This is a genomic window from Microbacterium sp. 10L49 (genome assembly GCF_056395125.1).
Genome location: NZ_JBFTIW010000002.1, coordinates 56,638 through 515,140, shown reverse-complemented (window position 1 = coordinate 515,140; position 458,503 = coordinate 56,638). Strand labels below are relative to the sequence as shown.

Sequence of the window (458,503 nt, the reverse complement as noted above, 5' to 3'; positions counted from 1 at the left end):
GGCACCTCTGCCGCTGTCTCGCAGACGCTCGCGGCAGACCGCACACCGGTGTACTACTGCTTCGCCATCTCACTTCCGGTGGGGGCGTCGAACGGCATGCAGGGCCAGGCGATCGCGCAGACCTGGCAGCTCGTCGCGACATCGGGCTGAGCCCTCGGCGGGAACGCCGCCCACCGGATCCATGAACGCACATCCGCCGCACGTCACACAGGGAGAAGGACAGCATGACCGAGATGGGACAGCCGACCACCCGCCGCGCCGCGCGGGAGAACGCGCTGGCGGACGAGGGGCGAGGCGAGCGGGTCGAAGCGCGCAGCACGGCATCGGCGGAGGAGCAGGCGCAGGGGGCGGGTGCCACCGCGGAGAGCGGTCGGAAGCCCCGTGCCTCGGTTCGCGGAGTGCTCAGCGAGATCCTGCTCTGGGTCGTGGCGCTGGCGGGGCTCATCTGCATCGTCCTGGTGATCCTCGCGTTCACGGCGCACATCACGCTCATCATGTTCCGCACCGGATCCATGGCGCCGACGATCCCGACCGGATCCGTCGCGATCGTGCAGCAGATCCCCGCGTCCGAGGTGCACGTCGGCGACGTCGTGACCGTCGACCGGCCGGGCGAGCTTCCTGTCACGCACCGGGTGCGCGCTGTCGCCGACGGCTCCAAGCATGGCGAGCGTCTCCTCACTCTGCGTGGCGATGCGAACGCGCAGGATGACGTGGCGCCGTATCCGGTCTCGACCGTGCGGATCGTGCGCTTTGCGATCCCCGGACTCGCGCCGGTGATCGTGGCGTTCGGCAATCCGTTCGTGCTCGGAGGGATCACGATCGGCGTCGCGGTCCTCGTGGTCTGGGCGTTCTGGCCGCGCGGTCGTGGTTCCGGGAGAGGTCCGGAGGAAGCCCCCGGGCCTCGACGGGAGAGCCATGAGTCGCCGTGACCGTCGTGCCCTGCCTGCTCTCGTCGCGCTGGCGTCTGCGCTGCTTCTGATCGGGCCGATGCCCGGAGCCGGGGCGGATCCGGCGACCGAGGTCGTGCAGGGCCGATACGTGCGCATCGTGTCGAGTGCCGATTGGGCGGCGGCTTCGACGATGGGGCCGGGTGTCAGCGTTCGCTGGGATCTGGAGGTGAGCGCTGCTGCGCCGAGTCCTGGCACCGTCCGTGTCGGCATCAGCGCTCTCGGGGACGCGCCGGTCGCGGTCGACGTCCGACTCTGCCCCGTCGCGTGGCAGGGGGAGGACTGCGCCGGCGGCTCTCACGTCCTCCGCAGCGGCTGGGGAGTTCCCCGCGACGGACAGACGGTGGAGCTCGACACGATCTCCTCCGGCGACGTCGCACACGTCCGCCTGGACGTGCGGCTCGCCGGTGACCGCGGGGCGGGAGCCACGCAGATCCGCGTCCACGCGGACGGGTTCGGCGATCGGATCCAGACGGGTCCCGGTGCGCAGCTGGCGGCGACCGGCGGATCCGTGCCGCTACCCTTGATCGTCGCCGGTGGAGTTCTGCTCGTCGCCGCGGCACTGCTCCTGCTCCTCCGGCGACGTCGCAGGGGAGAGGGCTCATGACCGCCGCGAAGCGCCCGACATGGCGCCGTCGCCTCCTCGCCGCGCTCGTCGTCGGAGGATGCGCGGCGGTGCTGCTCTGGCCGCGGCCGGCCTTGACCGACGCCTCGTACACGGACGGGGAATACGTCGCGAGCGGCACTGTGACGGCCGCGACCCTCTCGGATCCGACGAACCTGACCTGCACGCCGACGAAGGCGCTCAACATCCTGACCGGTGTCACCGTGACCTGGCAATCGGCGTATCCGCTGTCGCCGACGACAGCCCCGATCGCGACGCTGACAGCCAACCCGTCCAACTACTCGGCGGCGATCTCCAGCTCAGGGTCAGGACCGTACATCCACACCATGGTTCTCAATCAAGGGCTCCTCGGCGGCATCCTCAACAACGTCCTGGGAAGCACGGTCACTTTCACGGTCACGAATCAGGTGGGTACGAACTGGCATTCGGCGAGTCTCGTCAAGACGTTGACGACAGGCGCGCTCGGGGCGAACCCGAAGTGCCTGTGATCGTTCGAGACTCGAGCGCAGGTCACTCCGCGAGAGCCAGCGCGCGGAACATGTCACGCTCGCGCAGCGCATCCCGGCTGCTGGGTGCGGCCGGTGCGGGCCGCGGAGGGGTCTGGCCCGTCGTGCGGTGATAGAGCTCATCGATCAGGCGCGTGGCGAGCCCGACCAGGCGGCCGATCTCGCGGTCGTCACGGTCGATCCACACCGACTTGGGCTCGTCGTGGATCGGCTGGAAGTCGTCATGCTCCTCCCAGACGAACAGCGTGCGCTCGGCACCGAGCACATGCTGCTGCCACCACACCTGGCGCAGATAGGTGCGGGGGATGGAGCGCCACGACTTGTTGGTGGTCTTGATCTCAGCGAGAAGCACGCGACCGTCCGGCTCCTGCACGATGCCGTCCGGGGTGGCCAGGTGCCGCTTCTCGACCTCGGCGCAGAACAGTGCAGACGAGGGCATGATCCCGTGCGTCGCGGCGACCCAGGCGGCGATCTCCGGTTCGCGACGCCGGCCGTGGTCGGTATAGGCGTTGCCGCCGAACCGGGGCCCCGCGCCGAGCTTGGCATCCGCCGCGCGGGCGATCGACGTCTCGCTCGTGAGCCCGGCGACGTCCGTCGCGGTGATACCGCGTGCCCTGGCCCGCAGCCACGCCACCCGATCGCGGGAATCCGCGATGATCCGCGCTTCGAGTTCCGGGGTCACTCATCGAGGCTACCTCCGCCCGCCGACGCTCCCGACCTGGCACGCCGTAGGATCCCGTGGCGCGTGCCCGGTCTCCCAGACTCCGAGTGCACATGCTGTCGGCGAGAGCACACGTTCCTCGCGCGAACAGTGTGTGTGCTCGTCGAGAGCGTGCGCACTCGTCGACCGGAGCGGCGAGCGAGCCTGCGCCCCGCACACGACGAGGTCGCGGGAGGTTCTGCACTGATTGCGGGACTCGGTCCCCATGGTGCAGCGGTCGCGGTACACCATGACGCATGGTCAACGACGTTCTCGAACTCGCACCCGAGCTGCGATCCCGGCAGGCGCTTCTCTGCGCCGGATGGACGGACCGGGACCTGGCCTCAGCCGTCCGTGACCGCACGCTCCACCAGCTGCGGCGGGGGTGGTACGTCGATGTCGGCGTATGGAAGGTGATGTGGCCCGAGCAGCGCCATCTCATCGAGGTCGTCGCTGCGGCACGGGAGGCCCGCGGTCCGATCGTCATGTCGCACGTCTCGGCGGCCGTCCTCTGGGGTCTGCCGTTGTATCGGATGGCGCCGGATCGCGTCCACATCACGTCCAGCGTTCCGCAACGCGCCTCGAGTAACGTCCGAGTCGAGCGCCACGTGGCGCCGCTCGGGTCGTTCGACACCTCGGTGATCTCTGGGATCCGGTGCACGAGCCTGTCGCGGACCGTCTTCGATCTCGCGCGGTCGATGCCACTGGAGGCCGCGGTCAGCGCCGCAGACGCTGCCGAGCGGATGATGGCGCTCCGAGGGCGGGAGTGGGATCTCGATGCGGTGGAGTCCTGGCAGGCCGGCCTCGCCCAGCGGCTCGAGGAGGCGGCCGGTGCGCGGGGCATCAGGCAGGCGCGCTGGGTGGCAGATTTCGCCGACGGTCGGGCGCAGCTCCCCGGAGAGAGCGTGAGCAGGCTGCGGCTCCACCGGCTGGGTTTCGCAGCACCGCGATTGCAGGTCGGCGTGCCGGCGCCGGACGGGCAGATGTACTTCGTCGACTTCGGACTGGACGATGTGCGCGCATTCGGCGAGTTCGACGGCGAGACGAAGTACCGGGACGAGGCGATGCGCTCTGGACGTTCGATCGAGGACGTCCTGCTCGCGGAGAAGCAGCGCGAGGACTGGATCCGCGGCCGCACGCAGCGGCGCATGGCCCGATGGGGCTCGTCGCACATCCGCACGGATGAAGGCCTGGCGCGGCGTCTCGGCTCGTTCGGCATCTGCCCGCCCTGACTCACGGATTCGTTCCGTCTCTGCGAGCGGCTGGCGTGCGCCGAGTGCACACGCTCTCGCCGAGAACACATCTCCCACGCGCCAACAGCGTGTGGGCTCGTCGAGAGCATGCGCGGTCGGCGGAATGCAGGAGGCAAGCACGGGAGACGAGTGGGGAGGTGGCGGGTGGCCGCGTGTCTGACCGGGATCCTGTGGCGGCAGCCCTTCTCGATTTGGGCGAGGGGGCAGGATGCCGTAGTCTTGACGTAACCGAAGACCGCTGGTCATCGTCGTGTGCGCGAGCATGAGGCGATCGAAGCACTGCCGGATCCTGGATCCGATCAGCAGAGGCCCGCGCAGGTGTCACGAACGATCTCCAGATCCTGGATCACGCTCCGTGCGCTTGCGCCGGAGCGTTTTTGTTTGCCTGCAGAGCGCGGCGGTCGAGGTCGGTGCTCCACCGCCGTGGAGCATCCCGTACTCATCAAGGAGTGACCATGGCGCAGAAGGATGCATCGGTCGCCGAGCTCACGAAGAATTTCGAGGACTCGAACGCCGTCCTGCTGACCGAGTACCGCGGTCTGACGGTTGCCCAGCTCAAGCAGCTGCGCAACAACATCCGTCAGGACGCGAGCTACGCCGTGGTGAAGAACACGCTGACCAAGATCGCCGCGAACAACGCGGGGATCACGGCGCTGGACGACGACCTCAAGGGTCCGTCGGCCGTCGCGTTCGTGCACGGCGACTTCGTCGCCACCGCCAAGGCTCTGCGTGACTTCGCCAAGGCGAACCCGCTTCTCGTGATCAAGGGCGGCATCTTCGAGGGCAACGCCCTGAGTGCCGACGAGGTCAACAAGTACGCCTCGCTGGAGAGCCGTGAGGTTCTGCTTGCGAAGGCCGCGGGCATGATGAAGGCGACGATGGGCAAGGCTGCGGCCACCATCGACGCTCTTCGCGAGAAGCTGGAGACCGCTGAGGCTGCCTGAGCCTCCCCGGTCTTTTCCCAAAAACCCCATCTATTAGGAGAAACATCATGGCGAAGCTCACCACTGAGGAGCTGCTCGACCAGTTCGCTGGTCTGACCCTTGTCGAGCTCAGCGAGTTCGTGAAGGCGTTCGAGGAGAAGTTCGACGTCACCGCTGCTGCTCCCGTCGCCGTTGCCGGCGCTGCGGGTGGCGCTGGTGCTGCCGAGGCCGAGGAGGAGAAGGACTCGTTCGACGTCATCCTCGAGGCTGCCGGCGACAAGAAGATCCAGGTCATCAAGGTCGTCCGCGAGCTCACCTCGCTGGGCCTCGGCGAGGCCAAGGCTGTCGTCGACGGTGCCCCGAAGGCCGTCCTCGAGGGCGCCAACAAGGAGGCTGCCGAGAAGGCCAAGGCTTCCCTGGAAGAGGCCGGCGCGACGGTCACCCTCAAGTAAGGTCCGTCGAGCGAGGCGCAAGGCGCCTCTCCTCGCGTTCCGACGCTGCGAAGGCCCCGGGCTCTCCCGGGGCCTTCGTGCGTCTCTCGCGGACCCGGCTCGTCGAGCTCGTCGAGCGGCTCGGCAGCAGGTCAGCGGGCGGTTTCCAGGCGTGGGACCGCCGTCGACTGGCGGGCCACCAGTGTCGCCGGGGAGATCACGTGCTCGAGGGGCGCGTCGGTGTCCTGCATCCGCGCCTGCAGCAGGCGAACCGCCTCGATGCCCTGCTCCCGTGGGTTCTGCCGGATCGTGGTGAGGCTGAACATCTCGGCGTAGCGGTGGTCGTCGATCCCGATCACGCTCAGCTCGCTGGGTACGCCGATGCCGAGGCGCTGCGCGGCGATGATCGCGCCCACGGCCGCCTCGTCGCACACAGCCGCGATCGCGGTGGGGCGGTGACGACGATCGGCGAGCAGTGCTGCGGCCGTGGCGAATGCCTCGGGGATCGTGGACGTCGTGCGCACCGCGCGGATCCGGTGCTCGAGCCCGGCGGTGGTCATCGCCTGGCGGTAGCCGTCCAGGCGCTTGTGCTCGCCGTAGCTGAAACGGTCGCCGTCCAGCGCGTCGCCGAGGAACGCGATGTCCTCGTGGCCGAGGTCGATCAGATGCTCCGTGGCGACCCGTGCGGCCGCCACATCGTCGATCGTGACGGTGTCGGCCCCCTCGGTGAACGGTCCGACCGACACGAGCGGCAGACCGATGCCCGCCAGGCGTTCCAGCTCGTGCGCTCCCGGCTGGAGGCAGACGGCGATGATGCCGTCGAAGCGGCGACCGGCCAGGGCGTGATCGAGCATTCGGGCGCGCTCGGCGCTGCCTTCCGCGGCGCCGTAGAGCGCGAGGTCGAGGCCGTCGGCGATGAGCGCCTGCTGGAGGCCGGCGAGCAGCTCGGCGAAATACCATCGGTCGGCCATCGGCATGATGACGCCGATCGTCGAGGTGCGCCCCGTGGCCAGGCTCGACGCGCTGGAGTGCGCGGAATAGGCGAGTTCCCGTGCGGCGCGCTCGACGCGTTCTCTCGTCTCTGCGGACACGTAGCCGTTCCCGCTGAGCGCGCGACTGGCCGTCGATTTCGCCACGCCCGCCCGCAGTGCGACGTCGATGATCCCGGTCACGGCGTGTCCTCCTCGAAACGGATCCCCTCACCATAGCGATATCTCACACACTATGGAACCGGTTCCTTGAAAGCGCTCCCATGGATCCGGCCCCGCGACGAGCCCGGTTACCCAGTTGTGATCCGACGCACGTTGCGCAATGGGTACGAGGGTCACTAGTGTCGCCTGGAAGCGGTTCCTGAAGGAGCCCCCAGCGCTGGGGAACTCGACCCCGCGAATTCGAAGGAGAAAACGTATGGGAATGTCTCAGCGACGTCGCCTGATCGCGCCTCTGGCGCTGCTTGCGGTGTCCGGACTCGCGCTCGCGGGCTGTGCCGAAGGCGGCTCGTCCGGCGGTGGGGATTCGTCCGGCAAGGGGGAGACCGTCAAGATCTCCGGCGGTATCACCGGATCCGAGGCGGATCTGCTGAACAAGTCCTTCGACCAGTTCACGAAGGACTCCGGCATCAAGGTCGTCTACACGGGTGACAAGGGCTTCGAGGGCAACATCGTCACCAAGGTGTCCGGTGGTAGCGCCCCGGACATCGCCATCGTGCCGCAGCCGGGTCTGCTGAAGAGCCTGGTCGGCACCGGTCAGGTCAAGGAGGCCCCTTCGGAGGTCTCCGCCAACGTCGACAAGAACTGGTCGAAGGACTGGAAGACGTACGGCACCATCGACGGCAAGTTCTACGCCGCCCCGATGCTTGCCAACGTCAAGGGCTACGTCTGGTACTCGCCGGCGAAGTTCAAGGAACTCGGCGTCGAGGTGCCGAAGACCTGGGACGACCTGCTGGCACTCACCAAGACGCTTCAGGAGAAGACCGGTGCCGCTCCGTGGTGCGCGGGCTTCGCCTCGGGTGACGCCTCCGGCTGGCCGGGCACCGACTGGATCGAGGACCTCGTGCTGCGTCAGAGCGGCACCGACGTCTACGACAAGTGGGTCGCGGGCGACGTCAAGTTCACCGACCCGCAGATCAAGCAGGCCTTCGACGCGGTGGGTTCCATCCTGCTCGACCCGAACTACGTCAACGCGGGCTTCGGCGACGTGAAGAGCATCAACTCGACCGCGTTCGCGGACGTCGCGGCCAAGGTCGCCGACGGCACCTGCCTGATGACGCACCAGGCCTCGTTCCTCTCGTCGAACTTCCTCGACGTGAAGACCAAGGCGGGCGCCGCGCCGAAGGTCGCCCCCGACGGCGACGTGTACGCGTTCGTGCTCCCCGGCGTCAAGGAGGGTGAGAACACCATCGAAGGCGGCGGCGAGTTCGTCGCGGGCTTCACCGACAGCGCCGCGACCAAGAAGGTCCTGGAGTTCATGTCCTCGCCCGAGTTCGCGAACGCCCGCGTCAAGCTCGGCGGCGTCATCTCGGCCAACAAGAACGCGGACGCCTCGCTGGCATCCAGCCAGTTCCTGCAGGACGCGATGAAGACGCTGCAGGATCCCAAGACCACGCTGCGTTTCGACGCGAGCGACCTGATGCCGGCCACCGTCGGTTCGGGCTCGTTCTGGAAGGGCATGGTCAGCTGGGTCGACGGAAAGCCGACCGATCAGGTCCTGAGCGACATCCAGGCCGGCTACAAGAACTAGTCTGAGTACCACCTGAGAGGCTGCGGGGTCGTCCGCCATCGCGGGCGGCCCCGCAGTCGTTTCGGGAAGGTCCTGAAAGTGTTCATCGTCGAACCGTCATAAGGGGTCCCTATGTCGCAATCCACAGCGACCGAGACCACGCGATCCGATCGCAAGACCGAGTCCGTGAGTTCCGGCCGCACGACCGCTTCCCGATCCGTCACGATCGGCGCCTACATCGTGGGCGCAGTCGTGATCATCGGGGTGTTCATCGCCCTCCTCGCCGGTGGTCCGGCGGACAACCCGAAGCCGACGTCGCTCGGCTTCTCACTGAACAGCTTCTTCACGTGGCTCGGCGGGCTGAACCCGCTGCTGCAGATCCCGCTCGTGCTCCTCGTGTTCGCCATCGTCGCGGGCATCCTGCTGGTGCTCATCGAGTACGCGCCGCGGCACGGGAAGGGCTATTTCTGGCTGCGTCTGGTGGCGTGCTTCGCGATCCCGGTGCTCGCGTTCATGATGCTGCGGCCCTACCAGAACGCCGTCGTCTACGTCATGATCATCGCCCTGGTCGCCGGCGGCCTGCTGTTCTTCGCCGACTACCGCGCGCGTGAGGGCTCCGGCTACCTGTTCCAGCTCACGCTGTTCATGGCGCCGGCCACCCTTCTCCTCATCGTCGGCCTCATCTACCCGGCCGTGTCGACGATCATCCAGTCGTTCTTCGACAAGACGGGCAAGGACTTCGTCGCACTCGAGAACTACCAGTGGGTCTTCACGAACCCGGAGGGCTTCTGGTCCGTCATCAACACGCTGATCTGGGCGCTCATCGCGCCGATCGTGTCGACGATCTTCGGACTCGCCTATGCCGTGTTCATCGACCGCGCCCGCGGCGAGAAGATCCTCAAGGTGTTCGTCTTCATGCCCGTCGCGATCTCCTTCGTCGGCGCCGGCATCATCTGGAAGTTCATCTACGACTTCCGGCAGGGCGACCAGATCGGCCTGCTCAATGCGATCGTGACGCTGTTCGGCGGCAAGCCGGTGTCCTGGCTGGACACCACTCCGCTGGTCAACACGATCTGCCTGCTCATCGTGTTCATCTGGACGCAGACCGGGTTCGCCATGGTGATTCTGTCCGCGGCCATCAAGGCGGTTCCGACCGAGCAGATCGAGGCGGCGTCGCTGGACGGCGCGAACGCCTGGGAGAGGTTCCGCAACGTCACGGTCCCAGGGATCCGCTCGTCGCTCATCGTGGTGCTGACCACCATCACGATCGCATCGCTCAAGGTCTACGACATCGTCGCGGTGATGACCGGCGGTCGGGCCAACAGCACCGTGCTCGGCTTCGAGATGGTCAACCAGCAGCAGCGCTTCCAGAGCTACGGGCACTCGTCGGCGCTGGCCGTGGTGCTGTTCCTGTTCGTGCTGCCGCTGATCATCTACAACGCCCGGCAGATGGCCAAGCAGAGGGAGATCCGCTGATGAGTGCGACACAGGCGATCGTCACCGACAATCGCAGCAAGCGCCAGGTCGAACGCGACACCCGCCGCAACGAGGCGACCGCGCAGAAGCGGCTCACGTCGAGGGGCGCCACCATCGCCGCGGTGATCATCGCGATCTTCTGGACGATCCCGACGCTCGGGCTGTTCGTCACGTCGTTCCGTCCCGGGGCGGACTCGAACAGCACGGGCTGGTGGACGGTCTTCGTCAATCCGTCGTTCACGCTCAGCAACTACGCCGACGCGCTGAACTCCGGCGGCACGGCTCTCACCCTCGGCGCCTCGTTCGTGAACTCGCTGGCGATCACGATCCCGGCCACGGTGATCCCGATCTTCATCGCCTCGCTCGCGGCCTACGGCTTCGCGTGGATGAACTTCAAGGGCAAGAACCTCGTGTTCGTGTTCGTGTTCGCGTTGCAGATCGTGCCGATCCAGATGGCCCTGGTGCCGCTGCTGTCGCTGTTCTCGCGAGGGCTCACCCTGTTCGGGACGCAGATCTTCCCGGGCTTCACCCTGCGCGACGTCGACCACAGCTTCGCCACAGTCTGGATCGCGCACGCGATCTTCGCGATGCCCCTGGCGATCTTCATGCTGCACAACTTCATCGCCGAGATCCCGGGCGAGGTGGTCGAGGCGGCCCGCGTGGACGGGGCAGGACACGGGCAGATCTTCTTCCGGATCATCCTGCCGCTGGCGATGCCTGCCATCGCGTCGTTCGCGATCTTCCAGTTCCTGTGGGTGTGGAACGACCTGCTCGTGGCGACGATCTTCGCGCCCGAATCGTCGTTGCCACTGACCCAGACGCTGAACTCGCTGTCCGGCACCTGGGGCAATCAGTGGTACCTGCAGTCCGCGGGTACGTTCATCTCGATCATCGTTCCGCTGATCGTGTTCTTCGCACTGCAGCGGTTCTTCGTGCGCGGCCTCCTGGCCGGCGCGACGAAGGGCTGATCCGAGCGATCCCTCGAAGGCCGGTGCCCCTCTCGGCGGGTGCCGGCCTTCGTCGTTCCACCGGCGCGGCGTCGGCGCCGGATGCGAAGTGCGACAGCGCGTCGGGGGAGAATGGCCGGATGACACGTCGGCTCGCCCTCATCCTCGGCATCATCGGGGTGACGGCAACGGTCGTCGCCGCGGTGGTGCTGGCCACGGCCCCCGGCGTGATCGTGTCGCTCGACGACGCCTGGAACCTGGAGATGGGCGAGTGGCGCGGCCCCGTGCTCGTCGGCTGGGCGCTGGTCATGAACGTGCTCGGCGGAGGATGGGTCGCGACGATCCTCACGCCCCTCGTGATCGCGGCGCTCGCCTGGCTGGTGCGGGGCTGGCGCGGCGCCCTGTTCACGCTGATCGCATTCGTGGTGAGCGCGGGCGTGGTGCAGCTCGTGAAGAGGTCGCTGGGGCGTGCGCGCCCGCAGGATCTGCTGATCGCGTCGGATTTCGGGTCCTTCCCGTCCGGTCACACCGCGAACGCCGCGGCCGTCGCCGTGGTGCTGTGGTTCTTGTTCCCGACGCTGTGGGTGGCCATCGGGGGAGCGGTGTGGACGGTGGCGATGGGATTCTCGCGCACCGTGCTCAGCGTGCACTGGTTCAGCGACACCGTCGGCGGTGCGCTCATCGGTGCGGGCACGGCGTTCCTGGTGGCGGCGGTGCTGTGGCGCTGGGTCCGGCTTCCGCGCGTGCTCGACGAGGCGTCGACGCGGGATCCCTGGGCGGATCCGCCTCGCTAGGCTGAGGGGATCCGCAGGTCCCTGAGCGGCCCTCGTCTCGTGGTCCCTGAGCGAGCGCAAGCGAGACGCGGGGCGCCGAGAGAAAGGTATGGCCACGTGGCACGCATCCGCCCGTTCCGCCCCGAGGACGTCGACGGGCTCTACGACGTATGCGTGAAGACGGCCGACGTCGGCGCCGACGCGACCGGCATGCTCGAGGACGACGCGCTCTGGGGCGACCTGTTCGCGGTCCCCTACGCGCGGCGCGATCCGGGCCTGTGCTGGGTGGTCGAGGCCGATGACGCGCGAGTGATCGGCTATGTCGTCGCCACCGATGACACGAACGCGTTCGCCTCGTGGTTCCGCGACGAATGGTGGCCGTCCCGACGGGACCGCTACCGCGCGTCGGGTGCGGCCGAGCCGACGCCGCAGGACCGCTTCATCGCGTACGGCGACCGGCAGAAGCCCGGCGATGATCCGATCGTGCAGGAGTACCCGGCGCACCTGCACATCGACCTGCTTCCGGAGACCCAGGGGCAGGGCCTCGGGCGGCGGCTCATCGACACCCTGCTCGCTGAGCTGGGTTACCGCGGCGTCCCAGGCCTGCACCTGGCCATGAACGCCGACAATCACTCCGCCGGCGCCTTCTACGAGCGGCTCGGCTTCACGAAGCTCGCCTCGGGCGACGGCAGTACGACGTACGGGATCAGGATCCCCGCTGCAGGGGCCCTCTGAGCATCAGAACCGTCGTCGTCCGGGCTCTGGCGACGTGCGGCGGGCGGGAGATCCCCCGACATCCCGCCCACCGCACGCCGCGTCTGCTCCCTGGTGGCAGGGCGGGTGGTTTCACCACGCGCGCGCCTCGCCACAGGGCGTCTCACCCGTGCCGTTCCCCGATCAGGTTCGTCCCGAGGTAGTCCCTGAGCTCGGCACCCGCGAAGCCCGCACGCGCCAGCGCACCCAGCTTTCCGAGCGCGGCTTCGCTGGTCATGTCGCCGGCGCCGATCGCTCCCGCGTCGGCCAAGGCGGATCCGACCGCGTACCTGTCGAGCACCACCGATCCGTCCTCGCACTGCGTGACGGCGAGCACGACCGTGCCTCGCCCGGTGGCGGCGCGGATCGCATCGGCGAGCCCGCCGCTCACGGCCGGTGCCGTCCCGGATCCGTAGCATTCCAGCACGATCCCGGTCGGGCACTCGTTCATCGCGGCGACCAGCTGCAGTGCGTTCACACCGGGGACGACCTTCACCAGTCCGGTTCTCGGCGCCGGTGCGCCGGCCGCGCGTCGCAGCGCGTCGGCGAGCCGGTCGTCGACCCCGACCGGCTCCGCCGCGAGCGTCCGTGGTGCGGCGAACGCCTGCAGGCTCTGGGCCGAGCGCTTGGTCGCCCGCACGGCGGGGAGCACGGATCCGCCGAACGCGATGTGCACGCCCTGCAGCGCATCCCGGTCGGGAGCGGAGATCGCGAGGGAGAAGTTGTCGATCGCGTCGGTGCCCTCGAATCCGATCGGGAGCTGGGCTCCCGTGAACATGATCGGCGTCGGCAGATCGGCGAGCGCGAAGGCGGCGAACGCCGCGCTGTACGCCAGGGTGTCGCTGCCGTGGATCACGACGACCGCGCGGGGATCGTCCCGGGTGATGATCTCCCGCAGCTGATCGGCGAGTCGGCCGAGCGCCGCGCAGTCCATCTCGGCGCTGTCCATCGCGCGCTGGGTCTCCGTGTAGACCCACTCGGCCGGCTGCCCGTCGGTTCCCCTGACTCCCGCCATGAGGCCCTCGATCTCGGTCCGCAGGCGCGGGTTCGGAACCAGGCCGTGCGCAGACGGGACCATCCCGAACGTGCCGCCGGTGTAGAGGATCGCGAGCGGGCGGGAGGACCGGGGCCGCTGAGCGGTCACGGATCCTCCCGGCTTCTGCTGCTGCTCAGTCATTCGCGCCCGGAGCGGTCGGCGCGTCGTCGATGCCCGCTGGACGCACGTCGATCGCTGTGGTGAGCGCGTGCGCGTCGATCCGCCCGCGGACGGCGTACCAGCCGATCACGAGGAGGATGATGACCACGACGAACGCGATCAGGGTGATGCGACCGACCCCCGGGTCGAGGGCCATGAGGAGCACGACCAGCGCGAGGAATCCCAGGGTGACGCCGTTGGTGACGGGCGCCCACGGCAGACGGAATGCCGGGCGCTCCCGTCCGTCCCGCTTCATCTTGCGGATGAACAGCCAGTGGCAGACGATGATCGACGCCCAGACCCCGACGATTCCCAGGCCCGCGAGGTTGAGCACGATCTCGAACACCTGACCGGGGACGACTATGTTCAGGAAGACGCCGACCGCTCCGAGCGCGGTCGTGATCAGGATCCCGCCGTACGGGACGCCTGCCTTGTTCATCCGCTTGGCGAACTTCGGTCCGGTGCCGGCCATCGCGAGCGAGCGCAGCGTGCGACCGGTGGAGTACAGCCCGGCGTTCAGGCTCGACATGGCGGCGGTGAGGACGACGAGGTTCATGATGTCGCCGGCGTGCGGGATCCCGATAGCGCCCATGACCGTCACGAACGGGCTCTCGTCCGCCTTGTACGCGTTCCACGGCATCAGGAGGGTGAAGAGCACGACCGATCCGGCGTAGAAGAGCATGATGCGCCACATGATGGAGTTGACCGCACGGGGGACGACCGAGCGGGCGTCCTGGGCCTCGCCGGCGGCGACGCCGACCATCTCGGTGCCGCCGTAGGCGAAGACGACGCCGAGAGCGATGACGAACATGGCGCCGACCCCCATCGGGAAGAACCCGCCGTTGTCGGCGATCATCGAGAGGCCGGGGGTGTGTCCGTTGATCGGCGTCTGGGTGACGATGAGGTAGACGCCCAGGATGCCGAACAGCACGATCGCGCCGACCTTGATCAGCGCGAACCAGTACTCCAGTTCCCCGAACAGCACCGCCGAGGTGACGTTCATCGCCATGACGATCACGAGCGCGACCAGCGCGATCACCCATTGCGGGATGGGGGTGAAGAACGACCAGAAGTGCGTGTAGAGCGCGATCGCGGTGATGTCGGCGATCACCGTCGTGCCCCAGTCGAGGAAGAACAACCACCCGACCGTGAAGGCGCCCTTCTCTCCCATGAACTCGCGCGCGTACGAGACGAACGCGCCCGACGACGGGCGGTACATCACCAGCTCGCCCAGGGCCCGGACGACGATGAACGCGAAGAGGCCGCAGACGATGTAGACGACGGCCAGTGAGGGTCCTGCGATCTCCATGCGGCCGCTCGCGCCGAGGAACAGGCCGGTTCCGATCGATCCGCCGATGGCGATCATGTTCATGTGCCGGCGCTTGAGCGCCTTCTTGTACCCCTGGTCGCCCACGTCTGCGACGGCTTCCTGTCGCCCGTTCTCGACCTGAACCTCTTTGTTCTGCGTCACCCCAAAGCCTTCCTTCATCGGCGGTTGGTTGGACAGTTTCTGTCCAGCTGTCGGACAGCTTAGGGTGCGCACGTGCTGCTGCGCAAAGGGGCCGCAGGGGCGCCGGTATGCTGAGGCTTCCGGAAGAGCTGAGGTGGATCGTGCTCGAGGACGCCGTTCCCGTCACCCCGATCAAGCGCGTCAGCGCCGCGGAGGCGACGTTCCAGGCGCTGCTCGCACTCATCGCGAGCGACGGCGTGGCGGTCGGCGACCGGCTTCCCGGAGAGGTCGAGCTGGCGAAGCGGTTCGGCGTGAGCCGCGCCATCCTGCGCGAGGCGCTCGGCGCGTGCGCGACGCTCGGCCTCACCGAGACGCTCACCGGCAGCGGAACGTACATCCGTGCCAAGAGCCCGCGACAGGGGCTCACCTTCGGCGGCTACTCGGCGGTCGATCTCATCGAGGCGCGGCCGCACATCGAGATCCCCGCCGCCGGATACGCCGCGGAACGCCGCACCCCCGAGCAGCTCGACCGGATGCGCGCCCTCGTCGAGCGCATGCGGAACACCGCGGACCTGCGCGCCTGGGTGCGCCTGGACGGGGAGTTGCACCGTCTGATCGCGGAGGCGAGCGGCAATCCCGTGTTCGCAGCCATGGTCGACTCGCTGCGGCAGGCTCTGGATCCCCAGTCCGAGTTCCTCAACATCACCAAGGCCCGGCAGTCCTCCTCGGACGAGGAGCACGCGCGCATCGTCGACGCGATCGCATCGGGTTCGGCCGACAGCGCGCGGGACATGCTCTCCCGCCACCTCTTCCGGGTCGCGGAGGCACTCAGCGAGTAGCCGCTGCGCCGGTTCACGACGAAGGCCCCGGCTCCCCAGCGGTTCTGGGGGAGTCAGGGCCTTCGATCTGGCGGTGACGGCGGGATTCGAACCCGCGGTTGCTTGCACAACACACGCTTTCCAAGCGTGCTCCTTCGGCCGCTCGGACACGTCACCAGGAATACAACCTGACCATCCTATCCGATGCGACGGGATGGTCCTGACCGGGCAGCCGGGCGGGCGCCCGGCCCCCGTGCCAGGATGAGAGAGGACCGCGAAGGAGGGCAGCCGTGAGCGACGCGCAGCACCCGTCGAGGCGCCGCTGGGCGCTGCAGATGCAGCAGCCGTTGCCGTCTTCCACGGTGTTCGACCGGATCGCGTTCCTGATCGGCACGGCCTCGGCGGTCTGGCTCGCGATCATCATCTCGATCGAGGGCCTCCGCTCGCCGTGGGCGCTGCTGCTGTTCATCCCCGTGTGGGCGATCATGGCGTATCTCGTGCTGCCGCGGCTGCACCGCCTGCTCAGCGACCTCTACGTGCCGGACTACTTCTTCGGGCGCACGCGCACGGGCGACGGCCTGCTCGGGGATCCGGTCAACCTCGGCGTCGACGGCACCGCGGCGCAGCTCGACGAGGTGATGACCAGGGCAAGGTGGCACCGTGCAGACGAGATCACCGCCGCCTCGACCTGGGGGATCATCGTGTCAACGCTCACGCGGCGCAGCTATCCGACGGCACCCGTGTCGCCGCTGATGCTGTTCGGCCGACGGCACGATGTCGCGTACCAGCAGGAGGTGGCGGGCAACCCCAAGCAGCGCCACCACGTGCGGTTCTGGCACTGCCCGCCGGGCTGGCTGCTGCCCGGCGGAGCGAAGACGGACTGGCTCGGCGCCGGCACCTACGACACCGATGTCGGGCTCAGCCTGTTCACCCTGCAGGTGACCCACCGGATCGATGAGAACACCGACGTCGAACGCGATTTCGTGGTGCAGAGCGCACGCGACGCGGATCCCGCCGTGCGGTTGCGCCTCCTGCACGACTTCACCACCGGCTATCACTCCCGCAATGGCGGCGGCGATCGGTTCATCACCGATGGCGACCTGCCGATCCTCGACGTGACCCGCGTGCGCACGGCCCCCGGCGAGGCGGACGAGGGCGCCGACGATCTCTCCGGCACGAAGTCGGCCGAGGGCCTTCCGCGTGAGGGGCACGGCGAGTCGCTGCGCGCCACGGCCGAGCGGTCCGTGCGGCGGGCGCCGTTGTCGACGTTCTTCGCCGTCGGCGTCGTCGTGATCGGAGCGATCATCGACGTGCTCGGTCTGACGGTCGGGGCCGCGGCCGACCCGGGCGTGCGGGCGCTGTTCTCCTCCGGCGAGGCACCCGAGGTGGCCGTGCTGATCGGTTTCCTCGGGTTCGGCGTGCTCGTCTCGCTCGCGCAGCTGCTCATGGCCTGGTTCGTGCTGCGGCGGGGACGGCGCTCCCGGGCGATCCTGATGGTGCTGCTGGCGATCGGCGTGCTCTCGACCGCGATCGACTACCTCGACGGCACGGCGACGCTCGGGCTCAACGGCACGCTCCTCGCCGCGTCGCTGCAATGCCTCGCCCTGCTCGCGTTGTCCAGTGAGTCGGCCGGAGCCTGGGCGCGGCGGAAGACCGCGCAGGAGCGCGACTAGGATCGCTGGGTGCCCACCCCGAAGATCGTGCTGTTCTACGCCTTCGCGCCGCTGTCGGATCCGGAGGCGATCCGGCTCTGGCAGCGCGACCTGTGCGAGGCACTGCACCTGCGCGGGCGGATCCTGATCTCGAAGCACGGGATCAACGGCACCCTCGGCGGTGACCTGCCCGCGGTGAAGAAATGGCTGCGCTCGTTCCGCTCCTATGCGCCGTTCCGCGATGCGGACGTGAAGTGGAGCGAGGGCACCGGGGTGGATGCCGACGGGCACAGCGTCGACTTCCCCAAGCTCAGTGTGAAGGTCCGCGACGAGATCGTCTCGTTCGGCGCCCCGGACGAACTGCAGGTCGATGAGCACGGCGTGGTCGGCGGCGGCACCCGGCTGAGCCCCGATGCGCTGCACGAACTCGTGGCAGAGCGCGGGGACGACGTCGTGTTCTTCGACGGGCGCAACGCCCTGGAGGCCGGGATCGGCCGCTTCCGCGGAGCGATCGTGCCGGAGGTGGAGACGACGCGCGACTTCGTGGGGCTGCTCGACTCGGGCGCCTACGACGACCTCAAGGGCCGGCCGGTCGTCACGTACTGCACTGGCGGGATCCGCTGCGAGGTGCTGTCGAGCCTGATGGCGGCGCGCGGCTTCGGCGAGGTCTACCAGCTCGAAGGCGGGATCGTCCGCTACGGCGAGCAGTTCGGCGACGACGGGCTGTGGGACGGATCCCTGTATGTGTTCGACGGCCGCGGATCCGTGGACTTCTCCGATCATGCGGCGGTCATCGGCGAGTGCGCCGGCTGCGGCGCCGCCACGAACCGCACCGCGAACTGCCCCGACCCGTCGTGCCGGCATCAGGCGGTGGTGTGCGCGACCTGCGTGGCGGTGCCGTGCGCGGAGCATGCGACAGCGGTCTGAACGCCCCTGCCGCCCCCCGCGTCCGGTCCCGCGACGGCGAGGTGAGAATCGCGCCGAAGGCTGGGCTTCTGGGCATCCGCCCGCGGTGAACAGTTCGGAACATCATTCTCCGGTATGACGACGGCCTTTCCCGCGCGCCGTAGCGTGGAGGGCATGGACCTGCTGAACGCCTGGCTGCTGCATGCTGCGGGGCAGCTCTGGCTGTTCCCCGTGCTGCTGGTGTTCTTCTTCGTCGACGGGTTCGCCACGATCCTGCCCAGCGAGACGGCGCTCGTCGCGCTCGCCGCCCTGTCGCTGCAGAGCGGCGAGCCGAACCTCGTGGTGCTCGGCCTGGTCGCTCTGGTCGGCGCGGTCGCCGGGGACAACATGGCGTACCTGCTCGGCCGCACGATCGGTACCGAGCGCTGGGCGTGGATGCGCCGGCCGCGGGTGCACAAGATGTTCGACTGGGCCCGGTACGAGCTCGACAAACGGGGCGCCGCGCTCATCTTCACCGCGCGATACATCCCGTGGGGGCGGGTCGCGGTGAACTACGTGGCGGGTCAGACCGGATTCCCGCACCGCCGGTTCTTCCTGTACGACCTGTTCGCCTGCATCACGTGGGTCGCCTACGCGCTGGGCATCGGGCTGCTCGCCGGCCAGTGGGTACACGACAACCCGCTGCTGGGCGTCGGAATCGCGGTGGTGTTCGCCGTCATCGTGGGGTTCGGAATCGACCACGCGCTGCGCTGGTGGCACCGGCGCCGGGGAGATGCCGAGCCGTCCCGGCCCGGATCCGCAGCGTCCACGACGACGACCGCGTCCCAGGCGGCCGCGTCTCCGACGGCCGCCGAGCACTGACGATCCCGGATCCGCGACGCCGCCGGGCGACGCGGTCGTGAGGGGAGGGGGCATCCCGCCCGGGCGCTCAGGACGTCGAGGTCGCCAGCAGCCGCGCGCCGAGCAGCGAACGCGGGGCCAGCACCGCCGTGAGCCGGTCACGGCGCGACACGTGCTCGCGCAGCTGCGCCCGGATCGCATCGAGCGGAGGGCGCAGATCCCCGACGTCCGGCGCGGATCCGGATCCCGCGCGCGCATAGCTGCTGCGTTCGATCGCTCGCACGAGCACATCCATGTCGGCCGGATCCGCGCCGCGCTCGCGCACCAGGCGCGCACCGCGCCCGCGCGGAGACTCCGCGGACGAGGCCGGAAGGCCCAGATCCTGCAGCGTCGCACGCAGCTCGGACCACGCCGCCACGGCGTCGCCTCGGCCCGCGGCGGCACGACGTCGCGCCGTCTGCACGCGCCGGATCATCGCCGGGATCAGCAGCACGACCAGCACGCCCACGACGGTCCACACCACGGGCATCACCTGCTGCACCGTCGGCGTCGAGGCGCCTGCGGCTCCGGCGTCCGGCACGTCGAGGTTCTTCGGGTCCTTCGCGACGCCGCTCGTGGTGGGCTGCGGTGTCGCTCCGGCGGAGGGCAGCGTGCCGTCGTCGGATCCGGAGCTGCTCTCGGCGAAGGCGGTCGGGACGCCCCGGGTCGCGGTCGGTTCGAAGGGCACCCAGCCGATGCCGGAGAAGTACACCTCGGGCCAGGAGTGCAGCTGGTCGGTGGAGACCTCGAACACGACCCGCCCGTCATCGGAGCGGCGATCCGTCGCTGTGCCGGGCAGGTAGCCGACGACGATCCGCGCCGGCATGCCGAGTGAGCGCGCCATGAGCGCGAACGCCCCGGCGAAATGCACGCAGTAGCCCTCGCGTACGGTCAGGAACTTCGCCACGGCATCGACGTTGGTGCCGTCGAAGCCGTCGTCGACCGGGGTCTGCAGCGAGTAGCGGAACCCGGCGCGGAACCAGGTCTGCAGTGCGATCAGCCTGTCGTAGTCGGTGGCGGCCCCGCCGACCACTTCGCGCGCACTGTCGGCGATGATAGCCGGAAGGCCCGCGGGCAGTGCCCGCAGGTCCTGCGGGGCGTCGGAACCCGTGGCGGTGGATGCGCGGATCTGATCGAGCGTGGGCTCGAGCGTCGCCGTGTCGATCGTGTAGTTCTGCTCGGCCGCATCGGCGTTCGCGGCGATCACCGTGCGGTTGTCGCCGGCGGCGTTCCAGCTGCCGCTTTCGCCGCGCACTGCAGTGGCCTGGTAGGGCACCGGCAGCCAGGACCCGGAGATCCCTGCGGTGCGGATCGTGGTCCTGGTCTTGTGCAGTGCGACGCCCTCGGGGGCGGTGACATCGCCGAAGCCCTGGGACAGGGGCACCGTGGTGGGCCGGTCCGGCTGCCAGGTGGAGCCGTCGAATCGGGTCAGCGTCGCGATCCGGAGGTAGGGCGGCGTGCCGTCCTGGGTGATCAGGGTGAGCGCGGTGACGGGGGAGGGACGCCGCAGATCCTGCCCCAGGTTGAGGGTGGCGCTGAGGGTGGTGCTGCCGCCGCCGATGCTGAGCCCCGAGGCGGACAGCGGCAGCAACGGCGACACGATGAGCGCCGCGAGCACGGCGAGGAAGCCGAGGACGACGGCGGGGAGGCGCCGCGTGCGCAGGAGCGCGTCAGTGGGCGCATGGCGCGTGGGGGAGCGGCCGTCCTCCGTCACGGTCGCGGGACGTGCGGATCCTGGCGGCGCGAACCGCACATGCAGGAAGAGCAGGATCGCGAGCGCGAGCCCGATGAACCACACCGGGTTGGCGCCCTGGTGCACGATCACTCCCGGCACCGCGCCGAGCGCGGTGACCAGCACGGCCGCCACGAGCGGCGCCCGCAGCGTCACGAGCACGAGATCCAGCACCACGGCGATGAGTCCGGTCGCCGCGGCCACACTCACGGCGACCGCGGGGGACGGGGCGAGGGGAGCGACACCGCCGCGGATCTCGTCGAGCGCGGCGGAGAGGAAGGCGTCGATCGCGCGCCATACTTCGGGTGTCGGCAGCAGCCAGCCGTGCCCGGCTTGCCGCGCGACGAACGCCGTGAGCGCGATCAATCCGGTGCCGAACTGCACGACGGGCACGGCGGGGATCGCCAGCCAGGCGGGCGCCCGACGGGTGAGGGAGCGCACGACCGCGCCCGCGACGATCACCGTCGCGCCCGTGACGGCGGCGCCCGCGCTCCAGCTGCCCGGCTGCACCACCGCGCTCAGCGGCCACACCGTCACGAGAAGGCCCAGGGCCGTGAGCAATGCCGCAGCCACGGGGCCGCCGTCCCGCCTGCGCTCCTGCAAGGGGCCCCCGTACGCGCTCACGTCAGCGGGCATGCGCAGCCTCCTCCGGAGCAGCGGGGGACGAGCCCCCGGCGCCGTCGCCGGACCGCGGGGATCGACCAGGCTCCGCGGCGGCATCCGCCGAGGCGGATCCGGGCTCGCCCGCGCCGGCGTCCGCCCAGGCGTCGGCCGGATCGTCGCCGAGCAGCGCGGTTCGCCAGCCCTGCTGTTCCGCGGCGGACAGCGCGTCGGCACCGGGGGCGGTCGCGATGAGGATCGGGGTGCCGGCCCCGCCGTGCGGGAGCGTGCCGGCATCGGCCGCATCGATCGCGCCGGTGATCACCACCAGCGGACCGACCGTATGCCCCTCGCTCGCCGCCGGCAGCCCGTGATCGCGCTCGCCGGAACGCGGCGCGGTGCCGGCCAGGCTCACCAGCAGGCCGTCGCGTTCGTCCTCCGCCCCGCGCAGCCGGCCGATCAGCACGCCGGTGGCGTCGACCACGTCCACGGCGAAGCCGTTGTCCACGAGGTGCATCGCGATCGAGGCGCACGCCGTGACGGCTCGGTCGAAACCGTCGAAGTCCGTCTCCCGGTCGGCTCCGACCCAGCGCGCGCCCGCGCGATCCAGCACCACGAGAGCGTCCGGGCTCGACTCCTGCTCCTCCTGGCGCACCATCAGATCACCTCGGTGCGCGGTCGCACGCCAATGGATCCGCCGCATCGAGTCGCCGGGGACGTACCGGCGAGGGGAGAGGTTGTCCGCACCCTGCCCGAGTCGGTGCGACGAGGTCTGCGCCGTCCCACCGGCGCGCCCCGTGCGGTCGGTCAGCCGCGGCAGCGGCACGACCTGCGGCACGATCGTGACCGGCGTCACGTCACCGAGCTCGTCCGTGCGGACGAAAAGGCCGAACGGATCCGTCGTGCTGAGCCGCAGCGGCCCGAGCGAGGCGAGCCCGCGACGCACCCCGGAGATCGGATACGTCATGGTCGTGGTCGTTCCGCCGGGGATCGGTTCGGCGTCGTCGGGCGGGAAGGCGCCGGTCGCCGAGCCGCGCACGGCGGCCGGCAGCCCGTCCCGCCAGCGTCCGGACGGCGGGCGCACAAGGGTGCGCAGATCCACCCGCACCCGTACCCAGGTGTCGTCGCCGACCGTGAGCAGGTCCGCAGCGACCGTGCGGCCCACCCGCGCATGCCGGCGCGGGACGAAGACGAACAGCGCGGCCAGGACGAGCAGTGCGAACAGCAGCGCCGCCACGTACAGCAACACCGGCGTGGCCAGCACGTTCGCGCCGATCACCAGGAGGATCCCAATCAGGAGCGCGCTCACGCCGCGCCCGGTCATCCTCCGCCCGGGCGGATCCGCTTCGCGCCGCGCGCGCTCCCGTCGGTTCACCGCGGAAGGCCCACCGGCACCGGTATGCGCCGGACGATGCCCTCCAGCGCGGCCTCGATCGGGCGTGCTCCGGCCCGGTGCAGCCCGCGGGCGGGGATGAGCCGGTGCGCGAACACAGCGGGCAGGAGCGAGGTGAGATCGTCCGGGACCACGTAGTCGCGCTCGTCCAGCGCGGCCTGCACCTTCGCCGCGCGCACGAGCTGCAGCGTCGCCCGAGGGCTCGCTCCGAGATGCAGGTTCGGGTCGGTGCGCGTGGCCTGCGACAGCGCCACGGCGTACTCCTCGAGCGCCGGGGCGACGTGCACCGCGCGGGCCCACGCGATCAGCGCGCGCACATCGGTCGCGGCCAGCACGGGACGGATGCCTTCGAGCGGATTGCGGGTGTCCCGCTGACGCAGCATGAGCGTCTCGGCCGCCGCGTCCGGATAGCCCATCGAGATCCGCATCATGAACCGGTCGCGCTGCGCCTCCGGCAGGGCGTAGGTGCCCTCCATCTCGAGCGGGTTCTGCGTGGCGACCACGAGGAACGGATCGGGCAGCGGTCGCGAGTTCCCGTCCACGGTGACCTGGTGCTCCTCCATCGCCTCCAGCAGCGCCGACTGGGTCTTGGGGGAGGAGCGGTTGATCTCGTCGGCGATCACGATGTGCGCGAACACGGCGCCGGGCTTGAACTCGAACTCCTGCTCGACGGGGTTGTAGACGCTCACTCCCGTCACATCGCCCGGCAGCAGATCGGGCGTGAACTGGATGCGGCGCACGGTGGCGTCGATGCTGGCCGCGAGGGCGCGCGCGAGCATGGTCTTCCCCACGCCGGGCACGTCCTCCACGAGCAGGTGCCCCTCGGCGAGCAGGCAGACGAGCGCGCTGCGGACCGCGTCATCCTTGCCGTCGATCACCTCGGTGATGGAGTCGAGGATCGCGGCGGTCTGACGGGCGAACTCCGTCGCATCGATCTCCGCGGCGGTGCGGGATGTCGCGTCCGGTGCGGTGCTCGTGGTGACGTCGGCGGTGTTCGTGGCGTGCATGCGTCCCTCTCACCGGGCGCCGCGGTGCGCCCGCGTCTCTGATCGTAACCCGGGGCGGGGACCACAGGGCGGGGGATCCGTCGGAGGGCGTCTTGTCCGAGCCCCCGCCCGCCATCGGCTCAGAACCGATCGAGGGCGAAGATCGCCGGAGCGGGGGCGCGGTCGAGGGCCAGATCGGCAAGGAGACGCCCCACACTCGGCGTGAACTTGAATCCGTGCCCTGAGAACCCGGCGCCCAGCACCACGGGGCCACGGCGATCGATCACGAAGACTCCGTCGGGTGTCGTCGTGTATGTGCAAGTGATCTCGGTGACGTCATCGGCGTCTACGCCCGGCAGCCATTCGCGGGCGTAGTCACGGATGAGCGCGGAGAGCGCGGGGTCGGGCACGAAGCTGCGCCGATCGGGGTCGATCACAGGGCCGACCCCGTGCCAGCCGGCCTTGATGCCCTGCCCCGGCGTGTGCATGCCGTACACGCTCGAGGGCCAGCGACGATCCGGTCCGGAATCGGCGAGGAAATGATTGAATCCCGGCCATTCCCCCGGGATGCGCGGGGCGAAGTGCGCGGGCTGTTCCTGGGTGACCACGAGGCGCGGCAGCGGAACGTGCCCGGTGAGCAGCGTCGACGTCCAGGCGCCGACCGTGACCACCACCCGGCGGGCGCGCAGGTCGCGCACACCCTCGGCGGTCTCGATCGTGAGCACGGCCTCGTCGCCGACCGGACGGATGCCGGTCACGCGGGCGCCGTGCTGCACGCGGGCGCCCTTCTGCCGCGCCGCGCGCTGCAGCGCGGCGACAGCGCGGTCGGCGTGCAGGCGCCCGGCCGTCGGCGTGAACAGTACGCGGCCTTCGAAACGGATGCCCGGCCAGCGCTCCGATGCCTCCCCCTCGTCGACGAAGACACTGGGGATGCCGGCCGCGGCGAGCGCGGCGTGCGCCGCCTCATGACCCGGATTCGGTCCGTGATTGACGATGCCGTGCTGGGTGAGGAGCTCGGTGCCGGTCTGCGCTTCGAGCAGTCGCCAGAGCCGCTCGGCTTCGACGAGCATGCCCACATGCACGGGATCGGCGTAGGAGACGTTGAAATTGCGGCTGGCGCCGTGCGAGGCGCCGTTCAGGTGCCCGGGTTCGAAGCGTTCGAGGAGCAGCGTATCGGCCCGTCCGGCGAGCTGCCACGCGGCGGCGGAGCCCATCGCCCCGCCTCCGACGATCGCGACGTCGACCCGTTCGACCATGCGCTGCCCCATTCCGAAGCCGCCGAACGGCCCGCCCACCACGATAGGACCGGATCCCGGCAGGGGACGGGCAGGTGACCACGCGTTACGCATGGATGACGGGTGCCGGGTCGTGCTGATTCCCTCCGTCCCGCACCGTCGCGAGATCTCTCGTTCGCATGACGGGGGCGGGGCCTGTCCGGACGTTCCAGGATCCGGGGCGGGGACCACGGGGCGGGGGATCCGGTCGGACCCACCCGCGACCTCGGGTAGACTTGTCGACGGCTCTCCGCGTGGCGGCACCCAGGCCAACTCCCCCAGGGCGGAAACGCAGCAAGGGTAACCGGGCTCTGTCGGGTGCGCGGAGGGTCTTTTCTTTGCCCGGAACCGAGTTCGGATCGTTGCCGGGAGTCTGTTCCGGACGCGATCCCTCTGCCCGATCGGGGGAGGGCGTCGGCCCCGGACACACGCACGCGCTAGGGTCCGAGCATGGGACATGACGAGCGCAGGCCGACCGTCTACTCTGCCGTGCCCAAGAATCTCACCGCGCCGTACGTGATCCCGCCGCTCGAGCACGACGGGCATGGTCGCCCGAAGCCGATCGGCGCTCCGACGGAGCCCGGGCCGCAACGGCGTCGCTCCTGGATCCCGTTCCTCGTCGTGGTCATCGCGACGTTCGTGGTGATCCCGGTCGTGGTCGCGCTGCTGGCCGGAATCGGCAGCGCCCCGGAGTCAGCCCCGGAACCTCCGCCGCCCGTGGTCGCGGCTCCCGAGACCGCCTCGCCGGCGCCGGCCACGCCCGACGATCCGGCGTACCCGGGCCTGGATCCCGCTCGGCTCGCCGCGCTGCTGCAGGATCCGGGTGCGCACGTCGGAGAGCAGTACACCGCGTACGTCGAGATCCAGATCGGCACCGAGAGCATTCCGCAGAATCTTCGCGACAAGGCGGGGCTCATCGGCTTCGCGGGCGCGGAGCCGCCCTCGCAGACGATGCAAGACGCCGCGAACCCGGTCGCGCTGATGGCCGATCCGGGGATCCTCGACGCGGCGGTACGCGGCGCCGTGCTGCGCATCCGGTTCCAGGTCGCATCGACGACCGATCGTACCTCCGTCCACAACGGCTCAGGCATCGCCGAGCTGCACGTCGTCGCGGCGGAGACGGTGGCCTCGTTCTCCTGAGCCGCGCCCCCGCCGAGACCGCGGGCACAGCGCGGCGCGCGCGGAGCTGTGATCCTGCCCGCCGACGTCTATCCAGGCGAGCCCTCGTCCGACTAGCCTTGATCAGGTGGCACCCAGACGTGCCGGTCCGAAAGATCCCGTTCTCAGCCACCGGAGGCTCCGCCGTGCCCGACACCCCCGCAGCGCTCCCCGACCTGCATCGCTCGGCCGCCGTGCTGTTCGATCTGGACGGCGTGCTGACGCCGACCGCAGAGGTGCACATGCACGCCTGGCAGGCGGTGTTCGACGAGGTGTTCCTGCTCTGGGACATCGCGCCCGCGTACACCGACGAGGACTACTTCGCCTATGTCGACGGCAAGAAGCGCTACGACGGCGTCGCGAGCCTGCTGCGCAGCCGCAACGTGGAGATCCCGTGGGGGTCCGTCGACGATGATCCCGAGGTCGACACCGTGTGCGGGATCGGCAACCGCAAGAACGTCGCCTTCTCGGAGGCGCTGCGCCGCGACGGCATCGCGCCCTATCCCGGATCCCTCGCCCTGCTGCAGGAGCTGAGGGCCGCCGAGGTGCCGATGGCGGTCGTGTCCAGCTCCAAGAACGCGGAGGAGGTGCTGGCCACGGCCGGCATCCGCGACTTCTTCACGGTGGTCGTGGACGGCGTGGTCGCCGAGCGCGAGCATCTCGCCTCCAAGCCCGCACCGGACGTGTTCCGCGTGGGCGCCGAGCGCATCGGCGTCGACCCGGCATCCGCCGTCGCGGTCGAGGACGCGACGAGCGGCGTCGCCTCGGCCGCCGCTGCCGGCTACGGCACGGTCATCGGCGTCGACCGCGGAGCCGGATCCGATTCCCTCCTCGCCCACGGCGCGACCGTCGTCGTCGACGACCTCGCCCGTTTCCTGTCCTGAACCGACCCCTCACGGAGAGCACTGCATGATCGATCGCGACCTCTTCCCCGTCGACCCGTGGCGTCTGGTCGAGACGTCCTATCCGCACGTGAACCCCGGCGTCTCCGAGACGCTCATGGGCCTCGGCAACGGGTACCTCGGCCTGCGCGGCAACCACATCGAGGGCCGCAACGCGCTCGAGCACGGCACCTTCATCAACGGTCTGCACGAGACCTGGAAGATCCGTCATGCCGAGCAGGCGTTCGGCTTCGCCGAGGTCGGTCAGACGATCGTGAACGCCCCCGACGCCAAGGTCATGCGGGTCTACGTCGACGACGAGCCGCTCAGCTTCGACGAGGCGGACGTGCGCGAGTACCGGCGCGCGCTCGACTTCCGCACCGGCATCCTCGAGCGCGAAGTGCTCTGGGAGACGCCCTCGGGCAAGCGCGTGCGCATCCGAGACGAACGGATCGTGTCGTTCGTGGAGCGCCATCTGGCGGTGCTGCGGCTCGAGGTGACGGTGGAGAACTCCGACGCGCCCGTGACGATCTCGTGCCAACTGCTGAACCGGCAGGACGGCGAGGACGTCTACGGCGGGGTGCCGTCGATGGCCGCCGGATCCCCGGGCGAGAAGGCCGGCTTCGACCCGCGCAAGGCGGAGCGGTTCGGCGACCGCGTACTGCAGCCCGCGGAGTACTGGCAGGACGGCGGGCGCTCGGCGCTCGCGTACCGCGTCGCGAACTCGGGCATGACCCTCGCCGTGGTCGCCGACCACCTGGTCGAGACCGAGAACGAGTACACCGCGCGCCAGCTCGTGGAGCCCGATATCGCGAAGAACGTGTTCCGGGTGCAGGCGAAGGCGGGCGTGCCCACGCGGGTGACGAAGCTGGTCAGCTACCACACCTCCCGCGGCGTGCCGGCCCGTGAGCTCATCGACCGGTGCCGGCGCACCCTCGACCGCGCCGCGGTGGAGGGCGTGGAGGCGCAGTTCGCGAAGCAGTCCGAGTGGCTGAGCGCGTTCTGGGAGCGCAGCGACGTGCGCATCGCCGGGCATGACGACCTGCAGCAGGCGACGCGATGGTGCCTGTTCCAGATCGCGCAGGCGTCCGCGCGTGCGGACGGAGCGGGTGTCTCGGCCAAGGGCGTGAGCGGATCCGGCTACGGCGGGCACTACTTCTGGGACACCGAGGTGTATGTGCTGCCGTTCCTCACGTACACCTCTCCGACGTTCGCGCGCAACGCGCTGCGCTGCCGGGTGCACATGCTGCCCGCCGCGCGCCGCCGCGCCGGCCAGCTGAACGAGGGCGGCGCACTGTTCCCGTGGCGCACGATCAACGGCGAGGAGGCCAGCGCCTACTACGCCGCGGGCACCGCGCAGTATCACATCAACGCCGACGTCAGCTATGCGCTCGGGAAGTACGTACGCGCCACCGGCGACGACGACTTCCTCTATCGCCAGGGAGTGGACATCGCGGTCGAGACCGCGCGGATGTGGGCGACGCTCGGCTTCTGGCGCTCGGCCGCGGGCGTGGACACGTTCCACATCCACGGCGTCACCGGCCCCGACGAGTACACGACGGTCGTCAACGACAACCTCTTCACGAACGTCATGGCCCGGTACAACCTGCGCTTCGCGGCGCGCGTGGTGCGGGAGATGGCCGCGGACGCCCCGGAGGCGTACGACGCGGCGGTGGAGCGGCTCGCCATCGAGCCCGCCGAGGTCGAGCGGTGGGAGCGCGCGGCCGACGCGATGCACATCCCGTTCAGCCCCGCCCTGGGGATCCACCCGCAGGACTCCCTGTTCCTCGAGCGCGAGGTGTGGGACCTGCCGGCCACGCCGCCCGAGCAGCGCCCGCTGCTGCTGCACTTCCACCCGCTCGTGATCTACCGGTTCCAGGTGCTGAAGCAGGCGGACGTGGTGCTCGCGCTGTTCCTGCAGGGCAACCACTTCACCGAGGCCGAGAAGCTCGCCGACTTCGAGTACTACGACCCGCTGACCACGGGCGACTCGACCCTGTCGGCGGTCGTGCAGTCGATCCTCGCCGCGGAGGTCGGGTACCAGGACCTCGCGCACGAGTACTTCGAGCACGCGATCTACGTCGACCTGGGCGACCTGCATCGCAACGCCTCCGATGGCGTGCACGTGGCGTCGGCGGGTGGCGTGTGGACCGCGCTCGTCAGCGGCTTCGGCGGCATGCGCGACCACGACGGCGAGCTCAGTTTCGATCCGCGCCTCCCGGCCGACTGGCCTGAGCTGTCGTACCCGCTGCTCTGGCGCGAGTCGCAGCTGCAGATCACTTTGACCGCCGACCGATTGCTGGTCGAAGTGCGCTCCGGAAACCCGGTCGCGTTCACGGTGCGCGGGGTCGCGCACACGGCCTCTACCGACGCTCCTGCTGCCGTGCATCTCGCGGATCAGGGACCTGTCCTCCGCGGGCGCCCGGAGTTCGGCTCGCAGGCCCGCCGCGAGGACGGCACGATCCTGTCGCCGACCGTGCCGACGACCTCGGCGATTCCGATCATCGGATACGTCGGGGAATCGGGGGAGTAGTCCCGGCCGCGGCGCTGGTCCCTGAGACTCTCGAGGGACCGGCGCCCGCCCGGGTCCGGTGCTCGCCGCGCCGCCCCTACTCGCCGTGCCTGATCTCGCAGTCACTGCCCGGTGCGAGCACCGCCTCGTGCCCGTCGTCGTAGCGCACGACAAGAAGCTCGCCGCGCACCTCGAGGACCACGCCGGATCGCTCCGCGCCGCCCACCACCCGGCCGTGGATGCGGATCCGGTCGCCTGCTGCCACCTGCGTCATCGTCCACCTCCTCCTTCAGGGTACGTCCGTTCGAGGGCGTTCGGGAGGGGGTCTCCGGGGCCCGTCCGGCACCGTCCGGCGCGGCGTCGGCGCAGACGCCGCGGCCGTCGCGGCGTCTACGCCGGACACCCCGCGCCGATGTCCGACGCACACCGTAGTCTTGACGGGTGAGCACAGCCCTGTACCGCCGTTACCGGCCCGAGAACTTCGGGGAGATGATCGGGCAGTCGCAGGTGACCGATCCGCTCATGACCGCGCTGCGCGGCGACCGGGTGGGCCACGCCTATCTGTTCTCCGGGCCGCGAGGCTGCGGCAAGACCACCTCTGCGCGCATTCTGGCGCGCTGCCTGAACTGCGCCGAGGGCCCCACCGACACCCCGTGCGGCGTGTGCCCGAGCTGTGTCGAGCTGTCGCGCAACGGCGGCGGATCCCTCGACGTCGTCGAGATCGACGCGGCCAGCCACAACGGCGTCGACGACGCCCGCGATCTGCGCGAGCGTGCGACTTTCGCACCCAGCAGGGACCGGTTCAAGATCTTCATCCTCGACGAGGCGCACATGGTGACGCCGCAGGGCTTCAACGCACTGCTGAAGCTCGTCGAGGAGCCGCCGCCGCACATCAAGTTCATCTTCGCGACCACCGAGCCGGAGAAGGTCCTCGGCACGATCCGCTCGCGCACGCACCACTACCCGTTCCGGCTGGTGGCGCCCGCAGCGATGCTCGAGTACGTCGAGAAGCTGTGCGCCGAGGAGGGCGTGACCGTCGCCCAAGGCGTGCTGCCGCTCGTCGTGCGCGCGGGCGGCGGATCCCCGCGCGACACCCTCTCGCTCCTCGACCAGCTCATCGCGGGCTCGGAGAACGGCGACGTCGGCTACGAGCGCGCGGTCGCGCTGCTGGGCTACACGCACTCCGCGCTGCTCGATGAGATCGTCGACGCGCTCGCCGCGGGCGATGCGGCTGCGGCCTTCCCCGCGATCGACCGGGTGGTGCAGACCGGACAGGATCCGCGCCGCTTCGTCGACGATCTGCTCGAGCGCCTGCGGGACCTCATCGTGATCGCCGCCGTCGGCGACGCCGCCTCCGCGGTGCTCCGTGGCGTCCCGGAGGACGAGCTGACCCGAATGCGGAGCCAGGCCGCCGCATTCGGCGGGCCGCGCCTGTCTCGCGCAGCGGATCTCGTGAGCTCCGCCCTCGACGACATGTCGGGGGCGACGTCGCCCCGTCTGCACCTCGAGCTGCTCGTCGCTCGTGTGCTGACGGCGCTCGCCGGGGGAGAGGTTGCGCCCGCGGCACCCGGTGCGCCGGCTGCTGCGCCCGCTGCGCCTTCCACGGCTTCGGTCGCGGCACCTGCCGCGGCTTCGGTGACCACGCCCACGCCGGCCCCAGTCGCCACGCCCGCTGCGGTCGCCACGCCGGCCCCGGTCGTCGAGCGAGCACAGGAAACGACCGAGACGACGGGCGACACATCCACCCCGGTTGCGGATGCGCCGGCTCAGGCCACGTCCTCCGTCGCCGATTCCGCTCCCGAACCGGAGACGGCTCCTCCGGCCGGGCCCGTCGACATCGACCGGATCCGTACGGCCTGGTCGGCGGTGCTTGGGCGGCTCGAGAAGATCAGCCGCGGATCCTGGCTCGTGGTCACCGCCGTGCAGCCGCTCGCGTACGATGCCGAGACCGAGGTGCTCACTCTCGGGTTCCCCGGACCGAACGACGTCGCCCGGTTCAAGGGCACCGCGCCCGGCAACGGCCCGTCCGACCACCTGCGCACCGCGATCGAGGGCGAGCTCTCCGTCAAGGTCAAATACCTGCCGGCCCCGCTGCCCGAGGCCGCACCCGAACGGAACTTAGCCGAGGGCGGGAAGGCCCCGCGACCCTCCGATGACACGCCGTCCGAGCAGATCCCCGCCGAGCGAACCCCGGCGGCGCAGACTCCGGTCGAGGCGGCTCCGGCGGAGCGGATCTCATCCGACCGGACCCCGTCAGGGCGAGGGGAGCACGGGCGGCCGTCCACGACGCCGAAAGCCTCGGCGCCGAGCGCGGGCACCACTCCGGGCACGACCCCCGCCCCGCGCGCTGCTTCGACCACGACCGCGCCCGTCACCGAATGGGCGGTCGCAGCGATCCCGCAGGGCGAACCCGAGTCCGTCGCGCCGACAGCCATCACGCCGACCGGTGCCGGGCCGACCTCGGCTGCTCCCGCTCGGGCTGACGCGCAGGCTCCCTCGGCCCCGTCCGCTCCTTCGGCGGCGCCGTCGGCCGAAGCCAGGGTGGCGCAGTTCCCTGTCGACGAAGAGCCCGCCGACGTCGAGGCCATGCCGGCATCGGGGTGGTACGAGCCGGGCCACGACGGCGATGTGCTCGACGATGAGCCGCCGTTCCCCGACGATGCCTACGACCCCGGTCCCGATCCGGGTCAGGGATCCTCTGCCGGCGCGCCAGAGCCTGCCATGGTCCCGGTCGGAGTGGCCGCGTCCGAAAGCGGCCGGCCGGGTCTGGCTCCGGCTCCTGCGGCCCCGTCCGGCGGACGTCAGGATCCGACGCCGCGCGCCGCGCCCCCGGCACCGATGGTCACTGACCGGACTCCGCGTTCCGCAGCCCCTGGGGTGCAGCGCTACGGCGAGGCGGTGGTGCGTCAGGTGCTCGGTGCGAAGTTCGTCCGCGAGGAGCCCTACGAGCCGCAGACCCGGTTCCAGTGATCCGGGGACAGCAGTGACCATCGACAGTGATGAACGAACGATCATGAGGATCACGAGATGTATGACGGCATCGTCCAGGAGCTGATCGACGAGTTCGGCCGCCTGCCGGGCATCGGCCCGAAATCCGCTCAGCGCATCACGTTCCACATCCTGCAGACGCCCTCCTTCGACGTGAAGCGCCTCGCCGAGCTGCTCTCCGAGGTGCGCGAGCGGGTGCGGTTCTGCGAGATCTGCGGCAATGTGGCGGAGCAGGAGCGCTGCGCGATCTGTCGCGACCCGCGCCGCAATGCCGCCCTCATCTGCGTCGTCGAGGACGCGAAGGACGTCGCCGCGATCGAGCGCACCCGGGAGTTCCGCGGGCTGTACCACGTGCTCGGCGGCGCGATCAGCCCCATCGCGGGTGTCGGGCCGGGCGACCTGCGCATCGCGCAGTTGATGACGCGCCTCGCCGACGGCACCGTGCAGGAGGTCATCCTCGCCACCAACCCCAACCTGGAGGGGGAGGCGACGGCGAGCTACCTCAGCAGGCTGCTCACCAGCATGCAGATCACCGTCTCGCGGCTCGCCTCCGGTCTGCCCGTCGGCGGCGACCTCGAATATGCCGACGAGGTCACGCTCGGACGCGCCTTCGAGGGCCGGCGCGTCCTGTGAGCGGCGTTCCCGCCGGCCCGGGAGGGCATGGCTTCAGCCGTCGCGGTTGGCTGCTCTTCGGGGCGATGTGCCTGCTCTGGGGCGTGCCCTACCTGCTGATCAGCGTGGTGGTGGAGTCGTTCTCCCCGCCGGCGATGGTCGCGGGCAGGACTCTCATCGCGGCGATCCTGCTGCTCCCGTTCGCGATCCGCAGCGGCGCGATCAAGGCCGCGTGGAAGCACTGGCCCTGGGTGCTCGCCTTCGGCCTCGTGGAGATGGCGGGTCCGTTCTTCCTGCTGGGCCATGCCGAGCAGTCCCTGCCGTCCGGCCTGACGGGGCTGCTGGTCGCCACGGTTCCCCTGTTCGCGGCGCTCATCGCCCTCGGGGGCGGAGACCGCGGCGTGCTGAGTCCGGCGCGGCTGATCGGACTGCTCGTCGGCTTCGTCGGCGTCGGCGTCGTGGTGGCGGGTCCAGGGCTCACTGGCGGCAAGGTCGATCTCCTGGCTGCGGGGGAGGTGCTGCTCGTCGCGGTGCTCTACGCGACCGCGCCGTTCATCGTCGCCCGCAAGCTCGGCCACGTGCCGTCGATCGGCACGATCACGCTCGCGCTCCTGTTCATCGGAATCCTCTACCTGCCGATCGCCCTGCTGACCCAGCATCAGGTGCCGACCCTGCCGTCGATCGCGGCGCTGATCGCCCTGGGCGTGATCTGCACCGCGATCGCATTCCTGGCCTTCTTCGCCCTCATCAAGGAGGTCGGCCCGGTCCGGGCGCCGCTGTTCACCTACGTCAACCCGGTGATCGCGATCGTCCTCGGCGCCATCGTGCTTGCCGAGCCGCTCACTCCCGGGCTGCTGGTCGGATTCCCGCTGGTGATCATCGGGTGCTGGTTCGCCGGCACCGGCGGCCGGCTGCGGCCGAGAGCGGCGGTCGACGAGACCGCCGTGGAGCTGACCGCCGAGCCGGTGCCGCCGGCCGAGGCGCACCGGCGCGCTCCGGCCGTCCCGCCGGAGGTCAGGACGCCCGACGGATCCCCTTCCACAGAGTGATCAGCAGCAGCACGAAGGCGGCCCCGATCAGGATGTGACCCGCGCCGGCGATCCCGGAGATCGCCTTGGACGCCTCGACCTTCAGCACATCCAGGATCCCGTGCCACGTCATCATCGCGCCCGTCACCAGCACGCCGGCGTTGTAGATCCAGAAGAACCAGCGGAACAGGCGGCTCGCCGACAGAGCGAACAGCTTCTCCAGTGCGAGCACGATGAGCGTGACCAGGGCGCCGAGAGCGAGCAGGTGCGTGTGCACGAGGGCGAGCTGTCCGCTGAAGCCGTTGGGAAACCCGTTCGTCTTCGTGAACTCGCGGTAGAACAGCCCTGCGGCAAGTCCCAGGGCGATCCACACGACGGCGGCGATGAACAGCTGGGTGAGGGCGCGACGCTGTGCGGGCGCGGCGGACGGCGAGGGTGCGATGTTGACGGAAGAGGTCATGCTCCCAGCCTTGGCGCATCCGCCCGCCGGCGCATCCATCGAATGAACGAGACCCGAGGGTGGGCAGACGTCCCGCTGACCCGGGAGAATCGGAGCATGAGCACCGCGCCCGCCTCCGCCCGCTGGCAGATGCTGCGCGGCGCGCGTTTCGCCCTGCACCTCATCACCGTGGTGCTCGTCGTGGTCACCACGGCCCGTGCGGGGATCGAGGGGGAGCTGCTGCCCGTTCTGCTTGCCGCGGCGGTGTACCTCGCGTGGTACGGCGCCGGCGCCGGATTCGCGCACAAGCGGGCCGCCGTCTGGTGGATGCTGGGGCTGCTCGCGATCTGGATCGGGATGCTCGCGCTGTCGGCGGAGTTCGTGTGGCTCGCGTTCCCGCTGCTGCTGCTCGCGGGCCACGTGCTGCGGCTCCCGTGGTCCCTGGCCTTCGTGGTGGCTGTGCTCGCCGCGTCGATCGTCGCGCCGATGCTGCATCCGGGCGGGGTGCAGCCCGGCACGTTGCTGGCGCACCTCATCGGCCCGCTCGTCGGGGGCGGCTTCGCCTTCGCGGTGTCCCTGGGCTACGACGCCATGCTGCGCGATGCGGCCGAGCGGGAGCGGCTCATCGACTCGATGCTGCGCGCACAGCAGGAGGCGGAGCGCCTGCACGACGAGCTCGCCGCGAGCCAGCGGGAGGCGGGCGCCACTCGTGAGCGCACTCGCCTCGCCCGCGACCTGCATGACACCATCGCGCAGGAGCTCAGCACGATCGTCATGCTCGCCCGCCTGGATCCGACGGCGCATGCGGGAGGCGTCGGCGCGGAGTCGACGGCCGCGGCCCTCGGGGTGCGCCCGGATCGCACGGCCCAGATCGAGCAACTCGCACAGCACTCGCTCACCGAGCTGCGCCGCATCGTCGCGGCCCTCGCGCCCGCGGATCTCGATGAATCCGCGCTCTCAGCCGCCCTCGCCCGCATGCTCGACGCCCTGCACGACGAGACCGGCGTCATCGGCGCGTTGCAGGTTGATCCGGACCTTCCCCCACTGTCGACGCCGATCGAGGTCGCCCTGCTGCGCGTTGCCCAGTCCGCGCTCGCGAACGTGCGTCGGCATGCGCAGGCGCAGACCGTCCAGGTCGCGCTGATGGCCCGCGGCGGATCCGTGCGACTGCGGGTCGAGGACGACGGCGTCGGGTTCGACCAGGCCGTACGCCCGTCGGACGCGTCCTACGGTCTCGCGGCGATGCGCTCGCGACTGCGCGAGGGCGGCGGAGAACTCTCGATCCGATCCGCTCCCGGTGCCGGCACCACCATCGAGGCCGCGCTGCCGCTCGGCACTCCCGCCGGTGCTCGCACCGACACCGGCGCGGGCATCGAGAGCGGAATCGGCTCCGGCACCGCCTCAGGTGCCGAGGGAGGTGCGGCATGAGCGTCCGGCTGATCATCGTCGACGACCACCCGATTGTGCGTGCCGGGATCCGCGCCGTCGTCGAGGCGCGCGGCTTCGACGTGCTCGCCGAGGTCGGCACGGGCGAAGAGGCCGTCACGGCCGCCCGCGAGCTGCACCCCGACGTCGTGCTCTGCGATCTGCGCCTCGGGGAGGGCATGGACGGGGTCGCCACGACCGCGGCGCTGCGGGCGCTCCCGGCTCCGCCCGCGGTGCTGATCCTCACCACGTTCGATCATGACGCGCAGATCGTCCGCGCGGTGGAGGCGGGCGCCGCCGGCTATCTGCTCAAGGAGGTGGGCGTCGAGGTCATCTCCCGGGCGATCGTGGACGCGGCGGCCGGATCCACGGTGCCCACCCCGGGCGGGGACGAGCGCCTGGTCGCCGCGCTGCGCGCACCACGGGTCGAGCTGACGGCGCGTGAGCAGGAGGTGCTGGCGCTTGTGGCCGAAGGACTCAGCAACCGCGAGATCGCGGTGCGGCTGTTCGTCACCGAGGCCACCGTGAAGACGCACATCGTTCATCTGCTCGACAAGCTGGGCGCTGAGAGCCGCACGGGCGCCGTCTCGGAGGCCCGTCGGCGCGGTCTGCTCTAACCGTTGCGGGCGGATGTCGCCACGGCCCACATCGACCGCGAGACTCCATCTCCGTAACGAGACTGCAGTCCAGGCACGCAGTCTCGTTACGGAGATGGAGTCTCGCGGAGGGGGCTGGGCAGAGGTAGCGCCGGATACCGTCGCAGGCGCCGTCACATACCGGATCCGGCATGGAGTGCGCTCGTAGAATGTGCGGTGGTGCGCCGCTTCCGGCGCCCGGCATCCCCCAGGAGTGATCCGTGGCCCTCATCGTGCAGAAGTACGGCGGCTCGTCCGTCGCCGACGCAGAGAGCATCAAGCGCGTCGCCAAGCGCATCGTCGACACGCGTCGCGCCGGGCACGACGTCGTCGTCGCCGTCAGCGCGATGGGCGACACCACGGACGAGCTGCTCGACCTGGCGGCTCAGGTCGCGCCGATCCCCGCGCCACGCGAGCTCGACATGCTGCTGTCCAGCGGGGAGCGCATCTCGATGGCGCTGCTCGCGATGGCGATCCATTCGATGGGCTTCGACGCGCGCTCGTTCACCGGACCGCAGGCCGGCATGCGCACTGACAGCCGGCACGGGTCCGCACGCATCGTCGAGGTCACCCCGACGCGCCTGCGCGAGGCGCTCGATGAGGGTGCGATCGTCATCGTCGCCGGTTTCCAGGGCATCAACGACGACACGCAGGACATCACGACCCTGGGCCGTGGCGGATCCGACACCACCGCGGTCGCACTGGCCGCCGCTCTCGACGCCGACGTCTGTGAGATCTACAGTGACGTCGACGGCATCTTCACGGCCGATCCGCGTGTGGTGCCGCTCGCGCACAAGCTTTCGCACGTCTCGAGCGAGGAGATGCTCGAGCTTGCCGCGAACGGCGCCAAGGTGCTGTACATCCGCGCCGTCGAGTACGCGCGCCGGCACGGCGTCCTGATCCACGCCCGGTCGAGCTTCACGTCGACGGAGGGCACCTACGTTCTGGGCGAGGGCATGAAGAACCCCCGCGAATCCGAGGGAGCTGTCATGGAAGAGCCGATCGTCGCCGGTGTCGCCACCGACCTCAGCCAGGCCAAGGTCACCGTCGCGGGCGTCCCCGACGTGCCGGGCAAGGCCGCGGAGATCTTCAAGATCGTCGCCAAGTCCGGCGCGAACGTCGACATGATCGTGCAGAACGTATCGGCCGCCTCCACGGGACGCACGGACATCTCCTTCACGCTGCCGAAGTCCGACGCCTCGGCGGCGCTCAAGGCGCTCGCCGCCGAGCAGTCCGACGTGGGCTTCGAGAGCCTCCTGCACGACGACCAGATCGGCAAGCTCTCGGTCGTGGGCGCGGGCATGCGCACCCACTCGGGAGTCTCCGCGATCCTCTTCGAAGCGCTGTCGACCTCGGGCGTGAACCTGGAGATGATCTCGACCTCCGAGATCCGGATCTCCGTCGTCGTGCGCGGCGACGAGCTCGCCGAGGCCGCACGCGTCGTGCATGCCGCGTACGGCCTGGACGGCGAGGTCGAAGCCGTCGTCGCCGCGGGCACCGGCCGCTGACCCGCCGCTGGTCTCCACTACCGGATCCGGACTTCTCCCGGACCCGGTAGAATCGCCCAAACCCTGACACCGGCGCCAGGCGCGGACTGATCCGCCATACCCGGCGACCGCGCCTCCGCCTCGTCCGCCGTCCGGCACCCGCCGCGGCACGAAGCCAAGGAAGCACCCTCATGACCCGCATCTCCGACTCAGGACTCTCCGTCGCCATCGTCGGCGCCACCGGCCAGGTGGGCACCGTCATGCGCGACATCCTCGCGGAGCGCTCCTTCCCGATCCGCGAGCTGCGCCTGTTCGCCTCGGCCCGCTCGGCCGGCACCGCGATCGACTTCGGCGGCATCCCGGTCATCGTCGAGGACGTCGAGACCGCGGATCCGGCCGGCGTCGAGATCGCGCTGTTCTCCGCCGGCGCCACCGCGAGCCGCGCCTACGCCCCCCGCTTCGCCGCGGCCGGCGCCGTCGTGGTCGACAACTCCAGCGCCTGGCGGATGGACCCCGAGGTGCCGCTCGTGGTGAGCGAGGTCAACCCCGAGGCGATCGACGACACCCCCAAGGGCATCATCGCGAACCCGAACTGCACCACGATGGCCGCGATGCCCGTGCTCAAGGCGCTGCACGACGAGGCCGGTCTCGAGCGCTTGATCGTGTCGACCTACCAGGCCGTGAGCGGATCCGGTCTCGCGGGCGCGCAGGAGCTGCTCGGTCAGGTCGAGGGCGTGCTCGCCCAGGGCGACACCCTGAAGCTCGTGCACGACGGCTCCGCACTCGACTTCCCGCAGCCGGAGAAGTATGTGGCGCCGATCGCGTTCGACGTGATTCCGCTCGCCGGATCCGTCGTCGATGATGGCCTCAACGAGACCGACGAGGAGAAGAAGCTCCGCAACGAGAGCCGCAAGATCCTCGGCCTGCCCGACCTCCGGGTCGCGGGGACGTGCGTGCGCGTGCCGGTGTTCACCGGGCACTCGCTGTCGATCAACGTCGAGTTCGCCAACGAGATCAGCCCGCAGCGCGCATACGACGTGCTCGCCGCCGCGCCGGGCGTCGTGGTCGAAGAGGTGCCGACGCCGCTGTACGCCGCAGGCAAGGACCCGAGTTACGTCGGCCGGATCCGCGCCGACCAGTCCGCACCGGAGGGCAAGGGCCTCGTGCTGTTCATCAGCAACGACAACCTTCGCAAGGGCGCCGCGCTGAACGCGGTGCAGGTTGCCGAGCTCGTCGCGGCGCGTCTGGGCGCGGGCGTCCCGGAGCGTCTGGGCGCCTGACTCGGGTTTGCCGGGCCGGTCGAAAGGCCTGGAACCGTGCAGCTCGCCTCGTGATGTCCGTCGTGGCGAATGTCCGGCGATGGATGGCCGCCTCGGCGAATATCTCGGCTCTCGCGGACAACTAGACTGTTCGAGTGACTGAATCCGTCGACGTCGTCCTCATCGGCGGTGGCATCATGAGCGCCACCCTGGGAACCCTGCTGCGTGAACTGCAGCCCGACTGGAAGGTCGTGGCCTTCGAGCGGCTGAGCGACGTCGCGGAGGAGAGCTCGAACGCGTGGAACAACGCGGGCACGGGCCACGCGGCGCTGTGCGAGCTGAACTACATGCCCGAGGGCAAGGGCGGCACGCTGGATCCGGCGAAGGCGATCGGCATCAACGAGCAATTCCAGCTCAGCCGTCAGCTGTGGTCGACGCTGGTCGACCGCGGTGTGCTCGACGCGCCCACGACCTTCATCAACTCCACGCCGCACATGACGTTCGTGCGCGGGCAGAAGGATGTCGACTACCTGCGTCACCGCTACGAGGTCCTGAAGGAGCAGCCGCTTTTCGCGGGGATCGAGTTCAGCGAGGACTCCCGCGTCATCAACCAGTGGGCGCCCCTGCTGATGGAGCAGCGCCGCAAGGGCGAGCCGTTCGCCGCGACCCGGGTGCCGAGCGGCACCGATGTCGACTTCGGATCCCTCACCCGCCAGCTCTTCGACCACCTCACCGAGGACGATCGCTTCACGCTGCTGCGCAACCATGAGGTCCGCAAGCTCAAGCAGCGCAAGGACGGCACCTGGGACGTCCGCTACCGCAACGTCGTCGGGCACACCCCGGGCTCGGTCAATGCGCGCTTCGTGTTCGTCGGGGCCGGCGGCTGGGCGCTCAAGCTGCTGCAGGGATCCGGGATCTCCGAGATCAAGGGCTACGGCTGCTTCCCGATCGGCGGCCAGTGGCTGAAGACGTCGAATCCGGCGATCGTCGCCAAGCACCAGGCCAAGGTCTACTCGCAGGCTCCGGTCGGCGCTCCGCCGATGTCGGTGCCGCACCTCGACACCCGCGTCGTAGACGGCGAGACGAGCCTGCTGTTCGGCCCGTTCGCCACGTTCAGCCCGAAGTTCCTGAAGCAGGGCGGGATGCTGGACATCGTCACCCAGGTGCGCCCGCACAACCTGGGCAGCATGCTCAAGGTCGCGTTCACGAACTTCGACCTCATCAAGTACCTGGTCAGCGAGCTGCTGAAGACGCACCGCAAGAAAGTCGACACACTGCGGGAATTCATGCCCACCGCGCAGGACGGCGACTGGGAGCTGCTCCAGGCCGGTCAGCGCGCGCAGGTCATGAAGGGCGGCAAGCTGCAGTTCGGCACAGAGGTCGTCGCGGCCGCCGACGGCACGATCGCGGGCCTGCTCGGGGCCTCCCCGGGAGCGTCCACCGCGGTGCCGGTCATGCTGGACGTGCTGCAGCGCTGCTTCCCGGAGCAGTACGGCGAGTGGGAGCCGAAGCTGCAGGAGCTGATCCCGACCCTCGGCGAGAAGCTCAACGACTCCGCCGCCGACGCGCGCGCATCGATGGGCGCCACCGCGAAGACGCTCGACCTGACGGCCTGATCCGACGCCGTGGCCAAGCTGTACTTCCGCTACGGGGCGATGAACTCCGGCAAGTCCACGGCGCTGCTGCAAGCCGCGTACAACTACGAGGAGCGCGGCCAGCACGTGCTGCTGGCCAAGCCCGCGATCGACACCAAGGGCGCTTCGCAGGTGGAGAGCCGCCTCGGCATGACCCGTGAGGTCGACTTCCTGATCGGGGCGGGGGAGGGTGCGCGAGCGCTGTTCCATCGCGAGCGCGACCGTGTCCGGCGTGCCGGCAACGACGTCGCCTGCCTGCTCGTGGACGAGGCGCAGTTCCTGGATCCGGCGCAGGTCGACGACCTGTTCCGCATCTCGGTCGAGGATGACATCCCGGTGCTCGCGTACGGCATCCGCAACGACTTCCTCACTCACGCCTTCCCGGGATCCGGACGCCTGCTCGCGATCGCGCACACGCTCGAGGAGCTCAAGACGATCTGCCGTTGCGGTCGCAAGGCCGTGTTCAACGGACGCCGGATCGGGGACCGCTTCGTGTTCGACGGCGACCAGGTCGCGATCGACGGCGCGGGCGATGAGCTCGTCACCACCTACGAGTCGCTCTGCGGTCACTGCTACCTGCAGGAGTCCGGCGGCCGCCTGGGCTGACCTTCTCCCTTCGAGTTGTCCCCCTCAGCACGGTCCATGGCCCGTGCTGAGGGGGACAACTCGGTTGTGAAGGGTGGTTGCGTGGTCTGACCACACGCCCTAAGCTGTGGTCTGACCACAGGAGGACCGATGCCCGACCGCAGCGACACGCCCGCGCGCACCTGGCGCACGGTGCTGCAGCACGTCGAACAGCGACTCCTGGATGGCGAGCTCGGCCCCGGTAACAGGCTGCCCAGCGAACGCGATCTGGCGGCCGGGCTCGGGGTGGGCCGCTCCAGCGTGCGCGAGGCGATCCGGGTGCTCGAGGTGATGGGACTCATCCGCACGTCGACCGGATCCGGCCCGCAGGCGGGGGCGATCGTCATCGCCGCTCCCGGAGGGGGTCTTTCCGCGCTGCTGCGTCTCCAGGTCGCCGCGCAGAGTTTCCCGATCGCCGACGTCGTCGGAACCCGCCTCATCCTGGAACAGGCCGTCGTCACAGCTCTCGCCGGGGGAGAGGGCGATACAGCGGAGGCCCATCGGCTCCTCGACGCGATGGACGCCGACCTGGATGCCGCCGACTTCCTCGCCCTTGACGCGCAGCTGCACCTCACGCTGGCCGAGGCCAGCGGCAACACCGTGGTCTCGGCGATGATGACGGGCCTGCGCGACAGCATCGAATCGTACGTCCGCACCGGATCCGCCGGAATCGATGATTGGACGGACATGACGGCGCGGCTCCGCGCCGAGCATCGCGACATCGTCCGTGCGATCGATGAGGGCCGCGCCGACGCGGCGGCGGCGCTCGTGCGCGACCACATCACCGGCTACTACGCCGCGACCGGCTTGGCCGGCGCGGCCGACACGAACCCTTGATCGGAAGGACCCTCCATGGTGCAGCGCCAGCTCCCCAACCCCGCCGAGATCTTCGAGCTGATGAGTTTCAAGAAGCCCGAACTCGACGGCACGAAGCGCCGCCTTGAGGGGGCGCTGACGATCTCGGATCTGCGCACGATCGCGAAGCGTCGCACGCCCAAGGCCGCCTTCGACTACACCGACGGTGCGGCCGAGGGCGAGCTGTCGCTGGCACGCGCCCGGCAGGCGTTCGAGGATGTGGAGTTCCACCCGGGGATACTCGCCCCGGCCCCCGAGCTGGACATGTCCACGACGATCCTCGGCGCTCCGAGCGCGTTGCCCTTCGGGATCGCGCCGACGGGGTTCACGCGCCTCATGCAGACCGAGGGCGAGGTCGCCGGGGCGGGTGCCGCCGCGGCCGCCGGGATCCCCTTCACGCTGTCCACGCTCGGAACGACCTCGATCGAGGACGTCAAGGCCACCAACCCGCACGGGCGCAACTGGTTCCAGCTGTACGTGATGCGCGACCGTGAGATCTCCTACGGCCTCACCCGCCGCGCCGCCGAGGCCGGGTTCGACACACTGATGTTCACGGTCGACACTCCGGTCGCGGGTGCGCGCCTGCGGGACAAGCGCAACGGGTTCTCGATCCCGCCGCAGCTCACCCTCGGAACCATCATCAACGCGATCCCGCGGCCGTGGTGGTGGATCGACTTCCTGACCACTCCCAAGCTCGAGTTCGCGTCGCTGTCGACAACCGGGGGCACCGTCGGAGAGTTGCTCGATGCGGCGATGGATCCCACGATCGGCTATGACGATCTCGAGGTGATCCGCGGCATCTGGCCCGGCAAGCTCATCGTGAAGGGCGTGCAGACGGTCGAGGACGCGGTGCGGCTGAAGGACACCCACGGCGTGGACGGCGTGGTGCTCTCCAACCACGGCGGCCGTCAGCTCGACCGGGCGCCGATCCCGTTCCACCTGCTGCCGCAGGTGCGCAAGACCGTGGGCGAGGACTTCACGGTCATGGTCGACACCGGCATCATGAACGGCGCCGACATCGTCGCCGCGGTCGCCCTGGGCGCGGACTTCACGCTCATCGGGCGCGCCTACCTGTACGGCCTCATGGCCGGCGGACGCCGCGGAGTGGACCGCACGATCGCGATCCTGCGCACCGAGATCGAACGCACGATGCGCCTGCTCGGGGTCTCATCGCTGGCCGAACTGGAACCGCGTCACGTCACCCAGCTCACCCGCATGGTGCCGGTGGCGTCGAGCGCCGCCGAGGTCGCGACGCGATGACCTCCGATGCCTCGGGCCGGGTCGACGTCGAGGACCGGCGCATCGACGGTCCGCATGGAGCGATCCCGGTGCGGGTGTATCACCCGTCCGCGCCCGCGGGGCCAGGGCTGGTCTGGCTGCACGGTGGCGGCTTCTCCGGGGGCGACCTGGACATGCCGGAGGCGGACTGGGTCTCACGCTCCTTCGCGGAGCGCGGCATCGCGGTCGTCTCCGTGGACTACCGGCTGGCGCCGCCGCGTCTCAGTGGGGTCGCGCGTGCCGGGCTGAGCGGCGCGCACCACCCGGTGCCCGTGGACGATGTCGTGGCGGCCTTCGCCTGGGCGGTGGAGTCCGGGGTCGCCGGCGGACCGTGGGCGCTCGGCGGCACCAGCGCCGGCGGCAACCTCGCGGCCTCCGCCACGCTGCGGCTGTCCGGCCGGGCCGGTACCGCGATGCCGGCCCTGGCCGTGCTGGCGTATCCGACGCTCCTGGCGGTGCAGCCTGCGCCGGATCAGGCGTTACGTGCTGCGCTGGACGCGGATCCCGACGCCGACGTGTTCGGTCCGGACTCCGTACGCACGATGTACGAGAACTACCTCGGGGGCCCGGTGAGCCAGGCGACGCCGTCGGCGGCCCCCGGCCTCGCGAGCATCGCCGAGGTGGCGGGCTACCCGCCCGTGATCATGATCAACGCCGAGGTCGACGAGCTCCGCGTGTCGGGGGAGCTCTTCGCCCGCACGCTCGCGGCCGCGGGGATCCCGGTCGAGGTCGCCACCGAACCCGGCACGACACACGGCTACCTCAACCGCCCCGAAGAGGCGGCGGCGACAGCCTCGATCGAGCGCTATGCCGCGCGGATCCGCGGGCTCGCGCGAGACGTCGACTGAGGCGTCAGAGCGCCTGTCGGGCGACGGAATCGGCGTCCAGCACGGGCAGCAGGGCGTCGAGGTGGTCCGCGGTGTCCTCCCAGCCCTCCACGGCGACGCAGGGCACGCCGAGGGCCTTGACGGGGTAGTCGTTGCCGCCCTCGTCGAGGCGGTCGCCGTAGAAGAGCATGTCCGTGAAGGGGATCGCGGTTCGTTCGGCGAGCTCGGTCATGCCGTAGGCCTTGTCGATGCCGGCGCGCGTGATGTCGATCGACGTGGATCCGCCGGAGCGGACTTCGAGGTCGGGTATGCGGGGGGCGACGGCGTCGCGGAGGGCGGCGCGCCGCGATCCGTCGGGGTCCCAGGCCTTCTTCGCGTCGTGGGGGGCCTTCTGACCGAGGGCGGAGAAGGTGATCTGCGAGCCGCGGTCTTCGAGGATGGGGCCCCAGGTCTCGCTCTCCCAGAGTCCGAGGCGGTGCGCCTCTTCTTCGAGGGCGGCGAGAGCGGCGGTCTTCTGCTGGTCGCTGAGGTCGCGGGCGTAGACGAGGGTGAAGTCGGATCCGTCGTGACGAAGGTAGCGGGTGCCGCAGGTGGGCAGCAGGTGGATGCGCTGCAGGAGCCGGGCGTCGGCGCCGAGCCGGGAGACGACCTGGGTGCGGAACTGCTCCTCGTTGCCGCCGGAGATGATCGCGACCTCGACCCGCTGCGCCAGGGCGAGGAGCAAGTCGGCGATGCGGGGATCGATCGCGCTCTTGGAGGGCGCGAGAGTGTCGTCGAGGTCGAAGGCGACCAGGCGGGGCGTCGTCATAGCAGTTCCAGCGTAGAGGATCCGGGTGAGAGGGAGCCGGGCCGGGTTCTCGACGCTGTCTAGGAGCCCTTTCTTCACTACCGCGATCAAACGCAAGTGAGGGACCGGCCCTGGCGGGCTGGTCCCTCACTTGCGTTTACGTCGGGGTGACAGGATTTGAACCTGCGGCCTCTTCGTCCCGAACGAAGCGCGCTACCAAGCTGCGCCACACCCCGTGGCAACCGTTCAAGTCTATACGGCGAGCGCGCCAGGAGCGAATCGAGGTGGAACCCGCGCGTGGCGGGCCGAAGCTGCCGCGGCCATGAGGATCTTCGTCGCGCGGCCGCGAACGTCAGGTGGCCGGCACCCATTCGACGTTCATGTCGGGACGGATCACGACCGTCTCGCCGGGCTGGAGGGGGTGATCACCCGGGTCGGAACCGACGTGGTTGTACCGCCCGACCATGAGGGGGTTCGTGCAGAGACGGTCGCCGACGCTCCACGTGTTGTCTCCGGGTGCGGCCGTGTAGCTGACGATATTCCCCACTGCGTCGCGGCTCACCGTTCCGGTCGCGCCCGTGGAAGATCCGCGGTCTTCCGCCTCACCGATGAGCCTGCCGTAACTGTGGCTGTTCACCTCGAAGATCTCGATCTTCGAGTAGCTCGTGCACCCCTTCGGGAGTTCGCTCGCTTTCACGCTGATCCCGTCGCCGAGCCAGATGACGCGGTCCGGGTCGGGGGACGGCATGGACGTGGGATCAGGTGTGGCTTCAGTTGCGCTTTCCGCGGTCGGCTGAACGTGACGTGCAGACGTGACGGCCGAGACGACGGGCACTGCGGCCACAGCCGCGAGGCAGGCGACGGCGAGACCGACGATCGTGTACGTGATCATCGAGGAGCGCTTCATGGTTCGAACCCAACGCTCCGAAGATAAGAATTCACCGAAGATCAGGATTCCGAGGCCAGTCAGCCCCGGGGCAGCAGCGTCAGCAGCGTCGCCTCGGGGCGGCAGGCGAAGCGGATCGGCGCGTAGATCGAGTGCCCGCAGCCGGCGCTCACGTTCAGCGGCACCGTGCGTCCGGCGTGCGTCCAGGTGCTGAGACCCTTCGCCTGCTTCAGCGGAATGTCGCAGTTGGCCACGATCGCGCCGAAACCGGGGACGCAGACCTGGCCGCCATGCGTGTGGCCGCCCAGGATCGCGTCGGCGCCGAGATCGGTGAACGAGTTAAGCACGCGCTGGTACGGTGCGTGCGTGACGCCCAGGACGGGCACGTCGGCCGGGCGAGGTCCCAGTGCGTCGATCGCGGCAGGCAGCGCATCGAGATCGTCCCAGTCGCGGTGCGCGTCGTCGACGCCGAACAGATCCACCCGCTCGCCGGCCACGGTCAGTGACGTCGCAGCATTGTTCAGATCGTGCCAGCCCAGTTCGTCTGTGAAGAACGCATCCATGGCTGGTGTGTCGAGTTTCGGCGCCGTAGCGACGCGTGCCGACGGGCCCGTGAAATAGCGGAAGGGGTTGCGCGGCGACGGCGCGTGGACGTCGTTCGAGCCGTGCACGAAGACGCCCGGCGTTCCGGCGAACGGGGCGAACGCCGCGCGGACGCCTTCGAGTCCGCGCTCATGACCGAGGTTGTCGCCGGTGTTCACGACGAGGTCGGGGCGCAGTTCCGCCAGCGAAGCGAGCCAGCGCTGCTTACGGTGCTGCCACGGCGCCATGTGGGCGTCGGACACGTGCAGGATCCGCAGCGGGCGCGATCCTGCGGGCAGCGATCGCGCGGTCGCGTGGCGCAGCGTGAAGAGGTAGCGCTCGATGCCGATGCCCCAGGTGGCGGCCGCGACACCGGCGGCCCCCACCGCACCGAGTGCGATGAGGGCCGAACGGGTGGTGCGAGAGGTCGTCATCCTCAGCAGTTCTTCTTCACGTAGTTGAGCGTGACGGAGGAGCCCTTCGGAGCCGCTGTCCCTGCGGCGGGGTTCGTCGCGGACACGGTGCCGGAATCGTCGCCGTTACCCGGGGTGCAGGTGCCCTTCGCCGCCTGGAAGCCCGCGGCCTTCAGCGCGTTGGCCGCGTCGCCCATTGTCATGCCGACCACGTTCGGCACCGTGGCGCCCTGGCCATTGCTCGGCGAGATCGTGATCGTGCTGCCCGTGACGACCTGACCGGGACCCGGATCCTGCTGGGCGACTTGATCCGTCGGCAGGTTGCTCTGCACGGCGGCGCCGACGGAGACGGAGAATCCGGCGCCCTGGAGCGTCTGCGTCGCCTGGTCGACGGTCATGCCGACCACGCTCGGCAGGTTCGTGTACGACTGCTTGAGCGCGCTTTGGTTCGGACTTGGGAAGTCGCCTCCAGGGAACAGGCTGTCCGCAGCCGTCAGAATGTCCCTGCCCAGGCCGTAACGGATGTTGTTCACGCTGGTGCCCTGCGTCTCGAAGTCGTCGATGACGACGTTGCCGCTTGCCTGGCCGACCCAGATTCCCGTGGTGGACGCCGTCGATGACGCCATGAGCATCGTCTGCTGGTTGTTGTGCGAACCGGTCTTGCCGATGAGTGACGTGCCATCGCCTGGGTTTGCCTGAGAACCCGTGCCGCCACCGCTCATGACGCCCTGCAGCGCATACGCCGCCGCCGCGGCGATCTCCGGCTTGATGACTTCGGTGCACGTGGTCGGCGGCAGAGAGAGCTCAGAGCCGTCGGGTCCGGTGATCTTATCGATCGCGTGCGGCGCGCAACGGGTGCCGTTGTTCGCGATAGCTGCGTACACGGAGGCCATGTCGAGCGGCGCGATGTTCTTCGATCCGAGCACGTCGAACGGTGCAGGTGCGGATGCGAGAGTATTCCCCTGGTCATCGAGAATCTCGGCCCGATTGTTCACCGGGATCATCGCGCCCTTGTACTCGGTGCCCAAGTGCAGACCCATCCGAGCTGCGACGTCGTTGATGTCGCAGAGGTCGAGCTTTGCGGCCATCGCCAGGAAGCCGCTGTTCAGTGACGCCGCGGTGAACTGCATCGGCGTGCCGACATAGCCGCGCTGATTCTGGAAGTTGCCGATCTCACCGGTGTCGGCGGGCATCGTATCGGTGCCGCACTTGAACGTAAGCCGCTGCAGGTTGCCGTTCACCGACTCGCGGAGAGAATGTCCCTTTTCCAGCCAGTCGATGAGGGTGAAGACCTTGTAGGTGGATCCGACCGAGAAGCCGATGCCTCCGCCGTGAGCCTGATCGGCCGCGTAGACGATGCCCGTCTGCCCAGGAGGCGCGTCTTGCGCCTCGTTGAAAACAGTGTTCTGCGCGAGCGCGAGGATCCTGCCGGTCTTGGGGTCGAGGTTCACGGCCGCCGCTCCGAAGTCCATGCCGTCGATCGTCGGAGTGGTGCGGTCGTGCATGGCTTGCACGGCGGCGCCCTGCATCGGCGCGGACAGGGTCGTGTAGACGTTCAGGCCACCGCGAAGCAGCTTGTCCGAGCGATCCTTCTGCGGTCCGAGTGCGGAGTCGAGCGATGAGTCACCCTCGAGCGTCGCCTGCACATACTTGCAGAAGTAGGCGTTGTCGCCTGCGTCAGCACAACCTGAAGAGGGCGTCTTGATCGCCGGTGTGATCGGCTGCGCCTTGTCGGCCTCGTACTCCGCCTCGGTGATCTTTCCGAGAACTTCCATGCGGCTGAGCACATAGTTCCGGCGCACGAGAGTGTCGTGGTAACCGTCCGCCTGCGAGTTCTTGCAGTTCTTGCCGTCCTTGTCGCAGTCGTACGTGCCACCGGGCATGTCGATACGGAAGGCGTTCGGGTTCTGCACCATGCCGACGAGCGTCGCGGCCTGCACTGCGTTGAGCTGCGAGGCGGAGACGCTGAAGTAGCGCTGCGCCGCGGCCTCGATGCCGTACGTGGTGCCGCCGAAGTTCACCAGGTTCAGGTAGCCGATGAGGATGTCGTTCTTGGAATACTGCTTCTCGATCGCCGTGGCGTAGCGGATCTCCTGCAGTTTGCGGGCGATGCCCTTGGAGCCGACGGCGGAGGCCGCGTCGACCCAGCACTGCTGGAGCTTGTCGTCACGCTTCTCGTCGGAGAGGGGAACGCCCTTCTCGCACTCCTGCAGCAGAACGTTCTTCACGTACTGCTGGCTGATGGACGACCCGCCGTTGGTGGCGGATCCGCTCACGTTGCCGACGACGGCCTTGATGGTTCCGGCGATGTCGATCCCGCCGTGCGAGTAGAAGTTCTTGTCCTCGCTCGCCAGCAGCGCGTCGTACAGCACTGGAGCGACCTGGTTGTAGGTCACCGGAACGCGGTTCTGGTCGTAGAACCGCGCCATGACCTGATCGTTGCCGGCGGCGTCCTTGGAGTAGATCGTCGTCGGCTGCATCGGACGGTCGACCTTCAGATTGGAGGGCAGGCCTTCGAACATGTCGATCGACTGGGCGGCGGCAGCTCCGGTGACGGCGAACACCGGAGTGACAGTGGCCGTGACGAGCACACCGGCGACGACGCTGAGACCGACAAGGCCGGCCAGGCCGCTGAGCACACCGGTGAGCGTGCGTTTGGTCTGAGGCATACGCTTGATCGTAGGGGAGTTCCCTGAACGCAAACTTTGACGCGCCCGAGCGCGTCCGTCCCTCCGGGAGAGCCATGACCACGTGGGAATACCTCACCACACCGCTGCTGATCCACAACACCGCCGCCATCCTGAACAACTGGGGCAAGCAGGGCTGGGAGCTGGTGCAGGTCGTCACCGGGCCCGAGGGCGGGCTCGTCGCGTACCTCAAGCGCCCGGTCGGCGGCGACAGCGCCGCCAACACCGGCCTTTCCGCGGCCGCGGAGGCCGCGCGCCAGTTCGAAGGAGAATCTGCATGACCATCAGCGCCCGCCTCGCCGAGCTCGGCATCGAGCTGCCGTCCGTCGCCGCCCCTGTGGCCGCCTACGTGCCCGCCCGGGTGCATGCCGGACTCGTGTACACCTCCGGTCAGCTGCCGTTCGTGGCCGGATCCCTCCCCACGACGGGCAAGGTCGGCGCGGAGGTCCCGGCGGATGCCGCCAAGGGGCTCGCCCGCGTGTGCGCGCTGAACGCGATCGCCGCGGCCGCCGATGCGGCCGGCGGCGTGGACCGCCTCGGCGGAGTGCTGCGCGTGGGCGGTTTCGTTGCCTCGGACCCGTCGTTCTCGGGCCAGCCCGGCGTGATCAACGGCGCGAGCGAGGTGCTGGGTGAGGTCTTCGGCGACGCCGGCAAGCACGTCCGTGCCGCCGTCGGCGTGTCGGTGCTGCCACTGGACAGCCCGGTCGAGGTCGAGGTCGTCTTCACCCTCGCCTGAGTCCTTCACGACAGAAGGGGCCGCTCTCCGTTCGGAGAGCGGCCCCTTCTGCTGTCGTGGGGACCGGATCCGCTACTTCACCTGCGCCGAGATGGTCGACATCACCATCGTGTCGGCGAGGGTCGTCGTGTCGCCGACCTCACGGCCCTCGGCCACGTCGCGCAGCAGGCGGCGCATGATCTTGCCGGAGCGGGTCTTGGGCAGCTCGCCGACGATGTAGACGTCACGCGGGCGGGCGATCGGGCCGATCTGCTCGCCGACCCAGCCTCGCAGCAGCTGCGCGAGGCCCTCGGGGGAGTGCGCCTTGAGGTAGCTCTCCTTGATGATGACGAACGCGACGACCGCCTGACCCGTGGTCTCATCGGAGGCGCCGACCACGGCGGCCTCGGCGGTCGCCTCATGTGCCACGAGGGCGGACTCGATCTCGGCGGTGGAGAGGCGGTGGCCGGACACGTTCATCACGTCGTCGACACGGCCGAGCAGCCACAGGTCGCCGTCCTCGTCGAAACGCGCGCCGTCACCCGCGAAGTAGTAGCCCTGCTTCTCGAACTTCTCCCAGTACGTCTCCTTGAACCGTTCCGGGTCGCCCCAGATGCCGCGCAGCATGCTCGGCCACGGCTCGGTGATCGCCAGCAGTCCGCCCCCGCCGATGCCCACGGTGGTGCCGTCGTCGTCGACCACGTCGATCGAGATGCCGGGCACCGCCACCTGCGCCGAGCCCGGCTTGGTCGCGGTGATGCCGGGGAGCGGCGAGACCATGATCGCGCCGGTCTCGGTCTGCCACCAGGTGTCCACGATCGGCGTGCGGCTGCCGCCGATGACATCGCGGTACCAGATCCAGGCTTCGGGGTTGATCGGCTCGCCGACGGATCCGAGCAGGCGCAGGGAGGTCAGGTCGTACCGATTGGGGATCTCGCGGCCCAGCTTCATGAAGGAGCGGATCGCGGTGGGGGCCGTGTAGAGCGTGGTGACGCCGTACTTCTGGATGATGTCCCACCAGCGTCCCTGCTGCGGGGTCTCCGGCGTGCCCTCGTACATGACCTGCGTGGCGCCGTTGGCGAGCGGCCCGTACGCCACGTACGAGTGCCCGGTGACCCAGCCGATGTCGGCGGTGCACCAGTAGACGTCGGTCTCGGGCTTCAGGTCGAAGACGACGCGGTGCGTGTACGACGCCTGCGTGAGGTAGCCGCCGGAGGTGTGCAGGATGCCCTTGGGCTTCCCGGTGGTACCGGAGGTGTAGAGGATGAACAGCGGGTTCTCCGCGGGGAACGCCTGCGCGTCGTGCGCGTTCGAGGCCGCGCTCACCACGTCGTGGTACCAGAGGTCGCGCTCGTCGTCCCAGTCGATCTCGTTCTCGCAGCGCTTCACCACGAGCACGTGCTCGACGGTGTTCTGCTCGCCGTCGCCCCGGTCGGCGAGCGCCTGGTCGACCGTCGGCTTGAGCGCGGACGCCTTGCCCTTGCGGTAGCCGCCGTCGGCGGTGATCACGAGCTTCGCGCCGGCGTCGTCGATGCGCGAGCGCAGGCTGTCGGCGCTGAAGCCGCCGAAGACGACGGAGTGGATCGCGCCGATGCGCGCGACGGCGAGCATCGAGGCCACGGCCTCGGGGATCATCGGCAGGTAGATGGCGACGCGGTCGCCGTGGCCGACGCCGAGCCCTTCGAGCACGTTCGCCAGGCGCTTGACCTCGTCGGTCAGCTCGGCATAGGTGATCCGGCGCTCATCGCCGGGCTCGCCCTCCCAGAGCAGGGCGACGCGGTCGCCGTTTCCGGCCTCGACGTGCCGGTCGAGGCAGTTGTATGCGACGTTGAGCTCGCCGTCCGCGAACCACTTCGCGAAAGGAGGCGCGGACCAGTCCAGCACCTCGGTGAACGGTGTGTGCCAGTGCAGCTCGCGGGCCTGCTTCGCCCAGAACGCCTCGCGATCGGTGGCCGCCTCGGTGTAGATCTCCGGCTGCGCGACGGCCGCCGCGGCGAACTCGGGGGAAGGCGGGAAGACGCGGGTCTCGTCGAAGACGTGATCGATCTGGCTGCTCATGATGAGAGGGCGCTCCTTTGCGGCGGGGGGCATCGCGGCGTGAGCCGGGACATCGGCGAATCTAGCCGTGCCCAGAGTCTCTCACTACCGACGGAAGTCGGTACTCGGATCCGTTTTGTACAGTTCCTTTTCAGACGTACACTGTCCGACGGCCGATCAATCGAATCCGGCTTTCCTGCGGCTCCGACGGTTCCCCCCACCGCCGGCCGCAGTCGGGCGGCATCCCATTCCCCCCGTGGGATGCCGCCCACCTCTCTTCTCCCCGCGGCGTGCGCCACGGCCTCCGCGTCGCACTTCTGCAGGACGATCGCGTCTCCGGAGGAGGATCCGGCCGGATCCGTCCTGCGGAATGGCATTTCTCCTGTCGACCCACGGGGCGCGACCGCCGGCGTCGCAGGCCGCCGCTCGCTCCGCACAGACCGGCCGGACCGCAGGTTGTGCACGGGTTGCGCGAACCCCGTCCTGCGCTGGGACGTGGATCCCTAGCGTCGGGACATGGCCTCGCCCTTCGTGATCGTCCCGCGCGGATCCGCTGCCGCCGCCGAGCGGCTGGAACTGGATCCGGCATTCGGCGAGCTGGCCGTGCACGCCGCAGATCCGCAGGTGACGGATCTGTTCCTGAACGGTGCCGGCGGCCTCTTCCTCGATCGCGGCGCCGGCGCCGAGCCGGTGCCCGGATGGACCGCGTCGGAGCGCGAGGTGCGCGAGCTCGCCGTGCGGCTGGTGGCGCTCGGCGGCCGGCACCTCGACGATCAGGCGCCCTGCGTGGACGTGCGGCTCGCCTCGGGCGTCCGCGTGCATGCCGTGCTCGCGCCGGTGTCGACCAGCGGAACCGCGGTCTCGGTGCGGATCCCGCGGGTGCGCGCTGCGGATCTCGACGACCTGGGCCGGCTCGGCGCTGTCGACGCGGCGCAGCGGGCCTGGCTCGAGCGGACGGTGCGCGAGCGGAAGAACGTGCTGATCACGGGAGGCACCGGCACGGGGAAGACCACGATGCTTGCGGCCCTGCTCGCGCACGTGCCGCCGCAGGAGCGGATCGTCACGATCGAGGACGTCGCCGAACTGCGGCCCCGGCATGCGCACCATGTGTCACTCGAGGCCCGGCAGCCGAACCTGGAGGGCGTCGGCGCGATCGGCGTGGCCCGCCTCGTGCGCGAGTCCCTGCGGATGCGGCCGGACCGGCTGATCGTGGGGGAGTGCCGCGGGGAGGAGATCCGAGATCTGCTGACCGCGCTCAACACGGGCCACGACGGCGGCGCGGGCACCCTGCACGCGAATGGACTCGCCGACGTTCCCGCCCGGCTGGAAGCGCTCGGCGCACTGGCGGGGATGGATCCGCCCGCGCTCGCACGTCAGGCCGTGAGCGCGTTCGCCTTTGTGCTGCATCTGGTGCGCGCCACGGGCGGGGTGCGCCGGCTCGCGCAGGTGGGCGTGCTGCGGCTGGAGGGCGAGCACCTGGGCATCGAGGAGGTGCAGCCGTGGTGAGGCGCGTGAAGCGGTGGCCCGGAGCTGGCGGGCGTGTTCGGTCGGGGCATCGGCGTCTGCGAGGTGGAGGCGAACGCAGCGAGGCCGAGGTCGCGGAGGTCGTGCGCACACTGGCCGTGCTGCTGCAGGCGGGCGCGGCGCCGCTGACAGCCTGGCGGCACCTGGCGGAGAGCGGCTCGGCCGACGCCGTCGACGTGCTCGCCGATGTGGAGCACGGACGTGCGCTGGTCGATGCGATCCGCATCCGGGGCGGGGTGTGGCGCACGGTCGCGGCGGCGTGGGGGATCGCCGCGACCGTGGGCGCACCGCTGGGGGAGGTGCTGCGCGCGATCGCCGCGGCACTCGAGGGTGCCGGTGACATCAGGGCCGAGATCTCGGTTGCGCTCGCGGAACCTGCCGGCACGGCCCGGCTCATGCTGTGGCTGCCGCTGGTCGGCCTGCTACTCGGCACCGCCCTCGGCTTCGACACCGTGACGGTGCTGCTCACGCAGCCGGCCGGATGGGCATGCCTGGCATCCGGGTTGGGGCTGCTGTGGGCCGCGCGCGCATGGACCAGAGCCCTGGTACGGCGGGCCGCCCCGCAACCGGGGGTCCCGGGGATCCGCGCGGAGCTGCTCGTGGTCGCGCTCACGGGCGGAACCGCGATCCCGCGCGCCCGTTCGCTCGTGGAGCAGGAGAGCACGGCGGACGATGACCCTGCGACTGCCGAGGAGGCGATCGAGCGCGTGCTGCGTCTGTCCAGGGCTGCCGGAGTGCCGGCGGTGGAACTGCTGCGGGCCGAGGCGGATCGCGCGAGGCGGGATGCCCGCACCGCCGGTCGCACGGGCGCCGCGCGGCTGAGCTCGCGCCTGCTGCTCCCACTCGGGGCCTGCACGCTGCCGGCGTTCATGCTGCTGGGCGTCGCGCCCCTGATCCTGAGCGTGCTGTCGACGACCCCGCTGCCGTTCAACTGAGCCCGACGGCTCCCGACCTGGTGCCGTCATCCGCAAGAGAAGAGAGAAGGAACACCATGAACCAGATCCATCCCAGGGTCGACGTGACGTCGTCGTCGATCCGGCATTCCGACGCGGCCTCGTCGGCGTCGCCCATCGTCGCCCTGCCGCCGCTCACCCGGCGGCGGGCGGCCCTGCTTTTCGGCGACGAGACCGGCGCCGCCACGGCGGAGTACGCCATCGCGACGATGGCGGCGGTCGCCTTCGCCGGCTTGCTCGTCGTGATCATGCGCAGCGATGAGGTGCGCGGGATCCTGACGGATCTCGTGCGCCGTGCGCTGACGGTGGCATGACGCCGCGGAGCCCGTTCGGTCGCCGTCCTGGTCGCGGGCATGCCCCGGCCGGGGCTGCGCACCGCGATCGGGAGCGCGGGTCCGCGACGGCGGAGCTCGCCGTCGCCCTGCCGATCGTCGTGCTGACGATGCTGCTCGGCGTCGGCGCGCTGGGTGCGGGCATGCGCATGGTGGCGCTGCAGGATGCGGTGGCCGACGCTGCGCGCATCCTCGGGCGAGGGGACGAAGCGGGGGGAGCCGGGGCTGCCGTGGCGCGAGCGGATCCGGCGGCGGGATTCGCTGTGAGCAGATCCGACGACCTGGTGTGCGTCACTGCGTCGGCCGAGACGCGCATCCTCGGCGGAATCGCCGTGCCGATCCACGCGACCGGGTGTGCCCTGGATGGGGGCCGGTGATGGCGGGCTCCGCACTCGCGGTCGGCGGGATCGCCGTGACGGCAGTGCTCGGGCTCGGCGCTGCCATGATCGGCGGGGCCGGTGCGACATCGCAGCGGATGGCCGCGGCCGCCGACGCCGCAGCACTGGCCGCGGCCGACACGCTCTCGGGAGCGATCCCCGCGGCGGATGACCCCTGCGCCCTCGCCGCCCGGGTCGCGCAGGCGCACCAGGCGGCTCTGCAGGACTGTCGCATCGAGGGCGCTGTGGTCATCGTGCACGTCGCGGCGGCGTACGCTGGATTCCCGGCCGTCGCCGGATCCCGTGCAGGACCACCCGAACTTCCTGCGGGCGACGGATGATCGTGCTGAGTCCCCGACTCCGGTGCGGTGTGTATGGTGTGCTTCGACGAAAGGACGCACCCGTGGCGCAAGGCAAGAAGCTTGTCATCGTCGAGTCCCCGACGAAGATGAGGTCCATTCAGGGCTATCTCGGCGAGGGCTTCGAGGTGCTCAGCTCGGTGGGTCACATCCGTGACCTGGCCGACAAGAAGGACATCCCGGCCGCTGACAAGCAGGCGTACGGCAAGTACTCGATCGACGTCGACCACGACTTCGACCCCTATTACGTGGTCTCGGATCGCAAGACCAAGACCGTCGCCGAGCTGAAGCGCGCGCTGAAGACCGCCGACGAGCTCTTGCTCGCCACCGATGAGGACCGCGAGGGCGAGGCCATCGCGTGGCATCTCCTGGAGACGCTGAAGCCCAAGGTGCCGGTCAAGCGGATGGTCTTCCACGAGATCACCAAGGATGCGATCCAGGCCGCGGTCGGCAACACCCGCGAGCTCGACCTCGCGCTCGTCGACGCGCAGGAGACCCGCCGGATCCTGGACCGCCTGTACGGGTGGGACGTCTCGCCGGTGCTCTGGTACAAGGTCAAGTCGGGCCTCTCCGCGGGTCGCGTGCAGTCGGCTGCCACCCGAATGATCGTGGACCGCGAGCGTGAACGCATGGCGTTCGTCTCGGCCGAGTACTGGGATGTGGACGCCACGGCATCCGCGTCGGGCTCGGCCTTCACGGTGCGTCTGGTCCGCCTGGACGGCGGCGCGATCGCCCGCGGCACGGACTTCGACGACAACGGCGCTCTGAAGAGGGCGGTCGTCATCCTCGATGAGAAGGCGGCCGCCGCGCTCGCCGCCGCCGTCGACGCCGTCGGATCCGGCACCGTCACCAAGGTCGAGGCGAAGCCCGGCACCCGCAGCCCGTACGCCCCCTTCACGACCTCCACGCTGCAGCAGGAGGCGGGGCGCAAGCTCTCGATGAGCGCGAAGCAGGCGATGAGTGTCGCCCAGCGTCTCTACGAGAAGGGCTACATCACCTATATGCGCACCGACTCGGTCGCTCTCAGCACCCAGGCGGTGCAGGCGGCCCGGTCGCAGGCGGTCGCGCTCTACGGCGATGCGGCCGTGCCGCTGAAGCCCCGCGTGTACAAGGGCAAGAGCAAGAACGCGCAGGAGGCGCATGAGGCGATCCGGCCGTCGGGCGAGAAGTTCCGCACGCCCGCTTCGGTGGCGTCGCAGCTCGATCGCGAGGAGTCGCGTCTCTACGACCTGATCTGGAAGCGCACGGTCGCCAGCCAGATGTCGGACGCGAAGTACGAGACCACCACGGTGACGATCGCCGTCGATGCCGATGGGCGCACGGCCGAGTTCACCGCGTCCGGCACGGTGTACACCTTCAAGGGATTCCTGGAGGCGTACGAGGAGGGACGCGACGAGAAGCGCCACGCCGCCGATGCCGCGGAGAACCAGTCGCTCCCGGCGGTCGCCGTCGGGGACGTGCTCGGCGTCGCGGAGGCCGAGGCGAAGCCGCACCGCACCACTCCGAAGCCGCGCTACACGGAGGCGTCGCTGGTCAAGGCGCTCGAGGAGCACGGCATCGGGCGCCCGTCGACGTTCGCCAGCATCATCGGCACCGTGATCGACCGCGGCTACGCGACCAAGCGCGGTCAGGCGCTCGTTCCGACGTGGATGGCGTTCAGCGTGGTGCGGCTGCTCGAGCAGCACTTCGCCGATCTCATCGACTACGACTTCACGGCCGCGCTCGAGGACGACCTCGACGCGATCGCCCGCGGCGAGCAGAAGCGCATCGAGTGGCTGCACTCCTTCTACTACGGCAACGACACCCAGGTGGGCCTGCGCCAGGTGGTCGACAACCTGGGTGAGATCGATGCGCGGGCGCTGAACGCGACGCGGATCACCGACACGGCCACGCTCCGGTTCGGCAAGTACGGCCCGTACCTCGAGGTCGCCGACCCGGCGCACCCCGACGCGAAGCCGCGCATCGTCAACGTGCCGGAGGATCTGGCTCCCGACGAGCTGACCGCGGCCAAGGCGCAGGAGCTCATCGACGCTCCCGTCGCGGGCGACCGCGTGCTGGGGGAGAACCCCGACAACGGCAAGGTGATCGTCGTCAAGGACGGCCGATTCGGCCCGTACATCCAGGAGAACGATCCGGTCTCCGACGATGACCAGGTCGATGAGGCGACCGGCGAGGTCGTCGAAGCGCCGAAGCCCAAGCGGGGCGCGAAGAAGGAGGCGGCGCCCAAGCCGCGCACCGCCTCGCTGTTCCGCTCGATGTCGGTCGACACGATCGACCTGGACACGGCGCTGAAGCTCCTCGAGCTGCCGCGCGTGGTGGGCGTGGATCCGGCGACGGAGGACGAGATCACCGCGCAGAATGGCCGATTCGGGCCGTACCTGAAGAAGGGCGCCGACTCGCGCTCGCTGGAGAGCGAGCAGCAGATCTTCGACATCAGCCTGGACCAGGCGCTGGCGATCTACGCGCAGCCCAAGTACGGCGCCCGGCGCGCATCCAGTGCGCTTGCCGAGTTCGAGGCGGATCCCGTGAGCGGCAAGCCGATTCGGATCCGCGACGGCCGCTTCGGCGCATACGTCACCGACGGCGAGACCAATGTGACGATCCCGCGCGGACAGCAGGTGCAGGACATCACCTTCGAGATCGCCGTGCAGATGCTGGCCGACAAGCGCGCGAAGGGGCCGGCGCCCAAGCGCGGAACCCGGGCGGCCGCTGCGAAGAAGACGACCACGGCGAAGAAGGCCCCCGGCAAGGCGGCAGCGAAGAAGGCTCCGGCACGGAAGGTGGCGGCCAAGACCGACGACGAGAAGGCCGCCGCCCGCTCCGCCGCCGCGAAGAAGGCCGCCGCCACCCGGGCCGCCAACGCGGCGAAGAAGCAGGCCGGCGCGTGAGCGGGGGCCGCGGCCTCTGGATCACCCTCGAGGGCGGCGACGGCTCCGGCAAGACCACGCAAGCGGGGCTCCTGGAGGGCTGGCTGCACGAGCAGGGCTGGAAGACGCTGCGCACGCGCGAGCCCGGCGGTTCCGAGGTCGGCGTGCTGATCCGCGACATCGTGCTGCACCACCGTGGTGACATCGCCCCTCGTGCCGAGGCGCTGCTGTACGCCGCCGACCGCGCCCACCACGTCGCCACCGTCGTGCGCCCCGCGCTCGAGCGCGGGGAGGTCGTGATCCAGGACCGCTACCTGGACTCCTCGGTGGCGTATCAGGGGGCCGGCCGCGTGCTGGACGCGGACCAGGTGCGCGGGCTCTCCTTGTGGGGCGCCGAGGGCGCGCTGCCCGACCTCACCGTGCTGCTCGACCTCGATCCCGCTACCGCACGGCACCGGCTGGATTCAGCGGAGAAGCCGTTCGACCGGCTCGAAGCCGAGCGGGAGGAGTTCCACCAGCGCGTGCGTGCGTCCTTCCTCGTCCTTGCCGAGGCCGAACCGGAGCGCTTCGTCGTCGTCGACGCCGCGCAGGACCCGGACGCGATCGCGGAAGCGGTGCGCGCGCGTGTGGCGACGCTGCTGAACTGAGCCGCGCGCCCTGTGCACAGGGCGCGCGATGTCGCTCCCCGCGGTTAGGCTTGACCGCATGCCGGCCACCGTCTTCGCTCCTTTTCCGTGGACGGACGTGTGGGGGCAGGATGCCGCAGTGGAGACGCTGCAGGCTGCGGTCACCGACCCGGCGGCGATGTCGCACGCATGGCTCATCACCGGGCCGCCCGGATCCGGCCGGTCCACGCTCGCCACGGCCTTCGCCGCGTCGCTGATCGCCTCGGGGCCGGACGATGAGCAGACCATGCGTCAGGTGCTCGCCGGCACTCACCCCGACGTGACGGTGCTGCGCACGGAGAAGGTGATCATCTCGATCGCCGAGGCCCGTGCGCTCGTCGAACGGTCGTACTTCGGCCCGTCCAACGGGCGGTATCGCGTGATCGTCGTCGAGGATGCCGATCGCATGACCGAACGCACCTCGAACGTGCTGCTGAAGGCGCTCGAGGAGCCGCCCGAGCAGACGGTCTGGATCCTGTGCGCGCCGAGCGAGGCGGATCTGCTGCCCACGATCCGCTCCCGCGTGCGTTCGCTGCGGCTGCGCGAGCCCGATGTGGCCGCGGTCGCCGAGCTCATCGTGCGTCGCACCGGGGCGGATCCGGTCGTGGCGGAGCAATCCGCCCGGCACGCTCAGCGGCACATCGGCATGGCGCAGCGGCTCGCGACCGACGAGGCCGCTCGCGCTCGCCGCGAGCAGACTCTGCGCGCCGTGCTGAGCGCGCGCGGGGTCAACGACGCCGTCGAAGTCGCCGGGCAGATCGTGCAGGCCGCGACGGACGACGCGAAGGCCCTCACCGCCGAGCGGGACGACGCCGAGCGCCGCGCGCTGCTGCACACGGTGGGCATCGCCGAGGGTCAGGCCGTGCCGCCCGCCGTGCGCTCGCAGATCAACGCCCTGGAGGACGAGCAGAAGCAGCGCGCCAAGCGCAGCGTGCGCGACGGCCTCGATCGGGTCCTCACCGACCTGCAGTCGCTGTTCCGGGATGTGGTGATGCTGCAGTTCGGCCGCGGTGACGCGCTCATCAACGAAGAACTCGCGCCCGAACTCGCCGCCCTCGCCGCCGCGTGGGCGCCGGAGCGCACCCTGATCGTGCTGGACCATCTGGCCGAGACCAGGGAAGCGCTGGAGCGCAACGTCGCTCCCGTGCTCGCCCTTGAGAGCTTGCTCGTGACAGTCACGAGCGGGAGGAGACCATGAACACCCGTTCCCGCTCGCGCCTGCGTCGCGCCTCGGTGGTGGTGGCGGGTCTCGTCGTCGCTGCGATCGCGCTGTCCGGTTGCCTGTATGCGATGATCCCGGCCCACCCCACGTCAGCCGGGCCGACCGCGACCCCCGACACCTCGGGCATCGCCGAAGACCTCAAGCCGTTCTACGGGCAGAAGCTGAGCTGGTCAGGGTGCGGCGCTGGGATGGACTGCACCACGGTGAAGACCCCGCTCGACTGGGAGGACCCCGGCAAGGGGACTCTCGACCTCGCCGTGGTGCGTCATCGAGCGACCGGCGCCTCGAAGGGATCTCTTCTGACCAACCCGGGCGGACCCGGGGCGAGCGGTCTCGACCTGATCAAGTCGAGCCTGGACTACGCGGTCAGCCCGACCCTCATCAAGAACTACGACGTCATCGGCTTCGATCCTCGCGGCGTCGGATCCTCCACCGCGGTGAAGTGCTTCGACGCGTCGCAGATGGACGACTACCTGTACTCGATCCGCCCCGGCGCGCGCGGCAGCGACGAGTGGACCACGGCGCAGAAGAGCGCCAACAAGGACTTCGCCGACGCCTGTGAGCAGAACAGCGATGGGATCCTGCCCTACATCACCACGGTGAACTCCGCGCGTGACATGGATCTGCTCCGGGCCGTGCTGGGGGACAAGAAGCTGAACTACCTCGGCTACTCCTACGGCACGTTCCTCGGCGCCACCTACGCCGAGCTGTACCCGGAGCGCGTGGGCCACCTGGTGCTGGACGGCGCCCTGGATCCGGCGGTCTCCAACCTCGATGTCAGCACGACGCAGGCGATCGGATTCGAATCCGCCCTGCGCGCGTACATGGCTGATTGCCTCAAGGGCAAGAAATGCCCTTTCCAGGGCACGGTCGACGACGCCATGAAAGATCTCGGCGCTCTCCTCGCGAGCGTCGACCGCTCACCGCAGAAGAACACCGACGGCCGCATGCTGGGAGCGGACTCCCTGATGACCTCGATCGTCGCGGCGCTGTACTCGCAGGACAGCTGGTCGTATCTCACGCAGTCGCTCACGGCAGTGCTGAAGGGCGACCCCTCCGTGGCCTTCCAGCTCGCGGACTTCTACAACAACCGCGAGAACGGCAAGTACTCCGACAACTCGACCGAGGCGTTCCGGGCGTACAACTGCATGGACTACCCCCTGGAGGACGACGCGGCGGCCAAGGCGGCATCCGATGCCAAGATCAAGGCCGAGGCTCCGACCATCGCCCCATACTGGGATGGTCCCGACCCGTGCGAGCAGTGGCCGTACCCTCCCACGGGCAAGCGCGGCGAGATCGCCGCCGCGGGGTCCGGTCCCATCCTCGTCATCGGCACGACCAATGACCCCGCCACCCCGTACACCTGGGCCGAGTCGCTCGCGAAGCAGCTCGAGGGCGGCATCCTCATCACCCGCGTCGGCGAGGGGCACACCGGCTACAACAAGGGCAACTCGTGCGTGGACGATGCCGTGGACGCCTACTTCGTGGACGGCACCGTGCCGGACAAGGCGGGGATCCGCTGCGAGAAGTGAGATCCGGACGGAACGGCCGGATCCGCACGGAGACGGTGGTCGCCGTGACCGGGCCGCGCCCGGGGTGCGCGTGGTTCGCAGCACGCCCGCGGACAGGGTAAGATCGTTGATCGTGCGGTTCGCCCGCATGCGCATCCACCAGGGTGTGCGCCGCCCTAGCTCAGTCGGCAGAGCATTTCACTCGTAATGAAAAGGTCAAGGGTTCGATTCCCTTGGGCGGCTCGACCGGAAACCCCCTCCTCGGAGGGGGTTTCGTCGTTCGGCCTGGTCGCACCGGTGCTGACATCGTCCTCTCCTGCTGCGGTGTGCGGTCAGCCGACCCGGGGCAGGGACCGAGCGAACTCTGTGATGTCCGCGGCGAGGAGCGCCGGCTCTTCATGCGGCGCGAAATGCCCGCCACGGGGCATGACGGTGTACCGCACGACGTCATAGGTGCGCTCCGCCCAGCTGCGCGGAGGGCGGGCGAGGTCGAACGGGAAGAGCGCGACCGCGGTGGGCACCGAAACGCGGTCGACCCGAGTCGTGAGTCCTGCGGCGAACTCGTAGTACGGCCGGAGCGAGGTCGCGATCGAGTTCGTGGACCAGTACAGCGACGCGAGGGTGAGGAGATAGTCATCTGAGAATCGGGTCGAGAGGACTCCTCCGCAGTCGCTCCATGCGCGGTGCTTCTCCAGGATCCAGGAGAGCAGCCCGGCCGGCGAGTCGGAGAGCGCCGGGGCGAGCGTGAGCGGGCGGGTCTGGTGCTGGTGCTGGTAGGCGCCCTCCGTCGAGATCCATCTCTGCACGCGCTCGAGATGGTCGCGCTCGTCATCGGTGAGGCTCTCGGAGTCGACCTCACGCGGTGCCGCCACGGCGAGAAGATGGATGCCCGCGAGGTGTTCGGGGTGCGCCTGCGCCAGACGGGAGGTGATCCCGGCGCCGAGATCACCGCCGTGTGCGATGTACCGCGGGAATCCGAGCTCGGCGGTCATCAGCCGGTGCCACAGCTCGTGCGTCTGTCCGGTGAGGGTCGGTCGCTGAGGCGAGAACGGGAAGCCGGGTAGGGCCGGCACGATGACGGTGCGGGCATCGGACGGGTCGCCCGCGAAACGGGAGGGGTTCGAGAGGCGCTCGGCCAGATCCACGAGCTCGAGCGCGCTGCTCGGCCAGCCATTGGTCAGGACGATCGGCAGAGCGGAGCCCGGCGTGACAGGGTCGAAGCGCAGGTAGCCGACAGGCGTGCCATCGAGGTCGGCCGAACGCCAGGGGAGCGCCTCGATCCGGTGCTGCTGTGCGTCCGCATCGAAACCATCGGCCCAGTGGGCGACGAGACGCTGCAGGTCGTCGAGTCGAGTCCCCGCCTCCCATCCGACCTCCGGCCACGGCTCGGGCCAGCGGGTCGCGCGAAGCCGGCGCCGAAGATCCTCGAGATCGGACGGATGGTTGAGACGAGGGATCATCGTCGCCCTTCCCAGGCGCGGACAGAACCGAAAGACACGGCGGACCACGGCACGGATGCGGGCCGCGGCGTGGATCTTGGAGCTGTCTCGAGCGTAAGGAACGCTTCCGTCGTGCACAAGACAGGCGAGTCAGCTCCATGGCGAGGAAGCAGGGTGCGCCGCACATCGGGCGTTCGACTCGACGGGAAACCCCCTCCTCGGAGGGGGTTTCGTCGTTCCGGCGTACGCTCGGAGCATGTCCCGTGCACTGCTGATCGTCGACGTCCAGAACGACTTCACCGAGGAGGGGGCCCTCGCCGTGGTCGGCGGTGACGCGGTCGCCCGCGGCGTCACCGCGCTGCTGCACGAGCACGCGGCCGACTACGACGTCATCATCGCCTCGCGGGACTGGCATGACGCGACGGGGGACAACGGCGGACACTTCTCCGAGGCGCCCGACTACGTCGACAGCTGGCCCGTGCACTGCGTCGCCGGCACCACGGGCGCCGACTACGACCCGCTGCTGGACACCGCCTCCGTCACCCACCACGTGCGTAAGGGGCAGGGCAAGCCCGCTTACTCCATGTTCGAGGGTGTGACGGAGACGGACGAGACGGTCGCCGCGATCCTATCCGCGCACAGCGTGCTCACCGCCGACGTCGTCGGGATCGCGACCGACCACTGCGTGCGCGCCTCCGCGTCCGACGCGATCGCACACGGCGTGCACGTGCGGATCCTGACCGACCTCGTCGCGGGCGTCGGCGCCGAATCGAGCGCCGCAGCGCTCGCCGAGCTCGCGCATGCCGGGGCCGAGCTCGTGCCGAGCGCCGACCGACGGGATGCTCCGGCCGAGGGCACGGCGCCCGCCGGTTCCGCGGATGTCTCCGACCAGCCGAGCGACGGCTCCGCCGAATGACCGTCGAACGCTGCGCGCTGCTGCTGCGCGCCGTGAACGTGAGCGGCGCGAACAAGGTGCCGATGGCGGAGTTGCGTGCGCTCATGAACGACCGCGGGGGGTTCGGCACGGTGACCACGTACATCGCGAGCGGCAACGTCATCTGCGATGCGCCCGCGGATCCGCCGGCGGTGTGCGCGGAGGTGCGGACCCTGATTCACGACGCGTTCGGCGTGGACACCCCGGTGATCCTGCGCACGCACCACGAGTTGGTCCGTGCGATCGAGGAGAACCCGTTCCCCGATGCTGCGGCCGACAAGATGCTGCACGCGATGTTCCTCGAGGGAGTGCCGCGGGCCGATGCGGTCGAGACGCTGAATGAGCGACTGCAGCCCGGCGAACGGATCGCCCTGCGCGGAAACGACCTGTGGATCGATTTCGGCGCCGGGGGAGTGCACTCCAGCAAGCTCACGCGCCCGGTGCTCGATCGCGCGCTGGGTGTCGCCGGTACCGCGCGCAACCTCCGCACGGTGCGGAAGCTCGCCGAGCTCACGGCCGGCTGACGCCCTCGGCCGGCCCATCGGTCTCGCCGGCCCCGAGGGCGCGGCTGAGCGCGGTCGGAGCCGCAGAGTCTGCGGCATGCAGATCCACGCGTTGCGCGCCGCAGGTCACGCAGCGGACGTACAGCAGCGTGCCGTCGGACGTCCTGTGCCGGGACCGCGTCCTCCAGGCATGCTCGTGCGCGGGAGCGGGTCGGAGCGGATCCGGAGTCGTGAGGGGGATCGATGCGGTGTCGGGGGTGGATGCGGCGGTCATGATTCCACGATGATGTAATGCTCTTATGCATCTCAACCCTTACGGCGAGTACGCGGTTCTGATGGCGGCATCGCTCGCGAACGACTGGCCGTCCGATCGCGCCGGCATCGAGCAGCGCACCCGCGAGTTCGGCATGACGATGCTCTTTCCGGACGATCCGCAGGACCATTCCGCGACCCGAGTCGTGATCGACGAGTGGCTGCGCGTCGTCGACGCGGCGACCGCGCAGGCGCGCGCATCGCTGCTGAACGCGCAGATGGCCACGGCGGCGGCGTACCCGCGGCTCACGGACCACGACGGCGAAGGCTGGCATCTGCACTATCGCGGCGAGGAGGATTCGCTGCCCCGTGTGCTGCGCGCCGTGATCGCCGTCGGCACCTCACTGCACCTGGTCACACGAGGGATGACGCGACTGGGGCGCTGCGCGGCGGCGCCGTGCACGAATGTCGTGGCCGATGTGACCCGCAACGGGCGGCAACGCTACTGCTCGGTGCGCTGTGCCAACCGCGACGCCGTGCGCCGGCACCGGGCTCGACGGGCTTAGCGCTCCGGGCCCGGTGCCAGCTCGATGATCAGTCGTACATGCCGACGTTGATCGGACCCGTCAGGTCGGGCGGGGCAGCACGGAAGCCGCGCGTCTTCACGAGCAGGTAGACGACCCCGATCGCCGTCCATGCGCCGCCGATGATCATCGAGATCCCGTCCAGGCTGAGCCAGAGCGCCACGTTGATCACGACTCCGATCGCGGGGACGACGACGAAGCCGATCCAGGATCCGATCGTGCGCTTCGTGATGAATCGGAAGAACACGAAGGTCACCGACAGGTTCACGAAGGTGAAGGCGATGAACGCGCCGAAGTTGATCATCGACGACGCCTGCGCGAGGTTCACGAACAGCGCGGCCAGGGCGATCGCGGCGACGATGAGCACATTCGCGACGGGCACCCCGGTTCGCGGGTTCACCCGGCCGAACAGTCGCTTCGGCAGGGCGCCGTCGCGGCCCATGGCGTAGAGCAGGCGCGCTGCGCTCATCTGCTGCGTGATGCCGCAGCCCAGCACCGCCATCATGTAGCCGCCGACGAAGATCGCCTGGAACGCGGCACCGCCGATGTACTTCGCGATCTCGGGGGAGGCGCCGACGATGTTCTCCAGCTTCGTCACGTCGGGGAAAAGTGTCTGCATGACGTAGGTGACGGTGAGGAAGAACGCCCCTGCCGCGGCCACGATGAGGAAGATCGCGCGGGGGATGTCCCTGGTCGGACGCTCCGCCTCCTCGGCCAAGGTGGAGACCGCGTCGAAGCCGAGGAACGACAGTGCGAGGATCGCGGCGCCGCCGGCGAGGGCCGCCGCCTGGACGTCGTCCGAGAAGAACGGGCGGATCGTGAACGAAGCGTCATTGGCGCCGTTCGAGATGTTCACGACCGCCAGCACGACGAACAGCACGGCGACGACGAGCTGGATGCCGACCAGGATCACGTTCATGCTCGCCGCGAGCCGCACGCCGACCAGATTGAGCGCAGTGCAGATGACCACGGTGAGCAGCACCCACACCCAGAACGGCACGCCGGGATAGATCGCGCCCATGTAGATGCCGGACAGGATCGCGTTGATCATCGGCAGCAGCAGATAGTCCAGGGTCGCCGCCCAGCCCACGAGGAAGCCCACGGACGGGTGGATCGTCTCCTTCGCGTAGGTGTAGGCGGATCCGGCGATCGGGAAGAAGCGCACCATGCGCGAGTAGCTGAACGCCGTGAAGAGCACCGCGACCAGCACCACCAGATAGGCGAGCGGCACGTGGCCGCTGGTCTGGTCGGCGACGATCCCGAACATGTCGAACACCGCGAGCGGCGCCATGTAGGCGAGGCCGATGAAGACCAGGTGGCGCAGCTTCAGGGTGCGCCGGAGCGCGCCCGGCTCATGCGTGACGGCGTGGGCGAGCTGATCGTCGCCGGCGGCGATGGCGGAGTGGGATGGCAGCGTTGACATCGTGTCGGGTCGTCCTCAGTCGTTGTGGGAGTGGCAGTGGTGGTCGGCGGCGGGTTCGGTGCAGCTCTGTCCGGCCCCGCCCGGGTCCTGGACCGTCGCCGGGGCTGCGGCTCCGCCGAGCTCGCCGCGATGGTCGTGCACTGCGGTGCCGCCCACGACGGTGAGGTCGGCGTGCTGGGCGAGGATCTCCGCGGGCTCCATGGCGTAGAGGTCGCCCGACCACACCACGAGGTCGGCGAGGTATCCGGTGCGGAGCATTCCGAGGGTGTCCTCGTGGTGGAACGCTCCCGCCCCGCCCTTGGTGTAGGCCTCCAGGGTGCGGTCCAGGTCGAGGCGCTCGCCCTGGGTCCAGGGGTCGCCGCCGTCGAGGCGGGCGCGGGTCATCGCGCTGTAGATGCCGACGAGCGGATCCATCTCGCCCACCTGCCAGTCGCTGGAGAACGTGACCCTGGCGCCTGACTCGATCATGGAGCGGAAGCGCCAGGCGCGGTCCCAGCGTGCCTCTCCGACGTTCTCCATCCATGTGCCGGCGACGAGGTCGGGAGAGGCGTGCCGCGGCTGCATCGCCGCGACCACCCCGAGCTCGCGGAAGCGCGGGAGGTCGTCCGGGGACAGGCACTCCACATGCACGATGCCGTGGCGGGCGTCGCGCGCGCCGTTCGCCCGCTGGGCGGCCTCGATCGAGTCCAGCGTCAGCCGGATCCCCCAATCGCCGGTGGCGTGGGTGTGCACCTGATAGCCGAGGCGGTCGAGCTCGATGAACAGCTTCGTGAACTCGGTCGGCTCGAGGCTGGTGTGCCCGCGGTGACCGGGGCGATTCGCGTAATCCTCGAGCATCGCGGCGGTGTGCGGCTCGATCACGTCGTCGGCGTAGAGCTTGACGGCGCCCAGCCGGAATCGCTCGTGCTGCGGCGTCTCCCGGATCGCCTCGGTGATGCGGGTGCGGAAGTCGCCGTCGGCGCCGACGGGGTGGTAGATCGCGGCGATGGTGCGCGACGTCAGTTTGCCCTCGCGCTCGGCGCGATCGAACAGCGGCAGCTCCGCAAGCGGGACCTGCGGCTCGACCACGGTCGTGATACCGAAGCGCCGGGCCATCTCCAGGCTGTTCACGATCTTGCGATAGCGGCGATCGGGGGAGTACATCGGGATGTCGCGCTGCAGCTCTGCGAGCCCGTCCACGGTCATCGCGCTGGTGTAGAAGTCGAAGACCCAGCCGGTCGGCTCGCCGGTGGTCCGGTCCATCTCGGGGTTCCCCCAGGCGATGTCGCCACCGTTCAGGATGCCGAGCTTGGCGAGCGCGGGACGATTCAGCCAGACCGAGTGCTGATCGTAGGTCGTGATGAACACGGGGCGGTCGGTGACCCCTGCGAGGTCGTCGGCGTTCGGGCGACGGTTCTCGACCACCGAGTAGAGCGCGTTCTCCGCGCAGATCCACTCCAGCTCGGGGTGCGCCTCGGCGAACGCCGCGATACGCGAGCGCACCACATCGAGGCTCTGCACCTGGTCGAGGCTGACGGCGAGGTCGTCGTAGCCGAGTAGCAGGTGGTTGTGAGTGTCGGCGACGCCGGGGGTGACCAGGCGGCCCTCGAGCTGGACGGTCTGCCGCGCCGAGGGGGCTTCGGCGGCGGATCCCACATAGGTGATGCGGTCGCCCGTGACGCCGACGGCCTCGGCCCAGGGCTGCGCGGGATCGAAGGTGCGGACGCGTCCGCCGGTGTAGAGGGTGTCGACTGCCATGTCGTTGCTCCAGCGTCTCGGGGTGGGCGCGCGCTGAGGCGCGAAGAAAGAGTTCTTTGACTCAAGAGTAAATTAATTCACTCAAATGTCAAGAAACTCTTCGAATCGGATCCGGATCCGCCCGCGGGACTGCGATACTGGCTGCATGGCACGCCCCAGCACCCAGGCGCAGCGCCGCCGCGAGGTGGTCGATGCGGCGCTCGACGCCGCCGCCGAGCACGGGCTGCGCAATCTCTCGCTGACGGATGTCGCGAACCAAGCCGGGGTCACCCGGGGCGCGTTGCTGTACTACTACGAGGACCTGGACGCGATCCTCGTCGAGGCGCACGCCGCGGGCATGCGCCGGGTCGGCGAGGAGCGCGAGGCGCTCGTGGCACATGCGGAGCGTCCGGCCGAGCAGCTCGCGATCGCCGTCCGCGCCGGTCTGCCGAGCGGCCCGGATGATGCGCTCATGCGGCTGCTCTACGAGTTCGACGTGCTCGCGGGCAAGTCGCCGTTGCACGACGAGCTGGTGCAGCGGCTCTACGGCGAGCAGCTCGCCCTGTACCGCCGCATCCTGGAAGCGGGGGTGACAGCGGGCGACTTCGACCTGGCCGGGCCCGTCGAGGACATCGCGATGAACTTCGTCGCCCTCGAGGACGCCTACGGCCTGCACATCGTCGCCGGCGGCAGCATCTCCGTCGCGGATGCCGAGCGCGCTATCGCCCTGTTCGCGCGTCAGGCGGGCGCGCCGCTCGCGGAGTGACCGGTCGCTCCGGCAGAGCGGACCTGAAGGTCAGGAGCCGGCGGCTGCTCGCGCGATCGCCTCACTGCGCCAATCCGATTCCATTCGTTCATACGTGGCGATCGCGTGACAGTTGCGGCAGCGAACGTCACATTTCGCGATCTCGGCGACGAGCGCTGCAGCGCTGAACCCGTTTCTCACCAATTGCATGACTGCGTCCCGTTTGTCGCTGCCGGGGCGATGATCGAAATCCAGAATCCTCAGATCCCTCGCGCCGCAGTCGACACAGGGATGCGCTATGAGATAGTCCGCGATGAACGCACGGTTCTCGGCGCGTTGAGCCAGAGTGCGCGCCCGGATCGTAGCGATGTGCTGGTCGCGATTTTCTCGAAAGTACCGGCGAGAGGACTCACGATTGCAGTCGCGGCAGACCTCTTGACGTCCATCGGCACGGGAGGCTTTTCGGTTGAAGTCCGTGAGCGCCTTGATCGTTCCGCATGTGCCGCAGCGCTTGCTGAGCTCGGCGGCGGGACGTGCAGACTCCGAGTCCATCGATATCTCCTCGCGTGATGAGTTGCACGATACGCTCGGTCACGGACAACTCAGACGTGCGAAAGGCCCGGTCGTGATGACCGGGCCTTTCGCTGCGGTGGGCCCCGTGGGGCTCGAACCCACGACCCGCGGATTAACCTGCCACTTCGGCTTTCGCCGCCGCCCGCTGGGCGTTCGTGGTCTGGACTGTCCCTTCACCCTGGCTTGCGCTGTAGGTGCCACCCGTCCAGTCTCTACACCTTCCGGACTCGCGTCCGGCTTGGCTCGGGATTGCCAACTGGTCTCCCAGGAAGGGTTCCCCGACTTTGAGTGGTGTCATCCCCGGAGTTTCCTCCGAGGCGCTCCTATTGTGTTGAAGTCCGATGCTCTGCCAACTGAGCTAGAGGCCCGTGCTCCCGAGTCTATCGGTCGCGACTGGGTGCCCGAGCCGGACACCGCGCGTAGCCTGGGTCGGTGCCCGCACCCTTCCACCGCCCCGTCCGCGTCTCGCCGGAGACGCTCGACAACCTGCTCGGACCCCACGACCCGGCCGAGCAGACGCGCATGGCGCATGCCACGGCGTCGGCCCTCCTGGCGCGGGTGCGCGCGGATGACAGTGGTGTGAGTGCCGAGCGACTCGTGGCGTACGCGACCGAGCACGGCATCGACGAGATCGCGGAGCTCTGGGCGAAGAGCCCCGCCGTGTCCCTGCCGGGAACCCTGTGGCGGCTGTATCTGGTGCAGGCGTCGATCCACGCTGATCCGCCTCTTGCCGCGCTCCTGCACGAACGCGGACGCATCGAGCTGCCCTCCGTCGACGCCCTGGTCGCTGGCGCGCCGGTGCCGGCCGGTCCCGATGAACTCGTCGCGCTCATCGACACCATCCTGCACGGCGCCTTCTCCGGCGACTTCGCGATCGCGCTCGAGCGCGCTGCGGCGTTCTGCCGCGTTCAGGCGTCCGGCTCGACGCACATCGCCGACGACTACGACCCGACCGAGCCGGATCGGGCGAGCGACCTCACCACGCGCGCGGCACGCCTCAGCGCCTTCGCGCAGGACCTGACCGCCTCCGCGGCCGCCTGGCGCGACGGATCGCTGAACTGAGCGGATCCTCGACGCGCTCCCGGAAGGGACCGGATCCGGAGACGAAGAAGCCGGGCCGCAAGAACGCCTCTCGGCGGAAGGCCGCTCGCAGCGGCGAAAAATGGAGCCCGGGGTTATGCGGCCCGGCCGATCAAGTGTAACGCGTCGCACCCGGAGGTATTCCCGGCGGCCGAGACCCCGGGCGCGTCGCACCCTGCGTCCGGCGAATCACGTCATCCGTCGCCTGCGGCGTCACGGCTCAGGACACGATGCACGGCCTAAGCTCGTCCTATGGCCGCCGCCCGTTTCGCTCTGCTGATCACCCCCGCCGAGTCCACCGACGAGGAGCGGGCCGATTTCAGCGACAGCTTCCGACGGATCGACCCGGGCGCGCCCGCGCTCAGCGTGGGCGAGCTGAGCACGCAGCGCGGCGACGGCATCTTCGAGTCGATCGGCGTCGTCGACGGGCACGCGCAGGAGGTCGAGGCGCATGTGCAGAGGCTGGCGCATTCGGCCGCGCTGTGCGACCTGCCCGAACCTCACCGCGAGCAGTGGCGTCAGGCGGTCGCGATCGCAGCCGCCGAGTGCGGCCCAGGGGAGTGGGTGATCAAGCTCATCCTGAGCCGGGGCGTCGACCACGGGCCCGCGCCCACGGCATGGGTCACCGCCGCCCCCGCAGGCGACTTCGTAGCGGCACGCACGGAGGGGATCCGCGTGGTCACCCTCGACCGCGGTTATGACAGCGCCGCCGCCGAACGCTCTCCGTGGCTGCTGTTGGGCGCGAAGACGCTCTCGTACGCGGTGAACATGGCAGCCCTGCGCGAGGCGCACCATCGCGGCGCCGACGACGCGATCTTCATCACCACCGACGGCGTCGTGCTGGAGGCGCCCACGGCGTCGCTCATCCTGCGCTTCGGCGACCGCTTCGTGACGCCTGCGCCGCACGGCGGCATCCTGCAGGGCACCACGCAGATCAGCCTGTTCGCGCATCTCGAGCAGCAGGGCTTCGCCACGGAGTACGCCACGGTGCCGACGGCCGACCTCGCCACCGCGGAGCAGGCCTGGCTCGTCTCCAGCGTGCGCCTCGCCGCCCCGATCACCGCGATCGACGACAGCCCGCTCGCGATCGACCGCGCGTTCACCGACGGCTTGAACGCGTATCTGCTTTCCGCGCGGGACTGACGTTCCCCGCAGCACTGTTCCGCGGCGAGCGATGGTCGTAGTCTGCCCACATGGCAGAGCAGCCGGCCGCCCCCGCGGCCTACGACGACCTTCGTGCGGTGTTCGTGAACTGCACGTTGAAGCGCAGCCCGGAACTCAGCCACACCCAGGGGCTGATGGATCGCAGCATCGCACTGATGCGGTCGCAGGGCGTGACCGTCGACGACATCCGCTTCATCGACCACGACGTCGCGACCGGGGTCTACCCTGACATGCGCGAGCACGGGTGGGCGAGCGACGCGTGGCCGGATGCGATCTGGCCGCTGATCGATGCCGCCGACATCCTGGTGGTGGGCGGGCCGCTGTGGCTCGGTGACAACGCCTCGATCACCCGCAAGCTCATCGAACGCCTCTACGCGATGAGCGGCCTTTTCAACGACAAGGGCCAGTACGTCTACTACGGCAAGACGGGCGGCGCGATCATCACCGGCAACGAGGACGGCGTCAAGCACGCCGCGATGTCGATCCTGTACAGCCTGCAGCACATCGGATTCACCATCCCGCCTGCCGCGGATGCGGGCTGGATCGCTGCCATCGGGCCGGGACCGAGCTATCTGGATCCCGGATCCGGTGGACCGGAGAGCGACTTCACCAACCGGAATACGACGTTCATGACCTGGAATCTCCTGCACACGGCCCGCCGCCTCAAGGATGCCGGCGGCATCCCCGCATACGGGAATCTGCGGCAGGCGTGGAACAACGGGGAGCGCTGGGGCTACGACGCCAACCCCGAGTATCGCTGACCCCGAGCGAGCAGCGCGGGGTCCATGGCGACCCGCGGTTCGCCGGGCAGCGCTAGCCGATCAGGTCGATCGCGAACTGGGCCTTGGTGCGCAGCTCGTCGGAGATCGGCGCACTGCCCGTGGCAGCGGCAGCCGCCTTCTGCCCTTCATTCGAGACGGCGATCGAGAAGAAGGCCTTCACGAGCGCGGCGGTCTCGGACTTCTCATATCGGGTGCAGCCGATGAGATAACCGATCAGCAGCACCGGATAAGCACCTTCTGCGGTGGTTCCGCGATCGATCCTGGTCGCCAGATCGCCGGGGGCGCGGCCCTGTTCGATCCTTGCCGCATCCAGTGCGGCGCTCGCGCCCTGGGCAGAAGGCTTCACCCAGTCATCGCCGACTCTGATCATGACGGAGGACAGTCCTTCGGCCGCTGACGCGTCGACGTAGCCGATCCTGCCTTCACCTCCTCGCACCGCGAGGGCGATGCCGGATGACTTCTCGGCGGGCTCGCCGCGGAGGCCCGCCGGCCAGCTGTCGACGCTGCCGGCGGTCCAGACGTCGGGTGCGGTCTGATCCAGGTAGTCGGTGAAGTTGGCGGTGGTGCCTGACGCATCGGAGCGGTGCACGGGCGTGATCGGTGTCGCGGGCAGCTTCGCCTTCGGGTTGGTCGCGACGATCGCGGCGTCGTCCCATCTCGTGATGGCGCCCGTGAAGATGCCCGCGATGGTCGTCGGATCGAGCTTCAGGGAGTCGACCCCGCGGAGGGTGAAGACGATCGCGATCGGGGAGACGTACGCGGGGATCTCGACCGTCTCGGAGCCCTTGGCGCATGCCGCGAAGCCACCGGCCGTGACCTCCTCGGTCGTGAACGGCACGTCCGAGCCCGCGAAGGACGCCCGGCCCTCACGGAACGCCTGACGACCGGATCCGGAGTCTCGGGCGTCGAAGGTCGCGTGAGCATCGGGGTGGGCAGCGGTGAGGCGTGCGGACCAGGCCCCGATGGCACCCTGCTGTGCCGAAGACCCCGCGCCCAGAAGGGCGCCCGTGACGGGCGCCGACGGTGAGCTCGCCGGCGCGGTGACGCCCGGAGCGCCGGCGCCCGGCCCCGCGCAGCCGGCGAGCGCGAGGGCCGAGGCGGCAGTCAGCGCTGCGAGGCTCGCGAAGCGGCGCATCGTCACGGTGGATCCCCCTCGGTCGTCGGCCAGGATAACCCGGCGGGCGGGAGCCGAGCCAACGCGCCGATATCGAGGATGCCGGACGGATCAGCCCGGGATCATCCGAAGCGGCCGGAGACGTAGTCCTCGGTGGCCTGCTCCTTCGGCGAGGTGAAGATGGTCGCCGTGTCGGAGAACTCGATGAGCTTGCCCGGCTTGCCGGTGCCCGCGATGTTGAAGAAGGCCGTCTTGTCGCTCACGCGCGAGGCCTGCTGCATGTTGTGGGTGACGATCACGATCGTGAACTCGTTCTTGAGCTCGGTGATGAGCTCTTCGATCGCGAAGGTGGAGATGGGGTCGAGCGCCGAGCAGGGCTCGTCCATCAGCACCACCTGCGGGGAGACGGCGATGGTGCGCGCGATGCACAGGCGCTGCTGCTGGCCGCCGGACAGCCCTGCGCCCGGCTTGTCGAGCCGATCCTTCACCTCGTTCCACAGGTTGGCACCGCGCAGGGACTTCTCCACGAGGTCGTTCGCATCCGATGCCGAGATCCGCTTGTTGTTCAGGCGGACGCCGGCGAGCACGTTCTCCTTGATCGACATCGTGGGGAACGGGTTGGGCCGTTGGAACACCATGCCCACCTGGCGGCGCACCAGCACCGGGTCGACGCCCGGAGCGTACAGGTTCTCGCCGTCGATGTAGACGCTGCCCTGCACGGTCGCGCCGGGGATCACCTCGTGCATCCGGTTGAGGGTCCGCAAGAACGTCGACTTCCCGCAGCCCGACGGGCCGATGAAGGCGGTCACGGTGCGGGGCTCGATGTTCATGGACACATCCTCGACGGCGAGGAAGTCGCTATAGAAGACGTTCAGATCGTTGACTTCGATGCTCTTGGACACGGTGCGTGCCTTCCTGAGTTAGCGGCTCTTCGGCGCGAATGCCTTCGCGACGATCCGAGCGATGAGATTGAAGATGACGACGACGATGACCAGCAGCAGGGCGGCGCCCCACGCCTGCGCCTGCGAGGCCTCGATGTCCTTGCCCGGGAAGCTGTAGGCCGTGTAGGCCATGACCGGGAGGGTCTGCATCGGCCCGTTGAACGGGTTCGCGTTGAAGTTGTCGGTGAAGCTCGCGGCGATGAAGATCGGCGCGGTCTCGCCGATCACGCGGGCCACGGCCAGCACGACGCCGGTCACGATGCCGCTCGCGGCCGTGCGCAGCACCACCTTGATGATGGTCGTCGCGCGCGGCACGCCCAGGGCCAGGGAGGCCTCTCGCAACTCGTTCGGGACGAGCCGGATCATCTCCTCGGTGGAGCGGATCACGATCGGGATCATCAGCACGCACAGCGCGATCGAGGCGGAGAAGCCGCTGAACGCCTTCGGCCCGACGATGAGGGCCATCAGCGAGAACGCGAACAGACCGGCGACGATCGAGGGGATGCCCGTCATCACGTCGACCAGGAACGTGACCGTGCGACGCATCGGATTGTTGGGCTGCGCATACTCGGTGAGGTACACCGCGGCAAGGATCCCGATCGGCACCGAGATCAGCGCGGCGATCCCGGTGATGATGAGGGTGCCGACCACGGCCTGCAGGGCGCCGGGGGTGTTCGTCACGGCGAGGGTGTTCGGGTCGAAGATGGTGCCGCCGACTTTGGTGACGAAGTCCCAGTTCACCACCTTGAGTCCCTGCGCCACCACGGTCCAGAGCGTAGAGATCAGCGGCGCCACGGCGAGGACGAAGGCGCACACCACGAGCCCGCGCACGACGCGGTCGACGGCCTTGCGACGACCCTCGACGATGCTGGATCCGACGCTGATCGCGATGAGGTACAACACGGCGGTGAGGACGAGCCACACGGCAGGGTTGAACAGCTGGGTCACCAGGAGCACGGCCGCCACGACGACGGCCGTGCCGATCGCGAGCACGGGTTCGATCCAGCGGGGCAGCTGACCGCTGGTGAGACTCAGCGGCTGCGCCGTCGCGGGGGCGGAACTGACGGCGGTCATACGCGCTTTCCAATCTTCGGCGAGGTGCGCGCCTTGCGCTCGGAACGGCCGAGGATGCCACGCGCGACCATGTTGACGGCGAGCGACACCACGAAGAGCATCAGGCCCGTGCCGATGAGGGCGGAGCGCTGCACGTCGGTCGCGATCGGGAAGTTCAGGGCGATGTTTCCCGCGATCGTCTGCGAGTTGTATCCGTCGGTGAGCAGCTTGACCGAGAACAGCAGCGACGGCGAGATGATCAGCGCGATCGCCATCGTCTCACCGAGCGCCCGTCCGAGTCCGAGCAGGATCGCGGAGACCATGCCGCTGCGCGCATAGGGGAAGACGGCCAGCTTGATCATCTCCCAGCGCGTCGCGCCGAGCGCGAGGGCGGCCTCCTCGTTCAGCCGCGGCGTCTGCAGGAAGATCTCGCGCGTCAGCGCCGTGATGATCGGCAGGATCATCACGGCGAGGACCACGCCACCGGTGAGGATGGTCGAGCCGGTGCTCGACACAGGACCCTCGAAGAGCGGGATCCAGCCGAAGTAGTGGTTGAGGAAGTCCGCGAGCGGCAGCAGGAACGGGCGCATCACGATGACACCCCACAGACCGAACACGATGGACGGAACGGCAGCGAGCAGGTCGACCACGTAGGCGAGGGCGCTGGCGAGCCGCCGCGGTGCGTAGTGCGAGATGAACAGGGCGATGCCGATCGCGACGGGAGCGCCGAGGATGAGTGCGATCAGTCCCGACCAGATGCTGCCCCAGAGCATCGGGGCGACGTAGTTCCAGAAGCTGCCCCAGTGCTTGTTCTGATAGCCGGCGAGGTCGCTATTGGTCTCCCAGTTCGCCGTGATGGCGGGGAGGCCCTTGAGGATCAGGAAGATCGCGACCCCGGCGAGGATCACCATGATCGAGGCGGCGGCGGTCGTCGACAGCCCCAGGAAGAATCGGTCGCCCGCCCGACGCTTGCCGACCAGTCCGACGGCGGCGACAGAGGTCGCGTCCTCACGCTGCGCGACGTCAGTCACGATGCCACTCTTGATCTCGCATGTGTCGCGTCTTTCTTTGTGCTCCGGCCAGTGGCAGGAGAGGGGATCGGGCCAGCACGGGAAACTCGGCAGGGCCTCCGAGCGAGTCGGCTGCCCAGCCCAGCCCGGGTCGGCTCCGAAGAGCCGACCCGGACCGGCCTGAAGGTTACTTGATGGTCGCGAGCGACTCCTGAGCCGCCTTGAGGACGGAGTCCGGGAGCGGTGCCGCACCCGCGTTCTTCGCGGCGACCTGCTGGCCGAGCGTGCTGCTGACGAAGCCGATGTAGCTCTTCACGAGCGCGGCCTGCGCCGGCGTCTTGAAGGTCGTGCACGCGATGGCGTAGGAGACCAGCGGGATCGGGTAGGTCTCCGCGGTCAGCTTCGAGTAGTCGAACTTCTTCGAAAGGTCGCCCTTGATGCCGTTGGAGGCATCGACCGCGGCGACCTCGAAGGTCTTCGAGACGGCCTCGGCGCTGAACGGAACAGCCTTGCCGTCCTGCAGGATCGAGACGCTGGGGAGCTTGCCGATCGCGGAGTGGTCCGCGTAGCCGATCGTGCCGGTGCCGGCCTCGACGGCCTGCACGACGCCCGAGCCGCCCTTCTGCTTGGAGACGTCGCCCTCGACCGGCCAGTCCTTGCCCGCGGGGAAGGTCCAGACGCTCTTCTGCGTGGCGGCGAGGTAGTTGGTGAAGTTCGCCGTCGTGCCGGAGCCGTCCGAGCGCGCCACCGTGGTGATCTTGCCGGCGGGGAGCGCCTTGCCGTTGTCCTTGGTGATGGCTGCGTCGGACCAGTCGGTGATCTGCAGGGCGAAGATCTTGGCGATCGTCTCGCCGCTGAGCTTGAGGTCGGTCACACCCGGGATGTTGAACGCGATGGCGACGCCGTCGAGGTAGACGGGGATGTTGATGCCGCCCTCGGTGCACAGCGCCTGCGACTGGGTGGTCTGGTCCGCGTTCAGCGGGGAGTCGGATCCGGCGAAGTCGTAGGCGCCGCTGAGGAAGTTGGTGACGCCACCGCCCGAGCCCTGCGACTTGTCGTAGTTGATGGTGACGCCCTTGACCTGGGCGTTGTAGGCGGCGGTCCATGCGGCCTGCGCGTTCGCCTGAGCGCTGGAGCCACCCGCGGTGAGGGTACCGGTCAGCGAGGCGTCGATCTTCGAGGTGATCGCGCTCGAGGTCGGCGCTGCAGAGGGGGAGTCGCTGCTCGTGCTGCTGGGCGTTGCGGAACAACCCGCCAGTGCGATCGCGGCGAGCGCGCCGGCCGCGCCGATCGTGGTGATGCGGTTGAGCTTCACGGTGTAAGTCCTTCGCTGTGTCGAGTGTGCCCGGTGCAGGGCCACGCCAGACGATAGGCGGCGTCTGTTACGCGATCAAAGATCGAAGGTAAACGGGGGGTGAACGGCGGTCGGCGCCCGTTCAGATCTTCGGCAGGTGCGTCTCGATCGAGATGATGCCGGATCCGGGGTTGGTGGCGCTCAGATGCACGACGCTGAACGCGCCGACTTCGAGTGCCGAGGCGCTGCCGAGGTAGGAGCCGTGCATGGTGCCCGTGGCCAGCGCGATCTCGCGGAGGATGTCGGGCAGCACGGGGCCGTGGCTGCAGAGCACGGTGGGCTTGCCGGCGCGGACGCGCTTGCCCACCACCGTGCGCGGGTCCGATTCGCCCTCGTCCCAGGCGTCCTGGCTGAGCAGCGTCGTCTTGGTGACCTTGAGCTCGAGCGACTTCGCCAGAGGCTTGACGGTCTCGACGCAGCGCCGCGCGTCGCTGGACACGATCTTCTGCACGCCGAACGCGCGCAGCGGGCCCACGATCGCCTTCGATTGCGCATGGCCTCGCGGAGTCAGCGGCCGTGAGGCGTCGGATCCCAGCCACACGCTGCGGCTCGCCGCTTTCGCGTGCCGGAGCACGATGAGCGGGAAGGTGCGGAGAGCGCCGTCGTCGACGAGCTTGGCGAACGCGTCGAGGATCTCGACGTCGACGGGGTAGCTGAGCCGGGCGCGCGCCTTCTTGACGCTCACCCACTCGAGGGCGGCGATCTCGCGGTTCGGCACGAACACCGATGCCCGGACGGCCTCTTCCGTCGCCTCCGCGGCCCAGTAGTGCACGACCTTCTGCTTGCGGTTGGCCATCGTGTACCGGGACACGCCCACCGGAGCTCCCAGGGCGACCCGGATCCCGGTCTCCTCGAAGATCTCGCGCACAGCTGTCTCCGCGAGCATCTCGCCCGGATCCACCTTGCCCTTGGGCAGCGTCACATCGCGGTACTTGGTGCGGTGGATCAGCAGGATCCGCAGCTTGGCCTCCACGACGCGCCACACCAGGCCGCCGGCCGCGTACACGGCACGATCGGGGCGCTCGGCGACGATCGTGATGCCGGTGGTGTCCGCGGTCGCGGTCGAGGGGCCGGTAGGGCTGGGGGTCATCGCACCGCCCGTGCTCTACGACGCTTCTGGATCTGCGACATGGTCCTATCCTGCAGGTCGATGAGCGGTGCGCCAACCTCGGAGAAGGCGCGCCGGGTCCATTCGCCTTCGGCGCCCAGGTGCCACGACGACGTCTCGGGCGAGAGCGCGAGGTCGAAGAACCCGACCAGTTCCTCGATGTGCGCGGGGTCGGTGACCCGCACCAGCGCCTCGACCCGACGGTCGAGGTTGCGGTGCATCATGTCGGCGCTGCCGATGAAGACCTGCGGATCGCCGTCGTTGTGGAACGCGAAGATGCGCGAGTGCTCGAGGTAGCGCCCGAGGATGGAGCGCACTGTGATGTTGTCGGTGATGCCGGGCAGATCCGTGCGCAGGCTGCAGATGCCGCGCACCCACACGTCCACGGGCACGCCGTCGGCGCTCGCGCGGTAGAGGGCGTCGATGATCTGCTCGTCCACCATCGAGTTCACCTTGATGCGGATGTGCGCCGGCTTGCCGTCGAGAGCGTTCTGGCGCTCCTTCTCGATCTGCCGCAGCAGGCCCTTGCGCAGGTGCAGGGGCGCGACGAGCAGGCGCTTGAACTTCTTCTCGATCGCGTAGCCGCTGAGCTCGTTGAACAGGCGGGTGAGGTCCTTGCCGACCTGCGGATCGGCGGTGAACAGGCCGAAGTCCTCGTAGATCCGGCTGGTCTTCGGGTTGTAGTTGCCCGTGCCGATGTGGCTGTAGCTGCGCAGCACGCCGTCCTCCTCGCGGATGACGTTGACGAGCTTGCAGTGCGTCTTCAGGCCCACCAGGCCGTACACGACGTGCACTCCGGCCTTCTCGAGCTTGCGCGCCCAGACGATGTTGTTCGCCTCGTCGAAGCGGGCCTTGACCTCGACGAGGGCGAGCACCTGCTTGCCGGACTCGGCGGCGTCGATCAAGGCCTGCACGATCGGGCTGTCGCCCGAGGTGCGGTACAGCGTCTGCTTGATGGCGAGCACGTGCGGATCGCGGGCGGCCTGCTCGAGGAACGCCACGACGCTCGTCGTGAAGGACTCGTAGGGGTGGTGCACGAGCACATCGGCCTTGCGGATCGCCTTGAAGATGTCGATGCGCTCGTTCGCGCCCGGCTTGAACGCCAGCGCGGTCGTGGGAACGTGCGGCGTGTATCGCAGGTCGGGTCGGTCGATCCGGCCGAGCCCGAACAGACCGCGCAGGTCGAGCGGCCCGGGGAGACGGTAGACCCCCTGATCGGTGATGTCGAGCTCGCTCAGCAGCAGGTCGAGCGTCACATCGTCCATGTCGTCGGTGATCTCGAGGCGGATCGGCGGGCCGAAGCGGCGGCGCAGCAGCTCGGCCTCGAGCGCCTGGATGAGGTTCTCCGACTCGTCCTCCTCGATCTCCACGTCCTCATTGCGGGTGAGCCGGAACGCGTGGTGGTCGAGCACCTCCATCCCGGGGAAGAGATCGTCGAGGTGGTTGGCGATGAGCTCCTCGAGCCGGATGAAGCGCATCGGGCCGTTCTCGGAGGGAACCTCGACGAAGCGCGGCAGCATGGGCGGCACCTTCAGGCGCGCGAACTCCTGCCGGCCGGTGCGAGCGTTGCGGATCCGGATCGCGAGATTGAGTGAGAGGCCCGAGATGTACGGGAACGGGTGTGCGGGGTCCACCGCGAGCGGCATCAGCACGGGGAAGACGTTGGCCTGGAAGTAGTCCGTCAGCTCGGCCTTGGCCTCGCCGTCGAGGTCGTCCCAGTCCACGATGGTGATGCCTTCGGCGGCCAGTGCGGGGCGGACCAGCCCGGTCCACGCGACGGCATGGCGCAGCTGCAGCTTGTGCGCTTCGGCCGAGATGTCGGCCAGCACGTCGGCGGGGGCGCGGCCGACGTTGGTGGGCACGGCGAGGCCGGTGACGATGCGGCGCTTGAGGCCGGCGACGCGCACCATGAAGAACTCGTCCAGGTTGCTCGCGAAGATCGCGAGGAAGTTGGCTCGCTCGAGCACAGGCAAGGTCTCGTCCTCGGCGAGCTCGAGCACGCGCTGGTTGAATGCGAGCCAGCTCAGCTCGCGGTCGAGGTACCGGTCCTCCGGGAGGAGTGAGTCGTCCGGCGCGACGAGTTCGTCGAAGTCGTCATCCTCGGCGTCGCCGAGTCCGGAGTCTGCCAGTGCGGGATCGATCATGCGCCCCATCATTGCAGCAGGACGTTGCCTGCAGGTGAACAGGATCGGGATCCGAATTCGCCATCCGCTCCCGCGGGCGGATCCGGCCTGGGCGGGGATCCGCTCAGCGGGTGCCCGGGGAGACGGGGCGCGTCTCGTCCTCATCGACGTTGAAGCGATAGCCGACATTGCGCACGGTGCCGATGATGTGCTCCTGGTCGCCGAGCTTGGCGCGCAGCCGCCGCACGTGCACATCGACCGTGCGGGTGCCGCCGAAGTAGTCGTAGCCCCATACCTCGCTGAGCAGCTGCTCGCGCGTGAACACCCGCGAGGGGTGCGTGGCGAGGAAGTGCAGCAGCTGGAACTCCTTGTATGTGAGATCCAGCGGGGTGCCGCGGAGCTTGGCGGAATAGGACTGCTCGTCGATCGTCAGGCCCGAGGTCTGCACCTTGACGGGCTCCGTCGCCGGTGCCTCCCGGGACAGGGCGAGACGGATGCGGGCGTCGATCTCGGCCGGGCCCGCGCCGGTGAGCAGTACGTCGTCGATGCGCCATTCGCCGTTCACGGCGGTCATCCCGCCCTCCGTAACCACGAGCAGCAGCGGCCCGCGCAGGCCCGTGGTGCGGATCAGCGTGCACAGGGATTTCGCGGCGACCAGGTCGGTGCGCGCGTCCACGATCACGGCGTCGGCATCGGGCGCGGTCACCAGCTCGGCGGGCTGCGCCGGGATCACCCGGACACGATGGCCGAGCAGCTCGAGGGCGGGCAGAACCGGCCCCGCAGCGGGAGACGATGTCAGCACCAGCAGTTGCGCCACGCAGATCCTTTCCTGGTGACACCTTACTCAGGACTGCGAGCATCGCCGGGATAGGTGACAATGGGCCCATGGCCGATCCCGTCCTCGCTCCGCGCAGCCCCTTCGTCGGGCTCGTCGTCACCTGGGCCGCGGCCGCCGTGGGCGCGATCCTGATCGGGCTGCTCGCGCCCGATGCTCTGCTGATGACCTGGTACGTGATCGGGTTCGGCGTCTGCGTGCTGCTGTCGTTCGCCGTGCAGCTGTTCCGCGGTGAGACGCGGGGATTCATCCTTCGCGTCTCGGCCGGGAGTCTCGGTGCGCTGCTCGTGATGGGGATCGTGTCGGCGGGCTTCGGCATCGCCGCTCTGTTCGGCAGCTGACAGCGTGCCGTGTCGGCGCCGCCCGGCGCTGCGAGGGCCGCGGACGGCATAGAGTAGAGGCATGGACATCGTCGCGCTCGAACTTTTCTTCGTCGGCCTCCTGGTCCTCGCGGGTCTCGCGATCGCCTTCTGCGCAGGGGCCGTCCTGGTCAACCTGTTCCGCGGCCAGCGCTGATCAGCGCCCGGCCCGCGACATCTCCTGAGAGAAGGCTTCTCGTGCTCGATCTCCCCTCCGACCTGCCCGCCGACATCGTGCCGCTCTCGTGGCTGCTCGGAGTATGGGAAGGCACCGGCGTCATCGACTACGAAGTCCCCGGACCTGACGGCGACGACGACGCACACCACTACCGTGGCGAGTTCGCGCACCGCGTGAGCTTCAGCCACGACGGCGGACCATTCCTGAACTACGCGGCTACCGCGACCTTCACGCCGGAGGACGGCGAACCGGTGGCGCTCGTGGCTGAGTCGGGATACTGGCGCCTGACGCGGCCGGCCGACGCGCACGACCCGGGTCCTGCGCTGCTGCCGCCCCGCGAGGTGCGCACCGCGCAGCGCACGGTGGATGACGTCGAGGCGCTGCGCCTGCCGGAGGGCGGCTTCGCGATCGAGGCGTCCATCGTGCACTCGGACGGCATGCTCGAGCTGTACCTCGGCCGCATCGACGGTCCCCGCATCGACATCGCCACCGACGCGATCGTGCGCGCCGAAGGCGCGAAGGAGTACGGCGCCGCCTCGCGCATGTACGGCCTGGTCGACGGTCACCTGCTGTGGGCGTGGGACATCGCCGCGCTCGGCGCCGGGCTGCGCTCGCACGCATCCGCCCGTCTTGCGAAGGTCTGATCGTGGCAGGCTTCCCCTCTCTGCCCGGCGTGATCGCGGACGGTGATATCGCGCAGCACTTCGGAGATCCGATCCGCGAGCAGCGCGCGCTGGAGCGCGGTGACGCGCTCGCACCGCTCGGCGATCGGACTGTCATCGAGCTGACCGGATCCGAACGGCTCACCTGGCTCGACTCGATCACTTCGCAGTCGGTCGCGCGTCTTCGGGCGGGGGAGAGCACCGAGCTGCTCGTGCTGGATCCGCAGGGACGGGTCGAGCATGTGGCCGCGGTCTTCGATGACGGCTCCGCGACGTGGCTCATCGCCGATGCCGCCGACGCCGACGCTCTCGCCACCTGGCTGCAGCGCATGGTGTTCCGCGCCGACGTGAAGGTCGCCGTGCGTCCGGATCTGCTCGTCGTCGGGTTCTTCGCCGGCTCCGGGGCCCAGCAGCGCGCCGAGCGCGTTGCGATCGCCCCGCACGGTGCCGCCGTGGTCTGGACCGATCCGTGGCCGACTGTGCAGCCCGGCGGACACCAGTACCACGTCGGCGAGCACCCCGGCTCCGGCTATCTCTGGCGCACTGCGGTGATCGATGAGTCCGGTGCCGGCGCGCTCGCCGCGGACGCGGAGGTCGTCTGGGCCGGTGCGCTCGCCGCGGAGGCCCTGCGCATCGCCGCCTGGCGTCCCCGCTGGGCCGCCGAGGTCGACGAGCGCTCCCTCCCGCACGAGACCGACTGGATCCGCAGCGCCGTGCATCTGAACAAGGGCTGCTACCGGGGTCAGGAGACCGTGGCGAAGGTGCACAACCTCGGTCACCCGCCGCGGAGGATCGCGGCCCTGCACCTGGACGGCAGCGAGAGCCTTCTGCCCGCCGCGGGTGCTCCCGTCCTGGCACGCGGTGCCGACGGCTCCGGCGAGGATGAGGTCGGGCACATCACCTCTGCTGCGCGGCACCGCGAACTCGGGCCGATCGCCCTGGCGATCCTCTCGCGCCGCGCACCGGTGGGCGATCTGGTAGTCCGCACGCCGGACGGCGACATCGCCGCCGCGCAGGAGATCATCGTCCCCGCCGACGCCGGCGCGACGGCCGACGTACCCCGGCTGACGCGGCTGTCGCGCCGCCCGTCCGCGCCGGATCCGCGCGACGCGCCCTGATCCGGTGCCTCCGGTGGGCGCGGAGTCGGAGAGCACGGAGGCCGGCGCTGCTCCGAGCGCGGAGCGCGGCGCGCCCGGGCCCCTGCGCATCCTGCTGATCGACAACTATGACTCCTTCACGTACAACCTCGTGCACCAGATCGCGGCGGTCGCGGGGCAGGCCCCGGTCGTCGTGCACAACGACTGGGCCGACTGGGAACCGTCCGTCCTCGATCAGTACGACGCCATCGTGCTCTCGCCCGGGCCGGGGGATCCCCGGGTACCGGAGGACTTCGGGATCTGCGCCGACGCGATCCGGATCGCGGCCGAGCGTCGCATCCCGCTGCTCGGCGTCTGCCTCGGGCATCAGGGCATCGGACACGCCTTCGGCGCCAGGGTGCGACGCGCGCCGGAACCGCGGCACGGCCGGCCCTCGCCGGTCGCGCACGACGGCACAGGACCCTTCCGCGGACTCCCGTCGCCGGTCGAAGTGGTGCGCTATCACTCGCTCATGATCGACGAGGTGCCCGACGAGATCGTCGTCACGGCGCGCGCGGACGACGGCGTGATCATGGGCGTGCAGCACCGCGAGCTGCCGCTGTGGGGCGTGCAGTTCCACCCCGAGTCGATCGGCACGCACGACGGCACCCGCATGGTGGCGAACTTCGTCGCGTTCGCACGGGCGACTCTCGCGCAACGGCTGCCCGCGCCCGGGGCGGACGCGGTGCGGGGCGACACCGGTGCGACGGTACTCGCTGATGCGGCGGTCCGCCCGCACGAGAGGGAGCAGGAACGACTGCACGGGACGGAGCGCGAGCGCCCGATCGCCACGGAGCAGGTGCGCCCTGCGCCCCGACCCGTGCTCCGTCGCACCCTGCCCTTGCGCATAGGCACGGCGGCGCTCTTCACCGGGCTCTTCGGCGACGCGGCGCAGGCGGTCTGGCTCGACGGCGGCCGCGACGGCGACGACCGCGCCCGGTACTCCATCCTGGGCGGCGGGGACGACCTGCCGACGGTGCTCGCCGACGTGCACGCAGGCATCGTGACCGTGCGCGACGGCGAGACCGAGAACGCGATCCGCTCGGGCTTCTTCGACTGGCTCGACGCCGAGCTCGGGGGCACCGTCACGGCGGGAGCCGATCTGCCGTTCGCCCTGGGCTGGGTCGGTGCGCTCGGCTACGAGCTGCGCGCCGAATGCGGATCCCCGCACCGGCATCGTGCTGCGACGCCCGACGCCGCCATGGTCCGACTCGATCGTGCCGTCGTCGTGGATCACCGCGAGGGGCTGATCCACCTGCTCGCCCTCGACGACGAGGCCTGGCTCACCCGGACGGCGGAGCGGATCGCGGAGATCGAGACGGCATCGTCCGCCAGTGATGACGACGTCACCGGACCGGATCCGGATCCGTCTGCCGCGCCGCTCCTACTCGCCGCGCGACACTCCCGCACCGAGTACCTGCGGCTCATCGCCGAGGCGCAGGAGCAGATCTCGGCGGGGGAGACCTACGAGGCGTGTCTGACCAACCTGCTGCATGCGGACGTCCGCATCGATGCGCTCCCCGCCTATCTCGCACTGCGCGCGCAGAACCCGGCCCCGTTCGGCGCGTTCCTGCGCATCGGCGGGGTGAGCGTGCTGAGCACCTCACCCGAGCGGTTCCTGCGGATCACGACGGACGGCTCGGTCGAGTCCCGTCCGATCAAGGGCACCCGACCGCGCGGTGCGGACGCGGACGAGGACGAGCGGATCCGCGCCGAACTGGCTTCGTCGGAGAAAGATCGCGCCGAGAACCTGATGATCGTGGACCTCGTCCGCCACGATCTCGGACGCACGGCGGAACTCGGATCCGTGCGCGTGGACGGCCTGTTCCGCGTGGAGAGCTACGCCACCGTGCATCAGCTCGTCTCGACGGTGCGCTCCCGTCTCGCGGACACGCCCGTCGCCTGCGTGCGTGCCGCCTTCCCGCCCGGCTCCATGACGGGCGCGCCGAAGCGGCGCACCATGGCGATCCTGGACGGGCTCGAGGGCGGCCCGCGCGGGCTGTACAGTGGCGCGCTCGGGTACTTCTCCTTCGACGGCGCCGTGGATCTCAGCGTCATCATCCGCACCCTCGTCGTGCACGACGGGGGCATCGACTACGGCGTCGGCGGCGCGATCGTCTCGCTGTCGGATCCCGACGACGAGTACGCCGAGACCGTGGTCAAGGCACGTCCGCTGCTGCGGCTCACCAGCGCGAAATTTCCCGAGGAGTGAGTGCGCCGCTGAGAGTCACCCAGCGCTCCGAGCGCAGCGGGGGAGACGGGCGGCGCCCTGAGCCCGGGGCGCGACGCACAGCGACGGGCGCACCGCAACCCTCTGTCGCCGCGGGATCACGTGACCTACTCTGCGGGAATGGGCACGGGTGAGGACGCGTCCGACCGGGCGAGGGACGCGGCGCGGATGACGCAGGGTTCGTCGGCGCTCCGGCGGGTCGCCCGGATCGGATTCGTGGTGCTCGGCGTCCTGCACATCCTGATCGGCGCGGCCGCGATCTCCATCGGGGTCGGCGGCGGCGGGAAGGCCGACCAGGGCGGGGCGATGGAGCAGTTGCGGCACAGCGCGATCGGCGGCCTGGTGCTCGTCGTCGTGGCCACGGCCCTCGCCGCACTCGCCGTGTGGCGGATCGCGGACGCGATGCTCGCGAGCGCCGCGGAGGACGCGACGAAGTGGGGACGGCGGCTCAAGAATCTCGGCATCGCGGCGGTCTACCTCGTGCTCGCAGGGATCGCGGTCGTGTACGCGGCCGGCGGGCGCGCGGATCCCTCCCAGAGCTCGCAGACGCTGAGCGCCCGGATCCTCTCGGCTCCCGGCGGCGAGATCCTGCTCGTGGTGATCGGTCTCACGGTCATCGCGGTCGGCGGCGGGTTCGTGGTGAGCGCCATCACCCGCTCGTTCACGAAGGAGCTGCGCATGCCACCCGGAACGAGAAGGGCGGGGATCGAGCTGTTCGGCGTGGTCGGCTACCTTGCGAAGGGCGTCGCCGTGGCGTTGACGGGGGTGCTGTTCGTGATCGCGTCGGTCACGGAGGATCCGCACAAGGCGGCAGGGCTCGACGCCGCGCTGCGCGGGATCACCGCTCTGCCTTGCGGCCCCGCGCTGCTCTGCGCCGTGGGGGCGGGTCTGGTCGCGTACGGGGTCTTCTGCATCGCACGCGCGCGATACGAGCGGATGTGAGTTCGCGGCGGGCGCGGCTCAGCTCGGAGCGACCGCGTTCCACGGCACGGTGAGCTCACCGAGGCGCCAGCGGGCTCGCGTGCCGAGGACCGGGTATCCCGCGGCGCGGAGGGCGGACACCGCGGCGAGGAAGCGCTGAGTCGCCCCGAACGTGGACAAGGGTGCCGCACGTTCCCACTCGCGGTCCAGGTCCGTGAGCAGGGTGTGTATCCGCTCGCCCGGTACGTTGTGGTGGATGAGCGCCTTGGGCAGGCGCTCGGCGACGATCGACGGTCGTTCCAGATCCGCGAGCCGGAGCGACAGCGTGAAGCGCTGCGGGATGCCGTCCTGATCCACGTCGATGAAGCTCGCGATGCGGCCGATCTCGTCGCAGGTGCCCTCCACGAGCAGCCCTCCCGGTGCAAGGCGCGACGCCATCCGCGCCCAGGCGTCGGGCACGTCGGCCTCGTCGTACTGCCGCAGCACGTTCATGGCGCGGATCACCGCGGGCCTGCGCCCCGACGGCAGCGGCACCTCGAACCCGCCCCGTGCGAACGACACCGGCAGGTCGGCGGCGAAGTGACCCGCACCGTGGCGGAGCTCAGCGAGCTGGCCCTGCGCCGTCGCCACGCGCTCGGGGTCCAGTTCGAGCCCGATCACCTCGGCGTCCGGGCGCACTCGGAGGAGGCGCGCGGCGAGCTCGAACGCGGTGACGCCACTGGCGCCGAACCCCAGATCGACGACGAGCGGATCCGCTGCCCGGCGGAACGCGAGTGACGCGGCGATCCAGCGGTCGTTGCGCCGCAGCCGGTTGGTGCCGGTGGTGCCCCGGGTGGGCCTGCCGAGCGGAGAGGACGCCATGAGACCATCCTGCCCGGTCCCGTCGCCTAGGCTTGTCGCTGTGGTGACGATCGAGGTCGGGTTCCCCGGGACGGCGGAGGCGGACGGCATCGTGCGCACCTATCTGATCGACGTGGTCTCGCGTTATCACGGCAGGCCCGCCACGGACGGCGAACGCGACACGGCCCTGGCCGACGAGCCGTACGACGACCTCCAGGGCGATACCGGGATCCTGCTTCTGGCCCGGGACGGGGATGCCGTCGTCGCCTGCGCCGGGGCGCGCTTCGTGGAGGGCGACCTCGAGCTCACCAAGGTCTTCACGATGCCGGCCGCGCGGGGGCAGGGGATCGGACGCCGGCTGATCCTGGCGCTCGAGGAGGTCGCTCGTGATCAGGGCGCTCGCGCACTGCGGCTGGACACCCGTTCCGATCTCGTGGAGGCGTGCGCGATGTACGAGGGTCTCGGCTTCCGCTCGGTGGAGGCGTTCGACTCCGGGCCGTACGCCGACCGCTGGTACCGGAAAGACCTGAACCCGACGGTCCACACGCTGCCGACCGAGCGGTAGCCTCAGCGCCGGTCAGCGCGGCCCGCCGCCCATCGAGCCGCTGGTCGGAGCCGTGCGGGTGTCGACGCGTACCGTGAGCGTCGCGGTGTAGCCCTTCGCGCTGTCGCCGGTCATCGCCGCGATCTGCAGGGCGCCGCCGTCGTCGCCGAACACGTTGTCCGCGGAGAGCGACGTCCGCGCGAGGTTCGCCGTCGACCCGTCGTAGCCTGCCGTCGCGTACACCGCCTCGCACGCCGACTGCGGCAGCGCGATCTGCGAGGTGGCGATGGCGTTCGCGGAGTCCGTGACGTCGGCGGCGCTCGGATACACCTCGAAATGGATGTGCGGCCATCGCCCCGAGTAGCAGCCGGGGAAGACCGACGTGAACGACACCCGTCCGTCCGCGTCGGCGACCTGCACCCCGCGCAGGTAGGTCTCGTCCTCGATGCCCGACGAGTACATCGAGTATCCGCCGGAGGCGTCGCAGTGCCAGGCATAGACGGCGACTCCCGCGAACGGCGCGTCGCCGGATGCCTCGTCGAGGACGTTCAGGGAGAACGTCAAGGGCACGCCGGTTGCGGTGGTGCCGCTGCCGATCGAGGAGCGGATGTCCTGGCGCACGATGCCCGACTCGGCCAGGGCGTCCGGGCCGTTGGAACCATCGCCGGGATACGGCCCCGCTGTCTCGTCGGGGATCTCCGCGGCGGGCACCGCGGTGGTCGCCGACGTCGCGGAAGGGCTCGGCGTGCTGGTGACGGTGGGCATCGCCGTCGCGGCGGCAGTGCTCGCGGCGTTCGAAGCCATCGGTGCGCACGCGGCGAGCACCGCGCCGCCCGCACCCAGCCCGACGAGGCTCAGAACGACACGGCGAGACATCAGGGTGCGGATGTCGAACGGCGCCCCCTGATCGACGACCTCCTCGTCGGGGCGGTCGAGCAGACGGCCCTCATACGCGGGACCGTGCGGAGTGCGGGTCGGGTCGGGGAAGGTGCTCATGTCCGGATCCTCTCGTGGCTGACAGGAGGATTCTCTCGAGCCCGTCGAACCACGACCTTTGCGGCTGCTATGCGTCGAATAAGCGATCTCCGTCATGCGGAGACCCGACTTCGGAGCGGCACGGCGCACGCCGTTAGGCTGAGAACATGACGCGCACCCTCATCCTGCTCCGCCATGGCCAGAGCGAATGGAACGAACTCAATCTGTTCACCGGCTGGGTGGACGTCCGCTTGACCGAGCAGGGCAAGAACGAGGCCCGCCGGGGCGGAGAGCTGCTGGCGGAGTCGGGGATCCTGCCTGACGTGCTGCACACCTCGCTGCTCAGCCGCGCGATCCAGACCGCGAACATCGCGCTCGACGCCGCGGACCGGCTGTGGATCCCGGTGACCCGCTCATGGCGGCTCAACGAGCGCCACTACGGCGCGCTGCAGGGCAAGGACAAGGCGCAGACGCTCGAGGAGTTCGGTCCCGAGCAGTTCCAGCTGTGGCGCCGCTCCTTCGACGTGCCGCCGCCCCCGCTCGATGACGCGAGCGAGTACAGCCAGGTGAACGACCCTCGCTACGCGGGCATCGACGGCGACGTTCCGCGCACGGAGTCGCTCAAGCTCGTCATCGACCGGCTGCTGCCCTATTGGGAGTCGGCCATCGTGCCCGACCTCGAGGCCGGCAAGACCGTGCTCGTCACGGCGCACGGCAACTCGCTGCGCGGCCTCGTGAAGCACCTCGAGGGCATCGGCGACGCCGACATCGCCGAGCTCAACATCCCCACCGGCATCCCGCTCGTCTACGAGCTCGACGAGAACAACGTGCCCACGGGCCCGGGCCGGTACCTGGACCCCGAGGCGGCGGCCGCCGGCGCTGCCGCCGTAGCGAACCAGGGCAAGAAGTAACCCCGGACGGACAGCGATCCCGCTCCGAACCGGACATCCGACCGACTCGGGGCGGGATCCGTCGTTTCGGGGCATGTGCTCCCGGATCCGGGAATCGCAGTGCGCCCCGAACAAGCGGTGGACCCCGAAACGAGAAGATCCGCCCCGAGCCGGAACGGCAGGGGCGGATCTTCTCGTGCAGGAGAGTCAGGCGTGGCCGGATCCGGCCTCGGCCTGCGCCTCGACGGCGAGGGCGATGTCCTCCTCATCGACGGCCCAGTCGCCCGTGGCAAGGTAGACGACCTTCTTCGCGACGGCGACCGCGTGGTCGGCGAACCGCTCGTGGTAACGGCTGGCCAGGGTGGCATCGACCGTCGCGCCCGCCTCGCCCTTCCAGTTGTCGCTGAGCACCTTCTCGAAGACGCTGGCGTGCAGCTCGTCCACGTCGTCGTCGGCGTTGCGGATCGCGTCGGCGAAGCGCAGATCCTGCGTGCGCAGCAGCTCGGAGAGGGTGCGGGCGATCTCGACGTCCAGCTCGCCCATGCGGGTGAAGGTGCCCTTCAGGCCCTTCGGGATGGCCCGCTCGGGGAACCGCAGTCGCGCCAGCTGGGCGATGTGCTCGGACATGTCGCCCATGCGCTCGAGGGATGCGCTCACGCGCAGCGCGGTCACGACGATGCGCAGGTCGCGGGCGACGGGCTGCTGGCGTGCGAGGATCTCGATGGCCTGCTCGTCGAGCGCGACGGCGAGCTCGTCGATGCGGGCATCGTCGGCGATGACCTCTTCGGCCAGGGCGACGTCGCTGGTCGCGAACGAGCGGGTGGCCTTCTCGATCGACACGGCCACGAGGTCGGCGATCTCGACGAGCTGCGACTGCAGATGCTCGAGGGACTGGTGGAAGACTTCGCGCATGGCTGCGCACCTTTCGTTCTGTGACCCGGGGCACCGGATGGTCTGAGTCGCACGGCGGCCCGCAGAACGGGCACGGGACGGTGCGTGTCACGGTCGTGACACGCACGTGGCGATTCTCTTCGGCGAAGGTTAACGGCTGGTGCCGTGCTCGTGAACACTAGCGCGTGAGGGCGTGCGGAGGGCGTTCACCCGCCGTTCAGGAGGGTGAACGCCCTCTACGCTGGGGGCATGGACAGCACTCTGCTCGCGCTGCTCGCCCTCGGGCTGGGGGTCGCGATCGGCGCGGGCATCGCGGCGATGATCGTGGCAGCGATGCGGGCGAGGACCGCGGCCGAGCAGCAGGCGTCCACCGAACTTCCGGACGGCCTCACCGATGTGCTGGCGGCCATGGACGACGCCGCCTGCGCCGTCGACCCGTCCGGCCTCGTCACGGCCGCGAGCACGGCGGCTGCGCGCTTCGGCATCGAGGTCGGCGCCACGCTGGAGAACCCTGAGCTGCGCCAGCTCGTGCGAGCGGTGCGTGAGGGTGGATCCGAGACCGCGACGATGCGCCTTGCGCGCGGCGGGCGCCAGTTGGACCCGCGCCTCGTCGCTGCGAGGGCCAAGCGCATCGGGCCGCGGCTGAACCTGCTCATCATCCGCGACATCACCGAGCAGGAGCGCCTGGAGCAGATGCGCACCGACTTCGTGGCCAACACCAGCCATGAGCTGAAGACTCCGGTGGGCGCGGTGAGCCTGCTGGCCGAGGCGATCGAGTCGGCCGCCGACGACCCCGCTCAGGTGCGGGCGTTCGCGACCAGGATCCAGGCCGAGGCTGCGCGTCTCGGTCAGCTCACCGGACGCATCATGAGCCTTTCCCGGCTGCAGTCCTCGGACGGATTCGGCACGTTCGGCGCCGTCGCGATCGACGAGGTCGTCGCGACGAGCGTGGAAGGGCACGCTGTGCAGGCGGCCTCGGCAGGGGTGGAGCTGAGCAGAGGCGGCGACCGGGGCGCCTGGGTGCAGGGCGACGCGCAGATCCTCATCGAGGCGGTCGGCAACCTCATCGCGAATGCGATCGTGTACTCACCGCGAGGATCCCGTGTGGGCGTCGGGGTGCGCATCGACGACGGCGTGGTCGAGATCTCGGTCTCGGACCAGGGCATCGGCATCGACGAGGCCGACCGCGAGCGCATCTTCGAGCGGTTCTATCGCGCCGACGAGGCCCGCTCGCGTCGCACCGGCGGCACCGGGCTCGGGTTGTCGATCGTGAAGCACGCCACCCAGCGTCACGGCGGCGAGGTGCGGCTGTGGTCGCGTCCGGGCCGCGGGTCCACGTTCACCATGCGCCTGCCGCAGATCGCCGGCCCCGATGTCGATGAGGACATGGCCCCGCGCAAGAGCAAGAAGCCGAAGAAGGACAAGAAGAAGCGCCAGGAGCGCAAGGCCTCGCGCCTCGCCCCGTCGCCTGCGAACCCCGCGGAAACGACCCGCGCCGATACCGGAGAACTCGTATGACCCGCATCCTCCTCGTCGAAGACGAGCCCGATCTCGCCGACCCGCTCGCATACCTGCTGCGCCGGGAGGGGTACGAGGTCGAGATCGCCGAGGACGGACCCACCGCCCTCGCCCTGTTCCGCGAGGGCGGCGCGGACATCGTGCTGCTCGATCTGATGCTGCCCGGCATGCCCGGCACCGAGGTGTGCCGTCAGATCCGCACCGCCTCCGCGGTGCCGATCATCATGCTGACCGCGAAGGACTCCGAAGTGGACATCGTCGTGGGCCTCGAGCTCGGAGCGGACGACTACATCACCAAGCCGTACTCGTCGCGCGAACTGCTCGCTCGTATGCGCGCCGTGCTGCGACGGGTCGTGCAGGCCGAGGAGGACATCGACGAGCGCATCCTCGAGGGCGGCCGCGTCACCGTCGACATCGATCGGCACACCGTCGCGGTCGATGGCGAGGTCATCAACATGCCGCTCAAGGAGTTCGAGCTGCTCGAGGTGCTCATGCGCAACTCCGGACGCGTGCTCACCCGCGGCCAGTTGATCGACCGGGTCTGGGGCAGTGACTACTTCGGCGACACCAAGACCCTCGATGTGCACATCAAGCGGATCCGTTCGCGCATCGAGCAGAACCCCTCCGAGCCGGTGATGCTCGTCACCGTGCGCGGGCTCGGGTACCGCTTCGAGGGCTGAACGCCTTCCGCACACGCGAAGAGCCCCCGGAACCTTCAGGTTCCGGGGGCTCTCTGCGAGTGCTGCGGGCTCAGCCGACCGGGGTCTCGCTGGGCGTCGGCGTCACCTCTACGGCTGGCGCGACCGGCGTCGAGGTCGGGCTCGGCTGCGCGGTCGGGACCAGCGGCGCGTAGTAGGGGAGCGTTCCGTCGAGCACGGGGATCGCGTACTTGACGCCCTCGGCGTCGCCGGACTGGAAGTAGACCTCGATGGTCTCCCCGGCCTTGGTGTCGAGGTCCTCGAAGGTCATCGGCTTGGCGTCATCGCCACCGAGGCTGACCGCCTTCTGACCGGCGATGCGGACGCTCTGGCTCGGGCCGTCGCCGATGGAGATGTGGATCGTCTGCGCATCGGAGCTGGTGTTGACCAGGCCGGCGACGAGGTTGCCCAGAGTGCCGGCCTCGTCCACGACGACGAAGGCGTTGCGGACCTCGATCGGACCCTTCTTGGGAACGTTCGCGCCGTCGGAGGCCGAGTAGTCGATGGTGGTCGCCTGCGGAGTGATCCCGGCGCACCCGGTGGCGCCGACGATCACGAGGGCGCTGAGGGCGATGGACGCAGCAAGGCGCGATTTCACGGGTCCTCCAGAAAATTCACGTGATGATCCAGCACCATTCTAGGGGCACGGGTCCGCGCCGCACGGCCCGCCTCACGGGCGCGGGGGACAGGTCTGCCGGTGTAGGGGGCGCGAACCTTAGCGCATTCCCGCTGTGGTATCCTGGAGGTTGCCGAAAGGACACGACTTTATGCTTTTTGAGGTTGGTGAGACCGTGGTCTATCCGCACCACGGCGCCGCGACGATCATCGAGGTCAAGGACCGTGTGATCAAGGGGGAGACCAAGAAGTACCTGAAGCTGAACGTCACGCAGGGAGACCTCATCATCGAGGTGCCTGCGGAGAACGTCGACTTGGTCGGCGTGCGCGACGTGATCGGCCAAGAGGGGCTCGACCGGGTGTTCGAGGTGCTGCGCGCTCCGTTCACCGAGGAGCCGACCAACTGGTCGCGCCGTTACAAGGCGAACCTCGAGAAACTCGCCTCGGGCGATGTGATCAAGGTCAGCGAGGTCGTCCGCGACCTGTGGCGCCGCGACCAGGACCGCGGGCTCTCCGCGGGTGAGAAGCGCATGCTGGCCAAGGCCCGTCAGATCCTCACCTCCGAGCTCGCGCTCGCGGAGAAGACCGACGAGGACAAGGCCGGGGCGATGCTCGACGAGGTCCTCGCCTCCTGAGTTCTGCTCTCGAAAGGGCGGATGCCGATGGCATCCGCCCTTTCGTCGTGTCTGCGGCGGGGATCGAGGCCGGTCAGATCGAGCGCTGGTAGCTGCGGATCGCGCGCAGCGCCCAGGTGAACGCGAGCGCCGCCAGCAGGGCGAGGCCCGCGGCCTGCCACCACCCCTCGGCGGGGTAGGCGCCGGTGAGGCCGCCACGGCCGAGCTCGACGGCCCAGGTCATCGGGTTCCACCGCGACACATTCTGCACCCACTCCGGCATGGCAGCGGCGGGCATCATCGTCGTCGACAGGAACGTCGCGGGCAGCACGATCAACTGGGACAGGCTGATGAGTGCGATCTGGCTGCGGGCGGTGAGCGCGACCGCCGTCGATGCGCAGCAGAAGATCGTCGCGAGCAGCGTGGCGATGCCCAGCGCCACGAGCATGCCTCCGGCGCCGCCGGGATAGCGTGCCCCGCCGAGCCAGCCGATCCCGAGGACCACGAGCGACTGCAGGACGTTGATCACCAGCTGCTGCAGGAGCTGCCCCGCGATGATCGACGAGCGCCGCAGGGGTGAGGTGAGGTACTGGTCCATCACTCCCGATTCGATGTCGTCGATGTAGCCCGTGCCGGCCCAGGCGCCCGAATACAGCACGGTCATCATCAGGATCCCGGGGACCAGGTAGTCGATGTAGCCGTGGCCTCCGAACTGCGGAAGCGCGCCCAGCGTGCGGAACACCTGCCCGAACAGCAGGATCCAGATCACGGGCTGGATGAGGCTCATCACGGGGCCCCAAGCTTGGCGGATCGAGACGATCGACCAGCGCCGCAGCACCTGTCCGGTCTGGGTGAACCAGCCGGCGGGGCGCGTCGTCGTGGCGGGGACAGGGGAGAGGGCGATCGCGCTCATGCTGCGACTTCTTCCGTGGGGGCGGACGCCGGGGCGTCGCCGAAGGTGTGGCCGACGAAGTGCAGGTACACGTCGTCGAGGGTGGGGTGGGACGCCGCGACCTGGCCGTAGCGGATTCCCGCGCCGTCGAGCGCCGCGATGACCGCGCCGACCGCAGAACCGGCGTCATCGGTGCGGGCGACGAGCAGGCCGTCGACCCCGGCCGCTTCGACGAGCACGTCGCGCAGCCCCGGCAGGGAGGAGACCGCGGCGCGCACGGCGACCGGATCGGGTTCGATGAGCGTCACCCGGACGGCGTCGCCGTGCAGCGCGGCCTTGAGCTGGTCGGGTGTGCCCTGGGCGACGGCACGCCCGCGGTTGACCAGCAGCAGCTCGTCGGCGAGTCGGTCGGCCTCCTCCATGTAGTGCGTGGTGAGCACCACGGTGAGCGCCTCCTCTCCGGCCAGGCGCCGGATCTCGGCCCACATGGCGGCTCTGGCTTCGGGGTCCAGGCCCGTGGTGGGCTCGTCGAGGAAGAGCACCTGCGGACGGTGCACCAAAGCGGCGGCGACGTCGAGGCGCCGCCGCATACCGCCCGAGAACGTCCGCACCGGCCGGCGGGTCGCGTCGGCGAGCCCGAACTCGGTCAGCAGCCGGGCGGCGCGGGCCTTGGCATCGGAGCCGCCGAGGCCGCGCATGCGCCCGGCGATCTCGAGATTCTCGGTCGCGGTGAGGTTCGGATCCGTTCCGGTGCCCTGCGAGACGTAGCCGATCGCCGCGCGCACGTCGCCGGCGGCGTCGGTCACGTCATGCCCGGCCACGCGAGCTCGGCCCGCCGTCGGGCGGGACAGAGTGGTGAGGATCTTGGTGGTGGTGGACTTGCCGGCTCCGTTCGGGCCGAGCAGTCCGAACACGCGTCCGGCAGGGACGGCGAAGCTCAGGCCGTCCAGGGCGCGGACAGCGGGGCGGCGGCCGCGGCCGCGGTACTCCTTGACGAGGTCTTCGGCGACGATGGCGTCGCCGTCGAGGCGCTGGTGTGCGGGCATGACGAACATCCCTTCCGTTCTGAGGGTTCTCTGCGTTGTGAGGGAAGGCGGATCCGGACTCAGCGAGGCGAAGAGCCAGGACCGGCCGGACCGGTCAGCGGCGGTCGCCGCTGCGCGGTGCGTAGAGCATGCGTGCCAGGAGCAGCATCATCGCGGCGAGGCCGCCGACGAACGCCACCGGCGCCCACCACCAGCCGACGGTGAAGACGAGCACGACGATCACGGCGAGGGTCAGGAACCAGATCGCCGCCGTGTAGATCCCGAAGCGGGCGGCGGACTCCGGATCCGTCTCGAAGCGGTTCGGCGGCATCTGCGTCATGGCGCTGCGGGTCCAGGCCTTGTGCCGATTCGTCTGCGTCGCGCCGAGGTAGGAGAACAGCGCGAGAGCGCCGACCAGGAGCACCGCCGCGAGGATCACGAGCCAGAGCTGATCCAGCGCCAGCGCGAAGGCGCCGCCGAGTCCGAGTGCGAGCAGGGTGCCGCCGGTCGCGAGGCCGAACCCCACGGCACGGGCGGCGGGCAGCGGGTGATTGGTCGTGGTCTCCTGCAGCAGTGCGTCCGCCGTGACGATGCCGAGCGCGACCGCGACGACCGCGCCGAGTCCGGCGACGGCCAGCGGCGCGGACGGCGGCACGAGCAGCACCACGAGGAGGATTCCGACGAGGGCTGCGGTCGCGACGAGGCTCAGCAGCACCGTGCGCACCACGAAGCCGGGCTTCGGTCGCACCCGGTTGCGCGCGGTGAGCGCCTCCCAGCCCGGCGCGTGCGTGCTGCCCGCGGCCGGCTCATCCTCGAGCAGGGCTCGCACGTCGCCGAGCTCGGCGATCGCGCTCTGCGCGGCTTCGGCGGGTGAGGCGCCTGCGGCGATCCGCTCGTCGACCTGTGCGGCGAGGTTCGCGCGGATCTCCTCCTTCAGGTCCTGTGCGGCCGGCGTCATCTCGATCCCGGCGAAGGCCTCGTCCAGGAGGCGGTGGATGTCGGTGTTCATGTGCTCAGTCCTTCGCGTCCAGAAGCGTGTCGATCACGCGGCGGGTGGCGACCCAGGCCGCGACGTTGCGCCGGTACACCGCGCGGCCCGCGTCGGTGATCCGGTAGTACTTGCGACGGCCACCCTGCGTCTCGTCGCCCCAGTACGACTCGACCAGGCCGTCCTTCTCCAGACGGCGGTAGGTCGCGTACAGGGTGGCCTCCTTGATCTCGTGGTCCCCTCCGGTGGCGTCCCGGATGGTCTTGTAGATCTCGAAGCCGTAGCGATCGCCGCCGCGCAGCATGCCGAGCACGATCGTGTCGGTGTGCCCGCGCAGGAGGTCCGCGGAGAAGGCGTCATCGTTCATGTCAAGTACTGTATCAGATCAAGTACTCGTTCACGCAAGGATTTCTTGCGAGAGGATCCGGACGCGGGAGAGTGGAGGATCCGGCGCTAACGTGAGAGCGTGAACGACCTGCCCCCGCCTTCGTCCCTCGCGCACACCGCGGTGATCGTCGTGGCGGCCGGATCCGGTACGCGCCTCGCCGCCGGAGCACCCAAGGCGTTCGTGCCGCTCTGCGGTCGCGCGATTCTCGAGCATGCGCTCGACGGCGTCTTCGCCGCGGCCCCGGCACAGGTGATCCTCGTCGTCCCGGCTGGACTCGAGTCCGACGCGCGCACCATCCTCGAGGCCGCGCAGACGACGTTCACTGGTCGCGAAATGCCGCCATCCGAGGTTCGAAGCGACAATCCGCGACCAGCGAGCGACGAGGGGGCGCCGGTGGTGGCGGTGATCGTCGGAGGCGAGACCCGGCAGCGCTCCGTGGCGGCCGGACTCGCGGTGCTCGCCGGCGGCATCGACACGGTGCTCGTGCACGACGCAGCTCGCGCGCTGACTCCACCCGCGCAGTTCGCGGCGGTGTCCGCAGCGGTGCGCCCGGGCGTGGGCGTGATCCCCGCGCTGCCCGTCGTCGACACCCTCAAGCGCGTGCACGGGGAGGAGGTCGTCGCCCCGGTCGACCGATCAGAGCTCGCCGCCGCGCAGACGCCGCAGGGCTTCCCCCGCACCGAGCTCGTCGCCGCCTACGGGCACGCCGAAGCTCAGGGCATCGAGTACACCGACGACGCCGCGCTCTTCGCGGCCGCCGGGGGAGCGGTGCGACACGTCCTCGGCTCCGAGGAGGCCTTCAAGATCACCACTCCGCACGACCTGGAGCGCGCCCGTATGATCCTCTCCGCCGCCTCGACCCCGGTGCGTCGAGAGTCTCCGCGACCGGCCGCCGCCCCCGTCATCCCGCGCATCGGCGTCGGCACCGACGTGCACGCCTTCGCCTCAGGCGGCACCCTGCGGCTCGCTGGCCTGGACTGGCCCGGGGAGCCCGCACTCGAGGGGCACTCGGACGGCGACGCCGTCGCGCACGCGATCGTGGATGCGCTGCTGGGCGCGGCGGGGCTCGGCGACATCGGGCAGCACTTCGGCACCGCGCATCCGGAGTACGCGGGCGCGCACGGCGACGTCTTCCTCGCCCGCACCGCGGAGATCCTCGCGGAGGGCGGATTCGCGATCGGCAACGTCTCCGTGCAGTTCCAGGGCAATCGCCCGCGGTTCAGTGCGCGCCGCGCTGAGGCCGAGCGCGTGCTGTCCGAGGCCCTCGGCGGCGCTCCCGTCGCCGTCTCCGCGACCACGACCGACGGGCTCGGCTTCCCCGGCCGGGGCGAGGGGATCGCCGTCACGGCTGTGGCTCTCGTGCATCCGATCGCGCTGGGCTGAATCCATAACGCAGGGTCCTGCGGATTCGGATCCGATTCCTCGCGCACGTGCCTACGCTGGAGGACGCGGCCACCCGCCGCATCCAGCAGACGTCGTAGAGAGGTCACCGCCATGCGCGCACTCGTCCACTCCTCCTTCGGGGATCCCGCCGAAGTCCTGTCCGTCCAGGACGTCCCGCTGCCGGAGCCCGGTCCGGGGCAGGTGCGGCTGCGCGTGCTGCTCGCCGCCGTGCACAACCACGACCTGCTCACGGTGCGCGGCCTCTACGGGTACAAGCCCGAGCTGCCGGCCGGATCCGGCACCGAGGCGGTCGGTGTGGTCGATGCGGTCGGCGAAGGCGTCGATGACGCGCTGGTCGGGCGTCGCGTCACCGTCGGCGGCGCGTTCGGCGCCTGGGCCGAGTACGTGCTCGCCTCCGCTGGCGGGCTCATCCCGGTGCCCGACGACATCCCCGACGAACAGGCCGCCCAGCTCGGATCCATGCCGTTCAGCGCCATCAGCGTGCTGGACTCGCTCGGGCTGGCCGCGGGCGACTGGATGATCCAGAACGCGGCGAACGGCGCCGTCGGCCGTATGGTCGCCCAGCTCGCCGCCGCTCGCGGCGTGCACGTGGTCAGCCTGGTCCGTCGTGCGGACGGCATCGCGGAGCTCGCCGCGCAGGGGGTCGGCAACGTCGTCGCGACCGATGCCGAGGACTGGCAGGACCAGGTGCGCGCCCTCAGCGGCGGTGCGCCGATCCGCGCCGGCATCGACTCGGTCGGTGGCGACGCGAGTGGCCAGGTCGCCGCGATGCTCGGCGAAGGCGGCCTGCTCGTGGTGTTCGGCGCGATGGCATCGCCGACCATGCGGATCTCCTCGGGCGACGTGATCTTCAAGCAGCTGACCGTGCGCGGCTTCTGGGGCTCGAAGGTCGCGGCTGCGATGCCCGCGGACCAGCGTGGAGCCCTCTTCGGCGAGCTGCTGCAGCGCATCCGCGAGGGCGTGCTCACCCTCCCGGTCGAGGCCGTGCTGCCGTTCGAGCGGATCGCGGAGGCGTCGGAGGGCAACCTGCGCGCGGGGCGCGAGGGCAAGATCCTGCTGCAGCCCTGACCACGTCCTGTTTCGAGGAGCGATGTCCGCCCTGCCGGATCCGATTCCGGCGCCGACATCGCTCCCCGAAACTGTCAGGACCGCCCCGGTAGGCTTGAGCGGTGACGATCCGCCTCTATGACACGCGCGCGCAGGAACTGCGCGAGTTCGTTCCGCTCGATGACTCGAACGTGACGATGTACGTGTGCGGACCCACCGTGCAGTCCGGCCCGCACATCGGGCATGTGCGCGCGGCGCTGAGCTTCGACCTGCTGCGGCGCTGGCTGCAGCTGCGCTACGGGCGGGTCACCTTCGTCCGCAACGTCACGGACATCGACGACAAGGTGCTCGCGAATGCGACCGACGCCGAGGCGTGGTGGGGCCTGGCGTACCGGATGGAGCAGGAGTTCTCGGCCGCGTACGCCGCCGTCGGCATCCTGCCGCCGACCTACGAGCCGCGGGCGACGGCGTCGATCCCGCAGATGCAGGAGCTCATCGAGCGCCTCGTCGAGCGCGGTCACGCCTACCCGGCGGCCGACGGGTCCGGCGACGTCTACTTCGACGTGCGCAGCTGGCCCGCCTACGGCGAGCTCACCCACCAGTCCGTGGACGCGATGGAGGCCGCGGAGGATGCGGATCCGCGTGGCAAGCGCAACCCGCAGGACTTCGCCCTGTGGAAGGGCGCGAAGCCGGACGAACCCGCCGACGCCACCTGGGCCTCGCCCTGGGGCGCCGGGCGTCCCGGCTGGCACATCGAGTGCTCCGCGATGGCGCGGCGCTACCTCGGTGCCGAGTTCGACATCCACGGCGGCGGTCTCGACCTGCGCTTCCCGCACCACGAGAACGAACTGGCGCAGTCGACCGCGGCCGGTGACGCGTTCGCCCGATACTGGGTGCACAACGGCCTCGTGACCGTCGACGGGCAGAAGATGTCCAAGTCGATCGGCAACTTCACGCTTGCCGCCGACGTGCTCGCGCAGCACGATCCGCTCGTGGTGCGCTATGCGCTGGCCGCCGCGCACTACCGCTCCAGCCTGGACCTCTCCGAGTCGTCGTGGCGCGAGGCGGAGGCGGCGCTGGGCCGGATCCGGACGTTCCAGGAGCGCGTTATCCGAGCGTACGGTCCGCGAATCGGGTGGGCCGACCGCGCTGTGCCACAGGCCTTCGCTGCCGCCATGGACGACGATCTCGGCGTGCCGCAGGCGCTCGCCGCGCTCCACGAGACGGTACGCGTGGGCAACGCTGCGCTGGACCGCTCCGACCGTGATGCCGCGATCGATGCCTTCGCGGACGTCCAGGCCATGGCCGGGATCCTCGGCATCGATCCCTTCGCGCCCGAGTGGGCATCCGCCGGATCCGACACGAAGACCACCACCGCGCTGGATGCGCTCGTGCAGGCGATGATCGCCCAGCGTGCGCAGGCCCGCGCCGACAAGGACTGGCCCGCCGCCGACCGCATCCGCGATGCGATCGGTGCGGCGGGCATCACCCTGGAGGACACTCCAGACGGAACTCATTGGAGTATCGATGGCTAAGCCGAGCAGGCCCGGAGCGGGCAACAGCAAGAAGAAGGGCGCCACCAAGGGCACCGGCGGCCTCGGCCGCAAGGCGCTCGAGGGCCGCGGGAACACCCCGAAGGCCGAGGACCGCGCCTGGCACGTCGCCGGAAAGCGCAAGGCGGCCCAGGAGCGCTATGCGGCCGCAGGCGGCAAGGGCCGTCCCGGCGCGCGATCGGGCGCGGGCCAGAAGCCGCAGAGCGGATCCAATCCGAACCGCCGCGTGTCCTCGTCGTCGGCCTCGAACGACACCGAGACCGTCACCGGGCGCAACTCGGTGCTCGAGGCGCTGCGCACGAAGATCCCCGCCACCACGATGTACATCGCGCAGCGCGTGGAGATGGATGACCGCATCAAGGAGATGCTCGCGATCGCACGGCACCGTGAGATCCCCGTGCTCGAGGTCACCCGTCAGGAGCTGGATCGCATGGCCGGCTTCGACGGCGTGCACCAGGGCGTCGCCCTCAAGGTGCCGCCGTACGAGTACGCGCACCCGCAGGATCTGCTGGAAGAGGTCATCGACCGCGGCCAGACCCCGCTGTTCGTGGCGCTCGACGGGATCACCGATCCCCGCAACCTCGGCGCGATCATCCGCTCCACCGCCGCCTTCGGCGGACACGGCGTGATCCTTCCGCAGCGTCGCTCGGCGAGCGTGAACTCCGCGGCGTGGAAGACCAGCGCCGGGGCGGCGGCCCGCATCCCGGTCGCCCTCGCTGCGAACCTCACCAGCATGCTCAAGGAGTTCAAGAAGCAGGGCGTCTTCGTGCTCGGCCTCGACGGCGGCGGCGACGTGTCGCTGCCCGCGATCGAGCTCGCGGACCGTCCCGTCGTCATCGTGGTCGGATCCGAGGGCAAGGGGCTTTCGCGCCTCGTCACCGAGACCTGCGACCAGATCGTGTCGATTCCGATCTCCGCGGCGACTGAGTCGCTCAACGCCGGCATCGCGGCCTCTGTCGCGCTGTACCAGGTCTCGACGGTCCGCGCCGCCAAGGGCTGAGGTTCATGCGGAGCACGGCGCCCTGGCGCTCGGTGCTCCGCATGACCGACCGCGCATGCCGTTGACCGGAGGTGCACATCCGTGCAGGATCCGGCTGAGGCGGAATAGACGACGGCCGTGGGTCCTTTCACCTGCCGTACCCGGTGCAGAAACAGCCGGGATCGGAACGGAAGGAACGCGCATGGCTCGCATCGTCGTCATCGGAGGGACCGGCTACGCCGGCCGCCACATCGTCCAGGAAGCCGCGTCGCGCGGGCACGAGGTCGTGTCGATCTCGCGCTCCGAGCCGTCCGCTCCCGTCGACGGTGTCACCAACGTGCAGGGTTCGGTGACCGACCTCGATGCGCTCGGCGACGTGTTCGAGAACGCCGATGTGGTCGTGTCCGCGCTGTCCCCGCGCGGCGACATGGAGCAGGCGGTCATTCCGGCACTGACCAACCTGGTCGACAAGCTCAGCGGCACGGGCACGCGGGTGAGCGTCGTCGGCGGCGCCGGCGGCAGCCTTTCGGCGCCGGGCGGTCCGCGTCTGATCGACCTCGACTTCCCCGAGGAGTACAAGCACGAGGCGCAGGTCGGCATCGATTCCCTCGCCGTGCTGCAGAACGCCGACGCGTCGCTGGACTGGTTCTTCGTGCACCCGGCCGAGGTGTTCGGGCCGTGGGCCGAGGGCGAGCGCACCGGCTCCTACCGGGACGGCGGCGACGTGGTCGTGCGCGACGCCGATGGCAACTCGACCATCTCCGGCGCCGATTTCGCGATCGCGGTCGTCGACGAGATCGAGAACGGCAAGCACCGCCGCGAGCGTTTCACCGTCGGCTACTGACGGCATCGTCCCCCGGGCGACCGCACCTGACCGCGAGACTTCAGTGGAGTAACGAGACTGCACGCCAGCGCTGCAGTCTCGTTACTCGGATGGAGCCTCGCGGCCAGTGCCGCGCCGTCTCAGACCAGATCGCGCCAGTCGATGTCGCCGGTGTCGTCCGAGACCGGGACGGATCCGGTGATCACCGGCAGTGACATGGTCTCGGTGGGCGGCCCCATGATCGTGGCCTCGTCCCGCCGGTGCCGCAGCACGTCGTTGATGTACGAGGTGAGCACCTCGGCCAGCGGCACCGACCGGCCCTGCGCCTGCGACATGTACCAGCGGTGCTCGAGCACCTGGTGGAACACCTCGGCCGGTTCCAGCTTGGCGCGCAGGTCGTAGGGGATCGCGCGCACCACCGGTTCGAACACCCGGGTGAGCCACTCGTGCGCGTACATCTCCTCGTCCGCCCACTGCTTGGTGGAGCGGGCCCGGAACTCGTCCAGGTCGTTCAGCAGTCGCCGGGCCTGGTTCTCCTCGACGTCCAGGCCGGTGAGGCGGATGAGGCGGCGCTGATGATGGCCGGCATCGACGACCTTGGGCTCGATCTCGACCCTGGTGCCGTCGGCGGTGGTCTGGATCGACATCTCGCCGATGTCGAAGCCGAGCGCGTTCAGCTTCTCCACGCGCTCCGTGATCCGCCAGGCCTCGCCCGCAGCGAAGGACTCGTGTGCGGTGAGCGCGGCCCACAGGGCGCGGTAGGACGACACGATGCCGTCCGCGATCGCGACCGCGTCCACGCCGCGCTCGAGCCTCCCGCCTGCGGCGAGGTCCAGGATCTCCCCGGCGATGTTGGTGCGGGCCAGATCCAGGTCGTACGCGCGCTGACCGTCGGTCAGGCCCTCCTCGTGCAGCTCGCCGGTCTCGGCGTCCACGAGGTAGGCGGCGAACGCCCCGGCGTCACGGCGGAACAGCGCGTTCGACAGCGACACGTCGCCCCAGTAGAAGCCGACGTTGTGCAGCCGCACCAGCAGTAGCGCGAGTGCGTCGACCAGGCGGGTCGCGGTGTCCGGCCGCAGCACGCGCGTGAACAGCGCCCGGTACGGCATCGAGAAGCGCAGGTGCGAGGTCACCAGCGCCGCCGGCAGGTGCTCGCCCTTGCCGTCGGTGCGGCCGGCGATGACGGCGACGCGGGACACGCAGGGCACATCGAGGCGGGCGAGGTTGCCCAGCATGTCGTACTCGCGGCGCGCCATCTGCTCCGTGGTCTCCTTCACGGCGACGACGGATCCGGACAGATCCGCGAAGCGCACCAGGTGCCGGGACAGGCCCTTGGGCAGCGACACGATCACGTCGGACGGCCACTTCGACAGCGGCTGCGACCAGGGCAGCGACAGCAGACCCGGATCCACGGCACTCGCCGTGATGGTCAGAGCGTCCTTCAACGGTGCTCCTCGGGGGATCGACAGGGAAGACGACGACGCGGCGCGGGGGAGATCCCCCGCGCCGCGTCGATCAGACGGTGATCAGGAGGCGACGATCGGCTTGTCGTTCAAGCGGGCGCCGGACTCGACGTCGAAGGCGTGCACGTGACCGGGGTTCGCGGCGAGGGTGACCGTCTCGCCGGCGTTCGGGTGGTTGCGGCCATCGACGCGGGCGACCAGGTCGGCGCGCTTGCCGTTGATCTCGGTGTGGCCGTACAAGTAACCGTCAGCGCCGAGCTCTTCGACGAGGTCCACCACGACCGACAGGCCCTTGCCGTCGGCGGGGCCGACCGTGATGTCCTCGGGGCGTACGCCGACCGTGACCTGCGAGCCGTTCGCGCGTCCGACCGTGTCGCGGTCCAGCGGGACGACCTCGGTGCCGAAGCGGACGCCGCCCTCGGCCAGGTCGGCCGCGAACAGGTTCATCGCCGGAGAGCCGATGAAGCCGGCGACGAACAGGTTGTTCGGCTTCTCGTACAGGTCACGCGGCGTGCCTACCTGCTGCAGCAGACCGTCCTTGAGCACCGCGATGCGGTCGCCCATGGTCAGGGCCTCGGTCTGGTCGTGCGTGACGTAGACCGTGGTGACGCCCAGGCGGCGCTGCAGGGACGCGATCTGGGTGCGGGTCTGCACACGCAGCTTCGCGTCGAGGTTCGACAGCGGCTCGTCCATGAGGAACACCTGCGGCTGACGCACGATCGCGCGGCCCATGGCGACACGCTGACGCTGACCACCCGAGAGGGCCTTCGGCTTGCGGGTCAGGTACGGCTCGAGGTCGAGGAGCTTGGCGGCCTCGAGGACGCGCTGGGCGCGCTCCTCCTTGCCGACGCCGGCGATCTTGAGCGCGAAGCCCATGTTCTCGGCCACGGTCATGTGCGGGTACAGCGCGTAGTTCTGGAACACCATCGCGATGTCGCGGTCCTTCGGCGGGACGTCGGTCACGTCGCGGTCGCCGATCAGGATCCGGCCGGCGTTGACCTCTTCGAGGCCCGCGAGCATGCGGAGCGAGGTGGACTTGCCGCAGCCGGAGGGGCCGACCAGAACCAGGAACTCGCCATCGGCGATCTCGATGTTCAGCTTGTCGACCGCGGGGCGGGTGCCGCCGGGGTACAGACGGGTGGCCTCATCAAAGGTCACAGTTGCCATTGTCTTCTCCTTCACCGGCAGGTACGTGCCGGACGATCCGTAGTGAAAAAGCGACGAGGATGAACCCGCCGTGGCCCGCCATCGGGCCGGGATCAGTATGACATGAGAGCTCCGGCGAGGTCCAGCATCGTCGGTGAAGCGCTTTCCGGGGCAGATCTCGCAGGGTCCGGCCAGGGGCCGTCTGGTCATTTCTCAGCCTGCCTGGCTAGCATCGAACCCGTGCCGCGCCGCGCCCGTCGGCAGCAGGCCACAGGGACGCCAGTCCCGAGAAACCAAGAGGAACGATGTCGAGCGACGAAACGCCGAACGTCCCCACTCCGCCGCATTCGCGTGCGGCCGTGCGGGAGAAGGCCCAGCAGGTGAACGCCCAGCAGTCCCGCGCCCGGATCATCCGACGTGTGATCATCGCCGCGGTCGCGGTCATCGTGGTCGGCGCCGCGGGAGGCGCCGTGGCCTGGGCTGTGGGCTCCGCCGTGTCGAAGCCGTCGCTCACACCGTCGAACCTGCAGGACGACGGTGTCGTCGTGACCAAGGAGGATCTGGCCTCGGTGCGCGCCGGATCCGGGAGCACGCCCACGCCCTCGCCGAGCACGGCGGGCAGCGCGGCGCCGACCGGATCCGCCTCGCCGACTCCCGATCCGACCGCCACGGCCGACGCTGTCGACATCCATGTCTACGTCGACTACCTCTCGCCCGGCGCCAGCGACTTCGAGCGTGCGAACGCGAAGCAGCTCGCGACCTGGGTCGATCAGGACGCGGCGACCGTCACCTATCACCCGGTCGCGTTGCTGACCGCGAACTCCAACGGCACCAAGTATTCGCTGCGCGCCGCGTCCGCCGCCGCCTGCGTCGCCTCGATGCAGCCCGAGGTCTTCTACGCGTTCAACCACGCCCTGCTCGTCGACCAGCCGAAGCAGGACACCGACGGCAAGAGTGACAAGGAGCTCATCGCACTCGCGATCTCGAGCGGAGTGAAGGATGCCAAGGGCCTCCAGACCTGCGTCGAGGAGAGCACCTACGACTCCTGGGTGAAGGACGTCACGCAGCGCGCCGTGGACGGCCCGCTGCCCGGCTCCAAGAAGGGGGCCCTGAGCGGCGCGCCCACGATCGTCGTGAACGGCCAGGTCTACGCCGGATCGCTCACCGACGCCGCCGAGTTCAGCCAGTTCGTGCTCTCGGTCGCGAGCGACTCGTACTACGGCACGCCCGGTCCGACGCTCTCGCCCACGCCGTCGCCGTCCGCCGCGAAGTAGCGCGTGCGGCCGTCCGGCTCCGGACGGCGTGCACGCCGACAGCGCGGCGAATTGCTACGCTGTGGAGCGGTCGCGCCCTCACGGCGCCGGCCATTCCTCGCCTCCTTAGCTCATCTGGTAGAGCAGCGGCCTTGTAAACCGCAGGTGGCCGGTTCGAGTCCGGCAGGAGGCTCCGATTCTTCCTCCGCGGGCATCATGGTGCGGACATGACGCATCCGCGGTGCTCAGAACAGTCGATCCGTGCCCTTGTCATCCGCGCGCGGCGTCGCGGCCACCCGCGCGGTGATCGCGGCGGAGGCCAGCAGCGCCTCGTCGATGAGCTCGCGCGTGGCGTCGCCGTTCAGCCAGTCCCGGGCGAATGCGGCCGGCAGCAGCACCGGCATGCGGTCGTGGATCCCGGCGAGGCGCTCGGGCGCCGGCTGCATCACGATCGAGTAGCACGTGTACCAGGAGCCGTCCTCGGCGCGGCCGCGCTGGGTGATCGCGGCCATGCCGAACAGGGCGCCGTCCAGCCCGAACTCGTGCCACGCCTTCTGCGGCTTCTGCATCTCGTACCAGCTCGTGGCGGGGACCAGCGCCCGCCCCTTCAGGCTCCCGGGACGCTCCTGCAGCCGTTCGGAGCGGGTGTTGATCGAGGGGAACCGCGACGGCCGGCCGTCGACGAGGAATCCCCACCAGGCCTGCTCGAGCTGCGGTTGCGCGGACTCCGAGGGCAGCAGGATCGGATTGAGGTTGCGCAGCAGCCGTCCGGTGGGGCGCAGAGTCTCCTCCGCGTTGCGCCGCGCCCACGCGCGGATCCCCTCCATGAGTTCGTCGTCGGCTTCCTCGATCAGCTGCTGATCGCTGAATCGCGGATCCAGGCCGTAGCTCGCGCACATGGCTGGAGCGTACCTCGGGCGGGGGACGTCGGTGTGCTCGAGAGCGATTCCGCGCCCGAGTAGGCTCATAACGGTGACTGTGCCCCCTCCGAAGCCGCGCCGCGGGCGCACCGTGCTGGCGCTCGGCGGCGCGGTCGCCATCGGTGCGATGACGGCGATCCAGGCGCGCGTGAACGGGCAGCTCGGAGTGCGTCTGGACAACGGGATACTCGCCGGGTGGGTGTCGTTCGCTGTCGGCCTGGTGCTGCTGAGCTTCCCCGTGCTGCTCACTCGTTCGGGACGCGCGGGGCTCGGGCGTCTCTGGCGGGGGATCCGCACCGGCGGCGTGCGCTGGTGGATGCTGCTCGGCGGCGCCTGCGGTGCGCTGACCGTGTCGACCCAGGGCCTGGTCGCGGGCATCCTCGGCGTCGCCCTTTTCACGGTGGGCGTCGTGGCCGGCCAGACGCTGCACGGACTGCTGCTGGATCGGGTCGGATTCGGCCCGGCCGGCGTCGTCGCCATCACCCCGGGGCGACTGCTCGGCGGTGCGTTCGCGCTCGTCGCCGTCGGCGTCTCGCTCGGCGGCGACGTGCTCGCCCGGGCGCCGCTGTGGATGCTGGTGCTGCCGTTCCTCACCGGAGCGGGCATCGCGTTCCAGTCCGCCGTGAACGGCCGGCTCGGTCAGCGCATCGCCTCGCCGCTCGGCGCGACCTACATGAGCTTCTTCGGGGGCGTGCTCGTGCTCTCGGTGTCAGCAGGTGCGAGCCTGCTCGTGACCGGAGCTCCGGAGCCGTTCCCCGCCGTGTTCCCCGCAGACCTGTGGCTGTACCTGGGCGGGCTGCTCGGTGCGTCCTACATCCTGCTGGGGGTGATCATCGTGGCCCGCACGGGAGTGCTGCTGATGGGGCTCGGTGCTGTCCTCGGTCAGCTCGTGGTGTCGGTGCTGATCGACATGATCTGGCCGCCCGCGGCCGGCCCTGCCGCATGGCAGGTGGTCGTCATGGTGCTCGCGGCGGTGCTGTCCGTGCTGGCGGCGCTGCCCTGGGGGCGTCGCCGGGTCAGCCCTGTTCCTCGGTCTTCCTGAGCCGCCGCTGCTTCTTCGCAGTCTTCTCGGCCTTCTTCCGGGCTTTCCTGGCCGCCTTCTTGGCCTTCTTCTTCACCTTCTTCTTGGTGCACTTGTCGGGTTCGGTGGAGTCGGCGGGTTCGCGCGCACTGTCGGACGGCGCAGCGTCGTCGGGCGCGCTCTGGACGGGCATCCGGCTCAGCACCGATTCCGCGTCGAGCACCTGGCGTCGCCCCGGCTCCTTGCCTGGCTTGCCGCCGACGTACAGCCAGCCCAGAAGCTCCTCGTCCGGACCGAGTCCGTGCGCTCGGGCCACGGCTGCGGTGCGGGTGTAGCCGCCGGTGCGCCAGATGACTCCCCAGCCGGCCTCATCCAGCAACAGGCTGAGCACGTGCGCGACACCGGAGGCGACGGCCTCCTGCTCCCAGCGGGGCACCTTCTCGCTGTCCCGGTAACTGGCGACGACGGCGATCAGCAGGGAGGCGCGCAGAGGCTTGGACGAGGGCGAGTCGTCGCCCGTCGTCGCTGCGATGGCCGCACCCAGTCGTTCTCGGTCCTGTCCACGCAGCTCGATCAGGCGCCAGGGCCGCAGCGAGGAGTGATCCGCGACGCGGCCGGCGGCCGCGATCAGCGGCAGCAGCTGCTCGCGGGTCGGCGCGTCCGGGGTCACCTTGGACCAGGACTGCCGACGGCGAACGGCTTCGAGTGCGCTCATGCCCCGGTCGCGGAATCGTCCGGCTGGAACGACAGCGCGATCGAGTTCATGCAGTATCGGTCGCCGGTCGGCGTGCCGAATCCGTCCGGGAAGACGTGGCCCAGATGCGAACCGCAGTTCGCGCAGCGCACCTCCGTGCGCAGCATGCCGAGACTGTTGTCCTCGATCAACTCCACGGCTTCAGGCCGGACCGACTCGTAGAAGCTCGGCCAGCCGCAGCCCGAGTCGAACTTCGTGCCGCTGCGGAACAGCTCGGCGCCGCACGCGCCGCAGGTGTAGAGGCCGGCACGGTGCTCGTCGAGCAGCTCGCCGGTCCACGCCCGCTCGGTCGCGGCCTCGCGCAGCACGGCGTACTGCTGCGGGTCGAGCTCGGCCCGCCATTCGGCGTCGGTCTTGGTCACGCGGTGCGACATGGATCCTCCCGGGGTCGGATCCATTCTCGCGCGTTCCTGGCCGTGGAGGGGCGGCGGCCGGGCGCGCCGTCCGGGCCGGGCGCCGACGGCGACGTAGCCTGATGGGGTGACCGACCTCCTCAGCGACCGCGAGCGTGTGATCCTCGCGTTCGAGGCGCGGCGCCCCGGGCACTCCAGCGCCAAGGAGGAGGCGATCCGCGCCGAGCTGGAGCTGACGCCGGCGCGCTACTACCAGCTGCTGGACCGGGTCATCGAGTCTGAGCAGGCGCTGATCGCGGATCCGATGCTGGTGCGTCGACTGCGCCGGATCCGAGACGACGCGGCAGCGCGGAGATCGGGTCGCACCGCGCTGTCCGCCGGCTGAGGCGCAGCCGCGCTCGAGATCGACGGCCTGTCGTTCACCGAAACCGCAGCAGGACCCCGGATAACATCGGGGGATGCCAGAATCCGCCCGCGACCGATTCGACGTGATCCCGCACGCGCAGGGACGCGTCGGCGCCCACCGTGCCGAGAACCCCGGGATGCGCGGCTGGTTCGTGCTGCTGTGGGCCGCAGTGGCGACGGCGGTGCTGATCGCCGTCGGGATCTTCGCCGCGATGCTCGCCATGGGCCGGATCAGCTTCGACGGCGGTGCGCCGGTGCCCACGGCATCGCCGACCGCTACCGTGGCGGCGCCGACGCTGGACACGTCGTACGCCGTCCTGGTGCTGAACGCGACCGGCGTGAACGGGCTCGCCGCGAGCACGCGCGACACGATCGTCAACGCCGGGTTCGCCGGCGGCTCCGTGGCGGCGAGCGATGCCGACACCCAGGACTTCCCCGCGACCACGGTCTACTACAAGACCGAGGCGGACAAGCCTGCGGCCCAGGCGCTGGCTGCCTTCATCGGCGCGACGAAGGTCGCGCTGAGCGATCGGTACGGCGACGACGTCGTGACCGGCCAGAAGCAGCTCACCGTGGTGCTCGGGCTCGATCTCGCGAAGAACGCACCGACCACGGAGCCGACCCCCGCCGACACGTCGGGCGACGGCTCGGCGGGCTGAGCCCGGACGCTCTCTCTACGGCTTGCACTCACAGGGGTCGAGTGCCAGACTGGGTTTAGCACTCGACTGATCTGAGTGCTAAAACCCAATGTCTACGTCCAGGAGGGACGACAGAACTCATGGCAAAGATCATCGCTTTCGATGAGGAGGCCCGTCGCGGTCTCGAGCGCGGCCTGAACATCCTGGCCGACGCGGTCAAGGTGACCCTCGGCCCGCGTGGCCGCAACGTCGTGCTCGAGAAGAAGTGGGGCGCCCCCACGATCACGAACGACGGCGTGTCCATCGCCAAGGAGATCGAGCTCGACGACCCGTACGAGAAGATCGGCGCGGAGCTCGTCAAGGAGGTCGCGAAGAAGACCGACGACGTCGCGGGTGACGGCACCACCACCGCAACCGTGCTCGCCCAGGCGCTGGTCCGCGAGGGCCTGCGCAACGTGGCCGCCGGTGCCGACCCGATCAGCCTGAAGAAGGGCATCGAGAAGGCCGTCGCCGCCATCACCGCCGAGCTGCTCGCCTCCGCCAAGGAGATCGAGTCCAAGGAGCAGATCGCCGCTACTGCGTCGATCTCCGCCGCCGACCCGGAGATCGGCGAGCTCATCGCCGAGGCCATCGACAAGGTGGGCAAGGAGGGTGTGGTCACCGTCGAGGAGTCCCAGACCTTCGGCACCGAGCTCGAGCTCACCGAGGGCATGCGCTTTGACAAGGGCTACCTGAACCCCTACTTCGTCACGGACCCGGACCGCCAGGAGGCTGTCTTCGAGGACCCGTACATCCTCATCGCGAACCAGAAGATCTCGAACATCAAGGATCTTCTGCCCGTCGTCGACAAGGTGATCCAGGACGGCAAGGAGCTCGTCATCATCGCTGAGGACGTCGAGGGCGAAGCCCTTGCGACCCTGGTGCTGAACAAGATCCGCGGCATCTTCAAGTCCGTCGCCGTCAAGGCTCCGGGCTTCGGTGACCGCCGCAAGGCGCAGCTGCAGGACATCGCGATCCTCACCGGCGGCACCGTGATCACCGAGGAGGTCGGTCTCAAGCTCGAGAACGCGACCCTCGACCTGCTGGGCCGTGCGCGCAAGGTCATCGTCACCAAGGACGAGACCACGATCGTCGAGGGTGCCGGAGACGCCGAGCAGATCGCCGGTCGCGTGACCCAGATCCGTCGCGAGATCGAGAACACCGACAGCGACTACGACCGCGAGAAGCTGCAGGAGCGCCTCGCCAAGCTCGCCGGCGGCGTGGCCGTCATCAAGGCGGGCGCGGCCACCGAGGTCGAGCTCAAGGAGCGCAAGCACCGCATCGAGGACGCCGTCCGCAACGCGAAGGCCGCCGTCGAGGAGGGCATCGTCGCCGGTGGTGGCGTCGCCCTGATCCAGTCCGGCACGAAGGCCCTCAACGGCCTCGAGCTCACGGGCGACGAAGCGACCGGCGCGAACATCGTGCGCGTCGCGATCGAGGCGCCGCTCAAGCAGATCGCCCTCAACGCCGGTCTCGAGCCGGGCGTCGTCGCGCACAAGGTCTCCGAGCTCCCCACGGGTCACGGCCTCAACGCCGCGACCGGCGAGTACGGCGACATGTTCGCACAGGGCATCATCGACCCGGCCAAGGTCACCCGCTCGGCGCTGCAGAACGCCGCGTCGATCGCCGGCCTTTTCCTCACCACCGAGGTCGTCGTCGCCGACAAGCCGGAGAAGGCTTCGGCCATGCCGGCCGACCCGTCCGGCGGCATGGACTTCTGAGTCCAGCCCCCTTTCGAGAAGGCCCCCGGGATTCGTCCCGGGGGCCTTCTCCGTCTGCGGAGCCGCCCACGAAAGCGCGTCCTCGGCAGGGGGACACTCAGTGGAACAGCGCAGTGGAGTCGTTCTCGGCCTGCGCGTAGAGCTGGCCGGCGGACCCGAGGGCCTGGGCGATCGCCGCGAGCGCCTGCTCGACATGCGCCTGTGCGCCGCGCCACTGCTCCACGGCGTTCTGACACGCGACGGAGGCGCCCCCGCTCCAGGACGACTGCAGCTGAGTGAGTTGCGACGTCATGGCGGCCGAGTCGCTCTGCAGCCGCTCGCTCGTGGCCTGCACGGACAGCCTGGTGGTGAAGACGGCGTCAGTGTCGACGGTGAAAACGGACATGAGGATCCTTTCGTCGTGGTGCATCGGATGCATCCGACGTTAGGGATCCGGTGCCTGTCGATAGGGGCCGGTCGCGCAACCGGTGCGGAACCTTCGCGGGGTCCGCACTGTGCGGATCGATCGAGGACGCCAGCTGCCGCCGGGCTCAGCGGGACAGGTCCAGCGGCCGCCGGGCTCAGCGCGAGAGGTCGAGCGGCTCGATGGGCTGCGTGTCCTGCAGCAGGTGCTCCGGCGTCGCCTGCGCCGGTGCGAGCGGCAGCGACACGGTGAACGTCGCACCGCCGCCCGGTGTCTCGGTCACCTGGACCGAGCCGTTCAGCGCACGCACGATGGACGCGACGATGGCGAGCCCCAGGCCCGCGCCGCCGGTGTCTCTCGTGCGCGAGGAGTCGGCGCGCCAGAAGCGCTGGAAGATCTGATCCCGGATCTGCTCGGGGACGCCCTCACCGTGATCCACGATCGCGAACCAGCCCACGTCCCGGCGCCGGTCCGCGCCCACGACCACCTCGATGGGGGAGTCGCCGGGGGAGAATCGCCGCGCGTTGCCGAGCAGGTTCGCGATCACCTGGCGCACCTTGTTCTCCTCGCCGAGCACGATCGGCGGCGTGGAGACGGGAGCGACGACGGCCTCGGAGAAGTCGATCTCGGGAACCGGGCCGCCGTCGCGCGGGCGCCGGCGCAGGATCGCGGGTATGCGACCGCGCGGAGGCGCCGTGCGTGTTGTCGGGGTCGGCCGTGTGATCGCCATGTGTGAGGGCACGGGCAGGTCCGTAGGGTGCGCCTCGGCGGTCATGTCGACGACGGTGACCGGGCGCTCGGGCGCCGCCGCGCGCAGGTCGAGCGCGGCGTCCTGCGCGAGCGGGCGAAGATCGAGCGGTTCGATGGTGAGTTCGCGCTGCTCGTCCAGGCGGGCGAGGGCGAGCAGATCCTCGACGAGCACGCCCATCCGCAGCGCCTCCTTCTCGATCCGGTCCATCGCGCGCGCAGTGTCCTCGCCGGGCTTGATGGCGCCCATCCGGTACAGCTCGGCGTAGCCGCGCACACTCACCAGCGGCGTGCGCAACTCATGGCTGGCGTCGCCGACGAAGCGCCGCATCTGCTGCACAGAGCGGTCGCGCTGGGCGATCGCCGCGTCCAGCCGGTCGAGCATGGTGTTGATGGCGCCGTTCAGCCGCCCCACCTCGGTCGTCGGCTCGAGGTCCGTGAGCCGCTGACTGAAGTCGCCCGCGGCGATCGCCATGGCGGTGGACTCCACCCGGCCCAGCCGGCGGAAGGCGAGCGTCACCAGCCCCCGGGTGGCGAGCGCCGCGATGATGATCGTCACGAGCGCCACCGTGGTGAACACCCCGAAGAACGTCGCCAGGATGCGATCCGGCTCGTCCAGCGACACCGCCACGATCTGCGTGTAGGTGATGTTGGTGCTGGGGTCCTCCCGCACCGCCACAGCGGCGCGGAACTCGGATCCGTCCGCGCCTCGCAGCACCATCGGATCCGTCCGTCCGGCTTCGAGCGTCGCACGGGCCAGAGGGTAGGTGGTCGGGAACTCGGGCTTGCCGGCCTTCGGCGCGCCGCCCCCGGAGTACACGAGCGCGCCGGCCGTGTCGTAGACCGCGACGAAGTAGTCCGCGAGGCCCAGCGTCTCGTCCTTAAGTGTGACGCTGAAGGTGCCGTAGCCGTCCGGCGTGATCGTGGCGAGGTCGCTGGTCACGAGCGTCGGCAGCTGGGATTCGACGTTGTCGATGAGCAGGTTGCGCAGGATCGGCATGGTGCCGATGCCGGTGACGACGAGTCCGAGCGCGAGCACGCCGACGGTGACGCCGGTCACCTTCGCCCGAAGGCTGATCCGGCGCCACCATCGCGTGATCGCGTCGGGCTCTGCCATCCGCTACGCGGTCTTCCCCACCTTGAGCATGTAGCCGAAGCCGCGCTTGGTCTGGATGACCGGCTCCTCGGTGTGCGGGTCGATCTTGCGGCGGAGATACGAGATGTAGCTCTCCACGATGCCGGCGTCGCCGTTGAAGTCGTACTCCCAGACGTGGTCGAGGATCTGCGCCTTCGACAACACCCGGTTCGGGTTGAGCATGAGGTAGCGGAGGAGCTTGAACTCGGTCGGGCTGAGTTCGATGGGGGTGGATCCGACGAACACGTCGTGCGTGTCCTGATCCATCGACAGCTCGCCGGCGCGGATCACCGATTCCTCGTCCGCCTGCATGGTGCGGCGCAGGATCGCCTGCGCACGCGCGACGATCTCGTCCAGGGCGAACGGCTTGGTGACGTAGTCGTCGCCGCCCGCATTCAGTCCCTCGATCTTGTCCTCGGTGTCGTCCTTCGCCGTGAGGAACAGGATCGGCGCCGTGAAACCCGCGCCGCGCAGTCGCTTGGTGACGCTGAATCCGTTCATGTCGGGGAGCATCACGTCGAGGATGATGAGATCGGGCTCCTCCTCCAGCACGGCCGAGATCGTGGCGGCGCCGTTGGCGACGGTCTTCACCGAGAAACCGGCGAAGCTCAGGCCCGTGGAGAGGACATCGCGGATGTTGGGTTCGTCGTCGACGACCAGGATGCGCGCTTCAGTCATGCCCCCATTATGGTGACCCGATCCGTGTTCGGGCTGATTGCGGGCGGAACTTTCCTAGGGATCGGCTATGCGGCGCCTCAGGAAGCGTGACGATCCGCCCCTTTCGGGTGCAGAGTGTGTCCATGAAGATCGACATCATCGAGCACGAGGGGCCGTACCGTGTCGGCGTCATCGTCGGCAGCCTCTCCCGGGAGTCCATCAATCGCCGTCTGGCGAACGCACTGACGCATCTTGCGCCCGAGGGTTTCGAGTTCTTCGAGATCTCCTATGCCGACCTGCCGTTGTACAACCGCGACTTCGACGCCGACTATCCGCAGGTCGCGCTCGACTTCAAGGAGGCGGTGACGAGCGCGGACGCGGTGCTCTTCGTCACCCCTGAGTACAACCGCTCGCTGCCGGGGCCGCTGAAGAACGCGATCGACTGGGGCAGCAGGCCCTGGGGGCAGAACGTGTGGGCGCACAAGCCCACCGGCGTCGTGGGGGCGTCGATGGGGGCGATCGGCACGGCCGTCGGACAGCAGTCCCTGCGCGCCACCCTGGGCTTCCTCAATGCCCGTCAGATGACGTCCCCCGAGGCGTACATCCACTATTCGCCAGGACTCATCGACGACGACGGCCGGGTGACGACGCCAGGGACCGAGGAGTTCCTGCGGCAGTTCATGACGGCGTTCGCCGAGTACACCGCGAGAGTGCTGACGGTCATCCCGCAGACCTGATCCGGGCCGGATCCGCACCGTCCACGGTGACGCAGCATCCGGAGATGGATGACGAGGAGCGCGGCGGGGACTCCGCCTGCTGGCTGGCCCGGGTGTGCCCGGAGTGTGGGGCTCTGCTCGAAGATCCGACCGCGCCGTGCTGGCGCTGTGGTCTGAGGCCGGGGAGGATTCCCGCGTCTGAGCGCCTCGATCGAGGCCCGCGTGCGCCGACCGCGTCCAGTGCACCGGTCAGCCGCTCAGGGCGGCATGCACGGCGTGAGCGATCACCTCGCGGATGGGTGCGTCGGGATCCACCGTGACCCGGTGCAGCAGGAGGCCGTCGCCGGTGGCCATGACGAAGGCGGCGTGCCGAGCCGCGGTGTCCCCGCCGAGGCTCGTGAGGATCCCGCGCACCCACGCCTCCATGCCGAGCCGCTGTTCGCGTAGCGGTCGCATGGCGTCTTCATCCGCCTCCAGGAACAGCGCGTAGCGCGCCCTGGTCCGCGCCGCGAGCGGACCGGACTGGAGCTGGATCATCCGGGACACGGCGTCGATGAATTCGTCGGCGGAGCCGATGTCCGGCAGGCCGGCGTCCGCGCGCTCCTGTGTCGCCAGCCACTCGATCACCCCTGAGACCAGCGCCGCACGCGTGCGGAAGTGATTCGACGTGGATCCGGGCGGCAGCGCGGCTGCGGCATCCACCCGGCCGTGCGTGAGCGCGCGGATCCCCTCCGTGCCGATCAGGGTCACGGCGGCGTCGAGCGCCCGACGGCGCGTACTGCTCATGGGACGAGCGTAGATCACTATTTTCATAGTGCGCTGACACTACGAACGTAGTAAACTTCCCGGCGAACCACCGTGGTCCGCGCGGTGCGATGACAGGGAGGTCTCGCCATGGACACGCCGACATCCTCGCGACTCCAACGGGAATGGTCGCCGCCGCTGCCCGACGCGGCCGAATTCGAACACACGATGATCGCCACGCCGGGGCTGCGCACGCATGTGGCGTCGATCGGCGAGGGCGAGCCCGTCGTGCTTCTGCACGGTTTTCCGATGCACTGGTGGCAGTGGCGCCTCATCGCGCCGATCATCGCTGCGGAGGGGTATCGCGTGATCTGCCCCGATCTGCGCGGCTCGGGCTGGACGGAGGCCGATGACCCGCGATTCGGCCCGGAGTCCCAGCTGGACGACGTGGTCGCCGTGCTGGACGCGCTCGGCATCGGCGCCGCGCGCTTCCTCTGCCACGACATGGGAGCGATCTCGGGGATGCAGCTCGCGTACCGCAATCCGGAGCGCGTGCGGGCGATCGTGCAGGTCGCCGTGCCGCCGGGCTTCATGGAGTTCTCGCCCCGGGTGATGCCCGCGTTCGCGCACATGCCGGCGCTGCTCATGCACCGCGCGGGAAGCTCGCTCAGGTACCTGTTCGGATCCCGCTATGCGGCGAAGCCGATGACCGACGAGACGGTCGAAGCCTACCTGCGGGTGCACGAGCGGCCTGAGATCGAGCGGGCCGTGACCGCGCTCTACCGGGGCATGGTGATACCGGTCTCGCGACGGCTGATGGGAGGGGTCTACAAGCGGATGCGTCTGCGCCCGCCGATGCTCTGCGTGTTCGGCAGCGAGGACGGCCCGTTCGCGGAGCCGACGGTGCGCCGCATCTGCAGGAACCGTGGGCAGCATGCCGACAGGTTCGAGCTCGCGTTCGTCGACGACGGGGCGCATTTCCTCACGGACGATCAGCCGCGCGAGGTCGCCCGGCTCGCGCTGGACTGGTTCGCCCGCACCACCTGATCTCGCGTCGTGCCCCCTCAGGCGGCCTCGAGCTCGTGCGCGTCCAGGATCGTGTAGCTGTAACCCTGTTCGGCGAGGAAGCGCTGCCGGTTCTGCGCATAGTCCTGGTCGACCGTGTCCCGCGCGATCAGCGTGTAGAAGCTTGCCGTGTGCCCGGACTGCTTCGGTCGCAGCAGGCGTCCGAGGCGCTGCGCCTCCTCCTGGCGCGAGCCGAAGGATCCGGACACCTGGATCGCGACCGAGGCCTCCGGCAGGTCGATGGAGAAGTTCGCGACCTTCGACACCACCAGCAGCTCGATCTCGCCCTCGCGGAACTGCCGGTACAGCTCCTCGCGCTCGTCCACCGGCGTCGCGCCGGTGATCGACGGCGCGTTCAGGGCCTCGGACAACTCCTCGAGCTGGTCGAGGTACTGCCCGATCACGAGGATGCGCTCGCCGGGGTGCTTCGCGATGAGCTCGCGCACCGTGGTGATCTTGGCCGGCGCGGACGCGGCGAGGCGGTAGCGCTCGTCATCCGTCGCGGCGGCGTACTCCAGCCGGTCGTCCGGTGGCAGGTCGACGCGAACCTCGTAGCAGGCGGCGGGCGAGATGAAGCCCTGCGCCTCGATCTGCTTCCACGGTGCGTCGAACCGCTTGGGGCCGATCAGGCTGAACACGTCGCCCTCGCGGCCGTCCTCGCGCACGAGCGTCGCGGTGAGGCCGATCCGACGGCGGGCCTGCAGATCGGCGGTGAGCTTGAAGACCGGTGCGGGCAGCAGGTGCACCTCGTCGTAGACCACGAGCCCCCAGTCCATCTCGTCGAGGAGGGAGAGGTGCGCGTACTGGCCCTTCCGCTTCGCGGTGAGGATCTGGTAGGTCGCGATCGTGACCGGCTTGACCTCCTTCACCTGCCCGGAGTACTCGCCGATCTCCTCGGGGGTCAGGCTGGTGCGTTTGATCAGCTCGTCGCGCCACTGGCGGGCCGAGACGGCATTGGTGACGAGGATGAGCGTGGTCGTCTTGGTCGCCGCCATCGCACCGGCGCCGACGATGGTCTTGCCGGCACCGCAGGGGAGCACGACGACGCCGGATCCGTCCTTCGCGAACGCGTCGACCGCGTCCTGCTGGTAGGGGCGCATCGCCCAGCCGTCCTCGGCCAGCGTGATCTCGTGCGGTGTACCCGGCGTGTAGCCGGCCAGGTCCTCGGCGGGCCAGCCGATCTTCAACAGCTCCTGCTTGATCTGGCCCCGCGCCCACGCGTCCACGACGTACGTGTCGGGGGCAGGGTGGCCGACGAGCAGCGGCTGGATCCGCTTATTCCCGGCGACCTGGGTGAGCACGGCGGGATCCGTGGAGCGCAGGATGAGTACGCCCTCGTCGTCGCGCTCGATCACGAGCCGGCCGTAGCGGTTCACGGTCTCGCGGATGTCGACGGAGACCGACGGGGGCACGGGGAAACGCGACCAGCGGTCGAGGGTCTCCAGCATGTCCTCGGCCGTGTGGCCGGCCGCGCGGGCGTTCCACAGCCCCAGCCGGGTGACCCGGTACGTGTGGATGTGCTCGGGGGCGCGTTCCAGCTCGGCGAAGATCGCGAGCTCGTGCCGCGCGCTCTCGGCGTCGGGGTGCGCGACCTCGAGCAGCACGGTGCGGTCGCTCTGGACGATCAGCGGGCCATCAGACATAGCGGACCAGTCTACCGGTCGCACCGGGGAGCCGGCGCTCGGCGCCGATCGATGCTCGCGGCCACGGGGGTCGGGGCGGCCCGGTCCTGCTGAGAGGATCGGGACTCAGGATCCGGCGTCCTCGATGGCGCGGGTGGAGAGGATCGAGCGGATCGGCAGGGTGCGCTCGACGTCGCTCGCCCGGTCGCGGCCGCGGACGCGCCCGCCCCCGAAGCCGGTCACCTCGAGCACCAGCTCGCGCGCCGTGCCGTCGGGCATGGCTACCTCGACGGCGAGCACGGCGCGCTGCTTCGCGGCGTGCTCGAGCTCCCGTTCCAGCCACGCGGCGTCCGGGTTGCCCTCACGCGCCTCCCGCAGCCGGGCGATGAGCGCCGCGTAGCGCTGGGCGTCGGCGGGGGGCGGGGGAGCGCTCTCCGCTGTGGTGCGAACCGGTCGCTCCACCGCACCGGCCGCGTCCACGAGGGCGGCGGGGTAGTGCTCGTCGGTGAGCGCCCAGAACACGGTGTCGCGGTTGACCCGCGTGGTCAGCGCCGCGGCGTCCTCGCCGGTGTCGTCGGGGACGAGGCCCAGGGGGCGCAGCGCCTGGTCCACGCCGATCGCCTGCAGCAGGTGCAGGTCGCGGCTGCGCACGCGAGTCCGTCCGGTCGCAGGGTCGGTACCGACCTGCACCTGGCCGTGCCTGCTCGCGCTCTGCGCCAGCAGGTAGCGCAACGGCTGCGGCACTCCCGTCAGGGAGAGACCTTCGAGGAAGTCCAGCACCCCCTCCTCCGTCTCCCCGGACGACAGTGCCGTGCTGAGCGAGTCGGCGGTGAAGCGGTACGAGGACGCCTGGCTCGCCGACTCGCGGGTGGCCATGCCGCGCAGCCGCAGGTCCAGGGCGGGCAGCAGCGGCCCCGGGGCGATCGCAGTGAGATCGTTCTGCAGGAAGATCCGGTCGACCTCGGCGGGCACGTAGGCGGCGAGGGCGGAGGGATCCGGGTCCGCTCCGCGTCGCGGCGCCTCGGCCCAGGGGGTCTCCGCTGCGGTTCCGTCCGAGCTCTCGTCTGTGATGAGGCCGAGCAGACGGGCCTGCCGGATGAGTCCGTCGATGCGTGCCGGCCAGCTCGGGTCCCAGGGATGCTCGGCGTGCCAGTCCGCAAGGGGGATCCAGCCGCCGTTCCGGGTGCGCAGCACCTCGGGCAGAGCGGTGCGGAAACCTGCGACCAGCCGCGACCAGCGCTCGGGGCCGGGCAGCCGGAGCCACGCCGCACCGGCGTCGGACAGGCGCAGGGTGCGCTCGATCGGCCGCAGCAGACCGGCGGCCGTGCCGAGCGCGAGCACATCGTCGAGCAGAGCAGGGTCTTCGGGGAGCCCGCGTTCGCTCAGGCGGCGCTTCTCGGAGAGTCCCACGGTGCCGCCTGCGAGCAGCGCCAGCGGCCCCTCCTCGGCGAGCAGAAGGGCGTCGGCGAGTGTCGCGACCGTCGTGAAGGCGCGTTCGGCGGCCCGGGCTGACTCGGGCTCATCTGCGCTCTTAGGGAGGTCTGCGGACACCGATTCGTCGCCCGGGATGATCGGGCCTGCGACGGTGTCGCGTGCGGCGACGGCCGCCGCCACTGTCGGGGGTAGCGTCGCGCCGGAGGGCGAGAGCAGGGCGAGGGTGCGCAGCGCGTCCGCGACCGCACCGGGATCCGCGCCGGATGCGGCGGCGACGAGTCCCGCGACCTCGGCCCGGGTCAGACGGGGCAGAACCCGTGCCACCGACGTCGGATCCAGCAGCGCCTCGGCGGCGTCGAAGAAATCGTGCCAGCCGGCATCGGGTCGCACCTCACGGCGCCCGAAGAGCGCGGCGAGCTCGTCATCGGTACGCGCGGACAACGCCTCGGCGAGAAGGCGCGCATGGGTGCTCATGGTGAGAACAGCTCGCGGCGGCGTCAGGAGCGCCGCGCCGCGCGTCCTCTCCGGACGAAGCTCATGATGAGCAGGACGACGATCATGCCGAAGGCGATCGGCAGGCCCCAGAACGGGAACACGCCCACGACGGGCCAGGCGCCGTGCGTGAAGTCAGCCTGCTTCATCCCCACCGCGGTCGCGATGATGATCACGAAGAAGCAGATCACCGAGAGGGCGGCCAGCGTCAGCGCGCCGAAGGTCAGGAACCGATCGATCCCGCGGATCTCCGGCTCGGGGGCAGGCGGCCGAGTGCTCATCCGTCCCAGCCTACCCGCTCCGCGACCGGTAGGCTGGTGGGGTGCGGGGCTTCCGCACGCCACCCGATCGGATCCCCCGGATCCGGCGCCCGAGTATTTGCAGCGAGGTTCTCCCATGCCCACCGGCAAGGTCAGGTTCTACGACGACGAGAAGGGGTTCGGCTTCATCACCACCGATGACGGCCAGGACGTCTTCCTGCACGCCTCGTCCCTCCCCGCCGGGTCCGCGGTCAAGGCCGGCGCTCGCGTCGAGTTCGGCGTCGCCGACGGAAAACGCGGCCTGCAGGCGCTCTCCGTGCGCGTGCTCGAGGCTCCGGTGAGCCTCGCCAAGTCCAAGCGCAAGCCCGCGGACGACATGGCTGTGATCGTCGAGGATCTCGTGAAGCTGCTCGACGGCATCGGCGGCGACCTGCGCCGCGGCCGCTATCCGTCGTCCAGCCACGGCCGCAAGATCGCCGCCGTGCTGCGCAACGTCGCCGAGGACTTCGATGCCTGAGGACGAGGCCTCGGGCATCGAGCCGGTCGAGCCTGCGCAGGGCGCGGTCGCGCCGGAGTCCGCCGAAGCCGTCGCCCCGGCGGTCGAGGAGCGCTTCTCGACCGATGAGCCCCTCGCCGTGCCGTTCGTCAGCGAGCGCCTGCTGGGCGCGCGCGATCTGGCGCTCGCCGCCCTGCACGAGATCACCCCCGCCGCATCGGTCGGGCCGGCTGCCGGTTACCTGCCCGAGGTCGACGGCGTGCTCTCGCTGCGTTTCGAGAACCGGCTCGGCGGCTACCCCGGCTGGTACTGGACCGTTTCGGTCGCCCAGGTCGGGGACGAGGAGCCGACCGTGCTGGAGGCCGAGCTCCTGCCCGGCGACGGTGCTCTGCTCGCGCCCGAATGGGTGCCGTGGGCCGAGCGCCTCGCGGAGTACCGCGCACATCAAGCGGAGCTCGCCGCGACCGCGCAGCACGACGCAGAGGCGAACGGATCCGAGGAGATTTCGGGCGAAGAGCTCGACGGCGGATCCGACGACGACCTCGACGACGACGATCTCGATGACGACGCCGACGATGACGATCTCGACGCCGATGAGCGGGACGAGGACGATGCCGCACCGCGTTTCCACGCCGGCGACCTCGACGGCGTGGACATCGATGAGCTCGATGACTCGGCAGAGTCCGCGGAGGACTCCGAGGATGACGATTCCGAAGAGGATGACGATTCCGACGAGGACGACGACTCCGAAGAGGAGTGACGCGCCGGGCAAGGCCCGGAAATGCTTCGATATGAGAGAAGGCGCCCCCGAGCGGAGGCGCCTTCTCTCATATCGCAGCGCGACTCAGACGCCCTGGTGCTCCAGCACGTAGTCGATCGAGCGGATCAGCTGCCGCACATCATCCGGCTCGATCGAGACGAACGTCGCGATACGCAGCTGGTTGCGGCCGAGCTTGCGATAGGGCTCGGTGTCGACGACGCCGTTCTCGCGCAGGGTCTTGGCGATCGCGGTCGCGTCCACCGAGTCGTCGAAGTCGATCGTCGCCACCACGGGGGAGCGGTCGGCGGGGTTTGCGACGAACGGCGTCGCCACGGAACTCGCCTCGGCCCAGCGGTACAGCTCCTGCGAGGACTCGTTCGTGCGGGCCGCCGCCCAGGCGAGTCCGCCGCTGGTGTTGATCCACTGCAGCTGCGAGTCGAGCAGATGCAGCGTCGTCAGGGCGGGCGTGTTGAGCGTCTGCTCGAGGCGGGAGTTGTCGACGGCGTTCTTCAGGCTGAGGAACTCGGGGATGTAGCGACCGGAGGCGGCGATCCGTTCGATCCGCTCGATCGCGGCAGGTGAGACCGCGGCGAACCACAGCCCACCGTCGGAGCCCAGGTTCTTCTGCGGGGCGAAGTAGTAGACGTCCGTCTCGGTCACGTCGAAGTCGATGCCACCGGCGGCGCTCGTCGCGTCGATGACGGTGAGGGCGCCATCCGCGGCGACGCGGCGGATCGGCGAGGCGACGCCGGTCGAGGTCTCGTTGTGCGGCCAGGCGTACACGTCCACGCCGTCGACGATCTCGGCCTCGGCGCGGGATCCGGGCTCGGCGTTGCGCACGTCCGGCGCCTGCAGCCATGGTGCGGCCGCCGCTTTGGCGAACTTTCCGCCGAACTCGCCCGAGACGAGGTTCTGCGCGCGGTTCTCGATGAGGCCGAACGCGGCGGCGTCCCAGAACGCCGTGGATCCGCCGTTGCCGACGATGATCTCGTAGCCCTCCGGAAGGCGGAACAGCGACGACAGCTGCTCGCGGACGCTGCGGACGAGGTTCTTCACCGGCGCCTGCCGGTGCGAGGTGCCCAGCAGGCTCGACCCGACGGCGGCGAGCGCGCTCACCTGCTCCGGACGGATCTTGGACGGGCCGCATCCGAAGCGGCCGTCGACGGGCAGAAGTTCACGGGGAATCTCGATCGCCATGCACAGATTCTAGGTGTCGGCGGGGGAGCGCCCCGGCCCTGTGACGCCGTGCGACGGGCTCCGCACGAGGCTGGCGACCCCGCGCTGCGATGCCTCTGACAGCCCCTGCAGGGCAGAGCCGACGCATATCCGCAGAAGGTAGGCTTGCCTAACACCACGCAACCGCGTCCGCGGCACGACAAGGGGGATCGATGGCCGATCTGATCGACACCACGGAGATGTATCTCCGCACCATCCTCGAACTCGAGGAGGAGAACATCGTCCCCCTGCGCGCCCGGATCTCCGAGCGCCTCGGGCACTCCGGCCCCACGGTGTCGCAGACGGTCGGCCGCATGGAGCGCGACGGTCTCGTGGTCGTCTCCGAGGATCGACGGCTCGAACTGACCGAGGCCGGACGCCGCAAGGCGGTGGACGTGATGCGCAAGCACCGCCTCGCCGAGCGGCTGCTCTCCGACGTGATCGGGCTGGACTGGGCCTACGTGCACGAGGAGGCCTGCCGCTGGGAGCACGTCATGAGCGAGCAGGTGGAGCGCCGTCTGGTCGAGCTTCTCGGGCACCCCACGGAGTCGCCGTACGGCAATCCGATCCCCGGCCTGGACCAGCTCGGCGGCACCCCGGCACGCACCTTCGACGAGGGCGTGATCGGCCTCGTCGAACACATGAACACGGCGGGCACCCCCACCGAGGGCACCGTGCGTCGTCTCGCCGAGCCCGCGCAGGTGGATCCGGAGCTGCTGGAGCAACTGCGTGACGCGGGCGTCGTCCCGGGGGCGCGCGGGCGGTTCCGCTTCAACGAGGGGTACGTGCTCATCGAGGTCGACGGGCAGGACGAGGGGCTCGAGCTCCCGGTCGAGCTCGCCTCGCACATCTTCCTGGTCGCCTGAGCTCTTCGCACGCATCGGGGACGATCCGCCGCCTGGGCGTCGCCTGTACGCGACCCTCTGGATCCGCGGAAAATCAACGTTCAGCAGATCCTTGGCGCAGTGTGACACGTTCGTGACTTTCCGGTAGCGTCGAAAGGGCCGCCGGCGAGAAGCCCGCCGACGGACTCCACGGCGCTCGCCTCATCGGCCCGTCGCCGCCGTGGGGAGGCATGTGTCCGAGCCCTGTGCGGACCGACCCGATCGACGACGGACCGGCGCGATCTCGCGCAGAGGCCGGAGGACAGACTTTGCCTGAGACCACGATCGAGACTGCGAGCCCGACGAACGCCGAAGCGACGACGTCCAAGAAGGGCGTGAACCGATCCGCTTTCGTGCGTCCGGTGCGCACGGTGGCGATCCTGGGCGCCGTCGGCGCCCTGGTCGCTGCGATCGGCCTTCCGGCGTTCGCCTCGGCGAGCGGTCCGGCCGATGCGGCCCCGGTGACCACGGAGCAGCTGGCGGCAGACAACGCGCAGTCGATCGTCGTCGCTTCCGAGGCCACACAGGCCCCGAGCGCGCGCGGGCAGTTCACCGCGACCACGCCGGACGAGATCGAGAAGCGCAAGGCGGAGGATGCCGCAGCGGCTCGGGCCGCCGAGGCGGCCGCATCGGCGGCGTCGGCCAGCAGCTCCCGCCCGTCCCTCGCTGGGATGGCGCTGGTCGCTCCGGGCTCGGGCGCGGTGCGCTACCCGGTCACCAGCTTCACCCCGGGCGAAGGCCCCGGATCCGGTCGCGGCCACGAGGGCTGGGACATGATCGCCCCGGAAGGCACCCCGATCTACGCTGCGGCTGCCGGGACTGTGACCGCGTCTGCCGAGAGCATCGGCGGATACGGCGTCTCGATCATGATCATGAGCAACCTCAACGGCACCATGGTGGAGACCCGCTACGGTCACATGGTCTACGGCAGCCGGATGGTGGAGACGGGTGACCAGGTCTCCGCAGGTCAGCTCATCGGGCTGGTCGGCAACACCGGTAACTCGTACGGATCCCACCTCCACTTCGAGGTGCGCATCGGCGGCTCGGTCATCGACCCTGAGCCCTGGCTCGCCGCGAACGCGGGCTGACCGGCATCAGTCGCCCCTGCCGGTTGCTCGGATCGGTCATCCAGAATCAGGGGGTGACAGATTCATCACGATCGGGTAACGTCGGGGAGGTCGCCGACGAGAAGCCCGTCGACGATAACCCCGGCGGCCGCCTCCCGGTTCGTCACCGCCGTGGTCATCCTGATGCTTGTCGAAATCCCGACCTGCACGCGAATACGGACGAGCCGACGCACGGCGCCGAGGCCTGGAGGAAGCCCTTGGCTGCAGAACTCGAAAAGACCGATACATCCGTCGACACGCGTTCCACGAAGCGTGCGAAGAACCCGGTCTCCCGTTCCGTGGTGCGCCCGATCCGCACTTTCGCCGTGCTCGCCGCTGTCGGTGCACTGGTGACAGCGATCGCCCTTCCAGCACTCGTGACCGGCGCCGCTTCGCCCGCGACCGCTTCGCCGGCGACCGCAGAGCAGATCGCCGCCGGCCATGCGCAGTCGATCGTGGTCGCCTCCGAGGCGACGGCGGTGTCGGGCACGCGGGGTTCGTTCACCGCGACGACGCCGCAGGAGATCGAGCAGAAGAAGGCGGCCGAGGCCGCGCTCGCCGCGGCGAAGGCGGCGGCGGAGGCCGCCGCCAAGCCCTCGGTCGCGTCCGTCCGCACGAGCATGGCGCCGATCGCGAGCCCCGGACAGGTCATCTACCCCATGGCGGCCGGCTCCTACACGCTGAGCGATGGCTTCGGCGCGGCTCGCAGCGGTCGCAGCCACATGGGACAGGACTTCGCCGCCCCGATCGGCACGCCCATCTACGCCGCCGCCGATGGCTGCGTCACGATCTCGCAGGACGGCTACGGAGGCTACGGCGAGACGATCGAGCTCTCGCACCCCGCCCTGAGCGGGGCCAACGCGATCGCAACGCTCTACGGGCACATGAACTACGGCAGCCGAGCCGTGAGCGTGGGTCAGTGCGTCACCGCCGGACAGTACCTCGGCGAGGTCGGCAACACCGGCTGGGTCTCCGGATCCTGCCTGCACTTCGAGGTGCTCGTGAACAACACCGAGATCGACCCGCTGGCGTGGCTCGAGGTGAACGTCCGCTGATCCGACAGCGCGTTCACCGGAAGTTCTCCGCGTCGTCGCCGGGGCATGGGTTAGCCTGATTCCGTCGTCGCAAGGGCGGAGGAACACGATGGGACGAATACCGAGCATCCGAACCACGGATGCACTCGGTCGACTCGTTCTTCGGCATTGCCCGCAGGATCGGCACGGATCACCCGTGCGCTCTCGGCGCTGTCTCTCGTAGACAGCGCCGTTTTCGTATCCTGCGGACCCTCCGTCTGCGCACGGTCGAGAGACCGGGAAGCCGTCCCGGTCGGATCGAAGGGATGCAGGATGCGCACACTGGTGCTCAACGCAGGGTACGAACCGCTCGCGATCGTGTCGTTCCGACGCGCGCTCGTGCTGGTCATGAACAAGAAGGCCTCCGTCGTCGAATGCGTCGACGACGATCCCGTCTGGGCGGCGAGCGGCCGCTTCGACCGCCCGGCCGTGATCGTGCTCAGCTGCTATGTGCGGATGCCGAGGAGCCGGTACGCTCCCGTCACGAGACGCGGGGTGCTGCGCCGCGACGGCAACCGCTGCGGGTATTGCGGCAAGTCCGCCTCCACGATCGATCACGTGCTGCCGCGTTCGCGCGGCGGCAAGAACTCCTGGGAGAACCTGGTGGCGTGCTGCCTGCGCTGCAACAACGTCAAAAGCGATCGCACTCCGCAGGAGATGGGATGGGAGCTGCGACTGACGCCCGCCCCGCCGCGGGGGACCGGCTGGACCGTGCGCGGATCCGAACGCGGCGAACCCAGCTGGGAGCGGTACCTGGCGATGGCCGCTTAGGTCCGTGGGCGCTCGTTAGACTGGGAGCGCGCCTTCGTAGCTCAGTCGGATAGAGCGGCCCTCTCCTAAAGGGCAGGTCGCAGGTTCGAATCCTGTCGGGGGCACGAGCGATGGGGAGACCGCCCGAAGGGTGGTCTCCCCATCGCTTTACACCGCCCGAAAGGCGAGGCTCCATTCGCCAGGAGGCTCCGCGCACCGCCATCCTTGCGGACGTCACCCGATCTCGACACGTGCGGCGCGCGGAGGGGCGAATGGAGATGCGGGGGCACAACTGATGGAGATGCGGGGGCACACGCGACCCGATCTCGACACCCCCGCCACCTCGCCGCACACATGAGAAGGGACCGCCCATACAGGCGGTCCCTCTCGCATTCATGGTTCGTGGTCAGTGCGCGGCGCGATAGGCCTCGATCACGTCTGCCGGGATCCGGCCGCGCTCGGAGAGCTTGTAGCCGTTGTCACCGGCCCAGGCGCGGATCGACGCGGTCTCAGGGTTGCGATTCGGGCGCTTGGCGGCTGCAGCCGGCCGTCCCGTCGCCGCGCGCTGCGTGCGCCGGCCTGCGGAGAGGTAGGGGGCGAGTGCCGCACGCAGGTCTGCGGCGTGGGCGCTGGTCAGATCGATCTCATAGGCGGATCCGTCGAGCGAGAAATGAACGGTCTCGCCTTCGCCCACTTCGAGAACGGAACCGTCGATATCGTCGACGAGCTGATGAACGATTTTGCGTGCCATGGCGACAAACCTAGTTGCAGGAATTGCCGGCGGCAATGATTGGAATGCGGAATGTCATGCGTGTCCCTGATCGATCAGTTTCAATCCGACAATGCACCCGACCAGCCCGAGGATCAGCAGGATACGAAGCCAAGAGACCTCGGAATCGCCGGTGATCATCGCCCAGACGACGGTGAGCGAGGCGCCGATGCCGACCCATACCGCATAGGCGGTGGCCGTCGGGATCTCCCGCATCGCCCACCCCAGCCCGAACATCGATGCGGCGAGGCCGATCACGAAGATGACACTCGGCCACAGTTTCGTGAAACCCTCGGATTTCCCCAGCGCGGTGGCCCATACGGCCTCGAACATTCCGGAGAGGATGAGCACGAACCACGCCACGGCGGGCCTCCTTGAGAGCCAGTCTTTTCGCTGTCCGGGTACTGGCCCGCCTCGTCCGGGTGCGCACTGCGCGATTCAGAGCATAGCCGCACATCCTGGGCAGGAGCAGGGCAGCGCAGAGGGTCAGGGGATCAGTCCGTCCCGCCGCGCCCGGGCGACGGCGGCGTGGCGGGTCGGGGCGTCGAGCTTGGCCATCGCGGTGCCCAGGTACGCCTTCACCGTGGACTCGCGCAGTCCCAGCTCACCTGCGACCTGCGCGTTGGTCTGACCGAGGGCTGCGCAGCTCAGCACGTCGAGCTCGCGCGGGGACAGGTGCACCTCGGCGGCGCGCGACCGTGGCGCAGGCGCGGAGAGTGCGAGCAGGCGGTGCTCGAGATCACCGAGGCGTTCGCGCACCGCCGGGTCCGGCACGAGGGCGGCGACGGCGCGCAGCTCGGCGAAACTCTCGCGCAGTTCTTCGCGCTGTGCGGGGCTCAACGAGGGCGGGGGAGCCGGCGTGCTCATGGAGCGCAGCCGCCGCTCCACCTCTTCGCGGATGCGCAGTTCGCCGGCGAGCGCGTCCGCGATCTGCATCGCCGGGGCGGTGGTGATTCCGCCGGCCGGAGATTCCTCCCAGGTCCCGGCGTACAGCACGCCACGCGGCCGTCCGGACACGATCACGGGGATCGCGAGCAGCGTGCGCAGACCTTCGCCCAGCACGAAGCCGTCGTAGTCGTGGGTGATCTGCCGCGAGGCGCCGTAGTCGTGGGTCATCCGAGGACGAAGTTCGGTCATGGCCCGTCCCCCGAGACCGCGCTGCGGCTGCACCCTGAGACCCTCGAGGCTGCGGGTGCGGGAGCCGACGATCGCGGTGACCGGAACCTCACCGCTGTCGAGCAGGCCGCCGAAGGCGACCGGGAATCGGGTGCGCCGGATCAGGTCGCGCACGGCCTGCGCGACCAGATCCGCATCGGATCCGACTGTCTCGAACGAGTTCACCGACTACCAACTTCCGGGGGTGCCCGCCCCGTCTGGTCGTTTCGTAGCGTCGACGTTATCACTCCGGCGCGCATCGGGGCTCGCCGGAGAAATCGATATGAGGCGAGGAGGCCCCATGTCCGAAACCACTGATGCGCACACATCCGATGCCATCGACTATCTGCAGGTGCAGGAATCGGAACCGTTCCGCAGGTTGCGCCGCGAGCATCGATCCTTCGTGTTCCCGCTCGCAGTGCTGTTCCTGGTCTGGTATTTCGTGTATGTCCTGCTCGCGGCATTCGCTCCGCATTTCATGGCGCAGCGGGTGTGGGGAGACATCACCGTCGGGCTGCTGTTCGGTCTCGGCCAGTTCGTGACGACATTCGCGATCACGATGGGCTATGTCGCATTCGCGAACCGGAAGCTGGATCCGCAATCCGCGAGCATTCGCGAGACGCTGGAGAAGACGGAGGCGGGGGCATGATCGTCATTCATTCCGCCGCCGGCTCCACGCTCGACCAGAGCAATCCGGTGCTGAACATCTCCGTCTTCCTCGCGTTCGTCGCCGTGACGCTGTTCATCGTGATCAGGGCGAGCCGGAACAACAAGACCGCAGCGGACTACTACGCGGCCGGTCGCAGTTTCACCGGCCCGCAGAACGGTTTCGCGATCGCCGGCGACTACCTCTCCGCGGCGTCCTTCCTGGGCATCTGCGGCGCGATCGCCGTGAACGGGTACGACGGGTTCCTCTACTCGATCGGGTTCCTCGTCGCCTGGCTCGTGGCGTTGCTGCTGGTGGCCGAGCTGATGCGCAACACCGGGAAGTTCACGATGGCCGACGTGCTCTCGTTCCGGCTCAGGCAGCGGCCGGTGCGGATGGCGGCGGCGCTCACGACCCTCGCGGTGTGCTTCTTCTACCTGCTCGCGCAGATGGCGGGCGCCGGCGGCCTGGTCTCGCTGCTGCTCGGCATCAGCGACAAGCTCGGGCAATCGCTCATCATCGCGGTGGTCGGCGTGCTGATGATCGTGTACGTGCTGATCGGCGGCATGAAGGGGACGACCTGGGTGCAGATCGTCAAGGCGGGTCTGCTGATCGCCGGCGCGGTCGCGATGACCGTCTGGGTGCTCGCACTGAACGGCTTCTCCCTGAACACCCTCCTGGAGAGCGCGGTGGCGGCATCCGCCTCGGACCCGAAGGACGCGATCCTCGGCCCGGGACTGAAGTACGGTGCCAATCCCTGGGACTTCATCTCCCTCGCGCTCGCCTTGGTGCTGGGCACCGCCGGGCTTCCACATGTGCTGATGCGCTTCTACACGGTGCCCACGGCGAAGGAGGCTCGTCGCTCCGTGGTGTGGGCCATCTGGCTGATCGGCATCTTCTACCTGCTCACCCTGGTGCTCGGGTACGGCGCCGGCGCACTGGTCGGACCTCAGTCGATCATGGCGGCGCCGGGCGGCGTGAACTCCGCGGCGCCGCTGCTCGCGCTCCATCTCGGCGGTCCCGTGCTGATGGGCTTCATCTCGGCGGTGGCGTTCGCGACCATCCTCGCGGTGGTGGCGGGGCTCACGATCACGGCGGCCGCGTCGTTCGCGCACGACATCTACGCGAACGTGGTGAAACGCGGCAAGAACGGCGACGGCCAGGCGGATCCGAACGGCGAGGTTCGCGTGGCGCGCCGTACCGTGATCGTGATCGGCGTGCTCGCGATCCTCGGCGGCATCGGAGCACAGGGGCAGAACATCGCCTTCCTCGTGGCTCTGGCGTTCGCTGTGGCCGCCTCGGCGAACCTGCCGACGATCCTGTACTCGCTGTTCTGGAAGCGCTTCACCACGCAGGGCGCGGTATGGAGCATGTACGGGGGCTTGGCGGCGGCGATCATCCTGATCGTGCTGTCGCCGGTGTTCTCCGGCAAACCCACCTCGTTCCTGCCGGGCGTGAACTTCGCCGTCTGGCCACTGGAGAATCCGGGGATCCTGTCGATCCCGCTCGGATTCCTGCTGGGCTGGCTCGGATCCGTACTGGACCGGGGCACGGAGGATCGGCGGCTCGCCGCCGAGATGGAGGTGCGCTCGCTCACCGGCTACGGCGCGGAGAAGGCGGTGGAGCACTGAGCCGCCCGCACTGACGAAGGGGTGCGCGCACCCGCGCGCCCGCCGCGCATCCCGCCCGGATGCGCGTCCGCCCCGGCGGCCTACACGCCGGGGCGGACGTCGACCGCGATGCGGCCTCGGGCGGCCGCATCCGCCTCCAGGTCCAGCAGGTACCGCTTGCGCTCGGGATGCGCCCCGTACTGGCCGGGCGAGCCGTCGGCACGCACCACGCGGTGCACGGGCACGACGATCGAGAAGGGGGTGTTCCGGCACGCGGTGCCCACCGCGCGAGCGGCGCCGGGACTGCCGGCCATTGCCGCGACCTCGCCGTAGCTCGCGGACTCGCCCCAGGGAATCTCGGACACGGCCTGCAGGGCGGCGCGTGTGAAGCCGTTCACGAGCCGCCAGTCCAGGGCGAGCTCCTGATCGAAGCGGATCGGCTCTCCGTCGAAGTACGCGTGCAGCAGTGCGTCGACCTCGGCGCCCGCGCCCGGATCCGGTTCCGGCAGCGCATGCAGCATCCGTGCGGTCGCCTCCAGCGCCCAGGGCGAGCCGCGGTGCATCCCCTCCGGCAGGTCGAAGGCCACCAGCCCCTCGTCGGAGAAGACGAGCAGCGCGTCCCCGAACGGGGTGTCGGCGAAGTCGTAGCGGTAGGTCATGCACCCATCCTCGGTCACCGCCGGCGCCGACGGAGGCCGAGAGGCGCAATCGGTGGGGAACATCGGGAAAAGGCCCGCTGTGGAGGGAGAAAGCACCTGAATCCGGCGAAACCCAGCGGATCTGACGGTTCTGCCCATGCGGCACGCCTAGTCTTTGTCGTGTGTGGCGACGTGACGGGAAGAACGCGGAGGACAAGTCCGTGACGCCCAGCGACGTCGACGTGGCGGAGCCGGGCGTACAGGTGGTGCATGCCGCCACGGTCGAGCGCGCCCGTCTCAGGGCGGAGGCCGCGGAGCTCGGCGGGCCGTCGCCGCTTACTGCCTACCGCGACGTCGCCGGCGGCGGAATCGACATCTCGCGGGCGCATCCCGGAAGCCTTCCCCAGTTCATCACCGGCCGCTCCACGCTGCTCTCGAACCTGTTCCGCGACGAGGTGGGGCTGCGCAACGCCCGTCTGGCTGCCGACCGCATCACCGCGAAGAACACCGAGCTGCGCACTGTGCGAGGCCTCGACGCCGTGCACCTCGCGGTCGGGCTGTGCACCTGGCGGATCGGCGGCGTCGACTACGCCGCCCCGATGCTGCTGCGTCCGCTGGCGATCCGACGGCACTACGCCGACTACGAGCTGAAGCTGCACGGGCAGTTCTTCCTCAACCCGGAGCTGGTGCGCATCGCCCGCGACCACTTCGGGATCACGATCGACGACGCCCGGCTCGCCGCCCTGGCGTATCAGAACGGCGTGTTCGCACCGCAGCCCGCCATCGACATGCTCCGTGCGGCGACCTCGTCCGTCGACACGTTCTCCGTGCAGCCGCGCATGGTCGTCTCCACCTTCGCCGATGTCGGCACCGCGATGGCCCGCGACGCCCACGACCTCGACCACCCCGTGCTCAATGCGCTGGCCGGGCACGCGGCCGATCGCGAGCGGGTCACCGCACCCGGTCCGACCCCCTCCGCCGCCGGTCCGGACGACCGGGCACCGGCCTCCGACAACCTGCTCCTCGACGCGGACAACGAGCAGGAGCAGGTGCTGGCGCGCATCGCGGCCGGGCACTCGCTCACGGTGTCGACGCTGCCGGGGACCGGCGGGACGCAGACCGTGATCAACGCGATCGGCGAGCTGGTGCGCGCGGGCAAGCGCGTGCTCGTCGTCTCGCCGCGACGCTCGACGCTCGACGGCGTGCGGCACCGCTTGAGCGGGATCGGGCTGGACGGATTCGCCGTGTCGCCCGCCTCCGTGCGCCGGGACCTGGTGCGCGCGATCGGACGCAACGAGAAGGCGGCCCCGCCCAAGCTCGCCGAGATCGACGACGCCCTGCTCCGGCTGCGCACGGTGCTGCGCGACTATCGCCGCGCGCTGACCGAGAAGGATCCGGCGCTGGGCGCCAGCGTGCTCGACGCCACCCGCATGCTCACCCGGCTCGCGCTGCTGCCGACGCCGCCGTCCACCACCGCGCGGCTCGGTCGGCCGGCGCTGCAGAACCTCGCGGAGGACCGCACGCATGCCGCCGAGGCCCTTGCGCAGGCCGCGCGGCTGGGCGAGTTCCGGTTCGGACCCGACGACTCGCCCTGGTACGGCGTCGTCTTCGCCTCCTCCGACGAGGCGCACCGCGTGCACGCGCTCGCCGAGCGGCTGCATGCGCGCACCGTGCCGGATCTGCTCGAGCAGGGCTACGAGCTGGTCGCCCAGACGCGCATGCGCCCGTTCGCGACGATCTCCGAGCTCGGCGAGTACCTGCGGCTGCTGCAGGGGATCCGCGACTCGCTCGACCGTTTCACCCCGGCCGTGTTCGAGCGTCCGCTCGGGGAGCTCATCAAGGCTCACGGCAACCGTCGGGAGAGCGCTGCGCTGACCGGTGCGAACCGTCGCCGGCTGCGCCAGCTCGCCAAGGAGTACGTGCGACCCGGTGCGCACGTGGGCGACATGCACGAGGCGCTCACGCGTATCCAGAGCCAGCGCACCGAATGGCAGCGCTATGTCGACGCCGGCGTCGCCCCCGAGGTGCCGCTCGGGCTCGCCGACGTCTCCGTGGCCTGGCGCGACGTCGACGCGCAGCTCGCCGAACTCGACGCGGCGCTGGGACGTCGCGAGCCGCTCGCGACGCTGCCGGTCGCGCGCCTGCTGCGCACGCTCGCCGGTCTCGCGGCGAAGTCCGACGTCTTCGAGAACCTCATCGAGCGCGCCCGGATCCGAGACGAACTGGCACGTCTCGGGCTCGAGCCGCTGCTGATCGACCTGTCCACCAGGCACCTCTCGGAGGATCGGGTGGGCGCCGAACTGGAGTACGCCTGGTGGCAGTCGCTGCTCGAGCAGGCGCTGCGCCAGAACCGCTCGCTGCTGGGCGCGAACACCTCCGTCGTGGATCAGCTCGAGCGCGACTTCCGCCTCGTCGACGAGGCGCATGCCGGCGCCGCGGGTCCCCTGCTTGCCTGGCAGCTGAGCGGCCAGTGGCGGATCTCGATCGTGGACGAAGCCGCAGAGGCGCAGAATCTGCGTCACGGGCTCACCCAGCACCGCACCACGGTCGCCGAGCTGGTGGCTGCGGCGCCCACGCTCATGCGCGTGCTCGCGCCCGTCTGGATCGCCTCGCCCTATCAGGTGCCGGATCTGCCCGACTCGATCGAGTTCGACACCGTGATCCTGGTCGACGCCGCCGCGATCAACCTGGCCGAGGCGACGCCGGCCATCCGCCGCGCCCGCCAGATCGTCGCGTTCGGCGATCCTGTGCTGCAGAAGCCGACCGCGTTCCAGGTGGCCACGATGCCCGCGGAGGACCGCGAGGAGGAGGAGCCGTTCGACGAGACCTCTGTGTTCGAGCGCCTCTCCGAACTGCTGCCCGTGGTCACCCTGACCCGCAGCTACCGCGCCGGCGGTGAGGATCTCGCCTCGCTCATCAACGACGCGTTCTACGGCGGCGAGATCGTGTCACTGCCGTGGGCAGGCTCCTATCTCGGACGCGGATCCCTGACCGTCGACTACGTCGAGGGTGGCGTCGGCATCCCGCACCCGGAGACCGGTGCGATGGAGAGCCCCGAGGCCGAGGTCGCGCGCGTCGTGACGCTCGTGGTGGAGCACGCGGTGCACCGCCCGACCGAGTCGCTCATGGTCGTCACCGCGAGCCGCCGGCATGCCGAGCGGGTCTTCGCGGCCGTGTCCGTCGCCTTCGCGGGGCGCAGCGACGTGGCCGAGTTCGTCGGAAGGGACACCCAGGAGCCCTTCGTCGTGCTGACGCTCGAGGAGGCGGCGGCGGAGAGCCGCGACCGCGTGATCTTCTCCCTCGGCTACGGCGTCACCAAGCACGGCCGTGTGCTCAGCGACTTCGGCGACCTGTCCTCGCCCGACGGCGACCGCCTGCTCACGATCGGCATGACCAGGGCGCGCCGGTCGATGGTGATCGTCTCATCGATCCGGCCATCCTCGTTCGACGAGGGCCGCCTCGATCACGGTGCCGCGACGCTCATGGCGATCCTCGGCGACCTCGCCGGCCACGCCCGCGAGGAGCGCTCGGAGGACCAGGCGGATCCGCTGACGCTCGCGCTCGCCAGAGAACTGCGCCGCATCGGGGTCTCGGTCGACGTGGACTACCGCGGACTGCTGCCCCTGGTGGCGCAGCACGCCGGCAAGGCGGTCGTGATCGAACCGGATCCGGAATCGCGTCCCGAGTCGCTCCGGGAGACGCTGCGCCTGCGCCCGCAGGTGCTGCGACGCCTCGGCTGGCACTACATCCGCGTGCACGCCTTCGACCTGTACAGCGATCCCGCCGGCGTCGCACGCCGCATCGGCGAGGTGCTGGGGGTGCCGCTCGACGCGCCGCGCGTGGACGGCGACACCCAGCCGCTCGATGTCGACGATGCCTGACGGGGAGCCTGCTGCGTCGTCCGAGGCGGGTTCGGACGGATCCGGATCCCGGCAGCGCATCGTGCGCGTGCGCGGTTCACGACGTGCGAAGCTGACACCGGCGCCTGGCACGCACGCCGAGCCGGACGAGCGCGACCGCGATTCCGGAGCGACGGCACAGGGCGCTTCGGGGCCGAACGACGCCGCCCTGCGCCGAGAGGTGCCGCCGCACTACTGACATCGGCGGCCCGCAGACGACGACGCCCCCGTCGCCACGAGGGCGCGGGGGCATCGAGGTTGGATCCGGTCAGGCCGACTTCTGCTTCTCGAGCAGGTCGCGGATCTGGATGAGCAGAACCTGCTCGCTGGGCAGCTCCTCGGGTGCGTCGACGACACCCGCCTTCGCGGCCTGGCGCTCCTTGAACTTGTTCATCGGCATGACGAGGAACAAGTAGACGACGAGTGCCACGGCGACGAAGTTGATGATCGCGGCGATGATGGCGCCGATGCCGAAGTGCGCATCGGCGAAGACGCCGGGGATCGTGATCGTCCACTTGGCGAGATCACCCGACGGGACGAGAGCTCCGATCAACGGGTTGATGAAACTCTCGACGATGGTGTTGATGATCGCGGTGAACGCGGCACCTATGACGACTGCGACAGCGAGGTCGATGACGTTCCCGCGTGTGATGAATTCCTTGAACCCCTTGATCATGCTTCTTTCTCTCCCCTGAAGTTCGGCCTCAGGATCCCGAGGCCGGTGCGGAGGCGGGCGCAGGTTTGGCGCTCGCCGTCGATTCCGTCTTCGATGATGCCCCCGCCGAAGAGGAAACCCCAGATCCCGCGCGGGAGTCGGTGCGATAGAAGCCCGAGCCGTTGAAGGTCACGCCGATCGTTCCGTACTCCTTGCGCAGTCGCCCCTGACACTCGGGGCACTCGGTGAGGGCGCTGTCGGAGAAGGACTGGACGGCGTCGAAGCGGTGCCCGCAGACGGTGCAGGCATAGGAGTAAGTGGGCATGGGGCCTCGCAGGTCTCGGTTCGGGAAGGTCAGGTCAGGGGGAAGACGACGGTGCGCAGCGGCGTGACCGCGCCGGTGACCGGCTGGTCGTGCACGTCGTGCGGCACCTCGTCGAGGATCTCGGAGTCGTAGACGACGGCGTAGACGGGCGGGCACTTCTGCATCGAGCCGAGCGTGCGGTCGAAGTAACCGCGCCCCCAGCCCATGCGCATTCCCGTGCGATCGACGGCTGCCGCCGGGATGAGCAGCAGATCCACCTCATCCAGCGCCATCGGGTTGAGGATCTCGCCGGTGGGCTCGGGCAGTCCGTGCAAGCCCGTCGTGATCTCCTCCTCGGAGCCCGCCACCGCCCAGTCGAGCAGGCCGTCCTCGCGGGTGATCGGCAGCAGCACGCGGATTCCGCGGGCGAGCGCCTCGCGGATGAAGGTGCGCGTGCCGGGCTCGGTGGTGGTCGAGAGGAAGCAGGAGATCGAGCGCGCGCCGGTCGCGGCGATCAGCTCGTCGAGGCGTGCCCTGAGTGCGGTCTCGGCTGCGGCGCGCTGCTGATCCGACAGCAGGCCGCGGCGCTCGCGCAGATCGGCGCGCAGCGCGCGTTTCGCATGATCGATCTCGCCGGGCATGGCCCTGATCCTACCGGGGCTCCGCGCGTGTCGGCTGAGGGCCGGATCCGAGCAAGCGCCCGTAAGCTGAGCAGATGACGAAGGCACGCATCAAGGCCGTGATCCCCGCGGCCGGCCTGGGCACGCGCTTCCTGCCTGCCACGAAGGCGATGCCCAAGGAGATGCTGCCCGTCGTCGACAAGCCCGCGATCCAGTACGTGGTCGAAGAGGCCGTGGCCGCGGGCATCGACGACATCCTCGTGATCATCGGCCGGAACAAGAACGCGATCTCGAACCATTTCGACTCCGTGCCGGAGCTCGAGGGCAAGCTGACGCAGAAGGGCGACCACAGCCGCCTCGCCCGCGTCGTCGCATCCAGCGACATGGCGGACATCCACTATCTGCGCCAGGGTGAGCCCAAGGGCCTCGGGCATGCGGTGCTGCGCGCGCGCACGCATGTGGGTGACAGCTCGTTCGCGGTGCTGCTCGGCGACGACCTCATGGACGAGCGCGATCCGCTGCTGACGGCGATGATCGCCGAGCACGAGCGAACGGGCGCGGCCGTGATCGCGCTCATGGAGGTGGATCTCGACCAGATCCACCTGTACGGCACGGCGGCGGTGGACGGAACTCCGGACGGCGCCGCCGACGAGATCCGGCACGTGACCGGATTGGTCGAGAAGCCCGCTCGTGATGAGGCGCCGTCGAATCTCGCCGTGATCGGCCGCTACGTGCTGCCTGCCTCGATCTTCGAGATCCTCGAGCGCACGCCGCCCGGGAAGGGCGGGGAGATCCAGCTCACGGACGCGCTGCAGGAGCTCGCTGCGGATCCGGACGGGCCCGGCGTGCACGGCGTGATCTTCCGCGGGCGCCGCTATGACACGGGCGATCGCCTGGAGTACATCAAGGCGATCGTGCAGCTCGCCGCCGATCGCGACGACCTCGGGCCGGACCTGCGGGTCTGGCTCAAGGAGTTCGCTGAGAGGATCTGAGCGGATCGTGGACGTCTCGGCGCCGATGCGGCACGGACCGGTCGAGCTTCGCCTCATCCGGACCAAGGACGCGCGCCCGCTGCAGCATGAGCTGGTCACCAACCGGCGCTGGCTGCAGCCGTGGGAGGCGACGCTGCCCGGCCTGCAGACCGGCATCGACATGAGGGTGAGCATCCGGCGGCTGCTGCAGCAGTACCGGGACGGCAGCGGCTATCCGTTCGTGATGGAGTACGACGGGAAGATCGCCGGTCAGCTCAACATCTGGGGAGTCATGCGCGGATCCCTGTGCTCCGCGACGATCGGCTACTGGGTCAGTGAGCGCTTCGCGGGGCACGGGATCACCCCGGCCGCCGTCGCGATGGCGACCGACCTGGCGTTCACCGATCTGGGGCTGCACCGGATCGAGATCTGCCTGCGGCCGGAGAACCGGCCGAGCCTGCGCGTCGTGCAGAAGCTCGGCTTCCGATATGAGGGTATACGCCGCCGATTCATCCACATCGACGGAGACTGGCGCGACCACCTCGCGTTCTCGCTCGTGCGCGAGGACGTGCCGGAGGGCGTGCTGAACCGCTGGGCGTCGGGGCGCGTCCCCGCGGAATGGGCGGCCGTACCGGCGTCGGATCTGCCCTCGACCGGCGTGCAGGGCACAGCCGACGTGCAGGGCGATGTCGGGCTGCACGGGGCGGCGGGCGTCCAGGGCTGAGCGCGGCCCGCCCGTGAGGCGGCTCAGCCCTCGGCAGGATCGGTGACGGCCTCCGGGACGGGGCGGCGGATCCCGATCCACGACACGACCCCGCCGACCGCGAACAGGGCGGCGGTGACCCAGGTGGCGCTGTGGAAGCCCGCCAGGTTCAGCGTTCCGCCCACGATCGTGGAGATCATCGCGACCACGAGCAGGCCCGCCACGCGGGAGACCGCGTTGTTCACCGCCGAGGCGATGCCGGAGCGGCTCTCTTCGATCGATCCGAGGATCGCCGAGGTGAGCGGGGCGACGGTCAGCGACAGGCCGATGCCGAGCACGATCATCGCCGGCAGCACCTGCCACCAGTAGTCGAAGTCCTCGGAGACGAGGAGAAGCAGCAGAGCACCCGCGGCCATGACCAGCGGACCGCCCGCCATGAACAGCCGCGGCCCGAGCCGCCCGGCGAGCCGACCGACGCGCGAGCTGAGCAGGATCATCAGGATCGTGATCGGCAGGCTGGCAAGGCCCGCCTCGGTGGCCTTGAGCCCGGCGCCCTGCTGCAGGTAGACGCCGATCACGAAACCGTTCAGAGACAGGGCCGCGTACACGAAGAGGGTGGACAGGTTGCCCCACGCGAAGTTGCGCACCCGGAACAGGGACAGCGGCATCAGCGGGTGCGGGCGGCGCTGGCGCAGCAGGAAGATCGCCAGCAGAGCCGCTCCGCCGACGGCGGTGATCAGGATCACGGGGGAGCCCCATCCCTGATGCGGCTGCTCGATGAGCGCGTAGACCACGCCGCCGAGCCCGATGGCGCAGAGCGCTCCACTGAGCCAGTCCACCTGCGCGGTGCGCTCGTGCTCCGGCAGACGGAGCCGGCGCAGCAGCAGGAGCGTGACGGCGATCGGAAGCACGTTGATGAGGAACACGAAGCGCCAGGAGAGCAGATCCACGAACAGCCCGCCGAGCAGCGGTCCGACCAGCTGTGCGGCGGTCGTGAAGGCGGTCCAGACCCCGATCGCCCTGGACTGCACCTCGCCGCGCATCACGGCCGTGATCAGCGCAAGCGAGCTCGGTACGAGCAGGGCGCCGGCGGCGCCCTGCGCGGCACGGGCGATGATGAGCACCAGGGGAGTGGGCGCGGCCGCGACGGCGATCGAGGCGACCCCGAACGCGATCAGTCCGATCCTCATCACCAGTACTCGGCCGTAGGCGTCGGAGACGGATCCGGCGAGCAGGATCAGGGCGCTGAGCGTGATCAGGTAGGCGTCCACCGCCCACTGCTGGGTGGTGATGCCGCCGCCCAGCTCGCGGCTGATCGCAGGGAGGGCGACGGTGACGACGGTGCCGTCGAGGAACGTGACGAATGATGCGAGGACGGCGACGGCGATGACGAGTCGCTGCAGAGGGGTGAACGAGGCCACGAGCCCGACCCTACTCGCCGGTGCGGACATCGGGGCCGGTCGAGGGCCTGCGCCGGCTCGGCGTGGGGTCGGCGTGCGCGTGTCGGCGCGGTCACGGGCGGGCCGTCGCATACCGTGGAGAGCATGAACGGGCCGGTGCTGAGCGGGGGCGTGATCGTCCTGGTCGCGGCGCTGCTGTGGCTGCTCTACTTCCTGCCGTCGTGGCGGGGACAGCATCAGTACGACGCCGCCGAGCGCAACGCGCTGCGGCTGAACCGCGCCCTGCGCGTGCTCGCCGAGACCAGCGAGGCGCCGCGCGAGGTGCAGCTCGAGCTGAACGCCCGCACGGCTCTCGCGCAGCAGAAGCTGGCGAAGAAGCTGCAGACAGACCGGGAGCAGGCCGATCTGCAGCTTCTGCGCGAGCAGCTCGCCTCCACGCGCGCCGATCCCGCCTTCCTGCGCGCCCGCGCTCGCCGTCGTACTCGCCTCGTCGCCACGGTGATGTTCGTCCTCGCGCTCGCCGCGTCCGGCCTGGGCGTCTGGCAGCTGGTGACCGGCGCATCATCGATCCTGCTCTGGACCGGCGGTGCTGTCGCGGTACTCGCCCTGCTGCTGCTGCAGCGCATGGCGGCGGTCGCCCGTCGCGCGGCCCGCCGTGCCGCGCGCGTCGCGACGGCACCTGCGGTGGAGGAGTCGCCCGCGCGCGAGAGCGAGCTGCATGATCAGGGCCCGCGCACCTGGACGCCCCGCACACTGCCCGAGCCGCTCACCTCCGTCGCCGGATCCCGGGCGCACGCGGCGCGCGCCACGATCGACGCCCAGACCCTTGCTCGTGAGGCCGCCCGCGCCGCCGAGCTGCAGCGCAAGGCCGATGAACTCGCCCCGCAGGCCCCCGTGGAGCTGCCCGCGCCGACGGCTGCACAGGAGTCGCCGTACACGCGGATGGGCTACGTCGACGACGCCGAGATCGAGGCGCACGTGCGTCAGCTGCTCGCCCAGCGCGCCGCGGGCTGAGCGCGAGCCGACACGCCCGGCGGGTGCTGCAGACGTCGCCGATGACGAGCGCTTCCCCGTGCCCGTGCTAGGCTGATCTGGTTCACGGGCCCATGGCGCAGTTGGTAGCGCGCCTCGTTCGCATCGAGGAGGTCAGGGGTTCAAATCCCCTTGGGTCCACCGGAACAGAAGGCCCCGAGCAGTCGCTCGGGGCTTTCGTCGTCCTCGGCTGATGATTCCTGGGGCGACATCCGAGGCCCCGGGTCTCCTCGATGTCGAGTCATTCCGGCCCGCCGTCGTCGGCCGCCTTGAGGCCCCTCCTTCGTCGCGCCCTTCACTTTTGTTGATACAGTCGTGCTAACAAAGATCGAGCGGGGAAGGGTGGTGCGACATGATCCTGGCATTTGTCGTGGTGTGCGAGGTCGCGTTCTGGGTGACGATCGTCGCCGGGCTCGTGGCGCGATATGTGCTGCGCCGGCCCCGCCTCGGCGCGGGATTCCTGATCGCGGCGCCGCTCATCGATGTGGTTCTCCTCATCCTGGTCGCGTCCGACCTGCTCCGTGGCGGGACCGCGTCCTGGGAGCACGGCCTGGCGGCGGCCTACATCGGCTTCTCGATCGCGTTCGGGCATCCGCTCATCGCCTGGGCCGACATCCGATTCGCGCATCGCTTCGCGGGCGGGCCTCGCCCGGTCGCGCTCGCTGGGTCGGCGTATGCGAAGAAGTGCTGGAAGGATCTGCTGCGCACCCTGCTGATGGCCGCGATCGCATCGGCGATCGTCGCGATCCTCGTCCTGCTGGTCGGTGACGCAGAGCGAACGGAGGGTCTGCTCGCCGGCTTCCGCATCGTCGGAATCGTGCTGGTCGTCGACCTCCTATGGGCCGTGAGCTACACGATCTGGCCGAAGAAGCCCGCGCCGCGACCGCAGCCGGTCCGTCCCTAGACTGGCGATCATGCCCCGACTCATCGATGCGGACGAGCGCACCGCCCAGATCGCGGCCGCGTCGATGAGAGTGCTCGAGCGGGACGGTCTCGCCGGGCTTTCGGTGCGCGGTGTCGCGGAGGAGGCCGGGATCGCGACCGCGTCATTGCGCCGCGCCTTCCCCACCCAGCACGCACTGCGCGAACACTGCCTTCGCCTGATCGAGGAGCGAGCTTCCGGGCGGATCGCAGCGGCGTCGCAGCATCTGAATGCGCGTCACCTTGTCGAAGACGTGCTCTCGCAGCTTCTGCCGCTGGACAGCGAACGGCGCACCGAGCTCATCGCGCAGGTGCAGCTCGGTGTCCTCGCCCTGACGGATGCGCAGCTGCGGCCCACCGCGATCCGGCTCAACGAGGCCGTCGGCCGTGTCTGCAGTTCGATGATCCTGCACCTCCAGCGGGCAGGAGGACTCGGCGCGGGCCGCGACCCCGAGTACGAGGCGCTGCGTCTCAACGCGCTGCTCGACGGCATCGCCCTGCAGGCGCTGTGGCCTGACCGGCCACTGTCGGCGAAGGCCATGAGGGGCCTGCTCTCCCGACATCTCGACGAGCTCGCGCTGCCCTGACGGCGTTGCGCGGAGCCCCCGCGCTTCGTCGTCGGTGAATCGGCCAAGCGACAGGATCGAGCTGTGATCTTCAGGTCTCGCGGTGCGCGTGATGGCGCGCGAGCATGACGCGACAGAGGAAGATGGTCTCATGGGCGAATCGGCTTGCGGTCCCGACTGCGCCTGCGGCGTGCCGCCTCGCGACGTGCTGTCCGGCGGGCGCACGGCCCTTCCGCTGCTCGGCGCGCGGGAGGTACGCGGGGGAGACGCCGTCGGCCGGCATGCGATCGCGCAGGCGCGGATCCCCGCCGGCTCCTTCGTCATGGGCGACTCCTCGGGCGACGAGAACCGGGGCGACGGCGAGACCCCGCGGCACCGCGTGGCGCTCGAGGGCTTCGAGATCGACGCGACCACCGTCACGAACGCCGACTTCGCCCGCTTCGTCGAAGCCACCGGCTACCGCACGGAGGCGGAGACCTTCGGGTTCTCCGCTGTGTTCCATCTGGCCGTGAGTGCTCCCGACGCCGACGTCATGGGTCCCGCGGCCGGCACCCCGTGGTGGTACGGCGTGCGCGGCGCGGACTGGGCGCACCCCGGGGGATCCCGCTCGGATCTGGACGGGCTCGCCGACCACCCCGTCGTGCACGTGAGCTGGAACGACGCCGCGGCGTACTGCGCCTGGGCCGGCCGCCGGCTGCCCACCGAAGCCGAATGGGAGTACGCCGCCCGTGGCGGACTCGACGGGGCGAAGTACCCCTGGGGCGACGAGGAGCCGGACGACGGCGGATGGCGCACGAACATCTGGCAGGGCTCGTTCCCGCGCGAGAACACCCTCGACGACGGCTGGCTGACGACGGCTCCGGTGCGCGCCTTCGCCGCCAACGGCTACGGACTCTTTCAGCCGGTCGGCAACGTGTGGGAGTGGTGCGCGGACTGGTTCGACCCGCGTGCCTACGAGCGTTCCGCCGAGGCGGATCCGCGCGGCCCGTCGCTCGGCATGGCGCGCGTGCTGCGCGGCGGCAGCTACCTGTGCCACATCTCCTACTGCAACCGCTACCGCAACTCCGCGCGCAGCTCGAACACGCCCGACTCGTCGATGGGCAACGCCGGATTCCGCACCGTCTCGCTCCGAACGGAGAACGCATGAGCACCAGCCGCTTCCCCCGGCGCGTCTACGACCGCGGCGAGGAACCGGACGCCCGGTTCACGCTCGCGAACGAGCGCACGTTCCTGGCCTGGATCCGTACCTCGCTCGCGCTGCTCGCGGGCGGTGTCGCGCTCGAGGCCCTAGGCCTCGGCATGCACCCGGGATTCCGGCACGCGGCCTCGATCCTGCTCATCGTGGCGGGGCTGCTGACCCCCGTGCAGGCGTGGCTGGGCTGGATGCGCACCGAGCGCTCGCTGCGGGAGTCGACCCCGCTGGGCCCGCCGTGGATCGCGATCCCGCTCGTCCTCGTGGTCGTGGCGACCGGGATCCTCGTGCTGCTCGGGGTGCTGCTGGCGTGACCGGCGAACCGGAGCGGGTCTTCGACCCCGGCCTGCAACCCGAGCGCACCGCCCTGGCGTGGCGGCGCACGGCGCTCGCGCTCGCCGGAGGATCCGTGGTCATCATGCGGATCCTGACGTCGGTGATCGGCGGGGCGGCGCTCGCGCTGGGCTTCGCGGGCCTCGCCCTCGCACTCGTGGTGCTGGTCGGCTCGCACCGGCGCTACCGGCGTCAGCACCGGGCGCTCACCTCGACCGAACCGGTCGTGCTGCGCTCCGGCTGGCCGGTCGCCGCGCTGACCGGCGCGACACTGCTCGTCGGAGTGCTCTGCCTGCTGTTCGTTCTGGGGAGGGGCTGACCCGGCCGGCGTGCCGCGCACCCGTACGATGTTCACGTGCCCGCCCTGCATGACCGCGCCTGGACCTTCCGAGAGCGCCTCGCTGCAAGACTGCGCGGGTTGCCGTGGTGGCTCGTGGTCGCTGCCGGTGCGGTCTCGCTGACCTCGGGCGTGCTGCTGCTGGTCGCCGAGGGGGACATCGTGCTGCGCCTGCGGCTGCTGATCGGACTCGGCTTCCTGATCTCGGGTGTCGACGATCTCAGCGCAGCGCTCACGCGCGACCGAGGCCGCGCGCTGAGCATCGTGAGCGGCCTGCTGGCTGTGGCAGGCGGCCTCGCGATGTGTGCAGGCGCGGTGCCTGCCGACGTCATCGTCCTGATCGCCGCGCTGGTCTACTTGTCCAGCGGTGTGTCGAAGGTGATGGCCGTCGTGCGTGCGGAGTCTGAGGCGCCACGCACCGAACTCCTGTTCGGCATGCTCGACCTGGCGCTCGCTGTGCTCTGCGTGTTCCTGCCGGCGTGGGGAGTCCGTGCGCTCACCGTGGTGCTGGGCGCGCGCAGCGTGATCGTCGGCGCGCGGATCATCCCGCTCGCCTGCACGCGGCTGCGCCGGGCTCAGCGTGACGCGAGGAAGCGGACGCTCGCCGACGGGGAGCGCTAGCGGAGGAGCGTACCTTTGCAGGGTGCAGAAACTCGCTACAGCCCTGGATCCGCTACCCGAACGCCCCGCGCCGGACAATCCGCAGGGCAAGCTCGTCCTGCTTCGCCATGGCGAGACCGAGTGGTCGCGCACCGGGCGCCACACGGGCCGCACCGACATCCCGCTCACTCCGCGCGGCGAGGAGCTGGCCCGACTGGCCGGGGCGCTCGTGACCGGATACGACTTCCGCCTCGTGCTGTCCTCTCCGCTGCAACGCGCGCGCCGCACCGCAGAGCTCGCGGGGCTGAAGGCCGACGTCGATCCGCTGCTCGTGGAATGGGACTACGGCGGCTATGAGGGGCGCACCACGAAGGACATCCGTGCCGAACTCGGCTACAACTGGAGCGCGTTCACGCACGGCGTGATCCGTGGCGAGACCCCCGGGGAGACCGTCGAGGAGGTCGCCGCACGGGCTTCGCGGGTGCTCACCCGGGTGCTGCCCGCGATGGTCGACGGCGACGTCGCGCTCATCGCGCACGGCCACTACCTGCGGATCCTGACCGCCGTGTTCCTGCGTCAGGCGCCGCGGTTCGGGGCCGCGATCACCCTGGACGCCGGATCCGTCTCGGTGCTCGGCTTCACCCGCGAGCAGCCCGCGATCCTGGCGTGGAACCACGGCCCGCAGCTGCCTCTGGTGCCCTCCGAGTCCTGAGAGAAGTTCGATGAGCCCTTCCCATCTTCGAAGATATGTTCTAGAGTGGGGCATGGCCATCATCGATCCCTACCTCGTCCGCAGTGAGGAGATCGTGGATCGGTGCCGTGAGATCGACCGTCGGATCGCCGCTCTCGAGGCGGAGAAGTCGGCCCTGCTCGGAGCGCGGGTGCAGCTGCTCCTCGACGAGGTCCCACCCGGCGCCGACGGCTTCGAGAGCGCTGAGCGGTCGATGTTCGCGGAGATCTCCGCGGGGCTGCACATCTCCCGGGCGGCGGCCGCAAGAGCGCTCAGCACGGGTTGGTCCTTGAACGATCGATTTCCCGCGACGAGGGCCGCGCTCGCTGCGGGAGAGATCTCCCTGCGGCACGCGGTCGTGATCGTCGCCGGAGCGTCGGCGATCGACATCGCGGACCACGAGGCCGCGGCCCGCTACGAGGAGCTGGTGGTGCCGTACGCAGCAGCGGAGACGGCGCCGCGCACGGAGGCCTTCGCGAAGTCGGCGGCGGCAGCGGTCGCCCCGGAGAGCACGACGGAGAGGCATCGCCGTGCCCGCGTTGATCGGCAGGTGCGGGTCACCGACGTCGACGACGGGATGGCCTGGTTGGAGATCCTGATGCCGTCGCCGCTCGCGCACGCTGCCCATGGTCGGCTGACGGCGATCGCCCGGCGGATCCGTACGACCGGGGCTGCCGAGGTCGGCGGTGCGTTCCACGGCCCGCACGCCCCGCAGGCCGGACGAGAACTCACCGACGACGATTGGCGACGGCTGGAGCTGTTCGCGTCGATGGCCGACGATCTCCAGGAGCCGGCCCGTGATACTCGATCTCTCGATGAGATTCGCGCAGACATCGCCACGGATCTGCTGCTCGCCTCCGACACCGATCTGATCAACGAGAGCGGAATCGAGAGCATCCGCGCCACGGTGCAGGTCACGATCGCTGCATCCACGCTGACCGGCGCCGACGATCGGCCGGCGGAGCTCGACAGACGCGGTCCGATCGATGTGGATCTCGCCCGGCGCCTCGCGGCGACGGCTGACGTGTGGGACCGGCTCTTCCTCGACGCTCGCGGGATGCTCACCCGCGCCGACACGTATGCCCCCACGGAGCGGATGCGACGATTCCTACGAGCCAGGGACCAGCGCTGCCGGTTCCCGGGGTGCCGGATGCCCGCCCGTTCCTGCGACATCGACCACAACCACGACCACGCCAAAGGCGGCCGCACCGATCTCGGCAACCTGTGCTGCCTGTGCCGGGGACATCATGCGCTGAAACATCCCGACGTCGACGACCGCTGGCGATGGCACGCCATCCAACAGCCCGGGGGCGTCATCGAATGGATCAGCCCCGACGGGCGCGCCTATGTCGACGAGCCCGCACCGCGCGTCCAGTTCGTCTGACCAGCCCCGGCGGCCCGGGATCGTCGCCCCCTCGCGGTGCTCTCATCCTGCTCACCGACGGGGATGCGTGGAGCATCAGTCGGCGACCCCGGGATCACCATTCTGCTCGAGCACCGGCGGTGACGGGGGAGCGGGGATCGCTCCGGTGTGCCCCTCGCTCTCGTAGTCCGGGCGCGGCGGCTGCCGCCGCTGGTGCGCGCCCTCGCCGCCGAGTCGTCCGCCGTAGGGGCGGCCATGGTCGGCGAACTCGTCGCGCACGAACACGAAACGCCAGTCGCCGGCGGTGAAACGCGCGCCGGTGTGCAGGGTCTCGACCGAGCGGCCCTCCTCCTCGGCGGCTTTCGCGATGTTCGCGCTGGTCTGACCGGGAGCGAGCATCTCGAGGTCGTAGTCGTCGTGGCCGTCATGGCGGATGATCGCGTGCACCGCGGCGATGCTCTCGAGGCGGATCTGGCAGTCCGCACCGGAACCGATCCGCGTCTCGTCCTCGGTGATCTCGTGCACCAGGTGGGTGTCTTCGCGAGTGATCAGCAGGTGAGGATGCCCTGCGCCCCAGTCCGCGTGCGTCGTGGTGCCGCGCTGCTGCTCCTGCGTGTTCATTTCGGACCTCCTTCGGGGAGTCCGGGCGGCGTGGATCATCGCTCCAAGACGCTCAGTGGGATGTCGCCACGGCCTCTCGCCTATCGCGATGGTAGCCCCGTCCGAGGCCTCCGGCGCCGGTTCCGGGAAACCCGTCGCTGCGACGTCCGGAGCGACCGCCGTCCCGCGGATCCGGGCCTGAAGAGAGCTTCAGAGACCGGATCCGCGGGGCCCTTCGACAGGCTCAGGGACCGGAACGCTCAGCCGTGGTGATCGTGCCTGTGGCCTTCGTCGTGCGTGTGCGCTTCGCCGTGCGCATGCGTGTGCGCTTCGCCGTGCCCGTGACCGGCGCCGTGGTCGCAGTGGCACTCCCCGCCGCCGCAGGCGCACGCAGCGCCCTTGACCGAGCGAGGGGCGTCCAGCGAGGGATTGCGGTCGAAGAACCCGAACGGCTTGAGCCAGAACGAGATCGTGTCGGCCGGCATGATCGGCCAGTCCTCGGCACGGGTGATGTGGTGGATCCCGAAGTTGTACCAGAGCACCACGTCCTCGTCGACGAGGTTCTCGTCATCCGCGATCCATGCCGTCATGCCGTTGCCGAGGTCGTCGACGGCCTGCGTCGGGTAGTCGCCCGCAGGCCAGAACTGGTCGTCGTGGTGCCGCGTCACCCAGACCGTCTTGCCGATGACCGGGTTGCGCTTCAGGATCGGCGAGGACTCGTCGAACATCGCCGGGAAGGATGCCGAGGGCACGAGCTTGTAGGAGACGGGGGCGCCCCACGCGTTCAGCTTGTTCGGGTTCTGCACCTTCCACCCGCGCTGGCGCTCCCAGTTGAAGCTGCGACCCGCCTCCGCCTCGGAGCGGATGACCGTGGCCTGCGTGTTCAGGTCGAGGCCGAACGGGTTCGACTCCGAGATCGGCGCGGGCATCGAGTCGGACTCCACGACGGTATTGCCGTCCCCGTCGATGTCCAGGTCGAGGCGGGCGATGAGGAAGTGCTGGTGGAACGGCGCGTAGGTGCGGGTGTCGATCGTCGTCCCCGTGGCCTTGCCGTCCTGCCCTTCCGCCATGGGCGTGGTCACCATGATGCCGGTGGCGCGCACCTCGCACTCGATGTTGCCGTCCTGGTAGAAGCGCCAGTACACGAGGTACTCGTAGTTGGCGACCGTGGCGTGCACTGACACCACGAACCGGCGCTGCCGGCGCACCTCGGTGCCGGAGTCGGGATCCACGTGCTTCCACAGCACGGCGTTGTCCTCCTCGTGCAGGCAGATCGCGTTGGTGATCGTCCAGGGCTGGCCGGCGGTGTCCGGCAGCACCGCGTCCAGGTAGGTGATCTCGCCGAGACAGTCGCAGCCGAGCTCGAGCGAGGTGCACATGTATCCGAGGCCCCACTCGCCGATGTCGAACGCGGTGCGCCGGTAGTGGTCGAAGCTGGAGTCCCGGTAGGGCACGATCATCTCGGCGAAGGACATGCGGTACGCGATCTCGCGCCGGGTGCCCTGGTCGTCGTAGCCGACCTGGTAGATGACCGGCCCCTCGCGGTAGTTGAACCCGAGCCGGAAGTCCCAGTCCTGCCAGCGGATCCGGGATCCGTCGACGGTGAAGGAGACGCCCTCGGGCTGCACGATCTGCAGTGGCTTGAGATCCTCGCGCGGTGTGATGCCGGCCAGTTCGGGCACGTATTCGCCGTGCACGTCGGGGAAGCCGTAGTCGTGGTGGTCCTCGATCTCGAGCACCTCGAGCGTGTTCATGTCGACGATGATCTTCAGCCCGCTCACGGGATGCGCGTACGGGTTGCCATCCGGCGTCGCACGCATCCACAGATCGACCCAGCCGAGGCGGCGGTCGCGCCACTGCTCGGGGAGCACGGCTCCGCCGTAGGTCCATACGTCGAACAGCACGAGGTCGACGTCGTCGATGCCGCGGGCCGCGAGCGCCGCGCGCACCTCGGGGTTCTCCTTCATCGCGTGATCGCAGTCGTGGTACTCGTCGATCGTGAAGTTGGGGGTGACGCCCGGCACGTGCTTCCACGACTCCACGGTGTCGTCCGTGAGGTTCACGACGGCCTCGTAGACCTCGTTGGTCTGCTTGCGCCAGAGCACCGAGAGCGAGCGCCGCACGATCGGATCCCCGTCGCGCCAGGCCTTCACCTCGGTCTTCGGCGGCTCCTTGAGGATGATCGAGGCGTACCGCCAGCCGGCATCGATGCCGTGCTCGCGGGTGAGAACGGCGGCGGTGGCGGAGAACTCCGCTCCGGTGAGCGAGTCCAGGGGGTGCGACGGCGTGGGCTGCTGCGACATAGGGGTCCCGATCGGTCGATCCGGGGCACGCGCCGATGCGCGCCCCAGCGGACTTAGAGTCTGCCAGTCCGGCGCGGAGTTCGCATCGACAGGATCAGCCGATCTCCACGCCGGTCCGGGCGTCGAAACGCCGGGTCGTCGTCTTGTACACCCCGTCACTGTCGACGTCGATGACGAGCGGTCCCTGCAGTCGGCGGATCATCACGTTCGAGATCACGATGCCGGGGGCGTCCGCGCGCACGGTCGCGACCGCGCGGCGCACGACGTCCGGGTCGACCTCGTCGATCGAGAACCCGCCCTGGGACGAGGTGAGCTCACTGGTCCAGGACAGGCTGAGGGATCCGTTCCGGTAGGCGTAACTGTCCTCGCCCTCCGGATCCGTCGCGCTCCTCGCATCGATCGACCAGTAGGTGTCGAAGATCACCACGGACTCCAGGCTGCGGCCGCGCAGCTGACGGCGCAGATCGGTGAGATCGAGGTCGAGGACCGCGGAGTCCCAGACGCCCTGGACGTGTCCGCTGAGGCGCTGCGGCATCTCCCCGATCAGCGCGACGGCGCGTTGCGGAGTGGAGAACACCCAGACGGTGCCGAGCGCGAACCCGCCGGCGACGCAGAGCATGATGATCACGAGGTTCGCCAGGATCCGGCCGGCGCGGCCGGCGGTCGAGGGGGTCTCCGAGGGCGACGGGCCGGCGGCCTGCGCCGTCGGAGGCGTCGTCGCGGCGACTGATGCCGCGGTGAAACCGTCGTAGCGCGCCGGTGCGTCGCGCAGCGCGACCTTCCACTGCGCATCGGGCGCGGGATCCAGCACGGGGCGCGCACCGGGCGTCGTCGCCAGCACCACGTAGCGCCCGGTGAAGAAGCCGGGCAGTTCGCCCATGGTGATGAGCTGCGAGAACACCTCGCGGCGCGGAGCGCCGGCGCGGGGGAACACCGTGACCGTGAATTCGTACAGGTGGTGGAAGTTGCGCACGGTGACCCCCTGCTCGCGCAGGGACTCGATGCGGGCGATCTCGCGAGGCGCCGTCGCCGCGAGAACCTGGGAGTCCCGGAGTCTCACGCCGCGCCCCACCGACGAGCCCGAGCCGAGCCCGGCCACCGTGCTGAGGATCAAAATCGTCGGCACGACGGTCGTGGCGACGAGGAGGGCGATGACGAACGCGATCGTCGCCGTCTCGGCGCTGCCGAGGACGAACCCGAGGATCGAGGCGAGGACGGTGCCGATCGCCATCCAGAAGAGGACGAGGATCCCTCGTCGCACCCAGCTGTTCATGTCATGCTCCTCGCTCTCGGGTCAGGGTCTTGTGGGGGGTGGGCCGCGCTCGCGTCACCCGAGCAGCAGGGCCTGCGGGTCGTCGGGGGAGACGCGGAAGGGCAGCACGGCGCCCGGGCGCCAGTTGTGCAGGGCCGGCTCGGCGATGACCGTGCGGTAGGTCGCCCGGTACGGCTCGCGGCCCTCGATCCGCACGTCCAGGAGCACGGCGTACACCGTCAGGCCGTCGGCGGAAGAAGGGCCTTCGGGTGTGCACGCGAGCACCGTGCCGGACGCGGGCAGGCCGCGCTGGTGGAACGCCAGATTCGCGAACGGATCGGCCGTCGCCGCACCGTACGGTCCGCCGGGTCCGCTCCGGGCCGCTGCGGCGTGCGGATCCGCGAAGGCCTCCGCGACGCGCCCCCATTGCTCCGCGATGTCGGCCGACTGGCGGATCGTGTCCCGCATGGACGGAAGGGGCGGCAGCTCGCGCGTCACGCGCAGCAGGCGCAGCAGGTCGCGGATCACGCCCATGATGCGCTCAGCTCGTCAGGGCGATGTTCTGCGGATCCGCCGGGTCGACGGCAATGCCGTGCGCGGATCCGATCGCGTAGTTGCCGATGAACTGCGCGGCGACCATCTCCCGCTTGGCGACCGTGTAGGGCGCGGCACCCGGAATCGTCACCTCGACCTCGATCCGAAACCAGGCGTTGCCCGCCGTACGCTCTCCCGTGTCGACGGCACCCGTGATGATGCCGGTCCCCGGCGTGCCGATCGCGATCACCCGGTTGAGCTCCTGACCGTAGGCGTTCAGCACATCGTGGTCGGCCTGCATCCGTGCCCGCAGGTCTGCGCCCTCCGCGGCGATGGGCAGCGAGCCGTCCGAGTATCCCGCCTGGGCGAGTTGCTGTGCGGCGAGCTGTTGTGCGGCCTGCGCCTGCACAGCCATCGTCTGCGGGTCGATGCCGGCGAGTGCGTTCTTGGTGCGATCGAAGAGTCCCATGATCTGTACCTCCTGTGTGTTCCGGTGGAACTGCGTATCCCTGTGGATGCACTCAGACTGCCGGCGGGCGATTGCTCCCGATCACAGGTTTTCGAGGATCATCTGTCCCGGCGCGGCGGTGACCAGGTCGTGGAGATCGCCGCCCACATCAGCGGCGAGTGCTCGACAGCGCCGGAGCGCGCCCAGGTCTCGGCGCTGGCGCGCTGCCAGGCGTTCAGCGCCGCTACCGGGTCCGCGCTCTCCTGGGTCGCGTCCACCGCATCGACCGCCGCGCTGAAGGCCGGGGCGTCCGCGCCGGCGGCGCGCGCGAATCCCGCGTCGGTGGGCAGCGCCCATCGTGCGGCGGCGACGTGCTCCGCGCCGCCCCGGACCAGCGCCGCGACGAGCGCCGTGGGCTCTGCGAATCCTGTGTCTCCGCCGGACTCGCAGGCCATCAGCGCGACGCGGGCCGGAATGCGCCAGCCGTCGTCGCCGGCGTCCTCCGGCGCGCCGTAGGCGATGTCGGCGGCCGTGAGCGGGCGATGGGCGCCGAGCAGAGCGGCACGGCCGGCGAGGGCGGGGCCGTCGGACAGATGCATGCGCACGTCCAGACCATGGTCGGACGATGACACATGCCCGACGTACAGGAAGCGGGACGCATCGGCGAGCAGCGCGCGCAGTCGCACCCGGTCGATCGCGCCGCCCAGGAGAGGCTCGGCGCCGCGGGCCCGGGATCCGAGTCGCTCCTGCAGCGCGGCGAGTGCCTGGCCGGTCCCCGTCGGCCCGAGCACCGGGGCGAGCATCCCCCCGGGCACGGGAGGATCCAGGACCGCGACGACCGGACCGTGCGGATCCCAGGGGGAGACGCGCCGCGACGGCGCGTTGCGCACGCCAGCCGGCACGAGCAGCGACACCTCGGCCTCGTGCACCATCCGCCGATCCGTGTCGACGAACAGCGCCTCCCAGGGCACGCGGCCGAGCGAGGGGGAGCCCTGGATGCGCAGATGCGGGCGTCGGTCGCGCAGGAGCATGGCGTTCAGTTCGGCCGCGAGCGGGGCAGGCAGCAGCGCCCCCGCCAGTTCCGCGGACAGCCGCCGTTCCCGGTCCGGATCGGCGAGCGGTCCGCGGAAGGCACGGTCGAGCGCCTCGACGACGCTCTCACCGTGCCGAGGCGAGGGCAGCGACTCGTCGAGCCGGTCGAGCACCGGCTGGACAGCGGCGCGCGGGATCGCGTACGCTCGCGGGCGCTCGAGCGCGTGCTCCCAGCGCCACGTCACGTAGAGATCGCCGACATCGGCGAACTTCACCTGCACACACGGGCGCTCCGGGGCCCCGTCGGCGACATCTCCTGCGGTCACTCGCTCACCAGGCATCGACGGTCTCCGCGGAGCGGATGGCGACCCCGTAGCGGCGCTCCGATTCGGCGATCCACACCCGGAATGAGTCGTCGCCGGGCATCGCCCGCACGAACAACGGCAGCGCCCCTCCGGCCGAGGAGACAGGGGAAGCGAGACCGCTGTCCCCGGATGCGGCCAGGGCGTACGGCGCCTCGAGAACGGCGACGTGGACGCGGTCGTTCTCCGGCGCGGGCTCGGCTCGCGAGACGGCAGGTGCGGCGGGGCCGAGCGAGGGCGAGGAGCACAGGAACTCGATCACCTCCACCGCCAGGCGGGTCTCGGCGAGAGCACTGATGCTCTGCAGAGCGACCTCGAACGCGACCGTCGAGACCGTGCGGATCCACCGCTCACGCATCGGCCCGGCCGCGAATCGCTCGCGCAGCGCATCCGTCGCGAGCGCGGCGGGCAGCGCCAGATCGAGCGCCACGCGACGCATGCGCTGCTTCTCGCCGCGGAACAGCGAACGGTCGGCCGCAGTGAGCGCGGCGAGCGCCCGGCGCACGTCGATCCGTGCGGCCTCGTGCAGTGCACCCGTCGACGCGGACACGGCGCGCGCCCGTCGGTATGCGGCGTCCGCCGTGGGGAAGCGCCACTGTGCGACGAGGATGTCGCCCCGCAGCAGTTCGGCCTGGACCTGTGCCCGCACGTCGCCCTGGACGAGCACGTCCGCGCACACCTGCTCCGCGATCCCCCGTGCGGCGGCGAGCCGACCGCGGGCGAGCAGCACGGCGGCGCGTCCGAGGCGGGACACCGAGGCCGAGCGAGGATCGCCGCCGCGCCGGTAGCCTTCTTCCGCGGCGGCGAATCGCTCCTCGGCGGCATCGACCTCGCCGCGCTCGAGCAGCAGCCGTCCCAGGTTCTCCTCGGTGCGGGCCACGGCGATCGGGCCGGTCGTCTGGAGCTGCCGCGAGATCTCCAGCTGCTCGGCGGCGAGACGCGGATCGCCCGTGCGGTGGGCGAGTGCGGCGAGGCCGGAGTACGCGTACGAGGCGAGGCGCGGTTCGTGCGACAGTGCCGTGTTCAGGGCTGCGCGGAAGGCGACCTCGGCGTCGCCGAAGCGTTCCCGATCGAGCAGGATGCCGCCGAGCGTGTTGTGGCGTCCGAAGACCAGCAGCGGCGGTGTGGCGTCGTCGAACTGTCCACCGAGGACCTCGAGGTCGTGGATGGCCTCGATCGAGCGACCGACCAGCGCGAGCGTCTGCGCGCGATTGATCACGGCTCCGAAACGCACCTCCGCGGTGCGGCGTGCGGATCCGATCATCGCCTCGGCGGCCGTGCAGGCGGCGATCGCCTCCGACACGAGATCGATCGCCGCGGGAAGATCCCCGCGCGCTTCTGCGATCGCGGACAGATTGGCCAGCGCTCGGCCGCGGAGGTCGAGGCCGACCCCGTCGATGTCCTCGACCTCTGTGGCCGCAAGGATGCGGCGAGTGACCGGCTCGGCCGCGATCGGGCCGCCGGATGCGTAGGCGGACGCCAGCTCGCCGAAGAGCGGCCCCATGTGCTGCCACCGGGCCGGCAGGCTGCCGGATCCGGGCAGGCTCAGGATCTGAGCGTTGAAGGATCCCGCCGTCCCGCTCGCCGCCTCGGTCTCCGTCATCGCCTCGCGGCCTCCTGCTCGGCGAGCAGCACGGCTCGAGAAGGGAGCCCGGAGTCGTCGATCACGGTCTCCCGTGCGCGGTCGAGTCGCGCGTGGGCGATGGCGAGGAGCGCTTCCGCATCGACATCTCCATGGCCGCGATATCCCGGCGAGGCGAGTGTGAGCGTGCGCGCGTCCGGCGGGGTGAGCAGGATCGTGACGGGGACGGAGATGCTGCCCGCGAAGCGACCCGGTTCGGGCCGCAGGGTCAGCGCGATGCCCGCGAACACTGCGTCGAGCGGTCCCGGATCCGTGGGGGAGGACGACGGCGCACGCGGTGCGGAGACCTCCAGCACGACGTCGGATTGTCCGGAGCGCACCTGCCAGTGTGCCGATCCGGCGGCATCGACCGTGCCGGGCGCGAAGGCGGAGAGGTCCAGGGGCCGCGTGCCCTCGGCGAGCACGCCCGCGGTGGAGCGCACGGTCGCGGAGGCGGCGAGTGCGAGGTCCGCTCGTGCCGGCACGGTCGCTGCGGCGCTGCCGGCGGTGATGCCGCGGTCCGCGGCCGCCTCCTCGAGGCGGCCCTCGAGCGCCGTCAGTGCGGGGCGCACCGCGGCGTGGATCCCCGGTGCGAGGCGGAGGGCCCGCCCGGCGACCAGGCCGTCGGCGAGCGCCGCGAGCAGGAGCTCCTCGCCGTCGAGCAGGTGCTCCACCGCGAGCAGTGCGTCCGCCCGCTCCACGGAGAGGATCCGCGGATCGAGCGGGGGGACGCCGGCGAGCGTCGAGGCCGGCCACCACGCCGCCGCCCACGCCACCAGCGCCGCACGCCGAGCATGGTCGAGCGCGGGAGCCGGGGACGGCTCGAACGCATCCGTCTGGCCGAGGAGCGCGGGGACCGCTTCGGGACCGTACACCTGCCAGGCGACGTCGATCGCGAGAGCGGGATCCCAGACGGACGCCGCCGGAACGTCAGGATCGGCGACATCCCAGATCAGGAGCGCCCCGGCCGTCTCGAGCAGCGCGGAGTGGGCGGCACTCGAGGGCGTCGTCCCGATCCGCAGGCCCTCCGCGGTGCGGGCCGCGCGAACGATCATGCCGCCTCCTCGAGGGCATCGCGGCCGATCGAGGCTTTCACGAGGCCGCGGCGGTCGAGGATCACCGAGCGCAGCGCGCCGTCGAGGAGGGTCCAGACTTCGTCCGCCAGGATCGCGTCGCCGCGTAGTTCGCGTCCGTGCAGCCGTGCCCAGAGGCGGCGCACGAAGGCCTCGCGCGCACCCCGTGCCGGGGCGGGGTTCTCGCCGAGACGCAGAGCCCGATGCACGAACGGCTCGCGTCGCCACCGTCCGCCCAGGCGCCGGGCGGCGTCGGTCATCGCGTGAGGTGTCGATTCCGCGGCGGCGGGGGTGACGCCGGATCCGGTCGATCCGGCCGGATCCCCGAGCGCAGTGGACGCCTCCGTCGCGGCGAGCAGCACGACGCGGCTCTCCTCTTCGGTGAGCTGCCACGCGCCGGCGGTGCGCTGGATCTCGGCGTGCACGACGTCGCCGATGTCACCGCCGCTGTCCGCGACGGCGGCGAACGACGCGAACAGCCGCTCGAACAGCGACCTGTCGAACGGCGGTGGCATCGCGGTCTTGGTCGCTCTGGAGCCGGGATCCGGCGGCGAGGGAAGGTCTTTCGCGGTCAGCCCCAGCTCTCGCGCGGCACCGGCGAGGTCTGCCGGCGGTGCGCCGGCGGATCCGCTGCGGGACGCCACGAGGGCGGCGAAGTCGCCTGTTCCGGCGCCGGTCGCGCAGGCGTCCAGCAGCCGTCGCAACGCGTCGCGCACGACCGGGCCCGCAGGCGCCGCTGCACGAGCCCAGGCCTCCGCGATCTCCCGGCTCACCTGTGTCGCGACCGCGGGGTCGCTCAGGTGCGCCCGCAGCTCGGCGAGTCCGGGGCGGACTCCGTCGTGCACCTCCGCCAGGGTCGCCGCGGCGACGGCATCGGCGTCGTGCGCCGGAGCGCCGCGGTGCCGGGCCAGCTCGAACGCACGCTGGAAATAGAGGTCCTGGGGGTTGCCCCCAGTGATTGCGGCGCGACGACGCGCGCGCTTCAGCGCGACGAACCAGGCGGCCGTCGCGGCGAGATCCGACCGCGCCTCGTCGATCAGCGCCTCCAGCTCTTCGGCGGCGTCGTCCGAGAGCACGGCGTACGCCAGGTGCGGGCGTGCGGACGGGCGGATCACCAGGGGATCGAGCACCAGCTTCGTCGTGCGGGCCAGGGGGGCACCGGTGGGCCCGGTGAGGGCATCCACTCCGGAGAGCCGTTCCCATGCGCGTGCGATCACGAGACCGCGCGGCACACCGCGCACCGGCGGACCGGGCGGTCGTGCGTCGGCGGTCATGCCGGGATCCTATCGAGCGCGCCGCTCAGTCGGTCAGCAGAGCCTCGAACTCGGCCTTGACGTCGGCGCGATAGGCGTCCGTGTCGAGGGTCGCCGCAGGGACCTCGCCGTCGAGGAACGCGGTCATCCCGGCCGCGAGCGCGTCGTCGTCCTGCGCCACGATCCTGATGGAGCCCTCGGGCAGGGCGCCGTACACGGATCCGAACGAGGTCGACACGATCGGCAGACCGCAGATGGCGGCCTCGATGAGTACCATCGGCTGCCCCTCGTAGAGGCTGGACAGAACGAAGCAGTCGGAGGCGGCGAGCAGGGCGTAGGGATTGCGCTGCGCTCCGGTGAGGAACGCCGCATCGGAGAGCCCCGCCTCATCGATCTGCTGCTGCAGGTCGGCGCGCAGCGGGCCCGCACCCACGATGAGCAGCCGGGCCTCGGGGTGCGCCCGGTGCACGTCGTGGAACGCGCGGATCAGGCGCGCATGGTTCTTCTCGGGGCTCAGGCGGCCCACCGTGACGAACCACCGCAGCTCGCCCTCGTCGGCCTGGAGCGTCTCGTACCATGCCGGGCGGGGCGGGATCTCCTGGTCGGCGGCCTCGTACTGCGCGTCCGATTCTGAGAAGAACTCGCTGAGCGGACGCCGGGCACCGAGTGTGACGTGCTCGACGTCGGGGAAGTTGCGCACCGTGCGGAAGTGCTCCCCGGAGGCGTATTCGGCGAGCTCGATGCGATTCAGCTCGGTGAGCTGGTGCGACACCGAGACGAGCTGGTCGTACTCGGAGTACATCGCGAACACCGTGCTGAGGCCGCGCTTCATGGTGGCCTTGCCGTTCACGGTGCGTTCGCGGTCGGAGGCCATCTCGTTGTGCATCCAGATCGCCCGGACCGGATCGGGCCCGCCTTCCGTGACCGCGGGGGCGTGCAGCAGCAGGCTGGTCCACAGCGGGCCGTAGCCGCTGAAGTCGGCGACCCAGTCGAAGCGGGCGTCGCCGAACACGCGCGTCCACTCCGCGTTCCACAGCTCCTCGTGCCACGGCTCGGTGCCGGGGGTGCGCGGGGATCCGCGCCATTCGTCGATGCGGCGGCGCAGGTGCACGGCCTTGGACCCGTTCATCCCGCCGATGCGGAACACCTGCCGCACCTCGGCGGGGATGCGGGCCTGCGTCAGCGGGTCGGTGCTGAGCCGTCGCTTCGGCAGCAGCGCCGTCACGTCGTAGCGGGTGTGGTCGATCGCGCCCAGCAGGTTGAGCGCACTCGTGGTGATGCCGTTCGGCTTCATGCCGCCGAGATACACGAGCAGGCGCTTGCGGCCGTCGTGCGCGGTGGGACGCGCGCGATAGCCCTCGCGGGCGCCGCCGAACACGATGTCGACGACGCGTGCGGTCGCGCCGCCATCCTCGAACGGGGCGAAGCGTTCGGCCCAGGAGGCGTACTGCGGGTGCGGATCGGCGCCCTCCAGCAGCGCCCTGAGCGCGCGGCCGGTCTCGGCGGCGTCGTCGGCGACAGGGCCGGGCAGGGTGTCCAGGGGCATGTAGGTGCCGCGACCCGAGGAGTACAGGTCGGCATCCGGGGTGAAGAACGCGATGGGCCGGCCCGTCGCCAGGTAGTCGAAGAAGATCGACGAGTAGTCGGTGACGAGGCCCGCCGAAGCCCCGAGCAGCACGTTGGAGGGGATCGAGTTCGGCGCGAGCGAGCGCGCCAGCTCCGGACGGACCGAGGCGTGTGCGTGCACGATCTGGTGCGTCTTCAGCACCACGACGTGGCCGTCGCCGACGCCGGCCTGCAGGGCCGCGAGCTGGGCGGCGAGCTCGTCGATGTTGTCCTCGGGATCGTCGAAGGAGCTCCCGCGCCAGGTGGGTGCGAACAGCACGATCGGCTTCTCGCCGAGCAGGACGCCGCTGCCCTCGAGCTCGGCGCGCACGGTCGCCTCGGCCGCGCTGTCGAGGCGCTGCCGGTCGATGCGGGGATAGCCCTCCTCGATGAGGGTGCCGGGGTAGACGTTGGTGAGCCGGTAGGCGCCCTCGTACATGGTCTCGGCCATGAACGGGTTCGCCGCGAGCAGGAAGTCCGACATCAGGAAGTTGCGCAGCGTGTTCGCCGACTGCACCGCCCCCGACGGCATGTCGAAGCCCATGAGCTTCAGGGGCGTGCCGTGCCAGGTGTTCAGATACACCTGGCCCTCCCTCTTGCCGAACCAGGTGGGGAAGGTGGCGTTGTTGATCAGCCAGCCGCTCACCGCGAGAGCCTGACGATAGGACGCGGATCCGCGATGCACGAACGAGACCCGGCGGTCCGCGGAGAACTCGTTCTGGAACCGGGCGATCGCGTCATCGTCGGCGAGCGCCCAGACGTGCGTGAGGTGCGCGTAGTCGGGGTCGGCCAGCAGGTGGCGGAAGATCGCCTCCGGGTTGCACAGCATGCCATTGCCCGCGAAGGACTCGTACAGCACCTGATCGGGGCGGACGGGCCGGGAGCGCCAGAAGGCGATCCGCTCGGCTTCGACAGCGCGCTTCAGGCGTCGGGCGGTGGAGCGGAGGCGCCGTGCGGAGGAGGAGAGTGACACGGATCAAGGATATTAGGCGCGTGCCTGGCGAACACTTGGAGAACGATGGGTGAAGGATCGGCGGCGGATCGCGGATGTCCCACGGCGTGACGCGGATCCGGCGCGTCGCCTCGGAGGGGACGCCAAGCCGCGCAGGCTACGCTCGGGCGACGTGACCAGTCAGGCCCTGCCCCGTGCGGTCGGCTCGGAGATCCCTGATGCGGAGGAACCGACCGCCGATCCCCGCCGGCTCGGTCTGTGGGCGGCGCTGGTCGGGCTGTTCGCCGTCGCTGCGAGCGCTGCAGGATCCTGGATCCCGTCGCTCTGGGGCGACGAGGCGGCGAGCCTCATGTCGGCGACACGGCCGCTGCCGTCGCTGATCCACATGCTGAGCTACGTCGACGCGGTGCACGGTCTGTACTACCTCGGGCTGCACGCGTGGATCGATGTGTTCGGACCGAGCGCCTTCTCCATCCGATTCCCGTCGGCGCTCGCGGTGGGCGTGTGCGCCGCCGCCGTGGTCTGGCTGTGCGGACGTTTCGGCACGCTGCGGTTCGCCGTGGTCGCCGGCGTGTTCGCCGCGGTCCTGCCGCGGCTGATCTTCGCGGGGGAGGAGGCCCGCTCCTACGCGATGACCGCCGCGCTCGCCGCAGTGCTGATCGCGATCCTCGTGGAGATCGGCCGCCGTGATTCCCGCGCGGTCGGCGGTTGGATCGCCTACGCGGCCGTGCTCACGGTCGGCATCTGGCTCTTCCTGTATGTCGCGCTGATGGTGCCCGCGGCCCTGGTGATCGTGCTGCTGTCGCCGGCGTTGCGGCGGCGCTGGCGCGCGTGGATGTTCAGCACCGGCATCGCCCTCGTGCTCTGCACGCCGCTGGCGTGGTTCGGATTCCTGCAGCGACGACAGATCGCGTTCCTCGCCGTGCGGGAGTCGGTCACGGCCGAGGTCGTGCTGAAGAACATGTGGTTCCAGGAGTGGTGGTTCACCGCGATCGCCTGGGCCCTCATCCTGGTCGCCGTGATCGCGTTCGCGCGAGAGCTCATCCAGATGCGGCGCGCCGGAGCGGGACGGTGGCGTACGCCCGGCATCCGCCTCGAGGTGGTGGCGCTGAGCTGGATGACCGTGCCGATGGGACTGCTGCTGGCGGTCACCCCGTTCGTCGCGGTCTACACCGCCCGGTACGGCTCGTTCTCCGCGCCCGCGGTCGCGATTGTGATGGCGCTCGGGGTGAGGCGGCTCGCCCGTCTCCCGCGCCGTCGACTGGGGGCGCGGCTCGCGGCCGTCTCGATCGCCGTCGTCGTGATCGCGGCGGTGCCCGTGGCGGCCCTGCAGCGCGGACCGTACTCGAAGAACCAGTCCGACTGGAACGACATCGCCGCCTTCATCAGCACGAACGCCGCGCCCGGCGACGGCATCGTGTTCGATGACGGGGCGCGCCCTTCCCAGCGCACCCGGCTCGCGAAGGCGACGGATCCGACGGCTTTCCGGAACGTCACGGACCTGCTGCTCAGGACGCCGTTCCAGAAGTCCTACACCTGGTACGACCAGACCTACGGCATACCGCGTGCGGCCGGGATGGGGCGCTTCGACGGCGTCGAGCGGGTCTGGGTGGTCGAGCTGAAGTTCGACGGCGTCGAGGACACCTGGGGTCTCGGGCAGCTGCGCTCGCTGGGCTACCACGAGACCCGCCGCGTCGACGGCGCGGGAAGCGTGATCCTGCTCTACGAGCGCTGATCCGGGGCCGCGGCCGTCACCGCGGCGCGGTCGAGGCCGGCGACGACCGTCGTGCGCACCCGCGTGGTGAGGAACGTCTCAGGACCGTCGCGGAACGGATCCGCGTCCAGGATCACGAAGTCGGCGGCGGCTCCCGCGCGCAGTACGCCGAGCTCGCCCTCCCAGCCGCAGGCGTAGGCCGCGTCACGGGTGGCCCGGCGCACCGCGTCGGCGACCGCCATCGCGTTGCCGGGGACGTTCGCCTCGAGCGCGGGGTCGAAGGCAGACCGCCGGGTCGTGGCGATGAACAGGTTCGGCAGCGGATCGAACGGCGCGGTCGGGGCGTCCGTGCCGAGCGCGAGCGTGGCGCCGGCTTCGGCGAACTCGCCCCAGGGGTAGGCGCGTTCGACGCGGTCGTCGCCAAGCATCGCCCGCCAGTTGTCCTGGATCGCGGGATCGCAGTGCACGGGCTGCATCGATGCGATCACTCCGAGGCGTGCCAGGCGCAGGGGAGTCGCGTGGTCCACGGTCTCCAGGTGCTCGATGCGATGACGGCGCTCGGCGCGCGGGCCGTTGGCGGCCACCGCGGCCTCGAGCGCGTCCAGGGCGAGCGCGGAGGCGGCGTCGCCGATCGCGTGCATGGCGATCTGCAGCCCTGCTGCGTCCGCGCGGGTGACGACCGCGGTCAGTGAGGGCAGATCCCACAGCGCCTCCGGCTGCGAGCCGTCGGCGAAGGGAGCGCGCATGGCCGCCGTGCAGCTGTCGATCACGCCGTCGACGAAGAGTTTGATGCCGGCGATCCGCAGGCCGGGTCCGGTGTGCTCGCGGTGCAGCGCGATCGCGCGGTCCACGGCGGCGGCGTCGCCCTCCGCGGTGCCCGTGCGGTACACGGCCCAGTGTGCGGCGACGTGCATCGGCAGCGTGCCGCCGTGCCGCTCCTGGACGGCGAGCATGGCGCGCAGGTCGTGCTCACCCAGCGCCATGTCGACGGCAGCCGTGACGCCGGCGTCGAGGTAGGTGCGCAGCGCGGCCTCGAACTGCGCCTCGCGGTCGGCATCGCTCGTGAGCGCATCCAGCTTCTCGCGCAGGAACGCGAACACCGCGTTCTCCAGCAGCATGCCGGTGGCGTGCCCCGCGGCGTCGCGCTGGATCGTGCCGCCGAGGGGATCCGGCGTCTCGTCGTCGATGCCGAGCTCGGCGAGGGCGGCGGAGTTCACCCAGGCGGAGTGGTTGTCGTTCGCGTGCAGGTATACGGGCCGTTCGGCGACCGCGGCATCGATCATCTCGCGGTTCGGAGCCTGTCCACGGAGGCTGGAGAACAGCCAGCTCCGACCCTGGATCCGCGGGGCTGCAGGGTTGGCGGCGGCTGCTGCGGCGATGCGGGACTGGATCTCGGCGAGATCGGTCGCGTCATGCAGATCCACCTGCTCGAGCGACTCGCCCAGGCCGACGAGGTGCGTGTGCGCATCCACGATTCCGGGGATCACCAGGGCGCCGTCCAGCTCCACCACGGTGTCGGCGGCGAACGCGTCGGCCGCGGCCGTGTCTCCGACGAAGAGCACGCGTCCCGCCTCGACGATGAGGGACTGGGCCCACGGCTGCGTGTCGGAGGTGAAGATCGCGCCGCCGCGGTAGTGGGTCGTGCAGGTGCCGGGGGTTCTCATGCTTTCTGGTCCTTCTCTGTCCGGATCCGGGGACTCACAGCGAGGCCTGCGAGCGGGGCGAGCGGCGCACCAGCGCCAGGTAGATGACGAACGGCACGATCAGGCCGACCGGCACCGACAGGTCGATCCCGCCGATGAGCGCGGCGACCGGGCCCACGTAGACGAGGGTCGCGCTGCACAGCAGTGCGGCGCCGATGCCGACGAGCACGGCCACCGCGCCGGCGATGTGCACGCCGCCGCTGAACCAGAACCGGCTGCCGTGGCTGTCGTCTGCGAGTGCCGCGCCGTCGTAGCGGTTGCGGCGCCACAGCATGTCGGCGAGGTAGACGCCCATGACCGGGGCGAGGATCGCGACCGCGAGCTGCAGGGCGCTCGAGACGCTGTCCAGGAAGTTCCACACGAGGAGCGCGAACAGGGTCATCAGCACGCCGACCGTGCCGTCCAGCAGCACGGTGCGCGACCGCGGGAGGCGGATCCCGACGGCCTGCAGGGCCAGGCCGGAGCTGTAGGCGGTCATGGCGTTGTTCGCGATCGTGCCGACGATGACCGAGATGAGGAAGACCGGCGCGAACCAGCCCGGCAGGAACTTCTCCAGGCCCGCCTCCGGATCCGACATGTCCACGGCGCTCGCCGCGAGCGCGCCCACGAACGTGGCGAGCACGCCGGGGATGACCATGCCGAGCGTCGTCCACAGGGCGACGTCGCGCACACGGGTGCTCGCGGGCAGGTAGCGCGCGAAGTCGGCGCTGTTCGTGTACGACAGGGGGCTCGAGGCGACCAGCGCGATGCCGGCGGCCATCATCGCCACCAGGTCCAGGCCGTGCAGCGGCTCGGCGGGGGTGTAGCCCCAGTGCGCGCCGCCGACGACGAAGACCGCCATCACGGCGAAGATCACGGCGAGCGCGACCGCGAGCGGCTGGTACAGGCGCATGATCAGTCCGTGGCCGTAGACGCTGATCACCATGGTGGCGGCGGCGATCACGATCGCGCTGAGCGCGATGGTCCAGGGCGACGAGGGCACGCCGAGCCGGCCGAGCAGTCCGACCGCGACCGTGGTGGCCGCGGCCCAGTTGATCGCGAGGTAGCAGACGCTGATCAGCCAGCCCGCGATCGCGACGTTGAAGCGGTTGCCGGTGACGCCGTACATCGCCCGGGTGATCACCTCGCTCGGCGTGCCGGCGGCGGGACCGGAGGCGGCCACGATGCCGGTGATGATCGAGAACAGGTTGCCGATCACGATGACGAGCAGCGCCTGCCACAGGTTCAGCCCCAGCAGCATGAGGGTCGCGCCGATGACGACCGCGAGGAAGTTCACGTTGGGCGCCGCCCATACGGCGAACAGGTCGCGGGCGCGGCCGTGCCGCTCGCCGTCGGGGATGTAGTCGATGCCGTGCGTCTCGACGCGGACGGCACTGTCGGTGGGCACGGGATGGGTGAGGGCGGGGGCGGAATCGGTGACGGGGGGTGTCGCCTGCGACATGGATCCTCCAGGGCGAAAGGTCGGGTGCGCGACGTCCTTGTTCGCGCTCGACACGCAACGCTAAGGATCCAAAACGATTTGGACAAGCGGATCCCGCGATTATCATCACGGAATGCGCAGACAGCGATCCACAATCCGCGACGTCGCCCGTCGGGCAGGAGTGTCGGTGACCACGGTGTCGCACACCTTCTCGGGCAACGGCGTCGTGAATCCGGCGACCCAGGCGCGCGTGCGCGCGGCGGCGACGGCCCTGGGGTACCACCCGGATGTCGTCGCGAGCGGGCTGCGCCGCAGCAGGCTCGGGGTGATCGGTCTGGTGCTGCGGCCAGCCGTCGGCGTCGCGCCGCAGCAGATCCAGGACGTCGACTACTTCCCCCGGTTCGCCGGGGCGGCCGCCCTGACCTCGCTCGGTCAGGGGTACGCACTCATGCTCGTCGCCGACCCCACCGTGCCGGATGCTCCGAGCACGGCCTGGGCGTGCGACGGCATCATCGTGACCGACCCCGTCGAGCGCGACCCGCTGATCGCCGCGATGCGCGCCGGCGGCATGCCCTACACGCTCGTCGGCGCGGATCCGGCGGATCCCGACGACCCGCACGTCGTCGACATCGCGACCGAGCTCATCACGGATCGGGTGCTCGACCACCTCACCGCCGCCGGCGCGACCCGCATCGCGCTCGTCGTGGGCACCGATCCGATCGAGTGGAACGCGGCGACCGTGCGGCGCTATCGGGAACGCACTCCTCCCGCGGTGCAGCACGTGCGGTACGTGCCGGAGCGGTCGGATCCGGAAGAGGGTGCGGCGGCGGCCGATGAGCTGCTCGCCCTGCCCGAACCGCCCGACGGCGTGTACTGCATGACCAGCGACCACGCCCGTGCCTTCGTGGACCGGCTCGTCGCGCGCGGGGTGCGCGTGCCGGAGGACGTGCGCGTGGTGTGCGGATCCGATGCGGACGGCCTGCGCAACTCGGCCCCGGAGATCACCGCCGTCGATCTGCAGCCGCAGGCGCTGGGTCGTCAGGCGGCCGCGGCGCTGCTGCGGCAGCTCGAACCGGCTCTCACGCTCGAGGTGCCCCCGCCCGCGCACGGCACCCTGGTCGTGCGGACCTCGACCAGAGCCTGAACGGTCAGGCACGGGGGGATCGGGCGGCCGGGCCACGGGCGGAGGAGGTCTGCAACTCTGCAGGACGTTCACGGCGGATGCGTCCTGCAGAGTTGCGATCGACCAGCGGCGCGGAGCCGGATCCGCGCGGCTCGCTCCGGCCGCGTGCTTCCGCCCGTTGCGCGTCAGGGCGCGCGGAGGGCGGCCTCCGCGGCGGCGAGGACCGCGTTCAGTGTCGCGGTGAGCACCGAGCGATCCCGCCCGGCGACCCACGCCCTGCCCTGGGGGGTGCGGGTCTCGACGAGGGTCAGTGCCTCGACGGCGTTGCCGGATCCGATGCTCGCCTGATGCAGGTCCAGAACCTCGATCGCCACGCCGCGCCGGGCGAGCTCGGCCGTGACGGCCTCGACCGGACCGAGCCCGACCGCTTCGGCCCTGGTCTCGACATCGTCGATGCGGAGTCGGAACGCGACGCGCGACTCGGCGGCGGTTTCCTCGATGCGGACATCGGAGAGCGCGATGCGGGGGTTCCCCCGATCTCCGAGATACGCCTCGTCGAAGATGCGCCAGAGCGCGTGCGCGTCGAGCTCGAGGCCGCTCTGGTCGGCGTGCCGCTGCACGTGCCCGGCCAGGTCGATCTCCAGCCGACGCGGAAGCCGGATCCCGAACTCCGTCTCGAGCAGGTAGGCGATCCCGCCCTTGCCCGACTGCGAGTTCACGCGGATCACCGCGTCGTAGGAGCGGCCGAGATCGGCCGGATCGACCGGGAGGTACGGAACGCGCCAGGCGATCTCGCTTTCGGGCTGCGCCTCGCGTGCGGCGCGCTCCCGGTGCTCGGCGAAGCCCTTGCGGATCGCATCCTGATGGGTGCCGCTGAAGGCGGTGTGCACGAGGTCGCCGACGTAGGGGTGACGCGGGTGCACCTCGATCCGGTTGCTGTGCTCGACCGTGCGCCGGATCTCGTCGATGTCGGAGAAGTCGAGCATCGGATCGATACCCTGGGCGTGCAGGTTCAGGGCGAGAGTGACGAGGTCCACGTTGCCGGTGCGCTCGCCGTTGCCGAAGAGGCACCCCTCGATCCGTTGGGCGCCGGCGAGCAGCGCCAGTTCCGCGCACGCGATCCCCGTGCCGCGGTCGTTGTGCGGATGCACCGAGAGGATCACGCCTTCGCGGCGCTCCAGGGTGCGGTGCATGTACTCGATCTGGTCGGCGTAGACGTTGGGTGTCGCGATCTCGACCGTGGCGGGCAGGTTCAGGATCACCGGGCGCTCCGGCGTCGCCTCCCAGAGCGCCGTCATCGCATTGCAGACCTCGAGCGCGTAGTCGGGCTCGGTGAGCATGAACACCTCGGGCGAGAACTCGAAGCGCACGCGCGGCAGATCTCCGGCGAGGGCGAGCACATCGCGCCCCGCGTCCAGGATCAGCTCCCGCAGCTCGTCGCGATCGCGGCCGAGCACCGTCTCTCGCCAGACCGGCGCGGTCGCGGTGTACAGGTGGATCACGACGGGGTTGCGGATGCCGCGGACCGCCTCGACCGTCCGGGCGATGAGGTCGCGTCGTGCTGCGGTGAACACGACGATCGTCACGTCCTCGGGGGCGATGCCCTGCTCGACGATCAACCGGACGAAGTCGAAGTCGGTCTGCGAGGCGGAGGGGTAGCCGACCTCGATCTCCTTGTAGCCCATCGCGACCATGAGGTCGAAGAAGCGCCGCTTGCGGGCGGGATCCATGGGCTCCGCGAGCGCCTGGTTGCCGTCGCGGAGATCGACGGGGACCCACAACGGCGCGGCCGTGAGTCGTCGCGTCGGCCAGGTGCGTTCGGCGTCGGCGACGGGGATCGACACCCGGTCGTAGGGGTCGGCGTAGCGGTGGGACGGCATCTGCGAGTGCCGTTGGCGATTCCACGCGGGGGCGTGCGCGGGGACGGGGCCGGCCGGCGTGGAGATGCCGGGGAAGGTGGTGCTGCTCATGGATCCTCTGTTCCTTCGACTGCGGTTTCGGCGACCGGCGCGGCGCATCAGCCACGACGGGGGAGACGGTCCGGTCAGACCCCGTCGTGGCGGCGAAGGAGAAGGAGAGCGCGCAGGTGCATGCAGGCAGTGTAGCGTTAACTCCGCAGACAAGTTGAGGAGTGGCGATGTCGGGAAGCGATGCCGTGCGGCGTCCGTCGATGGCGGATCAGACGGCGGATGTGCTCCTCGGCAGGATCCGTGCCGAGGAGTGGGCGCTGGGCGCACGCCTGCCGGGGGAGACGACGCTCGCCGCCCAGCTCGGGGTGGGGCGCTCGACGGTGCGCGAGGCGATCCGGCAGCTCGCCGGGCAGGGGGTGCTCACGGCGCGGCAGGGCGCCGGTGTCTTCGTCTCAGCGCTCGACGTGCGCGACGACTGGGACGCCGTGCTGCAGCGCGCGGATATCGTCAGCGTCATCGAGGCGCGGGCCGCGATCGAGAGCGAGGCAGCCGCGCTCGCGGCCGAGCGACGCAGCGCGAACGACCTGCGTGCCATCAGGCGCGCCCTGAATGTGCGGGAGCAGCACCGCGCCGAGCTCGAGGAGCACGTCGACGCCGACCTCGCGTTTCACCGCGCGATCGTCGTCGCGGCGGCGAATCCGATCCTCACCGAGCTGTTCGACGGCTTCACGCCGCGGCTGCGGCAGACGATGATCGCGATGCTGCGGATCCGCACCGCCTTCGGCGGCGCCGAGGACCACGCCGCGCACGTGTGTCTCGCCGATGCGATCCGCGCCGGCGACGCCGCGCTGGCCGCGGGACTCAGCCGGGAGCACCTGGCCTCGCTCAAGAACGCCCTGCGGTGAGCGCCGCGGCCCGGCGCCGCGGCCCGGCGCCTCGGATCCGGGTTCGGTAGTTTGCGGACCTGCGGACCTGCGGACGCGCCGGGCGCGGCCCGGCTCAGAGCTCCGGGACGATGCGGATCGCGCCCTTGTCGGCGGACTGGGCGAAGTGCGCGTAGGCGCGCAGCGCGGGGCTGACCTCGCGCACGCGGTTGCGCGGCCGGTAACCGCCATTGGCCTCGAGGTGCTCGCGGCGACGCTCCAGCACCTCCCAGGGCACGTCGAGCTCGAGCTTGCGGGTCGGGATGTCGATCGAGATGATGTCGCCGTCCTCGACGAGCGCGATCATGCCGCCCGCGGCCGCCTCGGGGGAGACGTGCCCGATGGACAGGCCCGAGGTGCCGCCCGAGAAGCGCCCGTCGGTGATCAGTGCGCAGGCCTTGCCGAGCCCGCGGCCCTTCAGGAACGAGGTCGGGTAGAGCATCTCCTGCATGCCGGGGCCGCCCTTCGGGCCCTCGTAGCGGATGACGACGACGTCGCCCTCCTTCACCTGCTTGTTCAGGATCTTCTCGACCGCCTCGTCCTGCGACTCGCAGACCACGGCGGGGCCGGAGAACGTCCAGATCGACTCGTCCACGCCCGCCGTCTTCACCACGGCGCCGTTCTCGGCGATGTTGCCGTGAAGGACGCCGAGACCGCCGTCCTTCGAGTAGGCGTGCGCGACGTCGCGGATGCAGCCGCCCTCGGCGTCGGTGTCGAGCGAGGCCCAGCGCTCCGACTGCGAGAACGCGGTGGACGAACGGCGACCGCCGGGTGCCGCGTGCCACAGGTCCTGCGACACCTCGGAGGCCGATCCGCCGCGGATGTCCCACTCGTCCAGCCACTCGCCCAGCGTCGCCGCGTGCACCGTGTGCACCTGGTCGTCGAGGAGGCCGCCGCGACGCAGCTCTCCGAGCAGGGCGGGGATGCCGCCGGCGCGGTGCACGTCCTCCATGTAGTACGTCTTGCCACCGGCGGAGTTCGGGGCGACCTTCGCGAGACACGGCACCCGGCGTGAGATCGCGTCGATCTCGGCGAGGCCGAAGTCCACCCCGGCCTCATGCGCGGCGGCGAGCAGGTGCAGGATCGTGTTCGTGGATCCGCCCATCGCGATGTCGAGCGCCATCGCGTTGCCGAACGCGGCCTCGGTCGCGATGCTCTTGGGCAGCACGCTCTCGTCGTCGCCCTCGTAGTAGCGCTGGGCGATGTCGACGACCAGGGATCCAGCCTTCTCGTACAGTGCGCGGCGGGCGGTGTGCGTCGCGAGCACCGAGCCGTTGCCGGGCAGGGAGAGGCCGATCGCCTCGGTGAGGCAGTTCATCGAGTTCGCCGTGAACATGCCCGAGCATGATCCGCAGGTCGGGCAGGCCGACTCTTCGATGCGCAGGATATCGGCGTCGGAGATCTTCTCGTTCACCGCGTCGCTGATCGCGTCGACGAGGTCGAGCGAGCGCACGGTGCCGTCCACGAGCGTGGCGCGACCGGCCTCCATCGGGCCGCCCGAGACGAACACCGTGGGGATGTTCAGGCGGAGCGCCGCGAGCAGCATGCCTGGGGTGATCTTGTCGCAGTTCGAGATGCAGACCAGAGCGTCGGCGCAGTGCGCGTTGACCATGTACTCGACGGAGTCGGCGATGAGGTCGCGTGAGGGCAGCGAGTAGAGCATGCCGCCGTGGCCCATCGCGATGCCGTCGTCGACCGCGATCGTGTTGAACTCGCGGGGGATGCCGCCCGCCTCGCTGATCGCCTCCGAGACGATGCGCCCGACCGGGGCGAGGTGCGTGTGCCCCGGCACGAACTCGGTGAAAGAGTTCGCGACGGCGATGATGGGCTTGCGGCCCAGGTCCTTGCCGTCGACGCCGGCGGCGCGGAAGAGGGCGCGGGCGCCGGCCATGTTGCGTCCGTGGGTGACCGTGCGAGAGCGATAAGCGACCATGGGACCCATTGTGGACCTGCCGCGAGCTTCTGCCGAGTCCGTGAGCGAGGAGGGTTTGTACTAGTACTCGGAGTACTGTTTGGGCATGGGCGGCGATCACGGCGGAAACGCGTCTTCTGCGCAGGGCGGCACGGACCGGACAGGACGGCGGGCATGATCCGCCCGCGCACGCCCCGCCGCGAGCAGCTGGGGGAGTTCCTCGCCTCGCGCCGCCGTGCCGCGAGCCGCTCCGCGCTGGGCTTGCCGCAGGCCGCTCGGCGCGGCGACATCGGCCTCAGCCGCGAGGAGGTGGCGGCCCTCGCCGGGGTCAGCGCGAGCTGGTTCACCTGGCTCGAGCAGGGGCGTGACATCGGCGTCTCCCGCCAGGTGCTCGGCGCCGTGGCCCGCGTGTTGCAGCTGAGCCCGGCCGAGATCGACTACGTGGTGCGGCTCGCGGGCCCCGACGAGGATGGCGCCGCCGAGGAGCCCGAGCGCATCCCGGACCATCTGCAGCGGCTCGTCGACGCGCTCGCCTTCCCGGCCTTCGTGGTCGCGAGCGACTGGGCGATCGTCGGCTGGAACGCGCCGTACGCCCGGCTCTACGATCGGATCGCCACGGTCGACCCCGAGGATCGCAATCTGCTCTGGCTGATCTACACGGATCCGCGGCTGCGCCGCATGCTCCCGGACTGGGATCAGGAGAGCCGCCGCTTCCTCGCCGAGTTCCGTGCGGAGTCGGGTGTGAGGCTGAGCTCGGATCGGCACCGCGCGCTCATCGAGCGGCTGATCGAGGCGAGCGCCGACTTCCGGATCCAATGGGCCGAGCATGCGGTCGAGCGTTTCGCCTCCCGCCAGCGCGTGTTCCAGCATCGCTCCGACGGGCGGCTGGTCTTCGAGCACCACAGCCTCGTACCGGCGGACGCACCGGGGCTGACCGTGGTGATGTACGTGCCGGTCTGACGCGGCCCCGTCCGGTTCTTGCTCCCGTCGCAAAGGTTGCCGCTATGACGGGATCAGAGCGGCAACCTTTGCGACGGGAGCGGGGGTGCGACGGGTGCGCGGCCGACGGGTCCACCGCCCGGGCGGTTCAGCGCCGCAGGAGCAGTACGGTCGTGACGTTGATCCGGTGGACGGAGGAGATCCGATAGCCGAGCGATTCCAGGTGCCGCACGTCCGGGGAGCGCTCGGGATCGGGGCCGCGCTCGACGGCCCAGACGTCGGGTGTGAGGTCGGCGGCCGTGAGCACGTCGTTGGGGCGAGTGCGGTCCCACAGGCCCGGTTGCGTGCGGAAGGGGGCGATCAGCGCGGGGTCCCGCGGCGCGGCGACGTCCGAGGGATAGACGGCGGCGATGAGCCGGGGGGCCTCGGAGTCCTTGGGGCGGTCGTCGTAGACCACGGCGTCGCCCTGCCGGGCGTGGTCGTGCAGATACGCCGCCGCCTCGCGCCAGTCGCTGCCGTCCTTCGCGTAGGGCCCGCGTTGCACCACGAGATTCGGCACGAACGCCACGAGCAGCGCGGCGAGCACCAGCCCTGCGATCAGCGGTGCGCGCGCCGCTGCTCCCCGTGCCGACCACCGGGCGACGGCGCGCGCACCGAGCGCGACGAGCACCGCTGCGGCCGGGGCACAGAACGACAGATACCGCACGGTGTACATCGGGGCGATCGTGACACTCGCGAGCAAGATCGCCGCGGTCGGCAGCGCCAGCCAGATCAGCGCCAGCAGCGCGAGGCGGGCGTGCTCGACGTCGTGTCGGCGGTCACGGAACGCCGCCACCACGCCGATCGCGATCAGCGCTGCGCACGGCCAGGCGGTCACCGGGTCGAACCACTGCAGCGCGAACACGTTCAGCGGCGTGATGTAGTCGCGGTGCGCGAGGAAGCCGATCTGGTTCTGCTCCGCGGCGGCGAGCAGCACGATCGGCACCGCCAACAGGGTCGCGAACGCAGCCCAGCCCGACCAGCGCGCGAGCGAGCGGCGGTGGAAGATCAGCACGAAGACGCCGTGCACCACGAGCAGCAGGGCCAGATACAGGAAGACGTAGATCGCGGCGGCCGTTCCAGCGGCGTAGACGGCCCAGAGCCACCACGAATGCCTGCGCCGCAGCACCGCGAGCAGGAGCACGGTAAGCCAGACGGCGATCGCGGATCCGATCGCGTACGATCGCGCCTCCGCCGCCATCACCGCGGTGCGGGGCAGCAGGGCCGCGATGAGGCCGGCGGCCAGGGCGAGTCGCGGACCGCCGAGGCGCCCGGCGAGCATGGAGGTGCCGGCGGCCAGGAGCCCCGCGGCGATCGCGCTGGGCAGCCGCACGGAGAACTCGCTCGCACCGAACAGATCGATCCACACATGCAGGAACGCGTAGTAGGCGCCGTGCACGCCGTCGACGGTCTGCAGCATGCGCCCCAGCTCCGGCCAGGTGCGCGAGGCCGACATGACGCTCGCGGCCTCGTCGCCCCAGAACGACGGGATCCAGGATCCGCTCACGCCCGCGAGCAGGCCGACGACGCCTGCGATCACGGCGACGCGTCGAATCTGGGCTGGATCCGTCATCCTCCGCACTCGCCGATCCTCCCGGCCCGGGCTGTGCGCCCGCCGAACGGACTGTCCGTCAGGAGCCGGCGCGCGCTCCGTAGCCCAGCCGGCGCTGCAGCTGCCGGGCGGTCTCGGTCACGGCATCGACGATCGCCGTCTCGTCGACGGAGCCCTCCTCCGACCAGGTGACGGCGACGGCCGCCACCGGCCAGTCGACGTGGTCGCGCACGGCGATGCCGACCGACCGGAACCCCGGGGTCACCTCGCCGTCCTCGCGGGCGACGCCGTCGCGACGCACCTCGCGCAGCAGCTCGTTCAGCTCGCGGGGGCGAGACGGGCCACCGCCGGAGCGCTGCGCGAACGCCGCCGCATCCGGATACAGCGCGCGCACCTGCTCGCGGGGCAGCGCGGCGAGCATCGCCCGGCCGGTCGCGGTGAGGTGCGCGGGCAGGCGCACTCCCACGTCGGTGATGAGGGCGGGGCGGCGCAGAGCACGCTCCTCGACGATGTACAGCACGTCGCGGCCGGTCATCACGGCGAGGTGCGCGCTCTCGCCGAGGCGGTCGGCGAGACCCGCCAGAAGCGGGCGCCCGAGCCGGGCAAGGGGCTCCTGTCTGGCGTACCCGCCGGCGAGCTCGAAGGCGCTGGTGCCGAGTCCCCAGCGGCGCTCCTGCGGCAGGTGCACCACGAACCCGTGCGCCTCGAGCGTCGTGAGCAGGTGGTAGACCGTGGAGCGCGGGATGTCGAGTTCGCGCGCCAGCGCGGACGCCGCGACCGGTCCTGCCCGGCGGGCCAGGAACCGCAGGATCCGCAGCGTGTGGTCGGCGGCGGGGACCTGGGGCCTGTCGTCGCGGGCGTTCGTCGGCGAGTCCGTCCCGGCGCCGTGGTCCGTGCGATCGGCGTTCACGCTCCCAGGATCCCATGCTCGCGTCGTGCCGTGACGCCGTCGCCCGCCGCGGGCGCGAGTACGGCGCGACAGGCGAGGTGCATCGCGAGGCGGGTCTCGGGATCCGTCAGGTCGACGCCGAGGAGCTCCTGCACCCGCCGGATCCGCACCGCGACCGTGTTGCGGTGCAGGTTCAGCGCCTCGGCGGTCGCGACCAGGCTCGACTCCTGGTCGAGGTAGGCGGAGAGCGTGCGCAGCAGGTCCCCTGTCGCGCCCTGCAGCGGCGCGAGGAGCGATTCCGCCGCGGGCACGAAGGTGTCGTTGCCGGTCCAGGCCAGCAGCAGCTGCTCGAGCCCGAGGCTGTCGACACGGACGAACCAGCCCGTCGCCGAGCGCGACGCCGCGATCCGGGCCGCATCCGCGGCCTCATCCAGGGTCGCGGCGAGCCCTGCGGCACCGCGCTGCAGTGAACCGACGCCCGTCGCGATCGCGAAGGCTCGTCCCACTTCGCGGTGCAGAGTGCGCAGCCCGCGCGCCAGCTGTTCGACGGTCGCGGGATCCGGTGCCTCGGAGAACGCCAGCCAGCCGCTCAGCCCGCGCCCGGCGGTGGTGACGTGCGCCTCCGCGGGGATCCTGCCGAGCGCCGCGCGCACGGCGCGGAGCAGCGGCAGCGGATCCAGCCGACCGCGCCCGACCATCCGGAAGCCGAGATGATGTCCTGTCGTGCGCCAGCCGCGCTCGCCCATGCGGCGCTCGATGTCGTCATCGGCGAGGCCCCGTGCGTCGACGAAGTCGCGGAGCAGGGCGGAGGAGGCCGAGACGTCGTTCACCTCCGCGACCTCGTCGATGAGGATTCGCGCCGCGACGGCCGGCATCGCGACCTCGGCCGCGACGGAGAGCGCGGCGAGCTGGCTCTCGCTCAGCCCCTCGCCGAAGACGACCAGGCGCAGGCCCGGCCGACTCGGGCTGTCCACGCGGACGGAGGCCGCGGTGCGGTTCCCCGCGCGGGCGATGTCGATCCAGGGGCGAAAGTCGATCGCGGCGTGCAGGGCGGGATCGAGTTCGCCGCCCGAGGAATGCAGCACGTCGGTGCCGTCCACGAGGGCGAGCGGATGGCCGAGCGTGGCGGAGATCTGGCGCAGCAGATCCGACAGATCCCGGGCCGGATACTCGAAGGAGCGCGCGACCTTGCGCACGTGCGAGAGCGTGAGCGCGTCCTGCGCCTGCACGAGCATCCAGCACGCCTGGGCGAGCACGATGGGTCGCTCCACGTCGAGCAGGCAGATCCCCAGCCGCTCCGCGAGCCGCTGCGCGCCGGGGTCGAACCCGGCGGCGCCCGGCAGCGCGACGCCGCGGAAGCCGCGCTCGCGGATCCGGCGCAGCATCGCGTCCTGTTGCCAGGGCGTCTCGGGCGCGGCGTCGAGCAGCACCGCGAGGGCGCCGTCAGGCAGTGCGGCGAGGCCGCCGTCGGGCAGCGTCGGCAGGTCCGCCTCCGCCGACTCCACGGCGACCGCGTCCCACGCGGCGTCCTCCGGGCCGGCGATCCGGCGCAGGCCCCCGTTCTCGGGGTGCGCCCGGAGGCCCGCGAGGGAAAGCCGGGCGGTCATGCGGCGTCCAGCTCGGCGAGACCGTACGTCGACGGCAGCACACGGCGCAGGCGCTCGGGGCGCTCCAGCCACCAGTCCGGCGCGGGCAGCGAGAGGACGACGACGCGCCGTCCCGGAACGAGATCGGTGACCTGGAGGATCTCGCGCGACGCGGCGTCGAGCATCACGATGATCGCCGGTGCGGAGGCGAGCAGCGCGCCGTCGCTGAGCACGGCGAGGGCCTCCGATCGGGTCACCACACGGTCGATCGCCCCACCGGGGCCGGCGATCTCGACGGACTGCACGTGGGGGTCGGCGTGGTGCGGGGAGATCCGGTCGATCCGTCCCTCGGTCAGCAGGCGCGCCCCGAGCCCCGCGGCGAGCTCGGCCGTCGGCGAGAACCGGGCCGCGAGGAAGGCGCGCCCCAGGGCGAGCGCGCGCCGCTGGTGTCCTGGCATGGCGTGCTCACGGAGATCGCCGACCGTGAAGCCCGCGAGCACGGCCGCACCGCTCCCTCCCGCCTGGATGATCGCCGAGCGGATGATGCGCTCCGCGTCCACGGCGCGGTCCGTCTCCACGAGGGCGACGCCGCCGGCACCGCTCTCGCACGTGAACACGAGCCCCGGCACCCGGTCGACGAAGAGCGACATCTGGTCGAGCTCCGGCACGGCGCGGCCCGTGCAGTCGGCGTCCACGATCGTGCGCTCGCCGGAGAACAGGAACGGAACGAGGCTGTTCATGCCGCCGCCCTCGATCGAGCAGACGGCGGGGATCCGCGTGCCGAGCCAGCGTTCCGCCGCGGCCACCAGGCGTCCGAACGGTGCGAGTCCCGGCATGCGCTCGCCGAGCAGGATCGTGGAGCCGACGAACGCGGCGCCGAAGCAGGGAGTGGCGGGATCCAGCTCCTCCACGTCGACGAGCGGATGCGGGCCGGAATCGTCACCCGCGAGCATGAGTTCGAGCATGGTGGTCGTGCCGCCGCCGCCCGAGCCGAGCAGCGCGCAGCCCAGCGCGAGCGCGGTCACGTCCCCGGCTCGTAGTCGCCACGCCATCGTCCCAGACTAGAGGCCTCGCATCGGATCCGGATCGGATCCAGGGGCCGGTTCGGGTCCGGCTCCTGGATCAGGCTCAGACGCCCAGCCGCTCGACCGGGCGGAACGGCTCGGCGAGACCGAAGGCGGAGGGGCCGAAGGCCGCGAGGGCGCCCTCGGTGCGCATCATGTCCGGCGTCGAGATGCCGAGAACGCGCACGCGCTGGCCGTAGCGCAGCCCCTCGGTCGTGATGGGCTCGGCGGTCTCGTGATCCACGACGCAGATGAGATCCGGCACGATGGCGACGACCTCGCCGTCGTGCCGGGCGATGAGGTTCTCGTTCTGGAACAGGATCTCGAAAGAGCCGTCGCCCTCGAGCGGCGCGATCACGGCGCGTCCCTTCGCGAATCCCTCGGTGGTGCGGCGCTCGACGTCGACGACCTTGCCCACGGCGAGCTCGCGTACGTGGGCGTAGAGGGTGCGGGAGAGCGTGTCGGCGATCGCCTCGAAGGGGGAGCGGTGCTCTGCGCGGGCCTCGCGGATCGCGCGGCCGAGGGCGAGCGCCATCGAGATCGTGCGCGGAACGGCGGTCCGGCGCACGTCCGCGCCGGACATCGCATACTCCGCGATGTGCCCGACGCCGCCGAGGCGGATCGTGATCGCGCGGGCGAGCCACTCCATCTGGCGGTCGTCGTCGCCGGTGTCGATGATGACGGTCTCCCCGCGCTCGCCGGCGAGGGCGAGGGGCGAGCCGTGCACGCCGTACACGGCGAACGTCTCCATGGACAGCTCGGGGAAGGCGCGACCCATGCCGTCCGCGTCGACCACCGGAAGCCCGGTCTCCGCGGCGACGACGAGCGGGATCATCGAGTTGATCCCGCCGCACTCGATCGGCATGGTGGCGTCGGCCGTGCGCCCCAGGTGCGCCTCGAGCGCCCTGAGCGCCAGCGTGGGCTCTGTGCCCGCCGGGATCTTCTCGACCATCACGGTCGGCGCGCCCATCTGCGCGGTCGGGATCACGAAGAGATCGTCGGGAAGCTCCTCCGGATCCAGGATCGTGATCGCCCCGTCGCCGAGCACCCGTTCGACGAGCTTGCTGCCGATGTAGGGATCGCCGCCGCCGCCCGTGCCGAGCAGTGTGGCGCCGCGGGCGAGGTCGGGGAGATCAGCGGCCGTGAGCTGCCAGCTCATGCCGCGCCCGCCGTCACGAGGGGTTCTCCGGTCGAGACCGTGCCGTCGTAGCGATGGGCCGGCATGTCGTAGCCGAAGTAGCCGGGACCGACCATCGCGAGCGCCTCGGCGGAGTGCCAGCGCTCGTCGGCCGGGGCCGCGAGCACGCGCACGCGCTGGCCGTAGCGGAGGGCCTCTGTCGTGATCGGCTCCCCGGACTCGCCCTCGACGACCATGATGAGGTCGGGCGTGGTGGCGAGGATCCGCCCGTCGGCCTCGGCGACGAGGTGCTCGTTCTGGAACTGCAGGGTGAGCGCGGCACCGCCCTCGCCCTCGATTCGGGCGCGACCACGAGCGAAGCCGGTCGTCGTGGCGCGCTGCACGTCGATCACCTTCCCGTCGAAGAGCTCGCGTCCGGAGAGCTCGCGGACCGCGGCCTCGACCGGATCGGTCTTCGCTGCACGGGCCTCCGCGATCGCCCGCCCCACGGTGATGCACCGCGAGAGCGAGCCGCCGACGAGGCCCGCGCGGGCCTGTGCGCCCGTCATGGAGAACCCGGCGATCATCGTGGAGCAGCCCATCTCGACGGTCGCGACGCGTGCGATCCGCTCCGTCCAGGTGTTGTCGATCGTCTGCAGGACCGCGACGTTGCCCTTCTCGTCGCTGAGCGCGAGGGGCGAGGCGGTGACGCCGATGAGCGTGGGCAGCACCATCTGCAGTTCGGGGAACGCGCGGCCCATGCCGTCGGCGTCCACGAGCGGCAGTCCGAGCGCGGCGGCGGCCGCGACGGGGATCGTCGAGTTCACGCCGCCCACCTCGGCGCACGCGATGTGGGTGACGGGCCGTCCCAGATGCGAGCCGAGGGCGCGCACGGGCTCGACGACCTCGTCCAGGCTCGGGAGCTTCTCCACCATGACGGTCGGTGCGCCCATCATCGCGACGAACAGCACGTGCGCGTCGTCGGGGACTTCGGCGAGGTCGAGGACGGGGACGGGCCCGTCCGACAGCGCCTGCCGGGCGAGGAGGGATCCGATGTAGGGATCGCCGCCGCCGCCGGTGCCGAACACGGCGGCGCCGCGGGCGAGATCCTCGATCTGCGCGGTGTCGATCTGCCAGCCCATCTCAGGCCCCCATGTCCAGGTCGCCGACGGCCTTGGCGCGGATGCGCGTGGCGTTGCCGGGCAGGTACGGGATCGGGACCTCGTCGAAGTCGATGATCGCGACCGTGGACGGCTTCGCGCCGGCGGCGATCGCCTTGTCGACGGCCTCGGCGCGGACGGCCGCGATGGTCTCGTCGCGCGCGCCGGCGGCGATCGCGTAGACCTTGTCGATCTCGCCGCCGACCTGGGCGATCGACGCGCCGATCGCGTTCGCGACCGCGTAGTTCTCCGGGCGGTGCACGGGGCCGAACGGCTCCAGAACGTCGGGGAGCAGGATGGATCCGCCGCCGACCGCGACGACTGCGATCGGGTCGGGGGAGGTGCGCATCCGGTCCACGGCCTCCGCGACCCGCTCGGCGATGCGCGCGAGCACGCGCGCCACGAACTCCGGATCGAGGTGCGCGACCTTCGCGGGGTCGCCGACCTCGGCGCGCCCCGCCGCGACCGCGATGTCGGTCGCGGTGAGGGTCGAGCCGCCGAAGACGAGCGCTTCTGTGCCGAGGCGGTAGCCGACCGAGGCGGGGCCGACCTCGGCGGTCTCCTCGTCCACGATGCTCCCGCCGCCGATGCCGAGGGAGAGCACGTCGGGCATGCGGAAGTTCGTGCGGATGCCGGCGACCTTCACCTCGTTCGCGGTCTCGCGGGGGAAGCCGTTCACGAGCAGGCCGATGTCCGCCGTGGTGCCGCCCACATCGATCACGGCGCAGTCCTGCAGGCCGCTCGTGGCCGCGGCTCCGCGCATCGAGTTGGTCGGGCCGGAGGCGAAGGTCGCGACGGGATAGCGGCGCACGTACTCGTCGTCCATGAGCGTGCCGTCGTTCTGGCTGAGGAAGATCGGCGCCTCGATGCCGTGCGCCCGGACGGCGGCGGTGAGGCCGTCGACGATCTCGGAGGCGAGCTCGCGCAGGGCGGCGTTGATGATCGTCGCGTTCTCGCGCTCGAGGATGCCGATCCGGCCGATCTCGTGCGAGAGGGAGATCGCCACGTCGTCGCCGAGGACCTCGCCGAGGATCTCCGCGGCGCGCACCTCGAGGTCGTGGTTGACCGGGCTGAACACGGCCGAGATCGCGACAGAGCGGATCCCGTGCGCCTTCATGTCCGCGGCGATCCCGCGCAGCTCCTCGGGATCGAGCGGCGAGATCGGGCGGCCGTCGAACTCGTAGCCGCCGTGCGCGAGATAGCTGCGCGCCTGAGCGGCCTCGAGCAGTTCACCGGGCCAGTCCACGAGCGGAGGGAGGGCGCGGGTCGCGGGCAGGCCGAGCCGCAGGGCCGCGGTGGGCGCGAGGCGGCTGGCCTGCACGAGCGCGTTGATGAAGTGCGTCGTGCCGATCATGACGGCCTCGATGTCGGATCCCTCGAACGGGTGGTGTGCCCGAAGATCCTCGATCGCCTGCGCGATCCCGTCGGTCACGTCGGGGGTGGTGGAGTGCTTCACCCCGGCGAGGGTGCGGGCGCCGTCCATGAGGACGGCATCCGTGTTGGTGCCGCCGACGTCGATGCCGATGTGCATGGTTCTCGCTTTCTCGGTGGTTCTGGGACGAATGGTCCCGTCGCGGGGCGTCGGAAGGCGCCGCACCCCGCGACGGAGTCTGGGGATCAGGCGGCCGCGGCCTCGGCGGGATCGGCCTGACGGGTGGGGACGGCGCCGACCCCGCGGACGAGGCCCAGCTTGCCCGCCACGATGTACAGCACCATCGAGAGGAACAGGCTGACGAGGGACGGGATCCCCCAGGTCACGAAGTAGCCGACGAGCGACGAGACCACCCAGACCACGATCGTGGCGGGGACGATGCGCGGGGCGGAGGCGGGCAGCACGCCCTCCTCACGGCTGGCGTCGAGGTCCCCGCGCCAGCGGCGGACGATGAAGTACTCGGCGACCATGATGCCCGCGATGGGCGGGAACGCCACGCTCAGCACGATGAGGAACTGGGTGAACTGCCCGAGGATCCCCGCGGCGGCGAGGACGGATCCGACGATGCCGAGGACGATCGTCGTCGTCACGCGGTGCAGGTTCTTGCCGAACGTCGTCGAGACGAAGTTCACCAGGCCCAGGGCCGACGAGTAGAGGTTCCAGTCGTTGATCTTGAGCGTTCCGGTGATGACGATGATGAGGCCGACCAGGCCGACCGAGCTCGTGACGATCGCGACGATGTCGCCGGACTTCGCGGCGTGCGCGAGGAGCACGCCGGCCAGGCCGATCACGAACTCGCCGAGCGTGACGCCCACGACGGTCTGCTTGACGACGTCGGCGCGGGAGCGGTTGAAGCGCGTCATGTCGCCGGTGATGATGGCGCCGACGATGAGGCCGCCGGCGACGATGCCGGTGCCGGCCCAGACGGTGATGTGCGGGCCCGGTGCCGGGCTCGTGAGCAGTGCGCCGAGGTCGTGACGGCTGAGCTCCGAGATCACGGACCAGCCCACGAGCACGAGGAACAGGGGCACGGTGATGTTCGCGAGCCACTGCATGCCGAGGAAGCCGAAGGCCACGATCGCGGTGACGGCGAGGCCGAACAGCAGGCTCCACAGCCAGGTCGGCAGCACGCCGGGCATGAGCGCGTCGAGCGACTGCGCGGAGATCGCGGACTGGATGCCGAACCAGCCGATGAGGCTGATGCCGATCGCGAGGCCCACGAGCGCCGCGCCGATCTCGCCGAAGCCTGTCCAGCGGGCGAGGAGGGCCGTGTTCAGGCCCTCGCGCTGCCCGATGAATCCGACGATGCACATGATGACCTCGAGGATGACGGATCCGAGCAGGAACGCGAGCGCGGCCTCCCCGAAGGTCATCCCGTATCCCAGCGTCGCGCCGAGGAGGAACTGCGACAGGGCGGAGACCTGGCCGAAGCGCTGCACGGCGATGCCGAACCAGGGCTTTCGCGCTTCGGGAGTCACGCGGGAGAGGGCGAAGTCGTCGTGCGGCGCGATACGGGCCATGGTGGTTTCCTTCGGGCGGAAGAGGATGGTGCCGCTCACGCTAGTGACGCGTTGCGCGACCCACCATGTGCTATCCGCACTGATCTCATCATCTGTTCGACATTTCGCACATCTTGTGCGTCGGATGTCGGGAGTCGCGGGAGGATCCAGGCTCGCTCGATCCCGATCCCTCCCGGGTCACCCGGGGCCCATCAGGGCGGTGCGCAGCCTTCGTCTACATGTCTGTGATTCCAGACAGGACGTCGTCCCGGGCACTGTCCGAGCGGCGGCCGAGGGTGTGAAATCGTCTCATGGCCCACACTTCCCCCGTCACCATCGGTGCGGCGCCCCTGCGCCCCGAGGACGTCGTCTCCGTCGCCCGCTACCTCGCACCCGTCGTCATCGACGCCGGTGCGCTCGACCGCGTCGCCGCCTCCCGCGGCGTCATCGAAGGCATGGCCGCCGACCCCAAGCCGCATTACGGCGTCTCGACGGGCTTCGGCGCCCTCGCCACGACCTTCATCGCCCCCGAGCGTCGCCGCCAGCTGCAGCTCAGCCTGATCCGCTCGCACGCGGCCGGCACCGGACCCGAGGTCGAGACCGAGGTGGTCCGCGGTCTGCAGCTGCTGCGCCTGCAGACGCTCGCGTCCGGCCACACCGGCGTGCGCCCCGTCGTCGTCGAGACCTACGCCGCGATGCTCAACGCCGGCATCACCCCGATCGTCCGCGAATACGGCTCGCTGGGATGCTCGGGCGACCTGGCCCCGCTCGCCCACGTGGCGCTCGCCAGCATGGGCGAGGGCGACGTCCGCAACGCCGCCGGCGATCTCGTCCCGGCCGCCGACGCGCTCGCCGCCGCCGGCATCGCGCCCCTCGAGCTGCAGGAGAAGGAGGGCCTCGCCCTCATCAACGGCACCGACGGCATGCTCGGCATGCTGTCGCTCGCGCTGCACGACCTCGACAACCTGTTCATCACCGCTGACATCTCGGCTGCGATGTCGATCGAGTCGCAGCTCGGCACCGACGCGGTCTTCGCCGCCGACCTCATGGCGCTGCGCCCGCAGATCGGCCAGGCGGTCTCCGCAGCGCACCTGCGCGCCTTCCTCGGATCCTCCCCGATGGTCGCCAGCCACAAGGGCCCGGACGACGGCCGCGTGCAGGACGCCTACTCGCTGCGGTGCTCGCCGCAGGTACACGGTGCCGCCCGGGACACCGCGTCCTACGCCACCATGATCGCCGAGCGCGAGCTCGCGAGCGTCGTCGACAACCCGGTCGTCACCAGCGACGGCCGGATCGAGTCCAACGGCAACTTCCATGGCGCTCCCGTCGCGGCCGTGCTCGACTTCCTCGCGATCTCGGTCGCCGACGTGGCCTCGGTGGCAGAGCGCCGCACGGACCGCGCGCTCGACCCCGCCCGCAGCCACGGCCTGCCGCCGTTCCTCGCCGACGAGGTCGGGGTCGACTCCGGCCTGATGATCGCGCAGTACGCGGCCGCCGGCATCGTCTCCGAGCTCAAGCGCCTCGCGGTGCCGGCCTCGGTCGACTCGATCCCGTCCTCCGCGATGCAGGAGGACCACGTGTCGATGGGCTGGGCTGCGGCCCGCAAGCTCCGTCGCGCGATCGACGGCCTCGGCCGCGTGCTCGCGATCGAGATCCTCACCGGCGCCCGCGCGCTCGACCTGCGCGCGCCGCTCGAGGCCGGACCCGCCACCGGCGCCGTCCGCGACCTCGTCCGTACCGTGGCCGGCGGCCCCGGCCCGGACCGATTCCTCAGCCCTGACATGGAGGCCGTGACTGCGCTCGTGCAGTCCGGCCAGATCGCTGCGATTGCGAAGGAGCACGCGAATGACTGACACCACCACCACCACTGCCGGCCCGACCCTGTCGGACCCGACCCGTTCGATCCGCGCCCCCCGCGGCAACGAGCGCACCGCGAAGAGCTGGGGCGCCGAGGCCGCCAAGCGCATGCTCATGAACAACCTCGATCCCGAGGTCGCCGAGCACCCCGAGGACCTCGTGGTCTACGGCGGCACCGGCCGCGCGGCGCGCAGCTGGGAGGCCTACGACGCGATCGTGCGCACCCTCGACGAGCTCGAGCCCGACGAGACCCTGCTCGTGCAGTCCGGCAAGCCGGTCGGCGTGTTCCGCACGCACGAGTGGGCCCCGCGCGTGCTCATCGCCAACTCCAACCTGGTCGGCGACTGGGCCACCTGGCCCGAGTTCCGCAAGCTCGAGGCCGAGGGCCTGATGATGTACGGCCAGATGACGGCCGGATCCTGGATCTACATCGGATCCCAGGGCATCCTGCAGGGCACCTACGAGACCTTCGCCGCCGTGGCCCGCTCGCTGGGCAAGGAGTCGCTCAAGGGCACTCTGTCGCTCACCGGCGGCGCCGGCGGCATGGGCGGCGCACAGCCGCTCGCGGTCACCCTGAACGACGGTGCCTGCCTCATCGTGGACGTCGACGAGTCGCGGCTCGCGCGCCGCGTCGACCACGGTTACCTGGACGTCTACTACACCGACCTCGACGAGGCGATCACTCGCGCCGTCGCCGCCAAGGAGGCCGGCGAGGCGCTCTCGGTCGGCATCGTCGGCAACGCCGCCGAGGTCTTCCCGGAGCTGTTCCGCCGCGGTGTGCCGATCGACATCGTGACCGACCAGACCAGCGCGCACGACCCGCTCGCCTACCTGCCCATCGGCATCTCGGTCGCGGACTGGAAGGCCGAGGCCGAGCGCGACCCCGAGGAGTTCACCCGCCGCTCGCGCGAGGCCATGGCCGCGCACGTCCGGGCCATGGTCGCGTTCCAGGACGCGGGCGCCGCGGTGTTCGACTACGGCAACTCGATCCGCGCCGAGGCCGTTCTCGGTGGCTTCGACCGCGCATTCGAGTTCCCGGGCTTCGTGCCGGCTTACATCCGCCCGCAGTTCGAAGAGGGCCGCGGCCCGTTCCGCTGGGCTGCGCTCTCGGGCGACCCGGAGGACATCTACAAGACGGACCGCGCGATCGCGGAGCTCTTCCCGGAGGACGCCGCCCTGCACCGCTGGCTGGAGAAGGCCGGCGAGAAGGTGCACTTCGAGGGTCTGCCCGCGCGTATCTGCTGGCTGGGCTACAAGGAGCGCCACCTGGCGGGCCTGAAGTTCAACGAGATGGTGGCCTCGGGCGAGCTGTCCGCGCCGATCGTCATCGGCCGCGACCACCTCGACTCCGGCTCCGTCGCCAGCCCGTACCGCGAGACCGAGGCCATGAAGGACGGATCCGACGCGATCGCCGACTGGCCGCTGCTCAACGCGCTGCTGAACACGTCCTCGGGCGCCAGCTGGGTGTCGCTGCACCACGGCGGCGGCGTCGGCATCGGCCGGTCCATCCACGCCGGTCAGGTGACCGTCGCAGACGGATCCGCGCTGGCCGCCGAGAAGCTCGAGCGCGTGCTCACCAACGACCCGGGCACCGGCGTCATGCGGCACGTCGACGCGGGCTACGACCACGCGAAGGACATCGCGCGCGAGCGCGGGCTCAAGGTCCCGATGGGGCTCTGAGCGGTTCCGACCCACATCACGCGTCCCGCCTTGTGCCGGTCCCTGAGCTTGTCGAAGGGCCCGGCACAAGGCGGGACGCACCACTCTGCGGAAGGCTGAGGACATGCGGATCCTGATCACCAACATCGGCGAGCTCACGACGAACGTCGCGGACGGCGACGACCCCTGCGGCACCCTGCACGACGCCGCCGTGCTCATCGAGGGCGAGCGGGTCGCCTGGGTCGGCTCGGCGGCCGACGCGCCGGCGGCCGACGAGATCGTGGACGCGGAGGGCCGCGCTGTGATCCCCGGCTTCGTGGACAGCCACAGCCACCTCGTCTTCGGCGGCGACCGCGCTGCCGAGTTCGAGGCGCGGATGCAGGGGCAGAAGTATGCCGCCGGCGGCATCCGATCGACCGTGGCCGCCACACGCGCGGCGACCGACGACGAACTGCGGATCCGCCTGCGCGGTTTCCTCGACGAGATGCTCGCGCAGGGCACCACCACCGTCGAGATCAAGAGCGGCTACGGCCTCGACGTCGCGACCGAGCAGCGCCTCGTGCGCCTCGCCGCGGAGGTCACCCGCGAGGTCACCTTCCTCGGCGCGCACGTCGTGCCGGCCGAGTACGCCGACCGCGGCGACGACTACGTCGACCTCGTGGTCGGCGAGATGCTCGACGCCTGCGCCCCGCACGCCAAGTGGATCGACGTGTTCTGTGAGACCGCCGCGTTCACCGTGCCGCAGTCCCGCCGGGTGCTGGAGGCCGGCATCGCCCGCGGCCTGCAGCCGCGCGTGCACGCGAGCCAGCTGGGTCCGGGCGAGGGCGTGCAGCTCGCGGTCGAGCTCGGTGCGGCCTCGATCGACCATGGCACCTACCTGACCGACACGGACGTGGCTGCGCTCGCGGGATCCGACACGGTCCTCACCCTGCTGCCCGGCGTGGAGTTCTCCACCCGGCAGCCCTATCCGGATGCGCGCCGGCTCATCGACGCCGGCGTCACCGTGGCGCTCGCCTGCGACACCAATCCCGGGTCGAGCTTCACCTCGTCCATGCCGTTCTGCATCGCCGTCGCCGTGCGCGACATGCGCATGACCGTCGCCGAGGCGATCCACGCGGCGACCGCCGGGGGAGCCGCGGCCCTGCGCCGCACAGACATCGGCCGCATCGCCCCCGGCGGTTGCGCCGACCTCGTGCTGCTGAAGAGCCCGAGCCGGGTGCACCTCGCGTACCGCCCCGGTGTGCCGCTGGTCGACGCGGTGTGGAAGGACGGCGTGCGCGCGGTCTGATCCTCCCCGTAGGACTCAGCCCAACACGTCCGCGCACACGGCGGCCGCTGCGGCGGACCATGCCTGCGGACGGCAGGATGCCGGGTACGGCACGGGGGTGACGCCGAGCACACGGGCGTCTCCTGCATGCAATTCGGGCATCCGGTAGCCGAACCCCTCGGCGGCGTCCACGAGCTGCTGCGCGATGTCGGCGGCCTCGGCCCGCAGACCCGCTCGCAGCAATCCGTGCACGGCGATCGCGGTGTCGTGCGCCCAGACGCTGCCGCCGTGGTAGCTCAACGGCCAGAATCCCGCCGCCCCCGACGACATCGTGCGGATCCCGAACCCGCTCGACATCGAGTCGCCGAGCAGCAGCGCCGCGCAGGCGCGCTCCTCGTCGGGATCCAGCAGGCCGGTGCCGATCAGGTGCCCGATGTTGCTCGTGAGCGAATCGACCGCGGCGCCGTGGGCGTCCAGAGCGATCGCGGGATAGCGGCCCTCGGGCGTGGTCACCCAGAACGCGGTGCGGAACCGGGTGCGGAGATCCACCGCCCAGGCGCGCAGTGCGTTCCCGCCGTCCTCGCCGAGCGCATCGAGCAGGCCGGCGCCGCGCACCGCCGCCTCGTAGGCGTACGCCTGCACCTCGCTGAGAGCGATGGGACCCTCGGCGAGGCGCCCGTCGCGCCACTGGATCGAGTCGCCGGAGTCCTTCCAGCCCTGGTTCGCGAGGCCGTGCCCGGTCTCGTCGACGTAGTCGATGAACCCGGATCCGCTCGCGTCGCCGTGGTCGATCATCCAGGCCAGCGCCGCTCGCAGATTCGGCAGCAGCTCGCGCACCTCCGCCTCGGGCATGCCCGCATCGCGAGCGTCGGCGAGCAGACACACCCAGAGCGGGGTGGCATCGACTGTGCCGTAGTACAGCGGGGGGAGGTGCACGCCCTCGCTCGGCAGCGACAGCGCACCGCTGCGCAGCTCGTGCGGGATCTTCCCTGGCGCCTCGGCCGTGGCCGGATCCTTCTTCGTGCCCTGCAGGCGGGCGAGCACCCGCAGCGTCGAGGCGGCGATCGCCGGATCCTGGCGGAGCGCGAGCCGCGCAGCCCAGATCGAGTCGCGGCCGAACAGGGTGAAGAACCACGGCGCCCCGGCGGCGTAGAAGGCGTCGTCCGGATGGGCGGGCAGGGCCAGGCGCAGTGCGGAGAGGTCGCCGGCAGCACGGTGCAGCCAGCGCCGCAGCCGCGGATCCCGGGTCTCGGGCACGGCAGGATAGGCGGGGGTGCCTGGCGAGGTGACGACAAGCGTCGGATCCTCGAGCGCCAGGTCGAAGGAGAAGCCCACCGCCGCGCGCGGCGGCAGCACGGCGGTCCAACGGATCACGAGGGCTTCCTCGGCCGTGATCGTCGCGTCCGGCGCGGTCAGGGCGAACGACCCGGTGCCCGAGGATGCGCGCTCGCCGTCCCAGCGCCATGCACCGGCGTCGGCGAGGCCCGCCTTGACGCGCTGCAGGGGCTCGAAGTCGGGCACGAGGCGCACGGTGACGTCGACCGGTACCGGAATCTCGCGGTGCGAGGAGATCCGGATCTCCTCCGAGACGCCGCCGGGGCGCACCGTGCGGGTGCGTTCGAGGCGCACCTTGGGGTCGGGCTGGTCGTCGTCGAGGCCGCGCAGCACGCTCGTGAACACGGCGCGCTGCGGGGACGGAGAGGACGACGCGATCGCTTCGATCGCGGTGCCGTCGACCGCGACCGTCAGCGACCGCACATGCCGGACGTCGCCGTGATAGACACCGTGGATGGGCGCGGAGCCCATGTCCCCGGTCTCGTCCGACCACACCTGAGTCGGCGCCTGGAGTGCGATGACGGCGTCGTTCAGGAGGGGCTGCAGCGGGGTGTCGGTCATGTGGTTCCTTCGTGAGGGGCGGGCGGGTGTGCGGGTGTGCGGTGGCCGGACGTTGATGAGGGCGGGTTCAGCGGAGGGGAGGAGAGGGCAGAGCCGGGCCTCCGCACGACGCGAGCATCGTGGGGGAGCGGGCGGTCACTCCTTCACCGCCCCGTCACTGGAGTTCATGATGCGCTTCTGGAACATGAAGAACATCACGGCCACGGGGATCGTCATGATGATCGCCGCCGCGAGCTTGAGCGGATACTGCCGACCCTGACTGAGCTGTCCGTTGGCGAGTTGCGCCACGCCCTTGGTGAGGGTGGTGAGCTCGGGGGACTGCGTCGACACGATGAAGTGGGCCAGCTCGTTCCAGGATCCCTGGAACGAAAGGATCACGATCGTGATCAGTGCGGGTCGTGCCATCGGCAGCACGACCGACCAGAACACCCGGAAGGTGCCCGCACCGTCGATCCGCGCCTGCTCCTCGACCGAGGCCGGGATCGACTCGAAGAAGTTCTTCATGATGAAGACCCCGGCAGCGTCCACGAGGAGCGGCAGGATCATGCCTGCGTAGGAGTCGTACATGCCGAGCGTGTTGATCACGAGGAACTTCGGGATCAGCAGCACCACGGTCGGCACGCTCATGACGGCGACGAGTCCGGCGAACACGGCGTTGCGCCCGCGGAAGCGGAGCCGGGCGAGCGCGTAGCCCGCGAGCGAGTTGAAGAAGACCCGGCCCGCCGTGACCACGATCGTGACGATCACGGAGTTCTTGAACCACGTGGGGAAGTCGCTGCGCAGGAACAACTGCGTGTAGGCCTCGGTCGTGAACGTCTGCGGCACGATCGCGAGCGGGTTCGTCGCCGCGTCCGGGTCTGTCTTGAAGCTCGTCGCGACCTGGATGAGGAAAGGGTAGATGTAGACGAGCGCGAGGGCGATGAGCAGCGCGTACAGGACCGAAGTGGAGGCGATCCGCACGGTGCCCCAGCGCCTGCGCCGAGCGACGAACGGGGCGGGAGCGGTGGCGGTCATCGCGGTGCTCCTTCACTCGTGGCGGGTGCTCGGTCGGCGGCGGCGCGTGCGGCGGCGCGTTGCGCGGCCTCCACGTACGGCCGGTTGCGGCGACGGGACACGGTTCGCTCGCGCAGCGCCCAGCGCTGCACGAGCGTGAAGACGATGATGATCACGAACAGGATGAACGCGATCGCGGCGCCCTGGCCCCATTCCTGGTTGATGAACGACGACTGGTACGACTGGTATGCGGGCGTGATCGTCGTCTTCGCCGGCTGGCCGCGGGTGCCGGTGTAGATCTGGTCGAAGATCTGCCAGCAGCCGATGAGTCCGAGCGTGAGGACGGTGAACAGCGTGGGCCGCAGCTGCGGGAGCGTGACCCGCCAGAACCGCTGCCATCCGTTCGCGCCATCCATCATTGCCGCCTCCTGCACCTCGCCGGAGATGTTCTGCAGTGCGGCGAGGAACAGCAGCATGAAGGTTCCGCTCGTGGTGAAGATCGCCATGATGATGTAGACGCACATCGCGACGCTGGGGCCGCCGATCCAGTCCCAGTAGGAGACGCCGAGGAAGTGGTTCTCCGTCAAGGCCGCAGGGCCGGACGAGGCGCCGAAATGCAGGATCCCGGATGGGTCGTTGAGCCAGTTCGGTCCGTTGATCCCGAGCCAGCCGAGCGCGGCGTTCACGGCCCCCGTGGTGGAGAACAGGAACAGGAAAAGGACCGTGATCGCGACGGAACTCGTCACCGACGGGAAGTAGAACGCGGTGCGGAAGAACCCGCGGCCCTTGAGGATCTGCCGGTTGACGAGCACGGCGAGGAAGAGGCTCAGCGCGGTCTGGCACGGCACCACGAGGATCACGTACCAGGCGTTGTTCTTCAGGCTCATGCCGAAGTCGGCCTCGGCGAGGCCGCCGCCGAGCAGCAGGGCGGCGTAGTTCTTCAGACCCACGAACGAGACGCCGCCGGAGAAGGGCGAGCCGCGCCCGCCCCAGTCGCTCACGCTCACCCAGAGCGCCATGAGCACGGGCACGACCAGGAACAGGCCGAGCAGGATCAGCATCGGGGCGGTGAACAGCCACCCCGATGCGGTCTCACCGCGCCGCAGTCCAGGGTGGGACGCGGGACGGTGAGACCGCACGGTGGAGGAGGCCATGATTACTTGGTCAGGGCTTCCAGGTTCTTCTGCGTGGCGTCGAGGATCGCCTTCGGGTCGCCCGTCGCGAGCGATCCGAGCTTGCCGTTGAAGTCGGTCACGACGTCGCTGGCGCCCTTGGCGGTCGGCACGCCCTGGGCGTAGTCCGCCCCGTTCAAGAACGGCACGAGAGCGGCATTGTCCTTCTTCCACGCATCTGCGGCGGAGGCGATCGACGGCATCGGGCCGAAGGCCTTCGAGAACGCGAGCTGGCTGTCCGCGCTGGTCAGGTGCTCGACGAGGTCGAGGGCGGCCTTCTGGTTCTTGCTGTCGGCCGAGATGCCCCAGCAGTTCGTGAACTGCAGCGTGCCCTTCTTGCCGTCGGGGCCTGCGGGCAGCTCGACCGCCTTGTACTTCACGGTGGGGTAATCGTTCGTCATCGCACCGGTGATCCAGTTGCCCTCCACGACCATCGCGGCCTTCTGGGTGCCGAACGCCTCGCCGCCCCAGCCGGATCCGAGGTCGGCGGCGAACTTCATCGAGCCGTCGCCGAGCAGGCCCTTGAGGTAGTCGAGCGCCTTCACGTTGCCCTCGGCGTCGGCGGTGGCCTTGGTGGAGTCGGCGTTCATCAGCCCTCCGCCGGCGGCGACCATGAAGGCGCCGACGCGCGCGTACTCGCCGCTCATCGACAGGCCGACATGGCCGTCGGCGGTGAGCTTCTTCGAGACGGCAGCGAGCTCATCCCAGGTCTTGGGGACGTCGGCATCCGTGAGGCCGGCCTTCGTCCACATGTCGGTGTTGATCACGAGCTGCAGCGTCGAGAAGTCCTTTGGTGCGCAGTACAGCTGGCCGTCGTAGGTGAACGACTTCAGCAGGCTCGGGTAGAAGTCGTCCTTGTTCTTGAGCAGATCGCCGTACGCGAGCAAGGATCCGTTCGAGGCGTATCCGGCCAGGGCGTCGGTGGACTGGTAGAAGACGTCGGCAGGGGAGCCGGACGCGAAGCCCTGTGACAGCTGCTGGTTCAGGTCGCTCGCCGCGGTCACGGTGGCCTTGACGCCCGAGGTCTTCGACCACGCGGACACGGCGTCGTTCACGGCCTTGGTCTCCGCGTCGCCGGAGGATCCGATGAGGATGTTCAGCGGCTTGTCGGACGATGTGAGCTTCGAGGATCCGGTGCTGCTGCCGGCGTCGCCGCCGGAGAATCCCGAACCGCAGCCGGTGAGTGCGATCGCGCCGGCGAGGACGAGGGCTCCGGCCCCGATCGCGGCGCGCGTGCTGTGCCGTGTCATGTCTCTTCTCCCTTGATGAGCATCCGTGATGATGTGTGCTTCTCGGCGACGACGGAGGCCGTCCCAAGAATTTGAACGATCAAACTCTGTGTCGAATACGCTAGGCGGCAGGGGCGCAGGGTGTCAAGGTGGGAAGGTGGTCCCGGATCCCGTGAAGAATCCGGGGAGGGAGAGACATGGCCAGGACGCCGACCGTCGAGGATGTGGCGGAGCGCGCCGGGGTGTCGCGGCAGACGGTGTCGAACGTGCTGAACACCCCGGCGATCGTGAAGCCCGCCACGCGCGAGCGCGTGCAGCAGGCGATCGTCGAGCTGGGCTATCGCCGGCATGCGGCGGCCCGGCAGCTGCGCACCCGCCGCAGCTCCACGATCGGCATCCACCTGGATCCCTACGTCGGTGGCGTCTCCGGCGTAGTCCTGGACCGTTTCGTGCACGCCCTCACCGAGCGCGCCAGCGAGCGCGGCATGCGCATGCTCGTCTACGCCGCCCGGACCGCGGACGATGAGATCGCTCGCCTCGCCGAACTCTGGGAGGGCTCCGAGATCGACGCCGCCATCATCACCGGCACGTTCCACGGCGACCCGCGCACGCGCTGGCTCGGTGAAGCGCGGCTGCCCTTCGTCGCGTTCGGCCGCCCCTGGGGCGAGGACGACCTCGCCGCGCCCGAGCATCTCTGGGTCGACGTCGACGGCGCCGCGGGCACGCGGGCGGCGACCGAGCACGCCCTCGGCTTCGGCCCGAGGGTCGCGTTCCTCGGCTGGCCGACGGGGTCGGGCACCGGCGACGATCGGGAGCGCGGCTGGCGTGAGGCGATGGCCGCGGCCGGGGCCGTGGGACCGCGCTGGACGAGCGAGGAGGACGTCGCTCTGGCGCGAGCCGTCGTGGCCGCCGCGAGCGCGGACGTGGACGCCGTGGTCTGTGCGAGTGACTCCCTCGCGATCGGCGCGCTCCTCGCGGAGACCGGCAGGTCCGCACGGGTGCCGGTGATCGGGTTCGACAACACGCCGACCGCGGAGGCGCTCGGCTTCTCGAGCGTCGAGCAGCGTCCCGAGGACGTCGCAGCCGCGACCGTGGAACTGCTCATGGGGCCGACCGGCGAGACGGTCACTCCGCGGGACGTTCTGGCGGGCACGGCGCACGCGCTGATCGAGCCGCGTCTGGTCGTGCGCTGAGCGGATCCGGATCGAGCGACCCGTTCTCTCTGGTTCGGGCTTAGCGTGGACGCATGGCACGGATCCTGATCTTCGGCGGCCACGGCAAGGTCGCCCTTCTCCTCGAACCCCTCCTCACGGCGCGCGGCGACCAGGTGACCGCGGTGATCCGCGACGCCGCGCAGATCGACGACCTGCGTGCGACAGGGGCGGATCCCGTGGTCTTCGACGTCGAGTCGGCGTCGAAGGAGGCGATGGCGACGCTGATCGCCGGGCACGACGCCATCGTCTGGTCGGCCGGAGCCGGCGGCGGCTCGGCGGAGCGCACCCGGGCCGTCGACCTCGACGCCGCCGTCCGGTCCATGGACGCGGCCGCCGACGCGGGCGTCGCACGGTACGTGATGGTGTCGTACTTCGGATCCTCGCCCGAGCACGGCATACCCGCGACGGACTCGTTCTTCGCGTATGCCGAGGCGAAGGCGGCGGCCGATGAGGCGCTGCGCGCGTCCGGACTGGAGTGGACCGTGCTCGCGCCGAGCCGGCTCACGCTGGAGGAGCCGACGGGGCGGATCGACGCCACATCGGAGGCCTCGGGCAGCGTATCCCGCGCCGATGTCGCGCACGTCATCGCGCAGACGCTGCTCGAGCCGGCGACCATACGCCGCACGATCCGCTTCAACGAGGGAGACCGGCCGATCGACGAGGCGCTGCGCGAACTCTGAGCGCGCGCTGCGCTCAGTCGCGGTTGAGCACGGCCAGGGCGATCCTGTCCAGCGCCCACGCGGCGAAGAGCGCGACCCCGGCGATGCCGAGCCCGCTCGCCCAGAGCGCCGCTCCCACGGCGCCGAAGAGCGCGGTCTCCAGGAGCACCCGGCCCGCGGGACGGATGTCGAAGCGCGCCTTGGGCGACAGCAGCAGGCCCCAGACGACCGCCAGTACGACGATCGTCACGATGGCGCCCACCCACCCCGGCCAGCCGGGAAGGAGTCGCACTGCGGCGACCGCGGCACCGGCCAGCAGCGCGAGCTCGAGCAGGAACCGCAACCCCAGGGCGGTGCGCAGGGCGGGACCGCCATCGAGGAACGGATCGCGTGCGGGACGGTCGGTCATCGGCGGATCAGCCTCGGCCGGCCAGCGCGGCCAGCAGCTCCAGCACGCACAGTGCGGCGAGGCGCACGGTGCGCGCATCCTCGTCATCGGCGGTGGCATCCACCTCGGCGATGTCGGCGCTGACCACGCGCGGGTCGGAGGCGATGCGCCGCACCAGGGCCCGCAGCTCCCAGGCCGCGAATCCGCCGGGCACGCTCGCCGGGCATCCCGGGGTCGCTGCGCGGTCGCAGGCGTCCACGTCGATATCGAGGTGCACGCGTGAGGCGTCTCCGGCGCCGGCGATCTCCACCGCCTCGGCCACGACGTCGTCGATCCCGCGGCGGCGCACCTCGTCCAGGGTGATCACGCGGATGCCCCAGTCCGCGGCGCGCTGGGCGTAGGCGGCGGAGTTCGCGAAGTCCGCGATCCCGATCTGGACGATCCGGTGCGGATCGATCGCGGATCCGTCCGGAGCGTCCTCGACGAGCCGACGCACAGGCGAGCCGTTGGACACCCCGTCGCGCAGGTCGAAGTGCGCATCGATCGTGATGAGGCCTGTGGACCCGGATCCGAGCGCGACAGGGTACGTGAGGGAGTTGTCCCCGCCGAGCGCGATCACGAGGCGCGATGCCGCGGACAGCTCGGACACGCGCGCGATCGCCCGAGCCACGCCCTCGTCACCGTCCGGCTCGTGCACGTCCCCGGCGTCGGCGATCTGCAGTACGGCGTTGAGATCGACCACGGGCGGACCCATCAGGGTCGGGCTGTAGCGGCGCAGCGCGTCGCGGATCGCGGCGGGCGTCGCGTGCGCGCCGGTCGGCGAGAGCGAGGTCCGCCAGGTCGGAACGCCCAGCAGGACGGCGTCGGCGTGCGTGCCGAACGCGGGCCAGTCGCCTCCACGGGGCCAGAGGGGATCGTGCGACAGTGCCATGAGGAGTCCCTTCCCGGACGCGCGGTCGCATCCGCTGTCCAGAGTGCCACTCGTCGGGATCCGCACTGCCGTGCCGGGCTGCGTAGTGTCTGAGAACCGAGACAGGGCAAGTGGTCTATACGTCGCGAGCGGGGCTACACGGGGATGACGGCGTGCGCCACCGCGAAGATCGCGAGCCCGGCGAGCGCTCCGACCACGGTGCCGTTCAGGCGGATGTACTGCAGATCGCGGCCGACCATGAGCTCGATCTTCTCCGTGGTCTCGGCCGGATCCCATCGCTCCACGGTGTCGGTGATGATCGAGGCGATGTCGTGCCGGTAGCGGTCGACGAGGAACACCGCGGCGTCCGTGACCCAGCCGTCCACACGGTGCTGCAGCGGGTCCTCGGTGGCCAGGCGATCGCCGAGCTCGCCGATCGCCACGGCGGCGCGACGGCGCAGCCCGCTCTCCGGATCCGCGAGCGCCGACAGCAGCCCGGTCTTCGCCGCGTTCCACGCCTCGGCGGCCAAGGCGCCCACACGCGGGCTGTCGAACAGGGCCGCCTTGGCGTTCTCCAGGCGCGCCCGCGTGGCGGAGTCGTGCTGCAGGTTGTTCGCCAGGCGGGCGAGGTATCCGTCCAGAGCGCGCCGGGCGGGATGGCGCGGATCGGCCTGCACCGCTCGCACGAACCGCACGGCCTCGTTGTAGGCGGCCTCGTCCACGAAGCGGTGGGCCAGCCGTGGCACCCATCCCGGCAGCCGGCGCGAGAGCAGACCCTGGAACGCTGCGGCGTTGCCATCCAGCCAGGTCGCGATGCTGTCGACGGCGAGGTCCACGGCGTCGCGATGGGCGTCGGCTTCGACGATGCGCTGCAGCCAGGCCCCCGCCGGCGTGCCCCACTCCGGTTCGACCAGATGCTCGCGCGCGAGTTCCGCAATCACGCTCTGCACGTCGTCGTCGCTGAGGGCGCGCAGCACAGCGGAGGCGATGGTGGATCCCTCTGTCGCAACCCGTTCCGCATGTGCGGGTACGCGCAGCCAGGATCCGAGTCGCGCGGCGATGGAGGTCTCGGACAGTTTCGTACGCACGACCTCCGCGGAGAGGAAGTTGGTCTCGACGAACTCGCCGAGCGTGCGGCCGATCTCGTCCTTGCGGCTGGGGATGATCGCGGTGTGCGGGATCGGCAGTCCGAGCGGGCGGCGGAACAGGGCTGTCACGGCGAACCAGTCGGCCAGGGCGCCGACCATGCCGCCCTCCGCTGCCGCGCGTACATACTCCAGCCACGGATAGCGCTGCTGCAGCGAGAAGGCCACGACGAACGCGACCGCCATCACGCCGAGAGCGGCGAGGGCGACGGCCTTCATCTGCCGTAGGGCGCGCAGGCGCTCCAGATCCGCCGGGGACAGCAGTGCTTCACGGGCGCGCGCCATGCGCCCATCCTTGCAGAGCCCCACCCGCGAGGCGGGCGGTACTCTCTACCTCGTGATCGAAGACATCAAGAAGCGCGCCCTGCACCGCACCAGCATCCTCGAGGGGCAGCTCCGCGGCGTCGCGAAGATGATCGAGGGCGAGGAGTACTGCATGGACATCATCACGCAGTCCCGCGCCATCCAGCGCTCTCTCGAATCCCTCAACAAGCTGCTGCTGGAGAACCACCTGCGCACGCACGTGGCGCACATGTTCGACGAGGGCGGCGAGCAGCGCGAGCAGGCCATCGAGGAGCTCCTGAAGGCGTTCGACTTCCAGGCGAAGTAGCTCGCGCGAAACGACACCGAAACACGCATATTCGTTGATAGGCATCAAATAGACAACGAATATCGTCGTCGGAATCCAGTGAACCTACGTTTTCCTCTGTACTGAGCGCAGATCCTGTGCCAGACTCTCCGCAGCGAAGAACTCACTGTGGAGGTTCCATGAGCGGTCCCATGTCCGTACCTGCTCAGAGCACGACCGATGCGCCCACCGGCGGCGTCGAGATCTCTGGCGTCACCAAGTACTACGGTGAGGCGACGGCCGTCGACCGGCTGTCGCTGTCGATCCGGCCGGGGGAGTTCCTCTCCCTTCTCGGTCCCTCGGGATGCGGCAAGACCACGACCCTGCGCATGATCGCGGGCTTCGAGCACCCCGACGAGGGCGACATCCGCCTGAGCGGCCGGAGCGTCCTCGGCCTTCCCCCGCACAAGCGGGAGGTGAACACGGTCTTCCAGGCGTACGCGCTGTTCCCGCACATGACGGTGGCGGAGAACGTCGCTTACGGACTGCAGCAGCGCGGAGTGCCTAAGGCCGAGCAGCGCGAACGCGTGGCCGAGGCCCTCGACATGGTGCAACTGCGCCGCTTCGCGGACCGCAAGCCCACCCAGCTGAGTGGCGGGCAGCAGCAGCGCATCGCACTGTCCCGTGCCCTGATCAATCGTCCCAGCGTGCTGCTGCTGGATGAGCCGCTTGCGGCCCTCGACCGCCAGTTGCGCGAGGAGATGCAGCTCGAGCTGAAGCTGCTGCAGTCGCGGCTCGGCACGACCTTCGTGTTCGTCACGCACGATCAGGCGGAAGCGCTGTCGATGAGCGACCGGATCGCGGTGATGCGTGCGGGGCGGATCGAGCAGCTCGCCGCCCCCGCCGACATCTACGCCGAGCCGGCCTCGGCCTACGTGGCATCGTTCATCGGCCAGCAGAACTTCCTGCACGGGACGGTACTCGGCGGCGACGCCGTCGACACCTTCGCAGGAACCGTGTACGGACGCTGGGGCGGGGAGCAGAGCGCGCCGGGATCCTCCGCTGTCGCCGCGATCCGCCCGGAGTTCGTGCGGCTCGCTCCTGCGGGACGTGCGGACGAACCCGGCCTCGACGGCACCGTGCTGGGCGTCTCGCATCTGGGCGAGACCCTGCAGGTCGCCGTGGACGTGGGCCGCGAGCAGACCTTCCTGGTGCGGATCCCCGCTCCCGGCGCGCCGGCGGTGGCCGTCGGCGACGCTGTGCGCTGCACCTGGAGCGACGCCGACGTGCGCATCTTCGCCGGCGACGGGATCCCCGAGACGGCCACCCACGTGATCGCTCTGCCCAAGGAAGCGGCCTGATGGCGCACGGCGGCGCTCACGGCCAGCCCCCGGTGCGGGTGCTCGCGAACGCTCCCTCCGCACGCAAGATCGGTGCCGAGCTGACCCGGCGCGGCTTCCTCGCGACCGCGCTTGCGGCTTCCGGCGCCGTGCTGTTCACCGCCTGCGCCCCGCAGAAGGCGTCGGCGGCATCCCAGGCGAACGGCGGTCCGCTCGAGGACAAGCTCTCGATCTACACCTGGAGCGACTACGACGATCCGGATCTGCTGAGCGCCTTCACGAAGAAGAAGGGGCCGAAGATCGTCGTCGACGCGTTCAACTCGAACGAGGAGCTCGTCGCGAAGCTGGTCGCCGCACGCGGCACGTCGGGCTACGACATCGTCGTCCCGACGGGTCCGTTCATCCTCCCCATGGCCGAGAACGGTCTGCTGGAGCGGCTGAACCTCGACCTGATCCCGAACTTCCAGACGATGAACCCCCACTTCATCCACCGCACGTTCGATCCGAAGAACGAGTACTCGATCTGCAAGGCATGGGGCACGACGGGCTTCGCCTACGACAAGACCGTGATCAAGCGGGAACTGACCGGGTGGGCCGACTTCATCGATGCGGCGCAGAACGAGGCCTCCGGGAAGACCTCCCTCCTCGATGACCCGGCGCCCATGTGCGGCATCTACTTCTGGTCCCACGGGATCGACTGGAACACGACGGACGAGAAGCACCTCGCGGACTGCGAAGCGTTCATGACGAAGGAGATCGCCCCGCACGTGATCTCCTTCGACTCCGCACCCGGCGGACAGATCATCCCGCAGGCGACCGCGGCGCTCGTGCAGGTGTACAACGGCGACGCGCGCACCGGGATCGCGGCATCGAAGAATCCGGTGCGCTGGCAGTGGGTGCTGGGGGCCCCGGCGACCGAGATCTGGATGGACAACTGGTCGATCGCGAAGGGGGCGCCGCACCCCGAGGCGGCGCACGCCTTCATCAACTTCATCATCGCGCCGGACGTGCAGGTGAAGCAGATGGACTATATCGGCTACGACACCGGCGTCGAGGGCAATCAGCAGCGGGCCGAGGAGGCGGGATTGGAGAACCTCGACATGGTCTTCTTCGCGGAGGAGCAGATCGCCACGATGCACGAGGGGAAATTCACGAAGGCCCAGGAGCGGATCGTGTCGATCTGGAACGCGACGAAGGCGGCCGCCGGTGCGTAAGCTCAGGATCCGCTTCGGTCTGGCCCTGCCCGCCTGGGTGTGGCTGCTCGTCTTCTTCGTCGTCCCGATCGGCGTCGTGGTCTGGTACAGCTTCGGCTACAAGCCGAGCATCTTCTCGACCAACGCGAACGACAAGCTGTCCTTCGATCGCTACGTCGAGGCCCTCTCGCCCACCTTCTTCGCGACCTTTCAGAACACGCTCTGGGTCGGCATCGCCGGAACCGCCCTGTGCCTGATCATCGGCGCTCCCGTCGCGTACTGGATCGCGGTGAAGTGCGCACCGAGCCGGCGCGGGATGTTCCTCGCGCTCGTGATGGTGCCGTTCTGGACCAACTTCCTGGTGCGCACGATCGGCTGGCAGATCATCCTGGCGCCCGAGGGCTGGCTCTCGCACGCGCTGCAGTTCCTCGGCGTGATCCCGGGGCCCCTGGGGATCCTGAACACCCGCGGTGCGGTGCTGCTCGGCGTCGTCTACAACTATCTGCCGCTCATGATCCTGCCCCTGTTCGTGGCATTCGACCGGGTCAGCGGACCGCTGCGCGAGGCGAGCAAGGACCTCGGCGCCGGCAGCTGGCAGACGTTCTTCCGCGTGACGATCCCGCTCGCGCAGCCCGGCATCATCGCCGGGGTGCTGCTGGTCTACATCCCGCTCATGGGCGACTACATCACGGCGACCGTCCTGGGCGGCGCGAAGGGCAACATGGTCGGTCAGATCGTCGCCAGCCAGTTCCAGACCGCGCAGAACTGGGCGCTCGGATCCGCGATGGCCGTGCTGCTCATCCTCACGATCGCCCTGTCGATCGGGGTCATGGCGGCGATCGGCTGGCTCGTCACGATCCCCATCCGCCGCAGCTACCGACTGACGCTGGAGGACGCACGATGACCGTCGTCGCAGAACGCCCCGCCGAGCAGGCGGATCCGTCACCGTCCACGACCCGGGCGGGATCCGGTCGCCGTGCGAAGGCGCCGCGCAACGTCAGCCGCTGGCTGCTGCCGCTGTGGGCGACGCTGGTGTTCGTCTTCCTGTTCCTGCCGATCGCCGTCGTGATCGTCTACTCGTTCAATGTCGGCCGGCTGCTGATCTCGTGGGACCACTTCGGCTTCGACTCGTTCGCCGCGATCGTCACCAAGCCGGCCGTCCGCGACGCGGTGCTGGTCTCGCTGCGCACCGGCCTCATCGCCGCCGTGCTGGCGACGGCGCTGGGCACCCTCGCCGGCATCGCGATGGCGCGCACACCCGGCAAGTGGGTGCCGTGGTTCCTCGGCCTGCTGCTGCTGATCTCGGTCACGCCCGAGATCGTGGACGCGGTGGCGCTGCTGCCCTGGGTCGTGTTCCTCGGTCAGGATCTGGGGTTGTCGATCTTCAACGACGGCACCGTGCGCCTGGTGATCGGCCAGTCGCTGTTCTCCATCGCGATCGTGTCCTACATCGTGCGGGCACGCCTGGTGGGCCTCGACGCCAAGCTCGAGGAGGCGTCGGCGGATCTCTACGCCAAGCCGTTCACCACCTTCGCGAAGGTCACGCTGCCGCTCGCGATGCCGGCCGTCCTCGCGGGCTTCCTGCTCTCGTTCACGCTGGGGCTCGACAACACGATCGTCTCCGCCTTCGTGCAGGTCTCCGGCACCACGCCCTGGCCCGTGTACGTGCTGAGCGCGCTGCGCAGCGGCCTGCGCCCGGAGATCGCCGCAGTGTCCACGATCATGCTCGTGCTGACGCTCGGGGCGCTCGCGCTGGTGGCGCTGGTCCTGAAGAAGGCGGGCGATTCCGCCGCCGACATCGCTCGGACGATGGCGGGAGGCTGATCGGGGCGGCTAGCCTCGGCTGCGTGGACGCCCCCGACCTCGCCGCTCTCCGCGGCGGCCTGCTCGCCTTCTGCTATCAGATGCTGGGTTCGCCGTTCGATGCGGAGGACGCGGTGCAGGATGCGCTCGAGCGGGCCTGGCGCAGCCGGGCGTCGTACGATCCGGACAAGGCGGCGCTGTCCACGTGGGTGTACCGCATCGCGCGCAACGTGTGCGTGGATCGGCTCCGCGAGACACCGCGACGCCCGCTCCCACGCGACCTCACGGACCCGGGCATCGACGTCGGCGCGCCCCTGGTGCCGGCACTGGACGTGCCCTGGCTGGTGCCTGCGCCGACCCGCTGGTGGGCCGACTCCGAGCCGGAGCGGGCGGTCGCCGAAGCCTCCGGGGTGCGGCTCGCGGTGACGCTCGTGCTGCAGGCGCTGCCGCCGAAGCAGCGCGGGGTCTTCATCTTGCGCGAAGTGCTCGGGCACTCCGCGGCGGAGACGGCCCGGATCCTGGAGACGAGCGTGCCGTCGGTGAACTCGGCATTGCAGCGCGCGAAGGCGGCTGTCGCAGAGCGATCCTCCCGCCCCGCCCCGCTGCGGCGCGAGACGGTCGAGCGGTATGCGCGCGCCATCGAGCAGGCCGACGTCGCCGCGCTCGCGGAGCTCGTCGCCGATGACGTGCTGTTCGAGATGCCGCCCGTGCCGTTCTGGTCGATCGGTCGGGAGACCTACGCCGCGTTCATGGCGCACCTGTTCGACTGGCAGGGGACGGGCTGGCAGACCCGTCCGATCTCGGCCAACGGGCAGCACGGCTTCCTGCTCCTGCGCGTCGACGACGACGGCCCGCACCCGCACACGGTGCAGCTGTTCGAAGCCGACGTGACGGGAACCCGGATCGGGCACGTGCTGGTGTACCGCGACGAGGCGCTGTTCGCCCTGTTCGAGCGCGAGGGCATCGTCGCAGTCTGACGAGTCCGAACGGATCCCGCCCGTACGGATTCCGCCCGCACCGATGAGTTCGGCTGCTCTCGCCCGTACACCCTCATGAAGCCCTCCGCGGAGGATCCGCATCGGGGCACGAGGCGAGGAGCACGACATGGCACGCATCATCGTGGCGCAGTTCATCACTCTCGACGGCGTCGTGGAGGATCCGGACGGATCCGACGGTACGCCGTTCGGCGGGTGGTGCTTCCGGCACGGTCCCGAGGCGATCTCGGGGGACAAGTTCCACTACGGCCCGATCCTGCAGACCGGGATCTTCCTGTTCGGACGCCGCACCTGGGAGGCCTTCTCGGCCCTGTGGCCGCCGCGCGACGAGACGGATCCGTTCGCCCGCGCGCTGAACGCCGCGGACAAGGCGGTCGTCACGGGCGGCGAAATAGACCTCGCCCGGTGGCAGAACTCCCGGCGGGTCGAGACGGATCCGGTCGGCTGGGCGCGGGAGACCGCCGCGGAGCGCGACGTCATCGTCATCGGCAGCGGGTCGCTCGTCGAGCGCTTCGTCGCGGCAGGCGCGGTCGACGAGTACCGGCTGCGTGTGTTCCCCACGGCGACCGGGGCGGGCCGGCGGCTATTCCCCGGCGGCATGGCCCTCGACCTCGTGAGCGTCGAGCAGGTCGGCCCGACGAGCCTGGTGATCGCGACGCCGTCGCGCTGAGCCTCGCGCGGCACGATCGCAGACTGCCGAGCGCGGCGCGAGCGCAGAAGAAGGGGGGAGGGCGGATCCAGGATCCGGCCTCCCCCCTGTCGCGTCCCCAGCGACTACAGAACCGACTCGGCCTCGGTCAACACGCCGCGCAGGATCCCGGCGATCTCGCGGAACTCCGCAGGCCCGATGGTGAGCGGCGGCGCGAGCTGGATCACGGGGTCGCCGCGGTCGTCGGCGCGGCAGTACAGGCCGGCATCGAACAGCGCGCCGGAGAGGAACCCGCGCAGCAGGCGCTCCGACTCGTCGTCGTCGAACGTCTCCCGTGTGGTCTTGTCCTTGACCAGCTCGATCCCGAAGAAGTAGCCATCGCCGCGCACGTCGCCGACGAGCGGCAGATCGAGCAGGGTCTCCAGCTCTGCGCGGAACAGCGGCGAGTTCTCGCGCACGCGCTCGTTGAGCTTCTCCTCCTCGAAGATGTCCAGATTCTCCAGGGCGACCGCGGCCGACACGGGGTGTCCGCCGAAGGTGTAGCCGTGCGGGAACGACATGTCGCCGTGCGCGAACGGCTCGTAGATCTTGTCGCTCACGATCGCGGCGCCCAGGGGGGAGTATCCGCTCGTGATGCCCTTGGCGCAGGTGATGATGTCGGGCACGTAGCCGTAGGCGTCGCAGGCGAACATGTGTCCGATCCGGCCGAACGCGCAGATCACCTCGTCCGAGACGAGCAGCACGTCGTAGCGGTCGCAGATCTCGCGCACGCGCTGGAAGTATCCGGGGGGCGGCGGGAAGCAGCCGCCCGAGTTCTGCACCGGCTCGAGGAAGACTGCGGCGACCGTGTCGGGGCCCTCGAACTGGATCATCTCCTCGATCCGGTCGGCGGCCCAGACGCCGAACGCTTCGGGGTCCGTCGGCGCGCCCATCTCCGCCGCGCGGTAGATGTTCGTGTTGGGCACGCGGAAGCCGCCCGGGGTGACCGGCTCGAACATGGCCTTCATCGCGGGGATGCCGGTGATCGCAAGCGCGCCCTGCGTGGTGCCGTGGTAGGCGATCGCGCGGGAGAGCACCTTGTGCTTGGTGTGCTTGCCCTGCAGCTTCCAGTAGTGCTTGGCGAGCTTGAAGGCGGTCTCGACGGCCTCGCCGCCGCCCGAGGTGAAGAAGACCCGGTTCAGGTCGCCCGGGGCGTAGCCGGCCAGGCGGTCGGCCAGCTCGATCGCGGCGGGGTGCGCGTACGACCACAGCGGGAAGAAGGCCAGCTGCTCGGCCTGCTTCGCCGCGGCCTCGGCGAGGCGCTTGCGGCCGTGGCCCGCGTTGACGACGAACAGGCCCGAGAGCCCGTCGATGTACTGCTTGCCGGTGTCGTCCCAGATGTGGTGTCCCTCACCCCGGACGATGATCGGCACCCCGTTGCGGTCCATCGTGGACTGCCGGGTGAAGTGCATCCAGAGGTGATCGTGTGCTTTCTGTTGCAGATCGGCGCTCATGCTCCGATCTTGTCACTCGAAATCGGAAATGACAACAGATATCGAAGGTTGAGATCCCCGGATCCTGCGGATTCCGAGGTCGAGGCTCCGACGGCAGGGCTCGTGTGGTGGGTCGGACGACCGCTCAGGGCAGGGAGACGGCCTCGGTGTCCGGCATCGGCGCGGCGTCGCGGCCGCGCAGGTCGGGGAAGAAGCGCACGAACACGACCGAGACGATCAGCGCGACGGCGGCGAAGCACGTCGCTGCGAGGTAGGCCCCGGTGGGGCTGTGCATGCTGTCGATGAGGAAGCCGGCAATCGCTGATCCGGCGGCCGCGCCGATCAGCTGGCCGGTGCCGACCCAGCCGTACGCCTCGGCGGTCTCGGAGAACTTCACGCTCGCCGACGTGATCGCGAACAGCACCGCGAGCGCCGGCGCGACCCCGATGCCGGCGGCGAGCAGAGTGCCGCCGAGCCAGAACACGTTGAGGGACACCATCGTGAGCGCGAGCCCGACGGTCACGATGGTGAGCCGGCGGGCCATGGCCCAGGGGCCCATCGGCACGTGGCCCGAGGCGAGACCGCCGACGAGGCTTCCCACCGAGAAGACCGCGAGCACCAGACCTGCCGAAAGTCCCCCGTGGTCGAAGGTCTTCACCACGCCCACCTCGACGGCCGCGCAGGCGCCGATGAGGAGGAAGCCGACGACCGTGGCCAGCAGCACCGGCGGCTTCAGCACGACGGCGCCGAAGCCGCGGCGGCTGCGCGGGATGCGCACGCGCCCGACCTCGGGGGAGAGGATGAACCAGGCGCCGCCGCCCACGAGCACGGCGGCGACGAGCAGCAGGCCCTGTACGGTGCCGATCTGCGTGGAGACGATCGTGATCACGACCGGGGCCACGATCCAGATGATCTCCTGCAGCGATGCGTCCAGTGAGAACAGCGGCGTGAGCTGTGAGGAGTTCACGAGCTTCGGGTAGATGGTGCGCGCGGCGGACTGGATTGGCGGGGTCGAGAGCCCCGCGATCAGGCCGAGCACCACGTAGCCGGCGAGCGGCAGGAACGAGAAGAACGCCAGCCCGAGGAAGGCGAGCACGCAGATCGACAGGGTCAGCGTGAGCACGGGGCGCATGCCCCACCGGCCCATCCAGCGGCTGGTGACAGGCCCGGACACGGCCTGTCCGATCGACGACGCCGCGAGCACCAGCCCGGCCGCTCCATAGGATCCGGTCGCGTGCTGCACGTGAAGCAGGATCGCGAGACTCGCCATGCCGTTCGGGAATCGCGCCGTCAGCTGTGCGGCGATGATGCGCCCGACTCCCGGTACGCGCAGAAGCTCCTTGTATCCCGATCCGGCCACGGACCAACGCTACAGGTCTCGCGGTGCGGAGAGCAGGCCTCCCGGCCGATCGAGCGCGGCTAAGGGAGGGCTCGGCGCGACACGCCGACGACACGCCGGAGGGCGATTTCCACAGGCTGAGGAATGTCCGCGGCCCGTCCTAGCGTCGGATCTGTGGAGGGATCCGGTCGGGGTGTCGGCGACCCGCAGGAAATCGCGGTTCGGGGGTGCTCCGCGGCCGCCCGGGGCTGTGGACAAAAGCGTGGAGAACCTGTGGCGAAGCGGTGGAATACGGTGGAAAACTACAGGGTTGTAACTACTAGCCCTTGTGGTCGACCTGAATGTCCGTACCTATATGTAGTATTGAACTCCCGGCGGGGCCACCTGCCCGATAGTCGGGTTCTGAGGGGAAAGAAGAGGCGCAATACATGTCCATCACGGTCTACACCAAGCCCTCCTGCGTGCAGTGCAACGCGACCTACCGCGCGCTTGACGCGAAGGGCATCGAGTACGAGATCCACGACGTCTCGGAGGACGCTGCGGCGCTCGAGCACGTGAAGTCGCTCGGCTACCTGCAGGCTCCCGTCGTCGTCACCGACGAGGACCACTGGTCGGGCTTCCGTCCCGACAAGATCGACGAGCTCGCCGCTCGCCTGGCGTAATCGCGGAGGAGGCGATCTCATGAACGCCGCCACCGCGACCGCCGCGCCGCTGCTGGTCTACTTCTCGAGCATCTCGGGCAACACTGCCCGGTTCGTCGAGAAGCTGGGCCTGGAGGCGCGGCGGATCCCGCTGCACAGCACGGAGGAGCCGCTCGTCATCGATGAGCCCTTCGTGCTGGTCACGCCGACCTACGGCGGCGGGCAGGGTCGCGGCGTCGAGAAGGGCGCCGTACCCAAGCAGGTCATCCGGTTCCTCAACGACGAGCGCAACCGGCGACACATCCGCGGAGTGATCTCCGCAGGCAACACCAACTTCGGCGACGCGTTCTGCGCCGCCGGTGACATCATCAGCCGCAAGTGCCACGTGCCCCACTTGTACCGGCTCGAGATCTACGGCACACAGGACGATGTCGATCGCGTGAGCGACGGATTGGAACGATGGTGGAAGCAGCAGTGAAGGACTCAGCGCCGGTGAAGGGCGAGATCGCGTTCAAGGCCAACGCAGCGTACGAGGGGCTCGACTATCACGCCCTCAACGCGATGCTGAACCTGTACGACGCGGACGGCAAGATCCAGTTCGACGCGGACAAGCGCGCGGCGCGGGAGTACTTCCTGCAGCACGTCAACCAGAACACGGTGTTCTTCCACTCGCTCAAGGAGCGCCTGGACTACCTCGTGGAGAAGGAGTACTACGAGGGCGCCGTCCTGGAGAAGTACTCGTTCGAGTTCATCCAGAAGCTCAACGACCTCGCATACTCGAAGAAGTTCCGCTTCGAGACGTTCCTGGGCGCGTTCAAGTACTACACGAGCTACACGCTGAAGACCTTCGACGGCAAGCGCTACCTGGAGCGCTTCGAGGACCGCGTCGTGATGACCGCCCTCGCCCTCGCCGACGGCGACGAGAAGCTCGCGACGGGCCTGGTCGAGGAGATCATCTCCGGCCGCTTCCAGCCGGCGACCCCGACCTTCCTCAACGCCGGCAAGGCGCAGCGCGGCGAGCTCGTCAGCTGCTTCCTGCTGCGCATCGAGGACAACATGGAGTCGATCGCCCGCGGCATCAACTCCGCCCTGCAGCTGTCCAAGCGCGGCGGCGGCGTGGCGCTCCTGCTCTCGAACATCCGCGAGTCGGGTGCCCCGATCAAGCAGATCGAGAACCAGTCCTCGGGCATCATCCCCGTGATGAAGCTCCTCGAAGACTCCTTCTCGTACGCGAACCAGCTCGGCGCGCGTCAGGGCGCCGGCGCGGTGTACCTGAACGCGCACCACCCCGACATCATGCGGTTCCTCGACACCAAGCGCGAGAACGCCGACGAGAAGATCCGCATCAAGACGCTGTCGCTGGGCGTCGTCGTGCCGGACATCACGTTCGAGCTCGCCAAGAACGGCGAGGACATGTACCTGTTCTCCCCGTACGACGTCGAGCGCGTCTACGGCGTGCCGTTCGGCGACATCTCGGTCACCGAGAAGTACCGCGAGATGGTCGACGACCCGCGCATCAAGAAGACCAAGATCAACGCGCGCGAGTTCTTCCAGACGCTCGCCGAGATCCAGTTCGAGTCGGGCTATCCGTACATCATGTTCGAGGACACGGTGAACAAGGCCAACCCGATCAAGGGCCGGATCAACATGTCCAACCTGTGCAGCGAGATCCTGCAGGTGAACACGCCGACGACGTTCAACGAGGACCTCTCGTACGACCAGATCGGCAAGGACATCTCCTGCAACCTGGGCTCGCTCAACATCGCCCTGGCGATGGACGGCGGCGACCTGGCCAAGACCGTCGAGATGAGCATCCGCGCCCTGACCGCGGTCAGCCAGCAGAGCCACATCGCTTCGGTCCGTTCGATCGAGGACGGCAACGACCGCTCGCACGCGATCGGCCTGGGCCAGATGAACCTGCACGGCTACCTCGCTCGCGAGCACGTCTTCTACGGTTCCGAAGAGGGTGTCGACTTCACCAACATCTACTTCTACTCCGTGCTGTTCCACGCGCTGACCGCATCGAACCGGATCGCGATCGAGCGCGGCGAGACCTTCGACGGATTCGCCGACTCGACCTACGCGTCCGGTGAGTTCTTCGACAAGTACATCGATCAGGAGTGGGTGCCCGCGACCGACAAGGTCAAGGACATGTTCGCCGGTCACCACATCCCGACGCAGGACGACTGGAAGGCGCTCAAGGCGTCGATCCAGGAGCACGGCATCTACAACCAGAACCTGCAGGCCGTCCCGCCGACCGGATCCATCTCCTACATCAACAACTCGACGAGCTCGATCCACCCGATCGCGGCGAAGGTGGAGATCCGCAAGGAAGGCAAGCTCGGCCGCGTCTACTACCCGGCGGCGTTCATGACGAACGACAACCTGGAGTACTACGAAGACGCCTACGAGATCGGCTACGAGAAGGTCATCGACACCTACGCCGCTGCCACCCAGCACGTCGACCAGGGCCTGTCGCTGACGCTGTTCTTCAAGGACACCGCCACCACGCGCGACATCAACAAGGCGCAGATCTACGCGTGGCGCAAGGGCATCAAGACGATCTACTACATCCGCCTGCGTCAGATGGCCCTCGAGGGCACCGACATGGCCGAATGCGTCAGCTGCACGCTGTGATCCGTCGTTCGATCTGGGATTTCTGAAGGAAGAGACATGACCCCCGAACCGCTCAAGCTGGTCGACCGTGTCCAGGCGATCAACTGGAACCGCATCCAGGACGACAAGGACCTCGAGGTCTGGAACCGTCTGGTGAACAACTTCTGGCTGCCCGAGAAGGTGCCGCTGTCCAACGACATCCAGTCGTGGAACACGCTCACCGCCGAGGAGCAGACCCTCACCATGCGGGTGTTCACCGGCCTCACGCTGCTGGACACGATCCAGGGCACCGTCGGCGCCGTCTCGCTCATCCCCGATGCGATCACCCCGCACGAGGAGGCCGTCTACACGAACATCGCGTTCATGGAGTCGGTGCACGCGAAGAGCTACTCCTCGATCTTCTCGACGCTGTGCTCGACGAAGGAGATCGACGAGGCGTTCCGCTGGTCGGTGGAGAACCCGAACCTTCAGAAGAAGGCTCAGATCGTCATGGACTACTACCGCGGGGACGAGCCGCTCAAGCGCAAGGTCGCCTCGACCCTGCTGGAGAGCTTCCTGTTCTACTCGGGCTTCTACCTGCCGATGCACTGGTCGTCGCGGGCGAAGCTCACCAACACGGCAGACCTCATCCGCCTCATCATCCGCGACGAGGCCGTGCACGGGTACTACATCGGCTACAAGTTCCAGCGCGGCCTCGAGACTCTCGACCAGGCCAAGCGGGATGAACTGAAGGACTACACGTTCTCGCTGCTGTACGAGCTCTACGACAACGAGGTGCAGTACACGCAGGATCTGTACGACGGCGTCGGCCTCACCGAGGACGTCAAGCGCTTCCTGCACTACAACGCGAACAAGGCGCTCATGAACCTCGGCTACGAGGCGATGTTCCCCGCGACCGTGACCAACGTGAACCCGGCGATCCTGTCGGCGCTCTCGCCCAACGCGGACGAGAACCACGACTTCTTCTCGGGATCCGGATCCTCCTACGTCATCGGCAAGGCCGAGGCCACCGAGGACGAGGACTGGGACTTCTGAGTCGCAGCTTGTGAGTATGGCCCGGATCCGCGTTCACCGCGGATCCGGGCCTCTTGTCGTCAGGGGGAGGATCAGCCTGCTTCGCGGCGGCCGCTGATGCCCCAGATGTGCGTGCAGGGTGCTGGGTCGGGAACGATGGATGTGTCAGGGTTGACCGATGAGCGGGTTGCTGTCGATCGGGGACTTCTCGCGTTACGCCGGGCTGAGCATCAGGATGCTGCGCCATTACGACGAGCGCGGACTGCTCGAGCCCGCCGAAGTGGATCCGGTCACGGGCTACCGCCGCTACGCGCCGTCGCAGCTGAGCAGGGCCGGACGGATCCGGAGCCTGCGCGACGCGGGGTGCGGCATCGCCGAGATCTCCGAGCTGCTGCCGCTTTTCGACGACCCGGCAGCGCTCTCGGTCCGCATCGAGCGTCACCTGCAGCGGCTCGACGAGGAAGCCCTCCGGCTGAGACGGCAGCGCGCCCTCGCGGAGTCGCTCGTGGCGGCGGCAGGCAGTCGTGGTGCGCCGATCGCCGTGCAGGAACGGGACTTCCCGTCCCTCCGGGTCCTGCTCACCCGGCGCACCGTCGCCGACTACCCTGCGGAAGGCGAGCTCTGGGCCGACCTCCGACGGATCCTCGCGCAACCTGGCGGCGTGGACGGCACGGAGCTCGGCGAGACCATCGGCGCCACCTATTTCGATGAGGAGTTCCGCGACGAAGACGTGGAGATGGCGATCTGGCGGGAGTTCACCGGAGAAGCGCCGAAGGGCACAGGCTTCGAAGTCGCTCTCCTGCCTGCGCAGCGCGTCGCCTGGGCGACGCATCGCGGCGGGTTCGACACCATCACCGCCACGACGGAGGCCATCGGCGCCTGGGTCGCGGACCGAGGGCTCGTGCGGACGGGACCGATGTTCAACGTCTACGTCGTCGGCCCCGGGGCCGAGCCGAATCCCGACGCCTGGATCACGGAGGTCAACGTCCCGCTCGGCTGACGTCGTCTCGCGTCGACCCTTGACCTCACACGATATTGACCCTCACACGGTGGCAGGCCCGAGGCTCGATCGTGGCGGACGAATCGGACGCCGAACACGAAAGGGCAGGGACATGACGGATCTGGTGAACTACTTCGAAGTCGGAACCCCGGATCCGGAGACGGCGCGCGCGTTCTACGGCGGCGTCTTCGGGTGGGAGTTCGGCTCGCCGAGCCCCGCGGGATACGGCTTCGCGAACGGAAACGCAGGCGGGTTGTGGGACACGACGGAGGCGGGCGGCGGGCACTGGGCCGTGTTCTACGTCGAGGTCGCCGACATCCACACGACCCTGGAGGCGGCGCAGTCGGCAGGAGCGGGCGTCGTGCTGCCGCTCGTCGACAACGGCACGATCCTCTTCGCGCATCTGAGCGACCCGGCGGGCAACCGATTCGGGGTCTGGCAGCGAAAGGCGGATTGAGCGCCGCCCGGCACGGCCCCGGCGCTGAGCGTGCCCGGTCGGCGCGCTCAGCGCCTGCACGGGACGCAACGGATCCCCCCCCCGCGAACCACCCGACCCCCGTCCTGATCGCAGCCGGTGCGCAGGTGCCTGCTGATAACGTCGCTCGAACGGCGTGAGACAGGAGAACCCGTGACCGACGACCCGACCCTCGGTCTGACCCTCAGCGGCGGCGGGGCCTACGGGGCCGCCCAGGCCGGGGTGCTGCAGGTGCTCGCGGAGCGCGGCATCCGTCCCGGGATCGTCGCGGGGACGAGTGCCGGCGCCCTCCTCGGCGCGGCGTACGCGGCAGGCTTCGACGCCGATGCGATCGAACGCGCGGTCCGCGGCTTCCGCTGGGGCGAGATCGCCCGCTGGTCGTTGCGTCCGCGGTGGGGCCTGCTCGACACCCACGCCGTGACGGACGCGATCCACCGCATCCTCGGTCGTGACCCTCTGATCGAGGACCTGCCTCGCCGATTCGGCGCCTATGCGACGGATCTGCGCGCGCGGCGCGGCGTGATCCTCGACCGGGGGCCGCTCAGCACCGCCCTGCGCGCCACCGTCGCCGTCCCCGGGGTGCTGCCACCGGTCCGCCGCGACGGCGCGCTGCTCGCCGATGGCGGGATGGTCGACAACGTCCCCGACTCCGTGACCCGTGCACTCGGTGCGGAGCGCACGATCGTGGTGCGACTGCACGCCAAGTGGGAGAACGTCCGCATGATGCGTACCGTCACCGCCACGGCGGACCTCGTCGCAGACCCGTCTGTCCTCCTCATCCAGCCGGAGATGGAGCGCATGGCGCAGTGGGTCATGAAGGACGTCCCCCGACTCGTCGCCGAGGGACGCCGGGCCGCCGAGGAAGCCCTGGACGCCGCGCATCGCGACGGCCGCCTGATGTCCATCGCGTGATGTCCATCGCCTGAGCGGTGTTTCTCCCGCTTCCAGGGAGTTCGTCGCGAGCGCATTCGAGGCGGATGCACAGGCGTCGCATGCCCATCCCCGCATATGCCTGCGCGTAGCGTGGGACCAGCGATCGGCGCCCGCCTTTGGCTCCAGCTCCGGCCCTCGGCCGGACCCAGGGAAAGCGCTCATCGATGACGTCTGTACGCACAGAGATCCCCTCGCGTCTGGGGCCCGTCCGCCAGACCTACGCCCGCCAGGAGGATTTCCCGCACGTCGCACGCGCATTCGTCGAGGTGTCACGGGTGGTGCGGGAGACCGGGCTGATGCAGCGTACGCCGAGGTTCTACGTGCTCGTGGCCGCCGCGCTCGCGTGCGCGTTCGGTGCGGCGATCGCGGGATCCGTGCTCTTGGGGGACAGCTGGTTCCAGTTGCTCATGGCCGCCGTCTTCGGGATCCTCTTCACCCAGGTCGCGTTCCTCGCACATGAAGCCGCGCACAGGCAGATCCTCACCACCGGACCGGCGAACGATCGGCTCGCGCGTGTCCTGGCCGCCGGCGTCGTGGGCATCAGTTATTCCTGGTGGGACTCCAAGCACAGCCGTCATCACGCGAACCCGAACCGCGTCGGGAAGGATCCTGACATCGAGGTCGACACGATCTCGTTCCTCGAGGAGGACGCCGCGCAGGCACGAGGCCTGATCCGGATGATCACGCGCAAGCAGGGCTGGCTGTTCTTCCCCCTGCTGACGCTCGAGGGGCTCAACCTGCACTACCTCGGCATCAAGCACCTCATGGGCCGCGAGCCAGTGAAGGGCCGCTGGGTGGAACTCGGGCTGATCACCGCTCGCTTCGCGCTCGTGCTGACGCCCCTCTTCCTGCTGCTTCCGCTCGGCAAAGCCGCCGCGTTCGTCGGCGTCATGGTCGCCGTCTTCGGCGTGTACATGGGGGCATCCTTCGCGCCGAACCACAAGGGCATGGCCGTGATCGCCCCTGACGCGCGTCTCGACTTCTTCTCGAAGCAGGTCTACACCTCACGCAACATCCGCGGCGGCTGGTGGGCCACCTGGCTCATGGGCGGGCTGAATTACCAGGTCGAGCACCACCTGTTCCCGAGCATGTCCCGGAAGCACCTGGCCCGGGCCAGCGAGATCGTCCGCGAGTTCTGCGTCACCCACGACATCCCCTACACCGAGACGTCGCTGGGACGCTCCTACGCGATCGTCATCGACTACCTCAACCGGGTGGGGCTTGCCGCTCGTGACCCGTTCGACTGCCCCATGGTCGGGCAGTACCGGCGCGCCTGATCGAGGGCGTTCGTCGCCCCTTGGTCGTGGCCAGGCCACGGGTGACGCGCCGCCTCGATCTCCGGCGCAACGCCGCTCAGGCGAGATCCGCGAAGAGCGCCATCGTCTCCGCACCCATCTCGATCTGGGTCAGGATCACCCGGAACGATCCGTCGGGATCGATGTAGAAGTCGGTGCCCAGACCTCCGGACCACCCGTAGCGGCCTCGGTGCGGCCCGTCCGTCTGCACGGCGACGCCGTAGCCCCAGCCCACCCCGTCCCAGAAGCCGGGGAAGAAGCTGTCCGGCGTCTTGAGCCGCGCCGGAACGCGATCGGTCCGCATCTCGTCGAGTAGACCCGGGTGCACGATCGTCCGGTCACCGGCGCGGCCGCCGGAAGCCAGCATCCGGGCGAACGACGCATAGTCCGACGCGGTCGAGACGAGCTCGGCGTGACTCAGATCGAACGGTGCCGGCGCGACGTAGAAGCCCGAACCGGCGGGCTCGATCTCGAGCAGCCCGCCCGAACCGTCATGACGGTGGGCGGCGGGAAGGCGGTGCGCCTGCTGCGGCGGAACGGAGTATCCGGTGTCGACCATGCCGAGCGGATCGAAGATCTCGTCGGCGAGGTGATCCTGCACGGGGCGCTCCACGATGCGGCCGAGGAGGATGCCCAGAATCCCGAAGGAGTGGTGGTACCGCCATCCCGTTCCGGGCTGGAACATCAACGGGAGCTCGGCGAGGGCATTCAGCCAGTCCTGGGCGCCGAGCGCGACCGGGTCCTGGCTCGCGTGGGTGCGCCCGTGCACCATCGCATCCCGCAGCGGTCCGGGAGCGGTCGTCATGCCGTATCCGGAGGTGTTGGTGAGCAGGTGCCGGACGGTGATGGGCGATTCGGCGGGCACGACCTCGTCGAGCGCTGACTGCGGAGTGCGCAGAACACGGCGATCGGCGAGCTCCGGGATCCACCGCTGCACGGGGGCATCGAGCTCGAGCCGGCCCTCCTGCACCAGCTGGAGCGTCGCGACCGCCAGCACGGGCTTCGTCATCGACTGGATGCGCACGATGGCGTCGAGCGGGAGATCGCCAGAGGAGAGGATGTCCAGCCGGCCTGCGGCGTCCCCGTCGGCGACCACGATCCCGGGCGCGGTTCCGCTCGCGACGTGCCTGTCGAGGGTCTCCTGCAACGGTGTCGTCATCGATCCGGCTCCTTCACCTGCGCGGGCATCGTCATAGGGGTGGTCCCGGCCCACTCTAGGCGGAGCGCCGGCGATCTCTCTCGGCAGCGCGATCGGCTCGGCGACCGGTTGTCAAGCCCCATGGATCTCGGCGGGATCCGGCCTATTCTCACTCCATACGGCATCCAGCTACCGAATGGAGGCACTCCTCATGGGCATCGGAACCGGCATCGTCCTCTTCGTGATCGGCGCGATCCTCGAGTTCGCACTCAACGTCCAGGTCTCGTGGATCGACCTGCACCTCGTCGGCTACATCCTGATGATCGCCGGTGCGGTCGTCTTTCTCCTCAGCCTGATCCTGCTGCTCGTGCGGCGGGGCCGCCGCACGGTGCCGCCGACGACCGACGAAGACCTGCTCTGAGCCGCTGAGGCGTCAGTCGCGGTGCTCCCGGTAGTAGGCGAGCAACGCGCGGGTGGAGGGATCCTGCGCGGCGATCGCCTCCTGATCGCCCTCGATCGCGGGGGCGATCTGCAGGGCGAGCTGCTTGCCGAGCTCGACGCCCCACTGATCGAACGAGTTGATGCCCCAGATCGCGCCCTGCGTGAACGTGATGTGCTCGTAGAGGGCGATCAGCTGACCGAGCACGGCCGGCGTCAGCGCAGGGGCGAAGATCGAGGTCGTCGGGCGGTTGCCGGGGAAGGTCCTCGCGGCGACGAGGGCGCCTGTGGTGCCCTCGGCCTCGACCTCCTCCGCGGTCTTGCCGAACGCGAGCGCCTTGGTCTGGGCGAGGAAGTTCGCGAGGAACAGGCCGTGCACGTCGCGGCCGTCATCGGCGAGCGGGTAGGCGGGGTTCGCTACGGCGATGAAGTCAGCCGGGATGAGACGCGTGCCCTGATGGATGAGCTGGTAGAAGGCGTGCTGCCCGTTCGTGCCCGGTTCACCCCAGAACACCTCACCGGTGTCGGTCGTCACCGGCGTGCCGTCCCAGCGCACCGACTTGCCATTGGACTCCATGGTGAGCTGCTGCAGGTAGGCGGGGAAGCGGCTCAGCTGCTGCGCATAGGGGAGCACCGCGTGCGACTGCGCGCCGAGGAAGTTCGAGTACCAGACGTTGAGCAGGCCCATCAGGACCGGCACGTTGCGCTCCAGGGGAGTGGTGCTCACGTGCTCGTCGACGGCATGGAAGCCGGCGAGCAACTCACGGAACACGTCAGGGCCGAGCGCGATCGCGAGCGACAGGCCGATCGCGCTGTCCACGGAGTAGCGTCCGCCGACCCAGTCCCAGAAGCCGAACGCGTTGGCGGGGTCGATGCCGAATGCGGCGACCTTGTCCAGTGCCGTGGAGACGGCGACGAAGTGGTGCGCGACCGCGTCGCTGCGGGCCTCGTCGGTCGCGACGTCGACGCCGGCGGCGGCGAGGTGCTCCCAGAGCCAGTCGCGGGCGAGGCGCGCATTGGTGAGCGTCTCGAGAGTCGTGAAGGTCTTCGAGGCGACCACGAACAGCGTCGTCTCGGGATCCAGATCCGCGGTCTTCTGCGCGATGTCGGTCGGATCGATGTTGGAGACGAAGCGGGCCTGGACCCGCCCCACGCCCCCTCCGCGCATCGCTGGCGCGCTGCGCGGAGCCTCCGGGCGCGGGGACCCCGCATCAGCTCCATAGGGCTTCAGCGCCTCGTAGACCATGACCGGGCCGAGATCGGATCCGCCGATGCCGATGTTCACGATGTGCGTGACCTTCTTGCCGGTCACGCCGCGCCACTCGCCGGAGCGCACCCGGTCGGCGAAAGCACTCAGCGCGTCGAGCACCGCGTGCACGTCGTGGTCCACGTCCTGGCCATCGACGACGAGCGCGGGGGAGGCGTCCGCGGGACGCCGGAGCGCCGTGTGCAGCACGGCGCGGTCCTCGGTCGTGTTGATGTGCTCACCGGCCAGCATCGCGGCGAAGCGCTCGGCGACGCCGGTCTGCTCGGCGAGCTGCACCAGGGCCGCACGGATCTCGGGCGTGATGAGGTTCTTCGACAGATCGACGCGGAGGTCCGCAAGGTCGAAGGTCAGACTCTCCACGCGCTCCGGGTCTGCGGCGAACCAGCCGCGCAGATCGGGAGAGAACGACTCCCGCAGCGCGGTGAGTGCGGTCCAGGCGGGCGTCGTGGTGGCGTCGATCGGGGAGCTCATGGAGCCCACGCTAGCGCGCCCGGGGCACGCCGTGCGGACGAAGTCGCGCCGCCCCCGCGTGACCCGGAGCGGGGCGCGCGCCGCGCCCCGCTCCGGGGCGGGGATCAGGCCTGAGCGCTGCGGTCCGGCAGCTCCTGCAGCGTCCAGCGGTTGCCGTCGGGATCGGCGAACGTGACGAAGCGGCCCCAGGCCTGCTCATCGACATCGGTCGCTTCTGCGCCCACACTGCGCAGATGCGCCAGAGCCTCGTCGGCGTTCGGCACGACGACCTGGATCGTGTTCTGCTTGCCCGGCTCGAGATCGACCCCGAGGTTGGTTCCGAACGCGATCGAGCAGGCGGATCCGGGAGGCGTCATCTGCACGAAGCGCAGCCCCTCGAACGGCGTCTGGTCATGATCGGCGTGGAAGCCGATGCGCTCGTAGAACTCCTTCGAACGATCGACGTCTGTGACCGGTACGAAGATGAGCTCGATCTTCCAGTCCATGCTGCACGCTCCTTTGAGAGGGAAACCGTAGCGGGGGGATCCGCCGTCGTTCCGACGCTACGCCGGGCGTCCGACATTCGGACTCGGCCGCGAGCCTGACGGCGGGCACCGTGAAGGCGCGGTCAGCTGTCGTCGCGCAGGGCCTCGGTCGCCTGGCGGTGCGGGAGCACGGAGTGCATGCCGGTGTAGCCCTCGCGCTCCTGGGCGGCTGCGAGGATCCCCTTGCGGGCGGCGAACCACCCCACGATGAGGGCCGGGACGATGACGATGAGGGAGAGCAGCACCCAGCGGCCGGTCTCGGTGAAGCCCATGGTCACGAGCACGAACAGCAGGAACGCGAGGGTGAGGTATCCGGTGTAGGGGGCGCCGAACATCCGGAATGACGATCGCTCGAGCAGGCCCTTCTTCGTCAGCGCGTGCAGGCGCAGCTGGCAGAGGATGATGGTGGCCCACCCGCCGATGATGCCGAGCGCAGAGACCTCGAGCACGATCTCGAAGGCCTGCGACGGCACCACCGCGTTCAGGACGACGCCCGCGAGCGTGATGACCGAGGTGAGCAGGATGCCGCCGTACGGCACGCCGTTGCGGCTCATCCGTGCCGTGAAGCGCGGCGCCGACCCGTTCACCGACATGGACCGCAGGATGCGGCCGGTCGAGTACAGCCCGGCGTTCAGGCTGGAGAGGGCGGCGGTGAGCACGACGAAGTTCATCACCGATCCGGCCACGGCGCCCGTCTCGGCGCCGCCGAGGTGGGTGAAGAAGGTCACGAACGGCGACTCCCCGGCCTTGTAGGTGTTGAACGGAAGCAGGAGCGAGAGCAGCAGGATCGAGCCGACGTAGAAGATCGCGATCCGGATCACGACGGTGTTGATCGCACGGGGCATGATCTTCGCAGGCTCGGCCGTCTCGCCCGCAGCCGTGCCGACGAGCTCGATCGAGGCGTACGCGAACACCACGCCGGAGATCGCGATGAGTGGGGCGAACAGGCCCATCGGGAAGACTCCGCCGTGCTCCGCGATGATCGAGAAGCCGGTGGGCCCGACATCGGTCGGGGCCTGCATGATGAGGATGACCGTCCCGATGATCAGGAACGCCACGAGCGCGACGACCTTGATCATCGCGAACCAGAACTCCATCTCGCCGAAGAGCTTCACGCTGACGAGGTTCAGCGACAGCACCACGACGAGCGCGACGAGTGCGATGAGCCACTGCGGCACGGCCTGCAGCGGGGGCCAGTAGTGCGCCCAGAACTTCACATAAAGCGCCGCCGCGGTCACGTCGACGATGGACGTCATGGCCCAGTTGAGGAAGTAGAGCCAGCCGCTCACGAAAGCGACCTTCTCGCCGTAGAACTCGCGGGCGTACGAAACGAAGGATCCGGAGGACGGACGATGCAGCACGAGCTCGCCGAGCGCGCGCAGGATGAGGAACGCGAAGAAGCCGCACACCGCGTAGACGATGATCAGCGCCGGCCCGCTCGAGGCCAGGCGCCCGCCCGCTCCCATGAACAGTCCGGTGCCGATGGCGCCGCCGATCGCGATCATCTGGATCTGACGGGGCTTGAGTGCCTTGTGGTAGCCCGCGTCCTCGCTGGAGAAGTCTTCGACCGCCATGAGGCGATCGCCGGTGAGCTCGCGCTCGTTCTCGAGGGCGTCCTCGGGATCGACCGCGTGGCCGGGGTTCTGATCGCTCATCTGCGATGCCTTTCCTCTGGGCCGCCCCGGGACGACAGCCGATCATCGTGCATCGGCGATCATGCCTCGGATCCGGTGCGCAGGGCAACGAACGAACCGGCGCGGGGGACAATGGGCCATGACCGAAACCAGCCTCGCCGGCGACACGATGCTCTCCCGGGCGGAAGGGCTGGCCGCGGGCAGAGCCGCTCGTGACCGCATGCCCCGCACCGCCTTGGCGACGATCACCACGACCGGACGCGACCCGCTCGGGATCCTCGATCGCCAGAACAGCACGCGGTTGCAGGATCTCATGCCGCTGCGCACGGAGCGGATGGCCGCCGATCCGTTCGCGTTCTACCGGGGCACGGCCGCGATCATGGCCGCGGACTTCGCGCGCGAGCCGCACACGGGGATACTGGTGCCGTCCTGCGGCGACGCCCACATCGGCAACTTCGGCTTCTTCGCGTCTCCCCAGCGCACGCTGATGTTCGACCTGAACGACTTCGACGAGGCCGCGTGGGCGCCCTGGGAATGGGACCTCAAGCGGCTCGTCGCGAGCGTCGTGATCGGAGCACGCGAAAGCCGCGGACAGGCCCTGGCGGACGATGCAGCGCGGCGATGCGTCCTCGCGTACGTGAGAGCGCTGCGCGCCGCCGTCGACGCGGATCCGCTGCAGCGGTACTTCGCCCATTTCGATGCCACCGCGGCAAGGGACGGACTCGACGTCGACTCGCAGCAGACCCTGCAGAAGGCGATCGCCGCCGCCGAGAAGCGGACCGGGGCCCGCGCCGCACGCAAGCTGACGGTCCGCGGCGACGACGGCCACCTGCGGTTCGTCGAGCAGCCCCCGGTCATGACGCACGCCGATCCCGAGATCCGCGAGGTCAGCGACACCGCCTTCGAGCGGTACGCCGTCACCGCGAACATCGACATCCAGCTGCTGCTGCGCCAGTACCGGGTGCGCGACGTGGCGCGCCGTGTGGTCGGCGTGGGCAGCGTCGGCACGCGCTGCTTCCTCGCCGTGCTCGGCACCGCTGACGCCGAGCCGCTGCTTCTACAGGTGAAGCAGGCGGGGCGCAGCGTGCTCGAGGAGTACGGCGGGATCGAGCAGCCCGCCGACCTTCAGGAACGGATCCGCGAGAGCGGCGAAGGGGCACGCGTCGTCGGCGTGCAGCGTGTGCTGCAAGCCTTCTCGGATCCCTTCCTGGGGCACATCAAGGGTTCCCGTGATGACTACTACGTGCGTCAGTTCCACGACATGAAGGGCTCGATCGACACAGACGAGGTCGAGGACGAGGGGTATCGCGAGTACGCGGTGGCCTGCGCGATCACGCTCGCCCGCGCGCACGCGCAGGCGCCCGCGGCCGCACAGATCGCCGGATACGCGGGCAAGGGCGCCCAGCTCGCCGATATCCTGGTGAGCTGGGCCAACGCCTATGCCGAGTTGGCGGATGATGACTACCGGTCGTTCGTGGCACGGGCGGCCGAGCAGGGTGCGACGCACGCCGCATCGGACACAGCGCAGCACGCTGCGCGGGAGGAGAGCAGATCATGAAGCAGGTCCGATTCGGATCCGGATCCGCTCCGGCGGTCGTCGCCGGGATGATGCGCATCGACGGGCGCACCCACACTCAGATCCGCGAGCTGTACGACACCGCGCGAGCGAACGGGATCGACTTCTTCGATCATGCCGACATCTACGGCGGTGCGATGCACGTCTGCGAGGACCGTTTCGGCGCCGCACTCGGGCTGTCCGCTGCGGAACGCGACGAGATCACCCTGCAGACCAAGTGCGGCATCGTGCCCTCGGAGGGGATGTTCGACTTCTCCTACGAGCACATCATGGGACAGGTCGAGGGCTCCCTGAAGGCGCTGCGCACCGACCGCATCGACGTGCTGCTGCTGCACCGCCCCGACGCCCTCGTGGAGCCGGACGAGGTCGCGCGCGCCTTCGACGAGCTGCACACCTCCGGCAAGGTGCGCTCCTTCGGCGTCTCCAACCACACGCCGCGGCAGATCGATCTGCTGAAGACCGCGGTGACGCAGCCGCTCATCGCCAACCAACTGCAGCTGTCCATCACGCACGCGCCGATCATCGCGCAGCCGCTCGCGGCGAACATGGCCGGCCTGGATCAGAGCATCGTCCGCGACGGCGGCGGGATCGTGGAGTACTGCCGTATCGAGGGCATCACCATCCAGGCGTGGTCGCCCTACCAGGCGGGCTTCTTCACCGGAGTGTTCCTGGACAACCCGGCCTACCCGGAGCTCAACGCGGTGATCGACCGGATCGCGGCCGCGCACGGCGTCACGCCCACGGGCATCGCCACCTCGTGGATCACCCGGCACCCCGCCGGCATGCAGGTCGTGCTCGGCACCACCACGCCGTCGCGCGTGCAAGAGGCGGCGGAGGGTGCCGACGTCGAGCTCAGCCGCGCCGAGTGGTACGAGCTGTTCCGCGCCGCCGGACACACCCTGCCGTAGGGGCTGGGCCGGAGCGCGTCCGCGATCTCTTAGGCTGTCGGCATGGGCCTGGTGTTCTCGATCCTCGTGCTGTTGCTGTTGATCGGCGCGCTCATCGACATCATCACGCGCCGCGACGACCAGGTGAAGCACCTGCCCAAGGTCTTCTGGATCATCCTCGTGATCATCGTGCCGCTCGCCGGATCCCTGATCTGGTTCCTGGTCGGTCGCGAATACGACGGGGAGGGGATCCGGCTGCCGCGTCCGCGCGAGCGCCGCTCCGGCCCGCCGGCGCCCGCCGCGCCGTCGCAGCCCCGCGACACACGCAGCACCGAGGAACAGATCGCCGACCTGGATCGCGAGATCGAGGAGTGGCGACTGCGCGCCGAGATCGAGAAGCGCAAGAAGCAGCAGGGCGAGAAGGGCACGGAATGAACACCGCACCGCAGCGTCCCCGCGCCGTGATCGGCGGCGGCAGCGGCTATCTCGGCACCGCACTGCGCGACGCGCTGCGCGTGGATGGCTACGACGTGCGCACGATCGGGCGGGGTGCCGATGCCGATGCGCGCTGGGATGACGAGGACGGGATCCTCCGTCTGGTCGACGGCTCCGCGCTCGTGATCGGCCTGGCCGGCCGGCGCATCGACTGTCGCTACACCGACCGCAACCGCGACGAAATCCTGCGCTCGCGCGTACGCACCACGGCGGCCCTGCACCGCGCGATCTCGTCCGCCGCCAATCCACCGGCGGTGTGGATGAACGGCAGCTCCGCCACCGCCTACCGTTACTCGCTCGCCACGCCGCGGACGGAGGCGGATCCGCTCGAGGAGCGGGGCTTCTCGCCCGACGTCACCCGGGAGTGGGAGGCCGCGCTGTTCGCCGGCGAGCTTCCGGGAACCCGCCGGATCGCCCTGCGGACGTCGCTCGTGCTGGGCCGCGGAGCTCCGGTCATGACGATGCTGCTGCGCCTGGCTCGGCTGGGTCTCGGCGGACCGCAGTACGACGGCTGGTGGTTCCCGCATCGGCGTTACCGAGGGATCGGCCCGCATCCCACCGAGCCCGCGCGGCCCGACTATGAGCACTCGCGGGGCCGGCAACGGCTGAGCTGGATGCACGAGCAGGACTTCGTGCAGGCGGTGCGATTCCTTCGCGACCACGACGAGATCACGGGGCCCGTGAACATGGCGTCGCCGAATGCGGTGACCAACATCGAGCTCATGCGCACCCTGCGCAGGGCCGTGCGTGCGCCGTTCGGGCTGCCCGCGCCGCGCTTCGTGCTCGAGCCGGGGATGGCTGTGCTGCGCACCGAATCCGAGCTCATCCTGAAGAGCCGGTGGGTGCTGCCGCAGGTGCTCGAGGACGCCGGATACGTGTTCCGGTTCCCCGAGCTGGCCGGGGCTGTGCGTCAGATCCAGGGGCGCTGAGCCCGGCTGCTCTCGGTGCCAGCCTCAGGAGTGCTGCGTTCGTTCGGCTGCTCGCTGGTCGCATTTTGCGGCTTCGGCCCTCGGATGACCGCAACCTGCGACCACTGAGCGGGCCGTCAGACCGGGGGGACGTTCGCGGCGAAGGACGCGCGCACGGCCTCGTCGAGGTCGGGGTGCGCGAACGCGTAGCCCGCGGCGAGGAGCTTCTCCGGCGCGACCCAGCGGCTCTTCAGGATCAGCTCGGTCTCGGTGCGGATCCCGATCGCGCCGAGCTCGAGCATCCAGCGCGGCTGCGGCAGCCCGAACGGCACGTCCAGGGCGCGGCGGATCGTCGCCATGAGCATCCGGTTGTCGCCGGCTCCCGGGGACACCACGTTGACGGGGCCCTCCAGCTCGGGGTGAGCCTCGAGGAAGGCGATGATCCCCGCCACGTCGTCGAGGTGCACCCAACTGAATCGCTGCCGCCCTCCGCGGGTGCGGAACTCGTGTGCGGTGCCCGCCGCGCGACGGGCGCGGCTGATCGGCCAGTGTCCGTCGTGCTGCGTGCCGCCGAGGCCCCGCCGGGTGAGGGTGCGCAAGGTTGCGAGCACGCCGCCGTCACCGAGCACGATCGCAGTGCGCAGCGCCACGCGGCGCGTTCCCGGCAGTTCGCCCGTGAACAGTGCACGCTCCCATGCCCTCGCGACCTCGACGGAGAACCCGGTGCCGAGTTCTCCGGTCGATTCGGTCTGAGCCCGGTCCTCCGCATGCCGGTAGATCGTCGCCGTCGAGGAGTTCACCCACAACGGGGGCGGGGTCGCCGCACGTCCGATCGCGGTGCGCAGGGCGGCGGTCGTCTCCTCGCGCGAACGGAAGATCTCGGCACGGTTCGCCGGTGTGTAGCGGCAGTTCACGCTCTTGCCGGCGAGCCCGACCACGAGATCCGCGCCGTCGACGGCGGCATCGATCCCGGCCTGGTCTCCCCAGGTCAGGTCGGCGCCGTGACGGGAGATCGTGATGACCTCGCGCCCCGCGGCGCGCCAGCGCCGGGCGAGATCCTGGCCGATGAATCCCGTGGATCCGCCGAGCACCACCCGTCCGCGGCGGGTGTCCGCTCCGTTCATGCGTCCTCCTCGATCCGGTACTGGAACGTGCCGGCGTACTCGTGGATGCGGCCGAGCAGCGGCATGTCCACGGTCAGAGCGACCCGCTGTGCGCCGACCGCGTCGTCTGCGCTCTCCCGCAGTCGAATCCGCGGAGCGAGCCACTGCGGGAACCGGATCCGCACTCGTCCCAGTCGCAGGCCCACCAGAGTGCTCCGCAGTTCGAGGGCGCCGTCGGATGCCGTCACCTCGAAGACCGCGGCGGCGACTCCACCCCGCCCCAGCCGATCCACGACCCGGCCGTGCGGCAGCGGGTGCACCTGATCGCGCATGGTCCAGGGGTCGGTGCGAAGGTGCAGCGTGCGCTCTGCGGATCGGCCTGCGCCGTCACGGTTGTTCACGGTGAACGGGACTGCCTGCGCCCATCCGGCATAGACCGCACCGCGCCGCTGCAGCACCCGCAGCAGCGGGCCGAGCAGCGTCCGCAGGAGCGGGTTCCGGCAGCCGACCCGGTCGAAGACGCCGTCGCCGATGCCGACCCGCCCCGCGGGGATCGCTTGGAAGTACGCCTGCAGACGCGGATGCAGCGCGGTGATGCTCGCGCCGAGAGCGATCGCGTACGGGGATCCGAGGGTCACGGATCCAGATTATCGAACATGTTCAATTATGCAAACGGGGCTTCCGGAAGAGAACTCCGGGCCTTCGGGAGGACAACTCTGGCCCTTCAGGTCGCAGAAACTGCTCTTCCAGACGCCTGGAACAAGCAGATATTGCGACCTGAACACGCAGAGGTCTCGACGAGAAGAGGTCTCCACGAGCGGGGTCGCGGCAAGCAGACGTTGCGACCTGAACGCCGAAGCGAGCGCGGCGAGCGGAGGGGATCGGTGGCGCTGAACCCTCAGGCGTCCTTGAGGCGCACGAGGCGCTCGTGGCCGGACTCCTCGAGCTCGGCGATGTCGGCCCGCGACTTCACGAAGGCGTTGAACGAGCGGTAGCCGAGCGCCTTCTCGCTGAACGAGGGGTCCATGCGCCGCATCTGCGTCTTCACCGCCGAGCTGTGCAGCCATTCGTCGCCGTCGCTCTTGTCGTGCCCGAGGCGCAGCGCGCGCACGAGGGTCGCCGTGGCCTGCTCCTGATCGGACGTGCTGGGCACGTCCTTCTCGGTGGTCGCGCGGGACTGCTTGCGTGCGCTCTGGGTCTGCTTGGCAGCCGTCTTCTTCGGTGCCGCCTCTTCGGCCGGCGCTGCCGGCGTCACCGCGCGCTCGACGCCGGGAAGCGAGTCGTAGGCCTCGAACTCGTCGCAGGCCGCGGCGAGCGACTTGGCGGTGGAGCCGGCGACGCCGACGCCGATCACGTACCGGCCCAGGCGCTTGCACCGCTGTGCGAGCGGCACGTAGTCGCTGTCGCCGGCGACGATGACCACGTGGGTCAGGTCGGGCAGGCGGAACATGTCCTCCACGGCATCGACCGCGAGGCGGATGTCGGCGCCGTTCTTCGCGTAGGCGGCGGCGGGGAAGAGCTGTACGAGATCGACGGCCCGGGCCACGAGCTGCGACCGGTACTCGGCGTTGACCGGCGACGACCAGTCGGCATATGCGCGCGTGAGCACCAGCGTGCCGAACGAGGAGGCGTAGTCGATGATCGCGCCGACGTCGATCATCGCGGCCTTGAGCCGCTCCGCGACCTCGGCGTCGGCCGGGTTGTCCTGGATCCGCTGACGGTCCTTGCTGTACGCGTTGCGTCCGTGCACGCGGTCGTACCAGGAGATGACGATGTTGTCGAAGTCGAGATAGACGGCGACACGGGTGTCCTGCGGCTCGGCCATGGGGCTCCTTCGGTTCGGAGGTTCTCGGGTATCAGGCGGTCTCGCCCGGATACTGCACGCCGATCTGCCCGCGGATCTCATCGAGCAGACCCATGATCGCCACCGACTCCGCGACGGGCAGCAGATCGCTGTCCGGCGCCGAGCCGCGCTCGGCGGCCTCCGCGACGTACCGCTCGGCGGCGAGCGCCTGGTACTGCATGCCGCGTCCGCCACCGCGACCATGAGCGGTGGTGCGACCGTCGAACTCCTCGAGCACGGTGCCGTCGGCGGCGATCACCCGGAAGGTCGTGGGGGAGTACCAGACCCGGTCGATCTCGATGCGGGCCTGGGTGCCGAGCACGACGGCTGTGTTGGGGCCGGCCGCGCGCGACGAGGAGAGCGTCGTGGAGACGGCGCCTCCGGCGTGCGTCATGACGGTGGCGACCTCCGCGTCGGCGCCGGTCTCCACCAGGCGCCCCGTGGCCTGAACGGTCACCGGCGCGCCGAGGACGTCGTGCACGAACGAGATCGGGTAGATCCCGAGGTCCAGAAGCGCCCCGCCGCCCAGCTCGAGGGCGTTCAGACGATGGGCCGGATCCGTCGGCAGCGACTGCGTGTGGTCGGCCGAGACCGCGCGGATCTCACCGAGCGTTCCGGCGGCGATGATCTCGCGCAGACGTGCCATGTGCGGCAGGTACCGGGTCCACATGGCCTCCATGACGAGCAGACCCTTCTCACGACCGAGGTCGGCGAGATCCTGCGCCTCGGCGCGGTTGAGGGTGAACGCCTTCTCGACGAGCACGTGCTTGCCGTGCTCGAGAGCGAGACGGGCGTCGGCGTGGTGCATCGGATGCGGGGTGGCGACGTAGACGATGTCGACCTCGGGATCCGCCACGAGCGCCTCATAGGATCCGTGCGCCCGGGCGATGCCGAAGCGCGCGGCGAAGGCGGCGGCGGACTCCTGCGACCGGGATCCGACGGCCACGAGGTCGAGCCCCGCCGTACGCAGGTCGGCGGCGAAGGCGGCGGCGATGCCGCCCGTGGCGAGGATGCCCCAGCGAAGCGCTGGACGGGGGGAGTGGCCGGTCATGTCTCCAGCGTAGGGGGTATCGGATCGCCCGGCGGAGGCGCCGGGCGCCGCCCGTGCCGCTCACGAAGGAGGTTGGCATGATGGGACCATGGCAGACCTCATCACCGCCGCCGAACTCCGCGCCCTTCTCGAGAGGGAGCCGGTCGCCGACGACGGCGCCGATCCGCGGATCCTCGATGTGCGCTACCGCCTCGGCTTCGCGGACGGGCACGCGAACTACCTCGCGGGACACATCCCCGGCGCGGTGTTCGCCGACCTGGAGGCCGATCTCGCGGGTCACGGTGCGGCGTCGGAGGGCCGGCATCCGCTGCCCTCCGACGATGCGCTGGCGGAGGCGGCGCGACGGTGGGGTATTCGACAGGGGCAGACCATCGTGGTCTACGACGACTCCCGCTCGCTGCCCGCATCCCGCGCGTGGTGGGCCCTGCGCCGGGCGGGGATCGCGGACGTGCGCGTGCTCGACGGCGGTCTCGGAGCATGGCGCGAGGCCGGGGGAGAGATCGAGGAGGGCGAGATCATCCCGCCGCCGGGGGACGTCGTACTGAGCCGGCCCGGCGCCGCGGACGTGCTCGACACCGATCAGATCGCAGGGTGGGGCGGAGTGCTGCTCGATGCGCGTGCTCCCGAGCGCTTCCGCGGCGAGACCGAGCCGATCGACCCCGTCGCCGGACACATCCCGGGCGCGCGCAACCTGCCGATCGCCGAGCTGCTCACCGCCGACGGGCGCTTCCGCAGCCCTGCCGAGATCGTGGCGGCGTTCGAGGCCGCGGGCGCCGGGGAAGAGGTGCCGATCGCGGCCTACTGCGGATCCGGCGTGACGGCGGCTCAGCTCGCTCTCGCCGGCGCGCTCATCGGCCGGGAGGTGATCGTGTACCCCGGATCCTGGAGCGCGTGGTCGAACAGTCCGGGCCGCCCGGTCGAGGTCGGACCCGTGCCGGCCGAGGAGGACCCGCTGGACGAGTGACCCGGCGAAGCACGCAGGAAGGGGTGCCGCCGGTCCCCTCGGCGGCACCCCTTCCCCTCGGATCGCTGTGCGTCAACCCGACTTCGCACGTCCCCAGTTCACGGTGTCCCCAGTGGCCGACGCTCTTCGCAGTGGCCGCACCGTATCGATCCGCAGAAGAAGAGCACCCAGGGTGGCCGGTGATACATCGGGCTCAGAAGCCGCTGCCGTGCGTCTGGAAGGGGGAGACGACGCCCGTCTGCTCCGTCGCCCGTGCCAGTGCGTGCGCGGGGGCGAGCCCCGCGGCGAGTCCGGCGTGGACCGCGCCGAGAAGTTCGCACGCGTCGTCGTCGGCGACGATCACGGGCGACGCGATGACCGCGCGCGTGCCCGCATGCAGCCAGACCCTGGTCATGCCGATCGCCTCCCACCCCCAGCGCACGGACGATCGTCCGACCTCGCACGCCGACAGCACGACGGTGTCCGGGACCCGCCCCATCTGGTCGATGTCATAGCCGAACAGGGCACCGTCGGCGAGCTCCAGGCCGGAGAACATGGGGTTGCCGTCGGCGTGGCGACCGTGCGCGGCGACGTGCAGTACGCTCATCCGCGTGGACAGCTCCGTCGTCGCGCCCACGGTCGCCGCGTCGGGACCGAGCACCTGCGCGCCCGGCCACGCGGTTGCGGCACGGGCGACCTCCTCGGCGCCCCGGACGACACGCGGACCGACCGCGAAACCGGCGCCCCGGAATGGCGCCTCACCGCGAGCACGCAGCCACTGCGTCGCCGAGTCGGTCAGGGTGAACACCCGGCCGCGCATCCCGGGCAGCATGCCCCAGGGGAGGCCGTTCAGGATCGCCGCCGCAGCCAGCGCGAGGCGCCGATCGCCCACGACGGGGAGCACCGGCGTCAGCAGCGTCTCCGACAGAATCATGAGCCGCTCGTCGAGCGCGCGTCGCACGACCGAGCCCATGGGACCGTCGCGGACGGTCGCTGCGACATCCAGATCGGCGCGCAGACCGGCCATCGCCCGTCGCGCCTCGGGCCAGCGGGGGACGTCGATCACCCGGGCGTCGTCGGCGGTCACGGCGATCGCGACCAGGCCGTCGCGCTGATACGCGTAGGCGACGAAGGCGCTGTCGTCATCGAGCGCCACCTGCAGCTCGTCGAGCGCGGCGCGCTCCCGGCCTCCAGCCCGGCCGATCGAGGACCACTCGCGCTGCCGCACGCGCTCGCTCAGCTCGGCGGCGCGGGGCTGTGCGAGCCAGTCGCCGGACGCGGCCTCGGAACGGAGCATCCGCAGCTCGGCGAGATCCGCGGCCAACCCGGGGTCGGGCGGAGGGCGCAGCGGCACGGTCTGCTGGCTCAGGTGCCGGGCGCGCTCCGACCACTCGAACACCACCGCCGGCCGACGGGAGCGCACCGCTGCCTCCAGCCCGGCGTAGAGCAATCCCGTGCCGTGCATGACGAGGGCGGTGGCGAGATCCAGGCTGCCGAACGAGGCCTGCCACGCGGCGAGCTCGTCCAGGCCCGCCGCGACGATCCGACGTGCGCCCGCGTCATCCCCGGCAGCGGCGGCCCGCGCCGCTCGCACCTCCTGGGCGAGCAGACGCACCTGCAGCCCCGCGCCCGGCGACACCCGTATCCGCGCCTGCGCAACCGGGACTGCGCTGCCGGTCTGCGCGTGGTGGCGCTGCCAGGCGAGCCGCAGTGACGACGCCTCGCCCCGAAGCCGGTGGTGCTGCAGCTGCGCCTCGACACGGTCGACGCCGGCGTCGCTCGGAGCGCGCAGCCCGGTCGGCCGTCCTTCGGTCTCCACGGTCAGCAGCGCGCGCAGCCGCACCGCCTCGGCGCGCACCGCCCATGACTCGCTCCCCACGGCGCGGAACCGCCGTGCGGCCGCGGCGGAGATCGCCGCCGCCCGCTCCGGCTCGTGACTCAGCAGGGAGCGGGCGAGATGGAACTCCGCCTCCGCGCGCGCCTGCCTCATCCGATGCGCTCCGAACACCCGGATCGCCCGTTCCAGCGTGCGCTCCGCATCGCGGGTGAGGCCGGCGTCACGCAGCACCTCGGCCCGATCGCGGTCGCAGATCGCCGCATTCACTGCCGACGCCGCGCTCAGCACCGCCTGCGCCTCGCCCATCTTCTCCAGCGCGGGCACCAGCTCGCCCGCGAGCAGTGCCGCGTAGCCGCGATTGTGCACGGCCATGGCACGCGAGATCTCGTCGCCCGTCGCCGCGTAGTCGAGCACCGCCCGATCGAGGTCGGCGATCGCCGGCGCCAACCGCCCTGCCTGCATGTGCGCCACGCTGCGATTGAGCAGCATCGGTCCGCGATGCTCCACCTCATCGCCGATGCCGGCGATGCCGCGATCCAGCAGCGTCACCGCTCGCGGCAGGTCGCCGCGTTCCAGGGCGACCAGGCCGAGCTGACCGTAGAGCATGGCCGCCGTCGTCACGGAGAGGCCGGGCAGGCGCAGCGCCTCGAGGCAGACGGCCTCGGCGGAGGCGCGATCTCCCTGGCGGATCGTGATCGCGGCGAGCGAGCCCGCGATCCTGGCCCGGAGATTGGGATCCTCGGTGCGCGCTCGCGCGCGCAGGAACTCGCGCCGCGCTGCAGCGTTCCGGCCGGCGTTCAGCTGCGCGCGACCGCGCCGGTACAGCTCATCCGCCGTCAGCGTCACCCTCACAGCATGACGCTTCGGCGTCCGCTACGGGAGTGTCTTCTTCGGGCGCGACCCGTCCTGGTCCAGGCAGTGCTCGAGCACGGCATCCACCGCGTCCGCGGCGGTCGTCGGTGCTCTCGCAGCCAGTGCTCCGGAGCCGAGTTCGTGCGCGATCCGTCCGGCCACGATCGGCGCCGCGAACGAGGTGCCGCTCCACACCGCGAACCCTCCCGCGAAGTCGTCGAGATCGAGCGTCTCGCGCCGGCGGTCCTCCGCGTCGTCGCGCATCCCGGCCTGCGTCCCCCCGTCGAACGACACCGGCAGGGTGGAGAGCACCGAGACGCCGATCACGTAGGTGCGCACCCACGGGCCGAAGTTCGAGAACAGCGCCACCGAGCGCGCCGACGGGTTGAGCGCGCCGACGGAGACCTGCGGGGCGAGGCCCGCTTCATCGGCGGGATCGATGCCCGACTCCGGGCCCCAGGCGAAGAGCGCCGCGGGCGACGAGGGGCGGTCGGTCGCATCATTGCCGGCCGAGCACACCACGACGCACCCGGTCCTGCGTACACGCTGCAGCAGCGCGTACAGCTCGCTCTGCGTCTCCTCGGCGCCGGGGGATTCGTGGAAGAAGCCGAACGAGAGACTCATCACGTCCAGGTGCAGCGTCCCGGACTCGAGGAGTCCGACGATGCGCCCGAGCGCGCCCAGCAGGTCGTTCTCCATGATGATGCCGTTGCCGTCGGACACCCGGACCGGCAGGATCTGCGCCTCGGGACAGGCCTGCAGCACGAGCCCGGCGATGAACGTGCCGTGCCCCGCGACCGGATCCAGATGCCCGTCGAGGGGCTCGCTCAGACTCGGGTGCGTCTCCGGATCCGTCGCTGGGTCGCTCAGCCCGAGCGGCTCGCCGGTGAGGCTCGTCCGCGTGATCAGCACGGGATCCGCATCCGGTGCGGATCCCGGCAAGTTCCCGAACCATGGGTGCGCGCCGCAGCCGGTGTCCAACACGGCGACGACCGGACGTCGTGCGCCTGCGGGCAGCGGGGCGCGCGCGGGCGCCGCTCCGGTCCACGCGACGGGCTGCCGTCCGCCGAGGCCGGGGAACCCGTAGCTCGCGATCCCCGCCGGGTTGCCCGTGAAGGGGTTACCGGTGAACGGGTTCCCTGTGAAGGGGTTGCCTGTGAACGGGTTTCCGGTGAAGGGGTTGCCGGTGAACGGATTTCCCGTGAACGGATGGATCCCGAGCACGTGGTTCAGGGCGAGACCCGGGATGCCGTCGTCGCGCGCCGCCACGAGCAGACGCCAGGCGTCCGGCGCGAGCACCGGCCGGGCGTCGCGGGCCGCGCCCGCTGACACGGCGATCCGCAGACGCGTCGAGTCGGCGACCCCGGGATCGCGCGACGGGGCGGCGCGGCCCGTGTCCGGCCCCGGGTCGCCTGCCGGCGCCCGTCGTGAGACCGACGATCCCATGTCGGTCTTCCGTGCGTTGGGGGAGTCCTCCAGGCGCTCCACGGTCACGCTCCATCCGAGCGCCGCGGCGAGGGCGGCCAGCCGCTCATCTCCGCGGCGGCCCGATGCGTTCGGCTCGAAGAACGCGGGCCGCACCAGCAGCACGTCCGGCTCGTAGACGGTGGTGTGCGCCGCGGGACCGTGCGCCGGCTGCAGCGTCACGTCGAGTACCGCACCCCTGAATCGCGCCGCGCGCTCCCTCTCCCGCCAGCTCGGTCGCGAGCGGGGCCTCCGTCCGTCCTCGCCCTGGCCATGCTGTCCCTCATCGTCCCGTGCCATCCGTGTCTCCTGCTCGATCCGTCGTCTCGCATCACACTTCGAACTGCGGGGTGCGGAATTCCGTCGGCTCGCCGTCCGCCCCGCGCAGGACCAGCCGCAGCGCCGAAAGACCGCTCGGCACCGCGTCGAAGGCGAACCGGCCGGGGCCCGCGATCTCCGCGGACCAGTCGCGGTCCTGCTGGATCAGGCGGATTGCGAGAACGGCCCCGTCGACCCACCCGTCGATCCGGCGCAGATCCGATTCGGTCGTCGTGACGTGCACCACGACGCCCGTGGTCCCATCGCTGAACTGCAGGGTCGCCGTATCCGCCTCGCCGCGCACGGCGATCGACCCCTCCTGCTCCACCAGCGTCAGCAGCGCGTACTCGCGCCCGAGGTCCTCCACCGCGACCGCGGCGACCATCCGGTCCGCAAGCCCGGCGGGCACCGGATCGTGCGCTCCCCACTCGACGCGCAGCCGCGCGAAGAGCGCCGCGTCGGCCGCTGTCTCCTCAACGGTCATCGTCGTCCTCCCATCCGTCCTGCTCCAGCAGCGCGCGGAGCTTGCCCAGGCAGCGCTGCCTGGTCGGCCCGATCGAGCCGATCGGCATCGCGAGATCCTGCGCGATCCGGGCGTAATCCGGCCGCTCCTCGAAGGCCACGATGCGCAGCAGCCGCTGGCACCGTGCGTTCAGCGCCGCGACGGCGCTCCAGAGCGCGCCGGCCTCCGTTCCGCGCTGCGCCTGGCGCTCGGCGGACTCGCCCGCGGGCAGGTGCGGCTCGAGGAACTCCGCCTCGGTGGGATCCGCTCGGCGCTGCATCCGGCTCACGCGCCACGCCTCGCGCCGGGCGCACATCGTCAGCCACCCCGAGATGGCGCGTGGTTCGGCGATCGCGGCGTGCCGGCGCATGAGCGCCATCCAGGTGGATTGCACGACGTCCTCGGCCAGGGCACGGTCCAGCCCGTATGCGCGCGCGACGTGCCACAGCACGGGCGTCATCAGGCGCACGAGCTCGTCCATCGCGCGGGGCTCGCCATCGCGCCAGCGCAGGAAGAGCGCCGTCGCCCGCTCCCATCGCGGCGGATCCGATCCGGCGCCGTCCCACGCCGCGACCCGGCCGTCGGCAGTGCCTCGATCATGCTCGACGGCGTCGCCGAAGGCTCCGTCGCGCTCGTCGAACGGCTGCGTACGGTCGCCGGTGGCCGTCATGGCGCCCATTGTCTCCACAAGGGGCAGGAGAGCGATAGTGGCTCGTTGATACAACTTCCGCGCGCGGATGTGGTGGCATCCGCGAGGGGGGGCTCAGAGCGCTTCGATGACCTCGCGCAGCACGTCGGGGTCGTACCAGGCGATCTCGCCGCCGGCGAGGGCGTGGTAGCGCTCATGGCCCTTGCCGAGGACCACCACGGTGTCCTCGGGACGCGCCATGCGCACAGCCGCGGCCATGGCCTCGCGGCGGTCGGCGATCTCGGTGATCTCGACGGTGCTCGAGCGTGCGCCGGCGATGAGCGACGCGCGGATCTCGGCCGGATCGTCGTCATAGGGGTTGTCGTCGGTGATGATCAGCACATCCGCGCACATCGCGGCGAACCGGCCCATCATGCGGCGCTTGGCGGCGTCGCGATGACCGTTCGCGCCGAGCACCGCGATCAGGCGGCCCTGCGGCGTCGTGGTCCGGATCGCCCGCAGCGCGGCGTTGATGGCTTCGGGCTTGTGCGCCGAGTCGACGATCGCCGTGAACGGCTGCCCGAAGTCGAATCGCTGCAACCGTCCCTCGACGCTCGGCAGCGCGGCGATACCCGGGGCGAGGTCGGCGAGCTCGCGCCCGGACTCGACCAGGGCGGCGACGGCGGCGAGGATGTTGTTCACATTGAACGCGCCGGTCAGCTGCGTGGTGAACGGCACGCGCTCGCCACGGGCGGAGCGCACGATGAACGAGGATCCGTGCGCGTGCAGTTCGACGTCCTCTGCGCGCCAGTCGGCGGAATCGGATCCGCTCGCCGAGGTCGTGCGCACCGGCACCGTGGCCTGGGCGGCGAGCACGCGGCCCCAGTGCGAGTCGATGTCGACGATGCCGATCTTGGCGTGCTCGGGGGTGAGCAGCAGCGCCTTGGCGGCGAAGTAGTCGGCCTGGGTGGGGTGGTAGTCGCGGTGGTCGTGGCCGAGGTTGAGGAAGATGCCCGCATCGAACGCGAACCCGTCGACACGGCCCAGGGTGAGGGCGTGGCTGGACGCCTCGACGGCGACCGTGCTGAGCTTCTGTTCGCGCATGACTGCGAACAGCGCCTGCAGCTCGGGCGCTTCGGGGGTGGTCAGCACGGGCGGGAAGAAGTCGTCGCCCACGGTCGTGCCGATGGATCCGATCGTGCCGGACCGTGACATGCCGGCTGCGGCGGCCACGTAGAACGCGGTCGTGGTCTTGCCCTGGGTGCCGGTGATGCCGATGCTCGTCATCGAGGCGACCGGATCCCGGTACAGGAACGCGGAGGCGGGACCGGCGGCCAGACGCGGATCCTCGACGACGAGCGTCGGCACGTCGTCGGGCACGAGGGCGGCACCCTCGGCATCGGTGAGCACTGCGGCGGCACCGGCCTCGACGGCCTTCGCCGCGAACCGGGCGCCGTGCGCGTTCGCGCCGCGGATTCCGAGGAACAGGTCTCCGGATCGGACGTGCTCCGTGCCTACGGCGACACCCGTGAACGCCGCGTCGGCGCGGTCAGGGACGGCGACGTCGAGGTGCGCCGCGAGGTCGCCGAGCGTGGCGCGGAACGTCTCGACAGGGCGGGAATCCAGGCGCGGGGCGGGATAGTTCGACACGGAGGGCATGACCGTCCGAGTCTACCGGGGCGCGGGGCGGATCCCTTCGGGGGCTTCGTGGCCGAGGCGGCTCACTGCGCGCGCATGAACCCCTCGGCGGCGCGCACCTGCTCGTCGGTGGGGCGGACGCCCGTGTACAGCACGAACTGCTCGAGCGCCTGCAGCGTCGCGACGGAGGCCCCGTTGATGACGGTCTTGCCCGCGGCGAGTCCTGCGCGCACGAGCGGGGTCTCGGCAGGGAGAGCCACGACGTCGAACACGACTCGGGCGGCCTCGATCGCGGACGGGGGGAACGACAGGGCCTCGGCCTCGACGCCCCCGGCCATGCCGATCGGCGTGACGTTCACCAGTACGTCGGCGGTGTGCCCGTCCACGTCCGCGGCCCATCCGAAACCGTACAGCCCGGCGACTGCTCGCCCGGCGTCCTCGTTGCGCGCGACGATCGTGACGTCCGCGAAGCCCGCGTCGCGGAAGGCGGCGGCGGTCGCCTTCGCCATGCCGCCGGATCCGCGCAGCAGCACGGACGACGCCGGATCGATCTCGTTCCGCGCGATGAGCTGGGCGATCGCCGAATAGTCCGTGTTGTAGGCCGTGAGCACGCCGTCGTCGTTCACGATCGTGTTGACCGAGTCGATCGCGGTGGCGGACGGATCCATCCGGTCCACCAGCGCGATCACGTCCTCCTTGTAGGGCATGGAGATCGCGCAGCCGCGGATCCCGAGGCCGCGCACGCCGGCGATCGCCTGCGCGAGGTCGGTCGGGGCGAACGCCTTGTAGATCCAGTTCAGCTCGAGCGCCTCGTAGAGGTGGTTGTGGAACCGGGTGCCGTTGTTGCTCGGTCGCGCGGACAGCGAGATGCACAACGTCATGTCTTTGTTCAGGATCGGCACGGGACCAGCGTACCGAGCCACGGTCGTGCCGAACTCAGTCGATCCTGTCGAGATCGGGCGCGAATCCGTCGTGAGCTGCAGGATCGACTGAGTTTCGAACGCGCGGAGGACACAGGTCGCGCTGAGCGGATCTCAGACCGTGGCGAACTCCTGCTCCGCGGCCGTCTCCGCGATGGCGAGAGCGAGGGCCTGCTGGAGGTCGGCGAGGATGTCCGCAGGGTCTTCGATGCCGATCGACAGACGCACCGTGGTCCCCGCGATGCCGGCGGTGGCGCGCTGGGCGGCGTTCAGGTGCGAGTGCGTCATGGAGGCGGGGTGGGAGACGAGCGAGCGGGCGTCGCCGATGTTCGCCACGAGGCGCACGATCTTCAGACCGTCCACGAACCGCTCCACGCGCTCCTGATCCAGGGCCTCGTCACCGGTGGAGACGAGATCGATCGAGAACACCGCGGGGATCCCGCGCGGGAGGTAGCGTGCGGCCAGGTCGTGCCACGGGTTGCCGGCGAGACCGGGGTGGTGCACCGCGGCGACGACGGGGTTCTGTGCGAGGGCCTCGGCGATCGCCTGCGCGGACGCGCTCTGACGTGAGACGCGCAGGTCGAGCGTCTCGATGCCCTGCAGGATCTGGTGCGCGTTGAACGGGGACAGGGACGGCCCCAGGTCGTGCACGTACTTGGCCTTCACCAGTGCTGCGAAGGCGAAGCCCTGTCCGAACCGCTCCCAGAGCGAGAGCGGACCGAACCGGTCGTGCTGCGCCGTGAACTGCGGCCAGCGCGCAGGGTCGGCGCCGAAGTCGAAGGATCCGAGGTCGACCGCGACCCCGCCGAGCGAGGTGCCGTGTCCGCTCAGGTACTTCGTCGCCGAGTGCACGACGATGTCGGCGCCGTGCTCACCCGGGCGGATCAGGTACGGGGTGCCGACCGTGCTGTCGATCACGAGGGGGACGCCGGCGGCGTGCGCGATGTCGGCGACCGTGCGGATGTCGAGCACCTGCGCGAGCGGGTTCGCGACCGATTCCGCGAAGAACAGCCGGGTGCGGTCGTGCGCCGCCGCGCGCCAGGCCTCCGGGTCGTCCTGGTCGACGAAGGTGACGGTGATGCCGAAGTCGGCGAGCGTGTCCTGCAGCAGGTCGACCGTGCCGCCGTAGAGCCGGTCGGCGGCGACGACGTGCCCGCCGCGGCCCGCGAGCGCGAGGATCGTGACGGCGACCGCGGCCTGTCCGCTCGCGACGGCGACGGCCGAGACACCACCCTCGAGCGCGGTCACCCGCTCTTCGAGCAGCTGCTGCGTGGGGCTGGCGTTGCGGCTGTAGATGTTGCCGGCACGGCGCAGCGCGAACAGGTCGCGGGCCTCGGCCAGCGAGCCGAACTCGTAGGCGGCGGACTGGTACAGCGGTGGGACGGCGGTGTTCTGCGGAGTGCCGGAGACATACGCGGCCTGCACCTGCTTCGTCGCGAAACGGGTGTCGGGGGCGGAGGCGGCGGTATCGGTCACGGACCCATCCTCGGACGCGCGGGTGCGGATCCGCAGGGATGTTTCCGACTGTTGCGGATCCGAAGGGTCAGAGCCCGCCGGGTGGCGTCAGGGGCGCAGCACGATCTTGCCGTGCGCGGCGTGCGCCTCGATGAGGCGGTGCGCCTCTGCGGCGTCGGCGAGAGGCAGCTCCGGTCCGAACTCGACCGAGAACCGGCCCCGGGCGATGAGCCCGAGCGCCGCCGGCACGGCCTCGGCGCGCCAGGCGAGCTCCTGTTCCGTGAGCGGCACGGGGCTGCCGCCGCTGAACGCGCGGATGCCGAGCGCGGCCGCGTCGGGGCCGCGCACGATGGTCGCGATCCGCTCCGGGTCGGCCACGAGGGCGAGCGAGGCGGCGATGGCCTCATCCGTGCCGGCGCCATCGAGCGCCACCGTGATCTCTCGCCCGTCTGCGGCGTCGCGGATCCGCTGCTCCAGGCCTTCTCCATAGATGACCGGAATCGCGCCCAGCGCGCGTATCCGCTCCTGCGACGAGGGGCCGCCCGTCGCGATGACGGTGGCGCCCCAGTCCACGGCGAACTGGATCGCGGCCTGGCCGACCGCCCCTGATCCGGCGTGCAGGAGCAGCAGATCCCCCTGCCCGACCCCGAGCGAGAGCAGCGACTGGTATGCGGTGCCGGCGGGGATGCCGAGTGCGGCGCCCTGCGCGGCGGTGACGCCCTCAGGAATCACCGAGGCGTGCGCGGCCGGTACCGCAAGCGCGGTGGCATACGTGCCGCGGGTGTCGCGGATCGCGACGCGATCGCCGACTTCCAGATCGTCGACGCCGGATCCGATCGCGGTCACCACGCCCGCTCCGTCGAAGCCGAGGTGCCGGGGCTCTGTGATCGGCGGCAGGGGGCGGAGGCCGCTGCGCTGCTTGGCGTCGATCGGATTCACGCCGGCGGCCTCGATGCGCACGACCACCTCGCCGACAGAGGGCACCGGATCCGGAACCTCCACGAGGGTGAGGACCTCCGGTCCGCCGAGCTCGGTCTGCACGATCGCCTGCGCCATGGCTCCAGGCTACGGTGCATCGGATGGGGCGGGGCGGGCTTGTGCCCGGCCGGCCAGTCTCACTTCTCGGCGAGTGCCTTCACGATGCGCTGCGGAGACACCGGTTGCGCCGTGCCCAGACGCTGGGCGAACAGGCTCACGCGGTACTCCTCGAGCAGCCAGCGCACCTCGACGAGCCGGGGCTCGGCGCCGGCGGGCAGCGGGATCGTGCCGCCGGCATCGGCGTAGGCCTGCGCCATGCGCTCGTACTCGCTCTGCCGGGTGCGATCCTTGCCCGGGGCGTCGGCGAGGGTGTGCAGCCGATCCAGGATCCCGTCCAGGTACCGCAGATAGTGGGCGAGGCGCTCCATGCCTGCGTTGGAGACGAAACCGTTCGGCAGCAGCCCGCCGAGCTGGCCGCGGATGTCGTTCAGCGGCCCGAGCAGGGCGAGTGAGTTCTGACCCTTCATCGCGCGCTCGACCTCGCGCGCCTTCGTGAGGATCTTCGCGATCAGCGACACCAGCGCGAACAGCTCGTCCACGATGACCGCGGAGACGCCGTCGCGCACGCGTGCGAAATCGGCCTCGGAGCGCACGATGCCCGCGGTCCCTGAGCCCGTCGAAGGGTCCGTCAGACGGTCGATCGCCGCCCGTGCGACCGCCGCGCGTGCGTCCTCGATGAGCGTCGCGACGTTCGGGTACGGCGAGGCGGCGAGCGCGAGCTTCTCCGGGCTGGTCAGGTGCTGCTGCACGTACGACGCGGGGGAGGGGATGCCCAGGAGCACCAGGCGCAGCACTCCGTCCCGTGTGGCCGTCAGGGCGGCCTCGGCGGTTGCCTCCACACGCAGCGCGACGGATCTGCACTGATCCACAAGGGCGGGATAGCCGCGCACCACGCCGCCGGCCACGCGGGTGTCCAGCACCTCCGGCAGATCGCCCACGTCCCAGGTGGTGATGCCTTCGCGCTCGGCCGGGGCTGCGGCGTTGACCGAGCTCGCGTGAGCCACATCCGCCGCACCACGCCCACGCCGGGCCGGGCCGGGCCCCCGCTCGATCGAGCGGGCCACGCTCGCCCTCGACCGATCCGCGAGCTCCCGCTGCAGCACGGTCAGATCCCGGCCGGATCCGGCCACCCGTCCGCGCTCGTCGACCGCGCGGAAGTTCATCCGCAGGTGGGCGGGAACCCGCTCCAGGTCGAAGTCGGCGGCCGACATGGGCTGATTCGCGAGCGGCTGGATGAGACGGGCGAGCGCCTCGGTCAGGCTGCGGACGGGTAGGCCTTGGGACGACTCGGGTCCCTGGGCGGCGAGTTCGGCGCCGAACTTCTCCGCCCAGTCCGCGGCGGGAACGACGTGCCGCCGGATCGCCTTCGGCAGGGCCCGCAGCAGCGCCGTCACGAGCTCGGCGCGCAGCCCCGGCACCTGCCAGTCGAAGCCGGCGTCGCGCACCTGCTGCAGCAGCGCGAGCGGGATCACCACGCTCACGCCGTCGTCGGGAGCCCCGGGCTCGAAGCGGTAGGCGAGGCCGAGCACCTGATCGGTCTGGGTCCAGCGGATGGGGAAGTCCTGCTGATCCGCGCGATCGTCGTCCTCGAGCAGGTCCGCCTCGCGCATGACGAGCAGCTTCGGGGTCGCCTGGAGGGCGTCGCGCCACCACGCCTCGAACGAGCGCACATCGAACACGTCGGTCGGGATGCGCTCGTCGTAGAACCGGAACACGGCCTCGTCGCCGACGAGGATGTCGCGGCGGCGCTCGCGCTCCTCGAGCTTCTCCAAGCGGCGGCGCAGCTCCGCGTTGCTGCGCCAGAACGCCGAGACGCGCTTGTCGATCCGGGACGGATCCCATTCGCCTTCGACCAGCGCGTTCCGCAGGAAGAACTCGCGCGCCGCGGGCCGGTCGATGCGCGCGAACTGCACCCGTCGGCGCGCCACGATCTCGACGCCGAACAGCGTCACCTTCTCGTACGCGACCGCGGCGCCCGCCTCCTTGGACCAGTGCGGCTCGGAGATCTGCCGCTTGGCGAGGTCGCCGGCGAGCGCCTCGGCCCACGCCGGATCGATCGCTGCGGCCGTGCGCGCGAACGTGCGCGAGGTCTCCACGATCTCGGCCGCCATGACCGCACGCGGGGCCTTCTTGCGCAGCGCGGAGCCGGGGAACAGCGAGAAGCGGATCCCGCGCGCGCCGCGATACTCGGCGCTCCGTCGCTTCGGATCCTTCTGCCCGCCCTTCGTCGGCGGTCCCTTGGTGAGGTTGCGCTCGTCCAGGATGCCGACGTGGCTGAGCAGCCCTGCGAGCAGCGCGCGGTGGACGGCGTCCGGGGCGGCGGAGTCCGTCGCCGCGTCGCGGCCGGTCTTCACGAGCGTCCGCAGCTGCCGGTGCACGTCGAACCATTCCCGCACCCGGACGTAGTTCAGGTGCTCGGAACGGCAGAGCCGGCGGAACGCGCTGGATCCGAGCTCCTTCTGCTGCTCGCGCAGGTGGTTCCACAGGTTCAGGATCGACAGGAAGTCGCTGGTCGGGTCCGCGAAGCGCGCGTGCATCCGCTCCGCCTCGTCGCGCACGCCCTGCGGCGCGTCCGCCGACGGGCGCTCGCGCACGTCCTGAATCGACAACCCCGCGACGATCGCGAGCACGGGCGCCGTCACGCCTGTCCGGCCCGCTTCCACGAGCATGCGAGCGAAGCGCGGGTCGATCGGCATGCGCGCGATGTCGCGGCCGATCCGGGTGAGCCGGGGGGCCGCGGTCGCCGAGCTCGTCGAAGCCCCCTGGCCCGTCTGCACCGCGCCCAGCTCCACGAGCAGATCGAGCGCGGAGCGCACGTCGCGCGACTCCGGGGGAGTGAGGAACGGGAACTCCGCGATGTCGCCGAAGCCGAGGCTGAGCATCTGCAGCACGACCGAGGCGAGCGAGGTGCGCAGGATCTCGGGCTCGGTGAACTCGGGGCGCTTGTCGAAGTCGTCCTCGCCGTACAGGCGGATCGCGATTCCGGCGCTCGTGCGGCCCGCTCGCCCCGATCGCTGGTTCGCCGAGGCCTGCGAAACCGCCTCGATCGGCAGCTGCTGCACCTTGGAGCGACTGCTGTAGCGCGAGATGCGGGCCGTGCCCGTGTCGATCACGTACTTGATGCCGGGCACGGTGAGGCTCGTCTCGGCGACGTTCGTGGCGAGGATCACGCGGCGGCGCAGGCCCGCCACCGTCGACGGCTCGAAGACGCGATGCTGCTCGGCCGCCGACAACCGTCCGTACAGGGGCAGCACTTCGACCGGCGCTGTCTGAGAGCGGTAGACGCCGCGGATCGCGTCGGCGGCGTCGCGGATCTCGGCCTCGCCGGGCAGGAACACGAGCACGTCGCCGCGCTCCTCGCGGTCGAGCTCCTGGAGGGCTCGCACGATCGCGGTGACCTCGTCCTCGGGCTCGGACTCGGTGCGCTTCCTCGGTCCCTGAGCTTGTCGAAGGGACTTCGTGGATCCGGGCCCTTCGACAAGCTCAGGGACCGGATCCACGAGCGGCCGGTACCGGATCTCGACCGGATAGGTCCGCCCCGATACCTCGATCACCGGGGCAGGCTCGCCGTCCGCTTCGGCGAAATGCTTCGCGAAGCTGTGCGGGTCGATCGTGGCCGAGGTGATGACGACCTTGAGGTCCGGGCGCTCGGGCAGGATCCGGTGCAGGTATCCGAGCAGGAAGTCGACGTTGAGGGAGCGTTCGTGCGCCTCGTCGATGATGATCGCGTCGTAGCGGCGCAGCAGCCGGTCGCGGTGGATCTCGTTGAGCAGGATCCCGTCGGTCATGAGCGCGATCCGGGTCTCGTCCGAGACCTGGTCGGTGAAGCGCACCTTGTAGCCGACGAGCCCGCCCAGCGGCACGTGCAGTTCCTCGGCCACGCGCTCCGCGATCGTGCGTGCGGCGAGGCGGCGGGGCTGGGTGTGCGCGATGCGCTCGCGGCCGAGCTCGAGCAGGATCTTCGGCAGCTGCGTGGTCTTGCCGGATCCGGTCGCACCGGCGACCACGACCACCTGATGGTCGCGAATCGCCGCGGCGATCTCGTCGCGCGCGGCACTGACCGGGAGTTCCGGCGGATAGGAGATCACGGGCGCAGACATAGCCCTCCAGCCTATCGCGGCGGAGCGCCTCTGTCGGGCTCGTCCGGTGAACGACGAGCGGCGATACTGAAGGCACCATGAGCATCCCCGTCATCCTCGACTGCGACCCCGGCCACGACGACGTCTTCGCGATCTGGCTCGCCGCCGCGAACCCCGCGATCGACCTGCGGGCGATCACCACGGTCGGCGGGAACGGTCTGCTGGAGTTCACCACGCTCAACGCCCGCATCGCCTGCACGGTCGCGGGGATCGAGGGCATCCCGATCGCCGCCGGCGCGGCCGGGCCGATCCATGGCCGGCTGCATCCCGCCGAGCAGATCCATGGCGCGAACGCGCTCGGCGGACCCGTGCTGCCCGAGCCCACCGTTCCCGAGGATGACCGGGACGCTCCGACTCTCATCCGCGCGGTGCTGGAGTCGTCGGAGGAGCCGGTCACGATCGTCGCGACCGGGCCGCTCACCAACGTCGGCCTGCTCGTGCGCGACCATCCCGACCTGCTGCCGCGCATCGCGCGCGTCGTCTGGATGGGCGGGTCGACGGGCCGGGGCAACGCGACCCCCTACGCGGAGTTCAACGCCTGGACCGATCCCGAGTCGATAGCGCTCGTGCTCGACAGCGGCGTGGACTTCACGATGGTCGGGCTGAACATCTCGCATCAGGCGCTCATCACCAGGGAGGTGCGGGAGCGGATCCGCCGCATCGGCACCCGCACGGCGGCGTTCGGGGCGGAGCTGCTGGAGTTCTTCTGCGCAACCTACGAGGTCGCGGAGCAAATGCCGGACGGGCCGCTGCACGACCCCATCACGGTCGCGATGCTCATCGATCCCTCAGTGGCGACGACCGTGCGTGCACGCCTCGACGTGGAGACGGAGGGCGTCTTCACGAGGGGCGCCACGAGCGTGGATCTCCTCGGCGTGCTCGGCGCGCAGCCCAACGCCACGATCGCGATGGACCTGGACGTCGATCGGTTCTGGGCGCTCATCGAAGAGGCGGTCGGCGCCCTCGCCTGAGAGTGCCGACCGCCTCGAGGGATCAGCGGACCGCGCGGCTCAGAAGTGGGTGCCGCCGTCGATGCGCACCTCGGTGCCGGTGATGAAGGCGCCGTCGGCGCTCGCGAGCATCGCGACCACGCCGGCCACGGACTCGGGACCCGCGAAGCCCTGGCCGATGGCCGGGGCGAGCTTCATGAACAGGCTCATGTCGGCGTCCTCGGGCAGCCCCGGTCCGCGGCTCTGCCCGCTCTGGCCGGATCCGTCGGTCATTCCGGAGGAGATCGACCCGGGCTGCACGGCTGTGAAGCGGATGCCCTGCTTCGCATACTCCGCCGCCAGCGCGTGCGTCATCGACTGCACGCCGCCCTTGCTCGCCGCGTAGGCGGCCATGTACGGGTGCGCGAACATCGCCGAGGTCGAGCTGAAGTTGACCACGGCGGCGTCGCTGCCTTCGAGCAGTGCGGGGATCGCTTCGCGGATCATCAGGAAGGTGCCGACGAGGTTGACCTGGATGACCTGCTGGAACTGGTCGAGCGTGGTCTCGGCCGTGTGCGAGGAGCGCAGGATGCCCGCGGCGTTCACCAGCACGTCCAGCCCGCCCAGTGCCTCGACCGCGGCGGCGACGCCGGCCCGGACGGAGGTCTCGTCGCCGATGTTGACCTCGATCGCGGTGAGACGATCGGCGGCGTCGCCTGCCTTCGCGATGGTGTCCGCGAGCCCGGCAGCGCTGACGTCAGCGGCGACCACGCGCCCGCCCTCGGCGAGCATGCGCAGCACCGTGGCCTGTCCGATGCCGGATCCGCCGCCGGTGACCAGTGCGCGGCGACCTTCATAGCGGTTCATTCGAATCCTTCTTCCTTGCGGTCTTGTCGTGCCTGAATGGCACAACGTGCCATATTGACACATAACACCTCACAACGGAAGGTATTCCCGTACGCTCGGAGCATGCAGACCCGCACCGGACTCATGTCGCGTCGCAAGGCCGCGACCGCCGGTGAGATCGCGGCGGAAGCGGCTCGCCTCTTCGCGGAGCGCGGCGTCGCCCAGGTGACCGCGGCGGAGATCGCAGAGGCCTCAGGAGTCTCGCTGCGCACCTTCTATCGCTACTTCGCGACCAAGGAGGACGCCGTCGCGCCCGTGCTCGAGATCGGCGCCGCACGGTGGCAGGCAGCTCTCGAGGAGGCCGAGGACGAACCCGCGGTCGCGATCCCCGCAGTGCTCGCCGCGCAGCTGACCCCGGAGACACCCGAAGACGCCGAAGGTCTTGCCCGCATGCGTCCGCTGCTGCGCGCGCTCGCCGAGGATCGCGAGCTCAGGGCCGTCTGGCATCGCGTGAACCACGAGTCCGAGGAGCGCCTCGTGGCCCTCATCGCCGAGCGCGGCGAGAGCGACCGGCTCGCCGCGCGAGTGCTCGCCGCGGCGGCGACGGAGGCGATCCGCATCGGCCTGGAGGAGTGGGCGCAGTCGACGGCAGGGGTGCGCGGAGCCGGATCCCCGGCGGCGCTCGCCGCCCGTGCCTACGCGGCGCTTGCCCCCAAGCGCTGAGCGCTCGTCGGCGGGAGCCGAGCCGGAGGACGCCGACCCGAGCACCGGAGCGGGAACCTAGGCTGGACGCATGACGACGATTCCCGGAATCCTGCTCAACGACGGCCACACCATTCCCCAGCTCGGCTACGGCGTCTTCAAGGTCGATCCGGCGGACACCGAGCGCACGGTCACCGAAGCGCTGGAGATCGGGTACCGCCACATCGACACGGCGGCCATCTACGGCAACGAGGCGGGCGTCGGAGCGGCGATCGCGAAGAGCGGCATCCCGCGTGACGAGCTGTTCGTGACCACCAAGCTGTGGAACGACCGGCACGACGGCGACGAGCCCGACGCGGCCATCGCGGAGAGCCTGGAGAAGCTCGGTCTCGACCACGTCGACCTGTACCTGGTGCACTGGCCGACCCCCGCCAAGGACAACTACGTGCACGCCTGGGAGAAGGTCGTCCAGATCCGCGACCGGGGTCTTGCCCGTTCGGCCGGCGTCTCGAACTTCCTCGTGCCGCACCTGGAGCGCATCGTCGCCGAGACGGGCGTGACCCCTGCGGTCGACCAGATCGAGCTGCACCCCGCCTATCAGCAGCGCGACGTCGGGTCCTGGGCGCGCGATCATGACGTGAAGATCGAGGCGTGGGGTCCGCTCGGTCAGGGCAAGTACGACCTGTTCGGCATCCCGGCCGTCGCGGACGCCGCAGCGGCGCACGGCAAGAGCCCGGCGCAGGTCGTGCTGCGCTGGCACCTGCAGAAGGGAAACATCGTCTTCCCGAAGTCGGTGCGCGCCGAGCGCCTGCGGGAGAACCTCGACGTGTTCGACTTCACCCTGAGCGACGTCGAGTTCGCCGCGATCTCCGCCCTCGACCCGGGTGACGGATCCGGCCGCGTCGCCTCGCACCCCGACGAGGTCAACTGATCGCCGCGTCCGGTCGTTGAGCGAGGACGGCGAAGCCGACCGAGACGAAACGCGGTGCTCTCGCAAGCACGCCGCGTTTTGTCTCGCTGCGCTCGCTCAACGGCCATGGGCGGTCCCGGCCCGGCGTAGCGTGAGGCCATGAGCAATCGCCTCGCCGGCACCGGCAGCCCCTATCTGCGCGCGCATGCCGACAACCCCGTCGACTGGTACCCGTGGGGGGAGGAGGCGTTCGCCGAGGCCGCGCGCCGCGACGTCCCGGTGCTGATCTCGATCGGATACTCCACGTGCCACTGGTGCCATGTCATGGCGCGGGAGTCGTTCCAGGATCCGGCTACGGCGGAACAGCTCAACCGCGGATTCGTGTCGATCAAGGTGGACCGTGAGGAGCATCCCCAGGTCGACACCGCGTACATGGCGGCGGCCTCCGCGTTCACGCAGGATCTGGGCTGGCCGCTCACCGTCTTCGCCACGCCGTCCGGGCGGGCCTTCCACGCCGGCACGTACTTCCCGCCCGTGGCTCGGGGACAGCTCCCGGCGTTCGGCACCGTGCTCGCCGCCGTGCGCGAGGCCTGGACCGAGCGCCGTGCCGAGGTGGAGGGGCTGGCCGGCGCGGTCGCCGAAGCGCTGGAGTCGTCGGAGTCGGCGGATCCCTCGCCGGTGCCCGATGAGGCCGCGCTGACGGCGGCCGCGAACGAGATCGTGGCGCGAGAGGACCGCCGGCACGGCGGGTTCGGCACGGCGCCGAAGTTCCCGGTCGCCACGACGCTGCGCTTCCTGCAGGCGCAGGGACGCACCGATGTCGTCGCGCGTGCGCTCGACGCGATGGCCACCTCGGAGCTGTGCGACGAGGACGGCGGCTTCTTCCGCTACGCCACGCAGCAGGACTGGGCGGTGCCGCACTACGAGCGGATGCTCACCGACAACGCCCAGCTGCTGGATGTGGCCATCGACGCCGGGCGCGCGGACGTGGCGCGCGGCATCGCGCATTTCCTGCTCACTGTGCTGCAGCGCGCCGAGGGCGGGTTCGGTGCCGCGCAGGACTCCGAGTCCGTGATCGACGGGCAGCGCAGCGAGGGCGGCTACTACCGCCGCCCGGTGGCCGAGCGGGAGAGGCTGCAGCCGCCGGCGGTCGACGGCAAGGTCATCACGGGCTGGAACGGGCTCGCGATCGCCGCGCTGGCCCGCGCCGGCGCCGCGCTCGGCGAGCAGTCCTGGATCGACGCGGGCGTCCACGCCGCGGAGACCGTGCTGGCCGTGAACCGCGACGCGGCCGGGCGCCTCGTGCGCACGTCCTTGGACGGGGTGCCCGCGGCGGCTGTCGCCACGGACGCCGACCTCGGGCTGCTTGCGAACGGGCTGTTCGCCCTCGCTCTCGCGACGGGCGATGTGCGCTGGGCGACGCGCGGACTGGAGGTGCTCGACGCCGACGCGGCGGCCGATCCGGTGCTCGCCGCGCATGCGATCCCCGCCGCCGCGGACGGCGGCGACGGCGACCTGCCGTCCGGCACGTCTGCGCGGGCGGCGGCCGAGTTGACCGCCTGGCGGCTCGGGGCGGGGGAGCAGCACCGCGAGCGGGCCGCAGCCCTGGTCTCGGCGCGGGCAGCGCAGGCGATGCGGCAGCCGTTCGGATCCGGCTCGCTCCTGCGTGTGGCGGCGGGGCTCGCTCGGCCGCCACGGCAGATCGTCGCGGTGACCTCGGAGCCGCGCGGGGCGCTCGCGATCGCCGCGCGCTCCGCCGAGGCCGATCTCACCGCGGTGCTGGCTCCGCAGCAGGTGCGGGCTTTCGCCGCGGCCGGCTTCGCCCTCTTCGACGAGCGCGACGGCGTCGACGGCGTCGTGCACGACTGCCGCGGCTTCGTCTGCCGGCTGCCGGTGTCGGATCCCGCACTCGTCCCTGTCGCGCGCTGAGCGTCGAATCCGCGACTGCTGTACATTCTGACCAGGCGTACGGCACCGGGGCTCGGCAGACTGTGCGACGTGCGCAGGTCTTGCTGATCCGTTTGTCCAGCGATCGTGGCCACGGATACAGTGGCCCGGATCCCCGGCGACGTCGCCGCTGCGGCCCCGCCGCCGACGCGCCTCCCACCGGCCCGAACGAACCGCAGCAAGGACGCCCTCGACGATGACCCTCCCTGTCACCACGCCCCCGGCCACTCCGCCGACCAACGCCCGCTTGGACGCCGTGCCGGCCTACAAGCAGGGACGATCCGCCCCGGACGGCGCCTCGAAGCTGTCCTCGAACGAGTCCCCGCACCCGCCTCTGCCGTCCGTGGTCTCCGCGATCGCCGAACGGCTCGGATCCATCCATCGCTATCCGCAGATGGCGGCGCCTGAGATCATCGGCCGCCTCGCCGAGCGCTACGGCGTCGAGCCGGAACTGGTGACGGTCGGCGCAGGTTCCGTCGAGCTCGCGTCGCAGCTCATCCACGCCACTGCCGGCGAGGGCGACGAGGTCATGTTCGCCTGGCGGTCGTTCGAGGCCTACCCGTCGTTGGTCCGGATCGCAGGGGCGACCCCGGTGATGGTCCCGCTCGACGCGGAGCACCGGCACGACCTCGACGCGATGCTCGCCGCGATCACCGACCGCACGCGCCTGATCTTCGTGTGCAACCCGAACAACCCGACCGGCACCGTCGTCGGGCCCGAGGAGCTCGAGCGCTTCGTGGCCGCAGTACCCCGCGACGTGCTCGTGGTGATCGATGAGGCCTATGTGCACTTCGACGGGTCGCCGTACTTCGCCGAGCACCCGACCGCGACCGATCCGGAGCGCGGCGCCGGCCTCGAGCTGTTCCGCCGCTACCCGCATGTCGCGGTGCTGCACACGTTCTCCAAGGCCTACGGGCTCGCCGGTCTGCGGATCGGCTACGCCATCGCGCCCGCCGGGATCGCGGCCGCCCAGCGCAAGGTCGCTGTGCCGTTCGGCGTGACCGACCTGGCCCAGGCCGCCGCCGTCGCCTCGCTCGACGCGCAGGAGGAACTCGCCGTGCGCATCGCCGAGGTCGCCGAGCAGCGCGACCGCCTGTGCGAGGTGCTCGTCGACGCGGGATGGCCCGCCGTGCCCTCCCAGGCCAACTTCGTCTGGGTGCCGGCGGGGGAGCGCGCCGTCGAGCTCGATGAGCTCCTGCACGCGGGCGGCGTCGTCGCCCGCACGTTCCCCGGCGAGGGCGTGCGCGTCTCCGCCGGATCCGCCCTGGACATCGACCGCGTCGCGGCGGCCCTCGCCACCGCGAACCCCGCTCACCCCACCGCTGCCGTTCGCGAGGAGGCGACCGCATGACCATCGAAGTACCCCTGACGACGACCACCACGAAGGGCCTGCACCCCGGGCTCACCCGTCGGCAGATCTCCATGATGGGGCTTGGCGGCGCGATCGGCGCGGGACTGTTCGTCGGCTCCGGCCAGGCGATCGGCATCGCAGGGCCCGCGGTGATCGTGTCCTATCTCGTGGCCGGCACGATCGTGGTGCTCGTCATGGCGATGCTCGCCGAGATGGTCGCCGCCAACCCGTCCTCGGGCGCATTCAGCTCGTACGCGCAGAAGGCCATGGGCCGCAGCGTCGGCAGCGCCGTGGGCTGGCTGTACTGGATCCAGCTCGTCGTCGTCATCGCCGCCGAGGCCACGGGCGCCGCGGGCATCGTCGCGCATCGCTTCCCCGGCCTTCCGGAGTGGGCGTGGGTGCTGCTGTTCGTGCTCGCGCTCACGATCGTGAACCTGCTTGGGGTGCGCAACTACGGCCGGTTCGAGTTCTGGTTCGCCGCGATCAAGGTCGCCGCCATCATCGCCTTCCTCGTCGTCGGCGTGCTCGCGATCGTCGGCCTGATCCCCGGCGTGCCGGCGACCGGCGTCGGCAATCTCGGCGATCAGGGCGGCTTCGCCCCCACGGGCATCGCCGGCATCGCGGGCGCCCTGCTGATCGTCGTGTTCGCGTTCGGGGGCACCGAGGTCGTCGCGATCGCGGCCGCGGAGTCGGACGACCCCTCGCGCAACATCAGCCGGATCGTGCGCCAGGTGATGGTGCGGATCCTGGTGTTCTACGTCGGATCCATCTTCGTGATCGTCACCGTGCTCCCGTGGAACTCCAAGGAGGTGCTCGCCGGTCCGTTCTCCGCCGTGCTGGACACGCTCAAGATCCCCGGGGTGGGACTCGTGATGGACCTCATCGTCATCGTGGCGCTGCTGTCGGCCATGAACGCGAACATCTACGGCGCCTCGCGCATGGCGTTCTCGCTCGGCGAGCGCGGGCTCGCACCGCTGGCGCTCACCCGCACGAGCACGGCAGGCGTGCCCCGCGTGGCGGTGCTCGCCTCGGTGGCGTTCAGCTTCGTCACGGTGATCCTGAACTGGATCTGGCCCGAACAGGTGCTACCCACGCTGCTGAACGTGGTGGGATCCACCCTGCTGGTGATGTGGACGGCGACGGCGATCACGCAGCTGATCCTGCGCCGCCGGGCCGACGCCGAGGGCACGCCGCTGCCGATGCGGATGTGGGGCTTCCCGTGGCTGTCGGTTCTGACGCTCGTGCTGCTGGGCGCGATCATCCTGCTCACGATGCTCAACGAGGGTGCGCGCACCCAGCTGCTGCTGACCATCGGCCTCACCGTGGTGCTCGTGGTGCTCGCCCGGGCCACCCGGGGCCTGTCCCGCCCCGGCGTCCTCAAGGACGGCGCGGACGACGTGTTCCGGGGCTGACGATGCGCATCGATGCCCTCGACGCGGCCCTGATCCGGCTGCTCACGGACGCGCCGCAGCTGCCCGTGCTGGAATGCGCACGGCGGCTCGGCGTGGCCCGTGGCACCGTCACCAGCCGTCTCGCGCGGTTGCATGAGAACGGCGTCATCGAGGGCATCGTGCCGCGCGTCGATCCGCGCGGCTTCGGATACGCGCTGACCGCGTTCTGCCAGGTGGAGATCGATCAGAAGGTCGGCCACGACGAGGTCGCGGAGGCGCTGGCGTCGGCGATCCCGGAGGTCGTCGACATGTACACGGTCACCGGCGCGAGCGACATGCAGCTGCGCCTCGTCGCGCACAGCGCCGAGCAGCTGCAGGGGGTGCTGGACCGGATCGCCCTGGTGCCCGGCGTCGCCCGCACCGCGAGCTCGATCGCGATGCGCACGCACTTCAGCGGCCGGGTGCTGCCGCTCGTGGAGCACGCCGCCCGAGGCTGAGCCCTACTCGTCGTTCCCGGTCCAGCCCTTGCGGCGGAACCACCACCACATGATCGCGCCCGAGACGACCATGGATCCGATGCCGAGCAGGAAGAACGACCACGGGCCGGACAGCACGTGCGCGATCGACCAGTCGAAGTTCATGCCGAAGAAGCCCGTGAGGAAGCTCAGCGGCAGGAAGATCGACGCGATGATCGCGAGCTGCTTCGACGTCTCGCCCTGGCGGTTCGCGACCGTCGAGAGATACAGGTCGGTGCAGCCCGACACCATCTCGTGGTAGCCGTCGATCTCGTCCGTGATCCGGATGAGGTGGTCGTAGATGTCGCGGAAGTAGTCGTGGCTGTCCGCCTCCAACCCGGCCAGATCCGTGATCACCTCGGCCTGCCGGGCGAACAGGTCGCGCATCGGGACGACGACCCGGCGCAGCTTCAGCAGCAGTCGTTTGAGACCGAAGGTCTGCTGCAGTTCCTTGCGCCCGCCTCCCGCGACGATCGCGTCCTCGAGGGCGTTGATCTCCTCGTCCAGGTCGCTGAGGATCGGGAAGTAGCTGTCCACGATCACGTCGATGATCTTGTAGACGTAGTAGCGCTCGGTCTTCGGCGCCGTGGAGTTCTGCAGCAGCGTGCGCACCTGGCGGAGATCCTGGAAGCGTTCGGAGTGCACCGTGACGATGAACTCGCCGCTGAGGTGGCAGTGCACCTCCTCCAGCGGGTGGTCGTTCTCATCCTCGGGGTGCCGCTCGACGGCGCCCTGCAGCACGAGGAGCGCTCCGTCGCCGTAGACGTCGAGCTTGGGGCGCTGGCCCATCCGCTGGGTGTCCTCGATCGAGAGCGGATGCCAGCCGAGCAGGGTGCCGAGCCGCTGGATCTCGTCCGCGGAGGGGGAGACCAGGTCGAGCCAGAAGAACTCCTCCTGCGCGCGCAGCTGCGCGATCAGTGATTCGTCGATGGTGTCGAGGATGCGCATGTCAGATCCAGGTGATCATCCAGTTATGGGCCTGCCAGAACCACCACGGCACGGGCAGACCGATCCACAGCGGGTAGAAGAACGCGCTCAGCAGCACGATCATCACCACGACGATCGCGACGGTGCGCTGGCCGGACTGCCGGCGGTGCCGCGGAGCGCTCCGGTGCCCGGCGATGTCCCGCAGCGCGAGCACGAGCGCGAGGATCAGGAAGGGCGTCATCACGACCGTGTAGAACTGGAAGATCGTGCGCTCGGGGAATGCCAGCCAGGGCAGGTAGGTCGCCGCGAGGCCCACCAGCGGGATCGCGTAGCTCCACGGCATGGGGGAGTGCAGCACCAGTCCGCGCACGAACCGCACCAGCAGGTAGACGGATGCTGCGACGCCGAGGTACCAGATGAGCGGGTTCGGGATCGAGGTGATCGTGCCGATGCAGTGATCGGTGCCGAAGCACGGCGCGTTCTGCCCGCCCACCCAGAACGCGGTGGGACGGATCAGCAGGGGCCACTGCCATGCCGGGCTCGCATAGGGGTGCGAGGAGGTCAGCCCGACGTGGAACGCCAGGATGTCGGAGTGGTACTTGAACCACGACGTGAGCGCGTTGTCCGTGATGTTCCGGTCGTAACCGCCCTTGGTGAGGAACCAGCCGCTCCAGGAGGCCAGATACACGGCCGCCGCCACCGGCACGAGCAGCACGAAGCTCGCGAGGCCCTGCCGGAGGACGGCATCCGTGGGCCAGAGTGCGACACCCGCGCGGCGGCGGGCGAGTGCATCGGTGACGACGAGGTAGATCCCGGCCGCGGCGAGCACGTACGCGCCGGACCACTTCACCGAGGTCGCAGCCCCCAGGGCCAACCCCGCGGCGATCACCCACGGGCGGCGCCAGAACACGCGGCCCCAGAGCGTCGGGTCATCGCCGCGCTCGTGGGAGGCGCGATCCTCGAGCCGTGGCATCGTCTGGCGCCGGTCGTACACGAGGAACAGGATCCCGAGCACGATGAAGAAGGTGAGGATCCCGTCCAGCAGCCCGATCCGGCTGAGCACGATGCCGAGCCCGTCGACGGCCATGAGCAGGCCCGCCAGGCTCGCGACCGTGACCGAGCGGGTGAGGGCTTTGGCGAGCAGGTAGACGACGAGCACGGTGAGCGTGCCGATGATGGCCGTCGAGATGCGCCAGCCGAAGCTGGATCCGGGGCCGAAGGCCGCGATGCCGAGCGCGATCAGCCACTTGCCCAGGGGCGGGTGCACGACGAAGGAGGCGGATTCCTCGAGTGCGCTGGTATCGCCCTTCACGAACAGGTCGTTCGCCCCGGTGCGCCAGGTTCCCTCGTAGCCCTGCACCCACAGCGACCAGGCGTCCTTGACGTAGTAGGTCTCGTCGAACACGATCGCGTGCGGATGCCCGAGCCCTGCGATGCGCAGCACTGCCGCCAGGAGCGTGACGAGCAGCGGCGCAAGCCAGGACACGAGTCGGAGCCGGACCGGATCGCCGAGCCAGGCATCGCGCAACCGCTCCCAGGCAGTGGGACGGTCGTCGTGCCGGGCGTCGACGCCGGGCAGCAGAGGCGCGGTCACCCGCTCAGCCTATGCTGGGGCGGGTGATCATCCTCGCGGCCACTCCGATCGGAAACCTGGGCGACGCGTCCCGCCGGCTCATCGAGGTGCTCGAGAACGCGACGATCATCGCCGCCGAGGACACCCGCACCACCCAGCGGCTGCTGCAGGGACTCGGCATCGCGAACCGGCCGAGGCTCATCGCGCTGCACGATCACAACGAGAAGGCCAAGGCCGCCGAGCTCGCCGAGGCGGCCGAGGCCGAGGATCTCGTGGTGCTCAGCGATGCCGGCATGCCGACGGTGAGCGATCCCGGCTACGGGCTGGTCGCCGCAGCCGCCGAGCGCGGCGTGACGGTGACGGTGATCCCCGGCCCGAGCGCGGTGGTCACGGCCCTCGCCGTGTCGGGCCTTCCCACCGACCGGTTCACGTTCGAGGGTTTCCTGCCGCGCAAGCCGGGGGAGCGCCGCTCGGCGTTGAAAGCGCTCGCCGCCGAACCCCGCACGATGGTGTTCTTCGAGTCGCCGTCGCGGCTGGCCGCCACCCTGGGCGACATGGCCGCGGCGTTCGGCGCTTCCCGGCGCGTGGCGGTGTGTCGCGAGCTGACCAAGCTCTACGAGGAGGTCCGCCGCGGCGGTGCGGCTGAGCTCGCCGCGTGGGCGGCGGAGGGCGTGAAGGGCGAGATCGTGGTGGTCGTGGAGGGAGCCGCGCCACGAGCGGTCTCGCCGGAGGATGCGCTGGCCCAGGTGCAGGCGCTGGTCGCCTCGGGTGTGCGCCTCAAGGACGCCTGCGCCGAGGTCGCCGCCGCGACCGGGCTCAGCTCCCGGGACCTGTACCAGGCGGCGCTCGCCGCGCGCTGAGGCCGGCGTCGTGTTGGCGCGCGCTGCGACCTGCCGCCGCCGGGACGCGCCGCCTCTGGATCCGCCGTCGCGCTCGCCCGCCGAGAGCACGGCCTGCCGCCGAGAGCACGGCTTGTGGACGCGATGTTCCCGTGCACGCGACAGGATCCGGTGCCTTCGAGAAGCACCGGATCCTGTCGTCGTGTCACCGTCGCGGGAGCGGCGGCGACGGCGGCACGGCGGCGAGAGGCACGGGCACGCTGATCGTCGGCGGCAGCGTCAGCGCGGCGGGGGTGAGCGTCGGGCGCATCGCCGGTCAGCCGTTCTCGTCGCGCGCCGGGGCGGTCGCCGGCGGCACGGTGTCGACCACCGTGACGGACATCGCCGTGAGGACCGTCTGCTCCTCGCCGGCCGGCACGGTCCCCGCGGGGTAGAACCGGCGCTCGCCGATGACCTGGCCCGTGCTCGGATCGATGATGATCTCCTGACGCTCGCCCGACCGCTGCGGTTCGTTGCGGCCGATCGCGACGCCGATCTGGCCGTCGAGATTCGCCACGTCGCCGGTCGATGTGGTGCCGGGGATCAGCGCGAGCGCCTCGAACAGGCGCGCGCGCACGGCCGCCGGCACCGGGTAGCTGCGCAGCAGATCCGTGATCCGCACGAAGTCGTCCTCATCGCGGCTCGCCGATCCGCCCTGGTACTGCGCATCGAAGTACGCAAGCGTCTCAGCACCGGATCCGGTCGGGATGGCGCTGAGATCCTGAGACGCCCAGGCGCTGCCGTAGAAGCGGCCACCCGCTGCGTGGATCGTCTCCGTGACGAACGCGCCGTCTCCGGTCTGGCCGTGCTCCCAGTCCCGGTACAGGGCCCAGTCGGCGCCCGCGTCGGACGGGATGTAGACGTCGACGTTCTGGATGTTCGACGGCAGCCGGGTGATCGTCTCGTCGGACAGACCCTGGGAACTGGCCCAGTCCGCGCGGGTGTGGAACTTCAGGTACTGCCCTGGTCCTGCCTCGGGATCGCTGTACGTGATCGCCTCGGCGGCGGCCTTGCGCAGCACGATCGCGGCGGCACTCGCCGATTCCGGATGCGGCGGGGCGAGCACGCCGCCCACCACGACCACCGCGGCGACGGCGGCTGCGGCGGTGAGGCCGACGGCGGCCCAGCGGATCGGGTGCCGGCGACGCGGCGCGCGGGACGCGGGCGTCTTCTCGGCCGCGTGGATCGCGGTCTCGAGCTTCAGATACGCGGGAGCGAGCCGAGCCGCGTCGGGCTCGGTGACGTCGTCACGCAGACTGCGGAGCAAGGTCAGGTCGTCCATTTTCACCCTCCTCAGGTGTGGAGCGGAGCAGGCGCCGGGCGCGGTTCAGTCTCGACTTCACCGTGCCGACAGGGATGTGCAGGGCTTCGGCGATCTCGTCGTACGAGAGCTCGGCCCAGGCGAACAGCAGCAGGCAGTCGCGGTCTCCGGCGGAGAGCCGGCGGATCCGCCCGGCGAGACGTCCGACCGCGAGCTGCGCGTCCAGCGCCTCGTCGAGATGGTGCGTCGTCGCCGGCTCAGGTGCGCTGCGCTCCATCGCCCGCAGCACGCGCGCGGTGGCGATGCGGTGGCGATGGATGAGGTTCGTCGCGATGCCGAACAGCCAGGGTCGGGCATCCTCCCGTGCGGGATCGAACCGGGCGCGGCGCTGGAACGCGATCAGGAAGGTCTCGCTCGTGACGTCGTCGGCGACGGCGTCACCGGCCCGTCGGGCCGCGTAGCGATGCACCGCTCCTGCGTAACGGTGGAAGATCTCGCCGAAGGCCGACGGATCCGTCACCGATCTCGCGATCACCGTGTTGTCGTTGTTCACATCCTGTATTCCTCGGAGGGGCCGATCGTGTTCACGATTCTTCCGGTTTCGCGCTCGACCGGGTGGCGAACGCCGTGAGACGGCAGCAGAGGGGCAGGATGCTCGTCGTGGATGACGAGACGGTGGCCGCCGCGTACGACGCACGCGCGGCGGAGTACATCGCGCTGATCGGGAGCATCGACCAGATGGAACGCGCCGACGTCGCGCTGATCGAGAACTGGCGGGACGAGACGCCCGGCGCTCTGCTCGACGCCGGGTGCGGACCGGGGCTGTGGACGGCGTTCCTGGCCGAACCGACGTCGCGACCGGCACGCGGCCGCGATGTCGTCGGCGTCGACGTATCGGCGGAGTTCCTCGCGGCCGCCCGCGAGCGGCATCCCAGGGTGCGGTTCGAGTCGGCGTCCGTCCGCGACCTGCCGTTCCCGGACGGATCCTTCGGCGGCGTGCTCGCCTGGTACTCGCTCATCCACCTGTCGCCGGACGAGCTCCCGGCTGTGCTCGCCGAGCTCGCTCGCGTGCTCGCGGTCGGCGGCCGGATCCTGATCGGCTACTTCGACGGCGAGCCGCGGGAGCGGTTCGCGCACGCGGTCGCCCCGGCGTACTACTGGTCGGCCGGGGCGCTGACGCCGCTGCTCGAGAGCGTGGGGCTCCACGTGGTCCTGGCGGAGCGCCGCGAACGCGAACCGGGCGCCGCCGGGAGCGTGCGCCCGCACGGCGCGATCATGGCCGAGCGGCGCTGAGGCCCTGCCGTCGTCATCGTCCGAACCGGCCCTTGTATCCCGCCTAGAATCGAACGCATGCCCGCAGGCGAGTCCTTCTACATCACCACGCCGATCTACTACCCGTCGGACGTGCCCCACATCGGGCACGGCTACACCAGCGTCGCCGTGGACACCCTCGCGCGCTGGCACCGCCAGTCGGGTGACGACACCTGGATGCTCACCGGCACCGACGAGCACGGCCAGAAGATGCTGCGCGCGGCGGCGGCGAACGGCGTGACCCCGCAGGAGTGGGTGGACAAGCTCGTCAGCGAGAGCTGGTTCCCGCTGCTGACGACCCTCGACGTCGCGAACGACGACTTCATCCGCACCACCCAGGAGCGGCACGAGACCAACGTGCAGGTCTTCTTCCAGAAGCTCTATGACGCGGGCTACATCTACGCCGGCGAGTACGAGGCGCTGTACTGCGTGGGCTGCGAGGAGTTCAAGCCCGAGTCCGAGATCGTCGACGGCACCGGCCCCTTCGAGGGGCTCAAGGTCTGCGCGATCCACTCCAAGCCGCTCGAGCTGCTGCAGGAGAAGAACTACTTCTTCAAGCTCAGCGAATTCCAGGACCGTCTGCTCGAGCTGTACAAGACCGAGCCCGATTTCGTGCGCCCCGACTCGGCGCGCAACGAGGTCGTCTCGTTCGTCTCGCAGGGCCTCAAGGATCTCTCCATCTCACGCTCCACGTTCGACTGGGGCATCCCGCTGCCGTGGGACACCTCGCACGTCATCTACGTGTGGGTCGACGCGCTGCTGAACTACGTCACCGCGGTCGGATACGGTTCCGACGAGGCGACGTTCGATCGCCGCTGGCCCGCCTACCACGTGGTGGGCAAGGACATCCTGCGTTTCCACGCCGTCATCTGGCCGGCCATGCTCATGGCCGCGGGTCTCGAGGTGCCGAAGGGCGTGTTCGCGCACGGCTGGCTGCTCGTCGGCGGCGAGAAGATGTCGAAGTCGAAGCTCACCGGCATCGCCCCGACCGAGATCACCGACGTCTTCGGATCCGACGCGTACCGGTTCTACTTCCTCTCCGCGATCGCCTTCGGGCAGGACGGATCCTTCTCCTGGGAGGATCTGTCGGCGCGGTACCAGGCCGAGCTGGCGAACGGCTTCGGCAACCTCGCCTCGCGCACCATCGCGATGATCGAGCGCTACTTCGACGGCGTCGTGCCGGCTGCGTCGGAGTACACGGCGCAGGACCTCGCCGTCCAGCAGCTCGTCGCGAAGGCCGCGGCCGACGCCGACGCTGCCGTCGAGCGGTTCCGCATCGACGAGGCCATCGCCGACGTGTGGACCATCGTCGACGCGCTCAACGGCTACATCACGGAGAACGAGCCCTGGGCACTGGCGAAGGACGACGAGCAGCGCGAGCGCCTCGGCACTGTGCTGTACACCTGCGCGGAGGGCCTGCGCGCGCTCGCCGTGCTGCTGTCGCCGGTGATGCCGCAGTCCACCGCCACGCTCTGGGCCGCGCTCGGTGCAGAGGGCGGCCTCGGCGCGCTCACGGCGCAGCCGCTGCGCGAGGCGGGACGCTGGGGCCAGCTGCCCGCGGGCACCACCGTGCAGACGCTCGCGCCGCTGTTCCCGCGTATCGAGGCCACGGCCTGATCCGGAGGACGCAGCGGATGCGCGCCTCGGGCGTGCGTCGGACAGGGGGATGAGATGGGATTCGAAGCGCAGGAAAGCGTTGAGGTGGCTGCAGCCGCACCAGCGGTCGGCCAGCGGATCGCCGAGGTCCTCGGCGCCGAGAAGGCGACTGTCACCGCTGCCTCGCCGGACGGGCTGACCGTCGACTTCACGACGCGCAAGACGCTGCTGTCGTGGGAGCTCGAGGGCCGGATCGTCGTCACCCCGCTCGCGCAGGGCAGCCACATCGGCCTTGTGCTCAACACGCATCACAACCGTCCGGCGGCGGCGCTGGACGGCGTGAAGAACGCGAAGAGCGCGAAGAAGCTGATCGACAAGATCACCGCCGGGCTCTGACCCGGCGCCGAAGGGCGGAGGCCGCAATGGGCGAACCGGACACCTACGTGCGCGAGCGCGCGACCGAGGGGCGCAAGGACCTGCGCTACCCGGCCGCGCCCGAGCCGCTCGCAGTGCCTGTCTACGACAATCACTGCCACCTCGAGATCACCGACGGGGAGTCCTCGCTGACGCTCGTCGAGCAGCTCGACCGGGCGCAGGCCGTGGGCGTTGTCGGCGTCGTGCAGGCCTCGGGCGACATCGAGTCGTCGCGCTGGGCCGTGGAGGCCGCGGAGTCGGATCCGCGCGTGCTCGCCGCCGTCGCGATCCACCCCAACGACGCCCCGGCCTATGCCGAGGCCGGACGCCTCGACGAGGCGATCGCCGTGATCGATGAGCTCGCTGCACGCCCGCGCACCCGGGCGATCGGCGAGACCGGGCTCGACTACTTCCGCACCGAGGAACCGGGGCGCGCCGCCCAGCACGCGTCGTTCGAAGCGCACATCGCGCTCGCGAAGAAGCACGGGATCGCGATGCAGATCCATGACCGCGACGCGCACGACGACGTTCTGGAGACGCTGCGCCGCGTCGGCGCACCGGACCGCACGGTGTTCCACTGCTTCTCCGGCGACGAGGCGATGGCGCGGATCTGCGCCGACGCCGGCTACTACCTGTCGTTCGCGGGCAACGTGACTTTCAAGAACGCGCAGAACCTGCGCGACGCTCTCGCGGTCACGCCACGGGACCGGATCCTGGTCGAGACCGATGCGCCGTTCCTGACGCCGGTGCCGTTGCGCGGGCGCCCGAACGCGCCGTACCTGATCCCGCTCACCCTGCGCTTCATGGCTGCCGAGCTCGGTGCGGACGCCGACGAACTCGGCGCGCAGATCGCCGCGAACACCCTCGAGGTCTACGGCTCGTTCGCCTGAACCTCGTCCAGGACGGGGCGCGCGGAGACGATCTGCGAGATCGGGCGCCAGACGAACAGCAGGGTGAGCGCCGCGCCCGCGAAGGCGAACCACCACGGCGCCGTGAGACCCCAGGTCTGCGCGATCACGCCGCCCAGCGCCTGCCCGATCACCATGCCGCCGAACACGCCGACCGAGTTCACCGAGGACACCCGGCCCTGCAGCTCATGCGGCACGAGCCGCTGCCGCACGGTCGTCGAGATCGTGCCCCAGACGAACGCGTAGAACCCGAACACGAACATGATCAGCAGCGCGATCCAGCCCTGCGTCGTCAGGGCGAACGCGAGGTGCATCACCACCTCGAGCGACAGGCAGACCCGCATCATCGTGGCGAAGGACACGTGGCGCTCGAGCCAGCCGAAGCTCAGAGTGGCGAGCAGACCGCCGGTGGCGGAGGCCGTGGTCAGCATGCCGTAGCCGACGGCGCCCATGTGCAGGTGCTCGGTCGCGTACAGCACCAGTACTCCCCACGGCGCTGCCCAGGTCACGTTGAACAGCAGGATGATCAGCACGAGCATCCGCACCGGAGGATTGCGCCACAGCCAGCGCAGGCCCTCCGCGATGTCGGTGTGCACCTTCGTGCCGGCGGCGGAGGATCCGGTCGTGCCGGTCGCGTCCCGCGGCGGTATCGGCGTGCGCGCGATGCGGGAGATCAGCACGATCGCCAGGCTCACGCACACCGCCTCGAGAAGGAACGGCCACGCGTGCCCGGCGGCGAACAGGAACGCGCCGAGCGGCGGACCGGCGAACTGGTTCGCGACGAGGAACCCGGCCTGCAGACGGGCGTTGCCGAGCCCGAGATCGGCGGGCTTCAGGAGCATCGGCAGCAGCGTGGATCCGGCCGTGTCGACGAACACCTCCGCGGTGCCGTAGAGGAACGCCGAGGCCAGGACGATCCAGATGTTCGCCACGCCGGTCACCAGGAATGCGCACAGCGCGAGCAGCACGACCGCACGCGCCGCGTTCGCGGCCATGACGAGCCGGCGGCGGTCGAAGCGGTCGGCGATCGCGCCCGCGTGCAGCCCGAACACCAGCCAGGGCAGGAACTGCAGGATCGCGCCGGCCGCGACGAGGATCGGAGACGACGTCATCGACGCGATCAGCAGGGGAGCGGCAGCCAGGGCCACGCCGTCGCCGACGTTGCTGGTCCAGCTGGAGGCGAGCAGCCAGCGGAAATCCCTGCCCATGCGCCGAGGCGCGACGAGTTCACCGATCGAGGGCATCCGAGAAGACTACCGACGGTAGGGGACAATGGTCAGATGACCGTCTCCCTGCTCGGCGCCGCCGACATCCGCCGGCTCGCGGCCGAACTCGATGTGACGCCCACCAAGAAGCTCGGCCAGAACTTCGTCGTCGACGCGAACACGGTGCGCAAGATCGTGCAGGCTGCCGCCGTGCAGCCGTCCGAGCGCGTGGTGGAGATCGGGCCCGGCCTCGGATCCCTCACCCTCGCGATCCTCGAGACGGGGGCTGCAGTCACCGCCGTCGAGATCGACCACCGTCTCGCCGCACGCCTGCCGCAGACCGCGGTCGAGCGTGGCGTGCCCGAAGGGGCGCTGACCGTGGTGGATGCCGACGCGATGCGCGTGACCGCGCTGCCGGGGGAGCCGACGGTGCTCGTCGCGAACCTGCCCTACAACGTGTCGGTGCCCGTGCTGCTGCACTTCCTCGAGACGTTCCCGTACCTCCAGCGCGGCGTCGTGATGGTGCAGGCCGAGGTCGCCGAGCGCCTGGCCGCGAAGCCGGGCTCGAAGATCTACGGCACGCCCAGCGTCAAGGCCGCCTGGTACGGGCCGTGGAAGCTCAGCGGAACCGTGTCGCGCCAGGTGTTCTGGCCGGTGCCGAACGTCGACAGCCTGCTCGTCGGCTTCCACCGGGATCCCGTGCCGCGCGGATCCGAGGATGAGCGCCGGCGTACGTTCGCGATCGTCGACGCGGCGTTCAACCAGCGCCGCAAGATGCTGCGCCAGGCACTGTCCGGGATCTTCGGAAGCTCCGCCGAGGCGTCGGCTGTGCTCGAGGCCGCGGGCGTCGCGCCGACCGCGCGCGGCGAGGACCTCACCGTCGACGACTACCACCGCATCGCGCTGGCGGCGCCGGTCGCCTGACCTTGTCGAGGTCGCCCCAGGGCAAAGTTGTGCCCTCCCGGGATCGGGTTCCCGAGAGGGCACATTCACTTCGACTGGAGGTACCTTCATGTCGGCCGAGTCCCCAGTCCCGGTCGACATCCTCAGCTGAGGACTAGACAGTAACACCGGATGGCCTTGTCCCCCAAATGGGGGACAAGAACAAATGCTGAGAGTTTGCCGTGAATGACCTCGCGGGGGCGGTCGGGAATCGCTTCGCGCGTGTCTCGAGGGCGTGCAGCCAGGTGATGACCGACCCGAACGCGAGCGCCTCGAACACGGTCAGGGTGAGGAGTCCCGCGATCAGACCGGCCATGCCGAGGGTCAGGACGACGACCGCTCCCATCGCGATGCGGTCCAGACTCCGGGACAGGCCTCGCAGGTAGCGGCGGTGCAGGAGCAGCAGCCCCGCCGAGGAGGCAAGGGCTCCGTTGGCGGCGCGCTCGTGCGCGAAGACGTTGAACGAGAGCGGCAGCACCCCGATGAGGATGAGGCTGAGACCGAGGGTCGCGATGAGCAGCGGCACGAGGGTCGGCGCGGCACTGCGCGCCCGGAATCCCGCGGCAGAAGCGGCACGGAGGCCGCGCATCACGGGCAGGGCGGAGAGCGCGATCACGATGCCGGTCAGCACCATGCCGCCGTTGAAGAGCAGGCTGGAGGCGTCGTCCATCGCGCCGAGTCGGCTGAAGCAGGACAGCCACCAGCGCGGGTCGGACGTCGTCAATGCGGCCGCGGGGATGCTCGCGCAGAGCACGCCTGCCGCGATGAGGACGAGCGGTAAACGCCGGTGCCGGTGCATGACGATCCTGTCGCCGCACGCTCGGGCGAATGCACTGGCCGGGTTTGGATCCGCACTCGGGCGAGCGTGATCGGACGCGGATCGGGCTCGGTCCGCGGTTGGCGGATCATCATAGCGATCCTGGGATGCCACGGCGAGCGGTGCGGCCGCGGGGAGGCGTCGTCTCCTGCGCCCCTCGCGTCGGACCAGCGCCGAGAAGGACCGGCGACGCTAACCTGGGACGGTGACCGAGCCGCGCTTCCGCCCAGACGTCCTCGACATCCACCGCCCCTACACGGCGGCGGCGGACCGCTATGAGGGAGCCCATTTCCGGCAGGTCGGAACCTCGGGTCTCTACCTGCCGGCGATCTCGCTCGGGCTGTGGTGGAACTTCGGTGACAACATCCCGCTGGACGACCAGCGCGCCCTGTTGCGGCACGCCTTCGATCGGGGCATCACGCACTTCGACCTGGCGAACAACTACGGTCCGCCCTACGGATCCGCGGAGAAGAACTTCGGCCGCATCTTCGCGGAGGACTTCCGGCCCTATCGCGACGAACTGATCATCTCGTCGAAGGCCGGCTGGGACATGTGGCCGGGACCCTACGGCGACCTCGGCAGTCGCAAGTACATCCTGGCGAGCGCCGAGCAGTCGTTGACGCGGATGGGACTGGACTACGTCGACATCTTCTACTCCCACCGCGTGGATCCGGTCACCCCGGTCGAGGAGACCATCGGCGCCCTGGACACCCTGGTCCGCCAGGGCAAGGCCCTCTACGTCGGGATCTCCTCGTACAGCGCGGAGCGCACCGAGGCCGCGATGGACATCGCCCGGGAGCTCGGCACGCCGCTCGTGATCCACCAGCCCTCGTACTCCATCCTGAACCGCTGGATCGAGGACGGCCTCACCGAGACGCTCCGCGAGGAAGGGATGGGTGCGATCGCGTTCACGCCGCTCGCACAGGGGCTGCTCACGGACAAGTACCTGGGCGACGGCACCGCCGCACGCGCCCAGAAGCGCGGCTCGCTGCCGGACAAGCCCCTCAGCGATGAGGGGCTCGCCGTCCTGCGCGCCCTGAACGACCTCGCGAGAGAACGCGGGCAGAGCCTCGCCCAGCTCGCGCTGCAGTGGGTGCTCCGCGACGGCGTCGTGGCCTCGGCGCTCATCGGCGCCTCGCGTCCGGCGCAGCTCGACGAGAACCTCGCCGCCCTGGACGCGCCCGAGCTGACCGCGGCGGAGATCGCCCGCATCGACAGCATCGCCGGCGCGGGCCTCGACGTGAACCTGTGGTCGGTCTCATCGGAACTGTGAGCCGATGAGCATCGCAGAGGAGCAGTCGGACGAGCAGCCGCTGCAGCGCGTGCACGTGCGCGCACCGGGGAAGGTCAACCTCTTCCTCGGAGTCGGAGATCTCGACGAGGACGGCTACCACGAGCTCTCCACGGTGTTCCAGGCGGTGTCGCTCTACGAGGATGTGATCGCGACGCACGCCGACGACTTCACGATCAGCGTGTCGGGCGTCGCGGATCCGTCCACGGTCCCGCTCGACGACCGAAACCTCGCCATGCGCGCGGCCAAGGTGCTCGCCGCGGCCACCGGCTACGACGGCGGTGTGCATCTGGACGTGCACAAGACCGTGCCCGTCGCGGGCGGCATGGGGGGAGGGTCCGCCGACGCCGCCGGCGCTCTCGTGGCCTGCAACGAACTGTGGCGCACGGGGCTCGACCACGGTCGCCTGCACGAGCTGGCGGCCCGCCTGGGCGCTGACGTGCCCTTCTCGCTCATGGGCGGCACCGCCGTCGGCTCGGGGCGCGGCGACGTGCTGACGCCGGCGCTGTCGCGGGGCCGGTACGAGTGGGTGCTGCTCCTCGACGACGAGGGGCTGTCCACGCCGGCGGTGTACCGCGCCTTCGACATGGTCATGGCCGAAGACCTGCAGAGCGACCCGGAGGGCCACGCTCAGCGGCGCCGGCTGGACCCTGTGCAGGTGCCGTCGTCATTCTTCGAGTCCCTGCTGTCCGGCGAGGCGTTCGAGCTCGGGCAGAGTCTGCGCAATCAGCTGGAGGCCGGATCCTTCCGGCTGCGGCCGTCGCTGGAGGAGCTCATCGACGAGGTGGTCGGCGGGGGCGGCGGGCCGGTCGTCGGAGGGATCGTGTCGGGTTCCGGCCCCACCATCGCCTTCCTCTGCGAGACCGCCGAGGGCGCGGACGCCACGGCCGAGCGACTGCGCGGATCGGGGCGCACGGCCCTGCGCGCGCACGGGCCGGTGCGCGGGGCGCACGTGGTCTCCGCTGACGACTGAGCCGGGCAGCGTGCGCGCCGAGGGCTGCGACCCCATAATGGACTCAGCCATGTGACCGTGCACATCGAGGAGGCTATGCATGTCGACCTCCTCCGAGCGTGCCCGGATGCCCAGCATCCGCGACGTCGCGCGGCTGGCCGGCGTCTCGCATCAGACCGTCTCGCGCGTGCTGAACGACCACCCCAGCATCCGGCCGGAGACCAAGGACCGGGTTCTCGACGCGATCCGCGTGCTGGATTACCGACCGAACGTGGCGGCGCGAGCGCTCGCCACGAGCCGGTCGAACCTGCTGGGCATCCTGTCCGCGACGACGGGGGAGTTCGGCCCGACGTCCTCCATCGCGGCGATCGAGGATGCCGCGCGGGCCGAGGGCTATTCGGTGAGCACGCTCAATCTGCCCGACACGACGCCCGAGGTCATCGGCGCGGCGGTGCGCCAGCTGGTGCGGGAGTCCGTCGACGGGATCGTCGTGCTCGCGCCGCAGGTGCGCGTGTTCAACGTGCTGCGGGGGATGGCGGTGTCGGTGCCGTTCGTCAGCCTGCAGACCGCGTCCGGCTCCGACGGGTTCAGCCACTCCGCGGATCAGCTCGCCGGAGCGCGAATGATCACCGAGTACCTGATCCGGCTCGGGCACAGCGACATCCTGCATCTGGCGGGGCCCCAGGACTGGATCGAGGCGGAGTCGCGCATGCGCGGCTACCTCGACGCGATGCGCGATGCCGACCTGCCGACGATCCCGCCCATCCGCGGCGACTGGACGGCCGACTTCGGATACTTCGCGGGCCAGGAGCTCGCCCGGCGACGCGACTTCTCGGCGGTGTTCGCCGCGAACGACCTCATGGCGATCGGGCTCATGCACGGCTTCCGAGACGCGGGGTTGCGGGTGCCGATCGATGTGAGCGTCGTCGGTTTCGACGACATTCCGGTGGCCGCACATGTCGCGCCGCCGCTGACCACGGTGCATCAGGACTTCGCCGAGCTCGGCCGACGTGCGGTGCAGATCCTGCTGGCGCAGTTGCGCGGGGAGACGGTGCCGACGTTCGGACCGGTCGTCCCGGTGCTGTGCGGACGCGAATCCGCCGCGTCACGGTAGGGACACGAAATGGGCGGTGTGACTTGACACTGTCCGCCCGGGCGGTGCACGATGTATCCCGATGTGAACGGTAACATTGACCGTAACATCACCGGACCTGGTATCGAAGGAGATCCGTGAGCGAGACGACGACGCTGCCCACTGTGGCCGGACCGATCCTCGAGATGCGCAGCATCACGAAGGAGTTCCCGGGTGTGAAGGCCCTCTCCGATGTGTCGATCACTGTTCGCACCGGCGAGGTGCACGCCATCTGCGGTGAGAACGGCGCGGGGAAGTCGACCCTGATGAAGGTGCTGTCGGGCGTGTACCCGTACGGCAGCTACGACGGCGAGATCCTGCTCTACGGACAGGAGCAGCGCTTCAAGGACATCGCAGCCAGCGAACACGCCGGAATCGTGATCATCCACCAGGAGCTCGCGCTCATCCCCGAGCTGTCCATCACCGAGAACATCTTCCTCGGCAACGAGATCCGCCGCGGCGCCCGCATCGACTGGACGGCGCAGAAGCAGCGCACGGTCGAGCTGCTGGCCCGCGTCGGCCTCCGGGAGGACCCCGACGTCGCGATCAAGCACCTCGGCGTCGGAAAGCAGCAGCTCATCGAGATCGCCAAGGCGCTGAACAAGGACGTCAAGCTGCTCATCCTCGACGAGCCCACCGCGGCGCTCAACGAGAACGACTCGCAGCACCTGCTCGACCTGATCCTCGGCCTGAAGGCGAAGGGGATCACGTCGATCATCATCAGCCACAAGCTCAACGAGATCGAGCAGATCGCCGATGAGATCACGATCATCCGCGACGGACGCACGGTCGAGACGCTCGACGTCGGCCGTGGGGAGATCAACGAGGACCGCATCATCCGCGGCATGGTCGGCCGTTCACTCGAGAGCCGCTATCCCGATCGGACCCCGGAGATCGGCGACGTCTTCTTCGAGGTCAAGGACTGGTGGGTGCGCCACCCCAGCGTGTCCGAGCGCATGGTCGTGAAGGGCTCCAGCATCGAGGTGCGCCGCGGCGAGGTCGTCGGCATCGCGGGCCTCATGGGCGCAGGCCGCACCGAGTTCGCGATGAGCATCTTCGGGCGCTCCTACGGCCAGTTCCTCTCCGGCACGATCATCAAGGACGGCCAGGAGATCTCCCTCCCGGACGTGCGCAGCGCGATCAGGCATGGGCTCGCCTACGTCAGCGAGGACCGCAAGGTCCTGGGCCTCAATCTGCTGGACACCATCAAGCGCTCGATCGTATCGGCCAAGCTCTCCAAGATCTCCCGCAACGGCGTCGTGAACGACGTCGAGGAGGCGCAGATCGCGGAGCGCTACCGCAAGTCGCTTCGCATCAAGACGCCGACCGTCGACCAGGGGGTCGGGACGCTCTCCGGCGGCAACCAGCAGAAGGTCGTGCTGGCGAAGTGGATGTTCACGGATCCGGATCTGCTGATCCTGGACGAGCCCACCCGAGGTATCGACGTCGGCGCGAAGTACGAGATCTACGGCATCATCAACGAGCTCGCCGCACAGGGCAAGGGCGTCATCGTGATCTCCAGCGAGCTGCCCGAGCTGCTCGGCATGTCCGACCGCATCTACACCGTGTTCGAGGGACGCGTCACCGACTGCCTCCCCGCATCCGAAGCCACCCCGGAGGCGCTCATGCGCAGCATGACCTCCCTGACGCAGAAAGCATCCGCATGAGCACCATGACCACTCAGACCCCGCCGACGACGACGCCGGCGCCCGAGGAGGGCTTCCGCTTCCGCGACCTCGGCAAGATGATGGGCGGCGGCCAGTCCACCAGCCGTCAGTTCGGGATCCTCGGATCCCTGGTCGTGATCATCATCATCTTCCAGATCTGGACCGGCGGGCTGACGCTCTCGCCCGGCAACCTGATCAACGTCGTCAGCCAGTACTCCTACATCCTGATCCTCGCGATCGGCATGGTGATGGTCATCATCATGGGCCACATCGACCTGTCGGTCGGCTCGGTCGCCGCGTTCGTCGGCATCATCGTGGCGCAGTCGATGGCGAACTGGCACTTCCCGTGGTGGGCGGCGATCCTCCTCGGCCTGGCGCTCGGCGCCCTGGTCGGCGCCTGGCAGGGTTTCTGGGTCGCGTTCGTGCGCGTGCCCGCGTTCATCGTGACTCTGGCGGGCATGCTGTTCTTCCGCGGTGCCAACCAGTGGTTCGGCCAGTCGACCTCGGTCGCCGTGCCCGCGGACTTCCAGTGGATCGGCGCCGGCTATCTGCCCGAGCTCGCCGTGCCCCTCGCCTTCAACGTGCTCACGATGGTGCTCGCGCTGCTCGCGGTGGTCTGGGTCGTCGTCTTCGAGGTCTTCCTGCGTCGCTCGCAGCGCAAGGCCGGCACCGAGGTCGCACCGGTCTGGGTGAGCGTCGTCAAGGTCGTCATCCTGTCCGCGCTGATCCTCGTCGCTGGCTGGCTGTTCGCCACCGGCCGTCCGGGCACGAGCTTCCCGATCTCCGGCGTGATCCTGCTGCTGCTGGTCATCGTCTACACGTTCGTCACCCGCAACACCGTGTTCGGCCGCCACCTCTACGCGGTCGGCGGCAACCGTCAGGCCGCGCGCCTGAGCGGTGTGAAGGACCGCTGGACCGACTTCTTCGTGATGATGAACATGTCCGTGCTCGCCTCTGTCGCCGCCATGATCTACGTGGCCCGTGCGACGGCCTCCGGCCCGCAGGACGGCAACGGCTGGGAGCTCGACGCGATCGCCGCGGTGTTCATCGGCGGCGCGGCCGTCTCCGGCGGCATCGGCACCGTGATCGGATCCATCATCGGTGGTCTGGTCATGGCGTTCCTCAACAACGGCATGGCGCTGCTGGGCTTCGGCGCGGACGTCGTCTCGATGGTGAAGGGCCTCGTGCTGCTGCTCGCGGTCGCCGTCGACGTCTGGAACAAGCAGCAGGGCCGCCCGTCCCTGACCGGTTTCATCACCCGACGGTTCTCCCGCGCGGAGGAACCTTTCAGCACCACCGCTCCCGGCAGCGCGAGCGGCAAGTAAAAGAGGTCCGGGCCGTTCGCGGCACGATCCTGCATTCACCTGAGATGCACACACCAAGAGAGAAAGAGATCCCAATGAAGAAGATCCTCCTTTCGGCGACAGCGGTCGTCGTCGCGGGTGCCTTCGCCCTCACCGGCTGCTCGTCCGAACGCGGCGGAACCCCCGCTTCGAGCGGTGCGGCAGCGAAGGGCTTCGCCGCCGACGCCAAGATCGGTGTCGCCCTGCCGGACAAGACCAGTGAGAACTGGGTGCTCGCGGGCAAGCTGTTCACCGACGGTCTGACCAAGGCGGGCTTCAAGCCCGACGTGCAGTACGCGCCGGCCAGCAACACGGTCGCCGAGCAGCAGAACCAGATCCAGGCCATGGTCACCGGCGGTGCGAAGGTCATCATCATCGGGGCGAAGGACGGCAAGCAGTTGTCCACCCAGGTCAAGGCGGCGCACGATGCCGGCGCGACCGTGATCGCCTACGACCGCCTGATCGAGAACACCGACGCGGTGGACTACTACGTCGCGTTCGACAACTTCAAGGTCGGCCAGCTGCAGGGTCAGGCCCTGCTCGACGGTCTCGCCAAGCGCGCGGGTCACCCGGCGCCGTACAACATCGAGCTGTTCTCCGGATCCGCCGACGACGCGAACTCGGCGGTCTTCTTCAAGGGCGCGATGGATGTGCTCGAGCCGAAGATCAAGGACGGCACGCTCAAGGTCGTCTCGGGTCAGACCGAGATCACCCAGACCGCGACCGACGGCTGGAAGGCGGAGAACGCGCAGCGCCGCATGGACGCGCTGCTCACCGCCAACTACAGCTCCGCCACGATCGACGGCGTGCTGAGCCCGAACGACACCCTCGCCCGCGCCATCATCACCTCGGTGCAGCAGGCCGGCAAGCCCGTCCCGGTGGTCACCGGTCAGGACTCCGAGGTCGAGTCCGTGAAGTCGATCATGGAGGGCGTGCAGTACTCCACGATCAACAAGGACACGTCGCTGCTCGTCGCCCAGGCGATCAAGATGTCGCAGGAGCTGCAGAAGGGCGAGAAGGTCGACGTCAACGACACGAAGTCGTACAACAACGGCGTCAAGGTCGTCCCGTCGTTCCTGCTCGCGCCGGTCATCGTGACCAAGGACAACGCCGCCGAGGCGTACGCCAACGTCCCGAACCTGCTCGACGTCGTGAAGTCGTACAACAAGTAAGTTCCTGCACCAGGCAGGGAGCTGAGGAGGGCCGCGCGGTTGCACCGCGCGGCCCTTCCTCGTTCCGGGGACGGGGCCCGAGACGGCGGCGATCGGATGCGCCTAGGCCACGTCGGGTCGGACTCGTCGTCGCAGCGAGCTCGCCGCCGTCCGTGTCGCGCGTGCGGCGCGGCGCAATGCCGCGCGCGGTCGCGTCGCCGATCCCCATCGCCAGCCCTTCGCATCGGCGAACTCGACCAGCTCGACGTCGTTCGGCTCCTCCGATGCCAGCAGCTCGACGTAGTAGCGCGCCCGCTGCGCCAGATACGGTTCGCGTCGGAACACGTGCGGCACGAACTCCTCGAGACGGCCCGCCACCTCGAGGGTCAGCATGGTGCGCATGCATTTCCAGCAGCGTGAGCAGTTCGTCGTCCGCGCCGGGTCGGGATCGATGCACACGTCGAGGTATCGCGCGTGGGGCGTTCCCGCGAGGGCGAGCGTCCTCTCGATGCGGGACAGGCCGGAACCGGTCGATTCGAGCGTCAGTGCGGGGGTCGACAGCAGCGGGAACGTCATGGCGCCCGCCAGGCCGATGTCGCCGTGCAGCGGCGGCATCCGCACGTTCCGGTAGGCGCCTTCGGATGCGTGGTACGAGCGTCCGACGCCCCCGTTCAGCAGATGCACCGCGGCCGCATTCCGGAACGTGGCCGTCTCCATGAACCCCATGTGCGGGTAGTGCACCGCGATGTTGCTGTCGACGCGGAGGAACGGAAGACCGAGATCGGCGGCGAGGGGCGCCAGCGCCCGGTAGCGCGTCTCCCACAGTGCGCCACCGCCGTCGCCGTGGGCCCCCACGTTGTTGTTCAGAAGGTGCGTGATCCGCATGCCGGACGGCACGCCGGGGCGGAGGGCGTACTCCATGAGCGTCGCGAAGCTGTCCACGCCCCCGGAGAAGCCGGTCACGACTCCGGCCGGGGCGGATCCGGCGGGGAGGACATCATCCGCCGTCACGGCGACTCTGCGGTAGCCGGGATGCACCGATCGGACGAGCGGCTGAAGGTCGTGGTTCAGCCGGTGCAGCAGGCTGTCGGTGACCGTCCCGCCCACGTGGAGGTCGCGCCCGTACCGCATCGCCGGAAGCAGAAGGGCGACGGCGACGTGGTCGGCTCGATCTCCGAGGATCGCCTCGTGCTCCCCGGCGACCGAGAACCACAGCGGATCCGCTCCCTCGATGTCTGCGGACACGCGCACCTCTCCGCTCCCGTCGCGGATCCGGCGGGGCGCCGCGGTGAGCAGGTGAGGCAGGGGATCGAGCGCCACACCGGAACAATACCGATCCCGCACCGCAGCGTGATACCGATCCCGCACCGCAGCGTGATAGGAGTGAGGGGACTCCGCGCGAGTGCATCATCATCCGTGGTCCGCGCGCGGCTCCGACTAGACTGGGCGGCGGATCGACGTCGCTCCACCACCCCACTTCCCTCTTGAACAAGGAGCACCCTGTGGCACTGATCGAGGCTGTAGGCGCACGCGAGATTCTCGACTCCCGTGGCAACCCGACCGTCGAGGTGGAGGTGCTCCTCGACGACGGCATCGTGCAGCGCGCCGCCGTGCCGTCCGGTGCGTCCACCGGTGCCTTCGAGGCGTACGAGCTGCGCGACGGCGACAAGAGCCGCTACGGCGGCAAGGGCGTGCTGAAGGCCGTCGAGGCGGTCATCGACGAGCTCGGGCCCGCGATCGAGGGCGTCGAGGCCAGCGAGCAGCGCATCATCGACGAGATCCTCATCGAGGTCGACGGCACCGACAACAAGAGCCGTGTGGGTGCGAACGCGATCCTCGGCGTGAGCCTCGCGGTCGCCAAGGCCGCGGCCGACTCGGCAGATCTGCCGCTGTTCCGCTACCTGGGCGGCCCGAACGCGCACCTGCTGCCCGTTCCCCTCTTCAACGTCATCAACGGCGGCTCGCACGCCGACAACGGCATCGACATGCAGGAGTTCTTCCTCGCCCCGATCGGCGCCGACAGCTTCTCCGAGGCGCTGCGCTGGGGCACTGAGGTCTACCACGTGCTCAAGGGCGAGCTGAAGGCCGCGGGCTTCGCCACCGGCCTCGGCGACGAGGGCGGCTTCGCCCCCGACCTGCCCAGCAACCGCGAGGGCCTGGAGTTCCTGGTCAAGGCGATCGAGAAGGCCGGCTTCACGCCGGGCGCCGACATCGCGCTGGGGCTCGACGCCGCCGCCACCGAGTTCTACAACGACGGCGTGTACCGCCTCGACGACAAGGACTGGGACGCCTCCGCGCTCACCGACTACTACGTGGGCCTGGTCAAGGACTTCCCGATCGTCACGATCGAGGACGCGCTGGCCGAGGACGACTGGGACGGCTGGAAGGGCCTCACCGAGAAGCTCGGCTCGGCGATCCAGCTCGTCGGCGACGACCTGTTCGTCACCAACCCGGAGCGCCTGCAGAAGGGCATCGACCTGGGTGTCGCCAACTCCCTGCTGGTCAAGGTGAACCAGATCGGCACGCTGTCCGAGACGCTCGACGCGATCAGCCTGGCGCACCGCTCCGGCTACACGACGATGCTCTCGCACCGTTCCGGCGAGACCGAGGACACCACCATCGCCGACCTCGTCGTCGCGGTGAACTCGGGCCAGATCAAGAGCGGCGCGCCCGCTCGGTCGGAGCGCGTCGCCAAGTACAATCAGCTTCTGCGCATCGAGGAGGAGCTGGGCGATGCGGCGGTCTTCGCCGGGCGTTCCGCCTTCCCGCGCTTCAAGGGCTGAGCGGCACATCCGCACATTGCTGGTCTTGTCACCGGCCAGGGGCCGCTGACGGCCTGTCTGGTCATCGGGCCGGTGGCTGATCGATACGGAGGAGGAGTCATGACGACACGTCGGACTCCTCCTTCGTCGTCCGCCCCCGCTGCCTCGGGAGTCCGCGCGGCGGGACGCGCCGACCGGCCCGCTCCCGACCGGGCCGTCGACGTGCGGAGCTGGGTCGGCGGCATCCGGCTCAGCGGCTTCATGGTCATCATGCTGTCGCTCGTCGTGCTCGGCGCGTGGGTGCTCGTGCCCACGCTCGGCACCTATCTCGACCAGAAGCAGCGGATCGCGGCCCTGGAGCACTCGGTGCAGGTCACGCAGAAGCAGATCGACGATCTCACCGCGGAGCGCGAGCGCTGGAACGACCCGGCGTACATCACCGCGCAGGCCAGGGAGCGCCTGTTCTACGTCAAGCCGGGCGAGGTCGTCTACCTCATCGACAACGACATCGATCCCGCCGCGCAGCCCGTCGAGCAGGCCGCCGTCAGCGACACCGCGCAGGTGAAGTCGTCCGACTGGGCGGGCCAGCTGCTGCGCAGCGTGACCGGGGCGGGCCTTGCCAAGACCGCCGCGGGCTCGGCCGCGCGCTGAGGCGTCCCGCAGGCGGACCCCGTACCCTGGAGGGGTGACCACGCCGCCCTTCGCCCCGCCCACCGACGCCGAGATCGCGGTCGTCTCCGCACAGCTCGGCCGCGACGCCAGGGGAGTCGTCGGGATCGCCGCGCGCTGCGTCTGCGGCAACCCCACCGTCGTCGCGACGCTTCCGCGACTGGCCGATGGTTCGCCGTTCCCCACGTTCTACTACCTCTCGCACCCGGCCGCGGCCGCCGCGATGTCGACCCTCGAGGCCGAGCACGTGATGCCCGAGCTCGCCGCGCTGCTCGAGGAGGAGGACGCCGCAGCCGCCTATCTGCAGGCCCACCAGGCCTACCTCGCCGACCGCGCGCAGTACGGCGACGTCCCCGAGATCGCCGGAGTCTCCGCCGGCGGCATGCCGACCCGCGTGAAGTGCCTGCACGCCCTGGCCGGCCATGCCCTGGCCGCGGGGGAGGGCGTCAACCCGATCGGCGACGAGGCCCTGCGGCGGGCGCGATGGTCGCCCGAGCGCTGCGAGTGCCTGGAGCCGGGAGCCGCCCTGGGGCGGTGAACCGAGTCCGATGACGTCGACCACACGCATCCTGAACGCCCGGCGGATCCGCTCCGCCGTGGCGGTGCTCGCGCTCGCGCTCGTGGCGCCGCTCGCGATCGGGGCGACCCCGACGCCCAGTCCGACCGACCCCGAGCGCACGGCGGAGTACTGGCTCGAGGGCGCGCACATCGACGCCGCGTGGAAGACCACCCGCGGTGCGGGTGTCACCATCGCCGTCATCGACACGGGCATCGCCAAGGGGCCGGCCCCGTTCGAGGGTGCTGTCACCGACGGCACCGATGTGTCCGGCATCGGATCCGACGACGGCCGGACGCCGCTCGGGCCGCTGGACAGCGATCACGGATCCCGGGTCGCCTCCTTGGCCGCGGGCAGGCCCAAAGCCGACGGCACCGGCATGATCGGCGTCGCGCCCGAGGCGAAGCTGCTCTCCATCTCGCTCGGATTCGGAACCACGGCGCCGGTGCCGTTCACGAAGCAGGTGGCGGATGCGATGAAATGGGCCGTCGACCACGGCGCCGACGTGATCAACCTCTCGTTCACCACGAACACGCTGGAATGGGACCGCAGCTGGGACGATGCGTTCCTCTACGCCTTCCAGCACGATGTCGTCGTGGTGGTGGCCGCGGGCAACCGCGGCAGCGGCACGGCCATGGTCGGCGCCCCCGCGACGATTCCCGGCGTGCTCGCGGTCGGGGGAGTGGATCAGCACGGCGTCGCCAGCAAGGCCGCCTCCACGCAGGGCATCTCGATCGCGGTCTCGGCCCCCAGCGAGTCGCTGCTCGGCGTCGATGCGAACGGATCGATCGAGACCTGGAACGGCACGAGCGGCGCGGCCCCCATCGTGGCGGGCGTGGTGGCGCTCGTGCGTGCGGCGCATCCGGACATGGACGCGAACAACGTGATCAACCAGATCATCCAGACCGCCCGTCCGGCGCCGCAGATGACGGCGCATCCGGATCCGCTGTACGGCTACGGGCTGATCGACGCGGCCGCCGCGGTGACCGCGTCGCTGCCGTCGGTCGATCAGAACCCGCTCGGCGACCTCGCCGACTGGATCCGCCTCAACCGCCGCGCCGAGGCTCCCGCGCCTGCCGCGCCGACCTCGACGCCGGTCGCGATCCCGCCTCTGCCGGAGGCCGATACCCCGACCAAGGCCACCTCGCCGCTGATCCCCAGCCCCGATTCGCTGCTGTACGGTACCCTCCCGCTCGTGGCGCTCACCGTGCCTGGTATCCTGATAGCGCTTGGCGTCACCGCTGCTGCCCGGCGCATCCGTTCGGCGCGCGCATCTGCACGCCAAAATCCCGATGACTGAGGAGTAAGCCTCCGTGACTGAGAGCACCGTGGCAAAGAGCGCTGCCGCGCCCAAGATCCTGATCGTGGGCGGTGGTTACGCCGGCTTCTACACCGCGTGGAAGCTCGAGAAGCATCTCCGCAAGGGCGAGGCCGAGGTCACGATGGTGGACCCGCTGCCGTACATGACCTACCAGCCCTTCCTGCCGGAGGTCGCTGCCGGGTCGATCGAGGCGCGGCACGCGGTCGTGGCCCACCGCCGCCACCTGAAGCGCACGAATGTGGTGACCGCCAAGGTCACCGGCATCGATCACGCGAACAAGGTCGCCACGATCACGCCGTCGCAGGGTGAGCCGTACGAGTTCGCGTACGACCAGATCGTCGTGACCGCCGGTGCCGTCTCGCGCACGTTCCCGATCCCCGGCATCGCCGACAACGCGATCGGGCTCAAGACCATCGAAGAGGCCGTCGCCGTGCGCGACAAGCTGCTGTCGAACTTCGACAAGGCCGCCTCGATCCCCGCCGGACCCGAGCGCGACCGCCTGCTCACGGTCATCGTCGTCGGCGGCGGATTCGCCGGCATCGAGGCGTTCGCCGAGCTGCGCTCCTTCGCATCGTCGCTGATCGCGAAGTACCCGCAGCTGTCGTTCGAGGACACGCACTTCCACCTCATCGAGGCGATGGGCCGGATCATGCCCGAGGTCTCGCTGAAGACGAGCGAGTGGGTGCTGAAGGACCTCGCCAAGCGCGGCGCGAACGTGCACCTGGACACGCAGGTCAAGGGTGCGGTCGACGGCAACGTCGAGCTCTCCACGGGCGAGGTCATCCCGTCCGACCTGATCGTGTGGACCGCGGGCGTCATGGCCAACCCCACCGTCGTGCGCGGCGGTGACCTGCCGGTCGAGGAGCGCGGCCGCATCCAGACCCGCGCCGACCTGCGCGTGGGCACCGCCGACGCCTTCGTCGAGGGGGCCTGGGCCGCCGGTGACGTCTCGGCCGTCCCCGACCTGTCCGGCGGCGGCGTGGGCGGCATGTGCGTGCCGAACGCGCAGCACGCCGTGCGCCAGGCCAAGCTGCTCGCGAAGAACCTCGTGGCGGTGCTGCGCGGCGAGACGCCGAAGGACTACTTCCACAAGAACCTCGGCGCGGTCGCCGGCCTCGGCCTCTACAACGGCGTCTTCCAGTCGGGCAACCTCGCCCTGAAGGGCTTCCTGGCCTGGATCGCGCACCGCGGCTACCACGGCCTCGCGATGCCCTCGTGGGAGCGCAAGTGGCGCGTGCTGTGGGGCTGGTGGAACAACCTGTGGCTCGGCCGCGACATCGTCGGCCTCGAGGCCGTGCAGACGCCGCGCGCCGTTTTCGACGAGTTCGCCGCCCGTCCGCGACCGGCCGCCGAGGCCGCTCCGGCCGCAGTCGAGAAGGCCAAGGAGACGGTCGGCGCCGCCAAGTAGGCCCCGTCTCGTTCAGAACGCCCCCGGATCCTCGTCACAGAGGAACCGGGGGCGTTTCGCGTCTGCAGCGGCATCGCGGCGCGAAGGCTCCGCAGGAAACGCCGTCGGAGCTGGGTGTATGTCCTCGCCGGCATGAGGGCGGATCTCGCGAGGGACGCGCGAATCGAGCACACTGCGGACTTCCGGAATTTTGGGTATTGACGCGGGAGCTTCAGGGCGAGTACCACTTGTCTCGGTATCCGCGTGGGGGAGCGCGCCTACCAGTTCTACGGAGCTGTGGCGTTCTACGGAGCTGGAGGTCTTGGTGTCGACCAGGACGGATGACAGGGGGCGGCGCGCGTCGGATCTTCCGATCGTGCGCAGCTGGCGCACACGCGCCGTGGCGCTGGTCGCCGCGTTCGCGACCGCGCTCGTCATGTCGTTCCCGGCGAGCGCCTCGGCCGTTCCGCCGGTGGCGGCACCCGCCTCGGCCCCGTCTCGGACCGCTCCCGCGACCATCGGCCTCGCTGCCGACGGCGCGAACAGCCGTGCCCGGCTCGAGGGTCTGATCGCACAGCAGCAGTTCTCCGCCTACGCGGATGCGCTGGCCGCCTACCTCGCCGAGAAGGCCGCATACGAGGCCGCACTGCAACAGGCGCAGGTGGACGCCGCGAGCCAGATCGCCACGGTCTCGGACGCAGGGACGGTGACGACGGGCACCGTCGAGGCGACGACGAGCGACACCGGCACCGTCGTGACCGTGACTCCCGCCGCGACGCCGGTGGCGACGGACCCCGCGCCGTCGAACCAGGGGTCGCAGATGCACTGCGTGCGCAGCACCGATGGCAATTCCGTCACCTGCAGCTCGGGCACGCCTGCCACCGGCTCCACAGGAGCCGGGTCGACGGGCACGGGATCCACCGGGTCCACGGGTACCGGGTCGACGGGCACGGGATCCACCGGCTCCACGGGTACCGGGTCGAGTGGAACAGGAACGACGAACACCGGGTCCACCGGCACCGGATCGACGGGCACGGGTTCGACGGGGACGGGTTCGACCGGCACCGGATCCACCGATACGTCCTCCGGAACCTCAGGGACGGGAACCGGCAGCACGAGCCCGACTCCGGATCCCTCGCCGTCGCCGATCATGGCCGACTCCGCGCCCGCCACCCCGGTGGACGCCGCCGCGGCGCTCACCCAGGACCAGCTCGACTCCGCGGTGGCCCAGGCCCAGGCCGAATGGCAGGCCGTCGACCCGAACGCGGACTTCTCCGGATTCAGCGCGACGGTCGGCGACCTCGACCCGGGATGGCTCGGCAGCGAGGACTCCGGATCCGTCATCATCGACGCGCACGCCGCGGGATGGGGCTGGGACGTGACGTTCCCCGGCGACCCCGCCTCCGCGCACATGGACCTGCTCACGGTGGTCCGCCACGAACTCGGGCACGTGCTCGGTCTCGGGCACACGCCCGGCACTGTGATGACCCCCTCGCTCTCCGCCGGCGAGAGCTACGGCGTCGACGCGTCACTGCTTCCGGCCCCCGCGCCGGCCCCCGCGCCGGCCGCGGACCCCACGCCCGCGCCCGTCGCCGGCCCCGCCGTCGACCCGGCACCTGTCGTCGACCCCGCGCCTGCCCCCGCCCCGGCCACGGACCCGACGTCCGCGCCGGCCGGTACCGCGACTCCCGCCGTCGCCACCACCACGAGCGATGCGAACGCGTCCGTCCCGGCGACCTCCACGACCGCCGGCACCACGCCGATGACCGCCGCGTCGGCCGTCAACACCCCGGGGCCGGTCCTCTGGAGCGTGCAGCTGCCGACCGGAACCGGAACGCTCGCTTTCCACGCCGACGGGACGGTCAGCTTCACCAGCGCGGCAGGCACCACCTCGACCAGCTACGCCGGCCTCACCGAGATCGACGTGCAGGGCGGGCACGACGACACTCTGGTCGTCGATCGCGGCGCGGTCGATCCCGCGCTCACCGTCCGGTTCGACGGCGGTGACGGCTACAACACCCTGAACTTCGCGGGCACGGCGGCCAGCACGGTTTCCCGGCCTCTCGACCAGCACTCCGGCACCGTGGTCCTCGACCGCACCACCGTGATCTACTCGCGCATCGCACCGATGAGCATGAACACCTCGACCGACGTGGCGTTCGACCTGGGCAGCGCGGATGCGACTTGCACGCTGTCGCCGTCGGCGACGGCCGGCAGCATGAACATGAACTGCCCCGGGGCCGCCGAGGTCACCGACTTCGTCATCCCGACGAGCTCGCTGACCATCACCGGCACCGGCAACGACATCCTGCATCTGCAGGGCGCCCTGAACCTGGCCGCGGCCAATCTGACGGTCGTGTTCCGGCAGATCCTCTTCGACAGCGGCATGACGCTCACCGCAGGCGACGTGTCGTTGACCGCGACGCAGACCGTCACCGGCGGACTCTCCAACGCCCTCTCCTGCCTGGTCAACGCAACCCTCGCGACGCACTGCGCCGATACGTCGATCGGCTTCACGAACGCGGCGATCACGGCGAACAGCCTCACCGCGACGGCCAGCTCCACGGTCACCCCCGATTCGTTCTACGGGATCATCGTGAGCGATCATGCCGCGGTGACCGTGCAGGGCGGCTCGATCCACACCACCGGAGCGCTGTCCCTGTCGGCGACCGCGACCGTGCCGGACTTCACGGCGAACAAGAAGTACACGGACAACCTCCTCCTCGACGCCGGGGCGACCGTCTCGGTGAGCGGATCCGCACAGCTCACCAGCGGCTCGACCGCCACGTTCACGACGACCTCCGATGTGCACGGCACGGCGAACCCGCAGGTCGACAGTGGCAAGAGCGAGGGCAGCGCGGGCGGCGACGGCAGCACGGCCCAGCAGGATGCGGCCGTGGCCACGGTGACCGTATTCAGCAACGCGCTGACCACCCTGACCGGCACGGCGACCCTGTCCGCCACCGGCGCAGCTGCCCTGCACGCGAACAACCACGTGAACGTGGTCGCGACCGGCGACGCCACCCCGGCGAACAGCGGCGCCGGCATCGCCGTGATCATCGTCTCCCAGAACACGACCGCCTCGATCGACTCGACCTCCGGCACGGCGATCACCGCGGGCGGGTTGACCGTCGCCGCGGACAGCGACAACACCGCGACCGCGACCGCGCAGACCAGTCCGAAGGGCTCGACCGGCAACGACAAGGGCGTCAACGACCCGAGCAGGGCGAACGGCCAGGCGCAGTCCGCCGACGGCCCCGCGGGCGGCACCAGCGGCAGCAACACCGGCATCGCGGGCGCCCTCGGCGTCGTGGCGCTCACCGGCGGCACCCACGCCTTCATCGCCCCGACCGCGGGCGCCCTCGTGATCACGACGACCGGCGGCACGCAGACCGTGCATGCCGCGGCGACGAATGTGGACGCGGCATCGGCCTCCGGTGGCAGCGCGGACGGATCCGGCGGCATCGGCATCGGCATCGCCGTGAACGTCGCGACGTTCACGACCGAGGCGTACGTCGGCGGCGGCGCCACCCTCAACGCCTCCGGCGTCACGGTGGAAGCGGTCGCCCCGGGACAGTCGCAGTACGCAGCGACCGCTCAATCCGGTGCCGCCGGCGGCGGCTCGGTCGGCGTCGCCGGCTCGCTCGCGGTCAATGTCGCGATCCTGAAGACTCTTGCCGAGGTGCGTGGAGCCCCGACCGTCAACGCGGATCTCACCCTGACCGCCGGCTCGAACGTGCGGGACCGTACGGACGCGACCTCCAAGAAGGACGGCACCGGCAAGTCCATCGGCGTCGGAGCCTCGATCTCGATCGACATCGTCGAGGACAGCACCAACGCCGGCGTGGTCAGCGGCGCGACGCTCGCCGGGGCTCACGGCCTGACCCTGAACGCGACGGGCGCGAGCGACAGCGGCACGACGGCGAAGAGCGGTGCCAAGGGTGGCGGCAGCCTCACCTTCACCGCCGTGGTCGCCCTCAACGTCGACAACGTCTCCACCTCGGCGGGGATCGCGGACGGCGCGGCCCTGCACACGACCGGCGCGATCGCCGCGCACGCGAGCCAGACCGCGAAGGCGGTCACCACGGCCACCGGCGCGACCGACGGCGGTGACCTCGCGATCGGCGCATCGTTCGCGATGACCCTGGCCAAGCACCGCTCCGACTCCTCACTCGCCCGCAACGCCGTCGCCGGCGGCGGCGACGTGAGCTTCCGGGCCGACGACGCGAGCGACACCGACACCGAGGCCACCGCGAGCGTCGCGGGCGCGAAGGGCGAGCAATCCGCGAGCGACCCCAGCGGCGACACGACCACGGTGAACGGCAAGGGCGACAGCCAGGCCGGCTTCGCCAACGGGCGTTCGACTGCCAACGGCGGCAAGGGTAGCCGCTCCACGACGCCGGCGGCGAAGTCCGGCGACGGCGCCGGCGGCAGTGGCGGCACGTCGATCAGCGTCGCGGCGGCGATCGCCTTCAACATCGTCGACTCCACGTCGACGTCGCAGCTCGCAGACGGCCAGTCCGTCACCGCGACGGGCGGCCAGGTGACCCTGGCGACCACGAACACCACGCACGCCAAGGCGATCGCGACCGGCACCGCGAGCACCGGTTCGTCGCTCACGATCGGCGCGGCCGTGGCCGTCAACCTCGCGAACATCACGAACCAGGCATCGATCGGCGTCGGCAGCACCGTCACCGCACTGAACGGCCTGATCCTCACGGCACTGACGAACACCGTCCCGAACGCGACCCACACGATCGACGCCGAGGCCACGGCGGGTGCCTCCAGCTCCGACGGCACCCTGGGCCTTGCCGGCGCCTTCGCCATGAACCTGCTCAACGAGAAGACGATCGCGGCCGTGTTCGCTTCGCCGGCGGGCGGCGGCGGGGTGCACATCACCGGCGTCGGCGACGTCGTGATGACCGGCACCTCGTCGGGCAGCAGCACCACCAAGGCGGCCGCCCAGCAGGAAGGCGGAGCGACCGTGGGGATCGGCGCATCCGTCGCGCTCAACCTGGTCAACAACGACGTCTTCACCGGCTTCGACCTGAACAGTTCTGCGGCCAACGGCCCCCCGGTCACCGGAGCGCGCAACATCACGCTGAACTCGACCAACGCCGATGCGCTGACGAACGAGACCGACGCGGGTGGCAAGGGCGGCAATGTGACCGTCACCCCCTCCGTCGCGGTATCGATCGCGAACGAATCGTCGCAGGCTGCCCTGGGGGCCGGGCCCACCATCCAGGTGACCGGAACCATCACGGTCGGCGCCACCTTCACCGGTGCCGTCGACACCACCGCCAAGGGCGACACCACTGTCGGATCCACCGCCGGTATCGGCCTCTCGCTGGCCCTCGCCGTCGTCAACCACACCGTCGACGCGCACACCGACCGCAGCCTGCAGGCGGGCGACGCCATCGGGTTCACGGCCACCGGCAGCTCGCAGACGAGGAGCGAGGCGGAGGCCTCCGCGAGCGGCGCCTCGGACGACGGCCAGGACACGAATAGCAAGGCCGATGACAACCTCGGCAACGCGAACAAGACGCAGAAGGACAACAACGCCGCGGGCAAGGATTCGGGCAAGACCTCGACCCCGAAGACCGGCACCGCCGACGGCCAGGACAACAGCGGCGGATCGAGTTCTCCGTCCCTGTCGGTGGCCGCGGCACTCGCGATCAACATCGTCACCACCGTCAGCACCGCGACCGTCGCCGATGGCCTGAGCATCACGGCAGGCGGGGTGCTCACCCTGAAGAGCTCGGCGCACACCGACTCCTCGGCGCACGGCAAGGGCGACACCACCGCGAAGGCGGCCGTCGGCGTCGGCGCGGGCGTCGGCGTCAATGCGGTCGACATCACGAACCGGGCCTCCACCGGCGCCACCACGATCGTCGCGACCGGCCTCGACGCCGAAGCCGGCATGACGGACATCGCCGACCCGGACAACCACGACGTGCTGCGGCACTGGAACGGCACCTCGTGGGACATCATCGACCGCGGCAAGGACCTGCCCGGCCCGTACGCGGGGGAGTACTTCCGGCTCACCGCCGACGACGGCTCGAACGGCAAGGGCGTGTACCAGTACTCCGCCGGCGGCAGCTGGGGCAGCGCGGTGGTCGCCGGGGCCGTGCCCGAACAGGGCAAGCTCGACGATTGCGCGCACGCCTCCACCCCGGCCTTCTGCGTCCTGACCGCGCCGAACGCCGGCCACCCGCAGGGCAGCCTTTACCGCTGGGACGGCTCCGCCTGGCAGTACGCCGGCGACCAATCGGGCGAGAAGCTGCCGACCGACGGGCCGAAGGACAAGGACTACTACCAGCTCACCGCCGACGACGGGCTCGGTCACACCGCGGGCCTGTATAGGTTCGCCAGCGGCGGGCACGCGTGGAGCTCGCTGGGCAGCACGTTCGACCACGGCATCGACCTGCCGGGCTCGCCGACCACCGACCAGATCTTCCGCCTCGACGAGCACGAGTTCGAGGCGCAGGCCGAATCCGGCGCGGGCGACTCGACCACGATCGGCGTCGCCGGATCCGTCGCGATCAACATCGTCAAGAGCCGCACCGAGGCCGTCATCCCCGCCGGTGCGTCGATAACGCTCAGCAGCGAGGATCTCACGCTGAAGAGCCGCAGCACCGAGCGCGACGCGGCCAAGGCGACGAGCAAGGCCGAGGCCGGCGACTCGGTCGGTGTAGGCGCCTCGGTCGCGATGAACATCCTCGCCGGCCAGGATCCGGTGACGAACCTCCCGGCGAACCGGGTGCGCTCCGAGGTCGCGAACGGCGCGACCATCTCGGGCGGCCGCAACGTCGAGATCGAGGCGAAGGGGTGGCGGCAGATCTCGACTGAGGTCGAGGCCGGCACGAAGACCAGCGGCGACAACCCTGCGATCACCCCGGCCGTCGCGCTCGTCGTGAGCAACCACGAGACCGTGACCGCCCGTCTCGGCACCGGAACCGCCCTGACGGTCGCGGGCACCGTCACGGTCAGCGCCGAGCACACGAACGAGGTCGACACCTCGGGCAAGGCCGAGGCCGCGAGCAAGGACGTCGCCGTCGGCGCCATCGTCGCCCTCAACGTCATCCTCGACTGGAACACGCTCGCAGCGGTCGACCGTTCGATCAGCGGCACCTCGGTCACAATCGAGGCGACCTCCGAGCTGGCCGACGCGGCCAACGCCACGGCGAGCGCCCGCGGCAGCAGCGACGGCGACAACGACTCCGACAAGAAGTCCGACCAGCAGATCAAGGACAACCCGAACGCGTCGGGCGCGACCGCCGGAAAGAGCACCCCGAAGTCGAACGACCAGACCACCTCGGCGAACAGCAGCTCGAGCGGCAAGACCGGCCAGAGCGGCGGCGGCACCGGCATCGCCGCGTCGATCGCCTGGAACTGGATCGAGGCGACCAACGAGGCGCGCATCGGCGGCGGCATCACGGTGACCGCCACGGGCGGCGCGGTGAAGGTCAGCGCGTCCGATCTGACCGGCAACACCGCGAAGGCCATCAGCACCGCGTTCGACCTCACCTCGGGCAGCACCGAGATCGGCGCCGCGGTCGGCTTCAACTACCTGAACCTGGCCAACAAGGCGCACGTGCTTCAGGGCGCCACCGTGACCGGAGCCGGCGTCACCGTCGAGGCGATCACCCCCACCGGCAAGCACGACGACTTCATCATCTGGGCGTTCGCCGCCGCCGGCGGCAAGTCCGGCACCAGCTTCGCCGCGTCGGCGGGCATCAACGTCCTCAACCTGTACACGGCGGCACGGATCGGCCAGGGCGCCACCGTCACCTCGACCGCGGGCATCGACGTCAACGCCGTCACCGACATGCGCCTGCTGAACCTCGCGCTCTCCGGTGCGCTGTCGACGAGCGGCAAGGGCATCGGCGGCGCGTTCGCCGTGAACATCCTGCCCGCCGTGTCGACGGTCGCCTCGGTGTGCTCGGGGACGGATCCGACGACGGATCCCGACTGCACCGGCTCCTCCGCCGTGACGACTCTGCAGGCGTCCGGCGCGATCGGGGTCACCGCGCACCAGACGTATGCCCCGCTCGCCCCGAGCACCGGCAACAGCACGATCGACAGCCACCTGCCGGCGTTCTCGTCGTTCGCGCTCGGCGGCGCGGTCGGCGGCGACGGACTCGCCGTGAGCGCGACCATCGTGGTGGACGTGCTCCTGTTCGACACCGAGGCGTACATCGGCGACAGCGCGAAGGTCAACCAGACCACGACGGGCGACTCCGGCCAGTCCGTGACCGTCTCCGCCCAGGACGACACGAACATCGTGGACGTCTCCGGCGGGCTCGCCCTCAGCGGAGGATCCGCGTCGGTCGCCGGATCCATCATCGTCCTCGTCATGACGAAGGACGTGAAGGCGCGGATCGGGGCGGGCGCGAAGGTCGCCGCGGGCGGCGGGGTCGCGGTCACCGCGGTCTCGACCGAGAACCTCCTCGAGATCGTCGTCGGCGGCAGCGCCTCCGACTCGAGTGCAGCGGTCGCCGGCACCTTCGCCGTCATCGTGATCAACCCGGGCGACCACGCCACCTCGGCGACCATCGGCGACAACGCGGTCGTGCACGCCGGCGGCAACATCGCCGTGACGGCCTCCGACCACGCGGACAAGCTCAGCATCGCCTCCGGCAACGTCGCGATCTCCACGAGCAGCGCCGGTGTCGGCGCCTCGCTCGCCCTCCTCGTCCGCAACGGCGACGTGGTCGCGACGATCGGCGACCACGCGGACATCGAGGCCGACGGCGCCACCGGGCTCACGGTCTCCGCCACGCAGGTCGGGGACATCCTCCTCGTCGCGGTCGCCGGCGCCGGTGGCAACAACGCGGGCGTCGCCGGATCCGTCTCGATTGACGTGCTCACCGACGTGACCACCGCCGGGATCGGCTCCAGCACCACGGTCAACTGCATCGGCGTGGGCTGCACGAACTCGAGCGCGCACACCTCGCAGTCGGTCGCCGTCACCGCGTCCGACACGACGACGATCCTCGCGCTCGCGGGCGCCGTGGCCGTCGGCGGGACGGCGGGCGTGGGCGTCGGCCTCGACGTCGAGGATCTGCACAAGACCACCTCCGCGACGATCGGCTCGTCGTCCACGGTGCACGCCAACGGCGACGTCGTCGTCACCTCGACCTCGAGCGAGGACATCACCTCGATCTCGGCGGGCGTCTCGGCCGGCGGCACGGCCGCGGTCACGGTGAACGCGGCGGTCCCCGTGATCAGCGTGACGACGACGGCCGGGATCGGATCCAGTGCGAACGTGCGGGCCGGCGGCAACGTCGTCGTCTCCGCCGACGAGGCCTTGAGCCTGTTCGTCATCGCGGGCAACATCAGCGTCGGCGGCACGGCCGCGATCGGCGCCGGCGTCGCGGTGCCCGTCGTCACCAAGACCACCAACGCGACGATCGGGTCCTCCGCGATCGTCACCGCTCTCGGCGGCGCCACCACGCACGGCACCGTCAACACGGGCGGGTACAGCACGTCCGGCGTGGACACCCGGTTCGACCCGCGCGGCTACCAGGGCAACTACCCGGGAGGCCCGCTGCCGAACGCCCCGACGCCGCAGGGCCTCATGCTCGACGGCACCACGATCAACCTCGGCTACACGCACAACTTCGTGGAGGGTCAGCAGGTCGTCTACGACGCGGGCGGTGGCAAGCCGATCACGGGTCTGTCCGACGGTGCGACCTACTTCGTCCACCTGGTGAACGGATGCGGCACGTGCATCCAGATCCGCGGGCCCAACGCCGACTCCCCGATCATCACCGGCATGTCCCTGCCCTCCGGGATGATGAGCGAATCGCAGCGCTTCATCCCGACCAACACCCCGGGCGCCGCGGGCGACGATGCGCCGCGCTTCAACGCCGGCGTCGACGTCGGCTCGAATTACATCGTGCTGCCGTACGACCCGAACGCCGCGAACGGCGACCCGGTCGTCTACAGCGCCGGCGGCGGCACCCCCATCGGCGGACTCGTGGATGGTGCGACCTACTACGTCGTCGACCACACCCCGAGCCACTTCCAGATCGCCCGCACCAAGTGCGAGGCCACGCTGAACGCCGACGACTGCGCGCACGACGGCATGGCCGTCCCTGGCGCGACCGTGCCGATCACCTTCGGCTCCACAGGCAGCGGCCGCTCGCACAGCTTCGTCCGCTCCGGTCAGCTCCCCGGCGCCGACGGCCGGCAGACCGGCCCGCAGACCATCACGACCGGCACCTCGTCCGGGTTCTCCGGGGTCGCGGTCACCGCGACCAACAGCGACTACATCGCCTCGCTCGGCGTCTCCGCGGGCGTGGCCGGAACCGTCGCGGTGAACCTGTCCGGATCCATCTCCGTGCTGACCGTGCACACGATCGCGTCGATCGGCGACCACGCCAAGATCAACTGCGCGAGCGCCGCGTGCGCGGCGAACGACGCCGCCGCCGGATCCGGCCAGTCGGTGCGGGTCGCCGCCGGCAACAACTACCGCACGCTCGGCCTCGCCGCCTCCGTCGCGGTCAGCGGCACGGCGGCGGTCGGTCTGTCCGCCGCGGTCAGGGTCGTCGAGCTGCATGCCGACGCCTACATCGACCACGACGCGACCGTCAACGCGCGGCACGACATCGAGGTCGTCTCGCACACGAGCGACGCCGTCGTCTCGGTCAACCTCGCCGCGGCGGGCGCCACGATCGGCGTCGCCGGCACGGTGGGCGTCACGGTGCTGAAGACCTTCACGAACGCGTACACGGGCAACGCAGTCACGCTGCGCTCCGACGGCAACATCGCCGTCCTCGCCTCCGACGACACGTCGCTGATCCTCGTCACCGCGTCCCTCGCCGTCGGCTGGGTCGGCGTCGGCGTGGGCGTCGACGTGGTCGTGGCCACCAAGAGCACCCAGGCGCACCTCGGCACGAACAACACCGTCGTCGTCAAGGGCACCGGAGCCGGATACGGCTGCCCGAGCACCGGCGAGGCCTGCATCGACAACGGCTCGATCGCGAACGACTCCTTCGGATCGCAGACGGTGCACGGACTCGTCGTGCAGGCCGGATCCACCGAGAAGCTCTTCGGCATCGTCGCAGGACTCGCGGCCGGGTTCGTCGGCATCAGCGGCAACGTCGGGGTGAGCATCCTCACGGTCGGCACGGGCGCCTGGATCGACGACGGAACGACCGTGAACCAGGGCTCCGGCACGATCCTCGGCGGCGTCGCGGCGAACCAGTCGGTGACGGTCAACGCGACCGATCGCCTCGACTCGCTCACCTTCGCGGGCGGCGTGGCCGGCGGGTTCGTGGGCGCCGCGGGCGGCATCGACATCGGCGTCGCGAACGTCAGCGTGACCAGCTACCTCGGCACCGCCGACGTCTGGGCGAACGGCGCCGTCGCCGTGAACGCGCTCGCCATCAAGCACGTCTCCAGCTACGCGGTGAGCGTGGGCGGCGGATTCGTCGGCCTCGCCGGCGCGGTGTCGGTCTGGTCCATCGGCACGACCCCCACAGACCAGTACAACTCGGACGCGAACGGCCCGCAGCGCGGCGCCTACTCGTCGGCGAACAGCTACACGACCGGCGACGTGGTCACCGACTCGGGGCACACCTACGTCGCCCGCAAGAACAGCGACCCCGCGCACGTGCACACGACCTCCGACGCGGCGTACTGGGAGCTGTCCGACCCGAAGAGCGCCGCCACCGGCGACAGCGGGGCCATGTCGGCACAGGATCAGGCCGACGGCACGGCCTCCGGATCTGGCGACGGCTGGGGCAGCGCACTCAGCGGCACCGCGGCGCAGAAGGTCGCGAACTACCAGGCCGGCCACGCCTACAAGAACGGCGTGATCGTCACCGACGGCAGCGGGCACTACTACCAGGCCAACGTCGCCTTCACCTCCGGCGCGTCGATCGCCGCGGACGGCACGAAGTGGACCCCGATCAACGCCCCTTACGCGAGCTACGTGTACTCGGGCGGCGACCGCGCGAACCAGGGCCTCGTCGCGGCATCGCCGGGCGGATCCGTCACGGCCGACACGTTCCACCCGACCGTCGGTCACCCGGCACCGCCCGCGGGCACCTCCGCGACCATCTACGGCACGGTGCACTCGATGCTGTCCGACGTGCAGGTCACCGCGGACGACCGCCTCGACGTCGTCGCCCTCGCGGGCGCGGCGAGCGTGGGCCTCGGCGCCCTCGGCGCCGGCATCTCCGTTCTCACGATCGGCCTGCACACCGACGCGGGCGTCGCGAACACCGCCAGCGTCTCCGCCGCCGGCATCGTGGGCGTGCACTCGAACCTCACCGAGAACGTCACCGACATCGCCGTCACCGGATCCGTCGCCGGCATCTCCGTGACGGGCCAGATCGTGGTGCTGAGCGACACCAGCTCGCAGGCCGCGCACATCGACACCGGTGCGAGCATCCCGAAGGCCGGCACGAGAATCGACGTCACGACCCTGGCGACCCGCACGATCACCGCCTACGCGGTCGGCATCACCCTCGCGGCCGGCGCGGTCGGCGTCGCGGTCGCGGTGCTGAACCTCAGCGGCGACACCACCGCCACGATCGGCGACGTCGCGATCGGATCCGGCGGGGCGATCGGCGGCCTCACCGTCACCGCGACCGATCACGTGTCGCCGAACGTCCTCGCGGTCTCGGCGCAGGGCGGCATCCTCGCCGGCATCAGCGGCATCGTCGCGATCCTGAACTACACCGGCACCACCCGGGCGGCCTCCGCCGCACACGGCACGGTCACGATCGGCGGCACCGGCGTCACGGTGAGCGCCACCGGGACGCGCACCGACATGACCCCGGTCGCCGTGAACATCTCGACCGGTGCGCTCGCGGTCGGCTTCACGCTGCTGATCGCCTCGAGCGGCCGCCACACCGAGTCGGAGCTGGGCGGCGACGTCACCACGAGCGGTGCCGTGGACGTCGAGACGAATGCGAGCAACGTCGTGACGGCCTGGACTCCGGGCGTCGCGGTCGGGGCTGCCGCGATCACCGCGATGATCCCGATCGCCACGATCTCCGGGCACACGACGGCCGAGCTCACCGGCCGGGTGGGCGGATCCGCGAGCGTCACAGTGCACGCGAGCGGCGAGAACCACGCGAAGGCGGAGGTCGACATCCTCGGCATCGCCGGTCTGTCGCTCAACGTCGGCGTCGCGAAGGCGACCATCGCGGACGGCGCCGACATCGCCGCCACCGTGAGCTCGGACGCCTCGATCGCCTCGGGCGGTACGGTCACCGTGACCGCGGACATCCACGGGACGAACACCCGCAACGAGGCGATCGCGATCGGCAAGAACCTGAGCGCCGGATTCGTCGGCGCGGGCGCCGTGTTCGCCGCGCAGGCCCTGATCGGCGGCGCCGTGCACGCCGAGCTCTCCGGCAGCGTGACGGGCTCCGCGAGCGTCGCGGTCAGCGCGATCGGCGCCAACCGGGCCGAGTCGCAGCTGCTCGTGGTGAGCGTGGGCGGCCTCGCCGGGGTCTCCGTGAGCCTGGCCGACGCCGAGATCCGCGCGGCCGCGAAGGTCGAGGCCGTCGCCGTCTACGCGGGGGCTGCCCGCACCATCACGAGCGCCGGCCCCGTGACGTTCGACGCCGAGTCGCACGACACCGCCTACACCAAGACGCAGATGGGCTCGGGCGGCGGCCTCGTCGGCATCAGCGTCAGCGTGCCGACCGCGGACGTCGCCGCCGCGACCACCGCCTCGGTCGACATCGGCGTCGACGCAGCCTCGCTGTCGGTCACCGCGGACGGCACGAACAACGCCTCCTCGGTCACCGACATGCTGAGCATCGGCGGACTCGGCGCCGGCGGCGCCAACGACGCGCACGCGACGATCCAGTCCTCGGCGCTCGTCACCGCCGCCGTCGGTGCGCACAGCACGGTCACCCTGACGGGGGCCGCGATGATCAGCGCCGTGAAGAAGAACACCGTCGTCGCCACCACCAGCAGCGTCAACGCCTCGCTCGTGATCAGCGTCGGGATCATCGGATCCACCGCGGCCGACCACGGCGGCAGCACCGCGACGTTCGGCGGCGAGCTCGTCACCGGCAGCCAGCTCACCGTCCAGACCGACGCGACGGATGCGACGACGACCACGCTCGACATCGTCTCGGTCTCCCTCGTCGTCGGCGTCTCGGTGGTCTCCGCGACCGGCGCCATCGACGGCACCGACGCGGCCACGCTGGGCGGATCGACGAACATCCACAGCCCCGGTACCGCCATCACGGTGCACGCGGGCCGCGGGGCGATCACGCTCACCAACGTCACCGGCGGCGCGGGCGGCATCCTCGGATCCGGCACGGACATGAAGGCGATCGCCACCGTCGGCGGCACGGTCTCGGCCTCCGTCGACGACGGCGCGACCGTCGGCACCGTGTCGGGTCGGCCAGGGTCCCTCGCGGTCACCGCCGACGACGCGGCCGTCGCGGGCGCCGGCGCCAAGGCGGGCGCGGGCTCGATCGGCCTCACGATCGGCGCGGCGGTCGGATCGGCCACCGCGAACCCCACCGTGAAGGCGTACCTGGGCACCGGCGTGCACGTCGTGCTCGGCACGGGAGCGACCAACGGCGTCACCGTGACCGCGATCTCGCATCGCGCGCAGGCCGTCGGCACGGCCAAGGTGGTCGGCGGCGGCATCGCCAACGTCGGCCTGCCCGGCGCGGACGCCACCACGTCGCCGACGGTCGACGCCCACGTCGGCGCGAACAGCACGATCCTCGCCGGCGGCACGGTCACCCTCGACGCGCAGTCGCTGGCCGACCCGCAGGGCGCCCTGCTCACCGACGACATCGTCGGGCTCAACGTCGACGGCGGCGCCGCGCCCTCCGACACCGTGCTGTTCCCGCAGCACGGTGTGTCCACCGGCGACCAGGTGCAGTACAGCTCCTCGAACCCGATCGGTGGGCTCCGCAACGCCCACGTGTACTCGGTCGTGGTGCCGGTCGTGAACGGCGACCCCGACCCCGACCACCTGGGCTTCGGCGTCACCTGGACGGCCGCGTCGATCGACGCGCTGAGCCTGGTGCCCGGCGCGTCCGGCGTCGACACGTCCCGGGGGCTGCTGCGCTTCAGCGGCCCGCACCACTTCGAGAACGGCGACGCCCTCATCTACCGCTACGACCCGGCGCACGCCTCGTCGATCGGCCTGACCAACGGCGGCGTCTACTACGTGCGCGTGATCGACGCCTACACGGTCGCGCTCTACGCCGCCCAGGCCGACGCGCTGCAGGCCGCGAGCGTCTTCCACACGGGCGACGTGAGCGGCAACCTGATCGGCGGCACGCCGTTCACCGTCGGCCAGCAGGTCACCTACCGCTCCGCGCCGGCGAGCACCTTCACGCACGGGGCGGGCATCCCGGCCGTGAACGGCCACCCCGCCTGCGCGTACTGCAACCACGCCGTCGACGTGACGGTCGATGGCAGCGGGCACGTCACGGGCGACAGCGGATCCGCCTACAACGTCTACCTGCCGACCGTGAACGTCGACCCGGTGACCCATGCGGTCACCCTCTCCGACCACAACCTGCACGACGGCCAAGCCGTGATCTACCGGGTCAGCGACTCCTCGCACAAGATCCCCGAGCTCACGGTCGGCGCCACCTATTACGTGATCCGGCAGAGCGCGTACGCGATCCGCCTCGCCGCGACATACTGCGACGCGGTCGGCCACGCGGGCGACGCGGCCTGCCCGAACGCATCCGTCGTGACCCCGATCCACATCTCCGCCCCGCCCGAGTCGCGCGACGTGCAGGCATTCGCCCCCGCGGGCATCGGCCTCAGCGACGGCGCCACCTACACCGTGGGCAGTCGCAACGGATCCGGCCAGATCACCCTCGCCGGCCAGTCGCTCAGCACGGCGCACGTGTTCGGCGACCAGACGCTGTACCTCGCCGGGGCGGCGCTCAGCGCGGGCACCGGCGCGCAGGAACTCGTGCTGCGGCTCACCGGATCGCTCACGGGCTCGCAGAAGCTGCTCACCGCCGACGGCTCGTCGCTGCGGGCGGCCTCGCCGCCCCCGGGCACGGGCGTGACCAACGCCGCGGCCAACGGCGGCGGGGGAGGACTGGGATCCTTCACCTCGCAGACCGCGCAGACCACCGTCAACCCGACCGTGCGCGCCTACGACGCGGCCGCGTCGATCACCGCGGGCGGCAACGTGGGCATCAGCGCCACGACGCACACCAACGCGACAGCGACCACGAGCAACGGATCCGGCGGGCTCATCTCCGGCGCCGGCGTGTCCTCGCACGTCGACGGCACCGGCAACACCTCGGCCTTCATCGGCAGCGGCCCCGACGGCATCACCGGCACCACCCCGGCGACGCAGGTGAACGCGAGCGGAGTGAACATCACCGCCGGCGGCATGGTGCGGGTGTTCTCCACCGCCATCTTCGTGGCGAACGCGGACGCCGATACGGAGAGCGGCGGACTGGCCGGCGGATCCATCGCGCACGCCGAGGTGCACCTCACCGACAACAGCGCCTCGGTGATTGGCGCCGGTGCGCACGTCGTCGGCGGAACCGTCAACGTGCTGGCCACCACCACCGGCTCGAACATCACGAGCCATGCGCGGTCGATCTTCATCGCGTTCGCCGGTTTCGCCACCGCCAAGGCGGTCTCCGAGCTGAAGAGCCGCGACACCGCGCTCATCGACGGCCAGACCGGCACGCCCACCCGGGTCGAGGGCGACAACGGCGTGGATCTGCGCGCCTTCCACAGCGGCAACACCCGCTCCCACGACGACGACCCCGAATGCTGGTGCATCGGCCCGTCCTACAGCGACGGCTACGACAACTTCGAGTTCTCGGAGACGGCCGCGGCGCATGCAGGCGTGACGGTCGAGGCGGGCACGCGGATCCAGTACGGCGTGAACACGAACGATCAGAGCCTCGACCCGGCCGACCCGTCGCCGTGGCACCTCGCGCACCCGGCCGGCCAGACGCACCTCGCGCTGTACGTGCAGGCGGAGACGAGACCAGGCGATCCGGTCGACAACACCGGCACCCGACACGTCGACTGGAACGCGGACGTCATCATCCACGAGGGACCGAGTCCGCTGCTGATCATCGGCCCGGACGGCCACGTGGTGACCGCGGTCAACATCACCGTCAACGGGGTGAGCAACCCCGCGCCGGGAACGGACTTCAGCGGCGCGCCCGTGATCGAGGTGAACGACCTCGTCAACCACGACACCGGCGACGTGCTGATGAGCTCGGGCGGCGGCACCATTCACAACACCCTCAATGGTGGCGCGAACGTGTCGAGCCACTACTGGGGAACGTTCTACTACCGCGACAACTGGGCGGCAGTGACGATCCTCAACCACTCCACCGCGCGCCTGGTGATCGACGACATCACCGTCCTGAACGTCGGCACGCCGACCGTGACCCTCGCCGCCCCCACCGTGAGCGCGATGTTCGCCATCGTCCGCCACGTCGACCCGACGCTCGTCACGATCACGAACGACGCCCCGACCTCTGCGCACGACCTGCTCATCAACGGCACGATCCTGAACCCGATCGGCGAGACCGATGTCTCCAGCACCGGATCGATCTCGTCGTCGACCGCGCGCGGCGGATCCAGCTCCCTGTTCAGCGGCCCGCACACGGACCTCATCCGCACGAACATCCTGCACCTCGTGGCCGGATCCTCGATCGCCGCGCCCGCGACCTACCTCAACATCGATCTCGTGCAATGGGCGGGGCACGACGAGGACCTCACGGCGAACTCCGGCACGAGCCAGTACCTCGACCTGCAGACGCTGCTGCGCGACCTCGCGATCGCGAACCCGCAGACGCCCGCGTACGTGATCCCGATCGACCACCTCGTCGCCGGCGAGAGCATCTTCGTACGGCTGCAAGCCACCCAGTACCAGACCTCGGTGGGCACGGTGCCCGGCATCCAGGTGACCGCGACGCCCGGGCCGAGCGGGCAGTACGTGAGCTTCTACCACCCCGACGGCGCGCACTGCTACTACGCCGACGGCTGCGTCAGCCCGCACCCGACGTTGGAACCGGGAGCCTTCGCGACCGGCGGCAGCGCCACGGACAGCACGTACGACTTCAGCCTGCTGGACGCCGGGTCGAACGGCACCCACGGTCTGATCGACGTGTTCGCCGCGAACGACGCGCCGTCGGCGACCCGGATCAACATCGTCGGCCTCGTGCTCATCCAGCAGCCGGCGTCGGGGGTGACCGCGGCCACGTACGGCACGGTCAACGCCGACACGAACGGCTTCATCACCCTCACCGAGCAGTACGGAGACCTGCGCGCGGGCCTGATCCGCTCCACCGACGACGACGTGACGCTCACCGCGCCCGGATCCATCTACGACGCCCCGCAGCCGTCTCCGAACCCGCCGAGCTCCGGGCACACCCCGGCGGCGACCACGCCGCAGGTCGTGGGCGTGAACGTCACCCTGACCGCGCAGCACGGCACGATCGGCCTCGACAGCAACTTCCTCGAGATCCAGTCCTCGGTCGACAGGTTCGGCGTCCTCAACGCGCAGGCCCCCGGCGTGATCCGCGTCTCGCAGACCACCGGCGACCTGCACGTCGACACCGTCACCACCTGCTACGGCTCCAGCGCCAGCACCTGCGCGAACATCTCGCTGACGAACTTCCACGGCTCGATCACCGACGGGCACAACCTCGGGACCGGCGGCACCAGCGCGAACGTGTTCGGCGACACGATCGACCTGCTCGCCCGGTACGGCAGCATCGGCGCTACGGACGGCACGAACGACCTCAAGCTCGACTCGGCGAAGGGCAGCGGCTGCACGAGCCACTACACACTGCTGTACCAGGGCGCGAACTACCAGAACGCCACCGATGCCCAGCGAGCCGTCACCGCGACCTGCGACGTCGCGGCCCAGGCCGACGGCAGCATCTTCCTCACCGAGGTCGCCGGCTCCATGAACGTGCTGCTCGCACACGCGGGGGAGAACACCGGCCACGTCGCCGGCCCGAACAGCGTGCGCCTCACCACGACCGAGACCGGCGCCGAGGGCAACGACATCCTGCTGCTGCACTCCGGCTCGACCCTCGTCGTGGAGAACGCCCCGCAGAGCGTGCTGCAGGGCCTGATCGAATCCGATGGCGGCAACATCGTGCTCCGCTCGGCCGACGACATCGTCACGGATCCGAGCAGCATGATCCTCGCCTTCGCGAGCACGGTCGCCGCCGTCGTGAGCGACCCGAATCAGCGGGACAACGCCACCGGCAACATCGACATCTACGGCGACTGCCACAACGCCGGCTCCGGCGCCTGCCAGATGCCGACGCTCGACACCACCGCACCCGACCCGACGATCGGCGACGGCACCGTGATCGTGCTGCGCAGCGGCCAAGCGGCGGCGGGCGGACTGCCGGGCGAGATCGCGAACGGCGCCGGCGGACTCACCCGGGTGTTCGGCAACTCCGAGGCCGACACGATCGTCTTCGACCGCACGATCCTCGTCGGCCAGACCCGCGCCTACGGCGACGGGACGCCCACCCAGGCCGGGCTGTACGCCCCGCTCTGCAACGGCCCCCCGAACACGTGCGTCGACACGTTCGTCGTCAACCGGCTCCAGTCGATGGTGCCGCTCGGCCAGCAGGTGAGCCGCGGCGCGACCCTGACCCTCGACGGCCAGTCCGGCAGCAACGTCTACTCGATCTTCACGAGCGGCAGCCAGTTCACCAGCAACAACTACGAGCTCAACGTGCTCGGCTCCCACGCCCCCGCCGACGGCACCGACACGCTCAACATCTACGGCTACGACACGTACACGGCCGGATCCCCGGACTCCACCGGCATCGACCCGAGCACCCAGCACGAGTACGCGACCAACGACATCTTCGTTCTGCGCGGCACCCCCGCCGGCATCCTCGGAGAGACCGCCGCGCGGCCCGCCCTCTACCAGGGCACCGGTGCCCACCCGGTCTCCGCGGACCCGTACTCGGCCGGATCCGGTTTCGTCGCCCTGCTGCACTCGACCCTCGCGGGCACGCAGGCGAACCTCGGCGGCACCACGACCACCGGCACCACGGGCGTCTACGGCGTCGAGCGGATCAACTACGACTCCGCGATCAACGGGGGCCTGCACGTCTACGCGCTCGGCGGGAACGACTACTTCGCGGTCGACGACAACGCCGCCGCCACCTACCTCGACGGCGGATCGGGTGACAACCAGTTCCAGATCGGCCAGATGTACGGCGAGCGCCGCAGCAGCGGCGCGGTCGCCTCGCCCGCGCCGTCCTACGGAGCCTCGGGCAACCTCGCCGCCGAGAACGTGTTCGACGTCGCGACCGTCGCCACCACGCGCGGCTGGCTCTCCCGCGGCACGAGCGCCCCCCTCGTCGCCCAGGGCGGCACCGGGAACAACACGTTCACCGTGTACTCGAACCATGCGGTGCTGCACCTCGAAGGCGACGGCGGCAACAACCTCTTCATCGTCCGCGGCTTCGCGCTCGCGCAGACCGATGCGGCCGGCAACATCATCCTCCCGGGCGGCTGCACCACGATCGAGGCGCCCGCGTGCATCCCGATCCCGATCACGACCAACGGCTACTCCACCGCCGCGCAGACCGACGTGCGCACCGGCGCGGGCAACAACCAGGTCGAGTACAACATGAACGCCCCGGTGTCCGTCGACGGCGGCACGGGCTTCAACAAGCTGATCATCCTGGGCACCGAGTTCGCCGACCACATCGTCGTGACCGACCACGGCATCTTCGGCGCCGGGGTGTCGGTGACCTTCAAGAACATCCAGGTGATCGAGGTCGACGGGCTCGAGGGCGACGACGTGATCGACGTGCTCTCCACCGCCCCGGGTGTGGCCGTGCGGGTCATCGGCGGCCTCGGCAGCAACCAGATCAACGTCGCCGGCGACGTGAGCGGCAACGTGTACTCGCGTGACATCAACGGCACGAGCGGCACGATCAACCTCGCCGTGATCACGCAGGACCAGCTCTACCAGGATGTCGTAATCCCCGGCGTCGCACTCAGCGTCGCACAGGGCTCGCAGGGCGCCGTGATCATCACGGAGCACGCGGGCGGCACGCTCGTCAAGGAGACGCAGAACGGCCAGGCTACGAGGCCTCCCATCGGCACGATCGACTCGTACAGCGTGCGGCTCGCGCAGGCGCCGACCTCGACCGTCTACATCGCGGTCACCGCCGAGCCCGACATCCGGCTGAACCGCGAGGGCAGCCCGCAGGGCGACTCGATCCTGCTCGCCACGACCCCGCTCGGATCCGTCCCGAACCCCGGCACGACCACCGCGGACAGCGACTTCTACCGGCACGTGCTGATGGACGCGCTCGCGACCGACCTGCCGCAGCGCGCACTGGTGCTCGTGTTCACGCCCGGCAACTGGCAGATCCCGCAGCTCGTCTGGGCGGGCGCGATGAACGACGCCCTCGACGATGGCCTCCGCACCTACGAGATCAGCCACAGCGTGCTCAGCGCCGACCCGGTCTTCGCCAATGCGCCCGTGCGCAACGTCGAGGTCACCAAGATCGATCCGGGCACCCCGGCGATCCTCGTCACCAACCTCGGCAACACGAACACGACCGGGATCTCGATCGCCTCCCGCTTCACGGACGGCGTCGGCAACGGTTCGACGACCTTCACGTCGAACACCGCGCACTTCACGCTCAGCGACGTCGGCCAGCCGATCTCCTCGATCGACGGCAGCGCCGCGATCCCGGCCAACACCGTCATCCTCTCGGTTGTCGACGGGCACACCGTCGTCCTGTCGGCCGCGGTCGCCGGCGCGAGCGGCATCCACTTCGCCCTGCCGAGCCGGCTCGCCGCCGTCCAGCAGTACCGCGACGGCGCGACCACGAGCGGCTCGAACCGGCTGTACTCCGCGAGCGCGGGCTTCAACGGCGGCGACGTCGGCCGCAACCTCGTCGAGGCCGACACCGGCAGCGCGATCCCCGCGGGCGCGACGATCGTCGCGGTCGCCGCGGACGGCACCTGGGCGCAGCTCTCGGTGGCCGCGGTGGCGACCGTCACCGGCTTGGTGTTCGCGATCCCGGACCGCAACGCGAGCAACCTGATCCTCGGCGGCAGCGGCAACACCACCTACGCGATCTCCGGATACGCCTCGGTCGTGCTCGCCGCTCAGCCGAGCGCGCCCGTGACCGTCACGATCACCGCGGCGAACGACGCGCGCATCTCGCTCTCCAGCACCGACCCGCGGTTCCACGTGGTCACGCCGGCGTTCGGCACGACCGCGGGCGTGTACACGATCACGTTCTCGACGTCCGACTGGTCGACGCCGGTCATCGTCAAGGAGGACGCGACCCCGCACTACAGCATCGCCGACCCGCACAACTCCTACCTGGTCGCGAGCGTCACCACCAGTGGGCCGGAGTATGTCGGCGTCGACAACAGCCTGACCCCGTGGGATGTGCTGGTCATGAACGACCTGACCCCCGCCGGGATCGTGCAGGCGCCTGCCGACATGGTCGTCACCAAGTGCGGCGACGCGCTGTGCACCGTACCCGGCCCCGGATCGAGCATCAGCATCCGCCTCGCCGCCCCGCCCAGCAAGGACGTCACGGTCGCGCTCGTGACCGACGGCCAGACCGACATCGTCACCGACGGCGTGCGGGTCACGAACGGCGCGATCGGCGCGAAGAAGACCGTCACGTTCTTCAGCGGCAACGTCACGATCGCGGGTCTCGTCGTGACCCTCGCCGCCACCGAGCTGGGCAGCTTCCTCGCCTCCGGGTTCGCGATCGGGCAGCTGATCCAGCTCACCGGGGCGGGAGCGCCGCTCACCGCGACGATCACCGGCGTCACCACGACGACCATGACCCTGAGCGCCGCGCCCGCCGCGGGGCCGCACACGGTCACGATCGGGCGGGTCGTGAACGCCGGACTCCTCACCGCCGGATCCGTGGTCTACGACGCGGCGGCCGGCACCCTGCGCCGGGCGGACGGGTCGAGCTGGCTCGACGACGGGTTCCTCGAGGGTCAGATCTTCAAGATCGGCGCCTCCGCGGTGATGCTGAAGATCCAGGCGCTGACCGGCAGCACGTCCACGAAGGTCGACATCCTGACGGTGACCGACAAGACCGCGCTCGCCGCCGTGCTGGGCGCGTCCGGCACGATGACGCTCACCCTCACCCAGTGGGCGGCGCAGGTGACGTTCACGCCGTCGAACTGGTACCAGCCGGTCGCGATGGGCGTGGTCGCCGACCCGAAGTACTCCGTCCCCCCGGGCAACGCATCGCTGCTCAGCTTCCCGAAGACCCCGCACCTGCTCTCGGCGATCCGCGGCCCGCTCTCGGTCGAGGGCGGCCCGACCGCCGGCAGCCACGCCGCGCTGCAGCTGCCGGTGATGCTGCCGCAGGAGGGCAACGCGCTCCCGTTCGGCATCGGGATCCAGCCGCCCGAGGCGCAGCAGGTCAACGTCCTGAACATCTTCGACGACGGCGCTCAGCAGAACCAGACGGGCGTGCTCAGCTCGACGACCCTCACCGGCTTCGGCATGGGCCCTGGCCTCGACTTCACCCACCACAAGGGCTACGAGCCGGGCAACCCGGCCAAGCCGACCTTCGGCGAGCCGCCGGTGTTCCCGAGCGGCATCAGCTTCGGCTCGGTCACGGTCGACCCGGCCACCGGGCAGATCCAGACCAACGCGAGCCTGTCCACGATCCAGTCGCTGAACATTCTCGAGGGCCAGGGCAACGACACCCTCACCGTGACCGGCACGCTCGTCGGCGGACCGTACACGAATGAGGACGGCACGCCCGGCACGACCTTCGTGCACGGCGGCCTCACGGCGCTGCACGGCGGCGGCGGTGCAACGCTCAGCATCACCGGCACCTTCGACCTCACGGCGACCACGATCACCCGCGACGACGGCACCGCCTGGGCGGCGGACCAGTTCGCGGTCGGCCAGCAGCTGATGTGGAACGGTGTGCCGATCGGTGTGATCACTGCGATCACCGGGGCGGTCATCACGTACGTCGGCCACGGCCCGGCGGCCGGGGCGGGCATCCACGGCACCGTCGCGGTGTTCGACCCCGCCGTCCACGTCAGCACGAACGTCCACTTCGTCGGCAGCACCCTGATCCGCACCGACATGAGGAGCTGGGTCGAGGCGGGCTTCTCGATCGGGCAGCTCGTCACGGTGAACGGCGTCGTCGTCGGCACGGTCACCGGCTTCACCGGCCCGACGCAGGACATCCTGCAGCTCACCGCGACGGTCGTCCCGCCGTGCGCGAGCGGCACGACCTGCACGGTCACGGTCGCGCAGGCCACCGCGAGCAGCAACGCCGTGCGCTACGGCGGCAACGTCTTCACGGTCACCGGCGGCGCCGGCCCCGGCCCGGGTGCGACCCCACCGACCGTCACCGGCACGTTCGCGACTGGACTCTCCGGATCCGCGCCGACGCTCACCCGCGCGAGCGGATCCTGGATCGCCGACGGCTTCGTGGACGGCATGGTGCTGCAGGTCGGCGGCCTCCCGGCCTGGACCATCACCGGTGTCACCGCCACGCTGTTGACCCTCAGCGGGCCCGCGTTCACGGACCCGACCGTCAGCGTCGCGGTGGTCGGCTACGCCCCGTCGCCGCTCGTGGTCTACGGCGCGACCTCGCAGGACGGCGTCTGGTACTCCGGCGACCCGCACACGCAGACCAGCCGGGTGTTCGGATCCAAGCCGTTCCCGAACCAGGTCGGCGTCGGCACCCCGCAGTTCGTGTTCCCGGTCGCGAACCCCTTCCGCCACGCGGGCAACAACGTCATCGACGCGAGCGCCCTGTTCGCGGGCGTCCCGAACGGCCAGGTGCCGTCGGTCGGCCTCACGATCTACGGCGGATCCGGAGACGACATCATCCGCGGCAGCCAGGCGGGCGACTTCCTCGCCGGCGGCTCGGGCGACAACACCATCTACGGTGGCCGCGGCGACAACATCATCCTCGGCGCGAACGGCGTCAACACGAACGTGATCAGCCGTGCGATCTCGTTCCCGACCGTGAACAACAGCGTCTACGAGAACGCCGACCCGCTCATCGCGGGGAACAACCTCATCTACGGCGACGTGCCCGGCGCGACCGCGACCGACCGCTACGGCGACTACGACAACATCATCTTCGGCGCGATGGGCGTCGTCGTGCAGGACACTCAGGAGGCGACTGTCGGCGTGATCACCGCGGGCCCCCTCGGCGGCACCCGCACCGTCACCGGGGCGCTCGCCTCGCACGCGCCGTCCGGCTCGGCTCTCAACGGCGTCGCGACGGTCACCTGCCAGGCCGCCTGCTTCCGTCTGACCGACGTGGGCCTCGCGATCGCCGACACCGCGGGCACGCTGCTCTCGGCCGGCACCATCATCACGGCCGTGAGCGCCGACCTCAAGACCGCCACGCTGTCGCGCAACGCGATCGCCGGCGTCTCCGTCGGCAGCGCCTCCTTCACCATCGGCCCGCCGCAGGGCTACTGCCGGCCGACCGGCGCGAGCGCGCTCAACGTCTACTGCCCGGCGAGCGGCACCACACCGTGGGGAGACGCCAGGGTCGAGAAGATCCAGACCACGCACGACATCCTCGCCGCGTACTCCGACGCGACGCAGAACCACGGCGACAACCGGATCTACGCGTCCGGCGGCGACAACGTGATCGTGGGCGGCGACGGCGCGAACGACATCCAGGGCGGACCGGGACGCAACCTCATCATCGGCGGCAGCGTCGCCCTGAACCGGGCCTCGCACCTGTTCGACTACCGCAACCCGCGCTTCCAGGACCTCGCCGGAACGCAGATCTACAGCACCACGCCCGGCTCGCTCACGCAGAGCCTCACCGACGGACTCGCGCAGAACGACCCGACCGGACACGCGTGGTGGGGCGACTTCCTCTCCGGCACCGGGGGGATCCTGCTCTCCGTCCCGCTCGGCGACGCGAACCGTCCCTCGCAGCTGCAGGACTCCGCCAACAAGGGCGCCGACTACATCGCCGGCGGATCCGGATCCGCGATGATCTTCGGCGAGTCGAACGACAACATCATCCAGGCGCACGGCTCGATCGACATCACCGCGCCCGCCTCGCCCACCGGCTACCCGACCGGCCCGAACGGCTCGCCGTCGATCGGCAGCGTCTTCGGGGGCGCGGCCACCTGCTCGTTCCGCGGATCCTTCCTCGGCAATCGCGTCGGCGCCTGCCGCGACGCGAACAACGCCCTGCTGATCAACCCGTCCGTCGACGACTATGCGGCCCTGCAGTACCGGCTGAACGGCAGCCTCGTCTTCGGCGCCCACACGATCGCCCGCACCGACGGCCTGTGGTGGGCCGACGCCGGCATCGCGGTCGGGCAGACGCTCACGGTGAACAACGTCATGGTCGGCGTGGTCACGGCCGTCAACCAGGGCACGCTCACGGTCACCGGAGCTCCGGCGCCCGCCTCGTGCACGACGCTGCCGTGCACGGTCATCGCGACCGTCGCGGCGACCGACGGCCAGAGCTACGTGGAGGGCGGACGCGGCAACAACACGATCTTCGCCAACCGCGGGCAGAACGACATCCTCGGCGGCAACTCCGACTTCTTCAGCTTGACCCTGCCGAGCGAGCGCGCGAGCGGCTCGAACCTGATCTTCGGCGGATCCGGCCTGAACGCGGGCCGCGAGGACTGCGGAGACGGCGTGCTCGATGCGACCAACCACTGCATCACGAACCCCAACGGGCACGCGCACGACGCGAACGTGATCGTCGCGAACAACGGCGAGATCGTCCGCCTGGTCGGCACGAACCGCACCTACGGTGTCGCAGGCGGCGTCGCCATGTCGGTCGGCTACCTGAACTTCAACTACGACGCGAACGGGTACACGACCGCGACCGAGCGCATCATCGCCCGCGCCGTGAACCTGCTCGACGCGACCCCGGGCGGCCCCGACCTCGCGAACCAGCCCGGCCCGCAGGTCACCGGTGCCAAGGCAACCAACGGCGTCGGCGACATCGGCGGCACCCCGATCGTGGTCGACGGCGTGCACCTCATGCGCGGCAGCGAGATCCATGCCGAGTCCGGTGACGCGTTCATCTACGGCGGCCCCGCGAACGACGTGATCTACGGCGGCGGGCAGAACGACACCATCATCCTCGGCTACGCGGACAACTGGGTCTCCGGCGGCCGAGGCGACAGCTGCATCATCGGCGGCGGCGGACGCTGCTTCGCGAGCCGCAACAGCTCGAGCTACGGCGAGCCGCTGTACGGCATCGCGCCGATCCCCGCCGCGAACCTCTCCGAGCTCATCACGACGCCCGGCAACGTGCAGCAGGCGGTCATCAACGTCGCCGGCGCCCTCACCTACACCGCGGTGCTCTGGCCGTACAACTGGGATCCGGCAGCGAACGGCAGTCCGAGCTTCTCCACGGGCTGCAAGCAGAACGCGATCTGCGACCACTACCAGCCGCGCTTCGGCCACAACATCATCTACGGCGGCTGGGGCAACGGCGTCATCCACGCCGGTCCCGGACAGTCCGCGGTGTCCGGCGCCGAGGCCCCGGAGCTGGGCTACGCCGACAACTTCGACCTGTCGGGCACTGCGATCAACCAGGCGCCGTACGAGACCGACTGGTACCACCCGTTCAACCCGGGCAACCCGGCCGGCTGGCACCCGCTCGGCGACGACGGCAACGGCAACGCCGCCCGTGCGGGGATGTCCGGCAAGTCCAGCTACTTCGACCCGTCCGACCCGCGCCGCGAGGTGTGGCTGAACTCGGTGGTCTCGAACGCCTTCGTGCTCGGCGCGCCGAACCCGCTGCTGTGCAAGACGATGGCGCTCAGCGCGACCTGCCTGCCGTTCTTCCTGACCTTCGACCCGACCGACGCGGGCCTGCCGCTCGACCTCACCTGGTACCCGGGCACGGGCGAGCCGCAGATGCCGACCACGGGGGACAAGGCGATCTTCGGCGACCTCGGCAACGACTACATCGTCGCCGGCATGGGCCGAGTGCGGGTGTACGGCGGCTGGGGCAACGACCTCATCGACCTCCGCGCCGACACCCACGTCGACGGCGGCCTCAACGACGGGCCCGTTCCGAACCTGGTCCGGGGCGCCGACGGCTCGTTCAGCCGCGCGACCGCGAACTTCGTCTGGGGCACCCCGGCCTGGGAGTCGCTGGCCTACGGCGGCGCCGGGCAGGACATCTTCTTCGCCGGAACCGGGGGAGACCGCCTGATCGACTGGGTCGGAAACCACAACAGCTACTACGTGCCGTTCTCGCAGTTCGGCATGCCGGCGGTCAGCCGCACCCTGCAGCCGTTCCTGCCCGAGTTCCTCTACGCGCTGTCCAAGAGCGACGGCGCCGACCAGACGCTGATGACCCGGTACGCGCCGTACGACGACCGCTACCAGGGCCTCGCGTCCCGCAACGGCGAGCCGTTCGGCGAGCTCGGCCTCGTCCTGCAGCACGACGACGCCTGGCACCAGCAGACCGGCGACCCGTTCAACCAGATGCCGGAGAACCTGGGCGGTACAGCGAACGACGTGCAGAAGACCGCGAACGTGCGGCCGTTCAACTCCTCCGGGATGGGCGCCTCCTCGGGCATCGTGAACGCCGCGGGAACGTTCGCGGCCGCGCGTCTGTCGCTCCCGTCCGGAGCAGGCGTGAACCTGCCCTCCGGCATCACTCCGGCCACCGCCACCGCTGTGCCTCTCGTCGTGAGCGGTGCGCCGGGGGCCACGGTGACCTACACGTTCACTCAGGGCAGCCGGGCCGTCTCCGGTTCCGGCACGATCGCGGCGGGTGGATCCTTCGCCATCGTGCTCGACCTGTCCGCCTTCGCCGACGGGGTCATCACGGTGACGGTCGTCGTCACGGTGCCCGCCCAGACACCCACCACCCTCACCTCACCACTCGCGAAGAGCAGCATCGCGCCGACCGCGCCGACGGTCTCCTCCGCGACCTGGGCGAACCTCACAACCAGGTCCGTCTACCTCGTCACCGTCCGCGGCCAGGCGGGCTCGATCGCGAACGTCATCATCACCGACGGCGCAGGACACGTCGCGAACGGCATGGACATCATCGACACGAGCGGCGTGCTGATCATCCCGGTCGACGTGTCGCAGCTGCTCGACGGCCCGCTCTCCATCACGACGACGCTGACGAACGGCATCGGCGCGAGCACTGCGACCGTCACGTCGACGACCCTCGACTCCGTTGCTCCGTCGCTCACGGTCGGTGCGGTGCCGGCCACGGTCACGTCCTCCAACGTGGGCGGCGTCTCCGTGACGGTGTACGGCGAGACCGGCGCCCTGGTCCGCTTCGTGTTCAGCGACGGGGTCACGGCTGTCTCCGGTGCGGCGACGCTCAACGGCAGCGGGAAGACCAACCTCTGGAGCGGATCCCTCTCCTCGCTGCGCGACGGGCCGATCACGCTCACGATCACCGAGACGGATCCGGCCGGCAACCCGACCGTCTTCAGCCAGACGCTGCTGAAGAAGGTGACTCCGCCCGCCGCGCCGAAGATCACGCTCAATGCGCTCGACGACAGCGGCGCCTCGAGCTCCGACTCCGTGACGAACGTGGTGTCGCCGCGATTCGTCGTCATTCAGGCGGCGGACGCGGTCTCCACCACGGTGTACGTGAACGGCATCGCGTACACCGGCCAGGCCCTCGCGACGGGCACGTACACCGTGACAGCGGTGAGCGTCGACGCCGCGGGAAACACGTCGGCCACGGCATCCGCACCGGCGACGCTGGTCGTCGACAACTCTCCCCCGTCGGGGACCGTCACGGTCGCGGGTGCCGTGGCAGGCGGCACCACCTATGTCGGTGCCGGATCCATCTCTCTCAGCCTGTCGTTCAGCGGAGCACCCGCGGGGCTCTCGCAGGTCTCGTTCTCGATCGACGGCGCACCCTTCAGCGCCCCGGTCGGCTACGCCGCCTCGGCGACGCTCGCGGTGCCATCCGCCGAGGGCGCGCACACGGTGGCGGTCCAGGTGACGGACCGCGCGGGCAACACGATCACGGTGACGCGCTCGTTCGTGATCGACCGGACGCCGCCGACGAGCACCTGGGCGATCACGGCGCCGTCGAACGGCACCGCGTACGACGTCTCGCAGCGCATCACCCTCACCAGCAACGCGACCGACAGCGGATCCGGGATCGCGTCGGTGCGCGTCACGATCGACGGTGCGACCTGGGGGAGCGGGATCGCGCTCATCGGCGAGAATCTCACCGCCGGCTCGCACACCGTGGTCGTCACCGCGACCGATGCGGTCGGCAACAGCTCGACGTCCACGTTCACGATCATGGTGCGGGCGACCATCGCGGGGCTCCGGACCGCGGTGTCGTACGGGGCGTCGAGCGGATACATCACCTCGTCGACCGTGTCGTCGAAGCTCCTCGGCGATCTCACGACCGCGCAGAACGCCCTCGCGGCGGGAAACCTCGCCGCCGCGAAGTCCGCCCTGGCGACCTTCGCCTCCGACGCCGCCGGCCGCTACGTCTCCTCCGCCTACTCGGCCCTGCTGAAGAGCTGGGCGAACGATCTCGCCGCGTCACTCTGACGGCGGAACCGCGTCGCCGATGCGGTGTGAGCCGCAGGGGACGCCGCAGCAACCGTGTCCGCGAGGATGGGGACACGGTCGCTGCCTCAGGATGGCGCCGCCGGGGCCTTCCGGTCACGCGGCGATCGGGCCCTCGTGCCGGGGGATCGCCGGCAGCAGGATCAGAGCGGTGATCAGCGCGAGCCCGGCGAACACCGCGCCCACGGTGAATCCGTCGTGGAAGACGGCGGTGCGTGCCGCCTCGATCAGCGCCGGATCGCCGTGCGCGGCCTCGGTGAGCGTATCCACGCGACGGAACGCCCACGTCGCCGATACGGCGACGCCGAGCGCCCCGCCGACCTCCTGGCTGGTGTTGATGAGGCCGGCAGCGAGTCCGGCGCGCTGCTCCGGCACGCCGGCCTGCGCGGCGATCTGCAGCGGCACGAACGAGAGCCCCATGCCGAGGCCGGCGAGCGCGAAGATCGGCAGCACTCCGGTCAGGAAGCCGATAGACGCCGGCGCGAGCGCGAGCAGCACGAGCGCGGTCGTGAGCAGCACGAGGCCGGTCACGAGCACGATCTTGCCGGGAACGCGCGACACCAGGTTCGACGCGACGCCCGCGCCCACGGCGACGAGCACGGCGAGCGGCACGTAGGCGAGCCCGGTCTGCAGGGGTGTGTAGCCGAGGACCTGCTGCAGGAACAGGCTGGCGAAGAAGAACACCGTCACCACGGTCCCGAGCAGGAACAGGGTGGCGAGATTCGCGGAGCGGGTCAGCCGCGGACGGAAGACGTCCAGCGGCACGAGAGGCGCGGCGGCGCGCCGCTCGACGGTGATGAAGAGGGTGAGCAGCAGCACGCCCAGGGCGAGGAAACCGATCACCACCGGGCTCGTCCAGCCCTGCTCGATCGTCTCGTTGAGTCCGAACAGCAGGCTGAGCAGCGAGGCCGTGAGGAGCGCCGCCCCGAGCGCGTCGAAGCGGCGGCGCGGGCCTCGGGTCTCCGGCAGCACGCGCGGGGCGAGCAGCACAGCGCCCAGAGCCACGGGCACGTTGATGAAGAAGATCCAGCGCCAGCCCGGGCCGTCGGACAGGACGCCGCCCAGCGTGACGCCGGCCACGGAGGCGATGCCCGTCAGGGCTCCCCAGACGCCGAGCGCCTTCGCGCGCGCCGAGCCGCCGGTGAACGTGGTGGTCAGCGTCGAGAGGGCGGCCGGGGCGATGAAGGCGGATCCGAGCCCCTGCGCGGCGCGGGCGGTGAACAGGATGCTCTGGTCCTGCGCGACGCCTGCGGCGAGCGAGGCGAGTCCGAACACGGCGAGCCCGATCTGCAGCATCCGGCGACGTCCGAGGGCGTCGGCCAGGCGCGAGCCGAGTAGGAGGAAGCCGCCGAGGATCGCGCCGTACAGCGTGACGACATAGGGGAGGTTCGCCTCGGAGATCCGGAGGTCGTGCTCGATGGAGGGCAGTGCGACGTTCACGATGCTCACATCGAGGAACACCATGAACTGTGCGATCGAGAGGAACGCGAGGATGAGCCCGGGGTGTGCGATGCCCGGCGCGATGCCGGAGCGTGTCACGGGCGGAACAGTGGAGGAAGCGGTCATGGGAGTGTCTCCTGTGGGGGTGCGTTCGTGCGGTTGCCACCACGTTAGTTTCCTCAATACACTAAGTACCTAGGAGAAACTGGCAACGATTTCGAGGAGCCCCATGACTGCGTCCACCACGGCCCCGACGCCGGCTGTCAGGGAGAGGGCGCTCCCCGATCTCGGAATCGGCGCATGCCCGATCTCGCCGGTCGTCGACATCGTGTTCAGCCGCTGGACCACGCCCATCCTCTGGCAGCTGGAGGCGCACGGCCGTCAGCGGTTCAACGATCTGCGAGATCTCGTGGACGGCATCACGGCGAAGGTCCTGACGCAGCGGCTCCGCCAGCTCGAGCGCGACGGGCTCGTCTCGCGCACCACGTATGCGGAGATCCCGCCGCGGGTGGAGTACGAGATCACGGAGCTCGGGCGCAGTCTGGCACCGGTGTTCTCCGCATTGGTGAACTGGTCGGGTGACCATCTGGCGAGCGTCGCCTCTGCGCGCCACGACTACGACGCCTCGGATCGTCCCCGGCCGTAGCGGGAGTCGGCGCTACGATCCGTCTGTGAACCATGTCGTGCTGTACCGTCTGCGCGACGGCGTGGACCGGGCGAGGGTGGGCGAGGTCTTCTCCCGTCATCAGGCCTATTACCGGGCCTTCCACGACGCCGGCGGCGAGCTCATCGCGCTCGGCCCCTTCGCCACCGCGGACGCGGCGGCCGGATCCATGGGGATCTTCGCGACGCGCGACGCCGCCGAGCGCTTCATCGCCGCCGATCCGTTCGTGACGGAGGGGCTCGCCGAAGCCCGGATCCTGGACTGGGATGCGGTCTGGCTCGACGACCGCCCGGAGAGCTGACCGCGGCGTGCGCGAGCCCGCGGAGCGTGATCGCGCCGTTTCCGGCGTCCCGCGCGCGGTGCGGCCGATGTCGAGGTGCCCCCGCTGGGATTCGAACCCAGACTGAAGCGATTTTAAGTCGCCTGCCTCTGCCGTTGGGCTACGGGGGCCGCACGTCGAGCCTAGCGAGCGCGGCCCCGCGAGCGATGTTGACTCGGAGCCAATAGGGTGGGGGAGTGCTCGAGCTCATCGCCGATCAGGGCCACGCGTCCGCGTCCGCCCGCCCCGCTGCGCACGCCTGGGAGGATCCGGCCCGCTGGTGGCCGCGCCTGACCGAGGCTACGGCGCACCTGCCCGCGCCGGTCGCCGCGATCGACCTCGACGCGCTGCGCTACAACACGATGGACATGGTGGTGCGCGCGGGCGGGCTGCCGATCAGGATCGCCACGAAGTCGGTGCGCGTGCGCGAGGTCATCGATGCCGCGCTCCGAGTGCCCGGGTACCGAGGCCTCCTCGCCTTCACACTGGCTGAGGCGCTCTGGCTCGCCGAGGACCACGACGACATCGTGCTGGCTTACCCGACCGCCGATCGTCCAGGGCTCGAGCGCCTGCTCGTCGACGAGCGCGCGGTCGCCCGGATCACGTTGATGGTCGACGACGAATCGCAGCTCGACCTCATCGACGCGGTCGCCGCACCCTCGCGCAGGCCTCGGGTGCGCATCGCGATCGACGCCGACGCCTCCTGGCGCGCCCCGGCCCTCGGCCACATCGGCGTCTTCCGCTCGCCGCTGCACACGCCGGAAGAGGTGGCGCGCTTCGCCCGCAGGGTCGCCGAGCGCGACGGCTTCCGCCTCGTCGGACTGCAGATGTACGAGGCGCAGATCGCCGGCCAGGGCGATGACACCGGCAGCGGCGACACGCTGATCCGCACCGTGCAGGCGCAGTCCCGGCAGGAGCTGCGCGAGCGGCGTGCGCGCATCGTTGAGGCGGTGCGCGCGCTGGTGCCCCTCGAGTTCGTCACCGGAGGAGGCACCGGATCCCTGGAGTACACCGGATCGGATCCGGCGCTGACCGAGATCACGGCCGGAAGCGGGCTGCTCGCGGGGCACCTGTTCGACGGCTACCGTTCCTTCGCGCCGGCGCCCGCCAGTGCCTTCGCATTCGACGTGGTGCGCCGTCCTGCGTCTGACATCGCGACGATCCTCGGCGGCGGGTGGATCGCTTCCGGACCGCCGGTCGCCTCGCGTCAGCCACTGCCGGTGTGGCCGCAAGGCTTGCAGACGGCGCCGCGGGAGGCCGCGGGTGAGGTGCAGACGCCGCTGCGCGGTGAGGCCGCCCGCACGCTCCGAGTGGGGGATCGCGTCTGGCTGCGGCACGCGAAGAGCGGCGAGCCCGCCGAACGGATCCTGAGTTATCACCTCGTCGACGGCGATCGCGTCGTCGACGAACTGCCCACCTATCGCGGTGAGGGAAAGGCGTTCCTGTGACACGCATGGGCGGAACCTGGCAGAACTGGGGCCGTTCGGCCTCGATCCGACCGATCCGCGTCGAGCGCCCGCGCTCCCCGGAGGGTGTGCAGCGCGCCGTTCTGGCTGCGGCCGCCCAGGGACTGCGCATCAAGGCGGTCGGCGCCGGTCACAGCTTCACAGAGGTGGCGGTCGCTCCCGATGTGCTGCTGGAGCTCGACGACCTGCAGGGGCTCGTCTCGGCCGATGAGGCACGGGGCCGCGTCACGCTGCTCGCGGGGACACGTCTGCACCGCATCCCCGCGCTGCTGGCGCCGTACGGCCTGGCCATGGAGAACCTCGGCGACATCGACCGGCAGTCGATCTCCGGCGCGATCTCCACGGGCACGCACGGCACGGGCGCAGCCTTCCGCGGCATCGCGGCCCAGGTCGTGGGCGCGATCCTGATCACGGCGGCGGGCGAGTTCCTCCGCGTGGACGAGGAGCACAACGCCGAGCTGCTTCCGGCCGTCGCACTGGGACTCGGCGCGCTCGGCATCCTCGTCGAGGTGACTCTGCAGTGCGTGCCCGCGTTCGTGATGCACGCGGTCGATGAGCCGGCTCCGCTGGACGAGGTGCTGGAGAGCGTGCACGAGCGTGTGGCCGCGGCGGACCACTACGAGTTCTACTGGTTCCCGCACACGGACGTGGCGCTCACGAAGACCACCGAGCGGCTTCCGGAGTCGACGGTGCGGCGCCCGTTGCCGAAGGTCGGCAAGTGGATCGACGAGACACTGCTCTCGAACGGCGTGTACCGGGCCGTGTGCGCGGCCGGTGTCGCCGTGCCCGCGATCACCCCCTCGTTCAGCCGTCTCGCGGTGAAGCTCACGGGTGACCGCGAGTACACCGATCTCTCTCATCGCGTGCTCACGCAGAGCCGCACGGTGCGGTTCCGCGAGATGGAGTACGCGCTGCCGCAGGATCAGATCGTGCCCGTGTTCCGCGCGGTGCAAGCCCTCATCAAGAAGCGCGGCTGGCGCATCGAGTTCCCGATCGAGGTGCGCTTCGCGGCGGCCGACGACCGCTGGCTGTCCACGGCGCACGAGCGCGATTCCGCGTACCTCGCGGTGCATCGCTACTGGCGCCACGACCCGCGCGAGTACTTCGAGGCCGTGGAGCGGATCTGCCTCGCGCACGGTGGCAGGCCGCACTGGGGCAAGCTGCACACGCTGGGATCCGACGAGCTCCGGGAGCGCTATCCGCGCTTCGACGACTTCCTCGCGGTGCGCGACCGGCTGGATCCGGAGCGCCGATTCGGCAACGGCTATCTGGAGCGCGTGCTCGGTGCCTGACGGTTCCCTGGCAGCCCGGCCAACACGGAGCATGCCGGGATAGGATGGGCCGAAACCGCGTCTGCAAGGGGGGTCGTCGTCCGTGGATGTTCTTGTTCCAGTACTCGTCGTCGTCGGAGTGATCGTCGTCCTGATCATCGCCGTCGGCATCTATCTGTGGGCCACGTACAACTCACTCGTGCAGCTGGGGGTCCGCGTCGACGAGGCGTGGAGCGACATCACTGTGCAGCTCAAGCGCCGGGCCGATCTGATCCCCAACCTCATCGACACGGTGAAGGGCTACGCCGCGCACGAGAAGGCGGTGTTCGAGAACGTCACGCGCGCCCGCGCCGAGACGTTGTCGGCCTCCAGCCCAGGTGAGGCAGGGGCCGCTGAGGGGCACCTGCAGCAGGCGCTGAAGAGCCTGTTCGCGGTCGCCGAGGCGTATCCGCAGTTGCAGGCCAGCCAGAACTTCCTGCAGCTGCAGGCCGCGCTCGTCGACACCGAGGACAAGATCCAGGCCTCGCGCCGGTTCTACAACGGTGGGGTGCGCGAGCTGAACACCAAGATCAAGGTATTCCCGAACAACCTCTTCGCACGCAACCTCGGATTCACCGAGCGCGAGTTCTTCGAGGTGGCCGACGGCGCCGCCATCGCGGAGCCTCCGCGCGTCCAGTTTTGATACGGAAGGGCTCAATGCCGCGAAGCGGCGTTGAGCCCTTCGCGTATCAAGGTTGAGCGAGGACGCCGAAGGCGACCGAGCCGAAACCCTCACGTCCCTCTCGGGCTGACGATCAGATCCCGAGCGGCACCTGGTCCGACCGCCCCACGTCGTGCCGGCGGACCCGCTCCGGATGCCCGTCCAGCACATCGGCGAGTGCTGCGGAGGCGTCGCCCCAGCCGGATACCGAGACGTGCTCCAGGCCCTGCCATGCGGCGGCGGTGCGCAGCTCCGCGGCGATGGGCTCGAGATCCGCCACGGGCCGGGCCTGCGGCTCCCACCATGCGGACTGCACGCGCAGCGTGCCCGCCGCGCGATCCGCCTTGAGATCCAGCCGTGCGGCGATCCGATCGCCGACCAGCACGGGCAGCGAGTAGTAGCCGTAGCGACGCTTGGCCGCGGGCGTGTAGATCTCGATCCGGTAGTCCAGCGAGAACGCCCGCAGCGCGCGGTCGCGGAACCATACCACCGGGTCGAACGGCGTGAGGATCGCGGTGGTCTCGATACGCCGCGGCAGGACGGCCTCGACGTGCCGCCAGGCCGGCACGGGGCGCCCGCCGCGCTCCCACCCGCGCACCCGGACGGGCACCAGCTCACCCCGCTCCACCAGGTCGTCGATCGCGCCGAGCACCAGCGCGCGGTCCTTGACCCGGTAGTAGTCGGCGATATCGGCTGCGGTCGCGACTCCGTGCGCCTTGGCGGCCCGCCGGACGAGTTCGCCCATCGCGGCGGTGCGGTCCAGATCGCGCCCGAGCAGGTCGGCCGGCACCACGTCCTCGGCGAGGGCGTACCGGCGCTCGAAGCCGTCGCGTCCGGCGATCGCCACCTCGCCGATGCGCCACAGATACTCCAGAGCGTGCTTGACGTCGTCCCACTCCCACCAGCCCGCCTTGCCGCCCGGGGCGTCGCCGCGGATCTCGGCGGGGCGAGAGGCTCCCCGCTCGCGCAACTCGGACCGGACCCAGTCCAGTGTGCGCGCCGAGGAGGTCCGCCCCCAGAACTCGCCCCGCTTGGCGCGGAACGCGTCGCGGCGGAAGCCCCACAGGGGCCAGTCCTCGACGGGCAGGAAGGTCGCCTCGTGCGCCAGATATTCGGTGTACCTCCCGGACCGTGCGGCGGTCGGGCGAGACAGGAACGCCCGCTCCAGCAGGGCGGGGTCGTACGCGCCCAGGCGCGAGAACAGCGGCAGGTAGTGCGAGCGCGCGAACACGTTCACCGAATCGATCTGAAGTACGCCCATGCGCGCCATCGCCGTGTGCAGGTGGCGCACGCCCGGCTCCGCGGGGCGCCGCCGGGAGAAGCCCTGCGCGGCCAGCGCGATCCGCCGGGCCTCGCCGGCGCTCAGCGTGGCGGTCGCGGGGCGTGCGGCTGTCCGGCGGGCGATGGCGGGGGTGTCGGTCACGTCGGTCAGCGTACCGACAGCCATCGACATCGGACGTGCCCGGACACCGCCGCACGGACGAGGCGGACGCCGTCGCACGGACGAGGCGCCCGGCGTCGCGCGGACGAGGCGCCCGTCGTCGCGCCCGTAGACTGGGCCGATGAGCGAGGACAGCACCCCCCGGCTGCGCGATCTCATCCGCCAGCGCACCGTCACCGGCCATGTGGACGTACGCGACGACGTGCAGCGATCGCTGCCTCCCGGGTTGCGCATCGCGACCTCCTACGCCTGGCGGCTGCTGGTGATCGCCGCCGCGCTCGGTGTCGTGATCTGGCTGGTCATGCTGTTCAAGATCCTGGTCATCCCGCTGATGGTCGCGATCCTGCTCACCGCTCTGCTCTGGCCCGCGTTCAGCACCATGTTGCGGGCGCGCTGGCCGCGGTGGCTTGCGATCGTCGTGGCGCTCGTCGGCACCCTGGCGATCGTGGGCGGTCTGCTGTGGCTGGCGGTCTGGCAGATCACCCAGCAATGGGACGGCGTCCAGACGCGCACCGTCGCCGCCTGGGGGCAGCTGCAGCAGTTCCTCCTCGACGGTCCGCTGCACCTCACGGCGAAGCAGATCCAGGATCTGCTCGACCAGTCGGTGAAGTTCCTCGGTGAGCAGGGCGAACTGCTGAAGAGCGGAGCGATCGCGGTCGGCACCACGTTCGGGCATGTGGCGACCGGAGCCGTGCTGACGCTGTTCATCCTGCTCTGCCTGCTCGCCGACGGCGGCGGGATCTGGGGCTGGACCGTGAAGCTCTTCCCGAAGGCCTCCCGCCCGGCCGTCGACGCTGCCGCGCGCAACGGCTGGGCCACCGTCATCAACTACGCGCGCACGCAGATGCTGGTCGCCTTCATCGACGCGGTCGGCATCGGTCTCGGCGCGTTCCTGCTGGGCGTGCCGCTGGCCGTGCCCGTCGCCGTGCTGGTGTTCCTCGGATCCTTCATCCCCATCGTCGGCGCAGTCGTCACGGGCACCCTGGCGGTCTTCCTGGCGCTCGTCTACAACGGACCGTGGATCGCGCTGTGGATGCTCGTCGTCGTGCTTGCGGTGCAGCAGATCGAGGGCCACATCCTGCAGCCGATCCTGATGGGATCCGCCGTCAAGGTGCACCCGCTCGCGGTGGTGCTCGTGGTGGCCGGCGGCGCTCTGATCGCCGGCATCCCCGGAGCCCTGTTCGCGGTGCCGCTCGCGGCGTTCGTGAACGTGGCCGCCGTGACCGTCAACTCCGGTGCGTGGCGCACCGGCGCCGCCCCGAACGGCGACTACATCTGGCAGACCGTGCCCCGGGCGCGGAGAAGGAGCAAGCGATGACGAACGACACGATCCCGACCGGCGCCCACGTCCCCACCCTGGCGGAGATCCAGCAGGCGGCGGACGGCCTGGACGGCGTGATCGTGCGCACCCCGACGCTGCCCTCGGTCGCGCTCACGAAGGTGCTGGGCTCGCCCGTCCTGTTGAAGATGGAGAACCTGCAGCGCACGGGGTCGTTCAAGATCCGTGGCGCCGTGCACCGGCTCTCCACGCTCACGGCGGAAGAGCGCGGCCGCGGCGTGGTCGCGGCCTCCGCCGGCAACCACGCGCAGGGCGTGGCCCTCGCGGCGCAGGCGCTGGGCATCCCCGCCACGATCTTCATGCCCATGGGCGTGCCGGTGCCGAAGCTGCTCGCCACCCGCGGATACGGCGCGGAGGTCGTGCTCGAGGGCGAGACCGTGGCCACGTCGCTGCGCCTCGCGGCCGAGTTCGCCGAGCGCACCGGTGCGGTGCTGATCCCGCCCTTCGACCACCGTGACATCGTGACCGGCCAGGCGACCCTCGGCCTGGAGCTCGTCGAGGACGTGCCCGACGTCGACACGATCCTCGTCGGCATCGGCGGCGGCGGCCTGATCGCCGGCGTCGCGGCGGCCGTGAAGGCACGCGCGGCGGAGCAGGGACGCACGGTCCGGGTGATCGGAGTGCAGGCGGAGAACGCCGCGGCCATGGGCCCGTCCCTCGCTGCCGGGCACCCTGTGGAGATCACCACGCAGCCGACCATCGCCGACGGCATCCTCGTGGCGCGCCCCGGCGACGTTCCCTTCGCGATGATCGCCGAACTCGTCGACGAGGTCGTCACCGTCAGCGACGATGACATCGCCCGCGCGCTGCTCCTGCTGCTCGAGCAGGCCAAGGTCGTAGTGGAACCCGCGGGTGCGGTCGGCGTCGCGGCGATTCTGGCGGGCAAGGTTCACGAGAGCGGCACCACGCTGGCCGTGCTCTCGGGCGGCAACATCGACCCGCTGCTCCTGCAGCGCGTGGTCTCGCACGGCCTCGCCGCCTCGGGGCGCTACCTCACGCTGCGCATCCCGCTGCCCGACCGCCCCGGTCAGCTCGCCCGGGTGTCCGAGCTGATCGCGCACGCCGGTGCCAACGTCATCGAGGCGATGCACACGCGGCACGGCCACGGACTGCAGATCAACGACGTCATCCTCGAGCTCAGTGTGGAGACGCGCGGTCCCGAGCATTCCGAGCTCACCCTCGACACGCTGCGGGCGGCCGGCTTCGAGCCGATCGTGGTGCAGGACTGACGGCTCGAGGAGTCTTCTGCATACGACGAACCCGCCGGCCCTCGATGGCGCGGCGGGTTCGTCGTCTGCGGGGTGCGATCAGCCCGCGAAGGTCTCGACCTTCAGGATCTCGACCTCGATGGAGCGGCCATTGGGTGCCTCGTACGAGGTCTTCTGACCGACCTTGAGGCCCTGGATCGCGGATCCGAGAGGGCTCGCCTCGCTGTAGACGTCGAGGTCGGTGCCGCCGGCGATCTCGCGGCTGCCGAGGAGGAAGACCTCCTCGCCGCCCGCCACCGTCGCGGTCACGACAGTGCCCGGCTCGACGATGCCACGGCTGGCCGGGGCCTCGCTCACCTTGGCGGTCTTCAGCAGCGTCTCGAGCGTGCGGATACGGGCCTCGATCTTGCCCTGCTCGTCCTTGGCGGCGTGGTAGCCGCCGTTCTCCTTGAGGTCGCCCTCCTCGCGCGCGAGCTCGATGCGCTTGGCGATCTCCTCGCGGCCGATCGTGGAGAGGTTCTCCAGCTCCGCGACAAGACGGTCGTAGGCCTCCTGGGTGAGGAAGGGGACCTGTGCGTCGTTCGACACGGTGAACTCCTTGCGAATCGGATCCGGGAACAGCAGGTCCCGGATATGCCAAGACGCCCCGGCACCTGCCGGGGCGTCGCTCAACACGATGAGCCTAGGACACCCAGCAGGAGTTCACCAAACCCGTTGTCGCAGCTGAGACGACCGGCACATGCTCGGTGAACGCCCGGGCGTGCTGCTCCGATGCGGGGTAGGTGACGAGTCGCCAGCCCACGATCCCGAACTCCTCGTCCTGCGCCTCCACAATGCAGTGCACAGGCCGGTTCGTGGGCGCCGAGATCTGGAATGACACCGTCACGGTGTGATCGTCGCCGAGGTGGAAGCCCGTGCCGGTGACGTCGACGGTGTCGGCGGATCCCTGCCATGTCCACCAGCCGAAGACGCCGACGACGACCGCGGCGGCGGCGATCGTGAGAATCATCGGCAGGCGCCGTCGGGGTCCGCGGCCGTAGCGCTCGTCGAGCTGGGCGGGGGTCGTCACGGCGAGGTGCATCCGATCGTTAGGCTGGTGGTTCCAGGTTATCCCGATCCAGGCCTGGGGCCCGAACGGGGCCGTGCCCAGAAAGGCTGAGACATGATCGAGGCGATCCTTGCCGCCGTGACGGCGACTCCTACTCCGACTCCGACGGTCGACCCGAACCTGGTCACCCCGGGACCCGTGGGATTCGTGATCGTCGCGGTGATCGTCGTGTTCGCGGCTCTGCTGATCTGGGACATGCAGCGACGGATCCGCCGGGTGCGCTACCGCGAGGAGGTGCGCGCCGAGCTCGACGCCGAGGACGCCGCCCAGGGTGATGACGCGGGCGAGGGCGAGGCCGACGCTCCCCGTTCCTGACACCGCCGGGCAGAGCGGATCCACCCCGGTACGCCGGGCTCAGGAAGGCGGGCCCGGTTCAGCCGGGCAGGCCCAGCGACGGCTGCAGCGGTGCCAGTGAGATCAGCAGGCACGCGGTCCAGTGGCAGAGGAAGGCCAGCACGGTGCAGACGTGGAAGATCTCGTGGAAGCCGAACCTCCCGGGCCACGGGTTGGGCTTCTTCATCGCGTACACGATCGCGCCGCCGGTGTAGAGCAGTCCGCCCACGCAGACCAGCACCATCATCGCGACGTTGGCGTGCAGCAGGTCGACGATGTACATCATCGCCGCCCAGCCGAGCAGCAGGTACAGCGCGACGTACAGCCAACGCGGGGCGTTGATCCAGAAGACGCGGAACAGGATCCCGAGGATCGCCCCGGACCACACCAGGATCAGCAGCAGCGTGCCCTTCTGCGGCGCGAGTGCGAGCGTCGCGAGCGGCGTGTAGGTTCCGGCGATCAGCAGCAGGATGTTGGCATGGTCGATGCGCTTGAGGATCGCCTTCGTCTTCGGCTTCCAGTCGAAGCGGTGGTACAGCGCGGAGTTGCCGAACAGCAGCAGCGATGTGACCATGAACACGACGGCTGCCCATTTCGCGGGGGTGCCGTGTGCGAGCACGATGAGCACGATGCCCGCGCCGATCGCGATGGGGAAGGTGCCGGCGTGGATCCAGCCCCGCCAGGTCGGCTTGATGTCGAGCTGTGCGTCGGCGGCGGCCGCCTCCATGAGGGGCAGCTCCGGCACATCGGGGGCAGCGGGTCGGCTCGCTCTGCGCATGGTTGAACTCTAGGCGTCCGCCCATGCCGCAAGCCGCACATATCCCGTGGGCGACATGGCGGCCGGGCCCCCTCCGCGCGGTAGCGTAGGGGAGTGAGCGCACGGTCCGAACAGCCAGGGAGTGGCCCCCTCTATCGGCTGTACTCCCGACGCCTTCGGCGACGGATGGACCCGGCCACCATGCCGCACCACATCGCGATGATGATCGACGGCAACCGTCGCTGGGCGCGGCAGCTCGGCTACGCGACTCCTGCGCACGGCCATCGCGCGGGAGCCGCGAAGATGCGCGAGTTCCTGGGCTGGTGCGACGAGCTCGGCATCCGGGTGGTGTCGCTCTACCTGCTCTCCGCCGACAACCTGCTCAAGCGGGATTCGGCGGAGCTCGCCGACCTCATCGAGATCATCGGCGAACTCGCCGACGGCCTCTCTCACGAGGGCAACTGGCGGGTCAAGCACGTGGGGCGCGCCGACATCCTGCCCGCGGAGCTCGCGCGCGTGCTCGCCGAGGCAGAGGAGCGCACCCGCGACCACACCGGGCTGCACGTGAACCTCGCCGTGGGCTACGGGGGACGTAACGAGATCGTCGACGCGGTGCGCTCGATCATCGCCCAGCACGAGGCCTCGGGCGGCACGCTGGAGGACCTCGCCGCGCACCTCACCCCCGAGATGATCGGCGAGCATCTGTACACCGGCGGCCAGCCGGATCCGGATCTCGTCATCCGCACGAGCGGCGAGCAGCGGCTCAGCGACTTCCTGCTCTGGCAGAGCGCGCACAGCGAGTTCTACTTCGTCGAGGCGCTCGGACCGGATCTGCGACAGGTCGATTTCCTGCGCGCGATCCGCGACTACGCCGACCGCGACCGCCGCTTCGGCCGCTGAGCGACGGGCGGAGCCGGGAGCCGGCCGCTGAGCCGCTCCGCTGCGTGTCAGACTGACGGGATGCGTGCCATCGACGACTACATCGCATCGTTCGACGAGGATCCGGGATATCTGAACTGGGCGTTCGGTCCGCTGTCTCCGGCCGCGCGTGCCGCTCTGGTCTCCGACGCCGAGCTGCTCGCCACGGGGCGACCCGAAGGCATCGCCGCGACGGCGGGTCGGACGACCGAGGCGCAGACGGCGGTCGCCGGGCTGCTCGGTTCGCGTCCGGACGAGGTCACGGTGCACCCGTCGTCCACGCACGCGCTGCAGCAGGCACTGGCGGGGCTCAATGGCGCCGTGATCGCCTCGGCGGCCGAGTTTCCCAGCGTCACGATCACGCTCGAGCGAGCTGCGGCCGCGTCCGGCGGACGGCTGGCACCCCGCTGGATCGCGCCCGCCGGCACCCGGGTCACCGCCGATGCCGTCGCCGAGGCGCTGGACCCCGCCGCGACGGCGCTCGTGGTGAGCCATGTCGACTTCCGCTCCGGGTACCGCGCCGATCTCGCAGGCCTCCGCGAGGTGCTCGGCGACGATCGGCTGCTCCTCGTCGATGCCGTGCAGTCCTTCGGCGTCGTGGAGGAGGACTGGGCCGCCGCCGACGTTGTGGTGGGCCATGGCTACAAGTGGCTGCGCACAGGGCGGGGCACCGGATTCGCCCGGTTCACGGATCGTGCGCGGGAGCGGATCCGCCCCGTGCTCAGCGGCCGGATCGCGACCTCTGCGGCGGGTCTGCCTGCTGACGTGCTGCCGGATCCGGCGCTGTCGGCGCAGGCGTACGCGGTCAGCGCGCCGGATCCCTTCGCCGCCGCACGTCTCGCAGCGGGCGCCGCCGAGATCCAGGCGGCCGGAGTCGGCACCGTCGCGGAGCGCCTGTCCCGCAACGTCGACGCCCTGCTCGCCATTGCGGACCGACACGGGGTCGACGTGGTGTCCGCGCGCGAGCCCGCGCAGCGCGCCGGCATCGTGGTGCTCGCGCCTGCGGATCCGCAGGCGCTCGGCGACGCGCTCGCCGCAGCCGGCATCCAGGTGACGGTGAGGTCCGGAGCGGTCCGGGTGGCGCCCCATGCCGGTACGACGGCGGAGACGCTCGGCCTGTTCGACGCCGCCCTCGCCGGCGCCCGAGAGTTCACACGTTCTTAATCGGACAGAGGGCGTGTCCCTCCTGCGCGATGTCGGTGGGGAGTCGTACGTTCATGGCATCGGACACGGCGTCCGATCGAGTCGGCCTCAAGGATCGCGACTCGTGGCCCTGGCCGACTCGCCTACTACCGGGAATCCCCGGGTCGGGAGAGGGTCGTGGCCGCACGTACCGCACTGAAGAGCAGCACCCGCACCAGCGCCGTGAACGCCGCCAACGAAGCGGCAGGACCGAACGGAGGTGCAACGCCCGATCAGGATCTGAAGACGTACGTGCTCGACACGTCCGTGCTGCTGTCTGATCCGCAGGCGTTCTTCCGCTTCGCCGAGCACTCCATCGTGCTCCCGGTCGCCGTGATCGGCGAGCTGGAGGGCAAGCGGCACGACCCCGAGCTCGGGTACTTCGCCCGGCGAGCGCTGCGCCACCTCGACGAGCTGCGCGTCGAGCACGGCCGCCTCGACTTCCCGGTCCCGATCGGCGACGGCGGCACCCTGCGCGTCGAGCTGAACAACTCCGACCAGACCGTGCTGCCCAGCGGCATCCGCCTCGGCGACAACGACAGCCGGATCCTCGCCGTCGCGATGCACCTCGCCCAGGACGGTCAGGACGTCACGGTCGTCTCCAAAGACCTGCCGATGCGCGTCAAAGCGGCCTCCCTCGGGATCAACGCCGAGGAGTATCTCGCCGAGCAGGCGGTGGACTCGGGCTGGACAGGGATCAGCTCGATCTCGCTCTCGGGCGATGAGATGAGCGACCTCTACGAGAGCGAGGTCGGCACGAGCGAGGAAGCTATCGGGCTTCCGGTCAACACGGGGCTCATCATCCACTCGGAGCGCGGATCCGCGCTCGGACGGGTCACGGGCGACGGCGAGTACACGCTGGTCCGCGGAGACCGTGAAGTGTTCGGCCTGCACGGCCGCTCGGCCGAGCAGCGCATCGCGATCGACCTGCTGTCGGATCCCGAGGTCGGCATCGTCTCACTGGGCGGCCGCGCCGGCACCGGCAAGTCGGCCCTCGCCCTGTGCGCGGGCCTGGAGGCGGTACTCGAGCGGCAGCAGCAGAAGAAGATCATCGTGTTCCGGCCGCTGTTCGCCGTCGGAGGGCAGGAGCTCGGATACCTGCCCGGCGACAAGGACGAGAAGATGAGCCCCTGGGGACAGGCGGTCTTCGACACGCTCGGATCCGTGGTCTCCGGCAACGTCGTGGAAGAGGTCGTGGAGCGCGGCATGCTCGAGGTGCTCCCGCTCACGCACATCCGCGGACGCTCGCTGCACGACGCCTTCGTGATCGTCGACGAGGCGCAGTCGCTCGAGCGCAATGTGCTGCTCACGGTGCTGAGCCGCATGGGGCAGAACTCGCGGGTCGTGCTCACCCACGATGTCGGCCAGCGCGACAACCTGCGAGTGGGCCGCCACGACGGCATCGCCAGCGTGATCGAGACGCTGAAGGGGCACAGCCTCTTCGGCCACGTCACCCTGCAGCGCTCCGAGCGCTCCGCGATCGCCGCGCTCGTGACCGAGCTCCTGGAGGGCGGAGAACTCAGCTGAACCACGCGCCGTGGACGAGCCTGGATGCTCGTCCACGGCGCGGCTCGCTAGCGGGCCGCGCGCCGCCGCGGGACGCGACGACCACGGTGGAGGGCGAGCAGAAGGATGAGCGCCCCGGGGAGGCTGAGGGCGCCCGCGATCCACAGCGCCGTCGCCGGCGAATCCCCGCCCGTTGCGGCGAGTCGGGCACTCGGAGCGTCGCTCGCCTGCGGCACCGGCATGCTGACTTCCTGGGCCGCTCCGCAGGCTCCGCGATGGTAGTCGACGGGAAGCCCCGAAGACTGGATCCAGGTGGCGATCTCCTGCCACACGACGGGGAAGCGGATGTCGTGGACGGCCGGGCTCAGGTACTCGCCCGGACTCGAGGTCACGGTCACCGGTGTGCCGTCCAGCGGGAGCTGGTTCTCCGCGGTGCAGACGGTGCTCAGATCCGCCGGGCCTTCTGGTCCCCGGAACGCCTCCCACCGCACCGTGATCGCGCCTGTTCCCGGCAGGGGGCCCGCGACGTGCGCCGTATCCGTGGCGCTCCCGCCCCACGGGAGGTCGGTCTGGGCGACGGTGGTGACGGTCGGCAGCTGTATGCGCTGCGTCTGTTCCGGCAGCCCGAACTTCTCGTTCGACGGGATCACGAGTTCGGGAGACGTCTGCGCCGCGAGTGGGATGGACCACTGCCAGGACATCGCTCCCTCGGCGACCTCGGGTGCGGATATCTCGCCGGAGAGGACCTCGAGTGACGTCGTGTCCTGCGTGCCGGCCGTCGTGAAGACGGCCTTCACGGTTCCGCGCACCTCGGCGCCCGCGGGAAGCTCATCGCTCGGCTCGGTCGTGCCGGCCGGGAGATGGACGTAGGAGCCGATCGCGACGACCTCGATGGGCCGGCCGGAGGCATCGTTCAGCCACGGTCCGTCCGTCTGCACGGTCACCGCGTCATCCCCGCGTCCGCCGGGCCCGATCGCGTCCGCGAGGATCCTCGACGAGAGCGTGAATCGCATCGGCACGGCGGTCGTCTCGGTCGCCATGCCATAGGCGTGCGACCAGGAGTATCCGGGCGGGAGCCATGACCGGGTCGGGGGAGGTGTGCCCGCCTCGTCATAGGCGGCCACGAAGGTATAGCGCCCCTGCGGGTGGGTTCCGGGGATCGCGACCGTCTGCGACGTTCCGGGGCCCATGGCGAGTACCGCGACGGTGCCGACGGCTTCGGCATCCGCAGGGATGTCCGGGCTCTCCGTCGGGGCGGAGGCGCCCGCGGCATAGGCCGTGACGGTAAACGAGACGGGCCGATACCCGCCTCCCTCGTGCCGCGGCCAGGCGTTGTTCACGCCGTCCCCACCCGGAGCCGTCGTGAACGTCAGGGTGTCGCTGAGCTCGCCGTCGGGGCTGATCGGCGCCGTCAGGCTGGTGAGCGCCGGCCGGAAGACGGTGCTGCGGTCGCGCGCATCCTCACCCCGCACCGGGAACTCCACGGCGACGGGCCCGATGCCGGTGATCACGCGCTGGAAGCCGGATCCGTAATCCAGCGCCCGGATGCGCCCCGGCCAGGTGCTGCCCGCTGAGAAGCCACCGATGCTCATCGCACTGACGCGGTAGGGCGCGCCATCGGCGGTCGGAGGAACGCCTTCGATGGCATAGTCCACGCCGGTTCGCACGTCGGAGAGCGTGTCGGTCCCGCTGTCGACGAAGATCCCGTTCGTCAGTGCGAGCGTGCCGGTCGCCGGAACGGTGGCGTTCACGCTCAGCGAACCCCGGTACTCGTCCGACGAATCGATCGTCAGCGCGACCTCCCCGTGCGCCGCCTCGTCGATCGCCGCGGCGATCACGCTCTGCGCCTGGTCGTACATGCGCCGTGCCTGTTCGATCACGTCGCTGCGGCTCGCGTACGAGGCTGCGGTCGCGAATCCTCCTGCCTTGACGAAGGCCGTGATGGCGATCTCGACCGCGGCGGCCGTGACATCATCACCCGTGCCGCCCCAGGTGCTGGCGATGAAGTTCATCCCGCGCACCGCGTCCTCATCGGCATCGATGGCGTTCACCACGCCGGGACGCGCCGCGAGGGATGACACGATCGTGTCGCTCTGGATCCCGCGTCCGAACGAGATGTCCAGGCTGCTGTCGATGCAGTACACATTGCCGACACCGGGCTCGATCGTCGCGCCGATATGGCCGTGAGTGCCTCGAACGCCGGGGCCGAGCGCGGACACCGCGGATGCCGCGGGAGCGAAGGCCGCTCCGGTGATGATCATCGCCAGGCTCAGGCTGACGGCGGCAGCCGTGCGCCATCGCTGCGGTCTTTTCGGCGCCTCGGTCCCGCTGTCGTCGGTGGCGTTCTTCTTCTTGCGTGGCATCTCCGCGCTCCTCTCGGGTAGGAACGAGGATGCCGAAGCGAGCATGTGCGCACCGAGCCGGATACGGAACCGGTGCGGAACTCGCTGAGATCCCTTGATGTGCGGGACGTCTTCGCCGGCACTCGGCGGAGTTCGCGCCCGACTTCGCGTCGTGCGGCGCCGCCTAGGCTGGACGCATGCTCGACGATCTCCCCGTCTCCGAATACGCGTTCCCCGGACCTCTGCGCGATCAGCTGATTGACGCCATCCGGGCGGGAGAGAAGACAACGACGACGAGCCTGTTGCTCGACTACAAGCGAGAAAATGATCCGCTGCCCTCGGTCGGCGACCGTGCCGTCGTGATCGATTCCGAGGGCGAGCCCATCGGAATCGAGGAGATCGTGCACGTGCGCCTGGCGCGACTCGCCGAGGTCGATCTGCCGCACGCGATCGCCGAAGGCGAGGGCTTCACGACGGTCGCCGAGTGGCGCGAGGGGCACGAGGGGTTCTGGCACGGCACCGAGTACCGCGCCTCGATCGAGGATCCGTCCTTCACCGTCGATGACGACACGCTTGCGGTTCTGGTGCGCTTCCGGTTCGAGGCGATCTGAACGCCGCCGCCGTACGGCGCACGGCGGTGSGCGCCGGCAGGCGCGCACACCGCACGAGCCCGGGAACGACGGATGCCGCGCCCTCGAGGGGACGCGGCATCCGCGAGGCAGGGATCCGGTGTCAGCCGGCGTGCGTCATCGAGAGCAGGTCGAGCTTGGCGTCGAGCTGCTCGAGGGTGAGCTCGCCGCGCTCCACGTAGCCGAGATCGATCACGGCGTCGCGGACGGTGATGCCCTTGGCGACGGCGTGCTTGGCGATCTTCGCCGCGGCCTCGTAGCCGATGAGCTTGTTCAGCGGCGTCACGATGGACGGGCTCATGCCGGCGAACGCGGCGGCGCGCTCCAGGTTCGCCTGCAGGCCGTCGACGGTCTTGTCGGCCAGCACGCGCACAGCGTTGGAGAGCAGGCGGATCGACTCGAGCAGCGCGGTGCCCATGACGGGGATCGCCACGTTCAGCTCGAACGAGCCGGAAGCGCCGGCCCAGGCGACCGTCGCGTCGTTGCCGATCACGCGGGCGCACACCATGAGCACGGCCTCGGGGACGACCGGGTTGACCTTGCCCGGCATGATCGAGGATCCGGGCTGCAGGTCGGGGATGTGCAGCTCGCCGAGACCCGTGTTCGGGCCCGAGCCCATCCAGCGCAGGTCGTTATTGATCTTCGTCAGCGAGACGGCGATGGTGCGGAGGGCGCCCGACGCCTCGACCAGGCCGTCGCGGTTGGCCTGCGCCTCGAAGTGATCCTTGGCCTCGGTGATCGGCAGCTCGGTCTCCGCCGCGAGCAGCTCGATGACCTTCTGCGGGAAGCCGAGCGGAGTGTTGATGCCGGTGCCGACCGCGGTGCCGCCCAGGGGCACCTCGGCGACGCGGGGGAGGGCCGACTGCACGCGCTCGATGCCGAGGCGGATCTGGCGGGCGTAGCCGCCGAACTCCTGGCCGAGGGTGACCGGGGTGGCGTCCATGAGGTGGGTGCGGCCGGACTTGACCGCGTCCTTCCACAGCTCCGCCTTCGCCTCGAGCGCAACCGCGAGGTGGTCGAGCGAGGGGATGAGGGTGTCGATGAGCGCCTGGGTGACGGCGATGTGCACCGAGGTCGGGAAGACGTCGTTGGACGACTGTGAGGCGTTCACGTGGTCATTCGGGTGCACGGTCGCGCCCAGGATCCGGGTCGCGAGGGTCGCGAGCACCTCGTTCATGTTCATGTTCGAGGAGGTGCCGGATCCGGTCTGGTAGGTGTCGACCGGGAACTCGCCGTCGTGCTTGCCCGCGGCGACCTCGTCCGCCGCCTGGGCGATCGCGTCGGCGATGGCGCCGTCGAGCGTGCCGAGCTGCTTGTTGGCGAGGGCGGCGGCCTTCTTGATCCGGGCGAGGGCCGCGATCTGCGTCGACTCCAGACCCTTGCCGGAGATCGGGAAGTTCTCCACGGCGCGCTGCGTCTGCGCACCGTACAGAGCGTTCACGGGCACGCGCACCTCGCCCATGGTGTCGTGTTCGATGCGGTACTCGATTTCAGCCACTGCTGTTCCTCCAGATGTGACGGTGTGTTGAGGGGGATGTTCAGGCGTGGGCGTCGCTGAGGCCCACGGTGACGACGGGCACGGCCGTGCCCTCGTTCAGTCGGTAGTTGGCGCCGACGATGCCCAGTGCGCCGTCGGCGACGGCCTGGGCGATCAGCTCGGAGGACTGCAGCAGATCGCGCACGGTGTTGCGCAGGTGCTCCTGGCCGACGAGCTCGGCGTCGATGTCGGCGACGGTGGACCCGCCCTGTTCGGCGAGCACTTTGCGGGCGGCCGGCACGATCGGGGCGATGAGCTTCCAGATGTGCGGCGGAAGGGGCGCGGCGTCGATCGCGGTGCCGTCGATGGCGGCGCGCACGGCGCCGCAGCTGTCGTGGGCGAGCACCACGATCAGCGGCACGCCGAGAACTGCCACGGCGTACTCGAGGCTCGCGACGATCGACTCGCCGAGGACCTGCCCGGCGTTGCGCACGACGAACAGGTCGCCGAGGCCCTTGTCGAAGATGATCTCCGCGGCGAGGCGCGAGTCGGAGCAGCCGAACAGCGTCGCGAGCGGCGCCTGCCCGTCCACGAGCTCGTGACGCTTGCCGACGTCCTGGTTGGGGTGCTCGGGGTCGCCGGCCACGAAGCGCCGGTTGCCCTCGCTCATGAGTCGCCAGGCCTCATCGGGGGTCAGGGTGGTGATATCCGTCATCGTCCGCTTCCGAGTTGGTCGATCTGCGGGCTGATCTTGGCGACCAGCTCCGCCGTGCCCGCCTTGCCGAGGGCGCCATAGACGAGGACATAGTCCTTGCCGACCTGGGTGCCGAGCGCGTAGTTGATGTTCGCCGCCGAGTCGGGGTTCGGGATCACGTATTCGTCCCAGGTGCGCCCGCCGATCTTCACGGAGCCCTTCGAGGAGGTCCCGCGCAGCGGCGTGGCCGCCCAGTCGGCGTCGGCGTCGAACGCCTGGGCGATGTGCGCATAGCCGCGGGCGTCGTCGGCCTGCGGTGCCACCGTGATGTCCCACACGACCGGCTTGCCGTCGACCAGCACGGCCTTGTTCACGCGCCAGTTGTTGGGCGGCGTCGGCAGCAGCACCGGGCGGTCCAGGGTGCTCTGCGCGTTCTTGGCGGCCGTGGGAAGATCCACGGCGTTGGCTCCGGTGAAGTCACCGCGCGGCACGATGAGCACGATGAGCAGGACGACGCCGACGGTCGCGATCAGGGCCGCGATCAGGCCGCGGAACGTCTGGCTGGACCGGTACGCGGCAGAGGAAGCGGCCTTGCGGTCGGCCGTCTCCGCGGCGGTCTCCGGACGGCCGAGCTCGGCGACGACCGGCGGCTGCTTCGGGGTGCGGCTCATCGTGCGTCCTCCTCGGCGGGACGCGAGGCGGCACCGGCTTCCGGACGCGAGGCATCCAGGCGGCGCTTGGCGCCCAGCAGCCACTCCTCGCAGCGGGCGGCGAGCGCCTCGCCGCGCTCCCACAGCATGAGCGACTGCTCGAGGGTGGGTGCGCCCTGCTCGAGCTCGGCGACGACACGGACCAGCTCGTCCCTGGCCTGCTCGAAGCTGAGGCCCGCGGGATCGGCGACGGTCGGCGCAGAACTCCCTGCGGAGGCGGACGGCTCGTTCGACACAGTCACGCCTCCATCCTACCGGCGCGCGTCGGAGCCCTCGGCCGGAGCGGGGTCGGATGCGCCGGCCTTCAGCGGCGCGGCGGATTCCGGTCGCGCAGGGTTCGTGGCGTCTGTGGCGTCCGACTCGGCGATCTCGCCCTCGGACAACGCGCGCAGTGAGCCGCGGTCCACCGTGAGGGTGAGCGCGGTGCCGGGCGGGGCGTCGGCGGCGTCGCGCACGATCACGCCGTCGTCGCGGTGCGCGATCGCGTAGCCGCGCGCCAGGGTCGCCGCCGGCGACAGGGCGCGCAACGAGGCGCGCAGCTCGGCCGTGCGCCGGCCCGCGGCATCGACGGCGCGGCCGAGCGTGTCACGGGAGCGTGCGGCGAGCAGCCACACCTCCTGCGCGCGGCGCTCGATGAGCGGATCCGGATCGCGCAGCACAGGACGCGAGCGCAGCTGCTCGAGCTGGGCGATGTCGTGCGCCACGCGCTGCGACACGCGAGTCGTCGCTCGTGCGCGCAGCTGGGCGACGAGCGCCCGCTGCTCACCGACGTCGGGCACCACGCGCTTGGCCGCGTCGGTGGGGGTCGAGGCGCGCAGGTCCGCCACGTCGTCCAGCAGCGGATGGTCGTTCTCGTGACCGATCGCGCTGACCACGGGCGTGGCCGCGGCCGCGACCGCGCGCACCAGCCGCTCGTCGCTGAAGCCGAGGAGGGTCTGCGGATCTCCGCCGCCGCGTGCGATGACGATGACGTCGACATCGGGATCCGCATCGAGCTTCTTGAGCGCGGCGAGCGTCTCCGGCACGCAGCGGTCGCCCTGCACCGCGGCATGCACGGTGCGGAAGCGCACCTGCGGCCAGCGCAGTTCGGCGTTGCGGTGCACGTCCTTCTCCGCGTCGGAGTTCTCACCGGTGATGAGCCCGATCACGTGCGGGAGGAACGGGAGCGGCTTCTTGCGGGACGGGTCGAACAGCCCCTCCTGACGCAGCTGCACGCGCAGACGCTCCAGGCGCTCGAGCTGATCGCCCAGGCCCACGTGCTTCATCGCCGACACGGTGAAGCTGAAATCGCCCGCCTTGACGAAGTAGTCGGCCTTGACCGCGGCGACCACGTGATCGCCCACGGCGAGATCGGCGGGGATCCGCGCGCGCACGCTGGACCACAACCGGATCGAGATCTGCGCGTCGGAGCGAGTGTCCTTGAGTCGCGCGAAGACGTTGCCGGCGCGCACGTTCCAGCTCGTGATCTCGCCCTCGACCCAGACCGTGCCCCACTGCGCCACGAAGTCGCGGATCGTCGCATTCAGCCGTGCGATCGAGGTCGGGGCGTCCGCGGAGGACTCGCGCGGCGCGACGGAGTCGGCGGGCGGGGCCTCACCGGGCACCGAGGCTGCTTCGAAGACGGTCATCGCCTCCCCAGCGTAGCAATGGGCTTCCGCCCGATCCCGGCCTGCTGTCAGGACGCCGCCGGTAGAATCGGGGGGTGAGTTCACCCGTCGCGCTGCCCGTGCCGCAGATCCCTCGTCGCCGCCCCACGGCCGTGCGCGAGCCGCTCCAGGACCGTCCCGTCGACGGGCGCAAGCGCGTGCTGCTCGCCGCCCCGCGCGGCTACTGCGCCGGTGTCGACCGCGCTGTGGTCGCCGTCGAGAAGGCCCTGCAGCGATACGGCGCCCCCGTGTACGTGCGCAAGCAGATCGTGCACAACATCCATGTGGTCACCGAGCTCGAGGCTCAGGGCGCGATCTTCGTCGACGAGGTGGACGAGATCCCGGAGGGGTCGCACGTCGTCTTCAGTGCGCACGGCGTCTCGCCGATGGTCGTCTCCGCCGCCGAGGACCGGCACCTGCACGCGATCGACGCGACCTGCCCGCTGGTGACCAAGGTGCATCGCGAGGCCGTGCGCTTCGCCCGCGACGACTTCGAGATCCTGCTCATCGGTCACGACGGGCACGAGGAGGTCGAGGGCACCGCCGGTGAGGCCCCGGATCACGTGACCGTCGTGAACTCGCCGGCGGAGGCCGACACCGTCGAGGTGCGCGATCCTTCCAAGGTCGTCTGGTTGTCGCAGACGACGCTCTCGGTGGACGAGACCATGGAGACCGTGAACCGGCTGCGCACGCGCTTCCCCGAACTGCAGGATCCGCCCTCCGACGACATCTGCTACGCCACGCAGAACCGCCAGGTCGCGATCAAGAAGGTCGCCGCCGATGCGGATCTGGTGATCGTGGTCGGATCCGCCAACTCCTCCAACAGCGTCCGCCTCGTCGAGGTGGCGCGCGAGTACGGCGCGAAGGCGGCCTATCGTGTCGACTACGCCGACGAGGTGCAGCAGGAGTGGCTGGACGGCGTCGCGACGGTCGGCGTGACCAGCGGCGCGTCCGTGCCCGAGGTGCTCGTGCAGGAGGTGCTGCAGGTGCTCGCCGAGGCTGGATACGGTGACGTTGAAGAGGTGCGCACCGCGGAGGAGGACCTGATGTTCTCGCTGCCCAAGGAGTTGCGCCAGGACATCTCAGGCCAGCGCGACGAGCGGGCACTGGGCGGACGCAGCCGATGACCGATTCCGGCTCCGCGGAGCAGTCGCGCAGGCCGGCCTTCGGCGAATATGCGACGCCCGAGGAACAGAGCAGACGGGCGGGACGACCGCTGCCGCCGCCCGTCGTGCACACGCCACCCGCAGCCGTGCCCGGCGCGCAGCCCGCGGCTCCCGCGGAGGTGGTGGAGGAGCGTTCGGCGCACCCTGTCGATCGCATGGCGTCGATCGCGCTGCTCGCCTACGGGCTCTGGAACGTCATCACCTCGACCTTCGCGTTCCTGAACCCGTCGTCTCTGATGGCGACGATGATGCAGGCCGTGGGGATCTCCAGCACGTTCTCGAACTACTCCCAGGCGCGGACCTGGGGCATGGTCGCGGGGATCCTCCTGATCGTGGGGTGGGTCATCACCGCCGCATGGTCCGTGGCTCGGCTGCGGCGCGGCAAGCTCACGTGGTGGCTCCCGGTCACCGGCGGTGTCGTGTTCGTCACCCTGACGACCCTCTGCATGATGGTGCCGTTCTTCACGGATCCGGCGGTCATCGCCTACCTGAACCAGCAGCTGCAGAAGTAGCGCCCTGAGACGGCGAGAGCCCGGCCCCCATCGGGTGCCGGGCTCTCGCGTTCTGCGGGGCCGTCGCGGGATCAGCGCGCGTTGCCGTTGTTGAAGTGATAGTCGCCGTTGCCGGTCGTGCCGTTGCCGTTGGCGCCCGGACCGCGGCCGTCGGTGCCCGGCTCGACGTGGTTGGTCCTGGTGTGCACGATGTCGTAGTAGACGGTCTGGTCGGCCGCGTTCGGGAACACGCGGTAGGCGAACACGTTCTTGTTCAGCTCGACGATCGGGACGACGCGCTGGAACAGCACGTTGCCGTTCGCGTCCTTCGCCGCGATCCAGCGTGAGGAGCCGTCGGCGGGGACGGACCAGTCGCCGTGCATCTTCGGGCTGTTGTCGAGGTTGTACATGGTGAACGTGCCGTCGGCCTTGAAGTACGCCCAGCCCACGAAGTTCGACACGGCAGGGTTGTCCAGCGCCACGCGATTGCCCTGGGCATCGCGCGCGCTCGTCGTCTTCCACGGTGTGGAGGCCAGCGTCTCGGACGGGGTCAGGACCTGCTTCGAGAAGGACACGGAAGCGGTGGTGGTCGGAGCTGCGGCCGCGGCGGTCGTCGGGACGACCGCGACGGCGGCGAGGGCGATGGTCGACGCGGCGATGAGCTTGCGGGAGAAGGAGATGTTCATGTCCTCCACGTTAGGAATCGAGGCGCATCGTCCACATCAGCCGATCGGCTACTTCCCGCATCGCCGAGCGGATGATCGGCTTCCCGGATCCGGGGAGGCGACGCGACCATACTGAGGGGACGACAGGTCGGGATCCGGGTTCATCGATGGTCGGATCCGGGATCCGCCCGCCGATGAACCTTCGGGGCGCGGGCCTCGTTTCCCACTGAGGAGGCGACTGTGGATGACGACGACGAGCGGCTGACCGCGCTCTACGACGTGCACGCGGGTCCGATCCGTCGCTACGTCGTGCACCTCACGGGGAGCAGCGCCTCGGCGGACGACGTCGTGCAGGAGACACTGCTGCGCGCCTGGCGCACGCCGCGGATCCTGGAGCAGGAGGTGACGACGACGCGGGCCTGGATGTTCACCGTCGCCCGGCACCTCGTCATCGACGAGGCGCGCAGCGCCCGCCGCCGCCACGAGCATCCGGTCGCCGAGCTTCCCGAGCGAGCATCGGGCGATGTCACGGACCGGCTGTTCGACGCGATCCTCATCGAGGACGCGCTCGCCGAGCTCAGCCCGGAACACCGCGCGGTGATCGTGGCGGCCTACTACGGAGGACACAGCGTCGCCGAGATCGCGACCGAGCTGGGGATCCCCGGCGGCACGGTGAAATCCAGGATGCACTACGGACTGCGGGCCCTCCGGCTCGCGCTGCAGGAGAGAGGGGTGATCCGGTGAGCGCTGATCCGTTCGCGACGTGGGATGCCGCCTACGTGATGGGCGCGCTGTCCGCCGCGGACCGAGCGCGGTACGAGGCGCACCTCGCGGAGTGCGCCGAATGCCGGGACGCCGTCGCCGAGCTCGTGCCGGCCGTGGGGCTCCTGTCCCGGGTGCACGCGGACGACGCAGCCCGCATCGGCGCTGGAGCGGCGGACCCCGCCGGGCCGAAGCTGCTGTCGATCGCGCGCGCCCGAAAGCGCTCCCGGCGCCGCGCACTGTGGACCGGCGTCGGCATCGCCGCGGCGCTCGCCGTCGCCGTCCCCGTCACGATCGTCGCCGTCGCCCCTCGGCCCGCGGTCGAGGTGGCGTTGCAGGGGGCGGCCACGGTGCCGGTGAGTGCGACGGTGTCCCTGACGCCGGTCGCCTGGGGGACCAGGATCGACATGGCGTGCCTGTACGGCGCGGATGCCCCCGACGCCGGCTGGACATACGTCCTCACCGTCGTGGACCGAGACGGCACGACGACGGATCTGTCGACGTGGAAGGCCCAGCCCGGGCGCACCGCGACGCTGTCGGCGGGAACGGCCGCCGCGCTGACGGACATCCGCACGGTGGAGATCCGCACCGCCACGGGAGATGTGATCCTGCGTCACGACATCGGCGGCTGATCCGCAGACGACAGGAGCGCCGCCGGGACGGATCCCGACGACGCTCCTGGACGCTGCTGCGGCTGTGCCGCTGGTCAGCTCTGCGGCGGTGCTGGTGGTCAGCTCTTGGACTGGCCGTACGAGCCGAGCTGGCGGGTCGACTCGATGACACGCTGGGCCATCGCGGTCTCGGCGACCTTGCCCCAGGCGCGCGGGTCGTAGACCTTCTTGTTGCCGACCTCGCCGTCGACCTTCAGCACGCCGTCGTAGTTGCTGAACATGTATCCGGCGATCGAGCGGGTGAACGCGTACTGGGTGTCGGTGTCGATGTTCATCTTCACCACGCCGTTCGCGACCGCGAGGGCGATCTCCGCGTCCGTCGAGCCGGATCCGCCGTGGAAGACGAGGTCGAGCGGCTTCGCGCCCGTGCCGTACTTCGCGGCGACCTGCTGCTGGATCTCGCCGAGCAGCTCGGGGCGCAGCTTCACGCCGCCGGGCTTGTACACGCCGTGCACGTTGCCGAACGTGAGTGCGGCGATGTAGCGGCCCTGCTCGCCGAGGCCCAGCGCCTGCACGGCCTGGTCCACGTCGGCGAAGGTCGTGTAGAGCGCCTCGTTCGAGCCCTCGTGCGCGACGCCGTCCTCCTCGCCGCCGACGACGCCGATCTCGACCTCGAGGATCGCGTTGATCGCCTTCATGCGGGGGAGCAGGTCGCGGGCGATCTCGATGTTCTCCGCGAGCGGCACGGCCGAGCCGTCCCACATGTGCGACTGGAAGATGGGGTTGCGGCCCGCCTTGACCTCTTCCTCGGAGGCGGCGATGAGCGGCTCCACGAAGCCCGCGAGCGCGTCCTTGGGGCAGTGGTCGGTGTGCAGCGCGACCGTGATCGGGTAGTTCTTGGCGACCTCGGTGGCGAACTTGGCGAAGGCGAGGGCGCCGGTGGCGCGGGCCTTCACGGTCTGGCCGGCGAAGTAGTCGGCGCCGCCGGTCGTGACCTGGATGATGCCGTCGGATCCGGCTTCGGTCAGACCCTGCAGCACGGCGTGGATGGTCTGCGAGCTGGAGACGTTGAACGCCGGGTAGGCGAAGCCGCCTGCCTTCGCGCGGTCGAGCATCTCGGCGTACTGATCCGGGGTGGCAACGGGCATGGCATCTCCTGTGCTGGACGACGGGGGTCGGTGCCACTCTAGCGCCGCAGGATCGGCGATTCAGAGCGCGTGACGGCGGCCTCGGGAGGGCGGATCTTCGGCCTGGTAAAGAAGCGCGTATCTTTCGGTTTCGCAGCGCAGAAATCTGCGGATCCGTAACCGTCCCGCCCCTACGCTGGGGGCATGGTGAGCCTCACAGCCGATCTCAGCCCCCTCCACCCCGACCGCAACCTCGCACTGGAACTCGTCCGTGCGACGGAGGCCGCGGCGATCCGCGCCGTCCCGTTCATCGGACGCGGCGCGAAGGAGGCCGCTGACGGTGCCGCTGTCGATGCGATGCGCGCCTTCCTCGGAACCGTCGACTTCGACGGCCTGGTGGTGATCGGTGAGGGCGAGAAGGACAACGCTCCGATGCTCTTCAACGGGGAGCACGTCGGCAGCGGCGTCGAATGGGCGCAGCAGTACGACATCGCCGTGGACCCGATCGACGGCACCACCCTCACCGCGGACGGTCGGCAGAACGCGGTCTCCGTCATCGCGGTGTCCGACCGTGGCACGATGCTCGACGCCTCGAGCGTCTTCTACATGGACAAGCTCGTCACGGGCCCTGCCGGTGTCGGCGTCGTCGACATCCGCCTCCCCGTCGCGGAAAACATCAAGCGCCTCGCCGGCGTTCTCGGCAAGCCGGTCGACGAGATCGTCGTCTCGGTGCTGAACCGTCCGCGTCACGAGAAGCTCATCCAGGAGATCCGCGCTGCGGGAGCGGGCACCCGCCTGATGAGCGACGGCGACGTCGCCGGCGGCATCAACGCGGCCCGGCACGGGGCGCGCACCGACATGTGCATCGGCATCGGCGGCAGCCCCGAGGGCATCGTCACGGCGTGCGCGATCAAGGCGCTCGGCGGGCACATCCAGGGCCGGCTGTGGCCGCGCGACGATGACGAGCGCCAGCGCGGCATCGACGCCGGGCTCGACATGGACAAGGTCTACGAGGCCGACGACCTGGTGAGCGGCAACAACACGATCTTCGTGGCGACCGGTGTGACCGACGGCCAGCTGGTCGCCGGCGTCCGGCGCGAAGGCGACTACCTCTACACCGAGAGCGTGGTGCTGCGCAGCGCCTCCGGCACCCTGCGCCGGATCGCCTCGGAGCACCTCGTCTCCAAGTGGCTCTGAGCGGGTTTCCCGTCGCACCGGCTTCCTGAGCGAACCCGGTGCGATAACGACCTGATCGCATTCCGTGTCTTCACGGCCTCACCTGTCACAATGGAGGGGCGCCGATCGGCGTGCACGGCGCATTCAGCGCGGTTCGGAATGCGGAGCAGGGGAGCGTGGACGATGGCTGCGGAGAACATCTACCGCCAGGAGACGGTCACCGACACCGGTTCGGTCAAGATCGTCGAGATGGATGCTGCGCGCCGTACCGACGTGCTGTTCCGCGTCCGTCGCGACGAGGGTCACGAGATCAGCGCCTGGTGGATGATCGGCGCCTTCGTGCTCTTCTCCGCCACCGTGGTCTTCCTGCTCAGCGCGGTTCCGGGGAGCGCGTGACCTCCCGCTCGGCCTGATCGTTTCGCTCCGCACGATCGTTCGGCTCGGCGTGGTCCGGATCCTGACCGCTCAGGCGCGCACGCAGCTCGCCGAGGTCTGCGCGGATCCCCTCAGGATGGCCCTCAGCCGCGGAACGCCCCTCGTCATCGGATGAGACCAGATCGTCGGCGGACGAGACCAGCTCGTCGGCGGTGAACCGTCGCGTGGCACTGGTCAGGGCCGGAGGCGCGATGAGTGCTCCCGCATCGACGCCGGGGAAGCGGCGAGCCGTCACCAGCACCCTGCTTTCCAGGGATCCGGCGAAGCGGTTGTAGCTGTCGACGGTGCGCTCGAGCGCGCGACGCAGGTCGTCCGCATGGCCGGCGAGTACGCCGAGCCTGTCGTACAGCTGCGTGCCAAGGTCGAGGAGCACGGCCGCCTCGGCCGACAGCTCCTGCTGCTTCCAGGTGTACGCGACGGTCTTCAGCACCGCCCACAGGTTCACCGGGGTGGCCAGTGCCACTCGCTTGCCGAATGCGTAGTCGAGCAATGCCGGATCCTCGTCGAGCGCCGCGGACAGCAGCGACTCCGTGGGCAGGAAGCAGATCACGAACTCGGGGCTCACATCGAGGCCCGACCAGTACGCCTTCTTCGCGAGTGCGTCGACGTGCGCACGCACAGCCTTGACGTGCTGCTGCATGAGCGACCGTCGCTGCGGATCCTCGGACGCGAGCGCGCCGGCCGCCAGGAACGCGTCGAGGGGAGCCTTGGCGTCCACCGCGATCGACGCGCCGCCGGCGAGGCGGATCACCATGTCGGGACGGCCGTGGCCCGCATCGGAGTGGATCGTGGCCTGCAGGTCGAAATCGACGTGTCGGGTGAGGCCCGCGGCCTCCACCACGCGGCGCAGCTGGGTCTCGCCCCACACGCCGCGCGCGGAGGTCGAGCGCAGCGCGCCGGCCAGGGACTCGGTCGTGGAACGCAGCGCCTCGCCGTTCTCCTCGGAGCGCCGCAGCTGCTCGCTCAGCTGTCCGAACTGCGTCTGGCGCTCGCGCTCCAGCACGGTCACCGTCTGCTGCATCCGGTGCAGGCTCTCCCGCACCGGCGCGAGCGCGGTGAGCACGGCGTTCTCCTGCCGCACGCGCTCCGCGGCGTCGTGCTGCTCGCGGCGGGCGTGCTCGACGGCATCGCGGTACAGGTCGTGCTGACGGTCGCGGTCCTCGCGCACGACGGAGAGTTCCGCATCGGCGCGGGCGAGATCGGCGGCGCCGCGGCTGCGGCCGAGGAACCAGCCGACCGCAAGGCCCGCCACAGCGGTGAGTGCGGCGATGAGCAGTGCGAGCGCGTCCATGCGTCCATCATGGGCGCGGCCACCGACATCGCCGGAGAGCGCGCCCTCGGAACGCAGAAACCGCGTCAGGCGGCGGCGCGCACCTTCGCGGGTGCGGCCGGGGCGAGAGGGGCGCCGAGGCGCACTCCGATCGCGTCGGCCAGCTGCTGCACTGAGCCGGATGCGGTGCGCCGGGCTGCGTCGATCACGATCTGCGCGCAGGCGCGTGCGTCGGCCAGGGCATCGTGGTGCGGGAACGCGCCGAAGCCGGCGGCTGCCGCGGCCACAGGGAGCTTGTAGGAGTCGAGGTCGTACACCTTGCGCGCCACGCTCAGACTGCACAGCGACTGGTACGGCGGGCACTCGTCGCCGGTGGCCTCGCAGGCACGACGGATCACGTTCAGGTCGAAGCCCGCGTTGTGTGCGACGAGCACGTCGGCGCCGGCGAACGCGCAGAGCCGGTCGAGCTGCTCGCTCCAGCCGTCGGCGTTCACGACCTCGTGCGGCTGGATGCCATGGATCCGCACGTTCCACTCCTGGAAGGCATCGTGCCCCGCGGGCGGCCGGATCAGCCATCCGGTCTGCGCGACGACGATGCCGTCCCGCACCCGCACCAGGCCCACCGCACAGGCGGAAGCAGGGGAGGAGTTCGCCGTCTCGAAGTCGATTGCGGTGAAGTCCAAGGCCACGCATCAACCCTCCGTCGCGGAGGGGCCGGCATCGTCCAGGCGCGCCGATCCTGGGCGGATCCGAGCGTAGGCTCGGGCCATGGTCGAACGTGCGACGAGCTTCGGGTCCGAGACGGGCAGCTACGAGAAGGGACGTCCGGAGTACAGATCCGACGCGGTGGCCTGGCTGCTGGAGCCGCTGCCGGGCCCCGACGCGGCGGTCGTCGACATCGGCGCGGGGACGGGCAAGCTCACTCGCGCCGTGCTCGCCCTCGGCGGCACGAGCGTCGTGGCCGTGGATCCCGATCCGCAAATGCTGGAGGCGCTGCGGCAGAAGACGCCAGGAGTCGAGGCGGTCACAGGAACCGCGGAGTCGCTGCCTCTGGCCGACGGGAGCGTCGATGCCGCCACTCTCGGCCAGGCCTGGCATTGGGTGGATCCGGTTGCGGCATCTGCCGAGATCGGACGGGTGGTGCGCCCGGGCGGCGTGCTCGGACTGATCTGGAACGTGCGCGATGACCGCACCGACTGGGTGCGCCGGCTGACGGCGATCATGGGCGGCAGCGCCGCGGAGGAGATGATCGCCGACAACGCCGTGCGGGTCGCGGCGCCGTTCGGCCCCCTCGAAGAGCGGCGCTGGGAGTGGAGCCGGGAGATGACGCGCGCCGAGCTGCATGCGATGGCCAGCTCCCGCAGCCTCATCATCACGTCGTCCGACGAGGAGAAGGCGCGGATCGCCGCTGCCATGGACGAGCTGTTCGACGAGTTGGGGCTCATCGAGGGCGAGACGCTGTCGATGCCGTACGTCACCGCGGCCTACCGCGCGATCCGCGGATCCTGAGTCGACGCGGGCCCCGGTAGACTCGTACCCCGTGGCTCTCACCATCGGAATCGTAGGACTGCCCAACGTCGGCAAGTCCACCCTGTTCAACGCCCTCACCAAGAACGACGTGCTCGCGGCGAACTACCCGTTCGCGACGATCGAGCCGAACGTCGGCGTGGTGAACCTGCCCGACGTGCGGCTGAACAAGCTCGCCGAGATCTTCGGCAGCGAGCGGATCCTGCCCGCGACGGTGTCGTTCGTCGACATCGCCGGCATCGTGCGTGGCGCCAGCGAAGGGGAGGGCCTGGGCAACCAGTTCCTCGCGAACATCCGCGAGGCCGACGCCATCGCGCAGGTCGTGCGCGGCTTCGCCGACGACGACGTGGTGCACGTCGAGGGGGCGATCGACCCGAAGAACGACCTCGAGACGATCAACGCCGAGCTCATGCTCGCCGACCTGCAGACGCTCGAGAAGGCGATCGTGCGGATCGAGAAGGAGGTACGCGGCCGCAAGACCGACGCGTCGGTGCTCGAGGCCGCGAATGCCGCCAAGGACGCGCTCGAGCGCGGCCAGCTGCTCTCCACGAGCGGGATCGACCTGGCCCCGATCAAGGAGCTGGGCCTGCTCACCTCGAAGCCGGTCATCTTCGTCTTCAACGTCGATGAGGCCGTGCTCACGGACGCCGCCCGCAAGGCGGAACTCGCCGCTCTCGTCGCCCCGGCGCAGGCGATCTTCCTGGACGCCAAGATCGAGTCCGAGCTGATCGACCTGGATCCGGAGGACGCCGCCGAGTTGCTCGCCTCCACCGGTCAGGACGAGTCGGGTCTGGATCAGCTCGCCCGCATCGGCTTCGACACGCTGGGCCTGCAGACCTACCTCACGGCAGGCCCGAAGGAAGCCCGCGCCTGGACGATCCACAAGGGCGACAAGGCTCCTCAGGCGGCCGGCGTGATCCACACCGACTTCGAGAAGGGCTTCATCAAGGCCGAGGTCATCTCGTTCGAGGACCTGGTCGCGACCGGATCCGTCGTCGAGGCCCGCTCCAAGGGCAAGGCCCGCCTCGAGGGCAAGGACTACGTCATGCAGGACGGCGACGTGGTGGAGTTCCGCTTTAACGTATAGCGTTATTGACGGTCTTCGTTATATGCTTGCCTCGTGATCAGATCGTTCGGGGGCAAGGACACCGAACGAATCTGGCGCGAGCAGTACGTCAAGGGTGTTGATCGAACCGTGCAGCGGGCGACGCTGCGCAAGCTCGAGCTGGTTCACGCGGCAAAGGATGTCGACGACCTGCGGATCCCACCGGGGAACCGATTGGAGAAATTGGCCGGAGATCGTCGCGGTCAGTACAGCATCCGCGTGAATGCGCAGTGGCGTATCTGCTTCGTCTGGAGAGATGGAGGTGCGGAAGATGTCGAACTCGTCGACTATCACTGAGGCTGACGCGATCGAGCCGATTCACCCGGGAGAGATCCTGATGGAGGACTTCATCGAGGGCTTTGGAATCACGCAGAACAAGCTCGCGGTGTCGATCGGGGTGCCACCGCGACGGATCAATGAGATCGTGCACGGCAAGCGGGGGATCACGGCTGACACCGCGATTCGTCTGGCTCGGTACTTCAGCACGTCTGAGGAGTTCTGGATGAACCTGCAGACGAACTACGAGCTACGGCTCGAACGCCGGGCTCTTCGGGACAAGGTCGCCGCCATCACGCCGCTGCAGGCCGCGTGAGCGACTCCATGGACCATCGGACGCGCATTCGCTGATGCCGCCGCTCCGTCGTTGGCGACGTGGCTCTGGACACGCGTGACGAGCAGCATGCGCTGATCCGCCGCGGAAGTCCGCAGGTCCGATCCGCGTCAGCGCCCCTGGCGCTTCTTGTACGGCTTGGGCTGCCCCTTCACCACGGGTGCGCGGCCCTTCCCCTTCGACGCCTTGGCCTTGCCTCCGGACGGCGCGGCAGATTTCTGCTGAGGCGGGGGAGCGGCGGCGATCCGCTCGCGCGCCTCGGGTAGCAGGAGAATCCCGGCACTCGTCAGACGGGTGGCGCTGCCACGGGTGATGAGCGGGTGCCCGACTTCTTCCTCGAGCTTCTCGATCGCCGAATACAGAGCGGTGAGTGAGATCTCGAGCCTGGCTGCCGCACGCGGGAAATGCAGTTCCTCTGCGACGGCGACGAACCGCCGGAGCTGGGTGATGTTCATGCAAGCCCGTCCTTTCCCGCACGGATCGCGGCCGACCCCCAGCGTACTAGCGGGTGCGGGCGACGTCGTGCTTCAGCACCTGCGGCCAGGTGTCGACGTCGACGGGATCGCTCGCGACAGACAGGGTGGCGTGGGGAAGCAGAGCGGCCAGCGTCTGCGCCGTCGCGAGCGGGTGTCCCGGATCCTCGATCCACGCCAGAATCGTGGTCGGGACGTCGATGCGCTCGATCGCCTCATGGGTGGGCAGGTCGCTCATCGCGGCACCGCGCAGCAGGGAGGGAAGCAGCGCATCGGCGACGTCGGGCACGGTCTCCGGCGCGCCCACGGTCGCCGGCGGACGCGTCCCTCCGCGATGCGCGGCGACCAGGGCATCGACGCCCTCCGATTCCACGAGGGCAGCATCGTCCCGGTAGTTCTGCGCCTGCGCGGCCCGGGTTTCCCACGCGGTCGGGGGCACCATGAGGGTGAGCCCGACGAACCGGCCCGGCTCTCGCGCCGCGGCATGCAGCAGCGTCGCCGCTCCCATCGACGGACCGACCCCGTGCACCTGTTCGCCGGGAAACCAATGATCCAGCAGCCGCAGCAGATCGTCGGCGAGGTTGGACCACACGTAGTCCTCCGCGACCTTGCGGCCGGTCGATCTGCCGTGACCGCGTGCGTCGTATCGCAGCAGCCGCGTTCCGCTCAGCCCTCGGCCGAGGTCCAGATTCAGCACCCGGTCCCTGGCTCGGCTCGAGGTCAGGCCGTGCAGCTGCACGACCGGATGCCCGCCCTCGTCGCTGAGCGCGACGGCGAGTTCGGCGCCGGTGACTTCGAAGGTGGGCATCGGGTTCCTTCCGCTCCGGCGTCGCACGTCGGATCCGCAGAGGCGACGCCGATGTCAGAGTAGCGGGACGCTAGGGTACTGCCATGCGTCTGACCCACGTCACGCAGTTGCGCCTCCCATTCGGCCGGCTCTGGGGGTACGACGTCAGCGCCTCCGAACTCGGCCCGCGCCTGCCGGTCTCCTTCGACCAGCGGATCCACGTCGGCCTCGGAGACCGACCGGGATCCTGGATGGCGATCTCGTTCCACCTGCCGCGGCCCGTGACGAAGGACGCGCTCGCCGACGCGTGGCTCGCGGTGATCGCGCGGCACGGCACCCTGCGCACCGCGTTCGCTCCGGGCGAGGACGGGCAGCCCCAGCTCCACGAGCTCGCGATCGCCCCAGGATCCTGGGTCGAGCACGAGATCCTGCCGGGGCAGGCGGTGAACGACGCCGTCCGCGATGTGCTCGATGGGGCGTGCTCGCCCTACCGCCGACCCTCGTACCGGCTATGCGTCCTCGAGAACGCGACGGGGATCACGATCGTGATCGGATCCGACCATGCGCACGTCGACATGTGGTCGATGCTCGTCATCGCGCGCGACCTCCTCTCGGCAGTGGACGCGGCGCGCGACGGCCGGGATCCCTGGACCGCGCCGGCCGCGGCATTCGTCGACCACACCCGGTCGCTGCTCGAACGCGACCCGGCCCCTGACGAGGTGCGAAAACGGTGGGCCGACATCATCCGCGACAGTGGCGGAGCAATGCCGCGATTCCCGCTCCCGCTGGGCTCGCCGGATCCGCAGCGCGAGAGGGTCGAGGTGCGCGACGTGCTCGATCCGGATGACAGCGCAGCCTTCGCGGCGCAGGCGCGGGAAAGCGGCGTCTCGACGCTGACCCTCGCAGTCGTGGCCATGACGGCGGTCACCCGCACGCTCGCCGGTACGGCGCTGCGCGCGATCTTCCCGGTGCACAGTCGCTACGAGGACACCTGGCACGACTCCGTGGGCTGGTTCATCACCAACTCCGTACTGGAGTCGGCGGTCGCGGAGCCGCGTGCAGCGGCCGCCGCCGTCAAGGAGGCCGTACAGCTCGGGTCGTGGCCGCTTGCCGACGTGCTCGCGCCCTGGGGCGGGATGCCGGTCGCGCCGGGGATGTTCGCGATCTCCTGGCTCGACCTGCGCCGGTTGCCGGTGCGGATCGACTCGGTCGGACTCGACGCGCAGTACGTCGGCGCGGCGATCGACACGGACGGAGTCATGCTGTGGTTCATCCTCGATGAATCCGGCCTGCACCTGAGGTGCCGGTACCCCGACACGGCAGAGGCCCGCGCCAACGTCGGCGAATGGCTTGATCTGCTCGTGGCGCGACTGCAGGCGGAAGCGAAGACGTCCGTCCGAGGGCTGCTGCGGGCGGCGGGCCGCACCTACCGGATCGAGCGGGCGGGCCACGCGGACATCGAGGCGATCGCCGAACTGCTCGCCGATGATCCCTTCGGTGCCGAGCGCGAGGACGCCGAGCTCAGCCGATACGAGGCTGCGTACAACTCGGTCAGACGTGATTCCTCGAACTATCTCGGGGTGGTTCGAGACGACGCCGGCCGCATCGTGGCGACCATGCAGCTGACCGTCATCCCCGGGCTCTCTCGCGGAGGATCCACTCGGCTGCAGATCGAGGGTCTGCGCGTCGCTCCGGTCGAGCGTTCACAGGGCCTCGGCACAGCGATGCTGGAGTGGGCGCACGACTTCGGGCGGTCTCGTGGGGCGACCCTCGCCCAGGTGACCACCGATGAGGCCCGGGATCGGGCACGCGCCTTCTACACCGGGCTCGGCTATCAGACCGCGCACGTGGGCCTGAAGCGGCCACTCGACTGACCCGCATACTGGCCCGGTGCGTGCAGGCGTACGCTGGCCGTGTCTTCCTGAGGAGGTGCGGCCATGTCCGACACTGATGAGCGGTCCGTTTCCGCCCACATTCCGGAGCCGGGCGAACCGAGCATTCCCGAGCTCGAGGCGGACGAGAACATCGCGCCCCGTCCGGAGGAGGAGATCGCGGACCTCCTCCGCGCCGAGCCCGACGTCGACGACCACGTCAGCTGACCCGGCGGGGGCGGACCCACAAGTGTCAGCCGATGCAATTCGCTCGAGTGTTGATGGTCGAAAGTGATGCGTTCGAGTGGGAGAGGATACTCAGTTCGTGACCTATGACGAGTTGCGAACCTCACTGATCGAGTTGAGCTCGTTGCTCTACGAAGTCGCGGAGACGCCGTGGGCTACTTGGGCGTCGAAGACCGCCGCAGAGCTCGCTGACGGCAGCGTGGGGCCGGACGCTGTACGTCGCGTCTTCGGAGGTATGGGGAGCCTGAACGATCTTGTCATCCACCCGGCCAACGGTCATCGAGTTGATGGATCGTCCTTGGAAGGCGTGAACACGCGACTGGAACGAATTAGGACTCGCCTCTACTCTCAATCCACAGCTCGTGTCCACGACTCCGACAACGGCGTCAGCTGACGCGCCGGACATCTTGCGGCCAACCGCAGGCCTCCTGGAGGCAACATCACGGTCGAGGTCATGTCCCTGACGGGTCCGATCGTGACCGCGTCGCTCGTCGAGGAATCAAGGTGTAGGGAGAGGCGATGTTGGAGATCGAGCCAGGCACGCATGTCGTTGAGACAGTCTGTGACCACTGCCAGGAGCCCATGACCCGTGCGACAGGCTTCGTCCTGCGCGATGGCGACGCCTACGCGATCTACTTCGCGTCCTGCCACCATCACGACGGTCACGAAGTCTGGATCGATGCAGTGTTCTCCCCGACCTGGGCTGAAGAAGTTGACGACCGCATTACGTTCGGGTGCCGCGTCGGCGCGGTCGAAGGACAGGAGGAACCGGCAGCCTGCCTTGTGGCGGCGGCTGCTGCGTTCAGGGAGTCGAGGACTTTTGGTCGCAAGTTGGCTCGGCACGAAGCGTCGACCCATCCGCTGATAGGTGAGTTCTGGGCGCTGGTCGACCACGTGCCGACGAAGGACAAGTTCGTCTCCGGCCACATGTACGGGCCTGGGGCGCAGTTCGAGTGATCGTACGGCATGGAGTTCCGCTTCAACGTCCAGGTTGCTCGTATGCGAGCTTTGCGCGACCTGGCGGTCGCTCGTCCCCGGCAAGGGGATGTTAAGTGTTTCGCTGATGGCGCATGGATGGTCTGGCGACCCGGCGAAGTGAGTTTTGATGACCTCGTTTGAGCCTTCATGATCTGGTCGGCTCTGGTGCGAACGGGCGTTGACCTGGTTCGGCGTCGTCTACGTACAACCAGCAGGTCAGCGATGCCTATGCAGCAGATCCGCCTCGTCGGGCGTCCTGACTTCACGAACGGGCTCAGTTGACTCGGCGGACCTCCTGCGGCCAACCGCAGGCCTCGACGATCCTGCCGGCCCAGAGCTTCGCAGCGTCATCGTCGGCCACGTCGATGATCGTGAGACCGCCGATGTACTGCTCGCCGGGGGCGAACTGACCTTGACTGATCACTGGCGTGCCACTGGAGGCGTCGGCGGTGAAGGCCGCGCTCAGGTCCTCGTGCACGCCTCCCGCGAACACGAGGACGCCGGCGTCACGCATGTCCGAGACGACGGCGTTGGCGAGTGGCCCGCGTTCGGCGAACCACTCGGCGCTGTGCTCGCCGACCCATTGCTGGTTGAAGTAGATGATGTACTGGCTCATCCTCGTCGCTCCCTGCATCGTCCGCGTCCTCAGGCCCGTCCAGCGATCGTACGTCGCCGTCGACCGTCGAGCGGGACTCGATACGATGGCTCGGTGACTACCGAGAACAACAGCATCTTCGAACCCGATGGCCGCGCGATCCCCTACGTCGACGAGATGTCGGAGGGCGACGGACCCGTTCTGGTGCTGATTCCGGGGCGCGGCCTCGAGGGCGGCGCGCTCGGTTCGGTCGCGCACATCCTGGCCGGCGAGGGGATCCGCGTGCTGCGGATCGGAAGTCGCGCCGATGATGCCGCGACGCTCGAGGAGCGCGTCCAGGATGCGAGCGACGTCATGGACCACGCCGGCATCGGCGCCACATGGATCGGAGGTCACGGCGTCGGCGGCACTGTCGCCCGCGCGCTCTCCGCGAAGCGCACGGACCGCGCGCTCGGCGTGCTGCTGCTGGGCGTGGAGGACGTCGATGTGCCGATCGCGCCGTCGGTGCCGATTCTCATCATCCAGGGATCCGAGGACGACGTCATGCCCCTGGCGAACGGCGAGAAGCTGCGCGCGTCCGCGGTCGAGCGCGCCAGTGTCGTGACGATCGAGGGTGGCGGGCACCTGTTCCCCGTGAGCGATCCGGTCGACACGGCGTTCGCGATCGAGGACTACCTGGCCTGGGACTGATGCGAGGCGCCATTCCGCCGGCGGACGCCCGCACCGTCCTGCTCGTGATCGACATGCAGGCGGGCGTCATGCCCGACTGCTTCGACGAGCACGGGGTGCTGATGCGGACCGACGCGCTCGTGCGCCGGGCGCGCGATGAAGGGGTTCCGGTGGTATGGGTGCACCATGACCCCATCGGCGTGGGGACGCCGGATTGGGAGCTGGCGGCACCGCTGGCCCGCGCCGAGGGCGAGGCGGTCGTGCGCAAGAGCTACCGCGACGCCTTCGCGGAGACCGAACTGCGGACCGTGCTCGACGGATACGGCGCGACCCGCCTGGTCGTCGCCGGCGCGCAGTCCGACTTCTGCGTACGCACCACGACCCAGCGTGCAGCGGCGGAGGGCTACGACGTCACGCTCGTGCGCGACGCGCACACCACCGTCGATGCGACGATCGAGGGCGTTCGGATCTCCGGCGAGCAGATCGTCGCCCACACCAACATGTACTTCGCCGGGCTGCGCTATCCGGGGCAGGAGTTCGCGGTGGCGCGGCACGACGAGGTCGCGTTCGCCTGACCGCCACCACGCGCGCATGTCCGATCCCGGTGCGAGGATGGGCGCATGCCCGAGTCTCCGGAGGTGCAGGCGCTGGTCGAGTTCCTCGACGAGCGGATCCGCGGTCGTGTGATCGCCGACCTGGATGTCGGCGAGTTCCGCATCGTCAAGACTCGCGACCGCCCGCCCGGATCGCTGGTCGGTGCGCGGATCCGGCGCCTGGAGCGCTTCGGCAAGCACGTCGGCTTCGATACCGAGGCGGGCTGGCTGATGATCGGGTTCGGGCGCAACGGCTGGATCCGCTGGCAGGCGCCGGACGCCCCGCGGAGCGACGAACCTGTGCCCGAGGTCGCTCGAATCGCGCTCGACGACGGTGCGCTGATGCAGGTCGTCGACCTGGGTGACTTCCTCGCGGTGACCGCGTCGGTCGTCGATGCCCCGACTGATGTCTCGGGCATCGCGGCGCTCGGACCGGATCCGCTCGCCGCCGACTTCGACCGCGACGTGTTCGAGCGCGCCCTCGGCACCAGGCGCAAGCAGATCAAGGCGCTCCTGCAGGAGCAGACGTCGCTCGCCGGCATCGGCAACGCGTATTCGGACGAGATCCTGCATCGGGCGCGGATCGCTCCCACGGTGCACGCCGCAGTGCTCGACGATGCCGAGCGGGAACGGCTCTTCCACGCGACGGTCGACGTGCTGCGGGGCTCCCTCGCGGATCGGCGGGGCCTGCCGCCGGGCCAGCTCAAGCAGGCCAAGGTCGCCGCGATGGCCGTGCACGGGCGCGGGGGAGAGGCCTGCCCGGTCTGCGGCACGACGATCATCGATCGCGTGTTCTCCGGTGCCTCCGCTCAACTCTGTCCGCACTGCCAGCCCGAGCCCTCCACGACGTGACGCGACATGCGGGTTAGCATTCCGGGGTGAGCCCGCTTCCTCTGCGCCATCGTTGGCGCGTGCGCTCGTCCGTCGCGCTCCTTGTCGGGGTCGCGGTCGGCTTCGTCGTCACGCCGTTCCTCGGCCTCGCCGCGGGCCTTCTCGCGGCCTGGGGCGCGCTGGCTCTCGTCAGCACCGTGTGGATCCTGCTGGTCGTGTGGCCGATGAACGCCGAGCAGACGCGCTCGCACGCCACCGAGGAGGACCCCGGTCGACGCATCGCCCGGGTGGTCGCCGTGGTCGGGAGTTTCGCCAGCATCGCGGCCGTGCTGGTCGTCGTGCTGCAGGCTCGGCACGCGGAGGGGTGGACCCAGTTCGCGCTCGCGGGGAGCGCGGTGCTCAGCGTCGCCGCCTCCTGGGGGCTGATCCAGGCCGATTACATGCTGCGGTACGCGAAGCTCTACTACGACGGATCCGCCGGCATCATCTTCAACCAGAACGAGGACCCCGAGTACACCGACTTCGCGTACTTCTCGGTCGGGCTCGGCATGACCTACCAGGTCGCCGACACCAATGTCACGCGCAATGCCATCCGGCGGATCGTGATCGCGCAGACCACGATCGCCTACGTGTTCGGCGCGCTGATCCTCGGCACGATCATCAACCTCGTCACAGGCCTGGGGTGATCTCGGGGCGCTCCTCGCGTAGCCGGGGCTCCGTGCGCCGCTCCGGACGCACGCCTGCCTTATCGGCGTAGAAGGCGCGAATCCGGTCCATGTCCGCGGCCATATCACCGGTGAGGTCGAACGTGGGCCCGAGCCCGGTCGTCATCGTGGTGCGGTCGACGAACCCGAGTGTCACCGGCATGCCGGTCTCGCGTGCGATGCGGTAGAAGCCGCTCTTCCAATACGTGTTGCCGTCGCGGGTGCCGTCGGGCGTGACGACCAGACCGAACACCGTGCCGGCGTTCACCTGCGCCACGACCTCGCCGACGACCCGCGCAGGATCCTCTCGATCCACCGGGATGCCGCCGAGGCGTCGCATGAGTGGGCCGCGCCAGCCACGGAACAGGCTCTTCTTGCCGAGCCAGTGCACCTCGACGCCGAGCCGCCAGGCGATGCCGAGCATCAGCACGAAGTCCCAGTTCGAGGTGTGCGGGGCGCCGATCAGCACGGTGGGGCGCGTCGGACCCGGTTCGCTAGCGAGCGTCCAGCGGCTGAACGTCCAGAACACGCGGGCGATGAGGCGACGGAGCATCCGTCCACGGTAGAGGGGTGCGCATGCCGTGCTCCGCATGAAAGGCAGCGGAATGGGAACGGGCGCATGACCCGGACGGGAGGTCCGGGTCATGCGCCCGTTCGGGGTGCCGCGGGTCAGGCGACCTGCGGCATCAGGGAGAACGACACGGCGCCCTCCTCATTCACGTTCGCGTCGAGGACCTTGTCGTCCAGGACGATGGCGGCTTCCCCTTCGAGGAAAACCGGGGCGCCGGGCAGATCGAGGATCTGATCATCCGGCTCCGGCGAGACGACCACGTCGGCGGCGAGGCGGGGTTCGCCCGCCTTTCCCGGCGTCTCGGCCGTGTGGATGCGCAGTCCCGTACCCTCCGTCTCGGTACGACGACGGACGAGCGTGGTGACCAGCGCAGTGGCGTTGTCGGTCAAGGTGAGCACGAGGCACTCCTTCCGGTTGCGGACATGCCGAGGTCACGGCATGTGTCCGGGCCACGATTCCCCTTCTGGATCGAGCTCTCAACCGCTGTGCGGCGATTCGGCCCGATTCGGAGGGTCTTCCCACCTGGGAGCGGGGGAACGCGATCGGCGGGCGGCGACCGGCCTCAGCGCGCAGCGGCCCGTAGCGCCTCGGCCGTCTCCGGATCCAGGCCCGGCATCTCGTCCGTCGGCACGGCGAGGGCGAGCAGAGCGCGGCTGAAGTAGTTCCGGGCTGCTGCGGCTAAGGTGATGTCGACGATCTGGCGGTCGTCGTAGCCGGCGTCCCGGAGCGCCTGAGTGTCGGTGTCGGTCATGCCGCGCGGATCGGTGGAGAGCTTGGCCGCGTACTGCACGACGGCCTGTTCGGCGGCGGAGAAGCCGTCGTCGTCGCCCCGGGCGAACGCCGCGAGGCCATCGCCGCTGAGGACCTCCGCCCGCAGAGACTTGCGTCCGTGCGCGAGCAGACAGTGCGGGGATCCGATCGCGCGGGCTGCGCCGAGCGTCGCCGCCTCATAGACGCGCACGCCGATGGACGGCACGATCGCGCGGATGAGCGCCATGAACGCCTCGTGCGCCTCGGGGTTCACCGCCATCGCGCGGGTGTAGGCGAAGACGAAGCCCGCGTCGGCGATGTCCTCGGCGTACATGTCGGCGGCGTGCCCCTGCGCGGTCTCGGCAGGGGGAGTGCTGATGATCATGGGAAGCTCCTTCGCGTCCATGCGCGGCATGCTCGCGGACGGCGAGCCCCAGCGCCTGAGCGAAGACTATGCCCGAGATGCGTTCGGCGACATGGGTGGATGCCTCAGAACGGCGCCGATGCTCCGGTACGGGCGTAGCATCGGGGGGTGACCACGGCAGCCGAATCCCCGCAGCAGACACCCGCGGACGCGACGCGTCCGACATCGGGAGCCGCTCCGGGCGGGCTGTCGTTGCTCCCGGGCCTCGACGCGGGAGACGCCGGACTGTGCATCGACGGCGTCTGTCGTCTGCCCGGCGCGAAGGACTGACCTCGCCGATCGCGACCCCCGTCGGGATCCCTCGCGGTCGCGAACGCAGGATCGTCCCCGTCGGAGGCGCCTATGGCGTGCGCCGACGGGGACGATTCGAGGTGCAGTGAAGTGGAAAAGGCTCAGTGCATCGCCGGGGCGCTGCCCTCTGGGGAGCCCACCTCGTGCGGCTGGTCCGCGGGCTTGCGGATGATGAACGCGCCCAGGATCGTCACCGTCGCGATGACCGCGCCGATCACGAACGTGCTGCGCGAGCCCCCCGCGACCGCGGCGGGCACCTCGGTGCCGCCGTTCGCGTTCACGATGAGCGTGAACACCGCGATCATCACGGCGATGCCGGTCGCACCCGCGACCTGCTGCACAGTGCCGATGACCGCGCTGCCGTATGAGTAGAACTTCGGCGTCAGCGAAGCCAGCGACGCCGTGAACAGCGGCGTGAACGAGAGCGCGAGTCCGATCGACAGCAGCGTCTGCGCGACCAGCACGATCCACACCGAGGTGTTCGTGGCGAGCGTCGTGTAGAACCACAGCGTGGCAGCGGTGAGGATCGAGCCCGGGATCAGCAGGATCTTCGTGCCGCGGGCGTCGTAGATCCGCCCGATCACGGGGCCGAGCAGCCCCATCGCGAGGGCACCGGGCAGGAGCACCAGCCCCGCCTCGGTGGTCTCCAGGCCGAGCGCCTTCTGCAGGAACAGCGGGATCACCGTGAGCGTGCCGAAGAAGGCCAGCGACAGCAGGAACATCTGCACCATCGACAGGCTGAAGTCGCGCGAGGCGAACACCCGCAGATCCAGCAGGGCGTCGTCCTTGCGCTGCAGGATCACCTGCCGCCAGAGGAACGCCACCAGCCCCACCACGCCGACGACCAGCGCGATCACCAGGGGAGCGGAGGATCCGCCACCGCCCGCGAGGGCTCCGATCTGGCTGAGGCCGAAGACCAGCCCGCCGAAGCCGAAGGCGCTCAGCACGATGGACAGCACGTCCAGCGGTGCGTCGGTGCGCTCGCCGACGTTCGTCAGCCAGCGCCAGCCGATGAACATGGCGACCAGGGCGATCGGCAGCACGACGACGAAGATCGCGCGCCAACTGAAGTGGTCGAGCAGGAAGCCCGACAGCGTGGGACCGATCGCCGGCGCGAGCGAGATGACGATGCTGACGCGCCCCATCATCCGGCCGCGGCTCTCCGCGGGAACCAGGTTCATGAGCGTCGTCATGAGCAGCGGCATCATGATCGCTGTGCCCGACGCCTGCACGACGCGTGCGATGAGCAGCACGGTGAAGCCGGGCGCGAGCGCGGCGATCAGCGTTCCCGCGGAGAACAGGGTGAGCGCGCCGAGGAACATCTGCCGCGTCGTGAAGCGCTGCAGCAGGAAGCCCGTCGTCGGGATCACGACGGCCATGGTCAGCATGAACGCGCTTGTCACCCACTGCGCCGCGAGCGGGGTGATGCTCAGATCGTCGATGAGGTGCGGGATCGCCATGCTCATCGTCGTCTCGTTGAGGATCGCGACGAAGGCGGCGGCCAGGAGCACCCAGATGACCGCCATGTCACGGCGGGGGATGAGAGAGGATCTCGCGCTGGTCGGCACGGATCCGGTTTCGATGGCGGACATATGTTTCCTCCGACTCGGCGGGGGCGAAAAAGGGGGGATGAGCTGTACAGAGATGCCAGCGACATTCAGCGTAACCACAGGGTCGGACATTTCATTCCCCGCCGGCCGTCGGCGCTGCTCTCAGCAGCGTTGCGCCCTGAGCGGACGTTCTCGACGGCGGCGTCCCATGCTCGGCACGGGGATCTACGCTTGCGAGGTGCCGAAGGTGCAGGTGACCAGCGGCGGGCAGGGGTGAGCGGATGAGCATGATGGCCAGAGGTGGCGGAGCCCGGGGCGGAATGCGCCCCGTGGACGAGGCGTCGCAGCGCCGGCAGAACGCCGAGGCGCCGAAGATCGCGAATCTCGGCCGCCGGGTGGTCGCGCTGTTCCGCCCCTATCGCGGACGGATCCTCGTCACGGGCCTCCTGGTGATCATCTCGGCCGCGCTCGGCGTCATCCCGCCGCTGCTGGTGAAGCTCGTCTTCGACGACGCGCTGTTCCCGGCGGGCGGCGGAGGACCGCGCATCGCGCTGCTCGTGGAGCTGGTGGTCGGCATGGTCGCGCTCTACCTGCTGTCGGCCGGTCTCGGCGTCGTGCAGACCTGGCTCACCTCGACCGTCGGCAACAGCGTGACGGGCGACCTGCGGGTGCGTCTGTTCGAGCACCTGCAGGCGATGGAGCTGGCGTTCTTCACCCGCACCAAGACCGGGGTGATCCAGTCCCGGCTGCAGAACGACGTCGGCGGTGTCGCCGGAGTGCTCACGAGCACGGTCACGAGCATCCTCGGAAACACGGTCACGGTGATCGCCTCGCTGGTGGCGATGATCCTGCTGGACTGGCGGCTGACCATCATCGCGGTGTGCGTGATGCCGATCCTGGTGCTCGTGCAGCGCCGCGTCGGTCAGGTGCGCGCGCGGATCGCCGGCGAGACGCAGGAGTCGCTGAGCGAGCTCACCGCGATCACGCAGGAGACGTTGAGCGTGTCCGGCATCCTGCTGTCCAAGTCCTTCAACCGGCAGCGTTCCGAGTCGGCCCGCTACCAGGCGCAGAACCGCACGCAGATCCGGTTGCAGGTGCGCCAGGCGATGAGCGGGCAGGGCTTCTTCGCGGTCGTGATGGTGCTGATGTCCAGTGTCCCGGCGATCATCTACCTCGTGGCGGGGCTCCTCGTCGCCGGAGGGACAGGATCCATCACCGCCGGCGCCATAGTGGCCTTCACGACCGTGCAGGCGCGACTGCTGATGCCGCTGATCGGGCTCATGCGCGTCGCCCTGGACGTGCAGACCTCGCAGGCCCTGTTCGCGCGCATCTTCGAGTACCTCGACCTGGTGCCGCAGATCCAGGACGCGCCGGACGCGAAGTCCGCCTCCGAGGCGCCCGGCCCCCGCGGGCGCCTCGAGTTCCGCGATGTTCGGTTCCGCTACCCGGACGCGTCGTCCGCCGCGCGCGACACCCTGCAGGGGATCTCGTTCACCGCCGACCCGGGGCAGCACGTCGCCTTCGTCGGCCCCTCGGGGGCCGGCAAGACGACGATCCTCTATCTCGCTCCCCGGCTCTACGAGGCATCGGAGGGAGCGATCCTCTTCGACGGCGCCGATGTGCGTGACCTCACCCAGTCGTCGATCATCGACGAGATCGGGATCGTGTCGCAGGAGACGTATCTGTTCCATGCGACGATCCGCGAGAACCTCGTCTATGCGAAGCCCGATGCGACCGATGAGGAGCTCGTGGCGGCGTGCACCGCCGCCAACATCCACCACGTGATCGTCGGCTTCGAAGACGGCTACGACACCGTGGTCGGAGAGCGCGGCTACCGGCTGTCGGGCGGCGAGAAGCAGCGCATCGCGATCGCGCGGGTGCTGCTCAAGGATCCGCCGGTGCTGCTGCTGGACGAGGCGACGTCCGCGCTCGACACGGTGTCGGAGCGCGTCGTACAGGAGGCGCTGGACGAGGCGGCCAAGGGCCGCACCACGCTCACGATCGCGCACCGGCTGTCCACGGTGATCGGCGCGGACGTCATCCACGTCGTGCAGGAGGGGCGGATCGTCGAGTCGGGCACCCACTCCGAGCTGCTCGCCCAGGGGGGACTGTACGCCGACCTCGCCGCGCAGCAGGTGGCCGCAGCGAGGATCGATGACGACGTGCGCTCGGCCTGACCCGCGATGCCGCGGGGTGACAGCCTCGGGGCGTGCTGAACTCAGTCGAATCGTGCGCTGAGACGCGCCGGCGCCCGAACACAGGCCGGATCGACTGAGTTCAGCACACAGCGCCGGCCTCAGTGCACGCTCAGCCCGCCGTCCACGAAGAGCGAGTGACCCGTGACGTACGACGATCCGGCGCCCGAGAGGAACACGGCGGCGCCGGCGAAGTCGGACGGCAGCCCGTTACGGCCGATCATGGTGCGGGCGGCGAGCGCCGTGATCTGCACCGGATCCTCCTGGAGGCGGGCGTTGAGCGGCGTCAGCACGAAACCCGGCACGAGGGTGTTGCTGGTGACGCCGGTCCCGCCCCAGGCCTCCGCTTCGGAGCGCATCAGCGACTCGACGGCACCCTTCGACACGCCGTAGATGCCGCTGCCGACGAAGGCGCGGTGCGCCTGCTGCGAGCTGATGTGGATGAGTCGGCCGTAGCCTCGCTCGGCCATGCCCACGCCGTAGCGCTGACCGAGCAGGAACGGGGCGAGCGCGTTCACGGTCATCGTGGCGTCCCAGTCGGCCTCGGTGATGTCGGCGAAGGCAGGCCGGATATTGATGCCGGCGGAGTTCACGAGGATGTCGGGCTCGCCGAACGGACGTGCCGCGGCGTCCGCCACGGCGAGGATCCCGTCGCGCGTGCTGAGGTCGCCCACGACGCCCGCGGCGCGGCAGCCGGCATCGGTGAGCTCGCGCACCGTCTCGTCGATCCGGTCGGCGCCGCGGGCGACGATCACGGTGGCGGCACCGGCACGGGCGAGCGCGGTCGCGATGCCGCGCCCGATGCCGGAGCTGCCGCCGGTGACCACGGCGGTGCGACCCTCGAGGGAGAACAGGTCGGAGAGATAGGCGTTCATGACGGTCCTGATTCTGGGCGGAGCGACGCGCACGGGCGCATCGGCCGTCCGAGCAATGGCCGCGGCTACCAGCGCAGCGCGGCGGCGAGAGTGGGGTCCACGCGGGCGTCGGCGAACTCGGGGAGTGCCTCGAGGTCTTGCACGAACGCTCGCACCGTCGCGGGATACGCGGAGTCGGTGTGGCTGCCGGCGATCTCCTGGAGCGGCGGCAGGTCCATCGCGAGGATGAGGTCGAGCCTAGCGACAACGGCGGCCTGCGCGCCCGCCCGATGCAGCACGTCGATGCCCCCGCGCAACGCGGCGAGATAGTCGCGGAGCACGCGGAGGCGGTGCTTGCCCTGCGTGATGGAGGATCCGTCCTCCCGCAGCCGCCATCGCACCACCACGTCGGGGATGACATCGAAGGCGCGCGCGGCCGTGTACATGCGCTGGGCCACGATCTGGTCCTCGTAGGCGACGCCCTCCGGGAAGCGGAGATCCTGCCAGAACGCGGTGCGGCTCAGCTTCGACCAGGCCACGATGTTCGCCGACGCGGCAGGGTGCTCGAAGATCGTGGTGCCGAGGCGTTCCGGATCCGTCGCCGCCGCGACCCACGGCTGCACACGGCCCGGCGCGTATGTCTGCCCGTCCCAGCGGGAGCGCACGTACGCGCCCGCCACGAAGTCGCTCCCAGACGCGGCGAGGGTGCCGGTCATCCGCTCGAGCGCGGTCGGCGTCAGCTCGTCGTCGCCGTCGAGGAAGCCGAGGTACTCGGTGTCGACGAGTTCGAGCGCGGCGTTGCGGGCGCCGCCGAGCCCGCGCGCCTCCGTGTGCCGCAGGACGGTGAAGCGCGGATCCGCGTCTGCTGCGGCGTCGAAGATCCGGCCGGTGTCGTCGCGCGATCCGTCATCGACGAGGATCGCCCGCCAAGAGGTCTCCGTCTGCGCGCGCAGCGAGTCGAGGGCGGCAGGAGCGAAGGCGGCGATGTCGCGACCGGGGACGATCACGGTCACGAGCGGGGCGGGCACTCCGCCAGTCTAGGAGCGCACAGCGGACACGGCGTCGGCGACGAGCGCCGCGAGCTGTTCCGGGCCGTCGCCGGGAAGGCCGCCGTGGCCGAGCGTGAAGCGCACCGCGGTCTGCGCGACGGCGGGGTCGATGCCGCAAGCCAGAAGCACGTGCGAGGGCTCGTCGCTGCCGGCCGCGCACGCCGATCCACTGGACGAGACCACGCCGCGCCGCTCCAATTCGAGCAGCACCGCCTCGCCGGAGACCTCGGCGAACGTGAAACTCGCCGTGCCGGGCAGCCGGTGCACCGGATCGCCCGTCACGCGCGCCGAGGGGACCGCCGCGAGAACCCCGGCGATGAGCCGGGCGGACTGCGCCCCGACGCGCGCAGAGGCCTCGGCGCGCTCGCCCTCGGCCCGCTCGAGCGCGGTGGCGAGACCGACCGCGCCCGCCACGTTCTCGGTGCCGGAGCGGCGGCCGCGCTCCTGCCCGCCGCCGTGCAAGAGGGGCTCGATCGGCACCCGGCCGCGCACGGCGAGCGCACCGATGCCCTTGGGGGCGCCGAGCTTGTGCCCGGCGATCGCGATCGCGTCGGCGCCGAGGCCCGACAGTGCCAGCCATCCCGCGGACTGCACCGCGTCCAGGTGCACCGGCACGCCCTGCGCGGCGGCGGCCGCGGCGATCCCCGCGACATCCTGGATCGTGCCGATCTCATTGTTCGCATGCCCGACGGCGATCAGCGCGGTGTCGTCGCGGATCGCCGCAGCGACCGCGTCCGGATCCACCCGTCCTGCCGCATCGACCGGGACCAGGGTCGCGGCCACGCCGTGGAACCGCTCGAGATAACGGACCGACTCCAGGATCGACTCGTGCTCGATGGGTGTCGTGATCACGTGGCGCCCGCCCCGGGCGAGTGCGGCCAGCACGATGCCCTTGACCGCGAGGTTGTTCGCCTCGGTGCCGCCGGCAGCGAAGACGACATCGCCGGAACGCATCCCCAGCACGCGCGCCACCCGCGCGCGGGCGTCCTCGAGCGCCGCGCTCGCCGCCTCGCCCACGGTGTGATGGCTGGACGGGTTGCCGAACGTGCGGGTGAGGAACGGGGCCATCGCCTCGAGCACCTCGGGCCGGATCGGCGAGGTCGCCGCGTGGTCGAGGTAGAGCGGGACGGACATGGTCAGTCGATCCGCACGTCGAGCCCGAGGTCCAGTGCCCGCGCGGAGTGGGTCAGGGCGCCCACCGAGATCACGTCGACCCCGGTCCCGGCGATCGCGCGCACCGTGTCGAGGTTCACGCCGCCCGAGGCCTCCGCGGTCGCCCGACCGCCGATCAGCGCGACTCCCGCGCGCAGATCCTCGAGGGAGAAGTTGTCCAACAGCACGGTGTGGGCGCCGCCGTCGAGCACCGCAGGGATCTGGTCGAGCCGATCCACCTCGACGACGACGTGCGTGGTGTGCGGCAGCGTCGCGATCGCCTCGCGCAGCGCGGTCGCGACGTCGCGACCGCCCCGGGTCAGCACGGCGAGGTGGTTGTCCTTGGCCATCACCGCATCCGACAGCGAGAAGCGGTGGTTGCGTCCGCCGCCCGCGACGACGGCGTGTCGTTCGAACGCACGCAGCCCGGGGGTGGTCTTGCGGGTGTCGGCGATGCGCACCTGCTTGCCGTCGGGCCCGGCGCCCTCCACGGCGGTGACGTAGGCGGCTGTGAGGGTCGCGATGCCGCTCAGGCGCTGCGTGAAGTTCAGCGCCACCCGCTCCGCCGTCAGCAGGCTGCGGGCGGATCCGGTCACGGTCGCGAGCACGTCTCCGGCGGCGAAGGCGTCGCCGTCCGCGAGGTGCAGATCCACGACCGTCTCCGGATCCGTGAGTGTGAAGGCGGCCGCGAACACGTCGCCGCCGGCCAGCACTCCGGGCTCGCGCGCGACGAGGTCCGCTGTCGCGGTGGCGGCGGCGGGCAGCAGCGCGGTGCTCGTGAGGTCGCCCCAGGGGGCGTCCTCTTCGAGGGCTGCTCCGACGACGCGGGTGAGGAGGGCGGGGGTGAGCATCAGACTCCGATCAGGGCGGGCGACGGTTCGAGATGGTGAGCGCCGATCGAGACCGGGCGGGCGAGCGCGGCCGTGATCATGGCCTCGGCGACCTGGAGCAGGTTGCGGTCCTCCACGGCCGTTCGGGTGAGGCCCTCCGGCGGGCGCCAGGAGCGGACCGTCGCCAGAGCCTCTTCCAGACCTTCGCGGGTGCGCAGCGGGCCGACCAGATCCCACATGAGCTCCTGCAGCGCGGGCCGGGAGAACGGATCCCCGAACGGGCGCTCGGGAACCGCGGACCGAGACGAGCCATCGCGCGTCACGAACGGCGTTTCGTCGGGGTGTCCTTCGATGCCCTTGCTCGACGCGCGGACCCACGGGGTGTCCAGCGCGGACGCTGCCCGTGCGCCGAACACCGCGCCCTCGAGCAGGGAGTTCGAGGCGAGCCGGTTCGCACCGTGCACGCCGGTGCGCGCGGTCTCTCCGACCGCGTAGAGGCCGGGCAGCGTGGTACGGCCCTCGGCGTCGGTGACCACCCCGCCCATCAGATAATGTGCGGCCGGAGTGACCGGGAGGGGCTCGCGGGCCCAGTCGAAGCCGCGCTCCCGCGTGACCCGGTCGATCGTGGGGAACCGGCGCGCGAGGTGCTCCGCGCTCCAGCCCTCGCGACGGCAGATCCCCGTGGCGTCCAGACGCACAGGGCCGCCCTGCTCCCGCGCGCGGCGCACGACCGCGCGCGTCACGACATCGCGCGGCGCGAGCTCGCCGTCGGGATGCGCGTCGAAGGCGAAGCGCCGTCCCTCGTCGTCGATGAGGGTTGCGCCCTCCCCGCGCACCGCCTCGGAGATCAGGAACGCCGGCCCGGGTGCAGCCAGGATCGTGGGGTGGAACTGCACGAACTCCAGATCCTCGACCGCAGCACCCGCTCGCCGCGCCGCGGCGATCCCATCGCCGGTGCAGACGGCGGGGGCCGTGGTGTGCTGGAACAGCCGGCCCGCGCCGCCGGTCGCGAGGATCACGGCGTCCGCTGCGAGCTCGACGATCCGCCCCGCGATGAGCAGCCCGGCCCCGCGCACCACTCCGCCGGAGACGATCAGATCGACCAGCATCGCGTGCTCGCGGACGGTGATCCCCGCCTCCCGCACGGCGCGGACGAGGGCAGCGGAGATGGCCGCCCCCGTGGCGTCGCCGCCCGCGTGTGCGATCCGTGCCGCGGAGTGGGCCGCCTCGAGCCCGCGCAGCAGCCGCCCCTGGGGATCCAGGTCGAACGGCACTCCGCGGGCGACCAGTTCTGCGATCCGCGCGGGCGCTTCGCCGACGAGCACGTCCACCACAGCGGGGTCGGAGAGCCCCGCTCCTGCGGTGAGCGTGTCCGCGGCGTGCGCGGCGGGAGAGTCGGCCACGCCAACGGCATCCGTGCCGTACACCCCGGCGATCCCGCCCTGGGCGAGCGCGGTCGCGCCGTCGCCGAGGGCGTCCTTCACGACGACCTCGACACGGTGGCCGGCCTCGTGCGCATGCAGCGCGGCGGTGAGACCGGCGATCCCGCCGCCGATCACGAGCACGTGCAGCGCCCCGGGGGCGCGGCGCTCGCCGGGCGCGGGCATCAGGCCACCGCGACCGGAGGGCGGGCCGCCAGCATGCGCTCGAGTGCGACCCGTGCCGGGTCCGCCACGTCCGCCGTCACCGTGATCCGGTTCGGCGTGCGCCCCGCGACGAGCTCCTCGAGCACCCAGGCGAGGTAGCCGGGGTGGATCCGGTACATCGTGGAACAGGGGCAGACCACCGGATCCAGGCAGAAGATCTCGTGCTGCGGATACTGCGCCGCGAGCCGGCGGACCAGGTTGATCTCGGTGCCGATCGCGAAAGTCGTGGGCTCGGTCGCCGCGTCGATGGCCTTGCGGATGTAGTCGGTGGAGCCGGCCTCATCGGCGGCGTCCACGACCTCCATCGGGCACTCCGGGTGCACGATCACGCGCACGCCAGGGTGCTCGGCGCGAGCCTGCTCGATCTGGGCGACGGTGAAACGGCGGTGGACCGAGCAGAACCCGTGCCAGAGGATGACGCGGGAGTCCTGCAGCTCGACCGAGGAGGATCCGCCGAGAGGACGGCGTGGATTCCACATCGGCATCTGCTCCAGCGGCACGCCCATCGCCTTCGCCGTGTTGCGGCCCAGGTGCTGGTCCGGGAAGAACAGCACCCGCCGACCCCGAGCGAACGCCCACTCCAGCACGGTGCGGGCGTTCGACGAGGTGCACACGATGCCGCCGTGACGTCCCACGAAGCCTTTGATCGCGGCGGAGGAGTTCATGTAGGTGACGGGGATCACCGGCACGAGTCCGTCGGCGTCGGGCTGGTCCAGCGGACCGAGCACGTCGGCGAGCTGCTCCCAGCAGTCCTCGACCTGGTCGATGTCGGCCATGTCCGCCATGGAGCATCCGGCGGCGAGGTTCGGCAGGATCACGGCCTGATCCGGTCCGGAGAGCAGATCGGCGGTCTCCGCCATGAAATGCACGCCGCAGAACACGATCGCCTCGGCGTCCGGGTGCTGCTTCGCGAAGCCCGCGAGCTGGAACGAGTCGCCGACATGGTCCGCGTGCTGCACGACCTCCTCGCGCTGATAGAAGTGCCCGAGCACCACGACGCGCTCGCCGAGGGTGGCCTTCGCCGCACGGATCCGCTCGTGCAGCTCGTCCTCGCCGGCCTCGCGATAGGCGGCCGGGAGCTCGCCCTGGCGCGGCGCGCCGGTCGGGATCACGTCGCCCATGGACGATCCGGGACCGTACCCCGGGATCGTGTCGAAGTTCCAGGGCCCCGCGGCGAGATCCGTGGTGCAGGTCGATTCCGAGGAGGCGCCGGTGACGATCAGGCGCAGCGCATGGTCGACGGACGGATCGATCGGAGAGTGCAGAGAGGTGGTGCTCATGAGGTTCTCGTCTCTTCGGGGGCGAGCGGGCCGCGGTCGGCGAGCTCGACATCGGTGGCATCGCGGTACAGCCGGGCGGGCCGATGGCTGCCCGTGCGGAACGCGTTGGTGGGGATCAGGGTCCGCGTCGCGTCGACCTGACGCCGGAAATTCGCGGGATCCAGCCGGCGACCCAGGATGGTCTCGTACGCCTCGCGCAGGTCGGCCAGGGTGAACTCCGGAGGGAGGAAGCCCTGTGCCACACGGCTGTAACCGGCCTTGTTGCGCAGCCGCCACAGTGCGTACTCGATGATGCGGCCGTGGTCGAAGGCGAGCTCCGGCAGGTCGGCGGCGTCGAACCAGTCGACGTTCTCCGGATCCGATCCGACCGCGCCGACGGACTCCTCCTCGCGCACGAGCGCCCAGTACACGACGGAGATCACCCGGCTCGGGGAGCGGTCCACCGCGCCGAACGCGTAGAGCTGCTCGAGGTAGCTGGGGGTGAGCCCCGTCGTCTCGGCGAGCGTGCGGGCCGCCGCGGCGGCCAGGCTCTCCGTGTCGTCGAGCCATCCGCCGGGAAGCGCCCAGGCGCCCGCATGCGGATCGCGCGTGCGCCTGACGAGCGGCAGCGCGAGCCGCGGCGCCTCGCCGCCGTCGCGGCGCAGCGTCAGGATCACGGTCGACACCGCGACGCGGATCCCGTCCTCGTGCTCGCTTCTGGTCATGCTGACTCTAACCTCCGTGGATCATCTTATAGTCGCCGTGACCAGAACTCGCGATCATTACGGCGACCTCTCAGCCGCGCGCCCGCCGCGGCGGATAGCGTCGGGACATGCAGCAGCCGACGCGTCTCGAGGCGCGGATCGATGCCCGCGCTCGCCGGATCCTCGCGGGCGCCCCCTCGACCGGCGTGCGCGGCTTCCTCGTCGAGGCGTCCGTGTTCCTCGCCAAGCAGGGGTGGGCGTGCGTGTTCGGCGCGGCCCTCCTCGTGGCGATCGTGCTCGTGCGCACGCTGTACCCGTCCGACCTCGCCCTCACCCGCAACGACCTGCTGACCCTCATCGCGGTGCTGATCCAGGTGGCGATGCTCGCCACGCGCCTGGAGTCGGGGCGGGAACTCTGGGTGATCATGCTGTTCCACGTGACGGGAACCGCGATGGAGCTGTTCAAGACCGACGTCGGCTCCTGGGCGTACGAGGCCGACGGCTTTCTGAGGATCGGCGCCGTCCCGCTGTTCAGCGGCTTCATGTATGCGGCGGTCGGCTCGTACATGGTGCGCGTGCACCGCTTGTTCGACCTCGCCTTCGTGCGCTACCCGCCGCGCTGGGCCACCGTGGTGCTGGCGGTGCTGATCTACGCGAACTTCTTCACGCACCACTGGATCTGGGATGCGCGCTGGGCGCTCACGGCGCTCGTCGTCGTCCTCTGGCTGCCGACCGTGATGCATGCACGCGTCTGGCGGCGCACCCTCCGGATCCCACTGCTGCTGCCGTTCGCCGGCGTCGCGCTGTTCATCTGGCTGGCCGAGAACATCGGCACCGCGAGCGGGGCCTGGCTCTATCCCGACCAGGTCGGGGGCTGGCAGCCGGTCTCCCTGTCGAAGGTGTCCAGCTGGTTCCTCCTGATGATCATCTCGGTCGTCCTGGTGACGCTCGTCTTCCCGCCGCGCCCGCCCGGGAAACCGGCGGCGCGACGGGCATCCCGCACGGTAGGATGGCGCAGGAAAACTGAACACGTGGCCGCATGGTCCGCGCGGGAGAGTCCGGTGATCGCAGCCGGACACCGAAGGAGCAAGCCTCCCCGCCAATCTCTCAGGTAACCGCACCGCGCAGACCCGGCCGCTCTGAAAAGCGATTTCGAGTGAAACGAGAAATCGGGTTGAGCGAAGACGCTGAAGGCGCCTGAGCCGAAACCCTGGTGACTGGATCCCCGCGGATCTCCACCTCTCGCTCGGGATCCGCCGACGGTGAAAGCTCTGTCGCCTCTCGAAGGCGCGGGCGAAACTCTCAGGCTCATGACAGAGGGGGAGTTCTCGGATCCGTGCGCCGTGCGGATCCTCACCGATCCGCACGGGAGAGCTCCATGACAGACGCCCGCTACACCCCCCTTCGGGAGCGCCACGAGGCGCTCGGGGCATCGTTCACCGACTTCGGCGGCTGGCAGATGCCCGTCCGCTACACGTCCGACCTCGCCGAGCACCACGCGGTGCGCGAGAGCGCGGGCATCTTCGACATCTCGCACATGGCCGAGTTCACGATCGTCGGCTCCGGCGCGGCCGCGTATCTCGACTACGCGCTCGCCGGCCGGCTCTCCGCCCTCGCCGTCGGCAAGGCGAAGTACTCGCTGCTGCTCGCCGAGGACGGCGGCATCATCGACGACGTGATCGTCTACCGACTCGGCGATGACGACTTCCTCATCATCAGCAACGCCGGCAACCGCGACGCCGTGCGCGAGGCGCTGCTGGCGCGCACCGCGGGTCGTGAGGTCGTTGTTGAGGACGTCTCCGACTCCTACGCCCTCATCGCCGTGCAGGGCCCGAACGCCGAGGCGATCGTCGCCGCGATCGACGGCATCCACGATGTCTCGATCCCGTGGGCGGAGCAGAAGTACTACGCCTGGGCCTCCGCGACCTACAACGGCAAGCCGCTGCTGCTGGCGCGCACCGGCTACACCGGCGAGGACGGCTTCGAGCTGCTCGTCGAAGCCTCCGACGCCGCCGCGCTGTGGGACGCCGCGCTCGCCGCGGGCGCCGACCGCGGCCTGGTGCCCGCCGGTCTCGCCGCGCGTGACACGCTGCGCCTGGAGGCGGGCATGCCGCTGTACGGCCACGAGCTGAACCGCGAGACCAAGCCCGCCCAGTCGGGCCTGGGTCGCGTGGTCGTGGAGGACAAGGACGACTTCGTCGGCAAGGGCGCCGTCACGCCCGCCGAGGGCGCGCGCGTGCTCATCGGCCTCGCCGCCGAGGGCCGCCGGGCCGGCCGCGCCGGGTACGCGGTCGTGACCGAGGACGGCGCGGTGATCGGCGAGATCACCAGCGGTGCGCTCAGCCCGACTCTCGGCCACCCGGTCGCGATGGCCTTCGTCGACCCCGCCGTCGCCGACGGCGCCGTCCCCCTGTTCCTCGACGTCCGCGGCACCAAGATCCCCGCGACCGTCACCGCCCTGCCTTTCTACCGGAGGAAGAAATGACCGATCTCAACACCCTGCGCTACAGCGAAGAGCACGAGTGGGTCGCCGTCGACGGCGATTCCGCGACCATCGGGATCACCGACTTCGCCGCGGACGCCCTCGGTGACATCGTCTTCGTCGAGCTGCCCGCCGTCGGCACGTCCTTCAGCCGCGGCGACGTCTTCGGCGAGGCCGAGTCGACCAAGTCGGTCTCCGAGCTGTACGCGCCGGTCGACGGCACGGTCGTCGAGATCAACGACGCCGTGGTCGACGACCCGTCGCTGGTCAACTCCGCGCCCTTCGACGGCGGCTGGCTGATCAAGGTGTCCATCGCTGCGGGCGCCGTCGACGGTCTTCTCGACCGCGACGCCTACGTCGCGCACACGGAGGGCTGAGAGTGACCGCGTTCCTCGACCGCCACATCGGCACCACGGCCGACGCCCAGCGGGCGATGCTCGACGCGATCGGCATCTCCTACGGCGCCGACGAGCGTCCCGTCGACGCGCTCATGCGCGAGGCCGTCCCGGCCTCGATCCGCTCGGCCGCCGACCGCGTCAGCCTGCTGCCGGCCGCCGCGAGTGAGGCGGAGGCCCTCGCCGAGCTGCGCTCGATGGCGAACCGCAACACGGTGAACCGTCCCATGATCGGCCTCGGCTACTACGGCACCCTCACTCCGAGCGTGATCCAGCGCAACGTGCTGGAGAATCCGTCCTGGTACACGGCCTACACGCCGTACCAGCCGGAGATCTCGCAGGGCCGCCTCGAGGCGCTGATCAACTTCCAGACCATGGTCTCGGACCTCACCGGCCTGGACACGGCGAACGCGTCGATGCTCGACGAGTCCTCGGCCGTCGCCGAGGGCATGCTGCTCGCGCGGCGCGGATCCAAGTCGCCCTCGCCCTGGTTCGTGGTCGACGCCGACGCCCTGCCGCAGACCAAGGCTCTGCTGGCCACGCGCGCAGCGGCGCTCGGGATCGAGCTCGTCGAGCGCGACCTCGCCGGCGGGGAGACCCTGCCCGAGGAGCTGTTCGGCGTGTTCGTGCAGTATCCGGGCGCCTCGGGACGGATCTGGGATCCTTCCGCCGTCATCGATGCGGCGCACCTCGCCGGCGGCCTCGCCGTCGTCGGGGCCGACCTGCTCGCGCTCACCCTGATCGCCTCGCCGGGTTCGCTCGGCGCGGACGTCACGGTGGGCACGACGCAGCGCTTCGGCGTGCCGATGGGCTTCGGCGGCCCGCACGCCGGCTACATGGCGGTGCGGTCCGGTCTGGAGCGGCAGCTGCCCGGGCGCCTGGTCGGCGTCTCGCAGGACGCGGACGGCCACCCGGCCTATCGCCTGGCCCTGCAGACGCGCGAGCAGCACATCCGCCGTGAGAAGGCCACGTCGAACATCTGCACCGCACAGGTGCTGCTGGCCGTCATGGCGGCCATGTACGCGGTCTACCACGGGCCGGAGGGCCTCAAGGAGATCGCCACGGGCGTGGCTTCCAAGGCCCGCTTCCTCGCCACGCAGCTGGAGAAGGCGGGCGCCGAAGTGGTGCATGCCGACTACTTCGACACCATCACGGTGCGCGTTCCCGGTCGGGCCGATGCGATCGTCGCCGACGCCCACGCCGCAGGGATCCTGTTGAACCCCGTCGACGCCGACACCGTGAGCATCGCCGCCGACGAGACCACGACCTACGAGGACATCCTCGCCGTGGCCACGGTCTTCGGTGCGGGAGAGGGTTCGTTCGCCTACATCCCGGTCACCAGCGTGCCGGCTGCACTCGCCCGTCAGGACGAGTACCTCACGCACCCGGTGTTCCACGCGCACCGCTCGGAGACCGCCATGATGCGGTACCTGAAGAGCCTCGCCGACCGCGACTACGCCCTGGACCGGGGCATGATCCCGCTCGGATCCTGCACGATGAAGCTCAACGCGGCGACCGAGATGGCGGCCATCACCTGGCCCGAGTTCGCGCAGCTGCACCCGTTCGCCCCCGAGGCGGACGTGCAGGGCTCGCTCGAGTTGATCGACCAGCTCGAGGCATGGCTCGCGGACGTCACCGGCTACGACGCGGTGTCCCTGCAGCCGAATGCCGGATCCCAGGGCGAGCTCGCGGGCCTGCTCGCGATCCGCGGCTACCACCTCGCCAACGGAGACGACCACCGCACGGTGTGCCTGATCCCGTCGTCCGCGCACGGCACCAACGCCGCGTCCGCGGTGCTGGCGGGCATGAAGGTGGTCGTGGTCGCGACCGATGAGCTGGGCAATGTCGACCTCGACGACCTGCGGGCGAAGATCGCCCAGCACGCCGACGAGATCGCGGCGCTCATGATCACCTACCCGTCCACGCACGGCGTGTACGAGCACGACGTGCTCGACATCACGGCGGCGGTGCACGCGGCCGGCGGCCAGGTGTACATCGACGGCGCGAACCTGAACGCGCTCCTCGGCTACTCCCGGTTCGGCGACCTGGGGGGCGACGTCTCGCACCTCAACCTGCACAAGACGTTCGCGATCCCGCACGGCGGCGGCGGCCCCGGCGTGGGCCCCGTGGCGGCGAAGGCGCACCTCGCGCCGTACCTGCCCGGACACCCGCAGGCGCAGCGCGCCGCGCACGCGGGCGGCTACGTGTTCGAGGGCGGCCCGGTCTCCGCGGCGCCCTACGGATCCGCCGGCGTGCTGCCGATCTCGTGGGCGTACGTGCGGATGATGGGCGCCGACGGCTTGCGGGATGCGACCGCGGCCGCTGTGCTCGCGGCGAACTACGTCGCCGCACGCCTGGCCGCGCACTACCCGGTGCTGTACTCGGGGGAGCAGGGCCGGGTGGCGCATGAGTGCATCCTCGACCTGCGTCCGCTCAAGGAGGCGACCGGGATCACGGTCGACGACGTGGCCAAGCGCCTCATCGATTACGGCTTCCACGCGCCGACCATGTCGTTCCCGGTCGCGGGCACGCTCATGGTGGAGCCCACCGAGTCGGAGGACCTCGGCGAGCTCGAGCGCTTCGTCGAGGCCATGATCCAGATCAAGGCCGAAGCCGACGAGGTCGCCGCAGGTGTCTGGCCGGCCGACGACAACCCGCTCGTGCATGCGCCGCACACCGCGGCCGCGCTGCTGATGGGGGAGTGGGATCACGCCTACACCCGCGAGCAGGCCGCCTATCCGACGCATGCGCTCATCGCGGGTAAGTACTGGCCGCCGGTGCGCCGCATCGACAATGCGTACGGCGACCGCAACCTGGTGTGCGCCTGCCCTCCGGTGGAGGCTTTCGCGCTGTAAGGATCCGCACGATCCGAAGAACGACGAGGCGTCCTGGGAACCGCTCCCAGGGCGCCTCGTCGTTCAGGTCACCAGTGAGTAACGGTTAACGCAGTCGGTTCGCCGGATCGGGGGTGCGGCGGTTACCCTCGAGTATCCCTACGCGCTCGACGAAGAGCGTGCAGATTGCTGTTATCTGTCCACAGGAGGACACAACGTGAAGCGCAACAAGATCGCCCTCGCGGGCATCGGACTGCTCGCGGCGGGCGCACTCGCCCTCGCTGGCTGCTCCAGCAAGAGCGGCGGAGACGCAACCCCCACCAAGGGCGGCGACTCGAAGACCATCATCAAGGTCAGCGGCAGCGAGCCCGAGAACCCGCTGATCCCGACCAACACCAATGAGGTGGGCGGCGGCAAGATCCTCGACTCCCTGTTCGCGGGCCTTGCCTATTACGACGCCAAGGGCAAGCTCGTCAACGACATGGCCGAGTCGATCAAAGTCGACGACGCCTCGAGCCTGACGATCAAGCTGAAGCAGGGCAACACCTTCTCCAACGGCGAGAAGGTCACGGCCGACAGCTTCATCAACGCGTGGCAGTACGGTGCGCTGTTCTCGAACAAGCAGCTCAACCAGTCCTGGTTCAGCGACATCGAGGGCTTCAGCGACTCCGCCGACTCCCCGCTGACCGGTCTGAAGAAGACCGATGACTACACGTTCACGATCAAGCTGGCCAACCCGGTCGCCGCGGACTTCTCGCAGCGCCTCGGCTACTCGGCCTACTACCCGCTGCCCGCCGCGTCCCTCAAGGACATGGCCACGGCCGGCGAGAACCCGATCGGCAACGGACCCTACAAGTTCGCCAAGGCCGGCGCCTGGCAGCACAAGGTCGAGCTCGACCTGGTCAAGAGCGACACCTACAAGGGTGGACGTCAGGCGAAGAACGGTGGCGTGAACTTCATCTTCTACGCAACCGCTGACGCGGCTTACGCCGACCTGCAGAGCGACAAGGTCGACGTGATCGACCTGATCCCGGCCGCAGCGCAGCAGACGTTCGAGTCCGATCTGGGCGACCGTGCGGTCAACCAGCCGGCCGCGATCTTCCAGTCGTTCTCGATCCCGGGCAACGCCGCGCACTTCACCGGTGACGAGGGCAAGCTGCGTCGCGAGGCGATCTCGATGGCGATCGACCGTGCTGCGATCACCAAGACGATCTTCAACAACACCCGCACCCCCGCCAGCGACTTCACCTCGCCGGTCATCGCGGGCTGGTCCGACTCCCTCAAGGGTGCGGACGTGCTGAAGTTCGACGCGAAGAAGGCGAAGGACCTGTGGGCTCAGGCCGACAAGATCTCGCCGTGGGAGGGCAAGTTCCAGATCGCGTACAACTCCGACTCCTCGCACCAGGCGTGGGTCGACGCCGTGTCGAACCAGCTGAAGAACAACCTCGGCATCGACGCCTCCGGCAACCCGTACGTCGACTTCGCTGCTCTTCGCAAGGACGTGAACGCGCGCACCATCCAGACCGCGTTCCGCACCGGCTGGCAGGCCGACTACCCGGCGCAGTACAACTTCCTGCAGCCGATCTACGGCACCAAGGCGTCGTCGAACGACACCGACTACTCGAACCCCGAGTTCGACAAGCTGGTCGCGAAGGGCGCCTCGGCGACCGACCAGTCCGAGGCCACGAAGGACTACGCCCAGGCCCAGGAGCTGCTGCTCAAGGACCTCCCGGCCATCCCGCTGTGGTACTCGAACGTGAACGGCGGCTTCGCCAAGGGCGTGAACAACGTCCAGTTCGGATGGAACTCCGTTCCGCTGTACTACGAGATCACCAAGGGCTGACCAGCCCGGGGATCACACCCGCGAGGCGGTGACGACCACGTCACCGCCTCGCGCGCTGTTGAAAACAGCCACCGAATTAGTGTCGTGCGCGTCGAACACGTGCCACGATTCTCAGTGAGGCGTCGCACCCGCACGGATCGTGCTGGGTTCCCGAGGCGCCTCCTCATCTGAAAGGAGGGGCGAATGGTCGGTTACATCCTCAAACGCCTCTTGCAGGTGATCCCCGTCTTCATCGGGGCCACCCTGCTCATCTACTTCCTGGTCTTCGCCATGCCAGGCGACCCGATCGCTGCGCTCTTCGGAGACAAGCAGCCGAGCAAGCAGCTGCACGACGCGCTCGTCGCGCAGTACCACCTCGATCAGCCGTTCATCGTGCAGTACTGGTACTACCTGACCGGCATCTTCCGCGGCGACATGGGCACCACGTTCTCCGGACGCTCCGTGAACGACGTGCTCGCGGCGACGCTGCCGGTCACGGGCCGTCTCGCCGTCATGGCGATCGGGATCGAGTTCACGCTCGCGATCATCATCGGAACGTTCTCCGCGCTGCGCAAGGGCAAGATCTTCGACAACACGATGCTGGTCATCTCGCTGGTCTTCATCTCGCTGCCGATCTTCGTCATCGCGTTCCTGGCGCAGTACTTCCTCGCGGTCAAGCTGCAGTGGTTCAGCCCCACTGTCGGCGCGACCAACGATTGGGGCGACATGTGGCTGCCCGCGATCGTGTTGGGACTCAGCCTCTACGCGGTGAGCATGCGTCTGATGCGCGGATCCGTCATCGACACCCTCAACCAGGACTGGGTACGCACCGCGTACAGCAAGGGCCTGCCGCGGCGCCGGGTCATCCCCGTGCACGTGCTGCGCAACTCGCTCATCCCGGTCATCACCAACTCCGCGACGAACTTCGGCGTGCTGCTGGTGGGCGCGACCGTCACCGAGGGCATCTTCAACATCCCCGGTGTCGGCAACACTCTCTTCCAAGCCATTCGACAGCACGAGGGCTCGACCGTGGTGTCCTTCGTGACGGTGTTCGTGATCATCTACGTGCTCGTCAACCTGGTCGTCGATATGCTCTACGGCCTGCTCGACCCGAGGATCCGCTATGTCCGGTGACACCAGCGCGACGCACTACGTCGCACCCATCAAGGACGGCACGATCGCCGTCGACGTCGTCAAGATCGCGGAGAAGCCCTCGAACCTGTGGCGCGATGCCTGGGCGGACATGCGGCGCCGGCCGATGTTCTGGATCTCCATGGTCATCGTGCTCGTGGTCCTGCTGATGGCCCTCTGGCCGACGCTGTTCACGCAGACCCCGCCGAACAGCAACTGCCAGCTGTCCGACTCCAACGGAGGACCTGCCGCCGGGCACCCGCTCGGCTTCACGTTCCAGGGTTGCGACATCTACGCGCGGACGGTGTGGGGTGCGCGCACCTCGGTCTCCGTCGGTCTCATCGCGACGATCATCGGGTCGGTCATCGGCCTCATCATGGGCGCCCTGGCCGGGTTCTACGGCGGTTGGCTGGACGGGCTGCTGTCCCGCGTCGGCGACATCTTCTTCTCGATCCCCTACATCCTCGCCGCGGTCGTCGTGATGAGCGTGTTCGCGCAGTTCCGCAACGTGTTCACGCTCGCGTTCGCGATCGGCGGATTCGCCTGGGCCTCCACGGCCCGTGTGGTCCGCGCCGAGGTGCTGAGAGTGCGTCAGGCCGACTTCGTGATGGCCTCGAGGGCGCTCGGGAAGTCGCGGTTCGGCACCCTGATCGCCCACGTCATCCCGAATGCGATCGCACCGCTGCTCGTCGTCACCACGCTGAGCCTCGCAGCCGCGATCGTCGCGGAGGCGACGCTGTCGTTCCTCGGCGTCGGGCTCGGGAGCGACACGATGAGCTGGGGCAACGACATCAGCCAGGCGCAGCAGTCGCTGCGGGTGGCGCCGATGGCCCTCATCTACCCGTCGATCGCGCTGACCATCACGGTGCTCGCGTTCATCATGCTGGGCGAGCTCGTGCGAGACGCCCTCGACCCGAGAGCGAGGGCTCGCCGATGAGTGCATCAACCGACACTCCGCTGCTCCGGATCCGCGACCTGAAGGTCGCCTTCGACACCCAGAAGGGCTCGAGGGAGGTGCTGCACGGGATCAACCTCGAGCTGTACCCGGGTGAGACGCTGGCCATCGTGGGCGAATCCGGATCCGGCAAGTCGACGACCGCATCCGCGATCGTCAATCTGCTGCCCGGCACGGGTCATGTGACCGCGGGAAGCATCACCCTCGACGGTCAGGAGCTGACCGGGCTCACCGAGGGTCAGATGGAGAAGATCCGCGGGCGCGAGATCGGCTACGTGCCGCAGGACCCGATGTCCAACCTCAACCCCGTGTGGTCGATCGGCTTCCAGGTCAAGGAGGCGATCCGTGCGAACGGTCTCGCCACCGGGCGCAAGGAGATCGAGGCCCGCGCGGTCGAGGTGCTGCAGCAGGCGGGACTCGCGGACGCCTCCAAGCGTCTGCACCAGTACCCGCACCAGTTCTCCGGCGGCATGCGCCAGCGCGCGCTGATCGGCATCGGCCTCGCGGCCGACCCGAAGCTGCTGATCGCGGACGAGCCCACATCGGCGCTCGACGTCACCGTGCAGCGCGTGATCCTGGATCACCTCGCGTCGCTGACGAAGGAGAAGGGCACTGCGGTCCTGCTGATCACGCACGACCTCGGCCTCGCGGCCGAGCGCGCGGAGAAGATCATCGTCATGCAGAACGGCGAGATCGTCGAGGCCGGGCCCAGCCGGGAGATCCTGGAGAACCCGCTGCACCCGTACACGAAGAAGCTGGTGGCCGCGGCCCCGAGCATCGCGTCGCAGCGCATCCAGGCGGTCCACGAGCGACAGGGCATCGAGACCAGCGAGGACATCGCCGGCATCCCGCCGACCGTGTCCGTGCGCGACCTGACCAAGGACTATAAGATCCGTCAAGGTCAGTTCCGCAGCATCCCGTTCCGCGCCGTCGACGCGGTCTCGTTCGACATCCCCAAGGGCAAGACGCTGGCGCTGGTCGGCGAGTCGGGCTCGGGCAAGTCGACCGTGGCGAAGATGGTGCTGAAGCTGGAGGATGTCACCTCGGGCTCGATCGCGATCGACGGCGTCGACATCTCCAGCCTCTCCGGGCGGGAGACGCTCGCGCTGCGCCGGCGCATGCAGCCGGTGTTCCAGGATCCGTACGGATCCATGGATCCGCTGCGCAACATCGGAAACACGATCTCGGAGCCTCTGGACATCCACGGCGTGGGTGACAAGGGCTCTCGCCAGGAGCGCGTGCTCGAGCTGCTGGACCAGGTCTCGCTCCCGCGCGAGCTGGCGACGCGGTACCCGAACGAGCTCTCCGGCGGTCAGCGTCAGCGCGTCGCGATCGCGCGTGCACTGGCGCTCAAGCCCGACATCGTCGTGCTCGACGAGGCGGTCTCCGCGCTCGACGTGCTGGTGCAGGATCAGATCCTGAAGCTGCTCGCCGAGTTGCAGAGCGAGCTCGACCTCACGTACCTGTTCATCACGCACGATCTCGCGGTCGTGCGCGTCGCGGCCGACCTGGTCTGCGTGATGGAGAAGGGCAAGCTCGTCGAGCAGGGCACGGTGGACGAGATCTTCGCCAACCCGCAGCAGGAGTACACGGAGCGACTGCTCCAGGCCATCCCTGGCGTCTCGATCGCCCTGGGCGGTCGCAGCGCGTGAGTTCGATGGACCAGATGCCCGTGGGGGCGCGGACGTACCGCGCCTCCACGGGCATCGCCGTGCTCCTGGTGTGCGCCGTGCTGGCCGTCTTCCTGCTCGGCGATGCGGTGGTGCGCGGCAGCTGGGCGCAGATGCTGCTGTATGCGCCGTGGGTGCTGCTGGTGCTGTGGCTCATCTACGTGATCAGCGTGGTCTCCCTGGTGCGGGTGGACGAGGACGGCGCGACCGTGCAGAACTTCCTGCGCCGCACGACTTTCGGCTGGCGCCGGGTGACCGAGCTCGACCTGCGCTGGCAGCTGGACTTCGCGCTCGATGACGGCCGGAAGCTGGCGTGCTGGGGAGGCCCGGGACGCATCCAGTCGCCGCGGCTGAGCAGGCGCTCGGGCGAGGTCAAGGTGCCGCAGAGCCTGCAGGCGCTCACCGAGGTGCGCACTCGCTGGGAGAACGCCGTGGAGCGCCCGCAAGGCGCCGCGGGCGTGGGCGCCGATGCGCCGATCCGGCGCAGCTGGGACTGGCCCGCGATCGGCGCTCTCGTCGTGATCGCGGTCGGAGCCGTGATCGCGATCGTGGTCACGCGCTGATGTCGCTCGGCTTCCGGCCGCGCCCCGAAGTCCTGAGTACCTTACTGACCGCGAGACTCCATCTGAGTAACGAGACAGCAAGTCTGAACGGCAGTCTCGCTACTCAGATGGAGTCTCGCGGTGCTTAGCGGGTTCGCGCCCGGAGCGCGTCGCGCAGCGAGGCGAGCATGAACGGATCTGCCGGGGCGACGCGGGGGACCCGCGCCGTGCCCAGGATCTCGAGGAACGGATCCATGTCGCGCAGCTCGGACCAACCCCAACGGATGCGCCCGGCGACGTGACGCTGCAACCGCGCTTCGCGGCGCTTCTCGTTCAGGATCGCCTCGGCAGGATCACCGAACTCTCCGGTGTACTTCACGTCGCCATCGGCTTCGCCGACGAGATTGCGCGATCGCCAGAAGAAGTCGGCCCGGTCCGCGATGCCGTCAGTCACGAAAGTCACCTGGAGCTCGGGCAGTTCGTATCCAGCACCTTCGATCGCTGCGAGGCTGAGCGACTCGAGAGGGCTCTCCGGAACGCCTGTCGCCCGCGCGAGCGCCCAACGAGCGCGGCGTCGACCGCGCGAGGAGAGGCGCGACTCGTTGATCGCAGGCAGCTGCGCCGGAGCGAGGTCACGTGAACGGCGTAGCAGCGCATCGGCATAGGCCAGACCAGCAGCGGGAGCTACGGTACGGGCGACATCGACGATCGTGTCGCCGGCAGAGGTGAGAAGGATCCCGTCGATCTCATCGATCGTTCGGGCATCCGCGGACGTGAGTACGCGTACGGGGCCGCAGATCCTGCTGGTGCGATCAGGATCCAGGATGAGAATCGGATCCTGCTGGCGCCCAAGGAAGACTCCTCGCAGTGCGGCGGCCGTGATCTCGCAGAATACTGAGGCGGGGTGGGTGAGCGCGACGGCATACGCGCGGGCGAGATAGCGATCCCAGGGCGGGATCTGGCTCCATCGAGATGTTTCGGCGAAGACACCGGGGATCACCCGGACGACTTCACCGCGGCGCCAGGCCCGAAGGAGAACAGTGGAGCTCACCATCTCGCTGGAACGCAGCAACTCAAGAGGTGGGGCGGCGAGTCGCGGTGTGATTCCGGCGTTCAGCATGTGCCGATCCTGCCGCTCGGGGCGGTCCCTCGGAGTCTGCTGGCCGCAGTCGGTGCACAGTTCCCGCAGGCGCGCGTCTGTGTGGAACCGATCAAGGACCTCCTCATCTGGCCGCGAGATTCCAACTGGGTAACGAGACTTCGCACATGGCCTGCAGTCTCGTTACTCAGTTGGAGTCTCGCGGATCCGGATCGCGGATCTGGATTCGGGATCCGGGGGCCCGGCCGGCGCCAGCCAGACGCACGGCGCCGAGTCAGTGCGTCGGCAGGCCGAACAGGGCCGGCCACATGGCCGCCGCCCAGGGGTAGCCGACGAAGACGGCCGCATCGATGAGGAAGTGCGCGACCAGGAACGGCAGCTGCCGGCCGGTGCGCAGGAACAGGAAGCCGAACAGCAGCCCCATCCCGAGGTTGCCGATGAACGCACCGGGTCCCTGATAGAGGTGGTAGCTCGCGCGCAGCACGGACGTGGCGAGGAGGATCGTCCACGGACCCCAGCCGAGCTGGCGCAGCCGGGCGAAGAGGTAGCCGAGCACCACGAACTCCTCCTGCACCGCGGCCCGAGCCGCGGACAGCAGCAGCACCGGGACGGTCCACCAATACGCGCTCTGCGCCCCCGGATCCACCGCGACGAACCAGCCGTTCATCCGCCCGAGCACGTACAGCGCGAGCCCCGGGATCCCGATGGCGAGGACGAGCAGGAGACCCCCTCCGACGTCGCGGCCGATTCGTGTTCCGTCCAGGCCCAGCGCGCCGAGGCGGGGGCGCACCGGGCGCCAGAGCAGGAAGCACACCAGCAGCACCGGCACCACGGAGAACCCGATGCCGAGCAACTGGTAGAGCAGGTCGAACAGCTCGCGGCTGGACTGCGAGGGGTTCAGCGTCGCCGTCTGATCCGCCAGCGGCGTCGACAGGGACAGGCGATCCAGCAGCTGCACGATCGCGTACACCGCGGACTGTCCGAGACCGAGGCCGAGCACGATCGCGATCTCCCACCCGATCCGCGCCCGCGACGGCGCGTCAGGCGGGGGAGGGGGCAGGGCGATCCTCATGGGTCGAGCGTACGGCGAGGCGGTATGCATGCGCCCCGCAGAGGATGCCCAGGAGCGGTGATGTATCCTGAAGAGTCCGGAATCCCGGGCGAAACCCCAGCTGCATTGGATTCCTTCATGGCGCACGCCCTCCGTTCCGATCTCCGCAACGTCGCCATCGTCGCGCACGTCGACCACGGCAAGACCACGCTCGTGGACGCCATGCTCCGCCAGACCGGATCCTTCGGCTCCCACGAGCACATGGAAGAGCGCGCCATGGACTCGAACGACCTGGAGCGCGAGAAGGGCATCACGATCCTCGCCAAGAACACGGCGATCACCTACAAGGGCGAGCACGCCGGCGGCAAGGACATCACGATCAACGTGATCGACACCCCCGGTCACGCCGACTTCGGCGGCGAGGTCGAGCGCGGCCTGTCCATGGTCGACGGCGTCGTGCTGCTCGTGGACGCGTCGGAGGGCCCGCTCCCGCAGACGCGCTTCGTGCTGCGCAAGGCGCTCGAGGCCAAGCTCCCGGTGATCCTGCTGGTGAACAAGACCGACCGTCCCGACGCTCGCATCGCCGAGGTCGAGGAGGAGGCGCACGACCTGCTGCTGGGCCTCGCGTCCGACCTCGTCGACGACGTGCCCGACCTCGACGTCGATGCGCTGCTCGATGTGCCGGTCGTGTACGCGTCCGGTCGCGCCGGAGCCGCATCCCGCAACCGGCCGGAGAACGGTGCGCTGCCGGACAACGACGACCTCGAGCCGCTGTTCGAGGCGATCCTCGAGCACGTGCCGGCCCCGGCGTACGACGATGAGGCTCCGCTGCAGGCGTGGGTCACCAACCTCGACTCCTCGCCGTTCCTCGGCCGCCTCGCACTGCTGCGCGTCTTCAACGGCACGCTGAAGAAGGGCCAGACCGTGGCCTGGGTCCGTTCCGACGGCTCCACCAGCAACGCCCGCATCACGGAGCTCCTGAAGACCCGTGCGCTCGAGCGCTACCCCGCCGAAGAGGCCGGCCCCGGCGACATCGTCGCGATCGCCGGCTTCGAGAACATCACGATCGGCGAGACCATCGCGGATCCGGAGGACGTGCGGCCGCTCCCGGCCATCACGGTCGACGACCCCGCGATCTCCATGACCATCGGCACCAACACCTCGCCTCTGATGGGCAAGGTCAAGGGGCACAAGCTCACCGCCCGGATGGTCAAGGACCGCCTGGACCGCGAGCTCATCGGCAACGTCTCGCTCAAGGTCGTCGACATCGGCCGCCCGGACGCGTGGGAGGTGCAGGGCCGCGGCGAGCTCGCACTCGCGATCCTCGTCGAGAACATGCGCCGCGAGGGCTTCGAGCTCACCGTGGGCAAGCCGCAGGTGGTCACGAAGAAGATCGACGGCAAGACCTACGAGCCGTTCGAGCACCTCACGATCGACACGCCGGAGGAGCACCTCGGCGCGATCACCCAGCTCCTCGCGAACCGCAAGGGCCGCATGGAGAACATGACCAACCACGGCACCGGCTGGGTGCGCATGGAGTTCATCGTCCCCTCGCGCGGTCTCATCGGCTTCCGCAGCGAGTTCCTCACCACCACCCGCGGCACCGGCATCGCGAACGCGATCTCGCACGGCTACGAGCCCTGGGCGGGCCAGATCACCACGCGTCAGAACGGCTCGATCGTCGCCGACCGTCAGGGCGTCGTCACCCCGTTCGCCATGATCGCCCTGCAGGAGCGCATGTCGTTCTTCGTGCAGCCCACGCAGGAGGTCTACGAGGGCATGGTCATCGGCGAGAACTCGCGCGCCGATGACATGGACGTGAACATCACCAAGGAGAAGAAGCTCACCAACATGCGTTCGGCCACGGCCGACAACTTCGAGTCCATGACGCCGCCGCGGTTGCTGACTCTCGAGGAGAGCCTCGAGTTCGCCCGCGACGACGAATGCGTCGAGGTCACGCCCGAGGTCGTGCGCATTCGCAAGGTGACACTCGACCAGACCATTCGCGCCCGCGAGACCGCGCGCCTGAAGCGCCAGGACGCCAACGCGTAACCCCACGCCGGTCCGAACGGCCCGTCTGCTCCGGCAGACGGGCCGTTTCGCGTGCCGGGCGTTCGCACGCAGCGCACGCACCGTGTGCAGCGTGCGGCGCGGCTCAGCGCAGCTCCGAGATGAGCACCGCGGAGGTCCCGGGCTCGAGCGCCTCGAACACGTGCGACGCATCTCCGGGATAGGAGAGGTAGTCGCCGGGGTGCAGCTCCTCGGCCGCCTCGGAAGGGCCGATCAGAGCGCGCCCGCTGATCAGCACGACGTGCTCGGTGGTGCCGACGTGGTGCGGCGTCGAGCGGCGGGGCTCGCCGGGCTCGGCCTGGATGATGTAGAGGTCTCGACGGGCGCCCGGCGGGCAGGCCGCGATGAGCGTGGCCAGATACGGCGCGGCAGCCGACGGCACGCCGGCGTGCTCGCCGGCCCGGATCAGGGTCGGGGCATTCGTGCGCTCCTCCACGAAGGCGGCGAAGGGCACGCCCAGGGCGTCGGCGATGGCCCAGAGGGTCTCGACGCTGGGCCCCGAGGATCCGCTCTCCAGCTGCGAGACGGTGGCCTTGGATACCCCGGCGCGGCGGGCGAGTTCGGAGACGGAGATCCCCGCCGCCTCGCGCTCGCGACGCAGGGACCGGGAGATGCGGGCGCGGAGATCATCCATGCGGCCAGTATTCCAAACGTTCGTTCGCCTTGACAAACGATTTGCAGATGTTCAGAATGATCGTCATGCGTTCAGAGGAGCGAACGATCGACCGCGACCCCGAGGACGCCGTCGCCGAGGTGCGCGTCGCGCGCCGGGAGGCGATCGGCGTCGCCCTCGCCACCAGCGCGTACGGGATCTCGTTCGGTGCGCTCGCCGTCGCGAACGGGTTCGACGTGTGGCAGACCTGCGTGCTGAGCCTGCTGATGTTCACCGGCGGATCGCAGTTCGCGTTCGTGGGCGTGATCGGGGCGGGCGGGCTCGCCGCCGCGCCCGCGGCGATCGCCTCCGCACTGCTTCTGGGAGTCCGCAACGTCGCCTACGGCATGCGGATGTCTCCGGTGATCGGCCGCGGTGCCGCGCGGCGCGCGCTCGCGGCTCCGTTCACGATCGACGAGTCCACCGCCGTCTCGCTCGCACAGCGTTCGCCGCGGGCGCGCCACGTCGGATTCTGGATCACCGGAGTCGGCATCTATCTCGGCTGGAATCTGATGACGCTGCTCGGCGCGCTGCTCGGAGACGTGCTGGGGGATCCGAAGACCTATGGGCTGGACGCGGCTGCGGCGGCGGCGTTCCTCGCCCTGCTGTGGCCGCGTCTGCGCACGCGGCAGGCCATCGCGGTCGGCATCGCGGCCGCCGCGGTCGCCACGGCGCTCACGCCGGTGCTGATCCCGGGGCTGCCCGTGCTCGTGGCGGCGTTCGTGGCGATCGTCGTCGGCTGGTTCAACTGGTTCGGGTCGAAGGCCGCCGGCCCGGCGGCGGGGGAGGAGTCGGCATGACCCTGTGGAACGCCGTGCTGCTGGCCGCCATCGGCTGCCTCGCGCTCAAGGGCGCGGGCTATCTGGTGCCGGCGTCCGTCCTCGAGGCGCCGCGGCCCGCGCGGATCACCGACCTGCTGACGGTCGCGCTGCTCGCCGCGCTCGTGGCCGTGCAGACGCTGGCCGCGGGCCCGCACATCGTGGTGGACGCTCGTGTGCCCGCGGTGCTCGTCGCGGCGGGGTTGCTGGCGCTGCGGCAGTCGTTCCTCGTCGTGGTGATCGCCGCCGCTGTCGTCGCGGCTCTCCTGCGGCTCCTAGGGTGGGCCGCGTAAGCTCGAGCCGTGCGTGGAACGTGGCTCAGCAGAGCGCTGTCGTGGGTGGCTCTGTTCGTGGTCGGCGCCGTGTTCGGTCTGGCGACGACCGTGACGCATTCGACCTCGGTGTGGGGGCTCCCGTGGGTCGGGCTGGTGCTCGGCGCGATCGCCTGCGGCGGCATGCTCCTCGCCGTGCGGCTGCTGCTGCACGACCGCTGGGGTGCGCTCGCGACGGGGCTCGGCATGCTCGCCGGCATGGTCGTGATCTCGGGCCGCGGACCCGGTGGATCGGTGATCGTGCCGAATGATCTGCTGGGCGTGACCTGGACCTGGACCATCGCCGGCATGGTGCTGCTGGTCGCCGCGTGGCCGGACTTCTCGCGGATCCGCCGTCTCCAGCAGGAGCAGGCGGCCCGTGCGCGGATGGCGGAAGAAGCGCCCGCCGACGGGTCGTAGACTGGGTCCGTGACATATGTGATCGCTCTTCCCTGCGTCGACGTGAAGGATCGTGCCTGCGTCGACGAGTGCCCCGTGGACTGCATCTACGAGGGTGAGCGATCGTTGTACATCCACCCCGACGAGTGCGTCGACTGCGGCGCCTGCGAGCCCGTGTGCCCCGTCGAGGCGATCTACTACGAGGACGACCTCCCCGAGGAGTGGGCGGACTACTACAAGGCGAACGTCGAGTTCTTCGACGAGATCGGATCCCCGGGCGGCGCCGCCAAGGTCGGCGTGATCCATCACGACCACCCGGTCATCGCCGTTCTCCCGCCGCAGGGCGAGTAGCGCGGTGAGCGTCCGCGACCTCGCCGACTACCCCTGGGACGCGGTCACCCCGTTCCGCGGGCGTGCGGCCGCGCACCCGGACGGCATCGTCGACCTCGCCATCGGATCCCCCGTGGATCCCACCCCCGAGATCATCCGACATGCCCTCGCCGAGGCCACCGACGCGCATTCGTATCCGCAGACCGTCGGCACCCCGGCCGTGCGCGAGGCGATCGTGGACTGGTACGCGCGACGCCGGGGCGTGCCCGACCTGCGCGTGGACAACGTGATGCCCACGATCGGCTCCAAGGAGCTGGTCGCACTGCTGCCGACGCTGCTGGGGCTCGGCGCGGGCGACATCGTGGTGCAGCCGCGCGTCGCATACCCGACGTACGCCGTCGGCGCCCAGGTCGCCGGCGCGACGGTCGTGAGCGAGGACGACCCCGCGCGCTGGCCGGAGGGCGCCAAGCTCATCTGGATCAACACCCCGGGCAACCCGGACGGGCGCACCTGGACCGTCGACGAGCTCGCCGCGGCCGTGCGCCGCGCACGTGAGCTGGGCGCGATCCTCGCGAGCGACGAGTGCTACGCCGAACTCGGCTGGGACGGGCCGTGGGCGAGCGAGCCGGTGCCCTCGGTGCTGGATCCGCGCGTCACAAGCGGCACCAGAGCGGGTCTGCTCAGCGTCTACTCGCTCAGCAAGCAGTCGAACCTCGCCGGTTACCGCGCCGCCTTCGTCGCCGGCTGCGCCCGCGTGGTGGGGGAGATCCTCACCGCCCGCAAGCACCTCGGTCTGATGCCGCCGGCTCCCGTGCAGCACGCGATGGCCGTCGCGCTGCGCGACGACGAGCACGTCGCAGTGCAGAAGGAGCGCTACCGGCAGCGCCGTGACGTGCTGCGGCCGGCGCTCCTCGACGCGGGCTTCCGGATCGACGGCTCGGAGGCGGGGCTGTACCTGTGGGTCACCCAGGGCCGCGACGCGTGGGAATCCATGGGCGCGCTCGCCGATCTCGGGATCCTGGCGGGTCCCGGACCCTTCTACGGCGACCACTCCGCACAGCACGTCCGGCTCTCGCTGACCGCGCCTCTCGAACGGATCGAGGCGGCCGCGGCGCGCTTGCGCGGGGCAGCTTTGTAGCATTCCACAGGTGTTTCGGCGCCACTCTTGGTCGTTTTCACAGTAGGTGCGCACGCGGACTAGGCTGTATGAGCGACGCGATCGCGGGCCCATCGGCGCCGATCGCGCATCCCCCACACGAGACAGACGCATGAGGAGGTCTGCGTGAGCGCAGCGGGCGAGCGGCCTACGAAGGCGACGCTGACAGTAGGCGACAAGACCGCGGAGTTCCCGATCCTTCAGGGCACCGACGGGCACGCCAGCATCGATTTCTCCACCCTGACCAGGCAGACCGGCCACACCGGCCTCGATTACGGATTCGTGAACACGGCCTCCACCAAGTCGGAGATCACGTTCATCGACGGTGACCAGGGGATCCTGCGCTACCGCGGGTACCCGATCGAGCAGATCGCGAACACCTGCTCCTACCTCGAAGTCGCGTGGCTGCTCATCTACGGCGAGCTGCCCAGCGCCTCCGAGCTCGCGGAGTTCGATGACAAGATCCGCCGGCACACGCTGCTGCACGAAGATCTCAAGCACTTCTTCCAGGCGCTTCCGGACAACGCGCACCCCATGGCGGTGCTGTCGTCAGCCGTCGCGGCGCTCTCGACCTACTACGAGAACGAGTCCGACCCGCACAACCCCGAGCACGTCGAGCTGAACACGATCCGGATGCTCGCCAAGCTCCCGGTGATCGCGGCGTACGCGCACAAGAAGAGCGTGGGCCAGGCCTTCCTGTACCCCGACAACTCGCTGAGCTTCGTGGACAACTTCCTCAAGCTCAACTTCGGCGTGCACAGCGAGCCCTACGAGATCAACCCCGTGATGTCCAAGGCGCTCGAGCTGCTGCTGGTGCTGCACGAGGACCACGAGCAGAACGCATCCACGTCGACGGTGCGGCTGGTCGGCTCGACGGGGGCGAACCAGTTCGCCTCCGTCTCGGCCGGCATCCAGGCGCTCTCCGGCCCGCTGCACGGCGGCGCGAACGAGGCGGTGCTGACCATGCTCGGCCAGATCCGCGAATCGGGCCAGAGCGTGCAGCGCTTCGTCGAGCGCGTGAAGAACAAGGAAGACGGCGTGAAGCTCATGGGCTTCGGGCACCGCGTGTACAAGAACTACGATCCGCGCGCGAAGCTGGTCAAGGCCGCCGCGGACGAGGTGCTCGCCGAGCTCGGCGTCACGGATCCGCTCCTCGATCTCGCGCGGGAACTGGAGGAGGTGGCGCTTGCGGACGACTACTTCCAGGAGCGTCGCCTGTACCCGAACGTCGACTTCTACACCGGCGTGATCTACAAGGCGATGGGCTTCCCCACGCGCATGTTCACGGTGCTGTTCGCGATCGGCCGCCTGCCGGGCTGGCTGGCGCAGTGGCGCGAGCTGAACCTCGACCCGCAGACCAAGATCGGCCGCCCGCAGCAGCTGTACACGGGCTCGCCGGAGCGCGAGTTCCGCCGGTCCTGACCGGGCGGGCGACGCACGACGACGAAAGAGGGGGGATCCGGATCGGATCCCCCCTCTTGTTCGTTTCCGCCGCTGTCCGCGGTGAGGACGGTCAGCGCGCGGTCGAGGTGCCCTGCGGGCGCGAGGACCGGCGACGGCGACGCGAGGGAACCGTATCGCCGACCCCGAGCGGGCGCGGCGCGCGGTGGGATCCCTGGCCCTGGCCCTGGCCCTGGCCCTGGCGCTGGCCGCGCGGCTGGGCGGACGCCGCGGGCTTCTTCTTCGCGGGGCGCTGCTGCTGTGGCGGCTGAATCGGCGCGGGCTTCACGAAGGCGGCCTTCTCGCCGACCAGCTCCGCGACGGCCGCGGAGGAAGGCGAGACCGGCTCGATGTCGACGCTGATCCTGGCCTTGCGCAGGAGGTCCTTCGTGTCGCGGCGCTGCTCCGGCAGCAGCACGGTCACGACCGTGCCCGCGGCGCCCGCACGCGCGGTGCGGCCGGAGCGGTGCAGGTACGCCTTGTGCTCGGCGGGCGGGTCGACGTGCACGACCAGATCGACGTCGTCCACGTGCACGCCGCGGGCCGCGACGTCCGTGGCGACGAGTACGCGCACGCCGCCGTCCGCCGGGTCGGCGGAGAACGCGGCCAGGTTGCGCTCGCGCGCGCCCTGGGCAAGGTTGCCGTGCAGGTCGACGGCGGGGATGCCGGCGGCCGTGAGCGCCTTGGCGAGCTTCTTCGCCTGGTGCTTGGTGCGGGTGAACAGGATCCGGCGTCCCGTACCGGAGGCGAGAGTCTGCACGAGCGTCTTCTTGGCGTCGGCGTCGGCGACCTCGAGCACGCGGTGAGTCATCTCACCCACGGGCACGCTCTCCTCGTCGACCTCGTGGCTCACCGGGCGGGTGAGGAAGCGGCGGGCGAGCACGTCGATGCCGTTGTCCAGCGTCGCACTGAACAGGAGGCGCTGACCCTCGGACGGCGTGGCCGAGAGGATCCGGGTGACGCCGGGCAGGAAGCCGAGGTCGGCCATGTGGTCCGCCTCGTCGAGCACGGTGACGCGCACGTCGCCGAGACGCACGACGCCCTGCTTCATGAGGTCCTCGAGGCGGCCGGGGCAGGCTACGAGGATGTCCACTCCGCGACGCATCGCGTCCTCCTGCGGGCGCTGGCTGACGCCGCCGAAAACGGTGGCGACACGGAGGTTCGCCGCCTGGGCGAGAGGGGTGATGGTCGCGGCGATCTGCGAGGCGAGCTCACGCGTCGGCGCCAGCACGAGTCCGCGCGGGTACTGCGGGCGGGCCTTGAAGCCCGTGAGGCGGGCGACTAGGGGAAGGGCGAAGGCGATCGTCTTGCCGCTGCCGGTGCGTCCGCGGCCGAGCAGGTCACGGCCGGCGAGGGCGTCGGGCAGCGTGTCGCGCTGGATGGCGAACGCTTCGGTCTTGCCATCGGCGGCGAGGACGGCGGCCAGGGGCGCGGGCACGCCGAGATCGAGGAAGGAAGTCATGGGTGTCTCCTGGGCCGGTGTCCGGCCACGGGGTCAGGGCGTCGCAATGAACGTGTCGCAACGACGCATCAGGTCGCCGCTCACAGAACCGGATCGCGAGGGGGAGCGAACTCCGCGCCCAGGGATCCAGGATGGCGACGAGATGCCGGATGATCCGACATCCCCTACATCCTATCCTGGATCCCCTGACAGTCGGTTCAGGCCTCGACGAGTTCGGGCAATGCCGTCGCCGATGTCGTGACGTGGGGGCGGGTGCGCACCGCCCACACGATCGCGCCCGCGAGGATCGTGGCGACCGCGACGAGCCCCCATGCGGTGGCGAAGCCGGAGCCGGTGCCGTGCGTCGCAGAGCCGAACACGATCGCGCCGGTCGCCGCCGAGCCGATCGCGGATCCGATCGTGCGGAGGTTCGCGTTCACGCCGGTCGCGACGCCGGTGACCGCGGCGGGCACGCTCTGCACGACGATGCCGGCCGAGGCCGCGTAGGCCAGCCCGCAGCCGATGCCGAAGCCCGCGCCTGCCACGGCGAGCTGCCAGGGCGTCGAGTGCGCCAGGGCGGCGCTCGCGCCGGAGACCCCCATCAGCAGCGCGCCGATGACGAGCAGGGTGCGCAACGAAAGGATGCGGTTCAGCGCGCCGGTGGCGAAGCCGACCCCGCTCATGCCGATCAGCATCGGAACGAGCATGAGCCCGGCGTCGCGCACGGTGAGACCCGTGCCGCCCGCGGAGGCCGACAGCTCGAGGAACTGCGGCAGGTAGCCCCAGAACGCGAAGACGCCGGCCCCGATCAGGAGCGATGCGGCGTTGACCGGCCAGATCGCGGGGGAGGCCAGCATCCGCAGGTCCACGAGCGGCTCGGCGGAGCGCAGCTCCGACACGATCCACGCGGCGAAGGCGAGCACGGCGACGCCGAACAGCGCGAGCACGGCCGGCGAGGTCCAGCCCCAGCGCGAGCCGGTGCTGAGCGGGACGAGCAGTGCGACCAGCCACGCCGAGAGCAGCACCGAGGAGCGGGTGTTGACCCGCCCGAGGGCGCGGGTGCCGGTGTCGCGCACCGCGGCGAGGGTGAGGAAGGCGCCGAGTGCGGCGACCAGGAACGGCACCGCGAACGTGCCGCGCCAGCCGACGAGGTCCGCCAGCGGGCCTGCGAGCACGGTGCCCGCGGCGCCGCCGATGCCGATCACGGCGCTCACCACGCCGATCGCTCCGGTCACGCGCTCACGGGGGAGTGCGTCACGCAGCAGCCCATAGGCGAGGGGGAACAGCGCACCGCCGATGCCCTGCAGCACGCGGGCGACGATGAGCACCTCGAGGGTCGGGGCGACCGCGGCCAGCACGTCCCCCGCCGCGGTCGCGCCGAGGGTGATCAGGAAGGTGGTGCGCCGTCCGCGCAGGTCGCCGACGCGGCCGAGGGTGGGTGTGGCGACCGCGGCGGCGATGAGCCACGCGGTCATGGTCCAGCTGGCCGCATCGGCGGTGACGCCGAACTCCGCCTGGATGAGCGGCACGAGCGGGATGACGAGGTTCTGCAGAAGAGCGATGGAGGAGACCGCTACGGCGATCGCGACCAGGACCGAGGTGGATGAGCGGGACATGAGTTCCCTTCCGAAGCCTGGAGAAGAGGGGTAAAGTGGAGGAAGGCCTCCGAACGGAGGATGCCTCCGGATTGAGATTATCGGAGGGTCCCTCCGGTTTGCAAGAGGTCTTCTGAGACTTTTCGGAAGGACGGCACGATGGGCGGCCAGAACAGGGCGACGGCGACGCTGGAGGAGCGGCGACCGCGCCGTGCCGACGCCGCGCGCAACTTCGACGCCCTCGTCACCGCCGGGCGCGAGGCTTTCGCCGAGGATGGCTCGGGAGCCTCGCTCGAGGACATCGCGCGCCGCGCAGGGGTCGGCATCGGCACGCTGTACCGCAACTTCCCGACCAGGGACGACCTGATCGAGACGCTCTACCTCCGCGAGGTCGCCGCTCTCGCCGACGCCGCGGACGAGGTGGCGGACCTGGAGCCCTGGCCCGCACTGGAGGCCTGGTTGGGGCGTTTCGTCGAGTACGTCGGCACCAAGCACGTCCTGCTGGACGGACTGAACCGGGAGTCGTCGGTATTCGCGGAGTGCCGCGGCGTGATGCTGGGCGCGGGGGAGCCGCTGCTCGCCCGCGCGCAGGAGGATGGCGCCGTGAAGGCCGATCTCGCGATCGCCGACGTCGTCAAGCTCATCGTCGGTGTGAGCGCGGTCGCCTACGACGACGAAGAGCAGCGCCGTCGCGTGCTCGGCCTCGCGATCGGCTCGCTGCGGACCTGAGCTCTGCCCGAGAGCCCGTCACTCAGGCGTGCAGCGCCTCGTTGAGCGTCACGCCCACGCCGGTCCGGCGCACGGCCTCGACAGCTCCGGAAAGGGAGTTGCGCCGGAACAGGATCCCGTTCTCGCCGCTCAGCTGCGCGCCCTTGACGACAGGGCGGCCCCCGTCGGCCAGCGGAGCGCCGTCGGCGAGCACGATCTTCGTGCCCGCCGTGACATACAGGCCCGCCTCGACGATGCAGTCGTCGCCGAGGGAGATCCCGATGCCGGCGTTCGCGCCGAGCAGGGTGCGCGCACCGATCGAGACGCGGTGGGTGCCGCCTCCCGAGAGCGTGCCCATGATCGAGGAGCCTCCGCCGATGTCGGATCCGTCGCCGACGACGACGCCCTGCGAGATCCGGCCCTCGACCATCGAGGCGCCGAGGGTGCCCGCGTTGAAGTTCACGAAGCCCTCGTGCATGACGGTGGTGCCGGGGGCCAGGTGGGCGCCCAGGCGCACCCGCGAGGCGTCCGCGATGCGCACTCCTTCCGGCAGCACATAGTCGGTGAGTCTCGGGAACTTGTCCACGCCGGTGATCTGGATCCCGGCGCGCTGCAACAGCGGGCGCAGCCGTGCCGCATCGGCGGGGAGCATCGGACCGGCGCTCGTCCAGGCGACATTCGGGAGGTGCGCGAAGATGCCGTCGAGGTTCACCTCGTTGGGGCGCACCAGCAGGTGCGAGAGGGCGTGCAGGCGCAGATACGTGTCGGCGGTCGAAGCCGGAGCCGCATCGAGGTCGATCGACAGCTGCACCGCCTCGACGGTGACGTTGCGGCGATCGTCGGCACCGGCGAGCGCCTCGAACGTCAGGGCGGACGCGGCGCGGTCTCCGGCGGACGGCTCGACGGCGCCGATCTCGCCGTACCAGGCGTCCAGGACGGTGCCGTCGCCGGCGATGGTGGTCAGGCCGGATCCGTGGATCATGCGCGCGTCGGTCATGCGTCCACGGTATCGAATCGGCACCCCCAGCTTCCCCTTCATGACGCGGCGCTAGGGTGGGGACCATGCCGCTCGATCTCACCGCCTCCGCGGCGGACATCACCCGCGCGATCTGCGACATCCCCAGCGTCTCGGGGGAGGAGAAGCCGCTGGCGGACCTGATTGAGGAGGCCGTGCGCGCGCTCGGCCATCTCGAGGTGCTGCGCGAGGGTAACACGATCGTCGCTCGCACGAACCTGGGCCGCGCGCAGCGCGTGGCGATCGCCGGGCACATCGACACGGTGCCGATCAACGCAAACGTGCCGACGCGTGATGTCGAGATCGACGGCGAGGCTCTGATCTGGGGGCGCGGCACGGTCGACATGAAGGCCGGGGTCGCGGTGCAGCTCAAGCTCGCCTCGGAGCTCACCGAGCCCGTGGTCGACATCACTTGGATGTGGTACGACAACGAAGAGGTCGAGGCCGCCCGCAATGGGCTCAAGCTGCTCGCCGATCACCGGCCGGATCTGTTCGAGGCCGACTTCGCGATCCTCGGCGAGCCCTCGAACGGCGAGGTCGAGGGCGGCTGCAACGGCACGCTGCGCGCTGTCGTGCGCACGACCGGGGTGCGCGCGCACTCGGCGCGCGCCTGGATCGGCGAGAACGCGATCCACCGTGCGGCGCCGATCCTCGCGCGTCTCGCGGAGTACCGTCCGCGCGAGATCACGGTGGACGGCCTGGAGTACCGCGAGGGGCTGAACGCGGTGCGGATCACCGGCGGCATCGCCGGCAACGTCATCCCCGACGTCTGCGAGGTCGAGGTGAACTACCGCTTCGCCCCGAGCAAGTCCGCGGCCGATGCGGAGGCGCACGTGCGCAACGTGTTCGCCGGTTTCGCGGTCGAGATCACCGACGTCGCCGAGGGTGCTCGTCCTGGCCTCGACGCGCCGATCGCACAGGAGTTCGTGGCGGCCGTCGGCGCGACCCCGAAACCGAAGTACGGGTGGACCGATGTGGCGCGGTTCTCCGCGCTGGGCATCCCCGCGGTCAACTACGGACCGGGGGATCCGCACCTCGCGCACCACGACGAGGAGCGTGTGCCGCTCGCGCAGATCACGGCCACCGAGCGGGGCCTGCGCTCCTGGCTCAGCGGTGTCTGAGCTCGCCGCGGCGGCGGTGCATCGCCGGCAGGGCGCGACGACCGCACCGCGCTGGGCCGCCCGGCTCTATGCACGTACGCCCGCCTGGGCAGGTATCCTCGCGATCTACGTCGGGGCGCGCCTGATCACCACCGGCCTGCTGCTGTGGGCGACCGGGCTGTCCGGCGCGCCGGGCTCGCGGTTCGGCCACGGCGCGTCGATCGCCTCATTCGTGACCGGGTGGGACGCACAGTGGTATTGGTACATCGTCGTGTACGGGTACCCGACCACGCTGCCGCTCGGGCCGGACGGACACATCACCCAGAACTCGTGGGCGTTCCTGCCGCTGTACCCGTGGGTGTCGCAGGTCGTGGCGCTGCCGTTCGGTGCAGGCGGCTGGGGCGTGGGCGCGGCGCTCGTCTCCCTCGTGGCGGGATACCTCTGCTGCCTCGTGCTGTTCCGCATGATGCGCGGGCGGATCGGGCGGATGGCGGCGGTGTGGACGGTCGTCTTCTTCGCCTCCGGCCCCCTCGGCGCGCTGTTCCAGGTCGGCTACGCCGAGGTGCTCAACATGCTGTTCCTGCTGCTCGCGCTGGACGGCCTGATCCGCCGCCGCTACGTGCGGCTGTATCCGCTGATCGTGCTGATGGGCTTCACGCGCCCGGGTGTGCTGGCGTTCGCGCTCACGCTCGGCCTCATGCTCGTGGTGCGCTGGATGCGACGGAAGTCGGATCCGCTGACGGGATCCGAGATCGCGCACTACCTCGGTCTCGGGGCGCTCGGCGTCGTGGTGGGTTTCGCGTGGCAGATGATCGCGGGCGTGGTCACGGGTGTGCCGAACGCCTACCTGGAGACCGAGCTGAGCTGGCGCGGATTCTGGATGCCGCAGGACGGGCACACCGCCTTCTCGCCCTTCGAGGGGTGGCTGAGCGCGATGCCGTACTGGGCGCAGCTGCTCGGACTGCCGGGATGGCTCGGCCTCGTCATCCTCGCCGTGCTGGTGGTGCTGTTCGCGGCGGTGCTGATCGCGGGGCGCGGCGTGCGCCGGCTCGGGCCGGAGATCCGGCTCTTCTCGGCGAGCTACGCCCTGTACCTGCTGGCCGTGTTCTTCCCGCAGTCCAGCACGCTGCGGTTGATGTTTCCGCTCGCGCCGCTGTGGGGCGGCGTCGGTTGGCACCGTTCCTGGTGGCTGCGGACGACGGTGCTGGTGGCGTGCATCGCGCTGCAGGCGCTGTGGATCGCGAACGTCTACGGCCTCGCGAACACCTTCTGGCGCGTGCCCTGAACCTGCTCGATCGTCTCGCGGCCTCGCCGCGCCGCGGTAAGCGGTGTCCCAGCACCCACTAATATGGGAGTCGTAGACCACCGAGGAAAGGGAGCACCGCGATGGCAGCGATGAAGCCGAGGACTGGCGACGGACCCATGGAGGCCGTGAAGGAGGGCCGGCTGATCATCGTGCGCGTTCCGCTCGAAGGCGGCGGGCGTCTGGTCGTCTCCGTCAACGACGCAGAGGCGAAGGAACTTCACGACGTGCTCAGCAACGTCGTGGCAGCAGCCTGAGTTCCGACTCGCACGATCAAGACCAGATCTCTTCAGATCTTCGAAAGGCCCGCTTCCTGCGGGCCTTTCGTCATTCGGCGATGCCGGTCAACTGCAGCAGGCCTTCGCCGACCGTGCTCAGCGCGGCGAGTACGGCGGGGGACTGCTGGGTCTCCTGGATGAGCGAGCGGTAGGCGACCGTGACGTCGTCGCGCTGCACCGGATCCGCGACCCTTCCGCCGGCGAGCACGCGCGGCACGAGCACGGTCCCTCCGGCGCGCACGAGCCGCAGACCGTGCTCGACGTACTCGATCACGTTCTCCGGATCCGCGTCGACGAGGACGATGTCGTAGGCGGCCTCGTTCATCCGAGGCAGCACATCGGCGGCCCTGCCCGCGATGAAGCGCGCGCGGGTGGGGGCGATCCGTGCGTCCTGGAAGGCGCTGCGTGCGGCGGCCAGGTGCTCCGGCTCGTTGTCGATCGACGTGAGCACGGCCTTCGGGGCGCCGCGCAGCAGCCAGAGCCCGGAGACGCCGGCGCCGGTGCCGATCTCGACGATCGAGCGAGCGCCGGTGGCTGCCGCGAGCACGGCGATCTGCGCGCCGACGGCGGCGCTGATCGGCTGCGCGCCGAGTTCGACCGCATGTGCGCGCGCCCTGGCGATCTCATCCGGCTCGATGATTGCTTCGCGCACGTACCGCGCGTTGGCGTCCTGCTCGCTCACTTCGACTCCCTGGCGGTCGCTCACTGCACCGCATGCCCCCAGCGTAGGCGTCCTCCGTGTCCGCAGTGGCCAGGCGCGGCGGTACCCTTATGACATGTTCTTCGGCATCACCTTCGAGAAGCTGATCGTGATCGGCGTGATCGCGGCCCTTCTCGTCGGCCCTGAGCGGCTCCCGCGCTACGCGGAGACGTTCGCGCGCCTGGTCAAGAAGGCGGGCGACTACATGCGCGGCGCCAAAGATCGCATGCGCGAGGAGGTCGGGCCGGAGATCGATGAGCTGGACTGGCGCAAGCTGGATCCCCGGCAGTACGACCCGCGCCGCATCATCCGCGATGCGCTGATGGATGACACCCCGGCGCCGCCGCGTCCGGCAACCCCGGTCGCGGCGGTCGAGACCGCTCCGGCGCCGGCGGCTGCGGGTTCGGCAGCAGCTCTGCTGGCCACGGCGACCGCGATGAACGCCGCGTCCGCCGGGGGAGAGACAGCCCCCACGTCGAAGGCGCCGAAGGTGTTCTCCGCCGAGGACCTTCCGCCGTACGACAGCGAAGCCACCTGATCGTCCGGCCCAGGCTGGCTGTCTAACCCAGGCTGACGGGAAGGCGCCGCCCGGAGAGACCACGGCCCCCTCGATCGATCGCGTCCGCGACAGCCAGGATCGCGCGTGCCGAGGGATCCTGCGGGTCCGCGAGCACCACGGGCACTCCCGCGTCCCCGCCCGTGCGCAGCGCGGGGCTCAGCGGGACCGAGGCCAGCAGCGGAACCGGATCCGCATCCTGCGAAAGGGCGTTCGCGACGGCCTGCCCGCCGCCGGATCCGAACAGTTCGAGCACCGTGCCGTCGGGCAGCGTCAGCGCGGCCATGTTCTCCACGACCCCGATCACCCGTTGCCCGGTCTGCCGGGCCACGAGAGCGCTGCGGATCGCCACGTCGGACGCCGCTTCCTGCGGCGTCGTCACGACCAGCACCTCGGCATGGGGGAGCAGCTGGCCGAGCGTGATCGCGATGTCGCCGGTGCCCGGCGGCATGTCGATGAGCAGCACGTCCAGGTCGCCGAAGAACACGTCGGTGAGGAACTGCTGCACCGTGCGATGCAGCATGGGTCCGCGCCATGCGACGACGGATTCCCCCTCCCGCAGGAACATCCCGATCGAGATGGTCTTCACATCGTGCGCGACCGGGGGCAGCATGAGGTCGTCGATCCGGGTGGGCTGGGTGCCGGGGGCGATCCCGAGGAGGCCGGGGATCGAGAAGCCGTGCACGTCGGCGTCGATGAGCCCGACCCTGCGACCGCGGGCCGCCAGAGCGACCGCGAGGTTGGCGGTGAGCGAGGACTTGCCCACTCCGCCCTTGCCGCTCGTGACGGCGATCACGCGCGTGAGCGACTCCGGGCCGAAGGGCATCTGCCGGGGCGCCCTGCCGTCCCGCAGGCGCTCGGTGAGGGCGCGACGCTCGTCCGGCGTCATCACGCCCACGGCGACCTCGACCGCATCGATTCCGGGCACCGCCGCCGCGGCCGCGTGCACGTCCGCCTCGATCCGGGTCGCGGCGGGGCAGCCCACGATGGTCAGCGCGATGCCCACGTGTGCGACCGTGCCGGCGACGGTGATGTCGCGGAGCATGTCGAGGTCGGCCAGCGGGCGGCGCAGCTCGGGGTCGGTGACGGCGCCGACGGCGCGGCGGACCGCGTCGGCGAGGTCGACGGTCACGGGGTCTGCTCCGCCGGATCCTCGTCGCGGAGTTCGGCGAGCATCGCCCTGAGCTCGGCGCGCAGCACCTCGCGCGTGACGCTCTGCGCGGAGCGCTCCTCGAGCGACATGCGCAGGGCGACGATCTCCCGGGCCAGGTACTCGGTGTCGGCGAGGTTGCGTTCCGCGCGCTGTCGATCCTGCTCGATCTGCACGCGGTCGCGGTCGTCCTGCCGGTTCTGCGCGAGCAGGATCAGGGGCGCGGCGTAGGAGGCCTGCAGCGAGAGGATCAGCGTGAGCAGGGTGAAATTCGTCGCGGCCGGGTCGAACTGCCACTCCTTGGGCATGGCGATGTTCCACCACAGCCAGACGATGACGAACACCGACATCCCGATGAGGAAGCCGGACGTGCCCATGGCCCGCGCGAACGCCTCGGAGAACCGCCCGAAGGTGTCGCTGGATCCCGTCGACGTGCCGCGCCCGAGCATGCCGGACCGGCCGCGGGGCAGATCCAGCCCACGACGGCCCGACTTCGCCATCATCCGCTCGCTCCCTGCGTCGGCACGGACTGCGCGGACCCGGGACGGTCATCGGCGTCGTGCGAGCGCCAGTCGTCGGGCAGCAGGTAGTCGAGCACATCATCGACGCTGATCGCGCCGACGAGCCGGTGCGCCTGATCCACGACGGGCAGCGAGACGAGGTCGTAGCTGGCCAGCATGCGCGCGACCTCGGCCGCCGAGGCGGTCGCGGGGACGGGTTCGAGGGTGTCGTCGACGATGGCGCCGAGCCGTTCGTGCGGGGGATAGCGCAGCATGCGCTGGAAGTGCACCACGCCGAGCAGGCGTCCTGTGGGCGTCTCGAACGGCGGCAGCGTGACGAAGACCGCGGCGGCCAGGGCAGGGTGCAACTCGTGCCGGCGGATCAGGGCCAGGGCTTCGGCGACCGTGGCATCCGCGGAGAGGATGATCGGCTCGGGGGTCATCAGACCGCCCGCGGTGTCGGGGCTGTAGCGCAACAGCATGCGCACGTCCTCGGCCTCCTCCGGCTCCATGAGCTCGAGGAGGTGCTCCAGGCGGCCCTGGGGCAGCTGCGCGAGCAGGTCGGCGGCGTCGTCCGGCTCCATCTGATCGAGGATGTCCGCGGCGCGTTCGTCGCCGAGACGGTCCAGGATGTCCATCTGGTCGTCCTCGGGCATCTCCTCGAGGGCGTCGGCGAGCCGCTCGTCCGGAAGCTCCTCCGCGACCTCGATGCGACGCTGCTGGGGCAGGTCGAGCAGGGTGTTCGCGAGGTCGGCGGGGTGCATCTCGGAGTAGGTGGCGACGAGCTGCTCGGCGGACTGCGCCTCACCGGGACGGTTGTGCTCGTGCACCTGGTTCCAGGTCGCGAACGTGGTGGGGCCCTTGGCGAACGGCGAGGCGCTCGTCTTGGGCTTGCGCAGGAACAGCTGGCTCACGGACCACTCGCCGAGCCGGTTCGGCTCGATCGCGACGTCCTCGATCACCGCCGTGCCCGAGGCGTCGGAGAAGTCGACGCGCCGGCCGATGAGCTCGGCCATGATGCGCACCTCGCCGTTGCGGGGCTTGAACCGGCGCACGTTCATCAGCCCGGACGTGATGACCTGTCCGGTGCTGATCGATCCGACCCGCCCGATCGAGAGGAACACCTGCCGGCGGCCGGGGATCTCGCAGACCAGGCCGATCACGCGCGGGGCCGCGCTACTTCGGTACACGACGACGACATCACGGACTTTCCCGATCCGGTCGCCGGCGGGGTCGAACACGGCGCACCCGGCCAGGCGCGCGACGAAAACCCGCTGTGTGCTCATGGTTCCAGCGTAGTGTCCTGCGCCTTGGGATCCGGGGTGGGTGACGGCATCCGGCGGTCTCCGGGCAGCCGCGTGGAACAATGGTCCGATGAGCATGCTGAACGCGTCGGGCCCCGCGGGCGAGATCGGCGAGACGGTCGCCACGGTGACCGAGTACGAGGCCGCGCAGAAGCTCGTCTCGCAGCTGATCGCGGGAGAGATCCCGGCCAGGGCGATCGCCATCGTCGGGGTCGGCGTGCAGACCGTGGAGCGGGTCACCGGTCGCCTCGGCTATGCGAACGCGGCGCGCTCCGGCGCGGTCAACGGCGTGCTCATCGGCCTCTTCCTCTCGGCGATCTTCGTGCTGGGCAACCCCGCCGTGCCGATGCAGGCCTTCGTGGGGATCCTGTTCGTCGGCGTCGCGATCGGGATGATCCTGAGTCTCATCACGTACTCGATCGTGCGTCGTCGCCGCGACTACGCGAGCGTGATGCAGCTCAAGGCCGATCATTACGAGGTCACGGTGCTGTCCGATTCGGTCGGCAAGGCGCGCCAGGTGCTCGGCCGTGCCGTCACCCCGATCCCGCAGTCCGCCCCTGCCGCCGGCACGACCGCGGCAGCGCCGCCCCAGTACGGAGAGCGGGTCGAGGAGCCGCCGCGGTACGGCGAGCGCATCGCGCCGCCGCGCCCGCCGATGCCGCCGGCACCGCCGACCGCCTCGGTGCAGCCCGCACAGGACGGTGGCCCGGCGACGGACGGTACCCCGGCGACCGACGGTACCCCGGCGACCGACGGAGCTCCCGCCGCCCCCGCGGAGAGCCCTGCCCTCGAGACGCCGCCCTCCGCGGCCACGCCCGTGGACGGCGAGAACCCGGCGGGCGACGGCACCTCGCGATGACGGGACGGGCCGAGGAGCGGTTCCGGATCGCGGTTCCGCTCCCTGCCGGTACGGCCGAGGTGTCGGCCGCGTTCGGTGCTGCCGACGGGGACCTCGCTGCCGGGGCCGATGCGCCGATCGTGGCGATCGCCCATGGCGCGGGCGCGGGCATGGATCATCCGTTCCTCATCGGTTTCGCCACGGCGCTGCGCACCGCGGGCCTGCACACGCTGCGGTTCAACTTCCCGTACGTCGAGGCGGGACGGCGCATGCCGGGCCCGGCGGCGCACGCGATCCTCACCTGGCGCGCCGTCGTCGCCGCGGCGAGCGAGCGCGGATCCGGATCCGTCGTCGCCTGCGGCAAGTCCTATGGTGGGCGGATGGCGTCCATGGCCGCCGCCGAGGAGGCCGGCCTCGCCGCGACGGGGCTCGTCTACCTTGGCTATCCGCTGCACCAGCCGGGCAAGCCGGAGAAGCCGCGGACCGAGCATCTGCCGGCGGTGCCGCAGCCGCAGCTGTTCGTGGAGGGCACGAACGATCCGTTCGTGCAGCCGCTGTCGCAGCTCGAGGAGGCGGTGGCGTCGTGTCAGGACGCGCGGATCGCCTGGATCGACGGCGGCGGGCACTCGTTCGAGGTGAAAGGCCGCAAGCGCCCTGCCGCGGAGATCGGGGCGGATCTCGCGCCGCTGGTCGTGGAGTTCGCGTGGTCGGGTTTCGGCAAGGGCGCGTCGGAGATCGGCGCATCGGGGCGCAACGAAGGGGGAGACGCATGAGCATGGCGCAGGAGCTGGACGCGATCGGCATCGCCCGGCTGCGCGAGATCGGCAGCCTGAAGTGGTCGGTGTTCCCCGAGGCGATCGGCGCGTTCGTCGCCGAGATGGACTTCCCGCCCGCGCCGGCGATCGCAAGCGCGATGAAGGGCGCGATCGATGACGGCCTGACCGGATATCTGCCGGCGGCCGTGCGGGCGCGCATGAGCGAGGCGACCGCGCGCTGGCAGAAGGATCGCTACGGCTGGGACGTGCCGGCCGATCGGATCCGCCCCGTGCCGGATGTGCTGACCGCACTGCGCGCGACGATCGACTTCTTCACCGAGCCCGGCTCGAAGATCGTGCTGCCCACGCCCGCGTACATGCCGTTCCTGACGATCCCGGCGATGCATGACCGCGAGATCATCGAGGTGCCGATGCTCGTCGAGGGCGGGCGCCACGTCTACGACCTGGACGGCATCGACCGGGCGTTCGCGGACGGCGGCGGCCTGCTGATCCTGTGCAACCCGTACAATCCGCTGGGACGTGTGTTCGAGCGCGCGGAACTCGAAGCGGTCGCGGAGGTCGTCGCGCGGCACGGCGCGCGCGTGTTCTCGGACGAGATCCACGCGCCGCTCGTCTTCGCGCCGCACCGCCACGTTCCCTACGCCGGCATCAGCGCCGTGACAGCGGGACATACGATCACCGCCGCCAGCGCCTCGAAGGCGTTCAACCTGCCCGGCCTCAAGGCGGCGCAGGTGATCCTGACGAACGACACGGATGTCGAGACCTGGGCGCGGCCGGAGGTCGCCTGGGCCGAGCACGGCACGGCCAACCTCGGCGTGATCGCGACCACGGCGGCCTTCGACGACGGCCGCGACTGGCTCGACGGCACGCTCGACTACCTCGACGGCAACCGCCGGCTCCTGGGCGAACTCCTCGCCGAGCACATCCCCGGGATGGGCTACCGCGCCCCGGAGGGCACGTACATCGCCTGGCTGGATGCGCGCGGGCTCGGCATCGAGGGTTCGCCGGCCGCGTTCTTCCGCGAGCACGCGGGCGTCGCCATGACCGACGGCATCGCCTGCGGCGCCGCCGGGGAGGGCTACCTGCGCTTCATCCTCGCCACGCCCCGCCCGGTCATCGAGCAGGCCGTGCGCCAGATGGCGGCGGCGCTGGGCGAGCACACCGTCGGCTGACAGCCGGAACATCCCCGCCGAAGAGCCACGGCCTCAGCCCAGATCCGGATCGGCGAGCAGCCGTCGCATGGTGCGCAGGCCGAGAGCGGCCATCACGGGATTGGTGCGCTCGTAGTACCAGCCGAGGCCCATCGCCTGCTGCAGCGCCCACGCAGCTCCCCGGCACCATTCCTGGCCATCGCTGCCCAGAGCCGCGCGGAGCCGGCGCCGGTCGTCGAGTCCGAGAAGGTGCCACGCGACCACGAGATCGAGCGACGGATCCGCCGCTCCGAAGGACCCGCCGTCCAGCACGCCGGCGAGCCGATGATCATCCGAGACGAGCAGGTTCGGCGGGATCAGGTCCTTGTGCGACATGACCTCCGTGCCGGGATGCGGGATCTGCGACAGCCGCTGCCAGAGCGCACGCGCGGACGGGACATCCAGCAGATGTCCGCTCTTCGCGAAGCACTGCGTCATCCACTCCTCGTGCGCGTGCAGCTCGCCGCCGCGCCCTCGGCCGTCGAACGTCCGCCCCCGCAGGGGTGCGAGACGCAGGGCCCCGATCAGCCGCGCCAGATCGTCGGCGAGCAGCGGGAGCGCACCAGGATCCTCGTCCGCCACGGTCTCGGAGGCAGTGCGACCGGGGATCCAGGCCTGCACCGACCATGCCGAAGGGTAGCCCTCGTCCCGGTCGATGACACCGCGCACGACGGGTGCGGGGAACGGGGAGCACGTCGCGAACTCGTCGAGGGCGCGCGCCTCCGCGGCCACGTCCTCGAGCGCCGCGGACTGCAGCGGGAACCGGGCGACGTGCGCGTCGCCGATCCGGAACAGTGCGTTCATCGTGCCCGGTGTCGACAGCGCCACCACCGGCTGCCCCGCCAGCGCGGGAAAGGCCGCCGCGATCCTCTCGGTCGCGGCGGCCTCGTCCAGCCGGAGCTGATCCGGGTGCATGTCCTCGGTCAGGACGCGGATCCCTGCACGCGGGCGATCCACGCCTCGACCTCGGCGGAGGTGCGTGGGATGGCGGCCGAGAGATTCACCGGGCCTTCGGCGGCGATGAGGATGTCGTCCTCGATGCGCACGCCGATGCCGCGGTACTCCTCGGGCACGGTCAGATCGTCGATCTGGAAGTACAGGCCGGGCTCGATCGTGAACACCATGCCGGGCTCGATCAGGCCGTCGTAGTACATCTCGCGGCGGGCCTGGGCGCAGTCGTGCACGTCGATGCCGAGATGGTGGCTCGTGCCGTGCACCATGTAGCGGCGGTGCTGGCCGCCCTGGTCGGCGTCGAGGGCCTCCTCGGCGGAGACGGGCAGCAGACCCCACTCGGCGGTACGACGGGCGATCACGTCCATCGCGGCCGCGTGCACCTCGCGGAACGGCACACCGACCTCGGCAGCGGCGAAGGCGGCGTCCGCGGCCTCGACCACGGTGTCGTAGATGCGGCGCTGCACCTCGCTGAACGTGCCGTTCACCGGCAGCGTGCGCGTGATATCGGCCGTGTAGAGGCTGTCGGCCTCGGCTCCGGCGTCGATGAGGATGAGGTCGCCCGGAAGCACGGCGCCGTCGTTGCGGGTCCAGTGCAGGTAGCACGCGTGCGGGCCGGATGCGGCGATCGTGTCGTAGCCCTCCCAGCTGCCGTCGCTGCGGGCGCGCTGGTGGAAGACGCCCTCGACGATGCGTTCGCCGCGCGGGTGCGCGACCGCCCGCGGAAGGTCGCGGATGATGTCGTCGAAGCCGTCCGCGGTGATCGCCACGGCTCGGCGCATCTCCGCGACCTCGTACTCGTCCTTGACGAGGCGCAGCTCGGAGACGAACCGGGTGAGCTCGTCGTCCTGGTCGACCACGAGGTCTTCCTCGCCCGCGGCGAACTCGTCGAGATGCGCGGTGGTCACGCCAAGGTCTGCGGCGACGCCGGCGAGAGCGGGACGCGGTCCGATCCAGAACTCGCCGATCGTCGCGTCGGAGTAGAACTCGCTCGTGGTGCGGTCGGCGCGCTCGCGGAAGTACAGCGTGACGTCGTGGCCGTCCGCGGTGGGCTCGAACACGAGCAGCGAGTCGGGCTCGGAGTCGACCGCCCAGCCGGTGAGGTGCGCGAACGCCGAGTGCGCCCGGAACGGGTAGTCGGTGTCATTGCTGCGCTGCTTGAGGGATCCGGCCGGGATCACCAGGCGCTTGCCGGGGAAGGCCGCGGAGACGGCGGCGCGACGTGCTGCGGCGTAGGGCGCCTGCGCGCGCGGAGCGGGCAGGGACTCGGGGCGTTCGGCCCAGCCCGTCGAGATGGTGTCGAGGAAGCCCTGCGGGAAAGGCTGGCGGCGGTTGGTCGTCGTCGAGGTGGTCGCGGTGGCGGCATCGCCCGGCTGCTCGATCGTGTCGTGCTCGGAGGTCATGGATCCATCCTCTCACCGGCCGGTGCGGGAAGGATCCGGGCGGCGGGCGACAAAGGGCCCGGATCGCCGTGCCGGCGATCCGAGCCCCTCCTGTCGATCCGGATCAGATCACTGCACGGCCTTGAGCGCGTTCACGATGCCGTGACCGTAGTAGCTGTTCAGCTCGGCGGTGCCGACGCAGGCGGCTCCCTCGTCGTACTGCGGAGCCGAGCACTCGGTCGGCGTCGCATCGTCCTCGAGCTTCTGCACGAGCTGGGCCGGGGTCAGCTCCGGGTGCGCGGACTTCATCAGCGCCAGCACGCCGGCGACGTGCGGGGAGGCCATCGAGGTGCCGCTCTTGAGGCCGTACTTCGCGCCGGGGATCGTGGAGAGGATCCTCGATCCGGGCGCCGCCACGTCGATCTCGCCGAGACCGCGGTTGGAGAAGTACGACAGCTGGCCGTCCTTGGTCAGCGAGGCGACGGTCACGACACCGGGGACCTGGGCCGGGATGTCCTTGCAGCCCTGGTTGATGGTGCGCGGCGTCGGGGTGGCTGCATCGTCCGGGCTGCCCTCGTCGAGGGTGTTCACCGTCAGGTCGAGGCCCGAGTTGCCGGCCGCGGCCGCGCTCACGACGCCCTTGGAGTTGGACCAGTTCACGGCGCGGGCGACGGCCTCGCGGACCGCTGCCTGGTCGGGCTGATCGTCGCACCAGAACTCGAACGGGTCGATGTAGTAGCTGTTGTTCGTGACGTCCATGCCGCGCTGGGCCGCCCACATGAAGCCGCAGACCGCGTATTCCGGGTAGATGAACCCGTCGTCGTTGACGACCTTGACCGACGCGAGGCGCACATTCGGGGCGACCCCGACGATGCCCACGCCGTTGCGGGCCGCCGCGATCGTGCCCGCGACGTGCGTGCCGTGGTCGGACGTGGTCGGGTACCAGCCGCCATCGGTCTGGTCGGGGCGGCCGCCGGTGGTGCAGTTGACCGAGTCGGCGACGTCGATGTTCGCCTGCAGGTCGGGATGGGTCGGGTCGATGCCGGAGTCCAGCACGCCCACGAGGACGTTACGGCTGCCGTCGGTGATCTGGTGCGCCTGATCCGCCTGGATCATGGTCATGTCCCACTGCTGGCCCTCGAGCGAGTCGGACGCGGAGGCGGGCACCGGCTCGGTGGGCTCATCGCCGTTGACCGGCTTGTTCTTGCCCTGGTTCCATCCGGAGGAACCCGGACCCCACGGCGCCTGCGGACCGGTGACCTTGTCCTTCACCTCGACGGTGCGGGTTGCGCCGACCGACGCGACGACGTTGCGGCCCTTGGCCTTCACGGTGTCGCGGAACGCCGCGCGATCGGACTGTGCGATCACGACGCCGATCTCGGGCCAGCTCTGCACGACGACGCCGCCGGCGTCGGTCACCGCCTTCTCGGCCTTGCGGGTCTGGCCCGGGTTCGCCTGGCCGGTGTTGACGACGTAGCTCATGACCGTGCCGTCCGGCGGAGTGATCGGGACGGGCGTCGAGGGCTCGCTCGTCGCCGCAGTGGCGCTGACGGAGCCCGCCAGGACCAGTCCCAGCGCCGCGACGGTGCAGGCGATGGTGCGGAACGAGCGGTGGGGGGTTGGCATCCTCATTGGTGAGGGTCCTCTCGTGGGGGTGGGTGCCGACAGGTCGGCGCGGGCGGATGGCCCTGCATCGTTTCTACTGGGCGCTCCCAGCCATTTCAATGCTTGCTGATAGCCGGATATCAGGGTAGGAGCGCGGCACGGCGCACGGCGCACGGCGCACGGCGCAGGACCCATAGCCCGCCGGGCTACCGTGGAGGGATGACCGAAGCCGCCTCTGTCCGCCGATCCGTTCTGACCTGGCCCTGGGCGCTGGGGATCGACGCCGTGCTGGTGATCGTCTTCGCCGCGATCGGCCGGGCGAGCCATGATCACACGGTCGACGCCGTGGGCGTACTGGAGACGGCGTGGCCGTTCCTGGTGGGCCTCGCGGCGGGCTGGCTGATCCTGCGGGCGTGGCGGGCGCCCGCCGCCCCGCTGCGCACCGGGATGGGGCTTGTCGTGATCACGGTCGTGCTCGGGATGATCCTGCGCGTCGTGACCGGCGGCACCACCGCGGTCGCATTCATCATCGTGGCCACGATCACTCTGCTCGTGTTCCTGGTCGGGTGGCGCGGGATCGCGGCGCTCATCGCCCGGGCGCGCGCTCGCCGCTGAGCCGCCGCGCCGCCCGGGCGCGCTTCGCGGATCGGCGCGCACGCACGCTCCGCTAGGGCGTCGCGGGCTCCAGCTGGGTGATCAGGGCGCGGTGGTCGCTGCCGCCCGCGCCGGCCGGGAGCACGGCGGATCCTGTGGCGCGCCAGTGCGCGGTCGCCATGACGTGGTCGATCGGGGCGCCGAGCAGCGCCGGCACGGATGTCGGCCAGGTGCCGACGCCACCCGAGCCGGAGTGGGAAGCCGCGTCGTGGCAGGCGCCGAGGTCGCCGCCGCCGGTGCCGAGCCCGCCCATGTGGTCCAGGGTCGCGTTGAAGTCGCCGGCGAGGATCACGTTCTTCCCGGCGGGGCACTGGTCGGCGACCCATCGCAGATCCTGCGTCCAGTCCGCCATCTCGTCCTCGCGCGGAGCGACGGTGTGCACGGCGACGACGATGGGGCCGTCGCCGTCGACCGGCATCACGACCGCGCTCGGGACCGAGGAGGTGTTGCTGGATCCGTCGGCGGAGGAGGGGATGACCGCGTAGTCGCCGAGGGCCGGCGAGATGAGCACCGTGGTCTGCCACGAATCCGGTCCCTGGGTGACCTCGGGACGGTACTGCACGTGGTGCACCCACATCGGGTGCCCTGCCTCGCGCAGTGTGAGCGCGATCTCCTCTCCCACGGCCTCGGTCGTCTCCGGGAGCGCCACGATGTCGGCCTTCTGGGCGACGATCGTGGTCGCGATCTCGTCGGCCGAGACTGCCTCGCCCGCGGTGTTCCAGGCGAGCACGCGCACGCTCGTCGCTGTCTTGTCCGGCAGGGAGTCGGCGGTGTCGATGCCGCGCAGCGCGAGGATGGCCGCCGAGGCGCCTCCGCCGAGCAGGGCGACGAGTGCGATCGACGCCGCGAACCCGCGCAGCGGGCGGGCGAACAGGAGCAGCAGCGCCAGCACCAGGATCCCGGCGAACACGAGCACGAGCACCGCGCGCGAGGCCACGATCTGCGTGATCGGGAACGTCTGCTCGAGGTGGAAGAACTGCGGCCAGGTCACGATCGCGGTGGCGATCGCGAAGAGCACGGTGAGGAGGATCCCGATCAGTCGAAACATCGCCTTCGAGCCTAGGCGAGCGGATCTGTGAGACATCTGGTGCGCAGCCGAGGATCCGCCCGCCCGCCGCCCCGTGGCCGCGGCGGTCCGAGAGGCGGGGGATCGCTACGCTCGGAGGATGACCGATGCCGATCCGACGTCACGCCCCGCCCTCTTCGACGGGCCGATCGATCTGCATCTGCACTCGAACCGCTCGGACGGCACGGAGGATCCCACGACCGTCGTCAGACGGGCCGCGGACGAAGGCCTGGGCACGATCGCTCTCACGGACCACGACACGACGGCCGGATGGGGCGATGCGGCCGCTGCCGCGACGGAACGGGGCATGACGTTCATCCCCGGCATGGAGCTGTCCTCGAAGGACGGCTGGCGCAGCGTCCACGTGCTCGCGTATCTGTTCGACCCCACGGATCCGGATCTCCTCGCCGAGACGGCGCGCATCCGCGACGACCGCATCGGCCGAGCCGAACGCATCGTGCGCAACATCGGCCGTGACTACGCGCTGCGCTGGGAGGACGTGCTCGAGCAGACCGATCCGGGGGCGACCGTGGGCCGGCCTCATATCGCCGATGCGCTGATCGCGCGAGGGATCGTGGGCGACCGCGGAGAGGCGTTCGACGGGATCCTGCATCCGCGCCAGGGGTACTACGAGGCGCACTACGCGCCGGATCCGCTCACGGCGATCGAGCTCGTCGTCGGTGCCGGGGGAGTGCCCGTGATCGCGCACCCGGCCGGGCGCGAGCGCATGACCGACGCCACCCTGCGGCGTCTCATCGACGCGGGCCTGGCCGGGCTCGAGATCGATCACCGCGAGAACACCGCCGAGGGGCGCGCCTGGCTGCGCGGCATCGCCGCCGAGAACGACCTCATCGTGACCGGGTCCAGCGACTACCACGGCGCGGGCAAGCCGAACGTGCCCGGAGAGAACACCACGGATCCGGCCATGCTGCAGCGCATCATCGACCGCGGATCCGGTTCCGCCCCGGTCTACCCGATCCGGGCCCGGTAACTGCCCGCGAGACTGCAACTGGGCGACGAGACTGCGCCTGTGAAGTGCAGTCTCGTCGCCCAGATGGAGTCTCGCGGTCAGAGGCGAGCGCGGGGCGGGAGCGAGCGCGGGGCGGGCTCAGGCTCCGGGCTGCGGCGCGCTGCCCGCGGCGGCACCGCCGGAGGGACGGCGACGACGGCGACGACGACGCTGCGCGGCGGGCTTGCCGTCGTGATGCTCGGCGCCCTGGCCGTCGTGCGTTCCGGATCCCTCGGCGGCACGGTCGGCGTCACCGGATCCGGCCGCCTTGGCGGCGGGAGCCTCCGCGCCCTCGGTGAACGTCGAACCGACCTCGTCCTCCGCGTTGCGGCGGCGGCGGCGACGGCGGGTGGTGCCCTCGCTCGTGCCCTCGGCGGCCGCGTCGGCGGCACGCTGCGGCTCGCGCTGCTTGCGGGCCGGCTTCTCGGAGACCGGTGCGGTGACCAGGCGTCCCTTGGTGCCGGCCGGAATGTTCAGGTCCTCGTAGAGGTGCGGGCTCGACGAGTACGTCTCGATGGGCTCGGGCTGGCCGAACTCGAGGGCGCGGTTGATGAGGGCCCACTTGTGCAGGTCCTCCCAGTCGACGAACGTGACCGCGATACCGGTCTTGCCCGCGCGGCCGGTGCGGCCCGCACGGTGCAGGTAGGTCTTGTCCTCGTCCGGGATCGTGTGGTTGATCACGTGCGTGACGTCATCGACGTCGATGCCGCGGGCGGCGACGTCGGTCGCGACCAGCACGTCCTTCTTGCCGGCCTTGAACGCGGCCATCGAGCGCTCGCGCTGATCCTGACCCATGTCGCCGTGCACGCCGCCGACATTGAAGCCGCGGTCGCCCAGCTCGTCGACCAGGCGCTGGGCGGCGCGCTTGGTGCGCGTGAAGATCACCGTCTTGCCGCGGCCCTCGGCCTGGAGGATGCGGGCGATGACCTCGTCCTTGTCCAGCGAGTGCGCGCGGTAGACGAGGTGCTTGATGTTCGCCTGAGTGAGGCCCTCGTCGGGGTCGTTCGCGCGGATGTGGATCGGGTTCGTCATGAACCGGCGCGCCAGCGCCACGATCGGTCCCGGCATCGTGGCGGAGAAGAGCTGCGTGTGGCGCACCGCGGGGACCTTCTGGAAGATCTTCTCGATGTCGGCGAGGAAGCCGAGGTCGAGCATCTTGTCGGCCTCGTCGAGCACGACCTCGGTCGCGTGGGACAGGTCGAGCAGACGCTGCCCCGCGAGGTCGATGAGGCGCCCGGGGGTGCCGACCACGATCTGCGCACCCGCCTTGAGCTGGTCGATCTGGCCCTCGTAGGCCTTGCCGCCGTAGATCGCGACGACGCTCGTCGAGCGGTTGCTGGTCAGCAGATCCATGTCCTCGTACACCTGCACCGCGAGTTCGCGGGTGGGCACGACGATGAGCGCCTTCACACCGGGCTCGGGGTCGAGTCCGAGACGCTGCACCACGGGGATGCCGAAGCCGAAGGTCTTGCCGGTGCCGGTCTTGGCCTGGCCGATGATGTCCTGGCCGGGAAGGCCGAGCGGGATGGTCTGCTCCTGGATCGGGAAGGCGTCGACGATGCCCTTCGCCGCGATGGCGTCCACGATGTCCTGATCGATGCCGAGATCGGCGAAAGAAGTCACAGTCTTTGATTGCCTGTCCGGCGGGCCTTGCGATCGCGGCGCCGCCTCGTTGATGGGGTCCACGCCGAATCCGTATGCACAGGCGCGGGGCTCCGATCCGTCGCCGGAGCGGGATCCAGCCTACCGGAGCGGGCACGCGTACCCGGGATCGGAGTGATCGGCGTGCGCGGCGCCCCCGGTCGGGCGGGACGTCTCGACTAGGCTGGGCGCGTGGTGAGGTGGTTCTGGCAGCGCGATAAGGCGCCGCGGCGCGCGCTGGTGCTCCGCTCCCGGGGCGATGCGGGTGACGCGACCCGCGTCGACTTCGCCGAGCTGGCGCCCGAGCTGAACACCTTCCTCGGTCAGGCCGCCTACCTTCAGCTCGGCTACTTCGAGACGCTGACCCGTCTCATCCGTGCGACGGACGATCTCGCGGAGAAGGAGATCCTCTCCCGCGCCGCCGGGGCGGCCCTCGCCAAACACCACGGCATCGTCGCGATCATCGCCGCGCACGGCGACCGTCCGACCGAGGTGATGCTGCCGTTCCGCGAGCAACTCGACGCGTTCCGCCGCAAGACCCTGGGCCCGCGCATCGCGGAGACCATGCTCGCGGTGTACCTCACCGCCGGCATGCTCGACGACTTCTACCTCGCGCTCGCCTCCAGCTACGGCGAGACCGGGACGAAGGTCGCCAGGATCCTCTCCGAGGCTGATGACCGGCACGAGATCGTCGGGATCGTGCAGGCCACGATCGCGAGCGACGAGCAGTGGCGCTCACTCCTGTCGATGTGGGGGCGCCGTCTCGTCGGCGACACCATCCTCGTCGCCCGCGCGGCGCTGCGGCCGCACCTGCCCGGCGCGGAGGACGACAAGCTCGAGCCGGTGTTCACCGAGCTCATGGGTGCGCACGCCCGCCGCATGGACGCGATGGGCCTCGCCTCCTAGCGGGCGGAAGCCCGGCGCTCTCCGCGCAGCGTGCGGGCGCGATCCCTGCCCTCGGAGGCGGTCACGCTCGGCTCAGACGCCGAGTTCGGCGCGGCGCACGGCGTCGCCGTGACTCCGCACGCGGGTCAGGATGACGCCGGCTGCCGCGGAGATCACGATCGCGCCGCCGAGGGCGATCAGCCACAGCCACACGCTCGACTCCTTCAGGCCCGCCCACTGCCCGAGAGTGTAGGCGGCGGCCGCGACGGCCGTCGCGATCGCCGGCACGAGAGCCACACCGCGGAGTTCGCGCTGCGGGATCGTGAAGTGCACCACGACACCGAGCGCGCAGGCGGCGATCAGCGCGAGCAGGATGTACACGCGGCTCAGTTCCTGCGTCAGGCCACGAAGCCGACGCGGCGGGACTCCTCGGTCCCGAGCTCGACGTAGCCGAGGTTCGCGGTCGGCACGATGTAGGAGTTGCCCTTGGTGTCGCTCAGGGTCACGTGGCTGGCACCCTGATCGAGGGCGCCGGCGATCTGCGTGCGCACCTCGTCGGCGGAGGCCGAGGTCTCGAAGCTGAGCTCACGGCCGGTGTTGATGATGCCGATGCGGATCTCCACGGGAATGCTCCTTGAAAGGTCGTGCTCTTGAAAGCCGATGTCCCGTCACTCTATCGCGGGGTCGAGCGGGCGGGACCGCGTGCCGGGCGGTGTTCGCCGAGGGCGATTCCCCGCCGGCGCCGGGCATCGCGGGCGGCGATGTCGGCCGCGGCGGATAGCGTGGGAACATGCCCGCACAGCCCGCCCCGACCCCTGCGCAGGCAGCCGTGATCGGCGCCCCGGAGACGGCGGTCGGCACCGTGATCGGCGCACCGGGCACGGGAAAGACGCACGCGCTCGTGGAGCGGGTCGCCGCGCTCGTCGACGGCGGTCTCGCCCCGGAGCAGGTGCTCGCGCTGACTCCGAACAGACAGGCGGCCACGGCCCTGCGCGACCGGATCGGCGTCCGCGTGCGCGTCGCGACGCCGGGCCCGCTCGCCCGATCGCTGGGCTCGTTCGCGTTCCAACTGGTCCGCGGCACCATGGTGCACGCGGGGCAGGAACCGCCGGCGCTGCTCACCGGTGCCGACCAGGATCGCATCATCGCGGATCTGCTCTCCGGCGATGCGGAGGACGAGGCCGAGGGGATCCGCAGCCGCTGGCCGGAGAGCCTGCCGGCGGCGGTGCGCTCGTCGAGAGCGTTCCGCTCCGAACTGCGCGCCTTCCTCGCCGAATGCACCGAGCTCGGCGTCACCCCGGCGGGGCTGGGGCGATCGGAGCGCCCGGCCTGGCGTGCCGTCGGATCCTTCGCACAGTCCTATCGGAGGGTGCTGGATCGCGCCCGCGCCGCGCACCGCGACGCCGCGGATCTGCTCGCGGAGGCCGCCGCCATCCTGCACACCGCCGCACAGGAGATGCTGGGCCCGCTCGGACGTCTGCGGGTCGTGCTCATCGACGACGCGCAGGAGCTGACCGCCGGCGGCGTGACGCTGGTCGAAGCTCTGCGCGCTCGCGGCATCGCGGTGCTGGCGTTCGGGGATCCGGACATCTCCTCGGGGGCGTTCCGCGGCGCCGGCCCCGAGCTGTTCGCGCGCCTCGCTGCGATGCTCGGCGACGTGCACGTGCTGGACGAGTCGCATCGGCAGGATCCGCCGCTCACCGCGCTGACCCGCACCGTGGTGCAGACGATCGGCGCGTCGGGACGGATCGAGCACCGCCGCGCGCCGGGAGCGGCAGAGGATGGCGCGCCGAGTGACGCCGTGCAGGCGTTCATCGCGCCGTCGCCGCACGAGGAGCACGACCTCATCGCACGCACGCTGCGCGAATGGCACCTGCTGCAGGGCATCGGGTGGGAGCGCATGGCCGTGATCGCCCACGACACCCGCCAGGTGGCGGCCCTGGAGGCCGAGCTCGCCGCCCGCGAGGTGCCCACCCGCGCGGCCGGCGTGCAGCGCCCGCTCGGCAGCGAGACCATCGTGCGCGACATCGTCGGGATCGTGCGGCTCGCGCTCACCGAGCCGACGGAGCGGGATCCGCAACTGCTCGCCGAGGCGCTGCGCACGCCGTTCGGCGGGCTGGACGGCGTGGGGCTGCGCCGGCTCCGGGCGCGGCTGCGTCACCTCGAACTGGAAGCCGGCGGGTCCGCACCCGCACGGCTGCTGCTGCGTGACGGTCTCGCGGAGCCCGCGCGGTTCGCGAGGATCGACACGGCCGAAGCGCGTACCGCGGACCGGTTCGGCACCGTGCTGCACGAGGTGCGCGAAGCCCGGCTGCGCGGCGAGACGATCCACGAGCTGCTCTGGCGGGTGTGGGACTCCTCCCGCGCCCCCGACGGTCGACGCCTCGCGCTCGCGTGGCAGGAGGCCGCGGGCTCTCCTTCCGGCGCCGAGACCGCGCGCGCCCTGGACGCCCTGGTCGCGCTGTTCGACGCGGCCAAGCGCTCGGTGGAGCGCGCGCCGGAGAAGGGTCCCGAGGCGTTCATCCACGACATCCTCGACAGCGAGGTGCCCGAGGACTCCCTCTCCGCCCCGGAGCGCCCCGCCACGGTCACCCTGATGACGCCGGCCACCGCCCTCGGCACGGAGTTCGATGCCGTCGTGATCGCCGGCCTGCAGGACGGGGTGTGGCCGAACGTCCGGCTGCGCGGCGGGCTGCTGGAGACCTGGCGTCTCGGCGAGGCGGTCGCCGCGGCGCGCTCCGGTGAGCCGGAGCACGAGCACTCCACACTCGACCGGCGTCGTGCGGCGCTGCATGACGAGCTGCGTCTGTTCGTGCGGGCGCTCTCCCGCGCTCGCCACCGGCTGCTGGTGACCGCGGTCGACGACGACGATCAGAGTCCGAGCGCGTTCTTCGGGTTCCTGCCGGATCCGCTGCCCGCCCAGGAGCGGCATGCGCATCCGCTGACCCTCCGAGGCCTCGTCGCCAAGCACCGCAGGGTGCTCACGACCTCGCCGGACCCGGCTGCGCGGTCCGAGGCGGCCGGGCAGCTGCGACTGCTGGCCGAGGCGGACGTGCCGGGGGCGGATCCGGATGAGTGGTTCGGCGTGCGAGGGCCGTCCGATGAGCGTCCGCTGCGGGATCTGGAGACCGGATCGGTGTCCGTCTCGCCGTCACGGCTCGAGGCGTTCGAGGAGTGCGGGGTCAACTGGGCCGTGGCCGCGCTCGGGGGAGACACCGTCGCTCCGCCTTCGGCGGGCATCGGCACGATCGTGCACGCGGCGATGGAGCACGTGCCCGACGGCGACCTCGAGGCCATGCGGCGCATCCTCGAGGAGCGCTGGGGCGAGCTCGACTTCGAAACGCCGTGGATCGACGCCAAGGAGCGCCGCAGAGCGGACCTGTACCTGCAGCGCCTGCACGACTACCTGACCGAGGTGCAGCGCGAGGGAGGCCGAGTGATCGCCTCCGAAGGCGGATTCCGCTTCGCCGTCGACCTCGCCGCCGAGCCGACCGCGCACTCCATCGATCCCGAGAAGCCGGCGCAGCAGGCGATCGTCAGCGGCTACATCGACCGCGTCGAGGCGTATCCGGCGGGTTCCGGTGAGCACGAGGCCGCGCGCGGGCGCACCTGGAGCACGATGGCGGACGGCGCCGGGGGAGAGCGCGTGGTGGTGGTGGATCTGAAGACGGGCAAGTACGAGCCCGGCACAGAGGCGCTCGTGACCGAGCACGCGCAGCTGGCCGCGTATCAGCTCGCCGTCGAACAGGGTCAGGTCGAGGATGCGGATCCGGCCGCGCTCGCCGGTGCTCGCCTCGTCCTCGTCGCGCAGACCATCGGGCAGAGCCCCTACCGCGTGGCGCACCAGCATCGGCTGGGCGACGAGGCGCGCGCCGCGTTCCTGCAGCGCGTCGCCGAGGCGGGCCGCGGCATGGCCGCGTCGAGCTTCACGGCGCAGGTCGAGGCGCACTGCGCCGACACGCAGGTGCGGATCAGCCCTTGTCGCATCCACACCATCCCGGCGGTGAGCGCATGAGCGGCACGAGCGGGCCGGCCGTCGCAGGCCCCGCCGTGGTCAGCGACGGCGCGATCGAGGACGGCTGGGGCCCCGGCCACGGCATCGCCGCCACCGACATCTCCGCTGCCCTCGGCCTGCCTACGCCGACCCTGGCGCAGCAGCGCGTGATCGAGGCGCCTCCGACTCCGGCGCTCGTCGTCGCCGGCGCCGGCAGCGGCAAGACCGAGACCATGTCGGGCCGCGTGGTCTGGCTCGTCGCGAACGGTCACGTCGAGCGCGACGAGATCCTCGGGCTCACGTTCACCCGCAAGGCCGCCGGCGAGCTCGCCGAGCGGATCGCGCTGCGTCTCGATCGCATCGACGAGTACGGACGCAGGGGCCTGCTGCCGCATCTTGCGGAGATCGTGCGCACCGGCGCACTCGACCGGGTGGGGGCGGCGACCGGTCCCGCGCAGCGCGCCGCCGTGCAGCGCGAGGTGCTGGACGAACTCGCCGTGCGGTTCGACACCGGGTGGGATCCGACGGCCCCCCGCGCTGCGGAGGATCTCATCATCCGGCCTCGCGTGTCGACGTACAACGCCTTCGCGGACGGCATCGTGCGCGAGCACGCGGCGCACATCGGCCGTGACCCCGATGCGGCGATGCTCAGCCAGTCGGCGTCGTGGCTCATCGCCCGTTCTGTCGTGCTGCGTGCTGAGTTGGATGGCCTCGACGAGGTGGACCGCTCGTTGAACGGCGTGATCGATGCCGTGCAGCGTCTCGCGGGGGACGTGCTCGATCATCGGGTCGACCTGGATGCGATGGTCCGCATCGCCGCTCGGACTGCCTCCGACTTCGAGCCCTATCGCGGCAACGCCGATGTGGCCAAGGCCGTGGACAACCTCCGCACGATGCCGATCCTCGTGGATCTGGTGCGCGAGTACATCGCGGAGAAGGGACGCCGCGGCGTGCTCGACTTCGCCGACCAGGTCGGCGGTGCGTTCGACATCGTGCAGGCGTCGCCCGAGGTGCGTGCCGAGCTGCGCGCGCAGCACCGCGTCGTGCTGCTGGACGAGTATCAGGACACGTCCGTGATCCAGACGCGGTTCCTCGCCGCGCTGTTCCGCGACGGTGCCGTGATGGCGGTCGGGGATCCGCACCAGTCCATCTACGGATGGCGCGGTGCGAGCGCGGACAACCTCTACGCCTTCGGACGCACGTTCGCCGAGGAGCGGACCGCCGAGACCTACAGCCTGATGACGAGTTGGCGCAACGACGAGCGGATCCTCGATGTCGCGAATCGCCTGCTGCTGCCGCTGCAGCGCCCGGGCCTGGACGTACCGGCTCTCGAGCCGCGGCCCGGATCCGGCACGGGACGGGTGCAGGTGCGGTACGGCGAGACGGCGGACGACGAGGCCGAGGCGGTCGCGACCTGGTTCGCCGAGCGCCGGGCCGCGCACGACGAGGCACAGGAGGGGCGCACGCAGGATGCCCGCCCGCACACCGGCGCGATCCTGTTCCGGTCCAAGCGGCACATGCAGACCTTCGCGGGCGCCCTCGCCGCACAGGGCATCCCGCACCGGATCCTCGGTCTCGGCGGACTGCTGGCGACGCCGGAGGTGGTGGACGTGGTCTCGGCGCTGCGGGTGATCCACGATCCGGCGGCGGGATCCGCGCTGATCCGGCTGCTCGTCGGCCCGCGCTTCGCGATCGGCGTCGCAGACATGGCGGCGCTGTACGACCTGGCGCGGGAACTCGCGGTGCGAGACGGCGCGCTCGCTCCGCTGACGGACGAGCTGAAGCAGCGGCTGCGCTCCTCGCGCGGCGCCGACGAGGCCGTGTCGATCGTCGATGCGGTCGATTTCGTGCGCACCGCCCGCGACGACTACCGGCTGATCGAGCGGATCAGCCCTGCCGGCCGCGAGCGGCTGCGCGCGGCGGGGGAGATGCTGGAGCGACTGCGCCGGGCGGCAGGGCAGCCGATCCTCGAGCTGATCCGCGCGATCGAGTCCGAGCTGCGCCTGGACATCGAGCTCGCCGTGAACGAGACCCGGGGGCCTGCGAGGGTCGCCGCGACGCAGCTGCGCGCGTTCGGCGACGAGGTGCGCGCGTTCCTCGTCGCTGACGACCGTGGCACGATCTCGAGCCTGCTCGCCTGGCTCGACAAGGCCGAGATGACGGACGAGCTCATGCCCCGCACCGAGCCGCCGGAACCGGGCGTGGTGCAGCTGCTCACGATCCATGGCTCGAAGGGGCTGGAGTGGGACGCGGTGGCCGTTGTCCGCCTCGTGGAGGACGAGCTGCCGGGCCGGATCGCCGATGCGCAGGGCTGGTTCGGCTTCGGCGTCGTACCGTTCGCGCTGCGCGGCGACAGCGATGCGCTGCCGCGGTTCGCCTGGGATCCGCAGGCCGCCAGGGACGTCGCCGGCGACGATCCCCGCAAGCGCGAGAAGGCGGCTCTCGACTCGCTCGCCGCGGGCATCACCAAGGCCTACCCGCACGGCGGTGCGCTGCGCCGGTTCAAGGACGACTATCGCGACTACCAGCGCGCCGAGGAACGACGGCTGGCGTACGTCGCCGTCACGCGGGCGCGCACGGATCTGCTGCTGACCGGCTCGCACTGGTCCGGGCAGAAGAACATGCGCAAGCCGAGTCCCTACCTGCTCGAGGCGATCGAAGAGCTCGGACTCGATCCGCTGCCCGAACCGCAGTCGGAGGACAACCCGTACGAGGGGGCGGCACGCACGAGCGTGTGGCCGATGGATCCACTCGGCGGACGCCGGGAACGGGTCGCAGGCGCCGCCGAGGAGGTGCGCCAGGCGATGGCCGATGCGACCGCGCCGGCGCCGAGCGCGGAGCTCTCACGGCTGCTCGCCGAGCGGGCGGCGCGGCAGCGCGGCACGATCGCGGACGCGCCCACGCGCGTGCCGGCCTCGCGCTTCAAGGACTACGTCACCGACTACGGCGGCACGATCCGTGCGATCGCCCGTCCCATGCCGGAGCGCCCCTACCGGCAGACCCGGCTCGGCACGCTCTTCCACGCCTGGGTCGAGCACCGCTCCGGATCCGTGGGCGTCGGCACATCGCTGGATGATGCGCTGTGGGATCTGGACGACGATCAGCTCTCCCTGGCCGGCGGCGGTGCAGCCGCGGCAGAGGGCGATGCGGGGGACGAGATCGCCCGCGCGGACGCCGAGGACCTTGCACGACTGCGGGAGATCTTCGAGCGCAGCGAGTGGGCGCCACTCCGGCCGATCGCCGTGGAGACGGAGATCGATTTCGCTCTGCCCGTCGGCGACGGCGAGCCCGCGCGCATCGTGATCTGCAAGCTCGACGCCGTCTACCGGCGCGAGGATCGCGGCGGGCGCATCGAGATCGTGGATTGGAAGACCGGCCGACCGCCCGCGACGGCGGCCGAGCGCGAGGAGCGCATGCTGCAGCTCGCGCTGTACCGGCTCGCCTACCATCGCCGGTTCGGGGTGCCGCTGGACGAGATCGACGTCGCGCTGTTCTACGTCGCTGACGACCTCGTGCTGCGGGGCGACACCGTCTACTCGGAGGAGGCGCTGGTCCAGCGCTGGAATGCGGCCCGCGCCGCGCGGTGAGCCTCGGCGACGTCGGAGTCGGAGCCGGCGATGCCGCCCTCGCTGGGCAGCAGCGTGCCGGGCCGCTCCGGGCTGTCTTCATCGTCCCGGTCCGCGGATCCCTGCGGGCTGGTGCCGCTGGGGCCGAACGACGCGCGCAGATCACCGAGATCCTCGGTCGCGTTCGGATCCCGATGCTCGATCGAGCCCGCCGCGGTCAGGTCCTCCCGGGCTCCGTCGTGGGGCGCCGCATCCTCCTCGGGCGCCTGGGATGCGCCTTCGTCGTCCTCGTCCGTGCGCGCGGCACCGCGTGGCCCGAACGCGGAGGTGTCGTCCATCGAGATCCCCGCGAACGCGCTCGCGTCGTAGGTGTCGGTCTGCATGGAGGTGTCGATGCGGGTCGCGCCGGTCGCCGGCACCCGGTCCAGGGCGGACATCGCCTCGTCCACGCCGGCGCCGGCACCCGCGCGCGGGGCCAGGTCGTCATGGATCCCGTCGGCGAGAGCGTCCAGGAGCTGTGCCGCGTCGTCGACGATGTCGGCGCGATGCGTGTCGTGCCCGTGCAGCAGCCAGCGCGCGAGCTCGAGCTCGGCAAGCAGTCGGGCGCGCGTGGCGAGGCCGGCATCGGGAGCGCGCAGCGTGGCGGACGCATAGGCGTCCAGCACATCGGCACGCGCATCGGCGGCCAGGGTCAGCCAGGCGAGGTCCACGGCGGGGTCGCCGATCGACAGCGCATGCCATCCCACGATCCCGGTGACCCGTGGGCCGCGCTCGTCGTCATCCGCGAACACGAATGACTCCGCATGAGCGCCGCCCAGGGTGACGGCGGACTCGAAGCGCCACAGATCGTCGGCGTCGACCGCCTCGCGCCAGCGCACCGTGAGGCGAGCCGAGACGCGGCCGGTGGCTGCGGCGCGATCGATGAGCAGGCGCACCTCGTCGCGCGCCTCGGCGGCCGTCCGCTCCGCAAGACCCGCGCTGCGGACGACCGACGCGGGAAGGGCGTGCACCCCGGCGATGGCCTTGCCGATCGCGACGGCGGCGCCGGGGCCGGCCGGCACATCGGCGGCGTCGATCTGGAAACCGGGCAGCAGCGTCGTGACCAGCGCGCGCGTGTCCCCGACCCGGCCGTCGCCGAGGTGCTCGGGGGCGGCGAAGCGCAGCATCGAGCGGGCCCCGGCGGTGAGGGCGCGCAGCGCCAGGCTCTCCTTGGCGAGTTCGGAGGCCGTCTCGTCGTCGTTCGACGCGCGGATCACGACCTCCGTGCCGTCGGCCAGCGTCGCCACGGCGGAGTCGAATCGGCCGTCGCCGCCGGATGACAGGGCCCGTGCGCCGACGACATCGGCTCCGGGCACCGCCGCCGTGACCGCCGCGGCTAGAGTGAAGGGTGAGCGAGCCATGTCACCAGGGTAGGTCGAGCCTCGTCCGCACAGGGCCCGCCACGCCTGTGAGAAGGGGAGTCGAGACCGTGCCGGAGACCGTCCCCGAACCGAACGCCGATGACACCGTGGTCCTGGACGCCGCCGTCCTGGATGGCGTGGTCGCCGAGGGCGCAGTGCTCGACGGAGCCGCCCCCGAGGGCGCAGCAGCCGACAAAGGTGCCCCCGAGCGTGCGGCACTCGACAAGGGTGCGCAGTGGCGCGACGACCCGCAGACGATCACCCGTCTCCGCGCCGATCCCCGCACCGGAGTGCTCGTCGTGCGTGAGCGCCGCGTGCCCCTGGACGACGGCCTCATCCTCCTCTCCGCCGGTGACCCCGTCCTCGCTCGTACGCGGGAATGGGCTCTCTTGGGACGTCGTGCCGACGGATCCGGTCTGCTTCTCGCACTGCAGGATCCGGAAGATGACACGGACGCGGACGGATCCTGGGCGCCGCGTTGGAGCGACCTGCGGGACGCTCTCCCCGTGGTCGACGAGGTCGACGCGGAACTGGTCGTCTCCGCCATCGCCCTGGCCGGATGGCTGCATGACGCCGGATTCTGCCCCGCCTGCGGCAGCGCGGCCGAGCTGAGGCAGAGCGGCTGGTCCCGGCACTGCCCCTCGTGCGGGCGGGAGCACTTCCCCCGTACGGACCCCGCCGTGATCGTGGCCGTGCAGAGCGCCGACGGCGAACGCCTGCTCCTCGGCGCCAATGCGCAGTGGAAGGGCCGCTTCTACTCCTGCTTCGCGGGCTTCGTCGAGGCGGGGGAGTCACTCGAGACCACGGTGCACCGCGAGCTGTTCGAAGAGGCGGGCGTGCGCGTCCGCGACGTGGAGTACTTCTCCTCTCAGCCGTGGCCGTTCCCCCGCTCGCTCATGGTCGGGTTCCACGCCACCGCCGTGGACGAGGAGGGAGTGCAGGGCGACGGCGAGGAGATCATCGACGTGCGCTGGCTCACCCGCGCGGAGGTCGGATCCGCTCTCGAGGGGAACGGACCCGTGGGACTGCCCGGCGCGGCATCGATCGCGCACCGTCTCATCGTCGACTGGCTTCGGCGGTGAGCGCGCTCGACGGCCTCGACGAACGCCAGCGGGAAGCCGCGTCCGTGCTGCGCGGACCGGTCGCCGTGCTCGCAGGTGCGGGCACCGGTAAGACCCGGGTGATCACGCACCGCATCGCGCACGGCGTCGAGACAGGCGCCTATACGCCGTCACGCGTCATGGCCGTGACGTTCACCGCGAAAGCGGCGGGGGAGCTGCGCGGCCGACTGCGCGCGCTCAACGTGCAGGGCGTCGCCGCACGCACGTTCCACGCCGCCGCCCTCTCTCAGCTCGGCTTCTTCTGGCCGCAACTGGCAGGAGCCCCCGCCCCCGCGATCGTGGACAACAAGGTGCGCCTGCTGGCCCAGGCCGCGGACATGCTGCGCCTCCGGCCCGACACCGCCACGCTGCGCGATCTGGCCTCCGCGATCGAGTGGCGCAAGGTCTCCATGCTGTCCATCGAAGAGGCGGCGCGGCGCGGACGGTCCGTCGGGCGGTTCGACGAGAACCAGGTGGCCGAGCTCTCCCGCGCCTACGAGACGCTCAAGGATGACCGGCATCAGCTCGACTTCGAGGACGTGCTGCTCGCGTGCGCGGGCATGCTCGAGGCGGAACCCCGGGTCGCCGCCGCGGTGCACGAGCAGTACCGGCACTTCACGGTCGATGAGTTCCAGGACGTCTCCCCGCTGCAGCACCGTCTGCTCGAGCTGTGGGTCGGCGACCGCGGGGACCTTTGCGTGGTCGGTGACGCCTCGCAGACCATCTACTCCTTCGCGGGCGCCGACCAGCATTACCTGCTCGACTTCGAGCGCCGTCACGCCGATGCGACGGTGGTGCGGCTGGAGACCAACTACCGCTCCGCGGCCGGGGTGCTCGGTGTGGCCAACGCGCTCATGAAGGGACGTCCCGGGGCGCTCGAGCTCGTGCCGGCCGCGGCCCCCGAATCCGAGGAGCCGCCGGCGATCCCCGTGCATGACCCGGTCGTGGTGGCGTTCGACGACGACGCGGAGGAGGCTCGCGGGGTCGCTGCGGCGATCGCCGCGCGCATCGCCGAGGGGGTGTCACCCGAGGAGATCGCGGTGCTCTACCGTGCCCACTCGCAATCCGGGGCGCTTCTGCAGGCGCTCGCCGCGGCCGGGGTCGCGGCCACGGTGCTGGGAGGGAAGCGCTTCTTCGACCTGCCGGAGGTGCGTCAGGCCGTGCAGGGCCTGCGCGCCGCCGCTGTCGCGCCGCAGCAGCACTCGTTCCTCGGCGCCGTGCGCGACGTGCTGCGCGGCCTCGGCTACACGGACGATCCGCCCGAGGCTGGCGGAGCACTGCGCGACGCCTGGGAGGCCCGCCGCGCCGTGCTGCGCCTCGCCGAGGACGCTCCGGCCGGCACCACCATGCGCAGCTTCGCGGACGACCTCTTCGCCCGGGCCAAGGATCAGCACGAGCCGGTGCTGCGGACCGTGACCCTGTCCACGCTGCACGCCGCGAAGGGCCTGGAATGGCCGCACGTGTATCTCGTGGGCTGCTCGGAGGGTCTGCTGCCGATCTCGTACGCGACGGGCTTCGACGCGATCGACGAGGAGCGCCGGCTCGCGTACGTCGGAGTCACGCGGGCCGCGCGAGCGCTGACGATGACGTGGTCGCGGGATGCGGATCGCGCAGGGCGGCGCCCGTCTCGCTTCCTTGCGGAGATCGGCAGAGGCAGTCTGCGTGAAATTCCACCGTCCGCGATGATCGGCGCCCGTCGCGGGTGATCCGCATCAGCCGGCCCGAGCCGTCGCGTACGGCCTGGGATCGCGTGCTGAGCAGGTCGGCGATCGCCTCCGCGGCGGACGCGATCCCGCCGAGCGGGACCCGGCCCGGATCCCGCTCGAGCAGCTGGACATGCAGGGCCGCCCAGGACGGATCCCGTTCGCGGTCGTGCGAGTCGCGGCAGGAAAGGCACGGGGTCCGCCCTGGCACCACGAGGGGTCCGACGGTCGATCCGCCGGCATCGAAGGCCAACGGCAGGTGCGGCAGATCGTCTGCCAGCATCGCCGCGGCGTCGCGCGCGGCTACGGCCCCGTGCCGGACGACCACCGCGACCGTGTCCGTGTCGTCCACGACATCGACGCCGGCATCCGCGAGCGCCTCCTCGAGGCGGAGCAGCGTGCGGGCCCCGACCACGGGCGACGGCGCCAGCCGTGTCGCGGCCCGGGGGACCACCTCGACGAGCACCGGCTCCAGCTGGGCGTGCAATCTGCGGGCAGCGGGCAGCGGCGCGCCGACCCCGTGGGCGACGACCTCGAACGCGCGGGCGGGGATCCCGTGCGCGAGCTCCTGCAGCATGCGGGGGATCCACGGCGCCTCCACGTGCAGTGTCAGCGCCGGGTCGGCGCCGAGCTGCACGGTGTCGGCGTCGCGCCAGAGCACGGGGTGCGCCGGATCGAGTCGGATCGTGGACATGCCCCGATCATGACCGGTCCACGACCTTGCCTGGAGGCCGGATGCGCGATCGGTGGAGAACTCGGTCAGACCGGCTTCTCGTCGGACCCATCGCCGGAGCCGTCCGGTTCGCCCGATCCGTCATCTTCGGAACCGTTCACGGCCCCGGGATCATCCGACTTCTCCGGATCGCCGAAGTCCTCGCCGTTCAGCAGCCGCTCGAGCGCCTCGTCCATCTCGTCGGGCGCGGGCTGCTCGCCCCGTGCGCGCGACTGCAACCGCGCCACGAGCGCGGCCGGATCATCGATGTCGGACGCATCCGGCATCAGGTCGGGATAGTCCCACAGCGCGTCGCGGGCCTCCACGCCGACCGCCTCGGTGACGGCCCGCCACATCGCGGCGGCCTCGCGCAGCCGGCGCGGCCGGATCTTCAGCCCGACCAGGGCGCCCAGCGCGTCCTCTGCGGGGCCTCCCGCCGCGCGACGGCGGCGGGCCGCCTCGGCGATCCGAACGCTGTCGGGCAGCCGCGAGGTGGCCTGGGTGGTGACCACGTCGACCCAGCCGTCGATGGTGGCGATGAGGTTCTCCAGCCGCTCCAGCGCCTCTCGCTGTGCATCCGACAGCTCTGGCAGCAGCGCCCCGCCCTCGATCGCCTCGCGGAGCTCCTCGGGGTTCGACGGATCGAGCCGGCCGGCGACGTCCTCGAGCTTGTCGACGTCGACCGTCACGCCCTTCGCGAACTCGGTGATCTGCGTCATCACGTGCAGGTGCAGCCAGCGTGCGTGCCGGTACAGCCGGGCGTACGCGATCTCCCGGGCCGCCAGGTACAGCGCGATCTGATCCTCCGGGATCTCCAGCCCTTCGCCGAATGCAGCGAGGTTCTGCGGGATGACGGCCGCGGTGCCGGCCGGCAGCACGGGGATGCCCACGTCGCCGCCGGAGACCACCTCGAGCGACAGGTTGCCCAGCACCTGACCGAACTGCATCGCGAACACCGAGCTGCCGATGCCGCGCATCAGGCGCCCTGCGCCCTGAACCATGCCCTGCATCTCTTCGGGGGTCTGGCCCTCGAGCGCGCTCATCAGCGCGTCGGCGATGCTCGTGGACACCGGGGCGGCGACCTCCTTCCATACCGGAAGGGTCTGCTCGACCCACTCGCCGCGCGTGAGGGCGCGCGGGGCGGAGCCGAGCTCGGAGATCGTGGTCGCCTCGCCGACCCAGAGATCCGCGAGGGCGAAGGCGTCGGCGATCGACGCGCGGGAGCCCGTGTCGATGCCCTGACCATCACGGTTGGCGATGTGCAGCGCCTGCCGCAGCGTGGTCTCCCACGGGTCGCCGTTCATGGCGCCCTGCATCTGCTGCATCATCTGCTGCATCATCGCGGGGTCGAGGTTCAGCCCCTGCATGCCCTGCAGGGCGCTCAGGTCGAAGTCATCCGCCGACCCGCCGAGCATACGGCGGAGGAACTGCAGGAAGTCGTCGGAGTTCGGGTCGTTCTCAGCCATCGGGAGCCCTCTCAGCACGTGTATAGCCCGTGCTGACTACGCTAGTTGCACCACCACAGGATGCGCCGGGAACGGACCGCTCCGCTGTACGCCGCTCGCGAACGAGCATCAGACCCCCGGCCTGGAGGCCCTGTGACGATCAGTCCCGCGCCGAGCGATCCCGAGCAGACCGGGCGCGGAGGATCCGACGCGGGAGCGACGCGCGGGCGGCGGCGTGCACCCCGGGGCACCCGGATCGGGCTGATCGCGTTCATCGTGTCGCTCGTCGCGCTGCTGGTGCTGACCTTCCTCCCGCTGCCGTATGTCATCGAGCAGCCGGGACCGGTCTTCAACACTCTTGGCGAGGTCAAGGACGCGAAGGGCAAGTCCGTGCGGCTGATCTCCGTCACGGGCGCCGACACCCATCCCACCAAGGGTGCGCTGGATCTCACCACCGTGCAGGTCGTGGGCAACCGGGAGAACCCGCCGTCGTGGATGCAGCTCGTGCTGGCCTGGTTCGACCCGTCCAAGGCCGTGGTGCCGGTCGACGCCGTCTTCCCGCAGGGCGTCACCACGACGCAGCGCGATCAGGCGAACCAGCTGATGATGGTCGACTCGCAGCAGGAGGCCACCGCCGCAGCCCTGCGTGAACTCGGCCACGACGTGCCGGTTACGATCCAGGTCGCCTCGGTCACCGACGACGGCGCCGCGCACGGGATCCTGAAGGCGGGAGATGCGGTCATCGCCGTCAACGGCGCGAATCCGTCGGACACGGACGCGGTCCGGGCGGAGATCCAGCAGTCGGCGGGATCTCCTGTCACGCTCACGATCGAACGCGATGGCACGAGGCAGGACGTCTCGGTCACCCCGAAGAAGCAGGTCCAGAGCGGAAGCAGCCGCTGGCTGCTCGGCATCACGCTGCAGCAGAAGTACGACTTCCCGATCGATGTGAAGCTGCAGCTGGACAACGTCGGCGGTCCGAGCGCCGGCATGATGTTCGCGCTGGGCATCATCGACACGCTCACCCCCGGGGCCCTCAACGGCGGCAAGCAGGTCGCAGGCACCGGCACGATCACTGCGGACGGCACGGTCGGCCCGATCGGCGGCATCCGGCAGAAGCTCTACGGTGCGCGCGCGGCCGGCGCGGACTACTTCCTCGCGCCGGGGTCCAACTGCGACGAGGTCTACGGCCACGTCCCCTCCGGGCTGACGGTGGTGCGCACCGACACCCTGGAGCAGTCGCTCGATGCGCTCAAGGTCATCGCCGACGGGGGAGACGTCGCCGCGCTGCCCACGTGCACGGCGGCAGACCTGAAGAAGTAGCCCGCGCGTTCGCGACGGGCGAAGCCGGGGCGCCCGCGGCTCGGGATCTCGACAAAGCGCCGACCTAGGATGGGACGGTGACCACCTCACCCGCACCGGCCGCGCCCCGTACTGCCCGACGCATCGTCCTCGCGACGGTGGTGATCCTCGCCGTGCTCATCGCCGCGTTCTTCGTGTTCGCATCGATGTACACCGATTTCCTCTGGTACGACCAGCTGAACTTCGCCGGCGTGCTCACCACCCGCTGGATCGCGACTGCGACGATGTTCGTCGTCGGCTTCCTCGGCATGGCGGTGCCGATGTTCATCGCCATCCAGCTGGCCTACCGGATGCGGCCCGTCTACGTGCGGCTGAGCTCGCAGCTGGACCGGTACCAGGAGGTCGTCGAGCCGCTGCGTCGCCTGGCGATGTGGGGGATGCCGGTCTTCTTCGGCCTGTTCGCCGGCTTCGCCGCCGCGGGGCAGTGGGAGACCGTGTGGCAGTGGGCCAACGGCACCGCGACGGGCCAGAAGGACGCCCAGTTCCACCTGGACACCGGCTTCTACCTGTTCGACCTGCCCTTCTACGAGGCGCTGCTCGGCTTCATCTCCGCGGTGCTGATCCTGTCGCTGCTGGTGTCGGCGCTCGTGCTGTACCTGTACGGCTCGGTGCGGATCGGCCAGGGGGAGCTGCGCATCTCCAAGGCGGCCCGTGTGCAGCTGGCCGTGATCGCCGGCGTCTACCTGCTGACCCAGGCGGTGAGCCTGTGGATGGACCGTTACAAGACGCTCACCACCACTGAGGACAAGATCACGGGTGCGGCCTTCACCGGCGTCAACGCGGTGATCCCCGGTCTGTCGATCCTCGCGATCATCGCCGCGCTCGTGGCCGTGCTTTTCTTCGTCACCGCGGTGATCGGGCACTGGCGCTTCCCGCTGGCGGCGACCGCGCTGCTCATCGTGGCGGCCCTCGTGCTCGGCATCGCCTATCCGTGGGCGGTGAACACCTTCCAGGTGAAGCCGAACCAGAACCAGCTGCAGGCGCAGTACTACGAGCGCAACCTGACCGCCACCAAGGCGGCCTACGGGATCAACGGCGTGGAGACCACCCCGTTCAAGGCGCAGACCACGGCCGAGTCGGGGCAGCTGCGCAGCGACGCCGACACGACGGCGTCGATCCGCATCATGGATCCGAATGTGATCGGGCCGACGTTCCAGCAGCTCGAGCAGTACCGGAGCTATTACAAGTTCCCGTCGAAGCTCGACGTCGACCGCTACACGATCGACGGCAAGACCCAGGATGCGGTGGTCGCCGTCCGCGAGATCGACACGGACCGCATCGGCAGCCCGACGTGGAACAACAACACCCTCGTCTACACGCACGGCTACGGCCTCGTCGCCGCCGCCGGCAACAAGCGCACCGACGACGGGGAGCCGGTCTTCCTGGAGCGGGGCATCCCGACCTCGGGCACGCTGACCGACGCCCAGAAGTTCGAGCCGCGAGTGTACTTCGGCGAGAACTCGCCGGCCTATTCGATCGTGGGAGCGCCGAAGGGCACCGCGCCGGTCGAGATCGACTATCCGCGCGGCAAGGACTCCAGCGAGAACCAGACGAAGACGACGTTCACGGGTGACGGCGGACCGCGGGTCGGCAACTTCTTCACGAAGCTGCTGTACGCGCTGAAGTTCCAGTCCGAGCAGATCCTGTTCTCGGAGAGCGTGAACGAGGACTCCCAGATCCTCTACGACCGTGCACCGAAGGATCGAGTGCAGAAGGCGGCGCCGTACCTGACGCTGGACAGCGACCCGTACCCGAGCATCGTGGACGGCCGGATCGTGTGGATCGTGGACGGCTACACCACGAGCTCGAGCTACCCGTACTCGACCACCGTCAACCTGCCCAAGGCGATCAGCGACTCGGTCAACACCCAGCCCGGCTTCGTGACGGACGACATCAACTACATCCGCAACTCGGTCAAGGCCACCGTCGACGCCTACGACGGCAAGGTCACCCTGTACGCGTGGGATCCGACCGACCCGGTGCTGAAGACCTGGCAGAAGATCTATCCGTCCACGCTCAAGCCGATCAGCGACATGTCGGCGCAGCTCATGAGCCACGTGCGTTACCCCACCGACCTGTTCAAGGTGCAGCGCGCGATGCTCGGCACCTATCACGTCAACGACGCGGCCTCGTTCGCCCGGCAGGACAACCTCTGGGAGACCCCGAACGACCCGCAGAGCGATTCGGCCAACCCCGAGCTGCAGCCTCCGTACTACCTGACCATGAAGATGCCCGGGCAGGAGCAGTCCCAGTTCTCCATGTACACGAGCTTCATCCCCGCGTCGCAGGGATCGAACAGCCGGAACGTGCTGATGGGCTATCTGTCTGTCGACGCGGATGCCGGTTCGACCGCGGGGAAGAAATCGGATTCCTACGGCAAGCTGCGCATGCTGGAGATCGACGCCGACACCACGGTGCCGGGCCCCGGCCAGGTGCAGAACTCGTTCGACTCGGATCCGACCGTGGGCCAGCAGCTCAACCTGCTCAAGCAGGGGCAGTCGAAGGTGACCCACGGCAACCTGCTGACGCTGCCCGTCGGCGGCGGGTTCCTGTACGTGCAGCCGGTCTTCGTGCAGTCGTCCGGTGGCACCCAGGTGCCGCGTCTGCAGAAGATCCTCGTCGCCTTCGGCGACAAGATCGCCTTCGCCGACACGCTCACCGAGGCGCTGGACCAGCTGTTCGGCGGCGACTCGGGCGCCGCGGGCGGTGACAACAACATCACGCCCACTCCGACGCCGACCCCCGGGACGGGGACCGGCACCACGCCGCCCACCGGCGACGCGGCGTTCCAGTCCGCCCTGGCGGACGCGAAGGCGGCGATGGTCGCGCGCGACGCCGCGCTGAAGGCGGGGAACCTCTCGGAGTTCGCCGTGCAGGACCAGAAGCTCACCGACGCCGTGAACCGGCTGATCGAGCTCGAGGGGAGCGGCAGCACCACCACGAAGTAGCGCTCGATTCGCGCACTGCCGATTCCCGTGTTAGGCTATTCCTTGTGCCGCGGGGTGGAGCAGTTCGGTAGCTCGCCGGGCTCATAACCCGGAGGTCGCAGGTTCAAATCCTGTCCCCGCAACAAGAGAAGGCCCCCTGATCAGGGAAATCTGATCAGGGGGCCTTCGTCATGCGGCGATCGTGAGTCGTTCCGAGGGCCGCGATCCGGTGCCCAGGCGATCCGCATGCCGGTATCGGAATATCGTGCGAGGGCCGCGCCTTACCCTCCTTGTGAATCTTTACGAACCCGCCGTCTTCGGCGCCCTGCAGCTGTCCAACCGCGTGGTCATGGCCCCGCTCACCCGCACTCGTGCCCGGGCGGATGGCGTGGCGACGGCGACCATGGAGGAGTACTACCGGCAGCGGTCCGGGCAGGGGCTCATCCTGACCGAGGGCACCTGGCCGTCCGCGGAGGGCAAGTCGTATCCGGGGCAGCCGGGCATCGTGACTCCCGAGCAGATCGACGGCTGGCGGCGGATCGCCGATGCCGTGCACGCGGCAGGCGGCACGATCGTCATGCAGCTCATGCATGGCGGCCGGATCTCCCATCCCGACATCTCGGGCGAACCGCGCGTGGTCGGCCCCAGTGCGCTCGCCGCGCCGGGGGAGACGCACACCCCTCACGGCAAGGCCGAGCTGCCGGTCGCGCACGCGCTGACCGAGGAGGAGATCACCGAGGTGATCGCCCAGTTCGCCGACGCGGCCCGCAACGCGATCGCTGCCGGGATGGATGGGGTGGAGGTGCACGGTGCGAACGGCTATCTGGTGCATCAGTTCCTCTCACCGGCGTCCAACACCCGTGAGGACCGCTACGGCGGCTCTGCCGAGAACCGAGCACGCTTCGCCGTCGAGGTCACGCGCGCCGTCGCCGACGCCGTGGGCGCCGAGCGGACCGGGATCCGGCTGTCGCCGCAGCACAACATCCAGGGGGTGCTGGAGCAGGACGACGCCGACGCCTGGGCCGTGTACACGGCGGTCGCCCAGGGCCTCGCGCCCCTGGACCTGGCCTTCATCGACGTCCTCTACGCGCAGCCCACGGCGGAGATCGTGCAGCACATCCGTCGCGCGGCGGGCGCGCCGCTCATCGTCAACTCCGGATTCACCGCCGTGACCGTCAAAGAGGAGGCGGAGATGCTCGTCGCCGAGGAATGGGCGGATGCGGTGGCCGTCGGTCGGCCCGTCATCGCCAACCCCGACCTGGCGACACGGTGGGCGCAGGACGCCGGGCTCAATGCGCCGCGACCGGAGCTGTTCTACGGCGCCACGGCGGAGGGCTACATCGACTACCCGGCGCTCGAACCCATCGCGTGACAGTGTCCGGAGGGCGGCGCCGCGGGTGCCGTCCTCCGAGGCCGCTCAGTGCGCGCGCACCTGCGCGACCGCCGCCTCCTTGTCGATCATGTTCATGACCTCCCCGATCGTGTTCACGAGCGGGGCGGGCACGATTACGAGCGTGTTCTTGTCGACGCCGATCTCCACCAGCGTCTGCAGGGTCCGCAGCTGGAGCGCGAGCGGGTGCGACATCATCGTGTCGGATGCGGTGCCTAGCTGGGCGGCGGCGAGCGCCTCGCCCTCGGCGGCGATGATCTTCGCCCTCTTCTCGCGCTCGGCCTCGGCCTGCTTCGCCATCGCGCGCTTCATCGAGTCGGGCAGCAGGATGTCCTTCAGCTCGACGAGCGTCACCTCCACGCCCCAGTCCACCGTGGTGACGTCGAGGATCTCGCGGATGTTCACGTTCAGCGCCGCCGTGTCGGAGAGGGTCTCGTCGAGGTGGTGCTGGCCGACGACCTTGCGCAGTGTGGTCTGCGCGATCTGGTCGATCGCGGAGCGCACGTTCTCGATCGCGATCACCGACTTCACCGGATCGACCACCCGGTAGTACGCCACGGCTGAGACGCCCACCGTCACGTTGTCCTTGGTGATGATGCCCTGCGACTGGATCGGCAGTGTGACGATCCGCAGCGGAACCTTGATCATGACGTCGACGATCGGGAAGATGAACCGGATCCCCGGCTCGCGCAGGTTGTGCAGGCGCCCGAACCGCAGCACCACACCGCGTTCGTACTGCCGCACGATGCGCGCGGACATGAAGAACACGATGACCGCGAGGATCACGACGACGATGAGGACGACGAGCGGGGTCATGGGGACCGCCTCCTCCGGCTCCGGTGACGTGCCGCGGGCCAGTGCCTCCATTGTCCTCCTGCCCGTGGCGCGCATCGCCGGTTCGGGTCACTTCGGGTGGGCGTTCTGTCCATGCCTCGAGGTGAGCGATGATGGAGCGATGACCGCCGTCACCGTTTCCGTCGCCGTGTGCCAGTTCGCGCCTGTCGCCGACCGTGCGGCGAACCGGGAGAAGATCGGCGACCTCGTCGCGCAGGCCGCCGGACGCGGGGTGCGGCTGATCGTGCTGCCGGAGTACTCCAGCTACTTCGTGGATCCGCTCGACGAGAGCCTCGCCGCGAACGCGGAGGAGCTGGACGACGCGTTCACCGGTCGGCTGCGGCAGCTCGCGGACCGGCACGGGGTCGTGATCGTCGCGGGTCTGGTCGAGCGGGCAGGTGCAGGACGGATCCGCAACGCCCTCGTCGCGGTGGACCGGACGGGGCTGCTCGCCGTCTACCGCAAGCAGCATCTGTACGACGCGTTCGGTCAGTCGGAGTCGCGCTGGATCGAGGCGGGCGAGCTCGGCGATGCCGCGACCTTCACCGTCGACGGGATGACATTCGGGCTGATGACCTGTTACGACCTGCGTTTCCCCGAGGTCGCCCGCACCCTCGTCGACGCGGGCGCCGAGGCGCTCGTGGTGCCTGCGGAGTGGGTGCGCGGCCCGCTCAAGGAGCACCACTGGAACACGCTGCTGGCGGCGCGCGCGATCGAGAGCACCGCCTACGTCGTCGCGGCCGATCACCCGACGCCGGTCGGCGTGGGGCATTCGGCCGTGATCGATCCGCAGGGAGTCACGGTCGCCGGGGTCGGCACGGGGGAGGGGATCGCCGTCGCCGACCTGGACGCGGCGCTCGTCGCCCGCACCCGCGAGATCAACCCGGTGCTGCGGCTGCGCCGCTACCGGGTCGTGCCGCGCTGACCCCGTTCACACTCCCGCGCGAAGTCCCGCCAGGCGCTCTGCGGCCTCCGCAATCACCTCGGGGCGCTTGCATGCGGCGAAGCGCACCAGGCCGCGGTAGTCCTCCCGGTGCTCGGGGCGCACGAACGCGGTGAGCGGGATCGCCGCGACGCCGATCCGTTCCGGCAGCGCCCGGCAGAACGCGTCAGCGTCCGCCCCTCCGATCGCGGAGGCGTCGGCGACCGTGAAGTAGCCGCCATCCGGGCGACGCACCTCGAAGCCGGCCGCGCTCAGCCCCTCCGCGAGGAGATCGTGCTTCGCGCGCAGGCGCTCCGCGGCGCCCGTGAAGAATGCGTCAGGCAGGCGCAGGCCCGCGGCCACCGCCGGCTGGAACGGCCCGCCGTTGACGTAGGTGAGGAACTGCTTGACGCTGAGCACCGCGGTGATGAGCTCGGCGGGGCCGTGGATCCAGCCGATCTTCCACCCGGTCACCGAGAACGTCTTGCCCGCTGAGGAGATCGTGAGGGTCCGTTCGGCCGCGCCGGGCAGGGTCGCGATCGGCACGTGCGGATCGGCGAAGGCGAGGTGCTCGTACACCTCGTCCGTGACGATGATCGCGTCGTGCAGGTGCGCCAGGCGCACGATCTCGGTCCGTACGGCGTCGCTCAGCACGGCTCCGGTGGGATTGTGCGGGTCGTTCACGAGGATCACCCGGCAGCGATCCGTGATCGCCGCCGCGAGCTCGTCGGGATCCGGCTGGAAGTCGGGCAGGCGCAGAGGCACGGTGCGCAGCGTGGCGCCGCTGAGCGCCGCGATCGCCGCATACGAGTCGTAGAACGGCTCGAACACCACGATCTCGTCCTCGGGGCGGTCTACGAGCGCGAGGAGGGACGCGGCGATGGCCTCGGTGGCACCGGCGGTGACGAGGACCTCGCGGTCCGGATCGACGTCCAGGCCGTAGAAGCGCCGCTGATGCTCGGCGATCGCCTGCAGCAGATCCGGCACACCGCGCCCCGGCGGGTACTGGTTCGCGCCGGCGAGGATCGCGGCGCGGGCGGTCTCGAGGACCTCGGCCGGTCCGTCCTCGTCGGGGAACCCCTGTCCGAGGTTGATCGCCCCGGTACGGCCCGCGAGCGCGGAGATCTCGGCGAAGATGGTAGGGGCGACCTCTCCGGCTGCGGAGAGCAGACCGGCGCCGGCCGCCGTGCGGCGCCAGGCGCCGGGCAGGATTCCCATGCCGCCCAGGGTAACGCCATAGCGGAATCTCCCAGCCGGCATAGGAAAAACACAGAAACGGCCGTCAGTCTGTAAGGGCAAGGTTCAAAGGAGCAGACATGAGCGAGCAGACGCCTCACCCCGACGCCGGGCACTCCGTGCCCCCGTCGTTCTCGTCCACCCCCGCGGCCGCCCCGGGCGCCTCCGCCCCGGACGGCGCCACGGCGCCCACCACCCCGATCCCGCCCACCGGCGCCTACGCGATGCCGCAGCAGGCGCACCCGACCCAGCCCGTGAACCCCGGGCATCCTGGAGCGCACGCCGGCGCCGCATTCGGTGCGGCCGCCACCACGGTTCCGGCTGCAGAGTCCCGGGCCAAGAGCGGCGTCGGCGGCGGCAAGATCGCGGCGATCATCATCGCCGCGGCCCTCGTCGGCGGCCTCGCCGGCGTCGGCGGAGCCGTCGGCTATGGTTCGCTGACCTCGTCGAACTCCTCGTCGACGAAGTCGAGCTCCGGGCCCAGCACCGTTACGGTGAACAACCCGGAATCCGTGTCGGAGGCCACCGCGATCGCTGCGAAGACCGTGCCCTCGGTGGTCACGATCGAGGTCTCCGGATCCAGCGCCGCAGGATCCGGTTCCGGCATCGTGCTCGACAAGGACGGACACATCCTCACCAACGCGCACGTGGTGACGCTGGACGGCGAGGTCTCCGACCCCACGATCCGGGTGACGACCTCGGATGGCCGCATCCTCGACGCCACGGTCGTCGGCGTCGACCCCACCTACGACATGGCCGTGATCAAGGTGAAGGACGGCTCGAGCCTGACCCCGATGGAGTTCGCCGACTCGTCCAAGCTCAACGTCGGATCGATGACGGTCGCCGTGGGCGCGCCCCTGGGCCTGTCCAACTCGGTGACCACCGGCATCGTCAGCGCGCTCAACCGCAGCATCCAGATCCAGTCGTCCGCCGCTCCCTCGCAGGGCTCCAACGGCGACCAGCAGCAGAGCCCGAACCAGGACGGTTCGCAGCAGCCGTTCCAGTTCGACATCCCCGGACGCGGATCCGGATCCCAGAGCGCCGCGGCGACCATCTCCATCTCCGTGATCCAGACGGACGCGGCGATCAACCCCGGCAACTCCGGTGGCGCGCTGGTCGACAGCGACGGCAAGCTCATCGGCGTGAACGTGGCGATCGCGAGCGCCGGATCCTCGTCCTCGTCGTCGGGCCAGTCCGGCAACATCGGCGTGGGCTTCGCGATCCCCTCGAACATCGCCAAGCGCGTCGCCGGCGAGATCATCGCCGACGGCAAGGCCACCCACGGCCTGCTCGGCGCCACCGTGCAGGACGCGAGCGGTCAGAAGGGCGCCACGGTCGTAGGCGCTGCCATCGCCTCGGTCACGAGCGGCGGAGCGGCGGCGAATGCGGGCGTCCAGGCCGGCGACGTGGTCACCGCTTTCAACGGCAACCCGATCACCGACGCCAGCGACCTCACCGCGCAGGTGCGCTCGGTCGCCGGCGGCAGCTCCGCGACCCTCACCATCAACCGTGGCGGGAAGTCGCAGGACATCAAGGTCACCCTGGGCACGCTGTCCCAGTGACCCGCGCCTGAACCTTGCCAAGCAGAAGGACGCCACCTCGCGACGCGGTCGCGGGTGGCGTCCTTCCTCGTCTGGGTCCCGGGGGATCCGTTCGTCGGCTCCGTCGACAGGGCGCTAGGCTCGCGGGGTGGCGTCCTTCTCCTTCCGTGCGGGCAACGCCGGCAAGCTGCTGAGGATCCCGCTCTATCTGCTCGGACGCGTGGGGACCCTGATCGTCCCGCGCGGGCGCGGCTGGGTGATCGGCTGCGGGGCGGGGATCGGAGACGGCGCCCTCGCCCTCTGGCGGGCCGCGGTCGAGGCGGGGCTGCAGCCGCTCTGGCTGACCGGATCCGACCGAGAGCAGCGCGATGCCGCAGCTCTCGGCATCCGCACGATCCCGAAGAACGGACTTCGCGGCTGGTGGGCCACGGCCCGTGCCGGCGTGGTCGTCGTCACGCACGGATTCGGCGACGTCAACCGCTACGCGACATCGGGCGCCTATCTCGTCCAGCTCTGGCACGGCATCCCGCTCAAGCGCATCGGGCTCGACTCCCCGGCCACGGTGCAGAGCGCGTTCCTGCCCGGCTTCGTGCCGCTGCAGAAGCTGCTCGGGCTGCTCTACCGCGCGCAGACCCGGCGCATCCGCGTCCTGCCCGCGGCGTCCGAGCGCTCCCGTGGGCGCCTGGAGTCCGCCTTCGGTCTGGGCGTGCAGCAGGTGCTCGTGACCGGCGAACCGCGCGTCGATGTGCTCTCCGCCGGGGATCCGGCCGAACGTCGTGCCGACGCGGTCGCGCGCCGCGACGACGCCGTCGGCCCCATCGCCGAGGGCACGCGCGTGGTGCTGTACGCGCCCACCTGGCGCGACGGAGCGCCAGACCCCGCCGTGCCGAGCGATACGGAATGGACGCGGATCCTCGAGGTCCTCGAGCGCACGGACAGCGTGCTGCTGGTGCGCTCGCATCCTCTGGGCGAAGGGGAGTACCGCCCTCCCACGCCGTCGGAGCGCGTTCGCGCGATCGGATCCGCGCTGGTGCCCGACATCACGCCCGTGCTGCCCGCGGTGGACGTGCTCGTGACGGACTACTCGTCGATGGCCTACGACGTCGGCCTGCTCGCGATGCCGGTGATCTACCTCGCTCCGGACCCGGTCGCGTACGCCACTTCGCGCGGCTTCTACGGAGAGTACGCCGAGGTCGCCGGCTCCGACCCCGCTGCGGACTGGACCGCCGCGGCGGCGCAGCTGCAGGCGACCCTGCTGGAGGACGCGGAGTTCGAGCGCCGTGCCGCCCTCTCCCGGGAGCTCAGCGCGCGCATGCACGCGCATCGTGACGGCGGCAACACCGCCCGTGTGCTCGCCGCGATCCTCGCCCGTACCGGTGCCGCCACGAGCGCGGCGACGCCCGGCACCGCGACGGCGATCCACGCATCTCCGACCCCCGCTTCGAAGGGAACCGCATGACGACCCCCCGCGTCACCTCTGTCCGCGTCGATGAGGAGCAGCAGGCGCTGCTGATCGCGGGGGAGGGCTCCGCGCCTGCCGAGATCGAGCTCGCCGGCCGCCGTGCTGTCGCGGCCGCGCTCGTCGCCGAGGACGGTCCGGACGGGTGGAGCGCCGAACTGCCGCTTCGGGCTTCGCGCTGGGGCGGGGCTGAGCTGCCGCTGCCGAGTGGGGACTACGAGCTCACCGTGGACGGCGTCCCGCTTGACGACCTCGAGATCGGGAGCGTGCTGCTCGCCGGGCTCCGTGTGTCTGCGACGAACGGCACCGTGCGCATCGCGCCGCCTATCGACCCCGCCTACGAGACCGCGGAGGGCCGCCTCGCGCTCGAGGGCCGCTACGCGGCGCTGCCGGGCGCCGGCGAGAACGCGGTGTTCTTCGAGTCGTTCTACGGGCAGTCCAGTGGCTGCAATCCCGGCGCGATCGACCGCGAGCTCGCGCGACGCGCACCCCGCGTGACTCGCTACTGGAGCGTCGTGGACCTCTCCGTCCCGGTGCCCGAGGGGGCGATCGCCGTCGTCGAAGGTTCGCCGGAGTGGTGGCGGGCGCGTGCGGACGCGCGGCTGCTCGTGGTGAACGACTGGCTGCGCCGTCGCTTCGACCGCAAGCCCGGCCAGCGCGTGCTGCAGACCTGGCACGGCACCCCGCTCAAGCGCCTGGCGCTGCACCGCCCTGGTCTGCATCCGCGGCGCTGGCTCGCGGTCATCCGCGAGTCGCGGCGCTGGGATGTGCTGCTCGCGCAGAACCCCTATGCGGAGCGCGTGCTGCGCAAGGCCTACGCGTTCCTGCGGAAGCCGATCTGGGTCGACGGTTATCCCCGCAACGACGTGCTCCTCACGGGCGACGCCGCACGCGTCCGCACGGCTCTCGGGATCGGCGAGAGCGAGCGAGTGCTGCTGTATGCGCCGACCTGGCGCGACGACCGGTCCGAGATGGTCGACTTCGTGGATCCGAATGCGCTCGCCGCGGCCGCCGACGCCGTGGTGCTCGTGCGCGGGCACTCCCGCACGATCCGCCCGGGGCGCGATCACGCCGGATCCCGCGTGATCGACGTCACCGGCTATCCCGATACCGCGGAGCTGCTGCTCGCTGCGGATGCGCTGGTCACCGACTACTCCTCGGTCATGTTCGATTTCAGCGCGACGGGCAAGCCGATGTACTTCCTGGTGCCGGATCTCGAGCACTACCGGGGCAAGCTGCGCGGCTTCTACTTCGACCTCGCCGCACGCGCGCCCGGGCCGCTCCTGCACACTCAGGAGGAGCTGGTCGCGGCGCTCTCCGACATGTCCGCGGTGGCCCAGCATGCACCGAAATACGTCGCCTGGCAGGCGCAGTTCAATGGACGCGATGACGGGTCTGCCTCCGGCCGCGTGGTCGACCGGATTCTGGACCTCGGCTGGCTCGAGGCCTGACGCCCTCTCGGGCGCGGTCGGAGACAGGCGCAGGTACGCCGGTCAGGGCAGCGGGGTGTTCCGCGACCCGAGCCGTGAGGTGTCGACCGTGTCGTGCGCGCCGCGCAGCACCCCCATCAGGAAGCCCAGTCCCCAGGAGAGGTGCATGGTCGGCAGTACCGCGAGGGTCCACAGCCGCTCCCGCGGGCTGCGGGGCGGATCGTGGGGGCGTGCGGGAGTGAGAGCCATTGCGATGACGAGCAGCGCATACGCGACGAGCGGCAGATACACCGCGGACGCGATGACCGAGCCGATGCCCGCGAGCACCCCGGTCGCCTGCAGCACGCCGACGACGACCGCGAGCACCAGGAGCACGAGCATCGCGGGCGGGGCGAAGAAGCGCACGCCGTTGCTGCGGCCGTAGCGCCGCACCAGTTCGCCGCGCCACGCACCCGTGGAGCGGAACTGTCGAGCGAGCCGGATCCAGCTCTCCCGCGGCCAGTAGGTCACCGCGAGCTGCGGATCGAACCACACCGTGTGACCGGCCTGACGGATCCGGAGGTTCAGCTCCCAGTCCTCGCCGCGCCGGATGGACTCGTCGAACAGTCCGACCTCGTCGAGGACGGCGCGGCGCATGACACCCAGGTACGCGGACTCCGCCCTGCCCTCCCTGGTGCCGCCGTGATAACTGCCGCCGCCGAGACCCACCGGTGAGTTGTAGGCGCGGGCGACGGCGGCCTGGAACGGGGTGCGTCCGTCGGCGCGCATCACGCCGCCGACGTTCGCCGCGCCGGTGCGCTCGAGGGTGTCCAGGGCGCGCGCCGCGTATCCGGAGGAGAGCTCTGAGTGCGCGTCCACGCGGATGATCGTCGGATACCGGCTGGCGCGGATCGCGGCGTTCAGTCCGACCGGGATGTCCGCGGCGGGGTTGTGCACGATCCGGAGCCGTGGCTCGCGCGCGGCCATGCGCTCGGCGAGTTCGGTGGTGCCGTCGGAGGAGGGGCCCAGTGCCAGCACGAGCTCGGTCGGCCCGTCGACGTCCTGAGCGAGCACCGACGCGACGGCGTGCTCGAGGTAGGCGCGTTCATTGAGGACCGGCATCACGAACGACACGCCAGCGCCGGACAGCGGGGCGCCCGCGTCGGAGGAGGAGGGTTCGGGATGGGTCACTCGTCGATCCTTTCATGTCGGACTGCGAGATCAGCGGGAGCAGCGTCCGGGCGCGGCGGATTGCCGGTACGGCTCAGACGACGAATCGCCAGATGTACTCGTGCCCGTCCTCGGGGCGGAACCACGCGAGAGTGACGACGACGTCGTCGACGTCGGTGTCGCACAGGCACACCTCCATCTGCTCGCCGTGCTCGACGTGTCCCCACATGAGGGTGCGCCCCGGAGCGCGCGAGGTGCGGGCGAAGACCCGGGCGAACTGCACCGTCGCACCACGGTTCGTCACCATCGGGTGCGTGCGGTCGCGACGATCGACGTGCCAGGGCACGGGATAGGACGGCTGGGGGAGAGGCGGCTGCGGAGGGTCGGCGGAACGGTTCATGGCGTCACGCTAAGAGCAGGCGCCGACGAAGAGTCGTCGTCTCGCCCCGCGATCACCGGGACGGTGCAGACTTCGCCGGAGCACGCGACTGTGCGGATTGATCAGACGTCCCGGTCGGGATCCGTCGGGTGCAGTTCGGGCCCCGGCGCCTCGGGGGCCGAGATCGGCGCGGGCTTGCGGTGCAGCGAGTCCACGGCCTTGCGGCCGACGAACCCCACGCCGCGCGCGGCGCTGCCGGCGGCTCCGACCACGGCCGATCCCGCCAGCTGAGCGCCACGGGCGATCCGACGTTCGATGCGCTGGGCACCCGGCACCGGTTCGAGTTCTGCCGGCAGCACCTGCGGCGGAAGGCCGAAAGCGCGATGCGAACTGGCGAGCACCCGGCGGCCGAGCACGTGGTTCCCTGCACCGCCGATCACCGCGCCGACGCCGAACGGCAGTGCCTTGCCGATCAGTGATGCGCCGCCCATGCCGGCGAACTGCTTGATGAGCATGCTCTTCAGCCGGTCAGCGAGCGGCCCCACGGCGGCTCGCGGCAGGGACTTCGTCACCAGCTCGCCCCAATAGGCGGGCCGGCCCACCCCTTTGCCGCCGGCCTGGCCTGCGAGCTGGCGGATCAGATCCACCCCCTCCTTGCCGAGCATGAGGGTCATCACGAGAGCCCTGGCGCGGTCGGGGTTCGTCACCGTGATGCCGTGCACCTCGGCGATCGACTGTGCGAACAGCGCCGTCGTCTCGACGAAGCCCGCCGTCTCGACACCGGACAGCGCAAGGGTCACGCCCGTGCCGATCCCGGGGATCACAGCGGTCGCCCCGACTGCAGCCCCGCCGGTCGTGACAGCCGCGAGGTAGCGTCGCTCCAGCAGCGTGATGATCTGCGCCGGGGTCGCATCCGGGTGGCGCAGGCGGATGCTGCGGATGTGCGCGAGCACGAGCGGCCGCTGCACGGCCAGGACACGGTCGAGGCCGCGGATGTGCGCCGGGTGCTCTGAGGACCCGGCCGGAGGGAGGCCGCCTGCCCACGGCGCGTCATCCGGCAAGGAGTGGATCCGATGGATCGTCTTCTCGTCCCTGCCGCCCTTGCCTTCTTTTCGCCCCATGGTTCAGAGCCTATGTCGACAGCCCTGCGAGAACGCCCGCAACGCAGAGAGCCCGTGCGCGCGACGGTCGCGGCACGGGCTCTCTGGGTAGGAACGTCAGACGAAGAGGTTCGCCCGCTCCAGGTCCTCGGCGAAGTCGACCTCGACGGCGTACAGGTCGGAGATGTCCATCGGCTCCAGCAGCAGGCCGTTCTCGACGATCGCGAGCTCGAGTCCGCGCTCGAAGTAGTCCTGGTCGTCCACGCGCTGCAGCTGGCGCATGAACGCCTGCTTGTCGCGCGAGGAGATGTAGTTGATGCCGACGGCCTCGCCGATGCCGCCCTTGACGGTCTTGGAGAGCTCCTTGATGAAGCCCTCGGTGTCGACCGTGTACTTGACCTCTTCGTCGCTCACCTTGGCGGTGTTGACGGTGACGAAGGACTGGTCGCGCTCGATGTAGGCGATCGCGCGGCCCAGGATGCGCGGGTCGAACACGACGTCGCCGTTCATCCAGAGCACGCCCTTTCGCCCCGTGGCGGCGAGGCCGCGCAGGAGGCTCTTGGAGGTGTTGGTCTGGTCGTAGCGCTCGTTGTGCACGTAGTTCACATCGGGGAAGGCCTCGATGATCGTCTCGGCGCGATATCCCACGATGGTCGTGATGCGCACGTCGTCGCCGAAAGCGGCGTGGATGTTGTCGTGCTGCTGCTGCATGATCGAACGCCCGTCGTTGAGCTCGGTCAGCGGCTTCGGGAGGGAGCGCCCGAGGCGCGAGCCCATCCCGGCAGCGAGAATGATGGTCTGAAGAGTCACAGAAATACTCCTGTTACGTGTGTTCACGGTTATGTCACCGATGGGACACTTCCTCGTGCCGAAGATCATGGTATCGATCTGCCCTGAGTGCTTCATGGGCAGAGGGGGTGCGATGCCATTCCGTTACCGACTGCTCGGTTCATTCCCAGGTTCATCGTGGGCGACATCCTGTGCGTCGGATCCCGTCACTTCGGGTCGTCGGCCCTTTGCGCATCATCGTCGGTTGCTACCGTGAAGGGCATGACCGGAGCTCCCAACGACCCTCGCGCGCCCAAGGATTCCTCTCCTCCTGCAAAGCCTCGCCGCCCCGCGTCCGGCGGCGCCAGGGCGACGACGGCACAGACGGCGCGGGTGAAGGCCGAAACCCAGGCGGCAGCGGCGCGTTCCGCGGCCGCGAAGCGCACGGCGGCCCGGACGAGTGCCGCGCGCGCCGCGGCCGCGAAGGCTGCGGCGGAGAAGGCGGGCGCGGCGAAGGCGGAGGCCGCCGCCGAGGAGGCGAAGGAGTCTGCGGCCAAGGTCGCCGCGGTCAAGGCTGCGACGCCGCGCGCCACGCGCGCGCCGCGCGCCACGGCCAAGGGCTCGACGGCCGCCGGGCGCGCGACCGCTGCGGCGAAGAGCACCGCTGCGGCTGCGGGAACCGAGGCGCCGGGGGACGCCTCGAGCTCGGAGGCCGGTGCCACCACGGCGAAGCGCACGACCGCAAAGCGCGCGACCACGCCGAAGACGACGGCTGCGAAGAGCACGGCCGCGAAGACGACGGCGGCCAGGACCACGGCCGCGCGGACGACGGCGGCGAAGAGCACGGCATCGAAGAGCACGGTATCGAAGGACACAGCCGCGAAGCGCACTCCGCGGGCGAAGGCCGAGGGCGCGGCGCCTACGACCGCACCCGCCGCCCTCGCCGCGCAGTCCGCGGCCTCCGTTGCAGAGGTCGTGAACCCGCCGTCCCCGGCGGAATCGGCGATCGAGACGGAACCGGACCAGCACACGCCCTCCCCGGAAGAGGCCGTGACGGGGCATGATGCTCCTGTGGACACCGAACTGGGGGCGGCCGCGCCGGCCGCGGATTCGGCGCAGGGCGCAATGGGGCCCGACTCACGGCCGGGGACCGACGCCGCATCGGCGGAGATCGTCGACTCCGTGCCCGAACCGACGGACTCGGACGGATCCGCCGAGCCCGAGCCTGAGCCTGAGCCTGAGCCGGCCGACCCCGCGCCCGCGCAGACGACTTCGAGCGAGCCGCCTACGGCTCCGCCTGCAGAAGAAGACGCATCCGCGTGGCAGGACGTCGCGGAAGATGCCGCCGCGGTGTCGGAGAGGCCTGCCGCAGACGTCGACGGACAGGCCCTCGTCGTGCGCGGGCTCGTCAAGCGCTTCGGCGACTCCGTCGCAGTGGCCGGGATCGACCTGACCGTCCCGGCCGGGTCCTTCTACGGCATCGTCGGGCCCAACGGCGCCGGCAAGACCACCACCCTCTCGATCATCGCGGGGCTGCTGCGCCCCGACGAGGGCACGGTGCGGATCAGCGGAATCGATCAGAGTGCGGATCCGGCTGCCGCGAAGAAGGCGCTCGGTGTGCTGCCTGACCGACTGCGCACCTTCGACCGGCTCACCGGACGTCAGCTGCTGCACTACTACGGTCTGCTGCGGGGACTGCCCGCCGACGTCGTCGAGAAGCGCGTGGCAGATCTGGCCAGGGCGTTCGATCTCACCGGTGCGCTCAGCCGCGTGGTCTCCGACTACTCCGCCGGTATGACGAAGAAGATCATGCTCGCCGGCGCGATGATCCACTCGCCGCGCGTGCTGGTGCTGGATGAGCCGTTCGAGTCGGTGGATCCGGTCTCCTCCGGTGTGATCCTGGACATCCTGCGCGCCTACGTCGCACACGGCGGCACCGTCGTCCTCTCCAGCCACGGCATGGATCTGGTCGAGCAGGTGTGCGCGCGGATCGCGATCATCGTCGGCGGCGAAGTGCTCGCCGAGGGCACGGTCGACGAGGTGCGCGCGGGGCAGACCCTCGAACAGCGCTTCGTGGAGCTCTCCGGCGCGGCCTCCGAAGTGGAGGGGCTGGAGTGGTTGCACACGTTCTCCGACTGAGACTGATGCTGGCGCTCGGCGCGCTGCGCGGCGACCGCAGCCGAGTGACCCGCACCATCCTGGCGCTGCTGCTCACCGCCGCGGCGACGACCGTGTCGGTCATCGCGATCCGCAGTCTTGCGCACACCTCCGAGGCCGCCGCGCACACGGTGATCGTGCTGGGCAGCTCGGCGGTGGTGCTGGGGTTCTTCGTGGCGCCGATCCTGGCGGGGTCCGTGGACCAGCTGGATCCGCGCCGCTTCGTGGTGTTCGGGGTCGATGAGCGCCGGCTTCCGCTCGTGCTCACCCTCGCCGCCTTCGTGAGCGTGCCGAGTCTGGCGCTGCTCGTGATCCAGGTGGCTGTGGTGATCGTCGCGATCTCGTTCGGAGCGCCCTGGGTCGTCGCGGTGCTCTCCGCGCTGCTGACGTTCGTCACGGCGGTGCTCGCAGCGCGCGTCGGGATGGCGCTCAGCGCGCGACTTCTGCCGGAGCGGCGCTCTCGCGAACTCACTGCGCTGTTCGCGCTCGCGGTGATCGTGATCGCGGTGCCGGTGTGCGTGTTCGTGGCCTCACTCGGCTGGGCTGGGGCGGTTCCCCCGGTCCTGCATGCCGTGGCCGGGGTGCTGGGCGTCACGCCGCTCGGCGCGTCTGCGGCGCTCCCGTTCCTCGCCGCATCGGGGCAGGCGGGTGCCGCGTGGGCGGCGGCCGTCATCGCGGTGCTGACGGCTGCGGTCGTCACGGCCGGGTGGCTGATGCTCGCCCGGCGCGCGCTGAGCACGACAGAGCGGCCGACAGCGGTGCGCGAGCGCCCGGGCCTCGGCTGGTTCGGGTTGCTGCCGTCGAATGCGTTCGGCGCCGTGGCGGCGCGCAGCCTGGTGTACTGGCTGCGGGACCGCCGCTACATCATGAACTTCGTGATCGTGCCGATCGCCGGCGCGCTCACCGTCGTGCCGCTGCTGGTCGCCGGGGTGCCGGTCGAGATCGCCGCGGCGTTGCCGGTCACGGTGATGGCGCTGTTCTTCGGCTGGCTCCCGCACAACGACGTCGCCTACGACTCCACGGCGTTCTGGATCCACGTGGCGAGCGGCATCAAGGGAGTGCCCGATCGGCTGGGCCGGCTCGTCCCTGTGCTCCTGATCGCGATCCCGACGCTGGCGGTGGCGATCCCCGTCACGCTCGCCGTGATCGGGCGCTGGTCCCTGCTGCCGGCGTTCGTGGGCGTGGTCGCAAGCCTGCTGCTGACCGGCCTCGGGCTGTCGAGCATCCTGTCGGCGGTCGCGCCGTATGCCGTCTCACGCCCGGGCGACAGCCCTTTCCAGCAGCCGCAGCGGGCGCGCGGTGGCGCACTGGGGCAGGCCGGCACGCTGGTCGGCGCCGTCGTGCTCAGCCTCCCGGCGCTTCTGCTGGCGTGGCCGGCACTGGTGTCGGACGAGGTCTCCACCGCTCCGGCGCTGTGGACCGGGGTGCTGGTGGGCGTCGCCGTGCTCTTCCTCGGCGTGCAGACCGGCGGGCGTGCGTTCGATCGTCGTGGTGCCCAGCTGATGGAGTTCGTCGAGACGGCGTGAGCGGATCCGTCGGCGCTGCGATCGGATGCGTGCGATCACGCGCCCACCCGGCCTCACGCGATTAGACTCGCGGTCATGAGTACCCCGCTGGATGCCCCGGATCAGGGCGGCGTCGCCACCCTCGATCGCGAACTCGAGCAGCTCCTCAACGAGGAGCTGCAGGAGCCGGGAGACCACGAGCGGTTCTCCCATTACGTCAAGAAGGAGAAGATCCTCGAGTCTGCGCTCACCGGCAAGCCCGTGCGGGCGCTGTGCGGCAAGAAGTGGACTCCGGGACGGGACCCGGAGAAGTTCCCGGTCTGCCCGACCTGCAAGGAGATCTACGAGTCGATGGTCGGGTGACCCTCAGGCCACGTCGACGAACTCGGTCGGGATCGCCGGATCCGACTTGCTGAGCGCGAGGGCGCGCACCGGCAGTTCCTCACGCACCCTGAGGTGGTGCTCCCGCGCGGCGACCGTGCCGGCCGGGCCCTCGAAGGCCGAGTCGATCTCGCCGGCCTCGACGAGAGTCACCTGAAGCGCCCGCCCGTCGGGGTGCTCCCCGGCTCCGAGCTCCTCGAAGCCGTCGGCGACGAGCACGGTCTCCGACTGCGCGACGCCGTCGGCGAGGATCCGGAACGCCGCCTTGCGCCCGCCCTTCGAGGCCTTGTCCGCCGATGCCTTGGCCACGGCGACCCAGCCGCCGTCGGATCCCTGCCGCGCCACGAGCTTGTAGACCATGCTCGCGGTGGGGTAGCCGGACCCTGTGACCACCGAGGTGCCCACGCCGTAGGCATCCACCGGCGACGCGGCGAGGGCAGCGATCGCGTACTCGTCGAGGTCGCTGGTCACGGTGATCTTCGTCTCGGTCGCGCCGAGCTCGTCGAGCTGCGCGCGCACCTCGGCGGCCATGATGGGCAGGTCGCCGGAATCGATGCGCACCCCGCCCAGCCCGGTGCCCGCCACGCGGATGGCCGTCTCCACGCCCTGGCGGATGTCGTAGGTGTCCACGAGCAGGGTCGTGTCCGTGCCGAGCGCGGCGATCTGCGCCCGGAATGCGTCCTCCTCGCTGTCGTGCAGCAGCGTCCACGAGTGCGCCGCGGTACCCATCGTGGGGATGCCCCAGGTGCGCCCCGCCTCGAGGTTGCTCGTCGCGCCGAAACCGGCGATGAATGCGGCGCGGGCTGCGGCCACCGCGGAATCCTCAGCCGCGCGGCGCGACCCCATCTCGGCGAGGGGGCGCTCTCCGGCGGCGATGCTCATGCGGCTTGCCGCCGTGGCGACCGCCGAGTCATGGTTGAGCACGCTGAGCGCCAGGGTCTCCAGGATCACGGCGTCGGCGAAGGTGCCCTCGACGGTGAGGATGGGGGATCCGGGGAAGTACAGCTCGCCCTCGCGGTAGCCGCGGATCGTCCCGGTGAACCGGTAGCCCTCGAGGTAGCGCAGGGCGTCGGCGTCGACGACCTTCGCGTCGCGCAGGTAGCGCAGCTCGTCGTCGCCGAAGCGGAAGTCGCGCAGCAGCGAGAGCAGGCGGCCGGTGCCGGCGACCACGCCGAATCGGCGCCCCCCGGACAGTCGCCGTGAGAACAGCTCGAACACGCTCTGCCGCGCGGCGGTGCCGTCGCGCAGCGCGGCCTCCAGCATCGTGAGCTCGTAGCGATCGGTCTTGAGGGCGCTGGACGCGGTCATGATCGACAGCATAGGACGCACGCCGCACGGGACCGCGCGGATCCGGCGACTAGGCTGGTGCATCATGAACGACGCGCCGATCGGGATCTTCGACTCCGGGGTCGGCGGTCTCACCGTCGCCCGGGCGATCAGGGCGCAGCTGCCCCGGGAATCCTTCGTCTACATCGGCGACACCGCCCACTCGCCCTACGGGCCGAAGCCCATCGCCGACGTGCGCCGCTATGCGCTCGAGGTGCTCGACACGCTCGTCGCCCAGGGTGTGAAGATGCTCGTGATCGCCTGCAACACGGCGTCCTCGGCGATGCTGCGCGACGCCCGCGAGCGCTACGACGTGCCCGTCGTCGAGGTGATCGGCCCGGCCGTGCGCCGGGCGATCTCGACCACGCGCAACGGTCGGATCGGCGTGATCGGCACCGTCGGCACGATCGGATCCCGCGCCTATCAGGACATGCTCGAGGTGAACGAGAACCTCGCGGTGTTCACCGCCGCCTGCCCCCGGTTCGTCGAGTTCGTCGAGGCGGGCATCACCGACACCCCGGAAGTGCTCCGGGTCGCCGAGGAGTACCTGGCGCCGCTGCGCGACGCGGACGTGGACACCCTCGTGCTCGGCTGCACGCACTACCCGTTCCTCCGTGGTGCGATCGGCTACGTCATGGGGGAGGGCGTCTCGCTCGTCTCCAGCGACGACGAGACCGCAGGCGACGTGTACCGCCAGCTCGTCCGCGGCGACCTGCTCGCCCCCGCTGATGCGCACCCCAGCTACGTGTACGAGGCCACCGGAGCCTCCGCCGACGACTTCACAGCTCTCGCCAACCGCCTGATGGGCCAGGAGGTGCGGGGCGTCCGGCTCGTGCAGACCGGCGTCATCGACCTTCCCCACCTCAAGGAGATCCCATGACCACGTCCCCGTCCGACGACGCCACCATCCGCAAGGACGGCCGCACCGTCGACCAGCTCCGCCCCATCACGATCGAACGCGGCTGGAGCGCTCAGGCCGAGGGATCCGCCCTGATCAGCTTCGGCAACACGAAGGTGCTGTGCACGGCGTCGTTCACGAACGGCGTGCCGCGCTGGCTCACCGGCAAAGGCAAGGGCTGGGTCACGGCCGAGTACGCGATGCTGCCGCGGGCCACGAACGAGCGCAACGACCGGGAGAGCGTGAAGGGCCGCATCGGTGGGCGCACGCACGAGATCTCGCGCCTGATCGGCAGGGCACTCCGTGCCGTCGTCGACACCAAGGCTCTCGGTGAGAACACGATCGTGATCGACTGCGACGTGCTGCAGGCCGACGGGGGCACTCGCACCGCGGCGATCACCGGGGCGTACGTCGCCCTCGCCGATGCGATCGAGTGGGGCCGGCGCAAGAAGTTCATCGGACAGAAGGCCCAGGTGCTGCACGATTCCGTCGCCGCGGTGTCGGTCGGCATCATCGACGGCGAGCCCATGCTCGACCTGGCCTACGTCGAGGACGTGCGCGCCGAGACCGACATGAACGTCGTCGTGACCGGGCGCGGACTGTTCGTCGAGGTGCAGGGCACGGCCGAGGGTGCGCCCTTCGACAAGCGCGAGCTCGACACACTGCTCGAGCTCGGCGTGAACGGCTGTGCGGATCTGCGTGACCGCCAACTCGCGGCCCTCGCGGAGGAGCGGGCGTGAGGATCGTCCTCGCGACGCACAACGCCCACAAGGTCACCGAGTTCGGCGGGATCGTCGCGGCCACCCGGCCCGATCTCGAGGTCGTCGGCTACGACGGGCCCGAGCCCATCGAGGACGGCGTCACCTTCGAGGACAACGCCCTGATCAAGGCCCGTGCGGCCGCCGCGCACACGGGCCTGCCCGCGCTCGCCGACGACTCCGGCATCGCGGTGGACGTGCTGGGTGGTTCGCCCGGAGTCTTCTCCGCCTACTGGGCGGGGCAGCAGAAGGACGACATCGCGAACCGGGAACTGCTGCTGGATCAGCTCCGCGACATCGCGGATCCGCACCGTGCCGCGCACTACGTCAGCGTCATCGCGCTGGTGCTGCCGGATGGACGCGAGTGGACGGTCCGCGGCGAATGGCCGGGCCGGCTCGCGCACGCGGCCGTCGGCGCCGGCGGCTTCGGCTACGACCCCGTCTTCGTGCCCGAGGGGCAGAGCGGCGCCGAGCGTACGGTCGGTGAGTTCACGGCGGAGGAGAAGCAGGCTCAGTCGCACCGCGCCCGCGCCTTCGCCGCCCTGGTGCCGCTGCTCGCGGAACTCTGACCACCGCGAACCCGACCGTGGACGCCGTCGCGACCCGCGGGTAGCGTCGGCGGCGTGGACTTCGAAGACGGACGATCCCAGAGCCCGGCGCAGCTCTACTACCAGTGGCACGGTCCGGCGGGTGACGGACCGCCGCTGCTGCTCGTGCACGGCGGCGGCTCCACGATCGAAACGAACTGGGGTGCGCTGATCCCCGAGCTCGCCCGTGATCGCCGTCTACTGGCCGTCGAGCTGCAGGGGCACGGGCGCACGCCGACCGGATCCGGTCCCGCTTCATTCGAGCGCTCGGCCGATGACGTCGCGGGGCTCCTCGCCGAACTCGGTACCGGCGCGGTGCAGGTGCTCGGCTTCAGCAACGGCGGGCAGGTCGCTCTGCAGCTGGCGATGCGGCACCCGGCCCTGATCGCGCGGCTGATCGTCGCGTCGGCACCCTTCCAGCGGGACGGCATGATCGACGGGTTCTGGGACGGTCTTGCCTCGGGCGAGTTCGGCGACATGCCCGATGCCTACCGTGAGGCCGATGCGCTCGTCAGCGGGGATCCGGCGCATGCGGAGCGGATGTTCGTCCTGGACCGCGACCTCATGCTGACCGGGTTTCAGGACTTTCCGGGCGAAGGGGTCGCTGCGATCGCCGCGCCGACGCTGATCGTCGCCGGCGATCAGGACGTGATCCGCCGTGATCATGCCGTGGCACTCGCCGATCTGATCCCCGGAGCGCGGCTGCTCATCGTGCCCGGCGGCCACGGCGACTACCTCGGCGAGGTGTTCGCCACGGGCGAGGACCTCGCCCCGCTGCGTCGCACGCTGCCGATGCTGACCGATTTCCTGGACGACGTGTTCTGAGCCGCGCCCGACCGCACGCGCAACTGAGAATCATCCCCATTCCCGACTAGGCGAAAACCCCTCCGACCGGGGGATCCCGGCTCTACCCTGGAGGTATGCACGATCACGCACCCGCCACCGGGATCCGTTCCGCAGGCCATCGACGGCTGCTCGCGATCTCGCTGACGCTGACCTGCGTCATCATGCTCGTGCAGGTGGTCGGTGCGATCCTCAGCGGATCCCTCGCGCTGCTCGCCGACGCGGCGCACATGTTCACGGACGCATCCGCCCTGGTCATCGCGCTCATCGCGAGCGCGGTCGCGGCCCGTCCCGCCGACGATCGGCGCACGTTCGGCTACCAGCGCGCCGAGGTGTTCGGAGCGCTCATCAACGCGATCATCCTGATCCTGCTGTCGGCGTGGGTCGCCTTCGAGGGCGTCACACGGCTCCTGCACCCGACCCAGGTCGAGGTCGCCGGAACGCTCATGCTCATCGTGGCCGCCGTCGGCCTCGTCGCGAACGCGATCTCGATGTGGCTGCTCAGCGCGGCGCAGCGGGAGAGCATCAACGTGCGCGGCGCGTACCTGGAGGTGATGGGGGATCTGATCGGATCCGCGATGGTGATCGTCGCCGCGATCGTCATCATCACGACGGGCTGGATGCCCGCCGACGCGATCGCCTCCCTCGTGATCGCGGCCATGATCATCCCTCGGGCAGTCTCGCTGCTGCGCGAGGTGTTCTCGGTGCTTGCCGAGTCGGCGCCGAAGGGCACGGCCGTGAGCGAGATCCGCCAGCACCTGCTCGACTACCCTGGCGTCACCGGGGTGCACGACGTGCACGTCTGGCAGCTCACCCGCGGTGCGCCCGTCTTCACCGCGCATGTGTCGGTGCAGCCCGCGCTGCTCGTCGGCGGAGGAGCGTCGGCCCTCCTCGTGCAGATGCAGTCCTGCCTCGCCGAGCACTTCGACGTCGAGCACTCCACGTTCCAGATCGAGCCCGATGCGACTGGTTCGGGCAACGCGGGCGACTGCGAGGCCGTGCACGCCTGACGGCCCTTTCGCGACCGGTCAGGATTCGACGACCACCTCGCCCGGCGACTTGTCCGGACGCAGGCCGCGCCAGCGCGAGTGCCTCAGCACGCCGTCGTCGGTCCAGTTCGCGAACTCGACCTCTCCGACGAGCTCCGGACGCACCCACAGCGCGTCGGACGCATCGGCGACGGGGACGCCGTCCACGGCCGGTGCCGACGTGCGCAGCGCGTCCAGCCGCGTGCCCAGCTCCTGCAGCATGCGATCCGTGAAGCCGGTGCCCACCCTGCCCACGTAGCGCAGGCCCGAGGGCAGTGCGGGCTCCGGGATCGCGAGCAGCAGCGACCCGATGCGCCCGGTGCGGTCGCCCTTGCCGGGGCGGATGCCGACGATCACGACCTCCTGCGCGCGGGTGAGCTTGATCTTCAGCCACCGCGGTGAGCGCGCACCCGGGGCGTATGCCGACGCAGGGTCCTTCACGACCACGCCCTCCAGATCGAGCGCGGCGCTCGTGGCCAGGGCCGCATCGACGTCGTCGAACACCGGCGGCACGAGCACCGGCGCGGGCAGGTCGGCGGCGATCTGCTCCAGCAGCTCCCGGCGGTCGCGCAACGGCAGGGCGGTGAGGTCGTGCCCCTCCAGGCGGAGCAGATCGAACAGGTGGTAGCGCACCGGCGTGCGGATGACCTCGCGCTCGATCTCGCGTGCCCGGGTGAGGTGCATCCGATCCTGAAGGCGGTGGAAGCTCGGTCGGCCTGCGGCGTCCAGAGCGACGATTTCCCCGTCGACGACGGCTTCGTCCACGGGGAATCGGGGTGCGCCGTCGGCGGTGAGCTCGGGATAGCGGTCGGTGATGTCGGTGCCGCTGCGCGCTCGCAGCCGGAACCGGCCGTCCGACCAGGTCCCGATCGCGCGGATCCCGTCCCACTTGATCTCGGCCCAGCCCAGTCCGCGGGCCGTGCCCGGTGTGCCGTGGTCGGCGAGCATGGGGGAGTAGCCGGGGACCGGATCATCCGCCGGAGGGACGGAGGAGGCTTCTGGAGCGGTGGCCGTCCCGCCGGCAGCCGGTCCCGTCGAGGAGGCGACGCGCGTGCGGGCTTTCTCGACCGGTCGCCGATCCTGCCGACGCACGGGGAGCGGGGTGTCGGCCGTCGGCGGATGATTCTGCGTGATCACCGTGAACGGATCCAGCCCGCTCTCCACCCGCTCGAGCACCTCGTCGAACCGCAGCTGCCGGAGATCCGGATCCTCCAGCTCCTCCCAGGTGCGGGGGGCGGCGACCCACGGCTGAGGGCGGCCGCGCAGTGAGTAGGGCGCGATCGTCGTCTTCTTGCCGTTGTTCTGGCTCCAGTCGAGGAACACCTTGCCTGCGCGCAGGGTCTTCGTCATCACGCTCGTCACGAGATCCGGGCGATCCGTCTCGATCGCCCGGGCGAGGGCGTGCGCGAAAGCGGAGATCTCCTCGCTCGTGCGGTCGCCGGGCAGGTGCGCGTAGAGGTGGATGCCCTTGCTGCCGCTCGTGACGGGCACCGGATCCATGCCCATGCCGTCGAGGATGCCGCGCGCGATGAGCGCCACCTCGGCGCACTGCGCGAGCGTGACGCCCGGTCCCGGATCCAGGTCGAGCACGAGGCGATCCGGGTTGCCGCGCCCGCCGTCGGGAGCGAAGCGCCACTGCGGGATGTGCAGCTCGATCGCAGCGACCTGCGCCATCCAGACGAGCGTGGCGACCTCGTCGACGAGCGGATAGTCCTTCGCACCGCCGGAGTGCGGGATCTCCTGGCGCGGGATCCACCCGGGGGCGCCCGGTTCGAGCTGCTTGGCGAAGAAGGATCCCTGCGGATCCTCCGGGGTGCCGACGCCCTCCACCCAGCGTTTGCGCGTGACGGGGCGTCCGGCGAGGACCGGCAGCAGCTGCGGGGCGATCCGCGCGTAGTAGTCGATCACCTCGCCCTTGGTGGTGCCGGTGACCGGGTACACGACCTTGTCGAGGTTCGTCACACGCAGACGACGCTCGCCGATGCGCGCGAACTGCGGGCCGTCTGCCATGTCGTCAGGCTATCCCGCTGCTGCGGGAGTGGTGTGTACTGGTGCCATGAGGACGATCTGGAAGGGCTCGCTCACCTTCGGCCTGGTCAACGTGCCGGTCAAGGTGTACTCGGCGACGGAGGACCACGACGTCTCGCTGCACCAGGTGCACGACGCGGACGGGGGGCGGATCCGGTACAAGAGGGTGTGCGAGATCTGCGGACAGACCGTCGCCTACTCGGAGATCGACCGGGCCTACCAGGACGAGTCGCAGACCGTGGTGCTGACCAAGGATGACCTGGAGTCGCTGCCCGCCGAGCGCAGCCGGGAGATCGACGTCGTGGAGTTCGTGCCGTCGGACCAGGTGGATCTGCTCACGCTCGACAAGGCGTACTACCTGGAGCCGGATTCCAAGTCGCCCAAGGCCTATGTGCTGCTGTGCAAGACCCTGGAGGCCACGGACCGCACCGCGATCGTGCGTTTCACCCTGCGTCAGAAGACCCGGCTCGCGGCCCTGCGCGTGCGCGGCGATGTGCTCGTGCTGCAGACGCTGCTCTGGGCCGACGAGGTGCGCGAAGCCGACTTCCCCATCCTGCAGGAGGAGGTCACGGTCTCCGACAAGGAGCTCGAACTGTCGGCGTCGCTCGTCGAGGGCTTCTCCGCCGACTTCGACCCGAACGCGTTCGTCGACGAGTACCAGGTCGAACTGCGCACGCTCATCGACGCCAAGATCGAGAAGGGCGAGGCGTTCGAGAAGGAAGAGACGTTCGCGCCCGCCGAGAAGGGCGGTGAGGTCATCGACCTCATGGAGGCGCTGCGGGCGAGCGTCGAGAAGTCGAAGGCCGCGCGTGCGGCGGCCTCCGAGAAGGGCGATGCGGACGGAGCCGCCCGCGACGCCGGCTGAGCCCGGCTCAGATCTCCGGCTCGACGGCCGGGATCCCCGCGGCGGACTCCTTCTTCGCCTTGCGGCGCTCGTTGAAGTAGTGCCAGGCGGTGACGGCGAGCGTGAGCGCGACGACGCCGAGCAGGATCACGTCGATGTACTTCGTCACGAGGTCGGCGACCCAGGGGATGTAGGCGATCAGGAAGCCGACGTAGGTGAGGCCGAAGCCCCAGATCAGGGCGCCGATGAGGTTGTACAGGCTGTACTTGCGCCACGGCATGTGCCCGACGCCGGCGGCGACGGGCGCGAAGGTGCGCACGACCGGCACGAAGCGCGCCAGGATCACCGTGAGACCGCCGAAGCGCTCGAAGAAGTGGTTCGTGCGCTCGACGTTCTTGCGGCTGAACAGACCGGACTCCTTGCGCTCGAAGACCGCAGGGCCGCCCTTGTGCCCGATCAGATAGCCGACCTCGCCGCCCAGGAACGCCGCCAGTGCGATCAGCAGGCCGACCGCCCAGATGTCCAGCCCGAAGACGTGGTTGGTGTGGGTCAGCAGGCCCGAGATGATCAACAGCGTGTCGCCCGGAAGCAGGAACCCGATGAGCAGACCTGTCTCGGCGAAGATGATGAACAGCACCACGGCGAGCGCCCAAGGGCCGGCACCGTTGATGATGACGTTCGGGTCGAGCCAGGGGATGAGGGCGGCGTGGTGCACAGGTGAGTCCCGTCCGTGGAGTCGTCGCTGGAGTGTTCGCCGAGATGCCGGCTTCTGTGAAGTCTAGAGCGGGCAGGTCTCGCTCGGCTGGGAGAGCGACGCGCGGAATCGGCGCTGGTGGGGTGACCTCGGGTCACCCCACCAGCAATGCCGTGCGGAAGGTGGGACTTGATTCCCTCTGGGCCCTCTCCACACGTCGCATGCGCGACGCGCGGAGCCTCTGGCCAGTGGGGCCCGGGGTTAAGGAGGCCCCGCTTCGAACGAAAAGCGCTGACGGGACGACCTCCGGCCGCCCCGTCAGCGCTTTCGTGCGGAAGGTGGGACTTGAACCCACACGCCCGGAGGCACAGGAACCTAAATCCTGCGTGTCTGCCAATTTCACCACTCCCGCGGGTGGACCCAGTCTACTGAGGCCGGATCCACCCCATTCCTCTGCCGATCAGCCGTGGAACTCGTGCGGGTGCGGTCCCGTGCGGCCGTCGCGGTCGAGGGCGTCGATCGCGGCGAGCTCGGTGGCGTCGAGATCGAAGCCGAACACGTCGAAGTTCTCCGCGATGCGGCTCGGCGTCACCGATTTCGGGATGACCACGCGGCCCTGCTGCAGATGCCAGCGCAGCACCACCTGGGCCGGAGTGCGGCCGTGCCGGGCGGCGATGGCCGTGATGGCGGGATCCTGCAGCACCGCGCCCTGGGCGAGCGGGCTCCAGGCCTCCGTGGTCACGCCGGCCGCGGCGATCACCGCGCGGTTCTGGAACGCGGGGTGCAGTTCCACCTGGTTGACCGCGGGGACGACGGATCCGGTCTCGAGGATCCGCGCGAGGTGCACGGGCTCGAAGTTCGAGACGCCGATCGCGCGCATCCGGCCGTCGGCGTAGAGCGACTCGAGGCCGCGCCAGGTGCCGGCGTAGTCGTCGTCACCGAGCTCGGGCCAGTGGATCAGGTAGAGGTCGAGGGCGTCCAGGCCCAGCTTCTCGAGGCTCTCGTCGTACGCGCGGAGGGTCGCGTCGTAGCCCTGCTCGGCGTTCCACGCCTTCGAGGTGATGAAGAGCTCGTCGCGAGGGATGCCGGATTCGGCGATCGCGCGGCCGACACCCCGCTCGTTGCCATAGATCGCCGCGGTGTCGATGCTGCGGTATCCGGTCCGCAGGGCGCTCGCGACGGCGGCCGTGGTCTCGTCGTCCGAGACCTGGAAGACCCCGAAGCCCAGCTGGGGCATGGCCACGCCGTTGTTCAGCGTGATGGTGGTGTTCGGGGTGATGGTGGGAACGGTCATGTCGTTCGTCCTTCTGTGCGTGTTGCGAAGAGGGTGTCGTCGGGGGCGGAGCCGGGGATCAGCGCGCCACCCCGGCGGGGACCGGAGTCGTGGTCGTCGGAGTGTGCGCTGCGCCTGGACGCGCGGTGCCGCGACGAGCGGTGAGCGCGGCGATCACCATCACGACGAGAGCGAGTGCGGTGATGCCGGCGCCGATCCAGATGGGGGAGGTGTATCCGAGGCCCGCGGCGATGCCGACGCCGCCGGCCCAGGCCCCGAGCGCGTTGCCCACGTTGAACGCGCCGATGTTCGCGCCGGATGCGAGCGTCGGGGCCGACGACGCGTATCCCATGATCCGGGACTGCAGCCCGGGCACGGTGCCGAATCCGAACCCGCCCATGAGGAAGAGAGCGACGACGGTGGCCGGACCGCTCGACGCGAAGAGCGCGAATCCGACGAGCACGACGATGAGGGCCGCGACGAAGACGATGAGCGTCACGTCGATGGATCGGTCCGCTGCCTTGCCACCGGCCCAGTTGCCGAGGAAGAGGCCCACGCCGAACAGCACGAGCAGCCACGGCACCATCGTGGAGGCGAAACCGCTGACCTCGGTGAGCGTGTAGGCGATGTAGGTGAACGCGCCGAACATGCCGCCGTACGCGAGCACGGTCACGATGAGTGAGAGCCACACCTGGCCGGAGCGGAAGGCGCCGAGCTCGTCGCGCAGGCGGGTGGGCGGGATGTCGTGCGTCGCCGGCACGAGCAGGGCGATCCCCACGAACGCGACGACCCCGATGATCGCGATCGCCCAGAACGTGGCGCGCCAGCCGAGCTGCTGGCCGAGGAAGGTGCCGAACGGGACGCCGAGCACGTTGGCCGCGGTGAGGCCGGTGAACATGATCGCGATCGCGCCCGCCTTCTTCGCGGCGGGGACGAGCGAGGCGGCCAGAACCGATCCGATGCCGAAGAACGCCCCGTGCGTGAGCGCGGCGATGATGCGGCCCACCATGGCGAGGCCGTAGCCCGGGGCGAGCGCGGTGACCGCGTTGCCGATGATGAAGAGCACGATGAGGCCGAGCAGCACGGGCTTGCGCGGAAGGCGAGTGGTGGCGGCGGTCAGGAACAGCGCGCCGACCACGACGCTCAGCGCGTAGCCGGAGATGAGCCATCCGGCGGCGGCCTCGGTGACGCCGAAGTCGGCGGCCACCTCGGGCAGCAGGCCCATGATGACGAATTCGGTGAGGCCGATTCCGAAGGCGCCGAGGGCGAGGGCGATCAGGCCGAGAGGCATGGGGGAACTCCTGATACAGTGAGATAGTTGCAGACGCGGGTTTTTGCGTCGGTGACCACAATACTTGCACGTGCAAATAGAAAGCGCAAGCAACTACTTTTGGAGGATCCATGGGCATCGCCGATGACGCCGTCGAGATCCGCGCCCGCGGATGGCGCACGATGGCCGCTCTGCACGCCATGATCGAGGCCGAGCTGGAGCGTGCGCTGTCGACCGAGGCAGGGCTCTCCGTGGTCGAGTACACGGTGCTGGAGGCGCTGAGCCGGCAGGACGGCTGGCACATGCGCATGCAGCAGCTGGCCCGTGCCGCGGCGCTCAGCCCGAGCGCGACCACCCGGTTGGTGAACCGGCTCGAGGACCGGGGGCTGCTCACCCGGATTCTCTGCGCCGACGACCGTCGCGGGATCTACACCGAGCTCACCCCGAGCGGGCAGAAGCTGTACGAGCGCGCACGTCCGGTG

The 458,503-nt window shown here is 70.2% G+C and carries 398 protein-coding genes, 9 tRNA genes, 1 other RNA gene, 1 pseudogene and 2 riboswitches (2 of these 411 running past the window's edge); of the genes and pseudogenes, 233 read left to right on the top strand and 176 right to left on the bottom strand.

What is annotated here, in order from left to right; genetic code table 11:
- From AC1DCT_RS06935 to AC1DCT_RS06920, 4 genes are all read left to right on the top strand, one after another.
- Positions 1 to 150 carry the final stretch of a SipW-dependent-type signal peptide-containing protein gene (locus AC1DCT_RS06935; protein WP_441977714.1) on the top strand. Its footprint begins 474 nt before the window's first position, so 150 of the gene's 624 nt are visible here — the last part of the coding sequence; the start codon falls outside the window, past its left edge; it ends in the stop codon at positions 148 to 150.
- 74 nt (positions 151 to 224) lie between these two features.
- Positions 225 to 929: a signal peptidase I gene (locus AC1DCT_RS06930; protein WP_477428190.1), complete on the top strand. Its 705-nt coding sequence runs from the start codon at positions 225 to 227 to the stop codon at positions 927 to 929.
- Positions 916 to 1,554 (top strand): LPXTG cell wall anchor domain-containing protein, encoded by a 639-nt coding sequence (locus AC1DCT_RS06925; RefSeq protein WP_477428188.1) that lies wholly within the window; start codon positions 916 to 918, stop codon positions 1,552 to 1,554. The genes AC1DCT_RS06930 and AC1DCT_RS06925 overlap by 14 nt, the downstream gene beginning before the upstream one ends.
- The gene (locus AC1DCT_RS06920) at positions 1,551 to 2,060 is read left to right on the top strand and encodes a hypothetical protein (RefSeq protein ID WP_477428186.1); all 510 of its coding nucleotides are present in this window, start codon (positions 1,551 to 1,553) and stop codon (positions 2,058 to 2,060) included. Before AC1DCT_RS06925 ends, AC1DCT_RS06920 begins: the two co-directional genes overlap by 4 nt.
- A 22-nt stretch (positions 2,061 to 2,082) precedes the next feature.
- Here the strand turns inward: AC1DCT_RS06920 and AC1DCT_RS06915 are convergent, their stop codons facing one another.
- Positions 2,083 to 2,760: a YqaJ viral recombinase family protein gene (locus tag AC1DCT_RS06915; protein ID WP_440733902.1), complete on the bottom strand. Its 678-nt coding sequence runs from the start codon at positions 2,758 to 2,760 to the stop codon at positions 2,083 to 2,085.
- A 275-nt stretch (positions 2,761 to 3,035) separates the two neighbouring features.
- Between AC1DCT_RS06915 and AC1DCT_RS06910 the strand changes: the two genes are divergently transcribed.
- The 3 genes from AC1DCT_RS06910 to rplL all read left to right on the top strand — a co-directional run bounded on the left by AC1DCT_RS06910 (position 3,036) and on the right by rplL (position 5,406).
- Positions 3,036 to 4,010: a hypothetical protein gene (locus AC1DCT_RS06910; protein WP_440733901.1), complete on the top strand. Its 975-nt coding sequence runs from the start codon at positions 3,036 to 3,038 to the stop codon at positions 4,008 to 4,010.
- A gap of 476 nt (positions 4,011 to 4,486) precedes the next feature.
- On the top strand, positions 4,487 to 4,975 hold the full coding sequence (gene rplJ / locus AC1DCT_RS06905) for a 50S ribosomal protein L10 (RefSeq protein WP_045273388.1): 489 nt from the start codon (positions 4,487 to 4,489) through the stop codon (positions 4,973 to 4,975).
- Between the two features lie 47 nt (positions 4,976 to 5,022).
- Entirely contained in the window at positions 5,023 to 5,406 is a 384-nt protein-coding gene (gene rplL / locus AC1DCT_RS06900) for a 50S ribosomal protein L7/L12 (protein WP_045250549.1), read from the top strand.
- 131 nt (positions 5,407 to 5,537) lie between these two features.
- Here rplL and AC1DCT_RS06895 read toward each other — a convergent pair whose 3' ends face one another.
- Complete coding sequence (locus tag AC1DCT_RS06895) at positions 5,538 to 6,557, bottom strand: LacI family DNA-binding transcriptional regulator (protein WP_440733900.1); 1,020 nt, start codon at positions 6,555 to 6,557, stop codon at positions 5,538 to 5,540.
- 235 nt (positions 6,558 to 6,792) lie between these two features.
- Between AC1DCT_RS06895 and AC1DCT_RS06890 the strand changes: the two genes are divergently transcribed.
- The 5 genes from AC1DCT_RS06890 (at position 6,793) to AC1DCT_RS06870 (ending at position 12,034) form a co-directional block, all read left to right on the top strand.
- The gene (locus AC1DCT_RS06890; protein ID WP_440733899.1) at positions 6,793 to 8,124 is read left to right on the top strand and encodes an ABC transporter substrate-binding protein; all 1,332 of its coding nucleotides are present in this window, start codon (positions 6,793 to 6,795) and stop codon (positions 8,122 to 8,124) included.
- 111 nt (positions 8,125 to 8,235) lie between these two features.
- Positions 8,236 to 9,579, top strand: a complete 1,344-nt coding sequence (locus AC1DCT_RS06885; RefSeq protein ID WP_441977708.1) for a carbohydrate ABC transporter permease — start codon at positions 8,236 to 8,238, stop codon at positions 9,577 to 9,579.
- Positions 9,579 to 10,547 carry a carbohydrate ABC transporter permease gene (locus AC1DCT_RS06880; protein ID WP_440733897.1) on the top strand — a complete coding sequence of 323 codons (969 nt, stop codon included), beginning with the start codon at positions 9,579 to 9,581 and terminating at the stop codon, positions 10,545 to 10,547. Before AC1DCT_RS06885 ends, AC1DCT_RS06880 begins: the two co-directional genes overlap by 1 nt.
- A 119-nt stretch (positions 10,548 to 10,666) precedes the next feature.
- A complete protein-coding gene (locus AC1DCT_RS06875; RefSeq protein WP_477428184.1) occupies positions 10,667 to 11,320 on the top strand; it encodes a phosphatase PAP2 family protein in 654 nt (217 codons plus the stop codon).
- A gap of 96 nt (positions 11,321 to 11,416) precedes the next feature.
- A complete protein-coding gene (locus AC1DCT_RS06870; RefSeq protein ID WP_477428182.1) occupies positions 11,417 to 12,034 on the top strand; it encodes a GNAT family N-acetyltransferase in 618 nt (205 codons plus the stop codon).
- Between the two features lie 142 nt (positions 12,035 to 12,176).
- On the opposite strand, the gene AC1DCT_RS06865 is transcribed toward AC1DCT_RS06870, so the two are convergent.
- The gene (locus AC1DCT_RS06865; RefSeq protein WP_477229577.1) at positions 12,177 to 13,196 is read right to left on the bottom strand and encodes an asparaginase domain-containing protein; all 1,020 of its coding nucleotides are present in this window, start codon (positions 13,194 to 13,196) and stop codon (positions 12,177 to 12,179) included.
- Between the two features lie 25 nt (positions 13,197 to 13,221).
- Positions 13,222 to 14,718, bottom strand: coding sequence for an amino acid permease (locus AC1DCT_RS06860; RefSeq protein WP_477428180.1), 1,497 nt, complete (start codon positions 14,716 to 14,718; stop codon positions 13,222 to 13,224).
- 107 nt (positions 14,719 to 14,825) lie between these two features.
- On the opposite strand from AC1DCT_RS06860, the gene AC1DCT_RS06855 reads away from it, so the two are divergent.
- Entirely contained in the window at positions 14,826 to 15,536 is a 711-nt protein-coding gene (locus AC1DCT_RS06855; protein WP_477229575.1) for a FadR/GntR family transcriptional regulator, read from the top strand.
- Between the two features lie 68 nt (positions 15,537 to 15,604).
- Here AC1DCT_RS06855 and AC1DCT_RS06850 read toward each other — a convergent pair.
- Positions 15,605 to 15,692: transfer RNA gene (locus tag AC1DCT_RS06850), tRNA-Ser, on the bottom strand.
- 113 nt (positions 15,693 to 15,805) lie between these two features.
- Between AC1DCT_RS06850 and AC1DCT_RS06845 the strand changes: the two genes are divergently transcribed.
- From AC1DCT_RS06845 to AC1DCT_RS06835, 3 genes are all read left to right on the top strand, one after another.
- A complete protein-coding gene (locus AC1DCT_RS06845; RefSeq protein WP_477428178.1) occupies positions 15,806 to 17,188 on the top strand; it encodes an LssY C-terminal domain-containing protein in 1,383 nt (460 codons plus the stop codon).
- A gap of 9 nt (positions 17,189 to 17,197) precedes the next feature.
- The gene (gene trhO, locus AC1DCT_RS06840) at positions 17,198 to 18,094 is read left to right on the top strand and encodes an oxygen-dependent tRNA uridine(34) hydroxylase TrhO (protein ID WP_477229573.1); all 897 of its coding nucleotides are present in this window, start codon (positions 17,198 to 17,200) and stop codon (positions 18,092 to 18,094) included.
- Positions 18,095 to 18,247: 153 nt separating this feature from the next.
- A complete protein-coding gene (locus AC1DCT_RS06835; protein ID WP_441977700.1) occupies positions 18,248 to 18,934 on the top strand; it encodes a DedA family protein in 687 nt (228 codons plus the stop codon).
- 67 nt (positions 18,935 to 19,001) lie between these two features.
- Here AC1DCT_RS06835 and AC1DCT_RS06830 read toward each other — a convergent pair whose 3' ends face one another.
- The 4 genes from AC1DCT_RS06830 to AC1DCT_RS06815 form a co-directional block, all read right to left on the bottom strand.
- Positions 19,002 to 21,320: a transglutaminase TgpA family protein gene (locus AC1DCT_RS06830; RefSeq protein WP_477428176.1), complete on the bottom strand. Its 2,319-nt coding sequence runs from the start codon at positions 21,318 to 21,320 to the stop codon at positions 19,002 to 19,004.
- The gene (locus tag AC1DCT_RS06825) at positions 21,310 to 22,593 is read right to left on the bottom strand and encodes a DUF58 domain-containing protein (RefSeq protein ID WP_477229571.1); all 1,284 of its coding nucleotides are present in this window, start codon (positions 22,591 to 22,593) and stop codon (positions 21,310 to 21,312) included. Before AC1DCT_RS06825 ends, AC1DCT_RS06830 begins: the two co-directional genes overlap by 11 nt.
- A 62-nt stretch (positions 22,594 to 22,655) precedes the next feature.
- Positions 22,656 to 23,684 carry an AAA family ATPase gene (locus AC1DCT_RS06820; protein WP_441977697.1) on the bottom strand — a complete coding sequence of 343 codons (1,029 nt, stop codon included), beginning with the start codon at positions 23,682 to 23,684 and terminating at the stop codon, positions 22,656 to 22,658.
- Positions 23,685 to 23,803: 119 nt separating this feature from the next.
- Positions 23,804 to 25,012, bottom strand: coding sequence for an FAD-dependent oxidoreductase (locus AC1DCT_RS06815; RefSeq protein ID WP_477428174.1), 1,209 nt, complete (start codon positions 25,010 to 25,012; stop codon positions 23,804 to 23,806).
- 166 nt (positions 25,013 to 25,178) lie between these two features.
- On the opposite strand from AC1DCT_RS06815, the gene ffs reads away from it, so the two are divergent.
- From ffs to AC1DCT_RS06795, 4 genes are all read left to right on the top strand, one after another.
- Positions 25,179 to 25,275: signal recognition particle sRNA small type (gene ffs / locus AC1DCT_RS06810), an RNA gene on the top strand.
- Positions 25,276 to 25,387: 112 nt separating this feature from the next.
- Entirely contained in the window at positions 25,388 to 26,077 is a 690-nt protein-coding gene (locus tag AC1DCT_RS06805) for a hypothetical protein (RefSeq protein ID WP_477428173.1), read from the top strand.
- A gap of 164 nt (positions 26,078 to 26,241) precedes the next feature.
- Positions 26,242 to 26,979, top strand: coding sequence for a beta-phosphoglucomutase family hydrolase (locus AC1DCT_RS06800; protein WP_440734092.1), 738 nt, complete (start codon positions 26,242 to 26,244; stop codon positions 26,977 to 26,979).
- Positions 26,980 to 27,004: 25 nt separating this feature from the next.
- Positions 27,005 to 29,509 carry a glycoside hydrolase family 65 protein gene (locus tag AC1DCT_RS06795; protein ID WP_440733883.1) on the top strand — a complete coding sequence of 835 codons (2,505 nt, stop codon included), beginning with the start codon at positions 27,005 to 27,007 and terminating at the stop codon, positions 29,507 to 29,509.
- 76 nt (positions 29,510 to 29,585) lie between these two features.
- On the opposite strand, the gene AC1DCT_RS06790 is transcribed toward AC1DCT_RS06795, so the two are convergent.
- Entirely contained in the window at positions 29,586 to 29,762 is a 177-nt protein-coding gene (locus AC1DCT_RS06790; protein ID WP_292722557.1) for a DUF1918 domain-containing protein, read from the bottom strand.
- A gap of 215 nt (positions 29,763 to 29,977) precedes the next feature.
- Between AC1DCT_RS06790 and AC1DCT_RS06785 the strand changes: the two genes are divergently transcribed.
- Genes AC1DCT_RS06785 through AC1DCT_RS06775 form a run of 3 tightly spaced genes read left to right on the top strand, consistent with a single transcriptional unit; the run spans position 29,978 to position 34,137 of the window.
- Entirely contained in the window at positions 29,978 to 32,458 is a 2,481-nt protein-coding gene (locus AC1DCT_RS06785; RefSeq protein WP_477428440.1) for a DNA polymerase III subunit gamma and tau, read from the top strand.
- 57 nt (positions 32,459 to 32,515) lie between these two features.
- On the top strand, positions 32,516 to 33,109 hold the full coding sequence (gene recR / locus AC1DCT_RS06780) for a recombination mediator RecR (protein ID WP_477428171.1): 594 nt from the start codon (positions 32,516 to 32,518) through the stop codon (positions 33,107 to 33,109).
- Positions 33,106 to 34,137, top strand: a complete 1,032-nt coding sequence (locus AC1DCT_RS06775; RefSeq protein ID WP_477428169.1) for a DMT family transporter — start codon at positions 33,106 to 33,108, stop codon at positions 34,135 to 34,137. The genes recR and AC1DCT_RS06775 overlap by 4 nt, the downstream gene beginning before the upstream one ends.
- Here the strand turns inward: AC1DCT_RS06775 and AC1DCT_RS06770 are convergent.
- A complete protein-coding gene (locus tag AC1DCT_RS06770; RefSeq protein ID WP_477428167.1) occupies positions 34,103 to 34,576 on the bottom strand; it encodes a DUF2871 domain-containing protein in 474 nt (157 codons plus the stop codon). The two genes, AC1DCT_RS06775 and AC1DCT_RS06770, sit on opposite strands and share 35 nt — an antisense overlap.
- Positions 34,577 to 34,672: 96 nt before the next feature.
- Between AC1DCT_RS06770 and AC1DCT_RS06765 the strand changes: the two genes are divergently transcribed.
- The 9 genes from AC1DCT_RS06765 to AC1DCT_RS06725 all read left to right on the top strand — a co-directional run bounded on the left by AC1DCT_RS06765 (position 34,673) and on the right by AC1DCT_RS06725 (position 44,600).
- Positions 34,673 to 35,983 (top strand): sensor histidine kinase, encoded by a 1,311-nt coding sequence (locus tag AC1DCT_RS06765; protein ID WP_477428165.1) that lies wholly within the window; start codon positions 34,673 to 34,675, stop codon positions 35,981 to 35,983.
- On the top strand, positions 35,980 to 36,597 hold the full coding sequence (locus AC1DCT_RS06760; protein ID WP_477428163.1) for a response regulator: 618 nt from the start codon (positions 35,980 to 35,982) through the stop codon (positions 36,595 to 36,597). The genes AC1DCT_RS06765 and AC1DCT_RS06760 overlap by 4 nt, the downstream gene beginning before the upstream one ends.
- A gap of 239 nt (positions 36,598 to 36,836) precedes the next feature.
- The gene (locus tag AC1DCT_RS06755) at positions 36,837 to 38,123 is read left to right on the top strand and encodes an aspartate kinase (protein ID WP_440733877.1); all 1,287 of its coding nucleotides are present in this window, start codon (positions 36,837 to 36,839) and stop codon (positions 38,121 to 38,123) included.
- Positions 38,124 to 38,293: 170 nt separating this feature from the next.
- Positions 38,294 to 39,382: an aspartate-semialdehyde dehydrogenase gene (locus tag AC1DCT_RS06750; protein WP_440733876.1), complete on the top strand. Its 1,089-nt coding sequence runs from the start codon at positions 38,294 to 38,296 to the stop codon at positions 39,380 to 39,382.
- 134 nt (positions 39,383 to 39,516) lie between these two features.
- The gene (gene mqo, locus AC1DCT_RS06745; protein WP_440733875.1) at positions 39,517 to 40,977 is read left to right on the top strand and encodes a malate dehydrogenase (quinone); all 1,461 of its coding nucleotides are present in this window, start codon (positions 39,517 to 39,519) and stop codon (positions 40,975 to 40,977) included.
- Positions 40,978 to 40,986: 9 nt separating this feature from the next.
- The gene (locus tag AC1DCT_RS06740) at positions 40,987 to 41,601 is read left to right on the top strand and encodes a thymidine kinase (protein WP_440733874.1); all 615 of its coding nucleotides are present in this window, start codon (positions 40,987 to 40,989) and stop codon (positions 41,599 to 41,601) included.
- Between the two features lie 129 nt (positions 41,602 to 41,730).
- A complete protein-coding gene (locus AC1DCT_RS06735) occupies positions 41,731 to 42,456 on the top strand; it encodes a FadR/GntR family transcriptional regulator (RefSeq protein WP_477428161.1) in 726 nt (241 codons plus the stop codon).
- Between the two features lie 15 nt (positions 42,457 to 42,471).
- On the top strand, positions 42,472 to 43,734 hold the full coding sequence (locus AC1DCT_RS06730; RefSeq protein WP_477428159.1) for an alpha-hydroxy acid oxidase: 1,263 nt from the start codon (positions 42,472 to 42,474) through the stop codon (positions 43,732 to 43,734).
- The gene (locus AC1DCT_RS06725) at positions 43,731 to 44,600 is read left to right on the top strand and encodes an alpha/beta hydrolase (protein WP_477428157.1); all 870 of its coding nucleotides are present in this window, start codon (positions 43,731 to 43,733) and stop codon (positions 44,598 to 44,600) included. The genes AC1DCT_RS06730 and AC1DCT_RS06725 overlap by 4 nt, the downstream gene beginning before the upstream one ends.
- Positions 44,601 to 44,604: 4 nt before the next feature.
- Here the strand turns inward: AC1DCT_RS06725 and AC1DCT_RS06720 are convergent, their stop codons facing one another.
- The 5 genes from AC1DCT_RS06720 to AC1DCT_RS06700 form a co-directional block, all read right to left on the bottom strand.
- Positions 44,605 to 45,387, bottom strand: a complete 783-nt coding sequence (locus AC1DCT_RS06720) for an HAD-IIB family hydrolase (protein WP_477428155.1) — start codon at positions 45,385 to 45,387, stop codon at positions 44,605 to 44,607.
- 141 nt (positions 45,388 to 45,528) lie between these two features.
- Positions 45,529 to 45,602: transfer RNA gene (locus AC1DCT_RS06715), tRNA-Pro, on the bottom strand.
- Positions 45,603 to 45,718: 116 nt separating this feature from the next.
- Positions 45,719 to 46,273 (bottom strand): hypothetical protein, encoded by a 555-nt coding sequence (locus AC1DCT_RS06710; RefSeq protein WP_477428153.1) that lies wholly within the window; start codon positions 46,271 to 46,273, stop codon positions 45,719 to 45,721.
- A 59-nt stretch (positions 46,274 to 46,332) separates the two neighbouring features.
- Positions 46,333 to 47,268: a metallophosphoesterase gene (locus AC1DCT_RS06705; protein WP_477428151.1), complete on the bottom strand. Its 936-nt coding sequence runs from the start codon at positions 47,266 to 47,268 to the stop codon at positions 46,333 to 46,335.
- Positions 47,269 to 47,270: 2 nt separating this feature from the next.
- Complete coding sequence (locus tag AC1DCT_RS06700; protein ID WP_477229558.1) at positions 47,271 to 49,916, bottom strand: transglycosylase domain-containing protein; 2,646 nt, start codon at positions 49,914 to 49,916, stop codon at positions 47,271 to 47,273.
- A 74-nt stretch (positions 49,917 to 49,990) separates the two neighbouring features.
- Between AC1DCT_RS06700 and AC1DCT_RS06695 the strand changes: the two genes are divergently transcribed.
- Positions 49,991 to 50,215, top strand: a complete 225-nt coding sequence (locus AC1DCT_RS06695) for a DUF4177 domain-containing protein (protein ID WP_441977681.1) — start codon at positions 49,991 to 49,993, stop codon at positions 50,213 to 50,215.
- Positions 50,212 to 50,670 carry a RidA family protein gene (locus AC1DCT_RS06690; protein WP_477428149.1) on the top strand — a complete coding sequence of 153 codons (459 nt, stop codon included), beginning with the start codon at positions 50,212 to 50,214 and terminating at the stop codon, positions 50,668 to 50,670. The genes AC1DCT_RS06695 and AC1DCT_RS06690 overlap by 4 nt, the downstream gene beginning before the upstream one ends.
- Before the next feature lie 72 nt (positions 50,671 to 50,742).
- Here AC1DCT_RS06690 and acs read toward each other — a convergent pair whose 3' ends face one another.
- Positions 50,743 to 52,707, bottom strand: coding sequence for an acetate--CoA ligase (gene acs, locus AC1DCT_RS06685; RefSeq protein ID WP_477428147.1), 1,965 nt, complete (start codon positions 52,705 to 52,707; stop codon positions 50,743 to 50,745).
- 495 nt (positions 52,708 to 53,202) lie between these two features.
- Between acs and AC1DCT_RS06680 the strand changes: the two genes are divergently transcribed.
- The 10 genes from AC1DCT_RS06680 to AC1DCT_RS06635 all read left to right on the top strand — a co-directional run bounded on the left by AC1DCT_RS06680 (position 53,203) and on the right by AC1DCT_RS06635 (position 62,739).
- Positions 53,203 to 54,192: a TadA family conjugal transfer-associated ATPase gene (locus tag AC1DCT_RS06680; protein ID WP_477428145.1), complete on the top strand. Its 990-nt coding sequence runs from the start codon at positions 53,203 to 53,205 to the stop codon at positions 54,190 to 54,192.
- Between the two features lie 101 nt (positions 54,193 to 54,293).
- On the top strand, positions 54,294 to 55,145 hold the full coding sequence (locus AC1DCT_RS06675; protein ID WP_441977678.1) for a type II secretion system F family protein: 852 nt from the start codon (positions 54,294 to 54,296) through the stop codon (positions 55,143 to 55,145).
- A 134-nt stretch (positions 55,146 to 55,279) separates the two neighbouring features.
- Complete coding sequence (locus AC1DCT_RS06670) at positions 55,280 to 55,477, top strand: DUF4244 domain-containing protein (RefSeq protein ID WP_441977767.1); 198 nt, start codon at positions 55,280 to 55,282, stop codon at positions 55,475 to 55,477.
- Positions 55,474 to 55,872: a TadE family protein gene (locus AC1DCT_RS06665; protein WP_441977677.1), complete on the top strand. Its 399-nt coding sequence runs from the start codon at positions 55,474 to 55,476 to the stop codon at positions 55,870 to 55,872. Before AC1DCT_RS06670 ends, AC1DCT_RS06665 begins: the two co-directional genes overlap by 4 nt.
- Entirely contained in the window at positions 55,872 to 56,213 is a 342-nt protein-coding gene (locus tag AC1DCT_RS06660; RefSeq protein ID WP_440733793.1) for a helicase, read from the top strand. Before AC1DCT_RS06665 ends, AC1DCT_RS06660 begins: the two co-directional genes overlap by 1 nt.
- Positions 56,214 to 56,275: 62 nt before the next feature.
- Positions 56,276 to 59,119, top strand: coding sequence for a type I DNA topoisomerase (gene topA, locus AC1DCT_RS06655; RefSeq protein ID WP_477428143.1), 2,844 nt, complete (start codon positions 56,276 to 56,278; stop codon positions 59,117 to 59,119).
- Positions 59,116 to 59,745 (top strand): dTMP kinase, encoded by a 630-nt coding sequence (gene tmk, locus AC1DCT_RS06650; RefSeq protein ID WP_477428141.1) that lies wholly within the window; start codon positions 59,116 to 59,118, stop codon positions 59,743 to 59,745. Before topA ends, tmk begins: the two co-directional genes overlap by 4 nt.
- A gap of 58 nt (positions 59,746 to 59,803) precedes the next feature.
- Positions 59,804 to 60,961, top strand: coding sequence for a DNA polymerase III subunit delta' (locus AC1DCT_RS06645; protein ID WP_477428139.1), 1,158 nt, complete (start codon positions 59,804 to 59,806; stop codon positions 60,959 to 60,961).
- Positions 60,958 to 62,517, top strand: a complete 1,560-nt coding sequence (locus AC1DCT_RS06640; RefSeq protein WP_477428137.1) for an alpha/beta hydrolase — start codon at positions 60,958 to 60,960, stop codon at positions 62,515 to 62,517. The genes AC1DCT_RS06645 and AC1DCT_RS06640 overlap by 4 nt, the downstream gene beginning before the upstream one ends.
- 149 nt (positions 62,518 to 62,666) lie before the next feature.
- A tRNA-Thr gene (locus AC1DCT_RS06635) sits at positions 62,667 to 62,739 on the top strand.
- 89 nt (positions 62,740 to 62,828) lie between these two features.
- Here the strand turns inward: AC1DCT_RS06635 and AC1DCT_RS06630 are convergent.
- Entirely contained in the window at positions 62,829 to 63,956 is a 1,128-nt protein-coding gene (locus AC1DCT_RS06630; RefSeq protein WP_440733788.1) for an epoxide hydrolase family protein, read from the bottom strand.
- A 235-nt stretch (positions 63,957 to 64,191) separates the two neighbouring features.
- Here AC1DCT_RS06630 and AC1DCT_RS06625 point away from each other — a divergent pair, with 235 nt between their 5' ends.
- A complete protein-coding gene (locus AC1DCT_RS06625; RefSeq protein ID WP_477428135.1) occupies positions 64,192 to 64,851 on the top strand; it encodes an isochorismatase family protein in 660 nt (219 codons plus the stop codon).
- A complete protein-coding gene (locus AC1DCT_RS06620; RefSeq protein ID WP_477428133.1) occupies positions 64,848 to 65,393 on the top strand; it encodes a DUF1697 domain-containing protein in 546 nt (181 codons plus the stop codon). Before AC1DCT_RS06625 ends, AC1DCT_RS06620 begins: the two co-directional genes overlap by 4 nt.
- On the opposite strand, the gene AC1DCT_RS06615 is transcribed toward AC1DCT_RS06620, so the two are convergent.
- Complete coding sequence (locus tag AC1DCT_RS06615) at positions 65,380 to 65,646, bottom strand: hypothetical protein (RefSeq protein ID WP_441977668.1); 267 nt, start codon at positions 65,644 to 65,646, stop codon at positions 65,380 to 65,382. The genes AC1DCT_RS06620 and AC1DCT_RS06615 overlap by 14 nt on opposite strands.
- Before the next feature lie 25 nt (positions 65,647 to 65,671).
- On the opposite strand from AC1DCT_RS06615, the gene AC1DCT_RS06610 reads away from it, so the two are divergent.
- Positions 65,672 to 66,190 carry a CGNR zinc finger domain-containing protein gene (locus AC1DCT_RS06610; RefSeq protein ID WP_477428131.1) on the top strand — a complete coding sequence of 173 codons (519 nt, stop codon included), beginning with the start codon at positions 65,672 to 65,674 and terminating at the stop codon, positions 66,188 to 66,190.
- Between the two features lie 28 nt (positions 66,191 to 66,218).
- On the opposite strand, the gene AC1DCT_RS06605 is transcribed toward AC1DCT_RS06610, so the two are convergent.
- Positions 66,219 to 67,631 carry an APC family permease gene (locus AC1DCT_RS06605; RefSeq protein WP_477428129.1) on the bottom strand — a complete coding sequence of 471 codons (1,413 nt, stop codon included), beginning with the start codon at positions 67,629 to 67,631 and terminating at the stop codon, positions 66,219 to 66,221.
- 15 nt (positions 67,632 to 67,646) lie between these two features.
- Positions 67,647 to 69,368 carry an amidohydrolase gene (locus AC1DCT_RS06600; RefSeq protein ID WP_477428127.1) on the bottom strand — a complete coding sequence of 574 codons (1,722 nt, stop codon included), beginning with the start codon at positions 69,366 to 69,368 and terminating at the stop codon, positions 67,647 to 67,649.
- Between the two features lie 145 nt (positions 69,369 to 69,513).
- Between AC1DCT_RS06600 and AC1DCT_RS06595 the strand changes: the two genes are divergently transcribed.
- A complete protein-coding gene (locus tag AC1DCT_RS06595; protein ID WP_477229545.1) occupies positions 69,514 to 70,113 on the top strand; it encodes a TetR/AcrR family transcriptional regulator in 600 nt (199 codons plus the stop codon).
- A gap of 30 nt (positions 70,114 to 70,143) precedes the next feature.
- On the opposite strand, the gene AC1DCT_RS06590 is transcribed toward AC1DCT_RS06595, so the two are convergent.
- Complete coding sequence (locus AC1DCT_RS06590; RefSeq protein ID WP_441977663.1) at positions 70,144 to 70,644, bottom strand: hypothetical protein; 501 nt, start codon at positions 70,642 to 70,644, stop codon at positions 70,144 to 70,146.
- A 453-nt stretch (positions 70,645 to 71,097) separates the two neighbouring features.
- Between AC1DCT_RS06590 and AC1DCT_RS06585 the strand changes: the two genes are divergently transcribed.
- From AC1DCT_RS06585 to AC1DCT_RS06575, 3 genes are all read left to right on the top strand, one after another.
- On the top strand, positions 71,098 to 71,727 hold the full coding sequence (locus AC1DCT_RS06585; protein ID WP_477428125.1) for a DNA-directed RNA polymerase subunit beta: 630 nt from the start codon (positions 71,098 to 71,100) through the stop codon (positions 71,725 to 71,727).
- 270 nt (positions 71,728 to 71,997) lie between these two features.
- Positions 71,998 to 72,888: an aminodeoxychorismate lyase gene (locus AC1DCT_RS06580; RefSeq protein ID WP_477428123.1), complete on the top strand. Its 891-nt coding sequence runs from the start codon at positions 71,998 to 72,000 to the stop codon at positions 72,886 to 72,888.
- A gap of 50 nt (positions 72,889 to 72,938) precedes the next feature.
- A complete protein-coding gene (locus tag AC1DCT_RS06575; RefSeq protein ID WP_477428121.1) occupies positions 72,939 to 73,670 on the top strand; it encodes a flavodoxin family protein in 732 nt (243 codons plus the stop codon).
- A 52-nt stretch (positions 73,671 to 73,722) separates the two neighbouring features.
- Here AC1DCT_RS06575 and AC1DCT_RS06570 read toward each other — a convergent pair whose 3' ends face one another.
- The 8 genes from AC1DCT_RS06570 to AC1DCT_RS06535 all read right to left on the bottom strand — a co-directional run bounded on the left by AC1DCT_RS06570 (position 73,723) and on the right by AC1DCT_RS06535 (position 83,211).
- Complete coding sequence (locus AC1DCT_RS06570; protein ID WP_477428438.1) at positions 73,723 to 74,826, bottom strand: phosphate ABC transporter substrate-binding protein PstS; 1,104 nt, start codon at positions 74,824 to 74,826, stop codon at positions 73,723 to 73,725.
- A gap of 101 nt (positions 74,827 to 74,927) precedes the next feature.
- Positions 74,928 to 75,707: a phosphate ABC transporter ATP-binding protein PstB gene (gene pstB / locus AC1DCT_RS06565; protein WP_440733776.1), complete on the bottom strand. Its 780-nt coding sequence runs from the start codon at positions 75,705 to 75,707 to the stop codon at positions 74,928 to 74,930.
- 18 nt (positions 75,708 to 75,725) lie between these two features.
- Positions 75,726 to 76,820, bottom strand: coding sequence for a phosphate ABC transporter permease PstA (gene pstA, locus AC1DCT_RS06560; RefSeq protein ID WP_440733775.1), 1,095 nt, complete (start codon positions 76,818 to 76,820; stop codon positions 75,726 to 75,728).
- Positions 76,817 to 77,830, bottom strand: coding sequence for a phosphate ABC transporter permease subunit PstC (pstC, locus tag AC1DCT_RS06555; protein ID WP_477428119.1), 1,014 nt, complete (start codon positions 77,828 to 77,830; stop codon positions 76,817 to 76,819). The genes pstA and pstC overlap by 4 nt, the downstream gene beginning before the upstream one ends.
- Before the next feature lie 166 nt (positions 77,831 to 77,996).
- Complete coding sequence (locus AC1DCT_RS06550) at positions 77,997 to 79,124, bottom strand: phosphate ABC transporter substrate-binding protein PstS (RefSeq protein ID WP_477428117.1); 1,128 nt, start codon at positions 79,122 to 79,124, stop codon at positions 77,997 to 77,999.
- Between the two features lie 121 nt (positions 79,125 to 79,245).
- Positions 79,246 to 80,253 (bottom strand): NUDIX hydrolase, encoded by a 1,008-nt coding sequence (locus tag AC1DCT_RS06545; protein ID WP_477428115.1) that lies wholly within the window; start codon positions 80,251 to 80,253, stop codon positions 79,246 to 79,248.
- Positions 80,250 to 82,415 (bottom strand): RNA degradosome polyphosphate kinase, encoded by a 2,166-nt coding sequence (locus AC1DCT_RS06540; RefSeq protein ID WP_477428113.1) that lies wholly within the window; start codon positions 82,413 to 82,415, stop codon positions 80,250 to 80,252. The genes AC1DCT_RS06545 and AC1DCT_RS06540 overlap by 4 nt, the downstream gene beginning before the upstream one ends.
- Before the next feature lie 103 nt (positions 82,416 to 82,518).
- Positions 82,519 to 83,211, bottom strand: a complete 693-nt coding sequence (locus AC1DCT_RS06535) for a winged helix-turn-helix transcriptional regulator (RefSeq protein ID WP_440733770.1) — start codon at positions 83,209 to 83,211, stop codon at positions 82,519 to 82,521.
- A gap of 68 nt (positions 83,212 to 83,279) precedes the next feature.
- On the opposite strand from AC1DCT_RS06535, the gene AC1DCT_RS06530 reads away from it, so the two are divergent.
- From AC1DCT_RS06530 to AC1DCT_RS06510, 5 genes are all read left to right on the top strand, one after another.
- On the top strand, positions 83,280 to 83,570 hold the full coding sequence (locus AC1DCT_RS06530) for a hypothetical protein (protein ID WP_440733769.1): 291 nt from the start codon (positions 83,280 to 83,282) through the stop codon (positions 83,568 to 83,570).
- Positions 83,571 to 83,786: 216 nt separating this feature from the next.
- Complete coding sequence (locus tag AC1DCT_RS06525; protein ID WP_477428111.1) at positions 83,787 to 84,410, top strand: nitrobindin family protein; 624 nt, start codon at positions 83,787 to 83,789, stop codon at positions 84,408 to 84,410.
- 2 nt (positions 84,411 to 84,412) lie between these two features.
- Complete coding sequence (gene ygfZ, locus AC1DCT_RS06520) at positions 84,413 to 85,546, top strand: CAF17-like 4Fe-4S cluster assembly/insertion protein YgfZ (protein WP_477428109.1); 1,134 nt, start codon at positions 84,413 to 84,415, stop codon at positions 85,544 to 85,546.
- 13 nt (positions 85,547 to 85,559) lie between these two features.
- The gene (gene pabB / locus AC1DCT_RS06515; protein ID WP_477428107.1) at positions 85,560 to 87,776 is read left to right on the top strand and encodes an aminodeoxychorismate synthase component I; all 2,217 of its coding nucleotides are present in this window, start codon (positions 85,560 to 85,562) and stop codon (positions 87,774 to 87,776) included.
- Positions 87,777 to 87,914: 138 nt separating this feature from the next.
- The gene (locus AC1DCT_RS06510) at positions 87,915 to 88,736 is read left to right on the top strand and encodes a DUF1206 domain-containing protein (RefSeq protein ID WP_477428105.1); all 822 of its coding nucleotides are present in this window, start codon (positions 87,915 to 87,917) and stop codon (positions 88,734 to 88,736) included.
- 18 nt (positions 88,737 to 88,754) lie between these two features.
- On the opposite strand, the gene AC1DCT_RS06505 is transcribed toward AC1DCT_RS06510, so the two are convergent.
- A complete protein-coding gene (locus AC1DCT_RS06505; RefSeq protein WP_477428103.1) occupies positions 88,755 to 89,576 on the bottom strand; it encodes a class I SAM-dependent methyltransferase in 822 nt (273 codons plus the stop codon).
- A 40-nt stretch (positions 89,577 to 89,616) separates the two neighbouring features.
- Here AC1DCT_RS06505 and AC1DCT_RS06500 point away from each other — a divergent pair, with 40 nt between their 5' ends.
- Entirely contained in the window at positions 89,617 to 90,120 is a 504-nt protein-coding gene (locus tag AC1DCT_RS06500) for a GNAT family N-acetyltransferase (RefSeq protein ID WP_477428101.1), read from the top strand.
- A gap of 12 nt (positions 90,121 to 90,132) precedes the next feature.
- Here AC1DCT_RS06500 and AC1DCT_RS06495 read toward each other — a convergent pair whose 3' ends face one another.
- The gene (locus tag AC1DCT_RS06495; RefSeq protein ID WP_477428100.1) at positions 90,133 to 91,095 is read right to left on the bottom strand and encodes an intradiol ring-cleavage dioxygenase; all 963 of its coding nucleotides are present in this window, start codon (positions 91,093 to 91,095) and stop codon (positions 90,133 to 90,135) included.
- A 146-nt stretch (positions 91,096 to 91,241) separates the two neighbouring features.
- Here AC1DCT_RS06495 and AC1DCT_RS06490 point away from each other — a divergent pair, with 146 nt between their 5' ends.
- On the top strand, positions 91,242 to 91,985 hold the full coding sequence (locus AC1DCT_RS06490; protein ID WP_440733761.1) for a phosphoglyceromutase: 744 nt from the start codon (positions 91,242 to 91,244) through the stop codon (positions 91,983 to 91,985).
- 186 nt (positions 91,986 to 92,171) lie between these two features.
- On the opposite strand, the gene phoU is transcribed toward AC1DCT_RS06490, so the two are convergent.
- Positions 92,172 to 92,876, bottom strand: a complete 705-nt coding sequence (gene phoU / locus AC1DCT_RS06485; RefSeq protein WP_440733760.1) for a phosphate signaling complex protein PhoU — start codon at positions 92,874 to 92,876, stop codon at positions 92,172 to 92,174.
- 228 nt (positions 92,877 to 93,104) lie between these two features.
- Between phoU and AC1DCT_RS06480 the strand changes: the two genes are divergently transcribed.
- Positions 93,105 to 94,373 (top strand): sensor histidine kinase, encoded by a 1,269-nt coding sequence (locus AC1DCT_RS06480; RefSeq protein WP_477428098.1) that lies wholly within the window; start codon positions 93,105 to 93,107, stop codon positions 94,371 to 94,373.
- Complete coding sequence (locus AC1DCT_RS06475; protein ID WP_477428096.1) at positions 94,370 to 95,053, top strand: response regulator; 684 nt, start codon at positions 94,370 to 94,372, stop codon at positions 95,051 to 95,053. The genes AC1DCT_RS06480 and AC1DCT_RS06475 overlap by 4 nt, the downstream gene beginning before the upstream one ends.
- A 70-nt stretch (positions 95,054 to 95,123) precedes the next feature.
- Here AC1DCT_RS06475 and AC1DCT_RS06470 read toward each other — a convergent pair whose 3' ends face one another.
- Positions 95,124 to 95,669: a DNA modification methylase gene (locus tag AC1DCT_RS06470; RefSeq protein ID WP_440733757.1), complete on the bottom strand. Its 546-nt coding sequence runs from the start codon at positions 95,667 to 95,669 to the stop codon at positions 95,124 to 95,126.
- 169 nt (positions 95,670 to 95,838) lie between these two features.
- On the opposite strand from AC1DCT_RS06470, the gene AC1DCT_RS06465 reads away from it, so the two are divergent.
- Positions 95,839 to 96,321 (top strand): CarD family transcriptional regulator, encoded by a 483-nt coding sequence (locus tag AC1DCT_RS06465; protein ID WP_477428095.1) that lies wholly within the window; start codon positions 95,839 to 95,841, stop codon positions 96,319 to 96,321.
- A 73-nt stretch (positions 96,322 to 96,394) separates the two neighbouring features.
- On the opposite strand, the gene AC1DCT_RS06460 is transcribed toward AC1DCT_RS06465, so the two are convergent.
- The 4 genes from AC1DCT_RS06460 to AC1DCT_RS06445 form a co-directional block, all read right to left on the bottom strand.
- Complete coding sequence (locus AC1DCT_RS06460; protein ID WP_477428093.1) at positions 96,395 to 97,213, bottom strand: ABC transporter permease; 819 nt, start codon at positions 97,211 to 97,213, stop codon at positions 96,395 to 96,397.
- The gene (locus AC1DCT_RS06455; RefSeq protein WP_477428091.1) at positions 97,210 to 98,238 is read right to left on the bottom strand and encodes an ABC transporter ATP-binding protein; all 1,029 of its coding nucleotides are present in this window, start codon (positions 98,236 to 98,238) and stop codon (positions 97,210 to 97,212) included. The genes AC1DCT_RS06460 and AC1DCT_RS06455 overlap by 4 nt, the downstream gene beginning before the upstream one ends.
- 94 nt (positions 98,239 to 98,332) lie before the next feature.
- The gene (locus AC1DCT_RS06450) at positions 98,333 to 99,226 is read right to left on the bottom strand and encodes a permease prefix domain 1-containing protein (RefSeq protein WP_441977649.1); all 894 of its coding nucleotides are present in this window, start codon (positions 99,224 to 99,226) and stop codon (positions 98,333 to 98,335) included.
- A 4-nt stretch (positions 99,227 to 99,230) separates the two neighbouring features.
- The gene (locus tag AC1DCT_RS06445; RefSeq protein WP_045273464.1) at positions 99,231 to 99,572 is read right to left on the bottom strand and encodes a PadR family transcriptional regulator; all 342 of its coding nucleotides are present in this window, start codon (positions 99,570 to 99,572) and stop codon (positions 99,231 to 99,233) included.
- Between the two features lie 99 nt (positions 99,573 to 99,671).
- Between AC1DCT_RS06445 and ispD the strand changes: the two genes are divergently transcribed.
- The 5 genes from ispD (at position 99,672) to AC1DCT_RS06420 (ending at position 105,420) form a co-directional block, all read left to right on the top strand.
- Complete coding sequence (ispD, locus tag AC1DCT_RS06440; RefSeq protein WP_477428089.1) at positions 99,672 to 100,976, top strand: 2-C-methyl-D-erythritol 4-phosphate cytidylyltransferase; 1,305 nt, start codon at positions 99,672 to 99,674, stop codon at positions 100,974 to 100,976.
- Between the two features lie 111 nt (positions 100,977 to 101,087).
- Positions 101,088 to 102,065, top strand: coding sequence for a zinc-binding dehydrogenase (locus AC1DCT_RS06435; protein ID WP_477428087.1), 978 nt, complete (start codon positions 101,088 to 101,090; stop codon positions 102,063 to 102,065).
- 101 nt (positions 102,066 to 102,166) lie between these two features.
- Positions 102,167 to 103,579 (top strand): cysteine--tRNA ligase, encoded by a 1,413-nt coding sequence (gene cysS / locus AC1DCT_RS06430; RefSeq protein WP_477428085.1) that lies wholly within the window; start codon positions 102,167 to 102,169, stop codon positions 103,577 to 103,579.
- The gene (gene rlmB, locus AC1DCT_RS06425) at positions 103,572 to 104,597 is read left to right on the top strand and encodes a 23S rRNA (guanosine(2251)-2'-O)-methyltransferase RlmB (protein ID WP_440733750.1); all 1,026 of its coding nucleotides are present in this window, start codon (positions 103,572 to 103,574) and stop codon (positions 104,595 to 104,597) included. Before cysS ends, rlmB begins: the two co-directional genes overlap by 8 nt.
- 181 nt (positions 104,598 to 104,778) lie before the next feature.
- On the top strand, positions 104,779 to 105,420 hold the full coding sequence (locus tag AC1DCT_RS06420; RefSeq protein ID WP_440733749.1) for an NAD(P)-dependent oxidoreductase: 642 nt from the start codon (positions 104,779 to 104,781) through the stop codon (positions 105,418 to 105,420).
- Between the two features lie 119 nt (positions 105,421 to 105,539).
- Here the strand turns inward: AC1DCT_RS06420 and AC1DCT_RS06415 are convergent, their stop codons facing one another.
- Positions 105,540 to 106,844, bottom strand: coding sequence for a DUF4032 domain-containing protein (locus AC1DCT_RS06415; protein WP_441977644.1), 1,305 nt, complete (start codon positions 106,842 to 106,844; stop codon positions 105,540 to 105,542).
- A gap of 81 nt (positions 106,845 to 106,925) precedes the next feature.
- Complete coding sequence (locus AC1DCT_RS06410) at positions 106,926 to 108,029, bottom strand: ABC transporter ATP-binding protein (protein ID WP_440733747.1); 1,104 nt, start codon at positions 108,027 to 108,029, stop codon at positions 106,926 to 106,928.
- Between the two features lie 284 nt (positions 108,030 to 108,313).
- Here AC1DCT_RS06410 and AC1DCT_RS06405 point away from each other — a divergent pair, with 284 nt between their 5' ends.
- Together AC1DCT_RS06405 and AC1DCT_RS06400 are read left to right on the top strand one after the other, a co-directional pair.
- Positions 108,314 to 109,282 (top strand): DsbA family protein, encoded by a 969-nt coding sequence (locus AC1DCT_RS06405; protein WP_441977643.1) that lies wholly within the window; start codon positions 108,314 to 108,316, stop codon positions 109,280 to 109,282.
- Positions 109,283 to 109,381: 99 nt separating this feature from the next.
- Positions 109,382 to 109,454: transfer RNA gene (locus tag AC1DCT_RS06400), tRNA-Thr, on the top strand.
- Between the two features lie 52 nt (positions 109,455 to 109,506).
- Here AC1DCT_RS06400 and AC1DCT_RS06395 read toward each other — a convergent pair.
- The gene (locus AC1DCT_RS06395) at positions 109,507 to 110,160 is read right to left on the bottom strand and encodes an SOS response-associated peptidase family protein (protein WP_441977642.1); all 654 of its coding nucleotides are present in this window, start codon (positions 110,158 to 110,160) and stop codon (positions 109,507 to 109,509) included.
- A 73-nt stretch (positions 110,161 to 110,233) separates the two neighbouring features.
- Between AC1DCT_RS06395 and AC1DCT_RS06390 the strand changes: the two genes are divergently transcribed.
- Positions 110,234 to 111,223, top strand: a complete 990-nt coding sequence (locus AC1DCT_RS06390) for a DMT family transporter (protein ID WP_477229534.1) — start codon at positions 110,234 to 110,236, stop codon at positions 111,221 to 111,223.
- Here AC1DCT_RS06390 and AC1DCT_RS06385 read toward each other — a convergent pair.
- Positions 111,198 to 111,917, bottom strand: a complete 720-nt coding sequence (locus AC1DCT_RS06385) for a nitroreductase family protein (protein WP_477229533.1) — start codon at positions 111,915 to 111,917, stop codon at positions 111,198 to 111,200. The genes AC1DCT_RS06390 and AC1DCT_RS06385 overlap by 26 nt on opposite strands.
- On the bottom strand, positions 111,914 to 112,330 hold the full coding sequence (msrB, locus tag AC1DCT_RS06380; protein ID WP_440733743.1) for a peptide-methionine (R)-S-oxide reductase MsrB: 417 nt from the start codon (positions 112,328 to 112,330) through the stop codon (positions 111,914 to 111,916). The genes AC1DCT_RS06385 and msrB overlap by 4 nt, the downstream gene beginning before the upstream one ends.
- 106 nt (positions 112,331 to 112,436) lie before the next feature.
- Between msrB and AC1DCT_RS06375 the strand changes: the two genes are divergently transcribed.
- The 3 genes from AC1DCT_RS06375 (at position 112,437) to groL (ending at position 115,112) form a co-directional block, all read left to right on the top strand.
- Complete coding sequence (locus tag AC1DCT_RS06375) at positions 112,437 to 112,694, top strand: DUF3263 domain-containing protein (protein WP_440733742.1); 258 nt, start codon at positions 112,437 to 112,439, stop codon at positions 112,692 to 112,694.
- Between the two features lie 73 nt (positions 112,695 to 112,767).
- Complete coding sequence (locus AC1DCT_RS06370) at positions 112,768 to 113,373, top strand: LytR C-terminal domain-containing protein (protein ID WP_477428083.1); 606 nt, start codon at positions 112,768 to 112,770, stop codon at positions 113,371 to 113,373.
- Positions 113,374 to 113,492: 119 nt separating this feature from the next.
- Positions 113,493 to 115,112, top strand: a complete 1,620-nt coding sequence (gene groL, locus AC1DCT_RS06365) for a chaperonin GroEL (RefSeq protein WP_441977639.1) — start codon at positions 113,493 to 113,495, stop codon at positions 115,110 to 115,112.
- A gap of 97 nt (positions 115,113 to 115,209) precedes the next feature.
- Here the strand turns inward: groL and AC1DCT_RS06360 are convergent, their stop codons facing one another.
- From AC1DCT_RS06360 to AC1DCT_RS06350, 3 genes are all read right to left on the bottom strand, one after another.
- Positions 115,210 to 115,497, bottom strand: a complete 288-nt coding sequence (locus tag AC1DCT_RS06360; protein WP_440733740.1) for a WXG100 family type VII secretion target — start codon at positions 115,495 to 115,497, stop codon at positions 115,210 to 115,212.
- A 175-nt stretch (positions 115,498 to 115,672) separates the two neighbouring features.
- Positions 115,673 to 117,379 carry a sensor histidine kinase gene (locus AC1DCT_RS06355; RefSeq protein WP_477229532.1) on the bottom strand — a complete coding sequence of 569 codons (1,707 nt, stop codon included), beginning with the start codon at positions 117,377 to 117,379 and terminating at the stop codon, positions 115,673 to 115,675.
- A gap of 3 nt (positions 117,380 to 117,382) precedes the next feature.
- Positions 117,383 to 118,075 (bottom strand): response regulator transcription factor, encoded by a 693-nt coding sequence (locus tag AC1DCT_RS06350; protein ID WP_159575299.1) that lies wholly within the window; start codon positions 118,073 to 118,075, stop codon positions 117,383 to 117,385.
- A gap of 122 nt (positions 118,076 to 118,197) precedes the next feature.
- Between AC1DCT_RS06350 and AC1DCT_RS06345 the strand changes: the two genes are divergently transcribed.
- Positions 118,198 to 118,791, top strand: coding sequence for an NADPH-dependent FMN reductase (locus AC1DCT_RS06345; RefSeq protein ID WP_477229531.1), 594 nt, complete (start codon positions 118,198 to 118,200; stop codon positions 118,789 to 118,791).
- A 228-nt stretch (positions 118,792 to 119,019) separates the two neighbouring features.
- Here AC1DCT_RS06345 and AC1DCT_RS06340 read toward each other — a convergent pair whose 3' ends face one another.
- Positions 119,020 to 119,556 (bottom strand): TetR/AcrR family transcriptional regulator, encoded by a 537-nt coding sequence (locus AC1DCT_RS06340; RefSeq protein ID WP_477428081.1) that lies wholly within the window; start codon positions 119,554 to 119,556, stop codon positions 119,020 to 119,022.
- Positions 119,557 to 119,664: 108 nt separating this feature from the next.
- On the opposite strand from AC1DCT_RS06340, the gene AC1DCT_RS06335 reads away from it, so the two are divergent.
- Entirely contained in the window at positions 119,665 to 120,561 is an 897-nt protein-coding gene (locus AC1DCT_RS06335) for an alpha/beta fold hydrolase (RefSeq protein ID WP_477428080.1), read from the top strand.
- A 17-nt stretch (positions 120,562 to 120,578) separates the two neighbouring features.
- Here AC1DCT_RS06335 and AC1DCT_RS06330 read toward each other — a convergent pair whose 3' ends face one another.
- The 3 genes from AC1DCT_RS06330 to AC1DCT_RS06320 all read right to left on the bottom strand — a co-directional run bounded on the left by AC1DCT_RS06330 (position 120,579) and on the right by AC1DCT_RS06320 (position 124,408).
- Positions 120,579 to 122,222 (bottom strand): DNA repair helicase XPB, encoded by a 1,644-nt coding sequence (locus tag AC1DCT_RS06330; RefSeq protein WP_477428078.1) that lies wholly within the window; start codon positions 122,220 to 122,222, stop codon positions 120,579 to 120,581.
- Between the two features lie 105 nt (positions 122,223 to 122,327).
- Positions 122,328 to 124,109: a helicase-associated domain-containing protein gene (locus AC1DCT_RS06325; RefSeq protein ID WP_441976440.1), complete on the bottom strand. Its 1,782-nt coding sequence runs from the start codon at positions 124,107 to 124,109 to the stop codon at positions 122,328 to 122,330.
- Between the two features lie 23 nt (positions 124,110 to 124,132).
- Positions 124,133 to 124,408, bottom strand: a complete 276-nt coding sequence (locus AC1DCT_RS06320; protein ID WP_441976439.1) for a multidrug ABC transporter ATPase — start codon at positions 124,406 to 124,408, stop codon at positions 124,133 to 124,135.
- Between the two features lie 115 nt (positions 124,409 to 124,523).
- Here AC1DCT_RS06320 and AC1DCT_RS06315 point away from each other — a divergent pair, with 115 nt between their 5' ends.
- On the top strand, positions 124,524 to 124,904 hold the full coding sequence (locus tag AC1DCT_RS06315; protein WP_440733732.1) for a cold-shock protein: 381 nt from the start codon (positions 124,524 to 124,526) through the stop codon (positions 124,902 to 124,904).
- The gene (locus AC1DCT_RS06310; RefSeq protein WP_477428076.1) at positions 124,897 to 125,643 is read left to right on the top strand and encodes a DUF3027 domain-containing protein; all 747 of its coding nucleotides are present in this window, start codon (positions 124,897 to 124,899) and stop codon (positions 125,641 to 125,643) included. Before AC1DCT_RS06315 ends, AC1DCT_RS06310 begins: the two co-directional genes overlap by 8 nt.
- 84 nt (positions 125,644 to 125,727) lie before the next feature.
- Here AC1DCT_RS06310 and serC read toward each other — a convergent pair whose 3' ends face one another.
- The gene (gene serC, locus AC1DCT_RS06305; protein ID WP_477428075.1) at positions 125,728 to 126,840 is read right to left on the bottom strand and encodes a phosphoserine transaminase; all 1,113 of its coding nucleotides are present in this window, start codon (positions 126,838 to 126,840) and stop codon (positions 125,728 to 125,730) included.
- 191 nt (positions 126,841 to 127,031) lie between these two features.
- Here serC and AC1DCT_RS06300 point away from each other — a divergent pair, with 191 nt between their 5' ends.
- From AC1DCT_RS06300 to AC1DCT_RS06280, 5 genes are all read left to right on the top strand, one after another.
- Positions 127,032 to 127,724, top strand: coding sequence for an iron-dependent transcriptional repressor DtxR (locus tag AC1DCT_RS06300; RefSeq protein ID WP_440733729.1), 693 nt, complete (start codon positions 127,032 to 127,034; stop codon positions 127,722 to 127,724).
- A 287-nt stretch (positions 127,725 to 128,011) separates the two neighbouring features.
- Positions 128,012 to 128,830 carry a M23 family metallopeptidase gene (locus AC1DCT_RS06295; RefSeq protein ID WP_441976436.1) on the top strand — a complete coding sequence of 273 codons (819 nt, stop codon included), beginning with the start codon at positions 128,012 to 128,014 and terminating at the stop codon, positions 128,828 to 128,830.
- A gap of 236 nt (positions 128,831 to 129,066) precedes the next feature.
- On the top strand, positions 129,067 to 129,903 hold the full coding sequence (locus tag AC1DCT_RS06290; protein WP_477428074.1) for a M23 family metallopeptidase: 837 nt from the start codon (positions 129,067 to 129,069) through the stop codon (positions 129,901 to 129,903).
- A gap of 291 nt (positions 129,904 to 130,194) precedes the next feature.
- Positions 130,195 to 130,692, top strand: coding sequence for an HNH endonuclease (locus AC1DCT_RS06285; RefSeq protein ID WP_477428072.1), 498 nt, complete (start codon positions 130,195 to 130,197; stop codon positions 130,690 to 130,692).
- A 30-nt stretch (positions 130,693 to 130,722) separates the two neighbouring features.
- Positions 130,723 to 130,796, top strand: a tRNA-Arg gene (locus AC1DCT_RS06280).
- A 281-nt stretch (positions 130,797 to 131,077) separates the two neighbouring features.
- Here AC1DCT_RS06280 and AC1DCT_RS06275 read toward each other — a convergent pair.
- The 3 genes from AC1DCT_RS06275 to AC1DCT_RS06265 all read right to left on the bottom strand — a co-directional run bounded on the left by AC1DCT_RS06275 (position 131,078) and on the right by AC1DCT_RS06265 (position 132,781).
- Entirely contained in the window at positions 131,078 to 131,422 is a 345-nt protein-coding gene (locus AC1DCT_RS06275; RefSeq protein WP_440733725.1) for a histone-like nucleoid-structuring protein Lsr2, read from the bottom strand.
- A 54-nt stretch (positions 131,423 to 131,476) separates the two neighbouring features.
- Positions 131,477 to 131,803 (bottom strand): DMT family transporter, encoded by a 327-nt coding sequence (locus AC1DCT_RS06270; protein ID WP_477428070.1) that lies wholly within the window; start codon positions 131,801 to 131,803, stop codon positions 131,477 to 131,479.
- 12 nt (positions 131,804 to 131,815) lie between these two features.
- A riboswitch (guanidine-III (ykkC-III) riboswitch) is annotated at positions 131,816 to 131,880 on the bottom strand.
- 46 nt (positions 131,881 to 131,926) lie between these two features.
- Positions 131,927 to 132,781, bottom strand: a complete 855-nt coding sequence (locus tag AC1DCT_RS06265) for a LuxR C-terminal-related transcriptional regulator (RefSeq protein ID WP_440733723.1) — start codon at positions 132,779 to 132,781, stop codon at positions 131,927 to 131,929.
- Positions 132,782 to 132,896: 115 nt separating this feature from the next.
- On the opposite strand from AC1DCT_RS06265, the gene AC1DCT_RS06260 reads away from it, so the two are divergent.
- Together AC1DCT_RS06260 and AC1DCT_RS06255 are read left to right on the top strand one after the other, a co-directional pair.
- Entirely contained in the window at positions 132,897 to 133,244 is a 348-nt protein-coding gene (locus AC1DCT_RS06260) for a DUF485 domain-containing protein (protein WP_477428068.1), read from the top strand.
- Positions 133,241 to 134,872, top strand: coding sequence for a solute symporter family protein (locus tag AC1DCT_RS06255; protein ID WP_477428066.1), 1,632 nt, complete (start codon positions 133,241 to 133,243; stop codon positions 134,870 to 134,872). Before AC1DCT_RS06260 ends, AC1DCT_RS06255 begins: the two co-directional genes overlap by 4 nt.
- Positions 134,873 to 134,952: 80 nt before the next feature.
- Here the strand turns inward: AC1DCT_RS06255 and AC1DCT_RS06250 are convergent, their stop codons facing one another.
- Complete coding sequence (locus AC1DCT_RS06250) at positions 134,953 to 135,510, bottom strand: methylated-DNA--[protein]-cysteine S-methyltransferase (RefSeq protein ID WP_477428064.1); 558 nt, start codon at positions 135,508 to 135,510, stop codon at positions 134,953 to 134,955.
- A 200-nt stretch (positions 135,511 to 135,710) separates the two neighbouring features.
- Here AC1DCT_RS06250 and AC1DCT_RS06245 point away from each other — a divergent pair, with 200 nt between their 5' ends.
- On the top strand, positions 135,711 to 139,370 hold the full coding sequence (locus tag AC1DCT_RS06245; protein ID WP_477229526.1) for an AAA family ATPase: 3,660 nt from the start codon (positions 135,711 to 135,713) through the stop codon (positions 139,368 to 139,370).
- Positions 139,363 to 139,587 (top strand): hypothetical protein, encoded by a 225-nt coding sequence (locus tag AC1DCT_RS06240; RefSeq protein ID WP_440733718.1) that lies wholly within the window; start codon positions 139,363 to 139,365, stop codon positions 139,585 to 139,587. The genes AC1DCT_RS06245 and AC1DCT_RS06240 overlap by 8 nt, the downstream gene beginning before the upstream one ends.
- A 69-nt stretch (positions 139,588 to 139,656) precedes the next feature.
- Here the strand turns inward: AC1DCT_RS06240 and mscL are convergent, their stop codons facing one another.
- From mscL to AC1DCT_RS06225, 3 genes are read right to left on the bottom strand one after another with little or no spacing between them, the layout of a single operon-like run.
- On the bottom strand, positions 139,657 to 140,064 hold the full coding sequence (gene mscL / locus AC1DCT_RS06235) for a large conductance mechanosensitive channel protein MscL (RefSeq protein ID WP_440733717.1): 408 nt from the start codon (positions 140,062 to 140,064) through the stop codon (positions 139,657 to 139,659).
- 28 nt (positions 140,065 to 140,092) lie between these two features.
- Positions 140,093 to 140,368 carry an FmdB family zinc ribbon protein gene (locus tag AC1DCT_RS06230; protein ID WP_441976427.1) on the bottom strand — a complete coding sequence of 92 codons (276 nt, stop codon included), beginning with the start codon at positions 140,366 to 140,368 and terminating at the stop codon, positions 140,093 to 140,095.
- 29 nt (positions 140,369 to 140,397) lie between these two features.
- Positions 140,398 to 140,988, bottom strand: a complete 591-nt coding sequence (locus AC1DCT_RS06225) for a 5-formyltetrahydrofolate cyclo-ligase (protein ID WP_441976426.1) — start codon at positions 140,986 to 140,988, stop codon at positions 140,398 to 140,400.
- 74 nt (positions 140,989 to 141,062) lie between these two features.
- Here AC1DCT_RS06225 and galU point away from each other — a divergent pair, with 74 nt between their 5' ends.
- Entirely contained in the window at positions 141,063 to 141,959 is an 897-nt protein-coding gene (galU, locus tag AC1DCT_RS06220; RefSeq protein WP_440733714.1) for a UTP--glucose-1-phosphate uridylyltransferase GalU, read from the top strand.
- Positions 141,960 to 141,984: 25 nt separating this feature from the next.
- Positions 141,985 to 142,662, top strand: coding sequence for a GNAT family N-acetyltransferase (locus AC1DCT_RS06215; RefSeq protein WP_477428436.1), 678 nt, complete (start codon positions 141,985 to 141,987; stop codon positions 142,660 to 142,662).
- A 23-nt stretch (positions 142,663 to 142,685) separates the two neighbouring features.
- Here the strand turns inward: AC1DCT_RS06215 and AC1DCT_RS06210 are convergent, their stop codons facing one another.
- Positions 142,686 to 144,092, bottom strand: a complete 1,407-nt coding sequence (locus AC1DCT_RS06210; RefSeq protein ID WP_477428062.1) for an MFS transporter — start codon at positions 144,090 to 144,092, stop codon at positions 142,686 to 142,688.
- A 93-nt stretch (positions 144,093 to 144,185) separates the two neighbouring features.
- On the opposite strand from AC1DCT_RS06210, the gene AC1DCT_RS06205 reads away from it, so the two are divergent.
- From AC1DCT_RS06205 to AC1DCT_RS06160, 10 genes are all read left to right on the top strand, one after another.
- Positions 144,186 to 145,055 (top strand): hypothetical protein, encoded by an 870-nt coding sequence (locus tag AC1DCT_RS06205; protein WP_477428060.1) that lies wholly within the window; start codon positions 144,186 to 144,188, stop codon positions 145,053 to 145,055.
- Positions 145,056 to 145,141: 86 nt separating this feature from the next.
- Positions 145,142 to 145,214 (top strand) — tRNA-Ala (locus AC1DCT_RS06200).
- Between the two features lie 211 nt (positions 145,215 to 145,425).
- Entirely contained in the window at positions 145,426 to 145,977 is a 552-nt protein-coding gene (locus tag AC1DCT_RS06195; protein WP_477428058.1) for a hypothetical protein, read from the top strand.
- A gap of 10 nt (positions 145,978 to 145,987) precedes the next feature.
- Complete coding sequence (locus AC1DCT_RS06190; protein WP_477428056.1) at positions 145,988 to 146,581, top strand: TetR/AcrR family transcriptional regulator; 594 nt, start codon at positions 145,988 to 145,990, stop codon at positions 146,579 to 146,581.
- Positions 146,582 to 146,711: 130 nt separating this feature from the next.
- Complete coding sequence (locus AC1DCT_RS06185; protein ID WP_477428054.1) at positions 146,712 to 147,707, top strand: formylglycine-generating enzyme family protein; 996 nt, start codon at positions 146,712 to 146,714, stop codon at positions 147,705 to 147,707.
- Entirely contained in the window at positions 147,704 to 148,066 is a 363-nt protein-coding gene (locus tag AC1DCT_RS06180; RefSeq protein ID WP_233311440.1) for a YidH family protein, read from the top strand. Before AC1DCT_RS06185 ends, AC1DCT_RS06180 begins: the two co-directional genes overlap by 4 nt.
- Complete coding sequence (locus AC1DCT_RS06175) at positions 148,063 to 148,404, top strand: YidH family protein (protein WP_477428052.1); 342 nt, start codon at positions 148,063 to 148,065, stop codon at positions 148,402 to 148,404. The genes AC1DCT_RS06180 and AC1DCT_RS06175 overlap by 4 nt, the downstream gene beginning before the upstream one ends.
- Positions 148,405 to 148,440: 36 nt before the next feature.
- Positions 148,441 to 149,043 (top strand): DUF308 domain-containing protein, encoded by a 603-nt coding sequence (locus AC1DCT_RS06170; protein ID WP_441976420.1) that lies wholly within the window; start codon positions 148,441 to 148,443, stop codon positions 149,041 to 149,043.
- 22 nt (positions 149,044 to 149,065) lie between these two features.
- Positions 149,066 to 149,734 (top strand): histidine phosphatase family protein, encoded by a 669-nt coding sequence (locus AC1DCT_RS06165; protein WP_441976419.1) that lies wholly within the window; start codon positions 149,066 to 149,068, stop codon positions 149,732 to 149,734.
- Positions 149,735 to 149,786: 52 nt separating this feature from the next.
- Positions 149,787 to 151,136, top strand: coding sequence for an HNH endonuclease signature motif containing protein (locus tag AC1DCT_RS06160; protein WP_477428050.1), 1,350 nt, complete (start codon positions 149,787 to 149,789; stop codon positions 151,134 to 151,136).
- A gap of 75 nt (positions 151,137 to 151,211) precedes the next feature.
- Here AC1DCT_RS06160 and AC1DCT_RS06155 read toward each other — a convergent pair whose 3' ends face one another.
- The 10 genes from AC1DCT_RS06155 to AC1DCT_RS06110 all read right to left on the bottom strand — a co-directional run bounded on the left by AC1DCT_RS06155 (position 151,212) and on the right by AC1DCT_RS06110 (position 164,171).
- Positions 151,212 to 151,736 carry an FHA domain-containing protein gene (locus AC1DCT_RS06155; protein ID WP_441976417.1) on the bottom strand — a complete coding sequence of 175 codons (525 nt, stop codon included), beginning with the start codon at positions 151,734 to 151,736 and terminating at the stop codon, positions 151,212 to 151,214.
- 239 nt (positions 151,737 to 151,975) lie between these two features.
- On the bottom strand, positions 151,976 to 154,018 hold the full coding sequence (locus AC1DCT_RS06150) for a primary-amine oxidase (protein WP_477428048.1): 2,043 nt from the start codon (positions 154,016 to 154,018) through the stop codon (positions 151,976 to 151,978).
- Positions 154,019 to 154,112: 94 nt separating this feature from the next.
- The gene (locus AC1DCT_RS06145) at positions 154,113 to 155,291 is read right to left on the bottom strand and encodes a hypothetical protein (RefSeq protein ID WP_477428046.1); all 1,179 of its coding nucleotides are present in this window, start codon (positions 155,289 to 155,291) and stop codon (positions 154,113 to 154,115) included.
- Between the two features lie 54 nt (positions 155,292 to 155,345).
- On the bottom strand, positions 155,346 to 155,804 hold the full coding sequence (locus AC1DCT_RS06140; RefSeq protein WP_440733700.1) for a hypothetical protein: 459 nt from the start codon (positions 155,802 to 155,804) through the stop codon (positions 155,346 to 155,348).
- 7 nt (positions 155,805 to 155,811) lie between these two features.
- Complete coding sequence (locus AC1DCT_RS06135; RefSeq protein WP_477428044.1) at positions 155,812 to 156,273, bottom strand: hypothetical protein; 462 nt, start codon at positions 156,271 to 156,273, stop codon at positions 155,812 to 155,814.
- A 98-nt stretch (positions 156,274 to 156,371) separates the two neighbouring features.
- Positions 156,372 to 157,625: a CHAT domain-containing protein gene (locus tag AC1DCT_RS06130; RefSeq protein WP_477428043.1), complete on the bottom strand. Its 1,254-nt coding sequence runs from the start codon at positions 157,623 to 157,625 to the stop codon at positions 156,372 to 156,374.
- Positions 157,615 to 159,249, bottom strand: coding sequence for a hypothetical protein (locus tag AC1DCT_RS06125; RefSeq protein ID WP_477428041.1), 1,635 nt, complete (start codon positions 159,247 to 159,249; stop codon positions 157,615 to 157,617). The genes AC1DCT_RS06130 and AC1DCT_RS06125 overlap by 11 nt, the downstream gene beginning before the upstream one ends.
- Positions 159,246 to 160,322, bottom strand: coding sequence for a hypothetical protein (locus AC1DCT_RS06120; RefSeq protein ID WP_477428039.1), 1,077 nt, complete (start codon positions 160,320 to 160,322; stop codon positions 159,246 to 159,248). The genes AC1DCT_RS06125 and AC1DCT_RS06120 overlap by 4 nt, the downstream gene beginning before the upstream one ends.
- A complete protein-coding gene (locus AC1DCT_RS06115; protein WP_477428037.1) occupies positions 160,319 to 161,614 on the bottom strand; it encodes a hypothetical protein in 1,296 nt (431 codons plus the stop codon). Before AC1DCT_RS06115 ends, AC1DCT_RS06120 begins: the two co-directional genes overlap by 4 nt.
- A gap of 25 nt (positions 161,615 to 161,639) precedes the next feature.
- A complete protein-coding gene (locus AC1DCT_RS06110) occupies positions 161,640 to 164,171 on the bottom strand; it encodes a CDP-glycerol glycerophosphotransferase family protein (protein WP_477428036.1) in 2,532 nt (843 codons plus the stop codon).
- 151 nt (positions 164,172 to 164,322) lie between these two features.
- Between AC1DCT_RS06110 and AC1DCT_RS06105 the strand changes: the two genes are divergently transcribed.
- Positions 164,323 to 165,885 (top strand): glycosyltransferase family 39 protein, encoded by a 1,563-nt coding sequence (locus AC1DCT_RS06105; protein WP_477428034.1) that lies wholly within the window; start codon positions 164,323 to 164,325, stop codon positions 165,883 to 165,885.
- Here the strand turns inward: AC1DCT_RS06105 and AC1DCT_RS06100 are convergent.
- Entirely contained in the window at positions 165,873 to 167,528 is a 1,656-nt protein-coding gene (locus AC1DCT_RS06100) for an amidohydrolase (RefSeq protein ID WP_477428032.1), read from the bottom strand. The genes AC1DCT_RS06105 and AC1DCT_RS06100 overlap by 13 nt on opposite strands.
- Positions 167,529 to 167,562: 34 nt before the next feature.
- Positions 167,563 to 169,008: a purine-cytosine permease family protein gene (locus tag AC1DCT_RS06095; protein WP_441976406.1), complete on the bottom strand. Its 1,446-nt coding sequence runs from the start codon at positions 169,006 to 169,008 to the stop codon at positions 167,563 to 167,565.
- Between the two features lie 112 nt (positions 169,009 to 169,120).
- On the opposite strand from AC1DCT_RS06095, the gene AC1DCT_RS06090 reads away from it, so the two are divergent.
- The gene (locus tag AC1DCT_RS06090; RefSeq protein ID WP_477428030.1) at positions 169,121 to 170,131 is read left to right on the top strand and encodes a LacI family DNA-binding transcriptional regulator; all 1,011 of its coding nucleotides are present in this window, start codon (positions 169,121 to 169,123) and stop codon (positions 170,129 to 170,131) included.
- Between the two features lie 164 nt (positions 170,132 to 170,295).
- On the opposite strand, the gene AC1DCT_RS06085 is transcribed toward AC1DCT_RS06090, so the two are convergent.
- The gene (locus AC1DCT_RS06085; RefSeq protein ID WP_477428029.1) at positions 170,296 to 172,080 is read right to left on the bottom strand and encodes a 2-isopropylmalate synthase; all 1,785 of its coding nucleotides are present in this window, start codon (positions 172,078 to 172,080) and stop codon (positions 170,296 to 170,298) included.
- Positions 172,081 to 172,247: 167 nt separating this feature from the next.
- Here AC1DCT_RS06085 and AC1DCT_RS06080 point away from each other — a divergent pair, with 167 nt between their 5' ends.
- Positions 172,248 to 172,925 (top strand): FadR/GntR family transcriptional regulator, encoded by a 678-nt coding sequence (locus AC1DCT_RS06080; RefSeq protein ID WP_477428027.1) that lies wholly within the window; start codon positions 172,248 to 172,250, stop codon positions 172,923 to 172,925.
- Positions 172,926 to 173,019: 94 nt separating this feature from the next.
- On the opposite strand, the gene ilvD is transcribed toward AC1DCT_RS06080, so the two are convergent.
- Positions 173,020 to 174,876, bottom strand: coding sequence for a dihydroxy-acid dehydratase (gene ilvD / locus AC1DCT_RS06075; protein WP_477428025.1), 1,857 nt, complete (start codon positions 174,874 to 174,876; stop codon positions 173,020 to 173,022).
- 153 nt (positions 174,877 to 175,029) lie between these two features.
- On the opposite strand from ilvD, the gene AC1DCT_RS06070 reads away from it, so the two are divergent.
- Positions 175,030 to 175,815: a helix-turn-helix transcriptional regulator gene (locus AC1DCT_RS06070; RefSeq protein WP_440733686.1), complete on the top strand. Its 786-nt coding sequence runs from the start codon at positions 175,030 to 175,032 to the stop codon at positions 175,813 to 175,815.
- A gap of 127 nt (positions 175,816 to 175,942) precedes the next feature.
- Here the strand turns inward: AC1DCT_RS06070 and AC1DCT_RS06065 are convergent, their stop codons facing one another.
- From AC1DCT_RS06065 to AC1DCT_RS06030, 8 genes are all read right to left on the bottom strand, one after another.
- Positions 175,943 to 177,406: a glycosyltransferase family 39 protein gene (locus tag AC1DCT_RS06065; protein ID WP_477428023.1), complete on the bottom strand. Its 1,464-nt coding sequence runs from the start codon at positions 177,404 to 177,406 to the stop codon at positions 175,943 to 175,945.
- Between the two features lie 58 nt (positions 177,407 to 177,464).
- Entirely contained in the window at positions 177,465 to 178,202 is a 738-nt protein-coding gene (locus AC1DCT_RS06060) for an IclR family transcriptional regulator (RefSeq protein WP_440734088.1), read from the bottom strand.
- 89 nt (positions 178,203 to 178,291) lie between these two features.
- Positions 178,292 to 179,881, bottom strand: coding sequence for a PucR family transcriptional regulator (locus tag AC1DCT_RS06055; protein ID WP_477428021.1), 1,590 nt, complete (start codon positions 179,879 to 179,881; stop codon positions 178,292 to 178,294).
- Positions 179,878 to 180,885, bottom strand: a complete 1,008-nt coding sequence (locus AC1DCT_RS06050; protein WP_477229501.1) for an S-methyl thiohydantoin desulfurase domain-containing protein — start codon at positions 180,883 to 180,885, stop codon at positions 179,878 to 179,880. The genes AC1DCT_RS06055 and AC1DCT_RS06050 overlap by 4 nt, the downstream gene beginning before the upstream one ends.
- A 103-nt stretch (positions 180,886 to 180,988) precedes the next feature.
- Positions 180,989 to 182,083: a DUF917 domain-containing protein gene (locus AC1DCT_RS06045; protein WP_441976394.1), complete on the bottom strand. Its 1,095-nt coding sequence runs from the start codon at positions 182,081 to 182,083 to the stop codon at positions 180,989 to 180,991.
- The gene (locus tag AC1DCT_RS06040) at positions 182,080 to 183,183 is read right to left on the bottom strand and encodes a DUF917 domain-containing protein (protein WP_477428019.1); all 1,104 of its coding nucleotides are present in this window, start codon (positions 183,181 to 183,183) and stop codon (positions 182,080 to 182,082) included. Before AC1DCT_RS06040 ends, AC1DCT_RS06045 begins: the two co-directional genes overlap by 4 nt.
- Before the next feature lies 1 nt (position 183,184).
- Positions 183,185 to 184,732 carry a hydantoinase/oxoprolinase N-terminal domain-containing protein gene (locus tag AC1DCT_RS06035; protein WP_477428017.1) on the bottom strand — a complete coding sequence of 516 codons (1,548 nt, stop codon included), beginning with the start codon at positions 184,730 to 184,732 and terminating at the stop codon, positions 183,185 to 183,187.
- A gap of 86 nt (positions 184,733 to 184,818) precedes the next feature.
- Positions 184,819 to 186,153 (bottom strand): purine-cytosine permease family protein, encoded by a 1,335-nt coding sequence (locus AC1DCT_RS06030; RefSeq protein WP_477229497.1) that lies wholly within the window; start codon positions 186,151 to 186,153, stop codon positions 184,819 to 184,821.
- Positions 186,154 to 186,443: 290 nt separating this feature from the next.
- Here AC1DCT_RS06030 and hutH point away from each other — a divergent pair, with 290 nt between their 5' ends.
- The 3 genes from hutH (at position 186,444) to hutI (ending at position 190,936) form a co-directional block, all read left to right on the top strand.
- Positions 186,444 to 187,985 carry a histidine ammonia-lyase gene (gene hutH, locus AC1DCT_RS06025; protein WP_477428016.1) on the top strand — a complete coding sequence of 514 codons (1,542 nt, stop codon included), beginning with the start codon at positions 186,444 to 186,446 and terminating at the stop codon, positions 187,983 to 187,985.
- Positions 187,978 to 189,669: a urocanate hydratase gene (hutU, locus tag AC1DCT_RS06020; protein WP_477428014.1), complete on the top strand. Its 1,692-nt coding sequence runs from the start codon at positions 187,978 to 187,980 to the stop codon at positions 189,667 to 189,669. Before hutH ends, hutU begins: the two co-directional genes overlap by 8 nt.
- A gap of 103 nt (positions 189,670 to 189,772) precedes the next feature.
- Positions 189,773 to 190,936 (top strand): imidazolonepropionase, encoded by a 1,164-nt coding sequence (gene hutI / locus AC1DCT_RS06015; RefSeq protein ID WP_477428012.1) that lies wholly within the window; start codon positions 189,773 to 189,775, stop codon positions 190,934 to 190,936.
- A 15-nt stretch (positions 190,937 to 190,951) separates the two neighbouring features.
- Here hutI and AC1DCT_RS06010 read toward each other — a convergent pair whose 3' ends face one another.
- From AC1DCT_RS06010 to AC1DCT_RS05995, 4 genes are all read right to left on the bottom strand, one after another.
- Positions 190,952 to 192,811 carry a glycogen debranching N-terminal domain-containing protein gene (locus AC1DCT_RS06010; RefSeq protein WP_477229494.1) on the bottom strand — a complete coding sequence of 620 codons (1,860 nt, stop codon included), beginning with the start codon at positions 192,809 to 192,811 and terminating at the stop codon, positions 190,952 to 190,954.
- Between the two features lie 135 nt (positions 192,812 to 192,946).
- On the bottom strand, positions 192,947 to 193,825 hold the full coding sequence (locus AC1DCT_RS06005; RefSeq protein WP_477229493.1) for a carbohydrate ABC transporter permease: 879 nt from the start codon (positions 193,823 to 193,825) through the stop codon (positions 192,947 to 192,949).
- A complete protein-coding gene (locus AC1DCT_RS06000; RefSeq protein ID WP_477229492.1) occupies positions 193,822 to 194,958 on the bottom strand; it encodes a carbohydrate ABC transporter permease in 1,137 nt (378 codons plus the stop codon). Before AC1DCT_RS06000 ends, AC1DCT_RS06005 begins: the two co-directional genes overlap by 4 nt.
- Before the next feature lie 2 nt (positions 194,959 to 194,960).
- A complete protein-coding gene (locus tag AC1DCT_RS05995; RefSeq protein WP_440733673.1) occupies positions 194,961 to 196,226 on the bottom strand; it encodes a sugar ABC transporter substrate-binding protein in 1,266 nt (421 codons plus the stop codon).
- A 176-nt stretch (positions 196,227 to 196,402) separates the two neighbouring features.
- Here AC1DCT_RS05995 and AC1DCT_RS05990 point away from each other — a divergent pair, with 176 nt between their 5' ends.
- Both AC1DCT_RS05990 and AC1DCT_RS05985 read left to right on the top strand, forming a co-directional pair.
- Positions 196,403 to 197,398: a LacI family DNA-binding transcriptional regulator gene (locus tag AC1DCT_RS05990; RefSeq protein ID WP_477428010.1), complete on the top strand. Its 996-nt coding sequence runs from the start codon at positions 196,403 to 196,405 to the stop codon at positions 197,396 to 197,398.
- Positions 197,399 to 197,451: 53 nt separating this feature from the next.
- Positions 197,452 to 198,099: an SDR family oxidoreductase gene (locus AC1DCT_RS05985; protein ID WP_440733671.1), complete on the top strand. Its 648-nt coding sequence runs from the start codon at positions 197,452 to 197,454 to the stop codon at positions 198,097 to 198,099.
- A gap of 13 nt (positions 198,100 to 198,112) precedes the next feature.
- Here AC1DCT_RS05985 and AC1DCT_RS05980 read toward each other — a convergent pair whose 3' ends face one another.
- The 3 genes from AC1DCT_RS05980 to AC1DCT_RS05970 all read right to left on the bottom strand — a co-directional run bounded on the left by AC1DCT_RS05980 (position 198,113) and on the right by AC1DCT_RS05970 (position 200,806).
- On the bottom strand, positions 198,113 to 198,487 hold the full coding sequence (locus tag AC1DCT_RS05980; protein WP_477428009.1) for a YrdB family protein: 375 nt from the start codon (positions 198,485 to 198,487) through the stop codon (positions 198,113 to 198,115).
- 7 nt (positions 198,488 to 198,494) lie between these two features.
- Entirely contained in the window at positions 198,495 to 199,397 is a 903-nt protein-coding gene (locus AC1DCT_RS05975; RefSeq protein WP_477428007.1) for an agmatinase family protein, read from the bottom strand.
- A 134-nt stretch (positions 199,398 to 199,531) separates the two neighbouring features.
- A complete protein-coding gene (locus tag AC1DCT_RS05970) occupies positions 199,532 to 200,806 on the bottom strand; it encodes a DUF445 domain-containing protein (protein WP_440733667.1) in 1,275 nt (424 codons plus the stop codon).
- 52 nt (positions 200,807 to 200,858) lie between these two features.
- Between AC1DCT_RS05970 and AC1DCT_RS05965 the strand changes: the two genes are divergently transcribed.
- The 7 genes from AC1DCT_RS05965 (at position 200,859) to AC1DCT_RS05935 (ending at position 207,090) form a co-directional block, all read left to right on the top strand.
- Positions 200,859 to 201,131, top strand: coding sequence for a metal-sensitive transcriptional regulator (locus AC1DCT_RS05965; protein WP_440733666.1), 273 nt, complete (start codon positions 200,859 to 200,861; stop codon positions 201,129 to 201,131).
- Positions 201,132 to 201,301: 170 nt separating this feature from the next.
- A complete protein-coding gene (locus AC1DCT_RS05960) occupies positions 201,302 to 202,450 on the top strand; it encodes an ABC transporter ATP-binding protein (RefSeq protein ID WP_477229490.1) in 1,149 nt (382 codons plus the stop codon).
- A complete protein-coding gene (locus AC1DCT_RS05955; RefSeq protein ID WP_477428005.1) occupies positions 202,450 to 203,643 on the top strand; it encodes an extracellular solute-binding protein in 1,194 nt (397 codons plus the stop codon). Before AC1DCT_RS05960 ends, AC1DCT_RS05955 begins: the two co-directional genes overlap by 1 nt.
- Positions 203,636 to 204,526 (top strand): ABC transporter permease, encoded by an 891-nt coding sequence (locus tag AC1DCT_RS05950; RefSeq protein ID WP_233311386.1) that lies wholly within the window; start codon positions 203,636 to 203,638, stop codon positions 204,524 to 204,526. Before AC1DCT_RS05955 ends, AC1DCT_RS05950 begins: the two co-directional genes overlap by 8 nt.
- A complete protein-coding gene (locus AC1DCT_RS05945) occupies positions 204,523 to 205,446 on the top strand; it encodes an ABC transporter permease (protein ID WP_233311385.1) in 924 nt (307 codons plus the stop codon). Before AC1DCT_RS05950 ends, AC1DCT_RS05945 begins: the two co-directional genes overlap by 4 nt.
- 23 nt (positions 205,447 to 205,469) lie before the next feature.
- Entirely contained in the window at positions 205,470 to 206,402 is a 933-nt protein-coding gene (locus AC1DCT_RS05940) for an RNA polymerase subunit sigma-70 (RefSeq protein ID WP_440733662.1), read from the top strand.
- 127 nt (positions 206,403 to 206,529) lie between these two features.
- Positions 206,530 to 207,090 (top strand): dihydrofolate reductase family protein, encoded by a 561-nt coding sequence (locus AC1DCT_RS05935; protein ID WP_477428002.1) that lies wholly within the window; start codon positions 206,530 to 206,532, stop codon positions 207,088 to 207,090.
- Between the two features lie 104 nt (positions 207,091 to 207,194).
- On the opposite strand, the gene AC1DCT_RS05930 is transcribed toward AC1DCT_RS05935, so the two are convergent.
- Together AC1DCT_RS05930 and AC1DCT_RS05925 are read right to left on the bottom strand one after the other, a co-directional pair.
- A complete protein-coding gene (locus AC1DCT_RS05930; protein ID WP_477229485.1) occupies positions 207,195 to 208,562 on the bottom strand; it encodes an aspartate aminotransferase family protein in 1,368 nt (455 codons plus the stop codon).
- Positions 208,563 to 208,686: 124 nt separating this feature from the next.
- Positions 208,687 to 209,850 (bottom strand): MFS transporter, encoded by a 1,164-nt coding sequence (locus AC1DCT_RS05925; protein ID WP_477428434.1) that lies wholly within the window; start codon positions 209,848 to 209,850, stop codon positions 208,687 to 208,689.
- Positions 209,851 to 210,308: 458 nt separating this feature from the next.
- On the opposite strand from AC1DCT_RS05925, the gene nrdH reads away from it, so the two are divergent.
- The 8 genes from nrdH (at position 210,309) to AC1DCT_RS05885 (ending at position 217,836) form a co-directional block, all read left to right on the top strand.
- Positions 210,309 to 210,542 carry a glutaredoxin-like protein NrdH gene (nrdH, locus tag AC1DCT_RS05920; RefSeq protein ID WP_045273567.1) on the top strand — a complete coding sequence of 78 codons (234 nt, stop codon included), beginning with the start codon at positions 210,309 to 210,311 and terminating at the stop codon, positions 210,540 to 210,542.
- Positions 210,543 to 210,561: 19 nt separating this feature from the next.
- Positions 210,562 to 210,999 (top strand): class Ib ribonucleoside-diphosphate reductase assembly flavoprotein NrdI, encoded by a 438-nt coding sequence (gene nrdI / locus AC1DCT_RS05915; RefSeq protein WP_440733659.1) that lies wholly within the window; start codon positions 210,562 to 210,564, stop codon positions 210,997 to 210,999.
- Positions 210,981 to 213,158 carry a class 1b ribonucleoside-diphosphate reductase subunit alpha gene (nrdE, locus tag AC1DCT_RS05910; RefSeq protein WP_440733658.1) on the top strand — a complete coding sequence of 726 codons (2,178 nt, stop codon included), beginning with the start codon at positions 210,981 to 210,983 and terminating at the stop codon, positions 213,156 to 213,158. The genes nrdI and nrdE overlap by 19 nt, the downstream gene beginning before the upstream one ends.
- Positions 213,159 to 213,194: 36 nt before the next feature.
- Positions 213,195 to 214,172, top strand: coding sequence for a class 1b ribonucleoside-diphosphate reductase subunit beta (gene nrdF / locus AC1DCT_RS05905; RefSeq protein ID WP_441976367.1), 978 nt, complete (start codon positions 213,195 to 213,197; stop codon positions 214,170 to 214,172).
- A gap of 157 nt (positions 214,173 to 214,329) precedes the next feature.
- Positions 214,330 to 215,151 (top strand): MerR family transcriptional regulator, encoded by an 822-nt coding sequence (locus tag AC1DCT_RS05900; protein ID WP_477427992.1) that lies wholly within the window; start codon positions 214,330 to 214,332, stop codon positions 215,149 to 215,151.
- A gap of 112 nt (positions 215,152 to 215,263) precedes the next feature.
- On the top strand, positions 215,264 to 215,608 hold the full coding sequence (locus tag AC1DCT_RS05895; protein ID WP_477427990.1) for a VOC family protein: 345 nt from the start codon (positions 215,264 to 215,266) through the stop codon (positions 215,606 to 215,608).
- Positions 215,609 to 215,779: 171 nt separating this feature from the next.
- Positions 215,780 to 216,538 carry a patatin-like phospholipase family protein gene (locus tag AC1DCT_RS05890; protein WP_477427988.1) on the top strand — a complete coding sequence of 253 codons (759 nt, stop codon included), beginning with the start codon at positions 215,780 to 215,782 and terminating at the stop codon, positions 216,536 to 216,538.
- Positions 216,539 to 216,723: 185 nt separating this feature from the next.
- Positions 216,724 to 217,836, top strand: coding sequence for a fatty acid desaturase family protein (locus tag AC1DCT_RS05885; protein ID WP_477427986.1), 1,113 nt, complete (start codon positions 216,724 to 216,726; stop codon positions 217,834 to 217,836).
- 76 nt (positions 217,837 to 217,912) lie between these two features.
- Here AC1DCT_RS05885 and AC1DCT_RS05880 read toward each other — a convergent pair whose 3' ends face one another.
- On the bottom strand, positions 217,913 to 219,013 hold the full coding sequence (locus AC1DCT_RS05880) for a serine hydrolase domain-containing protein (RefSeq protein ID WP_477427984.1): 1,101 nt from the start codon (positions 219,011 to 219,013) through the stop codon (positions 217,913 to 217,915).
- A 190-nt stretch (positions 219,014 to 219,203) separates the two neighbouring features.
- On the opposite strand from AC1DCT_RS05880, the gene AC1DCT_RS05875 reads away from it, so the two are divergent.
- Positions 219,204 to 219,413, top strand: coding sequence for a DUF6458 family protein (locus AC1DCT_RS05875; RefSeq protein WP_441976345.1), 210 nt, complete (start codon positions 219,204 to 219,206; stop codon positions 219,411 to 219,413).
- Between the two features lie 12 nt (positions 219,414 to 219,425).
- Here the strand turns inward: AC1DCT_RS05875 and pgi are convergent, their stop codons facing one another.
- From pgi to AC1DCT_RS05860, 3 genes are all read right to left on the bottom strand, one after another.
- On the bottom strand, positions 219,426 to 221,168 hold the full coding sequence (gene pgi / locus AC1DCT_RS05870) for a glucose-6-phosphate isomerase (protein WP_477427982.1): 1,743 nt from the start codon (positions 221,166 to 221,168) through the stop codon (positions 219,426 to 219,428).
- A 104-nt stretch (positions 221,169 to 221,272) separates the two neighbouring features.
- A complete protein-coding gene (locus tag AC1DCT_RS05865; RefSeq protein WP_440734670.1) occupies positions 221,273 to 221,653 on the bottom strand; it encodes a VOC family protein in 381 nt (126 codons plus the stop codon).
- Between the two features lie 122 nt (positions 221,654 to 221,775).
- Positions 221,776 to 223,266 (bottom strand): amino acid permease, encoded by a 1,491-nt coding sequence (locus AC1DCT_RS05860; protein ID WP_441976452.1) that lies wholly within the window; start codon positions 223,264 to 223,266, stop codon positions 221,776 to 221,778.
- Positions 223,267 to 223,465: 199 nt separating this feature from the next.
- Here AC1DCT_RS05860 and AC1DCT_RS05855 point away from each other — a divergent pair, with 199 nt between their 5' ends.
- The 4 genes from AC1DCT_RS05855 to AC1DCT_RS05840 are packed head-to-tail and all read left to right on the top strand — an operon-like array spanning position 223,466 to position 227,213.
- A complete protein-coding gene (locus tag AC1DCT_RS05855) occupies positions 223,466 to 224,884 on the top strand; it encodes a DUF2252 domain-containing protein (RefSeq protein WP_477427980.1) in 1,419 nt (472 codons plus the stop codon).
- Positions 224,881 to 225,810, top strand: a complete 930-nt coding sequence (locus tag AC1DCT_RS05850) for an aldo/keto reductase (RefSeq protein ID WP_440734668.1) — start codon at positions 224,881 to 224,883, stop codon at positions 225,808 to 225,810. The genes AC1DCT_RS05855 and AC1DCT_RS05850 overlap by 4 nt, the downstream gene beginning before the upstream one ends.
- A gap of 42 nt (positions 225,811 to 225,852) precedes the next feature.
- On the top strand, positions 225,853 to 226,224 hold the full coding sequence (locus tag AC1DCT_RS05845; RefSeq protein ID WP_440734667.1) for a PLD nuclease N-terminal domain-containing protein: 372 nt from the start codon (positions 225,853 to 225,855) through the stop codon (positions 226,222 to 226,224).
- Positions 226,221 to 227,213, top strand: a complete 993-nt coding sequence (locus tag AC1DCT_RS05840; protein WP_477427979.1) for an epimerase — start codon at positions 226,221 to 226,223, stop codon at positions 227,211 to 227,213. The genes AC1DCT_RS05845 and AC1DCT_RS05840 overlap by 4 nt, the downstream gene beginning before the upstream one ends.
- A 116-nt stretch (positions 227,214 to 227,329) precedes the next feature.
- Here the strand turns inward: AC1DCT_RS05840 and AC1DCT_RS05835 are convergent, their stop codons facing one another.
- The 4 genes from AC1DCT_RS05835 to AC1DCT_RS05820 all read right to left on the bottom strand — a co-directional run bounded on the left by AC1DCT_RS05835 (position 227,330) and on the right by AC1DCT_RS05820 (position 231,189).
- Positions 227,330 to 228,316, bottom strand: a complete 987-nt coding sequence (locus tag AC1DCT_RS05835) for an epimerase (RefSeq protein ID WP_477427977.1) — start codon at positions 228,314 to 228,316, stop codon at positions 227,330 to 227,332.
- Positions 228,313 to 228,933, bottom strand: a complete 621-nt coding sequence (locus AC1DCT_RS05830; protein WP_477427976.1) for a DUF4166 domain-containing protein — start codon at positions 228,931 to 228,933, stop codon at positions 228,313 to 228,315. Before AC1DCT_RS05830 ends, AC1DCT_RS05835 begins: the two co-directional genes overlap by 4 nt.
- 260 nt (positions 228,934 to 229,193) lie before the next feature.
- Positions 229,194 to 230,120 carry an NYN domain-containing protein gene (locus tag AC1DCT_RS05825; RefSeq protein WP_441976339.1) on the bottom strand — a complete coding sequence of 309 codons (927 nt, stop codon included), beginning with the start codon at positions 230,118 to 230,120 and terminating at the stop codon, positions 229,194 to 229,196.
- Between the two features lie 31 nt (positions 230,121 to 230,151).
- Positions 230,152 to 231,189: a Gfo/Idh/MocA family protein gene (locus AC1DCT_RS05820; RefSeq protein WP_477427974.1), complete on the bottom strand. Its 1,038-nt coding sequence runs from the start codon at positions 231,187 to 231,189 to the stop codon at positions 230,152 to 230,154.
- Positions 231,190 to 231,277: 88 nt separating this feature from the next.
- On the opposite strand from AC1DCT_RS05820, the gene AC1DCT_RS05815 reads away from it, so the two are divergent.
- Positions 231,278 to 232,153 carry a sulfurtransferase gene (locus tag AC1DCT_RS05815; protein ID WP_477427972.1) on the top strand — a complete coding sequence of 292 codons (876 nt, stop codon included), beginning with the start codon at positions 231,278 to 231,280 and terminating at the stop codon, positions 232,151 to 232,153.
- Positions 232,154 to 232,346: 193 nt separating this feature from the next.
- Here the strand turns inward: AC1DCT_RS05815 and AC1DCT_RS05810 are convergent, their stop codons facing one another.
- From AC1DCT_RS05810 to hrpA, 9 genes are all read right to left on the bottom strand, one after another.
- A complete protein-coding gene (locus AC1DCT_RS05810; RefSeq protein WP_477427970.1) occupies positions 232,347 to 234,815 on the bottom strand; it encodes a CHAT domain-containing protein in 2,469 nt (822 codons plus the stop codon).
- A 27-nt stretch (positions 234,816 to 234,842) separates the two neighbouring features.
- Entirely contained in the window at positions 234,843 to 236,468 is a 1,626-nt protein-coding gene (locus AC1DCT_RS05805; protein ID WP_477427968.1) for a S8 family peptidase, read from the bottom strand.
- A 148-nt stretch (positions 236,469 to 236,616) separates the two neighbouring features.
- On the bottom strand, positions 236,617 to 237,087 hold the full coding sequence (locus AC1DCT_RS05800) for a hypothetical protein (RefSeq protein WP_477427966.1): 471 nt from the start codon (positions 237,085 to 237,087) through the stop codon (positions 236,617 to 236,619).
- Positions 237,077 to 237,775 carry an RNA polymerase sigma factor gene (locus AC1DCT_RS05795; RefSeq protein ID WP_441976334.1) on the bottom strand — a complete coding sequence of 233 codons (699 nt, stop codon included), beginning with the start codon at positions 237,773 to 237,775 and terminating at the stop codon, positions 237,077 to 237,079. Before AC1DCT_RS05795 ends, AC1DCT_RS05800 begins: the two co-directional genes overlap by 11 nt.
- 93 nt (positions 237,776 to 237,868) lie before the next feature.
- Positions 237,869 to 239,392 carry a Mur ligase family protein gene (locus tag AC1DCT_RS05790; protein WP_477427964.1) on the bottom strand — a complete coding sequence of 508 codons (1,524 nt, stop codon included), beginning with the start codon at positions 239,390 to 239,392 and terminating at the stop codon, positions 237,869 to 237,871.
- A gap of 62 nt (positions 239,393 to 239,454) precedes the next feature.
- Complete coding sequence (locus tag AC1DCT_RS05785) at positions 239,455 to 240,273, bottom strand: shikimate 5-dehydrogenase (protein WP_477427963.1); 819 nt, start codon at positions 240,271 to 240,273, stop codon at positions 239,455 to 239,457.
- Positions 240,274 to 240,405: 132 nt separating this feature from the next.
- Positions 240,406 to 241,767 carry an O-acetylhomoserine aminocarboxypropyltransferase/cysteine synthase family protein gene (locus tag AC1DCT_RS05780; protein ID WP_477427961.1) on the bottom strand — a complete coding sequence of 454 codons (1,362 nt, stop codon included), beginning with the start codon at positions 241,765 to 241,767 and terminating at the stop codon, positions 240,406 to 240,408.
- An 87-nt stretch (positions 241,768 to 241,854) separates the two neighbouring features.
- A complete protein-coding gene (locus AC1DCT_RS05775; RefSeq protein WP_477427959.1) occupies positions 241,855 to 242,802 on the bottom strand; it encodes a quinone oxidoreductase family protein in 948 nt (315 codons plus the stop codon).
- Positions 242,803 to 242,861: 59 nt separating this feature from the next.
- On the bottom strand, positions 242,862 to 246,884 hold the full coding sequence (gene hrpA, locus AC1DCT_RS05770) for an ATP-dependent RNA helicase HrpA (RefSeq protein WP_477427958.1): 4,023 nt from the start codon (positions 246,882 to 246,884) through the stop codon (positions 242,862 to 242,864).
- A 77-nt stretch (positions 246,885 to 246,961) separates the two neighbouring features.
- Between hrpA and AC1DCT_RS05765 the strand changes: the two genes are divergently transcribed.
- Positions 246,962 to 247,894 carry a nucleoside hydrolase gene (locus AC1DCT_RS05765; RefSeq protein WP_477427956.1) on the top strand — a complete coding sequence of 311 codons (933 nt, stop codon included), beginning with the start codon at positions 246,962 to 246,964 and terminating at the stop codon, positions 247,892 to 247,894.
- A gap of 39 nt (positions 247,895 to 247,933) precedes the next feature.
- On the opposite strand, the gene AC1DCT_RS05760 is transcribed toward AC1DCT_RS05765, so the two are convergent.
- Positions 247,934 to 248,719 carry an SDR family NAD(P)-dependent oxidoreductase gene (locus tag AC1DCT_RS05760; RefSeq protein ID WP_441976322.1) on the bottom strand — a complete coding sequence of 262 codons (786 nt, stop codon included), beginning with the start codon at positions 248,717 to 248,719 and terminating at the stop codon, positions 247,934 to 247,936.
- A gap of 102 nt (positions 248,720 to 248,821) precedes the next feature.
- On the opposite strand from AC1DCT_RS05760, the gene AC1DCT_RS05755 reads away from it, so the two are divergent.
- The 6 genes from AC1DCT_RS05755 (at position 248,822) to AC1DCT_RS05730 (ending at position 255,496) form a co-directional block, all read left to right on the top strand.
- Positions 248,822 to 249,421: a TetR family transcriptional regulator gene (locus tag AC1DCT_RS05755; RefSeq protein WP_440734649.1), complete on the top strand. Its 600-nt coding sequence runs from the start codon at positions 248,822 to 248,824 to the stop codon at positions 249,419 to 249,421.
- A 70-nt stretch (positions 249,422 to 249,491) separates the two neighbouring features.
- Positions 249,492 to 250,331 (top strand): aldo/keto reductase, encoded by an 840-nt coding sequence (locus AC1DCT_RS05750; protein ID WP_477427955.1) that lies wholly within the window; start codon positions 249,492 to 249,494, stop codon positions 250,329 to 250,331.
- 138 nt (positions 250,332 to 250,469) lie between these two features.
- On the top strand, positions 250,470 to 252,239 hold the full coding sequence (locus AC1DCT_RS05745) for a thioredoxin domain-containing protein (RefSeq protein WP_477229465.1): 1,770 nt from the start codon (positions 250,470 to 250,472) through the stop codon (positions 252,237 to 252,239).
- Between the two features lie 214 nt (positions 252,240 to 252,453).
- A complete protein-coding gene (locus AC1DCT_RS05740; protein ID WP_477427953.1) occupies positions 252,454 to 253,608 on the top strand; it encodes a histidinol-phosphate transaminase in 1,155 nt (384 codons plus the stop codon).
- Entirely contained in the window at positions 253,605 to 255,020 is a 1,416-nt protein-coding gene (locus AC1DCT_RS05735) for an amino acid permease (RefSeq protein ID WP_477427951.1), read from the top strand. Before AC1DCT_RS05740 ends, AC1DCT_RS05735 begins: the two co-directional genes overlap by 4 nt.
- Positions 255,021 to 255,022: 2 nt before the next feature.
- Positions 255,023 to 255,496, top strand: a complete 474-nt coding sequence (locus tag AC1DCT_RS05730) for an Lrp/AsnC family transcriptional regulator (protein WP_440734638.1) — start codon at positions 255,023 to 255,025, stop codon at positions 255,494 to 255,496.
- A 3-nt stretch (positions 255,497 to 255,499) separates the two neighbouring features.
- Here the strand turns inward: AC1DCT_RS05730 and corA are convergent, their stop codons facing one another.
- Both corA and AC1DCT_RS05720 read right to left on the bottom strand, forming a co-directional pair.
- Complete coding sequence (corA, locus tag AC1DCT_RS05725) at positions 255,500 to 256,462, bottom strand: magnesium/cobalt transporter CorA (protein ID WP_477229462.1); 963 nt, start codon at positions 256,460 to 256,462, stop codon at positions 255,500 to 255,502.
- Between the two features lies 1 nt (position 256,463).
- Positions 256,464 to 258,035, bottom strand: a complete 1,572-nt coding sequence (locus AC1DCT_RS05720; protein WP_477427949.1) for a dolichyl-phosphate-mannose--protein mannosyltransferase — start codon at positions 258,033 to 258,035, stop codon at positions 256,464 to 256,466.
- Positions 258,036 to 258,058: 23 nt separating this feature from the next.
- Here AC1DCT_RS05720 and rsmI point away from each other — a divergent pair, with 23 nt between their 5' ends.
- A complete protein-coding gene (gene rsmI / locus AC1DCT_RS05715) occupies positions 258,059 to 258,874 on the top strand; it encodes a 16S rRNA (cytidine(1402)-2'-O)-methyltransferase (RefSeq protein WP_477427948.1) in 816 nt (271 codons plus the stop codon).
- 295 nt (positions 258,875 to 259,169) lie between these two features.
- Here rsmI and AC1DCT_RS05710 read toward each other — a convergent pair whose 3' ends face one another.
- Positions 259,170 to 260,174: a CU044_5270 family protein gene (locus AC1DCT_RS05710; protein ID WP_477427947.1), complete on the bottom strand. Its 1,005-nt coding sequence runs from the start codon at positions 260,172 to 260,174 to the stop codon at positions 259,170 to 259,172.
- A complete protein-coding gene (locus tag AC1DCT_RS05705; RefSeq protein WP_477427945.1) occupies positions 260,140 to 260,706 on the bottom strand; it encodes an RNA polymerase sigma factor in 567 nt (188 codons plus the stop codon). The genes AC1DCT_RS05710 and AC1DCT_RS05705 overlap by 35 nt, the downstream gene beginning before the upstream one ends.
- Positions 260,707 to 260,813: 107 nt before the next feature.
- Here AC1DCT_RS05705 and AC1DCT_RS05700 point away from each other — a divergent pair, with 107 nt between their 5' ends.
- The 4 genes from AC1DCT_RS05700 to AC1DCT_RS05685 all read left to right on the top strand — a co-directional run bounded on the left by AC1DCT_RS05700 (position 260,814) and on the right by AC1DCT_RS05685 (position 264,364).
- The gene (locus AC1DCT_RS05700) at positions 260,814 to 261,446 is read left to right on the top strand and encodes a class I SAM-dependent methyltransferase (RefSeq protein ID WP_477427943.1); all 633 of its coding nucleotides are present in this window, start codon (positions 260,814 to 260,816) and stop codon (positions 261,444 to 261,446) included.
- A 57-nt stretch (positions 261,447 to 261,503) separates the two neighbouring features.
- On the top strand, positions 261,504 to 263,081 hold the full coding sequence (gene metG / locus AC1DCT_RS05695) for a methionine--tRNA ligase (RefSeq protein ID WP_477427941.1): 1,578 nt from the start codon (positions 261,504 to 261,506) through the stop codon (positions 263,079 to 263,081).
- Between the two features lie 84 nt (positions 263,082 to 263,165).
- Positions 263,166 to 263,456: a hypothetical protein gene (locus tag AC1DCT_RS05690; protein WP_477427939.1), complete on the top strand. Its 291-nt coding sequence runs from the start codon at positions 263,166 to 263,168 to the stop codon at positions 263,454 to 263,456.
- 26 nt (positions 263,457 to 263,482) lie between these two features.
- Positions 263,483 to 264,364, top strand: coding sequence for a TatD family hydrolase (locus tag AC1DCT_RS05685; RefSeq protein WP_477427937.1), 882 nt, complete (start codon positions 263,483 to 263,485; stop codon positions 264,362 to 264,364).
- On the opposite strand, the gene AC1DCT_RS05680 is transcribed toward AC1DCT_RS05685, so the two are convergent.
- Positions 264,346 to 265,626 (bottom strand): MFS transporter, encoded by a 1,281-nt coding sequence (locus AC1DCT_RS05680; protein ID WP_477427935.1) that lies wholly within the window; start codon positions 265,624 to 265,626, stop codon positions 264,346 to 264,348. The two genes, AC1DCT_RS05685 and AC1DCT_RS05680, sit on opposite strands and share 19 nt — an antisense overlap.
- Before the next feature lie 36 nt (positions 265,627 to 265,662).
- Here AC1DCT_RS05680 and rsmA point away from each other — a divergent pair, with 36 nt between their 5' ends.
- The gene (gene rsmA / locus AC1DCT_RS05675; protein ID WP_477427933.1) at positions 265,663 to 266,511 is read left to right on the top strand and encodes a 16S rRNA (adenine(1518)-N(6)/adenine(1519)-N(6))-dimethyltransferase RsmA; all 849 of its coding nucleotides are present in this window, start codon (positions 265,663 to 265,665) and stop codon (positions 266,509 to 266,511) included.
- 133 nt (positions 266,512 to 266,644) lie between these two features.
- Here the strand turns inward: rsmA and AC1DCT_RS05670 are convergent, their stop codons facing one another.
- A complete protein-coding gene (locus AC1DCT_RS05670) occupies positions 266,645 to 267,328 on the bottom strand; it encodes a DUF998 domain-containing protein (RefSeq protein ID WP_477427931.1) in 684 nt (227 codons plus the stop codon).
- A 223-nt stretch (positions 267,329 to 267,551) separates the two neighbouring features.
- Here AC1DCT_RS05670 and mgrA point away from each other — a divergent pair, with 223 nt between their 5' ends.
- The 6 genes from mgrA to AC1DCT_RS05640 all read left to right on the top strand — a co-directional run bounded on the left by mgrA (position 267,552) and on the right by AC1DCT_RS05640 (position 274,903).
- Positions 267,552 to 268,619: an L-glyceraldehyde 3-phosphate reductase gene (gene mgrA, locus AC1DCT_RS05665; protein WP_441976306.1), complete on the top strand. Its 1,068-nt coding sequence runs from the start codon at positions 267,552 to 267,554 to the stop codon at positions 268,617 to 268,619.
- A 4-nt stretch (positions 268,620 to 268,623) separates the two neighbouring features.
- On the top strand, positions 268,624 to 269,610 hold the full coding sequence (locus AC1DCT_RS05660) for a 4-(cytidine 5'-diphospho)-2-C-methyl-D-erythritol kinase (protein WP_477427929.1): 987 nt from the start codon (positions 268,624 to 268,626) through the stop codon (positions 269,608 to 269,610).
- Positions 269,611 to 269,689: 79 nt separating this feature from the next.
- On the top strand, positions 269,690 to 270,703 hold the full coding sequence (locus AC1DCT_RS05655; RefSeq protein WP_477427927.1) for a LacI family DNA-binding transcriptional regulator: 1,014 nt from the start codon (positions 269,690 to 269,692) through the stop codon (positions 270,701 to 270,703).
- A gap of 164 nt (positions 270,704 to 270,867) precedes the next feature.
- Positions 270,868 to 272,388, top strand: a complete 1,521-nt coding sequence (gene mmsA, locus AC1DCT_RS05650) for a multiple monosaccharide ABC transporter ATP-binding protein (RefSeq protein WP_440734742.1) — start codon at positions 270,868 to 270,870, stop codon at positions 272,386 to 272,388.
- 5 nt (positions 272,389 to 272,393) lie between these two features.
- Complete coding sequence (gene mmsB / locus AC1DCT_RS05645) at positions 272,394 to 273,713, top strand: multiple monosaccharide ABC transporter permease (protein ID WP_440734741.1); 1,320 nt, start codon at positions 272,394 to 272,396, stop codon at positions 273,711 to 273,713.
- 74 nt (positions 273,714 to 273,787) lie between these two features.
- A complete protein-coding gene (locus tag AC1DCT_RS05640) occupies positions 273,788 to 274,903 on the top strand; it encodes a substrate-binding domain-containing protein (RefSeq protein ID WP_440734622.1) in 1,116 nt (371 codons plus the stop codon).
- Positions 274,904 to 275,005: 102 nt separating this feature from the next.
- Here the strand turns inward: AC1DCT_RS05640 and AC1DCT_RS05635 are convergent, their stop codons facing one another.
- Positions 275,006 to 276,202 carry a hypothetical protein gene (locus AC1DCT_RS05635; RefSeq protein WP_477427925.1) on the bottom strand — a complete coding sequence of 399 codons (1,197 nt, stop codon included), beginning with the start codon at positions 276,200 to 276,202 and terminating at the stop codon, positions 275,006 to 275,008.
- A 182-nt stretch (positions 276,203 to 276,384) separates the two neighbouring features.
- On the opposite strand from AC1DCT_RS05635, the gene eno reads away from it, so the two are divergent.
- The 6 genes from eno to AC1DCT_RS05605 all read left to right on the top strand — a co-directional run bounded on the left by eno (position 276,385) and on the right by AC1DCT_RS05605 (position 312,073).
- Entirely contained in the window at positions 276,385 to 277,665 is a 1,281-nt protein-coding gene (eno, locus tag AC1DCT_RS05630; RefSeq protein ID WP_477383872.1) for a phosphopyruvate hydratase, read from the top strand.
- 99 nt (positions 277,666 to 277,764) lie between these two features.
- On the top strand, positions 277,765 to 278,295 hold the full coding sequence (locus AC1DCT_RS05625) for an FtsB family cell division protein (RefSeq protein ID WP_440734619.1): 531 nt from the start codon (positions 277,765 to 277,767) through the stop codon (positions 278,293 to 278,295).
- Between the two features lie 34 nt (positions 278,296 to 278,329).
- On the top strand, positions 278,330 to 278,851 hold the full coding sequence (locus tag AC1DCT_RS05620) for a DUF501 domain-containing protein (RefSeq protein ID WP_440734618.1): 522 nt from the start codon (positions 278,330 to 278,332) through the stop codon (positions 278,849 to 278,851).
- Between the two features lie 10 nt (positions 278,852 to 278,861).
- Positions 278,862 to 280,169, top strand: a complete 1,308-nt coding sequence (locus AC1DCT_RS05615) for a S8 family serine peptidase (protein WP_440734617.1) — start codon at positions 278,862 to 278,864, stop codon at positions 280,167 to 280,169.
- A 13-nt stretch (positions 280,170 to 280,182) separates the two neighbouring features.
- On the top strand, positions 280,183 to 281,598 hold the full coding sequence (locus AC1DCT_RS05610; RefSeq protein ID WP_477229451.1) for an NAD(P)/FAD-dependent oxidoreductase: 1,416 nt from the start codon (positions 280,183 to 280,185) through the stop codon (positions 281,596 to 281,598).
- A 355-nt stretch (positions 281,599 to 281,953) separates the two neighbouring features.
- Positions 281,954 to 312,073, top strand: coding sequence for an Ig-like domain-containing protein (locus AC1DCT_RS05605; RefSeq protein WP_477427923.1), 30,120 nt, complete (start codon positions 281,954 to 281,956; stop codon positions 312,071 to 312,073).
- A gap of 114 nt (positions 312,074 to 312,187) precedes the next feature.
- On the opposite strand, the gene AC1DCT_RS05600 is transcribed toward AC1DCT_RS05605, so the two are convergent.
- A complete protein-coding gene (locus AC1DCT_RS05600; protein ID WP_477427922.1) occupies positions 312,188 to 313,657 on the bottom strand; it encodes an MFS transporter in 1,470 nt (489 codons plus the stop codon).
- Between the two features lie 103 nt (positions 313,658 to 313,760).
- Between AC1DCT_RS05600 and AC1DCT_RS05595 the strand changes: the two genes are divergently transcribed.
- Positions 313,761 to 314,177 (top strand): winged helix-turn-helix transcriptional regulator, encoded by a 417-nt coding sequence (locus AC1DCT_RS05595; protein ID WP_477427920.1) that lies wholly within the window; start codon positions 313,761 to 313,763, stop codon positions 314,175 to 314,177.
- Between the two features lie 25 nt (positions 314,178 to 314,202).
- Positions 314,203 to 314,496, top strand: coding sequence for a YciI family protein (locus AC1DCT_RS05590; protein WP_477427918.1), 294 nt, complete (start codon positions 314,203 to 314,205; stop codon positions 314,494 to 314,496).
- Between the two features lie 76 nt (positions 314,497 to 314,572).
- Here AC1DCT_RS05590 and AC1DCT_RS05585 read toward each other — a convergent pair.
- A tRNA-Leu gene (locus AC1DCT_RS05585) sits at positions 314,573 to 314,645 on the bottom strand.
- A gap of 66 nt (positions 314,646 to 314,711) precedes the next feature.
- On the opposite strand from AC1DCT_RS05585, the gene AC1DCT_RS05580 reads away from it, so the two are divergent.
- The 3 genes from AC1DCT_RS05580 to AC1DCT_RS05570 all read left to right on the top strand — a co-directional run bounded on the left by AC1DCT_RS05580 (position 314,712) and on the right by AC1DCT_RS05570 (position 317,933).
- The gene (locus AC1DCT_RS05580) at positions 314,712 to 315,962 is read left to right on the top strand and encodes an alanine racemase (RefSeq protein ID WP_477427916.1); all 1,251 of its coding nucleotides are present in this window, start codon (positions 314,712 to 314,714) and stop codon (positions 315,960 to 315,962) included.
- Complete coding sequence (locus tag AC1DCT_RS05575) at positions 315,959 to 317,272, top strand: D-arabinono-1,4-lactone oxidase (protein ID WP_477427914.1); 1,314 nt, start codon at positions 315,959 to 315,961, stop codon at positions 317,270 to 317,272. The genes AC1DCT_RS05580 and AC1DCT_RS05575 overlap by 4 nt, the downstream gene beginning before the upstream one ends.
- An 82-nt stretch (positions 317,273 to 317,354) precedes the next feature.
- Positions 317,355 to 317,933: a LemA family protein gene (locus tag AC1DCT_RS05570; protein WP_440734609.1), complete on the top strand. Its 579-nt coding sequence runs from the start codon at positions 317,355 to 317,357 to the stop codon at positions 317,931 to 317,933.
- Positions 317,934 to 318,045: 112 nt separating this feature from the next.
- Here the strand turns inward: AC1DCT_RS05570 and AC1DCT_RS05565 are convergent, their stop codons facing one another.
- Positions 318,046 to 319,374, bottom strand: a complete 1,329-nt coding sequence (locus AC1DCT_RS05565) for a winged helix-turn-helix domain-containing protein (RefSeq protein WP_477427912.1) — start codon at positions 319,372 to 319,374, stop codon at positions 318,046 to 318,048.
- 139 nt (positions 319,375 to 319,513) lie between these two features.
- Between AC1DCT_RS05565 and AC1DCT_RS05560 the strand changes: the two genes are divergently transcribed.
- Together AC1DCT_RS05560 and ilvA are read left to right on the top strand one after the other, a co-directional pair.
- Positions 319,514 to 320,710 (top strand): AI-2E family transporter, encoded by a 1,197-nt coding sequence (locus AC1DCT_RS05560; RefSeq protein WP_440734607.1) that lies wholly within the window; start codon positions 319,514 to 319,516, stop codon positions 320,708 to 320,710.
- On the top strand, positions 320,707 to 321,960 hold the full coding sequence (gene ilvA, locus AC1DCT_RS05555; protein WP_477229446.1) for a threonine ammonia-lyase: 1,254 nt from the start codon (positions 320,707 to 320,709) through the stop codon (positions 321,958 to 321,960). The genes AC1DCT_RS05560 and ilvA overlap by 4 nt, the downstream gene beginning before the upstream one ends.
- Positions 321,961 to 322,038: 78 nt before the next feature.
- Here the strand turns inward: ilvA and greA are convergent, their stop codons facing one another.
- Positions 322,039 to 322,527, bottom strand: a complete 489-nt coding sequence (gene greA / locus AC1DCT_RS05550; RefSeq protein ID WP_477229445.1) for a transcription elongation factor GreA — start codon at positions 322,525 to 322,527, stop codon at positions 322,039 to 322,041.
- Between the two features lie 94 nt (positions 322,528 to 322,621).
- Complete coding sequence (locus AC1DCT_RS05545; protein WP_440734605.1) at positions 322,622 to 323,008, bottom strand: DUF4307 domain-containing protein; 387 nt, start codon at positions 323,006 to 323,008, stop codon at positions 322,622 to 322,624.
- Between the two features lie 93 nt (positions 323,009 to 323,101).
- On the opposite strand from AC1DCT_RS05545, the gene AC1DCT_RS05540 reads away from it, so the two are divergent.
- On the top strand, positions 323,102 to 323,362 hold the full coding sequence (locus AC1DCT_RS05540) for a hypothetical protein (RefSeq protein ID WP_477229444.1): 261 nt from the start codon (positions 323,102 to 323,104) through the stop codon (positions 323,360 to 323,362).
- Between the two features lie 58 nt (positions 323,363 to 323,420).
- On the opposite strand, the gene trhA is transcribed toward AC1DCT_RS05540, so the two are convergent.
- Positions 323,421 to 324,158, bottom strand: a complete 738-nt coding sequence (gene trhA / locus AC1DCT_RS05535; RefSeq protein WP_477229443.1) for a PAQR family membrane homeostasis protein TrhA — start codon at positions 324,156 to 324,158, stop codon at positions 323,421 to 323,423.
- Between the two features lie 93 nt (positions 324,159 to 324,251).
- Here trhA and AC1DCT_RS05530 point away from each other — a divergent pair, with 93 nt between their 5' ends.
- The 3 genes from AC1DCT_RS05530 to AC1DCT_RS05520 all read left to right on the top strand — a co-directional run bounded on the left by AC1DCT_RS05530 (position 324,252) and on the right by AC1DCT_RS05520 (position 327,764).
- The gene (locus tag AC1DCT_RS05530) at positions 324,252 to 325,037 is read left to right on the top strand and encodes an isoprenyl transferase (RefSeq protein WP_440734602.1); all 786 of its coding nucleotides are present in this window, start codon (positions 324,252 to 324,254) and stop codon (positions 325,035 to 325,037) included.
- A gap of 60 nt (positions 325,038 to 325,097) precedes the next feature.
- The gene (locus AC1DCT_RS05525) at positions 325,098 to 326,219 is read left to right on the top strand and encodes an aminotransferase class V-fold PLP-dependent enzyme (RefSeq protein WP_477427910.1); all 1,122 of its coding nucleotides are present in this window, start codon (positions 325,098 to 325,100) and stop codon (positions 326,217 to 326,219) included.
- A 201-nt stretch (positions 326,220 to 326,420) separates the two neighbouring features.
- Entirely contained in the window at positions 326,421 to 327,764 is a 1,344-nt protein-coding gene (locus AC1DCT_RS05520) for a PhoH family protein (protein ID WP_441976450.1), read from the top strand.
- A 47-nt stretch (positions 327,765 to 327,811) separates the two neighbouring features.
- On the opposite strand, the gene AC1DCT_RS05515 is transcribed toward AC1DCT_RS05520, so the two are convergent.
- Complete coding sequence (locus AC1DCT_RS05515; RefSeq protein ID WP_477427908.1) at positions 327,812 to 330,106, bottom strand: hypothetical protein; 2,295 nt, start codon at positions 330,104 to 330,106, stop codon at positions 327,812 to 327,814.
- 176 nt (positions 330,107 to 330,282) lie between these two features.
- On the opposite strand from AC1DCT_RS05515, the gene AC1DCT_RS05510 reads away from it, so the two are divergent.
- Positions 330,283 to 330,696 (top strand): ASCH domain-containing protein, encoded by a 414-nt coding sequence (locus tag AC1DCT_RS05510; protein ID WP_477427906.1) that lies wholly within the window; start codon positions 330,283 to 330,285, stop codon positions 330,694 to 330,696.
- A gap of 121 nt (positions 330,697 to 330,817) precedes the next feature.
- Here the strand turns inward: AC1DCT_RS05510 and AC1DCT_RS05505 are convergent, their stop codons facing one another.
- The 5 genes from AC1DCT_RS05505 to xseA are packed head-to-tail and all read right to left on the bottom strand — an operon-like array spanning position 330,818 to position 335,223.
- A complete protein-coding gene (locus AC1DCT_RS05505; protein ID WP_441976280.1) occupies positions 330,818 to 332,212 on the bottom strand; it encodes a class II fumarate hydratase in 1,395 nt (464 codons plus the stop codon).
- A 40-nt stretch (positions 332,213 to 332,252) separates the two neighbouring features.
- On the bottom strand, positions 332,253 to 332,906 hold the full coding sequence (locus AC1DCT_RS05500; RefSeq protein ID WP_477229439.1) for a carbonic anhydrase: 654 nt from the start codon (positions 332,904 to 332,906) through the stop codon (positions 332,253 to 332,255).
- Positions 332,903 to 333,556 (bottom strand): DUF4245 family protein, encoded by a 654-nt coding sequence (locus AC1DCT_RS05495; protein ID WP_477427904.1) that lies wholly within the window; start codon positions 333,554 to 333,556, stop codon positions 332,903 to 332,905. The genes AC1DCT_RS05500 and AC1DCT_RS05495 overlap by 4 nt, the downstream gene beginning before the upstream one ends.
- Entirely contained in the window at positions 333,553 to 333,837 is a 285-nt protein-coding gene (locus AC1DCT_RS05490; protein WP_441976277.1) for an exodeoxyribonuclease VII small subunit, read from the bottom strand. The genes AC1DCT_RS05495 and AC1DCT_RS05490 overlap by 4 nt, the downstream gene beginning before the upstream one ends.
- Positions 333,838 to 333,846: 9 nt before the next feature.
- A complete protein-coding gene (gene xseA / locus AC1DCT_RS05485) occupies positions 333,847 to 335,223 on the bottom strand; it encodes an exodeoxyribonuclease VII large subunit (RefSeq protein WP_477427902.1) in 1,377 nt (458 codons plus the stop codon).
- Between the two features lie 131 nt (positions 335,224 to 335,354).
- Between xseA and AC1DCT_RS05480 the strand changes: the two genes are divergently transcribed.
- Positions 335,355 to 336,368, top strand: coding sequence for a 4-hydroxy-3-methylbut-2-enyl diphosphate reductase (locus AC1DCT_RS05480; RefSeq protein ID WP_233312104.1), 1,014 nt, complete (start codon positions 335,355 to 335,357; stop codon positions 336,366 to 336,368).
- The gene (locus AC1DCT_RS05475; RefSeq protein WP_477229435.1) at positions 336,365 to 336,919 is read left to right on the top strand and encodes a DUF6264 family protein; all 555 of its coding nucleotides are present in this window, start codon (positions 336,365 to 336,367) and stop codon (positions 336,917 to 336,919) included. The genes AC1DCT_RS05480 and AC1DCT_RS05475 overlap by 4 nt, the downstream gene beginning before the upstream one ends.
- A gap of 71 nt (positions 336,920 to 336,990) precedes the next feature.
- Here AC1DCT_RS05475 and AC1DCT_RS05470 read toward each other — a convergent pair whose 3' ends face one another.
- On the bottom strand, positions 336,991 to 337,584 hold the full coding sequence (locus AC1DCT_RS05470) for a DUF4822 domain-containing protein (RefSeq protein ID WP_477427901.1): 594 nt from the start codon (positions 337,582 to 337,584) through the stop codon (positions 336,991 to 336,993).
- A 219-nt stretch (positions 337,585 to 337,803) separates the two neighbouring features.
- Between AC1DCT_RS05470 and AC1DCT_RS05465 the strand changes: the two genes are divergently transcribed.
- Both AC1DCT_RS05465 and AC1DCT_RS05460 read left to right on the top strand, forming a co-directional pair.
- Positions 337,804 to 338,307 carry a sigma-70 family RNA polymerase sigma factor gene (locus AC1DCT_RS05465; RefSeq protein WP_440734591.1) on the top strand — a complete coding sequence of 168 codons (504 nt, stop codon included), beginning with the start codon at positions 337,804 to 337,806 and terminating at the stop codon, positions 338,305 to 338,307.
- Positions 338,304 to 338,957 (top strand): anti-sigma factor, encoded by a 654-nt coding sequence (locus tag AC1DCT_RS05460; RefSeq protein WP_441976273.1) that lies wholly within the window; start codon positions 338,304 to 338,306, stop codon positions 338,955 to 338,957. Before AC1DCT_RS05465 ends, AC1DCT_RS05460 begins: the two co-directional genes overlap by 4 nt.
- A gap of 98 nt (positions 338,958 to 339,055) precedes the next feature.
- Here AC1DCT_RS05460 and fbaA read toward each other — a convergent pair whose 3' ends face one another.
- Positions 339,056 to 340,084: a class II fructose-bisphosphate aldolase gene (fbaA, locus tag AC1DCT_RS05455; RefSeq protein WP_440734589.1), complete on the bottom strand. Its 1,029-nt coding sequence runs from the start codon at positions 340,082 to 340,084 to the stop codon at positions 339,056 to 339,058.
- A 183-nt stretch (positions 340,085 to 340,267) separates the two neighbouring features.
- Between fbaA and glpX the strand changes: the two genes are divergently transcribed.
- Positions 340,268 to 341,260, top strand: coding sequence for a class II fructose-bisphosphatase (gene glpX / locus AC1DCT_RS05450; RefSeq protein WP_441976272.1), 993 nt, complete (start codon positions 340,268 to 340,270; stop codon positions 341,258 to 341,260).
- A 162-nt stretch (positions 341,261 to 341,422) separates the two neighbouring features.
- Positions 341,423 to 341,635, top strand: coding sequence for a UDP-N-acetylmuramyl pentapeptide phosphotransferase (locus AC1DCT_RS05445; protein ID WP_440734587.1), 213 nt, complete (start codon positions 341,423 to 341,425; stop codon positions 341,633 to 341,635).
- On the opposite strand, the gene AC1DCT_RS05440 is transcribed toward AC1DCT_RS05445, so the two are convergent.
- Complete coding sequence (locus tag AC1DCT_RS05440; RefSeq protein ID WP_441976271.1) at positions 341,610 to 342,965, bottom strand: DNA recombination protein RmuC; 1,356 nt, start codon at positions 342,963 to 342,965, stop codon at positions 341,610 to 341,612. The genes AC1DCT_RS05445 and AC1DCT_RS05440 overlap by 26 nt on opposite strands.
- A 65-nt stretch (positions 342,966 to 343,030) precedes the next feature.
- The gene (locus AC1DCT_RS05435) at positions 343,031 to 343,633 is read right to left on the bottom strand and encodes a 3'-5' exonuclease (protein ID WP_440734585.1); all 603 of its coding nucleotides are present in this window, start codon (positions 343,631 to 343,633) and stop codon (positions 343,031 to 343,033) included.
- A 79-nt stretch (positions 343,634 to 343,712) separates the two neighbouring features.
- Here AC1DCT_RS05435 and AC1DCT_RS05430 point away from each other — a divergent pair, with 79 nt between their 5' ends.
- From AC1DCT_RS05430 to AC1DCT_RS05415, 4 genes are read left to right on the top strand one after another with little or no spacing between them, the layout of a single operon-like run.
- Positions 343,713 to 344,453 (top strand): class I SAM-dependent methyltransferase, encoded by a 741-nt coding sequence (locus AC1DCT_RS05430; RefSeq protein WP_441976270.1) that lies wholly within the window; start codon positions 343,713 to 343,715, stop codon positions 344,451 to 344,453.
- A gap of 31 nt (positions 344,454 to 344,484) precedes the next feature.
- The gene (gene ychF, locus AC1DCT_RS05425; RefSeq protein WP_441976269.1) at positions 344,485 to 345,558 is read left to right on the top strand and encodes a redox-regulated ATPase YchF; all 1,074 of its coding nucleotides are present in this window, start codon (positions 344,485 to 344,487) and stop codon (positions 345,556 to 345,558) included.
- Between the two features lie 33 nt (positions 345,559 to 345,591).
- The gene (locus AC1DCT_RS05420) at positions 345,592 to 345,873 is read left to right on the top strand and encodes a type II toxin-antitoxin system RelE/ParE family toxin (protein WP_441976268.1); all 282 of its coding nucleotides are present in this window, start codon (positions 345,592 to 345,594) and stop codon (positions 345,871 to 345,873) included.
- Positions 345,848 to 346,168 (top strand): HigA family addiction module antitoxin, encoded by a 321-nt coding sequence (locus AC1DCT_RS05415; RefSeq protein ID WP_440734581.1) that lies wholly within the window; start codon positions 345,848 to 345,850, stop codon positions 346,166 to 346,168. Before AC1DCT_RS05420 ends, AC1DCT_RS05415 begins: the two co-directional genes overlap by 26 nt.
- Before the next feature lie 128 nt (positions 346,169 to 346,296).
- Here AC1DCT_RS05415 and AC1DCT_RS05410 read toward each other — a convergent pair whose 3' ends face one another.
- Complete coding sequence (locus AC1DCT_RS05410; protein ID WP_441976267.1) at positions 346,297 to 346,641, bottom strand: LysR family transcriptional regulator; 345 nt, start codon at positions 346,639 to 346,641, stop codon at positions 346,297 to 346,299.
- 46 nt (positions 346,642 to 346,687) lie between these two features.
- Complete coding sequence (locus AC1DCT_RS05405; protein WP_477229434.1) at positions 346,688 to 347,467, bottom strand: alpha/beta fold hydrolase; 780 nt, start codon at positions 347,465 to 347,467, stop codon at positions 346,688 to 346,690.
- An 83-nt stretch (positions 347,468 to 347,550) separates the two neighbouring features.
- Here AC1DCT_RS05405 and AC1DCT_RS05400 point away from each other — a divergent pair, with 83 nt between their 5' ends.
- The 4 genes from AC1DCT_RS05400 to AC1DCT_RS05385 all read left to right on the top strand — a co-directional run bounded on the left by AC1DCT_RS05400 (position 347,551) and on the right by AC1DCT_RS05385 (position 350,520).
- Positions 347,551 to 349,320: a GNAT family N-acetyltransferase gene (locus AC1DCT_RS05400; RefSeq protein WP_441976265.1), complete on the top strand. Its 1,770-nt coding sequence runs from the start codon at positions 347,551 to 347,553 to the stop codon at positions 349,318 to 349,320.
- Positions 349,321 to 349,383: 63 nt separating this feature from the next.
- Complete coding sequence (locus tag AC1DCT_RS05395; RefSeq protein ID WP_477427899.1) at positions 349,384 to 349,545, top strand: hypothetical protein; 162 nt, start codon at positions 349,384 to 349,386, stop codon at positions 349,543 to 349,545.
- Positions 349,546 to 349,642: 97 nt separating this feature from the next.
- A complete protein-coding gene (locus AC1DCT_RS05390; protein ID WP_477427897.1) occupies positions 349,643 to 349,957 on the top strand; it encodes a DUF6966 domain-containing protein in 315 nt (104 codons plus the stop codon).
- A 125-nt stretch (positions 349,958 to 350,082) separates the two neighbouring features.
- On the top strand, positions 350,083 to 350,520 hold the full coding sequence (locus AC1DCT_RS05385) for a hypothetical protein (RefSeq protein ID WP_477427895.1): 438 nt from the start codon (positions 350,083 to 350,085) through the stop codon (positions 350,518 to 350,520).
- A 295-nt stretch (positions 350,521 to 350,815) separates the two neighbouring features.
- Here the strand turns inward: AC1DCT_RS05385 and AC1DCT_RS05380 are convergent, their stop codons facing one another.
- Positions 350,816 to 351,157 carry a YciI family protein gene (locus AC1DCT_RS05380; protein WP_477427893.1) on the bottom strand — a complete coding sequence of 114 codons (342 nt, stop codon included), beginning with the start codon at positions 351,155 to 351,157 and terminating at the stop codon, positions 350,816 to 350,818.
- Positions 351,158 to 351,250: 93 nt separating this feature from the next.
- On the opposite strand from AC1DCT_RS05380, the gene AC1DCT_RS05375 reads away from it, so the two are divergent.
- Genes AC1DCT_RS05375 through AC1DCT_RS05360 form a run of 4 tightly spaced genes read left to right on the top strand, consistent with a single transcriptional unit; the run spans position 351,251 to position 353,915 of the window.
- The gene (locus AC1DCT_RS05375; protein WP_477427891.1) at positions 351,251 to 351,826 is read left to right on the top strand and encodes an alpha/beta fold hydrolase; all 576 of its coding nucleotides are present in this window, start codon (positions 351,251 to 351,253) and stop codon (positions 351,824 to 351,826) included.
- Positions 351,826 to 352,380 carry an isochorismatase family protein gene (locus AC1DCT_RS05370; RefSeq protein WP_477229432.1) on the top strand — a complete coding sequence of 185 codons (555 nt, stop codon included), beginning with the start codon at positions 351,826 to 351,828 and terminating at the stop codon, positions 352,378 to 352,380. Before AC1DCT_RS05375 ends, AC1DCT_RS05370 begins: the two co-directional genes overlap by 1 nt.
- Before the next feature lie 45 nt (positions 352,381 to 352,425).
- On the top strand, positions 352,426 to 353,250 hold the full coding sequence (locus tag AC1DCT_RS05365) for a DNA-formamidopyrimidine glycosylase family protein (protein ID WP_440734573.1): 825 nt from the start codon (positions 352,426 to 352,428) through the stop codon (positions 353,248 to 353,250).
- Positions 353,251 to 353,276: 26 nt separating this feature from the next.
- Complete coding sequence (locus AC1DCT_RS05360; protein ID WP_441976259.1) at positions 353,277 to 353,915, top strand: DUF1345 domain-containing protein; 639 nt, start codon at positions 353,277 to 353,279, stop codon at positions 353,913 to 353,915.
- Here AC1DCT_RS05360 and AC1DCT_RS05355 read toward each other — a convergent pair.
- The 3 genes from AC1DCT_RS05355 to AC1DCT_RS05345 form a co-directional block, all read right to left on the bottom strand.
- Positions 353,899 to 354,486, bottom strand: a complete 588-nt coding sequence (locus AC1DCT_RS05355) for a 1-acyl-sn-glycerol-3-phosphate acyltransferase (protein ID WP_477229431.1) — start codon at positions 354,484 to 354,486, stop codon at positions 353,899 to 353,901. The genes AC1DCT_RS05360 and AC1DCT_RS05355 overlap by 17 nt on opposite strands.
- 116 nt (positions 354,487 to 354,602) lie before the next feature.
- The gene (locus AC1DCT_RS05350; protein WP_477427889.1) at positions 354,603 to 354,902 is read right to left on the bottom strand and encodes a Fe-S cluster assembly protein HesB; all 300 of its coding nucleotides are present in this window, start codon (positions 354,900 to 354,902) and stop codon (positions 354,603 to 354,605) included.
- A 164-nt stretch (positions 354,903 to 355,066) separates the two neighbouring features.
- Positions 355,067 to 355,639, bottom strand: a complete 573-nt coding sequence (locus AC1DCT_RS05345) for a carboxymuconolactone decarboxylase family protein (RefSeq protein ID WP_477229430.1) — start codon at positions 355,637 to 355,639, stop codon at positions 355,067 to 355,069.
- Positions 355,640 to 355,786: 147 nt separating this feature from the next.
- Between AC1DCT_RS05345 and AC1DCT_RS05340 the strand changes: the two genes are divergently transcribed.
- Complete coding sequence (locus tag AC1DCT_RS05340) at positions 355,787 to 355,948, top strand: hypothetical protein (protein WP_441976256.1); 162 nt, start codon at positions 355,787 to 355,789, stop codon at positions 355,946 to 355,948.
- 122 nt (positions 355,949 to 356,070) lie between these two features.
- On the opposite strand, the gene AC1DCT_RS05335 is transcribed toward AC1DCT_RS05340, so the two are convergent.
- Positions 356,071 to 357,561 (bottom strand): MDR family MFS transporter, encoded by a 1,491-nt coding sequence (locus tag AC1DCT_RS05335; protein WP_477427887.1) that lies wholly within the window; start codon positions 357,559 to 357,561, stop codon positions 356,071 to 356,073.
- A gap of 248 nt (positions 357,562 to 357,809) precedes the next feature.
- Between AC1DCT_RS05335 and AC1DCT_RS05330 the strand changes: the two genes are divergently transcribed.
- Positions 357,810 to 359,696 carry an ABC transporter ATP-binding protein gene (locus AC1DCT_RS05330; RefSeq protein WP_441976449.1) on the top strand — a complete coding sequence of 629 codons (1,887 nt, stop codon included), beginning with the start codon at positions 357,810 to 357,812 and terminating at the stop codon, positions 359,694 to 359,696.
- A gap of 119 nt (positions 359,697 to 359,815) precedes the next feature.
- Here the strand turns inward: AC1DCT_RS05330 and AC1DCT_RS05325 are convergent, their stop codons facing one another.
- The 7 genes from AC1DCT_RS05325 to AC1DCT_RS05295 form a co-directional block, all read right to left on the bottom strand.
- A complete protein-coding gene (locus AC1DCT_RS05325; RefSeq protein ID WP_441976253.1) occupies positions 359,816 to 360,589 on the bottom strand; it encodes an SDR family NAD(P)-dependent oxidoreductase in 774 nt (257 codons plus the stop codon).
- A gap of 65 nt (positions 360,590 to 360,654) precedes the next feature.
- Positions 360,655 to 361,596: a glycosyltransferase family 2 protein gene (locus tag AC1DCT_RS05320; protein WP_441976252.1), complete on the bottom strand. Its 942-nt coding sequence runs from the start codon at positions 361,594 to 361,596 to the stop codon at positions 360,655 to 360,657.
- 9 nt (positions 361,597 to 361,605) lie between these two features.
- On the bottom strand, positions 361,606 to 362,751 hold the full coding sequence (locus tag AC1DCT_RS05315) for a cysteine desulfurase family protein (protein WP_477427885.1): 1,146 nt from the start codon (positions 362,749 to 362,751) through the stop codon (positions 361,606 to 361,608).
- A 2-nt stretch (positions 362,752 to 362,753) separates the two neighbouring features.
- Entirely contained in the window at positions 362,754 to 363,620 is an 867-nt protein-coding gene (gene nadC, locus AC1DCT_RS05310) for a carboxylating nicotinate-nucleotide diphosphorylase (protein WP_477427883.1), read from the bottom strand.
- The gene (nadB, locus tag AC1DCT_RS05305) at positions 363,620 to 365,206 is read right to left on the bottom strand and encodes an L-aspartate oxidase (protein ID WP_477427881.1); all 1,587 of its coding nucleotides are present in this window, start codon (positions 365,204 to 365,206) and stop codon (positions 363,620 to 363,622) included. Before nadB ends, nadC begins: the two co-directional genes overlap by 1 nt.
- Complete coding sequence (nadA, locus tag AC1DCT_RS05300) at positions 365,206 to 366,525, bottom strand: quinolinate synthase NadA (RefSeq protein WP_441976248.1); 1,320 nt, start codon at positions 366,523 to 366,525, stop codon at positions 365,206 to 365,208. Before nadA ends, nadB begins: the two co-directional genes overlap by 1 nt.
- Positions 366,522 to 367,229 (bottom strand): NUDIX hydrolase, encoded by a 708-nt coding sequence (locus AC1DCT_RS05295; protein WP_440734559.1) that lies wholly within the window; start codon positions 367,227 to 367,229, stop codon positions 366,522 to 366,524. Before AC1DCT_RS05295 ends, nadA begins: the two co-directional genes overlap by 4 nt.
- 107 nt (positions 367,230 to 367,336) lie before the next feature.
- Here AC1DCT_RS05295 and AC1DCT_RS05290 point away from each other — a divergent pair.
- The 9 genes and pseudogenes from AC1DCT_RS05290 to AC1DCT_RS05250 form a co-directional block, all read left to right on the top strand.
- Positions 367,337 to 368,131: pseudogene (locus AC1DCT_RS05290) on the top strand (DUF817 domain-containing protein); the annotation flags it as partial.
- Between the two features lie 116 nt (positions 368,132 to 368,247).
- Positions 368,248 to 368,341, top strand: a riboswitch (glycine riboswitch).
- Between the two features lie 245 nt (positions 368,342 to 368,586).
- Positions 368,587 to 369,693 (top strand): glycine cleavage system aminomethyltransferase GcvT, encoded by a 1,107-nt coding sequence (gene gcvT, locus AC1DCT_RS05285; protein WP_441976247.1) that lies wholly within the window; start codon positions 368,587 to 368,589, stop codon positions 369,691 to 369,693.
- Positions 369,690 to 370,067 carry a glycine cleavage system protein GcvH gene (gcvH, locus tag AC1DCT_RS05280; RefSeq protein WP_440734557.1) on the top strand — a complete coding sequence of 126 codons (378 nt, stop codon included), beginning with the start codon at positions 369,690 to 369,692 and terminating at the stop codon, positions 370,065 to 370,067. Before gcvT ends, gcvH begins: the two co-directional genes overlap by 4 nt.
- A gap of 56 nt (positions 370,068 to 370,123) precedes the next feature.
- The gene (gene gcvP, locus AC1DCT_RS05275) at positions 370,124 to 372,940 is read left to right on the top strand and encodes an aminomethyl-transferring glycine dehydrogenase (RefSeq protein ID WP_441976448.1); all 2,817 of its coding nucleotides are present in this window, start codon (positions 370,124 to 370,126) and stop codon (positions 372,938 to 372,940) included.
- 196 nt (positions 372,941 to 373,136) lie between these two features.
- Positions 373,137 to 374,762 (top strand): peptide ABC transporter substrate-binding protein, encoded by a 1,626-nt coding sequence (locus tag AC1DCT_RS05270; protein WP_441976246.1) that lies wholly within the window; start codon positions 373,137 to 373,139, stop codon positions 374,760 to 374,762.
- Between the two features lie 183 nt (positions 374,763 to 374,945).
- Entirely contained in the window at positions 374,946 to 375,875 is a 930-nt protein-coding gene (locus tag AC1DCT_RS05265; RefSeq protein ID WP_440734555.1) for an ABC transporter permease, read from the top strand.
- Positions 375,865 to 376,809 carry an ABC transporter permease gene (locus AC1DCT_RS05260; RefSeq protein WP_440734554.1) on the top strand — a complete coding sequence of 315 codons (945 nt, stop codon included), beginning with the start codon at positions 375,865 to 375,867 and terminating at the stop codon, positions 376,807 to 376,809. The genes AC1DCT_RS05265 and AC1DCT_RS05260 overlap by 11 nt, the downstream gene beginning before the upstream one ends.
- Positions 376,806 to 378,479 (top strand): dipeptide ABC transporter ATP-binding protein, encoded by a 1,674-nt coding sequence (locus tag AC1DCT_RS05255; RefSeq protein ID WP_441976245.1) that lies wholly within the window; start codon positions 376,806 to 376,808, stop codon positions 378,477 to 378,479. The genes AC1DCT_RS05260 and AC1DCT_RS05255 overlap by 4 nt, the downstream gene beginning before the upstream one ends.
- 5 nt (positions 378,480 to 378,484) lie before the next feature.
- Complete coding sequence (locus AC1DCT_RS05250) at positions 378,485 to 379,060, top strand: PH domain-containing protein (protein WP_441976244.1); 576 nt, start codon at positions 378,485 to 378,487, stop codon at positions 379,058 to 379,060.
- 124 nt (positions 379,061 to 379,184) lie between these two features.
- On the opposite strand, the gene AC1DCT_RS05245 is transcribed toward AC1DCT_RS05250, so the two are convergent.
- A complete protein-coding gene (locus AC1DCT_RS05245; RefSeq protein WP_477427879.1) occupies positions 379,185 to 380,159 on the bottom strand; it encodes a hypothetical protein in 975 nt (324 codons plus the stop codon).
- 253 nt (positions 380,160 to 380,412) lie between these two features.
- Positions 380,413 to 381,210, bottom strand: coding sequence for a CPBP family intramembrane glutamic endopeptidase (locus tag AC1DCT_RS05240; protein WP_477427877.1), 798 nt, complete (start codon positions 381,208 to 381,210; stop codon positions 380,413 to 380,415).
- Between the two features lie 117 nt (positions 381,211 to 381,327).
- On the opposite strand from AC1DCT_RS05240, the gene typA reads away from it, so the two are divergent.
- Complete coding sequence (gene typA, locus AC1DCT_RS05235) at positions 381,328 to 383,241, top strand: translational GTPase TypA (RefSeq protein ID WP_440734549.1); 1,914 nt, start codon at positions 381,328 to 381,330, stop codon at positions 383,239 to 383,241.
- Positions 383,242 to 383,344: 103 nt separating this feature from the next.
- On the opposite strand, the gene AC1DCT_RS05230 is transcribed toward typA, so the two are convergent.
- Positions 383,345 to 383,893 carry a helix-turn-helix domain-containing protein gene (locus AC1DCT_RS05230; protein ID WP_440734548.1) on the bottom strand — a complete coding sequence of 183 codons (549 nt, stop codon included), beginning with the start codon at positions 383,891 to 383,893 and terminating at the stop codon, positions 383,345 to 383,347.
- Positions 383,894 to 383,958: 65 nt separating this feature from the next.
- On the opposite strand from AC1DCT_RS05230, the gene AC1DCT_RS05225 reads away from it, so the two are divergent.
- The 6 genes from AC1DCT_RS05225 (at position 383,959) to AC1DCT_RS05200 (ending at position 388,347) form a co-directional block, all read left to right on the top strand.
- A complete protein-coding gene (locus AC1DCT_RS05225; protein ID WP_441976241.1) occupies positions 383,959 to 384,711 on the top strand; it encodes an AzlC family ABC transporter permease in 753 nt (250 codons plus the stop codon).
- On the top strand, positions 384,708 to 385,022 hold the full coding sequence (locus AC1DCT_RS05220) for an AzlD domain-containing protein (RefSeq protein WP_440734546.1): 315 nt from the start codon (positions 384,708 to 384,710) through the stop codon (positions 385,020 to 385,022). Before AC1DCT_RS05225 ends, AC1DCT_RS05220 begins: the two co-directional genes overlap by 4 nt.
- Before the next feature lie 9 nt (positions 385,023 to 385,031).
- A complete protein-coding gene (locus AC1DCT_RS05215) occupies positions 385,032 to 385,460 on the top strand; it encodes a histidinol dehydrogenase (protein ID WP_440734545.1) in 429 nt (142 codons plus the stop codon).
- A gap of 9 nt (positions 385,461 to 385,469) precedes the next feature.
- Positions 385,470 to 385,790: a ferredoxin gene (gene fdxA / locus AC1DCT_RS05210; protein ID WP_045272231.1), complete on the top strand. Its 321-nt coding sequence runs from the start codon at positions 385,470 to 385,472 to the stop codon at positions 385,788 to 385,790.
- A gap of 4 nt (positions 385,791 to 385,794) precedes the next feature.
- Positions 385,795 to 386,907: a succinyldiaminopimelate transaminase gene (gene dapC / locus AC1DCT_RS05205; RefSeq protein ID WP_477427875.1), complete on the top strand. Its 1,113-nt coding sequence runs from the start codon at positions 385,795 to 385,797 to the stop codon at positions 386,905 to 386,907.
- Between the two features lie 144 nt (positions 386,908 to 387,051).
- On the top strand, positions 387,052 to 388,347 hold the full coding sequence (locus tag AC1DCT_RS05200) for a citrate synthase (RefSeq protein ID WP_440734543.1): 1,296 nt from the start codon (positions 387,052 to 387,054) through the stop codon (positions 388,345 to 388,347).
- A gap of 91 nt (positions 388,348 to 388,438) precedes the next feature.
- Here AC1DCT_RS05200 and AC1DCT_RS05195 read toward each other — a convergent pair whose 3' ends face one another.
- Entirely contained in the window at positions 388,439 to 389,827 is a 1,389-nt protein-coding gene (locus tag AC1DCT_RS05195; RefSeq protein ID WP_477427873.1) for a DEAD/DEAH box helicase, read from the bottom strand.
- A gap of 197 nt (positions 389,828 to 390,024) precedes the next feature.
- The gene (locus AC1DCT_RS05190) at positions 390,025 to 391,422 is read right to left on the bottom strand and encodes an MFS transporter (protein ID WP_440734541.1); all 1,398 of its coding nucleotides are present in this window, start codon (positions 391,420 to 391,422) and stop codon (positions 390,025 to 390,027) included.
- Between the two features lie 138 nt (positions 391,423 to 391,560).
- Between AC1DCT_RS05190 and AC1DCT_RS05185 the strand changes: the two genes are divergently transcribed.
- Positions 391,561 to 392,130, top strand: coding sequence for a TetR/AcrR family transcriptional regulator (locus tag AC1DCT_RS05185; RefSeq protein WP_477427871.1), 570 nt, complete (start codon positions 391,561 to 391,563; stop codon positions 392,128 to 392,130).
- Positions 392,131 to 392,152: 22 nt separating this feature from the next.
- Here the strand turns inward: AC1DCT_RS05185 and dapD are convergent, their stop codons facing one another.
- Positions 392,153 to 393,106: a 2,3,4,5-tetrahydropyridine-2,6-dicarboxylate N-succinyltransferase gene (gene dapD, locus AC1DCT_RS05180; RefSeq protein WP_477427869.1), complete on the bottom strand. Its 954-nt coding sequence runs from the start codon at positions 393,104 to 393,106 to the stop codon at positions 392,153 to 392,155.
- Positions 393,107 to 393,171: 65 nt separating this feature from the next.
- On the opposite strand from dapD, the gene dapE reads away from it, so the two are divergent.
- The 3 genes from dapE (at position 393,172) to AC1DCT_RS05165 (ending at position 395,784) form a co-directional block, all read left to right on the top strand.
- On the top strand, positions 393,172 to 394,245 hold the full coding sequence (gene dapE, locus AC1DCT_RS05175; RefSeq protein ID WP_440734538.1) for a succinyl-diaminopimelate desuccinylase: 1,074 nt from the start codon (positions 393,172 to 393,174) through the stop codon (positions 394,243 to 394,245).
- Positions 394,238 to 395,509 carry a hypothetical protein gene (locus AC1DCT_RS05170; protein ID WP_477427867.1) on the top strand — a complete coding sequence of 424 codons (1,272 nt, stop codon included), beginning with the start codon at positions 394,238 to 394,240 and terminating at the stop codon, positions 395,507 to 395,509. Before dapE ends, AC1DCT_RS05170 begins: the two co-directional genes overlap by 8 nt.
- A gap of 101 nt (positions 395,510 to 395,610) precedes the next feature.
- Entirely contained in the window at positions 395,611 to 395,784 is a 174-nt protein-coding gene (locus AC1DCT_RS05165; RefSeq protein WP_082076728.1) for a DUF3117 domain-containing protein, read from the top strand.
- A gap of 70 nt (positions 395,785 to 395,854) precedes the next feature.
- On the opposite strand, the gene AC1DCT_RS05160 is transcribed toward AC1DCT_RS05165, so the two are convergent.
- The gene (locus AC1DCT_RS05160) at positions 395,855 to 396,487 is read right to left on the bottom strand and encodes an O-methyltransferase (RefSeq protein ID WP_477427865.1); all 633 of its coding nucleotides are present in this window, start codon (positions 396,485 to 396,487) and stop codon (positions 395,855 to 395,857) included.
- 94 nt (positions 396,488 to 396,581) lie between these two features.
- Between AC1DCT_RS05160 and AC1DCT_RS05155 the strand changes: the two genes are divergently transcribed.
- Positions 396,582 to 397,043, top strand: coding sequence for a twin-arginine translocase TatA/TatE family subunit (locus AC1DCT_RS05155; RefSeq protein ID WP_477229415.1), 462 nt, complete (start codon positions 396,582 to 396,584; stop codon positions 397,041 to 397,043).
- 22 nt (positions 397,044 to 397,065) lie between these two features.
- Here the strand turns inward: AC1DCT_RS05155 and AC1DCT_RS05150 are convergent, their stop codons facing one another.
- From AC1DCT_RS05150 to AC1DCT_RS05140, 3 genes are read right to left on the bottom strand one after another with little or no spacing between them, the layout of a single operon-like run.
- Complete coding sequence (locus AC1DCT_RS05150; protein WP_477427863.1) at positions 397,066 to 398,193, bottom strand: Mrp/NBP35 family ATP-binding protein; 1,128 nt, start codon at positions 398,191 to 398,193, stop codon at positions 397,066 to 397,068.
- Positions 398,190 to 398,711 (bottom strand): DUF1003 domain-containing protein, encoded by a 522-nt coding sequence (locus AC1DCT_RS05145; protein WP_441976447.1) that lies wholly within the window; start codon positions 398,709 to 398,711, stop codon positions 398,190 to 398,192. The genes AC1DCT_RS05150 and AC1DCT_RS05145 overlap by 4 nt, the downstream gene beginning before the upstream one ends.
- Positions 398,711 to 399,997 (bottom strand): magnesium transporter, encoded by a 1,287-nt coding sequence (locus AC1DCT_RS05140; RefSeq protein WP_440734533.1) that lies wholly within the window; start codon positions 399,995 to 399,997, stop codon positions 398,711 to 398,713. The genes AC1DCT_RS05145 and AC1DCT_RS05140 overlap by 1 nt, the downstream gene beginning before the upstream one ends.
- Before the next feature lie 88 nt (positions 399,998 to 400,085).
- On the opposite strand from AC1DCT_RS05140, the gene AC1DCT_RS05135 reads away from it, so the two are divergent.
- Genes AC1DCT_RS05135 through AC1DCT_RS05125 form a run of 3 tightly spaced genes read left to right on the top strand, consistent with a single transcriptional unit; the run spans position 400,086 to position 402,801 of the window.
- Positions 400,086 to 400,874: a YflT domain-containing protein gene (locus tag AC1DCT_RS05135; RefSeq protein WP_477229413.1), complete on the top strand. Its 789-nt coding sequence runs from the start codon at positions 400,086 to 400,088 to the stop codon at positions 400,872 to 400,874.
- Entirely contained in the window at positions 400,871 to 401,626 is a 756-nt protein-coding gene (locus tag AC1DCT_RS05130; RefSeq protein ID WP_477427861.1) for an alpha/beta hydrolase family protein, read from the top strand. The genes AC1DCT_RS05135 and AC1DCT_RS05130 overlap by 4 nt, the downstream gene beginning before the upstream one ends.
- Positions 401,623 to 402,801, top strand: coding sequence for a MalY/PatB family protein (locus AC1DCT_RS05125; RefSeq protein ID WP_477427859.1), 1,179 nt, complete (start codon positions 401,623 to 401,625; stop codon positions 402,799 to 402,801). Before AC1DCT_RS05130 ends, AC1DCT_RS05125 begins: the two co-directional genes overlap by 4 nt.
- Positions 402,802 to 402,834: 33 nt before the next feature.
- Here the strand turns inward: AC1DCT_RS05125 and AC1DCT_RS05120 are convergent, their stop codons facing one another.
- From AC1DCT_RS05120 to AC1DCT_RS05110, 3 genes are all read right to left on the bottom strand, one after another.
- Positions 402,835 to 403,776: a phosphotransferase gene (locus tag AC1DCT_RS05120; protein WP_477427857.1), complete on the bottom strand. Its 942-nt coding sequence runs from the start codon at positions 403,774 to 403,776 to the stop codon at positions 402,835 to 402,837.
- Positions 403,743 to 405,173 (bottom strand): aminopeptidase P family protein, encoded by a 1,431-nt coding sequence (locus tag AC1DCT_RS05115; RefSeq protein WP_441976228.1) that lies wholly within the window; start codon positions 405,171 to 405,173, stop codon positions 403,743 to 403,745. Before AC1DCT_RS05115 ends, AC1DCT_RS05120 begins: the two co-directional genes overlap by 34 nt.
- 108 nt (positions 405,174 to 405,281) lie before the next feature.
- Positions 405,282 to 406,778, bottom strand: a complete 1,497-nt coding sequence (locus AC1DCT_RS05110; protein WP_477427855.1) for a S8 family peptidase — start codon at positions 406,776 to 406,778, stop codon at positions 405,282 to 405,284.
- A 198-nt stretch (positions 406,779 to 406,976) separates the two neighbouring features.
- On the opposite strand from AC1DCT_RS05110, the gene AC1DCT_RS05105 reads away from it, so the two are divergent.
- Positions 406,977 to 407,372: a DUF3054 domain-containing protein gene (locus AC1DCT_RS05105; RefSeq protein ID WP_477427853.1), complete on the top strand. Its 396-nt coding sequence runs from the start codon at positions 406,977 to 406,979 to the stop codon at positions 407,370 to 407,372.
- A gap of 52 nt (positions 407,373 to 407,424) precedes the next feature.
- On the opposite strand, the gene AC1DCT_RS05100 is transcribed toward AC1DCT_RS05105, so the two are convergent.
- Positions 407,425 to 408,459: an endonuclease/exonuclease/phosphatase family protein gene (locus AC1DCT_RS05100; RefSeq protein WP_477427851.1), complete on the bottom strand. Its 1,035-nt coding sequence runs from the start codon at positions 408,457 to 408,459 to the stop codon at positions 407,425 to 407,427.
- Positions 408,460 to 408,577: 118 nt separating this feature from the next.
- Between AC1DCT_RS05100 and AC1DCT_RS05095 the strand changes: the two genes are divergently transcribed.
- Positions 408,578 to 409,468: a PHP domain-containing protein gene (locus AC1DCT_RS05095; RefSeq protein WP_477427850.1), complete on the top strand. Its 891-nt coding sequence runs from the start codon at positions 408,578 to 408,580 to the stop codon at positions 409,466 to 409,468.
- Between the two features lie 117 nt (positions 409,469 to 409,585).
- Here AC1DCT_RS05095 and AC1DCT_RS05090 read toward each other — a convergent pair whose 3' ends face one another.
- Positions 409,586 to 411,109, bottom strand: coding sequence for a DEAD/DEAH box helicase (locus tag AC1DCT_RS05090; protein WP_440734523.1), 1,524 nt, complete (start codon positions 411,107 to 411,109; stop codon positions 409,586 to 409,588).
- A gap of 210 nt (positions 411,110 to 411,319) precedes the next feature.
- Between AC1DCT_RS05090 and AC1DCT_RS05085 the strand changes: the two genes are divergently transcribed.
- On the top strand, positions 411,320 to 412,033 hold the full coding sequence (locus AC1DCT_RS05085) for a ferritin-like fold-containing protein (protein WP_440734522.1): 714 nt from the start codon (positions 411,320 to 411,322) through the stop codon (positions 412,031 to 412,033).
- Positions 412,034 to 412,105: 72 nt separating this feature from the next.
- On the opposite strand, the gene AC1DCT_RS05080 is transcribed toward AC1DCT_RS05085, so the two are convergent.
- Positions 412,106 to 412,393, bottom strand: coding sequence for a hypothetical protein (locus AC1DCT_RS05080; RefSeq protein ID WP_440734521.1), 288 nt, complete (start codon positions 412,391 to 412,393; stop codon positions 412,106 to 412,108).
- Between the two features lie 17 nt (positions 412,394 to 412,410).
- On the bottom strand, positions 412,411 to 412,635 hold the full coding sequence (locus tag AC1DCT_RS05075) for a DUF3107 domain-containing protein (protein WP_233311956.1): 225 nt from the start codon (positions 412,633 to 412,635) through the stop codon (positions 412,411 to 412,413).
- Between the two features lie 167 nt (positions 412,636 to 412,802).
- Here AC1DCT_RS05075 and AC1DCT_RS05070 point away from each other — a divergent pair, with 167 nt between their 5' ends.
- Both AC1DCT_RS05070 and AC1DCT_RS05065 read left to right on the top strand, forming a co-directional pair.
- Entirely contained in the window at positions 412,803 to 416,027 is a 3,225-nt protein-coding gene (locus tag AC1DCT_RS05070) for an ATP-dependent helicase (RefSeq protein WP_477427848.1), read from the top strand.
- The gene (locus tag AC1DCT_RS05065) at positions 416,024 to 419,593 is read left to right on the top strand and encodes a UvrD-helicase domain-containing protein (RefSeq protein WP_477427846.1); all 3,570 of its coding nucleotides are present in this window, start codon (positions 416,024 to 416,026) and stop codon (positions 419,591 to 419,593) included. The genes AC1DCT_RS05070 and AC1DCT_RS05065 overlap by 4 nt, the downstream gene beginning before the upstream one ends.
- Here the strand turns inward: AC1DCT_RS05065 and AC1DCT_RS05060 are convergent.
- A complete protein-coding gene (locus AC1DCT_RS05060) occupies positions 419,539 to 420,972 on the bottom strand; it encodes a phosphotransferase (RefSeq protein ID WP_477427844.1) in 1,434 nt (477 codons plus the stop codon). The two genes, AC1DCT_RS05065 and AC1DCT_RS05060, sit on opposite strands and share 55 nt — an antisense overlap.
- A gap of 68 nt (positions 420,973 to 421,040) precedes the next feature.
- On the opposite strand from AC1DCT_RS05060, the gene nudC reads away from it, so the two are divergent.
- On the top strand, positions 421,041 to 422,054 hold the full coding sequence (gene nudC / locus AC1DCT_RS05055; protein ID WP_477229403.1) for an NAD(+) diphosphatase: 1,014 nt from the start codon (positions 421,041 to 421,043) through the stop codon (positions 422,052 to 422,054).
- Positions 422,051 to 423,778: an ATP-dependent helicase gene (locus AC1DCT_RS05050; protein ID WP_441976216.1), complete on the top strand. Its 1,728-nt coding sequence runs from the start codon at positions 422,051 to 422,053 to the stop codon at positions 423,776 to 423,778. The genes nudC and AC1DCT_RS05050 overlap by 4 nt, the downstream gene beginning before the upstream one ends.
- Before the next feature lie 756 nt (positions 423,779 to 424,534).
- On the opposite strand, the gene AC1DCT_RS05045 is transcribed toward AC1DCT_RS05050, so the two are convergent.
- Positions 424,535 to 425,953, bottom strand: coding sequence for a zinc-dependent metalloprotease (locus tag AC1DCT_RS05045; RefSeq protein WP_441976215.1), 1,419 nt, complete (start codon positions 425,951 to 425,953; stop codon positions 424,535 to 424,537).
- A gap of 234 nt (positions 425,954 to 426,187) precedes the next feature.
- Here AC1DCT_RS05045 and AC1DCT_RS05040 point away from each other — a divergent pair, with 234 nt between their 5' ends.
- The 4 genes from AC1DCT_RS05040 to AC1DCT_RS05025 all read left to right on the top strand — a co-directional run bounded on the left by AC1DCT_RS05040 (position 426,188) and on the right by AC1DCT_RS05025 (position 431,593).
- Positions 426,188 to 427,255, top strand: coding sequence for a YlbL family protein (locus AC1DCT_RS05040; RefSeq protein WP_441976446.1), 1,068 nt, complete (start codon positions 426,188 to 426,190; stop codon positions 427,253 to 427,255).
- A gap of 77 nt (positions 427,256 to 427,332) precedes the next feature.
- A complete protein-coding gene (locus tag AC1DCT_RS05035) occupies positions 427,333 to 430,242 on the top strand; it encodes a UPF0182 family membrane protein (RefSeq protein WP_440734514.1) in 2,910 nt (969 codons plus the stop codon).
- A 48-nt stretch (positions 430,243 to 430,290) separates the two neighbouring features.
- Positions 430,291 to 430,364 (top strand) — tRNA-Met (locus AC1DCT_RS05030).
- A 149-nt stretch (positions 430,365 to 430,513) separates the two neighbouring features.
- Complete coding sequence (locus tag AC1DCT_RS05025) at positions 430,514 to 431,593, top strand: alkene reductase (protein WP_477427842.1); 1,080 nt, start codon at positions 430,514 to 430,516, stop codon at positions 431,591 to 431,593.
- Positions 431,594 to 431,638: 45 nt separating this feature from the next.
- Here the strand turns inward: AC1DCT_RS05025 and AC1DCT_RS05020 are convergent, their stop codons facing one another.
- Entirely contained in the window at positions 431,639 to 432,427 is a 789-nt protein-coding gene (locus AC1DCT_RS05020; RefSeq protein ID WP_477229401.1) for a slipin family protein, read from the bottom strand.
- A 139-nt stretch (positions 432,428 to 432,566) separates the two neighbouring features.
- Between AC1DCT_RS05020 and AC1DCT_RS05015 the strand changes: the two genes are divergently transcribed.
- Entirely contained in the window at positions 432,567 to 433,370 is an 804-nt protein-coding gene (locus AC1DCT_RS05015; RefSeq protein WP_477427840.1) for a carbon-nitrogen hydrolase family protein, read from the top strand.
- 6 nt (positions 433,371 to 433,376) lie between these two features.
- On the opposite strand, the gene AC1DCT_RS05010 is transcribed toward AC1DCT_RS05015, so the two are convergent.
- Positions 433,377 to 434,585 carry an aminotransferase class I/II-fold pyridoxal phosphate-dependent enzyme gene (locus AC1DCT_RS05010; protein WP_477427838.1) on the bottom strand — a complete coding sequence of 403 codons (1,209 nt, stop codon included), beginning with the start codon at positions 434,583 to 434,585 and terminating at the stop codon, positions 433,377 to 433,379.
- Between the two features lie 98 nt (positions 434,586 to 434,683).
- On the opposite strand from AC1DCT_RS05010, the gene AC1DCT_RS05005 reads away from it, so the two are divergent.
- The 3 genes from AC1DCT_RS05005 (at position 434,684) to AC1DCT_RS04995 (ending at position 439,054) form a co-directional block, all read left to right on the top strand.
- Positions 434,684 to 436,165 (top strand): S1C family serine protease, encoded by a 1,482-nt coding sequence (locus AC1DCT_RS05005; protein ID WP_477427836.1) that lies wholly within the window; start codon positions 434,684 to 434,686, stop codon positions 436,163 to 436,165.
- 127 nt (positions 436,166 to 436,292) lie between these two features.
- Entirely contained in the window at positions 436,293 to 437,603 is a 1,311-nt protein-coding gene (locus AC1DCT_RS05000) for a CDP-glycerol glycerophosphotransferase family protein (RefSeq protein ID WP_477427834.1), read from the top strand.
- Positions 437,600 to 439,054: a CDP-glycerol glycerophosphotransferase family protein gene (locus AC1DCT_RS04995; protein WP_477427832.1), complete on the top strand. Its 1,455-nt coding sequence runs from the start codon at positions 437,600 to 437,602 to the stop codon at positions 439,052 to 439,054. Before AC1DCT_RS05000 ends, AC1DCT_RS04995 begins: the two co-directional genes overlap by 4 nt.
- A 42-nt stretch (positions 439,055 to 439,096) precedes the next feature.
- Here the strand turns inward: AC1DCT_RS04995 and AC1DCT_RS04990 are convergent, their stop codons facing one another.
- The 4 genes from AC1DCT_RS04990 to AC1DCT_RS04975 all read right to left on the bottom strand — a co-directional run bounded on the left by AC1DCT_RS04990 (position 439,097) and on the right by AC1DCT_RS04975 (position 442,471).
- On the bottom strand, positions 439,097 to 440,203 hold the full coding sequence (locus AC1DCT_RS04990) for a glycosyltransferase family 2 protein (RefSeq protein WP_477427830.1): 1,107 nt from the start codon (positions 440,201 to 440,203) through the stop codon (positions 439,097 to 439,099).
- Between the two features lie 73 nt (positions 440,204 to 440,276).
- The gene (locus AC1DCT_RS04985) at positions 440,277 to 440,582 is read right to left on the bottom strand and encodes a hypothetical protein (RefSeq protein WP_440734506.1); all 306 of its coding nucleotides are present in this window, start codon (positions 440,580 to 440,582) and stop codon (positions 440,277 to 440,279) included.
- Positions 440,583 to 440,683: 101 nt separating this feature from the next.
- On the bottom strand, positions 440,684 to 441,682 hold the full coding sequence (locus tag AC1DCT_RS04980) for a hypothetical protein (protein ID WP_477427828.1): 999 nt from the start codon (positions 441,680 to 441,682) through the stop codon (positions 440,684 to 440,686).
- Positions 441,683 to 441,778: 96 nt separating this feature from the next.
- The gene (locus AC1DCT_RS04975) at positions 441,779 to 442,471 is read right to left on the bottom strand and encodes a phosphocholine cytidylyltransferase family protein (protein WP_440734504.1); all 693 of its coding nucleotides are present in this window, start codon (positions 442,469 to 442,471) and stop codon (positions 441,779 to 441,781) included.
- Positions 442,472 to 442,822: 351 nt separating this feature from the next.
- Here AC1DCT_RS04975 and AC1DCT_RS04970 point away from each other — a divergent pair, with 351 nt between their 5' ends.
- The 3 genes from AC1DCT_RS04970 to AC1DCT_RS04960 all read left to right on the top strand — a co-directional run bounded on the left by AC1DCT_RS04970 (position 442,823) and on the right by AC1DCT_RS04960 (position 446,454).
- Complete coding sequence (locus tag AC1DCT_RS04970) at positions 442,823 to 444,568, top strand: ABC transporter ATP-binding protein (protein WP_477427826.1); 1,746 nt, start codon at positions 442,823 to 442,825, stop codon at positions 444,566 to 444,568.
- A 5-nt stretch (positions 444,569 to 444,573) separates the two neighbouring features.
- Positions 444,574 to 446,112, top strand: a complete 1,539-nt coding sequence (locus tag AC1DCT_RS04965) for a hypothetical protein (protein WP_477427824.1) — start codon at positions 444,574 to 444,576, stop codon at positions 446,110 to 446,112.
- Positions 446,113 to 446,187: 75 nt separating this feature from the next.
- A complete protein-coding gene (locus tag AC1DCT_RS04960) occupies positions 446,188 to 446,454 on the top strand; it encodes a DUF3039 domain-containing protein (RefSeq protein WP_045272272.1) in 267 nt (88 codons plus the stop codon).
- 3 nt (positions 446,455 to 446,457) lie between these two features.
- On the opposite strand, the gene AC1DCT_RS04955 is transcribed toward AC1DCT_RS04960, so the two are convergent.
- Positions 446,458 to 447,780, bottom strand: coding sequence for a nicotinate phosphoribosyltransferase (locus tag AC1DCT_RS04955; protein WP_477427822.1), 1,323 nt, complete (start codon positions 447,778 to 447,780; stop codon positions 446,458 to 446,460).
- Positions 447,781 to 447,844: 64 nt separating this feature from the next.
- Here AC1DCT_RS04955 and murI point away from each other — a divergent pair, with 64 nt between their 5' ends.
- The 5 genes from murI (at position 447,845) to AC1DCT_RS04930 (ending at position 451,894) form a co-directional block, all read left to right on the top strand.
- Positions 447,845 to 448,678, top strand: coding sequence for a glutamate racemase (gene murI / locus AC1DCT_RS04950; protein ID WP_477427820.1), 834 nt, complete (start codon positions 447,845 to 447,847; stop codon positions 448,676 to 448,678).
- Positions 448,675 to 449,436, top strand: a complete 762-nt coding sequence (gene rph / locus AC1DCT_RS04945) for a ribonuclease PH (protein WP_477427818.1) — start codon at positions 448,675 to 448,677, stop codon at positions 449,434 to 449,436. Before murI ends, rph begins: the two co-directional genes overlap by 4 nt.
- On the top strand, positions 449,433 to 450,023 hold the full coding sequence (gene rdgB, locus AC1DCT_RS04940; RefSeq protein ID WP_477229388.1) for an RdgB/HAM1 family non-canonical purine NTP pyrophosphatase: 591 nt from the start codon (positions 449,433 to 449,435) through the stop codon (positions 450,021 to 450,023). Before rph ends, rdgB begins: the two co-directional genes overlap by 4 nt.
- Positions 450,024 to 450,077: 54 nt before the next feature.
- Positions 450,078 to 450,866: an alpha/beta fold hydrolase gene (locus AC1DCT_RS04935; RefSeq protein ID WP_441976200.1), complete on the top strand. Its 789-nt coding sequence runs from the start codon at positions 450,078 to 450,080 to the stop codon at positions 450,864 to 450,866.
- A 95-nt stretch (positions 450,867 to 450,961) separates the two neighbouring features.
- Entirely contained in the window at positions 450,962 to 451,894 is a 933-nt protein-coding gene (locus AC1DCT_RS04930) for a cation diffusion facilitator family transporter (RefSeq protein ID WP_477427817.1), read from the top strand.
- Between the two features lie 18 nt (positions 451,895 to 451,912).
- Here AC1DCT_RS04930 and ligD read toward each other — a convergent pair whose 3' ends face one another.
- Positions 451,913 to 453,922, bottom strand: a complete 2,010-nt coding sequence (gene ligD / locus AC1DCT_RS04925) for a non-homologous end-joining DNA ligase (protein WP_477427815.1) — start codon at positions 453,920 to 453,922, stop codon at positions 451,913 to 451,915.
- A gap of 46 nt (positions 453,923 to 453,968) precedes the next feature.
- On the opposite strand from ligD, the gene ku reads away from it, so the two are divergent.
- On the top strand, positions 453,969 to 454,805 hold the full coding sequence (ku, locus tag AC1DCT_RS04920) for a non-homologous end joining protein Ku (RefSeq protein WP_477229387.1): 837 nt from the start codon (positions 453,969 to 453,971) through the stop codon (positions 454,803 to 454,805).
- 7 nt (positions 454,806 to 454,812) lie between these two features.
- Here ku and AC1DCT_RS04915 read toward each other — a convergent pair whose 3' ends face one another.
- From AC1DCT_RS04915 to AC1DCT_RS04900, 4 genes are all read right to left on the bottom strand, one after another.
- The gene (locus AC1DCT_RS04915; RefSeq protein WP_441976196.1) at positions 454,813 to 455,499 is read right to left on the bottom strand and encodes a DedA family protein; all 687 of its coding nucleotides are present in this window, start codon (positions 455,497 to 455,499) and stop codon (positions 454,813 to 454,815) included.
- Positions 455,500 to 455,808: 309 nt separating this feature from the next.
- Positions 455,809 to 455,890: transfer RNA gene (locus AC1DCT_RS04910), tRNA-Leu, on the bottom strand.
- Between the two features lie 48 nt (positions 455,891 to 455,938).
- The gene (locus AC1DCT_RS04905) at positions 455,939 to 456,772 is read right to left on the bottom strand and encodes an aldo/keto reductase (RefSeq protein WP_477427813.1); all 834 of its coding nucleotides are present in this window, start codon (positions 456,770 to 456,772) and stop codon (positions 455,939 to 455,941) included.
- Between the two features lie 58 nt (positions 456,773 to 456,830).
- Positions 456,831 to 458,042, bottom strand: coding sequence for an MFS transporter (locus tag AC1DCT_RS04900; protein WP_477229385.1), 1,212 nt, complete (start codon positions 458,040 to 458,042; stop codon positions 456,831 to 456,833).
- A gap of 110 nt (positions 458,043 to 458,152) precedes the next feature.
- On the opposite strand from AC1DCT_RS04900, the gene AC1DCT_RS04895 reads away from it, so the two are divergent.
- On the top strand, positions 458,153 to 458,503 hold the 5' portion of the coding sequence (locus AC1DCT_RS04895; RefSeq protein WP_441976193.1) for a MarR family winged helix-turn-helix transcriptional regulator. It continues 99 nt past the right edge of the window; the window shows 351 of its 450 coding nt (coding positions 1–351); the start codon lies at positions 458,153 to 458,155; the stop codon falls past the right edge of the window.

Bases quoted from the DNA above. Each gene is read 5' to 3' on its own strand.
- AC1DCT_RS06695 (WP_441977681.1), top strand. From the start codon at position 49,991: ATGACCACGTGGGAATACCTCACCACACCGCTGCTGATCCACAACACC.
- AC1DCT_RS06875 (WP_477428184.1), top strand. From the start codon at position 10,667: ATGACACGTCGGCTCGCCCTCATCCTCGGCATCATCGGGGTGACGGCA.
- AC1DCT_RS06080 (WP_477428027.1), top strand. From the start codon at position 172,248: ATGTCGGGAAGCGATGCCGTGCGGCGTCCGTCGATGGCGGATCAGACG.
- AC1DCT_RS06590 (WP_441977663.1), bottom strand. From the start codon at position 70,644: ATGGACTCGGAGTCTGCACGTCCCGCCGCCGAGCTCAGCAAGCGCTGC.
- AC1DCT_RS06315 (WP_440733732.1), top strand. From the start codon at position 124,524: ATGCCCACCGGCAAGGTCAGGTTCTACGACGACGAGAAGGGGTTCGGC.
- AC1DCT_RS06475 (WP_477428096.1), top strand. From the start codon at position 94,370: ATGACCCGCATCCTCCTCGTCGAAGACGAGCCCGATCTCGCCGACCCG.
- AC1DCT_RS06465 (WP_477428095.1), top strand. From the start codon at position 95,839: ATGCTTTTTGAGGTTGGTGAGACCGTGGTCTATCCGCACCACGGCGCC.
- gcvH (WP_440734557.1), top strand. From the start codon at position 369,690: ATGACCGATCTCAACACCCTGCGCTACAGCGAAGAGCACGAGTGGGTC.
- AC1DCT_RS06350 (WP_159575299.1), bottom strand. From the start codon at position 118,075: ATGACTGAAGCGCGCATCCTGGTCGTCGACGACGAACCCAACATCCGC.
- AC1DCT_RS05640 (WP_440734622.1), top strand. From the start codon at position 273,788: ATGAAGAAGATCCTCCTTTCGGCGACAGCGGTCGTCGTCGCGGGTGCC.
- AC1DCT_RS06815 (WP_477428174.1), bottom strand. From the start codon at position 25,012: ATGCGTAACGCGTGGTCACCTGCCCGTCCCCTGCCGGGATCCGGTCCT.
- AC1DCT_RS05860 (WP_441976452.1), bottom strand. From the start codon at position 223,266: ATGGCGGTCGAAGACTTCTCCAGCGAGGACGCGGGCTACCACAAGGCA.
- AC1DCT_RS05735 (WP_477427951.1), top strand. From the start codon at position 253,605: ATGACCATCGAAGTACCCCTGACGACGACCACCACGAAGGGCCTGCAC.
- AC1DCT_RS06230 (WP_441976427.1), bottom strand. From the start codon at position 140,368: ATGCCCACTTACTCCTATGCCTGCACCGTCTGCGGGCACCGCTTCGAC.
- AC1DCT_RS06260 (WP_477428068.1), top strand. From the start codon at position 132,897: ATGTCCGAAACCACTGATGCGCACACATCCGATGCCATCGACTATCTG.
- AC1DCT_RS05140 (WP_440734533.1), bottom strand. From the start codon at position 399,997: ATGAGCACACAGCGGGTTTTCGTCGCGCGCCTGGCCGGGTGCGCCGTG.
- AC1DCT_RS06765 (WP_477428165.1), top strand. From the start codon at position 34,673: ATGAGCACCGCGCCCGCCTCCGCCCGCTGGCAGATGCTGCGCGGCGCG.
- AC1DCT_RS06705 (WP_477428151.1), bottom strand. From the start codon at position 47,268: ATGACGACCTCTCGCACCACCCGTTCGGCCCTCATCGCACTCGGTGCG.
- AC1DCT_RS06835 (WP_441977700.1), top strand. From the start codon at position 18,248: ATGGACCTGCTGAACGCCTGGCTGCTGCATGCTGCGGGGCAGCTCTGG.
- AC1DCT_RS05395 (WP_477427899.1), top strand. From the start codon at position 349,384: ATGTCCGACACTGATGAGCGGTCCGTTTCCGCCCACATTCCGGAGCCG.
- AC1DCT_RS05255 (WP_441976245.1), top strand. From the start codon at position 376,806: ATGAGTGCATCAACCGACACTCCGCTGCTCCGGATCCGCGACCTGAAG.
- AC1DCT_RS05440 (WP_441976271.1), bottom strand. From the start codon at position 342,965: ATGGACGCGCTCGCACTGCTCATCGCCGCACTCACCGCTGTGGCGGGC.
- AC1DCT_RS05110 (WP_477427855.1), bottom strand. From the start codon at position 406,778: ATGCCAACCCCCCACCGCTCGTTCCGCACCATCGCCTGCACCGTCGCG.
- nadC (WP_477427883.1), bottom strand. From the start codon at position 363,620: ATGCTCACCCCCGCCCTCCTCACCCGCGTCGTCGGAGCAGCCCTCGAA.
- AC1DCT_RS06045 (WP_441976394.1), bottom strand. From the start codon at position 182,083: ATGAGCTGGCAGCTCACGGCCGCTGATCTCCCCGACCTCGCCCGCGGC.
- typA (WP_440734549.1), top strand. From the start codon at position 381,328: ATGGCGCACGCCCTCCGTTCCGATCTCCGCAACGTCGCCATCGTCGCG.
- AC1DCT_RS05515 (WP_477427908.1), bottom strand. From the start codon at position 330,106: ATGCCACGCAAGAAGAAGAACGCCACCGACGACAGCGGGACCGAGGCG.
- AC1DCT_RS06665 (WP_441977677.1), top strand. From the start codon at position 55,474: ATGACGCCGCGGAGCCCGTTCGGTCGCCGTCCTGGTCGCGGGCATGCC.
- AC1DCT_RS06130 (WP_477428043.1), bottom strand. From the start codon at position 157,625: ATGCCTGGTGAGCGAGTGACCGCAGGAGATGTCGCCGACGGGGCCCCG.
- AC1DCT_RS05990 (WP_477428010.1), top strand. From the start codon at position 196,403: ATGGCCAGGACGCCGACCGTCGAGGATGTGGCGGAGCGCGCCGGGGTG.
- AC1DCT_RS06030 (WP_477229497.1), bottom strand. From the start codon at position 186,153: ATGGCCCGTATCGCGCCGCACGACGACTTCGCCCTCTCCCGCGTGACT.
- AC1DCT_RS06545 (WP_477428115.1), bottom strand. From the start codon at position 80,253: ATGACCCCCAGCCCTACCGGCCCCTCGACCGCGACCGCGGACACCACC.
- AC1DCT_RS05820 (WP_477427974.1), bottom strand. From the start codon at position 231,189: ATGACCGGCCACTCCCCCCGTCCAGCGCTTCGCTGGGGCATCCTCGCC.
- nadA (WP_441976248.1), bottom strand. From the start codon at position 366,525: ATGAGCACCACCTCTCTGCACTCTCCGATCGATCCGTCCGTCGACCAT.
- AC1DCT_RS05115 (WP_441976228.1), bottom strand. From the start codon at position 405,173: ATGACCTCCGAGCACGACACGATCGAGCAGCCGGGCGATGCCGCCACC.
- AC1DCT_RS06360 (WP_440733740.1), bottom strand. From the start codon at position 115,497: ATGTCCGTTTTCACCGTCGACACTGACGCCGTCTTCACCACCAGGCTG.
- AC1DCT_RS06250 (WP_477428064.1), bottom strand. From the start codon at position 135,510: ATGACCTACCGCTACGACTTCGCCGACACCCCGTTCGGGGACGCGCTG.
- AC1DCT_RS04980 (WP_477427828.1), bottom strand. From the start codon at position 441,682: ATGGGGCGAAAAGAAGGCAAGGGCGGCAGGGACGAGAAGACGATCCAT.
- AC1DCT_RS05185 (WP_477427871.1), top strand. From the start codon at position 391,561: ATGGGCGGCCAGAACAGGGCGACGGCGACGCTGGAGGAGCGGCGACCG.
- AC1DCT_RS06570 (WP_477428438.1), bottom strand. From the start codon at position 74,826: ATGCGCCGCTTCGCGAGCCTCGCAGCGCTGACTGCCGCCTCGGCCCTC.
- ilvD (WP_477428025.1), bottom strand. From the start codon at position 174,876: ATGGTCGCTTATCGCTCTCGCACGGTCACCCACGGACGCAACATGGCC.
- AC1DCT_RS06750 (WP_440733876.1), top strand. From the start codon at position 38,294: ATGACCCGCATCTCCGACTCAGGACTCTCCGTCGCCATCGTCGGCGCC.
- AC1DCT_RS05095 (WP_477427850.1), top strand. From the start codon at position 408,578: ATGACCGATGCCGATCCGACGTCACGCCCCGCCCTCTTCGACGGGCCG.
- AC1DCT_RS06855 (WP_477229575.1), top strand. From the start codon at position 14,826: ATGCTGAGGCTTCCGGAAGAGCTGAGGTGGATCGTGCTCGAGGACGCC.
- AC1DCT_RS05225 (WP_441976241.1), top strand. From the start codon at position 383,959: ATGCGTTCAGAGGAGCGAACGATCGACCGCGACCCCGAGGACGCCGTC.
- AC1DCT_RS06210 (WP_477428062.1), bottom strand. From the start codon at position 144,092: ATGTCCGCACCGGCGAGTAGGGTCGGGCTCGTGGCCTCGTTCACCCCT.
- AC1DCT_RS05745 (WP_477229465.1), top strand. From the start codon at position 250,470: ATGAGCAATCGCCTCGCCGGCACCGGCAGCCCCTATCTGCGCGCGCAT.
- AC1DCT_RS06100 (WP_477428032.1), bottom strand. From the start codon at position 167,528: ATGAGAACCCCCGGCACCTGCACGACCCACTACCGCGGCGGCGCGATC.
- AC1DCT_RS05885 (WP_477427986.1), top strand. From the start codon at position 216,724: ATGACGTCTGTACGCACAGAGATCCCCTCGCGTCTGGGGCCCGTCCGC.
- AC1DCT_RS05060 (WP_477427844.1), bottom strand. From the start codon at position 420,972: ATGGCTCGCTCACCCTTCACTCTAGCCGCGGCGGTCACGGCGGCGGTG.
- nadB (WP_477427881.1), bottom strand. From the start codon at position 365,206: ATGCCCGCGCCCGGCGAGCGCCGCGCCCCCGGGGCGCTGCACGTGCTC.
- AC1DCT_RS05430 (WP_441976270.1), top strand. From the start codon at position 343,713: ATGGTCGAACGTGCGACGAGCTTCGGGTCCGAGACGGGCAGCTACGAG.
- AC1DCT_RS05945 (WP_233311385.1), top strand. From the start codon at position 204,523: ATGACCGTCGTCGCAGAACGCCCCGCCGAGCAGGCGGATCCGTCACCG.
- AC1DCT_RS05840 (WP_477427979.1), top strand. From the start codon at position 226,221: ATGAACACCGCACCGCAGCGTCCCCGCGCCGTGATCGGCGGCGGCAGC.
- AC1DCT_RS06120 (WP_477428039.1), bottom strand. From the start codon at position 160,322: ATGATCGTTCGCGCGGCCCGCACCGCGGAGGGCCTGCGGATCGGGACG.
- AC1DCT_RS05065 (WP_477427846.1), top strand. From the start codon at position 416,024: ATGAGCGGCACGAGCGGGCCGGCCGTCGCAGGCCCCGCCGTGGTCAGC.
- ligD (WP_477427815.1), bottom strand. From the start codon at position 453,922: ATGGCAGACGGCCCGCAGTTCGCGCGCATCGGCGAGCGTCGTCTGCGT.
- AC1DCT_RS06580 (WP_477428123.1), top strand. From the start codon at position 71,998: ATGGCCGCCGCCCGTTTCGCTCTGCTGATCACCCCCGCCGAGTCCACC.
- AC1DCT_RS05155 (WP_477229415.1), top strand. From the start codon at position 396,582: ATGTTCTTCGGCATCACCTTCGAGAAGCTGATCGTGATCGGCGTGATC.
- AC1DCT_RS05680 (WP_477427935.1), bottom strand. From the start codon at position 265,626: ATGCCCTCGATCGGTGAACTCGTCGCGCCTCGGCGCATGGGCAGGGAT.
- AC1DCT_RS06090 (WP_477428030.1), top strand. From the start codon at position 169,121: ATGCGCAGACAGCGATCCACAATCCGCGACGTCGCCCGTCGGGCAGGA.
- AC1DCT_RS06600 (WP_477428127.1), bottom strand. From the start codon at position 69,368: ATGGCAGTCGACACCCTCTACACCGGCGGACGCGTCCGCACCTTCGAT.
- AC1DCT_RS05165 (WP_082076728.1), top strand. From the start codon at position 395,611: ATGGCAGCGATGAAGCCGAGGACTGGCGACGGACCCATGGAGGCCGTG.
- phoU (WP_440733760.1), bottom strand. From the start codon at position 92,876: ATGCGCGAAGTCTTCCACCAGTCCCTCGAGCATCTGCAGTCGCAGCTC.
- AC1DCT_RS06000 (WP_477229492.1), bottom strand. From the start codon at position 194,958: ATGGCCTCCTCCACCGTGCGGTCTCACCGTCCCGCGTCCCACCCTGGA.
- AC1DCT_RS05130 (WP_477427861.1), top strand. From the start codon at position 400,871: ATGACGGGACGGGCCGAGGAGCGGTTCCGGATCGCGGTTCCGCTCCCT.
- AC1DCT_RS05010 (WP_477427838.1), bottom strand. From the start codon at position 434,585: ATGGGAATCCTGCCCGGCGCCTGGCGCCGCACGGCGGCCGGCGCCGGT.
- AC1DCT_RS05825 (WP_441976339.1), bottom strand. From the start codon at position 230,120: ATGGCCGAGCCGCAGGACACCCGTGTCGCCGTCTATCTCGACTTCGAC.
- nrdH (WP_045273567.1), top strand. From the start codon at position 210,309: ATGTCCATCACGGTCTACACCAAGCCCTCCTGCGTGCAGTGCAACGCG.
- AC1DCT_RS06055 (WP_477428021.1), bottom strand. From the start codon at position 179,881: ATGACCGCCCGGCTTTCCCTCGCGGGCCTCCGGGCGCACCCCGAGAAC.
- AC1DCT_RS05135 (WP_477229413.1), top strand. From the start codon at position 400,086: ATGAGCATGCTGAACGCGTCGGGCCCCGCGGGCGAGATCGGCGAGACG.
- AC1DCT_RS06930 (WP_477428190.1), top strand. From the start codon at position 225: ATGACCGAGATGGGACAGCCGACCACCCGCCGCGCCGCGCGGGAGAAC.
- rplJ (WP_045273388.1), top strand. From the start codon at position 4,487: ATGGCGCAGAAGGATGCATCGGTCGCCGAGCTCACGAAGAATTTCGAG.
- AC1DCT_RS05710 (WP_477427947.1), bottom strand. From the start codon at position 260,174: ATGGACGACCTGACCTTGCTCCGCAGTCTGCGTGACGACGTCACCGAG.
- AC1DCT_RS05985 (WP_440733671.1), top strand. From the start codon at position 197,452: ATGGCACGGATCCTGATCTTCGGCGGCCACGGCAAGGTCGCCCTTCTC.
- AC1DCT_RS06010 (WP_477229494.1), bottom strand. From the start codon at position 192,811: ATGACCGACACCCCGCTGCAGCCCCTCCTGAACGACGCCGTCATCGCA.
- pgi (WP_477427982.1), bottom strand. From the start codon at position 221,168: ATGAGCTCCCCGATCGACGCCACCACGACGCCCGCCTGGACCGCACTC.
- AC1DCT_RS05385 (WP_477427895.1), top strand. From the start codon at position 350,083: ATGTTGGAGATCGAGCCAGGCACGCATGTCGTTGAGACAGTCTGTGAC.
- AC1DCT_RS06910 (WP_440733901.1), top strand. From the start codon at position 3,036: ATGGTCAACGACGTTCTCGAACTCGCACCCGAGCTGCGATCCCGGCAG.
- AC1DCT_RS05020 (WP_477229401.1), bottom strand. From the start codon at position 432,427: ATGACCCCGCTCGTCGTCCTCATCGTCGTCGTGATCCTCGCGGTCATC.
- galU (WP_440733714.1), top strand. From the start codon at position 141,063: ATGACGAAGGCACGCATCAAGGCCGTGATCCCCGCGGCCGGCCTGGGC.
- AC1DCT_RS06830 (WP_477428176.1), bottom strand. From the start codon at position 21,320: ATGCCCGCTGACGTGAGCGCGTACGGGGGCCCCTTGCAGGAGCGCAGG.
- AC1DCT_RS06445 (WP_045273464.1), bottom strand. From the start codon at position 99,572: ATGAACGATGACGCCTTCTCCGCGGACCTCCTGCGCGGGCACACCGAC.
- AC1DCT_RS05105 (WP_477427853.1), top strand. From the start codon at position 406,977: ATGACCGAAGCCGCCTCTGTCCGCCGATCCGTTCTGACCTGGCCCTGG.
- AC1DCT_RS05765 (WP_477427956.1), top strand. From the start codon at position 246,962: ATGAGCATCCCCGTCATCCTCGACTGCGACCCCGGCCACGACGACGTC.
- AC1DCT_RS05410 (WP_441976267.1), bottom strand. From the start codon at position 346,641: ATGAACATCACCCAGCTCCGGCGGTTCGTCGCCGTCGCAGAGGAACTG.
- AC1DCT_RS06735 (WP_477428161.1), top strand. From the start codon at position 41,731: ATGCCCGACCGCAGCGACACGCCCGCGCGCACCTGGCGCACGGTGCTG.
- AC1DCT_RS06240 (WP_440733718.1), top strand. From the start codon at position 139,363: ATGCCTGACGGGGAGCCTGCTGCGTCGTCCGAGGCGGGTTCGGACGGA.
- AC1DCT_RS06595 (WP_477229545.1), top strand. From the start codon at position 69,514: ATGGCACGCCCCAGCACCCAGGCGCAGCGCCGCCGCGAGGTGGTCGAT.
- AC1DCT_RS06420 (WP_440733749.1), top strand. From the start codon at position 104,779: ATGGCTCGCATCGTCGTCATCGGAGGGACCGGCTACGCCGGCCGCCAC.
- AC1DCT_RS06690 (WP_477428149.1), top strand. From the start codon at position 50,212: ATGACCATCAGCGCCCGCCTCGCCGAGCTCGGCATCGAGCTGCCGTCC.
- AC1DCT_RS05125 (WP_477427859.1), top strand. From the start codon at position 401,623: ATGAGCATGGCGCAGGAGCTGGACGCGATCGGCATCGCCCGGCTGCGC.
- AC1DCT_RS04995 (WP_477427832.1), top strand. From the start codon at position 437,600: ATGACGACCCCCCGCGTCACCTCTGTCCGCGTCGATGAGGAGCAGCAG.
- AC1DCT_RS05935 (WP_477428002.1), top strand. From the start codon at position 206,530: ATGGCACGCATCATCGTGGCGCAGTTCATCACTCTCGACGGCGTCGTG.
- ku (WP_477229387.1), top strand. From the start codon at position 453,969: ATGAGGACGATCTGGAAGGGCTCGCTCACCTTCGGCCTGGTCAACGTG.
- AC1DCT_RS06160 (WP_477428050.1), top strand. From the start codon at position 149,787: ATGGCCATCATCGATCCCTACCTCGTCCGCAGTGAGGAGATCGTGGAT.
- AC1DCT_RS05345 (WP_477229430.1), bottom strand. From the start codon at position 355,639: ATGATCATCAGCACTCCCCCTGCCGAGACCGCGCAGGGGCACGCCGCC.
- AC1DCT_RS05955 (WP_477428005.1), top strand. From the start codon at position 202,450: ATGGCGCACGGCGGCGCTCACGGCCAGCCCCCGGTGCGGGTGCTCGCG.
- AC1DCT_RS06730 (WP_477428159.1), top strand. From the start codon at position 42,472: ATGGTGCAGCGCCAGCTCCCCAACCCCGCCGAGATCTTCGAGCTGATG.
- dapD (WP_477427869.1), bottom strand. From the start codon at position 393,106: ATGACCGACGCGCGCATGATCCACGGATCCGGCCTGACCACCATCGCC.
- mscL (WP_440733717.1), bottom strand. From the start codon at position 140,064: ATGATCAAGGGGTTCAAGGAATTCATCACACGCGGGAACGTCATCGAC.
- AC1DCT_RS06115 (WP_477428037.1), bottom strand. From the start codon at position 161,614: ATGACCGCCGACGCACGACCGCCCGGTCCGCCGGTGCGCGGTGTGCCG.
- AC1DCT_RS05615 (WP_440734617.1), top strand. From the start codon at position 278,862: ATGACGTCGACCACACGCATCCTGAACGCCCGGCGGATCCGCTCCGCC.
- AC1DCT_RS06605 (WP_477428129.1), bottom strand. From the start codon at position 67,631: ATGTCAACGCTGCCATCCCACTCCGCCATCGCCGCCGGCGACGATCAG.
- AC1DCT_RS06630 (WP_440733788.1), bottom strand. From the start codon at position 63,956: ATGATCCCTCGTCTCAACCATCCGTCCGATCTCGAGGATCTTCGGCGC.
- AC1DCT_RS05365 (WP_440734573.1), top strand. From the start codon at position 352,426: ATGCCCGAGTCTCCGGAGGTGCAGGCGCTGGTCGAGTTCCTCGACGAG.
- AC1DCT_RS05265 (WP_440734555.1), top strand. From the start codon at position 374,946: ATGGTCGGTTACATCCTCAAACGCCTCTTGCAGGTGATCCCCGTCTTC.
- AC1DCT_RS06325 (WP_441976440.1), bottom strand. From the start codon at position 124,109: ATGAGCACCCATGCGCGCCTTCTCGCCGAGGCGTTGTCCGCGCGTACC.
- AC1DCT_RS06925 (WP_477428188.1), top strand. From the start codon at position 916: ATGAGTCGCCGTGACCGTCGTGCCCTGCCTGCTCTCGTCGCGCTGGCG.
- AC1DCT_RS06155 (WP_441976417.1), bottom strand. From the start codon at position 151,736: ATGAACACGCAGGAGCAGCAGCGCGGCACCACGACGCACGCGGACTGG.
- AC1DCT_RS05975 (WP_477428007.1), bottom strand. From the start codon at position 199,397: ATGGCACTGTCGCACGATCCCCTCTGGCCCCGTGGAGGCGACTGGCCC.
- AC1DCT_RS05625 (WP_440734619.1), top strand. From the start codon at position 277,765: ATGACGACACGTCGGACTCCTCCTTCGTCGTCCGCCCCCGCTGCCTCG.
- AC1DCT_RS05380 (WP_477427893.1), bottom strand. From the start codon at position 351,157: ATGAGCCAGTACATCATCTACTTCAACCAGCAATGGGTCGGCGAGCAC.
- AC1DCT_RS06275 (WP_440733725.1), bottom strand. From the start codon at position 131,422: ATGGCACGCAAAATCGTTCATCAGCTCGTCGACGATATCGACGGTTCC.
- AC1DCT_RS06215 (WP_477428436.1), top strand. From the start codon at position 141,985: ATGCGGCACGGACCGGTCGAGCTTCGCCTCATCCGGACCAAGGACGCG.
- AC1DCT_RS06540 (WP_477428113.1), bottom strand. From the start codon at position 82,415: ATGATCGATCCCGCACTGGCAGACTCCGGACTCGGCGACGCCGAGGAT.
- AC1DCT_RS06180 (WP_233311440.1), top strand. From the start codon at position 147,704: ATGAGCACCAGCCGCTTCCCCCGGCGCGTCTACGACCGCGGCGAGGAA.
- AC1DCT_RS05560 (WP_440734607.1), top strand. From the start codon at position 319,514: ATGAGCGAGGACAGCACCCCCCGGCTGCGCGATCTCATCCGCCAGCGC.
- AC1DCT_RS06480 (WP_477428098.1), top strand. From the start codon at position 93,105: ATGGACAGCACTCTGCTCGCGCTGCTCGCCCTCGGGCTGGGGGTCGCG.
- AC1DCT_RS05835 (WP_477427977.1), bottom strand. From the start codon at position 228,316: ATGAACGGAGCGGACACCCGCCGCGGACGGGTGGTGCTCGGCGGATCC.
- AC1DCT_RS05400 (WP_441976265.1), top strand. From the start codon at position 347,551: ATGCGTCTGACCCACGTCACGCAGTTGCGCCTCCCATTCGGCCGGCTC.
- hutI (WP_477428012.1), top strand. From the start codon at position 189,773: ATGCGGATCCTGATCACCAACATCGGCGAGCTCACGACGAACGTCGCG.
- AC1DCT_RS05815 (WP_477427972.1), top strand. From the start codon at position 231,278: ATGGCAGACCTCATCACCGCCGCCGAACTCCGCGCCCTTCTCGAGAGG.
- AC1DCT_RS05330 (WP_441976449.1), top strand. From the start codon at position 357,810: ATGGCCAGAGGTGGCGGAGCCCGGGGCGGAATGCGCCCCGTGGACGAG.
- AC1DCT_RS06710 (WP_477428153.1), bottom strand. From the start codon at position 46,273: ATGAAGCGCTCCTCGATGATCACGTACACGATCGTCGGTCTCGCCGTC.
- nrdF (WP_441976367.1), top strand. From the start codon at position 213,195: ATGACCCCCGAACCGCTCAAGCTGGTCGACCGTGTCCAGGCGATCAAC.
- AC1DCT_RS06205 (WP_477428060.1), top strand. From the start codon at position 144,186: ATGAACGGGCCGGTGCTGAGCGGGGGCGTGATCGTCCTGGTCGCGGCG.
- AC1DCT_RS06125 (WP_477428041.1), bottom strand. From the start codon at position 159,249: ATGACGGAGACCGAGGCGGCGAGCGGGACGGCGGGATCCTTCAACGCT.
- AC1DCT_RS05795 (WP_441976334.1), bottom strand. From the start codon at position 237,775: ATGACGGCCACCGGCGACCGTACGCAGCCGTTCGACGAGCGCGACGGA.
- AC1DCT_RS05790 (WP_477427964.1), bottom strand. From the start codon at position 239,392: ATGCCCTCCGTGTCGAACTATCCCGCCCCGCGCCTGGATTCCCGCCCT.
- AC1DCT_RS05015 (WP_477427840.1), top strand. From the start codon at position 432,567: ATGACCGCCGTCACCGTTTCCGTCGCCGTGTGCCAGTTCGCGCCTGTC.
- AC1DCT_RS05325 (WP_441976253.1), bottom strand. From the start codon at position 360,589: ATGAACGCCTATCTCTCCGACCTGTTCTCCCTCGAGGGTCGCACCGCC.
- AC1DCT_RS05900 (WP_477427992.1), top strand. From the start codon at position 214,330: ATGAGCGGGTTGCTGTCGATCGGGGACTTCTCGCGTTACGCCGGGCTG.
- AC1DCT_RS06450 (WP_441977649.1), bottom strand. From the start codon at position 99,226: ATGAACACCGACATCCACCGCCTCCTGGACGAGGCCTTCGCCGGGATC.
- AC1DCT_RS06040 (WP_477428019.1), bottom strand. From the start codon at position 183,183: ATGGGCTGGCAGATCGACACCGCGCAGATCGAGGATCTCGCCCGCGGC.
- AC1DCT_RS06760 (WP_477428163.1), top strand. From the start codon at position 35,980: ATGAGCGTCCGGCTGATCATCGTCGACGACCACCCGATTGTGCGTGCC.
- AC1DCT_RS04930 (WP_477427817.1), top strand. From the start codon at position 450,962: ATGCACGATCACGCACCCGCCACCGGGATCCGTTCCGCAGGCCATCGA.
- AC1DCT_RS05855 (WP_477427980.1), top strand. From the start codon at position 223,466: ATGACCGAAACCAGCCTCGCCGGCGACACGATGCTCTCCCGGGCGGAA.
- AC1DCT_RS06300 (WP_440733729.1), top strand. From the start codon at position 127,032: ATGGCCGATCTGATCGACACCACGGAGATGTATCTCCGCACCATCCTC.
- AC1DCT_RS06615 (WP_441977668.1), bottom strand. From the start codon at position 65,646: ATGACCGCCGCATCCACCCCCGACACCGCATCGATCCCCCTCACGACT.
- AC1DCT_RS06330 (WP_477428078.1), bottom strand. From the start codon at position 122,222: ATGTCTGATGGCCCGCTGATCGTCCAGAGCGACCGCACCGTGCTGCTC.
- AC1DCT_RS06005 (WP_477229493.1), bottom strand. From the start codon at position 193,825: ATGACCGCCACCGCTCCCGCCCCGTTCGTCGCTCGGCGCAGGCGCTGG.
- AC1DCT_RS06770 (WP_477428167.1), bottom strand. From the start codon at position 34,576: ATGACCTCTTCCGTCAACATCGCACCCTCGCCGTCCGCCGCGCCCGCA.
- AC1DCT_RS04905 (WP_477427813.1), bottom strand. From the start codon at position 456,772: ATGACCGTTCCCACCATCACCCCGAACACCACCATCACGCTGAACAAC.
- AC1DCT_RS06410 (WP_440733747.1), bottom strand. From the start codon at position 108,029: ATGGCAACTGTGACCTTTGATGAGGCCACCCGTCTGTACCCCGGCGGC.
- AC1DCT_RS05760 (WP_441976322.1), bottom strand. From the start codon at position 248,719: ATGAACCGCTATGAAGGTCGCCGCGCACTGGTCACCGGCGGCGGATCC.
- AC1DCT_RS06610 (WP_477428131.1), top strand. From the start codon at position 65,672: ATGCATCTCAACCCTTACGGCGAGTACGCGGTTCTGATGGCGGCATCG.
- AC1DCT_RS05315 (WP_477427885.1), bottom strand. From the start codon at position 362,751: ATGTCCGTCCCGCTCTACCTCGACCACGCGGCGACCTCGCCGATCCGG.
- AC1DCT_RS06785 (WP_477428440.1), top strand. From the start codon at position 29,978: ATGATCGGGCAGTCGCAGGTGACCGATCCGCTCATGACCGCGCTGCGC.
- murI (WP_477427820.1), top strand. From the start codon at position 447,845: ATGAACGACGCGCCGATCGGGATCTTCGACTCCGGGGTCGGCGGTCTC.
- AC1DCT_RS05470 (WP_477427901.1), bottom strand. From the start codon at position 337,584: ATGAACATCTCCTTCTCCCGCAAGCTCATCGCCGCGTCGACCATCGCC.
- glpX (WP_441976272.1), top strand. From the start codon at position 340,268: ATGGTGAGCCTCACAGCCGATCTCAGCCCCCTCCACCCCGACCGCAAC.
- mmsB (WP_440734741.1), top strand. From the start codon at position 272,394: ATGACCACTCAGACCCCGCCGACGACGACGCCGGCGCCCGAGGAGGGC.
- AC1DCT_RS06640 (WP_477428137.1), top strand. From the start codon at position 60,958: ATGAACACCCGTTCCCGCTCGCGCCTGCGTCGCGCCTCGGTGGTGGTG.
- hrpA (WP_477427958.1), bottom strand. From the start codon at position 246,884: ATGTCTGCGCCCGTGATCTCCTATCCGCCGGAACTCCCGGTCAGTGCC.
- rplL (WP_045250549.1), top strand. From the start codon at position 5,023: ATGGCGAAGCTCACCACTGAGGAGCTGCTCGACCAGTTCGCTGGTCTG.
- AC1DCT_RS06700 (WP_477229558.1), bottom strand. From the start codon at position 49,916: ATGCCTCAGACCAAACGCACGCTCACCGGTGTGCTCAGCGGCCTGGCC.
- AC1DCT_RS06920 (WP_477428186.1), top strand. From the start codon at position 1,551: ATGACCGCCGCGAAGCGCCCGACATGGCGCCGTCGCCTCCTCGCCGCG.
- AC1DCT_RS05145 (WP_441976447.1), bottom strand. From the start codon at position 398,711: ATGGCGAAGTCGGGCCGTCGTGGGCTGGATCTGCCCCGCGGCCGGTCC.
- AC1DCT_RS05865 (WP_440734670.1), bottom strand. From the start codon at position 221,653: ATGGACTGGAAGATCGAGCTCATCTTCGTACCGGTCACAGACGTCGAT.
- AC1DCT_RS05895 (WP_477427990.1), top strand. From the start codon at position 215,264: ATGACGGATCTGGTGAACTACTTCGAAGTCGGAACCCCGGATCCGGAG.
- AC1DCT_RS06255 (WP_477428066.1), top strand. From the start codon at position 133,241: ATGATCGTCATTCATTCCGCCGCCGGCTCCACGCTCGACCAGAGCAAT.
- AC1DCT_RS05755 (WP_440734649.1), top strand. From the start codon at position 248,822: ATGCAGACCCGCACCGGACTCATGTCGCGTCGCAAGGCCGCGACCGCC.
- AC1DCT_RS05005 (WP_477427836.1), top strand. From the start codon at position 434,684: ATGAGCGAGCAGACGCCTCACCCCGACGCCGGGCACTCCGTGCCCCCG.
- AC1DCT_RS05250 (WP_441976244.1), top strand. From the start codon at position 378,485: ATGGACCAGATGCCCGTGGGGGCGCGGACGTACCGCGCCTCCACGGGC.
- AC1DCT_RS06310 (WP_477428076.1), top strand. From the start codon at position 124,897: ATGCCTGAGGACGAGGCCTCGGGCATCGAGCCGGTCGAGCCTGCGCAG.
- AC1DCT_RS05525 (WP_477427910.1), top strand. From the start codon at position 325,098: ATGCGTGCCATCGACGACTACATCGCATCGTTCGACGAGGATCCGGGA.
- ilvA (WP_477229446.1), top strand. From the start codon at position 320,707: ATGACGAACGACACGATCCCGACCGGCGCCCACGTCCCCACCCTGGCG.
- AC1DCT_RS05295 (WP_440734559.1), bottom strand. From the start codon at position 367,229: ATGACCAGAAGCGAGCACGAGGACGGGATCCGCGTCGCGGTGTCGACC.
- AC1DCT_RS06720 (WP_477428155.1), bottom strand. From the start codon at position 45,387: ATGACGACGCCCCGCCTGGTCGCCTTCGACCTCGACGACACTCTCGCG.
- AC1DCT_RS05045 (WP_441976215.1), bottom strand. From the start codon at position 425,953: ATGGCTGAGAACGACCCGAACTCCGACGACTTCCTGCAGTTCCTCCGC.
- AC1DCT_RS05100 (WP_477427851.1), bottom strand. From the start codon at position 408,459: ATGTTTCGACTGATCGGGATCCTCCTCACCGTGCTCTTCGCGATCGCC.
- AC1DCT_RS06095 (WP_441976406.1), bottom strand. From the start codon at position 169,008: ATGTCGCAGGCGACACCCCCCGTCACCGATTCCGCCCCCGCCCTCACC.
- AC1DCT_RS04965 (WP_477427824.1), top strand. From the start codon at position 444,574: ATGCTGGCGCTCGGCGCGCTGCGCGGCGACCGCAGCCGAGTGACCCGC.
- AC1DCT_RS06620 (WP_477428133.1), top strand. From the start codon at position 64,848: ATGACCGTCGAACGCTGCGCGCTGCTGCTGCGCGCCGTGAACGTGAGC.
- AC1DCT_RS05655 (WP_477427927.1), top strand. From the start codon at position 269,690: ATGTCGACCTCCTCCGAGCGTGCCCGGATGCCCAGCATCCGCGACGTC.
- AC1DCT_RS05335 (WP_477427887.1), bottom strand. From the start codon at position 357,561: ATGTCCGCCATCGAAACCGGATCCGTGCCGACCAGCGCGAGATCCTCT.
- AC1DCT_RS05195 (WP_477427873.1), bottom strand. From the start codon at position 389,827: ATGACTTCCTTCCTCGATCTCGGCGTGCCCGCGCCCCTGGCCGCCGTC.
- AC1DCT_RS05800 (WP_477427966.1), bottom strand. From the start codon at position 237,087: ATGACCGTTGAGGAGACAGCGGCCGACGCGGCGCTCTTCGCGCGGCTG.
- recR (WP_477428171.1), top strand. From the start codon at position 32,516: ATGTATGACGGCATCGTCCAGGAGCTGATCGACGAGTTCGGCCGCCTG.
- AC1DCT_RS06890 (WP_440733899.1), top strand. From the start codon at position 6,793: ATGGGAATGTCTCAGCGACGTCGCCTGATCGCGCCTCTGGCGCTGCTT.
- AC1DCT_RS05685 (WP_477427937.1), top strand. From the start codon at position 263,483: ATGGGCGAACCGGACACCTACGTGCGCGAGCGCGCGACCGAGGGGCGC.
- AC1DCT_RS05775 (WP_477427959.1), bottom strand. From the start codon at position 242,802: ATGGCGCAGGCGATCGTGCAGACCGAGCTCGGCGGACCGGAGGTCCTC.
- AC1DCT_RS05495 (WP_477427904.1), bottom strand. From the start codon at position 333,556: ATGAGCCGCACCCCGAAGCAGCCGCCGGTCGTCGCCGAGCTCGGCCGT.
- AC1DCT_RS06225 (WP_441976426.1), bottom strand. From the start codon at position 140,988: ATGCCCGGCGAGATCGATCATGCGAAACGCGCGCTGCGCGCCGATCTG.
- AC1DCT_RS06285 (WP_477428072.1), top strand. From the start codon at position 130,195: ATGCGCACACTGGTGCTCAACGCAGGGTACGAACCGCTCGCGATCGTG.
- msrB (WP_440733743.1), bottom strand. From the start codon at position 112,330: ATGTCGCACCGCGTGACCAAGACCGACGCCGAATGGCGGGCCGAGCTC.
- trhA (WP_477229443.1), bottom strand. From the start codon at position 324,158: ATGCGCAGAGCGAGCCGACCCGCTGCCCCCGATGTGCCGGAGCTGCCC.
- AC1DCT_RS06625 (WP_477428135.1), top strand. From the start codon at position 64,192: ATGTCCCGTGCACTGCTGATCGTCGACGTCCAGAACGACTTCACCGAG.
- acs (WP_477428147.1), bottom strand. From the start codon at position 52,707: ATGAGCAGCCAGATCGATCACGTCTTCGACGAGACCCGCGTCTTCCCG.
- AC1DCT_RS06795 (WP_440733883.1), top strand. From the start codon at position 27,005: ATGATCGATCGCGACCTCTTCCCCGTCGACCCGTGGCGTCTGGTCGAG.
- AC1DCT_RS06645 (WP_477428139.1), top strand. From the start codon at position 59,804: ATGCCGGCCACCGTCTTCGCTCCTTTTCCGTGGACGGACGTGTGGGGG.
- rph (WP_477427818.1), top strand. From the start codon at position 448,675: ATGACCACGTCCCCGTCCGACGACGCCACCATCCGCAAGGACGGCCGC.
- AC1DCT_RS06370 (WP_477428083.1), top strand. From the start codon at position 112,768: ATGCCAGAATCCGCCCGCGACCGATTCGACGTGATCCCGCACGCGCAG.
- AC1DCT_RS06145 (WP_477428046.1), bottom strand. From the start codon at position 155,291: ATGAACAGCTGGGTGCGACGAGGGATCCTCGTCCTCTTCTGGATGGCG.
- rsmA (WP_477427933.1), top strand. From the start codon at position 265,663: ATGACCGTCTCCCTGCTCGGCGCCGCCGACATCCGCCGGCTCGCGGCC.
- AC1DCT_RS05980 (WP_477428009.1), bottom strand. From the start codon at position 198,487: ATGACCGACCGTCCCGCACGCGATCCGTTCCTCGATGGCGGTCCCGCC.
- nrdI (WP_440733659.1), top strand. From the start codon at position 210,562: ATGAACGCCGCCACCGCGACCGCCGCGCCGCTGCTGGTCTACTTCTCG.
- AC1DCT_RS06455 (WP_477428091.1), bottom strand. From the start codon at position 98,238: ATGCCCGCACACCAGCGCCTCGACGGCGACGCCATCGTCGCCGAAGAC.
- AC1DCT_RS06135 (WP_477428044.1), bottom strand. From the start codon at position 156,273: ATGGGACTCTTCGATCGCACCAAGAACGCACTCGCCGGCATCGACCCG.
- gcvP (WP_441976448.1), top strand. From the start codon at position 370,124: ATGCTCGACGCGATCGGCATCTCCTACGGCGCCGACGAGCGTCCCGTC.
- AC1DCT_RS06195 (WP_477428058.1), top strand. From the start codon at position 145,426: ATGATCCTGGCATTTGTCGTGGTGTGCGAGGTCGCGTTCTGGGTGACG.
- AC1DCT_RS06335 (WP_477428080.1), top strand. From the start codon at position 119,665: ATGGACACGCCGACATCCTCGCGACTCCAACGGGAATGGTCGCCGCCG.
- AC1DCT_RS04960 (WP_045272272.1), top strand. From the start codon at position 446,188: ATGAGTACCCCGCTGGATGCCCCGGATCAGGGCGGCGTCGCCACCCTC.
- AC1DCT_RS06070 (WP_440733686.1), top strand. From the start codon at position 175,030: ATGATCCGCCCGCGCACGCCCCGCCGCGAGCAGCTGGGGGAGTTCCTC.
- AC1DCT_RS05875 (WP_441976345.1), top strand. From the start codon at position 219,204: ATGGGCATCGGAACCGGCATCGTCCTCTTCGTGATCGGCGCGATCCTC.
- AC1DCT_RS05845 (WP_440734667.1), top strand. From the start codon at position 225,853: ATGGGCCTGGTGTTCTCGATCCTCGTGCTGTTGCTGTTGATCGGCGCG.
- AC1DCT_RS06505 (WP_477428103.1), bottom strand. From the start codon at position 89,576: ATGGCGTCCTCTCCGCTCGGCAGGCCCACCCGGGGCACCACCGGCACC.
- AC1DCT_RS05750 (WP_477427955.1), top strand. From the start codon at position 249,492: ATGACGACGATTCCCGGAATCCTGCTCAACGACGGCCACACCATTCCC.
- dapE (WP_440734538.1), top strand. From the start codon at position 393,172: ATGCCGCTCGATCTCACCGCCTCCGCGGCGGACATCACCCGCGCGATC.
- nrdE (WP_440733658.1), top strand. From the start codon at position 210,981: ATGGTGGAAGCAGCAGTGAAGGACTCAGCGCCGGTGAAGGGCGAGATC.
- AC1DCT_RS06065 (WP_477428023.1), bottom strand. From the start codon at position 177,406: ATGACGGATCCAGCCCAGATTCGACGCGTCGCCGTGATCGCAGGCGTC.
- AC1DCT_RS05445 (WP_440734587.1), top strand. From the start codon at position 341,423: ATGGCTGCGGAGAACATCTACCGCCAGGAGACGGTCACCGACACCGGT.
- AC1DCT_RS05995 (WP_440733673.1), bottom strand. From the start codon at position 196,226: ATGACACGGCACAGCACGCGCGCCGCGATCGGGGCCGGAGCCCTCGTC.
- AC1DCT_RS06880 (WP_440733897.1), top strand. From the start codon at position 9,579: ATGAGTGCGACACAGGCGATCGTCACCGACAATCGCAGCAAGCGCCAG.
- AC1DCT_RS05930 (WP_477229485.1), bottom strand. From the start codon at position 208,562: ATGAGCGCCGATCTGCAACAGAAAGCACACGATCACCTCTGGATGCAC.
- AC1DCT_RS06490 (WP_440733761.1), top strand. From the start codon at position 91,242: ATGACGCGCACCCTCATCCTGCTCCGCCATGGCCAGAGCGAATGGAAC.
- AC1DCT_RS05245 (WP_477427879.1), bottom strand. From the start codon at position 380,159: ATGCTGAACGCCGGAATCACACCGCGACTCGCCGCCCCACCTCTTGAG.
- AC1DCT_RS06345 (WP_477229531.1), top strand. From the start codon at position 118,198: ATGAAGATCGACATCATCGAGCACGAGGGGCCGTACCGTGTCGGCGTC.
- mmsA (WP_440734742.1), top strand. From the start codon at position 270,868: ATGCGCAGCATCACGAAGGAGTTCCCGGGTGTGAAGGCCCTCTCCGAT.
- AC1DCT_RS06435 (WP_477428087.1), top strand. From the start codon at position 101,088: ATGCGCGCACTCGTCCACTCCTCCTTCGGGGATCCCGCCGAAGTCCTG.
- AC1DCT_RS05500 (WP_477229439.1), bottom strand. From the start codon at position 332,906: ATGACGGATATCACCACCCTGACCCCCGATGAGGCCTGGCGACTCATG.
- AC1DCT_RS05880 (WP_477427984.1), bottom strand. From the start codon at position 219,013: ATGACGACACCGTTGCAGGAGACCCTCGACAGGCACGTCGCGAGCGGA.
- AC1DCT_RS05405 (WP_477229434.1), bottom strand. From the start codon at position 347,467: ATGCCCACCTTCGAAGTCACCGGCGCCGAACTCGCCGTCGCGCTCAGC.
- AC1DCT_RS06460 (WP_477428093.1), bottom strand. From the start codon at position 97,213: ATGAGCGCGATCGCCCTCTCCCCTGTCCCCGCCACGACGACGCGCCCC.
- AC1DCT_RS06805 (WP_477428173.1), top strand. From the start codon at position 25,388: ATGGGACATGACGAGCGCAGGCCGACCGTCTACTCTGCCGTGCCCAAG.
- AC1DCT_RS06035 (WP_477428017.1), bottom strand. From the start codon at position 184,732: ATGCACATCGGCATCGACGTCGGCGGCACCAACACGGATGCCGTCCTC.
- groL (WP_441977639.1), top strand. From the start codon at position 113,493: ATGGCAAAGATCATCGCTTTCGATGAGGAGGCCCGTCGCGGTCTCGAG.
- AC1DCT_RS05970 (WP_440733667.1), bottom strand. From the start codon at position 200,806: ATGGCGCGCGCCCGTGAAGCACTGCTGTCCCCGGCGGATCTGGAGCGC.
- AC1DCT_RS05960 (WP_477229490.1), top strand. From the start codon at position 201,302: ATGTCCGTACCTGCTCAGAGCACGACCGATGCGCCCACCGGCGGCGTC.
- AC1DCT_RS06660 (WP_440733793.1), top strand. From the start codon at position 55,872: ATGGCGGGCTCCGCACTCGCGGTCGGCGGGATCGCCGTGACGGCAGTG.
- AC1DCT_RS06680 (WP_477428145.1), top strand. From the start codon at position 53,203: ATGGCCTCGCCCTTCGTGATCGTCCCGCGCGGATCCGCTGCCGCCGCC.
- serC (WP_477428075.1), bottom strand. From the start codon at position 126,840: ATGGCGATCGAGATTCCCCGTGAACTTCTGCCCGTCGACGGCCGCTTC.
- metG (WP_477427941.1), top strand. From the start codon at position 261,504: ATGCCCGCAGGCGAGTCCTTCTACATCACCACGCCGATCTACTACCCG.
- AC1DCT_RS05600 (WP_477427922.1), bottom strand. From the start codon at position 313,657: ATGACCGCTTCCTCCACTGTTCCGCCCGTGACACGCTCCGGCATCGCG.
- AC1DCT_RS06530 (WP_440733769.1), top strand. From the start codon at position 83,280: ATGGCCGATCCCGTCCTCGCTCCGCGCAGCCCCTTCGTCGGGCTCGTC.
- AC1DCT_RS05660 (WP_477427929.1), top strand. From the start codon at position 268,624: ATGAGCATCGCAGAGGAGCAGTCGGACGAGCAGCCGCTGCAGCGCGTG.
- AC1DCT_RS05540 (WP_477229444.1), top strand. From the start codon at position 323,102: ATGATCGAGGCGATCCTTGCCGCCGTGACGGCGACTCCTACTCCGACT.
- AC1DCT_RS04900 (WP_477229385.1), bottom strand. From the start codon at position 458,042: ATGCCTCTCGGCCTGATCGCCCTCGCCCTCGGCGCCTTCGGAATCGGC.
- AC1DCT_RS05850 (WP_440734668.1), top strand. From the start codon at position 224,881: ATGAAGCAGGTCCGATTCGGATCCGGATCCGCTCCGGCGGTCGTCGCC.
- AC1DCT_RS06140 (WP_440733700.1), bottom strand. From the start codon at position 155,804: ATGGGCGTGATCCGCGACCTGCTGCGCCTGCTGCGCGTGACGCGCGAG.
- pstA (WP_440733775.1), bottom strand. From the start codon at position 76,820: ATGACCGCCGTCAGTTCCGCCCCCGCGACGGCGCAGCCGCTGAGTCTC.
- AC1DCT_RS06355 (WP_477229532.1), bottom strand. From the start codon at position 117,379: ATGGCAGAGCCCGACGCGATCACGCGATGGTGGCGCCGGATCAGCCTT.
- AC1DCT_RS05670 (WP_477427931.1), bottom strand. From the start codon at position 267,328: ATGCACCGGCACCGGCGTTTACCGCTCGTCCTCATCGCGGCAGGCGTG.
- AC1DCT_RS05730 (WP_440734638.1), top strand. From the start codon at position 255,023: ATGCGCATCGATGCCCTCGACGCGGCCCTGATCCGGCTGCTCACGGAC.
- AC1DCT_RS06725 (WP_477428157.1), top strand. From the start codon at position 43,731: ATGACCTCCGATGCCTCGGGCCGGGTCGACGTCGAGGACCGGCGCATC.
- AC1DCT_RS06340 (WP_477428081.1), bottom strand. From the start codon at position 119,556: ATGAGCAGTACGCGCCGTCGGGCGCTCGACGCCGCCGTGACCCTGATC.
- AC1DCT_RS06085 (WP_477428029.1), bottom strand. From the start codon at position 172,080: ATGAGCAGCACCACCTTCCCCGGCATCTCCACGCCGGCCGGCCCCGTC.
- AC1DCT_RS06820 (WP_441977697.1), bottom strand. From the start codon at position 23,684: ATGCACGCCACGAACACCGCCGACGTCACCACGAGCACCGCACCGGAC.
- AC1DCT_RS06405 (WP_441977643.1), top strand. From the start codon at position 108,314: ATGTCGAGCGACGAAACGCCGAACGTCCCCACTCCGCCGCATTCGCGT.
- AC1DCT_RS04985 (WP_440734506.1), bottom strand. From the start codon at position 440,582: ATGAACCGTTCCGCCGACCCTCCGCAGCCGCCTCTCCCCCAGCCGTCC.
- hutU (WP_477428014.1), top strand. From the start codon at position 187,978: ATGACTGACACCACCACCACCACTGCCGGCCCGACCCTGTCGGACCCG.
- AC1DCT_RS06320 (WP_441976439.1), bottom strand. From the start codon at position 124,408: ATGAGCACTCGGCCGCCTGCCCCCGAGCCGGAGATCCGCGGGATCGAT.
- AC1DCT_RS05740 (WP_477427953.1), top strand. From the start codon at position 252,454: ATGACCCTCCCTGTCACCACGCCCCCGGCCACTCCGCCGACCAACGCC.
- rlmB (WP_440733750.1), top strand. From the start codon at position 103,572: ATGGCTAAGCCGAGCAGGCCCGGAGCGGGCAACAGCAAGAAGAAGGGC.
- AC1DCT_RS06575 (WP_477428121.1), top strand. From the start codon at position 72,939: ATGGCAGAGCAGCCGGCCGCCCCCGCGGCCTACGACGACCTTCGTGCG.
- AC1DCT_RS06495 (WP_477428100.1), bottom strand. From the start codon at position 91,095: ATGAGCACCTTCCCCGACCCGACCCGCACTCCGCACGGTCCCGCGTAT.
- fbaA (WP_440734589.1), bottom strand. From the start codon at position 340,084: ATGCCCGTTGCCACCCCGGATCAGTACGCCGAGATGCTCGACCGCGCG.
- AC1DCT_RS05510 (WP_477427906.1), top strand. From the start codon at position 330,283: ATGCTCGACGATCTCCCCGTCTCCGAATACGCGTTCCCCGGACCTCTG.
- AC1DCT_RS04955 (WP_477427822.1), bottom strand. From the start codon at position 447,780: ATGACCGCGTCCAGCGCCCTCAAGACCGATCGCTACGAGCTCACGATG.
- AC1DCT_RS06185 (WP_477428054.1), top strand. From the start codon at position 146,712: ATGGGCGAATCGGCTTGCGGTCCCGACTGCGCCTGCGGCGTGCCGCCT.
- AC1DCT_RS05415 (WP_440734581.1), top strand. From the start codon at position 345,848: ATGTCGAACTCGTCGACTATCACTGAGGCTGACGCGATCGAGCCGATT.
- AC1DCT_RS05070 (WP_477427848.1), top strand. From the start codon at position 412,803: ATGCCCGCACAGCCCGCCCCGACCCCTGCGCAGGCAGCCGTGATCGGC.
- AC1DCT_RS05355 (WP_477229431.1), bottom strand. From the start codon at position 354,486: ATGCTCCGTCGCCTCATCGCCCGCGTGTTCTGGACGTTCAGCCGCTGG.
- AC1DCT_RS06150 (WP_477428048.1), bottom strand. From the start codon at position 154,018: ATGTCGCAGCAGCCCACGCCGTCGCACCCCCTGGACTCGCTCACCGGA.
- AC1DCT_RS06510 (WP_477428105.1), top strand. From the start codon at position 87,915: ATGGGCACGGGTGAGGACGCGTCCGACCGGGCGAGGGACGCGGCGCGG.
- AC1DCT_RS06395 (WP_441977642.1), bottom strand. From the start codon at position 110,160: ATGTGCGCGAGCTACGGCCTGGATCCGCGATTCAGCGATCAGCAGCTG.
- AC1DCT_RS05260 (WP_440734554.1), top strand. From the start codon at position 375,865: ATGTCCGGTGACACCAGCGCGACGCACTACGTCGCACCCATCAAGGAC.
- AC1DCT_RS05190 (WP_440734541.1), bottom strand. From the start codon at position 391,422: ATGTCCCGCTCATCCACCTCGGTCCTGGTCGCGATCGCCGTAGCGGTC.
- AC1DCT_RS05220 (WP_440734546.1), top strand. From the start codon at position 384,708: ATGACCCTGTGGAACGCCGTGCTGCTGGCCGCCATCGGCTGCCTCGCG.
- AC1DCT_RS05595 (WP_477427920.1), top strand. From the start codon at position 313,761: ATGACTGCGTCCACCACGGCCCCGACGCCGGCTGTCAGGGAGAGGGCG.
- hutH (WP_477428016.1), top strand. From the start codon at position 186,444: ATGGCCCACACTTCCCCCGTCACCATCGGTGCGGCGCCCCTGCGCCCC.
- AC1DCT_RS06385 (WP_477229533.1), bottom strand. From the start codon at position 111,917: ATGAGCGCACTCGAAGCCGTTCGCCGTCGGCAGTCCTGGTCCAAGGTG.
- AC1DCT_RS05475 (WP_477229435.1), top strand. From the start codon at position 336,365: ATGACCGATTCCGGCTCCGCGGAGCAGTCGCGCAGGCCGGCCTTCGGC.
- AC1DCT_RS06190 (WP_477428056.1), top strand. From the start codon at position 145,988: ATGCCCCGACTCATCGATGCGGACGAGCGCACCGCCCAGATCGCGGCC.
- corA (WP_477229462.1), bottom strand. From the start codon at position 256,462: ATGCGCATCCTCGACACCATCGACGAATCACTGATCGCGCAGCTGCGC.
- xseA (WP_477427902.1), bottom strand. From the start codon at position 335,223: ATGACCGTCTTCGAAGCAGCCTCGGTGCCCGGTGAGGCCCCGCCCGCC.
- AC1DCT_RS05370 (WP_477229432.1), top strand. From the start codon at position 351,826: ATGCGAGGCGCCATTCCGCCGGCGGACGCCCGCACCGTCCTGCTCGTG.
- AC1DCT_RS06885 (WP_441977708.1), top strand. From the start codon at position 8,236: ATGTCGCAATCCACAGCGACCGAGACCACGCGATCCGATCGCAAGACC.
- gcvT (WP_441976247.1), top strand. From the start codon at position 368,587: ATGACAGACGCCCGCTACACCCCCCTTCGGGAGCGCCACGAGGCGCTC.
- AC1DCT_RS06790 (WP_292722557.1), bottom strand. From the start codon at position 29,762: ATGACGCAGGTGGCAGCAGGCGACCGGATCCGCATCCACGGCCGGGTG.
- AC1DCT_RS05240 (WP_477427877.1), bottom strand. From the start codon at position 381,210: ATGAGGATCGCCCTGCCCCCTCCCCCGCCTGACGCGCCGTCGCGGGCG.
- AC1DCT_RS05230 (WP_440734548.1), bottom strand. From the start codon at position 383,893: ATGGATGATCTCCGCGCCCGCATCTCCCGGTCCCTGCGTCGCGAGCGC.